At 64.2% G+C, this 339,973-nt stretch carries 314 protein-coding genes, 5 tRNA genes and 5 pseudogenes (1 of these 324 only partly in view); 176 read left to right on the top strand and 148 right to left on the bottom strand.

Going from position 1 to position 339,973, the window contains the following annotated elements; genetic code table 11:
- Positions 1-316 precede the first annotated feature (316 nt).
- Positions 317-1,051, bottom strand: coding sequence for a hypothetical protein (locus C935_RS0106475; protein ID WP_018861706.1), 735 nt, complete (start codon positions 1,049-1,051; stop codon positions 317-319).
- A gap of 62 nt (positions 1,052-1,113) precedes the next feature.
- Between C935_RS0106475 and C935_RS0106470 the strand changes: the two genes are divergently transcribed.
- Together C935_RS0106470 and C935_RS0106465 are read left to right on the top strand one after the other, a co-directional pair.
- Positions 1,114-1,752 (top strand): TetR/AcrR family transcriptional regulator, encoded by a 639-nt coding sequence (locus C935_RS0106470; protein ID WP_018861705.1) that lies wholly within the window; start codon positions 1,114-1,116, stop codon positions 1,750-1,752.
- Positions 1,753-1,773: 21 nt separating this feature from the next.
- A complete protein-coding gene (locus C935_RS0106465) occupies positions 1,774-2,325 on the top strand; it encodes a carboxymuconolactone decarboxylase family protein (RefSeq protein WP_018861704.1) in 552 nt (183 codons plus the stop codon).
- Positions 2,326-2,345: 20 nt separating this feature from the next.
- On the opposite strand, the gene C935_RS0106460 is transcribed toward C935_RS0106465, so the two are convergent.
- Positions 2,346-3,281 carry an AraC family transcriptional regulator gene (locus tag C935_RS0106460; protein WP_018861703.1) on the bottom strand — a complete coding sequence of 312 codons (936 nt, stop codon included), beginning with the start codon at positions 3,279-3,281 and terminating at the stop codon, positions 2,346-2,348.
- Between the two features lie 166 nt (positions 3,282-3,447).
- On the opposite strand from C935_RS0106460, the gene C935_RS0106455 reads away from it, so the two are divergent.
- The 4 genes from C935_RS0106455 to C935_RS0106440 all read left to right on the top strand — a co-directional run bounded on the left by C935_RS0106455 (position 3,448) and on the right by C935_RS0106440 (position 6,135).
- Positions 3,448-4,071, top strand: coding sequence for a DoxX family protein (locus C935_RS0106455; RefSeq protein WP_018861702.1), 624 nt, complete (start codon positions 3,448-3,450; stop codon positions 4,069-4,071).
- Positions 4,072-4,177: 106 nt separating this feature from the next.
- Positions 4,178-4,474, top strand: coding sequence for a hypothetical protein (locus C935_RS0106450; RefSeq protein WP_018861701.1), 297 nt, complete (start codon positions 4,178-4,180; stop codon positions 4,472-4,474).
- Positions 4,464-5,348: a DUF692 domain-containing protein gene (locus tag C935_RS0106445; protein WP_018861700.1), complete on the top strand. Its 885-nt coding sequence runs from the start codon at positions 4,464-4,466 to the stop codon at positions 5,346-5,348. The genes C935_RS0106450 and C935_RS0106445 overlap by 11 nt, the downstream gene beginning before the upstream one ends.
- Positions 5,341-6,135: a DUF2063 domain-containing protein gene (locus C935_RS0106440; protein ID WP_018861699.1), complete on the top strand. Its 795-nt coding sequence runs from the start codon at positions 5,341-5,343 to the stop codon at positions 6,133-6,135. Before C935_RS0106445 ends, C935_RS0106440 begins: the two co-directional genes overlap by 8 nt.
- Here C935_RS0106440 and C935_RS0106435 read toward each other — a convergent pair.
- Entirely contained in the window at positions 6,110-7,117 is a 1,008-nt protein-coding gene (locus C935_RS0106435; RefSeq protein WP_018861698.1) for a serine/threonine protein kinase, read from the bottom strand. The genes C935_RS0106440 and C935_RS0106435 overlap by 26 nt on opposite strands.
- A gap of 74 nt (positions 7,118-7,191) precedes the next feature.
- Between C935_RS0106435 and C935_RS0106430 the strand changes: the two genes are divergently transcribed.
- The 12 genes from C935_RS0106430 to C935_RS0106375 all read left to right on the top strand — a co-directional run bounded on the left by C935_RS0106430 (position 7,192) and on the right by C935_RS0106375 (position 18,823).
- Positions 7,192-9,339 (top strand): FAD-dependent oxidoreductase, encoded by a 2,148-nt coding sequence (locus tag C935_RS0106430; protein ID WP_018861697.1) that lies wholly within the window; start codon positions 7,192-7,194, stop codon positions 9,337-9,339.
- 39 nt (positions 9,340-9,378) lie between these two features.
- A complete protein-coding gene (locus tag C935_RS0106425) occupies positions 9,379-10,059 on the top strand; it encodes a TVP38/TMEM64 family protein (RefSeq protein ID WP_026278693.1) in 681 nt (226 codons plus the stop codon).
- 177 nt (positions 10,060-10,236) lie between these two features.
- A complete protein-coding gene (locus tag C935_RS0106420; protein WP_018861695.1) occupies positions 10,237-11,229 on the top strand; it encodes an MBL fold metallo-hydrolase in 993 nt (330 codons plus the stop codon).
- A 150-nt stretch (positions 11,230-11,379) separates the two neighbouring features.
- Positions 11,380-13,296, top strand: a complete 1,917-nt coding sequence (gene thrS, locus C935_RS0106415; protein WP_018861694.1) for a threonine--tRNA ligase — start codon at positions 11,380-11,382, stop codon at positions 13,294-13,296.
- A 5-nt stretch (positions 13,297-13,301) separates the two neighbouring features.
- Positions 13,302-13,835 (top strand): translation initiation factor IF-3, encoded by a 534-nt coding sequence (gene infC / locus C935_RS0106410; protein ID WP_081616579.1) that lies wholly within the window; start codon positions 13,302-13,304, stop codon positions 13,833-13,835.
- Positions 13,836-13,937: 102 nt separating this feature from the next.
- Positions 13,938-14,135: a 50S ribosomal protein L35 gene (gene rpmI, locus C935_RS0106405; RefSeq protein ID WP_018861692.1), complete on the top strand. Its 198-nt coding sequence runs from the start codon at positions 13,938-13,940 to the stop codon at positions 14,133-14,135.
- 20 nt (positions 14,136-14,155) lie between these two features.
- Positions 14,156-14,515 carry a 50S ribosomal protein L20 gene (gene rplT, locus C935_RS0106400; RefSeq protein ID WP_017925358.1) on the top strand — a complete coding sequence of 120 codons (360 nt, stop codon included), beginning with the start codon at positions 14,156-14,158 and terminating at the stop codon, positions 14,513-14,515.
- Between the two features lie 141 nt (positions 14,516-14,656).
- Positions 14,657-15,685, top strand: coding sequence for a phenylalanine--tRNA ligase subunit alpha (pheS, locus tag C935_RS0106395; protein WP_026278690.1), 1,029 nt, complete (start codon positions 14,657-14,659; stop codon positions 15,683-15,685).
- Positions 15,685-18,045: a phenylalanine--tRNA ligase subunit beta gene (gene pheT, locus C935_RS0106390; protein WP_018861690.1), complete on the top strand. Its 2,361-nt coding sequence runs from the start codon at positions 15,685-15,687 to the stop codon at positions 18,043-18,045. The genes pheS and pheT overlap by 1 nt, the downstream gene beginning before the upstream one ends.
- Before the next feature lie 4 nt (positions 18,046-18,049).
- Entirely contained in the window at positions 18,050-18,349 is a 300-nt protein-coding gene (locus tag C935_RS0106385; RefSeq protein ID WP_018861689.1) for an integration host factor subunit alpha, read from the top strand.
- Positions 18,333-18,689 (top strand): MerR family transcriptional regulator, encoded by a 357-nt coding sequence (locus C935_RS0106380; RefSeq protein WP_012982329.1) that lies wholly within the window; start codon positions 18,333-18,335, stop codon positions 18,687-18,689. The genes C935_RS0106385 and C935_RS0106380 overlap by 17 nt, the downstream gene beginning before the upstream one ends.
- 57 nt (positions 18,690-18,746) lie before the next feature.
- Positions 18,747-18,823 (top strand) — tRNA-Pro (locus C935_RS0106375).
- Between the two features lie 97 nt (positions 18,824-18,920).
- On the opposite strand, the gene C935_RS0106370 is transcribed toward C935_RS0106375, so the two are convergent.
- The 4 genes from C935_RS0106370 to flgA form a co-directional block, all read right to left on the bottom strand.
- Positions 18,921-19,637 (bottom strand): flagellar brake protein, encoded by a 717-nt coding sequence (locus C935_RS0106370; protein ID WP_018861688.1) that lies wholly within the window; start codon positions 19,635-19,637, stop codon positions 18,921-18,923.
- A 118-nt stretch (positions 19,638-19,755) separates the two neighbouring features.
- Positions 19,756-20,241, bottom strand: a complete 486-nt coding sequence (locus tag C935_RS0106365; protein WP_018861687.1) for a flagella synthesis protein FlgN — start codon at positions 20,239-20,241, stop codon at positions 19,756-19,758.
- A 25-nt stretch (positions 20,242-20,266) separates the two neighbouring features.
- Entirely contained in the window at positions 20,267-20,581 is a 315-nt protein-coding gene (gene flgM / locus C935_RS0106360; protein WP_026278689.1) for a flagellar biosynthesis anti-sigma factor FlgM, read from the bottom strand.
- A 131-nt stretch (positions 20,582-20,712) separates the two neighbouring features.
- Entirely contained in the window at positions 20,713-21,447 is a 735-nt protein-coding gene (flgA, locus tag C935_RS0106355; RefSeq protein WP_038040670.1) for a flagellar basal body P-ring formation chaperone FlgA, read from the bottom strand.
- Between the two features lie 243 nt (positions 21,448-21,690).
- Between flgA and C935_RS0106350 the strand changes: the two genes are divergently transcribed.
- The 14 genes from C935_RS0106350 (at position 21,691) to C935_RS0106285 (ending at position 35,605) form a co-directional block, all read left to right on the top strand.
- Positions 21,691-22,620, top strand: coding sequence for a chemotaxis protein (locus tag C935_RS0106350; protein ID WP_018861684.1), 930 nt, complete (start codon positions 21,691-21,693; stop codon positions 22,618-22,620).
- A 273-nt stretch (positions 22,621-22,893) separates the two neighbouring features.
- Positions 22,894-23,709, top strand: a complete 816-nt coding sequence (locus tag C935_RS0106345; protein ID WP_018861683.1) for a protein-glutamate O-methyltransferase CheR — start codon at positions 22,894-22,896, stop codon at positions 23,707-23,709.
- 452 nt (positions 23,710-24,161) lie between these two features.
- On the top strand, positions 24,162-24,572 hold the full coding sequence (gene flgB, locus C935_RS0106340) for a flagellar basal body rod protein FlgB (RefSeq protein ID WP_038040583.1): 411 nt from the start codon (positions 24,162-24,164) through the stop codon (positions 24,570-24,572).
- A 36-nt stretch (positions 24,573-24,608) separates the two neighbouring features.
- Positions 24,609-25,028: a flagellar basal body rod protein FlgC gene (gene flgC / locus C935_RS0106335; protein WP_018861681.1), complete on the top strand. Its 420-nt coding sequence runs from the start codon at positions 24,609-24,611 to the stop codon at positions 25,026-25,028.
- Between the two features lie 13 nt (positions 25,029-25,041).
- On the top strand, positions 25,042-25,713 hold the full coding sequence (locus C935_RS0106330; protein ID WP_018861680.1) for a flagellar hook assembly protein FlgD: 672 nt from the start codon (positions 25,042-25,044) through the stop codon (positions 25,711-25,713).
- Between the two features lie 37 nt (positions 25,714-25,750).
- Positions 25,751-26,995 (top strand): flagellar hook protein FlgE, encoded by a 1,245-nt coding sequence (gene flgE, locus C935_RS0106325; RefSeq protein ID WP_018861679.1) that lies wholly within the window; start codon positions 25,751-25,753, stop codon positions 26,993-26,995.
- 29 nt (positions 26,996-27,024) lie between these two features.
- Positions 27,025-27,765, top strand: a complete 741-nt coding sequence (flgF, locus tag C935_RS0106320) for a flagellar basal-body rod protein FlgF (RefSeq protein ID WP_018861678.1) — start codon at positions 27,025-27,027, stop codon at positions 27,763-27,765.
- A gap of 46 nt (positions 27,766-27,811) precedes the next feature.
- Positions 27,812-28,600, top strand: coding sequence for a flagellar basal-body rod protein FlgG (gene flgG / locus C935_RS0106315; protein ID WP_018861677.1), 789 nt, complete (start codon positions 27,812-27,814; stop codon positions 28,598-28,600).
- A gap of 4 nt (positions 28,601-28,604) precedes the next feature.
- A complete protein-coding gene (gene flgH / locus C935_RS0106310; RefSeq protein WP_018861676.1) occupies positions 28,605-29,303 on the top strand; it encodes a flagellar basal body L-ring protein FlgH in 699 nt (232 codons plus the stop codon).
- A gap of 95 nt (positions 29,304-29,398) precedes the next feature.
- Positions 29,399-30,523, top strand: coding sequence for a flagellar basal body P-ring protein FlgI (locus C935_RS0106305; protein WP_018861675.1), 1,125 nt, complete (start codon positions 29,399-29,401; stop codon positions 30,521-30,523).
- Entirely contained in the window at positions 30,523-31,578 is a 1,056-nt protein-coding gene (flgJ, locus tag C935_RS0106300; RefSeq protein WP_018861674.1) for a flagellar assembly peptidoglycan hydrolase FlgJ, read from the top strand. The genes C935_RS0106305 and flgJ overlap by 1 nt, the downstream gene beginning before the upstream one ends.
- Before the next feature lie 56 nt (positions 31,579-31,634).
- Positions 31,635-33,557 (top strand): flagellar hook-associated protein FlgK, encoded by a 1,923-nt coding sequence (flgK, locus tag C935_RS0106295; protein ID WP_018861673.1) that lies wholly within the window; start codon positions 31,635-31,637, stop codon positions 33,555-33,557.
- 26 nt (positions 33,558-33,583) lie between these two features.
- Positions 33,584-34,834, top strand: coding sequence for a flagellar hook-associated protein FlgL (gene flgL / locus C935_RS0106290; protein ID WP_018861672.1), 1,251 nt, complete (start codon positions 33,584-33,586; stop codon positions 34,832-34,834).
- Positions 34,835-34,918: 84 nt separating this feature from the next.
- Positions 34,919-35,605 (top strand): hypothetical protein, encoded by a 687-nt coding sequence (locus tag C935_RS0106285; protein ID WP_018861671.1) that lies wholly within the window; start codon positions 34,919-34,921, stop codon positions 35,603-35,605.
- Between the two features lie 18 nt (positions 35,606-35,623).
- On the opposite strand, the gene C935_RS0106280 is transcribed toward C935_RS0106285, so the two are convergent.
- From C935_RS0106280 to egtC, 3 genes are all read right to left on the bottom strand, one after another.
- On the bottom strand, positions 35,624-36,355 hold the full coding sequence (locus C935_RS0106280; protein WP_018861670.1) for an SIMPL domain-containing protein: 732 nt from the start codon (positions 36,353-36,355) through the stop codon (positions 35,624-35,626).
- Between the two features lie 19 nt (positions 36,356-36,374).
- Positions 36,375-37,526 (bottom strand): SUMF1/EgtB/PvdO family nonheme iron enzyme, encoded by a 1,152-nt coding sequence (locus C935_RS0106275; RefSeq protein ID WP_018861669.1) that lies wholly within the window; start codon positions 37,524-37,526, stop codon positions 36,375-36,377.
- Between the two features lie 65 nt (positions 37,527-37,591).
- Positions 37,592-38,374: an ergothioneine biosynthesis protein EgtC gene (gene egtC, locus C935_RS0106270; protein WP_018861668.1), complete on the bottom strand. Its 783-nt coding sequence runs from the start codon at positions 38,372-38,374 to the stop codon at positions 37,592-37,594.
- Between the two features lie 74 nt (positions 38,375-38,448).
- Here egtC and egtD point away from each other — a divergent pair, with 74 nt between their 5' ends.
- From egtD to C935_RS0106255, 3 genes are read left to right on the top strand one after another with little or no spacing between them, the layout of a single operon-like run.
- Positions 38,449-39,459, top strand: a complete 1,011-nt coding sequence (gene egtD / locus C935_RS0106265; RefSeq protein WP_018861667.1) for an L-histidine N(alpha)-methyltransferase — start codon at positions 38,449-38,451, stop codon at positions 39,457-39,459.
- Positions 39,460-39,482: 23 nt separating this feature from the next.
- Positions 39,483-39,974: a histidine phosphatase family protein gene (locus tag C935_RS0106260; protein ID WP_018861666.1), complete on the top strand. Its 492-nt coding sequence runs from the start codon at positions 39,483-39,485 to the stop codon at positions 39,972-39,974.
- Positions 39,975-41,474 (top strand): Ppx/GppA phosphatase family protein, encoded by a 1,500-nt coding sequence (locus C935_RS0106255; protein ID WP_018861665.1) that lies wholly within the window; start codon positions 39,975-39,977, stop codon positions 41,472-41,474.
- Here C935_RS0106255 and ppk1 read toward each other — a convergent pair.
- The 4 genes from ppk1 to C935_RS0106235 form a co-directional block, all read right to left on the bottom strand.
- A complete protein-coding gene (gene ppk1, locus C935_RS0106250; RefSeq protein WP_018861664.1) occupies positions 41,467-43,539 on the bottom strand; it encodes a polyphosphate kinase 1 in 2,073 nt (690 codons plus the stop codon). The genes C935_RS0106255 and ppk1 overlap by 8 nt on opposite strands.
- 76 nt (positions 43,540-43,615) lie before the next feature.
- Positions 43,616-44,530, bottom strand: a complete 915-nt coding sequence (gene argF / locus C935_RS0106245) for an ornithine carbamoyltransferase (protein ID WP_018861663.1) — start codon at positions 44,528-44,530, stop codon at positions 43,616-43,618.
- Positions 44,527-45,723, bottom strand: a complete 1,197-nt coding sequence (locus C935_RS0106240; protein ID WP_018861662.1) for an acetylornithine transaminase — start codon at positions 45,721-45,723, stop codon at positions 44,527-44,529. The genes argF and C935_RS0106240 overlap by 4 nt, the downstream gene beginning before the upstream one ends.
- Before the next feature lie 94 nt (positions 45,724-45,817).
- Positions 45,818-46,399 (bottom strand): superoxide dismutase, encoded by a 582-nt coding sequence (locus C935_RS0106235; protein ID WP_018861661.1) that lies wholly within the window; start codon positions 46,397-46,399, stop codon positions 45,818-45,820.
- A gap of 157 nt (positions 46,400-46,556) precedes the next feature.
- On the opposite strand from C935_RS0106235, the gene C935_RS0106230 reads away from it, so the two are divergent.
- Together C935_RS0106230 and C935_RS0106225 are read left to right on the top strand one after the other, a co-directional pair.
- Positions 46,557-48,086: a DASS family sodium-coupled anion symporter gene (locus tag C935_RS0106230; protein WP_018861660.1), complete on the top strand. Its 1,530-nt coding sequence runs from the start codon at positions 46,557-46,559 to the stop codon at positions 48,084-48,086.
- A gap of 132 nt (positions 48,087-48,218) precedes the next feature.
- The gene (locus tag C935_RS0106225; RefSeq protein ID WP_018861659.1) at positions 48,219-50,129 is read left to right on the top strand and encodes a methyl-accepting chemotaxis protein; all 1,911 of its coding nucleotides are present in this window, start codon (positions 48,219-48,221) and stop codon (positions 50,127-50,129) included.
- A gap of 63 nt (positions 50,130-50,192) precedes the next feature.
- Here the strand turns inward: C935_RS0106225 and C935_RS0106220 are convergent, their stop codons facing one another.
- The 11 genes from C935_RS0106220 to C935_RS0106170 form a co-directional block, all read right to left on the bottom strand.
- Complete coding sequence (locus C935_RS0106220) at positions 50,193-51,062, bottom strand: amidohydrolase family protein (protein WP_026278685.1); 870 nt, start codon at positions 51,060-51,062, stop codon at positions 50,193-50,195.
- A 94-nt stretch (positions 51,063-51,156) separates the two neighbouring features.
- On the bottom strand, positions 51,157-51,600 hold the full coding sequence (locus tag C935_RS0106215; protein ID WP_018861657.1) for a glutathione S-transferase N-terminal domain-containing protein: 444 nt from the start codon (positions 51,598-51,600) through the stop codon (positions 51,157-51,159).
- Positions 51,601-51,661: 61 nt separating this feature from the next.
- Positions 51,662-52,228 (bottom strand): hypothetical protein, encoded by a 567-nt coding sequence (locus C935_RS0106210; protein ID WP_018861656.1) that lies wholly within the window; start codon positions 52,226-52,228, stop codon positions 51,662-51,664.
- Positions 52,229-52,319: 91 nt separating this feature from the next.
- Positions 52,320-53,042, bottom strand: coding sequence for a phosphate signaling complex protein PhoU (gene phoU / locus C935_RS0106205; RefSeq protein ID WP_018861655.1), 723 nt, complete (start codon positions 53,040-53,042; stop codon positions 52,320-52,322).
- Between the two features lie 26 nt (positions 53,043-53,068).
- Positions 53,069-53,899 carry a phosphate ABC transporter ATP-binding protein PstB gene (gene pstB / locus C935_RS0106200; RefSeq protein WP_018861654.1) on the bottom strand — a complete coding sequence of 277 codons (831 nt, stop codon included), beginning with the start codon at positions 53,897-53,899 and terminating at the stop codon, positions 53,069-53,071.
- A gap of 112 nt (positions 53,900-54,011) precedes the next feature.
- The gene (gene pstA, locus C935_RS0106195; protein WP_018861653.1) at positions 54,012-55,679 is read right to left on the bottom strand and encodes a phosphate ABC transporter permease PstA; all 1,668 of its coding nucleotides are present in this window, start codon (positions 55,677-55,679) and stop codon (positions 54,012-54,014) included.
- Between the two features lie 10 nt (positions 55,680-55,689).
- On the bottom strand, positions 55,690-57,960 hold the full coding sequence (locus C935_RS0106190; protein WP_018861652.1) for an ABC transporter permease subunit: 2,271 nt from the start codon (positions 57,958-57,960) through the stop codon (positions 55,690-55,692).
- Positions 57,961-58,168: 208 nt separating this feature from the next.
- Entirely contained in the window at positions 58,169-59,143 is a 975-nt protein-coding gene (locus tag C935_RS0106185) for a PstS family phosphate ABC transporter substrate-binding protein (RefSeq protein WP_018861651.1), read from the bottom strand.
- 123 nt (positions 59,144-59,266) lie between these two features.
- On the bottom strand, positions 59,267-60,589 hold the full coding sequence (gene phoR / locus C935_RS0106180; protein WP_018861650.1) for a phosphate regulon sensor histidine kinase PhoR: 1,323 nt from the start codon (positions 60,587-60,589) through the stop codon (positions 59,267-59,269).
- Positions 60,590-60,634: 45 nt separating this feature from the next.
- Positions 60,635-61,324, bottom strand: a complete 690-nt coding sequence (phoB, locus tag C935_RS0106175) for a phosphate regulon transcriptional regulator PhoB (RefSeq protein WP_018861649.1) — start codon at positions 61,322-61,324, stop codon at positions 60,635-60,637.
- A gap of 117 nt (positions 61,325-61,441) precedes the next feature.
- Complete coding sequence (locus C935_RS0106170; protein WP_018861648.1) at positions 61,442-62,245, bottom strand: 3',5'-cyclic-nucleotide phosphodiesterase; 804 nt, start codon at positions 62,243-62,245, stop codon at positions 61,442-61,444.
- 371 nt (positions 62,246-62,616) lie between these two features.
- On the opposite strand from C935_RS0106170, the gene C935_RS0106165 reads away from it, so the two are divergent.
- Positions 62,617-62,692: transfer RNA gene (locus tag C935_RS0106165), tRNA-Ala, on the top strand.
- Between the two features lie 63 nt (positions 62,693-62,755).
- Here C935_RS0106165 and C935_RS12750 read toward each other — a convergent pair.
- Positions 62,756-63,042: pseudogene (locus C935_RS12750) on the bottom strand (cyanate hydratase); the annotation flags it as partial.
- Between C935_RS12750 and C935_RS13470 the strand changes: the two are divergent.
- The 3 genes and pseudogenes from C935_RS13470 to C935_RS0106150 form a co-directional block, all read left to right on the top strand.
- Positions 63,037-63,442: pseudogene (locus C935_RS13470) on the top strand (pyridine nucleotide-disulfide oxidoreductase); the annotation flags it as partial. The pseudogenes C935_RS12750 and C935_RS13470 overlap by 6 nt on opposite strands.
- A gap of 138 nt (positions 63,443-63,580) precedes the next feature.
- Complete coding sequence (locus C935_RS0106155; protein WP_018861646.1) at positions 63,581-64,207, top strand: hypothetical protein; 627 nt, start codon at positions 63,581-63,583, stop codon at positions 64,205-64,207.
- A gap of 41 nt (positions 64,208-64,248) precedes the next feature.
- A complete protein-coding gene (locus C935_RS0106150; RefSeq protein WP_018861645.1) occupies positions 64,249-64,563 on the top strand; it encodes a DUF2007 domain-containing protein in 315 nt (104 codons plus the stop codon).
- 35 nt (positions 64,564-64,598) lie between these two features.
- On the opposite strand, the gene C935_RS0106145 is transcribed toward C935_RS0106150, so the two are convergent.
- Positions 64,599-65,384 (bottom strand): lytic transglycosylase domain-containing protein, encoded by a 786-nt coding sequence (locus C935_RS0106145; protein WP_018861644.1) that lies wholly within the window; start codon positions 65,382-65,384, stop codon positions 64,599-64,601.
- A gap of 59 nt (positions 65,385-65,443) precedes the next feature.
- Between C935_RS0106145 and C935_RS0106140 the strand changes: the two genes are divergently transcribed.
- From C935_RS0106140 to C935_RS13345, 3 genes are read left to right on the top strand one after another with little or no spacing between them, the layout of a single operon-like run.
- Positions 65,444-66,250 (top strand): biotin--[acetyl-CoA-carboxylase] ligase, encoded by an 807-nt coding sequence (locus C935_RS0106140; protein ID WP_018861643.1) that lies wholly within the window; start codon positions 65,444-65,446, stop codon positions 66,248-66,250.
- Positions 66,243-66,989 (top strand): type III pantothenate kinase, encoded by a 747-nt coding sequence (locus C935_RS0106135; RefSeq protein WP_018861642.1) that lies wholly within the window; start codon positions 66,243-66,245, stop codon positions 66,987-66,989. Before C935_RS0106140 ends, C935_RS0106135 begins: the two co-directional genes overlap by 8 nt.
- Positions 66,989-67,162: a hypothetical protein gene (locus C935_RS13345; protein WP_018861641.1), complete on the top strand. Its 174-nt coding sequence runs from the start codon at positions 66,989-66,991 to the stop codon at positions 67,160-67,162. The genes C935_RS0106135 and C935_RS13345 overlap by 1 nt, the downstream gene beginning before the upstream one ends.
- A gap of 1 nt (position 67,163) precedes the next feature.
- Here C935_RS13345 and C935_RS0106125 read toward each other — a convergent pair whose 3' ends face one another.
- Positions 67,164-68,789: a DUF255 domain-containing protein gene (locus C935_RS0106125; protein ID WP_018861640.1), complete on the bottom strand. Its 1,626-nt coding sequence runs from the start codon at positions 68,787-68,789 to the stop codon at positions 67,164-67,166.
- 166 nt (positions 68,790-68,955) lie between these two features.
- Here C935_RS0106125 and C935_RS0106120 point away from each other — a divergent pair, with 166 nt between their 5' ends.
- The 4 genes from C935_RS0106120 to C935_RS0106105 all read left to right on the top strand — a co-directional run bounded on the left by C935_RS0106120 (position 68,956) and on the right by C935_RS0106105 (position 73,871).
- A complete protein-coding gene (locus C935_RS0106120) occupies positions 68,956-69,903 on the top strand; it encodes a hypothetical protein (protein WP_038040587.1) in 948 nt (315 codons plus the stop codon).
- Between the two features lie 99 nt (positions 69,904-70,002).
- A protein-coding gene (gene prfB, locus C935_RS0106115) for a peptide chain release factor 2 (RefSeq protein ID WP_155984204.1) occupies positions 70,003-71,098 on the top strand; the annotation gives its coding sequence in 2 pieces (ribosomal slippage) (positions 70,003-70,074 and positions 70,076-71,098; 1,095 coding nt in all).
- Between the two features lie 24 nt (positions 71,099-71,122).
- Positions 71,123-72,613: a lysine--tRNA ligase gene (lysS, locus tag C935_RS0106110; protein ID WP_018861637.1), complete on the top strand. Its 1,491-nt coding sequence runs from the start codon at positions 71,123-71,125 to the stop codon at positions 72,611-72,613.
- 112 nt (positions 72,614-72,725) lie between these two features.
- A complete protein-coding gene (locus C935_RS0106105) occupies positions 72,726-73,871 on the top strand; it encodes a PQQ-dependent sugar dehydrogenase (RefSeq protein WP_018861636.1) in 1,146 nt (381 codons plus the stop codon).
- Between the two features lie 76 nt (positions 73,872-73,947).
- Here the strand turns inward: C935_RS0106105 and C935_RS0106100 are convergent, their stop codons facing one another.
- Positions 73,948-74,451: a heme-binding protein gene (locus C935_RS0106100; RefSeq protein ID WP_018861635.1), complete on the bottom strand. Its 504-nt coding sequence runs from the start codon at positions 74,449-74,451 to the stop codon at positions 73,948-73,950.
- A gap of 199 nt (positions 74,452-74,650) precedes the next feature.
- On the opposite strand from C935_RS0106100, the gene C935_RS0106095 reads away from it, so the two are divergent.
- Positions 74,651-75,694 (top strand): acyltransferase family protein, encoded by a 1,044-nt coding sequence (locus C935_RS0106095; protein WP_026278683.1) that lies wholly within the window; start codon positions 74,651-74,653, stop codon positions 75,692-75,694.
- Here the strand turns inward: C935_RS0106095 and C935_RS0106090 are convergent, their stop codons facing one another.
- The 6 genes from C935_RS0106090 to C935_RS0106065 all read right to left on the bottom strand — a co-directional run bounded on the left by C935_RS0106090 (position 75,695) and on the right by C935_RS0106065 (position 81,438).
- Complete coding sequence (locus tag C935_RS0106090; RefSeq protein WP_018861633.1) at positions 75,695-76,429, bottom strand: hypothetical protein; 735 nt, start codon at positions 76,427-76,429, stop codon at positions 75,695-75,697. It abuts the gene before it with no gap.
- Positions 76,430-76,826: 397 nt separating this feature from the next.
- Positions 76,827-77,030, bottom strand: a complete 204-nt coding sequence (locus tag C935_RS0106085; protein WP_018861632.1) for a DUF2892 domain-containing protein — start codon at positions 77,028-77,030, stop codon at positions 76,827-76,829.
- A 101-nt stretch (positions 77,031-77,131) separates the two neighbouring features.
- Positions 77,132-77,335, bottom strand: a complete 204-nt coding sequence (locus C935_RS0106080; RefSeq protein ID WP_018861631.1) for a DUF2892 domain-containing protein — start codon at positions 77,333-77,335, stop codon at positions 77,132-77,134.
- A gap of 89 nt (positions 77,336-77,424) precedes the next feature.
- Positions 77,425-78,729 carry a citrate synthase gene (locus C935_RS0106075; protein WP_018861630.1) on the bottom strand — a complete coding sequence of 435 codons (1,305 nt, stop codon included), beginning with the start codon at positions 78,727-78,729 and terminating at the stop codon, positions 77,425-77,427.
- Between the two features lie 134 nt (positions 78,730-78,863).
- Positions 78,864-79,838 carry a sensor domain-containing diguanylate cyclase gene (locus C935_RS0106070; protein WP_018861629.1) on the bottom strand — a complete coding sequence of 325 codons (975 nt, stop codon included), beginning with the start codon at positions 79,836-79,838 and terminating at the stop codon, positions 78,864-78,866.
- Positions 79,839-79,941: 103 nt separating this feature from the next.
- On the bottom strand, positions 79,942-81,438 hold the full coding sequence (locus C935_RS0106065) for an FAD-linked oxidase C-terminal domain-containing protein (protein WP_018861628.1): 1,497 nt from the start codon (positions 81,436-81,438) through the stop codon (positions 79,942-79,944).
- Positions 81,439-81,662: 224 nt separating this feature from the next.
- On the opposite strand from C935_RS0106065, the gene C935_RS0106060 reads away from it, so the two are divergent.
- Positions 81,663-82,562 (top strand): alpha/beta hydrolase, encoded by a 900-nt coding sequence (locus C935_RS0106060; protein WP_018861627.1) that lies wholly within the window; start codon positions 81,663-81,665, stop codon positions 82,560-82,562.
- Positions 82,563-82,638: 76 nt separating this feature from the next.
- On the opposite strand, the gene C935_RS0106055 is transcribed toward C935_RS0106060, so the two are convergent.
- From C935_RS0106055 to C935_RS0105985, 15 genes are all read right to left on the bottom strand, one after another.
- The gene (locus tag C935_RS0106055; RefSeq protein WP_018861626.1) at positions 82,639-84,363 is read right to left on the bottom strand and encodes a complex I subunit 5 family protein; all 1,725 of its coding nucleotides are present in this window, start codon (positions 84,361-84,363) and stop codon (positions 82,639-82,641) included.
- A complete protein-coding gene (locus tag C935_RS0106050; protein ID WP_018861625.1) occupies positions 84,360-85,883 on the bottom strand; it encodes a complex I subunit 5 family protein in 1,524 nt (507 codons plus the stop codon). Before C935_RS0106050 ends, C935_RS0106055 begins: the two co-directional genes overlap by 4 nt.
- Positions 85,880-87,364: a complex I subunit 5 family protein gene (locus C935_RS0106045; RefSeq protein ID WP_018861624.1), complete on the bottom strand. Its 1,485-nt coding sequence runs from the start codon at positions 87,362-87,364 to the stop codon at positions 85,880-85,882. Before C935_RS0106045 ends, C935_RS0106050 begins: the two co-directional genes overlap by 4 nt.
- Entirely contained in the window at positions 87,361-87,762 is a 402-nt protein-coding gene (locus C935_RS0106040) for a sodium:proton antiporter (RefSeq protein WP_018861623.1), read from the bottom strand. Before C935_RS0106040 ends, C935_RS0106045 begins: the two co-directional genes overlap by 4 nt.
- 19 nt (positions 87,763-87,781) lie before the next feature.
- Positions 87,782-88,777, bottom strand: a complete 996-nt coding sequence (locus C935_RS0106035) for a hydrogenase subunit MbhD domain-containing protein (protein WP_018861622.1) — start codon at positions 88,775-88,777, stop codon at positions 87,782-87,784.
- The gene (locus C935_RS0106030) at positions 88,774-89,070 is read right to left on the bottom strand and encodes a monovalent cation/H(+) antiporter subunit G (RefSeq protein WP_018861621.1); all 297 of its coding nucleotides are present in this window, start codon (positions 89,068-89,070) and stop codon (positions 88,774-88,776) included. The genes C935_RS0106035 and C935_RS0106030 overlap by 4 nt, the downstream gene beginning before the upstream one ends.
- The gene (locus C935_RS0106025) at positions 89,060-89,380 is read right to left on the bottom strand and encodes a monovalent cation/H+ antiporter complex subunit F (RefSeq protein ID WP_018861620.1); all 321 of its coding nucleotides are present in this window, start codon (positions 89,378-89,380) and stop codon (positions 89,060-89,062) included. Before C935_RS0106025 ends, C935_RS0106030 begins: the two co-directional genes overlap by 11 nt.
- Entirely contained in the window at positions 89,377-89,931 is a 555-nt protein-coding gene (locus C935_RS0106020; protein ID WP_026278682.1) for a Na+/H+ antiporter subunit E, read from the bottom strand. Before C935_RS0106020 ends, C935_RS0106025 begins: the two co-directional genes overlap by 4 nt.
- Before the next feature lie 34 nt (positions 89,932-89,965).
- Positions 89,966-90,496 (bottom strand): invasion associated locus B family protein, encoded by a 531-nt coding sequence (locus C935_RS0106015; protein ID WP_018861618.1) that lies wholly within the window; start codon positions 90,494-90,496, stop codon positions 89,966-89,968.
- 114 nt (positions 90,497-90,610) lie between these two features.
- Positions 90,611-92,122: a glycosyltransferase family 39 protein gene (locus tag C935_RS0106010; protein ID WP_018861617.1), complete on the bottom strand. Its 1,512-nt coding sequence runs from the start codon at positions 92,120-92,122 to the stop codon at positions 90,611-90,613.
- Entirely contained in the window at positions 92,119-92,772 is a 654-nt protein-coding gene (locus C935_RS0106005; protein ID WP_018861616.1) for an HAD family hydrolase, read from the bottom strand. Before C935_RS0106005 ends, C935_RS0106010 begins: the two co-directional genes overlap by 4 nt.
- On the bottom strand, positions 92,772-93,536 hold the full coding sequence (locus tag C935_RS0106000) for an SDR family oxidoreductase (protein ID WP_018861615.1): 765 nt from the start codon (positions 93,534-93,536) through the stop codon (positions 92,772-92,774). The genes C935_RS0106005 and C935_RS0106000 overlap by 1 nt, the downstream gene beginning before the upstream one ends.
- Positions 93,533-94,831 carry an FAD-binding oxidoreductase gene (locus C935_RS0105995; protein WP_018861614.1) on the bottom strand — a complete coding sequence of 433 codons (1,299 nt, stop codon included), beginning with the start codon at positions 94,829-94,831 and terminating at the stop codon, positions 93,533-93,535. Before C935_RS0105995 ends, C935_RS0106000 begins: the two co-directional genes overlap by 4 nt.
- Positions 94,828-95,799, bottom strand: a complete 972-nt coding sequence (locus C935_RS0105990) for a lysylphosphatidylglycerol synthase transmembrane domain-containing protein (protein WP_026278681.1) — start codon at positions 95,797-95,799, stop codon at positions 94,828-94,830. The genes C935_RS0105995 and C935_RS0105990 overlap by 4 nt, the downstream gene beginning before the upstream one ends.
- Positions 95,796-96,671: a decaprenyl-phosphate phosphoribosyltransferase gene (locus C935_RS0105985; RefSeq protein WP_018861612.1), complete on the bottom strand. Its 876-nt coding sequence runs from the start codon at positions 96,669-96,671 to the stop codon at positions 95,796-95,798. The genes C935_RS0105990 and C935_RS0105985 overlap by 4 nt, the downstream gene beginning before the upstream one ends.
- 425 nt (positions 96,672-97,096) lie before the next feature.
- Between C935_RS0105985 and C935_RS0105980 the strand changes: the two genes are divergently transcribed.
- The 5 genes from C935_RS0105980 (at position 97,097) to C935_RS0105960 (ending at position 101,919) form a co-directional block, all read left to right on the top strand.
- Positions 97,097-97,612, top strand: a complete 516-nt coding sequence (locus C935_RS0105980; protein ID WP_018861611.1) for a hypothetical protein — start codon at positions 97,097-97,099, stop codon at positions 97,610-97,612.
- 45 nt (positions 97,613-97,657) lie between these two features.
- A complete protein-coding gene (locus C935_RS0105975; protein WP_018861610.1) occupies positions 97,658-98,548 on the top strand; it encodes a DMT family transporter in 891 nt (296 codons plus the stop codon).
- A gap of 167 nt (positions 98,549-98,715) precedes the next feature.
- A complete protein-coding gene (locus tag C935_RS0105970; RefSeq protein ID WP_018861609.1) occupies positions 98,716-99,027 on the top strand; it encodes a hypothetical protein in 312 nt (103 codons plus the stop codon).
- A gap of 341 nt (positions 99,028-99,368) precedes the next feature.
- A complete protein-coding gene (locus C935_RS0105965; protein WP_018861608.1) occupies positions 99,369-100,805 on the top strand; it encodes a sigma-54 dependent transcriptional regulator in 1,437 nt (478 codons plus the stop codon).
- 64 nt (positions 100,806-100,869) lie between these two features.
- On the top strand, positions 100,870-101,919 hold the full coding sequence (locus C935_RS0105960; RefSeq protein WP_018861607.1) for a transporter: 1,050 nt from the start codon (positions 100,870-100,872) through the stop codon (positions 101,917-101,919).
- 22 nt (positions 101,920-101,941) lie between these two features.
- Here the strand turns inward: C935_RS0105960 and C935_RS0105955 are convergent, their stop codons facing one another.
- The 6 genes from C935_RS0105955 to C935_RS0105930 all read right to left on the bottom strand — a co-directional run bounded on the left by C935_RS0105955 (position 101,942) and on the right by C935_RS0105930 (position 106,125).
- Positions 101,942-102,445 (bottom strand): hypothetical protein, encoded by a 504-nt coding sequence (locus C935_RS0105955; RefSeq protein WP_026278678.1) that lies wholly within the window; start codon positions 102,443-102,445, stop codon positions 101,942-101,944.
- Positions 102,446-102,453: 8 nt separating this feature from the next.
- Complete coding sequence (locus C935_RS0105950) at positions 102,454-103,161, bottom strand: C39 family peptidase (protein WP_026278677.1); 708 nt, start codon at positions 103,159-103,161, stop codon at positions 102,454-102,456.
- A 10-nt stretch (positions 103,162-103,171) separates the two neighbouring features.
- Positions 103,172-103,501, bottom strand: a complete 330-nt coding sequence (locus C935_RS0105945; protein WP_026278676.1) for a hypothetical protein — start codon at positions 103,499-103,501, stop codon at positions 103,172-103,174.
- Between the two features lie 138 nt (positions 103,502-103,639).
- A complete protein-coding gene (locus C935_RS0105940; protein ID WP_018861603.1) occupies positions 103,640-104,527 on the bottom strand; it encodes a hypothetical protein in 888 nt (295 codons plus the stop codon).
- 484 nt (positions 104,528-105,011) lie between these two features.
- Positions 105,012-105,335 (bottom strand): ferredoxin FdxA, encoded by a 324-nt coding sequence (gene fdxA, locus C935_RS0105935; protein WP_018861602.1) that lies wholly within the window; start codon positions 105,333-105,335, stop codon positions 105,012-105,014.
- A 142-nt stretch (positions 105,336-105,477) separates the two neighbouring features.
- Positions 105,478-106,125, bottom strand: a complete 648-nt coding sequence (locus C935_RS0105930; protein WP_018861601.1) for an ERCC4 domain-containing protein — start codon at positions 106,123-106,125, stop codon at positions 105,478-105,480.
- A 173-nt stretch (positions 106,126-106,298) separates the two neighbouring features.
- On the opposite strand from C935_RS0105930, the gene C935_RS0105925 reads away from it, so the two are divergent.
- Positions 106,299-106,670 (top strand): hypothetical protein, encoded by a 372-nt coding sequence (locus C935_RS0105925; RefSeq protein ID WP_018861600.1) that lies wholly within the window; start codon positions 106,299-106,301, stop codon positions 106,668-106,670.
- Positions 106,671-106,727: 57 nt separating this feature from the next.
- Here the strand turns inward: C935_RS0105925 and C935_RS0105920 are convergent, their stop codons facing one another.
- Positions 106,728-109,064, bottom strand: a complete 2,337-nt coding sequence (locus C935_RS0105920) for an EAL domain-containing protein (protein ID WP_018861599.1) — start codon at positions 109,062-109,064, stop codon at positions 106,728-106,730.
- A gap of 248 nt (positions 109,065-109,312) precedes the next feature.
- On the bottom strand, positions 109,313-111,841 hold the full coding sequence (locus C935_RS0105915) for an EAL domain-containing protein (RefSeq protein ID WP_026278675.1): 2,529 nt from the start codon (positions 111,839-111,841) through the stop codon (positions 109,313-109,315).
- 532 nt (positions 111,842-112,373) lie between these two features.
- On the opposite strand from C935_RS0105915, the gene C935_RS0105910 reads away from it, so the two are divergent.
- Both C935_RS0105910 and C935_RS0105905 read left to right on the top strand, forming a co-directional pair.
- Complete coding sequence (locus C935_RS0105910) at positions 112,374-113,639, top strand: DEAD/DEAH box helicase (RefSeq protein WP_018861597.1); 1,266 nt, start codon at positions 112,374-112,376, stop codon at positions 113,637-113,639.
- Positions 113,640-113,821: 182 nt separating this feature from the next.
- Positions 113,822-115,057 (top strand): methyl-accepting chemotaxis protein, encoded by a 1,236-nt coding sequence (locus tag C935_RS0105905; RefSeq protein WP_018861596.1) that lies wholly within the window; start codon positions 113,822-113,824, stop codon positions 115,055-115,057.
- A 259-nt stretch (positions 115,058-115,316) separates the two neighbouring features.
- On the opposite strand, the gene C935_RS0105900 is transcribed toward C935_RS0105905, so the two are convergent.
- The 8 genes from C935_RS0105900 to C935_RS0105865 form a co-directional block, all read right to left on the bottom strand.
- Entirely contained in the window at positions 115,317-115,670 is a 354-nt protein-coding gene (locus C935_RS0105900; RefSeq protein ID WP_018861595.1) for an ArsC family reductase, read from the bottom strand.
- Positions 115,663-116,484 carry a 2,3,4,5-tetrahydropyridine-2,6-dicarboxylate N-succinyltransferase gene (gene dapD / locus C935_RS0105895; RefSeq protein WP_018861594.1) on the bottom strand — a complete coding sequence of 274 codons (822 nt, stop codon included), beginning with the start codon at positions 116,482-116,484 and terminating at the stop codon, positions 115,663-115,665. The genes C935_RS0105900 and dapD overlap by 8 nt, the downstream gene beginning before the upstream one ends.
- Before the next feature lie 33 nt (positions 116,485-116,517).
- The gene (dapC, locus tag C935_RS0105890) at positions 116,518-117,711 is read right to left on the bottom strand and encodes a succinyldiaminopimelate transaminase (RefSeq protein WP_018861593.1); all 1,194 of its coding nucleotides are present in this window, start codon (positions 117,709-117,711) and stop codon (positions 116,518-116,520) included.
- A 104-nt stretch (positions 117,712-117,815) separates the two neighbouring features.
- On the bottom strand, positions 117,816-118,544 hold the full coding sequence (locus C935_RS0105885; RefSeq protein ID WP_018861592.1) for a glycosyltransferase: 729 nt from the start codon (positions 118,542-118,544) through the stop codon (positions 117,816-117,818).
- A gap of 8 nt (positions 118,545-118,552) precedes the next feature.
- Positions 118,553-118,873 (bottom strand): rhodanese-like domain-containing protein, encoded by a 321-nt coding sequence (locus C935_RS0105880; protein ID WP_018861591.1) that lies wholly within the window; start codon positions 118,871-118,873, stop codon positions 118,553-118,555.
- Between the two features lie 119 nt (positions 118,874-118,992).
- Positions 118,993-119,439 carry a hypothetical protein gene (locus C935_RS0105875; protein WP_155984203.1) on the bottom strand — a complete coding sequence of 149 codons (447 nt, stop codon included), beginning with the start codon at positions 119,437-119,439 and terminating at the stop codon, positions 118,993-118,995.
- A gap of 295 nt (positions 119,440-119,734) precedes the next feature.
- Positions 119,735-119,811: transfer RNA gene (locus C935_RS0105870), tRNA-Arg, on the bottom strand.
- 64 nt (positions 119,812-119,875) lie between these two features.
- The gene (locus C935_RS0105865) at positions 119,876-120,583 is read right to left on the bottom strand and encodes an MBL fold metallo-hydrolase (protein ID WP_026278674.1); all 708 of its coding nucleotides are present in this window, start codon (positions 120,581-120,583) and stop codon (positions 119,876-119,878) included.
- 79 nt (positions 120,584-120,662) lie between these two features.
- On the opposite strand from C935_RS0105865, the gene C935_RS0105860 reads away from it, so the two are divergent.
- Together C935_RS0105860 and C935_RS0105855 are read left to right on the top strand one after the other, a co-directional pair.
- Positions 120,663-121,283, top strand: a complete 621-nt coding sequence (locus C935_RS0105860; RefSeq protein WP_018861588.1) for a methyltransferase domain-containing protein — start codon at positions 120,663-120,665, stop codon at positions 121,281-121,283.
- A 113-nt stretch (positions 121,284-121,396) separates the two neighbouring features.
- Entirely contained in the window at positions 121,397-122,158 is a 762-nt protein-coding gene (locus C935_RS0105855) for a TIGR01458 family HAD-type hydrolase (protein WP_018861587.1), read from the top strand.
- 50 nt (positions 122,159-122,208) lie between these two features.
- Here C935_RS0105855 and C935_RS0105850 read toward each other — a convergent pair whose 3' ends face one another.
- The 6 genes from C935_RS0105850 to trxB all read right to left on the bottom strand — a co-directional run bounded on the left by C935_RS0105850 (position 122,209) and on the right by trxB (position 129,139).
- The gene (locus C935_RS0105850; protein WP_018861586.1) at positions 122,209-124,092 is read right to left on the bottom strand and encodes a DEAD/DEAH box helicase; all 1,884 of its coding nucleotides are present in this window, start codon (positions 124,090-124,092) and stop codon (positions 122,209-122,211) included.
- Between the two features lie 110 nt (positions 124,093-124,202).
- Complete coding sequence (gene gloA / locus C935_RS0105845) at positions 124,203-124,703, bottom strand: lactoylglutathione lyase (protein ID WP_018861585.1); 501 nt, start codon at positions 124,701-124,703, stop codon at positions 124,203-124,205.
- 146 nt (positions 124,704-124,849) lie between these two features.
- Positions 124,850-125,524 (bottom strand): hypothetical protein, encoded by a 675-nt coding sequence (locus C935_RS0105840; RefSeq protein ID WP_018861584.1) that lies wholly within the window; start codon positions 125,522-125,524, stop codon positions 124,850-124,852.
- Positions 125,525-125,719: 195 nt separating this feature from the next.
- Positions 125,720-126,475, bottom strand: coding sequence for a leucyl/phenylalanyl-tRNA--protein transferase (gene aat, locus C935_RS0105835; protein ID WP_018861583.1), 756 nt, complete (start codon positions 126,473-126,475; stop codon positions 125,720-125,722).
- A gap of 324 nt (positions 126,476-126,799) precedes the next feature.
- On the bottom strand, positions 126,800-128,020 hold the full coding sequence (locus tag C935_RS0105825) for a GNAT family N-acetyltransferase (protein WP_018861581.1): 1,221 nt from the start codon (positions 128,018-128,020) through the stop codon (positions 126,800-126,802).
- Positions 128,021-128,023: 3 nt separating this feature from the next.
- A complete protein-coding gene (gene trxB, locus C935_RS0105820) occupies positions 128,024-129,139 on the bottom strand; it encodes a thioredoxin-disulfide reductase (protein WP_018861580.1) in 1,116 nt (371 codons plus the stop codon).
- Positions 129,140-129,578: 439 nt separating this feature from the next.
- Here trxB and C935_RS0105815 point away from each other — a divergent pair, with 439 nt between their 5' ends.
- From C935_RS0105815 to C935_RS0105780, 9 genes and pseudogenes are all read left to right on the top strand, one after another.
- On the top strand, positions 129,579-132,473 hold the full coding sequence (locus tag C935_RS0105815; RefSeq protein WP_018861579.1) for a ribonucleoside-diphosphate reductase subunit alpha: 2,895 nt from the start codon (positions 129,579-129,581) through the stop codon (positions 132,471-132,473).
- Positions 132,474-132,582: 109 nt separating this feature from the next.
- Positions 132,583-133,821: a ribonucleotide-diphosphate reductase subunit beta gene (locus tag C935_RS0105810; protein WP_018141542.1), complete on the top strand. Its 1,239-nt coding sequence runs from the start codon at positions 132,583-132,585 to the stop codon at positions 133,819-133,821.
- Positions 133,822-133,958: 137 nt separating this feature from the next.
- Positions 133,959-135,218, top strand: a complete 1,260-nt coding sequence (locus tag C935_RS0105805) for a hypothetical protein (RefSeq protein ID WP_155996729.1) — start codon at positions 133,959-133,961, stop codon at positions 135,216-135,218.
- Between the two features lie 70 nt (positions 135,219-135,288).
- Complete coding sequence (locus tag C935_RS12845; protein WP_018861577.1) at positions 135,289-136,140, top strand: hypothetical protein; 852 nt, start codon at positions 135,289-135,291, stop codon at positions 136,138-136,140.
- Positions 136,141-136,323: 183 nt separating this feature from the next.
- Positions 136,324-136,635: pseudogene (locus tag C935_RS12735) on the top strand (transposase); the annotation flags it as partial.
- A 123-nt stretch (positions 136,636-136,758) separates the two neighbouring features.
- Positions 136,759-136,857: pseudogene (locus tag C935_RS13385) on the top strand (transposase); the annotation flags it as partial.
- A gap of 87 nt (positions 136,858-136,944) precedes the next feature.
- On the top strand, positions 136,945-137,535 hold the full coding sequence (locus tag C935_RS12840) for a hypothetical protein (protein WP_018861575.1): 591 nt from the start codon (positions 136,945-136,947) through the stop codon (positions 137,533-137,535).
- A 143-nt stretch (positions 137,536-137,678) separates the two neighbouring features.
- Positions 137,679-137,888, top strand: a pseudogene (locus tag C935_RS0105785) (transposase); the annotation flags it as partial.
- Positions 137,889-138,018: 130 nt separating this feature from the next.
- Entirely contained in the window at positions 138,019-138,756 is a 738-nt protein-coding gene (locus C935_RS0105780; RefSeq protein WP_018861573.1) for a transposase, read from the top strand.
- Between the two features lie 130 nt (positions 138,757-138,886).
- On the opposite strand, the gene C935_RS0105775 is transcribed toward C935_RS0105780, so the two are convergent.
- Entirely contained in the window at positions 138,887-139,897 is a 1,011-nt protein-coding gene (locus tag C935_RS0105775) for a TIGR00341 family protein (RefSeq protein WP_018861572.1), read from the bottom strand.
- Positions 139,898-140,055: 158 nt separating this feature from the next.
- Between C935_RS0105775 and C935_RS12725 the strand changes: the two genes are divergently transcribed.
- From C935_RS12725 to C935_RS0105755, 4 genes are all read left to right on the top strand, one after another.
- On the top strand, positions 140,056-140,388 hold the full coding sequence (locus C935_RS12725; protein ID WP_018861571.1) for a hypothetical protein: 333 nt from the start codon (positions 140,056-140,058) through the stop codon (positions 140,386-140,388).
- A 290-nt stretch (positions 140,389-140,678) separates the two neighbouring features.
- Entirely contained in the window at positions 140,679-140,999 is a 321-nt protein-coding gene (locus C935_RS0105765; RefSeq protein WP_018861569.1) for a hypothetical protein, read from the top strand.
- Positions 141,000-141,048: 49 nt separating this feature from the next.
- The gene (locus C935_RS0105760; RefSeq protein WP_018861568.1) at positions 141,049-141,381 is read left to right on the top strand and encodes an antibiotic biosynthesis monooxygenase; all 333 of its coding nucleotides are present in this window, start codon (positions 141,049-141,051) and stop codon (positions 141,379-141,381) included.
- 288 nt (positions 141,382-141,669) lie between these two features.
- A complete protein-coding gene (locus tag C935_RS0105755; protein WP_018861567.1) occupies positions 141,670-144,342 on the top strand; it encodes an AMP-binding protein in 2,673 nt (890 codons plus the stop codon).
- A 107-nt stretch (positions 144,343-144,449) separates the two neighbouring features.
- Here the strand turns inward: C935_RS0105755 and C935_RS0105750 are convergent, their stop codons facing one another.
- The 3 genes from C935_RS0105750 to C935_RS0105740 all read right to left on the bottom strand — a co-directional run bounded on the left by C935_RS0105750 (position 144,450) and on the right by C935_RS0105740 (position 147,412).
- Positions 144,450-145,388 (bottom strand): hypothetical protein, encoded by a 939-nt coding sequence (locus C935_RS0105750; protein WP_018861566.1) that lies wholly within the window; start codon positions 145,386-145,388, stop codon positions 144,450-144,452.
- Positions 145,389-145,571: 183 nt separating this feature from the next.
- Positions 145,572-146,810, bottom strand: a complete 1,239-nt coding sequence (locus tag C935_RS0105745; RefSeq protein WP_026278673.1) for an MFS transporter — start codon at positions 146,808-146,810, stop codon at positions 145,572-145,574.
- A gap of 230 nt (positions 146,811-147,040) precedes the next feature.
- A complete protein-coding gene (locus C935_RS0105740; RefSeq protein ID WP_231372835.1) occupies positions 147,041-147,412 on the bottom strand; it encodes a hypothetical protein in 372 nt (123 codons plus the stop codon).
- A gap of 253 nt (positions 147,413-147,665) precedes the next feature.
- Between C935_RS0105740 and C935_RS0105735 the strand changes: the two genes are divergently transcribed.
- A complete protein-coding gene (locus C935_RS0105735; protein WP_018861563.1) occupies positions 147,666-149,273 on the top strand; it encodes a GGDEF domain-containing protein in 1,608 nt (535 codons plus the stop codon).
- 63 nt (positions 149,274-149,336) lie between these two features.
- Positions 149,337-150,107 (top strand): nuclease-related domain-containing protein, encoded by a 771-nt coding sequence (locus C935_RS0105730; protein ID WP_038044458.1) that lies wholly within the window; start codon positions 149,337-149,339, stop codon positions 150,105-150,107.
- 53 nt (positions 150,108-150,160) lie between these two features.
- Here the strand turns inward: C935_RS0105730 and C935_RS0105725 are convergent, their stop codons facing one another.
- Positions 150,161-151,435 carry a hypothetical protein gene (locus C935_RS0105725; RefSeq protein ID WP_026278672.1) on the bottom strand — a complete coding sequence of 425 codons (1,275 nt, stop codon included), beginning with the start codon at positions 151,433-151,435 and terminating at the stop codon, positions 150,161-150,163.
- 197 nt (positions 151,436-151,632) lie between these two features.
- On the opposite strand from C935_RS0105725, the gene C935_RS0105720 reads away from it, so the two are divergent.
- From C935_RS0105720 to C935_RS0105685, 8 genes are all read left to right on the top strand, one after another.
- Entirely contained in the window at positions 151,633-152,412 is a 780-nt protein-coding gene (locus tag C935_RS0105720; RefSeq protein ID WP_026278671.1) for a hypothetical protein, read from the top strand.
- Between the two features lie 154 nt (positions 152,413-152,566).
- Positions 152,567-156,049 carry a molybdopterin-dependent oxidoreductase gene (locus C935_RS0105715; RefSeq protein ID WP_018861559.1) on the top strand — a complete coding sequence of 1,161 codons (3,483 nt, stop codon included), beginning with the start codon at positions 152,567-152,569 and terminating at the stop codon, positions 156,047-156,049.
- 19 nt (positions 156,050-156,068) lie between these two features.
- Positions 156,069-157,196: a 4Fe-4S dicluster domain-containing protein gene (locus tag C935_RS0105710; RefSeq protein ID WP_018861558.1), complete on the top strand. Its 1,128-nt coding sequence runs from the start codon at positions 156,069-156,071 to the stop codon at positions 157,194-157,196.
- Positions 157,197-157,210: 14 nt separating this feature from the next.
- Complete coding sequence (locus C935_RS0105705; protein WP_018861557.1) at positions 157,211-158,047, top strand: ethylbenzene dehydrogenase-related protein; 837 nt, start codon at positions 157,211-157,213, stop codon at positions 158,045-158,047.
- Positions 158,048-158,240: 193 nt separating this feature from the next.
- Positions 158,241-158,837: a molecular chaperone TorD family protein gene (locus tag C935_RS0105700; RefSeq protein WP_231367703.1), complete on the top strand. Its 597-nt coding sequence runs from the start codon at positions 158,241-158,243 to the stop codon at positions 158,835-158,837.
- A gap of 253 nt (positions 158,838-159,090) precedes the next feature.
- A complete protein-coding gene (locus C935_RS0105695) occupies positions 159,091-159,660 on the top strand; it encodes a CBS domain-containing protein (protein WP_018861555.1) in 570 nt (189 codons plus the stop codon).
- Entirely contained in the window at positions 159,644-161,143 is a 1,500-nt protein-coding gene (locus C935_RS0105690) for an SLC13 family permease (RefSeq protein ID WP_018861554.1), read from the top strand. The genes C935_RS0105695 and C935_RS0105690 overlap by 17 nt, the downstream gene beginning before the upstream one ends.
- A 128-nt stretch (positions 161,144-161,271) precedes the next feature.
- Positions 161,272-162,186 carry a sulfite exporter TauE/SafE family protein gene (locus C935_RS0105685; protein WP_018861553.1) on the top strand — a complete coding sequence of 305 codons (915 nt, stop codon included), beginning with the start codon at positions 161,272-161,274 and terminating at the stop codon, positions 162,184-162,186.
- Between the two features lie 136 nt (positions 162,187-162,322).
- On the opposite strand, the gene C935_RS0105680 is transcribed toward C935_RS0105685, so the two are convergent.
- Both C935_RS0105680 and C935_RS0105675 read right to left on the bottom strand, forming a co-directional pair.
- Positions 162,323-162,991 (bottom strand): c-type cytochrome, encoded by a 669-nt coding sequence (locus tag C935_RS0105680; RefSeq protein ID WP_018861552.1) that lies wholly within the window; start codon positions 162,989-162,991, stop codon positions 162,323-162,325.
- Between the two features lie 126 nt (positions 162,992-163,117).
- On the bottom strand, positions 163,118-163,663 hold the full coding sequence (locus tag C935_RS0105675; protein ID WP_018861551.1) for an HIT family protein: 546 nt from the start codon (positions 163,661-163,663) through the stop codon (positions 163,118-163,120).
- Positions 163,664-164,163: 500 nt separating this feature from the next.
- Here C935_RS0105675 and C935_RS0105670 point away from each other — a divergent pair, with 500 nt between their 5' ends.
- From C935_RS0105670 to C935_RS0105650, 5 genes are all read left to right on the top strand, one after another.
- Entirely contained in the window at positions 164,164-166,221 is a 2,058-nt protein-coding gene (locus tag C935_RS0105670) for a sodium-translocating pyrophosphatase (RefSeq protein WP_018861550.1), read from the top strand.
- A 333-nt stretch (positions 166,222-166,554) separates the two neighbouring features.
- Entirely contained in the window at positions 166,555-166,743 is a 189-nt protein-coding gene (locus C935_RS0105665) for a hypothetical protein (RefSeq protein WP_026278670.1), read from the top strand.
- Positions 166,744-166,832: 89 nt separating this feature from the next.
- On the top strand, positions 166,833-167,210 hold the full coding sequence (locus C935_RS0105660; RefSeq protein ID WP_018861548.1) for a VOC family protein: 378 nt from the start codon (positions 166,833-166,835) through the stop codon (positions 167,208-167,210).
- Positions 167,211-167,249: 39 nt separating this feature from the next.
- Entirely contained in the window at positions 167,250-167,729 is a 480-nt protein-coding gene (locus C935_RS0105655; RefSeq protein WP_018861547.1) for a VOC family protein, read from the top strand.
- Between the two features lie 22 nt (positions 167,730-167,751).
- A complete protein-coding gene (locus C935_RS0105650; RefSeq protein WP_018861546.1) occupies positions 167,752-168,183 on the top strand; it encodes an SRPBCC family protein in 432 nt (143 codons plus the stop codon).
- Here C935_RS0105650 and C935_RS0105645 read toward each other — a convergent pair.
- The 3 genes from C935_RS0105645 to C935_RS13340 all read right to left on the bottom strand — a co-directional run bounded on the left by C935_RS0105645 (position 168,158) and on the right by C935_RS13340 (position 169,754).
- The gene (locus tag C935_RS0105645) at positions 168,158-168,805 is read right to left on the bottom strand and encodes a dienelactone hydrolase family protein (protein WP_018861545.1); all 648 of its coding nucleotides are present in this window, start codon (positions 168,803-168,805) and stop codon (positions 168,158-168,160) included. The two genes, C935_RS0105650 and C935_RS0105645, sit on opposite strands and share 26 nt — an antisense overlap.
- On the bottom strand, positions 168,792-169,445 hold the full coding sequence (locus C935_RS0105640; protein WP_018861544.1) for a phosphoribosyltransferase: 654 nt from the start codon (positions 169,443-169,445) through the stop codon (positions 168,792-168,794). Before C935_RS0105640 ends, C935_RS0105645 begins: the two co-directional genes overlap by 14 nt.
- A gap of 156 nt (positions 169,446-169,601) precedes the next feature.
- Positions 169,602-169,754, bottom strand: a complete 153-nt coding sequence (locus C935_RS13340; RefSeq protein ID WP_018861543.1) for a hypothetical protein — start codon at positions 169,752-169,754, stop codon at positions 169,602-169,604.
- Positions 169,755-169,856: 102 nt separating this feature from the next.
- Between C935_RS13340 and C935_RS0105630 the strand changes: the two genes are divergently transcribed.
- The gene (locus C935_RS0105630; protein ID WP_018861542.1) at positions 169,857-170,405 is read left to right on the top strand and encodes a cyclin-dependent kinase inhibitor 3 family protein; all 549 of its coding nucleotides are present in this window, start codon (positions 169,857-169,859) and stop codon (positions 170,403-170,405) included.
- On the opposite strand, the gene C935_RS0105625 is transcribed toward C935_RS0105630, so the two are convergent.
- On the bottom strand, positions 170,372-170,863 hold the full coding sequence (locus C935_RS0105625; protein WP_018861541.1) for an SRPBCC family protein: 492 nt from the start codon (positions 170,861-170,863) through the stop codon (positions 170,372-170,374). The genes C935_RS0105630 and C935_RS0105625 overlap by 34 nt on opposite strands.
- Before the next feature lie 114 nt (positions 170,864-170,977).
- Between C935_RS0105625 and C935_RS0105620 the strand changes: the two genes are divergently transcribed.
- Together C935_RS0105620 and C935_RS0105615 are read left to right on the top strand one after the other, a co-directional pair.
- Entirely contained in the window at positions 170,978-172,501 is a 1,524-nt protein-coding gene (locus C935_RS0105620; RefSeq protein WP_018861540.1) for an NAD(P)H-dependent oxidoreductase, read from the top strand.
- Between the two features lie 103 nt (positions 172,502-172,604).
- Positions 172,605-173,303, top strand: coding sequence for a transporter substrate-binding domain-containing protein (locus C935_RS0105615; RefSeq protein ID WP_026278668.1), 699 nt, complete (start codon positions 172,605-172,607; stop codon positions 173,301-173,303).
- A gap of 318 nt (positions 173,304-173,621) precedes the next feature.
- Here C935_RS0105615 and C935_RS0105610 read toward each other — a convergent pair whose 3' ends face one another.
- The gene (locus C935_RS0105610) at positions 173,622-174,710 is read right to left on the bottom strand and encodes a lecithin--cholesterol acyltransferase (RefSeq protein ID WP_018861538.1); all 1,089 of its coding nucleotides are present in this window, start codon (positions 174,708-174,710) and stop codon (positions 173,622-173,624) included.
- A gap of 129 nt (positions 174,711-174,839) precedes the next feature.
- Here C935_RS0105610 and C935_RS0105605 point away from each other — a divergent pair, with 129 nt between their 5' ends.
- The 3 genes from C935_RS0105605 (at position 174,840) to C935_RS0105595 (ending at position 178,701) form a co-directional block, all read left to right on the top strand.
- Positions 174,840-175,544, top strand: a complete 705-nt coding sequence (locus tag C935_RS0105605) for a DUF4197 domain-containing protein (protein WP_018861537.1) — start codon at positions 174,840-174,842, stop codon at positions 175,542-175,544.
- A gap of 240 nt (positions 175,545-175,784) precedes the next feature.
- The gene (gene katG, locus C935_RS0105600) at positions 175,785-177,995 is read left to right on the top strand and encodes a catalase/peroxidase HPI (protein WP_081616577.1); all 2,211 of its coding nucleotides are present in this window, start codon (positions 175,785-175,787) and stop codon (positions 177,993-177,995) included.
- A gap of 310 nt (positions 177,996-178,305) precedes the next feature.
- Complete coding sequence (locus C935_RS0105595) at positions 178,306-178,701, top strand: DUF4168 domain-containing protein (RefSeq protein ID WP_018861535.1); 396 nt, start codon at positions 178,306-178,308, stop codon at positions 178,699-178,701.
- 46 nt (positions 178,702-178,747) lie between these two features.
- Here the strand turns inward: C935_RS0105595 and C935_RS12720 are convergent, their stop codons facing one another.
- The 3 genes from C935_RS12720 to C935_RS0105580 all read right to left on the bottom strand — a co-directional run bounded on the left by C935_RS12720 (position 178,748) and on the right by C935_RS0105580 (position 181,453).
- Positions 178,748-180,007, bottom strand: coding sequence for a bifunctional diguanylate cyclase/phosphodiesterase (locus C935_RS12720; RefSeq protein ID WP_231367713.1), 1,260 nt, complete (start codon positions 180,005-180,007; stop codon positions 178,748-178,750).
- Between the two features lie 280 nt (positions 180,008-180,287).
- Complete coding sequence (locus C935_RS0105585) at positions 180,288-180,965, bottom strand: DUF3047 domain-containing protein (protein ID WP_018861533.1); 678 nt, start codon at positions 180,963-180,965, stop codon at positions 180,288-180,290.
- Between the two features lie 170 nt (positions 180,966-181,135).
- Positions 181,136-181,453 (bottom strand): hypothetical protein, encoded by a 318-nt coding sequence (locus C935_RS0105580; RefSeq protein ID WP_018861532.1) that lies wholly within the window; start codon positions 181,451-181,453, stop codon positions 181,136-181,138.
- Between the two features lie 330 nt (positions 181,454-181,783).
- Between C935_RS0105580 and C935_RS0105575 the strand changes: the two genes are divergently transcribed.
- The gene (locus tag C935_RS0105575) at positions 181,784-182,542 is read left to right on the top strand and encodes a hypothetical protein (RefSeq protein ID WP_026278667.1); all 759 of its coding nucleotides are present in this window, start codon (positions 181,784-181,786) and stop codon (positions 182,540-182,542) included.
- Positions 182,543-182,560: 18 nt separating this feature from the next.
- On the opposite strand, the gene C935_RS0105570 is transcribed toward C935_RS0105575, so the two are convergent.
- Entirely contained in the window at positions 182,561-183,688 is a 1,128-nt protein-coding gene (locus C935_RS0105570; protein ID WP_018861530.1) for a flagellin, read from the bottom strand.
- Between the two features lie 208 nt (positions 183,689-183,896).
- Between C935_RS0105570 and C935_RS0105565 the strand changes: the two genes are divergently transcribed.
- Complete coding sequence (locus tag C935_RS0105565) at positions 183,897-184,577, top strand: hypothetical protein (protein ID WP_018861529.1); 681 nt, start codon at positions 183,897-183,899, stop codon at positions 184,575-184,577.
- Here the strand turns inward: C935_RS0105565 and C935_RS0105560 are convergent.
- Positions 184,519-184,896 (bottom strand): MliC family protein, encoded by a 378-nt coding sequence (locus C935_RS0105560; protein WP_026278666.1) that lies wholly within the window; start codon positions 184,894-184,896, stop codon positions 184,519-184,521. The two genes, C935_RS0105565 and C935_RS0105560, sit on opposite strands and share 59 nt — an antisense overlap.
- A 142-nt stretch (positions 184,897-185,038) precedes the next feature.
- Between C935_RS0105560 and C935_RS0105555 the strand changes: the two genes are divergently transcribed.
- Entirely contained in the window at positions 185,039-185,650 is a 612-nt protein-coding gene (locus C935_RS0105555) for a hypothetical protein (RefSeq protein ID WP_018861527.1), read from the top strand.
- An 88-nt stretch (positions 185,651-185,738) separates the two neighbouring features.
- Positions 185,739-187,274, top strand: a complete 1,536-nt coding sequence (locus tag C935_RS0105550; protein WP_018861526.1) for an L-lactate permease — start codon at positions 185,739-185,741, stop codon at positions 187,272-187,274.
- Between the two features lie 276 nt (positions 187,275-187,550).
- On the opposite strand, the gene C935_RS0105545 is transcribed toward C935_RS0105550, so the two are convergent.
- Entirely contained in the window at positions 187,551-188,099 is a 549-nt protein-coding gene (locus C935_RS0105545) for a hypothetical protein (protein ID WP_018861525.1), read from the bottom strand.
- Positions 188,100-188,486: 387 nt separating this feature from the next.
- Here C935_RS0105545 and C935_RS0105535 point away from each other — a divergent pair, with 387 nt between their 5' ends.
- Positions 188,487-188,699, top strand: a complete 213-nt coding sequence (locus tag C935_RS0105535) for a CsbD family protein (protein WP_018861523.1) — start codon at positions 188,487-188,489, stop codon at positions 188,697-188,699.
- Between the two features lie 35 nt (positions 188,700-188,734).
- Here C935_RS0105535 and C935_RS0105530 read toward each other — a convergent pair whose 3' ends face one another.
- Both C935_RS0105530 and C935_RS0105525 read right to left on the bottom strand, forming a co-directional pair.
- Positions 188,735-189,475, bottom strand: coding sequence for a Crp/Fnr family transcriptional regulator (locus C935_RS0105530; protein WP_018861522.1), 741 nt, complete (start codon positions 189,473-189,475; stop codon positions 188,735-188,737).
- 251 nt (positions 189,476-189,726) lie between these two features.
- Positions 189,727-190,173 carry a PRC-barrel domain-containing protein gene (locus C935_RS0105525; protein ID WP_018861521.1) on the bottom strand — a complete coding sequence of 149 codons (447 nt, stop codon included), beginning with the start codon at positions 190,171-190,173 and terminating at the stop codon, positions 189,727-189,729.
- Between the two features lie 620 nt (positions 190,174-190,793).
- Here C935_RS0105525 and C935_RS0105520 point away from each other — a divergent pair.
- Positions 190,794-191,498 (top strand): GGDEF domain-containing protein, encoded by a 705-nt coding sequence (locus tag C935_RS0105520; RefSeq protein ID WP_018861520.1) that lies wholly within the window; start codon positions 190,794-190,796, stop codon positions 191,496-191,498.
- A gap of 1 nt (position 191,499) precedes the next feature.
- Here C935_RS0105520 and C935_RS0105515 read toward each other — a convergent pair whose 3' ends face one another.
- From C935_RS0105515 to C935_RS0105495, 5 genes are all read right to left on the bottom strand, one after another.
- A complete protein-coding gene (locus C935_RS0105515; RefSeq protein ID WP_018861519.1) occupies positions 191,500-192,219 on the bottom strand; it encodes an OmpA family protein in 720 nt (239 codons plus the stop codon).
- Complete coding sequence (locus tag C935_RS0105510; protein WP_018861518.1) at positions 192,216-193,784, bottom strand: EAL domain-containing protein; 1,569 nt, start codon at positions 193,782-193,784, stop codon at positions 192,216-192,218. Before C935_RS0105510 ends, C935_RS0105515 begins: the two co-directional genes overlap by 4 nt.
- 312 nt (positions 193,785-194,096) lie before the next feature.
- The gene (locus tag C935_RS0105505) at positions 194,097-194,513 is read right to left on the bottom strand and encodes a hypothetical protein (protein ID WP_018861517.1); all 417 of its coding nucleotides are present in this window, start codon (positions 194,511-194,513) and stop codon (positions 194,097-194,099) included.
- A 199-nt stretch (positions 194,514-194,712) separates the two neighbouring features.
- Positions 194,713-195,693: a pentapeptide repeat-containing protein gene (locus C935_RS0105500; RefSeq protein ID WP_018861516.1), complete on the bottom strand. Its 981-nt coding sequence runs from the start codon at positions 195,691-195,693 to the stop codon at positions 194,713-194,715.
- Complete coding sequence (locus tag C935_RS0105495; protein WP_018861515.1) at positions 195,690-196,679, bottom strand: patatin-like phospholipase family protein; 990 nt, start codon at positions 196,677-196,679, stop codon at positions 195,690-195,692. Before C935_RS0105495 ends, C935_RS0105500 begins: the two co-directional genes overlap by 4 nt.
- A gap of 96 nt (positions 196,680-196,775) precedes the next feature.
- Between C935_RS0105495 and C935_RS0105490 the strand changes: the two genes are divergently transcribed.
- Both C935_RS0105490 and thiI read left to right on the top strand, forming a co-directional pair.
- Entirely contained in the window at positions 196,776-197,714 is a 939-nt protein-coding gene (locus C935_RS0105490) for a DUF523 and DUF1722 domain-containing protein (RefSeq protein WP_026278664.1), read from the top strand.
- On the top strand, positions 197,707-199,191 hold the full coding sequence (thiI, locus tag C935_RS0105485) for a tRNA uracil 4-sulfurtransferase ThiI (RefSeq protein WP_018861513.1): 1,485 nt from the start codon (positions 197,707-197,709) through the stop codon (positions 199,189-199,191). Before C935_RS0105490 ends, thiI begins: the two co-directional genes overlap by 8 nt.
- Positions 199,192-199,200: 9 nt before the next feature.
- On the opposite strand, the gene C935_RS0105480 is transcribed toward thiI, so the two are convergent.
- The 8 genes from C935_RS0105480 to C935_RS0105445 form a co-directional block, all read right to left on the bottom strand.
- Positions 199,201-200,208, bottom strand: coding sequence for an MDR family oxidoreductase (locus tag C935_RS0105480; RefSeq protein WP_026278663.1), 1,008 nt, complete (start codon positions 200,206-200,208; stop codon positions 199,201-199,203).
- Entirely contained in the window at positions 200,195-201,508 is a 1,314-nt protein-coding gene (locus tag C935_RS0105475) for a GspE/PulE family protein (RefSeq protein WP_018861511.1), read from the bottom strand. The genes C935_RS0105480 and C935_RS0105475 overlap by 14 nt, the downstream gene beginning before the upstream one ends.
- A 56-nt stretch (positions 201,509-201,564) precedes the next feature.
- The gene (locus C935_RS0105470) at positions 201,565-201,882 is read right to left on the bottom strand and encodes a hypothetical protein (RefSeq protein ID WP_018861510.1); all 318 of its coding nucleotides are present in this window, start codon (positions 201,880-201,882) and stop codon (positions 201,565-201,567) included.
- Between the two features lie 53 nt (positions 201,883-201,935).
- On the bottom strand, positions 201,936-202,721 hold the full coding sequence (locus tag C935_RS12715) for a bifunctional 2-polyprenyl-6-hydroxyphenol methylase/3-demethylubiquinol 3-O-methyltransferase UbiG (protein WP_051074681.1): 786 nt from the start codon (positions 202,719-202,721) through the stop codon (positions 201,936-201,938).
- Between the two features lie 285 nt (positions 202,722-203,006).
- A complete protein-coding gene (locus C935_RS0105460; RefSeq protein WP_018861508.1) occupies positions 203,007-204,887 on the bottom strand; it encodes a bifunctional diguanylate cyclase/phosphodiesterase in 1,881 nt (626 codons plus the stop codon).
- Positions 204,880-205,428, bottom strand: a complete 549-nt coding sequence (locus C935_RS0105455; protein WP_018861507.1) for a heme NO-binding domain-containing protein — start codon at positions 205,426-205,428, stop codon at positions 204,880-204,882. Before C935_RS0105455 ends, C935_RS0105460 begins: the two co-directional genes overlap by 8 nt.
- Before the next feature lie 82 nt (positions 205,429-205,510).
- Complete coding sequence (locus tag C935_RS0105450; RefSeq protein ID WP_018861506.1) at positions 205,511-206,821, bottom strand: diguanylate cyclase; 1,311 nt, start codon at positions 206,819-206,821, stop codon at positions 205,511-205,513.
- 152 nt (positions 206,822-206,973) lie between these two features.
- Positions 206,974-208,446: a diguanylate cyclase gene (locus tag C935_RS0105445; protein ID WP_231372834.1), complete on the bottom strand. Its 1,473-nt coding sequence runs from the start codon at positions 208,444-208,446 to the stop codon at positions 206,974-206,976.
- 99 nt (positions 208,447-208,545) lie between these two features.
- Between C935_RS0105445 and C935_RS0105440 the strand changes: the two genes are divergently transcribed.
- Entirely contained in the window at positions 208,546-210,048 is a 1,503-nt protein-coding gene (locus tag C935_RS0105440) for an amidase (protein WP_018861504.1), read from the top strand.
- A 26-nt stretch (positions 210,049-210,074) separates the two neighbouring features.
- Here the strand turns inward: C935_RS0105440 and C935_RS0105435 are convergent, their stop codons facing one another.
- From C935_RS0105435 to C935_RS0105420, 4 genes are all read right to left on the bottom strand, one after another.
- Positions 210,075-211,082: an adenosine deaminase gene (locus C935_RS0105435; RefSeq protein ID WP_018861503.1), complete on the bottom strand. Its 1,008-nt coding sequence runs from the start codon at positions 211,080-211,082 to the stop codon at positions 210,075-210,077.
- Between the two features lie 75 nt (positions 211,083-211,157).
- Entirely contained in the window at positions 211,158-212,081 is a 924-nt protein-coding gene (locus C935_RS0105430) for an isoaspartyl peptidase/L-asparaginase family protein (RefSeq protein WP_018861502.1), read from the bottom strand.
- The gene (locus tag C935_RS0105425; protein WP_018861501.1) at positions 212,081-213,448 is read right to left on the bottom strand and encodes a hypothetical protein; all 1,368 of its coding nucleotides are present in this window, start codon (positions 213,446-213,448) and stop codon (positions 212,081-212,083) included. Before C935_RS0105425 ends, C935_RS0105430 begins: the two co-directional genes overlap by 1 nt.
- 81 nt (positions 213,449-213,529) lie before the next feature.
- Positions 213,530-214,147: a rhomboid family intramembrane serine protease gene (locus C935_RS0105420; RefSeq protein WP_018861500.1), complete on the bottom strand. Its 618-nt coding sequence runs from the start codon at positions 214,145-214,147 to the stop codon at positions 213,530-213,532.
- A gap of 143 nt (positions 214,148-214,290) precedes the next feature.
- On the opposite strand from C935_RS0105420, the gene C935_RS0105415 reads away from it, so the two are divergent.
- From C935_RS0105415 to C935_RS0105405, 3 genes are all read left to right on the top strand, one after another.
- Positions 214,291-214,821, top strand: coding sequence for an Hsp20/alpha crystallin family protein (locus C935_RS0105415; protein WP_018861499.1), 531 nt, complete (start codon positions 214,291-214,293; stop codon positions 214,819-214,821).
- Between the two features lie 81 nt (positions 214,822-214,902).
- Positions 214,903-215,928, top strand: a complete 1,026-nt coding sequence (locus tag C935_RS0105410; protein WP_018861498.1) for a DUF2235 domain-containing protein — start codon at positions 214,903-214,905, stop codon at positions 215,926-215,928.
- Between the two features lie 127 nt (positions 215,929-216,055).
- Entirely contained in the window at positions 216,056-218,428 is a 2,373-nt protein-coding gene (locus C935_RS0105405) for an HDOD domain-containing protein (protein WP_018861497.1), read from the top strand.
- Between the two features lie 17 nt (positions 218,429-218,445).
- Here the strand turns inward: C935_RS0105405 and C935_RS0105400 are convergent, their stop codons facing one another.
- The 7 genes from C935_RS0105400 to C935_RS0105370 form a co-directional block, all read right to left on the bottom strand.
- On the bottom strand, positions 218,446-218,814 hold the full coding sequence (locus C935_RS0105400) for a cytochrome b5-like heme/steroid binding domain-containing protein (RefSeq protein ID WP_018861496.1): 369 nt from the start codon (positions 218,812-218,814) through the stop codon (positions 218,446-218,448).
- Positions 218,815-218,821: 7 nt separating this feature from the next.
- Positions 218,822-220,114 (bottom strand): ferric reductase-like transmembrane domain-containing protein, encoded by a 1,293-nt coding sequence (locus tag C935_RS0105395; protein ID WP_018861495.1) that lies wholly within the window; start codon positions 220,112-220,114, stop codon positions 218,822-218,824.
- Between the two features lie 66 nt (positions 220,115-220,180).
- Positions 220,181-220,738, bottom strand: coding sequence for a CPBP family intramembrane glutamic endopeptidase (locus C935_RS0105390; protein WP_018861494.1), 558 nt, complete (start codon positions 220,736-220,738; stop codon positions 220,181-220,183).
- Positions 220,739-220,775: 37 nt separating this feature from the next.
- The gene (locus C935_RS0105385; RefSeq protein ID WP_018861493.1) at positions 220,776-221,699 is read right to left on the bottom strand and encodes a histone deacetylase family protein; all 924 of its coding nucleotides are present in this window, start codon (positions 221,697-221,699) and stop codon (positions 220,776-220,778) included.
- A 42-nt stretch (positions 221,700-221,741) separates the two neighbouring features.
- Positions 221,742-222,008, bottom strand: coding sequence for a DksA/TraR family C4-type zinc finger protein (locus C935_RS0105380; protein ID WP_018861492.1), 267 nt, complete (start codon positions 222,006-222,008; stop codon positions 221,742-221,744).
- 65 nt (positions 222,009-222,073) lie between these two features.
- Positions 222,074-223,273 (bottom strand): tryptophan synthase subunit beta, encoded by a 1,200-nt coding sequence (gene trpB / locus C935_RS0105375; protein ID WP_018861491.1) that lies wholly within the window; start codon positions 223,271-223,273, stop codon positions 222,074-222,076.
- A gap of 73 nt (positions 223,274-223,346) precedes the next feature.
- A complete protein-coding gene (locus tag C935_RS0105370; RefSeq protein WP_026278661.1) occupies positions 223,347-224,354 on the bottom strand; it encodes an LLM class flavin-dependent oxidoreductase in 1,008 nt (335 codons plus the stop codon).
- 615 nt (positions 224,355-224,969) lie between these two features.
- On the opposite strand from C935_RS0105370, the gene C935_RS0105365 reads away from it, so the two are divergent.
- The 4 genes from C935_RS0105365 to C935_RS0105350 are packed head-to-tail and all read left to right on the top strand — an operon-like array spanning position 224,970 to position 228,398.
- Complete coding sequence (locus C935_RS0105365; RefSeq protein ID WP_018861489.1) at positions 224,970-226,112, top strand: diguanylate cyclase; 1,143 nt, start codon at positions 224,970-224,972, stop codon at positions 226,110-226,112.
- A gap of 46 nt (positions 226,113-226,158) precedes the next feature.
- The gene (locus C935_RS0105360) at positions 226,159-226,629 is read left to right on the top strand and encodes an aminoacyl-tRNA deacylase (RefSeq protein WP_018861488.1); all 471 of its coding nucleotides are present in this window, start codon (positions 226,159-226,161) and stop codon (positions 226,627-226,629) included.
- 45 nt (positions 226,630-226,674) lie between these two features.
- Positions 226,675-227,637, top strand: a complete 963-nt coding sequence (locus tag C935_RS0105355; RefSeq protein WP_018861487.1) for a daunorubicin resistance protein DrrA family ABC transporter ATP-binding protein — start codon at positions 226,675-226,677, stop codon at positions 227,635-227,637.
- On the top strand, positions 227,634-228,398 hold the full coding sequence (locus C935_RS0105350) for an ABC transporter permease (protein ID WP_018861486.1): 765 nt from the start codon (positions 227,634-227,636) through the stop codon (positions 228,396-228,398). The genes C935_RS0105355 and C935_RS0105350 overlap by 4 nt, the downstream gene beginning before the upstream one ends.
- Positions 228,399-228,425: 27 nt before the next feature.
- On the opposite strand, the gene C935_RS0105345 is transcribed toward C935_RS0105350, so the two are convergent.
- The 3 genes from C935_RS0105345 to C935_RS0105335 are packed head-to-tail and all read right to left on the bottom strand — an operon-like array spanning position 228,426 to position 234,308.
- Positions 228,426-230,015 carry a TolC family protein gene (locus C935_RS0105345; RefSeq protein ID WP_026278660.1) on the bottom strand — a complete coding sequence of 530 codons (1,590 nt, stop codon included), beginning with the start codon at positions 230,013-230,015 and terminating at the stop codon, positions 228,426-228,428.
- Positions 230,008-233,082, bottom strand: a complete 3,075-nt coding sequence (locus tag C935_RS0105340) for an efflux RND transporter permease subunit (RefSeq protein ID WP_018861484.1) — start codon at positions 233,080-233,082, stop codon at positions 230,008-230,010. Before C935_RS0105340 ends, C935_RS0105345 begins: the two co-directional genes overlap by 8 nt.
- Positions 233,079-234,308, bottom strand: coding sequence for an efflux RND transporter periplasmic adaptor subunit (locus C935_RS0105335; RefSeq protein WP_018861483.1), 1,230 nt, complete (start codon positions 234,306-234,308; stop codon positions 233,079-233,081). Before C935_RS0105335 ends, C935_RS0105340 begins: the two co-directional genes overlap by 4 nt.
- Before the next feature lie 158 nt (positions 234,309-234,466).
- Here C935_RS0105335 and C935_RS0105330 point away from each other — a divergent pair, with 158 nt between their 5' ends.
- A complete protein-coding gene (locus C935_RS0105330) occupies positions 234,467-234,943 on the top strand; it encodes a TspO/MBR family protein (RefSeq protein WP_018861482.1) in 477 nt (158 codons plus the stop codon).
- 123 nt (positions 234,944-235,066) lie between these two features.
- Complete coding sequence (gene arsJ / locus C935_RS0105325; RefSeq protein ID WP_018861481.1) at positions 235,067-236,302, top strand: organoarsenical effux MFS transporter ArsJ; 1,236 nt, start codon at positions 235,067-235,069, stop codon at positions 236,300-236,302.
- A 25-nt stretch (positions 236,303-236,327) separates the two neighbouring features.
- On the opposite strand, the gene C935_RS0105320 is transcribed toward arsJ, so the two are convergent.
- Positions 236,328-237,200, bottom strand: coding sequence for a LysR family transcriptional regulator (locus C935_RS0105320; RefSeq protein ID WP_018861480.1), 873 nt, complete (start codon positions 237,198-237,200; stop codon positions 236,328-236,330).
- A gap of 282 nt (positions 237,201-237,482) precedes the next feature.
- Between C935_RS0105320 and leuC the strand changes: the two genes are divergently transcribed.
- The 17 genes from leuC (at position 237,483) to iscR (ending at position 255,359) form a co-directional block, all read left to right on the top strand.
- Positions 237,483-238,895, top strand: a complete 1,413-nt coding sequence (gene leuC, locus C935_RS0105315) for a 3-isopropylmalate dehydratase large subunit (RefSeq protein ID WP_018861479.1) — start codon at positions 237,483-237,485, stop codon at positions 238,893-238,895.
- Positions 238,896-238,898: 3 nt separating this feature from the next.
- Positions 238,899-239,549 carry a 3-isopropylmalate dehydratase small subunit gene (gene leuD / locus C935_RS0105310; protein ID WP_018861478.1) on the top strand — a complete coding sequence of 217 codons (651 nt, stop codon included), beginning with the start codon at positions 238,899-238,901 and terminating at the stop codon, positions 239,547-239,549.
- Positions 239,550-239,675: 126 nt separating this feature from the next.
- Positions 239,676-240,749, top strand: coding sequence for a 3-isopropylmalate dehydrogenase (leuB, locus tag C935_RS0105305; protein WP_018861477.1), 1,074 nt, complete (start codon positions 239,676-239,678; stop codon positions 240,747-240,749).
- Positions 240,750-240,795: 46 nt separating this feature from the next.
- Positions 240,796-241,821, top strand: a complete 1,026-nt coding sequence (locus C935_RS0105300; RefSeq protein WP_018861476.1) for an aspartate-semialdehyde dehydrogenase — start codon at positions 240,796-240,798, stop codon at positions 241,819-241,821.
- 179 nt (positions 241,822-242,000) lie between these two features.
- Positions 242,001-244,409, top strand: a complete 2,409-nt coding sequence (locus C935_RS0105295) for a FimV/HubP family polar landmark protein (RefSeq protein ID WP_018861475.1) — start codon at positions 242,001-242,003, stop codon at positions 244,407-244,409.
- A 37-nt stretch (positions 244,410-244,446) separates the two neighbouring features.
- On the top strand, positions 244,447-245,160 hold the full coding sequence (locus tag C935_RS0105290; RefSeq protein WP_018861474.1) for a hypothetical protein: 714 nt from the start codon (positions 244,447-244,449) through the stop codon (positions 245,158-245,160).
- 64 nt (positions 245,161-245,224) lie between these two features.
- A complete protein-coding gene (gene truA / locus C935_RS0105285; protein ID WP_018861473.1) occupies positions 245,225-246,013 on the top strand; it encodes a tRNA pseudouridine(38-40) synthase TruA in 789 nt (262 codons plus the stop codon).
- 69 nt (positions 246,014-246,082) lie between these two features.
- Entirely contained in the window at positions 246,083-246,712 is a 630-nt protein-coding gene (locus tag C935_RS0105280; protein ID WP_018861472.1) for a phosphoribosylanthranilate isomerase, read from the top strand.
- Positions 246,709-247,917, top strand: coding sequence for a tryptophan synthase subunit beta (gene trpB / locus C935_RS0105275; RefSeq protein ID WP_018861471.1), 1,209 nt, complete (start codon positions 246,709-246,711; stop codon positions 247,915-247,917). The genes C935_RS0105280 and trpB (C935_RS0105275) overlap by 4 nt, the downstream gene beginning before the upstream one ends.
- Positions 247,914-248,747 carry a tryptophan synthase subunit alpha gene (trpA, locus tag C935_RS0105270; RefSeq protein WP_018861470.1) on the top strand — a complete coding sequence of 278 codons (834 nt, stop codon included), beginning with the start codon at positions 247,914-247,916 and terminating at the stop codon, positions 248,745-248,747. The genes trpB (C935_RS0105275) and trpA overlap by 4 nt, the downstream gene beginning before the upstream one ends.
- A 35-nt stretch (positions 248,748-248,782) precedes the next feature.
- A complete protein-coding gene (gene accD, locus C935_RS0105265) occupies positions 248,783-249,739 on the top strand; it encodes an acetyl-CoA carboxylase, carboxyltransferase subunit beta (RefSeq protein WP_018861469.1) in 957 nt (318 codons plus the stop codon).
- 8 nt (positions 249,740-249,747) lie between these two features.
- Positions 249,748-251,079 carry a folylpolyglutamate synthase/dihydrofolate synthase family protein gene (locus tag C935_RS0105260; RefSeq protein ID WP_018861468.1) on the top strand — a complete coding sequence of 444 codons (1,332 nt, stop codon included), beginning with the start codon at positions 249,748-249,750 and terminating at the stop codon, positions 251,077-251,079.
- Between the two features lie 102 nt (positions 251,080-251,181).
- The gene (locus tag C935_RS0105255) at positions 251,182-251,763 is read left to right on the top strand and encodes an SPOR domain-containing protein (RefSeq protein WP_018861467.1); all 582 of its coding nucleotides are present in this window, start codon (positions 251,182-251,184) and stop codon (positions 251,761-251,763) included.
- 94 nt (positions 251,764-251,857) lie between these two features.
- Entirely contained in the window at positions 251,858-252,436 is a 579-nt protein-coding gene (locus tag C935_RS0105250) for a CvpA family protein (RefSeq protein ID WP_018861466.1), read from the top strand.
- Between the two features lie 29 nt (positions 252,437-252,465).
- Positions 252,466-253,974, top strand: coding sequence for an amidophosphoribosyltransferase (purF, locus tag C935_RS0105245; protein WP_026278658.1), 1,509 nt, complete (start codon positions 252,466-252,468; stop codon positions 253,972-253,974).
- Positions 253,975-253,984: 10 nt separating this feature from the next.
- Entirely contained in the window at positions 253,985-254,581 is a 597-nt protein-coding gene (locus tag C935_RS0105240; protein WP_081616576.1) for a L,D-transpeptidase, read from the top strand.
- Positions 254,582-254,879: 298 nt separating this feature from the next.
- The gene (gene iscR / locus C935_RS0105235) at positions 254,880-255,359 is read left to right on the top strand and encodes a Fe-S cluster assembly transcriptional regulator IscR (RefSeq protein ID WP_012982722.1); all 480 of its coding nucleotides are present in this window, start codon (positions 254,880-254,882) and stop codon (positions 255,357-255,359) included.
- 111 nt (positions 255,360-255,470) lie between these two features.
- On the opposite strand, the gene C935_RS0105230 is transcribed toward iscR, so the two are convergent.
- Genes C935_RS0105230 through C935_RS0105220 form a run of 3 tightly spaced genes read right to left on the bottom strand, consistent with a single transcriptional unit; the run spans position 255,471 to position 259,428 of the window.
- A complete protein-coding gene (locus tag C935_RS0105230) occupies positions 255,471-257,513 on the bottom strand; it encodes a transglutaminaseTgpA domain-containing protein (RefSeq protein ID WP_018861462.1) in 2,043 nt (680 codons plus the stop codon).
- Positions 257,510-258,520, bottom strand: a complete 1,011-nt coding sequence (locus C935_RS0105225; RefSeq protein ID WP_026278656.1) for a DUF58 domain-containing protein — start codon at positions 258,518-258,520, stop codon at positions 257,510-257,512. Before C935_RS0105225 ends, C935_RS0105230 begins: the two co-directional genes overlap by 4 nt.
- Positions 258,502-259,428: a MoxR family ATPase gene (locus tag C935_RS0105220; protein ID WP_018861460.1), complete on the bottom strand. Its 927-nt coding sequence runs from the start codon at positions 259,426-259,428 to the stop codon at positions 258,502-258,504. Before C935_RS0105220 ends, C935_RS0105225 begins: the two co-directional genes overlap by 19 nt.
- Positions 259,429-259,553: 125 nt before the next feature.
- Between C935_RS0105220 and C935_RS0105215 the strand changes: the two genes are divergently transcribed.
- The 12 genes from C935_RS0105215 (at position 259,554) to C935_RS0105160 (ending at position 276,701) form a co-directional block, all read left to right on the top strand.
- A complete protein-coding gene (locus tag C935_RS0105215; RefSeq protein ID WP_018861459.1) occupies positions 259,554-260,702 on the top strand; it encodes an MlaE family lipid ABC transporter permease subunit in 1,149 nt (382 codons plus the stop codon).
- Positions 260,703-260,705: 3 nt separating this feature from the next.
- Positions 260,706-261,485 (top strand): ABC transporter ATP-binding protein, encoded by a 780-nt coding sequence (locus C935_RS0105210; protein WP_018861458.1) that lies wholly within the window; start codon positions 260,706-260,708, stop codon positions 261,483-261,485.
- A complete protein-coding gene (locus C935_RS0105205; RefSeq protein WP_018861457.1) occupies positions 261,482-262,495 on the top strand; it encodes an MlaD family protein in 1,014 nt (337 codons plus the stop codon). The genes C935_RS0105210 and C935_RS0105205 overlap by 4 nt, the downstream gene beginning before the upstream one ends.
- Before the next feature lie 2 nt (positions 262,496-262,497).
- Positions 262,498-263,151, top strand: a complete 654-nt coding sequence (locus C935_RS0105200) for an ABC-type transport auxiliary lipoprotein family protein (protein ID WP_018861456.1) — start codon at positions 262,498-262,500, stop codon at positions 263,149-263,151.
- On the top strand, positions 263,144-263,647 hold the full coding sequence (locus C935_RS0105195) for a glutathione peroxidase (RefSeq protein WP_018861455.1): 504 nt from the start codon (positions 263,144-263,146) through the stop codon (positions 263,645-263,647). Before C935_RS0105200 ends, C935_RS0105195 begins: the two co-directional genes overlap by 8 nt.
- Positions 263,637-264,164 carry a tRNA adenosine(34) deaminase TadA gene (gene tadA, locus C935_RS0105190; RefSeq protein ID WP_018861454.1) on the top strand — a complete coding sequence of 176 codons (528 nt, stop codon included), beginning with the start codon at positions 263,637-263,639 and terminating at the stop codon, positions 264,162-264,164. The genes C935_RS0105195 and tadA overlap by 11 nt, the downstream gene beginning before the upstream one ends.
- A gap of 215 nt (positions 264,165-264,379) precedes the next feature.
- Positions 264,380-266,551 carry a type I secretion system permease/ATPase gene (locus tag C935_RS0105185; RefSeq protein WP_018861453.1) on the top strand — a complete coding sequence of 724 codons (2,172 nt, stop codon included), beginning with the start codon at positions 264,380-264,382 and terminating at the stop codon, positions 266,549-266,551.
- Positions 266,548-267,972: an HlyD family type I secretion periplasmic adaptor subunit gene (locus C935_RS0105180; RefSeq protein WP_018861452.1), complete on the top strand. Its 1,425-nt coding sequence runs from the start codon at positions 266,548-266,550 to the stop codon at positions 267,970-267,972. The genes C935_RS0105185 and C935_RS0105180 overlap by 4 nt, the downstream gene beginning before the upstream one ends.
- A gap of 5 nt (positions 267,973-267,977) precedes the next feature.
- Positions 267,978-268,592 (top strand): response regulator transcription factor, encoded by a 615-nt coding sequence (locus C935_RS0105175; RefSeq protein WP_018861451.1) that lies wholly within the window; start codon positions 267,978-267,980, stop codon positions 268,590-268,592.
- A 308-nt stretch (positions 268,593-268,900) separates the two neighbouring features.
- Positions 268,901-274,414, top strand: coding sequence for a retention module-containing protein (locus C935_RS0105170; protein ID WP_018861450.1), 5,514 nt, complete (start codon positions 268,901-268,903; stop codon positions 274,412-274,414).
- A 101-nt stretch (positions 274,415-274,515) separates the two neighbouring features.
- On the top strand, positions 274,516-274,845 hold the full coding sequence (locus tag C935_RS0105165) for a hypothetical protein (RefSeq protein ID WP_018861449.1): 330 nt from the start codon (positions 274,516-274,518) through the stop codon (positions 274,843-274,845).
- A 317-nt stretch (positions 274,846-275,162) separates the two neighbouring features.
- A complete protein-coding gene (locus tag C935_RS0105160; RefSeq protein ID WP_018861448.1) occupies positions 275,163-276,701 on the top strand; it encodes a retention module-containing protein in 1,539 nt (512 codons plus the stop codon).
- Positions 276,702-276,763: 62 nt separating this feature from the next.
- On the opposite strand, the gene C935_RS0105155 is transcribed toward C935_RS0105160, so the two are convergent.
- Together C935_RS0105155 and C935_RS0105150 are read right to left on the bottom strand one after the other, a co-directional pair.
- Entirely contained in the window at positions 276,764-278,671 is a 1,908-nt protein-coding gene (locus C935_RS0105155) for a LapD/MoxY N-terminal periplasmic domain-containing protein (RefSeq protein ID WP_018861447.1), read from the bottom strand.
- Between the two features lie 10 nt (positions 278,672-278,681).
- On the bottom strand, positions 278,682-279,377 hold the full coding sequence (locus tag C935_RS0105150; protein WP_018861446.1) for a transglutaminase-like cysteine peptidase: 696 nt from the start codon (positions 279,375-279,377) through the stop codon (positions 278,682-278,684).
- Between the two features lie 387 nt (positions 279,378-279,764).
- On the opposite strand from C935_RS0105150, the gene C935_RS0105145 reads away from it, so the two are divergent.
- Positions 279,765-281,153 (top strand): TolC family outer membrane protein, encoded by a 1,389-nt coding sequence (locus tag C935_RS0105145; RefSeq protein ID WP_018861445.1) that lies wholly within the window; start codon positions 279,765-279,767, stop codon positions 281,151-281,153.
- A gap of 70 nt (positions 281,154-281,223) precedes the next feature.
- Here C935_RS0105145 and C935_RS0105140 read toward each other — a convergent pair.
- Together C935_RS0105140 and C935_RS0105135 are read right to left on the bottom strand one after the other, a co-directional pair.
- A tRNA-Thr gene (locus tag C935_RS0105140) sits at positions 281,224-281,299 on the bottom strand.
- Between the two features lie 45 nt (positions 281,300-281,344).
- Positions 281,345-281,431, bottom strand: a tRNA-Leu gene (locus C935_RS0105135).
- A 102-nt stretch (positions 281,432-281,533) separates the two neighbouring features.
- On the opposite strand from C935_RS0105135, the gene queA reads away from it, so the two are divergent.
- The 5 genes from queA (at position 281,534) to secF (ending at position 286,976) form a co-directional block, all read left to right on the top strand.
- Positions 281,534-282,601, top strand: coding sequence for a tRNA preQ1(34) S-adenosylmethionine ribosyltransferase-isomerase QueA (gene queA, locus C935_RS0105130; RefSeq protein ID WP_018861444.1), 1,068 nt, complete (start codon positions 281,534-281,536; stop codon positions 282,599-282,601).
- Positions 282,591-283,706, top strand: a complete 1,116-nt coding sequence (gene tgt, locus C935_RS0105125) for a tRNA guanosine(34) transglycosylase Tgt (protein ID WP_018861443.1) — start codon at positions 282,591-282,593, stop codon at positions 283,704-283,706. Before queA ends, tgt begins: the two co-directional genes overlap by 11 nt.
- Positions 283,707-283,802: 96 nt before the next feature.
- A complete protein-coding gene (gene yajC / locus C935_RS0105120) occupies positions 283,803-284,132 on the top strand; it encodes a preprotein translocase subunit YajC (protein ID WP_018861442.1) in 330 nt (109 codons plus the stop codon).
- Between the two features lie 11 nt (positions 284,133-284,143).
- Positions 284,144-286,012, top strand: a complete 1,869-nt coding sequence (secD, locus tag C935_RS0105115; RefSeq protein WP_018861441.1) for a protein translocase subunit SecD — start codon at positions 284,144-284,146, stop codon at positions 286,010-286,012.
- 16 nt (positions 286,013-286,028) lie between these two features.
- Positions 286,029-286,976, top strand: a complete 948-nt coding sequence (gene secF / locus C935_RS0105110; protein WP_018861440.1) for a protein translocase subunit SecF — start codon at positions 286,029-286,031, stop codon at positions 286,974-286,976.
- 348 nt (positions 286,977-287,324) lie between these two features.
- Here secF and C935_RS0105105 read toward each other — a convergent pair whose 3' ends face one another.
- The 5 genes from C935_RS0105105 to C935_RS0105085 form a co-directional block, all read right to left on the bottom strand.
- Positions 287,325-288,545, bottom strand: coding sequence for an ISL3 family transposase (locus C935_RS0105105; protein WP_018861439.1), 1,221 nt, complete (start codon positions 288,543-288,545; stop codon positions 287,325-287,327).
- A 142-nt stretch (positions 288,546-288,687) separates the two neighbouring features.
- The gene (locus C935_RS0105100; protein ID WP_018861438.1) at positions 288,688-289,206 is read right to left on the bottom strand and encodes a DUF302 domain-containing protein; all 519 of its coding nucleotides are present in this window, start codon (positions 289,204-289,206) and stop codon (positions 288,688-288,690) included.
- 41 nt (positions 289,207-289,247) lie between these two features.
- Positions 289,248-289,748, bottom strand: coding sequence for a C40 family peptidase (locus C935_RS0105095; RefSeq protein WP_231367695.1), 501 nt, complete (start codon positions 289,746-289,748; stop codon positions 289,248-289,250).
- Between the two features lie 61 nt (positions 289,749-289,809).
- Positions 289,810-290,583: a hypothetical protein gene (locus C935_RS0105090; protein ID WP_018861436.1), complete on the bottom strand. Its 774-nt coding sequence runs from the start codon at positions 290,581-290,583 to the stop codon at positions 289,810-289,812.
- A 51-nt stretch (positions 290,584-290,634) separates the two neighbouring features.
- Entirely contained in the window at positions 290,635-292,194 is a 1,560-nt protein-coding gene (locus tag C935_RS0105085) for a bifunctional aminoglycoside phosphotransferase/ATP-binding protein (RefSeq protein WP_018861435.1), read from the bottom strand.
- A 152-nt stretch (positions 292,195-292,346) separates the two neighbouring features.
- Here C935_RS0105085 and mrcB point away from each other — a divergent pair, with 152 nt between their 5' ends.
- The 5 genes from mrcB to truD are packed head-to-tail and all read left to right on the top strand — an operon-like array spanning position 292,347 to position 298,962.
- On the top strand, positions 292,347-294,689 hold the full coding sequence (gene mrcB / locus C935_RS0105080) for a penicillin-binding protein 1B (protein WP_155996728.1): 2,343 nt from the start codon (positions 292,347-292,349) through the stop codon (positions 294,687-294,689).
- On the top strand, positions 294,689-295,237 hold the full coding sequence (locus C935_RS0105075; protein WP_018861433.1) for a tetratricopeptide repeat protein: 549 nt from the start codon (positions 294,689-294,691) through the stop codon (positions 295,235-295,237). Before mrcB ends, C935_RS0105075 begins: the two co-directional genes overlap by 1 nt.
- Positions 295,238-295,280: 43 nt before the next feature.
- Positions 295,281-297,224, top strand: coding sequence for an ATP-dependent DNA helicase (locus C935_RS0105070; RefSeq protein WP_026278654.1), 1,944 nt, complete (start codon positions 295,281-295,283; stop codon positions 297,222-297,224).
- On the top strand, positions 297,215-297,916 hold the full coding sequence (gene tsaB / locus C935_RS0105065; RefSeq protein WP_018861431.1) for a tRNA (adenosine(37)-N6)-threonylcarbamoyltransferase complex dimerization subunit type 1 TsaB: 702 nt from the start codon (positions 297,215-297,217) through the stop codon (positions 297,914-297,916). Before C935_RS0105070 ends, tsaB begins: the two co-directional genes overlap by 10 nt.
- The gene (gene truD, locus C935_RS0105060) at positions 297,913-298,962 is read left to right on the top strand and encodes a tRNA pseudouridine(13) synthase TruD (RefSeq protein ID WP_196800532.1); all 1,050 of its coding nucleotides are present in this window, start codon (positions 297,913-297,915) and stop codon (positions 298,960-298,962) included. Before tsaB ends, truD begins: the two co-directional genes overlap by 4 nt.
- Before the next feature lie 35 nt (positions 298,963-298,997).
- Here the strand turns inward: truD and C935_RS0105055 are convergent, their stop codons facing one another.
- The 3 genes from C935_RS0105055 to C935_RS0105045 form a co-directional block, all read right to left on the bottom strand.
- Positions 298,998-299,441 (bottom strand): PAS sensor domain-containing protein, encoded by a 444-nt coding sequence (locus C935_RS0105055; protein ID WP_018861429.1) that lies wholly within the window; start codon positions 299,439-299,441, stop codon positions 298,998-299,000.
- Positions 299,442-299,612: 171 nt separating this feature from the next.
- A complete protein-coding gene (locus tag C935_RS0105050) occupies positions 299,613-300,221 on the bottom strand; it encodes a DUF3365 domain-containing protein (RefSeq protein ID WP_018861428.1) in 609 nt (202 codons plus the stop codon).
- 225 nt (positions 300,222-300,446) lie between these two features.
- Positions 300,447-301,010: a Smr/MutS family protein gene (locus C935_RS0105045; protein ID WP_018861427.1), complete on the bottom strand. Its 564-nt coding sequence runs from the start codon at positions 301,008-301,010 to the stop codon at positions 300,447-300,449.
- Between the two features lie 125 nt (positions 301,011-301,135).
- Here C935_RS0105045 and surE point away from each other — a divergent pair, with 125 nt between their 5' ends.
- From surE to rpoS, 5 genes are read left to right on the top strand one after another with little or no spacing between them, the layout of a single operon-like run.
- On the top strand, positions 301,136-301,909 hold the full coding sequence (gene surE / locus C935_RS0105040; protein ID WP_018861426.1) for a 5'/3'-nucleotidase SurE: 774 nt from the start codon (positions 301,136-301,138) through the stop codon (positions 301,907-301,909).
- Positions 301,899-302,564, top strand: coding sequence for a protein-L-isoaspartate(D-aspartate) O-methyltransferase (locus C935_RS0105035; RefSeq protein WP_026278653.1), 666 nt, complete (start codon positions 301,899-301,901; stop codon positions 302,562-302,564). The genes surE and C935_RS0105035 overlap by 11 nt, the downstream gene beginning before the upstream one ends.
- A gap of 47 nt (positions 302,565-302,611) precedes the next feature.
- A complete protein-coding gene (locus C935_RS0105030) occupies positions 302,612-303,196 on the top strand; it encodes a YqaA family protein (protein ID WP_018861424.1) in 585 nt (194 codons plus the stop codon).
- A gap of 4 nt (positions 303,197-303,200) precedes the next feature.
- Positions 303,201-303,962, top strand: coding sequence for a peptidoglycan DD-metalloendopeptidase family protein (locus tag C935_RS0105025; RefSeq protein WP_026278652.1), 762 nt, complete (start codon positions 303,201-303,203; stop codon positions 303,960-303,962).
- Between the two features lie 26 nt (positions 303,963-303,988).
- Positions 303,989-305,068 carry an RNA polymerase sigma factor RpoS gene (gene rpoS / locus C935_RS0105020; protein ID WP_018861422.1) on the top strand — a complete coding sequence of 360 codons (1,080 nt, stop codon included), beginning with the start codon at positions 303,989-303,991 and terminating at the stop codon, positions 305,066-305,068.
- A 19-nt stretch (positions 305,069-305,087) separates the two neighbouring features.
- On the opposite strand, the gene C935_RS0105015 is transcribed toward rpoS, so the two are convergent.
- Positions 305,088-305,468 (bottom strand): Mth938-like domain-containing protein, encoded by a 381-nt coding sequence (locus C935_RS0105015; RefSeq protein WP_018861421.1) that lies wholly within the window; start codon positions 305,466-305,468, stop codon positions 305,088-305,090.
- Positions 305,469-305,664: 196 nt separating this feature from the next.
- On the opposite strand from C935_RS0105015, the gene alaC reads away from it, so the two are divergent.
- The 3 genes from alaC (at position 305,665) to thrC (ending at position 309,738) form a co-directional block, all read left to right on the top strand.
- Positions 305,665-306,894, top strand: coding sequence for an alanine transaminase (gene alaC, locus C935_RS0105010; RefSeq protein ID WP_018861420.1), 1,230 nt, complete (start codon positions 305,665-305,667; stop codon positions 306,892-306,894).
- A gap of 55 nt (positions 306,895-306,949) precedes the next feature.
- Complete coding sequence (locus C935_RS0105005) at positions 306,950-308,263, top strand: homoserine dehydrogenase (RefSeq protein ID WP_018861419.1); 1,314 nt, start codon at positions 306,950-306,952, stop codon at positions 308,261-308,263.
- A 332-nt stretch (positions 308,264-308,595) separates the two neighbouring features.
- Entirely contained in the window at positions 308,596-309,738 is a 1,143-nt protein-coding gene (gene thrC, locus C935_RS0105000; RefSeq protein ID WP_018861418.1) for a threonine synthase, read from the top strand.
- 23 nt (positions 309,739-309,761) lie between these two features.
- On the opposite strand, the gene C935_RS0104995 is transcribed toward thrC, so the two are convergent.
- Complete coding sequence (locus C935_RS0104995; RefSeq protein WP_018861417.1) at positions 309,762-310,550, bottom strand: RibD family protein; 789 nt, start codon at positions 310,548-310,550, stop codon at positions 309,762-309,764.
- A gap of 143 nt (positions 310,551-310,693) precedes the next feature.
- Between C935_RS0104995 and ribA the strand changes: the two genes are divergently transcribed.
- Positions 310,694-311,839, top strand: a complete 1,146-nt coding sequence (gene ribA, locus C935_RS0104990) for a GTP cyclohydrolase II RibA (RefSeq protein ID WP_018861416.1) — start codon at positions 310,694-310,696, stop codon at positions 311,837-311,839.
- A gap of 25 nt (positions 311,840-311,864) precedes the next feature.
- Here the strand turns inward: ribA and C935_RS0104985 are convergent, their stop codons facing one another.
- On the bottom strand, positions 311,865-313,292 hold the full coding sequence (locus C935_RS0104985; protein WP_018861415.1) for a Glu/Leu/Phe/Val dehydrogenase: 1,428 nt from the start codon (positions 313,290-313,292) through the stop codon (positions 311,865-311,867).
- A 63-nt stretch (positions 313,293-313,355) separates the two neighbouring features.
- Here C935_RS0104985 and dusA point away from each other — a divergent pair, with 63 nt between their 5' ends.
- On the top strand, positions 313,356-314,348 hold the full coding sequence (gene dusA, locus C935_RS0104980) for a tRNA dihydrouridine(20/20a) synthase DusA (RefSeq protein ID WP_026278651.1): 993 nt from the start codon (positions 313,356-313,358) through the stop codon (positions 314,346-314,348).
- A 16-nt stretch (positions 314,349-314,364) separates the two neighbouring features.
- On the opposite strand, the gene C935_RS0104975 is transcribed toward dusA, so the two are convergent.
- Positions 314,365-315,516 carry a cupin domain-containing protein gene (locus C935_RS0104975; RefSeq protein WP_018861413.1) on the bottom strand — a complete coding sequence of 384 codons (1,152 nt, stop codon included), beginning with the start codon at positions 315,514-315,516 and terminating at the stop codon, positions 314,365-314,367.
- A 3-nt stretch (positions 315,517-315,519) separates the two neighbouring features.
- Positions 315,520-316,887, bottom strand: coding sequence for an adenylosuccinate lyase (gene purB / locus C935_RS0104970; protein ID WP_018861412.1), 1,368 nt, complete (start codon positions 316,885-316,887; stop codon positions 315,520-315,522).
- A gap of 119 nt (positions 316,888-317,006) precedes the next feature.
- Between purB and C935_RS0104965 the strand changes: the two genes are divergently transcribed.
- A complete protein-coding gene (locus C935_RS0104965; protein WP_018861411.1) occupies positions 317,007-318,395 on the top strand; it encodes a lyase family protein in 1,389 nt (462 codons plus the stop codon).
- 3 nt (positions 318,396-318,398) lie between these two features.
- Here C935_RS0104965 and C935_RS0104960 read toward each other — a convergent pair whose 3' ends face one another.
- The 7 genes from C935_RS0104960 to C935_RS0104930 are packed head-to-tail and all read right to left on the bottom strand — an operon-like array spanning position 318,399 to position 326,664.
- Positions 318,399-320,348, bottom strand: a complete 1,950-nt coding sequence (locus tag C935_RS0104960; RefSeq protein ID WP_018861410.1) for a bifunctional diguanylate cyclase/phosphodiesterase — start codon at positions 320,346-320,348, stop codon at positions 318,399-318,401.
- 45 nt (positions 320,349-320,393) lie between these two features.
- Complete coding sequence (locus tag C935_RS0104955) at positions 320,394-321,233, bottom strand: HDOD domain-containing protein (protein WP_018861409.1); 840 nt, start codon at positions 321,231-321,233, stop codon at positions 320,394-320,396.
- A complete protein-coding gene (locus C935_RS0104950) occupies positions 321,230-321,622 on the bottom strand; it encodes a hypothetical protein (RefSeq protein WP_018861408.1) in 393 nt (130 codons plus the stop codon). Before C935_RS0104950 ends, C935_RS0104955 begins: the two co-directional genes overlap by 4 nt.
- A 15-nt stretch (positions 321,623-321,637) precedes the next feature.
- The gene (acnA, locus tag C935_RS0104945; RefSeq protein WP_018861407.1) at positions 321,638-324,385 is read right to left on the bottom strand and encodes an aconitate hydratase AcnA; all 2,748 of its coding nucleotides are present in this window, start codon (positions 324,383-324,385) and stop codon (positions 321,638-321,640) included.
- Between the two features lie 16 nt (positions 324,386-324,401).
- Positions 324,402-325,031: a high frequency lysogenization protein HflD gene (hflD, locus tag C935_RS0104940; protein ID WP_018861406.1), complete on the bottom strand. Its 630-nt coding sequence runs from the start codon at positions 325,029-325,031 to the stop codon at positions 324,402-324,404.
- A 53-nt stretch (positions 325,032-325,084) separates the two neighbouring features.
- Complete coding sequence (mnmA, locus tag C935_RS0104935; RefSeq protein ID WP_018861405.1) at positions 325,085-326,206, bottom strand: tRNA 2-thiouridine(34) synthase MnmA; 1,122 nt, start codon at positions 326,204-326,206, stop codon at positions 325,085-325,087.
- Complete coding sequence (locus tag C935_RS0104930; RefSeq protein ID WP_018861404.1) at positions 326,203-326,664, bottom strand: NUDIX hydrolase; 462 nt, start codon at positions 326,662-326,664, stop codon at positions 326,203-326,205. The genes mnmA and C935_RS0104930 overlap by 4 nt, the downstream gene beginning before the upstream one ends.
- Positions 326,665-326,789: 125 nt before the next feature.
- Here C935_RS0104930 and icd point away from each other — a divergent pair, with 125 nt between their 5' ends.
- The 3 genes from icd to clpA all read left to right on the top strand — a co-directional run bounded on the left by icd (position 326,790) and on the right by clpA (position 330,788).
- On the top strand, positions 326,790-328,046 hold the full coding sequence (gene icd / locus C935_RS0104925; RefSeq protein WP_018861403.1) for an NADP-dependent isocitrate dehydrogenase: 1,257 nt from the start codon (positions 326,790-326,792) through the stop codon (positions 328,044-328,046).
- Between the two features lie 142 nt (positions 328,047-328,188).
- Complete coding sequence (clpS, locus tag C935_RS0104920) at positions 328,189-328,515, top strand: ATP-dependent Clp protease adapter ClpS (RefSeq protein WP_018139417.1); 327 nt, start codon at positions 328,189-328,191, stop codon at positions 328,513-328,515.
- A gap of 5 nt (positions 328,516-328,520) precedes the next feature.
- Positions 328,521-330,788, top strand: a complete 2,268-nt coding sequence (gene clpA, locus C935_RS0104915; RefSeq protein WP_018861402.1) for an ATP-dependent Clp protease ATP-binding subunit ClpA — start codon at positions 328,521-328,523, stop codon at positions 330,786-330,788.
- 123 nt (positions 330,789-330,911) lie between these two features.
- Here the strand turns inward: clpA and infA are convergent, their stop codons facing one another.
- The gene (gene infA / locus C935_RS0104910; protein WP_018861401.1) at positions 330,912-331,130 is read right to left on the bottom strand and encodes a translation initiation factor IF-1; all 219 of its coding nucleotides are present in this window, start codon (positions 331,128-331,130) and stop codon (positions 330,912-330,914) included.
- 202 nt (positions 331,131-331,332) lie between these two features.
- Between infA and fabD the strand changes: the two genes are divergently transcribed.
- The 10 genes from fabD to C935_RS0104860 form a co-directional block, all read left to right on the top strand.
- Positions 331,333-332,277 carry an ACP S-malonyltransferase gene (fabD, locus tag C935_RS0104905; protein WP_018861400.1) on the top strand — a complete coding sequence of 315 codons (945 nt, stop codon included), beginning with the start codon at positions 331,333-331,335 and terminating at the stop codon, positions 332,275-332,277.
- Positions 332,278-332,323: 46 nt separating this feature from the next.
- Entirely contained in the window at positions 332,324-333,061 is a 738-nt protein-coding gene (gene fabG / locus C935_RS0104900; RefSeq protein WP_018868212.1) for a 3-oxoacyl-ACP reductase FabG, read from the top strand.
- 130 nt (positions 333,062-333,191) lie between these two features.
- Positions 333,192-333,431: an acyl carrier protein gene (gene acpP / locus C935_RS0104895; protein ID WP_012982657.1), complete on the top strand. Its 240-nt coding sequence runs from the start codon at positions 333,192-333,194 to the stop codon at positions 333,429-333,431.
- A gap of 128 nt (positions 333,432-333,559) precedes the next feature.
- Positions 333,560-334,780 (top strand): beta-ketoacyl-ACP synthase II, encoded by a 1,221-nt coding sequence (fabF, locus tag C935_RS0104890; protein ID WP_018861398.1) that lies wholly within the window; start codon positions 333,560-333,562, stop codon positions 334,778-334,780.
- Positions 334,781-334,784: 4 nt separating this feature from the next.
- Positions 334,785-336,116 (top strand): aminodeoxychorismate synthase component I, encoded by a 1,332-nt coding sequence (locus C935_RS0104885; RefSeq protein WP_018861397.1) that lies wholly within the window; start codon positions 334,785-334,787, stop codon positions 336,114-336,116.
- Positions 336,113-336,922 (top strand): aminodeoxychorismate lyase, encoded by an 810-nt coding sequence (gene pabC, locus C935_RS0104880; protein ID WP_018861396.1) that lies wholly within the window; start codon positions 336,113-336,115, stop codon positions 336,920-336,922. The genes C935_RS0104885 and pabC overlap by 4 nt, the downstream gene beginning before the upstream one ends.
- Positions 336,909-337,946, top strand: a complete 1,038-nt coding sequence (gene mltG, locus C935_RS0104875; protein WP_018861395.1) for an endolytic transglycosylase MltG — start codon at positions 336,909-336,911, stop codon at positions 337,944-337,946. Before pabC ends, mltG begins: the two co-directional genes overlap by 14 nt.
- The gene (gene tmk / locus C935_RS0104870; protein ID WP_018861394.1) at positions 337,943-338,614 is read left to right on the top strand and encodes a dTMP kinase; all 672 of its coding nucleotides are present in this window, start codon (positions 337,943-337,945) and stop codon (positions 338,612-338,614) included. The genes mltG and tmk overlap by 4 nt, the downstream gene beginning before the upstream one ends.
- The gene (locus tag C935_RS0104865) at positions 338,581-339,588 is read left to right on the top strand and encodes a DNA-directed DNA polymerase (protein ID WP_026278648.1); all 1,008 of its coding nucleotides are present in this window, start codon (positions 338,581-338,583) and stop codon (positions 339,586-339,588) included. Before tmk ends, C935_RS0104865 begins: the two co-directional genes overlap by 34 nt.
- A gap of 81 nt (positions 339,589-339,669) precedes the next feature.
- Positions 339,670-339,973, top strand: partial view of a PilZ domain-containing protein gene (locus C935_RS0104860; protein ID WP_018861392.1) — the 5' portion only. Its footprint extends 35 nt past the window's final position; 304 of the gene's 339 nt are visible here — the first part of the coding sequence; the start codon lies at positions 339,670-339,672; the stop codon falls past the right edge of the window.

The following is a 339,973-nucleotide window of genomic DNA, read 5'->3' as shown; positions in this document are numbered from 1 at the left end:
CTAGGGAGACGCTGATTTAATCGCACGTCCGCGTTGGTGCCCCCTGTTTTCCGAGACAAGGCGCGTCGTGCAGCGGGTAGTGGTTCTACCCGCAAGCGGCGCAACGCAGGATCGGGGAACAGGGGGCACCAACCCCACAAGCCATTGAAAGCAGGGGCTCGGCCGCTTTTGCGCGCGCACTGCGTTGCGGTTCCCTTGTGCAGAATGACTGCACGGCGGTCACCGCGCCTTGTTCGCACGCAAAAGCGACTCGAGCGCGGACGTGTGATTAAATCAGCGTCTCCCTAGGCGCGGATCTGCGTCTTGTGGGCCGGGTTCAATGACTGGTAGCGACCTTGACCGACTGATGCCCCGCGCCCTCAGGCCGAGAAAATCGGAAGGTCACGTGTTCGCGATGAATCAGAAATTGTCCAGTCGCGTGCATCCACTGTTGTTCGCGCACCGTGGTATCCATCCACTCGAATAGCGCCTGCAGTGCCAGTGCGGTCGCGCCGCGGTCCGGATAACGCAGGCCAAGCCCCTCCCAGTGGTCCCGTGCATCTTCCGCTCGTTTCCAGCCTTCGCGGACGAACCCGGCCGTAAGCAGGGCGCGCAGGGCCCCGTCACCCAGCTTTTCGCGAAGCTCTTTCAGGAGGAGGCCAGGGTCCCCGGCGTCCTCGGGGGAGGGGTTGAGCGAGGCCGGCAGTAGCTCGATCCAGTCATCGTGCTGGCTAAGCCCCGGGATCAGATCTTCGTCGACCATCTGCTGATAGTCCGGGACGGGGTCGGAGTGGGTTCGCAGGGAGAGCTGGATCAGGGCCGCAGCCTCGTCGACATAACCGGACAGACTGAAGCCGCACAGGAGATGGTCAACGATGTCATGGACAAACACCGAAGTCGGAATGCGATCCCCGCAATAGGGAGTTGCGGCAATCACGTCGGCGCCCAGTCCGGCGATGTCCAGCTTCCAGCCGCGCGCGCCGAAGCCATCCTGCCAGCTGTCCTCGTAGCGCACTGGAATCGTGACCGGCTGCGCGTTGGCGGCCGTAGTGGACGGAACCGTGATGGACATCGTGGCCTCGCTGGGTATTCGATACTTTCCAACTTACCGACCGGTCAACTACCATTCAATGCATGGCCCCTACACTCATCCGAACTCGGACACGCGACGCCCTGATTGCCGCCGCACGGTCGCTGGTCCTTGGCCGCAGCTACGGCGCCGTCGGCGTGGCCGAGATCTGTGCGCACGCCGGCGTGAAGAAGGGGAGTCTTTATCACTTCTTTGCCAGCAAGGATGCCCTGGTGCTGGAGATGCTCGAGACGCTTTATCGCGAACTCGAGCGCGAGGTACTCCGTCCGTCACTGGAATGTGAGTTGCCTCTGCGCGGTCGCCTTGGGCGGTTCGTTGATCGCCTGCATCAGTTCGAGATCCGCGCCCAGGCGGAGGTCGGGGAGCTCCCCGGTTGCCCGTTCGGGAACCTGGCCCTGGAACTGGCGAATTGGAATTCGGCGGTTCGAATGGCCGTGGCCGCTCACCTGGAGGCCCTGCGTGGCCATTTCCAGCGAGCGATCGAGACCGCCGTGCAAAGGGGTGAACTCCCGCAGGCGTCGGATAGTGCCCGTCTGTCGGAACAATGGCTGGCGCAGGTAGAAGGTGTGCTCCTGATGGCCAAGGCGCGGCAGGACGCGGATACGGTCCTGCATCTGTTGCCGGCACTGGAAACCCTGCTGCCGGTCAGACCGGTCCGCGACGAAGAGCGAGGGAACCACTGATCCGTGGTTACCTGGAGGTAGATGACGATGGAATTCCCTCTGAGAACGACCGACAGCGCGCCGGAGGCCTTCGAGCGATCCGGGAAGGTGCTCGGCCTGGTGCCCAATCTGATTCGCGTGATGGCCAGCAGCCCGGCGGCGGCCTCGGCCTACCTGGACCTGACCGAGCGGTTGAGCCAGAGCAGCCTGTCTCCTGAGGAACAGAGCGTTGCGCTACTCACGATCAGTCGGTTCCACGAATGCCATTACTGCATGGCCGCGCACTCCATGACGGGACGGATGGCGGGCCTGCCCGATGCGGTCGTCGACGCGCTGCGTGAGGATCAACCCGTGCCCGATCAGCGGCTCGAGGCCCTGCGCCAATTCGTGGTGGCAGTACTCAAGCATCGCGGTGCGGTCCCCAATGACGAACTCGAGGCGTTTCGCCGGGCGGGATTCGAGGAGGCGGCGGTCCTGGATGTGATCCTCGCAGTCGCGCTGAAGACCCTCTCGAACTACACCAACCACCTGGCCTCCACGCCGCTGGATGACGTGATGCAGGACGAGCACTGGGAGGCGCCTGCGGGTCGCTGAACACCCGGTACCGCGGTGTTTCAGTGCGCGCGAGTCAGGCGCGAGAACAGTCGCCGGATACGCCCGGGTCCGTACCCGTGAACGCGCTTGAAGGCCTTGCGAAAGGCCGGCTCGGAGCCATAACCGACTTGTTCCATCACGGTGGCCACGGATGCCCTCGGGTCGCGCAGCAGCCGTTCGGCCAGGACCATGCGCCACTGGGTCAGGTAGTCGATGGGGGCCTGTCCGACCAGCTCGCTGAAACGCGCGGCGAAACTGGTTCGCGACATGGCGGCCTCCTGCGCCAGGCCCTCGACCGTCCAGTTCTCCTCGGGGCGTGCGTGCAGCGCATCGAGGGCACGGCGGATACGGTCGTCCGCGAGGGCCGCGATCAGACACTGTTCGGGATGCTCCTGGTACTGGCAGACGTAGTGGCGCACCGTCATCACGAACAGGGTATCGGCCAGCCGGTCGAGTACCGGCCGATAGCCGGCGGACTGCTCCGACAGTTCCAGCCGCATCAGATCGGCCAGGCGCGCCAGACGCTCGCCGCTCTCGGCGTGGCGCACGATCACGCGGTCGGGCAGGGCCGCCAGGATCGGATTCCGACGCCCGGAATCGAATTCAAAGTGACCGCATAACAGCTGTGTCGAACCGGGCTCGGCCTCGGAAGGGTCCAGCAGATTGAGGTGATTGTCCCGGTCCTCGAATGACGGCTCGCTGGCCAGCAGATGCCAGTCGTCGTGTGGGAGGAGCAGCATGTCGCCCGCATCCAGCCACAGCGGCTCGCAGTCCTCCATGTGCAGGTAGCAGCCCCCTTCGGTGATCAGGTGAAAGCTCGCATGCCCGGAACCGGTGGTGCTGAGCTGCCACTGACCACATAGACGGGGGTTGGTGTCGATCCGTGCGCGCAGGTTGTAGGCCGAGAGGACGGACGACAGCGTGTCCTCGCGCGGCATGATCCGGCTCATGTCCATGAGTGATCCACTCCTTTGATGTTTCTGCGCCACTTTACGGCGTCGCGAAGGCCTTTCGTCCTCCCCTGGACGATCGGACATAAATGGCGGCGCGACGGTTCTCACAATTTTCCGAAGGGCTCGCTAGGCTTCAAGTCAGTTCAACGGAAGAATCGAGGACTAGGCGATGAGTGGAGCGCTGGTGCTGGCAGGCACAAGATTCCAGCGGTGGCTGGACATGACGCGCGGCGCGGACTTTCTGGCGCCGCTGCTGATTCGCCTGTATCTGGCGCCGGTGTTCTGGATGGCCGGCACCAACAAGCTCGACGGCTTCCTGCCGAAGGAAAGCGTGGTGATGTGGTTTGGTAACCCGGACTGGGGGCTGGGCATGCCGTTTCCGTACCTGATGGTGCTGCTGGCCGCCTACGCCGAGGTCCTGGGTGCGATCGCCCTGCTGCTGGGCATTGCGGCGCGCTGGTTCTCCATCCCGCTGATAATCACGATGATCGTCGCTGCGGTTACGGCCCATCTGGAGAACGGATGGCAGCGCATCTCCGATCCGATGATGTGCCTGTTCAATTGCTCGGGGGTGGAAGCCGCCCAGGAACGCCTGAGTCGCGCGCGTTCCATCCTGCGGGAGCACGGCAATTGGGACTGGCTGACCGAGCACGGGGGCTTTGCGATCGTGAACAGCGGGATCGAGATGGCCGCGACATACTTCATCATGCTGCTGGTGATCTTCTTCTGGGGTGCCGGGCGCTACCTGAGCATCGATTTCTACATCCGCAGGAGGATGATGGACAGGGGATAGCCAGGAGGGTGGAGGACAGGGGACCCCCAATGGCGCTGTGCAAAACAGCAATCATTGGCAAGACGGGCATTTTGCCCCTAACGTTAAGCGACGAAGGAGTTGCATCATGAAACAAGAACTGTTCTCGAAAAAGACCCTGGCCGGCGCGGTGGGGACCGCCGCGATCGGCCTGGCCATGGGTTCCAGCCCGGCTTTTGCCGCGGTGGATCTGAACCACGGCTATCAGCAGGGCTCTTCAGCCCCTCACATGCTGGCCCAGGGCAGTTGCGGGGAAGCCACCTGCGGCGCCAATGGCGAAGGAGATGACCGGGACAAGGACTCCGAGGGGGCCTGTGGATCCAACGGTGAAGGAGAAGAAAAGGACTCGGAAGGCTCCTGTGGCGAGGGGACTTGTGGCGGCTGAAGCCATCCAGCCCATACGCCCGGCCCGCGTGCGCGGTGCCGGGCTCGGCCTGCGGCGGGCACTGCTGGAGCCGCTGGCCGAGACACCCGAGTCGCTGGAGCGGCTCGGGTTTTTCGAGGCTGCGCCGGAGAACTGGATGCACCTTGGCGGGCGGCTGGGCCGCACCTTCCGTGAATATACCGAGGCGCACCCGTTCGTCTGTCACGGGCTTTCCCTGGACATCGGCGGGCCACGACCCCTGGACACGGAGTTTCTGGCCGATCTGCGCCGATTCCTCGATACGCATGACATCGAGGACTACACCGAACACCTCTCGGCCTGCGGGGACGAAAAGGGCCACCTCTACGACCTGATGCCGATCCCGTTTACCGAAGAAGCCGTGCGGCATGTGGCCCGTCGCGTGCTTCAGGTACAGGAGACGATCGGCCGGCGCATGGCACTGGAGAATGTTTCCTACTACACCCCGGTCGGGGCCCGGATGAGCGAGCTGGAGTTCCTCCGGGCGGTGCTGGACGAAGCCGACTGCGATCTTCTGCTGGATGTGAATAACATCTACGTGAACAGTATCAATCACGGCTATGACCCGGTCGGGTTCCTCGACGGCCTGCCGCTGGAGCGCGTGCGCTACATCCACATTGCCGGCCACGAGGAAGAGGCGCCGGACCTGCGCGTGGACACGCACGGTCAACCGGTCTGCGGAGATGTATGGGGCCTGCTGAAGGCGACCTACGAACGGATTGGCCCGGTGCCGACCCTGCTGGAGCGGGATTTCAATTTCCCGGCGCTGGAGGTCTTGCTGGAGGAAACGGACCGCATCCGCGCACTTCAGGTCAACGCGGCCGGGAAGCGCGCATCCCTGCAGGCCCATGGCTGAACCCGTTTTCCAGGAGCTGCAGGAGCGCCTCGCCCGGTACCTGCGCGACCCGGAGCGCCACCCGCCTCCGGAGGGTATCGAGGACCGCCGACTGGCGATCTACCGGCGCCTGTTCATCAATAACGTCCGCAATCTGCTCGGGCGCGGGTTCCCGGTGATCCGGCGGATCCTCGGGGAGGAGGCATGGGCAGCGCTGGTGCGCGATTTCTATCGCGACCATGGCTGTCATACGCCGTATTTCCCGCGGCTGGCGGAGGAATTCGTCCAGTACCTGTCGGAAGAACGTGGGCCGCAGCCGGGCGACTGGCCGTTTCTGGCAGAGCTGGCGCACTACGAACGGGTCGAAACGGAGCTCGTCTACAGCGATGCGCAGCCCTCCGGCGACGTGGATCCGCAGGGCGATCTGCTGACTGGGGTTCCTGTGTTTTCGTCCGCCGCGCGCCTGCTGGCTTACGAGTTTCCGGTGCATCGGATTGGGCCGGACCACTGCCCCCAGCAGCCGGGTGATGTGCCCACCTATCTGCTGGCCTATCGTGGCGAGGACGAGCGCGTACGCTTTGCCGAGCTGAATCCGCTGGGAGCACGGCTGTTGTGGCGGGTCTGCGAGGAGCCGGCAGCGGGTAACCAGCAGCTTCGCCGGGTAGCGGAGGATTTTGGCCTCGAGCCCGGTCCCGAGTTGCTGGAGAGCGGGCGGCAACTGCTGGAACACTATCGGGACCTGGGGGCGATCGCAGGGGCTAGACCACTTGATCAGTGTTTCCCTAGTACGGCATCTCCGTGTGGGTGAGCGTCAGGGCCGGTTCATCCAGGGCGGCGGCTTGTTCGCGAAGGGTCAGGATGTGTTCCTCCCAGTAGCGCGGGGTGTAGAACACCGGAAAACCGTCGATGAACGCGGGGTCGTCCGCCCGCCGGGCCAGCCAGGCAGCGTGGCGCAGGATACGCAGCGTGCGCAGGGTGCTGATCAGGCCCAGTTCGCGGCGGTCAAAGCGCATGAACGTCTCGTAGCCCTCCAGCAGGTCGCGCAACTGTGCCGCCATCTCTGGCGGTTCTCCGGAAAGGAACATCCAAAGATCCTGCATTGCGGGTCCGTTGCAGGCGTCGTCGAGGTCGACGAAGTGGGGGCCGTCGTCGGTCCACAGGATGTTGCCCGGGTGGGTGTCGCCATGGAGGCGAAGCTGGGGGACGGGCCCTACAGCATCGGTGTTTCGCTGCATGCGCTGAATCACGTCCGTGCTGAGATCGCGGTAGACCGATTGCAGTTCGGGGGGTAAGTGGCCGGAGGCGAGGACATCCTGCCGGGCCTGTTCCCCCAGTGTCCCTGGATCCAGCGTGAGGCGCTCATGGAACGCCGTGCTGCGGCCCACTTCGTGAATGCGCGCAATGAAGCGCCCGATGCGCTGCAGCGTATCAGACTGTTCCAGATCCGGCGTGCGCCCGCCGCAACGGGGGTATACCGCGAAGCGGAAGCCCTGATGATGGTGCAGGGTCGCCCCGTCGCCTCCGACCTGTGGTGCGGCCACGGGAACCTCCCGCGCGACCAGTTCCTGGCTGAACGCATGTTCCTCGAGGATCGCCTGGTCGCTCCAGCGCCCGGGTCGGTAGAACTTCGCAATGACCGGCGCCGCATCCTCGATGCCAATCTGGTACACCCGGTTTTCGTAGCTGTTCAGCGCGAGCAGGCGGCCATCGCAGCGCAGGCCGGTGGTTTCCACCGCATCGAGAATAACGGTGGGTTTGAGCGCGTCGTACGGATGGGGCTGGTCGTTCATGGCGCCAGTCTACGCACGCAGCAGGATTGGTGCCGGATCGGCGGTATGCGCCACCAGCCTCGAGGGAACGCCGGATGAATCGAACACGCTGGATTCTGCTCGGGCTTGTGATCGTTGCGGTCGGCCTGTTTTTCGGCCTCGGGCTGGATCAGTATTTCGAGTTCGAACGTTTGCTCGCGGCGCGCGAGGATCTCGAGGCCTGGCGGGATGCCCGTCCCGTTCTCGCGAGTGCCGCGTTTTTCCTGATTTACGTCGCGGTCACGGCATTGTCGTTGCCGGGCGCGGCGATCATGACTCTGGCCGGCGGGCTCATGTTCGGCCTGCTGTGGGGCACGCTGCTGGTCTCGTTCGCCTCCACGATCGGCGCCACGCTGGCGTTCCTGATCGCCCGGCTGATCGCGAAGGAGCCGATTCAGCGCCGTTATGGCGACCGCCTGCGGCGCATAAACGATGGTTTCCGGCGCGAGGGTGCCTTTTACCTGTTTGCCCTTCGCCTGGTGCCGGCGTTCCCGTTTTTCCTGATCAACATCGCCATGGCGTTGATGCCGATCCGTGCATGGACCTTCTACTGGGTATCGCAGGTGGGGATGTTGCCGGGAACGGTGGTCTACGTGAATGCGGGCACCCAGCTGGGTCTGCTGGAGGGGCCAGGGGACGTACTGTCGCCGGTGCTGATCGCCTCGTTCGTCGCGCTGGGTCTGTTCCCGCTGGTTGCGCGGCGGGTGGTAGCGTGGATGCGGGCGCGGCATGCGCGCCGGGGCTGGCGTCGGCCCCGGCGCTTCGATCGCAACCTGGTGGTGATCGGGGCCGGTTCGGCCGGGCTCGTCTCCGCGTACATTGCGGCGACGCTACGGGCTCGGGTCACGCTGGTCGAATCCGGCACCATGGGCGGGGACTGCCTGAATACCGGCTGCGTGCCGTCCAAGAGTCTGATCCGGACCGCCCGTCTACTGGACGAGATCCGACGCGCCCCGGAATACGGTATTGCCCATGCCTCGGCCGAATTCGATTTCGGCCAGGCGATGGAGCGCGTCCAGAGTGTGATTCGGGACATCGCGCCGCATGATTCGCGCGAGCGCTACGAATCGCTGGGCGTGGAGGTGATCGAAGGTCATGCCGAACTGGTATCCCCTTGGACCGTGGCGATTACCGAGCCCGAAGGGTCGCGGCGCGAACTGAGCACGCGGGCCATCGTGCTGGCCACCGGTGGACGACCCGCCATCCCGCCCATCCCGGGTCTGGATGCGGTCGACTACCACACCTCGGACACGATCTGGTCCCTGCGCGAATGCCCGCGACGGATGGTGGTATTGGGTGGTGGCCCGATTGGCTGTGAACTCGCACAGACGTTCCATCGGCTGGGCGCATCCGTCGCACTGATCGGTCGCGCATCGCGGCTGTTGCCGCGCGAGGATCAGGAGTTTGGCGATGCCCTGGCCGAACAGATGCGCGTGGAAGGCGTGCAGCTGGTACTGGGCGCTGAGGTGACGGACGTTTCTGAGGACAGCGATGGCATCCGTGTGAGCGTGACAGGGGATTCGGGGGACGAGGCGTTCATGTGCGATACCCTGCTGATCGCGGCGGGCCGCGAGGCCAATGTCGAGGGTCTTGGCCTGGAGCGCCTGGGCATTCCGTCCGGGCGTACCATCGAGGTCAACGAGGCCCTGCAGACGCGCTTCCCGCATATACTGGCCTGCGGCGACGCGGCGGGGCCCTACCAGTTCACCCATGCGGCCTCGCATACCGCCTGGTTTGCCACTGTGAATGCGCTGTTCGGGGGCATTCGCCGTTTCCGCGTGGATCACTCGATCATGCCCTGGTGCACCTTCACGAGTCCGGAGATCGCCCGGGTGGGGCTCAATGAACAGCAGGCGAAGGAACAGGGCATTGGCTACGAGGTCACGACCTTCGCGCTGGATGACTTTGATCGGGCGATAGTCGACGGAGAGGCGCGGGGGCAGATCAAGGTACTGACGGTCCCCGGGAAGGACCGGATCCTGGGGGTCACCATCTGCGGGGCGCACGCCGGGGAGATGATTGCGGAGTTCGTGCTTGCGATGAAGCACGGGCTGGGTCTGAACAAGCTGCTGGGTACGATCCATGTCTATCCGACCTGGATGGAAGCGAACAAGGCGGTGGCGGGGGTCTGGCGACGCCAGCATGCGCCACGGCGCTTGCTGGACTGGCTGGAACGCTGGCATGCCTGGCGGCGCGGGGGCTGAGCTCGGGATGGAGGAGCGGGTTTGACGCGGGCGTACTGGATCGTGGCGATCCTCGCGGTCGTTGTCTTGATCGTGTTTTTCGCGCTCGACCTCGGCCGTTTCCTGGAATTCGAACGCCTGCAGGATGCCCAGGGGGATCTGGAGGATCAGCGCGCGGCTCAACCGCTGTTGGCGGCGGCCGTTTTCTTTTTCGTGTATGTGGTCGTGGCGGCGCTGTCGTTGCCCGGTATCGTGATCATGACACTGGCGGGCGGGGCCATCTTCGGCGTGTTCTGGGGCAGTGTCCTGTCGTCCTTTGCCTCCACGCTGGGTGCGACGCTGACATTCCTTCTGGCGCGCACCATCGCCCGCGAGCCCCTGCAGCGCCGATTCGCAGATCGGCTGGAACCCATCAATCGTGGTTTCGAGCGCGAAGGGGCCTATTACCTGTTCGCGCTGCGCCTGACCCCGGCCTTCCCCTTCTTTGTGATCAACGCGGGCATGGGGCTGATGCGCATCCGGACGTGGACGTATTACTGGGTGTCGCAACTGGGAATGCTCCCGGCCACGATCGTCTTTGCCAATGCCGGTACACAGATCAGTCGTCTGGACGGGCCCGAAGGGATTTTCTCGCCTGGCCTGATTGCCTCACTGGTTGCGGTGGGTCTGTTCCCGCTGGTGGCCCGCTGGATCTTGCGGGCGCTCCGTAGCTCCGCGGGACCCGGGGGGGCAGGGGATTGATGCGAACTCTGTCTAAATATTCGCGAAGGCGGATATACTCGGTCAATAACCAAAATAACCAAAATAACCAAAATAACCAATAAGGGTCGGAGCGGATGTTCGAAGGCCGGAGTACGCGCGACCCATTCGCAGGCTCTCCAATCGGCGAGTCGATAGCTGCTAATTGAGGATTGTTGAATGGACAGGCAATTGAAGAGGCGCTGGACCGTCTGGCCGCTCCTGGCCGTTGTGCTGATGGGTCTGGCCCTGATTGCGCAGGCCGAGGAAGAGAACGACGAGCCGCGCGACCGCCCCATCGAGAAGGTGCTGGAGCCGATCCAGCTGACGGATCGCGTCTGGTATTTCTACGGCTCGCTGGAGAACCGCACGCCGGAGAATCTCGGGTTTACCAACAACACGGGCTTTGTCGTGACCGACGACGGTGTTGTGCTGATCGACTCGGGGCCGAGCTACAAGGTCGCCGAACGAATGGCCAAGGCCATCGCGGAGGTCACGGATCAGCCGATCACGCATGTGATCTCGGTGGGTTCTCAGGATCACCGCTGGCTGGGCAATGGCTACTTCCACGAGCAGGGCGCGGAACTGGTCGCGCTGCAGCGCACCGCGGCCACGCAGGCCGAACGCGGTGAGGGGCAGATCGAGTCTCTGGGAAATGCCGTGGGAGAAGAAGCCATGGAAGGGACCGAACCCGTCCCGGCCCCGAATCCGATTGACGCGGACGAACACACCCTGACGGTCGGCGGCGTGGACTTCGAGCTGATTTATGCCGGGGACGCCCACTTCCCGGGCGATATTATGGTCCACCTGCCGGGCGAGGATATCGTGTTCACCGGCGATATCGTCTACACCGAGCGCATGCTGGGCATCCATCCCTGGAGCAATCCGGTGGAAAAGCTGGAGGCCTTCCGGCATCTGGAGTCCATCGATCCGGAGATCGTGGTGCCGGGCCACGGGCGGGCCACCGATATGGCCGAGGCGCGTCAGGATACCGGTGACTACCTGGAGCTTCTGGTGCGCGAGGTGAAGGCCGGGATCGAGGACTGGGAGTCGCTGGACGAAGTGGTGGGGCGGCTGGCGGACCTGGAAGAGTTCCGGCATCTGCGCCACTACGACGACTGGCACCGCCCCAACGTGAACCGGACCTACCTGTTCATCGAGGAAAACATGTAAGCCATCCCCCGGGAGTCCCGGCAGCCGGCCGGGAAACCTGCCGACGGCGCGGGGCGTGTGGTACGCTTCGCGCCGTTGTCGCTTCCGGCAACACCAATCTTTTACACGCGACGCTCGACCCCGCGTATGGGTCGGCGAAGGAGCCTCGTAATGCCCGCAGTAACCCTCCCCGACGGCAGCCGCCGCGAGTTCGATCATCCGGTCACCGTGCTGGATGTGGCGCAGGACATTGGCCCGGGCCTCGCCAAGGCGACCCTGGCCGGCAAGGTGAACGGCCATCTGGTCGATGCCCGCCACGAGATCGACGATGACGCGGAAGTCGCGATCGTGACCGACCGCGACCCGGAGGGGGTGGAGATCATCCGGCATTCGACCGCGCACCTGATGGCGCAGGCGGTCAAGCAGCTCTTTCCCGACGCCCAGGTCACCATCGGCCCGACCATCGAGAACGGCTTCTACTACGACTTTGCCTATGACCGCGGCTTCACGCCGGAGGATCTGGAGAAGATCGAGAAGCGCATGAAGGAGCTGGCCAAGCAGGATCTGCCGGTGGAGCGCTCGCTGATGGACCGCGACGAGGCGGTGAAATACTTCCGTGACATGGGCGAGGAGTACAAGGCCGAGATCATCGCGTCCATCCCGCAGGGCGAGAACATCTCGCTGTACAAGCAGGGCGACTTTGTCGATCTCTGCCGCGGCCCGCATATCCCGTCTACCGGCAAGCTGAAGGCCTTCAAGCTGACCAAGGTGGCCGGTGCCTACTGGCGCGGCGACTCCGACAACGAGATGTTGCAGCGCATCTACGGCACCGCCTGGCCGAACAAGGACCAGCTGAAGGAATACCTGGAACGGTTGAAGGAGGCCGAGCGCCGGGACCACCGCAAGATCGGTCAGGAGCTGGATCTGTTCTCGATCCAGGACGAGGCAGGTGGCGGCCTGGTGTTCTGGCACCCGAAGGGCGCGCGCATCCGCCGCGAGATCGAGAAGTACTGGTACGACATGCACGAGAAGGCGGGTTACGACTTCGTCGTGTCGCCGCACATCGCGAACCTGGAGCTGTGGAAGACCTCCGGCCATGCGGACTTCTACGCCGAGTCCATGTACGAGCCGATGGAGGACGAGCACCAGGCCTTCCAGCTCAAGCCGATGAACTGCCCGTTCCACGTGCTGATGTACAAGGACAGGCTGCATTCCTACCGCGACCTGCCGCTGCGCTGGGCGGAGATGGGCACGGTCTACCGCCGCGAGATGTCCGGCGCGCTGCACGGGCTGATGCGCGTGCGTGGCTTCACCCAGGATGACGCCCATATCTTCTGCCGCGAGGACCAGATCGAGGCCGAAGTGATGGCGGTGATCGATCTGACGCTGGAGGTCCTGCAGAACTTCGGTTTCGAGAAGTTTGACGTAAATCTCTCGACCAAGCCCGAAGATGCCGTCGGCTCCGACGAGATCTGGGAGCACGCGACCGCGTCGCTGCGCTCGGCGATCGAGAAGAAGGGGCTGGAGTATTCGGTGGACGAGGGCGGCGGTGCGTTCTATGGGCCGAAGATCGATATCAAGATCCACGACGCGATCGGCCGCGAATGGCAGTGCTCCACGGTACAGCTGGACTTCAACCTGCCCGAGCGCTTCGACATGGAGTATGTCGCCGAGGACAACGAGCGCCGGCGTCCGATCATGATCCATCGCGCGCTGCTGGGGTCGGTGGAGCGCTTCTTCGGTGTGCTGATCGAACACTACGCCGGGCACTTCCCGACCTGGCTGGCCCCGGTGCAGGCCGAGGTGCTGACCATCACCGAGCGCCAGGATGCCTACGCTGAAGAAGTGACGAAAGCGCTGCGCGACAAGGGTTTCCGCGTCGAGGCGGACTTGAGAAACGAGAAGATCGGCTTTAAGATTCGCGAGCACACGCTCAAGCGAGTGCCGTACCTGCTGGTGCTGGGCGACCGCGAAATGGAAAACGGCCAGGTCGCGGTCCGTACGCGCAGCGGCGAAGATCTCGGCTCGATGGGCCTGGAGGACTTCGCCACGCGGCTTCGGGAAGAAGTCGCGAACCGGCAACACTGACTTGAATTGGAGAAAAGGCTATTAGCGCAGCCAAGACCGTCCGCCTGAACGATCAGATCAACGTACCCAAGATTCGGTTGATCGATGCCGAAGGCGAAAACCGGGGCATTTTCGGTACCCCCGAGGCCCTGGAGCTGGCCCAGGAATCCGGACTCGACCTGGTCGAGATCTCGCCAAACGCCGATCCACCCGTATGCCGGATCATGGATTACGGCAAGTACAAATTCGAGCAGGCGAAGAAGGCGCAGGAAGCCAAGAAGAAGCAGAAACAGATTCAGATCAAGGAAGTGAAGTTTCGTCCCGGCACGGACGAGGGCGACTACAAGGTCAAGCTTCGCAACCTGCGCCGCTTCATCGAGGCCGGCGACAAGGGCAAGGTGACCATCCGCTTCCGCGGCCGTGAAATGCGCCATCAGGAACTGGGTGGCGAGTTGCTGGACAAGATCGAGCAGGACATGTCCGATATCGCGGTCGTCGAACAGCGGCCGAAGATGGAAGGACGCCAGATGATCATGGTGCTGACCGGCAAGAAGAAGTAGGCCGGTCAGACAACAAGGATCGCGCAGGTCTCCGCATACCTGCCGGTCCTCCCATAAACGGCCGGCCCGAATCGGGTACGGCCCAAAATGCCGGAGAAAGCAATGCCGAAGATCAAGACCAATCGGGGTGCGGCCAAGCGCTTCACCCGTACGGGGTCCGGGAAGTACAAGCGGTTCCAGTCGCACCGCAGCCACATCCTGACCAAGAAATCCACCAAGCGTAAGCGTCACCTGCGCAGTCCGGCCATGGTGCACGAGGCGGATGTCGCCGCCGTGCGCAAAATGCTGCCGTACCGTTGATCTGACCGAGGAAGAAAGACATGCCACGAGTCAAGCGCGGTGTAACCGCTCACGCCCGTCACAAGAAGGTCCTCAAGCAGGCCAAGGGCTACTACGGCGCCCGGAAGAACGTCTTCCGCGTTGCCAACCAGGCCGTCATCAAGGCCGGCCAGTATGCCTACCGTGACCGTCGCCAGAAAAAGCGCCAGTTCCGGTCGCTGTGGATCGTCCGCATCAATGCGGCGGCCCGTCAGTTCGATCTCTCCTACAGCCGCCTGATGGCGGGTCTGAAGAAGGCCGAGATCGAGATCGACCGCAAGAGCCTGGCCGATCTGGCCGTGCACGACCTGACCGCCTTCGGCAAGATCGCGGAAAAGGCCAAGGCTGCACTGCCGGCCTGACGAGGTCCTGCAGGATTACCCGCCCGGCACTGCCTGGCGGGTCCCGGAAAGGGGAGGGTCGACGCCCTCCCTTTTTTGTTTCGGGAACAGGGAACACCGGGACGGCGGGCAACCGTCGTCCATCACTTTCGGGGAATGCACGTGGAGCAACTGCAACAGCTCGTCGCCGAGGCCCGCGACCGCATCGAGGCGGCCACTGACCTGAAGGCGCTGGATGATGTCCGGGTGCAGTACCTGGGCAAGAAGGGCTCGATTACCGCCCAGCTGAAGGAGCTCGGCAAGCTGCCGGCGGAGGAACGCCCGGCCGCCGGCCAGAAGGTCAACGAGGCCAAGACCGAGGTCGCCGGCCTGATCGAGGCCCGCAAGCAGGCCCTGGCCGACAGCGCCCTGGCCGAGCAGCTGGCCAGCGAGCAGGTGGACGTGACCCTGCCGGGGCGCCGCCTGCCCGAGGGCTCGCTGCACCCGATCACCCATACGCTGGAGCGCATCGAGGCGTTCTTCGCCGGGCTCGGGTTCCGTGTGGCCGAGGGGCCCGAAGTCGAGGACGACTTCCACAACTTCGAGGCGCTGAACATCCCCGAACATCACCCGGCGCGGGCGATGCACGACACGTTCTACTTCGACGCCCACCGCGTCCTGCGCACCCATACCTCGCCGGTGCAGATTCGGACCATGGAGCAACAGAAGCCGCCGCTGCGCGTGATCGCGCCGGGGCGGGTCTATCGCTGCGACTCGGATCTGACGCACAGCCCGATGTTTCACCAGGTGGAAGGGCTCTGTGTGGACGAGGACATCACCTTTGCGGATCTGCGCGGCGTGCTGAGCGCGTTCCTGCAGAGCTTCTTTGGCCGCGACGACTTGGCCACGCGCTTTCGTCCGTCGTACTTCCCGTTCACCGAGCCCTCGGCCGAAGTCGATATCCAGTGTGTTCACTGCGGCGGTGATGGCTGCCGGGTGTGCAGTCATACCGGCTGGCTGGAGGTGATGGGCTGCGGCATGGTGCACCCGAACGTGCTGGGCCATGTCGACATCGACCCGGAACAGTACACCGGCTTTGCCTTCGGCCTCGGGGTCGAGCGGATGGCGATGCTGCGCCATGGCGTGAATGACCTGCGCCTGTTCTTCGACAACGACATCCGATTCATTCGCCAATTCGGACGGACCGGCTAATGCGCATCAGTATTCAGTGGCTGCGGGACTGGCTGCAGATCGACGAGACCCCCGAGGAGCTGGGCCATCGCCTGACCATGGCGGGATTGGAGCTGGACGCGATCGAGGTGGCGGCACCCGCGTTCAGTGGTGTGCGCGTAGGCCGGGTGGCGAAGGTGGAGCCGCACCCGGATGCTGATCGCCTGCGTATCTGCCAGGTCGAGGCGGGAGAGGCCGAACCGCTGACCATCGTCTGCGGCGCACCCAATGTGCATGAAGGCATGGTAGCGCCGGTCGCGGTGGTCGGCGCGGTGCTGCCCGACAACTTCAGGATCAAGAAGTCCAAGCTGCGCGGTGTCGCCTCCGCGGGCATGCTGTGCTCGGCGCGTGAACTGGGGCTTGCGGAGGATGCCGAAGGCCTGCTCGCACTCCCCACGGACCTCGAGATCGGCGCCGACCTGCGCACGGCGCTGGGCCTGGATGACCACATCCTGGAAGTGGATCTGACGCCGAACCGGGCCGACTGTCTCGGGATGCGGGGGATTGCCCGCGAGTGTTCGGCGCTTCTCGACCGGCCGCTGAACGAGAACGTGGCCGAACAGACCGGGGCAGAGCTGGACGTCAGTGTTGCGGTCCGGGTCGAGGATACCGAGGCCTGCCCGCTGTACGCGGCGCGGGTGCTCGACGGCCTGGATGCGCGTGCGCCCACGCCGCTATGGATGACCGAGCGCCTGCGCCGGGCCGGTGTGCGGCCGCTCAGCGCGATCGTGGATGTCACCAACTACGTGATGCTGGAACTCGGGCAGCCCCTGCATGCCTTCGATGCGGGCCGTCTTGGGGGCACCATCGAGGTGCGCTGGGCGCGTTCCGGCGAGTCGCTGACCCTGCTGGGCGGGGATCAGACCGTCGAACTGGCCGAGCAGGACCTGGTGATCGCCTCGGCGACCGCTCCGGTGGCGCTGGCCGGGATCATGGGGGGCGCCGACAGCGCGGTAGGTGACGACACGACTCGGGTGGTACTCGAGTGTGCCCACTTTGCCCCGCTGGCACTGGCCGGGCGGGCGCGGGCTCATGGCCTGCATACCGATGCCTCGCATCGCTTTGAACGCGGCGTGGACCCGACGCTGGTCGAGCAGGCCATGGAGCGCGCCACGCGTTTGCTGCTGGAGATCTGTGGCGGGCAGTGCGGGCCGGTGGAGCGGGTCGGCGAGCCGCCGTCGTCTCATTTCGAACAGCCGATCCAGCTGCGCCGGCCGCGCATCGAGAGGCTCCTCGGTACGACGTTCGGGGATGCTGAAGTCGAGCGTATCCTGGGCGCGCTGGCTTGCCGGGTGGAGTCTGCGGAGGACGGGTGGCAGGTTTGGGCCCCGCGCGCGCGCTTCGATCTGGAGCGCGAGGAAGACTTGATCGAGGAACTGGCCCGGGTGCATGGCTATGACCGCCTGCCTCAGCGCCTGCCGTCCCCGGTGGCGCCAGCCGAGCGACCCCCAGCCCTGCGCGGGCTGCGCGAGCAACTGGCGAGCGAGGGCTTTCACGAGGTCATCAGCTTCAGTTTTATCGATGCCGAGGCCTCGCGGGCCTTTTATCCCACGGTGGAGCCCCTGGGCCTGGCCAACCCGATCTCCAGCGACCTGGCGGTGATGCGCCCCGGCCTGTGGCCCGGCCTGGTTGCCACGGCGGCCCATAATCAGGCGCGCCAGCAGCCGGACCTGCGGTTGTTCGAACATGGCCTGCGCTTTGTGCCGGATGCCTCCGGCCTGCGCCAGGAGCCGCGTCTCGCGGGCCTGCTGGGTGGGCGAGCGCATCCGGAGCACTGGGACGCCGCATCGCGCCGCGTCGATTTCTTTGATGCCAAGGGTGTGGTCGAGGCACTTTGTGCCTCCGTGGATGCGCCGCTGGGGTTTCGCGCGGAGAAACATCCTGCGCTCCACGACGGGCAGTCCGCGCGGATTCTGGCGGGTGACCGCCCCATTGGCTGGGTCGGGCGCCTGCACCCCGCGCTCTGCAAGCAGTTCGATGTAGAACCCGTTTACCTGTTCGACCTGGATGCCCGAGCGATCCTGCACGCCCCGGTCGCCCAGTTCACGCCGTTGTCGCCGTACCCCTCGATCCGTCGTGATCTGGCGCTGGTTGTAAAGGAGGCGGTCCCCGCAGGGGATGTGCTGAATGCAATCAGGGAACTGAACCTGGAATTGGTGCAGGGCGTGCGCATGTTTGATGTCTACCAGGGCAAGGGCTTGAATCCAGACGAGAAGAGTCTTGCTTTGGGCTTGATTTTGCGGGCTTTTGATCGCACCCTAGGCGAACAGGACGTAACAAACGTCACCGACAAGGTCGTCGAGCATCTGCACGCTCGCTTCCAGGCAACCCTGAGGCAGTGATTCCATGGCAGCAGTGACGAAGGCGGACCTTGCCGCCGCGCTGAACGAAGAACTGGGCCTGAACAAGCGTGAGGCCAAGGAATTCGTCGAGATGTTCTTCGAAGAGATGCGCCAGTCGCTGGAGGAGGGCGAGGGCGTGAAGCTCTCGGGCTTCGGTAATTTCATCCTCCGCGACAAGAACCAGCGGCCCGGTCGCAATCCGAAGACCGGCGAGGAAATCCCGGTCTCTGCACGTCGCGTGGTCACCTTCCGTCCGGGGCAGAAGCTGCGCGAGAGGGTCGAAAGCTATGCTGGAGGCGAGTAACCACCAGGAACTGCCCGCGATCCCGGGCAAGCGGTACTTCACCATTGGCGAAGTCGCCGAACTGTGCCAGGTAAAGCCCCATGTGCTGCGCTACTGGGAGCAGGAGTTTCCGATGCTCGAACCGGTCAAGCGGCGGGGCAATCGGCGCTACTACCAGCGCCAGGACGTGATCCTGATCCGCCAGATCCGGGCCCTGCTGTACGAAGAGGGCTATACGATCAACGGCGCCCGGCAGAAGCTCTCGGGCGACGAGGCCAAGGGCGATCGCCAGCAGGCGCGCCAGATCATCCAGGACACAATCTCGGAACTGGAATCGGTTCTACGCGTGCTACGGGCCTGATTCCCCGCGGACCGGGTTCTTTCGTGAGGGCGGGGAATCGGATATGATTCGCGGCTTCGGGGCGTAGCGCAGTCTGGTAGCGCATCTGCATGGGGTGCAGAGGGTCGCAGGTTCAAATCCTGCCGTCCCGACCAATATCAATCACTTGTAGAAAGTGTTTCAAGTGAATTAAAAAGGCCGCTTCAAGCGGCCTTTTTTCGTGTCCGGGGTATATCCGCGTGGGTTGAGCGGTCACTCCATCGAACGTCGTCGTGCCTCGCGCTGGTAGTAGAGCAGGGCGATGTTGATCTGGCGCTCCAGCCACTGGTTCATCCCGGTTATCTGGAACCCGGCATACACGTAGCCATCGCGTGGGCTGCGGCGGCGGTTGGCCAGTCGGAGATCGCCGCCCAGGCGCTCACTGACATCCGGCAAGAGCAGGTTCTCGAAACGCATTGGGCTTCCGATCTCGAGGTCGTCTACCCATTCCTGCGGTACCTCCACGCACATTCCCTGGACCGAGAGGTCGGCCAGATCGCCGATCCCGGGTTCGTCCCAGTCGCCGTACTGCAATTCCACGCCCGGGCGCTGACTGATGGGGATGTGCACGCGAAAGGTCTCGCGACGCTGGAGGTATTGCAGTGTTTCCGGGTAGGGGCAGACGTACAGGGCTCCAGCGTCCTCGCGTTCGGTGCGCGAGACGACGGCCGAAAAACGCACGGCAACGCCGCGCAGACTGGCGAACACCCGGATGCGGGTGCCTTCCTTTACATGACGATTGGCTTCGATGGGGGTGAGTTCGTCGAGGAAGAGTTCGCGTGTTTCGGAATCGAGGCGGACCAACGCGGAGTTGTACAGCGGACCATCGTCATCGAGCCGGACATTGACGAGGGTGAGCTTGTGGTCCAGATCCTTGAGGATGCCGGCGATCCGCTCCGGCCGGTCGACGGTATAGTCGGTCTCGTCCATGCGTGGCGTAGTTGTCGTTATTGGGCCAAGCCGCACGGTACTGTCCGGCGGCCCGGAATACTAGCCCCGCGTGCGGGTCGGAGAAGGGTGAAAGAGTGTCGCGCAGAGCGCGCGCGGGTCATGCGCGAGTGATGCGCCGACCAGTCCGGCTGCCGGACTGTGTGCGGCCGTAGGGGTCGTAGGTGGGGGCCGGGCCAGGCTCCTCGCCGCGCAGGATCTGAATCGAAAGCTCCACGCGGCGACGGTCACGATCGATCAGGCGGGCATTTCCCTGGTTGAGGGTGTTGCAGCGCTCCACCGAGCGGCGCAGGGCCTGCCAGTGATCCTCCAGCTCGGCGCCGCCCTCCAGGCGGTTGAACAGTCGTGCGATGCCCTCGGGCGTGTAGGTTTCGCCAGCGGCCTCGAGTGTCTCGCGTTGTCGGCGACTCTCGGTCTCCAGGTCCTGCAGGAGTGTCTGTTTCTGGGCGACGACGTCGTGCAGGTTGTCAGCTGCCCGCGATTCCACGGCCCGGGTCTCCTGCAGCAGGATCTCTTCCAGCTGATGGCTCAGGCGAATCGAGGCCTCCAGCGAGCGGAGGAAAGCGTGGCGTTGTTCGGGCGACATCGTCGGGGTTCTCTGTCAGTGGCTCTTAGCGCAACAGGCTTTCCAGCTCGATCATGCGATCGGCCAACTGCTCGTTGTCCACCGGGTACTGGCCATTGGAGATCGCTTCGCGCAGTTCGGCGACACGCGCCTCGTCGAACGGGGCGTTGTTGGCAGCCTCGGAGGCGGCGTTCATCGCCTGCGCCGCACCGGTCAGGGTAACGGAGTCATCCTGACGTACGGGTGCCGAGGCATTGCCTTTGGCACCTGCATCGGGCCGGGACGTCTCTTCGCGGCCCTTTACGCTCGAGGTATTGCCATCCGGGCGCAGGCCGGGTGAGTTCGGGCCTTTGATATCCATCATTCGATTTCCTGTTTTTGCAATTCTACTGCAGGGGTTAGCGGCAGCATCAGCTGAAACTGTAGTCCCTTGAGCCGTGAATATTCGAGTCGCTTCACAGTTTGTGGATGGTTGTGGGTCATCTCGCCATTCTACAGCGCGACGCGTACATGTCCGGACTCCAGTACCTCGCCTTCCACGACGCGCCCGGAAGAGGTGTTTTTGACCCGGACGCGATCGCCCAGGATGCCATTTTCCAGTGCCTCGCCCTGCATGCGGATCACCACCGAGCCATTTTCGGCCAGAATCGTGACACGTTGGCCGCGGCTGACCACCTCGCGTTGGGTGACGTGCTGCTGGCCCAGGATCTGGCCCGGTCGAATATTGCGCCGTGTTTGCAGCCCCACCAGCTCATTCTTGTTCTCGAAATAGCTTCCTGCATGGCGCGAAGTCTGAATTCGCTTGGTGCGCAGATCCCCTGGAAGGATCGTGTGCTGGCGCCGCAGGGTGCGGCTGGCGACCAGGACCTCCGCATAGCGCTCGACCGTGACCGGGACGAAGATCGACCAGCTCACCGGGGCCTCGCACTGAACCTGGACCGCCGTATTGCCATCGCGCCGTCCTCCGGGCGGGAACCGGGTCTCCAGTGCCTGGCTGCATCGGGCCAGGCGCAGGCGGTTGTCCAGCCGCCCGATCTGAATCTCTACCGCTTCGTCGCCCGGTGTAATGTTGAGCTCCTCCTGGATAAAACGCTCCGCCGCCAGACGGATGTTATCCACTGCCTCGATCTCGGCCTGTGCCGTCACGGAGACCACGGCCAGAATGAGACCCACTACGGCCGTGAGCCACCGGGAGCGAACGAAAGGTTGAGGTATGGGCTGATTCATGGTCTGGGTGCGTACCGGCTCGTCGGTCTTCAAGAGGCTTCTGGTCCTTGTGCAAGCAGAAAACATGCCAGAGGGTTGGGTCTGTCCTCTCAAGAGTGGCGACGGGCGGCCGTTATGGAGGCAAGAACGCATGCAATCGGCATGTAGCGGCGGTTTGTGGCATGACAGCGCCAGTCCCGGCGGTGCACACTGGGCCCGGTGGGTCGGTGTGGCCGGCCGCCGGGCGAGGGGGAGAACAGGACAATGAGTCAATTCATTGACGACGTGAATCAGCGTACTCAACTGGTGGGGCAGAACCGCATGGAACTGCTGCTGTTTCACCTGGGGAGTTCGCAGACCTTCGGGATCAACGTATTCAAGGTGCGCGAGGTCATCCCGTCTCCGCCGCTGCGGCAGATCCCGGGATCCCTGAGTGTTGTGCGCGGTGTGGCCACCCTGCGAGGCGGGACCGTCCCCATCATCGATCTGGCGCGCGCGATGGGGTTGCGTACCGCGGTGGGCGAGACGGACGACCACAAGGTGGTCGTGACCGAATTCAACCGATCGGTCCAGGGCTTCTGGGTGTCGGCCGTCGACCGCATCGTCAACGTGAACTGGGAAGATGTGAAATCGCCGCCACGCGGGACCGGACGTGAATCCTTCCTGGTGGCCGTCACCGAGATCGACAACAAGCTGGTCGAGATTATTGACGTCGAGCGGGTGCTGTCGATCGTCAATCCGTTGCCGTCACGTGTATCCGACGAGGTGCGTGCGGAGGCCGAGGAGGAGCGGGCCCGGCACGGTCAGCGAAAGATCGTGATCGTGGATGACTCGGTGGTTGCACGCAAGCAGATCGAGGGTGCGATCAAGGGGCTGGGTTGGGAGTACCTGGTGTTCAAGGATGGTCGCGAGGCGCTGGATTTCCTTGAGGAACAGGCGCAGGCCGGTACCGTCGACGAAGTGATCGAGATGGTGATATCGGATATCGAGATGCCGCGGATGGACGGCTATACCCTCACCGCCCGGATCCGTGCGAACGATCAGTTGAAAGATCTGCGGGTGTTGCTCCACTCATCGCTCAGTGGCGAGTTCAATACGGATATGGTCAAGCGCGCCGGGGCAGATGCGTTTCTGTCCAAGTTCAACCCCGACGAACTGGCCGAAGCCGTGCTTGACCAAACCCGCAGGGATTGAAGCCGGTGCCTGCGCGGTTGGCGTTAATCGACCGATTCGACCCCGGCGGCATGGGAGCGGTAACGGATTGCCGGGCACCTGGGCATCAGCGGCCATGGCGCGCCGCATCCATCGCCCGTCGGGAAGCTGTCGGCGTCCATGTGGTTGCACGTATACTGCACCCGTGCGGCACGGGGACGCGCTTGTTCCCCGGCCGGGTTTTCCGACACGCTGTCAAGGATTCGTCATCAACGTGCCCGTCTGCCCGTATCGTCGACTTTCAGGGATGACTTCGTGATCGATTCGCGCGACTACGAGGAGTTCTCGCGTTTCCTTTCCGAATGCTGTGGCCTGGTGCTGGGCGACAGCCGCCAGTACCTGGTGTCCAGTCGCCTTTCACGATTGCTGGACGAGTTCGGTTACAAGAGTGTCCCGGAGCTGTTGCATGCGATGCGTCAGGCGCCCAATCCGCGTCTGCGTACGCGTGTGATCGACGCGATGACCACGAATGAAACTTCCTGGTTTCGCGATGGGTTCCCCTTCGAGATTCTGCGTCATGTCCTGCTCCCGGAGCGCGCGGAGAAGGGTGCAGGGATCAAGGTCTGGTCGTCCGGTTGCTCCAGCGGACAGGAGGCCTACAGCATCTCCATGGTGGTATCCGAGTGGGAGGAGTCACGGCCCAGGCGCGTCGTGCCGGTATCCATCATGGGTACGGACCTTTCGGAGAAGATCCTGGACGACGCCCGCCGGGCCGTTTACGACGGCCTGAGCATTGTGCGTGGCCTGAGCGAGGCGCGGCGGGCGCGCTTCTTCGAGACCGTGGCGGAGGGCCATCGCGTGCGCCCGGAGATCCAGCGCCGCTGTCGTTTCCAGAAACTCAACCTGATCGACAGTTATGCGGCTCTGGGCAAGTTCGACATCGTGTTCTGTCGCAATGTGCTGATCTACTTCTCCGCCGAGACCAAGCGACAGGTTCTTGACGGAATCGCCCGTCAGATGAACCCGGGTGGCTATCTGTTTCTTGGCGCTTCCGAGACCGCGGGTCCTTATACCCAGGCCTTCGAAACCGTTCGCACCGAGTACGGCTCCGTCCTTCGCCTGAAGGGCTGACACGCCCTAGGGAGACGCTGATTTAATCGCGCGTCCGCGCTCGAGTCGCTTTTGCGTGGGAACAAGGCGCGGTGACTGCCGTGCAGTCATTCTGCACAAGGGAGCCGCAACGCCGTTCGCGCGCAAGGGCGGCCGAGCCCCTGCTTTCAATGGCTTGTGGGGTTGGTGCCCCCTGTTCCCCGATCCTGCGTTGCGCCGCTTGCGGGTAGAACCACTACCCGCTGCACGACGCGCCTTGTCTCGGAAAACAGGGGGCACCAACGCGGACGTGCGATTAAATCAGCGTCTCCCTAGCGTCTCGCCATACGGTCGTCCCTCGCGACCTCGGCGCCCCTCTTCAGATATCCGACATCCCATAGTGGCACACCAATTGCTTCGTCCCTGTCATACGGGGCGAAGCGGTTTCGTCCCGAGGAACCTGAAGTTCGCCAGTGGCGGACGGGGTACGACGGATGAGTCTCTCTCTCGACAAGGCGATGGGTATTCTCCCGGAGGCGGTTAACGTCCGTGCGAAGCGGATGGAACTGTTGGCCTCGAACATCGCGAATGCCGACACGCCCAACTACAAGGCGCGCGACATCGACTTTCGGTCGGTGCTGCAGGCGGCGGCCGGCGAGGGCGGGAACCTGCCGATGGCGCGTACGCAGCAGGGCCACATCGGCCCCGGCGGGACGGGCAGTGCCAACGGGTCACTGGAGACGCTTTATCGCGTGCCGTCGCAGCCCTCTCTGGATGGCAACACGGTGGACCCGCAGCTCGAGCGAGCGGCCTTTGCCGAGAATTCCCTGCAGTACCAGAGCAGTCTCGAGTTCCTGAACCGCCGGGTTTCCGGTATCCGCGATGCCCTGCGAGGCGAGCGCTAGTGCGAGCGCCAACGACGGGACCAGGAGAGTGATGTCGTGAGTGATCTGTTCAAGCTGTTCAACACCTCGGCCTCCGCGCTGACCGCGCAGTCGGTACGACTGAATACGGTGGCCTCGAATCTTGCGAACGCCAATACCGTGGCGAGCAACCCTGACGAGGCCTACCGAGCGAAGCAGGTGCTGTTTCAGACCGTGATGAACCAGGCCGACCCGAACGGTGCCTCTAACGGCGTACGGGTGGCGGGCATTGACGAGTCACGCGCGCCGCCACAGGCGCACTACGAGCCGAACCACCCGCAGGCCAATGAAGACGGCTACATCTTCCGACCCGCGATCAGCGTGGTGGAGGAGATGGCCAACATGATGTCGGCCTCGCGCAACTACGAAGCGAACGTCGAGGTGATGGAGACCTCGCGCCAGCTGCTGCAGCGCACGTTGCAGATCGGCCAGGGCTAAACCGGAGCGCCCCATGACACAGATTTCACCGGACATTCTGGATCGGCTGGGCCTTTCCCGGACCCGACAGGACGACAAGCAGACCGATCGTCTGGGCCAGGATGATTTCCTGAAGCTGATGGTGACTCAGCTACAGAACCAGGATCCGTTCGAGCCAATGGAGAACGGCGAATTCATCGGGCAGATGGCGCAGTTCTCGACGGTTACCGGGATCGAGGAACTGTCCAAGTCATTCGAGAAACTGGCGCAGTCCATGGGACAGAGCCAGACGCTGCAGGCAGCCTCCCTGGTTGGCAAGGACGTGCTGGTCCCGACGGACTTCAGTGAGCTGGGGCCGGACGGCGTGGTGCGCGGGGCAGTCGATCTCGATCAGTCCACCGGCCAGTTGCAACTGGAGGTGTACAGCCCAACGGGTGAGCGCATACGGAGCATGAATCTGGGCTCGGCCGGGGAAGGGCTGCAGGAGTTTACCTGGGACGGGTTGCGCGATGACGGAACGCCTGCGGCCCCGGGCGTGTACGAGTTTCGGGCCTCGGCCCAGAGCGGTTCCGGTAGCGAATCAGTGGATGTCTTTCTCGACGCCCGCGTCGAGAGCGTTTCGGTAGGTGACGACTCCAGACTCGGCCTGATGGTCCGGGGCCTGGGCGAGATCAATTTCTCGGATGTCCGACGCATCAGCAGTTGACGGACACCAATGGTGGATGGACAGGAGGTAGACGAGCATGCCCTTCAATATCGGATTGAGCGGACTGAATTCGGCGCAGGCCGATTTGCAGGCCACCGGTAACAATGTCTCCAACGCAGGAACCACCGGGTTCAAGCGCTCGCGGGCGGAGTTCGGTGACGTCTTTGCCCAGAGCTTCGGCGGTGTCAGCCAGACCGCCACTGGTGGCGGATCGCGCCTGATGGCGGTCACTCAGCAGTTCTCCCAGGGGCGGATGGAGTTCACCGAGAACGGGCTCGACCTGGCCATCGATGGAGAGGGCTTCTTCGTCATGAATGATGGTGGCAATCGTGTCTATACCCGCGCGGGCGAGTTTCAGGTGAACCGTGACGGCAATCTGGTGAACAACCAGGGTCAGCAGTTGCAGGGCTATCCACCGATCAACCCCGGCAGTACCGATACCGAATTCAATACCGGGCAGTTGGGCGATCTGCGCTTGCAAACGGGTGCCTCGTCGCCCCAGGCCACCAGCGAGATCGAGGCGCTGGTCAACCTGCAGTCGAGCGCCCAGGGGCTGGATCCGGATGCCTTCGATTTCGATGATCCCGACACCTACAACTATTCGACCTCGCTGACCGTGTACGACTCGCTGGGGACCTCGCGAGATGCACGCATCTACTTTGTGAAGAACGAGGGCGCGGACCGTGAATGGACTGCGTTCATGACCATCGACGGCGAGCCGGCGGTGGATGACGAGGGCGACCCGGCTGCGTTCGGGCTCGAGTTCGACGGTTCCGGTCAGTTGACCGGGGATACGGAGTTCGACTTTGTACGCGGCGGTTTCGATAACGGTGCCGACCCGATTGAAGGAACGATCGACTTTTCCGGTACCACGCAGTTCGGTGGCGATTTCGCCGTCAATGACCTGGGGCAGAATGGCTTTGCATCGGGCCGCCTGACGGGGGTCGACATCGACTCCAGTGGTGTGGTGTTTGCGCGCTTCACCAATGGCCAGTCGTCCGTGCTGGGACAGGTGGCGCTGGCCAACTTCACCAACCCGCAGGGTCTGGAGCAGCTCGGCAACAACAACTGGGCCGAGACCTTCGCCGCCGGTGATCCAGTGTTCGCGTCGCCCGGTACGGGCAACCTGGGCCAGATTCAGTCCGGGGCGCTGGAGTCATCCAATGTGGATATCGCTCAGGAGCTGGTGAACCTGATCACCGCGCAGCGCAACTTTCAAGCGAATGCACAGACGATCTCCACGGCCGATCAGGTTACCCAGACCATCATCAACATCCGCTAGGTCAGGGACAGGGACACGAGGGCACAGGCATGGATCGATTCCTCTACATCGCGATGTCCGGCGCGAAGGAGACCATGCACGCGCAGGCAGTCAACAACCACAACCTGGCGAATGCCAATACCGACGGCTTTCGCCAGGCTCTGGCCAATGCCAATACCGTCCCTGTACGCGGGCCGGTGTTCGCCTCGCGCGACTATGCACAGCTGGGCACCGATGGCACGGACTTCTCCAAGGGCCAGATGCAAAGCACCGGGCGTGATCTGGATATCGCGATCGAGGATCGGGGCTTCATCGCGGTGCAGGGGCCGAACGGGGAGGAAGGGTACACCCGCGCGGGCTCCCTGCATGTGGATGCCTTCGGGCTCTTGCGAACGGCGCAAGGGCACCAGGTCCTGGGGGATGGCGGCCCGATCGCGATCCCGCCGGCGGAGAAGATCGAGATCGGCACGGATGGCACCATCAGCGTCCGCCCGCAGGGCGTGGGGCCGGAGGCGCTGGCTGCGATCGAGCGTATTCGGCTGGTGAATCCCGAAGTGAGCGAGCTGGAACGGGGTGATGACGGCCTGTTCCGCATGGCCGATGGCAGCGAGGCGCCGCCGGATGCCGAAGTGCGGGTGGTCTCGGGCATGCTCGAGGGCAGCAACGTGAATACCGTCGAGGCGCTGACGCGGATGATCGAGCTGTCCCGCCACTTCGAGATGCAGGTGAAGATGATGGACAGCGCCAACACGCTGGAACAAAGCAGCAATCGGCTGCTGGGTATCGGCTAGCGCAGCACTGGCTGGCGCCGCCCTTTAGAGATAACAGGAGAACACCATGAACCAGGCACTGTGGATTGCCAAGACCGGCCTCGACGCGCAGCACACGCGCATGTCGACGGTCTCGAACAACCTGGCCAACGTGAACACCACCGGTTTCAAGAAGGACCGCGCGGTGTTCGAGGATCTGATCTACCAGACCGTGCGTCAGCCAGGCGCGCAGGCCACCCAGGATCAGCAATTGCCCTCGGGGCTGCAGATCGGTACCGGCGTGCGCGCCGTGTCCACCGAGAAGATGTTTACCCAGGGCAACCTGCAACAGACCGACAATTCGCTGGATGTCGCGATCGAGGGCCGTGGCTTCTTCCAGGTCCTGATGCCCAATGGGGACATTGGCTACACGCGTGACGGCAGCTTCCAGCTCAATGCCGATGGCGAGGTGGTGATGTCCAATGGCTATCCGCTGCAGCCGGGCCTGTTCGTGCCGCAGGACACCCAGTCGCTGGCGATTGGCAAGGACGGGACCGTCACTGCACAAATTCCGGGGCAGGCCGATCCGGTGGAACTGGGGAACATCCAGCTCGCGGACTTCGTGAATCCGGCGGGGCTGCAGGCGATCGGCGAGAACCTGTTCCAGGAGACGGCCGCCTCCGGCGTGGCCCAGCAGGCCCAGCCTGGCCTGAACGGCACCGGCACCCTGGTGCAGGGCTCGCTGGAGACCTCGAACGTGAATATCGCCGAGGAGCTGGTGAACATGATCGAGACCCAGCGCGCCTACGAGGTCAACTCCAAGGCGATCTCCGCAGCCGACCAGTCGCTGCAGTTCGTCAATCAGACGATCGGGTAACGCCATGAACCGCCTTGAGACCCTGATGCGACCGATCCTGGGCCTGGCGGCCGTGGTGGTACTGTCCGCCTGCGCTGCCACCCAGCCGACGATGCCCGGGGACAATCCGGACTACAACCCCGTGATGCCGCCGCAACCGGTGCCACAGGCCCAGAACAACGGGGGAATCTTCCAGGTCGCTCAGCCCCAGGGCCTGTTCGAGGACTACAAGGCACGCCAGGTGGGCGACATTCTGACGGTGATTCTGGCCGAGAGCACCCAGGCCCAAAAGTCCGCGTCGACCTCTACGCAGAAGGACTCGAATCTGGATCTCGGCAACCTGCAGGCCTTTGGTGGCCAGGCGACTCACCGTGGCCGGCCGTTGTTCGGCGCCAGCAATACCAGCAGCCGGGACTTTGACGGCTCCGGCGACTCGTCCCAGAGCAATCAGCTGGATGGCGAGATCACCGTGACCGTGGCCGAGGTGCTGCCGAACGGCAATCTCGTGGTGCAGGGCGAGAAGTGGCTGGGTATCAACCAGGGCGAGGAATATGTGCGCTTTCGCGGGATCGTGCGCCCGGTGGACGTGACTACAAACAACACCGTCCTGTCGACGCAGGTGGCCAATGCGCGTGTCTATTATGGCGGCACCGGGATGCTGGCCGACAGCAACACGCCCGGGTGGATCACCCGCTTCTTCAATAGCCCCTGGTGGCCGTTCTGAGCGGGAGAGCCGAGATGCAGCGAACAGGGTACAAGACGGATCGGTACAGCAGGCGTCGCCACGCAGGCCGTGCGCTCCCCGGCTTGATTGCCGCCATGGGGCTGCTGCTAGGCGGGATTGCCGGCGCGCAGGCCCAGACAGCGATCCAGCAACAGGCGGCAATGCAGGAGCGCACCTACACCGAGCGGGTCAAGGATGTGGCCAGTGTGTTCGGCGTGCGCGAGAACCAGTTGGTGGGCTATGGCCTGGTCGTGGGGCTGGACGGCACAGGTGACCAGACCACGCAGACGCCGTTCACCATCCAGAGCCTCAACAACATGCTCGGGCAGCTGGGCCTGACCCCGGACGCCGGCAACCCGCAGCTGCGCAATGTCGCGGCCGTCATGGTCACGGCCGACCTGCCCCCGTTCTCCAAGCCCGGTCAGCGCATCGATGTGACCGTCTCCTCGATGGGGAACGCGACCAGCCTGAGGGGCGGGACCCTGCTGATGACGCCGCTGAAGGGTGCGGACGGTCAGACCTACAGCATCGCCCAGGGCAACCTGATCGTGGGCGGCTTCGGTGCGGAGGGGCAGGACGGGTCACGCATCACCGTGAACGTTCCCAGCGTGGGGCGTATACCGAACGGCGCGACGGTGGAGCGCGAGGTGCCGACTGCCTTTGCCCAGGGCGACCATGTGACCCTGAACCTGAACCGTCCGGACTTTACGACAGCCAACCGCCTGGTGGAGACGGTCAACGATACCTTCGGGCCCGGTGTGGCTCATGCGCTGGACGGCTCTTCGGTGCGTGTGCGTGCACCCCAGAACCCGGATCAGCGGGTGGGTTTCGTTGCGGAACTGGAGAACCTGCCCATCGAACGTGGGGCACCCCCGGCCCGGGTAATCGTGAACTCGCGCACCGGGACTGTGGTGATTGGCTCGAGCGTGCAGGTGACCCCGGCAGCGGTCTCCCATGGCAGCCTGACCGTCACCATCAGCGAGGCACCACAGGTGGTGCAGCCGATGCCCTTTGCCGAGGGCGAGACCGCAGTGCAGCCGCAGACCGACATCGCCATCCAGCAGGATGACAGCACCATGTTCCTGTTCGACCCCGGCACCTCGCTGGACGAGATCGTGCGCGCGGTGAACAACGTGGGGGCGGCTCCGGGTGATCTGGTGGCCATCCTCGAGGCACTGCGCGAGGCGGGCGCCCTGCGCGCGGAGCTGGTGGTCATCTGATGATCTCCTCCGGCCATGATCTCTCCATGCAGGCACGCTCGGCGCTGGCCAGTGATCCGAGCGGCCTGCGTGACCTCGGGCGTGCGGCCCAGGCGGGGGGAGACGAGGCGCTGGAGGCAGTCGCGCGCGAGTTCGAGGCGATGCTGATCGGCCAGATGCTCAAGCAGATGCGCGAGGCCTCGCTGGGCGATGGGCTGTTCGACAATGAACAGAGCAAGATGTACCTCGAGATGCAGGATCAGGAATTCGCCAAGGCCATGAGTCAGGGCGACGGGATCGGCCTGCGCGAAGTGCTGATGCAGCAGCTGTCGCAGCAGAGTCAGCCGCAGGACGGACAGACCCTTCGGGATCCCGAGCGCCTGGCGGCCCTGGACCTCCCGCAACGCCGGGGTGATCTGGACTTTCGGCGTTTTTCCGACGAGCAACGCGAGCTCGAACCGGTCGCGCCCATGCGACCTGTGCGGGATGATCCCGGGGCGCAGGCCGGTGGATTCCGGCGGCTGGGCGGCGAGGCGGGTCCGCTGGCGATCGACTGGCCGCCACGCGACCCGTCGGAGTTTGTCGCGACCCTGGAACCCCTGGCGCGGGAAGCGGCCGCCGACCTGGGCGTGGAGCCCGGAATTTTGCTGGCGCAAAGTGCGCTGGAGACGGGCTGGGGCCGCCACGTGCCCTCGCGCGACAACGGCCAGCCGACCTTCAACCTGTTCGGGATCAAGGCCGATTCCCGCTGGGATGGTGATCAGGTCGCCGTGGGCACCCTGGAATACCGCGATGGCGTGGCCCAGCGCGAGCAGGCGCGTTTCCGGGCCTATGCCGACCCGGCGGATTCCTTCGCCGACTATGTCGATTTCATTCGTAATAACCCGCGCTATCACCGTGCTCTGCAGGCTGGCGACGATGTCCAGTACATCCGCGAGTTGCAGGCCGCCGGCTACGCGACCGATCCCGCCTATGCGGACAAGGTGCTGCGGGTGCGCGAACAGTTGTCGGGCTACGTGAATTCCGCACCGACTCAAGCATTGGCCGAGCCGGCCGTTACCCGAGACGAGGGGTAGACCATGTCGCAGACACGTAAATCCAGCTGGGTGAGCCTGACCGGGAGGGGCCGGGTATGAGCGTCTCCGGTATTGGGACCTCTGCACTGCTGGCGTTTCAGCGTGCGATCGGCACGACCAGCAACAACATTGCCAACTCCGCGACCGAGGGCTACAGCCGTCAGCGCACCGAACTGGGCAACCTGAGCCCGCAGTTCCTGGGTGGTTCCTATCAGGGCCAGGGTGTGGGCGTGGATGCCATTCGTCGAATCTCGGATGACTTCGTCAACACCCAGTTGCGTACGAGCATCTCCGAGCAGTCCAACGCCCAGGCGAAGGCGGATCTGGCCAAGCGTATCGACAGCCTCCTGGCGGACGAGGCCAGTGGCCTCGCGCCGGTGCTGCAGGATTTCTTCGATGCGGCTTCCGACGTGGCCAATGATCCGACCTCCAATGCCGCACGCACGGTCTTTCTCACCGAGGCGGAATCCCTGGCTGAACGCTTCAAGGCCATCAACGGGCGTCTGGAGGAACAGCGCCGCATCCTGAATGGGCAGATCGAGACCAACGTCAAGGAGATCAACCAGCTCGCCGAGTCGCTGGCCGGACTCAACCGCGAGATCGTCTCCAAGAGCACTCAAGGTACACCGAACGATCTGCTGGACCAGCGCGATCGTGTGCTGAACCAGCTGGCGGAGAAGATCGACGTCACGACGGTCGAGCAGGACGATGGTGCGCTGAATGTCTTCATCGGTAATGGTCAGGCGCTGGTGCTGGGCGGAAACAACCAGTCGCTGGTGGCCGATTCCTTCTCCGGCGACCCCGGCAGGGTGGAGGTTGGGCTCCAGTCGGGTGGTAGCGTGGCCAACATCACCCGTTTCCTGCAGGGGGGCGAGCTCGGGGGGCTGCTGGAGATTCGCGACTCGGTAATTGACACCGCGCAGAATTCGCTCGGCCAGATTGCCACCCAGCTCGGCCAGGCCTTTAACGACCAGAATGCCAAGGGGCTCGATGCCGACGGCCAGATTGGAGGTGACATCTTCGGGATTGCGGAACCGACAGTCTGGGGCCGCTCCAGTAACAGCACCAGCGATGTGCCCACGGTCGGTTTTGGTGACGTCAACGCCTTGACCACCTCGGACTACCGACTGAGGGTCAACGACGATGGCGACTTCCAGCTGGTGCGTTTGTCCAATAACCAGGTCGTCGCGGAACTGGATCCGGAGGACGGGGATACGCTTGAGGCGGACGGTCTGGTTGTGGATGTAAGCGGGCTGGACGACGCCGAGGCGGGAGACAACTGGCTGATCCAGCCGACGCGATATGGCGCGCGTGACCTCGAAGTCGTTCTCGATGATCCCTCGGGTATCGCGGCCGCGGGGGTCACCCTGCAGGCATCCGCTGTCGACGGGAATGAAGGCGACGCAGTAATCGAGGGAATCCAGGTCACGGGCGACGATTTCGATCCCGCCGTTCTGGATGAGCCGCTGACCGTCACGGTGGTGGAGGACGACGGCGACCTGTACTACGAGGTCAACGGCGAGCAGTTCGCGGTGGCGGATGACGGCCCGACGGTCATCGAGATGGACGGCTGGGAGCTCACGCTCGCCGGGGAGCCCCAGGAGGGCGACGAGTTCGTTGTCGAACTCGACCGTGACCGGCCCGGCGACAACCGCAACATGCTCGAAATGGCCGATCTGTCCGAAACCCGAACGATCCAGACGGAAAATGGTGAGCGCCGCGTCCCGGGCTTTGGCGACGCCTACAACAGCCTGATCGCGAACGTCGGCACGCGCACGCGACAGGCCAATGTGGCGCTGGACTCCGCGAATGCGCAGCTGGAGCAGGCCAAGGCCCAGCGCGAGTCGATCTCGGGCGTGAATCTGGATGAAGAGGCCGCCGACCTGATCCGCTACCAGCAGGCCTATCAGGCCGCCGCCCAGGTGATCCAGGTCAGCAACTCGCTGTTCGACAGCCTGCTGGGCGCGTTCCGCCGCTAGGCAGCTGGCAATTCGAGGGAACCCCGATGCGTATCTCCACGACCCAGATCTTCCAGAGCGGCATTAACCAGATCCAGGCGGGCCAGGGCGAGCTTAGCCGTACCTCGCTGCAGCTGGGCTCTGGCAAGCGCATCCTGTCGCCATCGGACGACCCCAGCGGGACCACCCAGATCAATCAGTTCGAACGCATCATCAAGGCGACCAAGCAGTTCCAGCGCAACATGGATAACACGCAGCCGCGCATGCAGCAGCAGGAGTCGCTGCTGCAGCAGGGTACCGATTCCCTGCAGCGGGCACGTGAGTTGGTGGTCACCGGCAACAACGACAGCCAGACGCGCGAGACGCGTGGGTATCTGGCGGACGAGTTGCGGCAGATTCGTGACGGGCTGCTGGATATGGCCAATACCAAAGACCCCAATGGCGAATACATCTTTGCCGGTACCAAGTCCCAGAATCAGCCCTTCCGGCAGGATGGCGAAGGCAATATCCGCTACGAAGGTGCATCCGGCGCGGGCAGTGTGCGCGAGGTCGCCGTTTCGGCCGATCGCAAGATTGCGGTGGGCCACGATGGTGCGGCCGTGTTCATGGATATCCCGGAGAACGACGGCCGTGTCGGGGCCGGGGTCGTCCAGAACAATGGGTCCATGGTCCTGGAGAAAACCGGTGTCACCAGCGTTTCCGAGCTGGATGATCGCGAGTACACCATCGCCTTCGACGAGAACGAAGATGGCGATCTGGTCTACACCATTACGTACGTCAACGATGACGGCGACGTCGTTTCGCTGGAAGAAGACGCAGAGGGCGACCCGGTTCAGTATCCCTACGTGCCGCGCGAGTCAATCGAGTTCGCCGGACGCAGCGTCACTATCAGTGGTACGCCCGAGCCGGGCGACGCGGTGGTCTCGCGGCCGGCGGAGAACGCAAGCGTGTTCGAAACCCTGGACCGCATCATCGATGCGCTGGAGCGCAGTGGCGATTCCGCCAGCGCCCGGGCCGATCTGGCCAGTGCCACCAATACGGCCCTGGCCAATCTGGATGCCATACTCGGAAATTTCAGCGACCAGCGCGCCGACCTGGGGGGCAAGCTGAAGGCGTTCGATCAGCAGAAGGAGCTGAACGAAGATCGCTTGCTGGATCTGGAAAGCGCCGTCTCGCAGATTCGCGATCTGGACTACGCCGAGGCAATCAGCCGGTTCAACCAGCAGCAGGTGGCACTTCAGGCGGCCCAGCAGACCTATACGCAGGTCAACCGCCTCTCGCTGTTCGACTTTATCTAGCGAGCGCGCCTGCGCACACGCGTGGGCGTCTGTGCGACCATATTGCGATCCCCATGATGCGTCCAGCAAGGACGGGACCTAGTAATGGCCAAATCCCAGGAACCCTCCGCCCCGATCCAGTACCGCTCCACCGGGCGGCCCCCGCGCTATCTGATCGTCCTGCTGGTGCTCGCGGTCATCTGGGCCGGGTTCTGGGGTGTGGTCATGTTGCAGTCCGGCGAGCCGAAACCCGTGATCCTGAGCGAGCAGGAGCAGGTGGAGCTCGAGGCCAAGCTGCAGGCGATCTCCGCACCCGACGCGCCGCGCCCCGATCAGGCCCCCAGTGAGCCGATTATTGATCTCGAAGCCGACGCGGAGCCGCTGATCCCCGAGCTCTACGAGGAAACCGACGAGGCCCGGATCGTTCAGTTCAGCGAGCGCGAGTTGAATGCCCTGATCGCGCGCGATCCGGACCTGGCCGGCCGGGTGGCGGTCCGCCTGACACCGGGGCAGGTGAGCACGCGCGTGCGCATCGACGTACCGGCGGACGTGCCGCTCATGGGCGGGCGTGTGCTGAACGTGCGCTCCGGTGTGCGCTTCGAGACCGAGGGCGAAGAATTGCAGGCGCGACTCGTCGGCGTGTCCGTCGCCGGCATCCCTCTGCCGGATGCATGGCTGGGTGGCCTGAAAGACGAGGACCTGCTGGCGCTGGAGCCCTTCCAGCACCTTCGTGCCGGGATCGAGAGTATCGATGTGCGCGAAGGGGAACTGGCCCTGCATCTCGCGCGGTAGTGAGCGGGTGCAGACCGCTTACGGGACGACGCGCAGCGTCTCGCCTCCCAAGGCCTCGACTTTGGCCCGGACGGTGACAGATACCGTGGAGGTCCCGGCCTCCAGTGCAGGCTGGCTGACGGATTCCTCCATCGCACGCATGGCCATCATCGGCTGCGGGCGGTCATAGCCGCTGTCGACGAGCTCGATTTCCACCGGGCGCAAGTGAGTGGCCCCCAGTGAGCGTGCGATCGCGCGTGCCTGTTCCTTCCAGTCCTCCATGGCAGCCTCGAGCAACGCCTCACGGTGCTCCTGTTGTTTCTCGCGGCTGAGGGAAAAGCGAATCTGCCCGACGGTTAGTTCGTCTCCCTGGAGGACCCCCACCAGTTCGGTGAGGCCTTCGAAATCATCGCTCACCAGCTCCAGGGTCTGCTGGACCTCCCAGGCAGTGATCTGGCCGGGTTCCTTGCGGTCATGGATGGCCTGTGTCGTGTAGCTGCGGGTCGAGGCCTCGACCGCGTCATACTCCTCTGCCCGAGCCAGGGCCTGTTCCATACGGCGATTGACTGTTGCGGCGGCGTCGCGTGCGTCCGGCGCCCGGGCCTGGGCCTGCATCTGTACCGTCATGCGGTCGTTTTCCACCTGCCGCTCGGCGTGGCCGGAAAGCGTCAGTGTCGTGTTGCCATCCGCCATGGCGACGGCCGGCAGTAGCAGCCAGGCACCGAGCCAGAGGCATGCGAGGAGGGGACGCAGGGAAGCAGTGCGGGTCATGGGGCAGTATCCGGTGAGATCAGGGTTTTATCGTACGCGCGAGGCGCACGCCGGCAAAGACATGGCGCTTCTCCGGGGTGAAGAAGTTGCGCATGCTCGGCCGTTTCAGCAGGGGGTCGCTCCAGTCGCTTCCACCGCGCAGCACGTAGTGATGGCCGTCGAACCAGGGCGCCGAGTATTCGTCGTAGGGGAACGGGCGGAACCCGGGGTAGGGCGCGAACGGATTCTCGCACCATTCCCAAACCCGCCCGGTGCCTCGCAGGGCTCCCTCGAGCTGGGCATGTTCCCATTCGTGTTCGTGGGGCAGTCGGGCGCCCGCCCACCGCGCAAAGGCGTCGGCCTCGAAGCGGGATACGCCCACCACCGGGGCGTTCGGGTTGCGCTGGACCGTACCCTCCGGCAGAACCTGCAGGTCAATGTCGGTTCCTGGCCGCAACCACCCGAGCGGGGCCTGGATTCCGTTTGCGTTGCGCCAGTCCCACCCCTCGCGACTCCATAGTTCGGGGCGGCGATAGCCGTCCTCCTGGATGAACGCCAGCCATTCAGCGTTGGTGACGGGATCCCGCCGAATGGCAAAGGGGTTGAGCTTTTTCCCGTGAATGCGCTGTTCATTGTCGAACGCCAGTACATCGTCGCTGCCGACAATGGTCTGTACGGCATCCCATTCGAGCCAGGATTGCGAGGGGACTTCGGGCTCTTGCCGGATGGGCTCCGGATGAGCAGGGACGGGCCCCTGAAGACGGGCAAACCAGCGTACCTGGGCCAGAGTCTCCAGATGCATCGCGTGGTGCTGGGCGAGAAACCCGATGAGGTACTCGTCGGCCATCAGTGGATGGTTGCGGATGTCCGCGTGGCTGGCGAGCCAGTCGCGATGGCGGCACTGGAGTTCACGTCCCCATCGGAGGAGCGGATCCAGGGCGGGCAAACGACCACCCCGGCGCCATTTGGGACTCAGCTCGGGGAAATAGAGGTCATGCCAGTCCTGCGTGCGGGGTGGCACGAGCCCCAGAATACGTTCGCGTAGCCAGACGGCCTCGATGAAGTGGCAGTGGGCGTAATGCCAGCCGATCGGGCTGAGGTCCGGGTGGTACTGGTTGCGCCACACGCGAGCCGGTGTCGCTTCCAGTGCCGCGTTGAGGCGGTGGTGCTGACGGACAAGGGCATCCAGCATGTCTGTGGAAGATGCAGGGGTTGCGGTTAGCTCGCAGTTCGGGGTGCTCATACCGGGTGGAGCGACTACAGGGCGAGTAGTTCCGGGGGTTCTTCAGGGTCCAGGATCAGGATGTGTCCCGAAGGAACGGGGCGCCAGCGTTCCCGGTCCGTCAGTGGCTCCGAGGCGACCACTACCGAGTCCTCGGGGAAGTCATCATCGTCCGAGGTGTAGTACAGGCTGGGACAGGGGCTGTTGATCGCATGGCGACTGGCGACCAGCCGGCGCCCGTCGGACAGGAGGACGTTGAGCAGAGCCATGTCCTCGCCCAGCCAGGTTTCCAATGTTGAGAAGGCCTCGCCCAGGGCGCCTTCCAGCGTGGCGTTCTCGTCGTCCGCCAGGAACTGGCGGACCAGGGCGAACAGGTACTCGGAATCCGTGGTTCCCTGGATGCCCGCCTCGATCTCGGGCGCCAGCAGGTTCTCGACCTGGCGGCGGATCTGTGGCCTGAATCCTCCAATGAGCCCGTTGTGGCTGTAGAGCAAACCGTCCATGCAGAAGGGCTGGGCATTGACCGTATCGCCGCCAAACCCGGGAGTTGCGCTGCGTATGGCTGCCATCCAGAGCGGCTCCTCCAGTGTATCGGCCAGCGTTTGCAGGTTCGGGTCCTGCCACAGGGGATCGGCGCGACGATAGCAACGGGCGTGACCGTCTTCACCGAACCAGCCAAAGCCGAATCCGTCCGCGTTGACCCGGGCGTAGACCAATTCCTGCGGCGCGATCGCCTGCTCGATCAGATTGTGCGGTGGATCCAGCAGTACCCGCCTGAGTACCAGCGGCGGGCCCAGATAGGCTAGATGGCGACACATTGGCGCAGACTCGCGGTTGGGAGGCCAGAAGTTTCATGGTAGCGTGCCGGGAACCCCGAAGCACGGATGTGCCAATGAAGCCCGAGAGTCCCGCCATACCGCTCCCGGAGCGTTATAGCCGTCATGTGGTGCAGGTGCGTGATCCCCATGCGGAACTGGTGGCGGACTTTTGTGAGGGCATGCTGGAGGCACCACGCTGGCTTCCGCCAAAGTATTTCTACGATGCCCGTGGTTCGCAGCTGTTTGATGCCATTTGTGACACACCGGAGTATTACCCGACGCGTCTGGAATCCGCCCTGCTGGAATCTCGAGCGGCCGAGATCATCGAGACTTCGGGTGCCCATACGCTGATCGAACTCGGCAGCGGGACCTCGCGCAAGACCGAGTACCTGATCGCCGCGCTGAACGAGCGTGTCGACGATCCGTATTACGTCGCCAATGATGTCTGTGGCGAGATCCTCGACGAAGCGGCCGAGCGCCTGCTGAGACGATTCCCTTCGCTCGTGATCGAGGCCCTGTGTGGTGACTATCTTGCGGCCCTGTCGACGCTGACATCCGTTCCAGCGGCCCCGCGCCTGTTCAGCTTTCTCGGCGGCAGCCTGGGGAATTTCGAGGACGCGGAGGCGATCGCCCTGCTGTCACAGATTCGCGCGGCCATGGGTGCGGAGGATCGGGTCCTGCTCGGGCTGGACCGGGTCAAGGCCATCCCTGTTCTGGAGGCGGCCTACAACGACGCGGCTGGTGTGACGGCAGCGTTTAACCTGAACCTGCTGTCCGTCCTCAATCGTGAGTTGGGAGCCGACTTTGATCCCGATGGTTTCCGCCATCGCGCCCCGTTCGTCGAGGCGCATTCGCGCATCGAGATGCACCTGGTCGCCGAGGGTGACCAGACCGTCCAGGTCTCCGAACCCGCGACCACTCTCCAGTTCGCCGATGGCGAGTCCATTCGCACCGAGATCTCGCGCAAGTTTACGCGCCCGATGGTGCAGCAACTGCTGTCCAGCGCCGGACTGGCACAGGTGGCGGAGTGGTCAGCGCCGGATGAGGCCTACAGCCTGTTCCTGCTGGCCCCGGGGGGCGCATAAGCATGAGCCGGAGCCCGCGTCTCGTGCTGGTCCGCCACGCCCAGGCGGGCAACGCAGGGGACTGGGAAGGCGCCGACCGGGATCGGCCGTTGAGCGAGGCCGGCCAGGTGAGCGCCCGGCGCATGGCCGCCTCGCTGACCGGTTTGCTTTACGGGCATGTGGAACTGCTAACCAGCCCTTACCTGCGTGCGCGTCAAACGGCGTCACCCATCGCCGAAGCACTGGGCGTCCCGGTGCGCCAGAAGAAATGGCTGGCACCTGGGCAGGTGGCCGGGGTGGAGCTGGAGGCCCTGGCGGCGCGGCTGCCGGCCGACGGCAGTCTGGTGGTGGTCGGCCATGAGCCGGACCTCTCCTCGCTGGCGGGGCGCCTGATGGGCTGTCCGTCCGCGGCTGCCGGGGTGCATATGGGCAAGGGTTCGGTCTGCGCCCTGGGGGGCGGTCTTCCCGGCCCAATGCAATTGCTCTGGCTGTTGCCGCGCCGGGTGCTGGAAGGTCTCTCGGGAGAGCACGGGTAGATGGCGATGGACGGGCAGGGCGAGACTGTCGCAGCGGTCGATCTGGGGTCCAACAGCTTCCACATGATCGTGGCCCGGCGTCACGACGGCGAGGTCCTGAAGTTGGACCGCCTGAAGGAGACGGTGCGACTGGCGAGCGGTCTGGATGCCCGCGGCCGCCTTGATGCGACGGTCGAACGTCGCGCGCTGGACTGCCTGGAACGGTTCGGCCAGCGGCTGCGCCAGCTACGCCAGGGCAGTGTGCGCGTCGTGGGCACCAATACCCTGCGTCAAATGGCCGACAGTCAACGTTTTCTGGCCGCCGCGGAGCAGGCGCTCGGGCATCCAGTGGAGATCATCGCCGGGCGTGAAGAGGCGCGGCTGATCTATCTGGGCGTGGCTCATACGCTCGCCGATGACGAGGGGCGGCGTCTGGTGATGGATATCGGTGGCGGCAGCACCGAGTTCGTTATTGGCGAGCGCTTCCAGCCCATGCTCGCGGAGAGCCTGGAGATGGGCTGCGTGACCTTCACCCGCAGGCACTTCTCCGACGGCCGCCTGACGCCCCGGGCGTTTGCCGCTGCCGAGCTGCATGCTGGCCAGGAACTGCAACCGATTGCCGCTACGTACCGGGAAGCTGGGTGGGATCAGGCGTTGGGAGCCTCCGGTACGATCTTGGCGCTGGATCGAATTGTGCGCGAGGCCGGGATTGACGAGGCACCGGGCATGACGCTTGATGCGTTGCGCACCCTGCGCGATCAAATGATCGAAGTCGGGCGCCTGGACAAGCTGGACCTGCCGGGGCTGTCCGAAGACCGGGTTCCGGTGATTGCGGGCGGGCTGGCAGTGCTGAGCGGGGCGTTCGAGGCGCTGGGGATCGAGCGGTTGCATCCTTCGGATGGTGCACTGCGCGAGGGGGTCATCCACGATCTGCTGGGCCGATTCCGGCACGAGGATGTCCGTGGTCTGACGATTCACAACCTGCGCCGTCGTTTTGCGGTGGACGAGGCTCAGGCCGCGCGGGTACAGGCTATGGCGGCACGCCTGCTGGGGGCGGTCCGGGCCCGCTGGGGGTTGGACGAGAGTGACGGCGAGCGTCTGGACTGGGCGGCCGAGCTGCACGAGGTGGGGCTGGCACTCGCGCACAGCAAGTATCACAAGCATGGCGAATACATCCTCAACTGGGCCGATCTGCCGGGCTTCTCGCAACCCGAGCAGCACGAGCTGGCGCTGCTGGTGCGCCTGCACCGCCGCGCGTTCAAGCCGAAGCTGCTGAATGACGTACGTCAGGCGCGGGTCGAGCCCCTGTTGCGTCTAGCCAGTCTGCTGCGACTGGCAGTGCTGCTGCATCGTTCGCGTGCGCCGGAGCCCCCGCCACTGGAACGGATCGAGGCGCGCGAGCGCGGGCTGGTGCTGGGTTTTGCCGCGGGCTGGCTGGATGCGCATCCGCTGACGCGAGCAGATCTGGAGGAGGAGGCCGGGCAGTGGGCGCGCCACGACCTGGAGCTGGCGTTCAGCTAGCGAGGGTCGTGAGCAACTGCTGTTGTGCGGAATGGGGGGGCTCGTCCGTGGGCGGCTCGACCCGCTGGTAACTCCCGTCGGGCTGCAGGGTCCAGGCGCTGGCGGTGTCCCGCAGGTAGTTGAACAGCGACTCCTCCGCAACGCGCTCCCGCATGACGGCGTCGCGAATCGGAAAGGCGACTTCCACGCGGCGGAAGAAGTTGCGGGGCATCCAGTCGGCGCTGGACAGATACAGCTCGGGCTCGCCCCCGTTCTCGAAATAGAACACCCGCGAGTGCTCCAGAAAACGGCCGAGGACCGAGCGCACCTCGATGTTCTCGGAGATGCCCGGCACGCCGGGTCGCAGACTGCAGATGCCGCGCACGATCAGCTGAATCTTCACGCCCGCCTGTGATGCGTAATAAAGCGCCTGGATGATGCCGGTCTCGTTCAGCGAGTTCATTCGCGCGACGATCCGCGCGGGGCGGCCTTCGCGCGCGTTCTCGGCCTCGCGTTCGATCTTCTCGCACATCGCATCGTGCAGACGGAAAGGCGCCTGGATCAGCTCGCGCAGGCGCTCCACCTTGCCAAGGCCCGTGAGCTGCTGAAACACGCGATGGACGTCCTCAGTGAGGACCGGATCGGCCGTCAGCAGGCCGTAATCGGTATAGGCCTTGGCGGTGCCCGAGTGGTAGTTGCCCGTGCCCAGGTGGGCGTAGCGCACGAGCTTGTCGCCGTTACGACGCACCACCAGCGCGAGCTTCGCATGCGTCTTGTAGCCGACCACCCCGTAGGTCACATGCACGCCCGCATCCTGCATGCGGTTGGCCAGCTCGATGTTGTCGGCCTCGTCGAAGCGGGCGCGCAGCTCGATGACCACCGTCACTTCCTTGCCTGACTGTGCGGCCTCGATCAGCGTCTCCACCAGCGGCGACTGGGTACCCGTGCGATAAAGCGTCTGCTTGATCGCCAGCACGCGCGGGTCGCTGGCGGCCTGGCGCAGGAAATCCACCACTGGCATGAACGACTGGTAGGGATGATGCAGCAGCAGGTCCTGCTCGCGTATGGAGGCAAAAATGCTTTCTCCGCTGGCTTCCGTGCGCGGCAGGGCGGGGATGAACGGGGGAAACTTGAGATCGGGTCGGTCGACCAGGTCGTACACGGCCATCATGCGGTTCAGATTGACCAGACCGGTGACCTGGTAGAGGTCGTCCGCCTCCAGATGGAATTCCTGCAGCAGAAACTGGGCAGCCTCGTCCGGGCAGTTGTCCGCGACTTCCAGACGTACCCCGGCGCCGTAGTTGCGGCTTGGCAACTCCCCCTCCAGGGCGTTCAGCAGGTCGTCGATCTCTTCTTCTTGCACGAACAGATCAGAGTTGCGGGTCAGCCGGAACTGGTAGCAGCCGGTGACCTTCATGCCCTTGAACAGCTCGCCGACATGGGCGTGCAGGATGGACGACAGCAGCACGAAATCGGAATCGCCGCTAGCCACTTCGCGCGGGAGCTTTACCAGGCGCGGGAGCGAGCGTGGCGCCTGGACCACAGCGCGCCCGGACTCGCGGCCGAACGCATCCTTGCCCTTGAGCGTGACGATAAAGTTCAGGCTCTTGTTCAGGATGCGCGGGAATGGGTGTGCGGGGTCGAGCCCGATCGGGCTCAGGACCGGCTGCAGCTGCTCGTGAAAAAACTGGCGTACCCAGGCCTTCTGCTGCTCGCTCCAGTGTGAGCGACGCACAAAATGGATGCCTTCCTCGGCCAGCGCCGGGATCAGTTCGTCGTTGAGTGCGCGATACTGGTCGTCGACCAGGGCGTGGGCCCGGGGCGCGATCTGGCGCAACTGCTCGGGCGCGGACAGGCCGTCCGGTCCGGGCGTCTGGACGTTCAGGTCGATCTGTTGGCGCAGCGAGCCCACGCGGACCTCGAAGAACTCGTCGAGATTGGTGGAGGAGATGCTCAAGTAGCGCAGGCGCTCCAGCAGGGGAAAGTCCGGATCGCGCGCCAGATCCAGCACGCGCCGGTTGAACTCCAGCAGTGACAGCTCGCGGTTGAGGAAGAGCTCGGTATCGGTCACGTCGGTATCCGGCATGCATGACTCCGGCCAGAATGTGGGGCCGGAGTGTATGCGGGCATTATGTCAGTTTCGTGACGGGGCCGGCTCTGGATCAGCTGCCGCGGGTCAGCAGGAATTCCATCAGGGCCTTCTGTGCATGCAGGCGGTTTTCCGCCTCGTCCCAGACCACGCTTTGCGGGCCTTCGAGGACTTCGGTGGAGACCTCTTCCTCGCGGTGCGCGGGCAGGCAGTGCATGAACAGGGCGTCGTCGTTGGCCAGACGCATCAGGTCGGCGTCCACGAAGAACCCGGCAAAGGCCCGGCGGCGGGCACTCTTCTCCTGTTCCTGGCCCATGCTGGCCCAGACATCGGTGACCACGAGGTCCGCGCCCTCGGCCGCCGCGCGCGCATCGCGCGTGAGCTCGAAATGGTCGCGCGTGGCCTCTACGACATCCTCTTCCGGGTCGTAGCCCTCGGGACAGGCCGCCACCAGCTGAAAGTCCAGCAGGTGAGCCGCATACATGTAGCTGTGGCACATGTTGTTGCCATCGCCAATCCAGGCCACGCGCTTGCCCCGGATATCGCCCCGGTGCTCCAGGTAGGTCTGCAGGTCGGCCAGGAGCTGCGCGGGGTGCTCCCGGTCGGTCAGGCCGTTGATCACGGGGACCGAGGAGTGCTGGGCGAACAACTCAATCTTCTCGTGTTCGTAAGTGCGGATCATCACGCAGTCGATCATGCGCGAAAGAACGCGGGCGGTGTCCTCGATCGGCTCCCCGCGGCCCAGCTGCGTGTCGCGGGGGGAGAGGAACAGGGCGTTGCCGCCCAACTGCTGCATGCCGACCTCGAACGAGACGCGCGTCCGGGTGGAGGACTTCTCGAAGATCATCCCCAGCGTCTTGCCGCGCAGGATGGTGTCGTGGTGCTCGCCCGCGTGGGTCTGGCGCTTCAGTTCGACGGCACGTGCCAGCACGGCGCGCGTCTCGTCCGCGGAGAGGTCTTTGAACGACAGGAAATGGCGGGGTTTCATGCCTGTGCCTCCTGGGATACTTCGGACGCGAGCAGCGAGTCGACCAGCGCGGCCACGGTGCTGGCGATCTGCTCGACCTGGGCGTCGTCCACAATGAGTGGCGGGAGTAGCCGGATCACTCGCTGCGCCGTCACGTTGAGGATCAGCCCCTCGGCCAAAGCCGCCTGGACCAGGGACCCGGCAGGGCGATCCAGTTCGACGCCGATCATCAGGCCTCGGCCGCGCACGGCGACCACCCCGGCCTTGCCCTCCAGCCGGTCGGCCAGTCGCCGACGCAGGGTTTCGCCCTGACGTGCGGCCTCCTCGCACAGGCCCTCGTCCTGCATCACATCGAGCACGGCCAGGGCCGCCCGGCAGACCAGCGGATTGCCGCCGAAGGTGGTGCCGTGGGTACCTGGCGTGAACAGTCCGGACGCACGGCCGGCCACCAGGTTGGCCCCGATCGGGATGCCGTTACCCAGACCCTTGGCGAGTGACACGACGTCGGGCGTGATGCCTTCGTGCTGGAATGCAAACCAGTGTCCGGTGCGGCCGATCCCGGCCTGGATTTCGTCCAGCATCAGCAGCCAGTCGTACTGGTCGGCCAGCTCGCGCAGGCGTCTCAGATATCCGGGCGGGGGTACGTGGATGCCGCCTTCACCGGTGATGGGCTCCACCAGGATGGCGACCACGTCCGGATCGTTCGCCAGGGCCTCGACAGCGTCGGCGTCACCATGGGGTATGTGCACAAACCCTTCCACCAGAGGCTCGAAGCCGGCGTGGATCTTTTCGTTGCCGGTGGCCGACAGGGTTGCAAGGGTGCGGCCGTGGAAGCTGCCATGCATCACAATGACCTTGGGCTTTTCGACACCCCGGCGGCGGGCATGCAGGCGAGCCAGCTTGATCGCCGCTTCGTTGGCCTCTGCGCCAGAGTTGCAGAAGAAGGCCTGGTTCATGTCGGACAGTGCACACAGCCGGCGCGCCAGCTGCTCTTGCAAGGGGATGCGGAACAGGTTCGAGGTATGTACCAGCGTCTGGGCCTGGTCGCAGATCGCATGCGCCACTTTCGGGTGAGCGTGTCCAAGGCCGCAGACCGCAATGCCGGACAGGGCATCAAGGTAGCGATTGCCCTCGGTATCCCAGAGCCAGGCGCCTTCCCCCCGTTCGAAGGCGACCGGCAGACGGCTGTAAGTGTTCTGCAGGACGTCAGTCATCGTAAGTTTCTCCCAAATGAAGAAGCCGGCGAGCGAGCCGCCGGCTTCTGCCCGGGGTACCGCCCTGGGCGGCACCCGATCGCGTTTGCGCGACTTATTTCATCTGCTGGGCGACGAAATCCCAGTTCACCACGGTCCAGAAATTCTCCAGATACTTCGGACGCGCATTGCGGTAATCGATGTAATAGGCATGCTCCCAGACATCGCAGGTCAGCAGCGGGGTCTTGCCATCACGCATCGGGTTCGCCGCATTGGAGGTGTTGACGATTTCGACCGAACCGTCGCCATTTTGCACCAGCCAGGTCCAGCCGGAGCCAAAATTGCCGACCGCGGCCTCGTTGAACTTCTCCTTGAAGGCATCAAAGGAGCCAAACGCGTTGTTGATGGCGTCAGCCAGCTTGCCGGACGGCTCGCCGCCGCCGTTCGGGCCCATGCAGTTGAAATAGAAGGTGTGATTCCAGACCTGGGCACCATTGTTGAAGATCCCGCCGGCCGGGGCCTTCTTGATGATGTCCTCCAGCGAGGCATTCTCGAACTCGGAGCCCGGCAGCAGGCCGTTCAGCTTGGTCACGTAGGTCGCGTGGTGCTTGTCGTGATGGTATTCCAGCGTCTCGGCGGAGATGTGCGGCTCCAGCGCGTTCTTGGCATAGGGGAGATCGGGCAGTTCGTAGGCCATGAAAGACTCCTTGTAAAAAAACATGCGAGACTGCGGCTGGCCGACCGTTGGCGGCCATGCCAGTAAACCCGTCAACGATAGTCACGTTGCCCGGGCGATGCAATTTCCGATGGTGTGGCTTGGTTATCGGTCGGCGGAAGTGTGAAGGAGCCAGGGTATGCCCCCGCACGATACGGATCGACAAACCACGGCCGAAACCCCGGAAGCGGACAGGAGCCCGCCTCGCAGTGCGTACGGCTGGCGCGGCCGCGTGGGGCTTGTGCTGGGGCCGCTTGTCATGCTGGCGTTCCTGCTTGCTCCACCTCCCGAGGGAATCGGAAGCGAGGCCTGGTGGGTGCTGGGCCTGACCCTGTTCATGGCCATCTGGTGGATTACCGAAGCCCTTCCGCTGCCCGTGACGGCACTTTTGCCCATTGCACTACTGCCACTGCTGGGCGTGATGCCGATGGACGAGGCCACCGCGCCCTATGCCAATCCCATCATCTTTCTGTTCATGGGGGGCTTTGCGATCGCGCTGGCGGTGCAGCGCTGGGGGCTCCATCAGCGCATTGCTCTTTCGATCGTCGGCCGTGCTGGTGATCGCCTGCATCTCCTTGTTGGGGCCTTCATGCTGGCGACCGCGGGCCTGTCGATGTGGGTCAGCAACACGGCGACCGCCGCGCTGATGCTGCCGATTGCCCTGTCGGTCCTGGCGTTGGTGGAGCGCGATACGCAAATTGCGGGAAACGGTGCCGGCTCCGGTTCACGGCGGCCCGCGCTCGCGCTCCTGCTGGGCATCGCATTCGCCGCCAATATTGGGGGTATGGCGACCATCATTGGCTCTCCACCGAATGCGCTGACTGCCGCCTATCTGGGCGATCGGCACGGGATCGAGATCGGCTTTGTCCAGTGGATGATGCTGGGCCTGCCACTGGCCATCGGTCTGCTGCTGCTGGCCTGGTGGTTGCTGACACGCTGGGTCTTCCAGGTTCATCGTGTGCGTCTGGAAGGGCTGAGGGCGATGATGGACGAACGGCGTGCCGAGATCGGGGCGTGGTCGCGTGCCGAGTACCGCGTGGCGAGCGTCTTCCTGCTGGTGGCGCTGGCGTGGCTGTCGCGCCCCTTCCTGGAAGATGTCCTGCCGATCCACCTGACCGATGCCGGCATTGCCATCCTGGGGGCCGGGCTGCTGTTTCTGCTGCCTTCCGGAGCGCAGGAGCAGCGCCGGCTTCTGGCCTGGGACAACACGCGCGAGCTGCCCTGGGGCGTCCTGCTGTTGGTCGGCGGTGGTCTCAGCCTGGGTTCGGCCATCGAGGCGAGCGGCCTGGCGGAGCTGGCGGCAGAAGGATTCGGTGCCGCACAGACGTGGCCCCTCTTGTTGATCATCGCCGGGGCCGTCGTGGTGACCATGCTGTTGTCGCATGTGACCAGCAATACGGCCACGGCCGCCACGCTGCTACCGCTGGTGGCCGCGCTGGCCATGCGCATGGAAGTACCGGTCGTGCTTCTTGCGCTACCGGTGGCATTCGCGGCCTCCGTGGCCTTTATGCTGCCGGTCGCCACGCCACCGAACGCCATCGTGTTCGCCAGCAACCGACTGCGGGTGGTGGACATGGTGCGCGGCGGAGCACTGCTCTCGCTGGTGGCGATTGCCATGGTCACCCTCGCTGTATATGCCTTTGCCGAGATGATGCTGATGGGCCAGTAGGCCATCTCCCCGGGTGCTCGACTTCCTGTGACGCCCCTCAAGTTTTATGCTTCGCCGCCGCTATCGTCGGTGAACAGCCGCAGCAAGGATGCCGCGAGTCCGCAACGCCTTAACTTGGGGAGAGTCTTCAACATGTTCGATAACATCCGAATCGGGGTCCGGCTGATGGTCGGGATCATCGCGGTCGTCTTGCTGGCCGTGATCCTGACGCTCGTGGTCGTGATGAACAGCCTTGGCACCATGGCCGACCGTGCCGAACAGCGCGAGCTGACTGATCTGGCCGCGCAGCTGGTCGGCCGGCTGGACCAGGAGGCCGCGCGGGCCACTGCGATGGCGGAAACCGTGGCGAAGATCCCCGACATTGAGGAGGCGATGGCGGCGGGCGATCGCGAGCGCCTGGCCGAGATGACCGTCCCGAGTTTCGCATCGCTGAGCGAGCGCTACGGGGTGCATCAATACCAGTTCCACACCCCACCGGCGACGTCGTTCCTGCGCGTGCACTCGCCCGACAACTATGGTGACGACCTGTCCGATTTCCGCCAGACGGTGGTCGACACCAACGAGAAGCGCACCCCGATCTCGGGGCTTGAGGAAGGCGTGGCGGGTCTCGGCATTCGCGGGGTTGTGCCCATCGAACACAACGGCGACCACGTCGGCTCGGTGGAGTTTGGTCTGTCGTTCGGCGACTCCTTCTTCGAGGAATTCACTGCGGATACGAACTCGCCGGTCGCGCTTTATCTGCGCGATGGCCGTTCGTTCAGCCGTTTCCGCGGCACGATCAGTGGTGATCCGACCTTCAGTGATGCCGAAATGCGTGAGGTCATGGAGGGCGAAGAGTTGGTGCGCAACGTGACCTATGAAGGTACCCCCATGGCCGTGGTGGCGCGTCCCGTTACAGACTTCTCCGGTGATGTAGTGGGTGTGCTTGAGGTCATGGTGGACCGTAGCGCATATGTGGCGATGGCACGCAATGCGACCGGTACCGTGGTTGCGGTCGGCGTGATTGCCGTGGCGCTTGGTGCGCTCCTGGCCTGGCTCCTGACTCGCAGCATCGTTCGTCCCCTGAACCGCACGGTGGCCCGCCTGAACGATATCGCGGGAGGCGAGGGCGACCTGACCCGTACGCTGGAGGTCTCTGGAAAGAACGAACTCGGAGAGCTGGCGGAGGCGTTCAACAACTTCGTCACGAAGATCCGGGGCCTCGTGTCCACGGTTGCGGCCGGTGGCGATCAGGTTGCCGCGGCAGCGAACGAGCTGTCCGCCACCAGCGAGCAAACCAACGAGCAGGTGCGGCGGCAGAAGTCGGAGATCGATCAGGTGGCCACGGCCATGAACGAGATGACGGCAACGGTGCAGGAGGTGGCCCGCAACGCGGCGGACGCCGCCGCCGCGGCTCAGAACACCGACCAGGACGCCAACGAGGGTCAGCAGGTGGTGCAGCGCACCGTGGCCGCGATCAATGCGCTGTCGCAGCAGGTCGATGGTGCTGCCGACGTGGTCAGCCGTCTGTCGCAGGATGCCGAGGAGATCAACAAGGTCCTGGAAGTGATCGGCGACATCGCCGACCAGACCAACCTGCTGGCGCTGAATGCGGCGATCGAGGCGGCGCGTGCGGGCGAACAGGGTCGCGGTTTCGCGGTGGTCGCCGACGAAGTCCGGACCCTGGCCAGTCGCACGCAGGACTCGACCCACGAGATCCAGCAGATGATCGAGCGGGTGCAAAGCGGTACCCGCGAGGCGGTGCAGGCGATGGAAGATGGCCGTTCCAAGGCGCATCAGAGCGTGGAGCAGGTCAATCTGGCGGGCGAATCGCTGACCGCGATCACCCAGTCGGTCACCCGCATCAGCGACATGAACACGCAGATCGCCAGTGCCGCCGAGGAGCAGTCGACGGTGGCCGAGGAGATCAACCGCAACGTCGCCAACGTGACTGAGGTGCTGGATCAGACCGCGGCCGGATCGGAACAGATCCGCAATGCCTCGGAGGAGCTGTCCAAGCTGGCCTCCGAACAGCAGCAGCGAGTGGGGCAGTTCAAGGTGTAAGCCTCGAGCCGTCCGACGTTGAGCCCGGGTCCGGAAACGGTCCCGGGCTTTTTTGTGGCCGGGTTACCGGCTCTCGGCGGGCGGAAACAGGCGCTCGCCGTTCTCCCGGGCGATCATGCGCTGGACGTTGGGCGGCAGTTGTTCGAGCCAGTCCCGTGTGCCGTCCTTCAGCACGGTAAAGTGCTCCCAGCGGGCCAGGCTGAAGGTGTCGTTGCCGATCAGGAAGCGGTCCGGATAGTCGAGGAACAGCTCGAACCAGTCGGCGTCGATGATGCCGGCTGGGTTGATGCGCGGATTGCGCATGGAGACATCCATGACCATGTTGGGGTGCCGGTCCAGATAGTCACGCACCAGTGGCGGGTAGGCGTAGGAACCGGCGTGCGCCCAGAGGATGCGTACCTCGGGCTGGATGGCGTAGGCATGGTCGATCACGGCCGGATCGCCATGGATCACGATCCACAAATCGCGTTCGACTGCCAGTTCCAGCAGGTCCTCGAAGCCGTGGGCAAAGCGGTCGTCGGCCTGGATGTGCAATTCCCCGATCCCGCGCCACTGGATGCAGCTTCGGTCGAGTATGGTCTCGACCTGTTCCCGCAGACCGTCCTCGTACATCCAGTCCATCTTGCGCCCCAGACGCTGGGAGATCTCGAGGAACGGGACGATCCGTGCATCCACCTCCGTTTCCAGCGCCTCGATCAGCTTTGCGCGCGGTGCCATCACGATCGCGGACTGGATCGAATTCTCCTCTAGCGTGCGCGCGACGGCCTCCGGCGGGAAGTGTTCCATCTGCCGGTCGCGGTAGTGCAGGTGGGCATCGAACAGGGGTTCAAGTGCCTGGGCAGAGGCGGCGCCAAGCAGCGAGCCAAGCAATAGAGTCGCGGCCGGCAGAATGAAAAGACGGGGCAGTATTTGAGAGCGGGTCGGGGCAGCCATCCAGTGGGATCCTAGGGTACGTACGGAACCCCAATCTTATACCGCGTCGTGCCGCCAGATCTGGAGTCGTGGCCCAAGTTTCCGGGCGTCACCGTCAGGTGCGGGAGTCACCGGATACCGCAGCATCCTTGGAGTTGCCATCCTGGCGGTTCGGGTCGAAGCGCTCGCGCAGGTATTCGCCGATCACGTCCGACTCGTACAGCCAGCGCACCTGGCCGTCGGGTTCCTCGATTCGCAGGCAGGGGACCTGCAGTTTGCCGCCCTCGGTTTGCAGTTCCTCGCGGTGCGGGCCGGCCGCCTGGGCGTTGCGCAGTTCGATATTCAGGGAAAGGCGCTGCATGGTGCGCCGTGCCCGGATGCAGAAAGGGCAGGCCGGGAAATGATAAAGCGCGAGCTGCCGCGTCTGTTCGTCAACGCGGGCCTGGTCGGCGGGGTCGCGCTCGATGCCGCGCGGACGCGACAGGCGCTCGCCAATCAGCATGAATGGGGTGAGGATCAGGCGTACGCCACGAAAAAACCATCGGATCAGAAATCGCATGCGCGAAAGGATGCCACAAGCCCCCTGACGGGTGACAGAGGCCGCATCGGGCGTGCGCACGTCAGGGCTGGCCGAAGTCGAACTCCCAGGGGTCTTCCGCCGGGGTATCCAGCAGGGACGGGCGCAGGCGGATCAGGGTGTAGCCGGCGGCCTCCAGCTCCTCCAGCCGGTCCGGTGCGGCCGTGGCCACCTCGACATGTTCGGGGAACGCATCGGGTTCGAGATCGCGCCAGCCGGCGAAGGTCCCGCAGACCACGACGTTGACCCCGTCATCCATCACCAGTGACTCGATCTCGGCGTGAAGCGAGCCATGTGCGACCGCTTCGGCACGGGTGAGGGTGAACTGCTCGGCCCCGTGGGTGACGACCGCGATCGGCAACTCCGGTTCGCGCTGGCGCAGCACCCAGATGTTCGCTTGAATTTCGGGCAGCAGGGCGCTCAGGGCCGCACGGTCATTCTCGACAATCTCGAATGCGACGCCATTGGGGAGTTCGTCCTGCTCGAGCAGGTCCACCACCTCGGAAGAGGGAGCGGCCTCTTCGATTTCGTCCGCACCCCAAGCAGTTCCAACGGCCATGAACAGGGGCAGGCTGGCAAGGGCAAACAACGTGGAGAGGAAGCGCGGCATCGGGTTGCACGGTCCGGGCATGAGTGTGCTGAACCCTATTTTGAGCCTGACTGCCCGGTCGTTGTCTACTCGGGCCGAGTTTGTCGCTTTCCTAGTGACGATCCCCCGTGGCTTCGGCCGCCATCTGATCGTAACTGGTGTGACGGACGTTCTTGCCCTTCACGAAGTACACCACGTACTCGCAGATGTTGCGCGCGCGGTCCCCGATGCGTTCCAGCGCGCGGGTCGCCCAGACGATGTCCATCAGGCGTGGCACGGCATCGGGGGAGGCGGTCATCTGTTTCATCAGCTTGTGCGTGATGGCCTCGTACAGGCTGTCGATCTGGATGTCCTGCTGCGCGACTCGAACCGCCTGCTCGGTGTCCATGCGCGCGAAGGCATCCAGCACGCCGCGCGTCATCTCGCGCACGAGTTGGCCCATCTTTGCAATCTCGTCCATCGGCGCTTCGCGGCGATCGGATTCCTGCAGTTGCAGACCCATACGACCCACACGCTCGGCCTCATCGCCCATGCGTTCCAGGTCGGTGATGGTCTTGATGACCGCAATCACCAGGCGCAGGTCGGAGGCCGTGGGCTGGCGCCGGGCGAGGATATGGGTGCATTCCTCGTCGATCTCGACCTCGAGCGCGTTGACCTTGTAGTCGGAGGTCATCACGGTTTCCGCCAGCGCGGTGTCGCCCTCGACCATCGCGGTCACCGCGTCGCCGAGCTGCTGCTCGACCAGGCCCCCCATGGTCATCACCTTCTTGATGATGTCCTCCAGCTCGGCATTGAACTGCTGGGAGATGTGCTGTTTGAAGAAACTCTTGTCCATGATCCGGACTCCTGATCCGAAATGGCCTAACCGAAGCGGCCAGTGATGTAATCCTCGGTCTGCTTTCTGGCAGGCGAGGTGAACAGGGTGTCGGTGTCGGCGTATTCGATCAGCTCGCCCATGTACATGAAGGCGGTGTAATCGGACACGCGCGCGGCCTGCTGCATGTTGTGCGTAACGATGACCAGCGTGTAGTCCTTCTTCAGCTCGATCATCAGCTCCTCGATCTTCAGCGTGGCCAGAGGGTCCAGCGCGGAGCAGGGCTCGTCCAGCAGCAGGACCTCGGGGTCGATCGCGATCGCTCGGGCGATCACCAGGCGCTGCTGCTGACCGCCGGACAGGCCGAAGGCGTTCTCGTGCAGGCGATCCTTCACCTCGTCCCACAGCGCCGCGCGCTTGAGCGACTTCTCCACCACCTCGTCCAGTCGCCGCCGGTTCTTCACACCCTGCAGGCGCAGGCCGTAGGCGACGTTCTCGTAGATGGACTTCGGGAACGGATTCGGCTTCTGGAACACCATGCCGACGCGGCGGCGCAGCTCCGGCACATCCACGGCTTTTTCGTAGATGTCGTCGCCGTCGAGCCGGATCGTCCCCTCGATGCGGGCGGCATCGATCAGGTCGTTCATGCGGTTGAAGCAGCGCAGGAACGTCGATTTTCCGCAGCCGGAGGGGCCGATGAACGCCGTGATCCGGTTCTTCGGGATCTGGATGTCGATGCCCTTCAGGGCCTGATCCTTGTCGTAGAACAGCTTCAGGTCCTCGGCGGTCAGGCAGATCTCCTCACTGGAGAGCCGCAGGCCGCGGTCGGGTCGGTCGCCTTGCGTCATGTTGACGGCGTGGGTAGCGGTGTCACTCATCTCGGGTACTCCATCGGGAATTCGGTTCGGCGCGGGCCGCCAAAAGGCCTCCAGGGGCCTTCCGGGACTGACTGCGTCGCTGCTGGGCTTGAAAGTCTGCGCATGACGGACCTCAATCGCTGTCGGCGCGGTATTTCTCGCGCAGGTAATTGCGGATCGAGATCGCGGTCAGGTTGAGCACGATGATCAGCAGCACCAGCACCAGGGCGGTGGCGTAGACCAGCGGGCGGCCAGCCTCGACGTTCGGGCTCTGGAAGCCGACGTCGAAGATGTGAAAGCCCAGGTGCATGAACGCGCGGTCCAGGTGCAGATAGGGGAAGTTGCCGTCCAGCGGCAGGGTCGGGGCCAGCTTGACCACGCCCACCAGCATCAGCGGGGCCACTTCGCCGGCGGCCCGGGCTACGGCCAGGATCAGGCCGGTCATCATCGCCGGGGCCGACAGCGGCACGATCAGGCGCCACAGGGTCTCGGCCTTGGTCGCGCCCAGTGCCAGCGAGCCGTGGCGGATGCTGGCGCCGATACGGGTCAGGCCCTCCTCGGTGGAGACGATCACCACCGGCAGCGTCAGCAGCGCGAGCGTCAGCGAGGCCCAGATGATCGCGGGCGAGCCGAAGGTCGGCGAGGGCAGGGCATCGCGGAAGAAGATCTGGTCGATGTTGCCGCCGATCAGGTAGACGAAGAACCCGAGGCCGAACACCCCGAATACGATGGACGGAACCCCGGCGAGGTTGTTGACCGAGATACGGATGGTGCGCACCAGCGGTCCCTGCTTCGCGTATTCGCGCAGGTAGATCGCGGCGAGCACGCCGAACGGGGTGACGACGATGGACATCAGGATGACCATCAGCACGGTGCCGAAGATCGCCGGCAGGATGCCGCCCTCGGTGTTAGCCTCGCGCGGGTAGCCGGTCATGAAGTCCCAGAATGCGACGACATAGTGGCGCAGCTTGGCTGGCACGCTCATGTCGTTCGGCCACCAGGCGTTCACGATGCGCGAGAGCGGGATCGTCGCGTGTTGCCCGTCGGCGGTCTCCAGCACGATCGCAAAGCGGCCCAGTTCGTCACGCAGGGCGTTGCGTTCGGCCTCGAGTTCGGCGTAGCGGGCGTCCAGCTCCGCGCGTTCGGCGTCCAGTTCCTCCTGGCGCTGGCCGCGTTCTTCGGGCGACAGGTCGGTGGCCCGCTCGACGCCACGTTGGGCGATGCGCAGCCGCTCCAGATCGAAGTTCACCCGGCCGATCTCGATGCGCTCGATGCGCTCGATCTGCTGGGCCAGCTCGCGGGTCTGCGGCATGCGTGCCTCGAACGCGGTGCGCGCCTGCTCACCCTCGGCGACCGTCTCGCCGTCCTCTCGGTATTCGCGGATGTAGCCGTAGAAGTCGCCCCATTGCAGGCGTTCCAGCACCACCGCGTCGTGCGGGCGCTCCCACTCGGACATGAAGTCGTCCAGGTACCACTGGAAGTCGCGGCTGTCGAGGTCGCGGTTGCCGCGCTTGATCAGATGGCGGACCACGATGTCCTGACCTTCGGCGACGTCAAAACCGGCATCGCGCATCGCCTGGGCGGTCATCGTCTCCGAGCGCTGCAGCTCGCCCATGATGCGTCGGGGCTCGGCGTCCTGCTCGGTCTGGTATTCGAATTCGATAACCTCGGAGGGCCAGAAGAAGGAGAGGCCGTTCACGGCGATCATCAGGATCAGGCCGAAGACCATCACCAGCGAGGCCGCGACTGCTCCGGCATTCAGCCAGATCCACGGGGTGCCGGATTTGAACCAACGATTCATCGGGTATGCCTCAAAGGGAGCTGTATTTCTGGCGCAGCCGCTGGCGCACGATCTCGGCGACCGTGTTCACCGCAAAGGTCAGCGCGAACAGGACCAGTGCGGCCAGGAACAGGATGCGGAAGTGGGTGCTGCCGACGGCGGCCTCCGGCATCTCCACCGCGATATTCGCGGAGAGCGTGCGCATGCCCTCGAAGATGTTGAAGTTGACCACCGGCGAGTTGCCGGTCGCCATCAGTACGATCATGGTCTCGCCCACCGCGCGGCCGAAGCCGATCATCACTGCGGAGAAGATCCCGGGGCTGGCGGTCAGTAGCACCACGCGCACGACCGTCTGCCATGGCGTCGCGCCCAGCGCCAGCGAGCCCTGGGTCAGGTGCCTGGGCACATTGAAGACCGCGTCCTCGGAGATCGAGTAGATGGTCGGGATTACGGCGAAGCCCATCGCGATGCCGATGACGAGCGCGTTGCGCTGGTCGTAGGTGATGCCCTGGTTGGTCAGCCACTGGCGGGCATCGCCACCGAACATCCAGACCTCGATCAACGGGCTCATGGAGACGGAGAGCCAGCCGATGGCCAGGATCACCGGGATCAGGATGGCGGCCTCCCAGCCGGCTGGCACGAGATTGCGCAGATTCTCTGGCAGCACACGGGTCCATAGGAACGCAGCGACCAGCATCCCCAGCGGCATCAGGATCAGGATGCTGGCGATCGCCGGCAGATTGGCCTCGATGAACGGGGCCAGCCACAATCCGGCCAGGAAGCCGAGGATGACCGTCGGCAGCGCCTCCATCAGCTCGATCGAGGGCTTGGTGATGCTGCGCATGCGCCGCGACATGAAATAGGCGCTGTAGATCGCGCCCATGATTGCCAGCGGAGTGGCGAACAGCATTGCGTAGAACGCGGCCTTGATGGTGCCGATGGTGAGGGGTACCAGCGAGAACTTCGGTTCGAACTCGTCGGTGGCCGAGGACGACTGCCAGACGTAGTCACCCCCGGAGCGGCCCTCGTACCAGACCTTCTGCCACAGCACGTGGAAGGAGACCTCCGGGTGCGGGTTGGACAGGTCCTGCAGGTGCCAGGTCTCATGGTCGTCGATGCCGATCAGCAGGCGGTTGCGCGGGTCGACATAAACCCGGTGCAGCGGCTGGTCGGTGATCTGGCGTTCGATCAGGGTCCGCTGCGAGGTGGAGTAGTGGACCTTGACCTCGCCGCGGTCGTCGGCGGTCAGGAAGCCCTTGCGGATGTACTCCGGCTGGATGTTGCGGATCGAACCGGCATGCGACGGGAAATCGCGGACGCGGGTGATGCGGTTTACGTTGTCGTCGTCGCGCACCAGCATGTACTGCGTGACCGTCCCGTCGGACCCACCGACGATGATGGATACCGTGCCCAGCAGATATTCCAGCGAGGTCACCTCGGCCGCGTCGCCGCCGATCACACGCTTGCTGTCGACCAGGCTGGCGCGGGCGGGGTTGTTGATGTCGAAGAAGTGCAGCTGCCCCTGATCGTCGCCCACCAGCATGTGGCGGCCCGTGATATCGAGCAGGATGCGGGTCGGCGTTGCGCCATCCGGGAGTGAGGGCAGGTCGTAGGCCGACCGTTGGACCTCGGTTTCGCCGGTCATCATCGAGGTGCGTTTCTCGAAGCGCACCAGCTTCAGATCGCCATCTTCCGTCGCGGCGGCGACGCGGATGCCGCTGGAGCCACGCTGCACGCCAACCACCGAAATCGCGCGGCCGTCGTCATCCACATCCAGCAGCGCGGAGTCTTCATCTCCTAGCGGGTAGACCAGCGCCGGGTCGTACAGACGGCCTTCGGGGCTGAAGCGCTCGTTGTATTCGTACTCGATGGCAAGTACCTGCCCGTTGTCCAGGCCCGCGGCCACCAGGCGCGTGCGTGGCTCGGCGGCGCTGAAGGTGGTGACCTTCGCATCCTCGGGGATCGGCAGTGACTGTTCTTTCACGATCTCGCCGCTGTAGGGGCGGAAGAACAGAGCGCGCCGGTCCTCGGTCAGGCGCACCGCCATCTCGCGATGGCGGTTCACGGCGAGGTGGATGGTCCGGGTGTCGGCGCCGCCAGGGGCCGCGTATTCGGTGCGTGGCTCCAGCGTCGCCCCCTGGAACATGGGCAGCGTCTCGCTGGCCAGGTACACGAACATCAGGGTCAGGGCGCCAATCACGGCCACACCGAAAAAGCCGATGGTATAACGGGCGGTACGGTCCTTGGCGCGGCGCCAGCGCTGGAAGCGCCCGAGCGTCGTGGTAGCGGTGAGGCTGGACATTCAGGGTCCCCTGATGCGGCAGGTGTAGGATGGAACTGGCCGGCATGCTACGGCCGCTTCGTGACAGAAACGTGACAGCCATGTGACGGACCGTTGAACGCTGTATTGCGGGTCGAGCAGGCGGACTGCATGAGGCGGACACAAGAAAACCGGGCCCCGCGAGGAACCCGGTTCGGGCCATCCGTAGATGGCCGGCCCGCCACCTGGATTATTCCAGGCCGAGGTTCTTGCGCTCGCGTTCGGCCACGGCGGCCGGTAGCGGGATGAACCCGTCACGCACCACGACTTCCTGGCCTTCCTTCGACAGCACCATCTTCAGGAACTCGGCCGCGCGTGGGGTCAGACCGTCTTCCGGGTGCTTGTTGACCATCACGTACAGGAAGCGGGCCAGCGGGTAATCGCCGGTGGAGGCATTTTCGGCGTTCGGTTCGTAGTACTCGCCTTCGTTTTGACCCAGCGGGACGGCGCGCACGCCGGAGGTCATGTAGCCGATGCCGGAGTAGCCGATGCCGTTCAGCGATTCGGAGACACCCTGGACCACGGAGGCGGAACCGGGCTGTTCGTTGACCGAATCCTTGAAGTCACCGTCGCACAGGGCGTGCTGGCGGAAGAAGCCATAGGTGCCGGAGACCGCGTTACGGCTGTAGAGCGTGATGTCGCGGTTGTTCCAGGAACCGTCCAGGCCGACTTGGCCCCAGCGGGTGATGTCCTCGGCGCCACCGCAGCGACGGGTGGAGGAGAAGATCGCGTCGGTCTGCTCGAGCGTCAGGCCCTCGATCGGGTTGTCGCGATTCACGTACACGGCGATGGTGTCGATCGCGACCGGGACGGCGGTCATCTCGTAGCCGTGGCGCTGCTCGAACTCGGCGTGTTCGCTGTCACGCGGCATGCGCGACATCGGGCCGAAGTCGGCGGTGCCCTCGGTCAGGGCCGGCGGTGCTGTGGAGGTGCCGGCGCCCTGGATCTGGACGTTGACGTTCGGGTAGAAATTCTGGAACTCCTCGGCCCACAGCGTCATCAGGTTGTTCAGGGTGTCGGAGCCGATGCTTGACAGGTTGCCGGAAATCCCGGAAACCGCCTCGTAGGCCGGGATGTCGGCATCGACTTCGGCGGAGGCGGTAAACGGCGTAACGGCCAGTGCAGTGGCGGTGGCCAGGGCCAGAATGCTGCGCTTCAACAACATGGGAATCTCCCCTTGAATGGAATTCTCGCAAGGACGCCTCGAGCGACCTTGGTGGGGGATTATGCGCAGCCGGCTTGACGCTCCCGTGACGGGCGTGTGACAGCCATGTGACATCGTGCGGACTCAGCCGCTGGCGGCTTCGGCCGGTTTGGTGCGGGTGATCGAGAGAGGGAACAGGCAGGTGAAACGTGTGCCGCGACCGAGCTGGCTGTCGATCTCCAGATGGCCGCCATGGCGGGCGAGCACATGCTTGACGATGGCCAATCCGAGCCCGGTCCCGCCGCGGCGCTGGTCGCGGCCGGCGTCCACCCGGTAGAAGCGTTCGGTCAGGCGGTGCAGGTGGTGGCGGGCGATCCCCGGTCCTTCGTCGATCATGCTCAGACGCGCACCGTCCGGGTCGGACCGCCAGCGGATCTCGATGCGGGTGCCCGAAGGCGTGTACTTGACGGCATTGAACAACAGGTTGGCGAAGGCCGAGCGCAGTTCGCTCTCGGTCCCCTGCAACTCGAGTCCGGCCTGCGCGTGGATCTCGATACGATGGCGCTGGTCGCCGGAGAGCAGTTCCGCCTCGCCTTTCAGCGTGTCCAGCATGGCCTCGACGTCGACCCATTGTGGTGGTCCCTGCGGGCTACCGGTCTCCAGACGTGAGAGGGTCAGCAAGTCGTCGACCAGCAACTTCATGCGTTCGGACTGTTCGCGAAGCAACTGGACCGAGCGTACCTTGTCCGGCTGGTCGGCCAGTTCGTCCTCCAGCGTCTCCACAACGCCGTACAGTACGGTCAGCGGCGTGCGCAGCTCGTGCGAGACATTTGCGATGAAGTCACGCCGCATTACTTCCAGCCGGTGCAGGTGGGTGGTGTCCCGTGCCAGCAGCAGGTACTGCGCATCGCCATAGGGGACCAGCCGGAATTCCAGTTGCTGGTCGTCGTACAGCGGGGAGGGCGTGGTCACGCTGCCCGGCGTGGTGCGCGCACGCTCCATGAACGCGATGAACGCTGGATTACGCAGCAGATGGGTGATGCGCTGGCCCTCGTCCTCCGGCCAGTTCAGGCCCAGCAGCTGCGTGGCCATTTCGTTCAGCCATTCGATGCGCAGATCGTCATTCAGCACGACGACTGCGTCCGGCATCGCCCGCGCCGAGTCACGGTAGCGTTCGAGGTATTGGCGCAGCCGATGGACGCGGTGTTCGTGACGGCGCCGGCGGCGGTAAAGATGGTCGAAGGCCAGCCCCCAAAGTCCGCGCACATCCGGCGGTTCGCTGCGCCCACCCTGGCGCAGCCAGCGCTCCAGCAACAACAGATGCGAGAGGTTCCAGAACAGCGCCGCCCCCAGCAGAAAGGCAATCGTGGCCCAGAACTGCCCCATGCTCCAGCCAAGCAGCGCGATCGGGACGCCGACCAGCAGGGTTCCCGCGATGACACCAGGCCAGGGGTTGCGTGATTGCATCGGACGACCGAGTGGGGTGATGGGAGACCGCGGCGCCGGCCGCGGTCAGGGAGTCTGCGAGAAACGGTACCCCGATCCGCGTACGGTTTGCACGAGGTGGTCATGCCTGGTCAGCGCCAGCGCCTTGCGCAGGCGCCGGATATGCACGTCCACAGTGCGTTCCTCGACGTAGACGTTGGTGCCCCAGACCTGGTCCAGTAGCTGGCCGCGGGTGAATACGCGGTCCTGGTGGGTCATGAAGAAGTGCAGGAGGTTGTATTCGGTCGGGCCCATTGAAAGGGCCTCGCCGTTACCACTGACACGATGTGAAACTGGGTCCAGGCGCAGACCCTCGACCTCCACCGGTTCTTCGCTGGTGATCGGCGCGGTACGCCGCAACACGGCCTTGATACGGGCAACCAGTTCGCGCGGCGAGAACGGTTTGGTCACGTAGTCGTCCGCACCCACATCCAGCCCGCGCACACGATCTTCTTCCTCGCCGCGGGCGGTCAGCATGATGATCGGGATGTCCTTGGTGATCGGGCTGGCCTTCAGCGTGCGCGCCCAGTCGAGACCGCTGGTGTCCGGTAGCATCCAGTCGAGCAGGACCAGGTCTGGAGGATCTCCCAATAGCAGGCCCTTGGCGGTGCGGACATCACCCGCTTCGCGCACCGCGTATCCGGCCTTGTGCAGCGGCAGCTGGAGCATTTCGCGGATTGCGGTGTCATCCTCGACCAGCAGAATCTTCACAGCCATAACCCATTCCAGAGTTCAGGATGCCCTGCATTAGATAGCAGGGATGTTACAGCTGTGTGACGGCGAGCGAATGGCCGGCACCAGGCCGGGGCATCGCGGCTGAGGACCTATGAGGACCTATCCCGCCTTGAGAGTTCTGTTCTGGGCGTGCAGTTCGAAACGCTCGGCGCCCTCCAGCAAGACCATGCGGCTGGCATATTGCGACTGCTGGAGTTGCTGGCGGATGGCCATCTCGTGCCCGGGCTTGAGATGGGTGATGGCGATCCGCGGGTCGTGACGCAATGCATCCAGATCGTCCGAGAGCCGATGTGGGGTGTAGTGCTTGGACAGATCGGCCAGGCTGTCCATCTCGTCGGGCAACCCGGACTCGATCATCAGCAAGTCCAGATAGGGCAGCGCATTCAGGGCATCCCAAAGGGCCTCCGACGACGTGGTGTCGCCGGTAAACGCAAAGCCCATGCCGTCGTGATGAATCACACCGTAACCCACGGTGGGAACGGTATGCAGGGCCGGCAGTGCGCGAACCTCGCGCGACCCGATGGTGACCTGTTCTTCCGACCCGATTGGGCGGAACTCCAGGATGGGCTGCGCGGGTGTTGGGAGACAGGTGAAATCGGGCCAGATCACCCAGTTGAACACGTGCTCGCGCAGGGCCTTCAGGGTGGCCGGCAGCGCGTGGATCTGGATCGGCGGCGAGTCTGGTGAATACACCATGTCTGCGAGCATCGGCAGAAAACCGATGTGGTCCAGATGCGAGTGGGTCAGAAATACGTGACGAATCTTCTGCAATTCGCTCAGAGTCAGGTCGCCGACCCCACTGCCGGCATCGATCAGGATATCTTCGTCGATCAGGATCGATGTCGTGCGGCGGTTGGGACCAATCCCGCCGCTAGCGCCCAGTATGCGGACAGACAGACTCATGTGGGGTCAAGCTGCAATTGGGAGAGGAAAGCGTTTCGACAGACCATGCGGCTCGGGCGCCTCTGTGAGGAACCGGCGGATACGACGGATTTCCGACGTACTTCTAACATACGTTAAGACTAGAGCAAGTCTAAGCAGGTTTGACGTGACGTGCATCATGAAAATGCCACCTGCGCGTCATGCCTCGACTGAAAAAGGTGCTCGGTTTCGCGTTTTCACCAGGACGGTGGGTCGCTGCGACCGCCCTGTGCCCTAGATGTCGGGTTGATGGGGGATCCTGCCCCGCAACGAGAAACCGCCAGAGCGGGAGTTCGGTATGGTCAGCGGGCTTCCCGCGTCCGCGCGGACTTGCTAGAATGCGCGCTTTGATTGGGGCGGTAGCTCAGCTGGGAGAGCGTCGCGTTCGCAATGCGAAGGTCGGGAGTTCGATCCTCCTCCGCTCCACCACATTCCCAAAGAAAAGGCCTGCAGATGCAGGCCTTTTCTCGTTTGTGACTTGGCGCAGGTGCGCTACCAACTCTTGTAGGGCAGGACCTTTCCGTTCCAGGTGATCTTGACGCGGTCGCCCTTCGGGTCCTCAACCTTGTCGATGTCCATGGTGAAGTCGATCGCGCTCATGATGCCGTCGCCGAATTTCTCGTGGATCAGCGCCTTCATCGTGTCGCCATAGACGTTGATCGCCTCAGATCATCGGGTCTGTCGGGAGGGTCTTGTTTCAGTGCTTGTGCGGGAACGCCTGCAGCGCCTGGGCGACCTCGGGCCCGAAGCCCGAGGAAGCCGCTCAGCTTCTCGGCCTTGGTATCCGTGTGAATGCACAACTGGCCACCTCCGATGCGGCGATCTGTGCCCTTGTCGATGGCTGTGAGTTTGGCGGCCGGTTGCGCCCCAAGCGGAGTCGTTGCGCGACCAGGCGGCAGTGCTGGCTCGAACCCTCAGTGGCGATGTGACGAAGTACCTGCCCGGGCCCGGTACGGTCTAGGTGAAGACCGCGAGCCTGCCGCTGAATGTGTGTCCGCCAGGCGATGCGGCTCGGGGCGAATGGGTCGAGACTGAATTCATCCCCTCCGGCAGTCAGCTCGAATTTCTTGCGATGGTGCACTGGCCTGGTTCGCGGTATCGGGGTCTCTGGCGGGGCGCGCGGCGAGCCTTGAGGAACGGCTCGGGCAATCCGTGGATGCCGAGCGCCCGCACATGGCCAGGGAGTCGGGCAGATGGCCACGGGGGGCAAGCCCCCGGCCCGCGTGGAAGAACCGAGTGCTGTACGGGGTGTTCGTTATACTGGGGCGCTAATGCATTTACGCGATGGTTGGTCCATCGTCGGCAGGAGAAAGCGCCTTGGCCAGTTTCACGATCACCTTGCATGCCCGCGCCGCGGACGATCCCGAAATTCAGCGCGTGTCCGTGACCGCGGGCGGGGAGGAAGAGTTGCCGGAATACGGTCAGGTCTGGGTGTGGGACATCCTCTATGCCCAGCAGCTGTTCGCCCTCGGCGAGACGCAGCCAGCGCAGGAGCTGAAGGAGACCCTGGAACTGTGGGCAGTGAACATGTCCAGCAAGGTGTTCCAGCCGCATGGCCATATCCTGGCAAAGGGCTACCTGGATCTCTCGGAAGACCTGAAGCTGATCAATGGTGACGAGGAACGCCCGGCCGCGGCCGACGGCGATCGCGAGATCGTCGTGACCGTGACCGGCCAGGCCGGCCAGCTGCCGGATGTCGCGGTCAGCCCGGAGGCGCTGGAGGCCGAGGAGCGCAAGAACCTCGTACTGGGCCTCGGGCAGTTCTTCAATTTCGACAACCCGATGTTCGCGCGCGAGCTGCCGATTCATGTGCTGGCGATGCGCAAGTTCCACGCCGACATGCACGAACCGCACACCCGCGAGGCCCTGGACGAGGCACCGTTCTACGCCATCCAGAAGGCGATGGAGTACTTCCAGGCGGCCAACCAGGGCACGGTGCAATAGGCGCGACTGCACGTCAGGACGCAGGCTGTTAGGGTCGGGGCATGCGTACCGTTTATACCGCAGCTGACCCGGTGATGGCCGGGTTTATCGAGAATCTCCTGCAGGAAGCCGGCATCCCCGCCTATGTGGCTCAGGCCGGGCTCTATGGTGCCGCCGGCGAGATCCCGCCGAACGAGTGCTGGGGGCGGGTGATGGTGGTGCACGAGGCCCAGGCCCAGGAGGCCCGCGAGCTGATCGTGGAATACCTCGAAGGCGAGCCGGAGCACGACGGGAAGGAATGGAAGTGCTCGCGTTGTGGCGAGCGGATCGAGCCGCAGTTCACCCAGTGCTGGAACTGCGGGCGCGAGCGGCGCTGATTCTCCACCACTTGCGCGGCGCTGGCCGCGCCTTTCTAGCGAATCCCGTTACCCGAGCCGTACTGGGCCCGTACCCGCTGGATGTAGGTCTGTGTTTCCGGGAAGGGGGGTACACCGCCATGACGCTCCACCGCCCCGGGCCCGGCATTGTAGGCGGCCAGGGCCAGATCCAGATCCCCGTCGAAGCGTTGCAGCATCTCGGCCAGGTAGCGGGTGCCGCCATGGATGTTCTGGGCCGGGTCGAAGCGGTCGGTCACGCCCAGATCCGCTGCGGTGGCCGGCATCAGCTGCATCAGGCCGTGCGCGCCCACCCGCGAGACAGCCTCGGGATCGAAACAGGACTCGACGTGAATCACCGACTGCACCAGGGCCGGGTCCACACCGTTGTGGCCCGCGGCGTCGCGGATCAGGTCGGCGAACTCGCCTCCGCCACTCGCCAGCGCCTGGCGGGCCCGCTCGCCGCAGCGTGCCTGGGCCGTCGGGCGGCCGTAGGTGGCGATCAGGTTCATGTTGGCATTCTGTTGGCGCTGATTGGTAACCAGGCGCTGTCCGTCGGGGCCCTCGAATACGAAGATCTCGCTGGGCGACCAGCTACTACGCGGGGATGGGCCGCTAGGGCTGGCGGCGGTGCCGGGACGCTGGGGCGAGGGTACGGTCTCGTACTCGATGCCCTCGGGGCGCTGATCCGTAATCACACGGGCACCCGTGGCGTCGTAATAGGTGTACAGCTCGGCCTGGGCGGGCGGCGCGAGGAAACCAGCGGCCAGCAGTAATGCCGGCAGCGTGCCCGCGAAACGCTTACCATGTGCACGATTGCGCAACCGAATCCCCCCTTGCCGTCCACGCCCGCATGAACGCTCCCCAGACGACCGATCCCATTATGGCGCCGGAAACCGCGCAACTGGAAGGGCTGCTGCGCGATCGCCTGGCAGGAACCGCGCTGACCTTTTCCTATGTGGAGGTGCTGGAACGGCTGGATTCGACCAATGCGCGTCTGCTTGCGTCCGAGTCAACTCAGAGCGGCCCGAGGGTGTGCCTGGCGCGGGTGCAGATGGCCGGGCGCGGACGCCGCGGCCGGGCATGGGTGGCCTCGCCGGATGCCAGCCTTGCGCTGTCATTATCCTGGCCGATTGTGTCTGACCAGCCTGTCCCTTCGGCTTACCCGGTCGGGGTGGGCCTCGGTGTTATTCGGGGGCTGGAGGCACTGGGGTTCGCCGGCATCGGGCTCAAATGGCCGAACGATGTGGTGGTGGGCGATGCGAAGCTGGGCGGTATTCTCGTCGAACAGCGACTCCCCCGGTCGGACCGACTCGGATGCCTGGTGGTGGGTATTGGACTCAATCGGCGGGGTTCCGGAGCACTTGGCCTCGATCGAGAGGTGACCGATCTGGAAGCCCTGTCAGATGGGCAAGCGCCGGACTGGCTGGCGCTGGCGGCCGAGGTGGCCACCTGGCAGATGCGCCTGCATTCGGTGCTGATGGCGCAGGGGCTGGTGGCGCTGGGGGACGATCTTGATCGGCTCGATGTGCTGGCCGGACGTTCGATCCAGGTTCCGGATACGGGCCTGTCGGGCGTTGCACGGGGCGTTTGCCTGGATTCGGGGCGCCTGCGCGTCGAGGACGAAACGGGCGTTCTGCATCATCTCGACGCGGGGGAAGTATCCATCAGGAGGTCCGGCCATGCCTGACCGTGCGGTGGTCGACATTGGCAGTACCCGAATCAAGTGGCAGCGCCGCGATGGGGTGGGCCATGTGCTGGAAGAGGGCGCGAGCCTCGCGATCGCGGATTGTGAGCAGGCGCTGAATAACACCTGTGTGGCGATCTGGGCCGCCCGGGTCGGCAGCCCGGAGCGCCAGGCGGCGCTGGAGGCCGCGATGGGATCGGTACCCATCCACTGGGTGGGTACGCAGGGCGATGGGCGCTTTGGCGTGCGCAGTGACTATGCCAAGGGTCAGCTGGGGGTGGACCGTTTCTGTGCACTGGTGGCGGCGCGGGCGGAAGGTGCGGGACCCTGCGTGCTCGTGGATGCGGGAACGGCGATTACGGTCGACCTGCTGGATGCCGAGGGTTGGCATCGGGGCGGGTACTTGCTGCCGGGACGACAGCTGGGTTGGGAATCGCTGCAAGCCCGGCTGGCCGATCGTGTGGCCCCGCGTGATCCGGGTGCCTGGCCCGTGACCTTCGACTCGACGCCCGGGCTTGGCAGCGAACAGGGCCTGGAACGAGGCCTGACGCTCGGTTTGTCCGGCGCCGTCGACCGCCTGATCGTCGAGGCCCGCACGCACCTGGGCAGCGATACCGCCTGCTGGATCCACGGCGGGGATGCGTCCTGGCTTGCCGGACAACTCACCGAGTTTTTTACACTGCGCGAGAACCTCGTACTTGAGGGCCTGTGGCAGATCGCGCGTATCGAGGAGGGCTCGTGATGCGCTGGCTTGTCGCGCTGCTGCTGTTGGCGAATCTGGCACTTTTTGGCTGGAGTTGGCAGCAAGGGCACTGGAACGGGGATCCTTACGCCGACGTACCCTTGCCGGAGCGAGGGACACAGATGATCGAGGAGGCCGATGTCCGCGTGCGCCCCCTGGACGGGGGCGATTGAGTCAGTTACCCAGTCCCGGGATGCCGGCGCGCAGGGCCTGGAAGCCGATGGCGACATCGTCGGGATCGGCGCCGGGCTCGATGTGCAGGCGGGCGCGGACCTTCTCCGGGTCGACGTGGGATTCTTCCACCGCTTCTTCCGGCAGGAGGTGCAGCCACCAGGCCAAGGCGGCCTGGCTACGGGTCTCGGACCACGGCTCCAGCTCGGTACCGATCCGTTCGGCATGCGCATCCAGTTCTTCGTCAAAGAACGGCTCCAAGCGGTCCAGGGTGGCTACCGGGTCGGGCAGGTCGGGCTTCTCGCCCTCCAGCGCCTCGATCGCCCGGGCCAGCTCCAGACGGGCGATCTCCGGCCAGATCTGGGAGGGCAGGTAGCCCTCCATCGCCGGGCGGCCGTCGGCGGTAATGCCGTGCAGGAAACCGGCCTCGGTACCCATATAGCGCTCGAGGGCCTGCATGGCCTCGCGTGCCCATTCCAGGGTGTCCTCGTCCTCCATGACCCGCGCCATGTTGGCCAGGGCGGCGATCGCCTGGCCCGAGGTGTCCGCATAGGTGTTGCGGTCCACGCGCGGGGGGTCGGTCTCGAGCCGTTCTTCCGGTTCGAGCTGGTAGTAGTCGCGATCCGCGTACTGGCTGTTGCCGAAGCGGGCTTGATTGTCGTCCCACAGCTGCTCGCGCAGGTAGTCGCGGATCCCGCGAGCGAATTCGGCATGATGCTCCTTGCCGAAGCGCTCGTAGGCATCGGCATACAGCCAGAGGAACGCGGCGTTCTGATCCAGGCGCTTGGAAGTCTCAAGTGCCAGAACCGGATCACGCTGGTCCCAGTCGTGGAAGAAGAAGAACCCGCCTTCCACGCCGTCGTAGAGGTCTGCGGCGACCTGATCAAGCATGGCGGGCATGCGCTCTTCCCAGTCCTCCTCGTCGAGCAGGAAGCGGTAAGTCCAGGGCTGCGGGCGCTTGCTCAGTGTCCCGAAGGCCGCGCTGCCGCTCAGCCGATGGGCAGATCCGTCGTAGACCTCGTCGAGCATCTCGCGGAAGCTGTCGAGGTCGTTGATGTCTGCGTCGTCCGGGGTGATTTCGCGGCCGGTGACCGAGAACATGTCCCGCCGAGCCTCCAGGATGCCCTGAAGGTCGCGCGGATTCACATGCCCGGTAAAGCGGGTCAGCATCTCGTCCTCGTGGTTGACGATCACCACGAAGGGCAGGCCTCGGCCCCCGTAGCGACGGAACAGATCGGCGCGTTCGTCGAGGTCGACCAGAACCGGGATATAGTGCCGGTCAATGGTGTCGACGACATCGGGATTCTCCAGTGACTCGTCCTGGAAGTCGCGGCACCAGGTGCACCATTGCCCGTGGAAATAGAAGAAGATCGGGCGCTCGCGCTCCTTCGACTCCTCGAACAACGCGCTGTCCCAGGACTGCCAGTCGATCTGCGAGCCTTCCGGGTAATCGTCCACTTCATAGCCGTTGTCGGGACCGTTATCCGGCGCCTCGGCAGGGCCAGCCGCCCCTTGTGCACCCACGGGAGCCGCAAGGGCCAGTAACGTGAGTCCCATGATGGGGGCGGCCCAGCCGCGGAACGCGGTGGTCGCCCGGAAGCTTGTTGGGGAAAGGTTGCGGTCGTCCATGGCGCTTCCAGTGCGTTTGGGCTGCTTACTACGGTAGACCACAACTGTCGTTTGGCGTTCCTCGGGTCGGCATTGGGCTCGGTGGTAGCATGGTCGCGGTCAGGAAAGGGGGGAGATGGAATGCTTCGTCTGGGTGGCAGCAAATGCCGTGCGAGGGCGGCCTGAGATGGCAAGGGTGACGCTTTTGCTGCCCGGGCTTTTCCGGCGCGCCGAGGTGGCCTTGCCGAAGAACGGCGAGGACCCTCCAGGCATCCGGAAGCTGGCCCGCTGGCTCGGACGGGCGAGCCCGCTGGTACCCGGCGCTGCCGACCCCGGAGATGCGTGGGAAACACAACTCGCAAAGCGACTGGGGTTTGTGCAGCCGGATTCCGGGCCTCGTCTCTGGCTGGCAAGGCCTGTGCGTCTGACCCCGGGCATGAAAGATCTGGTGGCGGACCCGGTCGACGAGGTCCACCAGGAGGAACGCGAGGCATTGTGGGAGGCCGCCCGTCCGGAGCTGGATGCAGTGGGCGCCACGTTGCGGCTGTCCTCGGGGGGGCTGTGGATCCTGGAAATGGAGGGCGAAGGGATGGGCGCCGGGATCGCCCCCTCACAAGGCTTGGGGCGCTCCATGAGCCCCGGATCGATGGAAGGCGACATCGCGCGACGCTTGCAGATCCTCGGCAATGCCCTGCAGATGGCATGGTTCCAGCACCCGGTCAATCAGGCACGCGAGCAGTACGGGCGTGACCCTGTGCATGGGCTGTGGCTGTGGTCGCCTGGGCGACCCGAGGGGGGTACACCGGTGCGCGCAGTCTGTGGTGGTGGTCCCATCGCGCATTTTCTGGCGGACTGGACCGCGCTTGACTGGTCCCCGGATCCAGCGTCCGCCGCAGGGATGGCGCGTGATACGGTCGTGGTGCTGGATGCCCTGGGCAGCGCGCGCGATCTCGAACAGCATGCGGAGCTCATGCAGTCGCTGGCCGATGACGTTGTACAGCCATTGATGCCCCTGTTGCGCAGAGGAAGTCTGGAAGCGCTGGAGTTTCACGATCCGCTGGCGCGCTCCGAGCCGCCAAGGGTGCTGACACGCCGCAACAGCTTCGCTTTCTGGCGCCGTTCGCGCGCCCTGTAACGGGCCGTTTCCCGTTGCCCCGGACACGACAGATGGGTGCTCAGGGGTGCTATACTGCGCGGCGTTTCCGCCCACCCGGACACCGGATACGGACGCATCATGGAACTCAACCCGCTGTATTCCCAGATCGACGATTTGCAAGGCCGCTTGGAAGGCCTGAGGGGGTACCTTTGACTACCCGGTCAAGGAAGAACGCCTAGAAGAGGTCCAGCGCGAGCTGGAAAACCCGGACATCTGGAACGACCCGGATCGTGCGCAGGCGCTGGGCAAGGAACGCGCCCAGCTCGAGAACATCGTCGTCAACATCCGCGAGATTGGCACGCAGCTGGACGACAGCCGCGACCTGCTGGAAATGGCCGAGGCCGATGACGATGCCGAGACGGCATCCGCGGTGGAGGCCGACGTCGCCGCCCTGACCGCAAGGGTCGAGGCGCTGGAGTTCCGGCGCATGTTCTCCGGCGAGATGGACGAGGCCAACGCCTATCTCGACATCCAGGCCGGTTCCGGCGGGACCGAGGCCCAGGACTGGGCCAACATCCTGCTGCGCATGTACCTGCGCTGGGCCGAGGCCCACGGCTTCAAGAGCGAGATCATCGAACTGTCCGAGGGCGAGGTCGCCGGCATCAAGAGCGCGACCGTGCGCATCGAGGGCGAATACGCCTTTGGCTGGTTGCGCACCGAGACCGGTGTGCACCGCCTGGTGCGCAAGTCGCCGTTCGACTCGGGCAACCGCCGGCATACCTCGTTCGCCTCGGTGTTCGCCTCGCCGGAGGTGGACGACAGCTTCGAGATCGAGATCAACCCGGCCGATCTGCGCGTGGACACCTACCGCGCCTCCGGGGCGGGCGGGCAGCACGTCAACCGCACCGAGTCCGCGATCCGCATTACCCACGAGCCCTCCGGCATCGTGGTGGCTTGCCAGAACGACCGTTCGCAGCACAAGAACCGCGATACGGCGATGAAGCAGCTGAAGGCCAAGCTCTACGAGATGGAGATCCAGAAGCGCAATGCCGAGAAGCAGGCGGCCGAGGACGCCAAGTCCGACATCGGCTGGGGCAGCCAGATCCGCTCCTACGTGCTCGACCAGTCGCGGATCAAGGATCTACGCACCGGCGTGGAGGTTGGCAATACCCAGGCCGTGCTCGACGGCGACCTGGACCAGTTCATTGAAGCTAGCCTTAAGAGTGGGCTGTAACGCTTTCTTTTACCGGGATTCCCGATGACCGAGATTACCGACGAGAACAAGCTGATTGCCCAGCGTCGCGCCAAGCTGAACGAGCTGCGCGAGGCCGGCCCGGCCTTCCCCAACGACTTCCGCCGTGATGCCCTGGCGGCCGATCTGCACGCCGCGCATGACGACACCGAAGGCGAGCCGCTGGCGGTTCAGGGGATCCGCGTGACTGTGGCCGGGCGCATGATCGGCAAGCGCGTAATGGGCAAGGCGAGCTTTGTCCGCCTGCGCGACCAGTCCGGGGACATCCAGCTGTTCGCCCAGCGCGACAGCCTGCCGGAGGGCGTCTACGCGGCCTTCAAGCACTGGGACCTGGGCGATATCGTCGGCGGGCAGGGCACGCTGTTCAAGACCAAGACCGGCGAGCTGACGGTGCAGCTGGACGAGCTGCGTCTGCTGACCAAGAGCCTGCGCCCGCTGCCGGAGAAGTTCCACGGCCTGACCGATCAGGAACAGCGCTACCGTCAGCGCTACGTGGACCTGATCACCAGCCCGGACAGCCGCGAACTGTTCCGCACCCGCACCCGGATCGTGCGTTACATCCGCGAATACTTCGAGCGCGAGGACTTCATCGAGGTGGAGACCCCGATGATGCAGGTGATCCCGGGCGGCGCCACCGCGCGGCCGTTCACCACCCACCACAATGCGCTGGACATGCCGCTGTACCTGCGCATCGCGCCGGAGCTGTATCTGAAGCGCCTGGTCGTCGGCGGCTTCGAGAAGGTCTTCGAGATCAACCGCAATTTCCGCAACGAGGGGCTGTCCACCCGGCACAACCCCGAGTTCACCATGCTCGAGTTCTACGAGGCGTTCGTGGACCACCACGCGCTGATGGACCGCACCGAGACCCTGCTGCGCGGGCTGTGCGAGGACGTGCTGGGCACAACCACCATCGAGTACCAGGGCGAGACCTACGACTTCGGCCAGCCGTTCACCCGCATGACCGTGCGCGAGGCGATCCTCGAGCACAACCCGGAGATCAGTAGCGAGGACCTGGCGGACATCGACAAGGTACGCGCCCACTGCGAGCGCCTGGAGATCCCGATCAAGGCGAGCTTTGGCCTTGGCAAGCTGTGGACCGAGATCTTCGAGTACACCGCCGAAAACAAACTGCGCCACCCGACGTTCATCACCGCCTATCCGACCGAGGTCTCGCCGCTGGCGCGGCGCAACGACGACGACCCGTTCGTAACCGACCGCTTCGAGCTGTTCGTCGGCGGGCGCGAGATTGCCAACGGGTTCTCCGAGCTCAACGACCCCGAGGACCAGGCCGAGCGCTTCCAGGCCCAGGTCGCGGAGAAGAACGCCGGCGATGACGAGGCGATGCACTACGACGCGGACTACATCCGCGCGCTGGAATACGGCCTGCCGCCCACGGCCGGCGAGGGCATCGGCATCGACCGCCTGGTGATGCTGCTGACCAACAGCCCGTCCATCCGCGATGTGCTGCTGTTTCCCCATCTGCGGCCTGAAGCCTGAAGCGGCTCCGGTTCAGCTTCCGTCGGCGCGCCGGGTGGTACGATCGCGGGAACACCCTGTAAACCATGCCGGTCGCATGGCTGTGGTTTCATGGAAAGAACGGGAGGCTGTGATGCTGAAATACGGGTCTGTCTGGCGTAGTTTCATGGGTGCCGCGGTTGCCACGGCGTTGCTGGCCGGTGGTGCGCAGGCTGGCGAGACGGTCGAGTCCGGCATCAGTACCGAATACGAACAGTTCGACCTGGTGCGGGTCGCGGGCGATCTGGACCATCCGTGGTCGGTGGCGTTCCTGCCCGGTGGTGGCTACCTGGTCACCGAGCGCACCGGTGCGCTGAAGCATATCCGCAGGAACGGCGACGTACGCACGATCGAGGGTGTGCCGGATGTGGTGGCCCGTGATCAGGGCGGACTGCTGGACGTGTCGCTTCACCCGGATTTCAAGGACAATGGCTGGGTCTACCTCACCTACTCCAGCGGCGATGAGGATCAGTCCCATACCGCATTGGGACGCGGCCTGCTGGAAGGTGGCGAACTGCACGAGTTCGAGAAGCTCTTCGAGCAGGATCGCGGTGGCGGCAACCACGGTCATTTTGGCTCGAGGCTGGCCTGGCTCTCCGATGGCACGCTGCTGATGACGATCGGCGACCGGCGTCAGGAAGAACGCGTCCAGGATCTCTCCACTCATACGGGCAAGCTGCTGCGTCTGACCGAAGACGGCGAGGCCCCGGCGGACAACCCGTTCGCCGACCGTGATGACGCCCAGCCGCACATCTACGCCTACGGCCTGCGCAACTCTCAGGGGCTTGTAGTCGATCCCGCCGATGACACCATCTGGTTGACGGACCATGGCCCGCGTGGCGGCGACGAGCTAAACCGCGTTGAGGCGGGTGGCAACTACGGCTGGCCGGATGTCAGTCAGGGGCGCGAGTATCCCACTGAGCGTCAGTTCGGCCAGGCCCGCCGGTCTGACGACACCATCCCGCCGGTTTATGAATTCCTGCCCACGCTGGCGCCCTCCGGGTTGGCGATGGTTACCAGCAATCGTTTCGAGGCCTGGCAGGGCAATCTGCTCGCCGGTGGGCTGCGTGCAGAGCGCATCCTGCGAATCGTGATCGAGGACGACGAGGTCGTGCATATGGAGGAACTGCTGCACGGCAAGATCGGGCGTATCCGCGATGTGCGCGAGGGCCCGAACGGGCATATCTATGTGCTGACGGACGAATCCGACGGCGGGCTTTACCGGATGGAGGCCCGATAGAGAGATCGACCGGGTCCGTGATGCTCGGTGGGTAGAAGGCCCTTCCTTGCGGGAAGGGCCTTATTCTCTGGGCTGGTTACAAGAGCTCGTCCGAGATTGCGTCGATGCCCGCATTGGCGCATTCGTGGTCGATGTCTCCACTGGGTCCGCCGGAGACGCCGATGCCGCCGACGATCCGCCCGTTATCGGTGATCACCACGCCACCGCCGAGGATGCTCACGTTGGGCAGATGCTGGATGCCGTAGCTGGTCTCGTCCGGCATCGTCGATTCCCGCAGCTCCAGGGTATCGGTGCGGAAGCTGACCGCTGTCCATGCCTTGGAGACGGCGGTATCGACCGTATGGGCCCCGGCGAAGCGGTCGCGCTTGACGGCCTGGGTGACACCGAACCGATCCACTACGGCGACGGCGACCTGCGTGTCCTTGTCGCGGCAGGCTTCCATCGCGGCCTCGACCGCCTCCACTGCCAGCTCGGGGATGAGCGTCGGGATCGAAAAGGTGCCTTCGCTACTGTGTGCCGGATTGGCAGCAAAGGCTAGGGCACCGGCCAGAACCAACGGAGTGAGCTTGGTCATGCGCATGGGAACTACTCCTTCTCTGTGGTCTCGTCTTTTTTCTAGTCATTGATCGAGCATTCCGCAATGCGGAGGGCGAAGTGCGTGATTGGAAAAGGGTTCGGGATGGGTGACCTTTGCGAGCGGATCGGGCACGGTCGTGTCGTGAAAAAGATGAACCGCAGCGATTGGAGGAGGATGGGTGGAGCACCCTAGTCGAGCGCGGCTGGAAGGGGTCGATGTGGCCCGTGCGCTGGCCATGATTGGCATGCTGATGGTGCATGTGGGGCCTACGCGCCTCGATACCGTTGCGGGCCAGTGGTATGCGCTGCCTCATGGGCGCGCCTCGGTGTTGTTCATGCTGGTGGCCGGGGTTGGCATTTCGTTTCTGGCGGCGTCGCGGCGCGTCGCCGCCGAGGGGCTGTCCGGCCAGCTCCTCTGGCGTGCCCTGCTGTTGTTTCCGCTGGGTGTGGCGCTGCAGGCGATGCAGGACGAGCTGAACGTGATCCTGCAGACCTATGCCCTGTTCTTTGTGCTCTCCATTGGGCTGGTGCGGCTGCACACGACGGTACTCCTGATGATGGGGCTGTTCGCGCTGGTGTTGGGGCCGCCGCTGTATCTGTATGGACAGATGCTGGATCCCGATACCTTCCAGCGGGTTGGCATCGGGCCGGACAACCCGCCCGGCGTGATGTTGCACGCCTTGCTGTTCTCGGGGCCATACCCGCTGATCACCTGGATCGTGCCCTTCCTGGTGGGTCTGTGGCTTGGCCGCTGCGATCTGCGCAGCGATGTGCTGCGTATGCGGATGCTGTCGGTCGGGATCCTGGTCGCCGCGGCGGCCTGGGCCTTGCACGTGGGGCTCTTTGCCTGGTGGGGAGAGCCGGGTGGAGGTCTGCGCTGGGCCGATCTGGCCGACATGAAGGCGCACAGTCAGCGGCCATTATGGTTGTTGAATGCCACCGGGGTCGCCGTGGCCGTCCTCGCCGTGTGCCTGGTGTCGGCCGATCGCCTCGGCCGAGCGGTGTGGCCATTGGTCGCGACGGGGCAGCTCGCGTTGACCTTTTACGTGCTGCATCTGGTCATGATTGCTGTGTGGCGCGACCAACTGGTCTTCAAGCAGGAGGTCAGCCCCGCGTTGGTGGTAGCAGCGGTATTCACCGGGCTGTTCATGCTCTTTGCGGTCGGATGGCGCCGGGTGTTCCGCAAGGGGCCGCTGGAGAGCCTGCTGGTGGTCCCGTGGGCGTGGAGGGATCCAGCGAAGCGCTGATCAAGCGGACGCTCGGGCCTGCTGTGCAAGGCTGCGGGCGGCTTGGCGGAAAACCGGGCGCAGTGGCTTGTTAAGGAAGGTGCGGGCGCGGCTCGGTGCGATGCCCTGGTGATAGCAGAACAGGGCCAGCGCATAGACGAGATCGTCGCGGCCGAGCGAGGCCTGGCGCTCCGCGCTCGGCGCGCTACAGGATCCGCAGCCCCCGACCCGCACGTGGAAAGCCGTGTTGGCGAGCATCAGACCGAATCCCATCTGTGTGGCCAGCAGTTCGGCCACATGTCCTTCGTTGCCTGCCTGTGAAGGCGCAGGCTCAGCGGCGGTCGGGACCAGTCTTAGCGCGATCTCGCGGGCGAAGTGCCCGATCAGGGCCTCGTTCTCGCCGACCAGCCGGGGGTCGTAGGGGATCGGTACGGACTCGAGATGAGGCGCGTGGCCCCACGAGCCCATCGGTACCGGGTCGTCCAGGAGGTCGTCTGGCTGCGCGAGCCGAAACGGCCCGTCGGCAAAGCCGGCGTGGCTGCACACCGCGTCGAACACGATCTGCGCCATCCCGTGGCGGGTATCCGCCTGCCCGGGGAAATGCTCGCGAATCGGCAGAACCAGGTGGGCCTGGCCGAGCGGGCGCGCCCAGGCGGTCTGGCGTCGCGCCCACAGGGTCACGGCGCGGACCCACTGGCGGGCCTCGGTGTCGGGTTTGGGGGCGCGCTGGAACAGACGCGGGATCAGCGAGAGCATCGCGGGAGGCGGGTTTGGGTACTTCACCATTGTGCGCCAGGGCTGGGCGATTTTGCAGGCCCCGAAAGCAAAAAGGCCCGGGCATCATGCCCGGGCCTTCACTTATGGCTGCTTTAGGGAGACGCTGATTTAATCGCGCGTCCGCGCTCGAGTCGCTTTTGCGTGGGAACAAGGCGCGGTGACCGCCGTGCAGTCATTCTGCACAAAGGAGCCGCAACGCCGTTCCCGCGCAAAAGCGGCCGAGCCCCTGCTTTCAATGGCTTGTGGGGTTGGTGCCCCCTGTTCCCCGATCCTGCGTTGCGCCGCTTGCGGGTAGAACCACTACCCGCTACACGACGCGCCTTGTCTCGGAAAACAGGGGGCACCAACGCGGACGTGCGATTAAATCAGCGTCTCCCTAGTTGAAGGCTTCGCCGGGCTTGACGCCCATGGCCTTCAGGATCATCGCCAGCGGGCAGAAGCCGGTGAACGCGGACTGCAGCAGGTTAAAGCCGACGAACAGGGTCAGCAGCAGCCACCAGGGGCTGAACACCCAGGCCAGGATGGCACTGATAATGACGACGGCGCCGGCAAAGGCAAGAACAATGCGATCGATGCTCATGGGGTTCTCCCGGGTTATCTATTAGATAAAACTAATATGGTCCCATGCGCGCGGAAATACAAGGGCCCACCGATGGATGGACCCCGCGATCACGTCGAGTGTCAGTGGAAGATCTCGCCAGGTTTCATGCCCAGGCTCCGGAGGACCATGGCCAGTGGGCAGAACCCGGTGAAGGCCGACTGGATCAGATGGACGCCGATAAAGACGGTAAGCAACAGCCACCACCCACTAGCGGCCCAGGCCAGCAGGGCACTGATCAGTACAACAATTCCGGCAAACACCAGGAAAAAGCGATCAATAGTCATGGACGTTCCCTCCCTTGTGTCCGTCATCTACCCAGTAGATAGCACTGGCGCTGTTGAAGGGCAAGGGAGGGAGAGTACCCCGGGCGTTTCTAGCGTTCCTCGATCGCGATGTACTGGCGCGAGGGGTGCCCGGTGTAGAGCTGGCGTGGACGGCCAATGCGCGATTCCGGGTCCTGCATCATCTCGTTCCAGTGTGATATCCAGCCGACCGTACGGGCTAGCGCAAAGATCACGGTGAACATGTTCAGCGGGATGCCCATCGCTCGCAGGATAATGCCGGAGTAAAAATCCACGTTCGGATAGAGCTTGCGTTCGATGAAGTAGTCGTCCTCCATCGCGATACGCTCCAGTTCCATCGCGACGTCGAACAGCGGCTGGTTGTCGGCACCCATGTCGCCCATCTCGGCCAGCAGCTCGTGGCACATCTTGCGGATGATCTTCGCCCGCGGATCGTAGTTCTTGTACACGCGGTGGCCGAAGCCCATCAGGCGGAACGGGTCGTTCTTGTCCTTCGCCCGGGCGACGAAGTCCTGCACGCTCTTGTCGGAATTCACGATCTCCTCGAGCATGCGCACAACCTTTTCGTTCGCACCGCCGTGCAGCGGGCCCCACAGCGAGGCGATGCCGGCCGAGATCGCGGCAAACGGGTTCGCCTCGGAGGAACCCGACAGGCGCACGGTGGAGGTCGAGGCGTTCTGCTCGTGGTCGGCGTGCAGGATCAGGATCAGGTCCAGCGCGCGCACGAACACCGGGTTCGGCTGGTAGGGCTCGCTGGGCACGCCGAACATCATCGACAGGAAATTGGCCGTGTAGGACAGGTTGTTGTCCGGATACATGAACGGCTGGCCGTGGGCGTACTTGTACGACCAGGCGGCGATGGTCGGCATCTTGGAGATCAGCCGGTGCGCGGCGATGCGGCGGTGTTCCGGGTTATGCACGTCGACATTGTCGTGATAGAAGGCCGACAGCGCGCCCACCACGCCGACCATGATCGCCATCGGATGCGCATCGTGACGGAAGCCGTCGAAGAAGCGGCGCACCGCCTCGTGCAGCATCGAGTGTTCCTTGATGATGCGCGAGAAGTCGTGCAGGTCGTCCGAGGAGGGCAGTTCGCCGTTGAGCAGCAGGTAGCAGACCTCGAGATAGGTGCTCTCCTCCGCCAGCTGTTCGATCGGGTAACCCCGGTAGAGCAGGGTGCCTTCGTCCCCGTCGATGAAGGTCACATCCGAGCGGCAGCTGGCCGTGGACATGAATCCCGGGTCGTAGGTGAAGTAGCCGAGTTCCTTGTACAGCGCACGGATGTCGATGCAGTTGGGGCCGTGGGCACCTTCCTGGATCGGCAGCTCGATGCTCTTGCCGGTGGTGTTGTCGGTCAGCGTGACGGTCTTGCTCATGAAACGGCCTCGAAAATTCGCTGGGGCGCCCGAATGCGCGGGGTCGAAAAGGAGCATGGTAAACCATCGACACCCACCGGGCAGCGTCGTTCGGGCCGGTTTTCGGAATTCCGGACGGGGTTGACCCTGGGCTGTCAGTGGGGGGCGCGCTGGCTGTGTTTGTCCTCGTACATGGCCTTGTCGGCATAGGCCTGAGTGGTTTGCAGGTCGCCACGCATATCGCGCGAGCACGCGCCAAGTGCAGCGGAGACGCCGGCCTGATCGAGCGCGTCACGCAGGCGCCGGGCGAGATCCGGAATGTAGTCGATGGGGGTCTCAGGGAACAGGGCTGCGAACTCGTCGCCGCCCAGGCGGGCCACCGTGTCGACTTCCCGCACGGATTCGCGCAGGGTACGCCCGGCTGTGGCGATCAGTCGGTCGCCGGCCTCGTGCCCCTCGGTGTCATTGACGGCCTTGAGGCCGTTCAGGTCGATTATGACGACCCCGGCCGGGAGGCCATGGCGAGCGCAGCGGTCTTCCTCGGCCGCGAGCGCGAGCGTCCAGCCGCGACGGTTGTAGGCGCCTGTCAGGGTATCGGTATGCGCCTCGAGAAACAGGGCTTCGCGTTCGCGCTCGAGCGAGTCAATCTGGTGGCGCATCCGTATCAGTGCCTCAAGCGCTCCGACCGCTGCCTGGATCGGTGCGTCCTGCTCAGCGGACGAGATATCCATTTTGTCCGGGTGAATGGCACACAGTACGCCGTACAACTGGTGGTCGATGTCGCGCACCGGGTAGCCGATGTAGCTGCTGATCGGTGTCTCGTTGCCGGCCGCCGCGAGGGCTTCCAGTGCCTCGGCGTAGGCCGGTTCGCTTGCGGCATCCGGCGCGATCCGGGGCGCTCGGCCTTCCAGCATGCGGATACAGAACGAGTTGCTCCAGTCGAAGGCCGTGCCGGCCTTGATGCCGTAGCCGTGGTCGTTCGCCCGCACCACTATTTGTTCATTCCCTTCCACCCGGGTCAGCATCCAGGTGTCGAGCGGGGCGAGCTGGTGCAGCAGACGCAGGGTGTTATCCACGCCCTGATTGAACGGGTCCTCGCTGTCCTTGCTCTGATCCTGGGAACGCTTCATCGGTCTTCCACGGGCGACTGTGGCCCGAGGTCTGTGGACTCCGGGCCACCTTACAAGAGTGTTTCCGGGCCTGCACTTGACCCGGTATTGGTTACCGGGCCAGTCAAAGGCGCGGCAGGTCGGGGTGCGGGAGCTCGCCGCCATGCACATGCTGGCGACCGAACTCGGCGCAGCGTGCCAGTGTGGGCACGGCCTTGCCGGGGTTCAGCAGGCCGAGCGGATCGAAGGCCTGCCGCAGCCGGTGGAACTGTTCGAGCTCGGGGGGTGCGAACTGCACACACATGCCGTCGAGCTTTTCGACGCCCACGCCGTGTTCCCCGGTGACGGTCCCGCCGACTGCCACGCACAGCTCCAGAATCTGCTGCCCGAAGGCCTCGGCCGTTTCCAGCTGGCCGGCCTGGTTGGCGTCGTAGAGGATCAGGGGGTGCAGGTTGCCGTCGCCGGCATGAAAAACGTTGCACACGCCCAGGCCATGTTCGTGCGACAGTGCATTGATGCGCTCGAGCACGGTACCCAGCTGGTGGCGTGGGATGGTCCCGTCCATGCAGTAGTAGTCCGGCGAGATCCGCCCGGCCGCGGGGAACGCGGCCTTGCGCCCGGCCCAGAACAGGGCCTGCTCCTGGGCGTCGCGCGCGGTGCGCACCTCTGTGGCGCCCAACTCGAGCAGCTTGCGGCGCACCACCATAATGTCCTCGGAGACCTCGGCGTTAGTGCCGTCGAGCTCGCACAGCAGGATCGCGGCGGCATCCACCGGATAACCGGCATGGACGAAGTCCTCGGCCGCGCGGATCGCGGCGTTGTCCATCATCTCCAGGCCGGCCGGGATCAACCCGGCCGCGATGATCCCGGCCACTGCGCGTCCGGCAGCCTCTACATCGTCGAAGCTCGCGAGCAGGACCTGGGTACGCTCGGGGCGGGGCAGCAGGCGCACGGTGACCTCGGTGACGATGCCAAGCATCCCCTCGGAGCCGATCATCAGCGCCAGCAGATCGGGGCCTGCGGTGTCCAGCGTCTTGCCGCCCAGCCGGATGATCTCGCCATCCAGCGTGATCATCTCCAGGCCCAGGACGTTGTGCACGGTGAGGCCGTATTTCAGGCAGTGCACGCCGCCGGCGTTCTCGGCGACGTTGCCGCCAATCGAGCAGGCGATCTGCGATGAGGGATCGGGGGCGTAGTAGAGGCCCTGCGGGGCGGCTGCCTCGGAGATTGCGAGGTTACGTACTCCGGGTTGTACCACAGCGCAGCGATTGTCGGCGTCGATCTCCAGGATGCGATTGAACCGTGCCAGCGACAGTAGCAATCCGGTGGCACTGGGCAGCGCTCCGCCCGAGAGCCCCGTGCCCGCGCCGCGGGGAATGATCGGGACCTGGTGCTCGCGGCAGACCCGCAGGCAGGTGAGCAGTTCCTCACGGGTCTGGGGGAGCGCGACCGCGCCGGGGGTCTGGCGATAGGCGGACAGCCCGTCACATTCGTAGGTGCGGCGTTCGTGTGCCTCCAGGATCAGGCGATCCGCGGGCAGCTCCCCCTGCAGGACCGCGATCGCGGCCGCCAGCGCTTCCAGCGCAGTGGAATCCGGGGTCAGGGGCTGTTCGGCACTCATGAGGGGCAAGGGCTTCCAAGAGCGAATTCAGCCTTCAGGTTACAGGCGGCGAGCGGTACGGGAAATGTCCGGGGCGTTCCGTGTTGTCTCTCGGCGCAGCCGATGCTGCCACGTTGGGGTGGTTCCTTTTGGCGTAGTAGAAGTCGGGAATTTTTTCGAGCCCTCAATGGTCTAGTCGTTCGCGGGATCATTAGAACGATTCCATTCCGAAAAAGGAGATTGCAATGCGGTATTCGTGGATCACGACGGCCTGTGCGGCCGCTGCCCTGGCCTCCGCCCCGGCGTTTGCGGCCGAGAAGGTCACGCTGGTACATGATGACCTGACCTTGATCGGTCATTTCCAGGAGGGGGCGGGTGCCTCGCCTGGAGATGGCGTGGTGCTGATGCTGCATGGCACGCTGGCCCACGGCCGCATGGAGATCATGCAGGCGGTTCAGGATCAACTCGCCGACCGGGGACACAATACGCTGTCGATCAACCTGAGCTACGGGATCGACGAGCGCGAGGGGATGTTCGAGTGTGACGCGCCGATTCACCATGGCGTGGACGAGCACCTGAAGGAGGTCGCTCTCTGGCAGGAATGGCTGCAGGGTGAAGGCTATGGCCCGGTCACCCTGTTCGGGCACTCGCGCGGTGGTAACCAGGTGGCGCGCTATCTGACCGAGCACGATCCGGACGACATTCGTGCGATGGTGCTGGTGGCCCCGTCCACGTTTGATGCAGACAGGGTCTCCGCGGATTACGAAGAGCAGGCCGGCGAGCCGCTGGGTGAAGTGCTGGCCCGCGCCCAGGAGAAGCACGATCGTGGCGACGGCTCCATGCTGGAAGGCGTGCGTTTTCTGCAATGCGGCGAGCTGGACGTCGCACCCCATGCGTTCCTGAGCTATTACGATCCGGCCCCCGTTCACAACACGCCCAGTGTGATCGACGGCATCCAGACCCCGACGCTCGTGGTGATCGGGGCCGAGGATGACGTGGTGGCGGATCTGCCGGAGCGGATGGATGCGGTCGAGGACAAAGAGCACATCACCGTGAACACCGTTGATGGTGCGGATCACTTCTTCCGTGATTTCTTCGCGGATGACGTGGTGGACTTCACTGTCGATTTTCTCGATCAGCACTGACTCGCTGATCTGACGCAGTCGGGCCGGCCCTGATGGGCCGGCCTTTTTTGTGCCTGCCGTAAGGAAACTCGTTTCCTTAACCGGCCCAGAGGGTCAGGTAGAGTCCGAGCATCGCGGCGGCGAACAGCAGGCCAATGGTTTCCCAGCGAGTGAGTACGCGCTCGGCCAGTTCCAGCCGTTCACGCAGCCGGTAGCGAACCCAGCGCAGGCGCGCCGGGTGGCGCCCGATGCCGATCAGTGCAGGGCGGCTGTGCCACAGGCGCTGGCTGGCGTGCGCGAGCCACTCCAGTGGCACGACCAGATCGCCTTCCTGGAGCCATGGGCGATTGCGATCTGGCAGCCATCGCCAGGCCAGCAGACCCAGTACCAGGCCCAGGCCAATCGGCCAGACCAGGCTCAGCCCCGTCAGCACAACCCAGGCCGGCACCTGCTCCGGCGGTGCAACCGCGATCCCCAGCAGGGGAAACACCAGCGACATGCCCGCCAGGCCGCCCCAGGCCCACCAGCGGCGGGAGTCCGCTCGCGGGGGCGCCTGTATGTCCTGCTGTGCTTGGTGCCAGCACCAGAGAAAGCGCAGCATCAGAAGCGTTGTGCCAGCAGCCGCGAGCGTCAGCGCGAATTCCGTGTAGGCCATCCAGCCGGCCAGGTCGGCGCCGTACAGCGGGTCTTTCAGGGTGTTTTTGGCCAGCGCCCCGCTGGTCATTGGCATCCCGGCCAGGGCGAGCGCCGGCAGCGCCGCGAACAGGAAAAAGGCCAGACGGCCTGCACCACCCGCAGGGCGCTGTGCGGTCATCCCGGCGGCCAGGAACAACGCACCCTTGGCAAAGCCGTGATGCACGGCGTAGAGCGTAACGGCCATCAGCAGCCAGGGCCGCAGGTCGGGCAGGACGAGTGCCAGTCCGACCCCGGCCGTTATCAGCCCCATCTGGCTGATGCTGGAGTAGGCGAGGATAGTCTTGGGACGCGACTGCAGAACACCGGCGAGCGCGGCGAGGAAGGCGGCCGCCAGACCCAGTAGCACGAGGGTCTCGCCGAGCAGCACATGGCCGGTCTCGTCTAGTGGCAACACGCGCAGCCAGCCCAGCACGCCGGCCTTGATCATCGCCCCCGACAGTACGGCGCTGGCCGCGACCGGTGCGGCCGGGTGGGCCAGTGGGAGCCAGAAATGCAGTGGAAGCATGCCGGCCTTGATGCCGAAACCGAGCACCAGCAGCGCAAGGCCCCAGCCCTCGGGGCGTGCCTCGGCGATTGCGGTCAACCGCGTATCCCCACCTGTCTGGTGGATCGCCATTACGAAGCCGGCAAACAACAGGATTTCGCCGACGACTGCCAGAATCAGATAGATGTGTCCGGCACGCCAGGCTTCCCCTGTATTGGAGTGCACCACCAGACCATAGGCCGCCAGGCTCATCAGGGAGAAAAACAGGTAAAAGCTCAGGGCGTCCTGTGCGAGGATCAGGCCCAGGTTCCCGGACAGCGCCAGCAGCCAGAACACGTAGAAGCGATGACGCAGCGGATCATCCTGGCGGTCGCTCAGGGCGAACAGGCCGGCGGCCAGCCAGAGCCCCGAGGTCAGTGCCAGAAAGGCCTGTCCCAGCGGGTCCAGCCCCAGCAGGGTGTTCAGCATCAGACCGTCCAGGGCGGCAGGCTCGACATCGCCCCCGAAGGCCGCCCCCGCAAGGCCTGGCAATGCCGCCCACGGGACCCACCGGTTGAAGCGGGTCCGGTGCGGCCGCAGGCCGATCAGCACCGCCAGCAGCAGCGGGATGAGGGGGATCGCGAGCCAGACCAGGGCGTTCATGGTGCGAACCCCGGGATCGAATAGTCGCGTTCCACGATCAGGGTCACCCAGTCGAGCGGGCTCAGGCTCATCCCCGCCAGCAGACCACCGAGCAGGCTCAGCGCTGCGACGAACAACGTCGGGACGAGCAGCATCCAGTGGGTTTCGAAGCGTGTGGGGCCGCTATGTTCGACCAGATGCTCGTGCCAGGGCGTGCGCCGCTCGCCCAGCCAGCCGCGGATCACCGGCGGCAGGAAGTACGCGGCATTGAGCAGGCTGCTGGCGATCAGCACGACCAGTACCCAGTGGAACTGGGCTTCCAGCGCGCCCAGGCCCAGATGCCACTTGGTGACGAAGCCGGCGAGCGGCGGGAGGCCGATCATGCCCAGGGCGCCCAGGGTAAAGGCCAGCATGGTCAGCGGCATGCGCCGGCCCACGCCGTCCAGTTCGCTGATCTTGTGGATGCCAAGAGTCTCGGCGAAGTTGCCGGCGCAGAAGAACAGCGTGATCTTGGTGATCCCCTGATGCACCAGATGCACCAGCCCGCCGATGACCCCCAGCGGCCCGGCCAGCGCAACACCCAGCACGATGTACGAGACCTGGCTGACGGTGGAAAAGGCCAGCCGCTGCTTCAGGTCGTCCGTGCGCAGGGCCTGGATCGAGCCGTACAGGATGGTGATCGCGGCGATCACCACCAGCCCCGCGGCGAGTCCGAGTTCCATCGCGACCTCGGCGCCGTAGACGTCGTTCACCACCCGCACGATCCCGAAGGCCCCGGCCTTGACCACCGCGACCGCGTGCAGCAATGCACTGACGGGGGCGGGTGCGACCATCGCGATCGGCAGCCAGGAGTGCAGAGGCACCAATGCGGCCTTGACCCCGAATCCGATCATCAGCATAACGAACAGGACCTTGAGCGTGGTCTCGTGCGTGGTCGCAAGCTCGCCCAGGTAGCCACCCGGCACGAACGGCTCGGCCCCGGCCAGCAGGGTCAGCCAGACGATCGCGGTGAACAGCACCAGCCCGCTGGTCAGCGTGTAGCCAAGATACAGCCGTCCGGCACGCAGGGCGGCGGGCGTGCCGCGGTGTACCACCAGTGGCCATGTAGCCAGCGTCAGCAGCTCGTAGAAGATCAGCAGCGTGATCAGGTTGCCCGACAGCGCGATCCCGACCGTGGCGCTGACGCAAAGGGAGAAGAACCCGAAAAAGCGGCTCCTGCGTGGTGAACCTTCCAGATAGCCGATGGCGTACACGGTGGTGACGAACCACAGCACCGCCGAGAGGGTGGCGAACAACAGCGACAGAGCGTCCGCTGCGAGCACGAAGTCGATCCCTGGCAGCAGCGGGATGCTGAGCTGATATTCATCGCCGCGCAGGACGCTCAGGAGAAGCCAGCCGACCAGTACCAGCTTGGTCCCGGCCCCGCCGAGGTTCAGGAGGGTCCGCAGGCCATAGCGCCGTTCGGGCAGGAAGAAGATCGCCAGGCCTGGGCCCAGCGAACTCAAAAGAATGGCGAGGAGCAGCCAGCCGCCGTCGCTCATGGCGCCCCCGGCGTCAGCGTCAGCGTGTGCAGCGTCAGGGTGCCGGCGAACCCGGCGGCGGCCGCGACCACGGCCAGTCCCAGCGGTACCCAGTCCATCCACGGCGAGACCGCCTCGCCGGCGTCACGGGCCCCGCGGTGAAAGGCTGGGGCTACCATGCGCAGCACGTAGCCGGCGGCGAGCAACCCGCCTCCAGCAATCGCGATCACCCACAGCACGCCGATCAGGCTGCCTGCCAGGATCGTGGACAGACCCGCCTCCAGCAACAGGTACTTGGCGATGAAGCCGCCGGTGAAGGGCAGTCCCATCAGGCTGACCCCGGCCAGTCCGAGCGCAAATACCGTCCGCCCGCGGGCGCGCAGGACCCCGCCCATCTCGGCGACGCGGTCATGCCCGGCCGCGTGTTGCAGTGTGCCGGCGGCGAGGAAGACCGAGGCTTTGGCCAGGGCATGGACGATGGCGAAGAACACCACGACTTTCCACGCCTCCGATTCGATCAGCATCAGCGGGAACGCGATTAGGAGATAGCCGAACTGGGCCACGGTCGAATACGCAACGATGGATTTCAGGCGCCCGGACCGCAGGGCTTGGGCCGAGCCCCAGACCAGCGCGGCTACGCCGAGCAGGCCCACCAGGATACCGAACGCCGGCGTGGCCAGCGGGGCAAAGGGTCCCATCCACAGACGCAGGATCAGGTAGAACGAGCCGGTGACCACCAGACCGGAGAGCACGGCGCTGACGGGCGCCGGGGCGGAGCCGTGTGCGGGGGCGAGCCAGACATGCAGCGGGAACAGCGCTGCCTTCAGCATCAGCCCGGCGGTCATCAGTACCGCGGCCATGCGCTCGGTGGGGCCGATCTCGGTGCGCGCCTCTAGCAACACCAGATCCAGCACACCGTGTTCTCCGAACAGGAGCACGACCCCCATCAGGAAACTGAGCGAGCCGAGAATATTGACCAGCAGATAGCGCATCGCCCCGGAGACGGCGGCCGCGGTACCGGTGAATGCCACCAGCGCCACCGCCGACAGCGACACCACCTCCAGCGAGATGTACAGGTTGAAGGCATCGCCGGACAGCAACAGCATGTTCAACCCGGCCCACAGCCACAGCCAGAGGGGCCAGAACTGGCGGCGTTCGATCGGGTCGTGCACGTAGCCGAGGCTGTACAGGCTGGTCGCCAGTCCGACCACGCCGGTCAGGACCAGCAGGGTCATCGACAGCCCATCCAGATGCAGCATCACGCCGAGGGGTGCCTCCCAGCCGCCCAGGGCGACGCGCGTGGCCGCGGACTCCGGTTCGGGTCCCGCAGCCACGAACAGGGCACTCAGCGCCACTACGGCTGCCGCCATCAGTACCGCGCCATAACCCCCAATCCGGTGCGCCTGGCGCGGCCAGACCGTGGCCAGGATCGCAAGCGTCAGCGACAGGGCCACCAAGCCGCTGATCGCCAGCGGGAGCATCTCGGCGGGTGCCTCGCTCATTCGCGATGCTCCCTCTCGTACTCTGCGGAGGGGGCATGCTCCTCGCGCGAGATGTCATCCACCGGTGCTTCATCGTCCGGCGGACCCGGCAGCATCATCGCCTGCCCCGTGATGCGCGCAAGGCGTACGACCAGCGCCAGCGCGAACGCCGTCGCGCTGACCGCGACCACAATGCCGGTCAGCGTGAGGGCCTGCGCGACCGGGTCCGGCGCCCCCTCGCCCCGGGCCGCAATGCCCAGCAGCACCATGAACACCCCGGAACCCATGATGTTCAGCGCCAGGATGCGCAGCACCAGGTGGTGGCGGCGGATCAGCCCGTACAGGCCCAGGGCAAACAGGAGTGCGCCCGCCGTCGGATAGATCAGGCCTGGGGCCAGCTGCTGGGCGAGCCATTCCATCAGCGTGCGTCCCCGGCCATCAGTGATCGTCTCCGGCGGGCCGGCCGGCGATGAACAGCGCCACCAGGGTGAGCGCGATCGACAGCGTGGCCGCGATCTCGATCACGATAATCAGCGGATAGGCCCATTCCGGCGGATAGCCGAGCAGACCCGGGCCGATAAACAGGCCCACGATGCCGATCGCCAGGAACAGGCCCACCCCTGCGGTCAGGCCCAGCCGCAGCGGTGTACTCGGTGCCATCGGCAGGTCGCGCGGCCGTGCCAGCACGAGCAGGATGCCGGCGGCACCCAGGATCGCCCCCGCCTGAAACGCTCCGCCCGGGGCATGGCTGCCCGCCCAGAGGATGTACACGCCCGTAACGATCGCGACCGGCACCAGAAGGCGGAGGGTGCCGGGGAGGATCGGGCCCGGCGCTGGGCGGGCCGGCAGGCGGTCGTAGCGTCCCAGCGACCAGGCCCCGAGCAGTGCAATCAGCACGATCGCCAGCTCCAGGAAGGTGTCGTAGGCGCGGAAATTCAGCAACACGGCGGTGATCGGGTGATCCACGCCCGAGACGCCCATGTGTTCGTCGACCACCGGCTCCAGGCCGACGGCGTCCGGCTGGTGCCACAGGGCGGTGACCATGAGCCCGCCCACCACCAGGGCAAAGCTCAGCGCCGGGACAAAGGTCCGTCGTGGCGGCGGCGGATCATGCAGGGCGTGCAGCAGGGCGTCGGCGCCGGCGGGGTCGGGTGGCTGGTCGGGCCGCCCGCGGCGGCGCTCGACCGCGATGCTGCGCAGCCGCTCCAGCGTGACCAACAAGAGGGCACCGGTGATCCCGGCGCCGATCGCGGCCTCGGCCAGTGCGATGTCGGGGGCCTCCAGACGCACCCAGGCCAGCGCCAGCAATAGCCCGAAGGTGATGAAGAGCACCACCGCGCGAAACAGGTCGGTGCTCGCCAGGCAGCGCCAGGCCACCCCCAGGAGCCCGGCCAGCAGGACCAGGTCGAAGATGACCAGGAGCAGGTTGCTCATCGATCGGACTCGAATTCCCCGTGGGTCCAGGTGCGTTGCGCCACCATGTGCGCAGCCGTGGTGCCGGCCGCCAGGACCAGCACCCAGATCAGAAGCAGCTTGAGGATGTCCGCTGGCCCAGCGGCCTGCAGCATCAGGCCGAGGATGACCAGACCCAGCCCGACGTTGTCCGCCTTGGTCAGGGCGTGCAGACGCGAATAGACATCGGGGAATCGCAGAAGCCCGGCCGTGCCGGCGGCAAAGAACACCAGCCCCGCGAGGATCAGGATCACGGTCAGGGTGTTAGCGATCATCGTCTGACTCCGTTTTCTGGTCGTTCTTGCGCTGGTGTACAGGCGTGCCCGAGGGCTCCGGCAGGCCATGCTGACGGACGAATGCGACGGCGGCGACGACAGCCAGTAGCGCAAATACCAGGGCAACGTCGACCAGCGCCGGGGTCTCCAGCGTCATCGAAAGCAGCAACAGGATGGTCACACCGGTCGTTCCGAACAATTGTGCGGCGAGCATGCGGTCACCCGAGCCGGGGCCACGAAGCACGCGGATCAGGCCAAGCAGAATCGTCGCCAGGAGAAAGAGCGCGGCCATCAGATAGAAGGTGATCACTGGTCCCCCCCCGATTCCTGCCGCGGGTCTTCGAATGCGGCGTGGATCCGTTTCTCCAGGTCCCGCAGGGCGCTCTCGGGGTCGCTGTGACGATCGAGTACATGCACCGTCAACAGGCGACCCTCAAGGCGCACGCTGAGCGTCCCGGGTAGCAGACTGAGCACCGCCATGAACAGTGTCAGGGGCGGCCCGTGCGGCAGGTCCGCCCGATATTCGATGAAATCGGGGGCGATGGGCAGCCTTGGATCCAGCGCACGGCGGGCAATATCGATGCCGCCGAGGAATGAGGCACGCACGAAATAGGCGGTCAGACCCGGAATGGCACGGGGGCGAATGGCGAGGGGTCGGCCGGTGGGCAGGACCAGGCTGGCGGCGCCCGCCAGCACAACCGCTAGCAGGGCCAGTGGTTCCAGCAGAGAATCGAGACCGGCCAGTATCCACCACAGGACAGCGGCGGCCAGGACAGTCCAGGCTGCCCGCCGCCAGCGTGCCCGAGCCCGGTTCAGGCCGCCTCGGCTCGTTGCGTCCCTGTGCTTTGCCACACGGGTCATTGTACCGGCCCGCGAGGCGCAGCCAAGGGCAGCCTCAGAGGCGCTCGCTGGCGTCGGTGAAGCCCATCAGCGAGACGTCGAAGGCCAGCGGCTGTTCGCCATGCAGAGGCCAGAAGCCGACCGTCAGCGCGCGACCGCCACGCATCGCGTTGAACTGGCTGTCGGAGAGCTCATGGCCCGCCACGCAACCCTGTTCCACACATGCGATATACGGGGCCTCGACCTCCTCGCCATCGTCGTTGACCTGCATCAGGATACCGGGGCGCAGGTCCACTCCCAGCGGGAGCAGGATCTCGATGATATAGCTGTCACCATCGCGAAACAGTGAAGCCTGCAGGTAGGCGCCCTGCGCCTGCTCGTCCTGGATCTGCAACGTCTGCTGCATGCGGCAGCGTTCGCCACCCTGAGTCTCGATACAGGCGACCTCCCAGTCCTGATAGGTCGTGGTCTCCGGCTCCTGCTGTTGCATCTGCTCTTCCATCTGCGGGTCGGTCTGGGCCTGGGCCAGGGTCAGGCCCGGGATGGCCAGTAGCAGCGCACCAGCGAATGCCAGGTAAGGCTTCATGTAAGGATCTCCGTCATTGCATTGGCAAACGCGTCAGCTTGAACGCGCATGGCGGCGGGTTCAAGCGCATCGGCGTGCCTGTGTGACCGTAATACCGAACAGGCGTTCGGTGGGTCACCGGCTATATCGATCGGTGAAGTCGCAGCGGCCTTCGGGCAGCCAGGTGGGGATGGTGTAGTAGTCGTCCAGGATCTCCTGCAGCACCTGTTCGTGGTAGGCCTCATACCGAAAGCCCCGACCCTCGGCGATCTCCCAGTCGATCCCGCGGATGGACTGGCGGCGGATCACGACCTCGTCGAAGAAGGGTTCCAGATCGCCCCGGTCGACCTTGCCGCGGGTCGCGACGTACAGCAGATTCTCGCCGTCGAGGGCGCGGAAGTCGGTCAGCAGGTCATCCTGGCGGCCATAGTGCGAGCCGGAGCCGAATACCCCGACCTCGCGTCCCGCGTAGTAGGCGAGGACCGCGGAGCGTGAATAGCTGCGCGTGAACACGTGCCAGTCCGGGTCATATTCGTTCACGGCCTCGGCCACGGATTCCGGGGCGAGGTAGTAGACCGCATCGCCGTAGCGGTCGTGGCCCTCGAGCCATTCCACGGGCATCAGTGCGATGGTCAAGAGTACGGCCGCGTGCACGCCGGCCAGGATGGCCGAGAGCCAGGCGCTGATGTTCAGCGAGCGGGTGCTCAGGAACAGGGCGGGCAGCAGCAGGAAGGGCACGAACACCGCCAACCAGTGCAGGCCGATGCTCTTGAACGGCGCCAGCAGGGCGAACACCGCGAGCGGGATCAGCCCGGCGCTCAGGAAGACCCCGAAGTGATGTTCGCGGATGCCGGGCCCCAGCGCGCGGAACTCGCGGGCGATGAACCACAGCAGCCAGGGGGTGAACACATAGACCAGCATCGCCGCGTAGGCGAGCACGTTGGCGGAATCGATCCCGTCGCCGCCATGCCGGTTCACGATGTTGAACATCACGTTGTACCAGCAGTTGTCCCAGTTCCAGTACAGGTTCAGGGCCACCGCCGGCACGACGCCGAGGATGATCAGCAGCAGTCCGCGCCAGTGGCGCGGCGCGAACAGCAGGATATGCAGCCCTAGCGCAATCCCGAGCAGCACCGCGAAGTACTTCGACAGGAAGGCCAGGCCCAGAGCGAATCCGGCCAGCAGGAACCAGCCGGGACGCCCGGTGCGCAGCGCTTGCCAGGTCAGACCGGTGGCCAGCAGGCCGAACAGGAGCAGCGGGGTGTCCGTGGCGGTCAGTACCGCGATGAACAGCAGCGGCACGAACAGGGCGATCAGCGAGACCAGCCGCGCCCGAACCGGGTCCTGGCGATGCCACAGCGCAAGGATCAGCAGGGCGGGGGCCATGGATACGGCGATCCCCAGCGCCCGGATCGCGAGCGGGTGGTCCGAGATTGCCAGCACCACGGTCAGCCACCAGCCCACCATCGGGGGGTGGTCGTAGTAGCCGAGATCGGGGTTCTGCCCCCAGATCAGGAAGTAGGCCTCGTCGCCCGTGATCGGCAGGGTCCAGGCGATCAGGATCTTCGCAGCCAGGGCGGTCAGCAGCACCGCACCGTAGTGGCGCGCGAGCCAGGGCGCGCCGGGAGGCAGCCGATCTGCACTCATGCCGACGACGTGCCCGTCTGGACCGGCTCGAACCGGCCGCCACGCAGCCGATAACCCGTGGTGACCATCTGTAGCATCGGCTCGTCCCCCGCGGTGTCGCCGTAGGCGGCGTAGAGATCCACAGGGGTATCCGGGTCGAAGCGCCCCAGCCAGCTGGCGATCGCGGCGGGTTTGGCCGCGCCCTGGCAGTTGGTGCCGTCGAGGTGCCCGCTGACGCGGCCGTGATCGTCGACCGCCAGGCGCGAGCAGATCACGTCGGCCAGGCCATGGCGCTCGGCCCAGGGGCGCAGCCACAGATCCAGCGAGGCCGAGACCAGCACGCAGGTGTCGCCGGCCGCCTGGTGATGGTTGAGGCGTTCCATGCCGACGGGTCGCAGCAAGCGGTCCAGCCCGCGATCGGCGAAGGCACGGCCCCGGGCCTGCAGATCGTCCAGGGATGCGCCGCCGATCGTCCGCTGGAGCACGGCCTCCTTGGCGACCTGGTTGGCGATGCGCCCGCGCGCGAAGCCCGCCAGTGTCGGCAGGCACCCGGGCAGGGACGCGAGAAAGCGCGGCGTACCCAGCGTGAAGCGCAGGAACGGGAACAGGGTGTCGCGTCGGGTCAGGGTCCCGTCGAAGTCGAACAGCACGATGCGTTGCGGAGCCGTCATTACAGCTTCAGGCGTTTGAACAGGTACTCGGGGATCAGGCGGATCACGGTCATGATGCCCCACCAGATCCAGGGCAGGTAGGCGACATCGCGGCCGCGGCGCATGGCCTTGACGATCCCGCGCGCGACCGTCTCGGGCTCCGCCCACAGCGCGCCGGCGCGGTTGAAGCCCTCGGTCATCGGGGTGCGCACGAAACCCGGCTTGATCGTGACCACATCCACGCCGCTGAAGAACAGCCGGTTGCGCAGCCCCTGGAGATAGGTGGCCAGCATGCCCTTGGCAGTGCCGTAGACGTAGTTGCTCTGGCGCCCGCGGTCGCCGGCGACCGACCCGATGGCGGCGATCACGCCACGGCCGCGCTGTTCGAAGTCGGGCGCTATATGGGCCAGGAAGGCGATGGCGCTGGTACCGTTCACGTGGATCGCCTCCAGCGTGGTCGCGACCGACACGTTGCAGGCCTCCTGATCCGGCAGCGCGCCCCAGGCCAGCAGCACCGCATCGATGTTGTCTCCCAGCGCCTCCTGGGCCTGTGCCCATACGTCCGCATGGGCGTCGACGTCCGCCAGGTCGGCCGTCGTGCCGAGGATGCGCATGGCGGAGGCATCGTCGCCGCGTACGCGCAGATCCTGCAGCAGGGGCTCCAGCCGCTCGCCGTCGCGCGCGACCAGGAACAGTCGGGCGCCGTGCTCGGCGAGTTCGCGCGCGACGGCGGTGGCGATTGCCGAGGTGGCGCCGAGGATCACGACGGATTGCAAACGGTTCATTTGGTTACCCTGCGCCAGAAGCCGGAGGAGAATTCGGGGTCGACAAAGCTAGCGAACTCCTCCCAGCGGGGAAAGCCGCTGCGGAACAGCTCGGGTGACATGCGCGCATCCTTGGCCGGATACAGCGCGCCGCCGGCTTCCTGCACGATGCGGTCCAGGCGCCGGAACAGGTGCTCGGTGTCGTTGCCGCGATCGGGGAAATCCAGCGCCAGGGTCGCGCCGGGTCGGGGGAATGACAGCATCCCCGGTCCCGCGCGATCCCCGAAGCGCTTGAGCACGGCGAGGAACGAACCCTGGCCGCTGGCGGCCACGGTATCGAGCAGCGCCTGCATGCCGTCCTTCTGCGCATGCGGAGGCAGTACGCACTGGTACTGGTAAAAGCCCTTGTACCCGTAGATGCGGTTCCAGTGGCGGATCGCGTCCAGCGGGAAGAGCCAGGGCAGGTGATGGACGGCGCGGGCGGTCGGGTGTACGGACTGGCGGAAATAGAGCTGGTTGAACAGCCGCAGGGTCACGCGGTTGACCAGTGACACTGGCGGGTCCAGCGGGATGGCGCGGCGGGGCTCCCGGTATCGGCTGCGTGCCGGTGCGGTGGTCGCATGGCGTGCCCCGCTGTAGATGCCGCGCCCGACCTCGCCGCGCGGGCCCGGGTTCAGGCAGTCGATCCAGGCGACGGTGTAGGGCCATTCGCGCTCGGCCCGGGCGTCCAGTTCCCAGAACTCGTCCAGGCTGTCGAAGCGCTGCGACCAGGCGCGCATCCAGGGGGTGCGCACGGGAATGAGTTGCAGCGTGACCGTCTCGATCAGGCCGGTCAGCCCGAGCCCGCCGACGGTCGCGGCGAACCAGTCTGGAGTGCCGTCGGGGGTCACTTCGAGGCATTCGCCGTTGGAGCGGCGCAGGGTCAGGGCGCGGACATGCTCGCCAAAGCTGCCGGCATGGTGGTGATTTTTGCCGTGCACGTCGTTGGCCACGGCGCCTCCGAGTGTGACAAAGCGTGTGCCGGGTACCACCGGCACGAACCAGCCGCGCGTGACCGCGAAGCGCAGCAAGTCGTCGAGGGTCAGACCGGCCTCGGCGGTAATGCGGCCGGTGTCCGTGTCGAAGGTGATGAAGCGGTCGAGGTCTCGGGTATGCAGCAGGGTCCCGCCGGGATTCAGGCAGACGTCGCCGTAGCTACGGCCGAGGGCGTGGGCCAGCAGCGGGTGCGCAGCCTCGGGCAGGGGCTGGCCGCGCCGGGTCAGGGAGACCTCGGCGGCGTGCGCGACACGCGGGATGCGGTTCCAGCTCGTGGTCATGCCGTAGCCTCCGGTTGTTCGCGGCCGCGGGCCTCGGGGTTGGTGCCCAGTGCAATCAGGCCCAGGATGACCGCAAACCACAGGGTCGTGAAGCGGATCAGCATGGTCGCGGCAACCGCATCGGCTGCGGGCATGTCGTGCAGCAGCAACAGGCCGACCATCACGGCCTCGGTCCCGCCGAGCCCGCCGGGCAGGAAGCTCAGCGCGCCGGCCAGCATCGCCAGCGCGAACACGAATGCGGCGAAGGCAAAGCTGGCCTCGAAGCCCATCGCGTTGAGGATCCACCAGAAGGCGAGCGCCTCTGCGCTCCAGGCGACCACGCTCAGCAGGGTCGTCCCGGCCAGCAGGGCCGGACGATGGCAGCGGCGGGCCTGCAGGAGGACGGTCGCCAGGTGATGAATGGTCCGCCACAGACGCTGGCCGGGTCGGTCCGTCCACGCCTGCAGCCGCGCAAGTGGTCGGCGCCACGACAGGATGACCAGCGCGAGCGCCACCGCGCTGGCCCCGGCGAGGATCAGCCAGCCACCCTTGACCACCAGGGTGAAGCCCAGCATCGACAGCAGCACGACCGCGATCAGATCCGACAGACGCTCGCTGACAAAGGCCGCGAAGCTGTCGGGATAGGGAACATGGCGTCGCTTCAGGAGCACCCCGCGCAGCGCCTCGCCCGTCTTTCCGGGGGTGGTGGTCAGGGCGAACCCCGCCAGGTAGATGTGCGCGCTCCCGCGCAGGGGCACGTGGTGACCCAGGCGGCGCAGGTAGAGCTGCCAGCGCGTGAAACGCAGCGAATAGTTCACCAATGAGAGCGACAGTGCCAGCAGCAGGCCGCCGATCCCCACGAGGGTGAGGGCATGCCAGACCTCGGTGGCCCCCGCCCACAGCGCAACTCCGAGATACAGCACGACCGCCGCGATTACGGAGAGCATCACGGCCCGCATGCGCCAGCCGGACAGCAGCACTGCGCTCATGCGAGTACGACGATGGTGACGCCCAGCCAGACAGCGACCGTCGCGAGCAGGTGCGGGTCGGTGACCAGGTCGCGCGAGGTGTCGTTGCCCCCGCCTCGGGCGTGCAGCAGGAACAGGTAGCGGAAGATGCCGTAGATTACGAGCGGCAGGGTGTAGATCAGCCCGTCGGTGCCGTGCAGGTCGATCGTCTGTGCACTGACCGTATAAAGCCCGTACGCCAGGACCGTGCAGGCTGCGCTGATCGCGATGAACTGGTCCACCAGGCCCACGCTGTAGTCATTGAGTACACGGCGCGGGCCCTCGCGCTCGGGGGACCGCTCGATCGCGGTATCCGCCAGTTCCGCACGGCGCTTGGCGAAGCCAAGAAACAGCGTGAGCATCAGGCCGCACAGCAGCAGCCACTGCGAGGGTTCGATCCCGAGGCCGAGCGTGCCGGCCAGGATGCGCAGCATGAAGCCCGCCGAGATGCTGAACACATCCAGGATGACGACATGCTTCAGCCACCAGGAGTAGGCGACGTTCAGCACCAGGTAGGCAAGCACGAGTGCGGTCACGCCGGTGCTGACCAACGCCGCCAGTACGAGCGCGACCACCACCAGCGTTGCAAAGATCGCCCAGGCGGTACTGGCCGGAATGGCCCCGCTGGCAATGGGCCGGTGGCGCTTGACCGGATGCTGGCGGTCGGCCTCGACGTCGACGATGTCGTTCAGTACATAAACGGCACTCGCCATTGCACAAAACGCGACAAAGGCGACCCCGGCGGCCAGCAGCATCGCCGGTTCCCACTCGTGGGCGAACACGACGCCCAGCAGGACAAACCCGTTCTTGATGTACTGGTGCGGCCGCAGCAGTTTGATCAGTGGCTGAACCATCGGCGGGCCCTTGGAAATTCGCGTAGGGAAACACTGGTCCATGTACACGCTCGCGTTGGTACCCCAGGTTTTCCGAGACAAGGCGTGTCGCGCAGCGGGTAGTGGTTCTACCCGCAAGCGGCGCAACGCAGGATCGGGGAACCTGGGGTACCAACCCCACAAACCATTCAATGCAGGGGCTCGGCCGCCCGTTGTCATCAAAAACGGGCGCGCGCACGGCGTTGCGGCTCCTTTGTGCAGAATGACTGCACGGCAGTCGCCGCGCCTTGTTCGCACGCAAAAGCGACTCGAGCGCGAGCGTGTACATGGACCAGTGTTTCCCCTGCAGTCTACTGGCGCAATGGATGCGTTACCATCGGCGGCGTTTGCCGCGTACGTCCGGTTGTTCGCGGCGCGCATTGATTCACAGCCCTGGAGGAATCCCCATGACACGATTGCCCGCACTTTTGCTTGCCGCCCTGTTTGCCACCTCGACCCTGCTGCTGGCGGGCTGCGAGGGTGGCGTCGAGGCCTCGGCCGATGACGTCGTCGAGGGCGAGACCTTCCCCGAGCGCACACTGAACGATCAACACGGGAACCCGCTACAGATCCCGGGCGCGGCGCGCGTCATCCTCAAGACGGTGGAGATGGCCCCGGCGGATATCGCCAATGCCGTTCTGGGTGAAATGACAGAAGAACAACGCAATGAAATCGGGGTGATCTATATCGCCGATATTCATCAGATGCCGCCGCATGTGATGGAAAACGTCGTCCTGCCTCGCATGCAGGCACGCGAGTACCCCACCGCGATTACTCGCTCGGAAGAGGACGCGGGCTTTATGCCGCATACTCCGGAAGAGGTCACCGTCATCCTGCTCGACGGCGAGGGCACCGTCACCGGCATCCACACCGCGGCGAACGAAGGCCGTCTGAAGGAGCTGCTCGAAAAGGCAGGTGAATAAGGCCCGCCGCCAGCGAACCCCGCGTTCGCGACGGCGGTATCGCTGATGGCGTTTTTTCTCGGGCTTCTGACGGCGCTTGGGTTTGGCGCGGGCGATTTTCTTGGTGGTCTGGCCTCGCGCCGTATTCCGGCGCTGGTCGTGGCCTGTTACTCGCAGCTCCTGGCCACCGGCGTACTGCTGCTCATTGCCGTTCCGCTTGCCGGCTTTCCGGGCCCTCAGGCACTGTTCTGGGGCGGTGCCTCCGGACTGGCGCTGGCGCTCGGCCTCCTCGCCTACTACCGCGGGCTGGCAGAGGGCTCCATGGGCCTGGTGGCGGCGATTACCGGTGTGATCTCCGCGCTGGTCCCGTTGGGAGTCGGGCTGGCGCTCGGCGAGCGGCCCGGGGTGCTGGCCCTGGTCGGGATTGCCGCGATTGTGGTCGCGATTGGCATGATCTCGGGTGGGGCGCGCAAGGCCAGCCCGCGGCGTCTGGATCAACCGGTGCGTGGTCTGCTGGCGCTGGCCCGGGGTGCGCATCCGGTCAAGGGTCTGCTCAACGCCGTGATCGCGGGGGTCTGTTTCGGACTGGTGTTCGTGTTTCTCGATCAGGCCCAGACCGGGTCGCCTTTGTGGCCCGTGGTTGCGACCTCGGCGGTCGGGGCCTTTACGCTGGCCCTGGTCATGCTGGTCCTGCGGCCCGAACGCGGTATGAGCCGCTCCACCTTTGTTCTGCTGGCGCTGGCGGGGCTGTTTCAGGCCGCCGCTACACTGGCCTTCGTGGTGGCCGTGCGCATGGGGCTGTTGTCGATTATTGCAGTGGCCGGGGCACTATCACCCGCGCCGACCGCACTGATGGCCCGCCTGTTTCAGGCCGAGCGCATGTCACGCGTGCAGTTGACGGGCTTTGTGTTTGCGCTGCTGGGGATCGTGCTGATCGTCTGGGCGGGCCCAATGTAGACGCACGAGTCTGCTGGGGCAGTATCAAAAGTGCTAGTCTCGCCCAAGAGGCCTGTGATGAGCCTGACCATGCCAACGGGAGGTGCAAGGTGACCGAGGGAACAAGACCGGAAGTCGAACCAAGCGAAGTGAGCCGTCCGGTGCCGGGTCCGCGCAAGGAGCGCACCATGGTGACTGTGGTGTACGTGCTGTACCTGGTCAGTTTTCTCACCGCCCTGACCGCGATCGCGGGAGTGATTATTGCTTACATCAAGCGTCACGATGGAGACGCTGTCAGCGATACTCATTTCACATACCAGATTCGTACGTTCTGGATTGGACTGCTGGGTGTAGTCGTGGGTGCGATCCTGACCCCAGTCGGCATTGGGTTCCTGGTGTTGCTGTTCATGATCATCTGGCTATTGGTGCGCTGTATCAAGGGGCTGCTGGCAAACAACGAAGACCGGGCCATTGAGCAGCCAGAGACCTGGCTGTGGTGATCGGCGTCGGCAGGATGTAAACCCGTTGTGTGATTGACCCATTGTGAGTGCTGTGTAGGCATTGACAAGTTTTAAATTGATCACAAAAACAGGCCGCCTTGTAGCGGCCTGTTTTTGTTTCTGCGTTTTTGTTTTTGGGAATATTAATGCCGAATATTAAATTCAATCTTAATTCTTTTGGGTGGTGAATTTCCCTCCTGCGTTTTCCCGTTCTGATCGTTCTTTTGCCCTATATTCGGCGTAGACGCTGTTGAATGCCCCGGCCCTGTCTCAGGGGGAGTCCATCGGCATATTGGCCGGGGTTTGGAACAATAGGGACGAGCATGGCCGGATCGCGAAGGTTGAACGGTTCCTTTTTGCGGTCGGTGGATGGTGGGGGTTTCCTGCCCCGGGGGGATGCCGACGGATCGCGTTATGCGCTGCAGCGCGCCTGCGCGACCTCCATGGTGCGCGAAGTGGCGTGGATGGACGCGGGGGGATGTGCATGCGACTCGCTCGCGGGCCTTTCGGATGCCTGGAAGCTGACCCATGTGCCGCGCCCGGCCGGGTCTTCCGGCGAGGTGCTGGACAAGATCCGGGTTGGGCTCCTGGACCTGGGGAGCCCGGTACCGCCCTGGGCCACCGAGCTTGTTCACACGCACCAGCACGTGAAGTGGATTGCGCTGGTGCACCCGGATTTACTGTTGCACGATGACGTTCGCGAGCTGATCCGCGAGTCCTGTTACGACTTCCATACTCTGCCACTGGACCAGGCGCGCCTTGAGATCACCCTTGGGCGGGCCTGCGGTATGGCGGCTCTGGAGGCACGGCCTGTGCGCCCGACTCGGGATGCAGAGCCGGGAGATGCGATCCCTATTATCGGGCACAGCCCTGCCATGCAGGCGTTAGCCCGTCAGATTGAACGGGTGGCCGGCTCCGAGGCGCCAGTGCTGTTTCAGGGAGAGAGCGGGACCGGGAAGGAGCTGGCCGCGCTGGCGGTACACCGGCACTCGCGGCGGGCTAACGGGCCGTTCGTCGCGGTTAATTGTGGCGCCTTGCCGGCACAACTGATCCAGTCGGAGCTGTTTGGGCACGAGGCAGGTGCCTTTACCGGAGCAGGACGTCGCAAGATCGGGCAGTTCGAGCTGGCGCATGGCGGTACCTTGCTGCTGGACGAGATCGGCGACCTCAGCCTGGATCTTCAAGTCAATCTGCTCCGCTTTCTGCAGGAAGGGACGCTGGTCAGGCTCGGTGGACTACAGTCCATCAAGGTGGATGTACGCGTCCTCGCGGCGACCCACGTTGCGCTCGACAAGGCCGTCGAAACCGGTCGGTTTCGGCAGGACCTCTATTACCGCCTGAATGTGATCCAGCTCGATGTGCCTCCTCTGCGTGAGCGGGGCACGGACCTGAAAGAGCTGGGACGTTTTTACTTCGATCAGTTTCGTCGTCAGAACCCCCGTTTGCGCGGCTTTACCCAGGCCGCGTGGCAGGCGATGCACGCCTACAGCTGGCCCGGCAACGTCCGCGAGCTGGTCAATCGTGTGCGGCGTGCGGTCACGATGGCGGAAGGACGCCTGATTCGTCCGGAGGATCTTGGACTGGCCGCGGTGCCGGCCCAGGCCGAGAAGCCACCGACGCTTGCCGAGGCGCGATCGAATGCCGAACGGGAATTGCTCATCAAGGCGCTTGGCCAGTGCGACAACAACGTCTCGCGGGCCGCACGCCAGTTGGGGGTGGGCCGGATGACGCTCTACCGCTTGCTCGCCAAGCACGGGCTGCGTTCCGACGCACCGTGAAGGTTGTGTAGGGGAAGAGGATGGCCCTTGCGTAACGGTTCGGCCCTTGGGGCCATGGAGAACGATGGTGGACAAGCGATGGATCAAGTGGAGTGGGTTGGGGGTCGTGCCTCTATGCTGGGGGCTGGCCGGGCCGGCCATGAGTCAGGAGGGACGAGAGGCCGTCGGGGATGCCCCGGTCGATTCAGGTCCCGAGGTGACCGTGTTCGCGGAGCGTGGCGTGCTCACGCCGAAGGGGCAGTGGGTAATAGAACCGTCCTTGTCGTACGTTCACAGCAGCTCGCTGGATGTATCAATCGAGGGGTTCACCATCGTTCCGGCCCTGGCGATTGGCCTGATTGATGTCAGCGAGACAGAGCGCGACACGCTGACCGCGGCCGTAAGCTTCCGGTATGGCGTGACCGAGCGGCTCGAGGTGGGGATGAAGATCCCTTATGTCTACCGTGAGCAGCAGGTGCGCAGGCGCGACATCCTCGAGGCGACCGCGCTGGAGCGCGTGACCGGCTCCACCGGGCAGGGACTGGGCGATATCGAATTCGGTCTTTCCTACCAGTTCAACATGGCGGATCGTGGTCGGCCATTCTTTATCGGCAACCTCAAGGCCAAGAGTACGACCGGGAAGGGGCCCTTCGACGTAGCCCGCCGCGAGATTCTGGACGACGAGGGTAATCGCCTGGGCGAGATCTTCCTGGAGCAGCCCACGGGTTCCGGGTTCTGGAGCATCCAGCCCAGTGTGACGATGATCTATCCCACCGACCCGGCGGTCATCTTTGCCAATGTCAGCTATCTCTGGAATATCGAGCGCGATGTGGGTGATGGCTATGGCAAGGTCAATCCCGGCGATGCCGTCGGGATGAGCCTGGGGATGGCCATCAGCCTGAATGACCGCACTTCGATGAGCTTCGGGTATGACCACAGCACGGTGTTCCGCACGCGGGTGGAAAACGACAGCGGACTTGAACCCGTGTTCGGGCGGCGCCAGGTCGGGACCGTACTGTGGGGGATCTCGCACCGGTTGACGGATCGCACCAGTGTCAACTTCTCCCTCGGGGTAGGGGCGACCGAGGCGGCCCCGGATGTCCAGGCGACCCTGCGGGTGCCGATCCGTTTCTGAGGGACATTGCCGTGGCGGGGGGTCAGAAGCCCCCGCCGCGTTCGAGCATTTGCTGTTCCAGCGCCCGGCTGAGGTCGCCGCGTGGCATTTGCAGGTTGCCCAGCTCCAGTTGCAGGATGGTCTGGTGACGAATGTCCTGCCCGTCGAGTTCGTTCTGAATCGCGGTCACCCATCCCATGCCGGAGCTCCAGTTTTCCACGGGCATCGCGCCACCGGTCTGGATCACGACCGATCGCAGCTCGCCGCCGGGCCGGCCGCCGCCGCTCGCGAGATCGCTCAGGGGGCGCAGCGTCGACTGATGGATCACCTCGCCGTTGAGGGACGTGATCTGTTCCAGTCCGAACGAGATCTCCAGGCCGTCGCGTCCGAAGAAGCCGCCACGTTGGGCCTCCAGTACCGTGTCCGGCACCACGCGGTAGTCGTCGCTTGGGGGCAGGGCATCGAGCGCTTGACCGGCCACCGGCCATGTCCAGCCCAGTACGATGGCCAGGAGGACGCTGCAGGGGAAACGGTTTATCGGGTTCATCTCGCGGGTCACCACTGCCCGGCGCGGGGCAGATTCAGCGTAAAGCTCGCCAGATCGCTGCGCACGACGCCCGATTCGATCGGGGCCCGGGTGACGGCGGCCCAGGTTTCCGAGGCATTGAAGCGGTACCGGGCAAGGTCCACATCCTCGCGGATGATAAACAGGATGTCGTTGATCCAGACCCGCTGAAATTCGTTTCGGGTATAGCTGTTGACCCCCAGTGCCGGGTCGCCCACCAGAACCTGGCCGTCCTTGAGCCCCTTGATTACTACGAAATGACGGTAGCCGCGGGTCTCGATCATCGCGATCGCCGGCACGCCGAGGTTCTCGAGGTCGTCGAGCCCGATGCGAAAGCCGTCGGCCGGGAGGCCCTGGTCGGCCTCCAGGTAGTGTTTCATGTCGAGCATGGAGAAGCCCTGCTCGCGTATCAGATCCTGGTCACCGCGCCGGAACATGCTGTCAAAGGTCTCGACCTCGGTGGTCGGTCGGTCGTAATGGTAGGTCAGCAGAGTGGCGAGGGCCGCGGAGCCGCAGCTGAAGTCGTATCGCTGTGGCACGATCGAGCGAAAGCGAAGGTCTTTCAGGCTTTCCACGGGCACATTCATGCTGCCGATTACGCCGGGAAACTGAGCCCCGCTGGCCCAGGCCGACAAGCCCGGAGAAAGCGCCAGTGTGGCTGCGATGATCAATGCAGGGAACCATCGGCGGGTTCGCATCGAGGCTCCCTCATGGATTGATCGTGATATTCACGATCATGGATTCCTGTATGGCAACGTTGTTGCCGCTGTTCTGGATGATCGTGGAGATCCCGCGGGCGTTGTCAAAGGCCCCGGGCGCCACCAGATTCCTGCCAGTAGAGGAGTTCACGACCTGGTTGTTGGTCAGATCGATGCGCGAATGAATCTGGCCCAGCTGAATGTTGGTCACGCCCTGACGTGCCCGCTGTGCATCCAGGGTGGCCATGTCCACCACCTCGTATTCCCCGGCGCCAAGTTCGAGGGAGGGAGTGCTGGCAGGCGTCATGTCGGCGTGGGCAACGCCCGCAGCCAGCATCATGCCGATGGACAAAAAGGCGGCAGAACCGATGCCGCCGCGACGGGCTGACGGATTACACATGACCGGACCCTCTTGCATGGCAGGGAGAATGCGGCGGGGAAAACCCCCGCCGCATGCCGTTCCGACAACGTATGTCGGCTAGTTGCCCAGGTTCAGGTGCGCCTGCACCGAAACCTGCTGCTGGGTCAGGCTGTTGGCGCCACTGTTCTGTGACACCTGGGTAATCCCCGCCGGAGACACGAAGGAATCCGCCCCAATGCTGTTGGAGCTCATCTGAGACGCCTCGGGCGCAACGTCAACATGGTTCCCGGTCACGGTACCCGACAGCTCGTTCTGGCTGACCACGGCGTTCACCTGCAGCGTTGTGTTGAAGCTGTCGGTCGCGGTGCTGTTGCCGGAGTCCATGATGGCCAGGCTGTTGTCCGAGTTGTCGCTCTGGTCACGGGTCACCGAGGCGGTGGAGCCATTATTGGCGGCCGCGCTGTTGTCGTCCGCGTGGGCCATGCTGTTGTCGGAGTTGTCGTTACCCGAATCCGAGATGTTCAGACTGTTGTCGGAACTGTCGTTCCCGGAGTCCGAGATGTTGGTGCTGTTGTCGGAACTGTCATTCCCCGAGTCGGAGATGTTCAGGCTGTTGTCCGAGTTGTCGTTGCCCGAGTCCGAAACCATGGTGTTGCCGGACTCGGAGATGTTGGTGCTGTTGTCGGAGCTGTCGTTGCCGGAGTCGGCGATATTGAGGCTGTTATCCGAGCTGTCATTGCCCGAATCCGAAACCGTGGTGTTCCCGGAATCCGAGATCGAGGTGCTGTTGTCCGAGCTGTTCGACAGGTCGGAGTCGTTAATCGCCAACGCCTGGGAATACTCGTTCGCCGAGGCGCCGCCGCCGTCCGCCGAGGAGGTGGCGGTGGCGGTTTGATCACCGACTTCGCCGTCGGCGGTATTGGTCGGGTTGGCCAGGGCCAGGCCCGAGCTCAGGCCGAAGGCCAGGGCGACAGCGGAAGCAATCAGGGTCTTTTTGAAGTTCATGGTCAAGTCTCCATTGGCTAGCTAGCAATAGACGGTTGTCGTAGCCCCGGTGTACGAGGTACCGCGCTACGTAGCCATACCACTAGCAGGAGTCAGGCCAATACATGGAAACCTCGCAGGAACAGTGACTTGGAACGATTCGTGGAATGATGACGAGGCGCAAACTGCGCCAGTTGTGATACAGATCACTCGGCCACACTCTGAAAGAGTGAAGCTAACGCATTGAAATGATGAGCCTATCCCGCGCGATGCGGATGGATCATTGCGGAGACACTGCCGTGCATTACGTGGCAAGGAGTGTTCGAAGGCGGGTGAACCGGTGTCGTAGAGGCCAGGAGAGGCGTCGTGGGGTGTGACGCCTGGCCCCACGGGGTGGCACCTTGTTGCGCCGTGTTGGGGGTAGAATCATTACCCGCTGCACGACGCGTCTTGTCTCGTAAGGAAGGGGGCGCCCACGCGGACGTGGGACTACATCAGCGTTTCCTTAGCGTTCCAGGTACTGCAACTTGCCTTCCACGCCGTCCCACTCCTCGGCGTCGTCCGGCGGGTCCTTGCGCGCGGTGATCACCGGCCATGTACGCGAGAGTTCGGCGTTCAGCTCGATAAACTCCAACTGATCCTCCGGGACGTCGTCCTCCGGCACAATCGCCTCGGCGGGACATTCCGGTTCGCAAAGCGTGCAGTCGATGCACTCGTCGGGGTCGATCGCAAGGAAATTCGGGCCTTCATGGAAGCAATCGACCGGGCAGACCTCGACGCAATCGGTGTACTTGCACTTGATGCAGTTATCGAGAACGACAAACGTCATTGGTTTCTCCCTGAAATCAGTAAATTGCGGTCCCGTTTGCCCGTGAAATCGCGAGCCTGGCTCCGCGCGGCCCCTGGGTCCGCATATGGGCTACATCGCGCATTGTAACGCCAGGCTGGGGCCGAGACACGTGAATCGGCGCTCAGGCGTTGCGGCTACCGTAAGTTACGACCGACTCGATGCGCTGGGCGCGCTCGAGGTCCATGCCATCGATCTCGGCCAGTTGCTGTGCATCCGTGTTCATTACGTCGCGCACGCTGCCGAACTGGCGCAGCAGATCGCGGGCCTGGTCGGGCTCCACACCCGGCAGGCCACTGACGATGAACTCTGCTGCTTCGCGGCGCTTTTCGGGCTTGGCGGGTCGCGCGGCCGGGTCGGGATCGACCTGGGCGTTCAGACCCAGCAGGTAGATCAGCATGCCGCTGGTGTCCTCGTCATTGGAGGGCAGTACGCTGATCCCGAGTGCGATCGTCAGGTGCGTAAGGGCGCGATGGATGTCCAGCGCCTGTTGATGAAAGCGCGGTTCGTACAGGTCGCCCTCGACCACGTAGATGACCTTGTCGTACTGCGCCTTCAGCTTGGCCGCGTTCTCCCACAGCGTCTGGTCCACGACGCTCAGGACCATGTCAGTGGCGGACTTGCGCTCGACGACGACTCCGTTGGGGAGCTCGTAGTCGCCTACATCGAGATCGGTGAACTCCAGCTCCACGCCCTCCAGGCGCTCCAGGCGCTGGATGATCTTGCCCTGTTCGCGGCGGTCCACGCGGATCGGAAGCTGCAGCTGGCTCATCGGGATACTCCATTGCGGTTGATCGGGCGAGTGTAGGGCCTGCGGGGTCTGCCCCCAAAAGGCCTGATCTTCCCCATGTCTCCCCGCCGTACGAAAACAGGAATGTCTCCTATACTCCGATGGGCATGCCATTCGATGCATGCCGGATATAACGAAAACAACAGGAGGGAGTGATGGCGATTCAGATCGCAATTGTCGGTCTTGGCCGTGTGGGAGGGCGTTTCCTGGAACTGCTGCTGGACAGCGACACGCCGGGGATGGAGATCTGCGCGGTATCCGAGCAGGGCGAAACCGATGGCCGCAAGCTGGCGCAGGCGCGGGGAATTCCGGTGGAATCGGTCGAACAGATCCTGGCCCGTGGTGACCAGGTGGATGTGGTCTACGACCTGACGGGACGCGCCGAGGTGCGCCAGCGCCTGCGCGAAGGGATGCAGAAAGACGGGAATCGCCATACGGTGGTGGCGCCCGAGGTCATGGCGCATCTGACGTGGTCGTTGTTGACGCACGAAGCCCCGCCAGACGTTCACGCCAATATGGGCTACTGAAGCAGACAAACCAGGCGGCCGGGGCCGGGCTCCGGCCGCCTGGTCTTCATGCGCGAATCAGTTGGCAACCGAGCCGGTACGCGGGCTGTCCTTGACGACCACCGGGCACGGCTCGAGGGGTTCCGGAAGATGCAGCCCGAATCCCTGGGCATAGTCCACGCCAACCAGCCGCAGGGAGTCCAGCATGCTCTCGTGCGAGACACACTCCGCGATGGTCTGGACTCCGATCACGCGTCCAATGTGGTGAATGCTTTCGACCATCGCTCGGCTGATGCGGTCGTCCGCCATGTTGCGTACGAAGCTGCCATCGATCTTCAGGTAGTCAATCTTCAGTGTCTTGAGGTAGCCGAACGAGGCCATCCCCGTGCCGAAGTCATCCAGGGAGAACTGGCAGCCCAGGCCGCGCAGTACGCGAATAAAACGGCTGGCCTGGCTCAGGTTGGCGATGGCAGCGGTCTCCGTGATCTCGAAACAGATACGGCCGGGATCGACGCCGCTTTGCTCGAGCTGTTCGACGATGTAGTCCAGCATGCCGCGGTCGCACAGGGAGTGCCCGGACAGGTTGACGGCAAAGTGACCCTCGGTATCGGTGTCGTTGGCGACGTGCTTCAGCACCCGTTTGATGACCCAGCGGTCGATCGCAGGCATTTGCCCGTAGCGTTCGGCGGCGGGAATGAAGGTGGCCGGCAGTACCACCGTGCCATCGTCTTCGACCATGCGCAGCAGGATCTCGGTATGCGCGGGATCGTCGCTGGAAACGGGGACGATTCTTTGTCCATGCAGCCAGAAACGATTGTGCTGCAGCGCATAGGTGATGCGCTGGACACAGTTCATTTCGCCCTGACAATGCGACAGCTCGGTGTCGCCAGCGCGCGAGACGTGGATACGATTGCGTCCCTGCTCCTTGGCCAGATAACAGGCGGCGTCGGCTTCGCTCATGTACTGCGCGGTATCCTTGGTGTGTCCGAATACCGGGACCACGCCAATGCTGATACCTACGCGAAAGATGCGTCCCTGCCATTCGAAGCGGTAGCTGTCGACCGTCGCGCGCAGGTTTTCCGCGATGCGTTCCGCCTGTACGAGCGGGCAGTTCGACAGCAGCACGCCGAACTCGTCGCCCCCGAGGCGGGCCAGGGTGTCGCTCTCGCGGAGCTGGCTGTGTAGCTGCGAGGTCAACTGGCACAACAGGTCGTCGCCGGCCCCGTGCCCGCAGGTATCGTTCACCAGCTTGAACTGGTCCAGGTCCATGTAGAGCAGGGCGTGCTCGCGGTTTTCCTGGTGGGCCGTGGCCACCAGCTGGGCGAGGCGGCGTTCGAACTCCGCGCGGTTGGCCAGCGAGGTCAGGCAGTCGTGGGTGGCGGCCCAGGACAGTTCGCGCGCCATCTCGCGGGCCCGGGAAACATCGCGGAACACCAGGGCCGCACCAATGGTGGTGCCATCGCGGTCACGGATGGGGGCCGAGACCTCCTCGATCGCATGCTCGCGCCCCTCAGTCGAGATCAGGATGGCCTCCTGATCGAGCGTGCATGCCGTGCCGTCCGGCAGGCGTTCGGTCAAAGGATGATGGAGCCGTTCGCCAGTGGACTCGCGGATGATGTGAAAAACGCGTGAAAGCGGCTGACCGCGAGCGGCTTCCTGGTCCCAGCCCGTCAGGTGTTCGGCGACCGGGTTGAGGTAGTCGATCCGGCCCTCCAGATCCGTGGTGATCACGCCGTCACCAATGGCGTGCAGCGTGACCTGGGCGCGCTCTTTCTCCTCGAACAGGGCCGATTCGATTCGCCGCGTATGCCGCAGCACGCCCAGGGTAATCAGCATCCCCATCAGTAGCGCGGCGCCACCGAGCACCAGCTTCAGGACGACCGCGGTACGATACTGCCGTGCCGTATCACGCACAGCGGCCACACTGGCCTCCTTCTGCAACCCGATCATCGCGTCCAGGTGCTCGAGCACCCGTCCCTGTTTCGGGATGGCCTCCGCGAGCAGCCAGTTCGTGGCTTCTTCCGTCTGGCCTTCCAGAATGAGGTCGAGCACGCGCTCCTGGACCTCGACTGCGCGTTCGGTCAGCCCGCGGGACTCGTCGAGCAGTCTCTGTTCTTCCGCGGTCATCGGCATGGCATCCAGTTGCTGGCGGTTGACCATGAAATCCGATGCGTGGCCGCGAAACGTCATGATCCCCTCGTCGAGATCGAAGGGGTCGGTGGTGATCGACAACTGGAGCAGGGTGACCGACCGTTCGCGCGCCGCATTGCGCATGTTGCCGAGCAGCTCGGTCTTGACGTTGTGTTCGTGCACGATCAGTTCGAGACGGTCGTGCACCTGCGCCATGCGGTTCAGCCCCAGGGCGATCATCACCGTCATCAGGACCAGCACAACCGTGAACCCGAGCCCGATCACCCAGGTTGAGCGTGTGTGCGGCGTCGGAGTATGGCCACTGCCTGGCCCCGACGCCGTGCCAATACGGAATCTCCCTGTCACGCTGACTCCCTGCGTCGCGAGGGGATTCGGCCAATAGGGCGTTCCCCTTCGTTATTGCGCCCGCCAATGTAAAACAGGCGTTATGTACCTGATTCAATGGGAACGTTAGCCTTGTGTCAAACAGCGAATGCTAATGCATATTTGAACTGCGCTCGGCTGGGTCGGTTTCAGGCCTTTAGTTGAGAATGGATGGTGGCATTGAATTCCTGAATGGTCAGTGCCGGCGAATGCAGCCACCCCTGATACAAGTCGCAGCCTTCCCGCTGCAGGAAGGCGAGATGCTCGGCCGTCTCCACGCCCTCCGCCACGAGATTCAGGTGCAGGCTGTCACCCAGGCTCATCACCGAGCGCAGGATCATCTCGGCGTCGCGGTCGCGGCCGATGTCGGCAATGAACGAGCGGTCGATCTTGATCTTGTCGATCGGCAATGACTTGAGATAGGCGAGGGAGGAATACCCCGTACCAAAATCATCCAGCGACACGCGTACGCCCAGCGCCTTGAGGCCGGAGAGGTGCTCGCGAGCCAGGCCGACATCGGCCATGGCCACCGTTTCGGTGACCTCAATCTCCAGTCGTTCGGGCGCTGCGGAGGTCTCCCTCAGGGTCTGCCGTAGCTGGTCGACGAAATCCAGCTGGCGGAACTGAAGCGCCGAGATGTTGATGGACAGGGACAAATCGGCGCCCTGGCGTTCCCAGCTGGCCAGTTGCTGGCACGCATGCCGAATCACCCATGCGCCGAGCGGCAGGATCAGACCGCTGGCCTCGGCGCTGGGAATAAAGCTGGACGGCGCCACGGAGCCCAATTCCGGGTCGTCCCAGCGCAGCAGGGCTTCAGCGCCGACAACGGCTCCGGTGTGAACGTCGATTACCGGCTGGAAGTGCAGTGCCAGCTGGTCATTTTCCAGCGCGCGCTTCAGGCGTTCCTGGAGTTGCTGTTCCGCGCGTACCTGGTCATCGAGATGCGCGGAATAAAAGGCGTAAGTATTGCGGCCGGTGCGCTTGGCTTCGTACATGGCCATGTCGGCGTAACGGACCAGCGTGTGTTCATCGCGCGCGTCCTCGGGGAACAACGCAATCCCGATGCTGGCACTCGAGGTGAACTGGCGGGCCGGCCCCGTGTGAAACGGCCGGTCAAACAGCTCCAGGATCTGCTGGGCCAGCTCTCCGATCCGCAGGCTGTCCGAAACGTCCGGGAGCAGGATCATGAACTCGTCGCCGCCAAATCGTCCGATAGTGGCATCGGCGCCAACGACGTCTTTCAGGCGCTGTGCAACCTCCCGCAGCAGTTCGTCGCCCTCGTGGTGGCCGAAGGTGTCGTTGATCATCTTGAAGTGATCCAGATCAAGCAGCATCACCGCGATCCGGTGGTGGTGACGGTTGGCATGGGCAATGCCCTGGGTGAGCCGGTCGTGCAGGAGCCAGCGGTTGGGCAGGCCGGTCAGGCTGTCGTGGGTCGCCTGGTGCTGGATGCGCGCTTCTCGGCGCTGACGGTCCGTGACGTCGCGAATAAAGGCCGTGATTCGATAGCCGTCCTCGTCCTCAAGGGCGTTGAGACTGATGTCGACCGGAATTTCCGAGCCGTCGAGCCGGCGCCCGCGCAGATCGGGTACCTCGCCCATGGTGCGTTCCGAGACGTTGTCGCCCTGCCGTTCGCGCATCGAACGATGATGTTCGCGCAGGCGCTCGGGAACCAGCGTCTCCACGGATTCGCCGATCAGGTGCCGGCGCGGGTAGCCAAACAGGCGCTCGATGTTGCGGTTCGCCATCAGGATGGTCCCGTTCGCGTCGGTGACCAGCACCCCGTCCGGGGCCGTGTCGATCAGTTGTTCATAACGTTTTTGGCGCAGTTCGACATCCTGATGGGCGGCTCTTAGCTGCTCCATGGGTGTGCGTACGCTTGCGATGAATACGCCCCAGTAGATCAGCGCGTAGCCCGCCACCTTGTAGATGTGGCCGAGCACGAAGAAGCCGTCGGACAGGCTGCCGTAGAGGGTGAAGAACACCTCGCTCGACATCAGGATCATGAGTGCGGCGGCCACCAGGGGCATGCCCGGGCGTTGCAGCAACTGTGGCCGCAGCAGGAGGATGAGCAGCGTTGCGGCATGCAGTGCGACCACCACGCCTTCCAGGGCGATCTTCACGGGTGTCAGCCCCTCGCCCGGGATGAACAGCGCCGGGATGCGGTGCTCGTGCCAGAGCCCAATCCACGCGAGGAATGCGACCAGGACCAGGGCTCCGGCCAGAAATGTCATAGGGGCCGGTTCGCGATTGCGTGCTATCAGCGGCAAGGCGACATATAACAGAAGCGCCAGGGCGGCAATGAGCCGGGCGGCGAGCCAGAAGAAGATCGTCTGCTGAGAAGAATTTCGGGTAATGAAATCCGGCATCTGCGGATAGGTCATCAGATGCAGGAAATCGAGCAAACCCACTGCGAGGAAGCCGGTGGCGAGGATCAGAGTGGCCAGCACCCGTCGCCGGTCGCGCACATGATAGGCCACCGCGAACACCCCGATCGCCACCACCACCGCGAACAGCTCGGTGGCTGTGTGGAACGCTGTCATGTGTTCCAGCGGAACCAGCGGCGGGACGGGGATCCCGGCCATCCACAGAAACACGGGCAGCATGAACAGGGCCAGCAATGCCAGCCAGGCCAGTGGCGTATGACGCACTGGCCATGAGCGGGGGAACGTTCTCATCCGGCCGCCATGCATCCACGTGCCCGCGAACGAGCTTGGCGATCTGCCATGCCGTTGGTGACCAGACCACGCGTGGCCCGGACGAACTCCTTCATCGTGCCCCTCCAGAGTCGGCAACGGACGATCAATTTGCTGGGTGTATGCCGTTGCCGCGAAGCACGCGCGTTTGACCCTTGGGCGAAATGGACGCATCTCTCGATGGTGCAGGCCGCCCGGCCTTCCCTGGCGCGATTATTCTTATATTCTAGGTAATATACGACAGTAATTAGAACAGGGGGTAGAGATCTTTAGTGTCGCGGTAGGATTTATCGGCGGAATAAGCTTGCTTTCGTGTCCCGAGCCCGTATAGTGGCCCCATCGAACGCCCCGCCCGTCAGCGTCCGTTCACCGATCCGGAACCTTTTCGGTTCCCGTCCCCCCGATTTCGTCATACCCCGATGGGCGCCCCTCGAGTACGAGTGGCGGGTAGCCGTTGGAGTATTGCATGTCTTCCGTTTCTTCCTTTGCCGACCTTGGGTTGGCCGAACCCCTTATGCGCGCGCTGGACCAGGCCGGTTACAAAACGCCGACCCCGATCCAGACCCAGGCAATTCCCGAAGTCCTGAAAGGCGGGGATCTGCTGGCCGCTGCGCAGACCGGGACCGGCAAGACCGCCGGTTTTACGCTGCCGATCCTGCAGCGACTGACTACCGGGCAAGCGCCCGAGCGCAAGCCAGGGCATCCGCGGGCACTCATCCTGACGCCGACGCGCGAGTTGGCTGCACAGGTCCACGATTCCGTTCGTACCTACGGTCGCCACCTGTCGTTGAAGTCGATGACCATCTTCGGCGGTGTGAACATGAACCCGCAGATCAAAGCACTGCGGGGCCCGATGGATATCGTCGTGGCCACCCCGGGTCGTCTGCTGGACCATGCTGGCCAGAAGACGATCGACCTCTCCGGCGTGGAGATCCTGGTGCTGGACGAGGCCGATCGAATGCTGGATATGGGCTTCATCCGCGATATTCGCCGGCTGATTGCCCTGATGCCCAAGCAGCGCCAGAACCTGATGTTCTCGGCGACCTTCTCCGGCGAGATCCGTTCTCTGGCCTCGAGCCTGCTGAACAAGCCGGCAGAGGTCGACGTAGCGCCGCGCAACACCGCTGCCGAGACGGTGCAGCAGACGGTGCATTTGGTGGAGACCAGCCGCAAGCGCGAACTGTTGAGCCATCTGATTCGCAGCAACGACTGGGGCCAGGTGCTGGTGTTCACCCGCACCAAGCACGGAGCCAACCGCCTGGCACAGAAGCTGACGCAGGACGGTGTGCCGTCCGAGGCCATCCATGGCAACAAGAGCCAGGCGGCGCGTACCCGGGCACTCAAGCAGTTCAAGACCGGGGCCGTGCCGGTGCTGGTCGCCACCGATATTGCGGCCCGAGGGCTGGACATCGACCAGTTGCCGCAGGTGGTCAACTTCGAACTGCCGAATGTGCCGGAAGATTATGTCCACCGCATCGGGCGTACCGGTCGTGCCGGGTCCGTTGGTGCCGCACTGTCGCTGGTGGATGGCGAAGAGATGAAGCTCCTGAAGGGCATCGAACGCCTGATTCAGCGCCCGATCGATCGGATCGAAACCGAGGGTTTCGCGGCCCCGAAGCCGGCGGCCAACGATGGCAATGGTCATCGCCGTGGCGGCAAGCCGGGTGGCGGCGCACGCAATGGCAAGCCGCGCCAGGGCCGTGGGGCCAAGCCCGGCGGCAATCGCGGTGGTGGCCAGGGCCGTGCGGCGCAGGGCAATCGGGCTGCACGCAGCCGCTAGATTCCTCGCCGTTCTGACCGAATCCGCCCGCGTCTCCCATGGGGACGCGGGTTTTTTTGTGTCTGTAAACCTGTGTACTGAACTTGATCCGGTCACCTGCTCTTGGCGTCGCCCACGCGAAGATGGGCGCGCTATAAAGTACCGGCCAGCCCGGCCGTTATAGCGGGGAAAGGAGGAACCCCATGAACCGGCTTCTGAAGATCGGCGGACTGCGCCTCAAGCTCGTGATCCTTGTGATCCTTGTCAGCACCATCCCGCTTTCCATCATGGGCGGGGTAACCTTCCACGTGATGAAGGGCGATCTGGCAGCGGGCGTTGACGCCGCATTGGTGGACCAGCTGTGGTGGCTGCTCTGGGGCTTGTGGGTGGTGGCCTTTCTGGTCGCTTTGGCGATCGGCTGGTTCGCGGCCTCGATGCTGGTTCGGCCCCTGGAGCGACTGGCTTCGGGGTTGGAGGCAATCGCTTCGGGACAGGCGGATCTCGGCCATCGTGTCGAGATCACCACCGATGACGAAATCGGGCGTACCAGCACCGCATTCAACGCGGTCATGGAGCGGTTGTCGGGCCTGATCACGCAGGTGGCGGATGCGGCGGACGGGATCGCCGCCTCGGCGCGCCAGCTGGAAGGCCGCAGCAACGAGTTGAGTCGCGCGACCAACGATCAGCGCTCCGATGTCGAGCAGGTGGTCACCGCGATGAACCAGATGTCGGCAACCGTGCAGGAGGTGGCCAACAACACCCAGAGCACGGCGGAAAGCGCCGGCCAGGCCACCCGCGCGGCCGAGGGTGGACGCAATGTAGTGCAGGCGACCCAGGGGTCGATCAATGCGCTGGCCAGCGAGATTCGCAAGGCCAGCACCGTCATCGACGAGCTGAAGGGCGACTCCGACAATATCGGGTCCATCCTCGAGGTCATCGAGGAGATCGCCGAGAAAACCAACCTGCTGGCCCTCAACGCCGCGATTGAGGCGGCCCGGGCCGGCGAGGCGGGCCGCGGCTTTGCCGTGGTCGCCGACGAGGTGCGCCACCTGGCCCAGCGCACCAACGATTCCACCGGCGAGATCCGCGAGATCATCCAGCGCCTGCAGGGTGCGGCCGGCAAGGCCGTGCAGGCGATGGAGGTCAGTCAACAGCAGGCCGAGTCTTCAGTCAGCAAGGCCGGCGAGGCGGAGGAGACGCTGGGATACATCCACGACTCCGTCACCACCATCGACGACATGACGCGCCAGGTCGCTTCGGCCACGGAGCAGCAGAGCCAGGTCGCCGAGGAGATTAACCGCAACATCCACCACATCAACGACATCGCGGTACGCAGTGCCGATGGCGCCCGCGAGATGCAGGAGGCCGTCGAGGCCCTGGAAGGCCTCGCCGAACGCCTGCAGGCCGAGGTAGCCGGCTTCCGCCAGCAACGCGCCTGATCTGGTTGCGGTCAGATCTGGTATACGGTCTGTCGCGTAGGGTGCCGTTGAGCGCAGCGAAACGCACCGTTCCAACGGCGGGGCTAACCCTGATGCGATTCGCTGCGCTCATCCGCATCGTACGGTGGGGTCTGGCGCCCGCTGGCGAGACAGCGCAGGCAGGCGGCGGACCGAAGCCACCGTAAACTCCAATGCCGAACCAGGCCCAGCCAAAACGAAGCGAGCAAGAGCCACGAGCGCCGGAGCCCGCTGGAAAAGGTCAGCCAGCCCCAAGCTCACTCGCAGTGGCTGCGTTCCAGCCAACGTATACGTCGCCGCCACGCTCGACGACCGGGCGCTTGATCAGCGTCGGGTGTTCGAGCATCAGGGCAATCGCACGCTCCTGGTCGATGGCCTCGCGCGTATCCTCGGGGAGCTGGCGCCAGGTAGTACCGCGCCGGTTCACCAGGGCCTCCCAGCCAACAGCATCCACCCAGCGGTGCAACTGCGCCTCCTCGAGCCCGTCCTTGCGAAAGTCCACAAAGCGGAAGTCCACGCCGGCCGCATCCAGCGCCCGGCGTGCCTTGCGCACGGTGTCGCAGTTGGCGATCCCGTAGAGGACGAGATCAGACATCGCGCAGCAGGGCGTTCAGGCCGACCTTGGCCTTGGTCTTCTCGTCCACGCGCTTCACGATCACCGCACAGTACAGCGAGTACTTGCCGTCTTTCGAGGGCAGGTTGCCCGGTACCACCACTGCGCCGGCCGGCACGCGGCCGAACAGGATCTCGTCGTTCTCGCGGTCGTAGATGCGGGTCGACTGGCCGAGATACACGCCCATGGAGATCACCGCGCCTTCCTCGACGATCACGCCCTCGACCACCTCGGAGCGCGCACCGATAAAGCAGTTGTCCTCGATGATGGTGGGCGCGGCCTGCAGTGGCTCCAGCACCCCGCCGATACCGACGCCGCCGGACAGATGTACGTTCTTGCCAATCTGGGCGCAGGAGCCGACGGTCGCCCAGGTGTCCACCATGGTGCCTTCGTCAACGTAGGCGCCAATGTTCACGTAGGAGGGCATCAGCACCACGTTGGGGGCGATGTAGCTGCCGCGGCGGGCGGTAGCGGGCGGCACCACGCGCACGCCGCCTTCGCGAAAGTCACGGCTGGAGGTGTCGGCGTACTTGGACGGCACCTTGTCGTAGTAGTTGGTGAAGCCGCCCTTGATGAATTCGTTCTCGGCAATGCGGAACGACAGCAGAACAGCCTTCTTCAGCCATTCGTTGACCACCCAGTCGCCGCCCTTCTTCTGGGCGACACGCTCCTGGCCGCTGTCCAGCATCTCCATGGCTTCGTTCACGGCGTCACGGACGTTGGTTTCCACGTTGCGCGGGTTGATCTCGGCGCGGTGTTCGAAGGCGGTCTCGATGATGCTTTTGATATCCGACATGAAATGTCCTTTGTAATTATATAAAAATCGGTTCTATCGATAGAGTGAAACGATGCGTTCGGCTGCTTCGATGCAGGCGGCCGGTTCGGCGACCAGCGCCATGCGCACGTGTCCCGCCCCGGGATTGTGCCCGGTCTCGGGGTCGCTGCGGGAGAGGTAGCGCCCGGCCAGGACCGTCACCCCGGCTTCGGCATAGAGGCGGCGGGCGAAGGCCTCGTCGTCACCATCGGGGACACGCGGCCAGAGGTAGAAGCCGGCCTGTGGCCGCTCGACATCCATGACCTGCTGCAGGATGGGTACGACTGCCGCGAACTTTTCGGCGTACAGCGCACGATTGTCGGCGACATGGTCCTCGTCCGCCCAGGCGGCGCGACTGACGGCCTGGGTCGGGGGTGGCAGGGTGCAGCCATGATAGGTGCGATACAGCGTGAAGCGCTCAAGCAGGTCGGCATCGCCGGCGACGAAGCCCGAGCGCAGGCCCGGAAGGTTGGATCGCTTGGACAGGCTGTGAAACACGATACAGCGCTCGAAGCCCGTACGGCCCATGCGGGTGGCGGCGCCGAGCAGCCCGGCCGGCGGTTGGGCCTCCGGGTGATAGATCTCGGAATAGCACTCGTCGGCGGCGATCACGAAGTCGTGCCGGTCGGTCAGGCCAAGCAACTCCTGCATCGCAGCCTCGGACATGCAGGCCCCGGCCGGGTTTCCAGGGTTGCAGATGTACACGAGCTGTACTTCATCCCAGGTCGCCGCATCCACGTGCGAGAAGTCCGGCAGGTAGCCGCTCTCCGGGACCAGGTCATAGAAGGCCGGCTCCGCCCCGGCCAGCCGGGCCGCGCCTTCGTAGATCTGGTAGAAGGGATTCGGCATCAGAACACGGGCACCGGGCTTCCCGGCCACGACGGCCTGGGCAATCGCGAACAGGGCCTCCCGGGTGCCACTGACGGGCAGCACCTGGCGCTCCGCGTCCACTGCATCCAGGCCGAAGCGCTTTTCCAGCCAGGCGGCGATGGTTTCGCGCAGTTCGTGCTCGCCGCGGGTGGTGGGGTAGTGATTGAACCCCAGGATCGAATCGCGCAGTACCGGCTCGACGAAGCCCGGCAGCGCGTGACGCGGCTCGCCGATCGACAGGGCAATCGGTTCGCGGTCCGCGGGTTGCTCCAGATCCTCGAACAGCCGGCGCAGGCGTTCGAACGGGTAGGGCTGTAGCCGGTCCAGGCGCGGGTTCATGGCGGCTCGGGTGTGTTCTTCGACGGAAACGAAAGACCGGGCAGTATACCGGAGCCAGGCACTAAGTGGAGACCCCGACCTCGTCGGCTGGCTCACCCGATACCTCAATCCCTTGGCCGGGTGTACCAGAACCAGGCTAGGCGGCGCGAGCGCAGGCTCCAGGGCAGCAGTAGGGCCTGGAACACCACCAGGATGTGCTGGGCGGGGCTGAACCAGTCCGCCTTGCGCCCCGAGGTCAGCACCGGGGTGTCCAGCATCCCGAACCGCTGCCCGTGGTGGCGGCCCCAGCGGGCCATCGCGCGCGACAGGATGACCTCCTCGCCGGCATAGACCCGCTCGCTGAAACCGCCGACTGCCTCGAAGGCCTCGCGGGTGCAGAAGACGTAGCAGCCGGCGGCGATTCCCAAACGTGCCGACAGGGTGTTCCAGGCCGCCGCGCCCCAGCGGTAGATGCGATGGGTCAGGTGATCGAATGCGACTCGCGCGCCGCCGCCGCAAACCTCGCCGCTGTCCAGTGCTGTGAGCGTCGCACGGATCAGATCGGCGTCGGGCCAGGTGTCGGCATCGACGAACAGCAGGTAATCGCCACAGGCTGCCCGGGCGCCCGCGTTGCGGGCGCGGCTGATCTGCCGTGCGGGCTCGAACACGACCCGGCAACCCGCCTGTTGCGCGATCTGTGGGGTGCTATCGGTGGATGCGTTGTCGACGACAATGATCTCGGTCTTGCGGTCAATGCCCGCGAGGGCCTGCTGCAGGGCCGCCAGGGTCTCTGGCAGCCACTGCGCCTCGTTCCACGCCGGGACGATGACCGACAGGGCCGGGAGCCCGCGCACGGGAGGGATCAGTAGGTCGCCATGTGCGGGTCGACGTCACGCGCCCAGGCGTCGATGCCGCCGGCCAGATTGACCACCCTGTGGAACCCGGCCTGGCTCAGAAACCAGCACACCTGCTGGCTGCGCACCCCGTGGTGACAGATCACCACGATCTCGTCGTCGGGGTTCAACTCCTGGTAGGCGGACGGAATCTCGCCCATCGGGATCAGCTTCGAGCCGTCGATACGGCAGCGCTGGTACTCCCAGGGCTCGCGAACATCGAGCAGGACGGGTGGTTGGTCAGCTTCGGCGAGGTGGTCCTGCAATTCCCGGGGGGACATCTGGCGCATGGCGGATTCCGTGTCGGATGATGCCGACACGCTAAGTTCACTGGAGATAGGTCGCAAGTGGCCAGCTGTCGTGCAAGGGAGGAGTAGGCGAGGACGCCTTGCCGGTGAGTGGCGGTCGTTCAACCGCGGCGCAGGCGGTCCTCTTCGCGGCTGCGTCGCTCCAGCCAGCGGCTGCCTTCCTCGGGGCCCAGCAGTGTGGCGGCCAGGGCGACCAGCGCGAACACGATCGCGGGTGCGACGGCCCCTGAAAGGGCCAGGATGTAGGCGGCATAGGCGGTGGGTACGGCGACGGCAACCGCCAGCACGACCACGCCCGGATAGGCCATGCGGTACAGCCAGCGCGGATCGACCGACAGGGCCAGCACCGCCACCGAACCCAGCAGGCCGAGAAGAATCCACCCGGCCGCCGCGGCTTCAAACTCCGCGGCCATCAGGGCGATCGCCAGCACCAGGCCCAGAGCGACGTGCCGCAGGCGGGTGGAGGCCTGTGGGGTGATCAGCGCATCCATCCAGCAGGGACGGAGGCCGGGGGAGGCGTCGGGAACGGGGCTGGTGAGTGGATACATGAGAGGTGATTTCTGGGTCGATCGAACCAACGTGTCTGTCCGGAGGCTCGAATCCTTTGAGATCGGACAAACGAAAAAGGGCAGCCCGACATGGGTGCCCTTTCTCAGGAATATGGCGCGCCCGGAAGGATAGCGGCGGCGCTGCGCGCCTGGCCCTTCCGGGTGTCGGCCGGTGGCCGACACGTTCCTCGCTGCGCTCGGGATCGAACCGACGTGTTTATCGGAGGTTCGAATCCTTTGGGGCTTTCTACAATGAAAAAGGGCACCCGGATCTGGATGCCCTCTCTCGGGAATATGGCGCGCCCGGAAGGATTCGAACCTCCGACCACCTGGTTCGTAGCCAGGTACTCTATCCAGCTGAGCTACGGGCGCATCGACTGAAGGCGCGCATTATCGCGATTGGTCCCGAGGGATGCAAGCGCCATGAGGCATTGCCTCAGCCGCGTGGGATGGGGTGGTAGGGCGTGGAGCGCACCCGGTCGTGTTCGTGCATGCGGTAGTGGACGAATTCGTCCTTGTCGTGGAAGTGCAGGAACGGGTTGCCTTGGTCCTGTTCGGCGAGGGTCGATTCGACTTTCTCCGCGTAGTTGTGCCCCGGGTGGATGCAGGTATGCGCCGGGAGCCCCTCGCGCAGCCCGTTCAGCGTATGGAACATCTGCTCCGGGTCGCCCCCGGAGAGGTCGCAGCGGCCGCAGCCGAACACGAACAGCGTGTCACCGGTAATCAGGTCGTCGCCGGCCGGCATATGGAAGCAGGCGGAGCCGGGGGTGTGGCCGGGCGTGTGCAGGAGGCGGATCTCGGTGTCGCCGAGGTTCATCGTGTCGCCGCCGTGGTGGAGTTCCGGGCGCTCCAGCTCTTTTCCCCAGAACTCGGCCTCGGGCTTGAGGATATGCAGCCGGGCATTGGGGTACTGTTCCAGGATCGCCTCGACGCCGTTGATGTGGTCGTGGTGGCTGTGCGTCAGCAGGATGTCGGAGATGGTCACGTCTTTCTCGCGCGCCTGGCTGAGGATCGCGTCCGGCTCCCAGGCCGGGTCCACCACTGCCGCGCGGCGGCTGGCCATGTCCTCGATCAGGTAGACGAAGTTCTCCATCGGCCCGAGTTCCTGGCGGTGGATGCGGTAGGGCAGGTCGTTGCGGTCCATCGGCATCTCCATTGAGTTGTTTCCATCTTGGTAGGCTCTACTACTCGAGAGGTTCCATCGTCCGCAGGGAAGGAGAGAGATGCAAAATTCCGAAGAGTCGTCCGCCGTTAACGCCGTCCTGGATGCGGAGGCCGACTGGGAGTCCCGCTATCAGGAGGGCTCCACACGCTGGGATCGCGGTGGCCCCAGCCCGTCGCTGGAGGCCTGGCTGGCGATCACCGACCTGGCGAAAGGCGCGCGGATCGTGGTGCCGGGCTGCGGCTTCGGGCACGAGGTCCCGGCCCTGGCGCGCCTCGGGTATTACCCGATTGGTCTGGATGTGGCCCCCACACCGGTGCGCCATCTGCGCGAACAGCTGGAGCGGGAGGGACTTTCGGCGGAGGTCGTCCAGGCCGATATGCTGGCATGGCAGCCGGAGACGCCGGTGGATGGGGTCTACGAGCAGACCTCCCTGTGCGCGATCCCGCCCGAGCAGTGGGCGGCCTACGAGCGGCAGCTGCATGCCTGGCTGCGCCCGGGCGGCGAGCTGTTCGCGTGCTTCATGCAGACCGGGCGCGAGGGCGGGCCGCCGTTTCACTGCGAGATGGCCGACATGCGTGCGCTGTTCCCGGACAGCCGCTGGGAGTGGCGCAATGACGCCGGGCGGACCGAGCACACCAACGGCAAGTTCGAGTTGCTTCATCGCCTGATTCGGCGTTGAATCGGGTGAAGGGCACACCCGTGCCCCGGGCCGGGGCACACGGATTCCGGCCGGATACCGCGTGACGTACCGCGGCAAGGGGGATACCCATGCTTAACTCTACGCCGGAGAGAATGGAGCAGGTCCGCGCACTGTTGCTGGACCTTTCCGGTGTGCTGTACGTGGGCGACGAGGCCCTCCCTGGCGCCATCGAGGCCGTGCGGCGGGTACAGGCCGCCGGGCTCCCGATCCGCCTGATCACCAACACAACACGCGAGCCGCGTGCAGCCATCATCGACAAGCTGGCCGGCCTCGGCTTCGCGTTCGAGCCCGCGCAGCTGACGACGGCCCCCTCCGCCATCCGCGAGCGGCTTGAGTCCGAGTCACGCACCCCGCTGCTGCTGGTACACCCGGCGCTGGAACCCGAATTCGAGGGCGTGCCCACGGGCGAGCCGGACGTGGTCGTGTTGGGGGATATGGGCGCCGCGTTCGACTACACCGTGCTCAACCGTGCGTTTCGCGTGCTGATGGAGGGCGCACCGCTGTGGGTGATGGGGACCAACCGCTATTTTCGCGAGGCGGATGGCCTGTCGCTGGATATCGGCCCGTTCGTACGCGCACTGGAGTATGCGGCCGATGTGGAGGCCGAGAACTTCGGCAAGCCGGATGCCCGGCTGTTCCATGCGGCGATTGCGGATCTGGATCTGCCACCGGAGCAGGTGCTGATGGTGGGCGACGATGTGTCGGGGGATGTGGACGGCGCGCGCGCCGCGGGTCTGGCGGCCTGTCTGGTGCGCACCGGCAAGTATCAGGACGGCGACGAACAGCGGGCACAACACCCCGGTGCCGGCCTGGCGGACTGCCTGGCCGACATCGTGGATATGCTACTGAGTTGAGGTTATCGCACGCCGGTCATCAACGGCCGGCGCGCGGGTCCTGGCGGGGATCAGGCCGAGCGGCGTTTGACCGACAGCGTGCCGTCACCGCGGCTGGCGGCGGCCTTGCGGCCCGGCGCCTTGCGCGGCTTTCCGGCGGCCGCATAGGCCGGGCGCTTGCCGTTGGCCGGGGCCGGGCCACGCCGCTTGGCGGCCGGCTTGCCCGGGCCGTGGGGCTTGCGCGCGGCCGGGGCCTGGCGCTCGGTCGCACGCGAGTCGCGGGTCGGGACGGAGCGACCCATCTCCAGGCGACGGTTGGCGACATGGATATTGCCCAGGCGGCGCACCACGGCCTCGTCCAGCGCGGCCGGCAGGTCCACATGGCTGTGGTCGTCCTGCAGGCCGATCCGGCCGATGTCGCGGCCGTTCAGGCCACCCTCGTTGGCCAGGGCCCCGACAATCGCGCCGGGGGCGATGCCGTGGTTACGCCCGACCGGCATGTAGTAGCGCACCATGTCCGCTTCCGGCCCGCGGTCCTTGCCACGGCTGGGGCGGGGGGCGCGGTCACGGTTGCGATCCACACGATGGCTGTCGCGTTCGGGGCGGCTGGCGGCCGCCGTTACGGGATCGTGGGCATTGGGCGTGCCATCCAGCGGCGTGCCCTGGGTCGCCAGGGCGAGCAGGGCGCGGGCGAGATCGCGTTCGCCCATCTGGCCGTTGGCCAGCAGCCGATCCAGGAGGGCGTCAAGCTGCGGCGACGCTTCGCCGGCCAGCTCGGCCTGCAGACGCTCGGCCAGGCGCTCCTCGCGGCGGGCGATCACTGCAGCGCGATCCGGGACCTTCTGCTCGCGCACGGGCTTGCCGGTCAGGCGTTCGATATCGCGCAGCATGCGCCGCTTGCGCGGCTCCAGGAACAGGATCGCGCGGCCCTTGCGACCGGCACGGCCGGTACGCCCGATGCGGTGCACGTAGACCTCGGCATCGCCCGGGGCGTCGTAGTTGAAGACATGGGTGATGCGCGGGACATCGATGCCGCGGGCGGCGACGTCGGTGGCCACGATCACGTCCAGGCGGCCATCGCGCAGATCGGACACCACGCGCTCGCGCTCGCCCTGTTCCATGTCGCCATTGAGCGGGGAGGCCTGCACGCCCTGGGCATTCAGGGCCTCGGCGATCTCGGCGGTGGCGGCCTTGGTGCGGGCGAACACGATCGCCGCGTCCAGTTCCGGTTCCACCTCGATCATCCGGCACAGGGCCTCGGTCTTGTGGCGCTGGTCGACCAGGCAATAGCTCTGGTCGATGTCGGTGCCGGCCTCGTTGCCAGCGCCAATGCGGATCTCCTGCGGCTCGCGCATGTGGCGGTGCGCGATGCGACGAATCGGCGCCGGCATGGTCGCGGAGAACAGCGTGGTCTGGCGTTCGGCCGGGGTCTGTTCGAGGATCCACTCGATCTCCTCGACAAAGCCCATGCGCAGCATCTCGTCGGCCTCGTCCAGTACCACCATGCGCAGCGCATCCAGCGTCAGGGTGCCGCGCTTGATGTGGTCGACCACGCGGCCGGGCGTTCCGACCACGACCTGCGCACCATCGCGCAGGGCGCGGATCTGCACGCCCATCGGCTGGCCGCCGTAGACCGGCAGGATCTCGAGCCCGTCGATACTGGCCGCGAAGCCCTCCAGGGCGGTGGCGACCTGGCCGGCCAGCTCGCGGGTCGGCGCGAGGATCAGCGCCTGCACGCGACGCTGCGCGGGATCGATCGAGTCGATCAGCGGCAGGCCGAAGGCGCCGGTCTTGCCGGTGCCGGTCTGGGCCTCGCCCAGCACGTCGTCGCCGGCCAGCAGGGCCGGGATACACGCGGCCTGGACCGGGGTCGGGGTGGTAAAGCCCAGTTGCAACAGGGCACGGGCCAACGACTCGGACAGGCCGAGTTCGGCGAAGGAGGGGGATTCGGACATCTGGAGGTACTCGGGCGGGCCGGAACAAAGGCCCGGCGAAAATCGGATGAAGCTACTCAGCGCGCATCATACACGAAATGCGGCTGTGCATAGGGGGCAGTCGAGATCTTTCAATGCCCCAGGCCGGTGAGCCGGGCGGGTTCGAGGATCTCGATCCAGTAGCCGTCCACGTCCTTTACGAAGGCGATGTCCTTCAGCCCGCCCTCGTCCGGACGCTTCACAAACTCGACGTTGTTCTCGTCGAGCCAGCGCACGGCCGCATCCAGGTCGGGCACCGAGAAACAGATGTGGCCAAAGCCCTGCGGTTCCTCGTTGCCGTCGTGGTAGTGGAAGTCGGCGTCCTTCTCCGTGCCGTAGTTGTAGGTCAGCTCCAGGATGCCGCGCTGGCTGAACATCCAGCGGGTGGCCTCGCCGCCGTCCTTGGGCGGGTGCGGCTCGTCCTCTCCGAGCTGCGCCAGGAAGTAGAGCGTGAACTCGAAGTCCGGGAAGTCCAGCGTCTTGACCAGCTGCATGCCGAACACGCGCTGGTAGAACTCCAGCGCCTTCTGCGGGTCCTTCACGCGCAGCATGGTGTGGTTCAAGCGAAAGCCTGCAGTGGGGTTGTCGCTCATGGTGCGTCCTTGTCTCGGCTAAAGGGCCTGTCCCGGAAGACTGGAACACAGGCTGCGAGGTTCCCACAAATACCGCCGTCACGCCGCGTTCGATCCCTCGTCACTGCGTACTTCGCGATAAGGGAGGATGATCCGAGACGGGTCGGCTACTGCCGGCAGAACGGCCCGAACTGGTAGAAGCGGCGGCAGCGGAACTCGGACTCGCAGCTTTGCAGCTGGGACTCGTAGCGGCTGGCCCGCTGTGCGACCTGACGCGCGGCCGCCTGGACCTGCGGCTTGCTCCGGTAACTGCCGCGGTTATAGCCGCCCTGGCCCTCGTGGTAGGCCAGATACAGGTGTTCGGGGTTGTCCAGCGAGACGCCGGTGATCCGCTGCGTGCGCGCGTTGTACCAGCCGATAAAGTCGGTCGCGTGCTTCATGTGCGTGCGCCGCGCCATCATGCTGCCGGCATCCTCGCGGTATTCGCCCCAGACCGGGTCCTGCGCTTGGGCATAGCCATAGGCGGAGGACGGCCGGCGCCACGGGATGATCCCGAGCAACCGCTCGCGATCCGGGCGCACGTGGCTACGGAACGAGGACTCCTGCTGGATGAACGACATCTGGGTGGCGATGGGCGTGCCCCATTCGCGTTCGGAGTCGCGGGCGTAGTCGTACCAGCGCGGCTGCTCGCGGAAGATCTCGCAGATATTGCTCTGGTCCGACGGCGGCGATGGCGCCAGCGTTGCACAGCCCGCCGTGATCGCGGCCAGCGCCACCAGCAGGCCCGCGCGCAGCCCATTGAGCGCCATGGCCCGCCATTCCCCCTGATATGCCTTGCCCACCCGAATCTCCCGCTCGGTTCCCCAGTGGCCGGGAGTATAAAGCACCCTCGGCCGGTGCAAAGGGCGGGTGGTGGGGGCCTTGTGACAGAGGTTGTGGGAGCGGGCTTGCCCGCGAAGCGCCTGCCCGCGTCGGACATTGGCAAGGGCCATTCGCAGGCAAGCCCGCTCCCACAAGGAGTACTTGCGACGCTTGTACTACGGGGCGGTGTTCCAGTCGGGGTCGAGCGGGCTCAGGGCGGGATCGACCCGCCAGGGTCCGGGTGCCTCGGGCGCGTGCGCGATCTCGTGGATGCGTGCGATGAACTCGCGTCGGGGCAGGGTGATCGCGCCGAGGTTGCGCAGGTGCTCGGTCTCCATCTGCACGTCCACCAGGGGCCAGTCCCAGGAGACGAGGTGGCGGCACAGCCAGGCCAGCGCGATCTTGGAGGCGTCGCGCTCGCGCGAGAACATTGATTCGCCGCAGAACAGCCGTCCCACGGCCACGCCATAGAGCCCGCCGATCAGGCGCGGGCCGTCCCAGACCTCCACCGAATGCGCGTGCCCCGTGCGGTGCATGGCGATGTAGGCCTGCTGCATGCTCGCGGTGATCCAGGTGCCTTCGGCGTACTCGCGCGGCCCGGCGCAGCCCTGGATCACCGCCTCGAACGCGCGATCGAAGCTGACGGTATAGCCGCGATTGCGGATCGCTTTTTTCAGACTGCGGTGCATCCGGAAGTGGCCCGGCTCCAGCACCGCGCGCGGATCCGGGCTCCACCACAGGATCGGCTGCCCGGCCTCGAACCAGGGGAACACGCCCGAGCGATAGGCATTCAGCAGCCGCGGCACGGAGAGATCGCCGCCGGCCGCGAGCAGGCCGTTTGGTTCGGGAAGGGCATGTGCCGGGTCCGGGAACGGCGCCTCCGGGTGTTCCGGGTCCAGCCAGGGCAGGGTGATCTGCGGGCCGGAGGTCATGGGGTGGCGCTCCATCGGCCAGAGGGCTGGCCTCCTACAGGTTGGGTCGGCCGTAGGAGCGCAGCCCCCTGCGCGATTGGGCGTGGGGATGGGTCCCATCGGCCAGAGGGCTGGCCTCCTACAGGTTGGGCCGGGCGTGCGGGGCCTTGTAGGAGCGCAGCCCACTGCGCGATTGGGCGTGGGGATGGGCCCCATCGGCCAGGGGGCTGGCCTCCTACAGGTTGGGCTGGGCGTGCGGGGCCTTGTAGGAGCGTAGCCCTCTGCGCGATTGGGCGTGGGGATGGGCTCCATCGGCCAGGGGGCTGGCCTCCTACAGGGGGTGGCTCAGGGGTGATCATTGTCGGGTTGGACTTGCCGGTAGGGCGAGTGTTCGTGCAGGCGTTCGCACTGGGTGCGCATCAGCTGGGCCTCGCGTTCGCAGAAGTCGCGCACGGGCTGGTCGAAGCCCTCGGTCAGGATCATGTGGGCGGAGTAGGTGGGCGTGGGCAGGAACCCGCGCGGGATTTTGTGCTCGCCCTGGGCGCCGGGTTCGAAGCGGGCCAGGCCTTCGCGGATGCAGAACTCGATGCCCTGGTAGTAGCAGGTCTCGAAGTGCAGGTCGGCCATCTCCTCGGTGCAGCCCCAGAAGCGCCCGTACAGGGTGTCGTGGCTGCGATAGCAAAGGGCCGCGGCGATGGTCTCGTCGTCGCCCACCTTGCCTGGGCGCCTTGCCTCGAACAGCACCACCTGGTCGCCCAGTGTCGCCGCCGTCTCCACAAAAAAGGCCTCCGACAGGGTCGGGATGCCCATGTGCTTCTCGAAGGTGTCGACGTAGAAGCGGTGGAAGCGCGCCCAGTCCTCGGGCGATCCGGTGGCCCCGGTCAGCGTGCGGAACTCGATGCCGGTCTCGGCAACGCGGCGGCGTTCGCGCTTGATGTTCTTGCGCTTTTTCGAGCTGAGCGCGGCCAGGAAATCGTCGAAGCTTCCGTAGTCGGCGTTCGTCCAGTGGTACTGGCAGCCCATGCGCTCGGCCAAGCCCAGTTCGCGGGTCACGTCCAGATCATCCTGGTTGGGGAACAGGATGTTCACGCCCGAGGCGTTCAGCTCGCGCCCACGGGTGGCCAGGGCGCGCACCAGCAGGGTGCGCAGGTGATCGAAGTCCGGCGCCTCCGGGTGCACCAGCAGGCGCGGCCCGGTGGCCGGCGTGTAGGGCACGGAGACGACCAGCTTGGGGTAGTAGTTGAGCCCGTGGCGGCTCCACGCGCTCTCCCAGGCGAAATCGAACACGAACTCGCCGTAGTTGTTGGTCTTGGCGTAGGCGGGCGCGGCCGCGATCAGCGTCCCGTCACGGAAGATCAGCACGTGCTGCGGGAACCAGCCGAACTGCCGCCCCAGGCAGCCGTGGCGCTCCAGGCCCTCCAGGAAGGCATGGCGCAGGAACGGCTCGGTGCCGCCGGTCAGGGCGTCCCAGGCGGGCTGGTCCACGTCGGCCAGGCCGTCACGCAGTTCGATGCGCTCGGCCGGGTCTTCCGGCGGGGCCGTCCGGGTATCGCCCTCGGCGCTCACGACTCAGCCGTTCTCTTCGAGGTACTTCTCCGCGTCCAGTGCGGCCATGCAGCCGGTGCCGGCGGAGGTGACCGCCTGGCGGTAGACATGATCCATCACGTCGCCGGCGGCGAACACGCCCGGTACGGAGGTTGCGGTGGCGTTGCCTTTCAGCCCGCTTTGCACCTGGATGTAGCCACCCTCCATGTCCAGCTGGCCCTGGAAGATGTCGGTGTTCGGCTTGTGGCCGATCGCGATGAACACGCCCATCAGCTCGATGTCCTTCGTCTCGCCGCTTTGCGCGTGCTTGATGCGCATGCCGGTCACGCCGGAGTCGTCGCCCAGGACCTCGTCCAGGGTGTGGTTCCATTCGATGGTGACGTTGCCGTTCTTTTCTTTCTCGAACAGCTTGTCCTGCAGGATCTTCTCCGCACGCAGGGCATCGCGGCGGTGCACCAGGGTGACCTCGGAGGCGATGTTGGACAGGTACAGCGCTTCCTCAACGGCGGTATTGCCGCCGCCGATCACCGCGACCTTCTGGTTGCGGTAGAAGAAGCCGTCGCAGGTCGCGCAGGCGGACACGCCCTTGCCCATGAATGCCTGTTCGGAGTCCAGGCCCAGATACTGGGCGGACGCTCCGGTGCAGATGATCAGTGCATCACAGGTGTACTCGCCGGAATCGCCGACCAGGCGATAGGGCTTGTCTTTCAGATGCACCGTATGGATGTGATCAAAGATCACTTCCGTATCAAAGCGTTCTGCATGTTTTTTCATGCGCTCCATGAGTTCAGGGCCCTGCACTCCCTCATTGTCGCCCGGCCAGTTGTCCACGTCGGTGGTGGTCATCAGTTGGCCGCCTTGCTCCAGGCCCGTGATCACCACCGGGTTCAGGTTGGCGCGCGCGGCGTAGACGGCTGCGGTCCAGCCGGCGGGGCCGGAGCCCAGGATCAGCAAGGGGCAGTGGCGCGGTTTCTTGTCGTCGCCGCCTTTCTTGCCCTTGGGCTCGGTCTCGCCGCCTCCGGAGAGCGAGACGGCGCCAGTCGCCGCCTGGACAGACCCGGTGGCGACGGCGGCCTTGGGCCCGGCCTTTTTCTCGGCCTTCTTGCTCTTCTTGTCGGATGGGTCCTTGGCGTCGCTCATGCGGTACTCCCTGTCAATTCGATGAATACGGCCGGCACCGGCGGTCGGACCGACGGCGCGCAAGACGGGTTCGATAAGGCGGGGATTATTGGTACCCGGCGGGGGTTTGTCCAACACCGACACCGTGCGCGAGGGTCCATCGGATGGATGCGCTTGGCGGATACCGATTCGGTAATCGCGGACCATAAAACATTTTCATGTTCGGCTTTGCTAATGCTCGGTCCGCTCAATCACAACAGCGCCGATTTATCCACCGTGGGCCGAACTGGCCGGGAATGGCGGCGGGACGCGGAATCGGCGTTTTTATCCACAGTTTGCCCACGGCTTGTGCGCCGGTTATTCGAACAGAAGGCACAATATATTGTGTCTAGGCACTTACCGATCCCCGATCTATAGTACTTCACGTCCACTACCCACAGTTACGCGTGAGGCCGCCACCATGTACAGCGACACCCCGACCGCCGAAGCCCAAGAGGGCATCCAGTACCCGCCGCAAGCCGAGCCGTCGGCCGAGGTCCTGGCGACCAGCCCGGGCCAGCACCAGGTGATCCGCCGCAACGGCAAGGTCACCGGCTTTGACGCCTCGAAGATCGAGGTCGCGGTGACCAAGGCCTTCCTTGCGGTGGAGGGCGGCAGTGCTGCGGCCAGCCGTCGCATCCACGAGATCTCCAGGGAGGTCGCCGGCCAGGTGGTGGACAGCCTGTTCCGCCGTGCCGGCACCCAGGGCATGACGGTGCACATCGAGGACATCCAGGACCAGGTGGAGCTGGCCCTGATGCGCGGCGGCCACCACAAGGTCGCGCGGGCCTACGTGATCTACCGCGAACAGCAGGCGCAAAAGCGCGCCGCCGAGGCCGCCGAGCAGGGCGTGGACGAGCAGGAAGTCGCCCCGACCCTGAACGTGACCCGCGCCGACGGCACCCAGGCGCCGCTGGACGAGGCCCGCCTGCAGGCGGTGGTGGACGAGGCCTGTGCCGGCATCGAGCACGTGGATGGCCAGAAGATCCTGACCGAGGCGCGCCGCAACCTGTTCGACGGCGTCGCCGAGAAGGACGTGGCCACCGCGCTGGTGATGGCGGCCCGCGTGATGATCGAGCAGGAGCCGAACTACTCCGAGGTCACCGCGCGCCTGCTGCTGGACTCGCTGCGCCGCGAGGCCCTGAGCTTCGTGCACGGCCGCCCGGAAGAGGCCACCCAGGCGCAGCTGGCCGAGCGCTACGCCGAGTATTTCGGCGCCTACATCCGCCGCGCCGCCGATCTGGAGCTGGTCGACAGCGAGCTGACCCGCTACGACCTCGACAAGCTGGGCGCGGCGATCAAGCCGGAGCGCGATCTGCAGTTCACCTACCTGGGCCTGCAGACCCTGTACGACCGCTACTTCATCCACAGCGACGGCACCCGCTTCGAGCTGCCGCAGGCGTTCTTCATGCGCGTGGCGATGGGCCTGGCGATCAACGAGATCGACCGCGAGGCGCGCGCGATCGAGTTCTACAACCTGCTGAGCTCGTTCGACTTCATGAGTTCCACGCCGACGCTGTTCAACTCCGGCACCCTGCGCCCGCAGCTCTCCAGCTGCTACCTGACCAGCGTGCCGGACGACCTGGACGGCATCTACAGCGCGATCCGCGACAACGCGCTGCTGTCCAAGTTTGCCGGCGGCCTGGGCAACGACTGGACCCGCGTGCGCGGCATGGGCGCCCACATCAAGGGCACCAACGGCAAGTCGCAGGGCGTGGTCCCGTTCCTGAAGGTCGCCAACGACACCGCCGTGGCGGTGAACCAGGGCGGCAAGCGCAAGGGCGCCGTGTGCGCCTACCTCGAGACCTGGCACATCGATGTCGAGGAGTTCATCGAGCTGCGCAAGAACACCGGCGACGACCGCCGCCGCACCCACGACATGAACAGCGCCAACTGGATCCCGGACCTGTTCATGAAGCGCGTGGCCGAGGACGGCGACTGGACCCTGTTCTCCCCGAACGAGACCCCGGACCTACACGACCTGGTAGGCGCCGAGTTCGAGAAGCGCTATTGCGAATACGAAGAGAAGGCCGCGCGCGGCGAGCTGCGCGTGCACAAGACCATGAAGGCCGTGGACCTGTGGCGGAAGATGCTCGGCATGCTGTTCGAGACCGGCCATCCGTGGATGACCTTCAAGGACCCGTGCAACCTGCGCAGCCCGCAAAGCCACACCGGCGTGGTCCACAGCTCCAACCTGTGCACCGAGATCACCCTGAACACCTCGGATGACGAGATCGCGGTGTGCAACCTGGGCTCGATCAACCTGGCCGCGCATGTGAACGAGGCGGGCGAGCTGGACCAGGACAAGCTCGAGCAGACCGTGAACACCGCCATGCGCATGCTCGACAACGTGATCGACTACAACTACTACTCCGTGCCGCAGGCGCGGCGCTCCAACCTGCGCCACCGCCCGGTGGGGCTGGGGGTCATGGGCTTCCAGGACGCGCTGTACAAGCTGCGCGTGCCGTATGCCTCCGAGGCGGCGGTGGAGTTTGCCGACACCTCCATGGAGGCGGTCTCCTACTACGCCATCAAGGCCTCGACCGATCTGGCCGAGGAACGCGGGCGCTACGAGAGCTTCCCCGGCAGCCTGTGGAGCCAGGGCATCCTGCCGATCGACTCGATCGACAAGCTGGCCGAGACCCGCGGCGACTACCTGCAGATGGACACCACCCAGCGCCTGGAGTGGGACAAGCTGCGCAAGCGGGTGAAGAAGGTCGGCATGCGCAATTCCAACACCATGGCGATCGCGCCGACCGCGACCATCTCCAACATCTGCGGGGTCAGCCAGTCGATCGAACCGACCTACCAGAACCTGTTCGTCAAATCGAACCTGTCCGGCGAGTTCACCGTGATCAACCCGTACCTGGTGCGCGACCTGAAAGACCGCGAGCTGTGGGACGAGGTGATGGTCAACGACCTCAAGTACTACGACGGCTCCGTGCAGCCGCTGGACCGCGTGCCGGAGGACATCAAGGCCCTGTACGCCACCGCGTTCGAGCTGGACACCCGCTGGCTGGTCGAGGCCGCCTCGCGCCGGCAGAAGTGGATCGACCAGGCGCAGAGCCTGAACCTCTACATGGCCGAGCCCTCCGGGCCCAAGCTGGACGCCCTGTACAAGCTGGCCTGGATCCGCGGGCTGAAGACGACCTACTACCTGCGCTCCATGGGCGCGACCCACGTGGAAAAGAGCACCGTGGCCGACTCCTCGCGCGCCAACAAGCTGAACGCCGTCTCCGGCGGCCAGCAGGCGGCCGAGCCCGAGGCCCCGAAAGCGTGCTCCATCCTCGACCCGGACTGCGAGGCCTGCCAGTAAGGCGGCCCCGCCCACGGGCACCGAATACGCAGCACGCACCGATCACAACGCACTGAACAAAAGGCCCGGCCACCGCGCCGGGCCGCCACCGAAAAGAGGAGGGGACACTATGCTTTCCTGGGACGATCCGATCGCAGCCATCAAAGGCGAAGGCCAGAAAGAACCCGCCGTCCGCCCCGGCATGGGCTTTCAGGAGAACGAAGCCCTGATGAGCACCGCCGGCGCCGCGCCCAGCGTCTCGCCGGACCCGGAGAACGCCGGCCAGCCGCTGGCCGAGCCGAACGAAGACGCCCTGACCGGCACCGGTCTGGAAGACATCGAGATGGGTGCCGAGCGCATCCGCGTCGATGACAAGAAGATCATCAACTGCCACGCGGACCTCAACCAGCTCGTGCCCTTCAAGTACAAGTGGGCCTGGCAGAAGTACCTGGACGGCTGCGCCAACCACTGGATGCCGCAGGAAATCAACATGAACGCGGACATCGCCCTGTGGAAGGACCCGAACGGTCTGACCGAGGACGAGCGCACCATCGTCAAGCGCAACCTGGGCTTCTTCTCCACCGCCGACTCGCTGGTGGCGAACAACCTGGTGCTGGCCGTGTACCGCCACATCACCAACCCCGAGTGCCGCCAGTACCTGCTGCGCCAGGCCTTCGAGGAGGCGCTGCACACCCACGCCTACCAGTACTGCGTGGAATCCCTCGGCCTGGACGAAGGCGAGATCTTCAACATGTACCGCGAGGTGCCCTCCGTGGCCACCAAGGCGGAGTGGGCGCTGCCGTTCACCAAGCACCTGGCGGACCCGAACTTCCGCACCGGTACCCCGGAGGCGGACCAGAAGCTGCTGCGCGAGCTGATCGCCTTCTACGTCGTGTTCGAGGGCATCTTCTTCTACGTCGGCTTCGTGCAGATCCTCTCCATGGGCCGGCGCAACAAGATGACGGGCGTGGCCGAGCAGTTCCAGTACATCCTGCGCGACGAGTCCATGCACATGAACTTCGGCATCGACGTGATCAACCAGATCAAGCTCGAAAACCCGCACCTGTGGACCGAAGACTTCAAGAACGAGATGCGCACCCTGATCTCGGATGCCGTCGAGCTGGAGGCGCAGTACGCCCGCGACACCATGCCGCGCGGCGTGCTCGGTATGAACGCGCAGATGTTCGAGGAATACCTGCACTTCATCGCCAACCGCCGTTGTGCCCAGATCGGCCTGGCCGAGCTGTACCCGGGGGCCGACAACCCGTTCCCCTGGATGAGCGAGGTGCTCGATCTGAAGAAGGAGAAGAACTTCTTTGAGACGCGGGTTACGGAGTATCAGACGGGTGGGGCGTTGAGTTGGGATTGACCCGGCGAGGCAAGCCCAACGGAACGGAGCCAGGGAAATGGCCAAGATCCACATGAAAAGGGCGCCCCATGGCGCCCTTTTCACTTAGTTGGATACGCAATAATAGTTAAGCCTGTGCTTCTTGATGAGGTAAAGACATGGCGGATCGGACGTATACGTATAAAATTCCAAATACTCACGATAGCCTTATGTTGCAGCAGGCGAAAGATGCGTTTTTGTCGCTATGTGATGAGTATTCGGATCCATCTGGATCGTTCGTATTGCTAGGAAAATCATACAGCATCGATCGGGAAAACCTTGATGAGCTAGACCAGGCAGTCGACCGACTCTCGGGTAAGAGTGGTTATTATATTGACTCATTGAGTATCACCCTTCATGTGCAGTCTACAAATGATAACCCGGCGAGAGTTTTGTTTTCGATAAAGCGCCAAGGTAACGACCCTACCGCGCTGCTGGAACTAAAGATCCCAGGGAATTTGTCCGACGACCAGTCTCATTTGGATCTTATTGAAGGTGCGGTCGATAAATTCCGCCCCTATAAGCCGTTGCACTCTGTCCTCGCGGGCAACGATTCAGATGTGCCGCCCCATATAACGGCCCTCGAACAGCAACTTCAAAAGCTTTCTAATCTCTCGTTAGAGCAGACTGAACGAGTGACTGAATCGTTGCGGCAACAGGCTATCGAGAACAACGATCTTTTGAGAGGAGAGAGGGAGCGACTCGATAAGGAAATAGCAGCTAGATATGCGGAGTTAGAGCAAAAAGAAAAGGACCTTGATGAAAGGGTGGCAGCGGCAGATTACGCGGACGCGAAAGTTTCGAGAAGAAAAATCCGTGAGCAGATAAAAGAGAAGCTTGATCACCTTGCGCAAGAGTTGAAATTAACCAAAGAAACGAACAGAGATCGCTACGTTCTTTATATCGGTATCTGGGTCGGAATGGTGGTTGGGTTGGTGGTGGCCTTTCAAGCGCTAACGTCATTCTCTTTGTCCACAGGTAAAGAGCCGTACGAGTTGGCGTTCTTGGCGTTAAGGGTGATAGCAGGCTCATTGTTGTTTGGTGGGCTTCTCGTTTATTTCGTCCGGTGGCAGTCCGCGTGGGTAAATAGCAGGACTAAGGAAGAGCTAAGGTTGATGCAGACGAGTTTGGATGTTGAGCGAGCTAGCTGGGTCGTCGAGACGTTGGTAGAATTCAAAAATGAAGGGATTCAGGAGGTGCCGCATGAGCTTCTCAATGCGACCACTCGGAACCTTTTCGCTGGGGTAGAAGATGATGAGCCTCGGACGTCAGGTGATGAGCTCCTTGATCTTCTAAAGGGCAGTGCGGAGAAGGTCAATCTGAGATTGGGAGACCACGAGGTGGTGTTAGATCGAAAGGGGGTTCGAAATTTATCCTGAGAGCTAATGGGTGTTCGTGCGTAATTGTTTTCTGCACCCGAGGTATTGGGCTGAACATTAGGAGGAATAGATGACCATTGGTGTCGCGTGGGTCAGGACAACCCACCGAAAAGCGCAGGAGCTTATGCTCGTTTCAGACAGCCGTTTGAATGCCGGTGGGTTCCTTGATGCAGGCCCCAAGGTATTTACACTGCCTAGGACCGACGCCGCAATTGCCTTCGCAGGCGATACTTATTTTGCTTACCCGCTTATCGCGCAAGTGTCCCAATCAATTGCTTCGCACTTTCCTTTGAAAGACAGAGCGATTGACTACGTTCCTTTTCGGACGCACGTGATTAAACTGTTGAACTCGATATTTGCGTATTATCGGACCGAGCTTAAAGAGCTTAGGGTTCCGGATACGGAATTTCTGCTCGCAGGGTACTCTTGGTTTAAAAAGGAGTTTTGTATTGATCGAATTTATTATGTGAGCGGGAAGACCCGGTTTGAGCACAGAGAGTGTAAAACGCGGTTTGGGGGGTTCGGGAAATGTATGTTCATCGGTGATTGGGCTAAAAAGGGGGAACGTCAACTGTGGAGTATTTTGAGCGACAGATTCGGTTTGGAGTCAGTATCATCCGATGAACCGTCGGAGAATCAGTTCGACTATGAACCATTTGAGGTTGTGAGGGATCTGTTACGTAATGCGGGGCCGAACGACACGATTGCTGGGGCGCCGCAAATTGTTTCTGTGTCTCAGCACATGAATTCACGTCACACAGCGGTTTATTGGCCGGATAAAAGTTGCGAGAAGGTGTTTTTGGGTGGGAGGCCGGTGTTTGGGTTCGAGAACATAGAGAACTGGATAATGGACCCTGATTCATTTGAATCCAGTCATCTGAGTTTTGGCCAACGACGCGAGGGAGAGGATTCGTGCGCGTAGGAACAACGGGGTTGGACCACGGTAAGCCTCGGCCACGGTAAGCCTCGGAAAGATCCGAGACAATAACGGGGTCGGACCACGGTAACCCACGGAAAGATCGAAGGAATATGGTCTAGAAAGGGTGTAATTGGAGCTTATCGCGGCCATTTTGGCCAGGAAATGGGCCTTCCAGGGAGGGAAGCCATGCCACGGGCGAATCGCCATCAGTTGCCGGGCCATGTCTGGCATATCACGCACCGGTGCCATAAGCAGGAGTTTCTGCTGAAGTTCGCGTGCGATCGCCGGTTGTGGCGGTACTGGTTGTATCAAGCGCGGCGACGGTATGGGCTGTGCGTGTTGAATTACATCGTCACGTCCAACCACGTGCACCTGCTGGTGCGTGATGAGGGCCGTGGCGAGATCCCGCGGGCCATGCAGTTGATCGCGGGGCGAGTCGGTCAGGCTTACAACCGGCGCAAGGGCCGGAAGGGCGCGTTCTGGGAGGACCGCTACCATTAATAACGGGGTCGGACCACGGTAACCCCCGGAAAGATCGAAGGAAAATGGTCGAGAAAGGGTGTAATTCGAGCTTATAGGGGTCATTTTGGGCAGGAAATGGGCCTTCCAGGGAGGGAAGCCATGCCACGGGCGAATTGCCATCACTTGCCGGGCCATGTCTGGCACATCACGCACCGCTGCCATAAGCGGGAGTTTCTGCTGAAGTTCTCGCGCGACCGTGGAAGAAGAGGACACCCATGATTTGTTCTCCGCTCCTTCGTCGCTCCGAAACGTCCGCTGTGCCAAGCGTTAGAACAAGAGGGCAAAATGGAACCCATTACTCTGGCAACATCCCTGGCGACCATTGTTGGTCTGATGGGGACATATCGGTCAGAACGGCGGGCAAACGAGAGCGCCGACCTAGATGACTTCCTGAGGTGGCTAAGCGACCATGGCTTCCAGGAGCTTACGGCGGAGCTCGAGAGGAACACGCAGCTCAGCGTGAGCATAAGGGCCCTCCTCAGGGAGCGGACGGACGTTCTACTTGCTCAGTTGGGTCGTTTGGATCAAATGTTGAGCGCCCTTGCGGCACATGTTGAGGTGCTGGGTCCACTTGCTCAGGCCGTGCGGCCGGAGGAGCAGCTGTCGGATCAGGCGGTTTCGGTTCTCCAGCAGTTGGAATCGAAGGAGTCAAAGGGGTTTCTGGTGTCCGAAGCGCTTAACAGGCCGCCGATCCTTCTCTCACTCGATGGTGAGGGGCAAATTGACTACCAGGAGCATCGTTTCCTTGAGGACGATCTTCAAACGCTAGTGGGGTTAGGGCTTCTCCGGCTCGACTACAATTCACAAGGAGGCTCGCTCTACCTCGCTACGCGTGCCGGGTCGCGCTTCCTTCAATCTGTGAAAGCAGAGTTCTAACCTCAAGTTGCAGCCGACGGCTTCGCTGCGGCTGAGCTTCGCGTTGGGAACAGGAAAAGAAGAGGACACCCATGATTTCTTGACGGTCTGAGGCGGGCTGTCTAGGTTTCAGGGGGCGTGCATGGACCAGGGAGGGTCCGGAGATGACGCGAGCCAGGAAGGAGCTCGTCTCGGTCGAGACGACGCCGTATTACCACTGCATTTGTCGTTGTGTTCGCCGCGCGTTCCTGTGTGGCGAGGATTCCTATTCGGGCAAGAACTACGAGCACCGGCGGGGCTGGGTGCTGGAGCGTCTTCGCGAGCTGCAGGGCGTGTTCGCGGTGGACGTGTGCGCGTACGCGGTGATGTCGAACCGTTTAGCAATGACGGGGTCGGACCACGGTAACCCACGGAAAGATCGAAGGAAGATGGTCTAGAAAGGGTGTGATTGGAGCTTATCGCGGCCATTTTGGCCAGGAAATGGGCCTTCCAGGGAGGGAAGCCATGCCACGGGCGAATCGCCATCAGTTGCCGGGCCATGTCTGGCATATCACGCACCGGTGCCATAAGCAGGAGTTTCTGCTGAAGTTCGCGTGCGATCGCCGGTTGTGGCGGTACTGGTTGTATCAAGCGCGGCGACGGTATGGGCTGTGCGTGTTGAATTACATCGTCACGTCCAACCACGTTCACCTGCTGGTGCGTGATGAGGGCCGTGGCGAGATCCCGCGGGCCATGCAGTTGATCGCGGGGCGAGTCGGTCAGACTTACAACCGGCGCAAGGGCCGGAGGGGCGCGTTCTGGGAGGACCGCTACCATGCCACGGCGGTAGAGACTGGCCCCCATCTGGCGCGTTGTGTGGTGTACATCGACCTGAACATGGTCCGGGCGGGGGTGGTGCAGCATCCGCGCGAGTGGGAAGCCAGTGGGTATCGAGAGATCCAGGACCCTCCAGATCGATATCGCGTGATTGACCAGCAAGCACTGCTGGAGTCGCTGGAGATGGGTTCGCTCTCAGAGCTGAGGGAATGCCATCGAATGTGGGTAGACGATGCGCTTGCGTCGGATCGTGCCAGCCGGGACGATCGCTGGACGACGTCCGTGGCCGTGGGTAGTCGGCCGTATTTGGACGTAGTGCACAAGGCATTGGGGATACGCTCGCCGGGGCGCGAGGTGGAAGAGTTGGGGGATACGGCGTGCGTTCGTGAGGATGCCGCGAGCTATGCCATGGACGGGCGGTTTTGACCATGAAAATGGCCTATAAGACATTCATAGACGGCTTCTTGACTGAAAGTTCCATTTGAAACAGTCAGGTAGCGAGGTCCGACCCCGCTCTTGGATCTTGTTTCCCGAATCCCGATGGGGCTGGAGCAGCCTACAGTGTGATGTCGGCTTCCAGGATCAGAAACACCAGCAGGGCGAGGGTGACGGCCCACAGCAGCAGATAGCCAGCCATGCTCTGCGCAGCGGCCTCCCGCTGAGCGCGTCCGCGCGGGCGCACCCCCTGATAGAGAAACACGAGCTTGGCCGACAGGTTCACGCACACTACGTTGACCGCCAGTAGCAGGAAGGCCATGTAGGCGGCGGAGAACTCGCCGGAGCCGAGCATGATGCCAACGGTTGCGGCTGGCGGCAGTAGGGCGACGGCCACCATCACGCCGACCAGAACCGTGGGCAGGCCGGTGGTGAGCGACAGCACTGCGGCGGCTCCGGACGCCAGCGCGAGAGCGACCGAGTCGAGACCGACTTCGGTGCGCATTTGCAGTTCGCGCGCACCGACGTCCACCGACGTGACAGTGGCGAGCAGGATTCCGATCAGGATAGCTCCGCCGAGTCCAACCAGGTTGGTGCGCAGGGAGCGTCCGATTAGCCGGGTATCGGCCATGGAGGTCCCCAGCGCCAGGGCCAGGTTGGGACCCAGCAGCGGAGCGATGACCATCGCGCCAATCACCACGGCCACGTTGTCCTCCAGCAGACCAATGGCCGCGACGATGGTGGACAGCACCGTCAGCACGACGAACTGGCCGGTGAGGTCGGCGCCCCCTGCAACGTTGGTGTAGAGCTCTTCACGCGAGATTGCGCGGGCCTTCTTGCCGGTGCGTGCTGCATCCTTCTCGTCGGCGCTGGAGTCCTGCAGCGGGTCGGGCAGGACCGCCTCCACCGGCAGGACCATGATGCGCGCGGTCTCGACCGCGCCCAGCACACGATAGAGGTCGTCCAGCAGGCGCTGGCGGTATTCCGTGCTGACCAGCATGTGTACGGCCATGCGGTCACGGTTCTCGTCCACCCCGTGCCAGAGAACATCGACGGCCAGCCCGTCGGCGATTCCCAGTACGGTATCCAGATGCCCGGCCGGGCCGACGACTTCGATGATCTTGCTGCTCATGGGCGCCCCTTTGCTTTGCGGCATCATAGCAGGGGGGCTGGCACATCTTGCGACCAAAAGAAGGGCGACAAAAAAAGAAGAAAGAAGGGGACGCCCATGTTTCTAGCAGCGCGCCGCGCGGATCGCTCTACTTCCACTTTCCCGGCGGGAAGAATGACTTGGTCCTGGAGGCGGTTCGGGCCGGTGTGGCGGAGGCAAGCCGGGTGCTGCGGGATTGTCTGGGAAGTGCCCATGGCCCGGCCGAGGGGGTTCGCAGGTGTTTTCAGGCGGCGGCGGGCGAGATCAGCGAGTCCGGCTACGCGTTGGGCTGTCCGGTGGCGTCCATCGTGCTGGATATGCTGGAGGAGGAGTCCGCGCTCGCGGAAGGGTGGCATGCCAGCTTCGAGGAATGGAGGGTGATGTATCGGGATGCGCTTGTAGCGGCGGGCTTCAGGCCGTTGCGAGCCGTCACCCTGGCCTGGATCATCACCTCCAGTCTGAGGGGGCTTTGATCTTTGCCCGCAGCGAACGGGACACCACCACCATCGCAGCCGTTGGCAATGAGATGGCAGCCCTGATTGAAAACGCAGTGCGGCCGTAAACGTCGCCGTGGCAACGGGATGGCAAAACGGCAGACATGATTGTTGCGTCTCGATATGAGCTCGCAAGGCCTGACAATCGGCAGGCACTGCTTGAGCATTGTCGGAAGGGGGTCTAGCGTCACAGGGAAGGCCGGATGATGTCCCACGCGAACTATAACGGCCTCGTGGGACTGCCCGAGATACCGGGAAGGAGTGACCTCATGGCCAGCGATAACATCCCGACCGTGGACTGGCAGGACGGACAGAACGCGGCACGGGTGAAGTTCCAGGTGATGCACGAGGAGCCGGTGGTGTTGATGATGCCATCGGGTATGGACTGGTCGGTGGATGGCAGCGAGTTCGGGTGCACCGCTGACCCGGACAGCGGGATGCAGCGCAACTGCGAAGGTAGTGGCCTGCTGCGGAAGCTGGCCGAGCTCAACGATATGCCTAGGCTGAAGGACATCGCGGACGCCTGCGAGTATTCCGGCTCTCGTATTGATATCGATCCCGCCGGCGCGCGCATCATTTTCCACGACTGAGCGTTGCTGGCGGCCATCGGCCGGGTCCACCGCAGGTGAAGGGAAGCGGATGATCTTCGTGTTCGAGATCCACCTCCGGCCGGGCTGTTCCGCCGAGGAGTATGCCGATGCCTGGGTGCGGGCCAGCCGGATCATCCAGCGGGCCCCCGGTGCCCGTGGCACCCGCTTGCACCGGAAGATTGGCGATCCGTACGTACTTCTGGCTATCGCGCACTGGGAATCAAAGGACAAGCGCGATGCGATGGAGGCGGAACAGGCGGACAGCGTGCGCCGCATCATCGAAGAGCAGGCGACGTGCGTGGACGTGCGGGTGATCGGCGAGTTTGCGGACGCCGAATGGCGCGTCGACCCACCAGGATCGGACTACACCGGTTGTCCCTGACACTTCGGGCGAAACAGGGAAGAGGACACCCGTGATTTCTCGTTCTGCCAGGTCATCGAGGCGCGGGGCTTTGAGGACCTGGCGCCCACGTCAGCCCAGCCAGATCGGGGATTGTGAAACTCGAGATCCTCCTCTGTGTCCTATGCTCCCAGATTCGAGGGGATGACAGAGACGGCGAATCATGCCTCGATACAGTGATGGACGCCGCGAGGCGCTGCTGGCGAGGCTGCCGTGCCGCCGCCTCACGGTCTGACGGGGCGATCAGGCTCTGGTATGGGAGATTTCAGGATGAGCGCGCAAACCATCGGGGAGCTGCTGTCTTCCCGTTCCGTTCGCGAGGACCAGGACGCGGTCGTCTCCATGAGCCGCGATGGCTCCGATGCCCTCTCGCGGGGGCAATTGCTCGAACGGGCGGGGTGTCTGGCGGCCGGGCTGCAGCAGGCCGGAGTCGAGCAGGGCGACCGGGTCCTGATCCTGGCTCCCAACAGCGCCGAGTGGGTGGTGTCGGCCCTGGGCGTGATGAATGCCGGTGCGGTCCTGGTGCCCCTGGATACCCAGATGCCGCGCGAGGACCTGGACCACGCGATCTCGGATTCCGCACCGCGGTTCATCTTCACTACCACGAAGCTCAGGGACCGCCTCCCCGAGGCACTTGGCGAGGTACGCACCTACCTGTTCGATGCGGACGCCGATGCTGCGGATGCCTGGGAGGGGCTTCTGGCGAAGGAGCCGGCAGACCCGGTTGCGGGCCCGGATGATATCGCGGCGATCTTCTATACCTCCGGCACCACGGGGCCGCCGAAGGGGGTCCCGCTGACGCATGGCAACCTGAGCAGCAATGTGGAGGCGTTGTGCGACCAGGAGCTTGCGGACGATCGCGATCGGGTGCTGGTGCCCCTGCCATTTCACCATGTGTATCCGTTTACCGTGGGCATCCTGATCCCGCTGACCCTGGGCGCAACGATCATCGTGCCGTTCTCGCTGGTGGGTCCGCAGATCGTGCGCGCGCTTCGCGAGGGCGAGGCCACGGTGATGCTTGGGGTGCCGCGGTTGTACGAGGCCGTGTGGCAGGCCCTGCAAGATCGGGTCGCGGGGCGCGGCGGGTTGGCGGCGTTCGTGTTCCGGCGGATCATCGGTGTCTCCAGGCTGGCGCGCCGCCGGCTCGGTCTCAACCTCGGCCGGAGGCTGCTGAAGGGCCTGCACAGTCGCCTGGCCCCGCGCCTGCGGCTGGTCGTCGCTGGCGGGTCGGCGCTCGATCCGGAGCTGGCGCGCAACCTGCAGGCGCTGGGCTGGGACGTGGCGACCGGCTACGGCCTCAGTGAGACCTCCCCGATCCTGACCTACAACCCGCCGGATCGGCTCAAGATCGAGGCCGCCGGTCTGCCGTTGCCCGGAGTCGAGCTCAAGATCGACGATTCGCAGTCTGGCGACGGGCGTGGCGAGGTGATGGCGCGCGGGCCGAACGTGTTCTCCGGCTACCTGAACCTTCCGGACAAGACCCAGGAGGTCCTGGAGAAAGACGGCTGGTACCGCACCGGCGATACCGGCGAGATCGACGATGACGGTTATCTGCACCTGCACGGGCGGGAATCTTCGATGATCGTCCTCTCGGGCGGCGAGAACGTTGATCCGGAACGGGTGGAAGATGCATTGAAGGCAATCGACGACGTACGCGAGGCCGGGGTTCTGGCGCACGAAGATCGCCTGGCCGCTGTCGTTGTGCCCGAATCGGGTCTGCTGCGCGAGGTGACCGGCGACGATCTCGAGAAGCGCCTGAAGGAGGCGGTGAACCGGGCGGCGAAGGAACTGCCGAGCCATCATCGCCCGGGCACGGTGCGCGTTGCGCTCGACCCGTTGCCGCACACGCGCCTGGGCAAGTTGCGTCGGCACAAGCTGGAAGAGTTGTTCGAGGAGCTGGGGCGGGAGGACACCGTCTCCGAGGCGCGGCCGGAGCCGGTTTCGCCGGAATCCTGGGCGCCGGAAGACCAGCAGCTGCTGTCGGATCCTGCAGCGGAGCAGACATGGACCTATCTTGCGGAGCGGTTTCATGACCTGCGTCTGACGCCGGACAGCATGCTGGCAGACGAACTCGGGATCGATTCGCTCAACTGGGTGGACCTGACGCTTGCGCTGGAGGATCGCGCCGGCATCGACCTCGACGATTCGGCGATCGAGCGCGTGGAAACGGTGCGTGACCTGCTGAAGGAGGCGGCCGGAGCCGCGGAGGCGAAGGAAGGGCGAGGGGAGCTCAAGCAGCAGCTCCAGGATCCCGAGTCTTCCCTCGACTCCGTCCAGCAGCGTGCACTGGAGCCGCCGGGGACGGCCGGCCGGGTGGCCGGCCGTCTGCTCCTCGGGGGTGCGCGGCTGCTGGGCCGATTGTTGATGCGGGTGGAGGTGCAGGGCCGTCTCCCCGATCCGGACGCGGGTCCCCATATCCTCGCGCCGCGCCACCTGAGCTTCGTGGACCCGCTGGCGTTGCTGCCGGCGTTCAGCACGCGGCAGCTGGAGGCGCTGTACTGGGCGGGCCTGGAGGCCTATCTGTTTTCCAACCGGTTCTCCCGCGCGTTCAGCCGCATCGCGCGCATTCTACCGGTCGATCCCGCCGCGGCACCGCGACGCAGTCTCCTGCAGGCCGCCGCCACAGTGCAGCGTGGCCACAGCCTGGTCTGGTTTCCGGAAGGGCAGCGTTCCCCGGACGGCAGTCTCCAGCGCCTGCGGCCCGGCATCGGGCTGGTGCTCGCAGCGCAGCCCGTGCCGGTGGTGCCGATATGGATTGAGGGGACCCGTGAGGTGATGGCCCCGGGTCGGAGCTTCCCGCGGCCTGGTAAGAAGGTGCGCGTGATCATCGGCGAGCCGATTTCGGTCGATGCCTACGGCCAGGATGAGCGCGAGATCGTGCAGGTCCTTCAGGCTGCACTCGGGGACCTGGGAGGGGAACCCGCGGCCGAAGAAAAGAGGTAGTGGCTCGCACGAGGCGAGGCCACGCCATGGGGGCATATCGGGCCACAGGCGCTTGCGGCCCGCTCGTCGGAGTCGTCCTCAGGTAGGCCGAGGAGGCGGATAGAGGATCAATTGCGGTCGTCGCGCTGTACTTGCAGGCTTTCCTGTTCGCGCCATTCCATCTCCTTCTGTCGGAGGTAGGTGTTCTCGTCCAGCTCCCGCAGCTGTTCGGGATAGCGCTCGGTGAGGTCGAACCAGCGCGCCATGCGGAACGCCAGACGGTCCTCTTCCGCGACCTCAAGGCTCTCCAGATAGGCCTGGAATGCCAGGTAGAAGCGCATCACGTTGCGCTCGATGACACCTTGCAGACCGTCGACGTAGATCGGCCTCCCGGCGTTATCCTCCCCCACCACGGTGAAGCCGACCCGATCCCCGCCGCCGAAGCGGAGATAGAGGTTCAGGAAACCCCGGGCCAGGGCTCCGTAATCAACGGCATGCCGAACGTGGATAAGGGTCCGCTCGGGATCCAGAGGCACGGCCTCCAGGGTCATGCGGTAGTCCCGGATGCCGTAGGGCCCCCGGTCCCCTGCCAGTTTCACGGCCAGATAGTCCTCCTCGGAGATCTGGACCCGGAAGTCCAGGCCCACCCGATAGGCGTTTTCCGGGCGCTGGAAGCCCTTTCTGCTGATGTAGAGTTCGATGCCGGACCGCTCGCCGTCCCCATGGTGGACACAGGCCTTCACATTGATATGCAGGAAGAGGGATTCGCACCATACCGCCGCGGACCGGAATTCCTGGGACACCTGATGGAAGGGATGCTCGAGGATGGCGTCCACCTGGACCATGACGGTGTCGTTATCCTGATCGGAGTCCAGCCGTATCGGTTCGGCATCCAGAGGCGTGCGCTCGATGCCTTCGATTGCGTCCTCGAGTCGCTCCGGCAGTGGTCCGTACTCGAGGGCAGACGCCGGGACCCACGCGCCGCCGAATACCGCCAGGGCCAGCACGGCCGAAATCAGGCCGCTACGCCGCGGGGGCGACCGTCCCGGCGGCAGATGGAGGGGCAAGGGTTGTTCCGTGTCCATACGGTGAGATTGGTCAAGGCCGGCGGAAAGTGCCAGTACCTGCTGTGCGACGCGGTAAGCACGAACGAGGTCCGGTCACGTTGACTGGAAGAACCGGCAGGGCCAGAGGTTCGAAGTTCGATCGAACGGGCAGGATTGGAAGTTCGATGCCGATGTCTGGCGGTGTCAGGCATTCGCTTCTGCGTGGTGCCGGCGATACAGCCGCCAGGACGCCAGTCCGACGAGTAGCGAAGCCAGCCCGCCGGTCACGAAGACCAGCGCCGGTGAAATGCCTGCCGGGCCGGTGAGCAGCCAGAACAGTACCGGGGCCACCAGCATCGCGGCGAACGCCAGGAAATTGCTGGCGGCGATGAAGCGGCCGCGTCGCTCGGCGGGACTGTGTCCCTGCAGATAGGCGGTGATCGGCACGATAAAGAATCCCGAGGCCACGCCCAGCAGCGCCATGAGCACCAGTGTCGCCGGGTAGCTGTCAGCGGCGAAAAACAACAGGGCGCTGATCAGGGCCGCGCCGATCATACCGGCCGGGGCGTGGTGCAGGGCAATTTCCCCACGCGACAGGTAGCCGGCCAGGATGCTGCCGGCGCCGATGCCAAGCGCCAGTGTGGTCAGGATGATGCCGGTGGCGAATTCGCCGAGTTCCAGGTGTACCTCGGCGAACAGGGGTACGTTCAGCTGGTACAGGGTGCCCAGTGCCCAGAACCACGCGATGCCCAGGATGACCAGGAACAGGATGCGGTGCGGACGAATCTCGTTGATCGACTGCACCACCGTCGCGAAGGCGTTGAGCCGGAACGGTGCGGGGTTGTCGGTGGCCACCGTCGGGGAGATGAAGAAGCTGGTTGCCAAGCCTGTAAGGGAGGATGCCACGATCAGTGCAGCCGGAATCCACAGATCCTCGCCGGCGAATTCCATCACGAACCCGGCCAGAGCGGTGCCAAGAATAATCGCCAGGAACGTCCACAGCTGGATGTGACCGTTGGCGCGGGAGAGCTGCTGGTAGCGCACCATCTCCGGCAGGATGCCGAACTTGGCCGGGCTGAAGAAGGTGCTTTGCAGGCCCATCAGGAAGGTGGTCAGGAGCAGCCCGACAAAGTTGTCGGTTATCAGCATCAGTGCGGCCGCCAGCAGAATCAGAGCCTCGGCCAGCCGCGTGGATACGATGACGCCCTTCTTGCTGTAGCGGTCGGAGATGTAGCCCGCCCAGGGAGAAAACAGCACGAACGGGAGCAGGAAGACGAAACCGACCAGACTGTAATAGAAGGTGCCCTCGCCCTCGGCGACGAACTCGCGCACGGCGATAAAGATGACCACCAGTCGGAAGAAATTGTCGTTCAGACCGTTGATGAACACGGTCGCCATGTGGGCGATGAAGCCCATTTTTCTTATATCGGATGTCCCGCTCATGGTGGCTGCCGGTTTGCGCGATTTCCAAGAAGGATTACAGGCAGGTCTGTACGGCGCAACAGGGCGGAGCGCCACATCCCGGATGGTGCGACGCCCCGCCCGCAATGGCCGTATTCCGTATATCGCGGGATAGCAGGCGGACTCAGGACTGGGTTGGGGGCCGGTGAGTGGGTCAGGTCCTGGATGTCAGCTTGTTTGTACGCTCCGGCGGTGGAGGTTGGCGGAACGGCTCACTCCATCACGCCGTGTTCGTAGCCGATGGCCCGGGCCTGTTCACGGAAAGATCGCAGTTGGGAGTCCGACGCCCCGAATTCCACGGACAGTTGCCGGGCCGCGTGCTCCTTCATTTGTTGGTACTCCGCAGTCACGTCCTGCCCAGCGCCGGCAGGGCTCTGGTCCCGCTGCATGGCCATTTGTTCCGCCACGTTTTCCATCTCCGCAAGGATTTCGTCTTTCTCGGCTTCGATGTCGCCGGCGGCCACGGGGGCGCCCAGTCCAACTGCTAAAAATACGGATCCCAGCAGCGCCAGGGAACGCTTTGGCGATGTGTTTTGCATGGTTCGCTCCTTCGTGTTGGTTCTCAGAGCATGCAGTGTCAGCAAGTGTCGCTGACGATTCTCACGTTGGAGATCCAGTGGCGTGACTTCAACGGGGGGCGGTTTTCGTGCGAGCGGTCTGAATGGAGCCCCGATCTTGGGTCCGGTCACCGCACGGCTTCCGGCCTTCCCGCAGAAACCCGAGTATGGATTGGCGAGCCTGTGATGCTAGTCTCGAATCAAAAGCCAAGCCCGGGAGTGGTGAATGGCGCATGGCAGGCGGATGTCCCGTGGGATAGCGACGCAAAGCGGCAAGCGAGTGGCCGCTAGCCGGTACTTCCTGCTGTTTCTGTTGCTCGTGCCATTGTCCCCGGCGATTCATGCCGATTCCGAGTTCACCGTGCAGCTGCGCTGGGAGCATCAGTTCCAGTTTGCCGGCTACTACATGGCGCTCGAGAACGGCTACTACAGGGAGGCTGGGCTGGAGGTCGAGCTGCTGGAGGGCGGACCGCACGCACTGCGCCCGGTAGGCGATCTGCTGGACGGCCGTGTGGATTTTGCGATCAGCAACAGTGGCGTGTTGCTCGAGCGCATGGAGGGCAAGCCGGTGGTGGCGCTGGCCGCGATCGCCCAGACCTCTCCGATCGTCTGGATTGTGCTGGGGGACTCCGACATCCACACGCCGCTGGACCTGGCCGACAAGCGCCTGATGCTGATGCCACCGATGGAAAGCGCTGAGCTGCTGACGATGCTGCGGCGCGAGGGTATCGATCCCGATGAGCTCGACCTGATTCCGACCACACTCAATCTGGACGACCTGATCGAAGGCCGGGTGGACGCCTATGACGGCTACAGCTCGAACGAGCCGTGGTACCTGGAACACCGGGGTGTCGATTATCGGCTGCTGCGGCCGCGCGATTACGGGGTCAATTTCTACAACGACATCCTGATTACCCGCGAAGATCTGATCGAGCAACACCCCGACGAGGTGGACGCGTTTGTCGAGGCCACGCTGCGGGGCTGGCGCTACGCCCTGGACAACATCGACGAGGCCGTCGAGCTGATCCACCGGAAATATGCCCCGAACAAGAGTCGTGAGCATTTGCGATTCGAGGCCGAACAGTTGCGGGAACTGATCATGCCGGATCTCGTCTCCCTGGGGCACATGAATCCGGCGCGGTGGGAGCAGATCGGGGCCAAGTACGAAGCACTGGAAATGGTTTCGGGCCCGGTGGAGCTGGACGGTTTCCTTTATGAGGGACGATCGGAAACGGACTACACCTGGCTGAAGCGTACGACCCTGCTGACGGTGGCGGTGATGGGCATGCTCGCACTCCTGGTGCTCCATTTTGTGCGGCTCAACCGGAAGCTTCAGCACGAGGCGAGCCGCCGCGTCGATGTCGAGCGCATGCTGCGCGAGAAGCAGGAAGAGCTTGTCCGGCTTGCCAGTACCGATCCTTTGACCGGGGCGTGGAATCGCCTGCGATTTGATAGAGAAGTCCGCCGCGAACTGCGGCGCAGCGAGCGTCACGGTTACCCGCTTTCCCTGATCTTCATGGATCTGGATCACTTCAAGGACATCAACGATCAGTTTGGTCACGCGGTAGGGGACGAAGTCCTGTGCCGGGTAACCGAGTGCGTGCAGAACGTGATGCGCGAATCGGATGGACTGTGTCGCTGGGGTGGCGAGGAATTTGTCGTGCTTGCGCCGCACACCGACCTCGACCAGGCCCGCCAGCTGGCGGAGCGGGTGCGGGAGGTGGTGTTGACCTCCGACTCGCGGGAGGGCGGTTCGGTCTCGGTCAGCCTTGGTGTGGCCGAACGTACGCCGGGAGAGCGACTGGAAGACTGGCTCAAGCGGGCCGACAACGCCCTGCTGCAGGCCAAGGATCAGGGCCGCAACCGGGTGGTGGTAGCGTCAGCCTGACAGGGCGGGCAATGGGTCCGCCCGCGTCGAGACATGGACCGAGCCGCACAGGGAGAGAGGAACGTGCCCAACAAAAAATCGCCGCTCAAAGCGAGGCCCCTTCGTAATCCGGGCGAGTCGCTAGAACAGGAGATTGATCGTCTGATCAACGACCGTGCGATGGCCTATATGGTCGCAGCCGGAGTCATGGTGGCAATTACGCTGTTGGAATGGCTACGTTGGTGGCGGGGATTTGAAGTGCCGCTGGCGATCTGGACTGTGCTAACCGTTCTTTTTGTGATTGCTGTGGGGGTTATTGTCTGGAAAACCCGCATCCGGGTGCACAACTTGCGGCAGGGGCTTGATGGCGAAAAGGCCGTTGGGCAATACCTTGAGCGTTTACGTGATCGCGGTGCCCATATACTTCACGACCTCCCCGGTGATGGGTTCAACGTGGATCACGTAGTGATTCATCCGAGCGGGGTGTATGCGATTGAAACGAAGACATATTCCAAGCCCGCAAAAGGTGGGCCACAGATCGTGTTCGATGGGGACCAGGTACGGGTGGCGGGGTACACGCCGGAGCGGAATCCGGTTCGTCAGGCGCAGGCGTGCGCGGCGTGGGTAAGGGAACAAGTCATGGAGTTGACAGGGAAGAAGGTGCCAGTACGGCCGGTGGTGGTGTTCCCGGGGTGGTTTGTCCAGCCCACCGCGGAGTCAAAGGGCAGTGATGTGTGGGTGCTGAACCCAAAGGCTCTGCCGGCGTTTATTGATCACAGCGACCGGGTAATGTCTGATCCGGATGTGCATCTAATCGCAAGTTCACTGAGCCGGCACGTTCGAAACTCGGTTTAGTCTGAGCGCGATGGTTCGTGTGGCTTTGTCCGTGTGGACCCACGTGTTGGGGTTTATCGCAATGAGCGCACCTCGTCGATGTCGGCCAGGGCGATCGGGATGACCATGTAGCCACTGCCGAAGCGCCGACGCACGCGGATGTGCCCTTCGTGTACTTCGAGTAGTTCGCCGTTGCGGGCCCGTCCGTCGGCAAGGGTGATGCGGAGGCTGCGGCCAATGTGGTCGCCCAGTGTATTCAACGCGATGGTCGGTACACGCGGCGGCTCGGCGGTTTGACCCGAGGTATTGACAGGCGTGTCCCCCCGCGCGCCCGCAGCCGCGGCCTGTCTGGCGGGACGCGGGGAGATCGGGCGCAGATCCAGGCGACCGAAGGGCCGACCGGCCACGCTCAGACTGGACTCGACCTGCCCCAGCCACTGGGTCGGCGAGTCGAGGTTGGACCAAAGCAAGGCCGGATTTTCGATCGGGCCGAAGCGTACGGAGTAGCCCCGGGGCTGCTGGATGAAGTGGCCATAGGCCTCAACCATCAGGGGACCCGGTTGCACCCCGAAGGGTTCCCAGGCTTCGAGCCAAGCGGCTTTGTGGTGTTCGAGGTATTGCTGGTGCTCCATGCCCATCTCGGCCGCACACAACTCCATCAGAGCGGGATAGTACCCGCGGTCCTCGTAATCCACGGTCAGGGACCGCAACGAGGCCGTCATCAGGGCGGGCGCGACATCGCGGACCCGGTTCGAGGCCGCCTGGAGCTCGAAATGCCCCGTAGATGTGCCCAGGCCCAGCGGGCCCATGCCCAGGGTGCTGTGCACCGTAAAGCGGTTGTGCTGCTCTTCCAGGTGGTAGCGAATACTCATGTCCAGCGGGATGTCGCGATAGCCGAGGGCGGCCAGCAGGTCATCCGGCGGGGCGGCCTGATAGGAGCCGCAACCGGCGGTGTCGAGCCAAAGCGCCGGGACGTCGCCCTGTGCACCGGTCGTGAAGCCGGCTGGAAGGGTCAGGCCGTTGATGGCAAAGCCGAGTTGCCGGGGCAGGCGCCGGGCATCCAGGGTGTGCCGCAGGCGGAGGAGGTGCCAAAGGTTGCCGGTCTCCAGGGTGATGCGTTCGGCCCGTATGCGGCCCACGGCTGTATCGCGCGGTTCGAACAGGATCCGGTTCACATGAAGCTGGCCACCGAGGCCGATGCCGACGTCGGCGTAATGCAGCGTGCCGAGTGGCTGGAGGGTTTCCGCCATGTCGTCGAGCTTCTGTTCGACCTGGCGGATCTCGTAGTGGTAGTAGCCGATTCCTGCGGCGGCCACTGCAAGGACGCCCACGATCCATTTCCCTGGCATGTTTCCCCCCTGCGGTTGCTCATGCGGGTCGCGTGATGCCGTGCCCGACGGCGGGATTGCCCTGTCCCGCGCTTAAAAGATAGCCGCTGTGCGGAGTTTCCGCACCTATATGCGGGTGTGACGGTGTCTTCGGGATCAGGTGGGCCACTGTGGGCTTCGGGCGCGGCGGTGCGTACAGAGGCTTCGGTTTGACCCCAATGCAGTTACGCGTTGATGGTGCAGCCATGAAGAGCTGGGCGGACGGTCGACAACAAGAGGGTGGGCTGCAGCAGCGGCGGAGTCCTGGCGAGTCGTGGGCTGCAACCCGCCGCAATACGCCGGGCCCCGTCCTGCGGCTCAATGTGGGCATCGTCGTCGGGTTGATTGTGGCCAGTGGCTGCACGCAGTCGGAGCAGGACGAGCCATCGCCGGGGGCACCAGGGCACGAAGAGGCCGCGATGATGGCTCCCCTCGAGATCGGCGATGACCACATTCGGGCCAGCAATGGCACCAAACTGCTCCGCATCGAGGATCTGCCCGGCGACATCCAGGTAGACGAGCAGACTGCCTTCGGTGCGGCCGACCGATTCCGGGAGGCCGAGGCGTCCCCGGACGAAGCCTGGTTGGCGGTGACTACCAGCGGTGCGGCCCATGGTGCGGGCTGGCTGGTGCAGACGGACAGCGGCCAGGCGAGTCCGGCGGCGTTTCAGTATGGGGGAAGCGTCACGGTCGGGCCCTGGAGTGAGGATGGACGCTATGCGGTGTTCGTGCAGGAAGGGCCTGCTGGTGACCGCACTCTGACGGTGGTGGACCGTGAATCGCCGAGCGACTCGATGGACGCAAGCGCGTACCCGGTACGGGCCCCCGTGCACGACGATCTCAGCCCGGAGCAACGACAGTACGACGCGACTGGTTGGGCCGAAGGAAAGCTGCTGTTCCGCTTGGGGGACAAGCAGTGGGCGTTTGATCCAGAGGCAATGGCTGTTATGGCGAAATAGGGGCACGGTTGCCCTGCCCATCCAGCACTTTCGACACTGTCGTTCCATCCTTACGGAGAGTTGATGCTTTATTTGATATGAATCAATAAAAGCTGCGTGATCGAGGAGGATCGTGGTTCTCACCAGGCTCGGACTTAGGACCGGAGGTGAGACCATGGCAGACATCCCCTTCTCTCGTCGGCGCTTTCTGCAACTGGCCGGTTTGGCCGGCTTCGGTGCCGCCACTTACCCGGGTGCGCTGCTGGCGCAGTTCCGGTTCCTCTCGCCGGTCAGCGTCGAGAACCCGCTTGCCGATTATCCGGATCGCGACTGGGAGCAGATGTACCGGGATCTGTATCGGACCGACGGCTCCTTTGTCTTCACCTGCGCGCCTAACGATACCCACAACTGTCTGCTCCGGGCCTATTACAAGAACAAGGTCCTGGTGCGGATCGAGCCGACCTATGGCTACGGAAAGGCCACGGACCTGTACGGCAACCAGGCCTCCCACCGCTGGGATCCCCGCTGCTGCCAGAAGGGCCTGGTGCTGACCCGGCGCCTGTACGGCGACCGGCGGGTGAAGGGCGCCTTCCTGCGCAAGGGCTTCAAGGACTGGGTGGACCGTGGCTTTCCGCGTGATGCGGCGACCGGGAAACCGCCCGGCGAGTTGCTGAACCGGGGATGGGACGGCTGGATCAAGGTCGACTTCGAGGAGGCGGCCCAGTATCACGCGAAGGCGCTGAAGAACATCGCGGAAACCTACTCCGGGGACCAGGGCCGCCGGTATCTGGAGGCCCAGGGATACGAGTCCTCAATGATCGATGCGATGGAGGGCGCCGGCACCCGGACCATGAAGTACCGGGGTGGCATGGCCAAGCTTGGCGCTACCCGCATTCTGGGTAACTTCCGGATGGGCAATTCCATGGCGCTGCTGGACCACCACGTCCGCGGCGTGGACCCCGACGAGGCCAAGGGCAGCGGTGCCTGGGACTCGTACTCCTGGCATACCGACCTGCCCCCGGGGCACACCATGGTGTGCGGCGATCAGACCAACGATTTCGAGTTTCATGACTGCGAGAACGCCGAGGTGGTCATCGCCTGGGGCATGAACTGGATCTGCACCAAGATGCCCGACAGCCACTGGCTGACCGAGGCGCGGCTGAAGGGGGCCAAGACCATCGGCGTTACCGTCGAGTATTCGGCCACCGCCAACAAGTGCGATGACGTGATCGTGATCCGTCCCGGCACCGATCCGGCCCTGGCGCTGGGTGCGGCCGGCGTGATCATGCGGGAGGGCCGTTATGACGAGTCCTTCGTCAAGCGGTACACCGATCTTCCGGCGCTCGTCAGGATGGACACCCTGGAGCGTCTGAAGGCCACCGATGTGTTCCCCGACCATCAGGACGCGGAGCCCGACAACTGGACCCATGTGCTGGCGGAAGGGGAAGAGGCCCCGCTCACCCACCAGCAGGAAGGCCGCTACATCCCGGCGCACCTGAAAGGTGATTTCGCGGACTACGTGGTCTGGGATCGGAACGAGGACAAGCCGGCCGCCGTGGCCACCGACCAGGTGGGCGATCACTTCGAGAAGCTGGGGGTGGATCCGGCCCTGGAGGGCGAGTTCGAGGTGCCGCTGGCCAACGGCGAGACCGTCAAGGTGCGCCCGGTCTTCGACCTGACCCGGCAGTACATCGACGAGAACCTCCAGCCCGAGCAGGTCAGCAAGATTACCTGGGCACCCGCCGAGGCCGTGACCCGGCTGGCCAAAGACGTTGCCGAACACTCGGGCAAGACGCTGATTGCCTGCGGCATGGGCCCGAACCAGTTCTGGAACAACGACAACAAGGACCGCGCGATCTTCATGCTGCTGGCGCTGACCGGCAGTGTGGGTCGCCACGGGGGCAATATCGGCAGCTACGCGGGCAACTACCGCGTGACACTGTTCTCCGGGGCCGGTGAGTGGACCTCCGAGGACCCGTTCGACATCCAGCTGGACCCGAACGGGGAGGTGAAGCGGCGTTCCACCATCCGTTACGAGTCCATGCACTACTGGTCGAACGGCGAACGGATCATGCAGGCCGGGGACAAGGTCATCACCACCGGCAATCATGTGCCCACCCCGACCAAGGCGATCTGGCAAGCGAACTCCAACTCCAGCCTGGGCAACACCAAGGGCCACTACGACGTGGTCAACAACACGCTGCCCAACACGGAACTGGTGGTCTACAACGACTGGTGGTGGACCGGGTCCTGCGAGTACAGCGACATCGTCTACGGAGTGGACTCCTGGATGGAGTTCAAGTACCCGGACATGACCGCCTCGAACACCAATCCGTTCCTCCAGGTGTTCCCCTCCACTCCGCTGCGACGGACCTACGGCACCGTCCACGACATGGAAACCTATCTCCTGGTTTCCCGGGCCCTGGCCGAGGAGACGGGGGACCAGCGGTTCGAGGATTACTGGAAGTTCGTCGCCGACAACCGGGTGGACATCTACCTGCAGCGGATCCTGGATTACTCGGCGGCCACGCGCGGCTACCGGTTCGAGACCATTAACGGGCTCGCCCGTCGGGGCGTACCCGCCCTGATGAATACCCGGACCTACCCGCGGATCTTCAGTTACGAGCAGGTACACGAGTCCAAGCCCTGGTACACCAAGACCGGGCGGCTGGAGTTCTACCGTCCGGAGCAGGAGTTCATCGAGGCCGGCGAGAATATGGTCGTCTATCGCGAGCCCTCGGACTCCACCTTCCACGAGCCCTGCGTGATCCTGGCCAAGGACCATCCGGCGATCCGCCCCAAAGTGCCGGAGGACTGGGGCATGGACCCGGACGACCTGGGCCACCAGCCCCGCCAGATGCGAAACGTGGTACGCACCGGGGAAGAGATCCTGGAAAGCACGCACCCGCTGCTGGGGGACGGCTACCGCTACATCTTCCATACGCCGAAGTACCGGCATGGCGCCCACACGACTCCGATCGACACCGACTACATGATGGTGCTGTTCGGGCCCTTCGGCGATATCTACCGGCGCGACAAGCGGATGCCCGGCTCCAGCGAACTGTATGTGGACATCCACCCCGACGACGCCCGCGAGCTGGGCGTCGAGGACGGGGACTATGTCTGGATCGACGGGGATCCCAAGGAGCTGCCGTTCCGCGGCTGGCAGGAAGAGGGCAAGGAGGAGGCCTACAAGGTGGCCCGCCTCATGGCCCGGGCGCGGTACTACCCCGGCACGCCGCCGGGGGTCACACGGATGTGGTTCAACGGCTACATGGCTACCCCGGGCTCGGTGAAGGGGCACGAGGAACGGGAGGACGGTCTCGCCAAGAACCCCGAGACCAACTACCAGTCCATGTTCCGCTACGGCGGACACCAGAGCTTGACCCGCTCCTGGCTCAAGCCCACCCATCAGACCAACAGTCTGGTCTGGAGGAGCCTGTTCAGCCATGTCCAGGGCCGCGGTTTCGCCGCGGATGTCCACTGCGTGACGGGTGCCCCCCGCGAGGCCATGGCGAAGATCACCAAGGCCGAACCGGGCGGCATCGGGGGCGAGGGCGCCTGGCGCCCCGTCACCCTGGGGCTGCGGCCCACGTCTGAAAGCGACGCCATGAAACGCTATCTCGCGGGCGACTTCATCCGCGATACCGACGAATAACGGCTCAAGGAGACTCGCCATGTCCCGCGTCTACAACTGGCAACTCGGTCGCGAGATGGACTACCCCTTCGAGGGGGTCCGGCCCGAGAAACAATTCGCCATGATCTTCGATACCAACAAGTGCATCGCCTGCCAGACCTGCACGGTCGCCTGCAAGACGACCTGGACCTCGGGGCGTGGCCAGGAGCAGATGCTCTGGAACAACGTCGAAACCAAGCCCTACGGCTACTACCCGCTGGGCTGGGATGTGAACATCCTGGACAAGCACGGCGTGCAGGAGATGGATGGCCCCGAATACCAGGGCAGGACCCTGTTCGAGGCGGCCCCGGATGGCGAGATCGTCCTGGGCTATACACCCGATGACGAGGACTGGGCCTATCCCAACATCGGGGAAGACGACTGCACCGGATCCATGGAGCAGGGGGCGCTGCTGACCATGCCGCACATGCAGTGGATGTACTACCTGCCCCGCATCTGCAATCACTGCACCTATCCCGCCTGCCTGTCCGCCTGCCCCCGGCAGTCCATCTACAAGCGGCCGGAAGACGGGATCGTTCTCCTGGACCAGCAGCGCTGCCGGGGTTACCGGGAATGCGTCAAGGGATGTCCCTACAAGAAGGTGATGTTCAACCCGGTTACGCGTGTGTCGGAGAAGTGCATCGGCTGCTACCCGGCCATCGAGAACAACCGGCAGACCCAGTGCACGATCACCTGCATCGGCAAGATCCGGCTCCAGGGCTTCATCTCCCGGCCCGACGAGATCCGCGAGGACAACCCCATGGATTACCTGATCCATGGGGCCAAGATCGGCAAGCCGCTCTACCCCCAGTTTGGCCTGGAGCCGAACACCTTCTATATCCCGCCGATCCATGTCCCGCCGCAGTACCTGCGGCAGATGTTCGGCTGGGGCGTGGAGGACGCCATCGACACCTACAAGCGTGCGAGTGAGGACCCCCAGCTGCTGGGTGCGATGCTCCTGTTCGGCGCCACCCCCGAGATCATTCACCACTTCAAGGTCGAGGGAAGGAACGTGATCGGCTACGACGCCAAACGCGCCGAGGTGGTGCGGGTACCGATGCGCGAGCCCATCTACATGCGGGTCGAGTACGACTCGGATCTCGACGTGCACCGGACCAATGTGACCTGACAGGAGGGCCAGCCATGAACAAGACCGCATTGCACTGCAGCCTGGCCACCCTGGTGGTGGCCATGGTCGTGGCACCCATGGCCGCGGCCGATACCCTGCGCGCAGTCCCGGTGGATGCCACCGGGCCCTTCAACGATCCGGAGGCGGCGTTCTGGGAAGAGGCGCCCACTGTGACGGTACGCCTGAACCCCCAGCAGGTCACGCGGCCTCATCACGCCGATATCGCGGTGACCGAGCTGACGGTCAGGGCCGTCAACAACGGGACCTGGCTCGGGATCCTGATCGAATGGGAGGACGACACCCGCGATGACTGGTTCCTGACGGACGCCTTTGGCGACCAGGTGGCGGTCCAGTTTCCCGTGGAGGGACCCGCCAGCCCGATGATGGGCAATCCTGGGGGCAAGGTGAACATCCTCCAGTGGCGGGCCGCGTTTCAGCGCGATCTGGTCGATGGAGAGCCGGACATAAGGGATCTCTATCCCTATGCCCTGGTCGACGTTTATCCGGACGAGGTGCTGAGAGTCACCGACGCCCGGGCCTTTGCCGGGGCCATGGGTGTGGATAATCCGGTGGCCCGACCATTCGAAAGCCCCGTGCTGGAACAGATGGCGGAGGGATGGGGCAGCCTCACCGTCAAACCCATGCAGCATGCCGACGGCTGGGGTGTCTGGGAGGACGGGACCTGGCGCGTTGCGATCACACGGCCCGCCAACCAAGTGATGCCCGGCGATCCCGATCTCTCCCCGGGAACCGATACCCTTGCAGCCTTCGCTGTCTGGGACGGGGGAAACCGCGAAGTGGGTGGCCGCAAGTCCTGGTCCAGCTGGATCGACCTCAAGGTCGAGGAGTGAGCACATGTGCAGCGCGCAAAACCAATCACCGGAGCCCCAGATCTCTGATCTCCTCGCGCGGGCCTACCGATTTCGGATTCTGGGCACCTGTTTTGCCTATCCAGGACTCGGGGACGGCGCGAGGATCCACCAGGCACTGGAAGCGGCCGTTACTCCCCAGATCCTCGCCGTGCTTCCATCGGGATCCTCGGTGGTGGAAGTCTGGGCAGCAGCCGACGACGAAACCCTTAGGGCGGAGTACACGCGCCTGTTCATGGGCCGGACGGCCTGTTCCCTACACTCGGCCACTTATGCTGGCAGTACCCAGCTCGCCGGGCCGGGTCCGCTGCTGGCGGATATCAGCGGCTTCTACCAGGCCTTTGGCCTCGACACGTCGGATGAGGACGCCGAGCGACCCGATCACCTGGCCGTTCAGCTGGGGTTCTACGGGATCCTGCTGGTCAAGGAGGCCTACGCCATTTCCGAGGGGTGGGACGAACACGCGGAGGTAACCCATGAAGCCGTGGTCCGATTCCTGACGGACCATCTGGGAGGGTGGCAGGGCGTCTTGCTGCCGCTGCTGCGGGAGCAGAATGCCGCCTCCCCCTATCCGGAGACCGCGGCATGGCTGGACGAGGCACTCGCCGACGAGTGCGCCCGCCTCAATGTGGACCCAACGCCCTTCAAGTGCCCGCTCGAAGACCCCCTCCAGGCCGACGAGTTCATCTGTCCGCACGGTACGGGCGGAAGCGCCAGGGCACCCGCCGAGCAGCCGGTTCACTTCCAGCACCGGGAGGGCGCTCAGCACTGAGCGTGCACCATACGGGTCAAGGCAACAGTGGGCCTGGACACACGACAGCGATTTCACGCCAGGCTGCGGGTCAGTGTGGGGCACTACGCCACGTGCTGACCGCCAAGAATTGCCGGGCCATCCCTGGCCTGTTGCCCTTCTGCTGGCTGCATTCTTGTCTACGGTCTATTGTTGAACAGAGTGTGTTGAGCCGGCAGGCGGGTGCGCCGATCGCCCGGATTCCGTGGAAACGCGTTTCTGAAAGGGGCAGGGGATGGCCGATCCGAACCGACTTCTGATCGGGGAGTTTATGATTCCCCTCGAGCTCTATCCACACCTGCCTTCCACCGCGACCATACAAGATGCACTGACGGCCCTGGGGCACCAGCCCTGCAAGGATGGGACTCCCTATTTTCGCCACCTTCTGGTCCTGAAGGAGGATGGCGGCCTGGAAGGGATCCTGTCGATTCACACGCTGCTCAAAGCGATCGAGCCCTCGCTGCTCAAGCGGGAAGCCCGTGGTGCCGCCCAGGGGTACTGGGGTCGGGCCGATTCCGGCGAGAACGTGGCCATGCAGGTTTTCTGGGAGCGGTTGCTGGCGGACAAGCTGGAGACAAGGCTCGACCTGGCTTCGCACACCGCGGGCGATCTGGCGGAACCAGTGAGGAAAGTGCTCTCCCGTGACGACATGCTGGCGCACGGGCTTGAGGAAATGGTCGCGTGCGGTGCCTTCGTGCTTCCGGTCGTCAAGGAGGACAAGGTGGTCGGGGCGTTGCGACTGGCCGATATCTTCGACCTGGTCGTCAAGCACGTACTGGGAGAAGTCCATGAGCGAGGAGCCTAGATCGGAGTCGAAAGACGACCCGGGAGACAGCGCAGCACCGAACACGCTGGACTGGCGGCGCTGGTTGATCCTGGCCGCCGGACTGGCGGTCTTCTTCCTGTTCTGGTTCATGGACGCTCCGGCCCCGGCGGTCGACCCGGCCGGCGAGGAATTCCCGCTGAGCGACGCCGGCAAGGCCGCACTGGGGCTGTTCCTGCTGGCGGCCATCTGGTGGGTGTTCACCCCCATACCGATCGGCGTTACCGCGATTGCGATCGGTGTCTTCCAGGCCCTGTTCCTGATCCGCCCGCCCGAAGTGGCATTCGGGAATTTCATGGATCCGGCCGTGTGGTTCATCTTCGCCTCGCTGGTGATTGGCATTGCGTTCACCAAGTCGGGGCTCACCCAACGGCTTGCCTATCGCATGCTGATGTTGGTCGGGGAACGCACCAGTACCATCTACCTGGGCACGTTCCTGGTGACGGTCGCGCTCACCCTGGTCATGGCCCACACCGCGGTGGCGGCGACCATCTTCCCGGTGCTGCTGGCGATCTATTCACTGTATGACGCGGGGGATCGCCCGACACGCTTCGGCAAGGGCCTGTTCATCGGGATGGCCTTCGCGGCGGGGGCTGGCTCGATCATCACGCTGCTGGGTTCGGCGCGCGGGATCGTGGGGGTCTCCTTTGCGCGGGACGTGGCCGATATCGACGTTGGCTTTTTCGAGGTCACCTATTATCTGGCGCCGGTCGGGCTGCTGATGACGGTACTCATCTGGTGGATGATGCTGATCTTCTTCCCCCCGGAGAAAAAGCGCATTGAAGGTCTAACCGAAGTGGCCGAGCGCCGCTACCAGGAACTGGGGTCGATGAAGCGGGACGAGTGGCTCACGATACTCATCGTTCTGGGCGCCGTGCTGGTACTGGCGTTGCAGGCCATGGTCCCGGCGCTCGAGCCCGTCTCCCGCCCGGCAATCCTGCTGGTGACGACGTTGTTGTTCTTCGCGCTGGGCGTGCTCACGCTGAAGGAACTCGAGGAGATCCCCTGGAACATCATCCTGCTGTTCGGCGGTGCGATGAGTATCGGGTTCTGCCTGTGGCAGACCGGGGCCGCCGAATGGCTGGCGATCACCTGGCTCGGTATGTTCGAGGGCGCCCACTGGCTGCTGTTCGTCCTGGGGCTGGGCCTGTTCTTCGTGGTGATGACCAACGTCATCATGAATGTGGCTGCCATTGCCATCGTGCTGCCGGTCGCGCTGGTCATGGCCGGCTACATGGGCGTGAGTCCGCATGTTGTGCTGTTCGTGGCGCTGGTCGCCACTGGCATGCCCTTCCTGTTCCTGGTGGGTGCCGCACCCAATGCCATCGCCTACCAGTCCGGTCAGTTTTCCACCTGGGAATTCTTCCGTACCGGCGTTCCCGCCAGCATTGTGCTTACGGTTGTGATTGCCTTCTCGGTGCTGGTGATCTGGCCGCTTCTGGGTATGCCCATCCTTACGGGCTGAGCGGGTCGGAGCCGGCGGCGGTGGATCCCGGCTGGGCATGATGGCAGAGCATCGCGACGGGCATGACAGGGCGCCAGCAGGGGTTCGTGTCCCCTCGCTGAATCTGTGTCAGAACGAGGGGGCTCGCCTTGGAATTCCTCCAATACGAGTTTGCACGATCGGGCGTGGAAACGAGCCTGTGGCTGCCACCGCTGATCGCCTTTCTCATCTCGCTGGTGACGGCCATGGTGGGTGTCTCCGGGGCATTCCTGCTGTTGCCGTTTCAGATGAGTGTGCTGAACTACACGGCCCCATCGGTGAGCGCGACCAACCTGGTCTTCAATGTTGTTGCCATACCCTCGGGTGTCTACCGCTTTTTCCGCGAAGGGCGAATGCTGTGGTCGCTCAACTGGGTGATCGTCGCGGGAACCCTGCCCGGTGTAGGAGTTGGCTATTACGTACGGGTCTATCACCTGTATGAGCCGGCCCTGTTCAAGGTCTTCGTCGGCATGGTGCTCATGTATCTCGCCTTGCGCTTGCTGACCGATCTCGCGCCCTGGCGGGGAAAAGCCCGCTGGGGGACATCGGGAATGGCGACGGGCTCAGTCGCACGTACACGGACGGTGGACCCCTTCAGGGTTACCTTCACCTTCGGGGGAGACACGCACTCGTTCAGCCTTCCGGCGATGGCGCTGCTGGCCTTCGCCGTCGGTATCATCGGCGGCATCTACGGGATCGGCGGCGGTGCACTCATTGCACCGTTTTGCGTCGCCATCTTCCGCTTGCCGGTTTACACGGTGGCAGGTGCGGCATTGGCGGCCACCTTCATCACGTCCATCGCGGGTATCTTGATGTACAGCCTGTTGCCCGCGCCACCCGGCGTCGCTACGCGGCCGGACTGGGAGCTGGGTGTGCTGTTTGGTATCGGTGGCGCCTTGGGCATGTATGTCGGCGCGCGGCTACAGCGCTACGTGCCTCACGCGGCGCTGACGCTGCTGCTGGGGGTCGTGATTCTGGTGCTGGCGATCCATTACCTGTCGGCACTGATAACCTCGGTAGAGTAGGCAGGCCGCTTGAGCGGTAGATCGCGCCTCCGCTGACTGGGGTCTATCACGGTCCGACCGCAATGTCTGAGCCAGCCACGAGGGCGGTGGGACCGGATTAGGGCCGGCTGAATGGACCGGGCCCGGCGAGCCCCGGTTATTCTTCGCTGGCCGGCAGGGAGGCGTAATAGGCCGCCAGGGCCGCCATTTCTTCTTCTTCCAGCTCGCTGGCAATACCCTCCATCAGTCCGGCGAGCGAGGTTTCGCGCGCGCCGTGGGCATATGCCTGGAGCTGTGCCATCAGGTACTGGGGGGGATGGCCGGCCAGTGGCGGCAGGCTGGGATTGCGCTCGCGCCCCTCTTCGCCGTGGCAGGAGGCGCAGGACTGAATGTTGCGTTCTGGCAGCCCATCGAGGGCGATCTCACGCCCTTTGTTGACGAGATTGTCCGGCACGTCGTGCGGGCCGCCTGCCGGTTCCATTTCGGCGTAATAGCGGCTGATTGCTTCGATCTCGTCGTCGTCCAGATTCTGCGCGATCTGCGCCATGGTGGCGTTCGGTCGCAGGCCTTCCCGATAGGCCTCCATCTGCTCGATCAGATATTCCCTTGGCAGTCCCGCCAGGCGCGGGAATGGGGGCTGCGACTGGCCCTGACCCTGTTCGCCATGGCACTGGATGCAGGCGGTCGCACCGCGCTCGTTGCCTTCATGGGCGAGGCGTGCGCCGGGGTCTTCTTCAGCGCTGGCCGCACTCCCCAGAAGCCACAGGGAGGCGATCAGGAGCAGTAACCGGAAAGCGTTTTGGCAGGGGATGTGTGCAGCCGTCATCGGAACCCCCGGTGGCAAGGTGGTTCTTCGTATTGTAGCGGGATGGGGCCTCTGCGTGAGCGGGGTAGTCTGGAATGCCGGATGCCAAGTTTGGTGCGCCGGCCTTTGCCACTTGGGTCGGTGGGGCTATTGGGATCCCACACGGTCGGTGTGAACGCGGGCGTGCGGCGGCCTGTGGTAGTTGGCGCGGTCCGGGATGACGTTGCGGATGCCGCCTCGCGGGTCTTCGACGTCGCCCTCGTAGCGGGGGAGAACGATCACGTGCAGGTGATCGATGCTACGCCCCGCCATACGGCCGTCGTTGTTGCCGACCGTGTAGGCATCGGGCTGATTGCCTAGAAAGGGGAGTTCCAGTACGCCTTCGATGTGGTCTTTCGGGCGCTCCCGCAGATCCTCGCGAACCAGCATGCTGCGGTAGAGTTTGGTCAGGTCGGTATTTTCGATCACCTGCCGGACGCCATAAATCGCGTCGAAGTAGTCCGACTGTTCTTTTTCATCGAGTTCGAACAGGGACACGACGTGGCGTCGCGGGATCACGAGCGCATGCCCCGGGTTGACCGGGTTCGTGTCGAACAGGGCGACGAAGGAGTCGTTCTCGTAGATCAGCGGGTCGGCCAGTCTGGCCGCTACTCGGCAGAAATAACAATCCTTGTCGGTTGTGGCACTGGTCATCGAGATGCCTGGCGGTGTTCGGTTTGTTTCATGGCTTAAGCCAACGATCTTACTGGATTTTTGCGTGTTCGTGGTGGGCAGCCGCGCGCAACCTGCTTGACGGACCGCCCGGTTCCTGGCCATTCACGCGCGAGAGGTCTGGCAACTGAAGCGCCATGGACCATGCCTGTACCTCTGCGCCTGATGAACGCCGCGCTTGACGCCCCGCATGGCACCACGTAAGTTCCCCAGCATTGCAAGGGGTTTTTGCGGTCTGTCCTGCGACGTTTTTCCGATCAGACCCACCATCCCCCGATACGTTTGTCGAGGTAGTACGTACGCCCCGCATCAGCGGTGGCCGCGCGCCTTGACGGTCGCGCGGATGCGCGACCTGGCAGCAGCACAAACCGGATGCCCGGATTCGCGCCGGGCAGTTGCGGCTGTCGGCAGCCTGACTGTCGGCGGTCGCGGGTGCCCGACGCCCGGATTACTTGTGCCACGACGTATCGAAGGGGGAGTCCATGTCCATGCCATTTTTTGGCCTCGTGTTTGCGCTGCTGTGCGGCGTTGCCGCGCTGGCCTATGGTCTGTTTTCCATTCGCTGGGTGCTCTCGCAATCGGAGGGAACCCAGGAAATGCAGCGCATTGCCCGTGCGGTGCAGGAAGGCGCATCGGCCTACATGAAGCGGCAGTACACGACCATTGCGGTGGTCGGCGTGGTGCTGTTCGTCGGGTTGTGGCTGGTCATTGGTGTGGGCTCCGCGGTCGGGTTCCTGATTGGTGCCGTGCTTTCGGGTGCCGCCGGCTTCATTGGCATGCATGTGGCGGTGCGCGCCAATGTGAGAACCGCCGCGGCTGCCAAGTCAGGGCTGGAAGCCGCAATGGATGTGGCCTTCCGCGGGGGTGCGGTTACCGGCCTGCTGGTGGTCGGACTCGGGCTGCTGGGGGTCGCGGGCTACTTCGCGGTGCTCTGGTGGCTCACGCCAGAGGGAGCTGACATTGGGCTTTCGCCGCTGGTCGGTCTGGCGCTGGGCGGCTCCCTGATCTCGATCTTCGCGCGTGTTGGCGGCGGCATCTTCACCAAGGGCGCGGATGTCGGAGCGGATCTGGTGGGCAAGGTCGAGGCGGGTATCCCCGAGGATGATCCCCGCAACCCGGCCGTGATCGCCGACAACGTGGGCGACAACGTCGGTGATTGCGCCGGGATGGCCGCGGACCTGTTCGAGACCTACGCGGTTACCATCATCGCCACGATGATCCTGGGAACGCTGCTGCTGCCCGAGCTGGGGCTGATGGCCGCGGTGTATCCGCTGGTGCTGGGTGGTGGGGCGATCCTCGCTTCGATTATCGGCACCTTTGCAGTCAAGGCACGCGAGGGCTCGGAGATCATCAAGGGGCTCTACAAGGGCCTGATGGTATCCGGCGGGCTGGCCGCGGTGGCATTCCTGCCGATTACGCTGGTGCTGGTGCCGGACAACGCGCTGGCCACCAGCATGGGGATCGAGAGCGGAGCGGCCCTGCGGCTATATGGCGCGGCGCTGGTGGGTCTGGTACTGACCGGTGTGATCATGGTCGCCACCGACTATTACACCTCCACCGTGTTCCGTCCGGTCCGCCATCTGGCGGAGGCCTCGACCACCGGCCACGCGACCAACATCATTGCCGGTCTGGCACTGTCGATGAAGGCTACCGCCGCGCCGGTGCTGGCAGTCTGCGCGGCGATCCTCGTCGCCTATGCCTTCGGGGGCCTGTACGGCATCGCGATTGCCGCCACCACCATGCTGTCGATGACCGGGATCATCGTGGCGATGGATGCGTACGGCCCGATTACCGACAACGCCGGTGGTATCGCGGAAATGGCCGATCTGCCCTCGGAGGTGCGTGAAACCACCGATGCACTGGATGCGGTCGGCAACACGACCAAGGCGGTGACCAAGGGCTATGCGATTGGCTCGGCGGGCCTCGCGGCGCTGGTGCTGTTCGCCGACTACACCCACGAGCTGGTGCGTCACACCGGGGATGGTCACAACTTCGAGCTGAGCAACCCGAATGTGATTGTCGGGCTGTTCATCGGAGGTCTGGTCCCGTTCCTGTTTGCGTCGATGACGATGGAATCGGTCGGCCGCGCGGCCTCGGGGATCGTGAACGAGGTGCGGCGCCAGTTCCGCGAGATCAGCGGGATCATGGAGGGCACCACCAAGCCGGACTACACCCGGGCCGTGGACATGCTCACCAGTGCGGCGATCCGCGAGATGATACTGCCCTCGCTGTTGCCGGTGCTGGTGCCGGTACTGGTGGGTGTGTTCCTTGGTACCGAGGCCCTGGGTGGCCTGCTGATCGGGACGATCGTGACCGGCTTGTTCGTGGCGATCTCCCAGACCGCCGGTGGCGGGGCTTGGGATAACGCGAAGAAGTATATTGAAGACGGGCACCACGGTGGCAAGGGCTCCGAGGCTCACCACGCGGCCGTCACCGGCGACACGGTGGGCGACCCGTACAAGGACACCTCGGGCCCGGCGATCAACCCGCTGATCAAGGTCATCAACATCATGGCGCTGCTGCTGGTGCCCGTCCTCTAGGGAGACGCTGATTTAATCGCACGTCCGCGTTGGTGCCCCCTGTTTTCCGAGACAAGGCGCGTCGTGCAGCGGGTAGTGGTTCTACCCGCAAGCGGCGCAACGCAGGATCGGGGAACAGGGGGCACAAACCCCACAAGCCATTGAAAGCAGGGGCTCGGCCGCTTTTGCGCGGGAACGGCGTTGCGGCTCCTTTGTGCAGAATGACTGCACGGCAGTCACCGCGCCTTGTTCCCACGCAAAAGCGACTCGAGCGCGGACGCGCGATTAAATCAGGGTCTCCCTAGGGCCCAGCGAAACGGAAGGAGAACCGAGATGCCGACAATCCGACTGCAAATGGCTCCGGATCTGGAGCTGAACATGGAGCTGGACGTCGAGGGGGTTGATTGCGACAGCCGCGACTGGGATGTCCAGCAGCACAAGGCCGAGATCTACGCCGAGTTCGAACGCCGGCTGAAGGCGGCGTTTCCCGAAGGCTTCAAGATCCATACCTTCGAGTACGGGCTGGCCTGCAAGCCGCGCTAACGGGGCGGGAGAACACGCCCATCAGCGTGTTCTCCCGAACCGAACGGTGGCTTTGGGGATGGGCGCGTGCCGTGTTGTCCCCTGACACCATGCACAAGAGCCGACTCGGAAACATCGTGATTGACTGCCGGACGCCGGACCTGGCGGCCGAGGCGCGTTTCTGGGCCAGCGCACTGGGCTTCCCGATGCCCGAGGACTTCGATGCGGCCAGCGGCTTCATCCAGCTCGTCACGCCGCCCGGGGACGTGCAGGTCATCATCCAGCGCGTGGATCACGAGCCGCGCGCACACCTGGATATCGACTCCGACTCGATCGAGGCCGAGGTTTCGCGTTTGGAGGGCCAGGGCGCGACCGTTGTGTCCCGGCACGAGGCTTGGGTGGTGATGCAGGCGCCGAGTGGCCATCGTTTTTGTGTCGGCAGTCCCTATCGCGGTGGATTCGAGCACGGAGCCAATGAGTGGGTGTGATGTCCGAGTAGTACAGCCCGGAGGTACGGGAGAGACATCATGGCAACCGTTCAGCAAAAGCTTGTGCCGCACCTGTGGTTCGAGCATCAGGCCAGGGAAGCGGCCGAGTTCTACGCCTCGGTTTTCGAGAATTCGTGGGTCGAGAGCACCGTAACCCTGGAAGACACACCGTCCGGCTCGGTGGAGGTCGTTACCTTCTTCGTCCTGGGGCAGGAGTTCCAGGCGATCAGCGCGGGCCCGCTGGTCCCGTTCAACGAGTCAATATCGTTCATGGTCAAGTGCGATACCCAGCAGGAGATCGACTACTACTGGGGTCAGCTGACGGCCGATGGCGGGCAGGAGGTCGAATGTGGCTGGCTGAAGGACAAGTTTGGACTGTCCTGGCAGATCGTCCCCGTGGTGATGGACGAGATGATGCGATCGGGCGATCCTGAGGCGCTGGCCCGGATCACGCAGGCATTTCTGAAAATGAAGAAATTCGACGTTGCGGCTCTGGTACGGGCCTACGAAGGCCGGTGAGATGGAGGTTGGCGCTCGAGGCATGGCGGAGGTGGTGCATGTGACCGTCTACATCGCCCGCTCTTCGGCGGATGTCTATGCCTTTGCCTCCGATCCCGGGAATCTCCCTTTATGGGCCGAAGGACTGGCACGTTCGGAGGTTCGGAAGGAGGGGGATGCGTGGTTGCTGGATGGGCCGCTCGGAACCGTCCGAGTTCGGTTTGCGCTACCCAACGATCTCGGCGTGATGGACCACGATGTCGAACTGCCCTCGGGCGAAGTGGTCCGCAACCCCATGCGCGTCCTGCCGAACGGCGAGGGGAGCGAATTTGTGTTCAGCCTTTTCCGGCAGCCGGGGATGTCCGCCGAGCAGTTTGCCTCGGATCGCGACGCGTTAGAGAAGGACCTGGATACCCTGAAGAGACTGCTGGAAGGGACCAGCAGGCCGCCTACCTGGAACGTAACCAGCGGGTAAACCATGCGGCTGCCAGGTCGGCTGCCTGCTCCAGCGTGCCCGGTTCCTCGAACAGGTGGCTGGCGCCGGGAATGGTCACGAGCTTGCGCGTTGCGTGCATGAGCGAAAGCGCTTCGCGGTTGAGTTCGATCACCAGGCTGTCTTCGCCACCGACAAGCAACAGGGTCGGTGATTCGACCCGGGCCAGCGCCTTGCCGATGAGGTCCGGACGCCCGCCACGGGAGACGACGGCGTGGATGTTGTCGGGGGCTTCTGCTGCGGCCAGGAGTGCCGCGGCGGCTCCGGTGCTGGCCCCAAGAAGTCCTGCCGCGAGTCGCGCGAGTCGAGGTTCGGAAGCCGCCCATTCACAGGCCTGCAGCAGGCGTTGGGCGAGTAGCGGTATATCGAAGCGGCCCTGGTAGGTGAGGTCTTCGGCCTCCGTCAGGAGGTCGAACACCAGGGTTGCAAGGCCGGCGGCCTGCAGCACATGGGCGACCTGTTGATTGCGTGGGCTTAGCCGGCTGCTGCCGCTTCCATGCGCGAACACGACCAGCCCGACAGGCCTGGCGGGCAGGCCGAGGATGCCCTGATGGGGCTGGCCATCCAGTACGAGCGTTACGTCGTGTTGTTCAGCGCGAGACATCGGGTTTCCGGGAACGATATGCGGTGGCCAGCAGATGGATGACCTCGTCGTCGGAGGTCTGCTCGAAGGATTCGTAGTAGGACCCGACCGAGCCTCGGTAGTACTGCGGGGTGTCCAGGGTCACTACGTAATCGACCTCTGTCTCGAGCAGTGCCGCCGTGTCGGCGGGCGCTACGGGGATCGCTACGACGATCTGGCTCGGGTGGCGCTGACGTGCATCGCGGATGGCTGCGCGCATGGTGAGGCCAGTGGCAATGCCGTCATCGACGATGATCGCGATTTTGTTGGTGACGTCCGGGGCGGGAGCGGTGCAATAGAGTTCGCGCCGTCGGTGAGCCTCGGCCCGCTCGCGCGCTTCGGCTTGCTCCAGCCATTCCGGGTCGACACGTTCTTCCTCGCGGGGGTTGCAGACCCGTTCGCCGCGTTCCGGGACGGCGCAGATGGCGTATTCGGGATGAAACGGATGGCCGATCTTGCGCGGGATCACGAGATCCAGGGGCATGTCGAGGTGCCGGGCGACCTCGGCCCCCAGCGGGACGCCTCCGCGTGGCAGGGCAAACACGACCCCGGGCTGACCACGGAAGCGGTCCAGGGCTTGTGCCAGCCGTCGGCCGGCGTCGGTGCGGTCCCGGAAACGCATGGGGCCTCCGTCACAAATGTACAAGAATCGCCTTGAAGTGTAGGCCCGCATGGCCCGGAAATCCGGTGGGTCTGAGCAAAATAGGAGGCCCCAGCAGGGCCTTCATACTCCGCCTTCGGCAGCAGGCCTAGTGGATCTCGAGATCGTGGTAGCGAATCACGCGATCGAGCACTTCGGGCTAAAGAGCAAGCGTGCGATGAAGGCGATGATCAGGATGATCCATCCGATGGGATAGGGCAGTACGCCGGTGAAGAATGTGGTCAGGCTGGCGATCAACAGGAGGCCGAGGATGAATAACGGGGTGTCCATACCGGTAGGATTGGGGGATACGGGGTTGGTTCGCAGACGGGTCCTTCGCGGGCCCAGGATCGGAACGACTGGCCCTGGCGCCTGACGATCGAGAGAGACTAGATGACTCAGACTGACGATACTCCGGCCAGCCCCCTCGAGATTGGCACGGTGCGCCTGCCAGAGGGCGGAACGATCGGGATGACGCCTTGTCCCGGCAAGTGCGAGCCGGGTGCGCCCGGTGGTCAGCGGGATCTGGTGGCGGATCTGGCTGCGATCCGCAGTTGGGGAGCGACGGCCGTGGTCACGCTGAACCAGGGGCATGAGCTGGACGCGCTGGGTGTGCCCGAGCTGGGCGATGCCGTGCATGCGGCGGGGATGGAGTGGCTGCACCTGCCGATCGGTGACATGGCGGCCCCGGATCGCCCATGGGAGTTACGATGGGGCGAGGTCGGCCCCGAGGTGCACCGGCGGTTGGATGCGGGTGAGGGGGTAATTTTTCACTGTGGTGGCGGGTTTGGCCGCGCGGGGACGATTGCGGCCTTGGCACTGATCGAGCGGGGCCTCGCGCCGGAGGAGGCCATCGGATCGGTGCGCGGGGCGCGCCCCGGAGCGATCGAGAGCCCGGACCAGCAGCGCTACTTGTTGGGCCCATCCGGAAACCGGGCCTGACGACCCTTGCGCGGGCCCTCTCGGTCTGCGTCTTCCCCCGATGTCTTGTGCAACTCCGCCTCCACGTTGCCGATGATCTCCCGGCTCAAGGTCTCGATGAGCGGTTTGGCCGCCTGGCGGATCGTTTTTTCCAACAATGGGTTGTCGAGTTCGTATTCGAGAAGCAGGTGGATGTTCGTGCCCCCTTGCGCGGGTGTCAGATGGTAGGTCCCGTGATTCTGCACGCCGGTCAGCGATTGCCAGGAAAAACGCTCCGGAGCTTCCGATTCTGTGATCTCGACATCGAAATTCAGGGGAATGCCGGCGATGCGCACCACCCATCGGTAGCGGGCCTCCCCGACGCGCGCTATCGTTTCGATAGCCTCGCTGTAATGGACGAACTCCTCGACCCGCGTAATCAGAGCGAATACATCGGGTCGGTCCGCTCGGATGTGGGCCTGGTGTTCGATCGTGGGCATGGTCAAAGACGGGATTCGGAGAACGTCGAGTATGCAGGGAGGCAACCCGGTATGCACCACATCCCCCGATCCGGGGCGTAGCGGTCGCGAGCCCCTTGCCGGGAGCCACCGCGCGTGAAGGTGCTCGTGATCCTGGGCCACCCGCGTACTGACAGCCTGTGCGGCGCGCTGGCCGAGGCCTACCGTGACGGGGCGCGGTCCGCCGGTGTGGACGTGCGTTCCCTGGATCTCGCGAACCTGGATTTTGACCCTTACGTTCATACACCGTCACCGAATCAGCAGGCGCTGGAACACGATCTGGATGCGGCGCGTGCACTGGTCGCCTGGGCCGATCATCTTGTATTCGTCTTTCCCACCTGGTGGGGCACCATGCCGGCCCTTCTCAAGGGCTTTCTTGATCGGGTAATGACGCCGGAGTTTGCCTTCCGAAACTGCGAGGGCGGCACCGGATACGAGGGTCTGTTGCAGGGCCGATCCGCCCAACTGATTACCACCATGGACACACCGGTACTGATTCATCGACTGATGTATCGACAGCCGGGAATCAACGCGATGGCGCGGGCAACCCTGGGTTTTTGCGGCATCCGCCCGGTGCGTTCACTCATGCTGGGCTCGGTGCGCGAGGCCGACGACCGAAAGCGCGAGGCCTGGCTCGAACGCGCACGCCAGGAAGGGCTGCGTCTGCGGCATGGGCGCGAGAGCCTGCGTGAGCGGGTGGCGTTCAAGTTGGGTGGTTGGCTACAGGCCTTGCGACTGCAGTTCTACCCGATGACATTCGTCGCCTATACCGTGGGGGCGCTCGCCGCAGCGCCGGAAGAAGGCCTGTTGCGTAATCCGGCGTTCTGGCTGGGCTATCTGTGCCTGTTCCTGCTGGAGGTCGCCACGGTTCTCGTCAATGAACGGGTGGACCTTGGCTCCGATCGCCGCAATCGCTTCTACGGCCCGTTTACCGGCGGCTCGCGGGTGCTGGTGGAGGGGCGGCTGTCGCTGCGCGAGATAACCACGGGTACGGTGGTGGCGCTGGGGGGCTTCGCAGCGGCCTTTGCGGCCCTGCTCGCGGTCGCGCCTGGCGATCTTGTTGCGCTGCTCGTGGTGACGGGGGTGCTGGCAGTGCTGGCGATTGGTTATACGGCGCCACCTGTGAAGCTCAGTTACCGCGGGCTGGGGGAGGTGGATGTCGCGCTGACCCACAGCCTGGGCGTGTTGCTGTGCGGGTATGTATTCCTCGCGGGGGACTGGATGGATCCACTGCCCTGGTGGCTGAGCCTTCCGCTGTTTCTTGCGATCATCCCGTCGATTACGCTGTCCGGTATTCCCGATCGCGAGGCGGACGCGGCTGCGGCCAAGCGCACCCTGGCGGTGCGGCTGGGGAATGGTGGTGCCCTTGGTGTGGCGCTGGGGTTCACCGTTCTGGCGGCGGTTGCGGGAACCGCATTCCACCTGACCGGTTGGGCTCAGGGGGCCTATGCAGGCATTGCCTATTTCGTCGTGCCGCATGCGCTGTGGCTGAGTTGGATGCTGTGGCGCGAGCGGCAGCGCGGTGCGCCCGGCGGGCGTATCGACGGACTGATGGCGGTATCGCTAGCCTATGTGCTGTGGTTCGGCCTGGTGCCGCTGGTGAACCTCGCCGCGGCTTGAGTGACTGGATGCCGGCCACCGGCGGATTCAGAGTCTGGACGGCATGCTATGGAGGGAGTAAGCGATGTTGGGACGACTGTTAGCGGGTATTGCGGTATTGGGCATGTTGTCGGTGCCTGCGGTGGCGGATCAGCGCGAGGCGTTTCATATCGCGGGTGATCGGGACGAGGCGCCATATGGGTATATCAACCGCGACGGACGCTTTGTCGGCCACTACGTGCAGTTGATGCAGGAGGCCTTTGCCCATTTGTGGGTGCCACTGCGCCATGAACCTTACGAATGGGAAGAGGCGCAACGTCTGGTCAGGGAGGGCAAGGCCGATGCGATCATCACCACCATGACGGCTGAGCGCGAGGAATATCTGGTCGCGAGTGAGGTTGCCCTGGCCGAACCGGAGTGGGTGGCATTTGTACGCGAGGATCACCCGGAGCGCGATGCTTTGCTGGCCAAGGAACATCTGGAGGACTTTTCCGGTTACCGTGTGCTGGACTACGCCGGGAATGGCTGGGGCAAGGCCAACTTGGAAGGCCTGGACGTGCAGCGCGAGGGAACGCTTTCGGAAAACCTGCGCCGCCTGGCGGCCGGCGAAGGGGACGTGCTGATCAACATGAGCGAGGTGACCGAACACACGATCCGGGAACTGAAACGGGCCTACCCCGACGAGGCCGATGCCCTGGATCGGGTCGCGGCTTCCTCGAACGTCCTGGACGTGACCTCGATGCACCTGCTGGTGCGCAAGGACTCGCCACATGTGCACTTGGTGCCGCGTATCGACAAGGTTCTGCGGGAGCTGGGTATCTGAGGCCTAGGGAGACGATGATTTGATCGCACGTCCGCGTTGGTGCCCCCTGTTTTCCGAGACAAGGCGCGTCGTGTAGCGGGTAGTGGTTCTACCCGCCCGTTGCTGATTGATTCGGGGCGCAACGCAGGATCGGGGAACAGGGGGCACCAACCCCGCAAGCCATTTACTGCAGGGGCTCGGCCGCCCGTTGTTGATCAAAAACGGGCGCGGGAACGGCGTTGCGGTTCCCTTGTGCAGAATGACTGCACGGCCGTCACCGCGCCTTGTTCCCACGCAAAAGCGACTCGAGCGCGGACGCGCGATTAAATCAGCGTCTCCCTAGTCTGGCGGGGCGACAGGTGCAATGGGCGCGGCCTCGCCCCGCCAGTCGAACAGGGTGTGCAGAATCGGTTCGATCGCAGGGGGATACTCCGTGAGGGGGCCGGGCACCAGCAGGCCGCGGTGCGAGGCCTCCAGTACCAGTGGCTCGGGATGCCCTTCGAGGGCCAGTGATTCCACTGGAACGACCCCATCGCCCAAGCCCTCGCTGGTTTCCTCCCACCAGTCCTCGATGTGCTTGGGCAGGTTCTCGATGCCGAATTGTTCACTAAGGGCCGTGAGGCTGGCTTCCATCGCCGGGGTAGGCTCGGGCACGACGCCACCGATGATCTTCACCGGGATGGCCTCGGGCCAGGGGCGTTCATTCAGGTCTGTGAGGAACTGACTGTCGGGCCTGAGATCGATCTTGGCCGCGCCGGTCCCGTCGCGAAGCCCGGCGAATAGCGAAAAGCGCTGTTCGCGGATATCCACAAGCCACTCCCGGACCTCGAGCCAGACCCGCAGGCGCGCCCAGTCGGAGCCCTGATTGGGAGTGGCGACCAGGATTACGCCAGCGATGGGGGGACCTTCGACTCGGGGATCCCCGTCCACCGGGTGTCGCCAGCGGGTAACGAAGTCGCGGATCACCAGCCCGCCCATGCTGTGGCCGATCAGTACAACGGGCTGGTTGCGATCCAGTGTCTCCCAGTACTCGGCCAACAGGTCGGCGCTGTGGTCTACCGCCTGGTCGTTGGGATAACGAAACTCCCAGCCATTGATGCCGACGGAATCGAGCGCGGGTACCAGCGTGTCCCAGATATTTCCGGGTTCGTCGAGACCGTGCAGCATGATGATCTCCGGCTCGGCGTCGTCATCGAACACCGAGGATCGGGGGATAAAGCCGCGCAGCTCGTCGGGGAGTGCCATGATCTCGGGAAACCACTCGTGCAGGCGATCCTGTACCTCGACGCGAAGCTCGCGTTCCTGCTCGGGATGCTGCTCCGTCCAGGCCACCCAGGCGACGAACGCGAGGAGCGGCAAGCCAATGACGAGGGCGGCTGCGTACAGCCGCTTGCGCAGGAGTGTTCGGCGGCGCGGAGGGCGGTTCATGTCCGATTACGATTGAGCATGCGCAAATGAATCGCAAGTCCGGACGGACGCGGGATTCGGTGAATGGGGCCCGGGATGGGCGCGTGGTGGTGTGTATCATGTGGTGCACCCGTCGTCAGGAATTCCTTCATGCGTTATTCACCGCCCTTGCTGTTGCTGTGGCTTCCGTTTTTCCTCTCCGCCTGTGCTGGTCTGGATGTCCGTGACTTCGGACTCAACGGCGAGGGGAGTGGTGGCGACCGTGCAGAAGAGGCGATTCGCGAGGCCCTTCAGGTGAGTACGGAACGTACCGTCGAACGTACGGGGCAAGAAGACGGCTACTGGGGCAATCAGGCGATTCGGATCGGCCTGCCGCAGGAGCTGCAGCAGGCCGGGGATGCGCTGCGCCGCGCCGGGCTGGGCAGCCAGGTCGATGATCTTGAGCGGCGCATGAACCGTGCCGCAGAGGCCGCCGCGCGGGAAGCAACCCCGGTGTTCGTGAGCGCGATCCGGAAGATGCGGCCTACCGACGTTCAGGCCGTGCTGCGCGGCGATGACGATGCCGCGACCCAATATCTGCGCGGCGCGTCAGAATCCGAGCTGCGCGAGCGTTACGAGCCCGTCGTGCGCGAGCACATGGAGGGGGCCGGGGTGTATCGCGTGTACCAGCCGCTGCGCGACACGGCGCGCCGCATCCCCGGGCTCGCGGATTTCGATGTCGACCTGGACCGCTATGTGACGGATCACGCGCTGGATGGCCTGTTCACCATTCTTGCGGACGAGGAACGCCGGATCCGCGAGGACCCGGCGGCGCGTACGACGCAACTCCTGCGCGACTATTTCGGCTCCCGCTAAGTCCGACACCTGACGTTTCCGGCCGAGGCTGTGGGAGAAGCATCCCACGAGCCTGGGTGTCATGTGCTGTGCCTATCAATCCGTTAGAAACACAATACTTCCGGCGCATTTCGGGACGGGTGTAGCGTGAGATGGAACGGACAAGGCAATGACGAGTCCCTTGAAATAGAGATTTGGACCGAGTCCAGATTTCCAGGGGCGGAAGAGGCCTTGTTCACCATTTGATGGAAGGAGAACGCTATGGGTGCCAATGATCTGAATAGGGAAGGAAAATGCCCGGTAATGCACGGGGCTCAGACCCGGCTTGGCGGTCGCGGTACCACGGTCGAGCAGTGGTGGCCGAGCCAGCTGAACTTGAAGATCCTGCACCAGCACACCCCTGAGTCCAGTCCGCTGGACGAAGGCTTCGATTACCGCAAGGAATTCCAGAAGCTCGACCTGCAGGCGGTGAAACAGGATCTCTACGCCCTGATGACGGACTCGCAGGACTGGTGGCCAGCGGACTACGGTCATTATGGCGGTCTCCTGATCCGCATGGCTTGGCACAGCGCAGGGACCTATCGCACGGGCGATGGTCGTGGCGGCGCCTCCACCGGCAACCAGCGCTTTGCGCCAGTGGACAGCTGGCCGGACAACGCCAACCTCGACAAGGCCCGGCGACTGCTGTGGCCGATCAAGCAGAAGTACGGCAACCAGATTTCCTGGGCGGATCTCATCATCCTGGCGGGTAACTGCGCGCTGGAGCACATGGGCCTGAAGACCTTCGGCTTTGCGGGTGGTCGCGAGGACATTTATGCCCCGGAAGAGGATATCTACTGGGGTGCCGAGAAGGAGTGGCTGGACGACAAGCGCTACAGCGGCGACCGGGATCTGGAAAACCCGCTGGCAGCCGTGCAGATGGGCCTGATCTACGTGAATCCGGAAGGTCCGAACGGTGAACCCGATCCGGTCAAGGCCGCACGCGACATCCGCGAAACCTTTGCGCGCATGGCGATGGACGACTACGAGACCGTGGCGCTCATTGCCGGCGGACATACCTTTGGCAAGGTGCATGGCGCGGGCGATCCGTCCCACATGGGACCGGAGCCGCAGGCGGCTCCACTGGAGCAAATGGGGCTTGGCTGGAAAAGCAGCTACGGCACCGGCAAGGGCGACGACACGATCACCGGTGGCCCGGAAGGTGCGTGGACGGCGAATCCCACGCAGTGGGACAACGGCTACCTCGACATGCTGTTCGGCTACGAGTGGGAGCTGACCAAGAGCCCTGCCGGCGCCTACCAGTGGAAACCGAAGGATGTGGCCGACAAGGACCTGGTGACCAGGGCGCATGACCCGTCGACCAAGGAAACGACGATGATGCTGACGACCGATCTGTCGCTGAAGGTCGATCCGGATTACGAGAGTATCGCGCGCCACTTCCACCAGAACCCGGCCGAACTGGCAGAGGCGTTCTCGCGCGCCTGGTTCAAGCTGGTCCACCGCGATCTGGGACCGAAGGCCCGTTATCTCGGGCCCGAGGTCCCGGAAGAGGACCTGATCTGGCAGGACCCGGTGCCAGCGGTCGATCACGAATTGATCGACGAGGAGGACGTGAAGGCCCTGAAGGAAAAGATCCTCGCGACCGGCCAGAAGCCAGCCGACCTGATCAAGGTGGCCTGGGGCGCTGCATCGACCTTCCGCGATTCCGACAAGCGCGGCGGTGCCAATGGCGCGCGCATCCGGCTGGCGCCACAGAAGGACTGGGAGTCGAACGAGCCACCGACACTGGCCCGGGTCCTTGATGCACTCAAGGGGGTTCAGCAGGACTTCAACGCCGCTCAGTCCGGCAACAAGAAGGTGTCGCTGGCGGACCTTATCGTGCTGGCCGGGACGGCTGCAGTTGAGCGGGCGGCACAGCAGGCGGGACATGCGGTGGAAATCCGGTTTCGCCCAGGCCGTACCGATGCCACCGAAGAGCAAACCGACGTCGAGGCGTTCGAGGTGCTGGAGCCCGAGGCGGATGCCTTCCGCAACTACATGAAGAAGCGCTTCACCGTGCCGGCCGAGGAGATGATGCTCGATCGTGCCCAGCTGCTGAAACTGAGTGCGCCGGAGATGACGGTGCTGCTGGGGGGTATGCGCGTGCTGGACACCAATGTGGGCGGGTCACGCCACGGTGTGTTCACCGATCGTCCCGGCGTGCTCACGAATGACTTCTTCGTGAATCTGCTGGATATGGATACCGAATGGGAACGCACCTCCGAGGAGGCCGAGGAGTTCATCGGGCGTGACCGCAAGACCGGTGAACAGAAGTGGATCGGCACGCGTGTCGATCTGATCTTCGGGTCCAACTCGCAGCTGCGTGCGATTGCCGAGGTCTATGCCCAGGAGGGCGCACAGCAGAAGTTCGTGAACGACTTCGTCCGGGCCTGGGACAAGGTCATGAACGCGGACCGCTTCGACCTCAACTAGAGCAACAGGATTGACGTACGCGCTCGAGTTGGCAAGCCCCGGGGTAATCCTGCTCCGGGGCAGTTTTCGTCCCCGCCGAAACGGGTCAGCGCGATACGGGTCGAGGTGATTCATGTGTCGAACTGACCCGCTTTTGGAGGCGATTCGGGGACACGCGAGCCGGTGAGATTGTGCCAATAGGGGATGATGACGCGCAATGCGGGTTGTTCGGGAGGGTTGGCATGAGGTCTGCATCATCCCGGTCGTGACCGTCCGCGCAAGGTGGCGGATGGTCAGCAAGCAAACCGATCTTATGAACAGGAGGCGCAAGATGGGACACAACACAGCCACGGCCTGTTCGATCACCCTGGCCCTGGGACTCGCGTTCGGTGGTGCCTCCACGGTAGTCGCCGATGACAAGGACGTTTTCGAGAAGGAATGGACGGATGACCCCGAATTGTCCGCCGAGGACGTTAGCGAAAGCGATCTGGAAAGCTTTCTGGCCGCTGCGGATGCCTCTCAGGACATCCGCTCCGAATATGCGGACGATATCGCCGAGGCGGAGGGCGAGGACGCCCAGGAGCTGCGCGACGAGGCGAATGACGAAATGGTGTCCGCGATCGAGGACGAAGGCCTGACGGTCGAGGAGTACCGCAGCATCGCCTATCTGATCGATAACGACAGCGATCTCGGGGAGCAGTTCGCCGAAGTGGCCAAGGACTCGTAGTTCGCAGGAGCTTCGGCTCGTGTTCTACGCCTGCAACCCCGCTGACTTACTCGGTCGGCGGGGTTTTTCCGTTGGGGCGGAAGGAGGCAGGTGGCCGCAGGTCCTGGTCCGCCGTACTGGCTAGCAGCAGGGCAGGGACCTCATCGGACCTCAACGGACGAGCAAAGTAGAAACCCTGCATGAGGTCAAAATCGAGGTCGTGACCGAGTTCGACCTGCTTCTGGGTCTCGACGCCCTCGGCGACCATCTTCAACCCGAGCGAGCTGGCCAGCAGCACGATCCCACGTGCGAGATCCTCGGCCGAGGGGTCGTGGTCGAGTCTGGAAACAAGCTGACGGTCGAGCTTGAGTGTGTCGATCGGGAAACGGTTGAGATAGGCCAGCGATGAATATCCCGTGCCGAAGTCGTCGATGGCAAGTTGCACCCCCAGATGATTCAGGGCCTCGAGGGCGGGTTCGGCGTCTTCCAGCGCGAGCACGGTCTCGGTAAGTTCGATGGTCAGCAGTTCGGGCGGCAGGTGGTGTCGCTTGAGTGCGGATGCAACGTCGTATGCCAACTCGGGGCGAATCAGGTCCCGAGCGGACAGGTTGATTGCGGTATACCAGGGCTCCTGGCCCTGCGCCTCGGCCAGGGTCTTCCAGTCCTCGGTTTGCCTGCAGGCCTCGGCGATCACCAACTTGCCGATATCGTGTATCAGGGACGAGCCCTCGGCTACATCGAGAAAGTCCACCGGCGTGAGTTCCCCGTGCACCGGATGTTGCCAGCGGATCAGTGCTTCGACGCCTACGAAGCGGCGCTGGCGGCTTGAATAGATTGGCTGGTAGCGGAGAAAGAATTCGTTGTGCCTGAGGCCTCGTCGAATATCGAACTCCTGACGCATGCGCCGCAGTTCCTCGGTGACGGGGGTCAACGCGGGAATGACGAGCCAGGCCATCAATTGCCCGATGCCGACGAAAAAGGCGGTGCGCGTGAGCCAGCGTTCGGTCTCCTGTGCGGTGCCCGCCGCAACATCTACGTAGGTCAGCGGGCCGGCCAGTATGCCGGCTGTTAGTGCGACGATCAGCGCGGCCCCAGGTCCGAAACGTGCAGCGGCGATTAATATGGGTACGTAATAGAGGTGTGGTACGAGGTTGTCGGCCCCACCGGCCAGATAGGTCACCGACCAGGAGACCAGCAGTCCCAGGATGACGATCAGCGTAGCGGAGAGGAATGACATCCCGACCCAGGAGCGGAGTGTGGACCGTGCCAGGTAGTCGGAATACCTTGTCCCGCCTGTCGGGAAGAGTGTCGAATCGGGCCTGGACATCGCGCCTTCCTTGAGGGTCCGCCCCGGCTCATCCATGGCGCATTGCCTGCCCCGGTGGCTTCGGGAAGTCGAAAAACTATGTTGACTAACGTAACGCTCGGACGTGCTGGGAGTTTAGTACTTCGCCGCATGACCTGCTGGCGATGTCTTTTTGTGCTGGTATCGCTGTCGGAACGGGTGGGGGTGGCCCGATGTGGTCGATGAACGAGAGCCGGAAATGATGTTCTCGGGCGTTGCGTCATACAAGCGATTGCCTGCACCGGTACTGTGACGCGTTTGGCTATTCCGGCACGAAGCGGATCTCCCCATACCAGGCCTCGATAGTGCTCTCGGTGTCATCGCAGTCCGTCATGATGGCGATGGCGTCGATGCTGTCGACCGCGCGATCATGCAACCGTTGGAAATCCTCGCGAACATTGCGCCGCTGGGAGAACCATTGCCCGGTTTCGGCGGGCGGGCCGGAACGCACCGCGAGCATGCGGGCCTGGCTGGCGTAGGCATTCGGCCAGTCGGCACCTTCCGGTTTTTCGCTGGCCCAGACGTAGTTGATCGCGCGTGTGCGCCACCGTAGCAGTCCACCGTCCTTCACCACGTACACGCGCGCCGGATAGTCGTCACCGGCACGCGTGGTTTCGTCAATGCCGGTGAACGTCTTGTCCACGCGCCAACTCCACTCGAGGATGGGAGTCCGCTCGAGATCGATCGTCTTTTTCAGGTAGAGACCGGACGCACTGTTGTCGCAACTCGCGTGGACGGCATGGCGCCCGTCAATTTCGACGGACTTGTATTGCGTTTCACCTTCGAAGGCCCTGGTCTCCCAGTTCAGGATGTCGGCTGGGCTGAAAATTGGTTCCGACGCAAGGGCAAGGCCAGGGAACCAGACGAGAGCGGCGGCAAACAGTAACCGTGGGCGCTGTTTGTCAGTCGATGGGCGACGGAATGGAGTGCTGTTGGCCATGGGCCACCCGGTGCGGCGTCATGAATCTACAAGGGTAGGTGACGCACCTGCCGATCGGAAGGCGTGCACGGGTATCGGTTCACATCCATCAGCCGCTAACAGGGCCTGGATATGGCTCCGCTTCGAAAATGCCCGAAGCGCATGGCTGCGGCCTCGGGCGGGAAAGGGTGTTACTCGTGAACCACGATGCGTTGGCTTGTGGGGTGGAGGTCCACGCGGGACTTGGACTCCGCGCAGGCCTCTGCGACCTGCTCCAGACCAGGCATGTCGTTCTGTCGGGCCAGGTGGCGCAGCAGTTCGCCGCCCTGGCAGTCCATTAGTGCCTCGCCGTCTTGGCGACAGCGGAATGTCGTGTCGTCGACGGACCAGTCCATGTCGTCCGGCATGTTCAGCACTACGGGTTCTTTTTTCAGAACCTGCATTTTCGCCTGTGTCGCGTGTTGTCCGTTATCCCAGTTGACTGCGGGTACGTTGTCGTAATGGTGCATGGGGTGTCCTCCTGTTGCCTTCCTTGTGGATTCGGAAGAGAAGCTTCATCCCTGAGCACTACGCCCCCACGTTAGGAAATATCCCCCGGGGGTCGTCAAATACCTGGATGCCGCCTGTTGCCCATGATCTGTGCATTGAACGCGGCGCGCCGAGACCCTATAAGAAAGCAATATGCACAGTTAGAGGTGCGAACGATGAAACTGTCCTCAAGCCGGGACATCAGGCCCGTTTCATTTCGACACTGGGTCCTGGTCGCAGCGCTCACACTGCTGGCTGGCTGCGCGACCACCTTTCCGGAGCCGGATCCAGGAAAGCCGTTTGCCGATGGGCTGACCGCGGAGGAGCTCTTTGCCCGGACGATGGCGGCGCATGGCGGGGATCTTCGCGCGTATGCCGGTGACCTGAACCAGTCCACGGACGGGGAGTGGGGCCGGATGGTGCAGCGCGTACAACCACTGGTGGCGGATGGCGGCTACCGTGGGCAGGGCGAGGAGCGCTATCGCCCCGCGGATCAGCTCTACGCGGTCCATTACACGGGGCCTGAGGGTACCAAGACCGTGGTGCGGCAGGGTCGTGATATTCGCTTGTACTACGACGGCGAGCGCAGCGACGACGAGGACCGGATTCGCGCGACCGCGATGACGACCGATGCCGGCAAGCTGTTCCACTACGGGCCGACCTTTGTAAAACACCGCGCTGAGTCCATCACGCGGTTGGAGGATCGCCGCGAGGATGGTGTCGAGTACCGCCGCTTGTTGGCGACCATACAGCCGGGGTTTGGCAAGGCGGATGAGGATCAGGTAGTGATGTGGATCCATCCTGAAACGGACCTTCTGTACCGGGTGCACATCACCCTCACGGGATTCGAGCCGACGCGGAATGCGCATGTCGACACCACTTTCCTGGAGCACGAGGAGGTCGGCCCGTACACGCTCCCGTCGCGTTTCGAGGAACGCGTGCTCGGGCCGATTCGCCTGTTTGTACACGAATGGTGGGTCACCGGCCGTGATCGCGATCGCGGGTGGACCGACGACGATGTGCGGGGACCCGAATTCGCCGGGGCGGCTGCACACCCCGCAGGGGAGTAGGCGCTAGCCTGTTGGTAATTACTGGAGCAGCCGCAGGAAGTTTTGTGGGAGTGCGTTGGCCTGGGTCAGCACGGCGATGCCGGCCTGCTGCAGGATCTGGGCGCGCACCAGCCGTGTAACCTCCGCCGCATAATCGGCATCACGTATGCGGCTGCGGGCCGCCGCAAGGTTGTCACTGGTCGTGCCGAGATTGTTGATGGTCGACTCGAAGCGGTTCTGGATGGCCCCGAACTGGCTGCGCCTTGCGTTGACCGCATCCAGCGCAGCATCCAGGCGCGAAAGGGCGTCGCTCGCCCCCTGGCGCGAGGACAGGTCGATGCTGTCCAGACTCCCCGCGGGCGCGGTCGTCGCCGGCAGCCGGAGGGTAGTGAGCGCGGCTTCGCCGGAGAGGGTCAGGGACTCGCGGGCGATCAGGTTCAGTCGGCCGTCGTCGGTCAGGACCGCCCGTGCGGTGGATCCCAGGGCGCGATCAATCGCCGTTGCCAGTTCCTGTGGGCTTCGATAGGTCCCTGAGGGAACGTGGACTGGGTCACGTGCGCCAACGGTGATGGAGAAGTCCTGGTCCACAGTCAAAGACCCGTTAGCGAAAGCGGTGTCCAGCCTTTCCGAATAGGCGCTGGATACGGCACCGATAAAGCGGGTGCGCATGCTGTCGCCCAGGTCTATGGACAGGGTTTGTCCGGCATTGGCCCCAATCTGAAACTGCGCGGTGCCCATAGAGCCGTCCAGAAGGCGCCGACCGTTGAAGGTCGTCTGGGTGGCGATCCGGTCATTCTCGGCCAGGAGTCGGCGCGCTTCGCGGTCAATGGCGCTGCGGTCGGAAACCGACAGAGTGGCGTTGGCGGCCTGTACCGACAATTGGCGTACGCGTTGCAGATTCGCGGTCATGGAGCCGAGCGCGCCTTCGGCGGTCTGGGCCAGGGAGATGCCGTCCTGCGCATTGCGCATGGCCTGATTCAGGCCGCGTATCTGGGTCGTGAAGCGTTCGGAAATGGCGAGCCCGGCCGCGTCGTCACGGGCGGAGTTGATGCGCAGCCCCGAAGACAGGCGCTGGAAGGCCGTTTGCAGGGCCGCCTGAGACTGACGCAGGTGGCGCTGGGCATTGAGCGACAGGAGATTGGTGGAAACACTCAACACCTGGGCCATGTTGTGGAGTCTCGCTCGCCGCAAGGGCGATCCGGCAACGGGCCGGATTCCGCAGCCGAACTCTCCCGACTACAGCAGGTTAACGGCCTGTGTTGAACGAACTTGAATCCAGGCAAGCGCTGGTCCATCCGCGGGGGCGCGGCGCAAACGTGCACATTGGCCCGTGTTTCCTTAGGCTGCGTCGATTGGACTGCATTGGGAGAGGGCCATGGCGGATACACAACCCGGTCGCCGACATTCACCCTTCTGGCGGACGCTGCTCGCGATCCTGCTTGGGGTCGGCCTGGGGATCGTCTGGCTTTATGTGACGGTCTTGCTGGGTCTCGGCGGTGGAATCGATTTTATGCCCGTGGCACTGGCGCGGGCCTTTGAATGGTTAACGCCTGTGTTGCTGTTGGGCGGTGTCATCGTGCTGGCGCTGGGGTGGTCACGGCGTCTGGCTGCGGCGCTATTCGGAGTGGCGGGGTTGTTGTTGCTGGTGGCGCTGGCCTTCGAGGGAGCTCGCGTGATGATGCAGGATCCCGAAGCGCTGAGCTACGAACACCAGATGGCGCAGACTGCCCGCGAGGGGGCCCGACAGGTGATCGAATGCGACAACGGCGAGATGCTCCTGGTGCGCGAGGACCGCGTGACGTCCGAGGAGATCGCGGTGCTTCAGATTCAGCGTATTCGTGCTGATGGGCGTCTGGACACGGAATTGCTGGCGAGCACCGGGGTCGGGTATACGCCCACTATCAGCGAGGGTATGCGGCCCTACCTGGATGGCTCGGTCGAGTGTAATGAAGGCGGTTTTTCGAGCGCCGGGGAGGTCCTCGGGCACCTCGAGGCATTCATTCAGGAGCACGAGCCGAGGCACTCCAGTGCCGTGGTGCCGGTGGCGCCGGAGTAGCGGTACCGGCATTGGGCTGGTGCACCTGGCAGGTCCAGTAGATGCCGTGAAACTCCAGCATGGCGGCCTCTCCCTTGGTCCAGAAGACGATCTGCTCGTCGGGGTTGGCATAGCGTGCCCCGGAGGCGACTTCGGTCGCCTGCAGCACGGCCCTGGAGCGCCCAAAACGCAACGCGGCCTCGCTGCCGCTGAACGTCGCCGTCAGGTTGGGACCGCGGTCACAGGTGTAGGGCACATCACGTGCCTGTTCGGCGGTTGGGGGCAGGGTGCCGCAGGCGGTCAATGCCAGTGTCGCGCCAATGACAATCCAGGTTCGCACGCGCCGGTTCTCCCGCGGTTCGACGTCGCTTTCCATCATACGCACAGGTGGATGCTCCGCGCGAAGCAAACACTCGGGTTCCGGGTTCGCGACGCCAATATGCGTACAATCAGGGTTTCCCCACACGACAGGTGATTGCGTTTTGTTTCCTCGGTGGTTTCTGATCGCTTACCTGCTGTTTGTCTGCGTCCTGGTGCCGGTCTACGCGGTCCACTACGGGTGGCTCAATTTCCTCTGGCTGTCCAACTTTGCGCTGATTGCCGGGTGTGTCGCGGCCTGGTTCGAGAGTCGGCGGCTGGCCAGCATGCTGGCCGTGGGGGTGGTGCTGCTGGAGATGGGCTGGGTAATCGACTTCCTGCTGGGTCTTGTGCTGTTGGGCAACCCGCCCTTTGACTTCGTGGCCTACATGTTCGAGCCGGACTATCCGCTTTATCTGCGGCTGCTTTCGCTGTACCACTTGCCACTGCCGTTCGTACTGTTGTGGATGGTCTGGCGCCTGGGATATGACCCGCTGGCGGGGCGGTTGTGGATCGTGGTTGGCTGGGGCGTATTGGTGTTGTCGTACCTGCTGTCGACCCCCGAGGCGAACGTCAACTGGGCGCTGGGCCCCTGGGCTCGTCCCCAGGACGTCGTGCACCCGCTGGTATGGCTCGGCGTTCTGATGGCCGCCTGCGCACTGGTCTGGTGGGTGAGCCATCGTGTCCTGTGGTGGGGCGCGAAGCGCTTCGGCCGCGTCGTTGAGGATGCCCGTTGAGGGTGGGTGGGCATGATCTGACGCTTCACGCGTCGGACCCCATCAGTTCACACTCTTCCGCGAGATCCGGCTGGGGAATTGGGCGAACATGATGCTTTTCTGGGTAGCCCTGGTGCCGTTTGTGGTTCTCTTTGTCTGGCTGGTGCCATTGCGGCGGCCGGCCTACGAGGCGGCCCCACTGGCCTATCTGGCGACGTTGATTATTGCCTTGTGGGTCTGGCAGATGCCGGGCGAGGTACTCGGCGCGAGCCTGCTGGATGCCGGTGTGGTGTTCATCGAGGTCATGCTGATCGTGGCGGTGGCGCTGCTCGTGCTGAACGTGATGATCGCTACGGGTCACATGGATGCGATCCAGTCGGTCATCGCAAGCGTGTCGCGCGACCAGCGGGTGCTGGCGATGCTTCTGGGATGGGGCCTGGTCGGCTTCGTCGAGGGGATTGCCGGGTTCGGGACCCCGGCCGTGCTGGCGGCGCCGCTACTCGTCTATTTTGGGATGAAGCCCCTCAAGGCGGTGGCGATTGCCCTGATCGGGAACAGTACGGCCGTGCCGTTTGGCGCGGCCGGTACCCCGGTCGTGATCGGCTTCGCAGGGCTGGGTCTGGATGACGCGGTCGTGCAGGAAGCAGTCGTGCGCACGGCGGTCATTCTGGCGGTGCTGGCAGTGTTCATCACGACCTTCATGATCTGGGTCGCCACCCTGGGGGAGGAGAAGGGGCGCTTTCGCGAATTCGTCCCGTTTGCGGTGTTCTCCGCTCTTGCATTCGGTATCCCGTACGTACTGGTGGCGTGGTTGATCGGGCCGGAACTGCCCTCGATCGTGGGCGGCGTTGTGGCGATGGTCGTCATCGCGCTGGCCGCGCACAAAGGGTTTCTGCTGCCGGAAGGACAACGCCGTACCGAGTCCGAGTCCGCCCCGGTCAAACGCGTGCTCGCTGCTTTTGTGCCATTCGCCGTAATGTCGGTGGCCCTGATCGCCTCGCGCACGGTGATGCCCTTGCGAGAGGCACTGCAATCCGTTCGCTGGTCGCTGGGCGAGTTTCGGGGGGTGGAGCTGGGGCAGAGCCTGGCGCCTTTGTACACGCCGTATTTCTATTTTGCCCTGGCGCTGGTGACCGCCCTGATCCTGTTTCGCGTCGGGCGGGTCACACTGGGGGAGGCCGTGGTGTCCACCGGGCGCAAGCTGCGGGCGGCCGCGATCGTATTGATGTTCATCATCGGACTGACTCAGATCCTGCTGATGTCGGAGCTCAACGGGGCGGACCTGCCCTCGATGCCGCAGGTGCTGGGGCAAGGGCTGGCCGAGTGGCTGGGCGGTACGTTTGTGCTCTTCAGTGGATTCCTGGGAGCGCTGGGGTCGTTCATGACCGGTAGCGCGACGGTCTCCAACCTTCTCTTTGCGCGTCTGCAGGCCGATACGGCGCAGGTAGTCGCGTTGTCGTTGCCTTCGATCCTCGCCCTGCAGTTGATCGGGGCCGGGGTGGGCAACATGATCTCGTTGCACAACATCGCCATGGCGGCTGCGGCCTGCGGACTGAAGGCACGTGAAGGACAGGTGGTGCGGGAGACGATTGTCCCGGTCATTGTGGTGTGTCTCGGGGCCGGCCTGTTGGCGTTCGTCTGGTAGACCCGGCCCCGAGCATCATTCGCCGGATTGTGGCTAGGGAGACGCTGATGTAATCGCACGTCCGCGCTCGAGTCGCTTTTTTGCGTGCGAACAAGGCGCGGTGACTGCCGTGCAGTCATTCTGCACAAGGGAACCGCAACGCCGTTCCCGCGCCCGTTTTTGATCAACAACGGGCGGCCGAGCCCCTGCTTTCAAGAGCCTTTCGTGCTGCACGACGCGCCTTGTCTCGGAAAACAGGGGGCACCAACGCGGACGTGCGATTACATCAGCGTCTCCCTAGAAGTTGTAGCCAAGCCCCACGGTGTAGGCAAAGGCGCCATCGCGGAAGGCCTCTTCCGCGTCGCTCGAACGCCGGAAGAACCACTGATACTCCACCCGGCCCAGTACGTAGGTGTTTTCCAGAACGTAGTACTTCAGTCCACCCTCCAGACCGGCAAAGCCGCTGTCACGAACGCCATCGCCATAGATCACGCCCAGGCTGCCCCCACCGAACGGGCGCAGCCGGCCGTCCCGCGTTTGCAGGTTGGCGTATCCGCGGGTTGATCCGTTCCAGAAGTCATCGCGCAGCCTCTCGCCTTCGATGTTGGCGTAGTTGACGCTCTGGCGAATCCCCAGAATGAAGTGATCGCGCAGATACCATCCCATCTCGCCGGAGATGCCGAAGCTCGTATTGTCGAACTTGCGGTCACTGCTGCCGGTGCCGGACAGCGAGAATTCGCGGTCGCCCTGGGAAGGACCGAAATTGGCTGCGGACCCTTGCTGTGCCTGTGCGGCCAGGGGAAGGGCTCCGGCCAGACAAAGTGTCAGCGCCAGTAGTTTTTTCATGATGCAGGGCCTCGTTGTAGGACCCCGGTCCAGGACGGATCGGGGTCATGTTCCAGGGTTGGTGCCGGCGATGCCGACCCCAACCCCTGAGGCCAGATTGCACGTGCGGGAGAGGGCGGTTCTGTACGGTGGCGTACACAGAACGTGCCTATTGTTTACCGCAAACCGAAGAAGCTCAGTATGACCAGCACAATCACAATGAAGCCCACGATCCAGATGATGTTGTTCAGCATGAGATAAGGCCTGATTCCGGGAATGGAGATCCGGAAGCTACATCGGGAGGGGGCGAGTGTCTGTGCGTGGGCGCACAGACCACGTCCGGAGGGCCTGCCTATACTCGAAATAAGGTCGGCAATGCCGCCGATCACCACTATGGGAGAACCAAGCATGAACTGGGATATCGTCAAAGGTAACTGGAAGCAGTTCAAGGGCAAGGTCAAGGCACGTTGGGGAAAGCTGACTGACGACGAGCTTGAAACGGTGGCAGGTAAGCGCGAAGAACTGGCAGGGCATATTCAGGAACGGTACGGCGTCACAAAAGATGAGGCGGAACAACAGATCAAGGAGTTCGAAAAGAAGCTGGATCGGGAGAAGCACTGAACAGCCAGGGAGCGCCAGCGCCGGGCGCGCCTCCTTCAATAATGCTGCGTGGTAGCGGGCTCATCGAGGAGACGGCTGTACTCGCGGGCAATCACCCGATAGCACTCGCAGCTGCGTGCCTCAAGTCCCGGGCGATCCAAGATGATGAGACGCCCGCGGTGGTAGGTGATCAGGCCGGCCTTTTGCAGTCTGCCCGCGGCCTCGGTGACGCCTTCGCGCCGAACACCCAGCATGTTCGCGATGAGTTCATGAGTCATGATGAGCTCTCGACGCGGGGCCCGGTCATCACTTAGCAACAGCCATCGGCAGAGCTGCCGCTCCACCGAATGGTGGCGGTTACAGGCGGAGGTCTGCGCCATTTGTGTAAACAGCGCCTGTGTGTAGTGCAGCATCAGGCGCTGCAGTTCGCCCCCTTGCGAAAAGACCTCTTTTACGATGGTGCTGCGAATGCGGTAGGCATGGCCTGGCATGCGCACTGTGGCCCGGGTAGGAGTCGTATAGCCGCCCATCAGCAGCGAAATTCCGACCAGTCCCTCACGGCCTGCCACCGCGATCTCGCCACACTTGCCGTCTTCCATCACGCACATGAGAGCGACAATGGCCTCGGTGGGGAAGTAGACGTAATGGGTTTCCTCGGCGGATTCGTACAGGCTGGCCCCTTGCGGCAACAGCGCCGACTTCAGATGAGGGCGCAGGTAGTCGTATTCGCTGTCGGGCAGGGCCGCGAGCAGTCCATTGTCGAGGGGCGATAGCCCGATCGGTCGGGGTAGGGGCACCGGCAGGTCCGTTTGTTTTCCGGGGGAAGTGGAAAGTCCGAAAGATTCGGATAATGAATGACTTCAGCATAGCCGCTCGAGCAATGCCGAACCCCCGCGGTGGCGACTGAAATCTTCCAGACGCGGGCACTATTTTGCTGTTAAGCCGATTGGCTCAGCCGCGCCCGATCGTGGCGACCGGCGGGCCCGATGCAGTGTGAAAACTAATCCCGAGGGAGAAAGCCCCCTCGGGACTGGACGCAGGGTCCTGTCTAGTCGCGCTCGTACTCGGGCGCCTCCTTGAGCGTGTCTTCATCCATGTCAATGTAGAGCTTGACCTCGTCGTTCTCGGTCGACCGATCGATACGGTCCCAGGCGATGGCCACGTCCTTCTCTCCCATGCCGAGGACGCCTCCCGTACCGATCACAACGGCGACGATCCGGCCGTCCTGGTCGATGACCAGGTCGTTGATCTCGCCGATTTCTTCATCGCTGTCTCGACTATGAACCTTCTTGTCCATCAGGTCGGAGGCATGCAGTCCCTGCGCGGGCATCCGGTCGATATGGGGCGCATCGTTGCGATCGTTGGCAGCCTGTTCCTCCATCGCATTGCCGTCATTGGTGTCCATCTCGTGCTCGGCCGCCATCGCGTTGCCGATGCCAAAGGCGAGCACGGGAATCATCGCAGTGGCAAGTTTCAGTGATGTGAATCGGTTCATGGCTTGACTCCTCAGAAGTATCCGGCCTCAGGCCGGGGGGTTTTGATGTCACGCCGACCGCAAGGGCATGCAGGCCCCACGATTCAGGCGTATCGCTGATACTGGGAGGGGCGACAACAGGCGTCTGTACGCTGAACCACAAACACGGTGCGAGGATCCTTGTGTATCGGCGCGGAGATCGCCGGGGTTCGTGTGTCGCGAGCCTTTTCTATACTGCTGCGCTCTGTACACATTTTTTTCGGAATGCAGTGCTAGTCTCAGGATAAAGACCGGCACTCTATTGCCCGGCGATCCAAGGGGCGCCGATGACGCTTGTCCAGATCAGTGGCCTTCGCAGCCAATGGCCTCGGCTGGGTCTGGGTGCGCTGTTGTTGCTGTTATCTTCGGGGCCTGACTTCGCGGCACCGGATCCACAGGACGCAGCGTCTCTAAACCAGCATTGCCTCGTGCAGGACGCGCAGATGATCCGACGGGGTTCTGGATCACCAGAGCGGAAAGAACGAGCGCTTGCGGATTGGCTTCCACCCGACGAGGCGACCGGGGTATCCCGCCGCCAGTCCGTTACCAAGAACATGGGGCTCGGCGGATCGAACAAGAAGGCTTGGAACCGGCCTCAAGGCGTGGTCTACAAGGGGAGCGGTGATCCGGACGACAAGTGGTGGTACCGCATTGCGATGATCGCGGTGGGTACGTTGCTGCTGGTCAGCCTGCTTCTGGCTCACTACATGCGTCTGAACCGTCGCTTGCGCCACGAGGCCACCCTGCGCCAGGAAGTGGAGGCGGTGCTGCGAAAACAGCAGGACGAGCTCGTGCGGCTGGCCAATACGGATCCGTTGACCGGCGTCTGGAATCGTTTGAAGTTCGAGAGTGAGGCGAGCCACGAGATCGCACGTGCCGAGCGTTACGACCTACCGCTGTCACTCATTTTTCTGGATCTGGACTATTTCAAGAACGTCAACGATCGCTACGGGCACGCGACGGGCGATGCCACCCTGCGCGAGATGTGCGAACGCATCAGGGGCAGCCTTCGGGAGTCGGACCTGCTATGCCGCTGGGGTGGCGAGGAGTTCCTGGTTCTGGCGCCACACGCGGATCTGGACCGGGCGGTATTGCTGGCGGAGAAGCTGCGACAGGCCGTTGAGGCTAGGCCTGGCATGCACGGTCAGCCGATGTCGATTAGTCTCGGCGTTGTGTCGCGAGAAAGCGGGGATTCCCTGGAAGACCTTGTTCGCAAGGCCGATGTGGCCCTATACCGAGCGAAATCCCGCGGTCGAAATCGTGTGGAGACCTATCGTCCCGGAGAGCCACCTGAAGCCGTGCCCTGAATCAGGTGGCGGCAAGCGGCTCGATGCGCAGTTCCACCCGCCGGTTCAGGGCCTGCCCCTGTAACGTATCGTTGTCGGCAATTGGGCGATCCGGGCCGTAGCCGATGGCAATGATGCGAGTTTCCGCCACACCCTGGTCGTGCAGGTGACGCCCGACCGAGAGGGCTCGTTGCTCCGACAGGTGCTGATTGAATTCGCGTGCGCCGGTGGAATCCGTATGTCCGGCGATCGTGATTAGACTGGCGTCGTACTCGTCCAGTACCCGCCCCAGAATACCGAGGATCGGAGCCATGTCCGGGTGGATCTCCGCACTGTTGGTCTCGAAGGCCTGGCTGCCCGGAAACGTCAGGGTGATGGCGCGGTCCGCGCGGTCAAGGTCGACATCCCGACCCGCCAGTTCCTGGCGCAAGCGGGCGGTCAGGACATCCATGTAGAAACCGACGCGGTCCAGGGCCACGGACTCATGACCGTCGTCGAGCAGTTTCTGGCGGCGTTCCACAATGGCCTGATCGTCGGATGCAAGGTAGACCACGTTACGGCTGTATCCGTCCGAATTGTCCCCGGTGCTGCCATTGTGCGCTTCCGCCGCTCGTTCAGGGAGCGGTTCGGCCGCGGGCTCGCTGGCCGTCGTACCGGTTTCGCGGGCCGGCATCAAGCCGCAGCCGGTCAGCAGCACCACAGCCATGGTGGCGAGGATGTTGCGGTGGAGGTTCTCGCTCACTTCGATTCCCCGGATTGCTGGCACCAATTGCGAAATGCATCCGCCGTGAGGGGTCGGCTGAAACGATACCCCTGTCCAAATCCGACACCCTGCTGGCGCAGCCACTCGACCTGATGACCGGACTCGATGCCCTCCGCGACGATATTCAGCTTGAGCGAGCGGGCCATTACGATGATATGACTAATGATGTTGCTGGTCACCGCTTCATGGCCGATCGCATCGGCGAAGGTCTTGTCGATCTTGAGTGTATCCAGTTCGAAGCTTTCTAGATACGAGAGGCTGGAGTACCCGGTGCCAAAGTCGTCAATGGCGATGCGATGGCCGCGAGTGCGCAGTGCCTTGATCCGCTGGCGTACGTCGTCCGTATTAAGCAGGGACCGTTCCGTGATCTCCAGCTTGATGGCGCAGGCGGGGACCCTGGCGTTCTCCAGTTCGCGCTCAAGCGCCTCGCTGAAGCGGGTGGAGGCCAGGTCCTGCCCGGTGATGTTCAGGTTGACCGGGCAATCCGGGCGGTCGCGAAGCTGGGGCCCCAGTTCGCGGAGAACGCAGCGCAGGATAGCGAGTGTGAGATCCGTTCCCTGCTCGGTTTCCTCCGCCAGTGATACGAACACATCCGGACCAATGGTTTCATGGTTCTCGCGGCGCCAGCGGGCAAGGGCTTCGGCGCCCTGACAAGCGCCAGTCTCCAGATCGACAATGGGTTGAAACACCACCTGCAGCTGGTCGTGGGCGATGGCCTCGCGAAGTTCCGAGGCCAGGCTGAGCTGGTGGCGGAAGTACCGCAGGATCAGAAAAAGCCACAAGCCCACCAGTGTCAGTCCCAGAGAACCGACTCCGGCTAGTGTCGGCAGATACCGCTGCCAGAACTGGGCCATCGGCTGCACGGCGATGATATCGATTGGGAAGAGTGTTCCCAATGACGTTCGGCTCACGACTCGCTGCTCAGCGCGATCCACGGTCAGGCCGGGTTCAAAGGCGTGGTAGTTCGGGAGGACTGCCCCGGAGGGGTGCGCAACCATGGGCATGGATTCGACCCAAAGTCCGACTTTCTGATCCTCCAGCAAGCCCGGGGTCAGCAGCAGGCGTGGGTCGATCGCGACGTCGTATTGGCCGTATCGCATCAGGAACAGCTCTACCCCGCCCACTTTGGTGGAGGGCCCGGGCCACCAGGCCACGACTCCGCTGTCATAAATGCGACTGGCCTGGGGTGGGGTCAATGCATCGCCCTGTACAAAGCCGGCGCCACACTCGCGCTCCACAGCGCGCCAGTACCCGACGGCACGGATGTAGGGCCGTGACATTGCGGCATTCTGGAGCTTGTTCAGGTGCTCCGTGGAGCAGGGTGTCGCTTCGATCGTGTTGAGTTTGTCCAGCAGATCGCGTGTGTCGATGATGGCACGCTCGGTCTGCTCGCCCAGGCGCTGTGACAGCTCATCCAGGCGCTGTTCTTCCGCGACCACGGACCCTTGCCATAGGTACCAGCCGAGGAGGAGGAGCGGGATCAACAGCCCCAGAACCGTAACACCGAAAACGGCAAACAGCACTTTGTCGCGCCGTGAGGCCATGGCGTGCCGCCCTCCGAGGAGCTCGAATAGCCGGGATTTCAGGAGTGTAGCACGGGGTTATTGCACCCTTGCGGGAATTACGTGGAACGTGGTGGCAGGCCCGTATTTCGGGAGACCGATGATGGACACAAGAACCGTTGACCAAACAACCTCGGGGCAATCCCTGAGCCAACACGACGGGATATCGGCTGCTTGTGATTGCTGCTCCTGCGAGGCGGAACCCTACTGGTGGGGTGTCGCTGCGGAAATGGGGATCGATCCGCAGTCGGAGAAGCCGAACCGGGCGGCAATGGCCGCCCGGCCGGGAGGTGATTACTCCACTTCTACGGAGCCCTCGGCACCACCTTCGGCACCGGCTTCTGCGCCGCCACCGTCGTCGCCTTCGGCTTCGCCGCCAGCTTCGGCCCCGGCACCTGCATCGGCACCAACGCCGCCACGGGCATCGCCGTCCTGACGGACATCACCGCTGGCGCCGGCATCGCCGCTCGCGCCGGCACCACCCTCGGCACCCGGGGCCTGGCCTTCGGCCGCTGCACCGCCGGCGGTCCCGCCGCTGGCTTCGCCGCCCATTTCGGAGCCGCCGGCGGCTCCACCGCTGGCTTCGGCACCGGTCTCGGCGGCACCTTCGGCAGCCGCCCCCAGGTTTTGCGCCTGTGCGGTGGCGAGGCCACCCAGTGCGAACATCGAGGCGAGGGCAAAGGCAATTGCAGTCTTGCGATAGCTATACATCAGTACAACCTCCTGTTTCGAATTTAGGAACGGTACTTCCGTGCCTCGCGACCGACCCGCCATCGGCTCGTGTCGGTCTGCGTATGTCAGGTTTTAGCTTTCAGATCCGGGTGGGCGAAAGGGGAGGTGGGGCAAGGTGGGACGACACTCACATGAGGAGGTGGAGGAATCGAAACTCCATCACTCTAATGGAGCGCACTCAGTCGTCAGTGCTGGATTCGCAATGACCGGTGGAGCCCGCGCGGCAGACGCGCCCGTCGGTCCATATCGCGCGGCCCAGCTGGACGCCACTGAGCTGCGCTCCCGCCAGATCGGCCCCGCTGAGGTCGGCGTGACGCAGGTCCGCACCCTCGAGTCTTGCGCCCTGCAGGCGGGCACCGCGCAGATCCGCTCCAGTTAGCAGGGCACGGGACAGATCGGCCCCCTCCAGGCGAGCCCGATCGAGGCTTGCGTAGCGCAAATCGGCCTCGGTCATTTGCGCGCGCTCCAGACGGGCCGCGCTCAGGCGAGTGTCATAGAGGCTGGCACGGGTCAGGTCGGCGCCGCGCAGTGGCGCGCCAGCCTTGTTGCAGTAGTTCCAGTTCACCGAGGGGCCGGGCGGAGCCGCACAATCCGGTGCCGGCGTGGCCTCCTGTTGAAGGGCGAACCACACCAGAAGCCCCGCAGCCAGACCCAGCGCCAGCCCAGAAACGATCCAGGGGCGAGGGCCCCGGATCCATCTCTGCCATGGAAAGGGCGTCCGATCGAGCAGATCGGCCCATAGTTGGCGATGGCTCTGGGTTTCCAGGTTTTCGGGGCAGCGACGATCGCCCCGGCGCTGCTCGCGGAAAATGGGTTCGGAGGCACGAGATCGTCGTTCCCGCAGGCGCTCGTCCTCGCGCAGCCGGGCCCGTTCCAGCCGCTCTTTTCCTCCTGGGGCATCGGCCATACGGACTTCTTCGGGGATCAGGTGGGGGCGTTCTGCAATCTGCACCCAGAATTGCCGGTCCTGGCTGATCTCGTCCTGCACGGTCAGGCGCCCGAGGATCAGGAAGCGTCCGATCTGGCGCGCGGGATACGGTCCACAGACACCTTCCGGACGGCGCAGGAACCACTGTTCGTAGCGTCCCGAGCCGGGTGATGCGGGATTGCGCGTAGCCTCGTTGGCCGTGCCCGGTGTATCGGAAGGGGGCGGTGTCACCGGTCGGGTCCCCGATCATCCGAGCGTGAATCGCCTGGCTGCCAGTCCCTCAGGTGCTGGCGCAGTTCTGCCGCGCTGGGTTGGGCTGCATCCAGGATCAGATGGATACGGTTGAAATGGAGCAGTTGCGCACCGCCGGTATCGGGCGCGAGATAAAGATCCGGTTGTTCACGTCGGATCATCTCGCGGATCAGTGACTTCTGCATGATGCTGAAGGTCTTGAACAGGAGGTCGGTCAGCCCGGGCAGCGGTTGCTCGGCGCTGTTCCAGGCGCCGGACACATCCACCGCGATGACGATGTCGACCTTGTCCCGGAGCAGGTCGTAGGGCAACGGGTTGGAGGCCCCGCCGTCGATTAGCAGGCGGCCGTCATCCGATGGTACGGGTTCGAACAGGCCGGGTACCGCCATGCTCGCCGCAATGGCCGGAAAGAGCTCGCCGTCCTGGAGGGTGACGGTCTGGCTGGTCCAGTAGTCGGTCGCCACCACGGTCAACGGGATGCGCAGGTCGTCGAAGGTGCGGATGGGGGTGTGCGCAGCGAGAAAGCGCAGAAAGGTATCGGCGTCCAGCAGGGCGTTGCGTCCGAGGCGCAGGGGAATCAATTCGAACAGCTCGAGCTCCGACCGTGCCAGACGCGACAGGGCATCCATCTCCGAGCCGGCAAAGTCGTCAAAGATGTCGAGGATCTCCTCGGCGCTGAGGCCGGCGGCATACAGACCTCCAATAACTGCGCCGATACTGGTACCCGCAACGTGGTCCGGTTGCAGGCCGAGGTCGTCGAAGGCCTGCAGTATCGCGATATGCGCCAGACCGCCCGCACCTCCGGAGCCCAGAGCCAGGCCGATGGTGGGGCCGCCATCGGCGGCAGGCTCGGAATCGTCCGCGGTGGCGGGCATTGCGAGCAATGCCACCAGCACGGCCATCAGCAGGCTCGCCCCTGAGCGGGCCCACTGGATTCGGTGCAGGAGGGATTTGATCACGGCCACGCGGATGCTCCGGCAGGTACTGTCCGCAGTATAGCGGTCGGTTTTCCACGCCAGGGCTTGCTACCCTGAATCTCCAGCCCATCACCCGCATGGCCGATGAACGCGCAACCAACCCCCACTCTCGGCGTTTCGCAGTGTCTGCTGGGTGAGCCCGTGCGCTACGACGGGGGGCATCGGCGAGAAGCCTTTCTGGTTGAACGGCTGGCTGGCCATGTGGCCTGGGTTCCGGTTTGTCCGGAGGCGGTGCTTGGGATCCCGCGTGAGCCTATGCATCTGGTTCGCGAAAACGGCGTTCTCGCGCTGCGTGGAAACGCGTCGGGAACGGACTGCTCGGAACCTGTGCACTGGTTTGTCCAGCAGTGCGTCACGACGCTCGCGAATGCCGGGCTCGACGGCTACGTACTCAAGGCACGGTCGCCCAGTTGCGGGCTGCAGGTGCAGGTGGCCAACGAGACAAATCCCTCTGCGGGATTGTTCGCTGGCGAGCTGGTCGAGGCCCTGCCGGATCTACCGCTGATCGAGGAAGATGCGCTGGCCGCGCACAACACCCGCGAGGCTTTTCTCGAACGCGTGTTTGCCCATGCGCGGGTCCGCGCACTATTTGCCACGCCGTGGACCCCGGCGGATCTGGTGCGTTTTCATACGCGGGAAAAGATGCTCCTGCTCAGCCATGATCGTGCCGGCTATGACCAACTGGGGCGCTTTGTCGCGCAAGCGGCTACGCAGCCACAGGAGGACGTGGCAAGGCGTTACAGGCGGCGGTTTATGGGGGTGCTGGCCAAGCCCGCTTCGGTCGGCCAACATGTGAACGTGCTTCAGCATGTGGCTGGGCACTTTCGCGATCGCCTGGATCCATCCCGCCTGACGGCGCTGCATGAGGCGATCGATGCCTGCCGGCAAGGCGAGCACCTGGTGCGAGACCTGTACGCACAGATTCGTGCCATGGCTCGGGAACTCGATATACGGTGGGTGGGCGAGCAGAGCATTCTGACCCCGTTTCCCCAGGAACTCCTGACCGAAGAGCTTCATGACTGACGTTGCCACGATCCCGATCATTGTCCGGCTGGCCCCGGAGATCCACCTGAAGTCCCCCAGTACCCGGAGGCACTTCACGCGCGTCCTGAGGCGCAACCTGAAACGTGCACTGATCGGGATTCCGCATGATCTGCGTACCCATCAGGGCCGTCTGGTCCTCTATACTCCGGAACCGGAGGCGGCGCAGTCAGTTATTCGAAAGACATTCGGGATCAGTACCTTTTCGCCGGTAGATGTAGTTCTGCATGAAGTGTCGGTCGATCGGCTTTGCGAGGTCGTGGCCGATCGATTTACCGAAACGGTGCGCGGACGCCGGTACGCGGTACGCTGCAAGCGCCACGGTCGCAAGAACATCTCGGCCAGCGATGTCGAGCGCCGAGTGGGCGCGGTGCTGGATGGACCTGGTCGTGTGGATCTCGACCACCCTGAGGTCGTCGTCCGCATCGATCTGGACCGTGACCAGGCCTGGATCTATTCGAAGCGCGAGCCGGGTGGGGGTGGATTGCCGCTGGGCGTGCAGGGACGTGCCATGGTCCTGATCTCGGGCGGGTTCGATTCCGCGGTGGCGGCCTGGTACATCATGCGCCGCGGGACGGCTGTCGATTTTGTGTTTTGCAATCTCGGTGGGGCCGTGCACGAGGAGATGGTGCTCGCGGTCTGTCGCCGCCTGGTCAGTGCCTGGGGCGCGGGCATTCGTCCGAGGATGTTCAGTGTAGACTTTTCGGGGGTGGTCGAGGACCTGCGAGCGCAAATCCCCGGCGATGCCTGGCAGATCGTGCTGAAGCGGCTGATGTATCGGGCGGCCCTTCCCATCGCCCACGAGCGCGGCGCGGAGGCGCTGGTCACGGGTGAGGCGCTTAGTCAGGTGTCTTCCCAGACGCTGTCGAATCTGCAAACGATCGATGCGGTGGCGGATCTCCCGGTGTTGCGGCCACTGATCGGCTTCGACAAGACGGAAATCATGAATCGCGCTCGCGCAATCGGCACATTCGAGTTGTGCGAAAAGGTCCCCGAGTTCTGCGCGATTGCGAACGAGCGGCCCATGGTGACCAGCAAGCGAGCACACATCGAGGGTATGGAACGTGCGCTCAGTGACGACTGCCTGAAGCGTGCCGTTTCCGAGGCACGGGTGCATGACCTCGGTGCGCCAGAGCGACCGGAGCAGGACCGCACAAGCCCGCTGCTGGTCGACCGGATTCCGGAGGCAACGGAGGTCATTGATTGCCAGCCGCCGGAGTTCTATCGGGACTGGCATGTTCCGGGTGCGGTCAATCATCCAGCGGACGAGTTCGCAACGAGCTTTGTGCATCTGCCGCGCGACCGTTCGTATGTGCTGTACTGCTTTCGCGGTACTCAGTCCGCGATACTGGCCGAACGCATGCGCGCCGCAGGCTACGATGCTCGGGCGTTCGCGGGTGATGTGGCCAGGCTTCGCCGGCTGTGGGGCCAGCAGCCCGTGACCGAGGCGGATGCCTGAGAGCGCTCGTCAGCCGTCTTTTGGAGTGACGAGGACGCGTCCGCGGACCTGGCCGGCCAGCAGCGCATCCGCGCGCTGCGAGAGCTGTGACAGACCAACCTCTTCCGCCAGGCAGCGCTCCAGTACCTCCGTTGTCAGCAGGTTGCCGATGCGCTGCCAGACCCGTTCGCGGTCGTTCGCCGGATATTGCACAGAGTCAATGCCCTGGAGCCGAATGCCACGCAGCAGGAACGGGATGACCGTGGTCGTTAGTTCGGTACCGCCCGCGAGTCCGCAGGACGCCACCACGCCGCGCGTCTGTGTCTCGGCGAGGGCGTGGGCAAGGGTGTCGCCACCCACGCTGTCGATCACCCCCGCCCAGCGTTCTGACAGCAACGGGCGGGAAGGCCGCGCGGCAAGCTCGGCTCGGGACATGATCGACCGGGCCCCCAGGGCCTCCAGGTGTCCGGCGTTGTCCGGCCGCCCGGTAACCGCCGTGACGGCATAGCCCAGGGCCGAAAGGAGTGCGGTCGCCAGGTTGCCCACACCGCCGGAGGCACCGGTGACCAGAATTGGGCCCCTCTCGGGCGTGATCGCGCCCTGTTCCAGTGCCTCGACCGCCAGCATGGCGGTGAATCCGGCCGTTCCCACAATCATCGCGCCACGGGCATCCAGGGTGGCCGGGATAGGTGTGAGCCAGTCGCCGTTGACACTGGCGTACTCTGCGTAGCCACCCCAATGGCGTTCGCCGACATGCCAGCCGGTCAACAGAATGCGATCCCCTGGCCCGTAGCGGGCATCGCGGGATTCGCTCACGGTGCCCGCCAAATCGATCCCCGGGACGTGGGGATACTCCCGCACCAGGCGACCGAGACCGTTGATGACCATGGCGTCCTTGTAGTTCAGCCCAGAGTGCTCAACGGCGACAAGTACTTCCCCTGCGGAGAGGTCGACGGTGTTCAGAGCGACTACCTCGGCGCTCGGTCGCGGATCGCCTTTCTGGAGCAGAAGCGCGTTGAAAGTGTCAGTTGAGGTCATGGTGGATTTGTAACCGACGGTTTGGCGATGTGTGGTTCCGGTATGGGGAGAGCAAGCCCGCGCGAAAGAGTTCGTCGCAGGTTGTCAGGCCCCGTTCGGCCTTGTCCATGCCGTCATCAAGGAGCCTGCGCTGGCCCTTGTCGAACAGGCGTTGCCGGAGCCCCCGATCATCGTGGTGATCAAGGATAGCCGCGGCGTCATCGTCGTCGAGGTACCAGACCTCGAAGATGCCGATTCGGCCATGGTAGCCCAGATTATTGCAGGCCGAGCAGCCGTGCGCGGCCCAGACCGATTCGGGTGCCTCGCGTCCAGCGATGCCGAGCCACTGTCGTTCCCGGTCGCTCGGCGGCCGGCGCTCCTGGCAATGTGGGCAGAGGCGTCGGACGAGGCGCTGCGCGATCACCAGCTCGAGGGTTGGAGCGATCTCGAAGTCTTCAAGGCCCATATTGCGCAAGGAGGCGACCGTACCGACTGCATCGCGGCTGTGCAGGGTGGCCATCAGGGAACGTCCGCTGTTGGCGATATTCATGGCGCCGCGGGCGGACCCACCGTCGCGGACCTCGCCGACCAGCACATAGTCCGGATCGAGTCGGAGCAGCGTCTGGGTTCCGCGTTCGAAGTCCAGACCCTGGTCGCTGTTGATCTGGATCTGATTCACGCCGGGGACGGCGTACTCGACGGGGTCCTCGAGCGTGATGATCTGCTGTGGCGTCTGGCCAATCTCGTGCAGCAGGGCATAGAGCGTCGTTGTCTTGCCGCTGCCTGTGGGGCCGGTGACCAGCAGCACGCCGCCGGCGGTTTGTGTCCATTGGCGGATCGCCTCGACTTCCGCCCCCGGCAGCCCCAGGTCGCCCAGATCCTGAAAGGCATCCGGCTCGGACAGGATACGGACGGCCAGCTTGTCGCCACTGACGCAGGGAACCGTAGTGACTCGAAGATCCAGATGCCCCGTGTCTTCGTTGCGCCATGCAAGACTGCCTTCTGCCGAGGTCAGGGTTGGCATTGGGTCCAGACCGGCGAGGGTCTTCAGCTGATTGGCCAGAAGCTCGCCCAGTCCTGGCTCGAGGGTGGTGGCATCCACCATCAGGCCATCGATGCGCAGGCGAATGCGGTAGCCGTGGGGTTCCGGGTCGAGGTGGATATCCGAGGCGCGGACGGCGACGGCGTCCTCGATCAGGGCATGGGCCTCGAGACGGCCTTCCGCGTGTTCGTCCTCGTCGAGGTACTCGCTCAGGCTTGGAACCAGGTAGGGTTTGAGTGCGCGCCCGTCGCCGGGCGCTTGGCGGAGGGATTCCGGCATTCAGCCCCCAGTGAAAGGATTGGGGAGGGCGCGATCCCGGTCGGGACCGGCAAGAGCTACCGTTGCGGGCGCTCGCGCAGCTCGCTCGCGGAGCGGGTCACCTGCGCTTCGCGGTCCAGCATGATCAGGGCCTGGGTTTCCTCGGGTTCTTCGCTCGCCAACTGGTCCCCTTCGACGCCGGGCGGAGGACTTTGAGGGCGCATTTCCATGACCTGTGCGAGGGTGGGTAGTTCGACCCTGGACATTACCTCGGCCGCGGCGTCCTGGGCCTGCGGGTTCTGCATCGTCAGCACGAAGCCGGTCGCGAGCACAAGCAGCGACAGGATAAACGGATGCTGTTGTTGAGCCGTATGTAGCGGACGCGTATCGAACATCGATGCAGCCTAGTGAGGATCCTGTTTCATCGACAATACCCGCGGGAGCGGGTTCATTCAAGAAACCCGCTCGGGTGGCGAACGTCGGCGCAGGCGACCTTGCGGCAGACGAGGAAGACCTCGCCCACGTCTTCGGTCGGGATCATGCCCGGGTAGAGCTGAAGTGGCTTTTGCCGTTTCAGGGCCAGCGGCATGAAATAACGGTTGTAGTAATGCATGGCCGTGTCCCGATGATGCAGCAGGAACCACATGCCGAGGCGGGTAAGGAGTGACGAGCGGGGCTTCATGCCGAAGACGCCGCTCTGGTCGATGGTAAGACCGTGGCGTTCCAGCAACGCGAACAGGCTGTTGGGCGTGTAGCGGCGATAGTGACCGACGATCTCGTCGAAACGGGTCCAGTACTGTGGATGGAGCGGCGTCGAGAGCAGGATGCGCGCGCCCGGTGCGGCGACACGCGTTAGTTCACGCATGGCCTGTTCGTCGTCCTCGACGTGCTCGATGATGTCGAGCGCGCAGATCAGGTCGAAGCGACCATCTTCGTAGGGCAGGTGGCCGATTACTGCGGACTCCGTATGCCCCCCTTCGGTTCGCAGTGTGCGCAGCGCGGGTTCGCTGATGTCGGCGAAGTGAGTGCCGGTTATGGGCAGTCGTGGGCGCATTCCGGGCCCGACTTCTAGCCGCTCGCAGCCTTCCCGGCTGAGTCGGCAGACGAGCGGCCACGTATTGAATTGATCGGGAGGCACCAGGCGCGAGTCTTTCCACAAGTCATTGTAGAAACGACGATTGGTGTCGAGCAGCCGATCGTGGTCGGCCGTATGCGGTGAGGCGGGATCTGGCAAGCCGATTTCCGGAGCGAGTAATGTGCAGAAAGTATAGGGATTCCATACAACCCCATGGCGGATACCCGGGGACGCATGTGGAAAGCTGTGACGAGGTCCCGGGTTTCCAGGGAAGCACTGATCAATGTATCCGCGCGCGCACGAGTCGCTTTTTTGTGCGAAAAAGAGGCAGTGATCACTGTGCAGTTATTCTGCGCAAGCGAGCCGCAACGCTGTTCCCGCGCTTGTTGTTATCAAGAACGAGCGGCCGAGCCCCTTCGGGGTTGGTGGATTGATCAGTGTTCCCTAACAGGATTTTGGCAGTAGAGGGGTGAGTGCGTCTGCCTGCATGGCCCGCCCAAAGTAATAGCCTTGGCAATAGGTGCAGCCCATGGCCGCCAGCATGTCCGCCGCGTCGGGGTGTTCGATGCCTTCGGCGGTCACCTGCAAGTCCAGCGCTTGCGCCAGACTAATGATGGAACGCACAAGATTCGTGTAGTAAGGGTCCTGTCCAAGGGGTTGCACGAAGCTCTTGTCGATTTTGAGCGTGTCGAGTCGCAGCCACTGGAGATAGCCCAGCGACGAGTATCCCGTACCGAAGTCGTCGAGCGCGATATGCACTCCGCGCTCGCGAACGGCGGCGATCCGGGCGCGGATGCTGGAGTCTCCCGCGAGGTAGACGTTTTCGGTGATTTCAAGACAGACGCAGTCGGCGGGCAAGGCGGTTTCGGACAGGGCACGGTCCAGTACCGTTAGAAAGTGGTCGCGTTTGAGTTGGACTGGCGAGACGTTCACCGAGATGCGCTGGAAGTCATGGCCGGACGCGCGCCAGTCGGCAGCCTGCTGCAAGGCGGTATTCAACACCAGGTCGCCAACGTCCAGCATCAAACCGAGTTCTTCCAGTATAGGAACAAACTGATCAGGCCCGGGTGCACCGGGGCGCTGCCAGCGCAGCAGAGCCTCGGCGCCGACAATGCGCTGGCTCGGCAGGTCCACGATGGGCTGAAACCAGGGCACCAGCTCGCCGTTTGCCACTGCGGTGCGGAGTTCCTGCTCCAATTCGCGACGGCGCGCGCTGCGCTCCGCCAGAGCGGGATCGTATACCGTAAGGCGTGCCCCACCTTCACCCTTGGAGCGTTGCAGGGCCATCTCCGCGCAGCGGGTGAGCACTTCCGCGTCGTGGGCGTCGCCGGGGAATACCGCCACACCCGCGCTCATGTGTGGGTCGAAGCCTTCGGGGACGTGTGCGGAATAGTCCCGGTACAGGGCATTCAGCACGCGCTGACATAGCCCTTCGACATCCATGGAGGAGTCAACCCCGTCAAACACCACAACGAACTCATCACCACCAATGCGCGCAGCAGTGTCGGTGTCGCGAATAACGGTGCGCAGGCTGTTGGCCAGCGCTACCAGGAATTGGTCACCCGCCTGTTTGCCGACCATGTCATTGATGTCGCGGAAACGGTCGATGTTCAGAGCCAGAACCGCCACACATTGCTCGGCCCGCCGGGCGCGCCGCAGCGCCAGGTCGAGCCGGTCGAAGAACAGGGCGCGATTGCCCAGCCCGGTGAGGCCATCAAAATAGGCCATGTGCTCGATCACTTTGCGGTCGTGCTCCCGCTTGTACACATGTCCGAGTGCCTGGGCGATCCCCTCGATGACCTCACGGCTGAGGTCCGGGTCGATATCCGGGGTGTCGGCGAAGGCCTCGATCAGGCCATAGCAATGGCCATGGACATAGATGCTGCAGATACAGCAGCGAACCGGGTCGTTGGGCGATTGGGCAGCGAGCCCAAGCTGGCTTTCGATGCCGCTGGCCGAGTCCAGTAGTACCCGACCTGCGGGTGTAGGTTCGATCGCACCATCCTGTGCGGGGAGGTTCAGCTCGGCAATCCGCCGCAGGTGTCCCTCCGGGTTGCGGTAAAGGGCATGGCCGCGCTTCCAGACGGTGTGGGCGGCGAGCTGCTGCAGCCCCTGAGCCGTGGTGTCTTCCAGACTGTCGCTGGCATTGGCCAGTCGCGTGACTTCCAGGATGGTTGCGAGCTTGATCTGTTCTCGATACAGGCGCCGGGTAGCGTCTTCGGCGATCCGCTCGGCTTCCTGCCGAGCCTGCCGCTCGCGATGCAGGCGGCGATCACGTTGTGCCGTCGCAGCCCTTGCATCCTCTTGGTGGTGCGGGTCAGCCAACGCGCGGCTCGATATGGATCTGGAAATGGCAGCGGGTGTCGCCTCGATGCTGGCACTCGGGGTGATCGACATGGACGGTTTGCCCGTAGCGATCGCCAGTGCCCAGCATAAGCCCGTGTGCCAGTGAGCAAAGTCCGCGTTCGGAACGGTAGTCCATCGACAACTCGTGGGGTCCAGTTTGCTCACAGTCAAACACAGGGACTTGAGCGCCCGGGTAGAGTTTCACGACCTCCGGGTGGATCACGTCGTTCAGGGCCTGGAGAAGCCCCATCGAATCGGGGTAGGGATCGAATACACCCGGGTAGGCCTGTTCGAAGCGCGGAAGCATCTCGCGCCCGATCCATTGCAGACAGTCGGAGGTATCGAGGCCCGTGATCTCGCAGGCGGCGCTGACAAGTCGCATCATCTCGTCATCTTCGTAATTCCCGAGCGAGGTATAGACGCCGCTGACTTCCGCCCTGCCCAGGACGTCGTCCCAGCCAGCCTCGCCGTAGTGTTCCGTCACGATATCTTCAAGGACGTTAAACACAATGCCTTTCATTCCATTGTTCCCATTCGAATCTCTAACTCGTGACCCTAAAGGATCGAACCCTGAGAAAACAGGGCGGATTCTGTGACCGCGATCAGCCGTAGTACTCCACTGCAGGGCTGTCATGCCGGCTGGGGAGTGAAACCACGCAGTTTCGTCCTCGGGCCTTGGCGTTGTAGACCGCTTCGTCGGCCGCGCGGAACAGGTCGTTGATTCCGGCGTTGCTTCCGGGCTCCCGGCTGGTGACGCCGAACGAAGCGGTCAGCGGGAGGCCGGCTGGATGCAGCTCCTGGATCCGCTGGCGCAGGTCCTCGGCACGCGTATGCGCGTCGAACAGGTCACTGCCCGGCATCAGGATCAGCAGCTCTTCGCCACCGAAGCGGATAGGGACCTCGCCAGGAGTGGCCACCGTGCGCAGAAGTTCACCAATGGCCGCGAGGACCTCGTCGCCAACCAGATGTCCGTGGCGGTCGTTGATGTCCTTGAAGCGGTCGAGATCCATCAATATCAGTGCAATCGGTTGTTCCTGGCTGCCGGGCTCGTCGAAAAATCGGCTGGCGAAGTCGCTCAGGGCATTGCGATTGCTGAGCCCGGTCAGGGGATCCACCATGGCCATCTCGTAGTGCTTCTGGCGCTGGAGGCGGACCTCGTCCATCAGGCGCTTGTTGTTCAAGAGGTTGCTCAGACGAGCACGTAGCTCATCTCGTTGAACGGGTTTCGTTATAAAGTCGTTGACACCCAAGCGAAATAATTCCGCCCGTCGATGCTGATCATCCAGGCCCGACATCGCAACGATCGGCATCGCCGTCATGTCCGGGCATTGCTGTCGGATACACCCTACGAGGCCCATGCCACTGAGTTCGCCCTCCACGAGAACATCGCTCAGGACCAGGTCGAAGTGAGACGGGTCGAAGGCCGCGAGGGCTTCGGACGCATTGGTGTAGTGCACGATATCGAGTCCCATGGGCTCCAGTGCACGGCTCAGGTAGCGTGCGGCAGTGGGGCTGTCCTCGACATACAGAACCCGCCCGCTGTGGAGCGTCTCCAGCGGTTGTGCGTAGCGTTCGGCCTGCTGGAACAGATCGCCGATGTTGGTTCGGTCGTGCACGTCCGTGGCCCCCGCGGCGAAGGCGCGTTCGCGAATCCGCAGGTCGGGGTTGGACGTAAGGATGATCAGCGGGAGCCCGCGGCCATAGCGCTTCTTGCGCGCCGCGCGGCAAAATTCCAGACCATCCATGTCGGGCAGGCTCAGCGAAACACAGGCCAGCTCCGCGCGAAAGATGTCCAGGCGTGCGAGGCCCTCGGCGCCGGTGCCGGCCATGCTCGCTTCGTGTCCGGCGGCTCCCACCATGCGGCTCCACAGGGCGCGGAACACGCGTGAACGGTCCACCACCAGGATCCTCATGATCCCGGCCCTGGCTGCCGATCCATCGATGGCGTCCTGTGCCCGCGCATGCCTTGCTCCCGAGTCCGTTCCGTAACGCCAGCGTCCTTGCTGCCGCTCCGTATAATGCGCGTCGCATGCGTTTTCAACAACCGCGCGCCATTTGCGGCCTGTCAATGCGTAGCGTATGCCGTGATCCGGGCGCGTCCGGTTGCCTTGGCCTGGTATAGGGCCTGGTCGGCAGCGGCCAGGAGGGCATCCGGATCCGGTGGCACCTGGCCAGAATGCACAATACCGATGCTGGCGTCGACGTGGGCCACGTCCGTGGCTTTGGAAGCGGGAAGCTGGATGGGTTGACGGATCACCTCGCGCAGGCGCTCGCCGGCTTTGCGGGCCTGTTCGTAATCGGGACAGTGCGGCAGCACGATCACGAACTCGTCGCCGCCGAAACGAGCGACATGGTCCGCGGCCTTGCAATGGCGTTGCAGGCGTTCCGCCACGATGCGCAGAACCGCATCGCCGGCTGCATGACCCAGTCGATCGTTCACGGGTTTGAAACCATCGAGGTCCATCATCAACACGGCGAACGGCGGGCCGCCTTTCGGTTGCATATCTGTCAGCCCATCCAGTGCGCGCAGCAGCTGGGCACGGTTTGGCAGGCCGGTGAGGGCGTCGTGGTAGGCGAGATATTCAAGTTCGGCTTGTCGTGCCCGGTCGGTAATTGCCTCCTCCAGGCTGCTTTGAGCGCTTCCGATAATGAGAGCCATCAGGCCGAACGCGATGATGTGGGCCCCGATGATCCAGATCGGCAAGGCGTGGTCGGGGGACACGCCATTGATCCCGACCACACCCAGGACCAATAGCGTGACTGCAATCGCCGCACCCGTCTCGCGCAGGAACACGCTGGCCCAGAGCAATAAAGGGAGAGAGGCGTACAGCATCGCCTCCACGGGGTTGTGCTGGGTGAGCTGGTAACCAAGGATCAGGCCAGTCGGGATCAATAGCCCCATCAGGACAATGCGTGCCTCGACGCCGCGACCGTGAAAGCGGGGAACACCGTGGACCAGCAGATTGCTGACCAGAGGCACGATCGAGGCGATTCCCAGGACCACGGCCACGAACCAGTTACGGGCGATGAGATAGAAGGTGTCGCCATCAATCAGGCCCAGCAGCAGGAGCCAGCTCGCCGCCAGCAGGGAACCTGCCAGCGGGACGACCAGCAGTGCGATGAACGTGAAGCGGGCCGTGCCGCGCAGATTCAGACGGGGTGCGAGGCCGGGCCGTCCGCGTTGCAGCCACAGCGATGCCAGTCCCATCTCGGCCACGGCTATAAGCGCCCAGCCACTGCGGGCCAGCCAGCCGAGGTCACTGCCGAGCCATTGGCTGGTCAGCAGGTGCACGATGGCGAGGACTGGCAGCAGCCAGTAGCCCCAGATCAGCACCGCCGCAAGCCCGACGCCGCTGGCCAGCCAGATGGTACTGGTTTGTAGCGAGACCTGGGCCAACAGAATGCTGATAGCTACGGCGATTGCGTAGCACAGCGCGACGCCGATCCCGACCTGCAGGCGGGGCAAGCGGAGCAGCCAGTCGGGGTATGCGGGTAGAGGCCGTTCTCCGGATTTTGCTGCGGTGGGATTCCGATTCACCAGCCGGGCTCTCGTGGGGTATGTGGGGCCGCTCCCTGACCCTACGGGGCCGGAGAGGCTATAGTGCCACGGTCAGTGTGGAAACCGAAGAGGCTCCCGTTGGACCTGCGCTTCTACCGTGGATTGGATGCCTGCGCCTGTGCGCTCGCTGTACGCGAGCGGGAGGTGACGCCGGAGTCCCTGCTTCGTTGCGCGCTGGAACGGCTGGATGCGGTCAATCCGGTGCTCAATGCGGTTTGCATCGATGCCCGTCCGCGTGCTCAGGCGCGAATCGGCGAGGAGATCAAGGGACCATTCGCCGGGGTCCCGTACCTGGTCAAGGACCTTCTGCAGGACGTGCAGGGGCTTCCCACGACCTCGGGTAGTCGAGCCTGCCGTCGGTTGATTGCGCCGGTCAGTGCCGACACCGTGCGCCGGGCCGAGGAGGCGGGGCTGGTGATCCTCGGCAAGACCACCACGCCGGAATTCGGGCTCAAGGGGATTACGGAGTCCGCGCTTTGGGGGCCAACGCGGAACCCCTGGGATACCGATCGGTCGCCCGGTGGTTCCAGCGGTGGGGCGGCTGCGGCCGTAGCCGCCGGGATCGTGCCCATGGCTGGGGCCAATGACGGGGCAGGATCGATTCGCATACCGGCCTCTTACTGCGGGCTGTTCGGACTCAAGCCTTCCCGCGGGCGGGTGCCGACCACGCCACTGGCGGGCGAGGCCTGGGAGGGTGCAGTGAGCGAGGGTGTGCTTTCGCGCAGCGTGCGTGACAGTGCTCGAATGCTCGATGTTCTGTCCTCGGGACAGAGTGCTTCCGCACCTTTTCGTGTGGAGGCGCCCCCCGCGAGCTTCGAGGAGCTCGCGCAACGCGAGCCGGGTCGTCTGAGGATCGGCTGGAACGTCGATTCGCCCGTTGGTGGACGGGTCGATGGCGACAGTGTGGAAGCAGTGGAGCGCGCCGCCGGTTTGCTGGAGGGTCAGGGGCACGTTGTCGAGCGGGTGGCGGACTGGCCGGTGGACGGACAGCGCGTAGCGCGGGCCGTGCTGGCGTTGCTTTACGGGCAGGCGGCGGCTTTCGTGGCGCGAGCGCGCGAACGGGGTGCCCGCTGGGACGAATTCGAGCTGGATACGCGTACGCTGGCGCGGCTGGGGCGGGCTTTGACCGCGGGGGAATACGCCCGTGCGCGGCAGGGCTGGCATCGCGTCAGGCTGGCGCTGGCGACGCTGTTCGAGCGCTACGATCTCCTGCTCCTGCCCACCGTGGCGATGCCGCCGCCGCGGATCGGCGAGCTGGAGCCGGCTCCCCTGGTCCGCACCCTGCAGCGGCTTGCCCTGTACCTCCCGGTGGGCCGCTGGATGCTCAACAGCCGCTTTCTGGAGCGGATGACCTTCGAGAACCTCGAGCGCACCCCGTTTACCCTGGCGGCCAATCTGGCCGGTATCCCGGCGATGTCGGTACCGCTGCACTGGGATCGTGCCGGGCTGCCCGTGGGTGTGCAATTTATGGCGCCCTGGGGCGAGGAGGGGCGGCTGCTCTCGCTGGCGACCCAGCTGGAAACCGCGCAGCCGTGGTTTGACCGGGTGCCGCCAGCCCTGCCGGACACTCGCCAGGGCTGAGGGAGACGTCCTGGCACCGTGTCCGGTCAGGCGATGCTGCGGCGCCAGTCCGTGATTTCGTCGTGGAGGTGCTGGCGGGCGGAATCGTTCAGGAAGGCGGCTTCGGCCGCGTTACGGGCGAGCTTCTCCAGGTCGTCTAGGGACAGTCCCAGCGCGTTCGTAGTCGCGCGGAAGTTCTCGCCGATGTAGCCGCCGAAGTAGGCGGGATCGTCGGAGTTGATGGTGACCCGCAGCCCGGCATCGAGCAGGCGCTTGAGGTTGTGGTCCTCAAGCCGGTCGAACACGCAGAGCTTGATGTTCGACAACGGGCAGACGGTCAGCGGGATCTGCTCCTTCGCAAGCCGTTGCAGCAGGGCGGGGTCCTGTTCGGCCTGCACGCCATGGTCGATGCGATCGACTTGCAGCAGGTCCAGTGCCTGGTGGATGTATTCGGGCGGGCCCTCCTCGCCAGCGTGGGCGACGACGCGGAAGCCGGCCTCGCGCACGCGATCGAATACCGCCCGGAATTTCTCCGGCGGGTTGCCCTGTTCTGCCGAGTCCAGGCCGAACGCCGCAATGCGGTCGCGGTAGGGCAGAGCCGCTTCGAAGGTCTCCATCGCGGCCTCGGCGCTCAGGTGGCGCAGAAAGCACAGGATCAGCCGGCTGGAGATACCCAACTCGCGTTCGCCGTCGTCCAGGGCGCGGGTGATGCCGTTGATCACCGTTGCGAACGACACGCCGCGTTCGGTATGCGTCTGGGGATCGAAGAAGATCTCCGTGTGGCGTACGTGATCCTGCTGGCAGCGTTTCAGGTAGGCCCACGTCAGGTCGTAGAAGTCCTGCTCGGTCAGCAGCACGCGGGCCCCCGCGTAGTAGATATCCAGAAACGACTGCAGGTCCTGGAACTGGTAGGCCGCGCGCACCTCGTCGATCGAGGCATAGGGTAGTTCCACGTTGTTGCGCTCGGCCAGCCGGAACATGAGTTCGGGTTCCAGGGCGCCCTCGATGTGCAGGTGCAGCTCTACCTTGGGGAGGCGGGCGATGGCGTCTTGCATGGTGGCGGCCTGTGGTTTCGTGCGTGGGCGAGGAATGGTAACGGCTTGTTCTGGATCGCGCTTCATGGGCCGCGATTACGGCTCGATACGGGTCTCGCTGGGGCCGCCGTGCTCGATCCAGCCATGGAGCATGCGCGGGGTGGTGGTGCCGGCCGCACAGCGCCCCTCGCAGTCGATCACGATCGCCCCACCGTAGCCATCCAGTCGTTCGTGCAGCCGTTGCAGGCTTGCGGACAGGGCCTCGGCGGCGCTGAGACCCAGCAGCTCGATACGGTCGGCCAGATCCTTGGCGAAGACACTGCGCAGGAAATGTTCGCCGAGTCCGGTCGCCGAGATGGCGCCAGTGTGATCGTCCGCATAGACGCCCGCCCCCGCGATGGGCGAGTCCCCGACGCGTCCGGGGCGCTGGCCATTCATGCCGCCGGTGGAGGTCGCCGCCGCCAGGTGGCCGTGCTGATCGCGGGCGACGGCGCCGATGGTCCCCGGGGCGGGCTCGTCATGGTCCAGCGTGACTGTGCCACGCCGCAGCGTTCGTCCCAGTTGCTCCCGCCGCTGCGCCGTGATCAGTCGGCGTTCGTCGATCAGGGGCAGTCCGGCCTGCCGGGCAAAGCTTGCGGCACCCTCCGCAACCAGCAGCACATGCGCGCCGTCCTCCAGGATCGCGCGGGCCAGGCGGATGGGGTTGGCGATGCCGCGAACCGCACCCACGGCCCCCACACCGAGGGTTGTACCGTCCATGATCGCGGCATCCAGCTCGACCGTGCCCTCGCGCGTCAGCGCGGCTCCGGTCCCGGCGTTGAACAGCGGGTCGTCCTCAAGTAGCGCCGCGCAGTATTCAACGGTATCGAGTGCGCGCTCGCCACGGGTCAGGTGCTCGCGGCCGGCTTCCAGTACCCGCAGTATCGCGGCGTGGTACTGCTCGGCAACCAGCGGGTCCTGCGCCTCGCGGATGCGCCCGGCCCCGCCATGGATCATCAGCGAGAAGGACTCCGAGGCCATCAGCGGTCCTGAGTCTGTCCACGGATCAACAGGATGTCGCTGTGGCTGCCCGGGACGAAGCGGCTCTGGGCAATCGCGATCTCGCCAGCCGCGTTGGCGGCCATCCGCCGTTTCAGCTGTCCCTGAAGCCCGCCGCTGTAGGGCCGGTCGACGGTCCCCCGGACGGGTTCGACGGGCGCGAACGCCAGGGTGTCCAGTGGGGCGTGGGTAAACGCGAGGCCGTACGGGCGATCGGTCGGGTGTTGATAGCGTTGCCAGATGAGATAGAGCCGTTCGTTAGAACGCGCCAGCGTGGGGAAGCCGCCCGGCCAGTCGTCCGCGTCGAGTTGGGTCGGCGGGGTGAACTCCAGGGTGTCCGCATCGGCCTGGGTGATGTGCAGTCGACGGTGGTAGGGTTGCCGGTAGTCCTCCAGGTCGTTCGCTGGGATGGCCCCGAACGCCAGATGCACGGTGCCTTCGTCATCCACGGCCAGCGAAGGGGCGTCGGCGTGACCGGGCGTTTCAAGCGCCGTCGCGGGTGCGGTAAAACCGTCGCCCAGCTCATCCGAGGTTGCGATGCGGATATCGGCATACGGGCTGTCGCCCTCCGACCAGGCGAGCAGGATCCGCCCCGAGGGAGCCCGAGCCAGACTCGGTGCGCGGGCCGGTTTGTCGGCCCCGTCGTTGATCGTCTCGGGCTCCGCGAAGCTTTCCCCGTTGTCGGACGAATAGGTGACACGCAGTGGACCCCGGTATTCGGTCCAGGCCGCGACGACTTGTCCATTCCCGGCCAGGAGCAGGTCCAGGCTGCCATTGTCCCAGCGGTGCGCGGTGATGCGCCCCTTGCCGGCTCCATCGCGGGAGTTCGAAAGGTTCTGGTGACCCTCGAAGGAGCGTCCGCCGTCCCGGGAGCGGGCATAGAAGATCTCCCCGCCGTGGTCGCCCCCGGTAAACAGGATCTCCTGCCAGAGCAGATGCACGGTGAAGTCGTCCTCGTCATCCGGTGCCGGCTCGATCGCCACGCGCGGCAGCCAGGAGAAGGTGTCCGGTTCCCCGCCGATACGGGTGGGTTCATCCAGGACGGCCTGACCGTCCCGGTTGTAGCGTTGCAGCAGGATCGCCTGCTCCACCTGGTCAACCCAAACGACGACCACCTCGCCATGATCGTTAATCGCCACCGAGGCGTCGTCCACATAGCGAAAGTCGGAGGCATTCATGCGCCAGGGGCCTCGGTAGGCCTCGCCGCGGGCCACCTCGATGGGTTCCTGCCAGACGACCCGGCTCCCGGCTCCGTCATCCGCCAGAGTGGGTGTGGGTCCAAAGGCGAGAGCCAACCCGGCGAAGAGACCAATGGCCGGCCAGGCGTGTGCGTATGTGGTTCGAGGCATGCGACCTCCTGTGGCGAAATCGGGCCCAGTCTCGTGTAACTGCGCTTTATGGGACCACCGGGTGCCCGGAAGGATTCACCTCTATCCTCCAAGCGGCGACAGCAGTTCCTGGAAGAAACGCCCGAACAGCGCTGGTTCCAGCAGGAGCATGAAGCCTACGCCCCAGGCGCCGCCCCACAGGTGGGCGCTGTGATTCACATTGTCGCGTGCCTGCCGCTGCGCCCAGAACGAATAGGCCACGTAGGCGGCCGCGAACACGATCGCCGGCATCGGAATGAAGAACACGAACAGCATCGACCAGGGCTGAAGCAGGATATAGGCGAACAAAACGGCCGAGACCGCCCCCGAGGCGCCCAGGCTGCGGTAGAAGCGGTTGTCCCGATGGCGCAGGTGGGTGGGCAGGATCGCCAGCACGATGCCGGCCAGGTAGAACGCCACAAAGCCGAGTACGCCGATTGCCGGGACGAGTACGCGCTCCATGGCCATCCCGAAGAAGAACAGGGTGATCATGTTGAACGCGAGGTGGGTCCCGTCCGCGTGGATGAACCCGTGGGTGACCAGCCGCCAGTATTCGCCGCGGGCCACCGCCGGTGGCCAGTAGATCATCCGCTCCATCACACGCGGACGCTGCCAGGCCCAGACCGAGGCGGCCACCGTGCCAGCAATAATAAATAACGTTATATAAAAGTCGTATTCCATTGAAGAGTAGTATGTTCCTCGGCCAGTTATCGCCAACTGTTTCCTTGCCTCCGGCTTGAAAAATCCGTGCTACAACCTAGTTATTGGAATAGAACACCCGAATGCAAGGTACCCGGGCTGACCGGGATCAAGGAGGTGAGCACATGGACCTGCAAAAGCTCAAGCCGTGGAACTGGTTCAAGCGAGAGGAACAGGAGCGGCCCGAGGTCCTGCCCGCGCGGCGAGAGGACACCAACCTCGATCCTCTGGTGCGGATGCACCAGGAGATGGACCGTATGTTCGAGCAGTTCTTCGGTCGTGCCCCCGGTGGTGCGCTCGCAGGGAGTCCCGGTCCCCTGTGGCTGAAGCCCAGCGTGGACATTGCCGAGGGTCGCAAGGCCTATCGGATATCGGTGGAGGTGCCCGGGATTTCGCAGGAGGAGATTGATCTCGCGATCGATGGTGATGATCTGATCGTCTCGGGCGAGAAACGACAGGAACACGAGGAGGACGAGGAGGGCTACTATCGGGTCGAGCGCAGTTATGGCCAGTTTCGTCGCGTCCTGAGCCTGCCCGGCGACGCCGACACAGACGGCATATCCGCGCGTTTCAGGAACGGCGTGCTGGATATCCATGTGCCCCGCCGCAAGGATGGCGAGCGCCCCGGGGTGCGGCGCATCGAGATTGGCCGTTAGTCAGGGAGAGCCGATTGGCATGTGCGCACCGGTACCGTGCAGTCTAGGCTGAAGAAGAATTAGGCGGCAGGGAGGCCATGGATGACGCGTCGTATCGTGATCTGCGCGGACGGGACCTGGAACCGTCCGGAGGAGGATGTCGAGTCCGACGTCCCGACGAACGTATTGCGCCTGGCCCGGGCTGTGGCGCCCGTGGACGCCGCCGGCGACACCCAGCAGGTGTTCTATGACTGGGGTGTGGGCTCATACCACGCCCGGGTCAGCGGTGGCGTGATCGGGCGGGGCATCCACAAGAACATCACCGATGCCTATCGCTACATCGTGCAGAACTATGCGTCGGGCACAGAGCTCTTCCTGTTTGGATTCAGCCGAGGTGCGTATACCGTGCGCAGCCTGTGCGGTCTGATCAACAACTGCGGAATTCTCAGGCGCCCGGACGCGCGCCTCATCGAGGAGGCATTTCGGCTCTACAAGCGGACCGGGGTGACGCACAAACCCGAGGGCGAGCGCTCGCGCGCGTTTCGTGAGGCGCACAGCCATCCCTCGCGGGAGATCCGCTTCGTTGGTGCATGGGATACCGTCGGGGCCCTGGGCATCCCGTTTTCGGTGCTCGGGCTGTTCGACCGCACCGACGAGTTCTACGACACCAAGCTGGGGCCAAATGTCCGGGTTGCCCGCCATGCCCTGGCGATCGACGAACGTCGCGCGGATTTTGAACCTACCCTGTGGGAGCCACGCGAGGGGCTAGATCTGGACCAGCAGTGGTTCGCCGGGGTTCACGCTGATATCGGGGGCGGCTATCCACCCGATGACCAGGGGCTGCAGGTCGCGGATATCGCCCTGAGCTGGATGCTGGACGAGGCCGCCAGTGCGGGGCTGGAGTTCGAGCCGCACCTGACTGCAGGCCTGCAGCCTGACCCACGCGCCGTCATTCACCAGTCCCGGCGGCATATCTATCGTCTGCGCCGCACACTGATCCGGGATCTCGATCCCGAGGATTCGCCGACCCGGCTGCACCCCTCGGTCGATGGGCGCTACAAGCATTTCCGCGATTACCGTCCGCGGAACCTCAAGGCCTATCTGGACAAGCAATCGCGCGGCATCTGACGCCAACGGTCCCGGCTCGTGTCATCATGGAAGCCCTGGCGTGAAGGGGCGATGGACGAATCATCGTCGATGTGGCTGGCCGCCGGGCTCAGGTCAGAACAGTAGCGAACCTATGTTGGGAGGGGGAATGGCGAGTTCGCGTGATGCGACCCAGGAACGGTGGATCGATCGTTTTCGTGTTCTGGAGACGCTGGGCGAGAGCACACGTGATGGGTTGTACGTCGCGCATGATGGGGTGCTGGATCGGCGTGTGATGGTGCGTACGCTAACCCACCATGCCCTGGGTGATACCGAAGCTCGCGATGAGCTGATGCGCTCGGCCCGAGCGGTGAGCCGGTTCAGGCACCCCCATTGCGCCGCGATCTTCGAAGCGGGGCCGTATGAAGCCGGCCTCTATCTGGTGTTCGAGTACATCGAAGGCGAGACGCTGGATGTGTTTCTGGAAGGAGCCCGTCTCCCGCTGGACCGCGCCCTGACGCTGATGCGCGAGATTGTCGATGCGCTCGCGGCGGCGCACGATCAGGGAATTGTTCATGGCAGCCTGCAGCCGGCCAATATTACGGTTGGAAAGGACGGCCATGCGCGGGTAACGGGTCTTGGTCTCGCCTTGCCTCGAGGCGGAGAACAAACCGCTGGGCATCAGACCCACACGCGGCATTACCTGGCCCCGGAGCAGCTTCGAGGTGGGGTCCCCTCGTGTGCAGCGGACGTGTTCTCGCTGGGCGCACTGTTTTTCGAGCTGTTGGCAGGCCAGCGGGCCTTTTCAGGGGACTCCGAAAAGGAGATTGCGGACGCAATCGAAACGGGTGTGTCCGAACCTCCTTCAAGGGTTGCGGGGGAGGGTGACGAACGCCTGGATGCCATTGTCTTGAGGGCCTTGCAGCCCGACCCACACGACCGATACGCGACAGCCCACAGCCTGCGTGAAGCGTTTCTGGCCGTCGCCGAGGGTCGAGAGAACGAGGAGGGCGATGCGGGTGACTTCATTCTGCGCCGGATCCGTCGCAAGCCCGATTTCCCCGGAGTGTCCGCCCATATTCGCGAGATTACTCAGTGTTCGGATGACAGCCAGCGGCGCTCGGTCGCCGAGTTGTCGAATGCCGTGTTGAAGGACTACGCCACGACCCAGAAGCTCCTGCGACTGGCGAATTCGCCGTTCTACAGCAACTTTGGCGGCAATATCCGCACGGTCTCCCGGGCCGTGGTGCTGCTCGGGTTCGAACAGGTGCGCACGGCTGCGCTGGGCCTGGTGCTACTGGAAAATCTCAAGGGCGGGAGCCAGTCCACTCGCCTGATGCAGGCGTTGGTACAGACGTTGTTCAGCGCCATGCTGGCGCGCAACCTGGCCCGCCAGCTTGGTGGCGTCGAGAGCGAACAGGCCTTCGTCTGTGCGCTCTTCCACGACATTGGGCGGATGCTCGCTCTGTACTACCTCCCCGAGGAGGCGGACGAGATCCAGATACGGCAGACCCAGGGCGTATCGGAGGAGACGGCGGCCCGCCAGGTCCTCGGCATTTCCTATGAGGCACTGGGCCGGTCCGTACTCGAGGACTGGAATTTTCCCCGCGAGATCGTTCAGGCGGTGGAGCGAGCGCCCGAGGGCGCGTTGCCGCCCGTTCATGATGCCGACCGACGCTTGCACCGAATTGTCACACTTGCCTCGGAGATGGCGGGCCGCATCATTCACCATGAACCGTCCGAACAGGAACTGGCGCTGGCCGAGCTGCGACGCCGTTACAAGGCCTCGCTGGATGTCGAGGCCGCGGGTATGCGCCGGGCGATTCATGAGGGCCGGGACCACCTGGATCAGTTTCTGCGTGTGGTCAAGCTGCCTCGCGAAGGACAGGAACACTTGCGTCAACTGCGCCACAATCTCGGGGTTCGTGAGTCCGGAAGCGGACACGACACCCCGGACGAAGCGGTCCTGCTCGATGTCACCGATGATCCGTCAGCCGAGGGTCCGGACTCCGTGCCCGCACCGCCGACCGAGCAGGCTGCGGCGCTGATGGAATCGCTTACGGACATGCTCGACGCGATGGTTGACGGGTTTGAGCTGCACCCGCTGGTGCAGACAACCCTGGAGAACATCTACCAGGTGCTGGGTTTGCGGCGGGCAATGCTGATGCTGGCGGACCGTGAGCGCCGCACGCTGGTGGCACACACGGCGTTTGGGCACGAAGCCGAGTCGCTGTCCGGGCGTCTGCGCCTGTCCCTGACGGGGTCGGGAAACGTGCTGTCCCTTGCGATGACCCAGCGCAAGGACATGGTGATCAGCGACAGTTCGGATCCGGCAATCAGCCGCTATATCCCGCGCGAGTTCCGCGATGCGCTGGATGCGCGCAGCTTTCTGCTACTCCCTCTCGGGGTGCGCGAGCGCTGTGTGGGACTGCTCTATCTGGAGTTGCCATCAGAAAGTACGGAGCTGGATCCGCTGGTCCTGCGTGCACTGAAATCGGTTCGGAACCAGCTGGCACTGGCAATCTGCGAAGCGCGCTCCTGACGCGTGTCCGGCCCGAATCAAGGCTGGTCGTCACCGGCGAGTACGCCGATGCGGTAGTCGGGGAGCATGTCGTGGGCACGGCGGCTGTGGGGACGGCCGACCCCCTTGGTATCCCACCCGTGCGAGGCATCCGTTCCGCAGTCGTCCTCAATCGGTGTCGGATGACGCGGCAGGTACTCGGTGAAGTCATAGACCACGCCATGGATCGCCATCCAGCAGTCGTCTTCGGTGGCGTGGCGGGCCAGTTCTTCGTGTGTGATGCCCTTGTCACCCTCCACGACCGGTGGCGTGGTGTCCGGGCGCAGCAGATGCACGGCCAGGAGGGTCAGCAGGCTCGCGATGAACGCGACTAGGAGCGTATAAACAGTCTGGCCGGTTTTTGTCATGGCGTGCTCACAGTAAATGGAAGGCCTCGGAGTGGATACGTGAGTTCGGTACGCCTTCGGCATGCAGTAGTCCGCGCACGTAACGGTCGACGACCTCCGGGCCGCAGATCCAGAATTCGGCGGATGCGAAATCCGCACAGTGCTGCCGCAGGAAATCGGCGCTGAGCAGGCCGTCCCGTTCGCGCAGGTGCAACGTCAGGTCCAGATCCTCGATCGTGTCGGCGAGACGCTCGAGTTCGTCATGGTAGGCCGCCGCCTCCCGCCGATCGGCCAACTGGAAGAGATGCACGGGAGGGGCAGCCGAGCGTCCTTCGTGCGCCAGATCGCGCACCACGGACACAAAGGGGGTGATGCCCACTCCCGCGCCCAGCCAGACTGCCGGGCGCTTGCGATCATGACCTTGCAGGAAGGTCCCGTACGGGCCCTCTACCTGGACCGTGCTGCCCGTGGCGATCCCCTGCAACGCACGCGACCCGTCCCCCAGCGCCTTGATCCCGATGCGCAGGTGTTCCTCGCCGGGTGCGGAGGCAAGGGTGAATGGGTGTTCCTCGCCCTGGCCGTTGGCCAGTCCCGGGTCGAGCGGTGTCAGATAGACAAACTGCGCCGGCTGGTAATCCAGTGGCTTTCCTTCGGGGCGCAGACACAACTCGACCATGGTCGGGGTCAGTCGGTCCAGACCTTCCACCCGATAGGTATGCCGCCCGATTCGCGGCGAGATCAGCTTGCGCCAGAGGTAGGCGGAGAGGGCCAGTAGGCCAAGCACCCACCAGGGCCAGGTGGCTTGAGCCAGCGGCCAGGCATGGACAATCCCCAGCAGCAGTGCGAGCCCGGAGAACACATGCAGGCGTTTCCAGCGGGCGTAGCCGGGTTCACCGAAGAACTTGAAGGTCGGGGCCAGCACGATGACGAGGACGACCAGCGCGAGCCATCCGGCGACGATGGGCCAGTGGTCAGGGCCCGGGAACAGGCGCTGAACGGCCGACGTCACGGAATGCCCCAGTCCGCTTGCCGCGACGAACCAGACATGCACGATGGCGAGGAGCAGGGATGCGGCTCCCAGGGCGTGGTGGCGTGTCCAGAGGATGTTGAGGCCTCCAAACAGCCGGTCGCCGCGCGGAAGCCGGGTGCTCAGAATTCCAGCCAGCAGCATACAGGTGAGCGCCAGCACACCGGAGGCCTGGGTCAGCCAGCGGATGACCTCGTCGCGTTCCCAGATGATGGGCGCGAAATGGCCGCCGGCCCAGAGCGGGACGACCAGTGCCAGCAGCAGTAGAAGATCGCCCCGGTGGAGTTGGTTCACGGCAGCGCCCTTGAGGATGTCCGTTACTCGAGTATGGAAATGGGCCGCGCACTTCGCAAACTAGAGTCAAAGCTTGCGCCGGTACCAGTGGATTACGATCCAGTCATACAGCGCGTGGGTGATGACGACCACCAGCAGGTTACCCGTCAGGTAATAGAGCAGCCCCAGATAAAGGCCGATGGCCGTGGCAAAGACGAAATACAGGCGGGTGATCGCGTGGGCCAGGCCGAAGACGACAGCCGCGATCACGATTGCCAGGCCGGCGGGCATTCGGGTGTCCAGCCAGGTCTGCAGGACACCACGCACGAGGAGCTCTTCGCCGAGCCCGGCCAGAAGCGAGATCAACAGTATCGCTCCGGGCCAAGCGTTTCCGAACAACCTGCCGATGAACTCGCGTACCTGACTGGACAGGGTGTCGTAGGCGGTCCCGCCGAAATGCGCGACCAGTCCGAGCATTGCCAGCATCGGAAGGACCGCTATCAAGCCGATCAACACATGATCCGGATCCCAGTGGAGATGTTCGCCCAGCGGGATCCCCGCGAGCGCGGCCAGAAGGAGAGCGAGAGGAATCAGGGCAGCCTGGAACATCAGGCCGACCAAGAGGGGATGGCTGCGCAGGTTCATGGGCGCAGGGTACCGCAGGTACGGGGTCGAGACGCTGCTATCTGAAGTCCATCAATGCCCGGACATGGCTGCGCACGCTGCGCGAAAGCGCGGCAAGGTCATACCCGCCTTCCAAAACCGAAACCAGCTGGCCCGCCGCGGATTGATTGGCGATTGCTAGCAGTTGGCGTGTAACCCATTCGAAGTCACTTTCGACCAGATTGAGCCCGGCGAGCGGGTCCTCCCGATGCGCGTCAAAGCCGGCGGACACCAGGATCAGCTCCGGCCGGAATCGCTCCAGGGCGGGCAGCCAGTCGAGTTCGATCGCAGTGCGGAAGGCGCGGCCGTCGGTGCCCGCCGCGAGCGGCGTATGGATGAGGTGCTCGCGACGGGACAGGGGACGGTCCGGATAGAACGGATGCTGGAAGCTGGAGCAGAAAAGCACTCGGGGATCGTCGCGGAAGATGTCCTCGGTCCCGTTGCCGTGATGGACGTCGAAGTCGGCGATTGCGACACGGTCAAGGCCGTGTACATCCAGCGCCCAGCGTGCAGCGACGGCCACGTTGTTGAACAGGCAAAAACCCATCGCCCGATCCCGCTCCGCGTGGTGGCCGGGGGGGCGAATCGCACAAAAGGCATGGGCGGCCTTGTCGTCCAGGACCCGGCGAACGCCCTCGATCGCCGCGCCGGCCGCATGATGTGCCGCGAGGATCGAGTGCTGGTTGATGCGGGTGTCGGGGTCCACTGCGACGCGAACGCCGGGCCCGGGTTGTGCGGCTTGAATCGCGTCCACGTGGGCGCGGGTGTGGGCACGCGTCAGGTCCTCGTTCGCCGCCGGTGGCGGGTCCTCGACGCGTTCAAGTCCATCGAGGTTCTGCAGCGCGGCATCAATGGCGGCCAGCCGCTGGGGGCATTCAGGGTGTCCGGAGCCGGGATCGTGAAGCCGGCCGGAGGGATGGGTGATGTACAGGGTTCGCGCCATGGGCTTCGACCTCTGCTGGCTGGCTGCGAAGTCCGAGGGGAGTCATCGCAATTGGCTGTCCTTGGAGGCGCGCCGGTTGTAGGGGCTGAAGGCCGCGTCCGCCTCGTCATGCGCTTCCTGGCAGGGGACGCACAGGCGTACGCCGGGCAGGGCGCGGCGGCGGGCCTCGGGGATCGTGGCCCCGCATTCCTCGCACGCCTCGAGGCTCTCGCCCTCGGGGAGCTGGCTGCGCACACGCGCCAGCGCGTCCTCGACGGTGTCGTCGATCTGCTCCTGTTCCGCACCGTCTTTGGACCAGCCACCCGCCATCACACCCCTCCGTCAAAACCTGTGGGTGTTAGATACCCGGGTCCTGGCAGGGAGTTCCCGAGGTGCTAGTCGCCGTGGCCGAATTCGCGGACGACGTAGTCGATGTCCTTGTCGCCCCGGCCGGACAGGTTGGCGAGGATTGTGACGCCGGGGTTCTCGCGGCCGTATTTCATCGCCCAGGCAACGGCATGGGCACTCTCCAGCGCCGGGATGATGCCTTCGGCACGCGACAGGCGATAGAAGGCCTCCAGGGTCTCGTCGTCGCTGATCGCATGGTAGGCCACGCGTTCGATGGTCTTCAGGTAGGAATGTTCCGGGCCGACACCGGGGTAGTCGAGGCCCGAGGCGATGGAGTGGACCGGGGCCGGGTTGCCTTCCTCGTCGGCCAGCAGCATGCACTTGAAGCCGTGGATCATGCCGGGCTTGCCGTAGGTCATGGTGGCGGAGTGTTCGCCCAGCTTCGTGCCGCGTCCGAGTGGCTCGACCCCGTTCAGCTGGACGCCGGCGTCCTCGATGAAGCCGGCAAACATCCCCATCGCGTTGGAGCCGCCGCCGACGCAGGCCACGACGTGATCGGGCAGTTCGCCGCCGGTCATCTCCATGACTTGCTCGCGCGCCTCGATGCCGACCGCCGACTGGAAGTTGCGCACCATCAGCGGGAACGGGTGCGGGCCCACCACGGAGCCGATCGCGAACAGGGCCTCGTCCGCCTGCGACAGGTAGGACTGGAAGGCCGAGTCCACCGCCTCCTTGAGTGAACGGCCGCCGAAGGACACCGGCACGACCTGCGCGCCCATCAGCTTCATGCGGGTGACGTTGGGCGCTTCCTTGGCGATGTCGATCTCGCCCATGTGGATCTCGCATTCCATGCCGAAGTACGCGGCCGCAGTGGCCAGCGCGACCCCGTGCTGGCCGGCGCCGGTCTCCGCGATCAACTTGCGCTTGCCCATGTGCTTGGCCAGCAGGGCCTCGCCCATACAGTGGTTCAGCTTGTGCGCCCCGGAATGGTTCAAGTCCTCGCGCTTCAGATAGATATGCGCGCCGGCCTCGCGGCTCAGGTTGTGCGCGTAGTACACCGGGGTGGGGCGGCCCTGGTAGTGCTTGCGGATGTAGCGCAGCTCGTTCAGGAAGTCGGCCGAGCGGGCGAGCGTCAGGTAGGCGCGGTTGATCTCGGCAAAATGGGGTTCCAGTTCGGGGGGCAGGAACGCACCCCCGAACTCGCCGAAATAACCTTCCTGGTTCGGAAAATCCTTCAGGTACGGCATCGCCCGCCCTCGTGCATGTTCGAAAGGGCGAATGATCCTGTGCCGGGCGCCCTTTGCCAAGCCCGTTCGAGAACTACGGGCCTCGGGAGGGAGAGAGGCGGTCGCAGACCTGGGCGGTGAGCTCCAGGGAGCGGCAGCGGGCGTCGTGATCGAAGGTCGTGGTGGTCAGGATCAGCTCGTCGACCTGCGTGGCCTCGAGGAAGCGGCGCATTTTCTGCTCGACGGTGTCGGGTGCCCCGATCGCGGAGCAGGCCATGGTCTGCTCGACAATCGCCCGTTCGGCGCGGTCGAGCTGTTCGCGGTAGTGCGGGATCGGAGGCTGGATCGGTTCTGGTCGGCCGCGCCGCAGGCTGATGAAAGCCTGCTCCATGGAACTGGCCAGCGTCTGTGCATCGATATCGGTGTCGGCCACATAAACGTTGTACCCGGCCATCACCCAGGGCGCATCCAGGTCCGGGGACGGCCGGAATTCGCGGCGGTAGATCGCGATCGCGTCGTGCAGCTGTCCCGGCGCGAAATGGGAGGCAAAGGCATAGGGCAGTCCCAGGTGCGCCGCAAGCTGGGCCCCGAACAGGCTGGAGCCAAGGATCCAGACAGGAACATGAGAACCGGCGCCCGGTATCGCCCGAATGGCCTGGTCCGGAGCGGGGTCGGCCAGGTAGCCCTGCAGTTCCACCAAATCCCGCGGGAACTGCTCAGGGTCGCTCTGCGTGCTGCGACGCAGGGCACGGGCCGTGGCGGGGTCCGTGCCCGGTGCGCGGCCCAGTCCCAGATCGATCCGACTGGGAAAGAGGGCATTCAGGGTGCCGAACTGCTCGGCCACGATCAGCGGCGCATGGTTGGGCAGCATGATGCCGCCAGCGCCCACGCGGATGCGCGTCGTAGCAGCCGCGACCTGGCCGATGAGCACTGCGGTCGCCGCACTGGCGATCCCCGGCATGTTGTGGTGTTCGGCGAGCCAGTACCGCGTGAATCCCAATTTATCGGCGAGTCTCGCGAGGTCCAGCGTTCTGTGCAGTGCCTCACGAGCATCTGAACCGACCGTGATCGGGGCGAGGTCAAGTATGGAAAATGTAGTCATCCGATCATTGTATCTCGCGCCTTGGGCCTCCTTCGAATGATTCGCTCCGAAAGGTCAATCCATATTCCCTGACTAATCAACATTCGAGTGCACGATGCCGTGGTAGTGCGGCAAACGTGGTGGCCCTGGCGATTGGCGCGTCTGGTTAGCCTGAACAGGCAATTCTCAGAAAATATATATCCTTAGCATAAAAAGGGAGCGTCATTTTTGCGGCCCGTATCCTGCAGTTGTTGGCGGTCAGGGGCGCTATGCCAACCGAATGTGATTATGCTGAATCCAGTCGTCCGGGGTTGTCGGGAAAGATCAGCCTGGACCTGCAGTGTTGGTTCTGAGTCAGTCTCGATTTTCGGTTCCGCGTCACAAAAAGTGGTGGTGCGAAGAGAAAAATCGTTGACGATTCGTGTAGATTCATCCGTTGGTAATGTAGTGGGTTCGCATTAACTTGGGTTAAGTTCAAGTGTAATGAATGGGTCTTAACTTAAGTTAATAGAGGTAGCAGCATGTTCTGTGCTGTTAAGGCTCCCGGAGCGGCATTTGTGAAGGGTATTGCGTAGACAAAAAGTGCCACTCTCGAGCCATGACCAGAGTGCGAATCAACGTGTTTGAGGAGAGCGGATGACCGTAAGGGCACCGGAAGAAATTGAGGCCGAACATCGCGTTCTGCTCGTGTCGATATTTGCCACTCTGGGATCAGTGCTGCTGGTTGCATTTGGAGTCCTGGCCATGTCGACCGGGCGAGCGGTTCTGGCAACCGTGCTCTTGACCACCGCGGTGCTGTGTCTGTCGTTGATGCTTTACAGCAGGCTTACCGGTGATTTCCGTAACGTCAGCTTTCTGTTGTCGGCATTGGCTTTTCTGCTCGCAAGTTTCCTGATCATGCATGGCGGCGTCGAAGGAACCGGGGCCTACTTCGCGTTTGCCATCGTGATCATCATGGTGATGGCCGGGTTCACGAATATCCGGGTGACGATGTCCATTTGCGGGCTTTTTCTGGTGGCCGTGGCCATGGGGCTTTTTGGCTCGGTGTCCCAGCATTGGGTTTATCCGTACAGCTTTGTTGAAAAGGTACTCATCCTGGTGGCGCTCGCGGCCCTTATGCTGCTGGCAATAGTGTCCGAATGGATTCGTTTGCGATCGTATTCGGCGACGGTGGATATACATGAACAGGTTTGCGTGGATGCTCGCCACGACGCATTGACCAAGCTATTGAATCGTCGAGGTCTGGAAGGTGCTCTTGCCGCTCTGCCGCCGCCACGCTTTCCGGCATCCCTTGCGATCCTGGACTTGGATCACTTCAAGGCGGTGAACGACACACACGGGCATGATGCCGGTGATCGGGCGATTTCGGCTTTTGCCAGGCACCTGCGTTCCAGCGTCAGGGCACAGGACATCGTGTGCCGCTGGGGTGGAGAAGAGTTCGTCCTGGTCATTACGGATGCGCAGTGTGCCGAGGCGTTGGCGATCGTCGACGACATCCGGATGGACTTCGCGAGGACCACCCTGCCCATTGGCGATAACGGACTGCGCTTGACGTTTAGTGCCGGCCTGGCAAGCCTGGAGTCTGCTGGCGCCTTTGAGCGGGCATTGGCGGACGCCGATCAAAGCCTGTACCGCGCGAAAAACGACGGTCGCAATCATCTTCAGGTCGCCGAAGCGGATGAAATGCCCTTGCACTCTGATGATGACACGCCGCCTTCGGGGTCGGCGGTTGTCCCGTCAAATCTGGCCGCGAAGCCCCCGAATATCATCCCAGTGTAATCCTCTGCGTCTATAGTCCAGGTGGGAAGCGCAGGAGGATTTTCGGATGAGTGTCGCGAGGCGTCTTAGCCAGTATCTCGCTGATCAGGGCATTGTCTATGCGAGAGTCCAACACCCGTATTCAAGCACCGCGACGCGCACGGCGGAGGCCGCCCATGTGCCGGGTGACCGTCTGGCGAAGGGCGTACTGGTCGAGGATGCGGGCCACTACATGCTGGCCATTCTGCCAGCGTCGCGGCGCTTGCATCTTGGGCAGCTACATCACCTGATCGGGGAGCATGTCGGGCTGGCGACCGAACAAGAGGTCGTCGAAACCTTTGCAGACTGTGCCCGTGGGGCGATCCCCGCACTGGGAGCGCCCTATGGGCTGGAGAGCATCGTCGATGAACACGTGCCAACCGAAGGGGATGTCTACCTGGAGGGTGGCGATCACGAAACTCTGATCAAGCTGCCGGCGGTTACCTGGCGGGAGTTGTTAAGGCCAAGTCGGCAGGGACTCTTCAGTCGCCATTTATAACGTGTAGCTGTTGCGCCATTGCTTGGTGCAGTGAATGCTACGGCGATGGAAATCGCAATTCGCCTGCAGGGACTGGTGCGCAGTTACAACGGCATCCGCGCCGTTGATGGCATCGATCTGGAAGTCCCGCCCGGAAGCATACTGGGGCTCCTGGGGCCCAACGGAGCCGGCAAGACCACCATCGTGCGCATGCTCTCCACCCTGATTGCCCCGGATGCGGGCATGGCCGAGGTCGGCGGCTTTGATGTCGTGCGCGATGCGGAACGGGTGCGAGAGATTATCGGGCTGACCGGACAGTATGCATCGGTAGACGAGAAGCTTACCGGGCGCGAGAACCTGTTGCTGATCGCGCGGCTGCTGGGTCTTGGGCGTCGCCACGCGCGCCGCCGTGCGGACGAGTTGTTGGGGCAGTTTCATCTACAGGATGCTGCGAAGCGGCCGGTACAGACCTATTCCGGGGGGATGCGCCGCCGACTGGATTTAGCGGCCAGTCTGGTCGGGGATCCCGCCATTCTCTTTCTCGACGAGCCGACCACGGGGCTGGACCCGCGGGCGCGCCGCGCTCTGTGGCGCCTGGTAGGGGAACTGCGGGAGCAGGGCACCACCGTGTTGCTGACGACCCAGTATCTGGATGAAGCGGACGCCCTGGCAGATCGGATCGTGGTGCTGGATCGCGGGCGGATCATTGCCGAGGGAACCTCGGCGGAATTGAAGGAGCGCGTGGGTGGCCGCTCGCTGTTCGTGGTGGTGGCGGACTCGGCCCGGGTCGATGAAGCGGCCAAGGAGATCGCACGTATCGTCGGTGAGCGCCCGCAGACGCGGGACAACACCCTGAACGTCGCCGTGACGAGCAGTGCCGTGGTACCGAGGGTGCTGAGGGCCCTGGATCAGGTGGGGATCGAGGCGGTCGAACTCGGTCTGCGCACCGCGAGCCTGGACGATGTCTTTCTGGCGCTGACTGGGCATGCGGCCGAGGCCACGTCCGAGATGGCAGAGGAGGGCGTATGAAGGCACTGGACCAGACGCTGGCGCTGGCCTGGCGCAGTCTCGTGCAGGTGCGTCGCAATCCCTGGGAGCTGGGGGATTACTCCATCCAGCCGATCCTGTTTCTGGTGCTGTTCCTGTTCGTGTTCGGCGGCGCGGTGGCGGGCTCGACCGAAGCCTACCTGCCGTTCGTGCTGCCGGGCGTGATCGCGATGAACATGTTGTTCGTCACCGTGTATGTCGGGCACGGTCTGAATACGGATCTCACGCGCGGCGTGTTCGACCGCTTTCGCGCCCTGCCCATTCCGCGCTGGGCGCCCCTGGCCGGGAGGATTCTGGCCGACCTGCTGAAACAGGCGCTTTGTATCGCGCTGTTGCTGATCGTGGGGGTGTTGCTGGGCTTCCGGATCGAGACCTCCCCCTGGGAGGTATTGGGGATGGTGGCGCTGGTACTGGTCTTCGCTTCGGCCGCATCGTGGATCATGGTGCTGGTCGGCGTACTGTCGCGCGATCCTGAACATGTACAACTGTTCGGCTTTACAGCGTTGTTCCCGGTGACGTTCGTCTCCACCGCTTTCGTGCCACTAGAGACGATGCCCGCCGTGCTGCAGCCCTTCGTGCAAGCCAACCCCGTCTCGCTGCTTGCGGATGCCTCGCGCGCCCTGTTGAGTGGGGGTCACGCGCTGGAGCCTGTTTTGTGGACCCTCGTCTGGGCTGCTGCGATTGCGGTGATTTTTGCACCGCTATCGGTCTGGGCCCTGAATCGGCGTCTGGCCCGGGGATAGAGGCTCAGGAGAAGGGCTCCTCCGGGATTACATGCGCAGGTCCACGCGTTCGGAGCCTGGCGCATCGATCCCGCGGTGTAGCAACAGCGTACCGCTTGCGTTCAGCAGTTCAGTGCTCAGCTGGCGAAAGCGCACAACCGTCTCGGTCAGGCGCAGGCGGCTCTCCAGCAGGTCACGTTGAGCCTGGGCCACGGCCAGCGCCGTCCCGGCACCGACGCGATAGCGGGTCTGTTCCACGCGCAGGAGCTCCTCCTGCAGTTCGATGGTCTCTTCCTGAGCGCGAATCTGTTCGCGCACGCGGGCGGCGTCGAACCAGACCGAACGCACGTCCTCGATTGCCAGTTGTTCCAGATTGGCTAGCGTTTCGATGATCTGCTGTCTGGTGAGGCGCGCGCGTGTGTGTTCGGCCTCCGCGGCGCGGTTGCCGATTGGCATCTCGAAGCGCAGTCCGGCCGCGAGGTCGTAGCCGTCGCCCTGGGCGTCGCGGAAGGTGCGGCCGAAGCTGTCCGCATAACCCGACTGTCCCAGCGTGACAAAGAAATCCAGCCGGGGCAGGAGCCCGTTGCGAGTGCGGATCACTTCGAGCTCGTCGCGCTGTACCCGCAACCGGGTCTCGTTCAGGTCGGCGCGATGGTCGCGGGCCAGTGCTACGTAGTTGTCGAGTGGCTCGATCTCGTACCGGTCCAGGGCTGGTTCGGAGCTGGTTAGCAGGCGCGTGTCCCAAAGGCCCCCGTCGCCCTGGATCAGGCGCGCCAGGGTGTCTTGCGCGCGGGCGCGCTCGCTGCGGGCGTCGATCAGCCCCTGTCGGCGCAGGGCCACCTCGGCGCGTGCGGACACGGCCTCGGTTTCCGGCCGGTCGCCGGCATCGATGCGTCGCTGCGTTTCGTCCAGCTGCTGGCTGGCCACCGCCAGGGCCTCCTCGAAGATCTCGATCTGCTCGCCCGCCAGAACCAGGTCCCAGTAGGCGGTCTCGACGTCGGTGATCAGCTGTTCGACGAAGGCCCTTACCTCGTACTCCGTGGCCTCGACGTCCAGCCCGGCCTGCTGCAGGCGTACGAGGTTCGACTCGATCCGGCCCCCGCGCAGAAGGGCTTGTGTCAGCGTCAGGCCTGCGCGCGAGGAGAACTGAGTCTGGTCGACGCGTGAACTGCTGGCGCGCTGGCTGCGCACGGACAGGCTCAAGTCCGTACCCGTCGGGAGCTGCTGGCGGATGCCCGCCTCACCGAAACGCCGGGTGGAGGTGACCTCGTCGGTATCTTCTTCGGCCTCCTCCAGCAGGCGCACGCTCTGGTCACGGCTGACCTCGATCTCGGCGAACAGCTCGGGGTCGAACACGGCTCGCTCCTGTGCCTCGAAGGTGCCCGCGATCGCGGTCTGCAGACGTTCGGCGCGCAGGCCTCGGTTGCCTTCCAGCGCCCGGGCCACGGCCTCCTCGAGGGATAGCGTTTCCTCGCCGACGGGTTCGCGGGCAAACGGGTCGATCGCCATCAACTGCTCGGCCGGCAGGGACAGGCGCAGCCCGTTGCCGGAGGATTCGTCTTCCTCGGCGCTGGCAGAAGAAACGATCAGAGCCAGCAAGGCCAGTAGCGGCACGGCGGCGCGGAGAAACCTAGGCATCTTCGGTTCCGACTCGGTAGACGGGTTGTGGGCGTTCGCCACGACGGTGGAACAGCAGGTACAGCGTCGGGATCAGCACCAGGGTAATCAGGGTAGACGACAGCAGTCCGCCGATCACCACCCGCGCCATTGGGGCCTGCGCCTCGCCGCCATCGCCCATGCCAATGGCCAGCGGCGAGAGGGCCAGTATCGTGGTGAGCGTGGTCATCAGGATAGGCCGTAGCCGCTCGCCCGCGGCGGCCACGACCGCCTCGTGCAGGTCCATGCCGTCGTCGCGGTGCCGACGGGCCATGCGGTCCACCAGCAGGATCGCGTTGTTCACGACGATACCAACCAGTAGCAGGATCCCGATCAGTGATTGCACATTGAGCGTGGTGTCGGTGACGATCAGCGCGCCGGTGACCCCGATGATCGCCAGCGGGATCGAGAACATCACGATCAGGGGATCGCGCAGCGATTCGTAAAGGCTGGCCATCACCATGTACACGAGCAGTGTCGCGAGCATCGTACCCAGGAGCAATTCCGAGAATGCCGCTTCCTGTTCTTCGATATCGCCGGTGACGGAGTAGTCGATCTCCTCGGGCAGCGGGATTTCCGCCAGCGCCTCGCGGACCGATGCGGCGACCTCGCCCAGTGAGCGATCTCCCAAATTGATGAACAGCGTGCGCACGCGGGCCTGCTCGCGCCGCTCGATGCTGTCCGGGCCGATCTCGGTGTCGAAGGAAATAAGACTGCGCAAGGCGACCCGTTCGCCTTCCTCGCTGCGCACGGTCAGGTTCAGCAGGTCGTCCAGCGAGCTCTGGTCGGCGTCGCGCAACTGCACCCAGATGCGGGTTTCGTCGCCACCGGCACGCAGCTCCCCGGCGCTGGAGCCCCCCAGCGCGGTTTCCAGCGTCTGGGCGATGGTACGAACATCCACGCCGAGGTCCGCCGCGCGGTCGCGGTGGATACGGGTGGCGAACTCGGGCTGTCCGCCATCGGTTCCCACGCGCGTGTCGGTGATACCGGGGACATCGGCCAGTGCCTCCTCGAAGCGCTGCAACACGGCATTCATGGTCGACAGCTCGAAGCCGCGCACCTCCACCGACAAGCGCTCCTCGTCATCACCTCGGCCGAAACCGCGGAAAAAGATGCCGCTGGAAGCACGAACCCGGATCTCGGTCCCGGGTGGGTTGCCCAGGGCTTCGCGCAGGGCAGCGGCAATCTCCTCGGAGGAACGGCTGCGGCTGTCGCGCGAGCCAACCATGACACGCATGTTTCCAGAGGCGGGGGAGGAAGCCCGAAAGGCGGATGCGCCGGAACTGGAGACGAGGTTCTCGAGCTCGGGTACCTCGTCGCGAATGATTTCTTCCAGGCCCGCCATGGTGGAGTACAGTTCGTTGAGTGGGGTCCCGGGCTCCATGGAGACATTCACGCGCAGTTCGCCCTCGTCGGTGGCCGGCAGAAACTCGGTGCCGACGCCGCGCAGACCGGCCAGCGCCACGACCAGGAGCAAGGCACTGATCCCGATTACCATCCAGGGATGGGCCAGGGTGCCGCGCAGCAGCCCCTGATAACGCCGCTCCATACGGGCAAGGGCGCTCGTGTCGCGCTTCGGCATCGGGGCACGGGCCATCAGCATCGGCACCACCGTCAGGGCCACAATCAGCGAGGCGGCCAGAGCGAAGGCCACCACGGCGGCGAGTGGTTTGAACAATTGCCCGGCCAGCTCCTGGGCGAAGAACAGCGGGAGGAAGATGGCCACGGTGGTCAGTGTGCTGGCGATGATCGCGGGGGCCACGCGGCCGGTACCGCTGATGGCGGCCTCAGTGGCGCTTTGCTCCGTATGCTCCTCTCGCCTTCGGGCGATGCTCTCGATCACCACGATCGCGTTGTCGACCATCAGACCCACGCCCAGCGCGATGCCGCCCATGGTCATCAGGTTGAGCGAATGGCCGCCGAAGTAGACCAGTCCGAACGTCGAGATGACCGCGAGTGGGATCGCGGTGGCGGCGACCAGCGTGTAGCGGATGTTGCGCAGAAAGACGAGCAATACCAGTACGGCCAGCGCGCTACCGTACAGGATCGCCTGGCCGACGTTGGTGATGGAGCTGCGGATGAATCCCGCCTCGTCCGTGACGGCGCGGATGTCGATCTGGGGGAAATCGCGGTTGAGGCGGATCAGTTCGGCGTGGACCGCCTCCGAGACTTCGACCGTATTGGCATCCGCCAGTTTGCGCACGGCCAACTGGACGCCTTCTTCGTGATTGACCCGAAAACGGCGTGTTACCCGCTGGTGAGTGTCACGAATCTCGGCGACCTGGTGCAGGTAAGTGACGCCATCGTCGCTGCGCTGAACCACGGTGTCGCGAATCTCGCTCACGGAGCGGAACTCGGCAGGTGTCCGCAGCCGGTATTCGCGGCGACCGTCCATGATGGGGCCGCCGGGGGTGATCACGTTGGCATCGCGGATTCGGTTGCGCAGTTCATCCAGCCCCAGATCGATCGCCTGAATGCGGTCCGGATCGACCTCCACGCGCACCTCGCGTTCCAGTCCGCCAAATGTGTCCACCGCGGCCACGCCGGGGATGCGCTCCAGGCGTGGGGCAATGCGGTTGTCGATCAGCGTGCGCAGGTGGATGGCGTCGAGCTGCGAGCCCACGCCCAGGCGCATGATGGGCGAGTCCTGCGTGTCGAACTGGCGCACCAGTGGACGATCGGCCCCTTCAGGCAATCGGCCTTCGATACGCGCCAGACGATCACGCAGATCGTCGACGGCCTGGCGGATGTCCGTGCCCCAGGCAAAGTTGACGCGTACGTTGCTGTTGCCTTCGGCCGATGTGGAACGGATCTCCTGGGCCCCGGTAATCGCGGCCGCCGCCTGTTCCACCGGGCGCGTGACCAGTTGCTCGACCTCCTCGGCCCCGGCATTGGGGTAGGAGGTCATCACCGTGACCACCGGGTAGGTGATGTCAGGCAGGAGGTCGACCGGCAGGCGGGTCAGTGCGGTCAGGCCCAAGATCACCACGATCAGGGCGACCATGCTGGTCAGCACGGGGCGGTGGACAGTGAGGCGAGCCGGATTCACGGCTCTTCGGTCTCCGAGATGCCCGGGGCGAAGTCTGTGCCCGGCACGCTGCGCGGGTCGGTCAGGCGCAGCGGGGTGCCGTCGGCGAGCAGGTGCTGCCCCAACACCACTACCTCGGTGCCCTCGGGCAGTTCAGGTTCCAGCAGCTCGATCCAGTCGCCGTCACGCACGCCGGTGATTGCCATGTGCCGGCGCGCCTCGGGGCGGTCGCCACTGCGGTCAACGCTGAACAGCGTGGGACCGGCCTCGCGCTGGATGATGGCATCCCGGGGTACGGCCAGCGTCTCCGACCGTTGCCCGAGGGTGATCGCGGTTTCGACGAACATGCCGGGACGGAGGCGTCCGTCTTCGTTGGCGACTTCCACCTCGATCCGTGCCTGGCGCGAGCCCGGACGAAACTCCGGGGAGATTCGCGTGATCGTGCCCTCGAATACCTCGTTGGGGTGTGCGGACGTGCGCACGGTGGCGTCCTGGCCGCGCGAGATCCGCGCGTAATCGGCCTCGGTAACCGCCAGGATGGCGCGCACCGGTTGCAGGTTGACGAGTGCTAGGGCAGGTTCGTTCGCGCTGATCACCGAGCCGGGATCGACCAGCCGCTCGGCTACCCAGCGGGTGGTACTCCCGGCATCGGCGTCGATGCGGGTATAACCGAGCTGTATCTCTCGGGTACGAAGAGCGGAGCGCCGCTGCCGAATCTGCGACTCGGCCAGGGCCACCCGGGTCTGGGCCAGGGCCAGCTCGGTTTCGGCGGCCTCGAGCTCCGAGCGCGAGGCGATCCCCTGGTCACGCAGTTCGCGGGTGCGTTGCAGATCGCGTTGGGCGGCGTTGCGACTCGCCACCGCCTCGGCCAGGCTGGCCTCGGCCACCTCGAGTTCGGCCTCGGCCTGGGTAACATCCTGTTCGAACTCCTCGGTGTCCAGTTGCAGCAGAGGGTCGCCCGGTTCCACTCGATCACCAAGGTTCACGAAGACCTCGGCCACCCGTCCGCCGACTCGCGGCGTGACCGCGATACGATCGGCACCCTCGATGCTGCCGGTGAAACGGCGGCGTTCCACCAGATCCCGCTGCTGGACGGTAGCCACGGCGACGGCCACGGGCCGCGTTTCACCGGTGCCAGGGCGCGCGGAGGTGGCCTGTTCGTCATCGACGCCCCATACAAGCCAGGCCAGTACGCCGCCCGCCAGGAGAAACAGGACCAGCGTGATTGCAGTGGAGGCCTTGGGCATGCGGGGGCTCGAAATTGGTGAACGGGATCACGATATGCTGCGAGTGTGCCGCAAGCCGCTGAATCGCGCATGAACCTCGTTCATTTTGCTTATTTCGGTTCAAACCCCTCGGGTGGACGTCCAATAGCAACGGTGCGCGAGGCGCGTGAGGAGGGTCGATGATCAATACAAGGGATGGGGTCGGACTGGTGGGCTGGGTGGGCCTGGTGTTCCTGGTCGCTTCCGCGGGCGGGTATGCCACCAGCCTGTCAGTACAGGACTGGTACCGGACGCTGGAGCGGCCCGAGCTGAATCCACCGGATGCCGTATTCGGCCCGGTCTGGACCGTCCTGTTTGCGCTGATGGCCGTGGCCGCCTGGCGCGTATGGCGTCGCGTGGGCGTCGCGGGGGCGCCGGTCGCGATGGGGCTCTTTCTCGCCCAGCTGGTGCTGAACCTGGGCTGGTCCGTACTGTTCTTCGGCATGCAGCGGCCCGATCTGGCATTGATCGAGATCTTGATCCTGTGGCCGCTGATTCTGGGGACCCTGATCGCTTTCTGGCGCCACGACCGGATCGCGAGCGCGTTGCTGGTGCCGTATCTGCTGTGGGTGGGCTTTGCGATCTACCTGAATGCGGCGATCGTCGTCCTCAATTAACGCGAGCGTCACATGAATCCGGTAGCCTGACGCGCGCTTTCGCAGGCCCATGCCTTGGAGGTGTGGTTCGGCAGCGAGGGATCAGCACTATCGGCGGATGGTGACGAGGTGTCCGAGAGCAGGATGAGCAGCGTACCAGGACAGCCAGACCCGGGCAGCCCGCCTACACTGGGGCTGGGTGCTTATGCGCGCATCACCGCAAACTACTGGGCTTTTACCGTCACCGACGGCGCGATCCGCATGCTGGTCGTCCTGTTCTTCCACCAACTGGGGTACAGCCCGCTCGAGATCGCGCTTCTATTCCTGTTCTACGAACTGTTCGGAGTGATCACCAACCTGACTGGGGGTTGGCTGGCCGCGCGGCTGGGGGTGAACACGACGATGATCGCCGGGACCTTGCTGCAGGTCGCCGCGCTGCTGATGCTCACGGTGCCGGAGGCCTGGCTGGGCGTGGCCTACGTGATGTTCGCGCAGGCCCTGTCGGGCATCGCCAAGGACCTGAACAAGATGAGTGCCAAGTCCGGCGTGAAGCTGGTCGCCGGCGACGGGGAGGGGCGGCTGTTTCGCTGGGTCGCGGTGCTCACCGGCTCGAAGAACGCGCTGAAGGGGGTGGGCTTCTTTGTCGGCGGTGCGCTGCTGTACTCGGTCGGGTTCCAGATGGCGCTGGTGATCCTGGCCGGGATGCTGGCTATGGTGATGCTGCTCTCCATCGTCGGCCTGCCGCGCGGGCTGGGCCGGGTCGGCGGCAAGCCGACATTCACCCAGATGTTCTCCAACTCCGCTGCGATCAACGTGCTCTCGGCCGCGCGGTTCTTCCTGTTCGGCGCGCGCGATGTCTGGTTCGTGGTGGCCCTGCCGGTGTTCCTGAGCGCGACACTGCACTGGAACCACATGCAGGTGGGGGCGTTTCTGGCGTTGTGGGTGATTGGCTACGGCATCGTACAGGCCTCTGTGCCCCGTCTGCTGGGCCGGGGCGGGCTGCACCCGACCGGTCTCACCGCGCGGTTGTGGGCCTTCATCCTGATGCTGCTGCCCATCGGCATCGTGATCGGCCTGGAGACGGGCCTGGATCCGGCCTGGGTCCTGATGGTCGGCCTGGGCGTGTTCGGTGTGGTGTTTGCGATCAACTCCGCCGTGCACTCGTTCCTGATCCTCGACTACGCAGAGACCGACCGGGTCGCGATGAAGGTCGGCTTCTACTACATGGCCAATGCCGGTGGGCGTCTGGTCGGCACCGTCGCCTCCGGGGCCATCTTCATGGTCTGGGGCCTGGAGGGCGCGTTGGTCGCCTCCACCCTGTTCATCTTCGCCACCTGGATGATCTCCTCCCTCCTTCCTCGGGAACCTGCTCGGGTCTGAGAAGGCGGCCCTCGCAGGGTTCCGATTACTGCAATTCCTCGATGACCGCCTCAAGGGTTCGCGAGCGGTAGCGGTGCGCATGACGGACCCAGCCGAGCTGGCGGGTGATGGGTGGGGCGGACCATTCGAGGATGGCCAGGTCGTCGGTGGCCATGGTGCGGGGGAGGAAGCCGATGCCGAGGCCGGCCGCGATCATCATGCGGATGACCTCCAGGTACGGGCTCTCCTGGGCGGCGGCGGGGTGCAGGCCCTGTGCGGCCAGCGCCCGGTCGATCTGGCGGCGGGTGGTGGAGTCCACCGGCGGCAGGATCGCCGGCCAGTCATGAAGGCGCTGCAGGGTGTGCTGCGGGGCATCCTTCGCACGGTCGCGGGCAACCATCGGGACCAATTCGTCGGTCCAGACGGGCTGGGCCTCCGAGTCCTTTGGCAGGTCGTCTGGCAGGGTGGCCAGCGCCAGATCGGCGTCGCCGTGCATTACCGCTTCGATGCCGGCTTCGGAATCCATGAATGCGAGTTCCAGCTCCAGCTCGGGGTAACGGGTGCGCAGGCGAGCCAGGGGAGCGGGCAGGCGGTGCAGGGCGATGTGGTGCGAGGTGGCCAGGCGGATGCGGCCACGAACGACCTGGTCGAGGTCCGCCACCTGCTGCTCGATCGCGTGCAGGCGGGCCAGGATCTCGCGTGCTTCGGGTAGCAGGCGTTCGGCGACCTCGGTGGGCCGCACGCGGCGCCCCTGGCGCTCGAACAGGGGACGTTGCAGCGTTGCCTCCAGCGACTGGATGCGTTTGCTGATCGCCGGCTGGGTCAGGTGCAGATGCTCGGCCGCGGCGGAGAAGGCGCCGGTATCGACCACTGCCACGAAGGCCTGCAGGGACTCGATGCTGAGCTGTTCCGGGCGCATTTCCGCGGCCTCCGTGGGATAATGACCGGCTGACTGATGCGGTGCCGGATCGCCAATCCATAACCATATGGAATGGTAAAGATAATAAATCGGATTTGAAAGAATAGAGGGGCGGCCGCAGACTGGCAATGCGGTGGTGCCGCCCGTCTGTAGGAGGCCAGCCCTCTGGCCGATTTGCACCGGCGTCGAATCGGCCAGAGGGCTGGCCTCCTACAGGGGGCTTTGGCGGCCGCTCACCGAAAACATGGCTGGAACATCGCGGCGTGGCCGCGGGAGCAGGTAATGGCAGGCAAGACACTGTACGACAAGCTGTGGGAGGCCCATGTGGTGCGCGAAGAGCCGGATGGTTCGACGCTGCTCTACATCGACCGCCACCTGGTGCATGAGGTGACCAGCCCGCAGGCCTTCGAGGGTCTGCGTCTGGCCGGGCGCAAGCCCTGGCGCGGGGATTCCGTACTGGCGGTACCGGACCACAATGTGCCCACCGCCAATCGCGACCGCGGGATCGAGGATCCAGTCTCGCGCACCCAGGTGGAGACGCTGGAGACCAACGTCACGAGCCTGGGGCTGAAGTTCTTCCCGATGGCCGATGTGCGCCAGGGCATCGTGCATGTGATCGGCCCCGAGCAGGGGGCCACCCTGCCGGGCATGACGGTCGTCTGCGGCGATTCGCATACCTCCACCCACGGTGCGCTGGGCGCGCTGGCCTTCGGCATCGGCACCTCCGAGGTCGAACACGTGCTGGCCACGCAGTGCCTGTGGCAGAAAAAGACCAAGGCCATGCAGATCCGCGTGGAGGGCGAGCTGCGCCCTGGCGTGACCGCCAAGGATGTGGTGCTGGCGATCATCGGCCGCATCGGTACCGCTGGCGGCACCGGCTATGCGATCGAGTTCGCCGGATCGGCGATCCGCAGCCTGTCGATCGAGGGCCGCATGAGCATCTGCAACATGTCCATCGAGGCCGGGGCCCGCGCGGGCATGGTCGCGGTGGACGAGAAGACGATCGAGTACGTGCGTGGCAAGCCGCAGGCGCCGTCCGGCGAACGGTTCGAGCAGGCCGCCGCCTACTGGCGCACGCTGGTCTCCGACCCCGATGCCGAGTTCGACGCGGTGGTGGAGATGGATGCCGCCGAGATCGCCCCGCAGGTGAGCTGGGGCACCTCGCCGGAGATGGTCGCGCCGATCAACGGCCGTGTGCCGGACCCGGCGGCCGAGTCCGATCCGGTGCGTGCCGAGGGTATGAAGCGTGCGCTGGAGTACATGGACCTGCAACCGAACACGTTGATGGCGGAGATCCGTCCGGACAAGGTGTTCATCGGCTCCTGCACGAACTCGCGGATCGAGGACCTGCGTGCGGCTGCCGAGGTGGTCAAGGGCCGCAGGAAGGCCGACAACATCAAGCTGGCAATGGTGGTGCCGGGCTCCGGGCTGGTGAAACAGCAGGCGGAGCAGGAAGGGCTGGACCGGATCTTCCTGGACGCCGGCTTCGAGTGGCGCGAGCCGGGGTGTTCCATGTGCCTGGCGATGAACGCAGACCGGCTGGAGCCGGGTGAGCGCTGCGCCTCGACCTCGAACCGCAACTTCGAGGGCCGTCAGGGGCAGGGCGGGCGTACCCACCTGGTCAGCCCGGCGCTGGCCGCCGCGGCCGCCGTGGCCGGGCACTTCATCGAACCGTCGGCACTGAAGGAGGCGTAAGCGATGCAGGCCTTTACCGTTCACAAGGGGATTGTCGCGCCGCTGGATCGCTCCAATGTCGACACCGACGCGATCATCCCGAAGCAGTACCTGAAGTCGGTCAAGCGCACGGGCTTCGGGCCCAACGCCTTCGACGACTGGCGCTACCTCGACCCGGGCGAGCCCGGCATGGACAGCTCGCAGCGCCGGATCAACCCGGATTTCGTGCTCAACCAGGCGCCGTTCGACCAGGCAAGCATCCTGCTGGCCCGCAAGAACTTCGGCTGCGGCTCCTCGCGCGAACACGCGGTGTGGGCGCTGACCGACTTCGGTTTTCGCGCGGTGATCGCGCCGTCGTTCGCGGACATCTTCTTCTCCAACAGCTGCAAGAACGGGCTGCTGCCGGTGGTGCTGGCCGAGGATGAGGTACAGGCGCTGTTCGATCAGGTTGAGGCGAACCCGGGCGCGCAGGTCGAGGTGAACCTGGAAGAGATGACCGTAACGGCGCCGGACGGTACGGTGTTTCGTTTCACGCTCGACGAGGACCGGCGCCACCGCCTGCTGAACGGCCTTGACGATATCGCGCTGACGCTGCAGTACGCCGATGACATCCGCGCCTACGAGGAGCGCCAGCGCCGCGAGTGGCCGTGGATGGCGGAACACTCGCAGGGCTGAATGGTGCCCCTTGTAGGAGGCCAGCCCTCTGGCCGATAGGGCCTGTCCTGGCGCCCCATCGGCCAGAGGGCTGGCCTCCTACAGGTAGAAAAGAAATGGGATTGATCTGATAGTTAGGAGAGGTTTGTGAGCCGAATTCTGGTATTGCCCGGGGACGGGATCGGGCCCGAGATCGTGGCCGAGGCGCTGAAGGTGCTGGAGCGTGTGGGCGAGATCGGCGGGCTCGATCTGGAGATTGACCAGGGCCTGATCGGGGGCGCGGCGCATGATGCGGCCGGACATCCCTACCCGGAGGCTACCCGCGGGGCAGCGCGCCGCGCCGACGCGATCCTGCTGGGTGCGGTTGGCGGCCCGCAGTACGAATCGCTGGAGCGTGACCTGCGCCCCGAGCGCGGGCTGCTGGGCATCCGTTCGGACCTGGGCCTGTTCGCGAATCTGCGACCGGCGATCCTGTATCCGCAGCTGGCCTCGGCCTCTACGCTGAAACCGGAGGTCGTCAGCGGGCTGGATATCCTGATCGTGCGCGAGCTGACCGGCGGGATCTACTTCGGTCAGCCGCGCGGAATCGAGGAGCGAGGTGGCGAGCGCTACGGCTTCAATACCGCCGCCTACAGCGAATCGGAGATCGAGCGCATCGCACGGGTGGGCTTCGAGGCCGCGATGAAGCGCGGCAAGCGCCTGTGCTCGGTGGACAAGGCCAACGTTCTCGAGGTCTCCGAGCTGTGGCGCGAAGTGGTCGAGCGGGTCGGGAAGGAATTCCCCGAGGTCGAGCTGTCTCACATGTATGTGGACAACGCGGCCATGCAGCTGGTGCGTGATCCCAAGCAGTTCGACGTGATGGTGACCGGCAACATGTTCGGCGACATCCTGTCCGACGCCGCGGCCATGCTGACCGGCTCCATCGGCATGCTGCCCTCGGCCTCGCTGAACAGCGAGGGGGTCGGTCTGTACGAGCCGATCCACGGCTCTGCGCCGGATATCGCCGGGCAGGGCAAGGCCAATCCGATGGCAACCGTGCTGTCGGTCGCGATGCTGCTGCGCCACAGCCTGAACCGGAATGACCTGGCCGAACGCATTGAGCAGGCCGTGGGGCGGGTGCTGGATCAGGGCTTGCGCACGCCGGACATCTTCGGCGAGGGCATGACACTGGTGGGTACCCAGGGGATGGGTGATGCCCTGGTGGCCGCGCTGGATGACTAACTAAATATCAGTAGCTTGAAGGCTAAAATTAAACCGGGAATGAACGATGAGTGACCGCAAGTTTGACGTGGCCGTGGTGGGCGCAACCGGCGCCGTCGGCGAGACCCTGCTCTCCATCCTGGCCGAGCGCGACCTGCCGCTGGGGCGGGTGCATGCGCTGGCCAGTTCGCGTTCGGTCGGCAAGACGGTCGCCTTCGGCCGCCGCGAGCTGGAGGTGGAGGATCTGGCCACCTTCGATTTCTCCACCGTGCAGATCGGGCTGTTCTCGCCGGGGGCCTCGGTATCCGCCGAGTACGCGCCCAAGGCGGCCGCGGCCGGCTGCGTGGTGATCGACAACACCTCGCAGTTTCGCTACGACCCGGAGATCCCGCTGGTGGTGCCGGAGGTCAACCCGGACGCGGTGGGTGACTACACGCGCCACGGGATCATCGCGAACCCGAACTGCTCCACCATCCAGATGCTGGTGGCGCTGAAGCCGCTACACGACGCGGTCGGTATCGAGCGCATCAACGTCGCGACGTACCAGGCCGTCTCCGGCACTGGCAAGGATGCAATCGAGGAACTGGCGCACCAGACGGCGGCACTGCTGAACGGCCGTCCGGTCGAGTGCAATGTCTATCCCAAGCAGATCGCATTCAACGCGCTGCCGCACATCGACGTCTTCCAGGACAACGGCTACACCAAGGAAGAGATGAAGATGGTCTGGGAGACCCGGAAGATCATGGGTGACGAGTCCATCCTGGTGAACCCGACCGCCGTGCGGATCCCGGTGTTCTACGGCCATTCCGAGGCCCTGCACATCGAGACCCGCGAGAAGATCAGCGCGGACAAGGCCCGCGAGATCCTGTCTGCCGCGCCGGGAATCACGGTGCTGGACAAGCACGAGGACGGGGGCTATCCGACCGCCGTGACCGAGGGTTCCGGCAAGGATGCGGTGTTCGTCGGACGCATCCGCGAGGACATCTCGCATCCCCGCGGGCTGGACCTCTGGGTGGTCTCCGACAACGTGCGCAAGGGCGCCGCGTTGAACACGATCCAGATTGCCGAGGTTTTGATCCGGGATTACCTGTGATTTAATCCGGTGAAAGTCCGGGAAAACTCATACCCGGCAAACCGCGGCCAGGGGGCGCTGGGGCAGTAAGGTGGCCCAGGCGATGACAGGCCGCGCGGCACATTCAGGGGGGATTCGTGCGCAAGTTACTTCTCGGGCTACTGCTCTTGCTGCTGGTTGCACCGGCATCATCGAACTCGGTGAGTTTTGGTGAGGTCAGCCTGCAATCCCATCTGAATCAGGCCCTGCGCGCGGAGATTCCTCTGCGAGGCGGTGCCGCGGCCAGTGACTCGCTGCAGGTGCGGCAGGCTTCGGAAAGCGACTATCGTCGCTCCGGCATGAACCGCGGAAGTGTACCGGGGGATCTGAATATCCAGGTTCAGGGACAGGGTGCGGATCGACGCGTGGTGCTGACCACCCGTCAGGCGGTTCGCGAGCCATATGTGGGGATTCTCCTTGAGGCTCGCTGGGATGGCGGACGCTCGATGCGCGAAGTCTCCCTGCTCCTGGACCCGCCCGACACTATGCCCGCGGATGCAGCCGCGCCGGTGCCGCGAGAAACCGCCCGCGACGCCCCCGCGCGCCGGGATGCACCGATGCCGCGCGAGGGCGAATCGTACACCGTACGCAGTGGTGACACGCTGTATCGCATCGTAGAACGCGCGGGTCTTGCCGGTATGGCCGATCAGGCGATGCTGGCCTTCCTGGAGGCCAACCCCGATGCGTTCGCCGAGCAGAACATCAACACTCTTCGTGCGGGTGCAGAACTGACGGTCCCGTCGCGTTCCGAACTCGAACAGCGAAGCGCGTCGGAGGCGCGCGCAGAAGTCCAGCGCCAGACGCAGGTCTGGCGTGACGGCACCGTGACGGCCGCGCGCGAGGAGCCAGAGCCCGAAGAAGCGGCCGAGGTGGAGCCGGAAGTCGAGCCGGTCCCGGAAGAGGACGAGGTCGTTGCGGAAGACGATGAAGCCGTTCCCGAGGAAGACGAGGTCGCGGCCGAGGACGACGTGGCCGCGGTGGACGAGGAAGACGAGGCGGCAGTTGCCGACGACCGGCTGGAGATCGTGACGGAGCTCCTCCCCGAGACGGATGAAGGCGCGGTTGCCGCAGCCGAGTCCCCCGATCTGCTCCAGGAAGCGATGTTGTCCCAGCGCGCGGAGATGGAGGGGATGCGCGATGAGATTTCCGAACTGCGCGAGGAGCTCGGTGAGCGCGGCCGTCTCGCGGAGATCTCGAGCGAGAACATGGCCGAGCTGGAGGAACAGCTGAGCCAGCTGCGCGCGGAACGCAACGAGTTGATGGCGCGACTCGACCGGGCGGACGCAGAACGCAACGCCCCGCTGCACGAACGGATCATGAACGACCCGCTGCTGTTGATGATGGCGATCGCGCTGGTGATCCTGCTACTGCTGGTACTAATGGCGTTCGCGCGGGGCGGTCGGCGTGAGATGGTGGTCGAAGAGCGCGCCGCTGGCATGCCGGGGCGTGCGGACAACAGCCGTGTGCAGGCATCGGCAGTGGAACCGGCGGGGTACGAGGCGCGCGAAGTCGATGAAGCTCGGAGCGGTTCGACCGTTGCCGGGGCTGCGACAGCCGTTGGTGGCGCCGTGACCGGCATGGCCGCTGGTGCGGTCGCCGGAAAAGAAGACGATCGTGATCAGCCGGTCGAGCCCGATGAGCCGGAAGAGTCGGTCGGCGAACCGGTGGTGGTCAGTTCCAGTGGGGACTCCTCAGTGGACGATGTGCTGGCCGAAGTGGATGTCTGCCTTGCCTACGGGATGAACGATCAGGCCGAAGAGACGCTCACCCAGGCCATCGAGCGCGATCCGGAGAACACCCGGTATCGATTGAAACTGGTCGAGGCGCGCGTGGCGCTTGGCGACGAGGCGGGGGCGCGCGAGGCTGCATCAGGCCTGCGTGAGCGCATGGCGGCCGATGACCTGGATACCCGGAATCAGTTGGCCGAGCTTGAGTCGCGTATCGGTGGGGCCGGTGATGTTGGTCCCGGGTCGAGCAGCTCCCCGGCTGATGACGATGAGCAGGTGCCGGCTGCAGAGCCGACACCAAGCGGTGACGTAGATGCCCGCAACGAAATTGACTTTTCCGGATTGGAACTGCCGGATGTGGAATCCGGCGCCGATGAAACAGCGAAATCCGCCAGACAGCCCGATGAGGTGGATTCCGGCCTTTCCTTCGATTTTGAAGACTCGTTCGACCGGGATGGCGTGGAGCCGTCGGCCCCCGAGAAGGCAGACGAGGGCGGGGATGACCTGAACGACCTCTCGTTCGATATCGATGACAGTGATCTCCCCAACCTGGATGATGACGGGCGGGAGGACACGGAGGCCGGAAGCGATATTCCAGCCCTGGATCTGGGCGACGAGGATACCCCGTCTGCCGAAGCGGAGACGGCTTCGTCGGCACCGGGCGACGCCCAACCGGTTGGCGCGGATGATGACAATGAAACGCGTCTGAGCCTCGCCCAGGCCTATGCGGACATGGGCGACGAGGAGGGGGCGCGTGAATTGATTGACGAGATCGTCGCCTCCGGCACCGAGGAGCAGAAGGCAAAGGCGGAAGCGATTCGCCAACAACTGGACGGGTCGTGATCCGCCATCGGATCTGCTGAAGCAGTATCCTGTCGCGATGAGGCGACGGGGTTTCGACATCAAGTACGAGACGGCCGGATCGGCGTCCCTGTGGGCGCTCCCGGCCGTTTTGCTGTTGTCGGCGGTGCTGGCGACTGCTAAACCGGTCGTGGTGCTGGCGGTGCTGCTGGGGGTTGCCGGACTTGTGTGGGCGGGGCCCTTTGCCTGGGAACGCTGCGGACGCCTGCTCTGGCGACTGAAATGGTTTTATCTGTCTTTACTGGTGTTCTTCGGGGTCTGGCCGGTCGAAACACCAGAAGGCCCCGCGCTGGCTGGCTTGATCGAGGCATTCTGGCGGATTGGGGCGCTGGCCCTGGTGGTAGTCCTGGTCGTCTGGCTGACGGAGCGGTTCTCGCGAGGCGAGCTGGTTCGGGCGCTGTCTTCGTTTCTGGCGGGTCCTCGTGGTTGCTTTGGCGGGTGGGGTGAGCGGTTCGCGCAACGGCTGTTTCTTGCTCTGGCGCTGTTCGAGTCGGACCGGGTGGATATTGAACGGGAGCGTGAGGGGCTTCGTGGCGGGTGGCGCGAGCGGCTGCATGGGGCGCGGGACTGGCTGATCGTGCGTCTGGATCGTGCCCTGAGTGGCGAGGTGCCGGAGCTGGCGACCGACGCGTTCACCGGGCGCAGCAGCACAGTTCCCCAAGGGGGTGCGGGGGCGGTGGTGTGGTTGTGGATTGTGGCGGTTGCAGTCGGCGGGCTTGCCTGGTGGTGGTGATCAGGTGATGCCAAGGACAACATTGACGGCAAGTGATACGGATCCGGCCCGTCAACGCTGGGCGTTGGGAATCGAGTACGACGGGCGCGGGTTGCTGGGCTGGCAGCGCCAGAAGGACGGGGCCAGCGTCCAGGGGCACCTGGAGGCGGCGCTGAGTTTCGTGGCAAACGAGGGGATTGAGCTCACCTGCGCGGGACGCACGGATGCGGGGGTCCATGCGACCGCTCAGGTGGCGCACTTTGATACTGCGGCGGTCCGGGAACGGCATTCCTGGGTGCTGGGGGTGAACAGTCGTCTGCCGGACGGGATCACCCTGCGCTGGGCCGAGCCGGTCGACGACGATTTTCATGCACGCTTCAAGGCGTTCGGCCGTCGCTATCGCTATGTGATCGCGAATCGACCGGTACGCCCCGCACTGGAGGCCGGGCGGGTGGCGTGGTGGCGACGCCCACTGGATGCTGCACGGATGCATGACGCGGCGCAGACCTTTGTTGGCGAGCACGACTTTTCCAGCCTCCGTGCCGCCGGATGCCAGGCGAAATCACCAATTCGGAATATACATTCGATTGGTGTCCAGCGGCGCGGTTCCTACGTGATCCTGGATATCCATGCCAATGCCTTCCTGCATCACATGGTGCGGAACATTGCCGGAGTTCTCCTGGCGATCGGAGACGGACGCGAGGAGCCAGGCTGGGCCGCGCGGATCCTCGCCGCCCGCGACCGGCGAGTCTCGGGCATCACGGCCCCGGCCGGGGGGCTTTATTTCGTTCACGTAGACTACCCGCCCGAATTCGCTCTCCCCAGTGCCGAGGGGCCGGTACTGGAGGGGATCCCGGGCAATGGGGCGGTCTGATTGCGGGAAAGAGGCTAGCCGCCGTGCTTCTGGTACGCTTTGCCGCTTGATAATTGAGGCCGGAGCGGGATGCGCTATCGGGTAAAGATTTGCGGAATCACGACGCCGGAACAGGCGGAGGCCGCGGCACGTGCCGGGGCCGACGCGATCGGCCTGGTGTTCCATCCGCCCAGCCGCCGTTATGTCGAGTCCGACCAGGCGGCGGAGATCGCGGCGGCATTGCCCCCGTTCGTGACCACGGTCGGACTGTTCGTCGACCCGGACCCGGCACACGTCGAGCAGGTCCTGGCCGGGGTACGCCTGGACTGCCTGCAGTTTCACGGTCATGAGTCGGCAGCGGAATGTACGCGTTTCGGGTATCCCTATCTCAGGGCCGTGTCGATGAACGAGGGGGGTGATCCGCGGCCGGTGATGGACGCCCACCCCCAGGCGCAGGGCTTTCTGCTGGACAGCCATGGAGCCGGGCGCAGCGGCGGATCCGGCCACCGGTTCGACTGGGACACGGTGCCCGAGGCGCTGGACCGGCCCTGGCTGCTGGCCGGGGGACTGGACGAGGATTCGGTACGCGAGGCGCTGGAACACCTGCGCCCGTACGGGGTCGACGTAAGCTCCGGAGTCGAGAGTGCCCCGGGGATCAAGGATGCACGGCGCATGGAGGCCTTCGTGAAGGCCGTGCGCCAATGCGAGGTGAACGAATGAGCAAGATCGACTGGGCGGCGTTCCCGGATGCCCGCGGGCATTTCGGGCCCTATGGCGGGCGCTTTGTATCCGAAACCCTTATGGGCGCGCTGGACGAGCTGCAAAAGGCGTACGAGCAGTATATGGGCGATGCCGACTTCATGGCGGAGCTGGACCATGATCTGCAGCAGTTTGTCGGTCGTCCCAATCCGCTGTATCACGCCGAGCGTCTTTCGAGAGAGCTTGGCGGGGCACAGGTGTACTTCAAGCGCGAGGACCTGAACCACACCGGCGCGCACAAGGTGAACAACACCATCGGCCAGGCCCTGCTCGCGAAGCGCCTGGGCAAGACCCGGATCATCGCGGAGACCGGTGCCGGCCAGCATGGCGTGGCCACCGCTACCGTGGCTGCGCGTCTGGGGCTGGAATGCGTGATCTATATGGGCGAAGAGGACACGCGGCGGCAGACACCGAACGTCTATCGGATGCGTCTTCTCGGGGCCGAGGTCGTGGCGGTGAAATCGGGCACGCGTACGCTGAAGGATGCCCTGAACGAGGCGATGCGCGACTGGGTCACCAATGTCGACGACACCTTCTACATCATCGGTACCGTTGCAGGCCCGCATCCGTATCCGGCCATGGTGCGAGACTTCCAGGCCGTGATCGGCCGCGAGGCGCGGGCGCAGCACTTGGAGATGACCGGCAAGCTGCCGGATGCGCTGGTGGCCTGTGTTGGCGGCGGATCGAATGCGATCGGCCTGTTCCATCCGTTCCTGGATGACGAGTCCGTGGAAATGATTGGCGTCGAGGCCGCAGGCGCGGGCATCGAGTCCGGCCGGCATTCGGCACCGCTTTGTGCCGGGCAGCCGGGCGTGCTGCATGGCAACCGCACCTACCTGATGGAAGACGAGCATGGGCAGATCGTCGGGACGCATTCGGTCTCGGCCGGGCTGGATTATCCGGGCGTCGGGCCGGAACACGCCTGGCTGAAGGACACAGGCCGTGCGCGCTATGTCGCCGTGACCGATGACCAAGCGCTGGAGGGCTTTCATCGGCTCACCCGTACCGAGGGCATCATCCCGGCGCTGGAGACCTCACACGCGATTGCGCATGTCCTGGAACTGGCCCCGACGATGCGTCCGGACCAGAGCATTATCGTGAACCTGTCGGGTCGGGGCGACAAGGACCTCAACACCGTGGCGGAACGCGAAGGAATCACGCTATGACTCGCATCGAGCAACGCTTTGGCAAGTTGCGGTCGGAGAACCGCGCGGCGCTGGTGCCCTATGTGACCGCGGGTGACCCGGAGCCGGGCGCCACCGTTCCGCTGATGCATGCGCTGGTAAAGGCGGGTGCGGACCTGATCGAGCTGGGGGTCCCGTTCTCCGACCCGATGGCAGATGGGCCGGTGATCCAGAAGGCCTGCGAACGGGCGCTGCGTTATAGCACCAGCCTGCGGGACGTGCTGGACATGGTGGCCGAGTTCCGCAAGACCGACGCCGAGACGCCGGTGGTGCTGATGGGCTATCTCAACCCGGTCGAACGCATGGGTTACGAGACCTTTGTCGAAAAGGCCCGTGAGGCGGGGCTGGACGGTCTGCTGACGGTGGATCTGCCGCCCGAGGAGTGTGACGAAGTTGCGGGACTACTGGAGAGCGCGCAGATTGCACCGATCTTTCTGGTAGCGCCCACGACCTCCGACGAGCGTATTGGTCATGTGGCGCGCGCGGCGCGGGGTTTCATTTACTACGTGTCGCTCAAGGGCGTGACCGGCTCGCAGACGCTGGATACCTCGGCGCTGGCCGAGCGCCTGGAAGCCATCCGCCAGCACACGGATCTTCCGCTGGGCGTGGGTTTTGGTATTCGCGATGCGGAGACGGCCGGGCAGGTCGCGCGCGTAGCGGATGCCGTCGTGGTGGGCAGCGCGATCGTGCGTCTCGCCGAGGAGTTCGACGGTGATCCGGCCGGGTTCGCCCATGCGGCGTCCGAAGTCGTAGCGGGAATGCGCGTGGAAATGGACCGCGTGCGTGCGTCCGGCGTCGAGGCGTCGGTGTAGTAGAATGCAGCGCTCGCAGGACTGAGGGATTCAGGATGAGCTGGTTCGAAAAGCTGATGCCTTCGCGCATCCGTACCGACAACAGCAACAAACGGGGCGTGCCCGAGGGGCTGTGGGTGCGCTGCGAGGGTTGCGACGCCACGCTGTATCGCCCCGAGGTGGAACGCAATCTCGATGTCTGTCCGAAGTGCGGGCATCACCGACGGATGAGTGCGCGGCGGCGGCTGGAAACCTTCCTCGACGAGGAGGGGCGCGAGGAAATCGCCGCCCAGATCGAATCTTCCGATGTCCTGAAGTTCCGTGACTCCAAGAAATACAAGGACCGCCTGGTCGCCGCGCAGAAGTCGACCGGCGAACGCGACGCGCTGGTCGTCATGCAGGGCCAGTTGATGGGGCGCCCGCTGGTGGCCTCTGCGTTCGACTTCCGCTTCATGGGGGGGTCCATGGGCTCGGCCGTGGGCGAGCGCTTTGTCCGTGGCGCCAACCGTTCGCTGGAACAGCGTATTCCGCTCGTCTGTTTCAGCGCGTCCGGCGGGGCGCGGATGCAGGAGGCCTTGTTCTCGCTGTTGCAGATGTCCAAGACCAGCGCGGTGCTGGCGCGGATGCGCGAGGAGCGTATCCCGTTCATATCCGTGATGACCGACCCCACCATGGGCGGTGTCTCCGCGAGCCTCGCGATGCTCGGCGATGTCAATGTCGCGGAGCCCAATGCCCTGATCGGTTTTGCCGGTCCGCGCGTGATCCAGCAGACCGTCCGCGAGACGCTGCCCGAGGGCTTCCAGCGGTCAGAATTTCTGCTCGAACACGGGGCGGTCGACATGATCATTGAGCGCGGCGAGATGCGCCGCCGTCTGGCCTCCGTGTTGGGAATGCTGACTCATGGGCCGGCTCCGGCCCCTGAGGCGGCCCCGGTCGAAGAGGAAGAGCCGGAGGTGGAAGTGATTCGCGCGGATGATGCCAGCGAATCGTCGGATGCCCCGCGCTCGACCTGACTCCCTCCGTGCGCAACGCCACACTGGCTGAATGGCTGGCCTTCCAGGAGCGACTGCATCCGGTTGGCATGGACCTCACCCTGGAGCGTATTGCCCTGGTCGCCGACAGGTTGGGGCTGCGCGGCCCGGGGACGCCCCGTACGGTCATTGTGGCCGGCACCAACGGCAAGGGCACCGTAACCACGCGTACGGCGGCGCTGTTGCAGGCGCAGGGTCTGAATGTGGGGTTGTTCACCTCCCCGCATTTGCTTCAGTACAACGAACGCATCCGCCTGAACGGCGTGCCGGCCGCGGACGTGGACCTGTGCAGGTCCTTCGAGGCGATCGACCAGGCCCGGGGTGACGATTCGCTGACCTATTTCGAGTTTGGCGCTTTGGCCGCGGCCTGGCTTTTCCGCGAGGCCCGCGTCGATGTGCAGGTGCTGGAGGTCGGGCTTGGCGGGCGCCTGGATGCGGTGAACATCTGGGACGCGGATGTGGCGGCGGTTACCGCCGTGGATCTCGACCACCAAGCCTGGCTGGGGGATTCGCGCGAGGTGATCGGACGCGAGAAGGCCGGCATCATGCGCGCAGGGCACCCAGTGGTAATCGGGGAGCTGTCGCCTCCACAGAGCGTGCTGGACCAGGCTCGGGCGCTTGGGTGTCCTACCGTCCGCTTGGGGCGCGATTTTGACCTGCTGGTCGAACAGGAACGGCTCGTCTGGTGCTGGAATGGCGCTCAGGTGGAGTGGAATGTCCCGCTGGCGCGGGGGCTGAGCGGTGCCGTCCTCGCGAATACCGCAACCGCGCTGGCCGTGGTCGAGTCGCTTGGCATGGGCACCGGGCTAAGCTCGGCCTCGCTGGAGCGGGCGCTTCAGGTTCGCCCGCCCGGTCGTCTGCAATGTCTGGGCGGGTCTCCGGAGTGGCTACTGGATGTGGCCCACAACACGCAGGCAGTCGCCGAGCTCGCGCGCTGGTTGCGTGACAATCCCTCCGCAGGGCGGACCGTCGCGCTGGTGGCGGTCATGGCCGACAAGGAACGCAGGGCCATGTGGCGCGAGCTGCACGGTCTGGTCGATGTCTGGGTCCCGATCCCGCTTGATCTCCCGCGTGCACTCCCTGCACACGACCTGGCGGCGGAACTGGAAGAGGCCGGCCAGCCGGACGTCCGGCCGGTGGGCGAGATCCAGAAAGCGCTTGAACAAACGAAGGAATTGGCCGGAGCCCAGGGACGGTGTGTCGTGTTCGGCTCGTTCCACACGGTGGCGGCGATCCTCGAACAGGCCCCGGACCTGGCGGCTTCGGCTCTGCGCGAGTCATTGCCACCCGATTCCGTACCGAAAGGCATCGCTCATGGCTAGGGACGCAAGAAAGCTTTCGCACACTTGCCTTGCCCGACTGGGTGGACGCGGCGTAATGTCGCGGACAAGACCCGACATGCGGGATTCCAATACCATCACGGCATGACCACGGACAGTCCCATTCGTTTTCGCCTGACGGGCGCGGTGATCCTGATTGTGATCGCCGTGATCTTTCTCCCGTGGTTGTTCGACGGTGCCGGTTACGAATACATGAGCGGCATCGATGACCCGGTTCCCGACGCTCCGACCTTTGCGGCACCGGATATCGCGCTTCCTTCCGAACGTGAGGATGCGCCTCCGAGAGCCGAGCGGGAGCGGGGCGAGGAAGTGCGAATCGCCGATCTTCAGGCACTGGAGAATGGCGAGGAGAACCGGGAAGACGCGGCGGACAACGATGAAGCCGACACTCCGGAACCGCTGACACGAGCCCCGGAGTCGCGCGCGATCGAAGCGGGTTGGGCCGTGCAGGTGGGCAGCTATCGGGCCGGTGGGAATGCGCGGGAAGAGGAATCACGCTTGCGTGACGCCGGCTGGCCAGCCTTTATCGACGAGTCCGAGGCCGAAGGTCGCAGCATCTATCGGGTCAAGGTGGGTCCGGTGGCTCAGCGCGACGAGGCCCAGAAGCTGGTCGAGGAACTGAAGGACGATTTCGATATCACGGGCATTGTGGTGACCTTCCCATGATCTCCCACGACCGTGGACACGCAGGCAGCCGCCTGCGAACTTCGAGGCGCTGCGGTACACTACGCAGCCTTTTCGCACCGGAAGTCCGCCGCGCGTGAACTGGATCGACCTGGTCATTATCGCCCTGATTGTCGTCTCGGGGCTTATCAGTCTGTTTCGTGGGTTTGTGCGCGAGGCGTTCTCGCTTGCCACCTGGATTGTGGGCATCTGGCTGGGTATTCGGCATGCAGCCGAGGTCGCCGAAGTGCTGCCCGAGGCGCTGTCGGATGCCACATTGCGCCTGGGGGTCGGGTTCGCGCTGATCTTTATCGCAGTGCTGATCGTGGGCGGCATCCTGGGGGTGCTGGCCAATCGTCTGGTGCGCGGCAGCGGCCTGACGGGCACCGACCGTTCGCTGGGCGTGATCTTCGGTCTGCTGCGCGGCGTGGTTCTGGTCGCGGTACTTGTCTTTGCGGCCTCTCTGACACTGATGCCCGAGGAGGGCTGGTGGGAGAACAGTCGCCTGATTCCCGAGTTCGAACGCCTGGTCGAGTGGATGGTCGCGCAGTTGCCTGACAGCTGGCAGGAACAGATCGGCAGCCTACTGGCCGACGACCCAGCCGATCCCGCCGTGGATGAGCCGGCCGGTGAACCATCGGCACCGGAAACCGAGCCCCCCGCCGACCAACGCTAGTCGACCGCCTTGTTGGAGCCCTGAACCGTATGTGTGGAGTAGTCGGAATCGTCGGGCGTGGCCCGGTGAATCAGCCGCTTTATGATGCCCTGCTGGTGCTGCAGCACCGTGGACAGGATGCCGCCGGCATCGTGACCTGCGACGACTTAGGCCGGCTGCACCTGCGCAAGGACAACGGTCTGGTGCGGGACGTCTTCAACAATCAGCACATGCAGGGTCTGATCGGCAACATGGGCATCGGTCATGTGCGGTATCCGACGGCCGGCAGCTCGAGCTCCGCCGAGGCCCAGCCGTTCTACGTGAACTCCCCGTTCGGGATCACGCTCGGACACAACGGCAACCTGATCAATGCCCGAGAACTGAAGCAGGCCCTGTTCGCGACCGATCGTCGGCACATCAATACTGATTCCGACTCCGAGATCCTGTTGAACGTCTTCGCACAGGAGCTCCTGCGCTATCTGGACAACGGCCTGACCGCCGACTCCGTGTTCAACGCGGTCGAGCGTGTGCACGAGCGCGCCAAGGGCGCATATGGCGTCGTCGCGATGATCGCCGGTCGCGGTCTGCTGGCCTTTCGTGATCCGCATGGTATCCGCCCCATCGTCTACGGCTCGCGTGAAGGCGAGGAGGGGGGGCGCGAATGGATGGTCGCCTCCGAGAGTGCGGCGCTGGAGTCGCAAGGCTTCGAACTGGAGCGCGATCTGGCACCCGGCGAGGCCTTGTTCATTACACCCGAGGGCGAGCTCTCGACGCGTGTTTGTGCGGAAGACACGCAGCTCAACCCCTGCATCTTCGAGCACGTATATTTTGCCCGACCGGATTCGGTGATCGACAACGTGTTCGTGCATCGCGCGCGGATGCGGATGGGCACCGCGCTGGGTGAAAAGATCCGCCGTGTCTGGCCGGATCACGACATCGACGTCATCGTGCCCATTCCGGATACCGGGCGCACGGTTGCGCTGGAGATGGCGCACGAACTGAACATCAAGTACCGAGAAGGGTTCATCAAGAACCGCTACATCGGCCGTACGTTCATCATGCCGGGGCAGACCAAGCGGCGGAAATCGGTCCGCCAGAAGCTCAACGCGATTTCGCTGGAGTTTCGCGGCAAGAACGTAATGCTGGTCGATGACTCCATTGTACGCGGTACCACGTCGCGCGAGATCGTGATGATGGCGCGAGAGGCCGGCGCCAGGAAGGTCTACTTCGCCTCTGCCGCCCCCCCGGTGCGCTACCCGAATGTCTATGGCATCGACATGCCCGCGGCGCATGAACTCATCGCCCATGGAAGAGACGAACAAGAAGTATGTGAGGCGATCGCCGCCGACCGCCTGATCTATCAGGACCTGGAAGACCTGCAAAAAGCCGTGCGGCGGGGTAACCGGAGCATCGAGACCTTTGACTGCTCCGTGTTTACCGGCGAGTACGTTACGGGTTTGCCCCACGACTACCTCGAACACCTGGCGTCGCTGCGCGGCGAGGGACTCGTCAACACACCAGTGGCGGGCGAGGTACTGGATCTGGCCAACAAGAAATGACGAGAGAGTAGTGACGTTGCCGAGTTTGCAGTGGATCGAGCCGGTCATCGAAGCGGCACGAAAACAGGCCGGCGGCGGCGCAGCGACGCTGCCGACGGTCGTCGTGCGTGTCGACCAGCAACGCCTCTATGTCTGGGAAGGCGGCAAGGTCACGGATGTCTTCGATGTCTCGACTTCGGAGCGTGGCATCGGAAACCAGGATGGAACCTACAAGACCCCGCTGGGCCTCCATCGTATTGCCGAACGATTCGGCGATGGTGCCGCGCCGGGTACTGTGTTCCGGGCGCGCGCCAATACCGGCGAGATTGCCGAGATCCTGACGGGCGAAGGCGAGCGTAGTCGCCGGGACAACATCACCTCGCGGATCCTCTGGCTCGAGGGGCTGGAGCCTGGCCTGAACCGCGGGGGCAGTATCGATTCCTATCAGCGTTACATATACATCCACGGTACGGATGAAGAGGGACGCATTGGCGAGCCAGCCTCAGAAGGTTGTGTGCGCATGCGTAACGACGAGGTCATCGAACTGTTTCCTCGCCTCCCGGTGGGCACCCTCGTCGTGATCCTGAACGGCCCGGATTACGAAGCGGGTCGCGTCCTGCCTGTCTAAGCCCGACTTTGCTGCCCCCATCGGGCCGAAGTCGGCATTGATCCAGAAGTTCCTAATTTTCTAACTATTTCCGAGGGAACTCCGAGAGTCTCTGACGGCTCTCACAATAACCTGCGTCTGGTGTACGTGAATTCCCGGCAATCGCCTGATACAATCATGGAATTATTCCTGACAACAACTGTCAGGTAAGAAGGGAATTATTCCTGACTATCATTGTCAGGAAAGGTGAACGGATTCGATTCTGTGAATGGATGTCGACCTCGACACGCACAATCACGGTTTCTCGGAGGCTTTAGACATGAAACTCTCAACCAAGGGCCGCTACGCGGTGACCGCCATGATGGATCTTGCGATCCATGATCGGGTGGGACCGGTGACCCTGGCCGACATCTCGCAGTGCCAGGGCATCTCGTTGTCCTATCTGGAACAACTGTTTGCGAAGCTGCGCAAGGCCGACCTGGTGGAAGGCGTGCGGGGTCCCGGCGGGGGTTACCGCCTGGCCAAGCGCGCGGATCAGATCAGCATTGCCAACATCATTACAGCGGTTGACGAGTCGGTGGACGTGACCCGCTGCAAGGGCCACAAGGACTGCCAGGATGGGGAACGCTGCCTGACGCACGAGCTCTGGGATGACCTGAGCCAGCAGCTGTACGACTTCCTGGACGGCATTACACTGGCGCAGTTCGCCAACCGCCCGGAAGTGCAGAAGGTCGCTCGCCGTCAGGACGAGCGCCGCGGTGCCCGGCACCACTTCATCTTCCGTAACGACGCGGCCTGATAACGGCCGGACGACGCAGCGGCCCGGGACTCCCTCCCGGCGCCGCCTTGGAAGACCCGAAGGCCCGACCGGATGCTGGATCCGGCCGGGCCTTTTCTTGTTGGGAAAATCCTACGTCATCCGTGGTACGGGGTGGCCGGCGGCTGGCTTCCGCAGGTCGGATGCAGCCAGTCGCCGCAGGGCCGTCAGATGTCTGGCCCGGTCATCGGGCCGAGTGGGGGCGAAGCGGGTTTGATTGTAGTGCTCGGCGAAGGCATCGACGATCGGCGCGAGATCGGACCGTGCAGCCTTGACCCGTCGGGTCCATGTGACGACGGGCTCGTGCGCGTGTCGGCCCAGTCCTGCCTGCTGCCGTTCGATCCGCCGGGATAGGTGCTGCAGGAGCCGGTCCGGCGCAGCGCGAGGGCGGCGAGGCCGACGCCACACACTCCAGGCCAGGGCCACGACGGCAAGCAGGCCAAACCCGGTGCCGAGTGCAATGACGATGTCGCGCCAATCGGTCGCGTCGAGCCCGAAACGCGCGAAGAGTTCGCGCTGGCGCTCGGGATCGAATGCCAGCACCCAGCTCTCCCAGCGGAACCGGGCGAAATCGCGCCAGTCCTCGAATCCAAACCGGAGTTGCTGCACCCAGCCGAGTCCATCGCGGCGCAGGAAATCGGGCACGGGTTCGCCCTCGCCACCGGTCAGGCCGCCAATGCCGGCTTCGATGCGTTCCGGTGCGATCGCCGCAGTGGGGTCGACGCGAATCCAGCCCTCGCCATCCAGCCATACCTCGTTCCAGGCATGTGCGTCGGCATTGCGCAGGCGCAGGTACTCGCCCCGCTGCATCCATTCTCCGCCCTGGTAGCCCGTAACCACGCGGGTGGGAATCCCCGCCGAGCGCATTAGCACGGCGAACGCGGAGGCGTAGTGCTCGCAGTAACCCGCCTGAGTCTCGAACAGGAACTGGTCGGTGACATCGCCCTCGAGAGTAGGTGGCTGCAGGGTATACCGGTACGGTGCAGCCGCGAAGCGATCAAGAGCCGCCTGGATGATCGCGCGGTCATCGTCGCCATGCGTGGCGCGCCAGAGGGCGACCTCGGCGCGGGCCCGGGGAGCCGCACTGGGCGGAAGCTCGAGGGCGCGTTCACGGGCGCTTTCGCTGAGGGGGGCATCGCCGCCCGGTGGGCGCGTCAGGTCCGCCTCGGCGACGTACTGGATACGGTTCACGATCCGCCGATCACGTATGACCTGGTGGTTGTCGCGGTATTCGGCGTTGTCCGGCAGGGAAACGGGATAGTCGAGCACCGGCAGGTAACGCACACGGGTGGGTTCCAGCGTGGCGGTGTAGGCCACTACCTCGTCCGGCTTGCCGGGCGAGGGCAGCTCAATACTGGATTCCCCGCCCTCGGCCTGCCAGCGGCGCCCGTCAAAGTTCGTCATGACCAGTGCGCGCCAATACTGAGCCCGGGGCGGTGGCACGGCGTCATGGAACTGGACACGCATCGCAGTGGTTTGGTCCTGCAGGAGTTCCGCGATGTCACCAGGATTGAGCTCGCCCGAGAGGGCCGTGGTGGCTACGTCGTCACGCTGTGGGTCGCCCCACAGTGGCCCCTGTACACGCGGGAAGGCCACGAACAGGATCAGCATGAACGGAAGAGCGTGGACGATCATCCAGCCGGACTGCTTCGCGAGACGGCGTCGTTCGAGGGTTCGCCCAGCATGCACCTGGATCAGTGCGGCGGTGAGCAGCCAGGTGGACAGTAGGGACCAGGCGGCGATCACCAACGACTGGTCGAAGAAATAGGTGGTGACCACCACAAAATATCCGAGGAACAGGCCGATCACGATATCCCGGCGGTTGCGCGTCTCGAGCAGTTTGAGCGCCATCATGACCAGCAATAGCGCGGTGCCCGCCTCCTGTCCGAAAAGGGTGCCGTATTGAAGGAAGGTCATCCCGCCCGCGAACGCCGCCAGTATGGCCATCAGGCCAATGGAAGGAGGCTTGCGGTCGCTCAGATGGAGCCAGGTCCGCAGCAGGACGGCGGCCGCCACGATCAGCGTGACCCACGGTGGCTGGTACCAGGCATGCGGAAGGGCGGCTACCGGCAGGGCCAGCAGGGCGAGTTCAAGGCCCCGCAATTCTGGCGAATGATGCCGGCGCACACGGTTCACTTCTTCGTTCCCCTGGTTGTTTCCGGAATCGGCAAGGGGATCGGCTCGAAGCGGTATTCGGCGAGGGCGCGCAGGCCCCGTTCCCTTTGCGCGGGGCCCCGCCCGGGTGGAAGGATCTGGTCGGGCAGGCGCAGCCCCCATGCGCGGCCCTCCGCCTCGGCAGCCAGGATTTGATGGCAGAGCATGGAAAGGCGCGTCTCGGTGTCGCTGGCCGGCATTGCGGACCAGTCGATCCAGAACGTGTCGCGGGCTCCCTCGACCGTCTCGCGTATGTGCAGCTTGCCGGTGCGGGCCAGCGCCTTCCATAAGATACGGCCGGGCGGGTCTCCGGGGCGGTACGGACGGATGTGATCGGGTGTGGACGCATCATCCTGACGGCGCTGGACGCCGGCCTCGTCTCCGAGGCCAGTATGGGCGGCGCCTGGATCGACGGGTTGCGGATACACGAGCATCTCGCTGGTCAGCCCAAGCCAACTCCAAGCATTCAGAATACCGAGCGGGTACCGGGTGCCCAGGTGTTGGCGGGGTAGTCGGTACACCCCGCGTCCGAGCACCGGCAGGGGCACAGTGGCCACTTGCCGCCCGTTGGCCGGTACCGCAACGGCTTCGCTTGTGTATCCGCCGATGCTCAGGTGCAAGGACTCACGGTCGCGCCCGCGTGTATCCTCCAAGCGCAGGGAGACAGACAACGGCTGGCCCGCGAACACCGGTGTTGTGGAAAGCGCCGACACCTTGAGCCCGAGCAGGTTGCGATGGGTGTACCAGATGGCATTGTGGCCGATCCCCACCAGGAGAAAGGTCAGCAGAAACGCCATGTTGTTGGAGTAGTTGATCGCCCCGAGCAGCATCACGCCGAGGATCGCCAGTAGGGTGTAACCGGCCCGGGTCGGCAGGATGTAGATACGGTCGCGGCCAAGCGTGGTCTGCGCCCCGTCGGCGCGATGGCGCCGCGTGACCCAGCGGATCATGCCTTCGGGCAGATGTTTCCCTAACGAACCGGCACGCATTCCAGCAGCCGTTCCACCGTGCGTGCGGGGGTGTCCGGTTCGCGGGCACGGACACGATGGCCGGCCACGGCCGGCAGGACGTCCGCCAGGTCGTCCGGGGTCACGTAGTCGCGTCCGTCGAGGTAGGCATGGGCTCGTGCGGCGCGCAGCAGACCCAGCCCGGCGCGTGGCGAGAGCCCGTGGGCAAAGCGTGCGCGGTCGCGGCTCGCCTGAATCAGGTCCTGCAGATAGTCCAGCACGACCGGTTCGGCATGCAGCTGGGCGATCCGGGACTGCCATCCCTGCAGGTCGTCGGGTGTGACGATCGCACTCGGGGCAGGATGGGCGACGGGCGCCACCGCGGCACCGCCGCGCTCGAGCAACGCGCGCTCGGCGCGGGTGTCGGGATAGCCCAGTTCGATGCGCATCAGAAAGCGATCCATCTGGGATTCCGGAAGGGGATGTGTGCCGACCTGTTCTTCCGGGTTCTGCGTGGCGATTACGAAGAATGGCTCGGGCAGGGGGCGGGTGGTGCCCTCCACGCTGGCTTGGCGTTCTTCCATCGCCTCGAGCAGCGCGCTCTGGGTCTTGGGGGGCGCGCGATTGATCTCGTCCGCCAGCAGGATCTGGGTAAAGATCGGCCCGGGATGGAAGCGGAATTCGCCGGAGCCCTGCTCGAATACGGAAACCCCGAGGACATCGCCGGGCAGGAGATCGCTGGTGAACTGCACGCGGCGGTAATCGAGGTTCATCGCCGCGGCCAGCGCGTGCGCGAGGGTCGTCTTGCCAACGCCCGGCTGGTCCTCGATCAGCAGGTGGCCATTGGCCAGCAGGCAGGTGAGCGCCAGCCGGACGCGATCCGGTTTGCCTAGCAGGATATCGTTCAGTGCGCTTTCGACCTGGTGTAGAGCTTCGTTGGCCGCAGGCATTGGGCTCCTCGTAGTGGATGGTGTCGGGTGGCCAAGAGGCAGACGAGCAGGGTTGGCTCATCCCCGTTTCGCGTGTCGGGTGACTTTACGGCTACCATGGCCGCAATTGCCCCACGAGCGACAGTATGGACAAGCAGGCCGCCGATTCGGGCCAGACGTTTCACTATGATGCCACAGCCTCGCCGGATGCCCGCCTGCATCTGGCCGGTCGGCTGGACGTGCATGCAGTGGAGCGTGTCTGGTCGCCTCTGCGTCGCCGGGTGCGAGAACTTGCACAGGGTACGCAGACCGCCGTAACACTGGATGTCAGTGACCTCGTGTACTGCGACGGCGCGGGCGCTGCGTTGCTGCACGCGCTGGAGCGCGATATCGAGCGTGCGGGCAGGGGCGTTGAGTTGGTCGGTGTTCAGGGGTTGGTGGAAGAACAGCTGACACCGTACCGCGAACTGGAAACCGTAGAGCCCGCACGCCATGAAGATCGTGGAGGTGCCCTGGCACAGGCGCTTCAGGCCGTTTCCCGAGTGGGGCAGGCGGCCTATTCGCAGTTCGGCTTCGTTGGCGAGCTGACGCGGGCGCTGGGGGCGGCGCTGCTGAATCCCCGCCAGGTGCGCTGGGGCGATACTTTTCGGGTCGCCGAGGCGGCTGGTTTCCAGGCGCTGCCCATTGTCTCCCTGATTGCCTTCCTGCTGGGCGTGATCCTGGCATTCCAGTCTGCGATTGCGATGCGCCAGTTCGGCGGCGAGATCTTCGTCGCCAATCTCGTGGCCGTATCGTTGTTCCGCGAGCTGGGGCCATTGATGATGGCGATCCTGCTGGCCGGCCGCTCCGGGGCCGCATTTGCCGCCGAGATCGGCACGATGAAAGTCAACGAGGAGGTCAACGCCCTGAAAACGATGGGGCTCGACCCGGTGCGTTTCCTGGTGTTGCCCAAGGTGCTGGCTGGCATCGTGGTTGCCCCGTTGCTCGCAATGTACGCGAACATGATCGGCCTGCTGGGCGCCGCGGTGGTCATGCAGGGGTTCGGGATTCCCTGGGTCGCATTCTTCAATCAGGTAACGATGGCACTCAGCCTGTCGGACCTGTTCTCCGGGTTATTCAAGGCGGTGATCTTTGGTCTGCTGATCGCGGGCGTGGGCTGTCTGCGCGGGCTGCAAACGGCGAGCGGTGCGGCCGCTGTGGGGATCTCGACCACCAGCGCGGTGGTCACCTCGATCATCCTGATCGTGGTGTTTGACGGTTTGTTTGCCGTCCTCTTCTACCACATGGGGGTGTGAGGAATGGCGAATACGGAGCCGGTGATCAAGGTTCGCGAGCTCACCATGGGGTTCGGTGATTTTGTACTGATGAGGAACCTCGACTTCGATGTCCAGCGTGGCGAGATCTTCGTGATTCTCGGGGGGTCCGGCAGCGGCAAGAGTACCCTGCTCAAGCACATGATCGGGCTTTACACGCCACAGCAGGGCCACATCTGGATTGCTGGCGCGGATATCACCACCGCAGAGGGCAAGGCGCGCGAAAGCATATTGAGACGGGTGGGCGTGATGTATCAGATGGGCGCTCTGTTCGGGTCCATGACCCTGCTGGAGAACGTGCGGCTACCGCTGGAGGTCCACACCGACCTGCCGCGCGAGGCGATGGATGCGATTGCGCAGGCACGCCTTCAGTTGGTGGGGCTGGGCGAGTTCGCGAATTTCATGCCTTCGGAAATCAGTGGCGGGATGCAGAAACGCGCTGCGATCGCGCGTGCGATGGTGCTGGACCCGGAAGTGCTGTTTCTGGATGAACCTTCAGCCGGGCTGGACCCGATCACCTCGGCGGGGCTCGACCGGCTGATCCTGCGCCTGGCGCGCAGCCTGGACATGACCATTGTGATCGTCAGCCATGAACTGGCCAGTATTTTTGCGATTGCCGACCGGGTCATTATGCTCGACAAGGAAAGCAAGAGCATCGTTGCCGAAGGGAACCCGGCGACTCTGCGCGACACATCCGATCACCCGTGGGTACAGCGCTTCCTGCAACGGGCCGATTCGGCCGACTCCGAAGAGAGATCCACATGAGTGCCCGACAACATTTTGGCCTTGGACTGTTCATCGTAGGCGGCCTGGTGGCGCTGGTGGTCGCATTGACCATCATGACCGCGGGCAATCTCTTTCGTGCGTCCATCCCGATCGAAACCTACATCGACTCGTCGGTCCAGGGACTGGAGGTCGGAGCACCCGTGAAATTCAGGGGCGTGACCATCGGCGAGATTACCGAGCTTGGATTTACGTCTGTGGAATACCAGCGCGATGTCGACCCGCGCGATCGCAAACGCTATGTGATGGTGCAGGCGCGCCTGTGGCCCGACCGGTTTGCGGCCACTGCCCGCGAGCAGGAGTTCGAGCCAGAGATCCTCAAGAGCCTGGTCGACGCCGGGCTGCGCGTGCGGATCGCGGCACAGGGCATTACAGGGATGAACTATCTGGAAGCGGACTTCTCGGACCCGGAAGAACACCCGCCGCTGGAACACGACTGGGAGCCCCGGTCAATTTACATTCCGTCCTCCCCGAGCATCGCCGTCCGGTTCATGGAGTACGCGGAAAACCTGCTCATGAGGATCGACGGGCTCGATATCGAGGGGGTGATCGAAAACCTGAATTCGGTATTGATCACCGTTGACGAAACCGTGTCGAGCCTGGATACGGCGGGTCTGAATCAACGAGCCGATGAGTTGATTTCGGAGCTTGAGCAGACCATGCGCACCGCGGACCGCGTGATGCAGTCGGTCGAGCAACTCGTCGACCATCCGGATACGCAGGCTTTGCCGACGGAAACCCGTGAGGCCATCCGCGAGTTGCGCCGTACGGCCGAGGCAGCCGATGTCGCGGGTCTGATCGATCGCATGGACTCGATGGTCGAGCGGCTTGATCGTGGCATGGATGTCAGCGAGTCGAAGCTCCTGGAGACAATGGACGAACTGCAAGGTGCGATCTCGGGCCTGCGCAGCCTGTCCGATGATGTTCGCCGCAACCCCGGTGGTGCGTTGTTTGGTGCGCCACCCCCGCGCAGCCGTATGGACAAGGAATGAGCATGAACTGGTGGAAAACCCCGATCCTGATGCTTGTGGCGCTGTTACTGGGCGGCTGCACCCTGCTGCCCGAACGCGAACCGGTCGATCGCGCCTGGTATCTGCTGGAACTACCAGACGAGCCCGCGGCACGTACGGCCGACGAACCTGTGGCAGTGGAACTGGGCTCGGTCCGTGTCGCCCCGGCTTATGCCGGCAATGGGCTGGTGTACCGTTTGGGAAACCATCAGTACGAGTCGGACTACTACAACGAGTGGTTCCTGAGGCCTTCGGAGCAGGTCGAGCAGTTGTTGCGCGAACGCTGGACGCGCAGCGGTGCGGCAATCGAGTTGGTCGATAATGCGGCCGCTGTACGCGAACAGGGACGTCCCGCGATTCGGGTCCACGTGCTGATTACGGCTTTGTACGGCGATCTGGACGGTGCGAACGGGATCGAATCCAATGGGCTGGCGGCCTCGGGCACCGGGCATATGGGACTGCGCGCCCAGTTGAGTCAGGGCGAGCGAAGCCGTCTGGTGCACCTGGAATCCGAGCAGCCCCTGGAACGGCGCTCTGCGTCGCAGCTGGTGGGGGCTCTGTCGCGTGCCACGGCCGAGGTTCTGGTTGACCTGGAAGACGCAATCCTGGAAGAGGTCGGGGGCATGGATGATGACTAATGTCTTCGACTTCTCGGTACATGCCGCCGACGGCAGCGAGCAACTGCTTGGCGCGTTTCGCGGGGATGTTCTGCTGATCGTCAATGTAGCCAGTGAATGCGGGTTTACCCCCCAGTACGAAGGCCTGCAGGCATTGCACGAGCAGTTCGCCGATCGGGGTTTTCGTGTGATTGGCTTCCCCTGCAACCAGTTTGGGGGGCAGGAACCGGGTGATGCGGAGACGATACGCGCCTGCGGTGCGCGTTTTGGGGTCACCTTTCCGGTACTCGCAAAGATCGAGGTCAACGGCGAGGGCGCCCACCCGCTGTACAAACATCTCAAGCAGCAAGTCCCCGGTGCATTGGGCACTCAGGGCATCAAATGGAACTTCACCAAGTTCCTGATCGGCCGAGATGGGTCCGTCATCGACCGATTTGCTCCCCAGCGCAAGCCGCAGGACCTGGTCGACAGGATCGAAACGGCCCTTGCTGAACCGCGCCCGGGCGATGGCGGCTGAACTCGAACTCGACCCGCGGAGCATTAGACCCGGCGATCAAGGACCAGCGCCTACGGAACGCGGTGCGCATGCCTTCTGGATGAAGGTAGCGCTCGGACATGCCGAGCGGGCAGCCGAGGTGGGCGAAGTGCCCGTGGGCGCTGTACTGGTGGACGCGGAAGGGCATTGTCTCGCGGCCGCGCATAATGCCCCCATCAGCGAGCATGACGCGACTGCGCACGCAGAGATTAGAGTCCTGCGCGCAGCGGGACAGCGATGTTCCAACTATCGACTGACCGACACCACGTTGTATGTAACGCTTGAGCCGTGTTCGATGTGCGCTGGTGCGATGATCCACGCGCGGGTAGGGCGGCTGGTGTTTGCGGCGTCCGACCCTCGCACTGGGGCCGCTGGAGGTGCGATGGACCTGCTGCATCACCCCGCTCATAACCACCGTCTGGAATGCATCGAAGGGATCGAGGCAGAGCGGTCTTCCGAGTTGTTGAGAGGTTTCTTTCGTCTACGCCGAAAGCGTTAGATCCGCGTGATCCAAGGCCGTTGCCCACCGGCGCATTGAGGCGCAGAATCAAATCAATATGAGACGGCGTTCACGTTTTGCACCGACTGGGTGCGCGGGGCCGCCGGGATTCTGCGTCCAGATGCCGGGGTGTACCGATTAGCCAGCCTCCTTCCAACGATGACCGCGGGGATCCCGTCCTGGATTCCGCCTCGAGTGCTCCCGAGACGGAACCCATGGACGACGCTGACGCTCTCGAACCGGAACTGCCCGTTGTCGACACGGAAGGTCGAGCCGACACCCTTCTCGGTGGGCTGATTCTGATTGCCCGCATGCACGGGCTGCGCCTGACGCCGGACTCCGCGCTTGCCGGTCTGCCGCTGGATGACGGGCGGCTCTGTCCCTCCCTGGTACCACGCGTTGCGCAGCGCGCAGGCCTGACGACACGGACGGTCACCCGTGACGCGCGCGGCCTGAAGGACGACCTGCTGCCCGCACTGTTGTTGCTGGACCAGAACGAAGCCTGGGTGCTGGTCGGATGGAACAAAGACAAGAGCGTCGCCAGGGTCATCGATCCGGAGCTGGGTGACGCGGTCGTCGAAGTCCCCCTGAACCGGCTGAAAGAACGCTACGTAGGCCGAGCCATCTATGTACGCCCCGAATTCCGTATGGACGCGCGCGCGCCGCGGGTCTCGAAGGAGAGCAAGGGGCACTGGTTCTGGCGGGTCATTCGCGAGAACCGGCCGCTATATCGCGATGTGCTGATCGCGGCGGTGATGATCAACCTCTTCGCACTGGCGATGCCGCTGTTCGTGCTGAACGTGTACGACCGCGTGGTCCCGAATCACGCGACCGAGACGCTGTTCATGTTCGCGGCGGGTGTGGTCATCGTGCTGATCGCGGACTTGATCCTGCGCACCATGCGCAGCCACTTTGTCGACAAGGCGGCGATGCGTGCGGATGTAAAACTCTCCTCGCACATCATGGAGCGTGTGCTGGGGCTGCGCATGGAGAATCGACCGGCCTCGGTGGGTTCGTTTGCATCGAACATTGGCGCGTTCGAGTCGGTGCGCAGCTTTATATCGTCGGCGACCATCATTGCCTTTGTCGATCTGCCGTTCGCTTTGATGTTCATTGCCATCATCGCGCTGATCGCCTGGCCGCTGGCGATCCCCGTGGCGATCGGTGCGCTGCTACTGCTGTTTTACGCCACGGCGATCCATCGCAAGCTGCATGCACTCGCGGAAGAAAGCTACCGCGTTGCCGCGCAACGCAACTCGACCCTGGTCGAGAGCCTCGCGGGCGCCGAGACTCTCAAGGCCCTTGGGGCGGAGGGGCGGGTGCAGGCAACCTGGGAGCGTGCAACGACCCATCTGGCAAGGACCAGTGCACAGAACCGCCTGCTGACCGCAAGCGTGACCCACACGGCGATGTGGGCACAGCACACGGTGGGCGTCGCCATCATTGTGCTCGGTGTGTTCCTGTTAATGGAGGGAGATCTCTCCATGGGTGGGCTGATTGCCGCCTACCTGATCTCCTCGCGCGCGATGGCGCCCATCAGTCAGACGGCCGGGCTGCTGATGCAGTATCACCAGGCCTCGACTGCACTCGGCTCGCTGAACGAGATCATGGCGCTGCCGGTGGAGCGCCCGGCGGACTCGCACTTCCTGAGCCGTGAGCGGTTCGAGGGCGCCATCGAGTTTCGCAATGTCGGTTTCGCCTATCCCGAGTCCGCCACGCCGGCGTTGCAGAGTGTTTCGCTGAAGATCGAGCCGGGCGAACACGTCGCCGTGCTGGGGCGCGTGGGCTCCGGCAAGAGTACCCTGGCCAAGCTGATCATGGGTCTTTATCAGCCGACCTCCGGGGCGGTGCTGGTGGACGGAATCGATGTGCGCCAGCTGGACCCGGCCGAGCTGCGGCGGTCGCTGGGCTATGTGGGCCAGGAGGTCACGCTGTTCTACGGAAGCCTGCGCGAGAACCTGGTGACGGCCGATCCGCTGGCCGGCGACGAGGCCATCCGCAAGGCGATAGCAATCTCGGGCATCGAGGATCTGATCAATACCCATCCAGAAGGTGTCGACCTGCAGGTCGGAGAGCGCGGGGGCCGGCTGTCTGGCGGGCAGAAGCAGAGTGTCGGCGTGGCGCGGGCCGTGCTGCATGAGCCCAGCATGCTGCTGATGGACGAGCCGACCAGCTCCATGGACAACTCCACCGAGCAGGGGATGAAGCGTCGGTTGGCGGAGTTCATTCAGGGACGCACCACCGTGATCGTGACGCACCGTACCTCGCTGCTCGAGTTGGTGGACCGAATTATCGTGCTGGATCAGGGCCGAGTGGTGGCCGACGGGCCGAAGGATCAGGTGATTCAAGCCCTGCGGGAAGGCCGCGTAGGCAAGGCGCAGGCATGAGTAAACGCACGCGCAGGGACGGCCAGGGGTTCGAGGCACTCGGCCGCGGTATGGACCACACCGGAAAGGTCGGTGCGCCGATGGTGGACCGGATCTTTCGCCCCTGGCTGACCAAGGGTGGGGGCGACCACCGCAACTGGGCATCGGACGCCGATTGGACGCAGATACAGGAGCGTCCGATCCGCGCCCGCGCGCTCCTCTACGGGATCCTGATCACGCTGGGCCTGCTGGTTTACTGGGCCTCCATTGCCGAGATCGACGAGGTGGCCCGCGCGGACGGGCGGGTGATTCCGTCGCAGAACCTTCAGGTGCTGCAGTCCATGGACGGGGGCGTGGTCTCCGATGTGCTGGTGCGAGAAGGCGATGTCGTGGAACAGGGCGATGTGCTCGTGCGTGTGGACCCGACGCGATTCCTGTCCGACCTGGGCGAGGCGAGGGCCAGCGAGTTCGCGTTGAAGGCGCGCCGGGCGCGCCTGATGGCGCTGCTGACGGAAACCCCGTTCCTGATTACACCAGACCTGCAGGAAGGGCCGCAGGCCATCGTCGAGCAGGAGCAACAGCTTTACGAAGAAAGCCTGGACGAGCTGCGCTCGCGGATTCGCATTGCCGAGGAGCAGATGCGGCAAAGACGTGAGGAGCTGAACGAGGTAAGGGCGCGACGCAGCCAGGCCATCCGAGCCCTGGAGCTGGCGAGTCGCGAGCTGGAGGTTACCGAACCGCTGGTGCAAAGCGGGGCGGTATCCGAAGTGGAGATCCTGCGCTTGCGCCGCGAGGTCTCCAACGCCCGCGGCGACCGCGATCAGGCGACGGCGCAGATCGCCCGTCTGGACGCCGCGATCGAGGAAGCGGAAGAGAAGATCCGAGAGGTGCGGCTGAATTTCCGCAATCAGTGGCGTTCGGAGCTCGCCGACACCCTTGGGCGGCTGCAGGAACTGGCCGAGGGCACCGAGGGCCTGGAGGACCGTGTGCGGCTGTCCGAGGTGCGCTCGCCCATGGCGGGTATTGTGCAGCGGATGTTCATCACCACGCGCGGTGGCGTGATCTCGCCCGGGCGCGAGGTGGCCGAGGTGGTGCCGCTGGAGGACGAATTGCTGATCGAGGCGCGGGTCTCGCCGCGGGACATTGCCTACTTGCGTCCGGGACTCAACGCCAAGGTGAAGTTCACGGCCTATGACTTCGCCATCTACGGCGGCCTGGATGCCACCGTGGAGCACATCAGCCCGGACACCATTACCGACGACGACGGCAACACCTACTACAAGGTCCGCGTACGAACCGAGGAAACAGGCTTCGACGAGGAACACCCGATCATGACCGGGATGGTCACGCAGGTGGATATCATCACCGGGCGTCGCACCATCCTGCAGTACCTGCTGAAGCCGATCCTCCGCGCGGGCGAGCTGGCTTTTACGGAGCGCTGATCGATATGCAGATCTTCATGGTGGACCGGGCGTCGCGGCCTTCACCGCGCTGGGAAGAGGCCTTCCCGGACGCCCAGGTGCTGCGCCCGCCGTTTCCGGCGACGTTGCCGGAGGGCGCCGAGGCCTGCTGGATCGGCACGGACCTGGCCGACTGGGAGGTGCACGTCGAGCAAAGGACCCGGGTGCATCGGGTCATCGTGCACTCGCGCCACCCGCACGACGAGGAAGGCATTCGTGCGTTCGATACCGGGGCCCACGGCTACTGCCATACGCTGGCCAACGCCACCCAGTTGCGCACGATCGCCGCGACCGTAACGGGTGGCGGGCTGTGGGTCGGCCCCGACCTGATGACCCGCATGATTCGTACCGTCCGCAGCGCCCAGCCCCGCGATCCGGAAACCCCGCCCGAGGGCTTCGATAACCTGACGCCCCGGGAGCGCGAGGTCGCGCTGGCCGTCACCACCGGCGCGCACAACAAGGAAATCGCACGCCAGCTCGGCATGACCGAGCGTACCGTCAAGATGCACCTCGGCTCCGTCTTCAAGAAGCTCAACGTGGACGACCGTGTCCAGCTCGTGCTCCACCTGACTCGCCTGCGCGAATCCCACCCGACCGTCTGATTTTCGTGCCATCCGCGAAACCCGCCTCTAGCGGCGGCGATGCGATTCGCTTTGCTCATCCGCATCCTACGACCCTCATCAAACGAGGGGGGAGCGTCACGTAGGATGCCTATGAGCGGAGCGAATCGCATCAACCCAGCCCCCGCCCCACGCAACTTCCAGCCGCTTTCGTCCAACCGAGGCCCATATCGATTCTCCCGTAACCCCACAAACCCTGTACTTCGGTACACCTGTCGTGCCAAGACCGACTCCCCTAGGCTCGTACCCATCGAAAACTGTGAAGTACTTCCGAGTCCAAGGAGAAGGTCATGTCTGAAGTTGTCGTAGCTACCGTCGAATCCGTGGTGGGTACCGTCATTGCCAGGGACGAGGACGGCAACACCCGCGTCCTGCAACCCGGAGACGAGATCTTCTACGGCGAGGAAGTCATCGCCGAAGACGGCGCCTTCATCGAAATGGCCTTCGAGGACGGGTCCACCATGTCCCTGGCGGGCAACGAGTCGGCCACCATCACCGACGATCTGGCGGAAACCGCCGAACCCGCGCCTGAAGAAGGCGGGATCGCCGACGCTACGGTCGAAGAGATCATCGCCGCCCTGGATCGCGGTGAAGACATCACCGACATCATCGAAGCGCCGGCCGCCGGTGCCGACGGCGGCGCAGCCGGCGAAGGCGGCGGCTTCGTCCGCATCGCCCGCGGCTCCGAAGAGGTCGGCCAGATCGAATATACCTACGACCCGAACGCACTGGGAGGCCCCGGCGAAGCGGATGGTGAAGGTGGAGGGACCCTCGCCGGTACGGATGATGTGGATTCGGAACCCAGCCTCGTCATCGCTGTTACACCAGTCAATGATCTTGTATCGCGGGTGGGCTCCGATATCCGTCCCCTGGGTCAGGGCCCGATGGCCGCTCTGGCCGAACAGGGCGACATGCTGCCCTCTGAACAGCCCGGGGCCGGCATGGTGGTGTTCAGCCTGGGTGCCACGCTGGACCTGGATGGACTACCCGAATCGGCGGCCGGCCCGATTGCGTACGAGATTGTTGGCGGCGACTCGGCCTATCTGGAGATCGGTTCTGATGCCGATGGTAATCCAGCCATCGTTCTGACCGAACAGGGTGCATGGGCACTGCAGAATGGCCAGGTTCCCAATAACGAACTCTCCGTAGACGTTCAGGGTACCGTCGAGATTGACGGAATTGGCCTGGTTTCAGCCACGGACAGCTCAATCGTTGCCGTCGAAGTGCCGGAGCCGACATTTGATTTCCAGTTGTTGCCGGGAGAAGTATTCCCGATGCCTCCGCAGGGCGATCTGGGCGACGGTAAGGATCTCGGCGTGCAGGCGCTAAATACGGATGTAGAAGGCCCCTTCCCTGAGGATTTGGGATTTCCCTCCTCGGAAGTTGAAGAGGGTATGACCGTATTCTGGATTAACCCGCAGGCTGACTTTGATGGAATCGATGAGTCACTCGGCCAGTTTACTTACGAAATCGTCGGTGGCGACGTCGAATACCTTGAGCTTTCCCAGGATGAGTGGGGCCAATGGTCGGTTGCCCTGACCGAGGCAGGCGCCGAAGCGATCCAGAACGGGCAGGTTTCTGGAAACGATCTGAGCGTGACCATCGAAGGCACCCTGATTATCGGCGAGAACCTCGTTAACACCTTCACTCTCGAAGCGAGCGCCGAGGGTGGTGTCCTGGTGCCAGTGCCAAGCCCGGAGTTGACGATCGAGTTGTCGATGGCCGAGCAGCCTGAGGGTTGGCCGCAGTCAGCGGATGAAGGTGATGTGGTGTTTGAAGTCACCGCGGATCTGGAACTCGATGGCATCGACGAAGGGCTGGCGGGCAACATCGCTCTCACCCTGACCGAGGACAGCAACGGTTTTCTGACACTGGACGGCAACAATGTGGTGCTGACCAAAGATGGTGCCACTGCCATCCGCAACGGCCAACTCGGACTGGATGGTTTGATAGCGGCGGTTGAAGGCACGGTTACCATCGCCGGGGACGACGTGAACCCGTTCGTGCTGAGTGATGACGCGCAAGCGGCGATCGACGAGGTGCCGGTGCCGAATCCGGAGCTGACAGTGGAGCTGTCGGCAGTGGATGCCCCGGAGGGCTGGCCTCAGTCCGCTGACGCCGGTGATGTGGTGTTCGAGATCAGCACTGATCTGGACCTAGATGGCATCGACAGCGGCCTGGCGGGCGAGATCGCCCTGTCGCTGACCGAGGACAGCAACGGTTATCTCGCGCTGGACGGGAACCACGTGGTGCTGACGGCCAACGGTGCCGAGGCGATCCGAAACGGGCAGGTGTCGGGGAACGAACTGGCGGCAACTGTTGAAGGTACGGTGACCATCGCCGAGGACGGGGTGAATCCGTTCGAGTTGAGTGATCAGGCCTCGGCAGTCACTGGGGTTCCGGTCCCGGGGCCGGAAATTACAGGGTTGGGCGAGAAGGATTTCTTCTTCGACGAGAAGCATCTGGAGAACGGTACAAACCCGGATTCCGCTCAATTGGTGAAATCGGGAAGCTTCGCGCTCGTTGCCCCGGCAGGTATTGCCAGCTTGGCAATCGTAGGAACATTGAGCGGGAACAACGGCGTGGGGGCTACCGAGGAAGATGGATCTGTGGTCTTGACGCTCGATCAACTCCAGGCTCTTGGTGAATCCAATACGGTCAGTATCGAAACCGACAATGGAAATCTGCTGACCCTTACCGGTTTCGACAGCGATACGGGCGAAGTCAGTTTCGATCTGGAATTCCGCGAGCCGATCGAACATCCCGATGGTCAGGGCCGTAACCTGGACTGGAAAGAGGCGATTAAGGTTGCGCTGACGGATGACAATGATCAGGTCGCCGACGACACCATTGACGTGTTGATTCGTGACGATGCTCCTGTGTTCGAAGGCGGTGAAGGTATCACCCTTTCTGGTTCGGTGACCGAAAGTCCGATCGAGGGCAATAACGGCCTTAACATTGGCGCCGACATCGACGGGGCATTCATCAAGGACATCGAGCTGGCCGTGAATGACGATGGGCATCTCGTGGCCCTTCTCGATGGGGAGGAGGTCCTATTGACGTCCCGGGGGGAGCAGCTCACCCTCAGTTTCGACAGCGATACAGCGACGCTCACTGCCTTCAATACGAATGGAGATCCAGTCTTTACCATCCAGGCTGGGCTTGATGGTAGCTACAGCGTCAATGTGCTCGAACCGATTGACCCGGTGGCGCGGAGCAGTTTCGACGAAGAAAGCCTGACCTCCGGTGGCGGAATAGACGATGACCTGTTTGTGTTCGACAACGGTCTGGAGGTCCAGTTTGCGTCGGACAATGGCGCGGTCAATTGGTCTGGAAGCGGTATTGGCGTCGCGAATAATCTGATCAGTGGTGGGCAGACCCTGTCGGCAAGCTTTAATCAGTATGTCACTGACCTCGATTTCACAATGGGGAACCAGGGGACACCGAGTTGGGAAATCTACCGCGACGGCGACCTTGTGGGCTCCGGTAACAGCCTGTCGATCAACGAACCAGGTGGTTTCGACGAGATCCGTTTCCTTGGGGCTTCGGGCGGGAATCAGTACAACATCAAGGGAATGTCCGGGACCTACATGGATGCCTCGGAGAGTTTCGAGCTTCCAGTGACCTTCCATGCAGAAGATGGTGATGGTGATGATGCCAGCCATGTGATTCCAATCGTTTTTGATCCTGCTGTGGTGGACTTCCCCGAGTCCGGGGAGCTACTGAGTCCATTGGTTTCGGTTGCGGTCGACTCCGAGGAGGGGCAGGAGACTGTCCTTAAGGACGATTTTGAGGATCTGGGTGTCGGTGGGTCCGGCGATGGGATTATCGACGACCCGAACCCTCCGGCGGATACCGAAACGCTGATGTTCGACTTTGGTCAGGCCAATGCTGGCCAGAGCTTCACTCTTACCTGGACTCAGCAGGCGAAGGGCGGGTGGGAGGACGGCAACCCAGACAATCTTCCATCTTGGCAGAACCGGGGCGGTACTCGGGATACTTTCAAGGTCTTTGCAAATGGCGAGGAGATCTACGAAACGTCTTGGTACGACCCGGACAATGCCGATGACACCGTGTTTGATCCGGAGGACGAATCGCTGACCGTGGTGCTGGACGAAAACGGGCGGGCGGAGATTATGTTTGAGGTCCGTTCTACGCATCCGGACGAAGTCGTCGATGTCAGCAACATTCAGGGACAGCTGGATGTCACGTCCACGATCTACACTGTTTCGCTCGACGGAAGTATCGATGATCCGGGTGAGATCGACTACTACCAACTGGAGGTTCAGGGTGGCGAACTCCTGGTCAACGGTAACGTGCAGACGTCGGTCGATGGCCTCTATACAGTGGATCCGGCGGACATCACCGGATTGACGGTCCGACCGGATGCTGGAGCCAATGAAATCGAGGTTTCGGCGCAAGCAGTTTCCACTGATGGCGTGTGGAGCGACGTGGACATCGACAGCACGGAGGTCGTGTACAGCAGCGCCGTGACCGCGGTCGACAATCTGAACACGGCCTACGTCGGCGAGTCCTTGGAAGAACACCTGAGCGGTCGTGAGAAAGGGACGGATTGGGCAGAGACTCGCGAGTTCACCATTGGTGAAGGATATTCGGGTTCCGTTGCGATAAATGCCGAATTTTCGGTGTTTTCCAGCGGCATTGCTGGAAACGGGGAAGCCGAACTCACATGGGCACTATTCCTTGAAGACTCGGATGACGGAGAGGTGCTGGTTGGGAATGGTGTGCTCACCCGCGACTCATCACAGGGGTCGGAGTTTAATGTGCCAATGGATCTTCCAGATGACCTGGGACCAGGTCACTACCGGCTTGAGCTGACCGGCGAAGAAACTAATGACGGAAGTTGGTTTCTCGGTTCTTGGGGCGGGGAGGTCGGATTCTCCGAGATTGTGGTAGGCCAGCAGGTCGACAATGCGGTTCACGGGAATGTTATTACGGATGAGGACGCCGAAGGCAATTCCGATGAGCCAGGCAGCGATTCGACGACCCTGAGCATCTTCGATGGCGATGGATTCGTCGAAGTCGATGGCGAACATACGGTGGCCGGGGAGTTTGGTTCACTGACCCTCGCGGAGGACGGGACGTATACCTATACGGCATCCAATGATGTTGCCAACGCCGGGAGCATCGAGACCTTCGATTACAAACTGACCCATCCGAACGGTGATGAAGCGGTTGCGACCCTTTCGATCCGTATCGACAGCCCGGATGTGGAGGTGATCTGGGGTGACGATGTCGAGCCGGGAGCGACCATTGCGGGTTCGGAGGCGGACGAGATCCTGGTGGGCACCTCGGGTGCGGATCAGATCGCGGCGGGTGCCGGCAATGACATCCTGATCGGCGGGGATGGTGCCGATACATTCATCTGGCCCGGTGACGTCGCCGGAGATGTCCCGTCGACCGGTGATATCAATAGCGGGGCCTATGATCCAGACGCGATGCCGCGGGATGTGGTGCGTGATTTCACTGTCGATTCGCAAAACGGCTTCACCGGAGAAGGTGAAGCAGACCAACTCGATCTTTCGGACCTCCTGGTGGGGGCCGACGCCGACAATGTGGACGAATACATCCTCGCGGAAGAGGATGGCGATGGAAACACGGTGCTGTACGTACGCACGGAGGGTGACACTTCGCCGGGCAATAGTGGTAACCCGAATAATAACGATGGTGACTGGGCGCACAATCAGTCCATCGTGTTGGAAGGGGTAAGCATGGATGGCCAGAGTTCGGCTGATTTCGTCAAGCAATTGATGGATAACGACCAGCTGAAGATTGACCAGTAGCGGGTCGCATGGGGAGCCCCGCCGGTCTGAATCGGCGGGGCTTTCTCGTGTCTGAGGGTGTAGGCTGGGAGCGGAAATGCCGAACGACCGGGAAGGGGCCTATGTATGTGAGACGGGATGCAGAGGGCAGGATCGATCTGGTGAGCCGGGACGTGAATGCCGAGTGCGTGGAGTTCGTGGCGGCTGATTCACCGGAGCTTCTGGACTTCCTGGCTGGCAATGGTGCCGAGCCTGCGCCCGCTGCGCTGCAGGCCTCGGACCTGGAGCTGATCCGTGTGCTGGAGGACCTGGTGGAGGTGCTGACAGACAAGGGCGTGATCCGGTTTACGGATCTACCGGACGCGGCACAACAGAAATTACTGGGTCGCAAGGATCTCCGGGCTTCAGCCAGGCGCTTGAATCTGGTCGAAGATGAAGAAGGACTGCTTTAAGTAGATTGGAAAATCATCTGCCCCTTGTTTCGGCGGACTGATGGTGGCTCCGGGTTTATGCCCTGGGGCATGAGCATGACCAATGGCTCGCGGCCAGATTCCCGACGATGGAAGCCAACGGGATATTGGGTCCGTTCCGTGGTGTTGACCGGCATTCTTGGTGAGCGCTTTCGCCGCGCCTACGATTTTCCTTTTTCTGACGTCACCCAAAACGGCTCTGCCCCTGTACTTCAGTACAGCTAACGCGATTTCTACGTTGAGCGTATCTAATCAGTCGTAAGCACCCCGGTGTGGGGAGCATGACGAGGAACACAACCATGAGCGCAGAAACGATTATCGCTACAGTGCAGGCGGTGATCGGCACCGTGATCGCCCGGGACCCAGAGGGCAACTCGAGAGTACTTCAGCAAGGTGACCCGATTTACGCCGGTGACGAGGTCGCAACCCAGCCCGGTGGCTTGGTGGAACTCGCTTTAGTGGATGGCTCGAGCGTGACCCTGGCGGAGGGCGAGGGCGCCACCATCACAGAGGACCTTGTGGACTCCACAGACGCTGATCCGATGGAGTCCCAGATTGGCGATGCCACGGTTGAAGAGATTGTTGCCGCTCTGGAGCGAGGCGAGACCCTGGATGATTTGCTGGAGGCCCCGGCCGCGGGTGTGGAAGGGGGAACACCGGGTGAAGGGGGCGGGTTTGTCCGGGTCGCTCGGGTGAATGATGACATCGACCCGCTCCAATACCTGTTCCCCGACAATGTACTGGGGCAGCCTGAACTGGGCAGTGGAAATGATTCGAGCTCACTTGCTGTCACGGCGGATGAACAACCCCCGGCTGTGATTCCTGATGACGAGGATCCCGGCGCGCAAGACCCAGGTGATGAGGATCCGAGTGACGAGGATCCCGGCGATCAGGATCCAGGCTCTCCCGATCCGCGCAGTATCTACAGTGACGTGAGCGCGCATACCGTTGGCAGCTCAACACAAGGCACCGCCGCGACCGCTTCAGGCTTGAAGCAGACAGGGCATCAAAGCGCCTCTGTCTCCCTCGATGAAGGTGGCTTCTATGCGGTCGACCATCAAAGCAATGCGGATGAGCCGAACGCAATCGAACACAACGAAGGGCTGTTGTTCGAGCTTGCCCAGCCGGTCGATGGCATTCAGTTCGCCGTTCAGGGACCCGTTACTGGTGCGACGTACGCTCTGTATGACGAGCTTGGGGGCCGGATTGCGACGGGTGATCTGGTAGTGATCGATGGTGTGGCCACGATCGAACACAGCGAGAGCTTCTCCTATATTGCATTCTTTGGAGGGCGGGAAGGGCCCAACCAGAGCGCCTATTCGGTCAAGCCGCTGGGCGTCAGGCTCGTCGGAACCGACGACGAGGATACCCTGATCGGCTCGAACGGTGATGACATCCTGATTGGAGGCGATGGGGATGATGTCCTGTTTGGGAGCGAAGGCAACGATACATTGGTCGGCGGCGCCGGGAACGACACGTTAACGGGCGGAGGTGGAAACAACACCTTCGTCTGGAATGCGGGCGACCAGTCGAGTGTCATGGGACAACCGGCGCAGGACACGGTTACAGACTTCAAGCCCTGGGACGGGTCATCGGGTGATGTGCTGGATCTATCGGACCTCCTGCAGGGCGAAAACGCAGGCAACCTTGACGATTATCTCTACGCCCAGACGGAAAACGGCAATACCGTGCTGTATGTCCATTCACAGGGTGGGCTTGCCGGCGACAAGGACAACGCAGACCAGATCATCACGCTACAGGGTGTCACCCTTGGCGGCAGTTCCGAGGTCATTATTCAGACGCTGCTGGACAACGACCAGCTGAAGATCGACCAGTAAGATCGAGAGACCCGTATGGGCGCTTCAGGCCCCGCCGAAGGAGGCGGGGCTTTTTGTGTGCCTCAGGCGTTAAGGGACTGGACCGCCCGGCCGGTCACCCCGTCGATGCCGAGATCCATAAGGGGCTCGATATCGTCTGCGCTGTCGCAGCCTTCGGCGATCACCATGATGCCGATGGAATGCGCCAGGGTGCACAGTCCGCGGATCAACGCCTGTGCCTCGGTCGAACGATGCACGCCCTGGACCAACGATGCCTGCAATTTCACATAGTGCAATCCGTATGCGGTCAGGTCATGCGAGCGGAAGGCCTCCGGCCCGGCATGTTCAAGGCCGACCACAAAGCCTGCCACACGGGCGACGCGGCACAGATCACGCAACTCGGCAGGATGGGCCAGGGCTCCCCGAGCCGGAAACTCCAACCAGAGACGGCCGGCGATCTCTGGATCCGTCGACAGTCGGGTCTCCAGCCGCTGTCGAAAGTCCGTATCCCGCAGGCTGTCCACCGAGAGGTTGATGGCGAGGCGTTCGTTGGTGGTCTGAAGTTGTTCGAGCGCGGCGTCGAGCACTGCGTCGTCCAGCTGCCGAATCAGATCCAGACGGACCGCCCACGGCATGAAGTAACCGGCCGGGCGCGATTCGCCATCGAGCATCAGGCGCATCGGGGCCTCGTGATGCATCAGCTCGTGATCGGCATCGACCACCGGGAATCGCGCCAGTTGCACGCCGTGGGTGGCCAGAGCCACGGTTATAGCGGTACGCCATTCGTTCTGATTGGCGTGCGGCAACACCGCGTAGGGCTCCTCGGCGATGGAATCACCGGGTTCAAGTTCCGCACGGGCCAGTGCCTGGTCGACCCGGCTCAGGACTTCGCCTGTCGTGTCGTCGGGGTGGTAGGGCGTCCCCGCCAGGTGGAACGTCAACATCCTGGGCGCCTGGGAGCCCAGCTCGGCACGAATCGCTGTCAATAGGGATTCTGCAAAGCGTCGGCTGTCGCCGATGCCGTCGCCGAAGACCGCGATGTCCGATCCCTTCAAACGCCCCGCAGCACCGTAGTCGGTCAGACTGGCTTGTTGTTCGACAACGCTGGCGATGCGCCCCAGGAGCTCGTCCAGGGTGTCATGCCCAATGGCTTGATTAAGCTCTGGCAGATCGGAAATGCGCAGCAGGACAAAGCTTCCTGCAGAGCCGGAATGGCGGTTGTCCAGCGTCGCCTGGAAGCGGGCCAGGAATGACTCACGGTTTAGAAGCCTCGTGACATCATCATGCTGCAGTCGATTCTTCAGACGTTCCAGACGCGTGGATTCTTCCTGCAGCATCATCCGGACGTGCTCGGTGAGCCGGTTCATGGCGCGGACCAGGGCTCGAAACTCCCATGTCCGGGGCTCGGGCGTGGTCACGAAGCGCCGCTCACCGACGGCCTCGGCTTGCTCCACGACCTGCTTCAGTGGGCGTATCAACCGCCCGAGCAGGAAGGAGCCTATCAGCCCGATAATCAGCAATCCGCCGGCAAAAATGGCGGTGAGGCGAAGGGTGCCTTCCCACAGGGCTTCGTAGGCGTAATTGGTCTGGCTTTCGACAATCAGCGTACCGAATGACGACCAGCCATCGGAGACGTGAGCGATTCCTGGGCGAACGTTGAAGGCCAGGCGTTCCACGAACCACTCGGGTACCCCCTGTGGTGGCTCCGGATTGCGACGCTCGATCATCAAGTCGCCGGTCGGGTCAACCAGCCGGATGTGCTGGTAGTGGCCGGTGTCGAACTGGGAGGCGATCTGCAGCTCCACGGTGGTCTCGTCCTTGGGCAGCTGGGACAGCGACAAGGCCAGTGATGCTGCATTGTCGATGTTCTTGGTGAGTAGCTGCTGCGCCAGGTAATTGCGTGCAGACAGGGTGCTCACCACGATGCTGACCAGTAGCGCCAACAGCATGATGATGGCCACTGCGATCCAGAGTTGTTTTCTCAGCGTCATGGCTGCGCCCTCATTCCGGGGTCGAGTTGATGGGTCGGTCGAGATCAACGCCGTAGTCATCCAGCTGTTCCAGGACACGGCGCCAGCGTGACAGGCGGGCCGTGGGATCGGCCGCAGACTGCGTCTGCCCGTCCGGCCAGAGCCCCTCGCTGTTGAACGAAAAGATCGGTGTCAAGTCGTCGCGCTGGGAGGCGCGTTCAATACGGGTGACCAGGTTGTCCAGCACCTTGGGCTCGTCACGTGGGTCGGTGAAGTAGCCCAGGACCATGTGCGCCTGGCTCAGATTGCTTCCGGGCCCACCCAGCCGGGCGCGCACATAGAAGAGCCGAAGTCGTTCATCGGGGACGCCCAGCTTGCGCAAACTGACGTACTTGGCAATGGAATAGTCCTCGCAATCGCCAGCCCCCTTGTACAGGGCCTCCAGCGGTGTGGCCCAGAAATCCTCCTGGCCCCAGGTCACCTGGTCGTCCTGGTAGCGCAACTGTCGGTTGAAGAATTCGTTCACTCGCGTGATTTGCGTCTGCTCGTCTTCACCGGCCAGTTCCTCCAGCAATATTCGCCAGCGTCGGACGCGCTCGGCGGTTTCTGCTCCGTAGCGCTCGGCGGCGACCTGTTCCAGCTGAACGAAGTCATCGAGACCCGCCTGGCTCGAGCCCAGCAGCCACGTTCCACCGACCAGTACGAGAAAAAGGCACGCGTACCGCATCAATCGGGGTGTACTGCGGGGCCAGATGCCAAGCACGTAGGCGCGCCCTCCGGTGGATGAAAAAAGCACTACTCCCCGAATGATGGGCTACGCCTGTCTGGAAAGCCAGAAACATAGTTGCAAGCGTAGTGCCGTGAAGTATTTCTCGCTGTGTCAGGCGTTTGTTTTCCGTTATGTGATCAACATCAAAAATCATTGCGCGGGTCAGGGCTTAGGCCTATCGTTCTTAAGTGTGAGGCGCATAGGAGCGTTTCGCCCTTTATGGGGCGTGCGAGCTCATAAGCGAGATCGTTGGGTGTGCCAGTTTTATGGGAGGTAAAAGTGATGAAAGGAACCAGGCCCGCGGGCGGCAGAAGTGCTCTGCTTGCCCTGACGGCGGCTGTAGCGATGGTGGTAGGCGGATCGGCGCAGGCCGAGGCACCGGAGCCGTTGCGTGACGCCGCAATGGAAGCAGTACTCTCCAACCCCGATGTTCAGTCGCGCTGGCATGCCTTTCGCGCCTCCGGTGAGGAGCAAACGGGCGCGCGCGGACGCTTTCTGCCCGAGGTGGACCTGAATGCCCGCGCCGGGTATCAGCGTCAGAGTTCCAGTGACGACAACTTCGATACGTTCTCGCGCAACCCTCGTGGTGTCGACATCACCTTGACGCAGATGCTGTATGACGGCTTCGAGACAGCGAGCGAAGTGAAGCGACTGGGCGAAATTCAGCGCGTACGGTACTTCGAGTTGCGCGAGGCGAGCGAGGAGATCGCACTTGAAGCCGTCCGAGCCTTTGCCGATGTCCAACGTCAGCGAGCGCTGGTGGATCTCGCGCAGCAGAACTACGACGCGCACAAGGAGGTTTACGACCAGATCGTGGATCAGACCGAGCGTGGCGTGGGTCGAGGTGTAGACCTCGAACAGGCCTCGGGCCGTCTGGCACTGGCGGAATCCAATCTGCTGACCGAGCGGCAAAACCTGCACGACGTAAATGCCCGGTACTACCGTATCGTGGGGAAAATGCCGGGAGACCAGCGAGTGGAGATGGTCGGGACCTTTTCCGACGAGCCCATCCCCGGCACGGTGCAGGACGCCTTGACCGAGGCGATCACCAAGAACCCTGCGATGTTCGCCTCGCTGCGCAACATGGAGGCGGCACAAGAGCAGCGTAACGTCGCCCGATCAGCCTTCCACCCCCGTGTGGACCTGCAAGTGCGCCACGCGTACGAGAACGACGTTCTCGAACGTGAAGACATCCGTATCCATGACACATCGGCACTGGTGGTAATGACCTGGAACCTTTTCCGCGGCGGCACCGATCAGGCGCGGGTGCGCCAGTTCACCGAGGAGTTCAACCAGGCGCGTGATCAACAGGAGTCGGTCTGCCGCAACGTTCGCCAGACCGTCTCGGTGGCATACAACGACATTCGTTCGCTCGAAAGCCAGCTACGCTTCCTGCGCCAGCACCGAGACTCGTCCGACCGTGTGCGCACCGCGTATCGCCAGCAGTTCGGGATCGGGCAGCGGAGCCTGCTGGACCTGCTCGACACCGAAAACGAGCACTTCGAGGCGAGTCGCGCCTACGTCAACGCCCAGCACGATATGGAAATCGCCAAGGCACGGGCGCTGAATGGCCTGGGTCGTCTGCTTGAGTATCTCGACATCTCGCGCGGCGACATGCCGACCGCCGCCGACCTGGGTCTGGTGGATGATGCCGCCCGGATCGACCCGGAATCGGTATGTCCGGCGGATGCCCCGCAGATGACCGAGGCACGCCACGAAAGCATTTTCCGCTAGGATTCACCGGCGGAAATGCCAAAAAGCCAAGGGCCAGCCATTTCGGCTGGCCCTTTTGCTGTGTGCGATATGGAGCCGGCGACAGGAGTCGAACCTGCGACCCTCTGATTACAAATCAGATGCTCTACCAGCTGAGCTACACCGGCCAGGTGCGCGGTTTCGGGCCTGGCGGCGGGCCCGAGATAAAGAGGTGGTGCCGGGAGCGAGAATCGAACTCGCACTCTGTTGCCAGAACCGGATTTTGAATCCGGCGCGTCTACCAGTTCCGCCATCCCGGCTTTCGAGGCGCTAGTGTAGCGCACGAGCGGGGTGTGGCAAGGGAGATGGCGTCTTCGCTTGATCCGCATTCAGGGCGGCAGTGCGTGGTAGCATCGCGCGCCATGCGTGTTTCCGATTTCGACTATGAGCTCCCGCAGGAGCTGATCGCCCAGTATCCGCTGCCCGAGCGAGCCAGCTCGCGCTTGCTCGTGCTGGAAGACCAGCAGGCGGAAGATGCCGCGTTTGGTGCGATTGAGTCACTGCTGCGGCCGGGCGATCTCCTGGTGCTGAATGACACGCGCGTGATCCCGGCGCGGGTCTTCGGGCAGAAGGCGAGCGGGGGGCAGGTCGAGGTCCTCGTGGAACGGATCGAGTCACCCACGCAGGTGCTGGCGATGGTGCGGGCCAGTCGTGCACCGAAGCCCGGTACGTGCCTGCGCCTGGCGGATGCCTTTACGGTGGAGGTGACGGATCGCCAGGGGCCGTTTTTTCGGCTTCGTCTGGTGGATGGTGGCGACATGCTCGCGCTGCTGAAGGAGCATGGTCATATCCCGCTGCCGCCATACATCGAGCGGGCGGACGAGGGCAGCGATGCCGAGCGCTACCAGACGGTATTCGCGCGCAAGGAGGGCGCGGTGGCGGCGCCGACGGCCGGGCTTCACTTCGACGACGCGTTGCTGGAGCGTCTGCGTGCGCATGGGGTCGAGACGGCCACCGTGACGCTGCATGTCGGGGCGGGGACTTTTCAGCCGGTGAAGGTGGACGACACCTCGCGCCACGAGATGCACGCCGAGTGGCTGGAGGTGGGTCGGGAGGCCTGTGCCGCTGTGGCGGCCTGCAAGGCGCGTGGCGGGCGCGTGGTGGCTGTGGGTACGACCTGTGTGCGGTCGCTCGAGACGGCCGCGGCCGAGGGCGAACTGAAGCCCTTTCAGGGTGAAACACGGCTGTTCATCCAGCCGGGATACCATTTTCGCGTAGTGGACCGGATGGTGACGAACTTTCACCTGCCGCAGAGCACGCTGCTGATGCTTGTGGCGGCCTTTGCGGGATATCGCCGGATCCTGGACGCCTATGCCCATGCGGTGGCGGATCGCTATCGCTTTTTCAGCTACGGGGATGCCATGTGGCTGGCGCCGGGCGATCCCGCGGATCTGCCGCCGAGCGTCCGGGAGGAACACGATGGAGTTTGAACACCTGGGGCAGGATGGCGCGTCACGCCGAGGCCGACTGCGGTTTCCGCGTGGGGATGTGGAGACGCCAGCCTTCATGCCGGTGGGGACCTACGGAACGGTAAAGGCCATGACGCCGGAGGAGCTGCGCGAGCTGGGGGCGCAGATCATCCTGGGCAACACCTTTCACCTGATGCTGCGGCCGGGTACCGAGGTGATCCGGGCGCATGGTGATCTGCATGACTTCATGCACTGGGAAGGACCCATCCTGACTGATTCGGGGGGGTTCCAGGTCTTCTCGCTGGCCGAAATGCGCAAGATCAGCGAGGAGGGTGTGCGTTTTCAGTCCCCTGTGGACGGGTCGAAGGTGCTGATGACGCCGGAGTCGTCAATGAGGGTGCAGCGCGAACTGGGCTCCGACATCGTAATGATCTTCGACGAGTGCACGCCCTATCCAGCCTCCGAGGACGAGGCGCGAAAGTCGATGGAACTGTCGCTGCGCTGGGCCGCGCGATCGCGCGAGGCGCACGGCGACAATCCGGCGGCATTGTTTGGCATCGTCCAGGGCGGCATGTATCCCGCACTGCGCCGTGAATCGGCCGAGGGACTGCGGGCAATTGGCTTTGACGGCTATGCGATCGGGGGCCTCTCGGTGGGTGAACCCGAGGATGAACGTCTCGCCACGCTGGATGTGACCCTACCGCTGCTGCCAGAAGAACGTCCGCGCTACCTCATGGGGGTCGGGCGGCCCGAGGATATCGTCGAGGCCGTACGCCGCGGCGTGGACATGTTCGACTGCGTGATGCCGACCCGCAACGCCCGTAACGGGTTCCTGTATACCCGGAAAGGGGTGCTGCGCATCCGTAACGCGCGCTTCCGCAACGATACGGGCCCGATCGATCCAGAATGCGGATGCTACACCTGCCGCAATTATTCAAGGGCTTACATGAAACATCTCGACAAATGTAACGAAATTCTGGGCTCGCGGCTGGCGACAACCCACAATCTTCATTACTACCAGGACCTGATGCGTGGCCTGCGCGAGTCGATTGCGGCTGGTGCCCTTCAGGATTTCGTCGCCGATTTCTATGGTCGGCGCGGCATGGAAGTGCCGCCTGTGCCATAATCCGCGCGGCAATTTTCGCGATCCCGTTCACGGGGGTCGTGGGCGCCGCGTGCTCGGGCCGGTGCCGTAACCGATTGGCTAGACGGGAGTGTTTCGATGGATTTTCTGATTTCTGCAGCGCATGCCCAGGAAGGCGGTACCGCCGGCGGCGGCATGATCGAGTTCCTGATCATGATCCTGATCTTCTTCGCGATCATGTACTTCCTGATCATTCGGCCGCAGAGCAAGCGCGCGAAGGAGCATCGCTCGATGGTGGAGTCGTTGTCCAAGGGTGACGAGATCGTGACCAATGGCGGTGTGGCCGGCACGATCACCGAGGTGGGCGAGAACTTCATCAAGGTCGATATCGCCAATGGCGTGAATATCGCCGTGCAGAAACAGTCCGTTCAGCAGGTTATGCCCAAGGGCACCCTCAAGGACCTCTAGGGTCTTCGAATATGCGCAATTCCTTTCCGGCGTGGCTGTACGCTCTGATCGTCGTCGTCATTCTGGGCGCGGGGGTTTATGCCGCGCCCAACCTGTTCCCGGAGGACCCGTCGGTCCAGATCGGGAACCCGACCACCGGCGAGATTGATCAGAACATCCGTGAACTGATGGGGACCATCCTCGGTGCCCAGGGTGTGACGCCGCATACGCTCGAAGAGCAGGATGATGGTCAGATCCTGTTGCGCTTCGAAACCACGGACGAGCAGTCGACAGCGGCCGAGATCTTGCGCAACGCACTGGATGACAACCACACCGTCGCACTCAACATGGCCCCGGCCACGCCGCGCTGGCTGCGGGCGATCAACGGCCAGCCCATGGCTCTCGGTCTCGACCTGCGTGGGGGGGTTCACTTCCTGATGGAAGTGGACCTGGATGCCGTGATCGGTACCGCGATGGAGCGATACTCGAACGAACTGCGCGGGCGCCTCCGGGAAGAACGCATCTCGTTCGACACCGTGGAGCGCGGCTCCCGCGATCTGTCCGTGATGTTCGAGAGCGAGGCGGATCGCGAAGCGGCGGAAGGCTGGCTCCAGCGCCAGTATCGCGATGAACTGGTCTGGGAGTCGCGGGGTTCGGGTGACACCAGCCGTCTGGTCGCGACCCTGGATGACGATCACCTGACGGAACTGCGCCGTCAGGCCCTGCAGCAGAATATCTCCACGTTGCGCTCGCGGGTCGACGAACTGGGCGTGGCAGAACCGATCATTGCCCAGCAGGGTGAGAACCGGATTGTGGTCCAGCTACCCGGCGTGCAGGACACGGCACGCGCGAAGGAGGTCCTGGGCGCGACCGCCACGCTCGAATTTCGCCTGGTATCGGAGAGTGGTGACGCCCAGGAGGCCGACGAGACAGGTCGCGCACCGTCGGGCACGCGGCTTTATCACGAACGCGACGGCACGCCGGTTCTGCTTCAGCGCCAGGTCATGCTGACCGGCGACTACATCACGGATGCCTCCTCGGGTATCGCCCAGGATACGGGCGGACCCGCGGTGTTCATCAACCTGGACGGGCAGGGCGCGCGGATCTTCTCGCGAGTGACATCCGATAACGTCGGCCGGCTGATGGCGACGGTGTTCATCGAAACAACGACCGAAACCGTTGAGGAAGATGGCGAACAGGTAATGCGCACCTCTCGCAGCGAAGAGGTGATTAACGTCGCGCGCATCAACGAGCCGCTGGGACGCCGATTCCAGATCTCCGGGCTGGACAGCAGCCGCGAGGCCCGCAATCTCGCACTGCTGTTGCGCGCGGGGGCTCTGGCCGCGCCGATGTCGATCGTCGAAGAACGCACGGTCGGCCCGAGCCTGGGGCAGGAAAACATCGATCGCGGCATGCAGTCGGTCGTGATCGGGTTCATCGCGGTAATGATCTTCATGATCCTGTACTACCGGGTGTTCGGGGTCATCGCGAACGTCGCCCTGGCGCTGAACCTGATCTTTATCGTCTCGGTGTTGTCAATGCTGCAGGCGACCCTCACCTTGCCCGGCATCGCGGGAATCGTGCTGACCGTGGGTATGGCCGTCGATGCCAACGTGCTGATATTTGAACGAATACGCGAGGAATTACGTAACGGACTGTCACCCCAGGCCGCCATCGCTTCGGGCTATGACCGCGCGTTCACCACGATTGCGGATGCCAATGTGACCACGCTTATTGCCGCTCTGGTACTGTTCCTGTTTGGCACCGGCCCGATCAAGGGTTTCGCGATCACGCTGTCGATCGGGATCATCGCCTCGATGTTCACGGCGATCATCGTGACCCGCGCCATCGTCAACCTGACCTACGGGCGGCAGCGTCGGCTGAACCGCCTCGCTATCTGAGCGCCGGGAGACACATATGCTTCCGCATTTGAACTTCGCCGATTCGAATCTGAATTTTCTCGGCAAACGGAAATACGCGATCACCGTCTCGCTGATCCTGATCGTGATCTCCGTGGCGCTGCTGGCCACGCGGGGGCTGAACTTCGGGATCGACTTTACCGGGGGTACGCTGGTCGAGGTCGGATATCCCGAGGCCGTCGAGCTGGATCCGATCCGCGAGACACTGGCCGCAGGCGGCTTTTCCGGGGCACAGGTGCAGACCTTTGGCACCTCCCGCGATGTGCTGATTCGGCTGCCCCCGAGCGAGGATGACGACGACCCCGCAACCCTTTCCAACCGCGTACTCAATGTGCTGCAGGACGGCGGGCCGGACGACCCGGATCTACGGCGGGTGGAGTTCGTCGGGCCCGCCGTGGGCGAGGAGCTGCGCGAGCAGGGCGGGCTGGCGATGATCTACGCCTTGGCAGGGATTCTGATTTACGTGGCCGTTCGATTTGAGTGGCGTTTTTCGATCGGGTCGGTGCTGGCGTTGATCCACGACGTGGTGATCACGCTTGGCATCTTCTCGCTCCTGCAACTCGAGTTCGACCTGGGGGTGTTGGCCGCGGTGCTTGCGGTGATCGGGTATTCATTGAATGACACCATCGTTGTCTACGACCGAATACGGGAGAATTTCCGTATATTGCGCAAGAAGGGCACCGAAGAAGTCATGAATATCGCGGTGAACAAGACCCTGGCGCGTACGATCATCACCAGTACGACCACCTTGCTGGTGTTGTTTGCACTGGCCTTCCTGGGCGGCGCGGCGCTTCAGAACTTCTCGGTCGCGCTGATTATCGGCGTGATCGTGGGGACCTACTCGTCGATCTTTATCGCAGCGACGGCAGCCTTGCTTCTGGGCGTGGACCGCCAGGTGCTCCTGCCGGTGAAGAAGGAAGGCGCAGAGGAGGATCAGACGCCCTAGGGAGACGCTGATTTAATCGCACGTCCGCGTTGGTGCCCCCTGTTTTCCGAGACAAGGCGCGTCGTGTAGCGGGTAGTGGTTCTACCCGCCCGTTGCTGATTGATTCGGGGCGCAACGCAGGATCGGGGAACAGGGGGCACCAACCCCGCAAGCCATTTACTGCAGGGGCTCGGCCGCCCGTTGTTGATCAACAACGGGCGCGGGAACGGCGTTGCGGTTCCCTTGTGCAGAATGACTGCACGGCCGTCACCGCGCCTTGTTCCCACGCAAAAGCGACTCGAGCGCGGACGCGCGATTAAATCAGCGTCTCCCTAGGGGTGGCCCGTTTCAGTTGGGTATAAAAAAGGTTCATCGAGCATTACCGGGGAAGGCGGCGCGGATTTTGAGGAAGAAGTAGTCCTGGTCGCGGTAGCCGTAGGCGCGACGCTTGATGACTTTGATGGTGTTGTTGATGCCTTCGACAACGCTGGTATTCAGCCGATGCCGGCAGCGCGAGACGATGCCGGGCAGATAGGGCTCCAGCAACCGCGCGAAGCGCTGCAGGGCCTGGATGCCACTCTCCTGTGCCTGTTGTACCCAGTGTCGCCAGGCCTGCCAGGTCTGTTCCGGACGGCGCTGGAACCAGAGCCGCTTGAGTTCGTCGCGTAACAGATAGACCGTCAGTAACGCCTGGTTGGCCTGTAACAGCTCGTCCAGACGCACCGCCTGCCCGGTATTCAGCGACGCCCGGTTGCGCAGCAGCAGCCAGCGGCTGGACTTGATCACACGACGGGCCCGACGGTCCTCGCCCAGACGCTTCGCCTCGTCGACGCGCACCCGGTCGATGACCTCGCGGCCGTACTTGGCCACCACATGGAACAGGTCGTAGACGATCTCGGCCCGGGGACACTGCGCCCGGATCTCGAGCTCGAAGGCCGTGGTCATATCGATCGCCACCGCCTCGATGCGCTCGCGCACACCCTCCGGGAGCTGCTCGAAGAAGGCCCGCGCCGTCTCGCGCGAACGGCCTTCCCCGACCCACAGCACCTGACGCCGGATCGGCTCGATCACGACCGTGGCATACCGGTGGCCCTTGTGCAGGGCGAACTCGTCCATCGCCAGATAGCGGATCGACGCCCGGTCCGGCTCCGGCAACGAAGCCGCCAGCCGATGCCGGTCCACCGTCTTCACCGTGTGCCAGCCCAGGCCATAGAAGGCCGCCACCGCCTGGATGCTGGCCGAGCGCAGCAACTGACTGCAGGCGTCCGCCAACCGGTTGGTCAGTCGCTGGTAGCGCCCCAGCCAGCTCAGGCGCTCCAACTGCGGTCCCCCGCAGTGCTCGCACCACACCCGGCGACGCGGCACCACCAGCACCACCCGGTACTCGAACAGGGGAAGATCCCGAACCCGCCGCAGCGTCGTCTCGTGCACCTGACGCGTCCGGTGGCCGCAGCGTTCGCAGTGCATCCACTGCCGTGTCGGCTTCAGGTGCAGCTCCAGCGTCCCGCCGGCCTCCTCCGGCCACACCGCACGCTCCAGCCGATAGCCTTCCCAGCCGCCCAGCTTCTGCAACGTCTTCTTGTCCAGCATCCCGCTCTCCCGCGTCCTGCCTGACTCCACGCGAGATTACGATGCGGTTCAGTGCACGAACACCTCCCCGGTATCCTTCGATGAACCATAAAAAAGCCCGGCAAGCCTTTGGCTGCCGGGCTTTTTTGGGTGGCGCTGGCAATCAGAACGCGAGGGCTTCCTTGATAATGCGCTCGACCAGTTCATTCACGGCCCGCAAGCTTTCCTTGGACTCTTTATCGCCGACCTCGGGTACCGGGGTATAGCCCATGTACACGACGCCGGGCTCGTCGGTTAGCTCGTAGACGGTGATGATGTAGGGGCAGAACACCATGTTGTGGGGATCGGCTTCCATCGTGGCCCGGGAATAGGTTGCGCTGCAGAAGTCCACCGACCTGCCATCCAGGTAGATACCCTCGCCGCTCTCCTGCCCGGCGGTACGGTCGAGCATGTTCGCGATGAAACCAACGTTGTTGATCACCAGACCTTCGGCAGAAATCGCTTCTTCCACCATCTCGAAGTAGTGATCGAAGTCGCCCTCGATCTTGAAGATCACGCGCTCGTCGGTGTCCATTACGGTTTCATAAGCACTGGCGGTCGCGCCCAGCGCCAGGCCCGCGCTCAGGGCCAGGGCGAGTACCGAACGGCGCAGTAGTTGGGGCAGATGGGGGGATGCCTTCATGGTTCCTTCCTCGTAGTCGGTTCCAGGGGCCCGAGGCCCGCTTAGTCGAAGAAATGGCCTGCGAATCGGGTGCGCGGGCCCCAGTAGGGATTGTCGAGTTCCTCGATGCGGACCTGCCCGCGCGAACTGGGTGCGTGGACGAATCGGCCTTCACCGACATAGACCCCGACATGGTCGATTTGATTCCCGTTTATCGCGAAGAAGACGACGTCGCCGGGACTTGGGTCACCATCACGCTGGATGGCCGCCTCGGCCTGCTCGCCGGTCGTGCGGGGCACATCGCGACCCGCTTCGCGGTATGCGCGCTGTACCAGCGCGGAACAGTCGAGCCCGCTGGCGTCGGTACCGCCATAGCGATAAGGCGCATCCAGATGACCAAGCGCCGCAAGCACGACCTCCGAACGCTTCAGTTCCACCTCGGGCGTGTAGCTCATGGAGCCTTCGACTACCTGGGGCTCCGGGTCCACTTGGATCGGTTCCGGGGCAGGCCCACGTGGCTCGGGACTGCCCGCGCACCCGACCAGGACTAGTGCAAGCCCCAGCCCCAGAACAGGCAGGATACTGGCCGGCTCCAGCCCGTAGCCGGCCAAAGACCCCGGAAGACTAGAACATCTCGGTTTCTTCATAGCTCTCGGGCACCTGAAACAGGGCCTCGCTCAGTGGATCGGTGGACAGTCCTGCCAGCCGGGTTGTGACACCCTCGTATTCGCGAACCTCCAGCGGGATTCCCTCCACACGCGGGAGCAGGGACGCCCCCATCTGGGAAGCCATGGGCCCTCCCGCCTCGAGGGCGCGCAACGACAGCTCATAAAGCCGATCCATCAAGGCCCCGAGGGTCTGGAAATCGGATTCGTCTAGTCCCAGAGACTGCGCGTCGGCGACGCAGACCGTGCTCTGGGGGCGATCGTCGATCAAGACCTCGATCTCGCTACAGACAAACTCTCCGATATCCCGCTGTTCGCCGGTCTCGCGGGTACTGATATCGGCCTCGAATCCCTCGGGGCCGATGCCGAGCTGTTGTTTCAGCTGTTCGCGAACATCGGGGGGGAGCTGTTCCATCTGTCGGCGCAGGTCGCTGACCATGTCGGTCATCGCCTGTATCTGCTGGTCCATCACCTCGCGGGTCAGCGGCAAATAGGTCTGGTCGTCGTCGTCCACCACGGTGAGCTGGTCATTGCGTGCGTCGAACAACATGTAACCGGAAGTCCCGCTAATCGCCTCGTTCAACTCCATGCGGATCATGTGGTCACGCACCAGGATCTGACTCTCGAGCCCTTCGTCGTCGATGTAGTGCAAGAGAGCGTCGGCCTGGGCCGGCAGAGCCGCCGCCAGGGTCAGGAGGCCAGCGGCCGGGAGCAGGGCGAGAGTACGGGACATGAGCATTTGCAAGAGAGGAACCAGGGTCTATTGTGACATGGCCACGCGGGATCAGGCGGAAACCGGTTGCAAAAGCTGCCGTGCGAGTGCATCGGTGTCCAGGGGTTGTTCCGGCGCAACCTCCACCACCCCTTCCGCACCGGTTGGCCATTCCTGCTGCGGGCGTTGTTGCTGCATCACCTGGTAATCCGCATCGGAGGCATCCTGAGCAGCCGCTGCGCGCTGTTCGAGACGCTGGTGCAGTATCCGATCGCTGGCATGACAGGCGACCACCGCGAAGCCAGCCTGGTGGCGGGTGGCGAGCTTCTGGAATGGTGTCCGGTGGGCACGTGTCAGGAAGGTCGCGTCCACGATTACGGTATGGCCTAGTGCGAGAAGGGTATCGGCGCGCTCGCGCAGGTGAGAGTAGATCTGCCCGCGTGCCTCCTCGCTGTACGAGACCTCGTCGCCCATGCGCTTGCGCTCGATATCGGAGCGCAGCCGCAATGCCCCGAGGGCCTCGATAATTTGTGTACTGATCACGGTCTTCCCACTGCCGGATACGCCGTGCATCAGAATCAGGCGAGGCGTACCCGGCTCGGTCAGGCGTTCCGCCAGCGCAAGGTAACGGCCCATCTGCGCACGGTGTGCGGCCTGTTCGTCCGACGGCAAATGGGACTCTTGTGCATGGATGCCCTGCACCTTGGCTCGGATCAACGCACGATAGACCTGGTAGAGAGGAAGGAGTGCGAGCCCGGCGAAGTCTTCACGACCTTCGAGATACGCATTCAGCAATCGCCAGGCATGTGCACGCGCCTCGCGTGACAGAAGATCCATCGTTGTGAACGCGATCTCGGAGATCACGTCGATCCAGCGCAGATCGGGGTCGAACTCGATGGCGTCGAAGGCCGCGAGAGCTTCACCTCGTTCCGGGTCTTCGACATACACGATGTTGCCCAGATGCAGGTCGCCATGTCCGTGGCGGACAAAGCCCCCGCGGTGCCGCGACTCCAGAAACGGACCGAGACGGTCGATCTCGCGGCGGGTCCATCGTTCCAGCGCTGTCAGGCGGGCGCGCTCAGCTTCGCCACGTACTGCTTCCGAGAGCGCCGGAAAGTTATCCAGCATGGGCTGGGTCGCCGCCTCAAGAGTGCCATGAGGCGAGTCGGCGTCCGCCCGCTCCGTGCGTTCGTGAAACTCCGCGATGTAATGGCCAAGCGCGTCCATGGCCGCGCTTGGCAGTCGGCCTTTCTCCAGCAGGTTGTCCAGCTGCTTGCGGCGATCGAACCGACGCATGCACACGGCATAATCCAGGACTGGTCCTTCGCCGTTGATGCGCGGGGCCGTGGCCTCACCGTTCAGGGTCACCACGTCGATATAGATCTGCGGGGCCAGGCGGCGGTTTACCTCCAGCTCGGTCTCGCAGAAGTGCTTGCGCGCCTCCAGGGTGGAAAAGTCCAGGAATCCCAGAACCAGTGGCTTTTTGAACTTGTATGCATGGTCACCCGCGAGGATGACCGTCGAGATGTGGGTCTCGATCCGCTGCACCTGGTCACGCGGCGCGGGTTCGGGAAACCCCAGTGTGGCAATCAGGGCCTGCAACTGTTGCTGATGTTCTTCCAGCGCGCTCATCACGTCTCCATCGGATTGCCGGCTCGCGATCGGGTGGACGGCTTTTGTGCCGATTCGTTCCCGGAAACGCTGCATCGCGGCATGCCCGTTCCTCCCGGTCAGGTTAACATTGGGGTGGTTCCCATTCCTTTCCGTGGTCTTCACACGCCCCCATGGCCCGAAAACGCACCGCTCGTTCCCGCCGAGGTTCTGCATCCCGAGGCCTGCGTCGCTTTCTTGGCGCGGGGGTGTGGCTGTTCGCGGGGCTGTTACTGGCCGGCATGGGCGTTGGCGCGATCTATGTGGTGTCGCTGGACCAGGAGATTCGCGAGCGCTTCGAGGGACAGCGCTGGGCCCTGCCGGCACGCGTCTATGCGCGGCCGCTGGAACTGTACGAAGGGCGGGTGCTCACGCCACAGGCACTCGAGACGGAACTCGAAGCCTTGAACTATCGCAGCAGTGAGCAGGGCAGTGGTCCGGGCGAGTATCGCGTGGATGGCAGCCGGGTGTCATTCACCACGCGGCCATTTACCTTCGGTGACGGGCCAGAACCTGCCCACTCGGTGCGGGTGGATTTTGCCGACGGACGCGTACAATCCGTGCGCGAGCAGGAAAACGGCGGTCGCGTGGACCTGATGCGGGTCGAACCCCTGTTGGTCGGGAGCATATACCCGACCCATGGAGAAGATCGCATCCTGGTATCCATCGACGAGGTGCCGCGCGAACTGATTGGTGCGCTGCTGGCGATCGAGGATCGTCGCTTCATGTCGCACCGCGGGGTGGACCCGGCGGGTATTGCCCGTGCCGCCATGGCCAACCTGCGTGCGGGTCGGACGGTCCAGGGCGGCAGCACCCTGACACAGCAACTGGTCAAGAATTTTTATCTGACACGCGATCAGACCCTCGCACGCAAAGCCAACGAAGCGATCATGGCCCTGTTGCTGGAGCGACGCTATTCCAAGCGCGAAATACTCGAGGCCTACCTCAACGAGGTGTATCTCGGCCAGGCGGGCGAACGGGCGATCCACGGATTCGGTCAGGGTTCCCAGTTTTACTACCAGCGCCCGCTGAACGAACTGCGGCTGGACCAGCTCGCCCTGTTGGTGGGGCTTGCGCGCGGCGCGAGTTACTACGATCCACGGCGGCATCCCCAGCGTGCCAAGGCACGTCGCGACCAGGTACTGCGCGCCATGCTGGAAACCGGCCTGGCCGATGCCGAGCAGATCGAGGCCGCTCTCGATACCGAACTGGATGTCTCCCCCGTGGTGCCGCAGGGACGCAGCCGTTTCCCGGCGTTTCTCGACATGGTGCGCCGCGAGCTGCGCGCCGACTACGCCGACGAAGACCTGCGCAGCGAGGGGCTCAGAATCTTCACCACGATGGATCCGGTCGTGCAGCTCACCCTGGAGGACCGACTGAAGTCGGGCGTCGATCGCGTGATCGAGCAACGCGGATCCAATCTGGAGCGGCTGCAGGCTGCAGCCGTCGTCACCGACCCGCAGGCGGGAGAGGTGCTCGCGGTAGTGGGGGATCGCAATCCGCAGTTTCCCGGCTATAACCGGGCGGTCGAGGCGCAGCGGCAGGTCGGATCGGTGTTGAAGCCTTTCGTCTATCTGGCTGCGCTGACGCAACCGGGGCGCTATACGCTTGCGAGCCTGCTCGATGACAGCCCGATGACCATCCAGCTGCCGCATGGTGAGCCCTGGACGCCGCGCAATTTCGACCGCGAGCACCGTGGCGACGTGACGGCCTGGGAGGCGCTCGTACAGTCCTACAACGTCGCCACGGTGCGGCTGGCCCAGGAGATCGGCATTTCGCAGCTGATCGACGTGCTACAGACGCTTGGCTTGCAGCGCACCCCGGCGCCGCTGCCGTCGCTGGCCCTCGGCGCGATTGAGTTGTCGCCGCTGGAGGTGGCCGGGTTATACCAGGCTCTGGCCAACGGCGGCTATGCGACCGGCACCCGGGCGATTCGGGACGTCCTCGACCTGGAGGACGAGGTCTTGTCCCACTACGGTCTGGAGCTGCGTGGCGCCGTACCGGACGGCGCCGTGAGCCTTCTGACGCATGCCCTGCATGATGTCACCACCGAGGGCACCGGGCGCCAGATCAGCCAGCGCCTCCCGGGGCGGGTTGTAGCGGGCAAGACAGGCACCACGAACAACTTTCGGGATAGCTGGTTCGCCGGTTTCGACGACCGTTACGTCACGGTGATCTGGCTGGGGATGGATGACAACGAAGCGACGGGCCTGACCGGAGGGGCGGCCGCGGCGCCCATATGGGCCGATGTGATGGCGGGTCTTGGCGCCCGTTCGCTGCGACTTGATCGTCACCCCGAGATTGCCTACCAGGAGATCGATCTGAAATCCGGCGGTCGTGTGGAACGGGAAGATCATGCCTGCGAGGCGGTGAAATCGCTTCCGTTCTGGCAGAATTCCATGCCCGAGAACCGTGCCGACTGCGATACGGGCCGAACCCCGGATGAACGGGGCTTCTTCGAGAGACTCTTCCGCTAATGATTCCAACTTCCCCCATTCACGTTCGCCTGCGGATTCGTCCACAACCGATCGGTGCGTTACTGACCGTCGTGTTCCTGGCTGCCTGTGCGGTACCGGAAACACGAGCACCCGCCCCAGAGGAACCGCCAGCGGCCGAGGCCCCGGAGCCGGAACCCATTCCGCACGAGGAGGCCCGCGATCGCGAGCCCGTGCCGGAGCCGGAGACCACACCGTCGGCCGCCCTGGCACTAGCCGAGCAGGCAGAGGGCTCACGCAGCGAGGGTAACCTCGAGCGTGCGGCTCAGCAGCTCGAACGCGCCCTGCGGATCGCTCCACGGGATGCATCGCTTTGGCATCAAATGGCCCGCATCCGGCTGGAGCAGGGCAACTATCCTCAGGCGGATCGCCTGGCCGGACGTTCGCTGCAACTCGACGGGGAGCGGGACCGCACCCTCGCGCTGGAGAACTGGCGTGTGATCAGGGCCGCGCGCGAGGCGATGGGCGACAAAGAAGGCGCGCGGGAGGCCCAGGACGCCATCCAGAGGCTGGAAACCGGCGTTGTCTGAGTTCGTCGAATCAGCTGTGTCGGCCACGTCCGAGTCGCCGGCGGTGCGCGCGCTAAGCCCCGGGGGGGACCTCGCGCAGGCGCTGCAGGGGTTCCGCCCGCGTGAGCCGCAGCAGCGCATGGCGGCAGCGGTGGAATCGGCCCTGGGGCAGGCACCAACGGCATTACTGGTCGAGGCGGCCACCGGGGTCGGGAAGACCTTTGCCTATCTTGTGCCGGTCCTGCAGGCGCGACGCAAGGCACTGGTTTCGACGGGCACCAAGACCTTGCAGGACCAGCTCTACGAGCGTGATCTGCCGACCGTCTGCTCGGCATTGGGCTATCGGCCGCGCACCGCGCTGTTGAAGGGCCGCGCCAACTACCTGTGCCACTACCGTCTGGAGCTCGCTGCCGCCGACGCCAGCGGGCAGACGCGGCGCAGTGCCCAGCGCGAACGAATGCCCGTGATCGAAGCGCTGCGCCAATTCGCGCGGACCCATCCGACGGGCGATCTGGGGCAGGCCGGGATCCTCGCCGAAGACTCGCCACTGTGGCCCCAGGTGACCTCGACGGTCGACAACTGCCTGGGCAGCGAATGTCCACAGTACAACGACTGCTTCGTAGTGCAGGCGCGCAAGCGCGCCCAGGATGCGGATGTCGTGGTGGTCAATCACCACCTCCTGCTGGCCGACATGGCGCTGAAGGAAGAGGGCTTTGGTGAACTCCTGCCCGAAGTGGACGCCGTGATCGTGGACGAAGCTCACCAACTCCCAGAAATTGCAGGTGCATTTTTTGGCGTTGCGGTAGGAAGCCGTGCATTGCGCGATCTGGCGCGTGATGTACGGCGGGAACAGGAGCAGGCGGCCTCCGACATGGTGGCGATTCGCGAGGCCGCAGTCGAACTCGAAACCGTGGTGAAAAAGCTGCTCGAGAGAACGCAGGGCATGGAATCGCGTGCGGCTTGGGAAGCCGTGAACGATCAGGGCCGGATGGATCCCCTGATCAAGGAACTTGAAGGGGCCCTGTGCGCGCTTGGCGATGCACTGGCGCCGGCCACCGAACGAGGCCCCGGGCTCGAACAGGTGCAGGGGCGTGTACTGCTGATGAGGGAACGCCTGCAGGCCTGGCGCAACGACACAGCGGATACCGTCGCCTGGGTCGAGCGATTCGCACAGAGCGTCATCCTGCACAGGACCCCGCTGGATGCGGCACGGCCGCTTGCTCAGCGTCGTGCTGCGCGTCCCGCGGCATGGGTGTTTACCTCGGCCACGCTGGCCGTTGGAGAAGACTTCACCCATGCGGCGCGGCGTCTGGGCCTGCCGGTGGATGTCGCCCAGGAGCGGCTGGAAAGCCCGTTCGACTTCGCCCGGCAGGCGTGCCTGGTACATCCGCACCCGCCACTGCCCAACCCGAACAGCCCGGACTATACCCGCGCCTGCGTCGCCTGGGCCTGGCCGTTGCTGCGGGATAACCCCGGTGGCGGGTTCTTTCTGTTCACCAGCCACCGAGCCTTGCAGGAAGCGGCGACCCTGTTGCGCGCCGAATTGCCCGACCGCGAACTGCTGGTGCAAGGCGAACAGCCTCGGGCCGACCTGCTGGCGAAGTTTCGCGAGAGTGGGACCGCCTGGCTGCTGGGCGCCCACAGCTTCTGGGAGGGCGTGGACATCCGGGGAGAGGCCCTGACGGTCGTGATTATTGACCGACTGCCATTCGCGGCGCCGAACGATCCCGTCTTGCAGGCCCGGGCTCAGGCTCTGGAGGCCGAAGGCCGCTCGCCATTCATGGAATTCAGCCTGCCGCAGGCGGTGCTGGCGTTAAAACAGGGAGCCGGGCGCCTGATTCGCGATGCCGATGATTCCGGGATTCTCGCCATCTGCGACCCGCGCCTGACCGGAAAGGCGTATGGACGTCGGTTCCTCGCCAGCCTGCCACCTTTCCATCGTACACGTGATCCGGTAGCAGCCTTGCAGTTTCTCGCGACGGCCCGGGAGCGTATCGGATGCGATTGATCGCCATCGAGACCTGTACCGAAATGTGCTCCGCCGCGCTGTGGGTGGATGGAGTCCTGGACTCGGTCGAGGCGCAAGCCCCACGCAAACATGGCGAGCTGATTCTTCGTCAGGTGGAGGAACTCCTCGCGCGAGCGGATATCGCTCGAACTTCGCTGGATGCCGTCGCCGTGGGGCGTGGACCCGGGGCGTTCACTGGCGTGCGCCTGGGGCTGGGGGCCGCACAGGGAATGGCCTTTGCTCTCGATCGCCCTGTCTTGCCGATCTCGACCCTGCAGGCGCTGGCGCAGCAGCTCGTACGCGAAGAGCCCGAGACATCTCCGGAGGAAGGACTCGCGGCCATCGATGCACGTATGGGCGAGGTGTACTGGAGCCTGAATGCCATCGTCGGCGGGCGCGCGCAGTCGGCCCAGGAGCAGGTATCGGCGCCAAGCCAAGTGCTGCCCGCATGGAGAGGCTCGCCGCAGCAGGGCATTGGCTCCGGATTTTTGGCCTATCCCGAGCTACTCGAGCGAAGTGGGCTAAGCCCGGGACGGGTATACCCGGATGCGTTGCCACGCGCGCGCGAGGTCGCCATGCTGGCCGTGGATGCGTGGGAGCGCGGCGAGGCCATAGCGCCCGAACACGCCCAGCCTGTTTACCTGCGCGACAACGTTGCGGAACCATCCAGGCCTCGAGGGTCGGGGGCATGACACCGGTATATCCCTGGCCAGCCCCGATCTCGGCGCGAGTAAAACAGGCCCCCGAAGATTTTTGCGTGTTCGAACTCCCAGCGACCGCGCCCGAAGGGAGCGGGGAACACCTCTGGCTGGAGGTCGAGAAGCGGTTGCTCAACACCGAGGATGTCGCCGTGGCTCTGGCGCGGGCATGCCAGGTACCGCGGGCACAGGTGAGCTATGCCGGGCGCAAGGACCGACAGGCCGTCACGCGCCAGTGGTTCAGCGTGCAGTGTACGACCAACGCCGAGCCGGACTGGCAATCGGCTTCAACCCTGACAGAACACATGAATGGGAGCGTCGAGGGCGAAGTTCGAGTACTGCGTGCGAAGCGGCATTCGCGCAAGCTGCGCACCGGCCATCTGGCGGGGAACCGCTTTGTCATCTGGCTGCGTGGCGTCACGCGTAATCGCGACGGGGCCGAGCAGGTCCTTCGGCGGATCTGTGAACAAGGGGTGCCGAACTACTTCGGTCAGCAACGATTCGGCCGCCGCAACCTGGAGCAGGCTGAGCGGTGGCTGGGTGGTGGACGGGCGCCCCGAGGACGCAACCAGCGCAGTCTGCTGCTGTCTTCGGCGCGTTCTGCAATATTCAACGCCGTGCTGGCCGAGCGTGTAAGCGACGGGACCTGGGCAAGTTTTCGGCCAGGTGACGTTGCAACCTTCCAGGGATCCGGCAGTGTGTTTGCGGTTCCCGAGGTCACGACCGACATCGAGCAGCGCCTGGCGACGGGCGTGATCCATCCGACGGGCCCGCTGTGGGGTCGGGGCGAACGATTGACGACGGGCGAGGTACACAGCCTAGAAGCGCACAGTGCCCGACGATTCGAAACCCTGGCGTCGGGGCTGGAGGCGCAGGGCATAAAGCCCGCGCGCCGGGCCCTGCGACTCCTTCCGGCGTCACTCGGCTGGGAATGGCAGGACAACGACCTGCGCCTGGAAATCGAACTCGGTCCTGGGGAATATGCGACCAGCATTCTTGACGCACTGATTGGCGAGGCGCCTGAAGCGGTCGCGCCGTAGTGGGGCGGGCTTCGCAAGGCAGCCCGGGACAGCCTTCAGGCGGAACGGGCCTCAGTCTGCTTGAGCTTTTGTTCCGCTTGTTCGGCGCGTTGCTCCGCCTCGACCCGGGCCGTGATGTCTTTCTGGATGCCAATGTAGTAGGTCAGCCGATCTTCGTCGTTGAACACCGGCGTGAGTGACAGCTCGTTCCAAAACAGCGAGCCGTCCTTACGGTAGTTGCGCAGTGTCACCCGGCAGGGCCGGTTTTCCTCCATCGCCGTGCGAATCTCCGAGCGCGCTTCCTGGCCGGTATCGTCCCCCTGAAGGAAACGACAGTCACGATAGAGGATCTCCTCGGAGCGATAGCCGGTCAGTTCTTCGAACGCGCGGTTCACGTAGATGAGGATGTTGTCGTCGCCTTCGCGTTCTGCGATGACGACGCCATCATTGGAAGCGTCTACGGCAAGGGCCAGGAGTTCGGCGTCAATCGTTCGCGTCATATTTGGTCAGATTCGTGTGCTGGGCAAGTGGCAGACCCGACCTGGGGACACCCTCGGTTCGGGTACTCTGCCGTTCTAAAAATAGCACGAATATGCTCTGACGCGGGCAATGTCGCCAACACACAAAAAAAGCCGCCCGAAGGCGGCCTTTGAAGCACAAGGACTTGAGGCCTACATCTCGTGGGTGATCGTGAACGCGCCACGCACATCACCCTCGCTGAAGCCGGTGGCCTCATCGTCGGGATACAGACGCTCGAGCGCGTGTTTGACGTCGCTACTGATGTCAGTGCCATGGCAGGCCAGACATGCTCCGCCGGTAGGAATGGCCGCCATAAAGCGGAAGCGCGCGCCATCCTCGTCCTCAACGACCTCGTGGCGCGGATCCAGTTGGTCGGCCGGAGTGCCATCGGCACGCAGCGACTCAAAGTGCTCGAGCTGGATACGTTCCCACTCGTCCGGGCTGTTTTCCGGATTGCGGATTTTCAAGCTGGTGCGGCCGATGTCCCGGCCGAATTCGGCCGAAATCCTCTGCTCGATCTCGGGCGCACGCTCGTTGCACACCTCGATGGCCTGAATGGGGCCACCTTCTTCCATCGCCGCCATCAGTTCACTTTGAAGGGTGCTGGCGAACTGCTCTATCGCGGCACGACTCTGCGCGATCTGATCCTGCAGTTCTTCGTCGGTCATCTTGGTGGCGTCATCGTCGCCGAGAGCGTATCCGCTGGTACCGACGAACGCGGCCAGGCCAAGGGCGATCGGGGCTAGCTTCCAGTTCTTCATGGACAGGACCTCCCAATGCAATGTCCGTTGCGTCCCATAGGTCTGTACAATACCTATACAAAGCATGGTACGGATTGCTGGAGTTTGCAAGGATCGGTACAGGAAAAACGTGAACCACTTCCTGGCTTGAGTTTCCAGCGTGGAGCCTGGAATCAGTCTAGGCTCAAAAATCAGCGAATGGGAATATGTGACTGAAGTACATCTGCCGGCCGTTCTAACGTTAGGCTAACGGGCCGGCCCCGACGCGCGTTTCAGGAGGACGTAGACCGCACCGGTGCCCCCATCGGTGGGCGGAGCGGAACAGAACGCCAGTACGTCGTGCCGCTGGCGGAGCCAGTGATCGGTGAGTCCCTTGAGCACCGGCCCTCGCTGCCGTGAGCGCATGCCCTTGCCGTGAACCACGCGCACACAAAGCCGCCCGCGCTCGCGTGCCTGATCGAGAAACCGAGCGATGGCGTGTCTGGCTTCGTCCGCGAACATCCCGTGCATGTCGAGCTCGTCCTCCACACGGTAATGTCCATTGCGCAGCTTGCGAAAAACGCGGTGGCTGATGCCGTCGCGGGCATACCGCAATTCGTCGCCTGGCTGCAGGTCCGAGGCCCCGATGGGATCGCTTAGCCAGTCGGCACGGGCGGCCGCGTCATCCTGATCACGCTGGCGCGCACGGGCTGGCGGACGCGGCTTGCCTGTGTCCGCCTGATCATGGTGCAAGCGTCGCACATCGCCAATCGCACGCAGAAATTCATCCGTGTCGTCGGGCCTGTCGTTGGGATCATTGCCGGAGTTCATGGCAGGATACTCGCGTTTTCCGTGGCGTGGACGGAAAGAACTTCAGGGAAACGCTGAGGTTCATGACCGCGCTCGGTGTTCCGATTCCAGTATATTAGGCATCTTCCCGGTGACCCCCAATCCGCATGCGCATTCTGGTAAGTAACGACGACGGTATCCATGCGCCCGGCATCCAGTGTCTGGCGAATTGTCTGCGTGAGGTCGCCGAGGTGCGTGTGGTCGCGCCGGATCGCGACCGTAGTGGTGCGTCCAACAGCTTGACGCTGGTGCGACCAGTACGGGCGCGCGAGGTGGGTGGTGACGGAATTCAGGTCGACGGGACTCCGACGGATTGTGTGCATCTGGCCTTGACCGGTCTGCTCGGTGACTGGGAGCCGGATGTCGTGATTTCGGGAATCAATTCCGGGGCCAACATGGGCGATGACGTGCTCTATTCGGGTACCGTTGCGGCCGCCATGGAGGGCCGTTTTCTGGGCCTGCCGGCGATCGCGGTTTCGCTGGTGGGGATCGACCTTGAACACTATGATGCGGCGGGTCGTATCGTCTTGGACTTGCTGGACCGTATACACCGCGTGCCGCTGCCGGCTGCCACGATCCTGAACGTCAATGTCCCGGATCTGCCGCGCGAACGCATTCGTGGTGTACAGGCGACGCGTCTGGGTAACCGCCATCGTGCGGAGCCGATGATCGCGGACGCCGACCCCCGCGGGCGCCCCATCTACTGGGTCGGTCCGGCGGGGTCGGAACAGGACGCCGGTCCGGGTACGGATTTTCATGCAGTACGTGAGGGATATGTGTCGGTGACTCCAATTCAGGTGGATCTAACGCGTTACGACGCCATCGATACGGTAGGTCGCTGGCTGGAGGATGGAGCGCCGGGGAGCCACCATGGTTCCTGATGCGCGCGGCGCGGGGTTGACGTCGGGGAGAGCACGCGAGCGGCTGCTCCGTTTGCTGGAAGGGCAGGGTATCCACAATCCTCGTGTGCTTGAGGCCATTCGTACGGTGCCTCGGCATATGTTTGTCGAAGAGGCACTGAGCCATCGCGCCTACGAGAACATCGCGCTGCCTATTGGCCATCGGCAGACGATTTCGCAGCCATTTATCGTGGCGCGGATGACCGAGGCGCTGCTCGAGGGCGGCCCTGTGAGTACGGTACTGGAGATCGGCACCGGTTCGGGATATCAGGCGGCGGTACTGGCTCAACTGGTGGATCGGGTCTATTCCGTCGAACGCATCCAGGCGCTGAGCCGCAATGCACGGGAATTGCTGAGTCGCCTGGGGATCAACAACGTCAACCTTCGACACGGCGATGGGGCAGAGGGGTGGCCGGAACGGGCACCATTCGACGGCATCATCCTGACCGCCGCGCCACACAATGTTCCGGAAACGCTCCTGACACAGCTCGCTCTCGATGGTCGCCTGGTGGCTCCGGTGGAGGGCCCGGACGGACGGCAGCAACTGGTGCGCTATACGCGTACCGAAGAGGCCTACGTGCGCGACATCCTCGATGCGGTCATGTTCGTTCCCATGTTGCCGGGAGCCGAGCAGTGAGGTTTCCGCGTGTTCCGGCATGATGGTTCTCCCCCGAAGGGTATCGCGTGAAGCTGTTTGAGCCACTTTATGACCGTGTGATGCAGTGGTCGCGGCACCGACATGCTCCGCGTTACCTGGCGACGCTGTCATTCGCCGAATCCTCCTTTTTCCCGGTGCCGCCCGATGTCATGCTGGCACCGATGGCGGCCGCCCGTCCGCGGGCGGCCTGGCGCCTGGCCGCCCTCACGACGATCTTCTCCGTGCTGGGAGGGCTGCTGGGCTACCTGATCGGCTGGGCGGCTTTCGAAGGAATCGGACCATGGCTGGAGCGCTGGGGATATGGCGAGGAACTCGCACAGGCCGAGGCCTGGTTCAGCGTCTGGGGGGTCTGGGTCGTGCTGATCGCCGGGTTCTCGCCGATCCCCTACAAGCTGTTTACGGTGACGGCGGGCGCCCTGTCCATGGCCCTAATCCCATTCGTGATCGCTTCGTTGATCGGACGCGGGCTGAGGTTCTTCCTCGTGGCGTTGGTGATGGCCTGGGCAGGACCCCGAGCCGAGCAGCACCTGCGGCCCTATATGGAGCGCATTGGCTGGGCGGGGGTAGTGGTTCTTCTGGGCGCGATGGTGATCGTGCTGTTCATGGAATAGCACCTTGAACCGGCGATTCGCTCAAGTGCTTTTACTGATAGCCATCGCCGGTCTGGTGGTTGCTCTGGTCACCGGCTGTGCCACACGAGCCCCCACGACCACCGACTCTCCCCGCACCAGCGATATCCCCACAACGCACACCGTTCAGCGCGAAGAAACCCTGTACCGCATCGCCCAGCGTTATGGCCTGAATTGGCGCGAACTGGCCCAGCGCAACGCGATCAGTGCCCCGTACATCATCTATCCCGGTCAGGAGCTACGCCTGCGCGGGACCGCGCGCTCGTCACCACCACAGGCACCCCGCCAGGAACGCGAAGACCAGCAGACCGCGAGTCGTAGCGACAGTGACAATGGGTCCTCTCGCGAAACGCAACGCTCGGATCCACCGCCCGATGATCCGGGTGACTGGCAGTGGCCGGCAGACGGGGATGTCCTTCGCGGCTTTTCGAGCAGTGGGACGCGGCGAGGCCTCGCCATTGGCGGGGAGCGTGGTGATGACGTGCGGGCCACCCGGTCGGGGGAGGTAGTCTATGCAGGTGGAGGCCTGGTGGGGTATGGTCGACTGATCATCCTGAAACACGACGCGCGTTTTCTGAGTGCCTATGGCCACAACGACGAATTGCTGGTCTCCGAAGGGGATCAGGTCGAGGCCGGCGACACGATTGCGCGTCTTGGGTCATCGGGCGCGGAGCGCCCAATGCTGCACTTCGAGATAAGGGTAGATGGAACACCCGTGGATCCGAGCCGATACCTGCCGGATCGCTAGATAAATAAAGGGAGTACAGGGCATCCATGGCTAAATCCCGGAAGCCGGTTGATTCGGAACTGGACGAAGAACACCTGATGGACGACGGAACCGGCCTGTCAGGTGAGAACGAGCCCGCCGCCGACCACATCCGCGCGACCGACGACCCCCTGGCGGCTCGAGAAAACCCTGAAGAAGAAGAGTTGCCCGCCCCGGATGACGAGAAGGAACTTTCCCCGGAACGTGACGTTCCAGTGCGCCCCCGCACGCTGCGCGATGCACGTCCGGCCGAGCTCGACGCTATCCAGATCTATCTGCGCGATATCGAATATCGACCACTGCTGACGCCGGAGGAAGAACGCACGTACGCGCGTCTGGCTCGCGACGGCGACGAATCCGGGCGGCGGCGCATGATCGAGTGCAACCTCCGGCTGGTGGTGAAGATCGCGCGACGCTACCTGAATCGTGGTCTCCCGCTTCTGGATCTGATCGAGGAGGGCAACCTGGGCCTGATGCACGCGGTGGAGAAGTTCGATCCCGAACGCGGTTTCCGCTTCTCGACCTACGCGACCTGGTGGATTCGGCAGACCATCGAGCGTGCCTTGATGAACCAGGGGCGAACCATCCGTATCCCCGTGCATGTGAGTAAGGAATTGCGCATGCACGCGCGCATCGCCCGCAACCTGACCCAGGAGCTGGGCCGCGACCCCACCGAAGAAGAACTGGCACAGCGCCTGGGCAAGCCGGTTGCGGAGATTCAGAAACTTAGGGCAATGTCGGAGCCTTCGACTTCCATGGATCTACCGCCGGGCCCGGATGGTGAGCGTTCGCTAACGGATATTCTGGCCGATGTGAACGCGCAGGAGCCGTCCTCGTTGCTGGAGGATCAGGACCTTCAGCACCTCGTGGAGGAGTGGCTGGGAGAGCTGGATTACAAACAGCGTGAGGTACTGGTGCGGCGCTTCGGGCTGCACGGGTTCGAACGTTCGACGCTGGAACAGGTGGGCGACGAGATCGGGGTGACGCGGGAACGCGTGCGCCAGATCCAGATGGATGCGCTCAAACGCCTGCGGCGGCTGCTTGAATCGCGCGGTATGAAGGGCGATGAGGTACTGCCCAATTCCTGAAAGCGCTGCCGCGTCTCCCTCAGCGGTCACCGTCGATGATCAGTGCAGCGGCCACCTCACGACCTTCGGCCATGATCAGGTTGTAGGTGCGGCACGCAGCGGCCGTATCCATGATCTCCACGCCAAACCCCTCGTGACGCAGGTAGCGCCATACACCCCGATCCGGGAAGCGTTGTACCTCGCCTGTGCCGATCAGCAACACCTCCGGGGGGTGGTCAATCACGGACTGAAGGTGCTCGACTGCCAGGTCTTCGACATTCTCGACCGGCCAGTTTTGCTCCAGCGCATTCGGCCGCACGATCAGGCTTTGGGTATACCCGACCTGATTGATCCCCACCGCGCCCGACTCGTAGCCGGTCACGATGTAGGTTTCCTCGCTGGTGACTTCGGAGAACAGCATGGCTACACGCTACTCCGGGCGGGAGACAGGCTCAAGAACAGGCGTTCGCCGCGCGGTCAGTTTGGTGGCCGATTCGTTGACAGAGACGGGCCCGGGTTATACTTTGGCGCGCTTTCCGGTGCGGTATTTAAGGGGATTCCGCGGCGTTCCCCCCAGACCTGCCGCCGGCTCGCTTGGCCCAACCAGGACCTGACCCGTGACCGACGTCTTTCCCCGTATCGAGCGCCTCCCGCCCTACGTCTTCAACATTGTGAACCAGTTGAAGGCCGAGGCACGCGCGCGCGGCGAGGACATTATCGACTTCGGTATGGGCAATCCGGATCAGCCGACCCCGGATCACATTGTCGACAAGCTCTGTGAGGCCGCGCAGCGCGGCGACACCCACCGCTATTCGGTTTCCAAGGGGATCCCGCGTCTGCGCAGGGCGATCACGCGCTGGTACAAGAGCACGTTCGATGTAGACTTGGACCCCGAGACCGAGGCAATCGTGACCATCGGCTCCAAGGAAGGCCTTGCCCACCTGGCGCTGGCAACCCTGGGGCCGGGCGACGCGGTACTGGTTCCGAATCCCGCCTATCCGATCCACCCCTACGGTTGTGTCATTGCCGGAGCCGACGTACGCCATGTGCCGCTTACGCCGGAAGTGGATTTCTTCGCCGAACTCGAGCGGGCAATTCAGGATTCCTGGCCCAAGCCCAAGATGCTGATCCTGAACTTCCCGGCGAATCCGACCACGCAATGCGTGGACCGGGAGTTTTTCGAGCAGGTCGTGGCGATCTGCAAGGAGCACGGCATCTGGATCGTGCACGACCTGGCCTATGCCGAGATCAGCTTCGACGGCTACAAGGCTCCGTCGATCCTGGAAGTGCCAGGTGCGAAGGAGCTCGCGGTCGAGTTCTACACGCTGTCGAAGACCTACAACATGCCTGGCTGGCGTGTCGGGTTCATGTGCGGCAATCCAACCCTGGTGGCCGCGCTTGCGCGTATCAAATCCTATCTGGATTACGGCACGTTCACGCCGATTCAGGTGGCCGCCATTGCCGCACTGGAGGGCCCGCAGGACTGCGTCGAGGAGATTCGGGAGCTCTATCGTTCGCGCCGGGATGTGCTCTGCGAGGGGCTCGGCAAGCTGGGCTGGCAGGTGGAGAAACCGAAGGCGACCATGTTTGTCTGGGCGCCGATCCCCGAGCCCTACCGCGAGATGGGATCACTCGAGTTCGCCAAGAAGCTGCTGCGTGATGCCAAGGTGGCCGTCTCGCCGGGTGTCGGCTTCGGCAACTATGGTGACGACTTCGTGCGCTTCAGTCTGATCGAGAACGAGCAGCGCACGCGCCAGGCACTGCGCGGGATCAAAGCCATGTTCCGTGCCGATTCGATCCTCGCGGACGCGGCCACGGAGCCGGCAGCGCCCGCACGAGGCCAGTAGCCAGCAGGAATTCATCCGGGCTTCAACGCCCGAACTTAGACAAAGCAAGGCTTTTATGACGCCGGTAAAGATTGGAATCCTGGGACTCGGTACGGTTGGCTGCGGCACGGTCAATGTACTCGAACGAAACGGCATCGAGATCGCGCGCCGGGCAGGGCGCGGCATTCAGGTCGTAGCCGCCGCCGCGCGCGATGTCGAGCGAAGCCGCGAATGCAACTGCGAACAGATTCGCCTCACGACGGATCCGGCACAGGTGGTCAACGACCCCGAGGTCGAGGTCGTAGTCGAATTGATGGGCGGCACCGACCCGGCACTGAACCTGACCCTCGCCGCGATCGATGCCGGCAAGCACGTGGTCACCGCGAACAAGGCCCTGATCGCACTGCACGGCAACACGATCTTCCAGCGCGCCCAGCAAAAGGGCGTGATGGTCGCGTTCGAGGCTGCGGTGGCCGGGGGCATCCCGATCATCAAAGCCATCCGCGAGGGTTTGGCCGGCAACCAGATCGAATGGCTCGCCGGGATCATCAACGGGACCGGCAACTTCATTCTGACGGAGATGCGCGACAAGGGCCGCGACTTTGACGACGTGCTCGCCGAGGCCCAGGCGCTGGGGTATGCCGAGGCCGACCCGACCTTCGACGTAGAGGGCATTGATGCCGCGCACAAACTGGCGATCCTGGCGTCCATCGCCTTCGGTATCCCGCTGCAGTTCGACCGTGTGGCGGTCGAGGGCATCAGCAATATCACCCGCGAGGACGTCGGCTTCGCCGCCGAGCTGGGCTATCGCATCAAGCATCTGGGGATTGCCCGGCGCACCGACAAGGGCTACGAACTGCGAGTGCACCCGACCCTGATCCCGGAACGTCGGCTGATCGCCAACGTGGATGGTGTAATGAACGCGGTTCTGGTCAATGCCGACGCGGTGGGGCCGACGCTGTACTACGGGGCGGGTGCCGGTGCCGAGGCCACCGCCTCCGCGGTGGTGGCCGATCTGGTGGATGTCGTGCGCGCACTGACCACGGATCCCGAGAACCGGGTCCCGCATCTTGCTTTCCAGCCGGATGCTCTGTCGGACAAGCCGGTGCTGGATCTGTCCGAGGTGGAGACGTCCTTCTACCTGCGCCTGCGTACACAGGACCGTCCGGGCGTGCTGGCCGATATCACCCGCATCCTGGGTGAGCACGGCATCAGTATCGAGGCGATTCTGCAGCGCGAGCCGGATCCAGAGCGCGGCGAGGCCACGATCATCATGCTCACGCACAAGGTCCGCGAGGGCGCGATGAACGAGGCGATCGCCGCGCTCGAAGTACTGGATCACCTGCTGACCCCGATTACTCGCATCCGCATGGAAGGTCTGGGGCGCTAGGGAAACACTGGTTAATGTACACACTCGCGTTGGCACCCCAGGTTTTCCGAGACAAGGCGCGGTGCGCAGCCGGTAGTGGTTCTACCGGCAAGGGCCGCAACGCAGGATCGGGGAACCTGGGGTGCCAACCCCACAAGCCATTGAAAGCAGGGGCTCGGCCGCCCGTTGTTATCGAAAATGGGCGCGGGAACAGCGTTGCGGCTCCCTTGTGCAGAATGACTGCACGGCAGTCACCGCGCCTTGTTCGCGCGCAAAAGCGACTCGAGCGCGAGCGTGTACATCAATCAGTGTTTCCCTAGAGCTCCTCCTTTCGCAACGACAAAGAGAACACCATGGCCTTTGGACATCGCTATACCGGACTGATCGAGCGCTATCGCGACCGCCTGCCGGTGCACGACGACACACGCATCATCTCGCTGGGCGAGGGCAATACGCCGCTGATCCGCCTGAACAACATCCCGCGCGATCTGGCGCGCGAGGTGGAGATATACGTGAAGTTCGAGGGCCTGAACCCCACCGGTTCGTTCAAGGACCGCGGCATGACCATGGCCGTCACCAAGGCCGTTGAAGAGGGCTCCCGCGCGATTGTCTGTGCCTCCACCGGCAACACCTCGGCCGCGGCCGCCGCCTATGCGGCACGAGCCGGGATCACGGCATTCGTCGTAATTCCCGATGGCAAGATTGCGATGGGCAAGCTGGCCCAGGCGATGATGCACGGCGCCACCGTGATTCAGATCGAGGGCAACTTCGACGACGGCATGCGCCTGGTGAAGGAGGTCGCCTCCAACACGCCGGTGACGTTGGTGAACTCGGTTAACCCGTATCGCCTGCAGGGGCAGAAGACCGCGGCATTTGAGATCGTCGAGGAACTGGGCCGCGCCCCGGATTATCACTGCCTGCCGGTGGGCAACGCGGGCAACATCACCGCGCACTGGATCGGCTACAGCGAAATGGCGGCCAAGAGCAGCGACGACGTGACCGATGCGTGCTCCTACTGCAAGGGCCACTGCAAGTACGCCGGCGGCGGCATGGTGGGCAACCGCCCTCACATGGTCGGATATCAGGCCGCCGGGTCCGCGCCGTTCATGCGTGGAGCGATGGTCGACAGTCCGGACACCGTGGCGACGGCGATCCGTATTGGGCATCCACAGTCCTGGGACATGGCCTGGAAGGTGCGCGAGGAATCCAACGGCTGGTTCGATGAATGCCAGGATGACGAAATCCTGGCTGCACAGAAGCTTTTGGCCGAGAAGGAGGGCGTCTTCTGCGAGCCCGCGTCAGCCGCGTCACTGGCCGGCGCCCTGCGCGATATCCGCGAGGGCAAGATTCCGGAGGGCTCCACCGTAGTGTGCACCCTTACGGGTAACGGGCTGAAGGACCCGGACACCGCGATTGCCCAGAGCGTGATACAGCCGACCAAGGTCCCGGCGGAGCTTGACGCTGTCTCCCGCGCGATCCGCGACAACCTGGCCTGAGGGGGCCGCCTGGCAGTGGTAGGTCAGGGCTTGCTGCGCAGATCCAGATCATACAGCGTATCGCCCCCCAGGCGGAAGATCCTGCAGGGCGGACGCAGCGCCTGATCCAGCGTTTCGATATCGGGCAGGGTAATGCCGTGCCGCCCCGACCCAATCAGCATTGGGGCAACCGTCAGATGCAGGCGATCCAGGGTGTCACTGGCCAGAAAGCGGGATACCGTTTGGCCTCCGCCCTCGACCAGCAACCGATGAAGTCCATGATCCGCTGCCAGACGGTCCCGAATCTCCGGTGGAGCGAAGCGTCCGCTGTGGTCCGTGGGCATCTCCACGCATTGGACGTGGTCGGGCATCTCGCAGGGACCAAGGCCCGCTGCGTGCAGGACAAGCGTTTTCACCTCGCCGTCCTGGAAGACGCGGGCACTGGAGTGGATCCGCCCGTCCGGATCGAGGATTACACGCACCGGGTGGGCTCCTTCGGCCTTGCGAACGGTCAGGCGCGGGTCATCGGCCACCACGGTGCCTGCACCCACTACGACGGCATCGACCAATGCACGCAGCCGATGCAGGTGCTCGATATCCTCTGGACCGGTTACAAACTGGGAATGTCCGGTGTGAGTGGCGATGCGACCGTCCAGGCTCTGGCCCAGTTGCGCCACGGTAATGCTTTCGGCCTCGATGATCGGGCCGTACAGTTCCAGCAGGTCGTGTGCCGCCGGGGCAAGAGGACCGGGCAGGGGGCAACAGCCCGGGTCGGCGCGCTGCGCCAGCAGCCAGCGCCAGGCCTCTTCTTCGGTCACCGGGTAGGCAGTCATGCCGGTAAAACCCAGGTTTCGCGACCCTCCGGGGGCACATGCGATAGGCTTGGGGGAGATTGGGGCGGCTGGTGGCGGCTGGACAAGGTGGAATTCGCGTCCTGCGGGCTGGTCATAAGACAAACTCCATTGGGAAGGACCTGATGCACAACGCCGATCGTGGGATATTCGATCTTCGCCGGGGCCACCCGGTCTTGCTGAGCGGCGAGCAGTCCAGTGTACTGGTTGCCGCCGTCGAAGGTCTGACCCCGGTGTTGCTGGATCGCCTGACGCATATGACCGGCGGCCGTCCACGTCTGATTCTAACGCCCCACCGTGCGTCCGCAATGGGTTGGCCCCAGCCACTAGCCAAGGGATGGGAGGGGGTCGCCCTGGAGTTTGCTCCGGGAACCGATCCGGAGGCTCTGTTTACGCTCGCCAGCGCCCCGGAGGCCTCGAACGAGGGCGAACACCCCACCCATGCGCTTGACCAGGCGGAAGTGCGGACCGCCGAACCAGCCGAAGTCGCGGCCCTTGAGCTGGCCCGCGCCGGTCGCCTGTTGCCCGCTGTCGTATCGGCGCGGGTGCCCGAACCCGTACCCGAGGCGATCCGCTCAGCGCTGGCCGACGGGATGTTCCTGAACGTGGACGAGCGGGAGGCACGGGCGGTCGCGCATCACCCGCGCCTGGAACTCGCCTACGTGAGCGAAGCCCCGGTACCCCTGGCGGATGCCCCGGTGACCCGCTTTATGCTCTTCCGGGAGGGGAATGGGATCCTGGAACACGTGGCCGTGGTCATTGGCGAACCGAACGAATGGCCGGAGGCCGTCCCGGTTCGGTTGCACTCGGCCTGCCTGACCGGCGACTTGTTCGGCAGCTTGCGCTGCGACTGTGGCGATCAGTTACGCCTGGGGGTGAAGACGATTAACGAGAGTGGTGGCGGTGTACTGCTGTATCTGGCCCAGGAGGGGCGGGGTATCGGCTTGGCCAACAAGCTGCGCGCCTACACCATGCAAACGGCTGGGCTCGACACCATCGATTCCGACTGTCAGCTGGGGTTCGAGGCCGATGGGCGCCGTTACGACGCAGCCGTGGAAATGCTGGAGTTTCTAGGTATCGACACGGTCCGCGTCCTCACCAACAATCCCGCCAAGATCGAGGCGCTGCGCGCCGGGGGTATCCAGGTCGTGGCCCGGGAACCCGTGCATGGCACGCTGAATCCACACAACCTGCGCTACCTCAGTACCAAGGCCGACCGGGGTGGCCACTGGTTGCAGGAGTTGCTGGCCTCGGAGGCGGAGCGGGGCTGATCCGGGCTCCCGGTCCAAATCCCGATCAGATCAGCTTGAGGTCGCTGCGGGCCCGCACGATCTTGCGCAGCGCGATGAGATAGGCGGCCGTACGGTAGTCCAGCACCTGTCCATTGCTTTCCACCTCGCGCACCTCGTGCATCTCGCGAAAGGCCTCGCGCATGGTGTCATCGAGCCCCGAGCGGACCAGATCAATCTCTTCCGCGCCCCGGACGATCGACTCGCGCAGCCAGTCGGGCACACTCTGGTTGGTCATCATGTCGATCGCCGTGACCACATGCTGTCCCTGGGCCTGATCGTAACGACGCTCCATGCGCCCAAAACGGATGTGCGAAAGGTTTCGCACCCACTCGAAATACGAAACGATCACCCCGCCGGCATTGACATAGACATCCGGCAGGATGGTCACGCCGCGCTCCTGGAGGATCTGATCGGCCTCAAAGGTACACGGACCATTGGCGGCCTCGGCGATCACCCGTGCCTGGATGCGTTCGGCATTATGACGGTGAATCGCGCCCTCAAGGGCGGCCGGGATCAGGATGTCGCACTCCTTCTCGAGAATTCGATCGCCATTGCGCTCGAACTCGACCCCGGGAAAGCCTTCCATCGTTCCGGTCCGGCGCACATAGTCGTGAAGCGCTTCGACGTCCAGACCATCCTTGCAGTAGACGCCGCCGTCACTCTTGATGATCCCGACGATACGGGCATGGTCGTCCTGCTGAAGGAAATGGGCGGCGTAGTAGCCGACATTACCGAAGCCCTGGATGATGATGCGCTGATCGCCCAAACCACCTTCCAGCCCGGCATCCCGTGCCGCGTTGCTCTCGCGGAAAAAGGCCTGGAGGGCGTACTGCACGCCACGGCCCGTCGCTTCCAGGCGCCCGCGCATACCGCCCATCTCGACGGGTTTTCCGGTCACGGCCGCAATATGATTGATGTCCTCCGGGTGGCGCTCGCGGTAGGTTTCCATGATCCAGGCCATCTCGCGCTGCGACGTGCCAACATCGGGGGCTGGAACGTTCTGTGCGGGGCTGATGTAGTCACGCTGGATCAATTCGTGGGCAAAGCGGCGGGTGATCCGCTCCATCTCCCACTCGTCGTACCGACGCGGGTCGATTCTCAAGCCCCCTTTGGAACCCCCGAACGGGATGTCCACAATCGCGCACTTGTAGGTCATCAGGGCGGCCAGGGCCTCGGCATGCTCCTGATCCATGCTGGGGGAGAATCGCAGCCCGCCCTTGACCGGAAGGCGATGGGAGGAGTGCACGGCACGCCAGCCGGTAAAGACCTCGAGGCGATCGGGGAAGCGGATCGGAAAACTGACCTGGACCACCGAATCGCACTGCTTGATCGCATCGCATGCGCCCTGGGGGAGTTCCAGATAGCGCATGGCCCGGTCGACCATGTGTGAGACACTATCAAGAAAGGTTTCCGGCTTCGCATCTTCCGACATGTTCGATTTCCCTGCTCCATTGATGTTGCGCACACGCTGTGAGCGCGTGACGACGGGGTCGCGATGAACGCCCCGCGACCTGCACCCGATCCTCGCTTCTCGGTGGCACCGATGATGGACTGGACGGACACCTGGTGTCGCCAGTTTCACCGTCTGTTGACGACCCGTGCGCTGTTGTACACCGAGATGGTACACGCCAACGCAGTGCTGCACGGTGACCGCACCCGTCTGCTGGGCTTTTCGCCGCAGGAACACCCGCTCGCGCTGCAACTGGGCGGATCGGATCCTTCGACCCTGGCCTACGCGGCTCGGATCGCCGAGGATCAGGGCTTTGACGAGATCAACCTCAACGTCGGCTGTCCCTCCGATCGGGTGCAGTCGGGGAGCTTCGGGGCCTGCCTGATGGCACGGCCGGAGCTCGTGGCGGAATGTGTCCAGGCCATGCAGCGGGTCGTATCGGTGCCGATTACGGTCAAGCACCGTATCGGGATCGACGACCAGGACTCCGAGGCCGATCTGCAGGGGTTTGTCCGGCAGGTGGCGGACGCGGGTGCGCGACACTTTATCGTGCATGCCCGCAAGGCCTGGCTGCAGGGCCTGAGCCCCAAGGACAACCGCGACGTGCCCCCGCTGGACTACGAGCGCGTCTATCGCCTGAAGGCCGAATTCCCGGATCTGACCATCGTGTTGAATGGAGGCTTGAACGATCTACGCGGTGCGCACGCCCATCTGGAGCATCTGGATGGCGTAATGTTGGGCCGCACCGCTTATCACCAGCCGTGGGTACTGACGGAGGTCGACCGGCTGTATTTTTCCGACCCTGAAGCCCCTGTGACCCGGGAGGCGGTCATGCAGGGTCTCCTGACCCTTGCCGAGCGCATGCGATCTGACGGCACCCCCCTGGCCCGACTGACCCGGCATATTCTGGGCCTGTTCCATGGCGAGCCGGGTGCGCGTCAGTGGCGCCGCATCCTCACCGAAGGCGCCCACCGGCCGGATGCCGGACCGGAACTGATCGAGCGGGCGGCCGAGCCCTGTCGGCGCACCGCTGCCTGAGCAGGTCCCGCCCCAGCTATCGATCCGCGGGCTCCAGCCAGCCTTCTTCCAGGCCGTCACGGCACATCTCCCGGACCGCCGGCCATTGCGCATCCCATTGCCGCGGGTCGAGGGTCTCCGCCGTGCACAGCCGCTCCAGATCCTCTGGCGACAGATTGCAGGCGGGGTAACTGTGTCCGGCAACGCAGAGGACCGGTCCTGCGGGCGCCTCCAGCCAGTGGCGGCGAATCCCCGGGTGAATGCGGCATACCCCGCTGGCGAAACCGGGATCATCAGGGTGCAGCTCGACGTTCCCTGCGGGACGGCTCAGGAAGCGCCCCAGGAAGGCATCCAGCTCCGTGTCATCGGCGGCGAGCATCTCGCGCAGAATGACACGCAGTTGAGTGCGGTCGTGCGACGGCAGTTCACTGGCGTAGGCAGGCGCCGGGCGCTGAGGATCGCTGTATCGGGCCTTCTCGCCGACCCGGTTGGCGCGCTCCTCCAGGAACCCGGTCAGCAGATCGAGGTGGGTCGGGGCACGAAAGCCGACCGACCAGGTCATGCACTGGTCATCCAGTGACAGGCCGTAGTGGGGCAGGTTGGGCGGCAGGTAGAGCAGGTCACCAGGCTCAAGATCCCAGCTCTCGCTTGGCTCGAAATCGCGCAGGATCGCCAGCGGCAGATCGTCGTGGCATTCCAGAGCCCCCGGTGGTGACTGGATCTGCCAGCGCCGGCGTCCGTCCGCCTGGAACAGAAAGACATCGTAGGCATCGACATGGGGCCCGACCGAGCCCCCGGGTGCCGCGTAGGAAATCATCAGATCGTCGCGGCGCCAGCGGGGGACAAAGTCGAACCGGGCCAGGAAGTCCCACCCCTCGGGCCAGAAGCGCTCGACGTCGCTAACCAGGAGAGTCCAGGCGCGATCGGGCAGAGACACGAAGCGATCTTCATCGAACGGGCCGTACTCGACTGCCCAGTCCGCGTGGTCGGTGTCGCCGAGTACGAGCCGGGCGCTCGCATCCGGATCGCAGGCGAGGCCGGCCAGGTCGTCGGGCTCGATGGGGTTGGCGAAGCCCGATACCGCGCCGCGTACCAGCAGCGGCTTTTGTTGCCAGTAGTCCCGGAGGAACTCCGCCGGTGAGAGCCCGCCCAGCAACTCCAGGCCCTGGTTCGGGTCGGGGGCGGGCACGCTTTATTCGTCGCGCGCCAGCTGGCTGGCGATCCCCGTGTAGCGGTCCGGGGTCAACTCGCGCAGGCGCTGTTTCGCCTCGTCCGGGATCTCCAGGCCATCGATGAACTCGGCCAGCGCCTGCGGCGTGATGCGCTGGCCGCGGGTCAGGGCCTTCAGCTTCTCGTACGGAGAATCGATCCCGTAGCGGCGCATTACGGTCTGCACCGCCTCGCCCAATACCTCCCAGTTCTGGTCGAGATCCTCGTCCAGCCGGCCGGGTTCGATCTCCAGCTTGCCCAGACCGCGCTGGAAGGCCTTGTAGGCGATCAGCGACCAGGCGAAGCCCATCCCAATGTTGCGCAGCACGGTCGAGTCCGTCAGGTCACGCTGAAAGCGCGAAATCGGGAGCTTGCTCGCCAGATGGTCGAACACGGCATTGGCGAGCCCGAGGTTGCCCTCGGCATTCTCGAAATCGATCGGATTGACCTTGTGCGGCATGGTCGAGGACCCCACCTCGCCGGCCACGACCTTCTGCTTGAAATAGCCCAGCGAGATATAGCCCCAGATGTCGCGCGAGGCATCCAGCAGGATCGTATTCAGACGCATGAAGGCGTGAAACAGCTCGGCCAGGAAGTCGTGCGGCTCGATCTGCGTGGTGTGGGTATTGGGGACCAGCCCGAGGCTCTCCACCATGCGCCGCGAGAGCGACGGCCAGTCCACCTCCGGGTAAGCCGCGTAGTGGGCATTGAAGTTGCCCACTGCACCGTTGATCTTGCCCAGGCACTCGTTCGCAGCGATCGTGGCGCGCTGCCGATCCAGACGATGGACCACGTTGGCCAGCTCCTTGCCCATGGTCGTAGGCGAGGCTGGTTGTCCGTGGGTGCGGGCCAGCAGGGGCTGATCGGCGAAGCGCTGTGCCAGCTCGCGCAGCGGCTCCAGCACGGCATCAACCGCCGGCAGCAACACATGATTGCGCGCCTCCCGGACCATCACTCCATAGGCGAGGTTGTTGATGTCCTCGGAGGTGCAGGCGAAGTGCACAAATTCGATCTGGCTTTGCAGATCGGACCGGCCGCGCATCTGCTCCTTGATGTAGTACTCGATGGCCTTGACGTCGTGATTGGTCTTGGCCTCTATCTCCTTCACCCGGGCGCCGGCGACCTCGTCGAAGTCCATGGCGATCTCGTCCAGGAAGGCGTCCGCTTCGGCGGTCAACGGCGGGACCTCGGGGATGGCAGGCTCGGCGGCCAGCGCCTTGAGCCAGGCAATCTCCACCCGCACCCGGGCCTGCATCAGGCCCTGCTCGGAAAAATAGGGGGCCAGGTCGCGGGTGTGCCGGGCGTAGCGGCCATCGACGGGACTGATCGCGGACAGGGGGCTCAGGGACATGGTGCACTCGAGTCGGAATGGATGGGTCCGTCAGGGAGCGTGGGTCATGTGTCCTGCGGACGGTCGATTGACGCGGCGCAGTATAATACAAAGCTACGCCCGATCATTTGGAGGAGTGCATGTCGAAGTCCCCGACCCGCCAGGAGCAGGATAGCCTCGGACCGGTGGAAGTCCCCAGGGATGCCCTCTGGGGTGCCCAGACCCAGCGCGCCATCGACAACTTCCAGATCGCCGGTCGACCCATGCCTCATGCATTCATTCGGGCGCTCGCGCTGACCAAGGCGGCCTGTGCGGAGGCCAACCAGGAGCTGGGGCAGCTCCCGGACGCCGTGGCGAACGCGATTGTGGCAGCGGCCGAGGCGATCGCTGGGGGCGAGCATGCGGATGCCTTCCCGGTCGACGTCTATCAGACGGGCTCGGGTACCAGTACCAACATGAACATGAACGAGGTGCTCGCGCACATTGCATCGGGTAGTGGGGAACCGGTCCATCCGAACGATCATGTCAATCGCTCGCAGAGCTCCAACGACGTGATCCCGACCGCCTTGCATGTCTCGACGGCGCTGGAACTGGAACAGGAACTGGTGCCTGCGCTGCGCCACCTGATTGCGACAATCGCTCGGCGCGAGCGCGAGGTGGGGGCACTGGTCAAGACCGGGCGCACACACCTGATGGATGCAATGCCCGTGACCCTGGGGCAAGAACTCTCTGGCTGGCGCCGCCAACTGGAGCTGGACGTGAATCGCCTGGAACATACCCGCGTGCGAATTCAGCGTCTGGCCATCGGCGCTACTGCGGTGGGCACCGGTATCAATGCACCCCCGGGATTCGGCGAGCGTGTGGCGGGCCGTCTGGCCGAGCGAACCGGATTGTCGTTTGTGCATGAGGGCAATGGCTTTGCGGCACTGGCCAGTCAGGACAGCGCGGTGGAGCTCTCGGGCCAATTGCGGACCGTTGCCGTGGGGCTTATCAAGATCGCGAACGACCTGCGCTGGATGAATTCCGGCCCGCTGGCGGGGTTGGGCGAAATCGCCCTGCCGGCCCTGCAACCCGGCAGCTCGATCATGCCGGGCAAGGTGAATCCGGTGATCCCGGAGGCGGTCATCATGGCCTCCCAGCAGGTGCTCGGTCTTGACGCGGCAATTGCCGCCGCGGGCGCCGGGGGCAATTTTCAGCTGAACGTGGGACTCCCGCTGATTGCCGACAACCTCCTGACCCAGTGCGGCCTGCTGGCCCGGGCCTCGACACACCTGGCGGATAGGGCGATCGCGGGCTTTACCGTGAACGAGGACAACCTGCGCGCCGCGTTGGATCGCAATCCGATCCTGGTGACCGCCCTGAATGCCGAGATTGGCTACGAGGCCGGTGCCCGTATTGCCAAGGAGGCCTACGCTTCGGGACGGCCGATCCTGGATGTGGCGGAGGAGCACACGGATATCCCGCGCGAGCGCCTGAAAGTGCTACTGGATCCGGCGAGACTTACTCGCCCGGAGAACAGAAGCGGCTGAGGCCTATCCGGTCCGGGGTAGGCGGGCGCGGTCCTGCAACAGGGCGCGGAAGTCGTTAAAGGCCATGGGACGCGCAAAGAAATAGCCCTGCGCCTCGTTGCAACCGAACTCACGCAGGATCTCGGCCTGGCGTTTGGTTTCAACGCCCTCTGCGATGATGTTCAGTCCCAGGGTCTGGGCCATCTTCACAATAGCCTTGACAATCTTCGCGTCGCTTTCGCTGCGCTCTAGGTCCTGGACAAAGGACCGGTCAATCTTGAGCGTATCCGCCGGCAGTTTCTTGAGCTGAATGAGCGACGCATGGCCCGTCCCGAAGTCGTCCACCGCCAGCCGCATGCCAATCTCGCGCAAGCGCTCGAACATCCGGGCCGCTCCTTTGGGATCATCCATGATGGTGGTTTCGGTCAACTCCAGCTCGATGCACTCGGGGGCCACACGGGCAGCCTGGAGAATGGCGTGAAAGTCGCCCGCCAGATCGGGTTGCCGAAGTTGTCGCGCCGAGACATTCACCGCGAGCCGCAAGGCGCAGTCCTCGCCTGGAGAGGGCAGGGTCTTCAGGTCACGGCAGACCCGGCGAAGGACCCATTCGCCGATTTCCTCGATCAGCGTCATGTCTTCCGCGAGCTCGATGAAATGACTGGGGGGCAGGAGGCCGAGCTTGGGATGCTGCCAGCGAATGAGGGCCTCCGCACCCAGGATGTCACCGGTATGCAAGTCAACCTTTGGCTGATAATGCACAACCAGTTGTTCCTGCTCGATCGCGGTACCCAGTTCCTTTTCCAGCTCGAAATGCCGGAAAGTACGAGAGTTCAGGTCCTGTGTGTAAAAGCGAAAGCCGTTGCGACCACGCTGCTTCGCTTCGTACATGGCGGCATCGGCGTTACTCAACAAGAGATCGGCGTTGTCCCCGTCGTAGGGGAATACGGCAATCCCGCAGGAAGCGCTGGTCACGACGGGGCGGTCGAAGACCGTGCGTTCCACCGCGGTGGTGCGTACAACGTCTGTGACCAGCCGGACACAGCCTTCCAGGCCCTGCAAATCCTCGACCAGGATCCCGAATTCGTCGCCCCCGAGCCGCGAAAGGGTTGTGCGCAGGGGACGACCCGACCGATCACGGCCACGTTCGAGAAGCCTGCCCAGATCCTGTGCAACCTTGCGGATCAGTTCGTCTCCCGCGCGATGCCCCAGGGAATCGTTCAGGCGTTTGAAGTTGTCCAGGTCCAGCAGAATCAAAGCAATGTGGTGATCCGTACCCTTGTGCCGCTCAATGGCCTGAGAGAGGCGGTCGCTGAACAACATCCGGTTGGGAAGGTTGGTCAGGGAGTCGTGCGACTGGTGATGCAGAAGCTCGCGCGACTGGTGTTCGGTAATTCGCTGCAGGGCTTTCTGGCGCCGTTCCATCATTTGGAACAGATCCGCGCTCTCTAGGGCATAGGCGGTGTTGAACAGCACCATGGTCAGGGTCGAGAGGGTCATCTCGTGGCGCTGAAGTTCATTCTGGCGAAAGCGTGCGGCGAACATGCCGCGTATTCGGGTTCGAGTCGAAATTACGTGAAGCAACAGGCTTTCGCCCTCGAAGCGCGACGGCAAACAAACGGGATGATTCTGGTGCAGCGCCCAGGAGAAGGTGCCTTCCTGGATCAGATCTTCGACCGCATCCGCGAGATCGTAGGCGTCATCCTGGGGATACTGCTGGTAGGCCAGATCGAACGACGACTCTCCGTCAAGGATGTAGACGGCCATGTCGCGGGCGGGAAGCAGCCGCCGGATGGACTCCAGGCTGCTCTGGATAATCAGCTCCGGGCTGCGGTTGCGGTCGGTATCACCAAAGATCGCCGTGGTCGAGGCGAGCACGTCCATCGCGTAGGCATTGGCCTCCAGCGCTTCTTCGAGGAAACGGATACGCTCGTGCAGCGCATTGACCTCTTCGGGCGTTTTGTAGGAAGGGCTCATGCCGGGTCGTCCTGTACCTGCTTCCGTGCGCTCATCGGTCCCTCGTCAGTCCAGCAGAATCGCCTGCATCTGTCCTAGCTGCTTTCGGGCATCACCGATTACGGCCTCATAGGTCTCCATCTCGAGACCGACCCGCTCGAAGGTCTCCGCTTCCACGGGAGGCACGAAGCGTTCACCTGACGACCCCAGTCGCAGGGCATTTGCGATGCTGTCGGCCACATGGACGATCGCGGTTTCGACAGGGAAGGCCTTTGCCTCAGTCGGTGCATGGTGGTATCGCGTGGCTTCCACCTGTGCCGGCGACATGCTCCAGCTTTCCAGCAGTTCCGCGCCGATGTCAGCGTGATCGAAGCCGAGAAACTCTGTCTCCGCTTCAAACAGCAGCATGCGTTCCCGCTCGCGGATGTTGATCAATTCCTCGGTGCGACTGGCCAGGTGAAGAAACATCAACAGGCGCCCAAGGTCATGCATGATTCCGTACAGGTAGAGCCGTTCGATATTAGCTTCGCGCCGAAACCGTGCAATCGAGCGGCTCAGTACCCCGACGGCGAGGCTGTGGCGCCAGAACGACTCCATGTCCACGCCGATCACCGGTACGCCGCGAAAATGCTCGATCACGACAGTGGACATCACAATCTGGCGCATCTGCTGCAGGCCGATGATCGAGACCGCCCGGTGGAGGGTGTCGATCGGCTCCGGAAAGCCATACAGAGAGGAATTCGCCACCTTCAGCGTCTTGGCGGCAATCGTTGGGTCCAGCTCCACGGCTTCGGTGATCGCCGCGACATTGGCCGTTGGATCGCTCAGGCGCGTAAAGATTGTGTTGTAGCTACCGGAGAAGCTGCACAGGGAACCGTCTTCGGCGAGGAATTCGTCGACGGTCATGCCTGCTCGCTCCGTCGTTTCGGCGAGTAGCGACACAGATCATCAAGGAGAGCGCGCCGCGCCAGACGGTAGATACCGGCCATGGGGTGGTCTTCTACCGAACAGTGCTGGAACCGCTCGGCGAGAATCTCGTCGGCACGGGCCTCCATCTCGGGCGAGGGCTCGACTGCGGGGATCTCGACAGCCTCCTGAGGGGCCGATAAGGATGCGTTGTCGGCACCCTCGTCGAGCACCTCGACGGCCTTGATACCCCAGGACAGCAAGACGCGAATCTGCTTTTCCTGGAGGACCATGCCGGCGGGGATCAGAAGACGCCCGGAACGGTCATGGACCGCTGTGGCCAGGGTATGGCCGGACCTCACGTCCTCTATGGGTACCCGCCGCATCATGCTGTGACCTTAGTCTCATTGTGCTAGTTGGCGCAACACATACGGCAGGATGCCCCCGTGGCGGTAGTAGTCGATTTCCTGCGGGGTATCCAGGCGCACACGGACGTTGAAGGTCGTGCGTTCTCCATCATCGGCCACGGCGGTGACGGTGGCCTCGCGGGCCTCGCCGTTGTTCACACCGGTGATCGAGAACGTCTCGCGACCCGTCAGCCCCAGGCTGGCCGCATTGTCGCCCGGCAGGAACTGTAGCGGCAGGACACCCATGCCCACCAAGTTGGAACGGTGGATGCGCTCGAAGCTCTCGACAATCACGGCCTTCACCCCGAGCAGTAGCGTGCCCTTGGCCGCCCAGTCACGCGAGGAGCCGGTGCCATACTCCTGCCCGGCGATCACGATCAGGGGCGTGTCTTCTTCCTTGTACTGCATGGCTGCGTCATAGATGGACATCTGTTCGCTATCCGGCAGGTGGACCGTGACGCCGCCCTGGGTGCCGGGGGCCAGCAGGTTGCGCAGGCGCACGTTGGCGAAGGTCCCGCGCATCATCACTTCGTGGTTGCCCCGCCGCGAGCCATAGGAGTTGAAGTCGGCGGGCTTCACACCCTGTTCCTCCAGGTAACGTCCGGCCGGGCTGTCCTTGGCAATGGAGCCGGCAGGGGAGATGTGGTCGGTGGTCACCGAGTCGCCCAGCAGCGCCAGTACCCGGGCGCCATCGATATCGGTTACCGCCTTGGGCGTCATGCCCATGCCTTCGAAGTAGGGCGGGTTGCGCACGTAGGTGGAGTCGTCCTGCCACTCGAAGCGGTCCCCGGTGGGGGCCTCAAGATTGCGCCAGCGATCCTCCCCGGTGTACAGGTCGCCGTAGGCGGTCGTGAAGCTCTGGGCATCGACATTCGCCTGCACGGCCTCGTTAACCTCGTCAGTCGTCGGCCAGACATCTTTCAGGAACACGGGATTCCCCTGTGTGTCCTCGCCAATCGGGTCGTTGTACAGATCCAGCGTGCTGCGCCCGGCCAGCGCATACGCGACCACCAGCGGCGGCGAGGCAAGAAAGTTCATCTGCACCTCCGAATGGATTCGCCCCTCGAAGTTGCGGTTACCGGAGAGCACCGAGCTGACGATCAGGTCATCCTTGATGATGGCCTCGCTGATCGGCTCGGGCAGGGGCCCGGAGTTGCCGATACAGGTGGTGCAGCCATAACCGACCACGTGGAAGCCGAGCGCCTCGAGGTCCTCAAGCAGTCCGGACTTTTGCAGATAGTCGGTTACCACCCTCGAACCGGGAGCCAGCGAAGTCTTGACCCAGGGCTTGACCTGGAGGCCGCGTTCGCGCGCCTTCCGGGCGACCAGGCCGGCGCCCAGCATGACCGACGGGTTCGAGGTGTTGGTGCAGGAGGTGATAGCCGCGATCACGATATCGCCGTGGTCCAGAGTGAACGCCTCACCATTCATCTCGATAGCCGTGTGACGTGGCTCTTCCGCCTGATGCTCAACGCCGACTGCGGTATGCCCGCCTTCAGCAGCGAAGCGCTCGGCCTCCTCCGGTTCGTCCGCGCCGCTGACGCGTTCCTTGAGCATCGTATCCAGGTGACGGCTGATCTCGGCTCCGGCCATGCTCAGTGCAATGCGATCCTGCGGGCGCTTGGGCCCGGCCAGGCTCGGCTCCACGGTGGAAAGGTCGAGTTCCAGCATGTCGGTGTAGCGGGCCACCGGGGCATTGTCGTCGCGCCACAAGCCCTGGGCCCTGGCGTAGGCCTCGATGAACTCGATATGGCCCGCCTCGCGGCCGGTCAGGCGAAGGTACTCGAGGGTCTCGTCGTCGATCGGGAAGATGCCGCAGGTCGCGCCGTATTCCGGTGCCATGTTGGCGATGGTGGCGCGGTCCGCCAGCGGCAGATCGGCCAGGCCGTCGCCGAAAAACTCGACGAACTTCCCGACCACACCCTTCTTGCGCAGCATCTCGACGATCACCAGCACGAGGTCGGTCGCCGTGGCCCCCTCGGCCAGTCGGCCGGTCAGGCGGAAGCCCACCACCTGCGGGATCAGCATGGAGATCGGCTGGCCGAGCATCGCGGCCTCGGCCTCGATGCCACCGACCCCCCAGCCCAGCACGCCCAAGCCGTTGATCATGGTGGTGTGAGAGTCGGTGCCAACCAGGGTGTCGGGGTAGGCGAGGCAGGAACCGTCTTCGCGGTCCTCGACGAACACGGTGCGCGCCAGGTGTTCAAGGTTGACCTGGTGCACGATGCCGGTATCCGGCGGGACGACCTTGAAGGTATCGAACGCCTGCTGGCCCCACTTCAGGAAGCTGTAGCGCTCGCGGTTGCGCGAGTATTCCAGCTCTGCGTTCAGGTTCATCGCATTCGCATTGCCGTACTCGTCGACCTGGACCGAGTGGTCGATCACCAGTTCGGCTGGCTGCAAAGGCGTGATTTTCCTGGGATCGCCGCCGAGCGCCTCCATTGCGTCGCGCATCGCCGCCAGATCGACGACCGCGGGCACGCCGGTAAAGTCCTGCAGCAGTACGCGGGCGGGCCGGAAAGCGATCTCCTGGGAAGGCTCGGCCTTCGGATCCCAGTCCAGCAGGGCCTCGATGTCGGCGCGCTTGACCGTGCGCTCGTCCTCGAAGCGCATCAGGTTCTCAAGCAGTATCTTCAGCGCGTAGGGCAGGTCCCGGGCGCGCGGGTCATCGGTGATCGGCACGTAACGGCACTCGCGGCCGCCGGCAGAGAGGTTTTCGGTCTTTTTCGGTTCTGCGTGGCTCATGATGCGCTATCCGCTGTCAGGTGTTCAGTCGTTGAAGGATGTGGTCCGCTTCGCGAATCAGTCGCTTGCGGCCCAGAAGGAGTTTCCAGCGAGACCCGCCCGCCTGGCGCCAGAGCACGGCGGCACGGATGCCGGCCAGCAGCAGGGCGCGCACGCGCGCGGCGATCTCGGGATTGGAAAGATGATTCTGTTCGCCCTGGACGACGATACGGGGGCCCAGTTCCGAGATGGTCTCCTTGTAGATCTCGGCCAGGCGGGCGATCACGCTCTCGTGCGTGATGGTGAAATAATCCACCTGCCGCTGGGCACCCTGCAGCCCGTCGCCCAGCTTTTGCAGCATGTCCGGACGTTTTTGCAGCTTGCGTTCCAGAAAGATCAGGCCGACCGCGTAACGGGTGATTTCCATATCCGGTGGCTTGCCGCCATTTTGCAGCTGGCTCTGCACGCGCTCCAGACCCGGGCGCAGGCTGCTCGCCCCGCGGTAAACATCCTCGGGCGTCTCCGCCTCGAACGTGAACAGGCTGTTGATCAGGATCTCGAATTCGTATTCGTCGCAGCTGCCGCGCCAGGCCAGGTCCTTGACCAGGCTGGCGCATTGGAAAAGGGCGGCCAGCGCCAACGTGCGGTTATGGTCGTTACGGTCCAAGCCGGAGGGCTCCCGGAACAGGCGTGAGTGGGTGGATGCGTGAAACGCGCCTACTATACCGGAACCGGGGCTTCTGGCTCATCGGCCAGTGTGCGGCGGCTGGCAATCACGGCCCCGCCCAAACAGACGTCGCCGTCATAAAAAACGACCGACTGGCCGGGTGTGGCTGCACGCTGAGGGGCCTCGAAGCGAACGCGTACCCGGCCTCCATCGACGGATTCCAGCCGGCACGGTTGCAAGGGCTGGCGATGACGCAGACGCGCCATGAGTGACTGTCCCGGCTCGGGCGGGCGGTGAATCCAGTGCGCGGTTTCCGTCTCGATCGCGGGGCTCATCAGCAGCGGATGCTGCGGATCCTGCGCGACGACAAGCCGATTGCTCGCCAGATCCTTGTCCACCACATACCAGGGGGCCTCGGGAAACCCGTCGATCCCGCCGATCCCGAGTCCCTGGCGCTGGCCCAGGGTGTAGAACATCAGGCCCTGGTGGTGCCCCACGACCTGACCTTCGGGTGTGCACATCTCCCCCTCCGGCGCCCGCAGATATTGCGCCAGGAAATCGCGGAAGCGGCGCTCTCCGATGAAGCAGATGCCGGTGGAGTCCTTGCGGGCGTGGTTGGGCAGGCCCAGTTCGCGGGCACGCGCACGCACCTGGTCCTTGGGGATGCCCCCCAGCGGGAACAGCGCGGGGCGCAGCTGCTCCTGCGTCAGGGTGTGCAGGAAATAGGTCTGATCCTTGTTGGCATCCGCCGCCATGCACAGCTCGCTGTGGCCGGGGAGGTGGCGCACACGGGCGTAATGGCCGGTGGCAATCCATTGCGCGCCCAGCTGGCGGGCGTGATCGAGGAACGAGCGGAACTTGATCTCGCGGTTGCACAGGATGTCCGGATTCGGCGTCCGACCAGCCTCGTATTCGTGCAGGAAGTGGCGAAACACCCGCTGGCGATAGTCCTCGGCAAAGTTCGCTTTGTGCAGCGGAATCTCGAGACAGTCCGCGACCTCGCGGGCCATCTCGTAGTCGGCCTCGGCAGCACAGTATTCCGCGTCGTCGTCATCCTCCCAGTTCTTCATGAACAGACCTTCCACGCGATAGCCGGCCTCCAGCAGGCGGCTGGCCGCCACGGCCGAGTCCACCCCGCCCGACAGGCCCACGATGACCCGCTCGGCACCGCTCACGGCCCCTCCGCATGAACCAGTGAGCCGGCCGCCGCGAGCGGCAGGCGCATGCCATCCTGATAGCGGCGAATGGTGCGCAGGACCAGCGGGCTGCGCAGGGGCCAGCCGCGACGCGCCTCGTCCGGCGTCAGCCAGTGGAGCGCATGGATGGCAGGATCTCGGCTCGGGGATTGAGCCGGCTCGCTGGCCGTGCCGCAGAACGCGACACGCAGCGTCACCGCGCCATTGGCAAGCGCGAGCAGGTCGCAGCCAAGCAGGGCCTCCGGCTGGAAGTCCAGACAGGTCTCCTCGCGGACCTCGCGGATCACCGCTTCGACCAGGTCTTCCTCGGCGTCGAGATGGCCGGCCGGCTGGTTCAGCACATGGCGTCCGTCATCGGTTTCCTCGACAAACAGGAAGCGCCCGTCTCGCTCGATGACGGCGGCGACGGTGATATGGCAGGGCAGGCGTTCGGACATGCCGCGAATGATAACGCAGCGGCCCGTCGGGCAGGTGTTCTCGAGACCAGGCTCCCCTCGGCGGGGGCGGATGGGTATGTATAATCACGGAGAGCGATTTCAATTCTTGCGCACAAGGAGTTTGCATGGCCTACCAGCACATTCAGGTCCCGGAAAAGGGCGAACGCATCACCGTCGACGAGCAGGGCAAGTTGGTGGTGCCGGAGCGCCCGGTCATCCCCTATATCGAGGGGGACGGGATCGGTGTGGACATCACGCCGGTGATGCGCCGGGTGACCGATGCGGCGGTGGAGAAGGCCTACGGCGGCCAGAAGGCGATCGAATGGATGGAGGTCTATGCGGGCGAGAAGGCCACGCAGGTCTATGACGATAACTCCGGGCTGCCGGATGAAACCCTGGAGGCGGTCAAGGACTATCGCGTGTCCATCAAGGGTCCACTGACAACCCCGGTAGGGGGCGGTTTCCGATCCCTGAATGTCGCGCTGCGCCAGAAGCTGGACCTGTTCGTCTGCCTGCGCCCGGTGCGCTACTACGACGGCACGCCGAGCCCGCTGAAGGAACCGGAAAAAACCGACATGGTGATCTTCCGCGAGAACTCGGAGGACATCTACGCCGGCATCGAATTCGAATCGGGTACGCCGGAGGTGAAGAAGGTCATCGACTTTCTGCAAAACGAGATGGGCGTGACCCAGATCCGCTTCCCGGATACCGCCGGCATCGGCGTGAAGCCGGTCTCCAGCGAGGGCACGAAGCGCCTGGTGCGCAAGGCCATCGAGTACGCGATCGACAACGACCGCCCCTCGGTGACGCTGGTGCACAAGGGCAACATCATGAAATTCACCGAGGGCTCGTTCAAGGCCTGGGGCTACGAGCTGGCGCGCGAGGAATTTGGTGCGAAGGATCTGGACGGTGGACCGTGGCAGACCTTCAAGAACCCGAAGACTGGCCGCGACATCGTGATCAAGGATGTGATCGCGGATGCCTTCCTGCAGCAGATCCTGTTGCGGCCGGAGGATTACTCGGTGATTGCCACGCTGAACCTGAACGGCGACTACATCTCCGATGCGCTGGCTGCTCAGGTCGGGGGTATCGGGATCGCGCCGGGCGCCAACCTGTCCGATACCACGGCGATGTTCGAGGCGACCCACGGGACCGCCCCGAAGTATGCCGGTCAGGACAAGGTCAATCCGGGCTCGCTGATCCTGTCGGCCGAGATGATGCTGCGCCACCTGGGCTGGTCCGAGGCCGCCGATCTTGTGGTGAAGGGCATGGGCGGCGCGATCAGCGCGGGCGAGGTGACCTATGACTTCGCCCGGTTGATGGACAACGTCGAACCGGTGAGCTGCTCGGCCTTTGGCGAGGCCCTGATCAAGCACATGTAATGACACAGGGTGCGGGCACTTGGCCCGAGCCCGGAACCGAACGACCATGAACATGGCCTAAGGAACCAGGGAGACACTGGATCATTGTTTCCCTGGATGGCCGAACTGGCATGACCAACCGCTGAAAGCGTGAGTTCGACCGATGAGTGAGAAAAAGCCCCAGATCCCCGATCACGACAGCAATACCGCCGTCGAAGAATCGAGGCCGGAGCTCAAGCCACCGCGGCAGTACAAGGTGGTGCTGCTCAACGACGACTTTACGCCCATGGAGTTCGTGGTCGAGGTGCTGGAGACCTTCTTCAGTATGGATCGCGAAAAGGCCACCCAGGTGATGCTGCACGTGCATACACGCGGCAAAGGAGTATGCGGCATCTATACCCGGGATGTGGCCGAGACGAAGGTGGCACAGGTGAACGATTACGCCCGTAGCCACCAGCATCCACTGCTTTGCTCGATGGAGGAGGTCTGACTCCCATGCTCGACAAGGAACTCGAATTCAGCCTGAACATGGTCTTCAAGGAAGCGCGGGAGAAGCGCCACGAGTTCGTGACCGTGGAGCACCTCCTGATGGCGCTGGCGCAGAACCCCAGTGCCGCGACGGTGTTGCGCGCCTGTGGGGGCGATCTCGACCGCATCCGCGATGAGCTCGAGGTGTACATCGACGAGAACACCCCGCGCATCCCGCCGAATGACTCGCGCGAGACGCAGCCGACACTGGGATTCCAGCGGGTCCTGCAAAGAGCGGTGTTCCATGTGCAGTCCAGCGGCCGCAAGGAGGTCTCCGGAGCGAACGTGCTGGTCGCCCTGTTCGGCGAACAGGACAGCCAGGCCCTCTACGTACTCGGGCAGCAGAACATCAGCCGCCTGGACGTCGTGAATTTCATCTCCCACGGCATCTCCAAGGTCGGGGAAGACGAACTGGGGGGGCAGCAGAACCCGAACGAACCACAGCCAGAGCCGGTCGAGGGCGAGCGGGAAGAAAAAACCAACGCCCTGCAGCTGTACGCGACCAATCTCAACGCGAAGGCGAGCAAGGACGAGATCGACCCGCTGATCGGGCGCGACCACGAGATCGAGCGGACCATCCAGATCCTGTGCCGTCGGCGCAAGAACAACCCGTTGCTGGTGGGCGAGGCCGGAGTCGGCAAGACCGCGATCGCCGAAGGCCTGGCGCGGCGCATCGTCGACGAGCAGGTGCCCGAGGCGATCGAGTCCGCAACCGTCTACGCCCTCGACCTGGGTGCGCTGGTCGCGGGCACCAAGTATCGCGGTGACTTCGAGAAGCGTCTGAAGGGTGTGCTGGCGCAACTGAAGAAGGAACCCGGCGCGGTGCTGTTCATCGACGAGATCCACACCATTATCGGTGCGGGTGCCGCCTCCGGCGGCGTGATGGACGCCTCCAACCTGATCAAGCCGATGCTCGCCTCGGGCGAACTCAAGTGCATCGGCTCGACGACCTATCAGGAATATCGCGGCATCTTCGAGAAGGACCGCGCCCTGGCCCGTCGCTTCCAGAAGATCGAAGTCCCGGAGCCGACCGTGGACGAGACCGAGCAGATCCTGCGCGGGCTGAAGTCTCGCTTCGAGGCACACCACAATGTTCGCTTCACGCGTCCGGCGCTGCGCGCCGCGGCGGAACTGGCGGATCGCTACATCACCGACCGGTTCCTGCCGGACAAGGCGATCGACCTGATCGACGAAGCCGGCGCCAGCCGGCAGCTACTGCCGATGAGTCAGCGCAAGAAGACCATTGGCGTGCAGGATATCGAGACGATCGTGGCCAAGATCGCGCGCATCCCGCCGAAATCGGTCTCCAGCTCCGACAAGGAGACGCTGCGCAACCTCGAACGCAACCTGAAGATGACCGTCTTCGGCCAGGACGAGGCGATCGGGACGCTCGCGACCTCGATCAAGATGGCGCGTTCCGGTTTGGGCGACATGGACAAACCGATCGGGTCGTTCCTGTTCGCAGGGCCGACCGGGGTCGGGAAGACCGAGGTCACGCGTCAGCTTGCCCAGCAGCTGGGGATTCACCTCGCGCGCTTCGACATGTCGGAATACATGGAGCGCCATACGGTTTCGCGCCTGATCGGAGCGCCGCCCGGCTATGTCGGCTACGACGAAGGCGGGCTGCTGACCGACGCGATCCTCAAGCATCCGCATTCGGTGCTGCTGCTGGACGAGATCGAGAAGGCTCATCCGGATGTGTTCAATGTGCTGCTGCAGGTGATGGACCACGGCACGCTGACGGACGCCAATGGCCGCGAGGTGGACTTCCGCAACGTGATCCTGGTGATGACCACGAATGCCGGTGCGGAGCAGGCCAGCCGCCCGTCCGTGGGCTTTACCCAGCAGGATCACTCCAGCGATTCCATAGAGGCGATCAAGCGGACCTTCACGCCGGAGTTCCGTAACCGTCTGGATGCCACCATCCAGTTCGGTCCGCTGGACGAGGCGACCATCCTGAACGTCGTGGACAAGTTCCTGACGCAGCTGCAGGCCCAGTTGGACGAGAAGAAGGTGCACCTGACGGTGGAACCGGATGCCCGGGCCTGGCTGGCCGAGCATGGCTACGACGTCAAGATGGGCGCGCGCCCGATGGCACGCACGCTACAGGAGCACATCAAGAAGCCGCTGGCCGACGAGTTGCTGTTCGGGCGTCTGGCGCAGGGTGGCGAGGTCGTGGTCCGGGTGAGCGAGTCCGGGCTTGAGCTCGATATTCGCGAGCCGGCGGTCTCCTGAGACGAAACCCAGCCTTCAGAAACCACGAAGCCCCGGTCCAGCCGGGGCTTCGTCATTCGGGGGTGGGCCCCTTGGATTATTGCGCTCGGATCTTGCGAGCGGGCATGCAGCCCTGTCGCGGAACTACTTGTTGCGGTAGACGATACGGCCCTTGCTCAGGTCGTAGGGGGTCATCTGCACGATCACCTTGTCGCCACGCAGGATGCGGATGTAGTGCTTGCGCATCTTGCCGGAGATATGGGCGGTGATGGTGTGCCCGTTTTCGAGCTCTACACGGAACGTCGTATTCGGCAGGGTCTCCACCACCGTTCCTTCCAGCTCGATTTCGTCTTCCTTCGCCATGCAGTTCCTCGCGTATTGAATTCGGTGGCGACATTATCCGGATGCCACGCGCGAACACAAGTCAACACGGGGTTTCCGGCGCAATAGGGACCCTTGCGGATCGCCAAGCGAGTGAAGTTTTCGACGAACGAGGGGCCGTTTGCCGCCATTGTCCCGAGGGCCTACACTACGCCCGCTTTTTCACGCGCGAGACGATTAGCGAATGACCACTACCTGGGCCGCAGTCTTTCCGGGGCAGGGCTCCCAGTCCACCGGCATGCTCACCGATCTGGGCGACGACCATGCGGTCGTACGCGATACCTTTCAGGAAGCCTCGGACTGCCTGGATGCGGACCTGTGGAGCTTGTGCCAGCACGGCCCGGTCGAACAACTGAACCAGACCGAATGGACCCAGCCGGTCATGCTCGCGGCCGGCGTGGCCACCTGGCGACTGCTGACGCAACAGACGGATGCGCGTCCCGTTGCGGTGGCTGGCCACAGCCTCGGCGAGTACAGCGCGCTGGTCGCAGCGGGCGTACTGCGCTTCCCCGATGCAGTGCGGCTGGTAGCCGAACGAGCCCGCGCCATGCAGGCCGCCGTACCCGAGGGCGAGGGCGCGATGGCTGCCATTCTCGGTCTCGATGATGCCGCGGTCGAGCAACTGTGTGCGGCGAACGCGAGTGGCGAGGTCCTTGAGGCCGTCAACCTGAATGCCCCCGGGCAGGTAGTGATCGCGGGTGCGGCCGCAGCGGTCGACCGGGCGGTCGGTGCGGCGAAAGACGCCGGGGCGAAGCGGGCGCTCAAGCTGCCCGTGTCCGTGCCGTCTCATTGCGCGCTGATGCGCCCGGCCGCCGAGCGTCTGCAGTCGGTTCTCGACACGACGACCTTTGCGGCGCCGGAAATCCCCGTTTGGCAAAATGTAACCGCGGCGCCTGCCGAGACAGCGGAGGCGATCAGGGCCAATCTGGCCGCTCAGCTCTACCGGCCGGTACGCTGGGTGGAGACCATCCAGGGGCTTCGCGGCCAGGGTGCTGCGATACAGGTGGAATGCGGACCCGGGCGCGTGCTGACCGGCCTGGCCAAACGGATCGATCGCGGGCTGGAACTGTTCGACGTGGCCGATCGTGACACGCTGAACGCCACCGTGAGCCGACTGAAGGCTGGCTGACCCTCTACACTCGAGTCCGAGCAAGTCCAAATAAAGAAGGCGAAAGATGTCCGATAACAAACGAGTGGCTCTGGTGACCGGGGCCAGCCGCGGTATTGGCGCGGCCATTGCGCGCCGTCTGGCGGAGCAGGGCCTGCAGGTCGTGGGAACCGCTACCAGCGAATCCGGTGCCCAACGCATTACCGAGGCGCTGTCCGAATGGAACGGACGCGGTATCGCCATGGATGTGACCGACACGGATTCGGTCGCGGCTGGGCTCGCCAGCATCCAGGAGCAGGAAGGACCGGTGGAGGTGCTGGTGAACAACGCCGGCATCACCCGCGACAACCTGTTCATGCGGATGAAGGACGAGGAGTGGGATGCCATCATCAACACCAACCTGTCCGCCGCCGCGCGCCTGACGCAGCGCCTGCTGAAGGGCATGATGAAGCTTCGCCGCGGGCGTATCATCCTGGTCGGCTCGGTGGTGGGTTCCACCGGAAACGCCGGCCAGACGAACTATGCGGCCGCCAAGGCCGGACTCGCAGGGTTCGCCCGCTCGCTGGCGCGGGAGGTCGGCAGCCGCAACATCACCGTGAATACCGTGGCCCCGGGTTTCATTGATACCGACATGACCCGCGAACTCGGAGACGAGACCAAGGAACAACTGCTGGGCCAGATCCCGCTGGGGCGCCTGGGCGCGCCGGAGGAAATCGCCGCGGCGGTGGGCTTCCTGGCCTCCGAAGAGGCGGGCTACATAACCGGCGAAACGCTGCATGTGAACGGCGGGATGTTCATGCACTGATCAACCCGTGGGGCCCGAGGTCCCGCGCAAGCCCTAGAGGTTCGCGTGTCCCTGGAACGCGGCCGGGCTTTTCTCTAGAATGGCGAACCTTCAAACGAAGCCGCCTCAATTGGAAGGGGATTTCTGAACCATGAGTAGCATTGAAGAACGCGTCAAGAAGATCGTTGTCGAGCAGCTGGGCGTCAAGGAAGAGGACGTCACCAACAGTGCCGCCTTTGTCGACGACCTGGGTGCCGACTCGCTGGACACCGTGGAACTGGTGATGGCGCTCGAAGAAGAGTTCGAGACGGAAATCCCGGACGAGCAGGCGGAAAAGATCACCACGGTGCAGCAGGCGATCGACTACATCAACGAGCACATGAAGGACTGATCGGGCGCCCCCGGGCGCTCGCACAGGACACGGACGGGCCTCTCTGCGAGCAGAGTGGCCCTTCGTCGTTTCGTTGAGCGCGTATTTCAGTCTTTCCGAGGAGAACTTCATTGGCTAAGCGACGTGTCGTGATTACCGGACTGGGCATCGTGTCTCCGGTCGGCTCTACCATCGACAAGGCCTGGTCCAACATCAAGGCCGGAAAGAGCGGCATCTCTCCCATTGATGTGTTTGATGCATCGGACATGCCGGTCAAGATTTCCGGGGCCGTGCGGGACTTCGACGCCAATGACTACGTCCCCACGAAAGACCAGAAAAAGATGGACACCTTCGTCCTCTACGGGCTGGCCGCCGGGATCCAGGCGCTGGACGATTCCGGTCTGGAGGTAACCGAGGAGAACGCGGAACGTATCGGCGTAGCGATTGGTTCCGGGATTGGCGGTCTGCCCTATATCGAACGTTCCTACGCCGCCTATCTGAAAGGTGGTGCGCGCAAGATTTCCCCGTTCTTCGTGCCCAGCGCAATCATCAACATGGTCGCCGGGAATCTCTCCATCATGCGCAACCTGCAGGGCCCGAACATCTCGATTGTTTCGGCCTGTGCAACCGCTACGCACAACATTGGCGATGCGGCCCGCATGATCGCCTATGGCGATGCCGACGCCATGGTGGCCGGCGGTGCCGAGATGGCCACGACGCCGCTGGGGATCGGCGGCTTTGCAGCCGCGCGTGCACTTTCGACCCGCAACGACGATCCGGCGCGAGCCTCCCGGCCCTGGGACCAGGATCGGGACGGCTTTGTGTTGAGTGACGGTGCTGGCGTGATGATGCTTGAGGAGTACGAGCACGCGAAGGCGCGCGGTGCCCACATCTACTGTGAAGTAGCCGGCTTTGCCTGGAACGCCGATGCCCACCACATGACCCAGCCGTCTCAGGATGGCGGGGGTGCTGCCAAGTGCATGCTCCGCGCGATGAACGATGCGGGCGTGAATCCCGAAGAAGTGGGCTACATCAATGCCCACGGGACTTCCACGCCTGCGGGTGATCTGGCGGAGACACAGGGGCTCAAGAAGGCCTTTGGCGATCACGCCTACAAGCTGCTGGTGAATTCCACCAAGTCGATGACCGGGCACCTGCTCGGTGCGGCCGGCGGCATCGAAGGGGTGTTCACGGCACTGGCGCTTCGGGATCAGGTCTCGCCTCCGACGATCAATCTCGACAACCCCGGCGAAGGCTGCGATCTGGACTATGTGGCCAACGAAGCACGTGAGATGAACACGAAGGTAGGCCTTTCGAATTCCTTCGGTTTTGGGGGCACGAACGGCACCCTGGTGTTTCGCACTCTCTAAGCATATGGCAGTCGAACGGCTGGGGCGCGGGATCGACCTGGCGCCCCTGGCCCGGCGCTTTCCGGAGCGCTATCCACACCTGCTCGAGTCGGCGCTGATTGGTCAGGCGCCGGCTCGTTATTCCATACTATTCGCCTTTCCGGGCGCCACGGTCGATGCGAATGCGGATGCCGATCTGTTAGCCGTTCTCGACCAGGACCTGAGCGACTCAAGGCCCGACACGGAAGGCGAGCCGGGTTATAGCCACCTGCCTTTTCTCGGCGGCTGGTTTCTTTATCTGGGTTATGAGTGGGCCTGGCACCTGGAGCCGGCCTTGGGTAGCTGCCGTGAGGACCCCTGGCTGCCGACTGCACGAGCCATCCGCTTTCCCGCAGCCATCATCGTGGATCATCACGACGACCAGACGCTTTTGGTAAGCGAGGAGGGCACCGACCAAATTGCCTCCATGCGCGCGGACCTCGAGGTATGCCGAGAGGATGTGCTGGGGCCAGGGGCGTTGCCGGATCTCGTGATCGACGAGGAAGAACCCGATCGCTATCGCGCTGCGGTCAGGCAGGGGCTTGAGTACATTCGCGCGGGCGATACCTTTCAGGTGAATCTGTCTCGCGAATGGAAGGTGACCAGCGACGAGACACTTAACGGGGCTGCGCTTTATGCGCGGCTCAGGAATGCGAATGCCGCACCATTCGCTGCCTGGTTGCAGTTTCCCGAGGGGCAGGTGATCAGTTCGTCTCCAGAACGGCTGGTGTCGGTAGAAGGTGGCGAGATCGAGACCCGCCCTATCGCCGGCACGCGTCGCCGGGATGAAGACTCGAAAAAGGACTCTCGTCTTTTTAGTGAATTACGGGGAAACATTAAGGAACGATCTGAACATGTAATGCTGGTCGACCTTGAGCGGAATGATATCGGCCGAGTGGCGTCCGCGGGGAGTGTACGGGTAGCCGAGCTGATGACCGTGGAAAGCTACCGCCGGGTGCACCATATTGTGTCGAGTATCGTTGGAAGGCTGAGGCCGGGCGCGACTGCGGGCGATGTGCTGAGAGCTGTTTTCCCTGGGGGCACCATTACCGGGTGCCCCAAGATACGTAGCATGCAGATCATTCAGGAACTGGAACATGGTGCGGCCCGCGGGGCGTACACCGGATCCTGTGGATACGTGAGTCGGCACGGGCGCATGGATACCAACATCCTGATCCGGACCCTGGTGCTGCGCGGTAACGAACTTCGCTTTCGCGCGGGCGCGGGCATCGTGGCGGACTCGGATCCTGATCGCGAGCTCGCCGAAACCCGCCACAAGGCCCACGGGCTGCTGGATGCACTAGGAGGTCAGGCGTGATCCTGGTCAATGGCGCCAGGTCCGGCGTTCCGGGTAGCGACCGGGGCCTGTTGCTGGGCGACGGGCTGTTCGAGACGGTCCTGATGGACGCTGGCCGCCCACGCTTGTGGTCTTATCATGCCGCACGGCTGGAACGGGGGCTGAACAGACTGGGATTTCCGCTCGTCGATGAAGCGCAGCTGCGCGATGAATTGCAACAAGTCGCGCCAGAGGGACGCTGTATGGCACGCATTACCGTGACTCGTGGTGAAGGGCCCCGTGGTTATGCGCCGCCCGACGACGTTGCGATAACGCGGATTGTGTCCGGTGGTCCCGCGCTCGCGCCACCCGACGGTACCGACCCGGAACCGCTGCGCATGGGCTGGTCGCGGATAGCCATGGCGATTCAGCCCGCACTCGCAGGGCTCAAGCACACGAGCCGTCTGGAGCAGGTGGTGATTCGGCAAGCCTGGGAAGCCGGATGGGACGAGGCCGTCGTCTGCGATACTCGCGGGCGTCTGGCCAGCGCTACACAAGGCAATCTCTGGTGGCGCAGGGGAAAGTGCCTGTTCACACCCCCGGTGGACGAGGCGGGGATCGCTGGCACACGCAGGGCGTGGGTGTTCGACCATGCGGCTGCCCACGGCTTGGCCGTGCACGAGCAGAGCGCGGAACCACGGGCATTGCACCGGGTAGACGGACTTTATGTCAGCAATGCGCGCCTGGGATTACACCCAGCGCGTCTGATCGAAACGGACATGCCGGACACGGCATGGCAGGATGACCCGGTTCGGGTTCTGAGTATGGCGCTCCATGAAGCGGATTAGTGGTCTGATAATCGGGATTTTGCTGGTCGGCGTGACCGCTGGAGGCTGGTGGTTCGCTGATCGCTATCACCAGGATCTGAACCAGCCACTGGCACTGGATCAGACGGAGCGGTTCCAGCTCGAAAGGGGACAGGGGCTACGCCAGGTGAGCCGGGAGTTCGCGCAACGCGGCTGGGTCGAGCAGGCCTGGATGGTCGAGCTGTACGGTCGGCGCCAGGGCCTGGCCCCCCGGCTGCAGGCGGGCGAGTACGCGGTGGATGCCGGGGCAACCCCGCGCAGCCTGTTACACGCCATGGCGCGCGGCGAGGTGGTGCAGCACCGACTGACCGTCCCGGAGGGCTGGACGATCGCACAGGCCCTGCGCGCCCTGCGGCAGCATCCAGAGATCAATCCACCGCCAGAATCTGTTGGAGTCGACAACCTGCTGGAGGCGATGGACCTCGAAGAACTGGGGCATCCCGAGGGCTGGTTTCTCCCGGATACCTACTTCTTCGGTTCCGGCACGGATGCTTTGGACGTCTTGCGTCGCGCGTACCGCGCGATGGATGCGGCGTTACAAGCGGCATGGGAATCGCGCGTTGACGGTCACCCGGTCGAATCGCCATACGAATTGCTGATCCTTGCGTCGATCATTGAACGCGAGACCGGGCGTGGCGAAGAGCGGGATCGGGTCGCGGGCGTGTTCGTAAACCGACTGCGCCGCGGGATGTTGCTGCAGACCGACCCCACACTGCTCTACGTCCAGGAACCCGGAGTGCAGCGCCTGACCCGAGCCGAGTTACAACGGGATCATCCCTACAACACCTACACCCGGCCCGGGCTGCCACCAACCCCAATAGCACTACCGGGGCGGGCGGCCATCGAAGCCGCCGCGCGCCCGGCGGAGACGGACGATCTGTTCTTTGTCTCCAGGGGCGATGGGACGCATCACTTCTCCGAGACGTACCGCGAACATCGCCAAGCGGTGATTCGCTATCAGCTCGGTGGTGATGGTACCCGCTACGGCATCCGGAACCGACAATGACTACGCCCTCAGCCACAATCGCGTCCACCGACGCCCGCTTCGTGGTGCTGGAAGGCATTGAGGGCTCGGGCAAATCCACCCAGCTGGCCACCGTGGTGGAGGCTTTGCGCATGACGGGGATCGAACCCGAGTGCACACGGGAACCGGGTGGTACGGCGCTGGGAGAACGACTGCGGGGGTTACTGCTCGACCCTGATCTTCCCGGTATGTGTCCAGAGGCTGAGCTCCTGTTGATGTTTGCCGCCCGCGCGCAGCACCTCGACTCTGTAATTCGCCCTGCGCTCACGGCCGGGCGCTGGGTAATCAGCGATCGTTTCACCGATGCCAGCTTCGCCTATCAGGGTGCAGGGAGGGGGCTGGGAATGGAGCGCGTGGCCCAACTGGAACACTGGGTCCAGGGCGATCTGCGACCCGATCTGGTCCTGTTGCTGGACATCGACCCCAAAACAGGGCTCGAACGGGCTGTACAACGGGGGCGTCGTGATCGCATCGAGCGTGAGGCACTGGAATTCTTCGCGCGGGTGCGCGAGGCCTATCTGGAGCGGGCACGGACCTACCCGGATCGCTACCGTATCATTGATGGAAATGCCACTCCCGAGCAGGTGGCCGACGCGGTCGGCCGGGCGGTGCACGAGTGGCGAACCAACCCCATGCCTCGGGGCACATGATGCCGTTACAACCACCCTGGCTCGAACCCGTCAGACAGCAGCTCGTGCGACGCGGGCGGGGTGGTCGCCTCCCCAGCGGGATCCTGATCAGCGGCAGCCCCGGCATCGGCAAGGCACTGTTGACGACCAGCGTCGTCCAGAGCCTGTTATGCCAGCGGTCATCCGGCGACGAACCCGGCTGTGGCGACTGCAACGCCTGCCGCAGCCTGGAAGGGGGGGTGCATCCGGAGGTGAGGTTGCTGGAACCGGCCGAACCCGGCAAGGACATCCTGGTCGATGCCGTACGCGATGCCGCGGAGTTTCTGACCCTGAGCGGCTCGGCGGGCACATTGCGGGCCCTGGTCATCCGGCCCGCCGACTCCCTGAACCTGAATGCGGCCAACGCATTGCTCAAAACGCTGGAAGAGCCACCCGCCGGGGCATCTCTGTTTCTCGAGGCCGCGCGGCCGGCCAGTCTGCCCGCCACCATTCGCAGCCGCTGCCAGCAAGTCGACATCGCCAGCCCCACCATCAACGAAGTCCACGATTGGCTCGCGGCGGACACCGACCAGCCGGAACGCGTGGCGGAGGCCTATGCCGCAAGCCTCAACCGTCCGTTGCTGGCACGGGAAATCCTGACCGATGCGGCGGCCCTGGAGGCCTGGGAAACCGACCGTCAGATCCTGACAAACCTGCTGGACGCATCCAACCTGCATTCCAGCGCTGCCGCACTTCAGCGCAGCGTGCCGGAACGCTTGTTCCCGCGCCTTCAGGCCCTGCTGTTGTCGGCGCAGCGGCTGTTGCTGGTGGGGCAACTGGATGCCTTCGGCGAACAATTCCCGCGCACCCAACTGCTGGACTTCGCCCGCGCGCGTGGCGCACGTCGGCTGGCGTGGCTGGCGCAGCAGTCGCTGGAATGGCAGCGCCAGAATAGCGCCAACCTGAGCCCCGCGCTCCGCAGCGAGGCGATCGCACTGGCGCTGGGGAGACGCTGACAGTGTCTCGCAACAGGGGGTGGCGCGTGCCAGCCAGGATGAGGGATACTCGCTAGTCCAGACACCGTCGCGGGAGGGAACATGGCCGGGCAGGGCATGTTGACCTTGGCAATCAAGGAAAAACCAGCGCTGTACGCCGCGTACATGCCCTTCGTGACCAACGGCGGGCTGTTCATCCCCACGGACAAGTCCTACAAACTCGGCGACCAGGTCTTCCTGCTGTTGTCGCTACTGGACGATTCCGACCGCCTGCCGACCCCGTGCACGGTAGTCTGGATTACCCCGCCCAGGGCTCAGGGCAACCGCCTGCGCGGCATCGGCGTGCAGTTCAACAAGTCCGACAAGGGCGTCACGCACCGCCGGATCGAGGAACACCTGGGCGGGA

Origin of the sequence: Thioalkalivibrio sp. ALJ3, assembly GCF_000377205.1 — a bacterium.
Classification (GTDB): Bacteria; Pseudomonadota; Gammaproteobacteria; order Ectothiorhodospirales; family Ectothiorhodospiraceae; genus Thioalkalivibrio.
Note: the sequence above shows the minus strand (reverse complement) of the source record. Positions and strands in the feature narration are given on the sequence as shown.

Excerpts from the sequence above, each read along its gene's own strand:
- C935_RS0106475 (WP_018861706.1), bottom strand. The coding sequence starts at position 1,051 with ATGTCCATCACGGTTCCGTCCACTACGGCCGCCAACGCGCAGCCGGTC.
- C935_RS0106470 (WP_018861705.1), top strand. The coding sequence starts at position 1,114 with ATGGCCCCTACACTCATCCGAACTCGGACACGCGACGCCCTGATTGCC.
- C935_RS0106465 (WP_018861704.1), top strand. The coding sequence starts at position 1,774 with ATGACGATGGAATTCCCTCTGAGAACGACCGACAGCGCGCCGGAGGCC.
- C935_RS0106460 (WP_018861703.1), bottom strand. The coding sequence starts at position 3,281 with ATGGACATGAGCCGGATCATGCCGCGCGAGGACACGCTGTCGTCCGTC.
- C935_RS0106455 (WP_018861702.1), top strand. The coding sequence starts at position 3,448 with ATGAGTGGAGCGCTGGTGCTGGCAGGCACAAGATTCCAGCGGTGGCTG.
- C935_RS0106450 (WP_018861701.1), top strand. The coding sequence starts at position 4,178 with ATGAAACAAGAACTGTTCTCGAAAAAGACCCTGGCCGGCGCGGTGGGG.
- C935_RS0106440 (WP_018861699.1), top strand. The coding sequence starts at position 5,341 with ATGGCTGAACCCGTTTTCCAGGAGCTGCAGGAGCGCCTCGCCCGGTAC.
- C935_RS0106435 (WP_018861698.1), bottom strand. The coding sequence starts at position 7,117 with ATGAACGACCAGCCCCATCCGTACGACGCGCTCAAACCCACCGTTATT.
- C935_RS0106430 (WP_018861697.1), top strand. The coding sequence starts at position 7,192 with ATGAATCGAACACGCTGGATTCTGCTCGGGCTTGTGATCGTTGCGGTC.
- C935_RS0106420 (WP_018861695.1), top strand. The coding sequence starts at position 10,237 with ATGGACAGGCAATTGAAGAGGCGCTGGACCGTCTGGCCGCTCCTGGCC.
- thrS (WP_018861694.1), top strand. The coding sequence starts at position 11,380 with ATGCCCGCAGTAACCCTCCCCGACGGCAGCCGCCGCGAGTTCGATCAT.
- rpmI (WP_018861692.1), top strand. The coding sequence starts at position 13,938 with ATGCCGAAGATCAAGACCAATCGGGGTGCGGCCAAGCGCTTCACCCGT.
- rplT (WP_017925358.1), top strand. The coding sequence starts at position 14,156 with ATGCCACGAGTCAAGCGCGGTGTAACCGCTCACGCCCGTCACAAGAAG.
- pheT (WP_018861690.1), top strand. The coding sequence starts at position 15,685 with ATGCGCATCAGTATTCAGTGGCTGCGGGACTGGCTGCAGATCGACGAG.
- C935_RS0106385 (WP_018861689.1), top strand. The coding sequence starts at position 18,050 with ATGGCAGCAGTGACGAAGGCGGACCTTGCCGCCGCGCTGAACGAAGAA.
- C935_RS0106380 (WP_012982329.1), top strand. The coding sequence starts at position 18,333 with ATGCTGGAGGCGAGTAACCACCAGGAACTGCCCGCGATCCCGGGCAAG.
- C935_RS0106370 (WP_018861688.1), bottom strand. The coding sequence starts at position 19,637 with ATGGACGAGACCGACTATACCGTCGACCGGCCGGAGCGGATCGCCGGC.
- C935_RS0106365 (WP_018861687.1), bottom strand. The coding sequence starts at position 20,241 with ATGTCGCCCGAACAACGCCACGCTTTCCTCCGCTCGCTGGAGGCCTCG.
- flgM (WP_026278689.1), bottom strand. The coding sequence starts at position 20,581 with ATGGATATCAAAGGCCCGAACTCACCCGGCCTGCGCCCGGATGGCAAT.
- flgA (WP_038040670.1), bottom strand. The coding sequence starts at position 21,447 with ATGAATCAGCCCATACCTCAACCTTTCGTTCGCTCCCGGTGGCTCACG.
- C935_RS0106350 (WP_018861684.1), top strand. The coding sequence starts at position 21,691 with ATGAGTCAATTCATTGACGACGTGAATCAGCGTACTCAACTGGTGGGG.
- flgB (WP_038040583.1), top strand. The coding sequence starts at position 24,162 with ATGAGTCTCTCTCTCGACAAGGCGATGGGTATTCTCCCGGAGGCGGTT.
- C935_RS0106330 (WP_018861680.1), top strand. The coding sequence starts at position 25,042 with ATGACACAGATTTCACCGGACATTCTGGATCGGCTGGGCCTTTCCCGG.
- flgE (WP_018861679.1), top strand. The coding sequence starts at position 25,751 with ATGCCCTTCAATATCGGATTGAGCGGACTGAATTCGGCGCAGGCCGAT.
- flgF (WP_018861678.1), top strand. The coding sequence starts at position 27,025 with ATGGATCGATTCCTCTACATCGCGATGTCCGGCGCGAAGGAGACCATG.
- flgG (WP_018861677.1), top strand. The coding sequence starts at position 27,812 with ATGAACCAGGCACTGTGGATTGCCAAGACCGGCCTCGACGCGCAGCAC.
- flgH (WP_018861676.1), top strand. The coding sequence starts at position 28,605 with ATGAACCGCCTTGAGACCCTGATGCGACCGATCCTGGGCCTGGCGGCC.
- C935_RS0106305 (WP_018861675.1), top strand. The coding sequence starts at position 29,399 with ATGGGGCTGCTGCTAGGCGGGATTGCCGGCGCGCAGGCCCAGACAGCG.
- flgJ (WP_018861674.1), top strand. The coding sequence starts at position 30,523 with ATGATCTCCTCCGGCCATGATCTCTCCATGCAGGCACGCTCGGCGCTG.
- flgK (WP_018861673.1), top strand. The coding sequence starts at position 31,635 with ATGAGCGTCTCCGGTATTGGGACCTCTGCACTGCTGGCGTTTCAGCGT.
- flgL (WP_018861672.1), top strand. The coding sequence starts at position 33,584 with ATGCGTATCTCCACGACCCAGATCTTCCAGAGCGGCATTAACCAGATC.
- C935_RS0106285 (WP_018861671.1), top strand. The coding sequence starts at position 34,919 with ATGGCCAAATCCCAGGAACCCTCCGCCCCGATCCAGTACCGCTCCACC.
- C935_RS0106280 (WP_018861670.1), bottom strand. The coding sequence starts at position 36,355 with ATGACCCGCACTGCTTCCCTGCGTCCCCTCCTCGCATGCCTCTGGCTC.
- C935_RS0106275 (WP_018861669.1), bottom strand. The coding sequence starts at position 37,526 with ATGCTGGATGCCCTTGTCCGTCAGCACCACCGCCTCAACGCGGCACTG.
- egtC (WP_018861668.1), bottom strand. The coding sequence starts at position 38,374 with ATGTGTCGCCATCTAGCCTATCTGGGCCCGCCGCTGGTACTCAGGCGG.
- egtD (WP_018861667.1), top strand. The coding sequence starts at position 38,449 with ATGAAGCCCGAGAGTCCCGCCATACCGCTCCCGGAGCGTTATAGCCGT.
- C935_RS0106255 (WP_018861665.1), top strand. The coding sequence starts at position 39,975 with ATGGCGATGGACGGGCAGGGCGAGACTGTCGCAGCGGTCGATCTGGGG.
- ppk1 (WP_018861664.1), bottom strand. The coding sequence starts at position 43,539 with ATGCCGGATACCGACGTGACCGATACCGAGCTCTTCCTCAACCGCGAG.
- argF (WP_018861663.1), bottom strand. The coding sequence starts at position 44,530 with ATGAAACCCCGCCATTTCCTGTCGTTCAAAGACCTCTCCGCGGACGAG.
- C935_RS0106240 (WP_018861662.1), bottom strand. The coding sequence starts at position 45,723 with ATGACTGACGTCCTGCAGAACACTTACAGCCGTCTGCCGGTCGCCTTC.
- C935_RS0106235 (WP_018861661.1), bottom strand. The coding sequence starts at position 46,399 with ATGGCCTACGAACTGCCCGATCTCCCCTATGCCAAGAACGCGCTGGAG.
- C935_RS0106230 (WP_018861660.1), top strand. The coding sequence starts at position 46,557 with ATGCCCCCGCACGATACGGATCGACAAACCACGGCCGAAACCCCGGAA.
- C935_RS0106225 (WP_018861659.1), top strand. The coding sequence starts at position 48,219 with ATGTTCGATAACATCCGAATCGGGGTCCGGCTGATGGTCGGGATCATC.
- C935_RS0106220 (WP_026278685.1), bottom strand. The coding sequence starts at position 51,062 with ATGGCTGCCCCGACCCGCTCTCAAATACTGCCCCGTCTTTTCATTCTG.
- C935_RS0106215 (WP_018861657.1), bottom strand. The coding sequence starts at position 51,600 with ATGCGATTTCTGATCCGATGGTTTTTTCGTGGCGTACGCCTGATCCTC.
- C935_RS0106210 (WP_018861656.1), bottom strand. The coding sequence starts at position 52,228 with ATGCCGCGCTTCCTCTCCACGTTGTTTGCCCTTGCCAGCCTGCCCCTG.
- phoU (WP_018861655.1), bottom strand. The coding sequence starts at position 53,042 with ATGGACAAGAGTTTCTTCAAACAGCACATCTCCCAGCAGTTCAATGCC.
- pstB (WP_018861654.1), bottom strand. The coding sequence starts at position 53,899 with ATGAGTGACACCGCTACCCACGCCGTCAACATGACGCAAGGCGACCGA.
- pstA (WP_018861653.1), bottom strand. The coding sequence starts at position 55,679 with ATGAATCGTTGGTTCAAATCCGGCACCCCGTGGATCTGGCTGAATGCC.
- C935_RS0106190 (WP_018861652.1), bottom strand. The coding sequence starts at position 57,960 with ATGTCCAGCCTCACCGCTACCACGACGCTCGGGCGCTTCCAGCGCTGG.
- C935_RS0106185 (WP_018861651.1), bottom strand. The coding sequence starts at position 59,143 with ATGTTGTTGAAGCGCAGCATTCTGGCCCTGGCCACCGCCACTGCACTG.
- phoR (WP_018861650.1), bottom strand. The coding sequence starts at position 60,589 with ATGCAATCACGCAACCCCTGGCCTGGTGTCATCGCGGGAACCCTGCTG.
- phoB (WP_018861649.1), bottom strand. The coding sequence starts at position 61,324 with ATGGCTGTGAAGATTCTGCTGGTCGAGGATGACACCGCAATCCGCGAA.
- C935_RS0106170 (WP_018861648.1), bottom strand. The coding sequence starts at position 62,245 with ATGAGTCTGTCTGTCCGCATACTGGGCGCTAGCGGCGGGATTGGTCCC.
- C935_RS0106150 (WP_018861645.1), top strand. The coding sequence starts at position 64,249 with ATGCGTACCGTTTATACCGCAGCTGACCCGGTGATGGCCGGGTTTATC.
- C935_RS0106140 (WP_018861643.1), top strand. The coding sequence starts at position 65,444 with ATGGCGCCGGAAACCGCGCAACTGGAAGGGCTGCTGCGCGATCGCCTG.
- C935_RS0106135 (WP_018861642.1), top strand. The coding sequence starts at position 66,243 with ATGCCTGACCGTGCGGTGGTCGACATTGGCAGTACCCGAATCAAGTGG.
- C935_RS13345 (WP_018861641.1), top strand. The coding sequence starts at position 66,989 with ATGCGCTGGCTTGTCGCGCTGCTGCTGTTGGCGAATCTGGCACTTTTT.
- C935_RS0106125 (WP_018861640.1), bottom strand. The coding sequence starts at position 68,789 with ATGGACGACCGCAACCTTTCCCCAACAAGCTTCCGGGCGACCACCGCG.
- C935_RS0106120 (WP_038040587.1), top strand. The coding sequence starts at position 68,956 with ATGGCAAGGGTGACGCTTTTGCTGCCCGGGCTTTTCCGGCGCGCCGAG.
- lysS (WP_018861637.1), top strand. The coding sequence starts at position 71,123 with ATGACCGAGATTACCGACGAGAACAAGCTGATTGCCCAGCGTCGCGCC.
- C935_RS0106105 (WP_018861636.1), top strand. The coding sequence starts at position 72,726 with ATGCTGAAATACGGGTCTGTCTGGCGTAGTTTCATGGGTGCCGCGGTT.
- C935_RS0106100 (WP_018861635.1), bottom strand. The coding sequence starts at position 74,451 with ATGCGCATGACCAAGCTCACTCCGTTGGTTCTGGCCGGTGCCCTAGCC.
- C935_RS0106090 (WP_018861633.1), bottom strand. The coding sequence starts at position 76,429 with ATGCTCTCGCTGATCCCGCGTCTGTTCCAGCGCGCCCCCAAACCCGAC.
- C935_RS0106085 (WP_018861632.1), bottom strand. The coding sequence starts at position 77,030 with ATGAGCATCGATCGCATTGTTCTTGCCTTTGCCGGCGCCGTCGTCATT.
- C935_RS0106080 (WP_018861631.1), bottom strand. The coding sequence starts at position 77,335 with ATGACTATTGATCGCTTTTTCCTGGTGTTTGCCGGAATTGTTGTACTG.
- C935_RS0106075 (WP_018861630.1), bottom strand. The coding sequence starts at position 78,729 with ATGAGCAAGACCGTCACGCTGACCGACAACACCACCGGCAAGAGCATC.
- C935_RS0106070 (WP_018861629.1), bottom strand. The coding sequence starts at position 79,838 with ATGAAGCGTTCCCAGGATCAGAGCAAGGACAGCGAGGACCCGTTCAAT.
- C935_RS0106065 (WP_018861628.1), bottom strand. The coding sequence starts at position 81,438 with ATGAGTGCCGAACAGCCCCTGACCCCGGATTCCACTGCGCTGGAAGCG.
- C935_RS0106060 (WP_018861627.1), top strand. The coding sequence starts at position 81,663 with ATGCGGTATTCGTGGATCACGACGGCCTGTGCGGCCGCTGCCCTGGCC.
- C935_RS0106055 (WP_018861626.1), bottom strand. The coding sequence starts at position 84,363 with ATGAACGCCCTGGTCTGGCTCGCGATCCCCCTCATCCCGCTGCTGCTG.
- C935_RS0106050 (WP_018861625.1), bottom strand. The coding sequence starts at position 85,883 with ATGAGCGACGGCGGCTGGCTGCTCCTCGCCATTCTTTTGAGTTCGCTG.
- C935_RS0106045 (WP_018861624.1), bottom strand. The coding sequence starts at position 87,364 with ATGAGCGAGGCACCCGCCGAGATGCTCCCGCTGGCGATCAGCGGCTTG.
- C935_RS0106040 (WP_018861623.1), bottom strand. The coding sequence starts at position 87,762 with ATGGAATGGCTCGCCCAGCAGCTGGCCCCAGGCCTGATCTATCCGACG.
- C935_RS0106035 (WP_018861622.1), bottom strand. The coding sequence starts at position 88,777 with ATGAGCAACCTGCTCCTGGTCATCTTCGACCTGGTCCTGCTGGCCGGG.
- C935_RS0106030 (WP_018861621.1), bottom strand. The coding sequence starts at position 89,070 with ATGATCGCTAACACCCTGACCGTGATCCTGATCCTCGCGGGGCTGGTG.
- C935_RS0106020 (WP_026278682.1), bottom strand. The coding sequence starts at position 89,931 with ATGACCCGTGTGGCAAAGCACAGGGACGCAACGAGCCGAGGCGGCCTG.
- C935_RS0106015 (WP_018861618.1), bottom strand. The coding sequence starts at position 90,496 with ATGAAGCCTTACCTGGCATTCGCTGGTGCGCTGCTACTGGCCATCCCG.
- C935_RS0106010 (WP_018861617.1), bottom strand. The coding sequence starts at position 92,122 with ATGAGTGCAGATCGGCTGCCTCCCGGCGCGCCCTGGCTCGCGCGCCAC.
- C935_RS0106005 (WP_018861616.1), bottom strand. The coding sequence starts at position 92,772 with ATGACGGCTCCGCAACGCATCGTGCTGTTCGACTTCGACGGGACCCTG.
- C935_RS0106000 (WP_018861615.1), bottom strand. The coding sequence starts at position 93,536 with ATGAACCGTTTGCAATCCGTCGTGATCCTCGGCGCCACCTCGGCAATC.
- C935_RS0105995 (WP_018861614.1), bottom strand. The coding sequence starts at position 94,831 with ATGACCACGAGCTGGAACCGCATCCCGCGTGTCGCGCACGCCGCCGAG.
- C935_RS0105990 (WP_026278681.1), bottom strand. The coding sequence starts at position 95,799 with ATGAGCGCAGTGCTGCTGTCCGGCTGGCGCATGCGGGCCGTGATGCTC.
- C935_RS0105985 (WP_018861612.1), bottom strand. The coding sequence starts at position 96,671 with ATGGTTCAGCCACTGATCAAACTGCTGCGGCCGCACCAGTACATCAAG.
- C935_RS0105980 (WP_018861611.1), top strand. The coding sequence starts at position 97,097 with ATGACACGATTGCCCGCACTTTTGCTTGCCGCCCTGTTTGCCACCTCG.
- C935_RS0105975 (WP_018861610.1), top strand. The coding sequence starts at position 97,658 with ATGGCGTTTTTTCTCGGGCTTCTGACGGCGCTTGGGTTTGGCGCGGGC.
- C935_RS0105970 (WP_018861609.1), top strand. The coding sequence starts at position 98,716 with ATGGTGACTGTGGTGTACGTGCTGTACCTGGTCAGTTTTCTCACCGCC.
- C935_RS0105960 (WP_018861607.1), top strand. The coding sequence starts at position 100,870 with ATGGTGGACAAGCGATGGATCAAGTGGAGTGGGTTGGGGGTCGTGCCT.
- C935_RS0105955 (WP_026278678.1), bottom strand. The coding sequence starts at position 102,445 with ATGAACCCGATAAACCGTTTCCCCTGCAGCGTCCTCCTGGCCATCGTA.
- C935_RS0105950 (WP_026278677.1), bottom strand. The coding sequence starts at position 103,161 with ATGCGAACCCGCCGATGGTTCCCTGCATTGATCATCGCAGCCACACTG.
- C935_RS0105945 (WP_026278676.1), bottom strand. The coding sequence starts at position 103,501 with ATGATGCTGGCTGCGGGCGTTGCCCACGCCGACATGACGCCTGCCAGC.
- C935_RS0105940 (WP_018861603.1), bottom strand. The coding sequence starts at position 104,527 with ATGAACTTCAAAAAGACCCTGATTGCTTCCGCTGTCGCCCTGGCCTTC.
- fdxA (WP_018861602.1), bottom strand. The coding sequence starts at position 105,335 with ATGACGTTTGTCGTTCTCGATAACTGCATCAAGTGCAAGTACACCGAT.
- C935_RS0105930 (WP_018861601.1), bottom strand. The coding sequence starts at position 106,125 with ATGAGCCAGCTGCAGCTTCCGATCCGCGTGGACCGCCGCGAACAGGGC.
- C935_RS0105925 (WP_018861600.1), top strand. The coding sequence starts at position 106,299 with ATGGCGATTCAGATCGCAATTGTCGGTCTTGGCCGTGTGGGAGGGCGT.
- C935_RS0105915 (WP_026278675.1), bottom strand. The coding sequence starts at position 111,841 with ATGAGAACGTTCCCCCGCTCATGGCCAGTGCGTCATACGCCACTGGCC.
- C935_RS0105910 (WP_018861597.1), top strand. The coding sequence starts at position 112,374 with ATGCGCGCGCTGGACCAGGCCGGTTACAAAACGCCGACCCCGATCCAG.
- C935_RS0105905 (WP_018861596.1), top strand. The coding sequence starts at position 113,822 with ATGAACCGGCTTCTGAAGATCGGCGGACTGCGCCTCAAGCTCGTGATC.
- C935_RS0105900 (WP_018861595.1), bottom strand. The coding sequence starts at position 115,670 with ATGTCTGATCTCGTCCTCTACGGGATCGCCAACTGCGACACCGTGCGC.
- dapD (WP_018861594.1), bottom strand. The coding sequence starts at position 116,484 with ATGTCGGATATCAAAAGCATCATCGAGACCGCCTTCGAACACCGCGCC.
- dapC (WP_018861593.1), bottom strand. The coding sequence starts at position 117,711 with ATGAACCCGCGCCTGGACCGGCTACAGCCCTACCCGTTCGAACGCCTG.
- C935_RS0105880 (WP_018861591.1), bottom strand. The coding sequence starts at position 118,873 with ATGCGCCAGATGTCCCCCCGGGAATTGCAGGACCACCTCGCCGAAGCT.
- C935_RS0105875 (WP_155984203.1), bottom strand. The coding sequence starts at position 119,439 with ATGTATCCACTCACCAGCCCCGTTCCCGACGCCTCCCCCGGCCTCCGT.
- C935_RS0105865 (WP_026278674.1), bottom strand. The coding sequence starts at position 120,583 with ATGGACCGCAACGACCTGCCCTACCGCATCCACCGCCAGGAACTCGGG.
- C935_RS0105860 (WP_018861588.1), top strand. The coding sequence starts at position 120,663 with ATGCAAAATTCCGAAGAGTCGTCCGCCGTTAACGCCGTCCTGGATGCG.
- C935_RS0105855 (WP_018861587.1), top strand. The coding sequence starts at position 121,397 with ATGGAGCAGGTCCGCGCACTGTTGCTGGACCTTTCCGGTGTGCTGTAC.
- C935_RS0105850 (WP_018861586.1), bottom strand. The coding sequence starts at position 124,092 with ATGTCCGAATCCCCCTCCTTCGCCGAACTCGGCCTGTCCGAGTCGTTG.
- gloA (WP_018861585.1), bottom strand. The coding sequence starts at position 124,703 with ATGAGCGACAACCCCACTGCAGGCTTTCGCTTGAACCACACCATGCTG.
- aat (WP_018861583.1), bottom strand. The coding sequence starts at position 126,475 with ATGACCTCCGGCCCGCAGATCACCCTGCCCTGGCTGGACCCGGAACAC.
- trxB (WP_018861580.1), bottom strand. The coding sequence starts at position 129,139 with ATGAGCGACGCCAAGGACCCATCCGACAAGAAGAGCAAGAAGGCCGAG.
- C935_RS0105815 (WP_018861579.1), top strand. The coding sequence starts at position 129,579 with ATGTACAGCGACACCCCGACCGCCGAAGCCCAAGAGGGCATCCAGTAC.
- C935_RS0105810 (WP_018141542.1), top strand. The coding sequence starts at position 132,583 with ATGCTTTCCTGGGACGATCCGATCGCAGCCATCAAAGGCGAAGGCCAG.
- C935_RS0105805 (WP_155996729.1), top strand. The coding sequence starts at position 133,959 with ATGGCGGATCGGACGTATACGTATAAAATTCCAAATACTCACGATAGC.
- C935_RS12845 (WP_018861577.1), top strand. The coding sequence starts at position 135,289 with ATGACCATTGGTGTCGCGTGGGTCAGGACAACCCACCGAAAAGCGCAG.
- C935_RS12840 (WP_018861575.1), top strand. The coding sequence starts at position 136,945 with ATGGAACCCATTACTCTGGCAACATCCCTGGCGACCATTGTTGGTCTG.
- C935_RS0105780 (WP_018861573.1), top strand. The coding sequence starts at position 138,019 with ATGCCACGGGCGAATCGCCATCAGTTGCCGGGCCATGTCTGGCATATC.
- C935_RS0105775 (WP_018861572.1), bottom strand. The coding sequence starts at position 139,897 with ATGAGCAGCAAGATCATCGAAGTCGTCGGCCCGGCCGGGCATCTGGAT.
- C935_RS0105765 (WP_018861569.1), top strand. The coding sequence starts at position 140,679 with ATGGCCAGCGATAACATCCCGACCGTGGACTGGCAGGACGGACAGAAC.
- C935_RS0105760 (WP_018861568.1), top strand. The coding sequence starts at position 141,049 with ATGATCTTCGTGTTCGAGATCCACCTCCGGCCGGGCTGTTCCGCCGAG.
- C935_RS0105755 (WP_018861567.1), top strand. The coding sequence starts at position 141,670 with ATGAGCGCGCAAACCATCGGGGAGCTGCTGTCTTCCCGTTCCGTTCGC.
- C935_RS0105745 (WP_026278673.1), bottom strand. The coding sequence starts at position 146,810 with ATGAGCGGGACATCCGATATAAGAAAAATGGGCTTCATCGCCCACATG.
- C935_RS0105725 (WP_026278672.1), bottom strand. The coding sequence starts at position 151,435 with ATGCCAGGGAAATGGATCGTGGGCGTCCTTGCAGTGGCCGCCGCAGGA.
- C935_RS0105720 (WP_026278671.1), top strand. The coding sequence starts at position 151,633 with ATGCAGTTACGCGTTGATGGTGCAGCCATGAAGAGCTGGGCGGACGGT.
- C935_RS0105715 (WP_018861559.1), top strand. The coding sequence starts at position 152,567 with ATGGCAGACATCCCCTTCTCTCGTCGGCGCTTTCTGCAACTGGCCGGT.
- C935_RS0105710 (WP_018861558.1), top strand. The coding sequence starts at position 156,069 with ATGTCCCGCGTCTACAACTGGCAACTCGGTCGCGAGATGGACTACCCC.
- C935_RS0105705 (WP_018861557.1), top strand. The coding sequence starts at position 157,211 with ATGAACAAGACCGCATTGCACTGCAGCCTGGCCACCCTGGTGGTGGCC.
- C935_RS0105695 (WP_018861555.1), top strand. The coding sequence starts at position 159,091 with ATGGCCGATCCGAACCGACTTCTGATCGGGGAGTTTATGATTCCCCTC.
- C935_RS0105690 (WP_018861554.1), top strand. The coding sequence starts at position 159,644 with ATGAGCGAGGAGCCTAGATCGGAGTCGAAAGACGACCCGGGAGACAGC.
- C935_RS0105680 (WP_018861552.1), bottom strand. The coding sequence starts at position 162,991 with ATGACGGCTGCACACATCCCCTGCCAAAACGCTTTCCGGTTACTGCTC.
- C935_RS0105675 (WP_018861551.1), bottom strand. The coding sequence starts at position 163,663 with ATGACCAGTGCCACAACCGACAAGGATTGTTATTTCTGCCGAGTAGCG.
- C935_RS0105670 (WP_018861550.1), top strand. The coding sequence starts at position 164,164 with ATGTCCATGCCATTTTTTGGCCTCGTGTTTGCGCTGCTGTGCGGCGTT.
- C935_RS0105665 (WP_026278670.1), top strand. The coding sequence starts at position 166,555 with ATGGCTCCGGATCTGGAGCTGAACATGGAGCTGGACGTCGAGGGGGTT.
- C935_RS0105660 (WP_018861548.1), top strand. The coding sequence starts at position 166,833 with ATGCACAAGAGCCGACTCGGAAACATCGTGATTGACTGCCGGACGCCG.
- C935_RS0105655 (WP_018861547.1), top strand. The coding sequence starts at position 167,250 with ATGGCAACCGTTCAGCAAAAGCTTGTGCCGCACCTGTGGTTCGAGCAT.
- C935_RS0105650 (WP_018861546.1), top strand. The coding sequence starts at position 167,752 with ATGGCGGAGGTGGTGCATGTGACCGTCTACATCGCCCGCTCTTCGGCG.
- C935_RS0105645 (WP_018861545.1), bottom strand. The coding sequence starts at position 168,805 with ATGTCTCGCGCTGAACAACACGACGTAACGCTCGTACTGGATGGCCAG.
- C935_RS0105640 (WP_018861544.1), bottom strand. The coding sequence starts at position 169,445 with ATGCGTTTCCGGGACCGCACCGACGCCGGCCGACGGCTGGCACAAGCC.
- C935_RS13340 (WP_018861543.1), bottom strand. The coding sequence starts at position 169,754 with ATGGACACCCCGTTATTCATCCTCGGCCTCCTGTTGATCGCCAGCCTG.
- C935_RS0105630 (WP_018861542.1), top strand. The coding sequence starts at position 169,857 with ATGACTCAGACTGACGATACTCCGGCCAGCCCCCTCGAGATTGGCACG.
- C935_RS0105625 (WP_018861541.1), bottom strand. The coding sequence starts at position 170,863 with ATGCCCACGATCGAACACCAGGCCCACATCCGAGCGGACCGACCCGAT.
- C935_RS0105615 (WP_026278668.1), top strand. The coding sequence starts at position 172,605 with ATGTTGTCGGTGCCTGCGGTGGCGGATCAGCGCGAGGCGTTTCATATC.
- C935_RS0105610 (WP_018861538.1), bottom strand. The coding sequence starts at position 174,710 with ATGAACCGCCCTCCGCGCCGCCGAACACTCCTGCGCAAGCGGCTGTAC.
- C935_RS0105605 (WP_018861537.1), top strand. The coding sequence starts at position 174,840 with ATGCGTTATTCACCGCCCTTGCTGTTGCTGTGGCTTCCGTTTTTCCTC.
- katG (WP_081616577.1), top strand. The coding sequence starts at position 175,785 with ATGGGTGCCAATGATCTGAATAGGGAAGGAAAATGCCCGGTAATGCAC.
- C935_RS0105595 (WP_018861535.1), top strand. The coding sequence starts at position 178,306 with ATGGGACACAACACAGCCACGGCCTGTTCGATCACCCTGGCCCTGGGA.
- C935_RS12720 (WP_231367713.1), bottom strand. The coding sequence starts at position 180,007 with ATGTCCAGGCCCGATTCGACACTCTTCCCGACAGGCGGGACAAGGTAT.
- C935_RS0105585 (WP_018861533.1), bottom strand. The coding sequence starts at position 180,965 with ATGGCCAACAGCACTCCATTCCGTCGCCCATCGACTGACAAACAGCGC.
- C935_RS0105580 (WP_018861532.1), bottom strand. The coding sequence starts at position 181,453 with ATGCACCATTACGACAACGTACCCGCAGTCAACTGGGATAACGGACAA.
- C935_RS0105570 (WP_018861530.1), bottom strand. The coding sequence starts at position 183,688 with ATGGCCCAGGTGTTGAGTGTTTCCACCAATCTCCTGTCGCTCAATGCC.
- C935_RS0105565 (WP_018861529.1), top strand. The coding sequence starts at position 183,897 with ATGGCGGATACACAACCCGGTCGCCGACATTCACCCTTCTGGCGGACG.
- C935_RS0105550 (WP_018861526.1), top strand. The coding sequence starts at position 185,739 with ATGATGCTTTTCTGGGTAGCCCTGGTGCCGTTTGTGGTTCTCTTTGTC.
- C935_RS0105545 (WP_018861525.1), bottom strand. The coding sequence starts at position 188,099 with ATGAAAAAACTACTGGCGCTGACACTTTGTCTGGCCGGAGCCCTTCCC.
- C935_RS0105535 (WP_018861523.1), top strand. The coding sequence starts at position 188,487 with ATGAACTGGGATATCGTCAAAGGTAACTGGAAGCAGTTCAAGGGCAAG.
- C935_RS0105525 (WP_018861521.1), bottom strand. The coding sequence starts at position 190,173 with ATGAACCGATTCACATCACTGAAACTTGCCACTGCGATGATTCCCGTG.
- C935_RS0105510 (WP_018861518.1), bottom strand. The coding sequence starts at position 193,784 with ATGGCCTCACGGCGCGACAAAGTGCTGTTTGCCGTTTTCGGTGTTACG.
- C935_RS0105505 (WP_018861517.1), bottom strand. The coding sequence starts at position 194,513 with ATGTATAGCTATCGCAAGACTGCAATTGCCTTTGCCCTCGCCTCGATG.
- C935_RS0105490 (WP_026278664.1), top strand. The coding sequence starts at position 196,776 with ATGAACGCGCAACCAACCCCCACTCTCGGCGTTTCGCAGTGTCTGCTG.
- thiI (WP_018861513.1), top strand. The coding sequence starts at position 197,707 with ATGACTGACGTTGCCACGATCCCGATCATTGTCCGGCTGGCCCCGGAG.
- C935_RS0105480 (WP_026278663.1), bottom strand. The coding sequence starts at position 200,208 with ATGACCTCAACTGACACTTTCAACGCGCTTCTGCTCCAGAAAGGCGAT.
- C935_RS0105475 (WP_018861511.1), bottom strand. The coding sequence starts at position 201,508 with ATGCCGGAATCCCTCCGCCAAGCGCCCGGCGACGGGCGCGCACTCAAA.
- C935_RS0105470 (WP_018861510.1), bottom strand. The coding sequence starts at position 201,882 with ATGTTCGATACGCGTCCGCTACATACGGCTCAACAACAGCATCCGTTT.
- C935_RS0105455 (WP_018861507.1), bottom strand. The coding sequence starts at position 205,428 with ATGAAAGGCATTGTGTTTAACGTCCTTGAAGATATCGTGACGGAACAC.
- C935_RS0105450 (WP_018861506.1), bottom strand. The coding sequence starts at position 206,821 with ATGAGGATCCTGGTGGTGGACCGTTCACGCGTGTTCCGCGCCCTGTGG.
- C935_RS0105435 (WP_018861503.1), bottom strand. The coding sequence starts at position 211,082 with ATGCAAGACGCCATCGCCCGCCTCCCCAAGGTAGAGCTGCACCTGCAC.
- C935_RS0105430 (WP_018861502.1), bottom strand. The coding sequence starts at position 212,081 with ATGGCCTCGGAGTCCTTCTCGCTGATGATCCATGGCGGGGCCGGGCGC.
- C935_RS0105425 (WP_018861501.1), bottom strand. The coding sequence starts at position 213,448 with ATGCCTCGAACCACATACGCACACGCCTGGCCGGCCATTGGTCTCTTC.
- C935_RS0105420 (WP_018861500.1), bottom strand. The coding sequence starts at position 214,147 with ATGGAATACGACTTTTATATAACGTTATTTATTATTGCTGGCACGGTG.
- C935_RS0105415 (WP_018861499.1), top strand. The coding sequence starts at position 214,291 with ATGGACCTGCAAAAGCTCAAGCCGTGGAACTGGTTCAAGCGAGAGGAA.
- C935_RS0105410 (WP_018861498.1), top strand. The coding sequence starts at position 214,903 with ATGACGCGTCGTATCGTGATCTGCGCGGACGGGACCTGGAACCGTCCG.
- C935_RS0105405 (WP_018861497.1), top strand. The coding sequence starts at position 216,056 with ATGGCGAGTTCGCGTGATGCGACCCAGGAACGGTGGATCGATCGTTTT.
- C935_RS0105400 (WP_018861496.1), bottom strand. The coding sequence starts at position 218,814 with ATGACAAAAACCGGCCAGACTGTTTATACGCTCCTAGTCGCGTTCATC.
- C935_RS0105390 (WP_018861494.1), bottom strand. The coding sequence starts at position 220,738 with ATGAACCTGCGCAGCCATCCCCTCTTGGTCGGCCTGATGTTCCAGGCT.
- C935_RS0105385 (WP_018861493.1), bottom strand. The coding sequence starts at position 221,699 with ATGGCGCGAACCCTGTACATCACCCATCCCTCCGGCCGGCTTCACGAT.
- C935_RS0105380 (WP_018861492.1), bottom strand. The coding sequence starts at position 222,008 with ATGGCGGGTGGCTGGTCCAAAGACGGTGCGGAACAGGAGCAGATCGAC.
- trpB (WP_018861491.1), bottom strand. The coding sequence starts at position 223,273 with ATGCCGTACCTGAAGGATTTTCCGAACCAGGAAGGTTATTTCGGCGAG.
- C935_RS0105370 (WP_026278661.1), bottom strand. The coding sequence starts at position 224,354 with ATGACTACATTTTCCATACTTGACCTCGCCCCGATCACGGTCGGTTCA.
- C935_RS0105365 (WP_018861489.1), top strand. The coding sequence starts at position 224,970 with ATGACCGTAAGGGCACCGGAAGAAATTGAGGCCGAACATCGCGTTCTG.
- C935_RS0105360 (WP_018861488.1), top strand. The coding sequence starts at position 226,159 with ATGAGTGTCGCGAGGCGTCTTAGCCAGTATCTCGCTGATCAGGGCATT.
- C935_RS0105355 (WP_018861487.1), top strand. The coding sequence starts at position 226,675 with ATGGAAATCGCAATTCGCCTGCAGGGACTGGTGCGCAGTTACAACGGC.
- C935_RS0105350 (WP_018861486.1), top strand. The coding sequence starts at position 227,634 with ATGAAGGCACTGGACCAGACGCTGGCGCTGGCCTGGCGCAGTCTCGTG.
- C935_RS0105345 (WP_026278660.1), bottom strand. The coding sequence starts at position 230,015 with ATGCCTAGGTTTCTCCGCGCCGCCGTGCCGCTACTGGCCTTGCTGGCT.
- C935_RS0105335 (WP_018861483.1), bottom strand. The coding sequence starts at position 234,308 with ATGCCCAAGGCCTCCACTGCAATCACGCTGGTCCTGTTTCTCCTGGCG.
- C935_RS0105330 (WP_018861482.1), top strand. The coding sequence starts at position 234,467 with ATGATCAATACAAGGGATGGGGTCGGACTGGTGGGCTGGGTGGGCCTG.
- arsJ (WP_018861481.1), top strand. The coding sequence starts at position 235,067 with ATGAGCAGCGTACCAGGACAGCCAGACCCGGGCAGCCCGCCTACACTG.
- C935_RS0105320 (WP_018861480.1), bottom strand. The coding sequence starts at position 237,200 with ATGCGCCCGGAACAGCTCAGCATCGAGTCCCTGCAGGCCTTCGTGGCA.
- leuC (WP_018861479.1), top strand. The coding sequence starts at position 237,483 with ATGGCAGGCAAGACACTGTACGACAAGCTGTGGGAGGCCCATGTGGTG.
- leuD (WP_018861478.1), top strand. The coding sequence starts at position 238,899 with ATGCAGGCCTTTACCGTTCACAAGGGGATTGTCGCGCCGCTGGATCGC.
- C935_RS0105300 (WP_018861476.1), top strand. The coding sequence starts at position 240,796 with ATGAGTGACCGCAAGTTTGACGTGGCCGTGGTGGGCGCAACCGGCGCC.
- C935_RS0105290 (WP_018861474.1), top strand. The coding sequence starts at position 244,447 with ATGAGGCGACGGGGTTTCGACATCAAGTACGAGACGGCCGGATCGGCG.
- C935_RS0105280 (WP_018861472.1), top strand. The coding sequence starts at position 246,083 with ATGCGCTATCGGGTAAAGATTTGCGGAATCACGACGCCGGAACAGGCG.
- trpB (WP_018861471.1), top strand. The coding sequence starts at position 246,709 with ATGAGCAAGATCGACTGGGCGGCGTTCCCGGATGCCCGCGGGCATTTC.
- trpA (WP_018861470.1), top strand. The coding sequence starts at position 247,914 with ATGACTCGCATCGAGCAACGCTTTGGCAAGTTGCGGTCGGAGAACCGC.
- accD (WP_018861469.1), top strand. The coding sequence starts at position 248,783 with ATGAGCTGGTTCGAAAAGCTGATGCCTTCGCGCATCCGTACCGACAAC.
- C935_RS0105255 (WP_018861467.1), top strand. The coding sequence starts at position 251,182 with ATGACCACGGACAGTCCCATTCGTTTTCGCCTGACGGGCGCGGTGATC.
- purF (WP_026278658.1), top strand. The coding sequence starts at position 252,466 with ATGTGTGGAGTAGTCGGAATCGTCGGGCGTGGCCCGGTGAATCAGCCG.
- iscR (WP_012982722.1), top strand. The coding sequence starts at position 254,880 with ATGAAACTCTCAACCAAGGGCCGCTACGCGGTGACCGCCATGATGGAT.
- C935_RS0105225 (WP_026278656.1), bottom strand. The coding sequence starts at position 258,520 with ATGCGTGCCGGTTCGTTAGGGAAACATCTGCCCGAAGGCATGATCCGC.
- C935_RS0105220 (WP_018861460.1), bottom strand. The coding sequence starts at position 259,428 with ATGCCTGCGGCCAACGAAGCTCTACACCAGGTCGAAAGCGCACTGAAC.
- C935_RS0105215 (WP_018861459.1), top strand. The coding sequence starts at position 259,554 with ATGGACAAGCAGGCCGCCGATTCGGGCCAGACGTTTCACTATGATGCC.
- C935_RS0105210 (WP_018861458.1), top strand. The coding sequence starts at position 260,706 with ATGGCGAATACGGAGCCGGTGATCAAGGTTCGCGAGCTCACCATGGGG.
- C935_RS0105205 (WP_018861457.1), top strand. The coding sequence starts at position 261,482 with ATGAGTGCCCGACAACATTTTGGCCTTGGACTGTTCATCGTAGGCGGC.
- C935_RS0105200 (WP_018861456.1), top strand. The coding sequence starts at position 262,498 with ATGAACTGGTGGAAAACCCCGATCCTGATGCTTGTGGCGCTGTTACTG.
- C935_RS0105195 (WP_018861455.1), top strand. The coding sequence starts at position 263,144 with ATGACTAATGTCTTCGACTTCTCGGTACATGCCGCCGACGGCAGCGAG.
- tadA (WP_018861454.1), top strand. The coding sequence starts at position 263,637 with ATGGCGGCTGAACTCGAACTCGACCCGCGGAGCATTAGACCCGGCGAT.
- C935_RS0105185 (WP_018861453.1), top strand. The coding sequence starts at position 264,380 with ATGGACGACGCTGACGCTCTCGAACCGGAACTGCCCGTTGTCGACACG.
- C935_RS0105180 (WP_018861452.1), top strand. The coding sequence starts at position 266,548 with ATGAGTAAACGCACGCGCAGGGACGGCCAGGGGTTCGAGGCACTCGGC.
- C935_RS0105175 (WP_018861451.1), top strand. The coding sequence starts at position 267,978 with ATGCAGATCTTCATGGTGGACCGGGCGTCGCGGCCTTCACCGCGCTGG.
- C935_RS0105170 (WP_018861450.1), top strand. The coding sequence starts at position 268,901 with ATGTCTGAAGTTGTCGTAGCTACCGTCGAATCCGTGGTGGGTACCGTC.
- C935_RS0105165 (WP_018861449.1), top strand. The coding sequence starts at position 274,516 with ATGTATGTGAGACGGGATGCAGAGGGCAGGATCGATCTGGTGAGCCGG.
- C935_RS0105160 (WP_018861448.1), top strand. The coding sequence starts at position 275,163 with ATGAGCGCAGAAACGATTATCGCTACAGTGCAGGCGGTGATCGGCACC.
- C935_RS0105155 (WP_018861447.1), bottom strand. The coding sequence starts at position 278,671 with ATGACGCTGAGAAAACAACTCTGGATCGCAGTGGCCATCATCATGCTG.
- C935_RS0105150 (WP_018861446.1), bottom strand. The coding sequence starts at position 279,377 with ATGCGGTACGCGTGCCTTTTTCTCGTACTGGTCGGTGGAACGTGGCTG.
- C935_RS0105145 (WP_018861445.1), top strand. The coding sequence starts at position 279,765 with ATGGTGGTAGGCGGATCGGCGCAGGCCGAGGCACCGGAGCCGTTGCGT.
- queA (WP_018861444.1), top strand. The coding sequence starts at position 281,534 with ATGCGTGTTTCCGATTTCGACTATGAGCTCCCGCAGGAGCTGATCGCC.
- tgt (WP_018861443.1), top strand. The coding sequence starts at position 282,591 with ATGGAGTTTGAACACCTGGGGCAGGATGGCGCGTCACGCCGAGGCCGA.
- yajC (WP_018861442.1), top strand. The coding sequence starts at position 283,803 with ATGGATTTTCTGATTTCTGCAGCGCATGCCCAGGAAGGCGGTACCGCC.
- secD (WP_018861441.1), top strand. The coding sequence starts at position 284,144 with ATGCGCAATTCCTTTCCGGCGTGGCTGTACGCTCTGATCGTCGTCGTC.
- secF (WP_018861440.1), top strand. The coding sequence starts at position 286,029 with ATGCTTCCGCATTTGAACTTCGCCGATTCGAATCTGAATTTTCTCGGC.
- C935_RS0105105 (WP_018861439.1), bottom strand. The coding sequence starts at position 288,545 with ATGCTGGACAAGAAGACGTTGCAGAAGCTGGGCGGCTGGGAAGGCTAT.
- C935_RS0105100 (WP_018861438.1), bottom strand. The coding sequence starts at position 289,206 with ATGAAGGCATCCCCCCATCTGCCCCAACTACTGCGCCGTTCGGTACTC.
- C935_RS0105090 (WP_018861436.1), bottom strand. The coding sequence starts at position 290,583 with ATGTCCCGTACTCTCGCCCTGCTCCCGGCCGCTGGCCTCCTGACCCTG.
- C935_RS0105085 (WP_018861435.1), bottom strand. The coding sequence starts at position 292,194 with ATGAGCGCGCTGGAAGAACATCAGCAACAGTTGCAGGCCCTGATTGCC.
- mrcB (WP_155996728.1), top strand. The coding sequence starts at position 292,347 with ATGGCCCGAAAACGCACCGCTCGTTCCCGCCGAGGTTCTGCATCCCGA.
- C935_RS0105075 (WP_018861433.1), top strand. The coding sequence starts at position 294,689 with ATGATTCCAACTTCCCCCATTCACGTTCGCCTGCGGATTCGTCCACAA.
- tsaB (WP_018861431.1), top strand. The coding sequence starts at position 297,215 with ATGCGATTGATCGCCATCGAGACCTGTACCGAAATGTGCTCCGCCGCG.
- truD (WP_196800532.1), top strand. The coding sequence starts at position 297,913 with ATGACACCGGTATATCCCTGGCCAGCCCCGATCTCGGCGCGAGTAAAA.
- C935_RS0105055 (WP_018861429.1), bottom strand. The coding sequence starts at position 299,441 with ATGACGCGAACGATTGACGCCGAACTCCTGGCCCTTGCCGTAGACGCT.
- C935_RS0105050 (WP_018861428.1), bottom strand. The coding sequence starts at position 300,221 with ATGAAGAACTGGAAGCTAGCCCCGATCGCCCTTGGCCTGGCCGCGTTC.
- C935_RS0105045 (WP_018861427.1), bottom strand. The coding sequence starts at position 301,010 with ATGAACTCCGGCAATGATCCCAACGACAGGCCCGACGACACGGATGAA.
- surE (WP_018861426.1), top strand. The coding sequence starts at position 301,136 with ATGCGCATTCTGGTAAGTAACGACGACGGTATCCATGCGCCCGGCATC.
- C935_RS0105035 (WP_026278653.1), top strand. The coding sequence starts at position 301,899 with ATGGTTCCTGATGCGCGCGGCGCGGGGTTGACGTCGGGGAGAGCACGC.
- rpoS (WP_018861422.1), top strand. The coding sequence starts at position 303,989 with ATGGCTAAATCCCGGAAGCCGGTTGATTCGGAACTGGACGAAGAACAC.
- C935_RS0105015 (WP_018861421.1), bottom strand. The coding sequence starts at position 305,468 with ATGCTGTTCTCCGAAGTCACCAGCGAGGAAACCTACATCGTGACCGGC.
- C935_RS0105005 (WP_018861419.1), top strand. The coding sequence starts at position 306,950 with ATGACGCCGGTAAAGATTGGAATCCTGGGACTCGGTACGGTTGGCTGC.
- thrC (WP_018861418.1), top strand. The coding sequence starts at position 308,596 with ATGGCCTTTGGACATCGCTATACCGGACTGATCGAGCGCTATCGCGAC.
- C935_RS0104995 (WP_018861417.1), bottom strand. The coding sequence starts at position 310,550 with ATGACTGCCTACCCGGTGACCGAAGAAGAGGCCTGGCGCTGGCTGCTG.
- ribA (WP_018861416.1), top strand. The coding sequence starts at position 310,694 with ATGCACAACGCCGATCGTGGGATATTCGATCTTCGCCGGGGCCACCCG.
- C935_RS0104985 (WP_018861415.1), bottom strand. The coding sequence starts at position 313,292 with ATGTCGGAAGATGCGAAGCCGGAAACCTTTCTTGATAGTGTCTCACAC.
- dusA (WP_026278651.1), top strand. The coding sequence starts at position 313,356 with ATGAACGCCCCGCGACCTGCACCCGATCCTCGCTTCTCGGTGGCACCG.
- purB (WP_018861412.1), bottom strand. The coding sequence starts at position 316,887 with ATGTCCCTGAGCCCCCTGTCCGCGATCAGTCCCGTCGATGGCCGCTAC.
- C935_RS0104965 (WP_018861411.1), top strand. The coding sequence starts at position 317,007 with ATGTCGAAGTCCCCGACCCGCCAGGAGCAGGATAGCCTCGGACCGGTG.
- C935_RS0104960 (WP_018861410.1), bottom strand. The coding sequence starts at position 320,348 with ATGAGCCCTTCCTACAAAACGCCCGAAGAGGTCAATGCGCTGCACGAG.
- C935_RS0104955 (WP_018861409.1), bottom strand. The coding sequence starts at position 321,233 with ATGACCGTCGACGAATTCCTCGCCGAAGACGGTTCCCTGTGCAGCTTC.
- C935_RS0104950 (WP_018861408.1), bottom strand. The coding sequence starts at position 321,622 with ATGATGCGGCGGGTACCCATAGAGGACGTGAGGTCCGGCCATACCCTG.
- acnA (WP_018861407.1), bottom strand. The coding sequence starts at position 324,385 with ATGAGCCACGCAGAACCGAAAAAGACCGAAAACCTCTCTGCCGGCGGC.
- C935_RS0104930 (WP_018861404.1), bottom strand. The coding sequence starts at position 326,664 with ATGTCCGAACGCCTGCCCTGCCATATCACCGTCGCCGCCGTCATCGAG.
- icd (WP_018861403.1), top strand. The coding sequence starts at position 326,790 with ATGGCCTACCAGCACATTCAGGTCCCGGAAAAGGGCGAACGCATCACC.
- clpS (WP_018139417.1), top strand. The coding sequence starts at position 328,189 with ATGAGTGAGAAAAAGCCCCAGATCCCCGATCACGACAGCAATACCGCC.
- clpA (WP_018861402.1), top strand. The coding sequence starts at position 328,521 with ATGCTCGACAAGGAACTCGAATTCAGCCTGAACATGGTCTTCAAGGAA.
- infA (WP_018861401.1), bottom strand. The coding sequence starts at position 331,130 with ATGGCGAAGGAAGACGAAATCGAGCTGGAAGGAACGGTGGTGGAGACC.
- fabD (WP_018861400.1), top strand. The coding sequence starts at position 331,333 with ATGACCACTACCTGGGCCGCAGTCTTTCCGGGGCAGGGCTCCCAGTCC.
- fabG (WP_018868212.1), top strand. The coding sequence starts at position 332,324 with ATGTCCGATAACAAACGAGTGGCTCTGGTGACCGGGGCCAGCCGCGGT.
- acpP (WP_012982657.1), top strand. The coding sequence starts at position 333,192 with ATGAGTAGCATTGAAGAACGCGTCAAGAAGATCGTTGTCGAGCAGCTG.
- C935_RS0104885 (WP_018861397.1), top strand. The coding sequence starts at position 334,785 with ATGGCAGTCGAACGGCTGGGGCGCGGGATCGACCTGGCGCCCCTGGCC.
- mltG (WP_018861395.1), top strand. The coding sequence starts at position 336,909 with ATGAAGCGGATTAGTGGTCTGATAATCGGGATTTTGCTGGTCGGCGTG.
- tmk (WP_018861394.1), top strand. The coding sequence starts at position 337,943 with ATGACTACGCCCTCAGCCACAATCGCGTCCACCGACGCCCGCTTCGTG.